This window comes from Serratia sp. L9, from assembly GCF_050632285.1.
Classification (GTDB): domain Bacteria; phylum Pseudomonadota; class Gammaproteobacteria; order Enterobacterales; family Enterobacteriaceae; genus Chania.
Genome location: NZ_CP192591.1, coordinates 2,187,171 through 2,648,543, shown reverse-complemented (window position 1 = coordinate 2,648,543; position 461,373 = coordinate 2,187,171). Strand labels below are relative to the sequence as shown.

The following is a 461,373-nucleotide window of genomic DNA, read 5'->3' as shown; positions in this document are numbered from 1 at the left end:
TTATCGGCACCAGCGCAAAACCCATGGCGACGCCAACCACCAGCGTATTGCGCTGATCGAAATCTTCACCCAGCCAGAAATGCAGCGGTTCACCAAACAGTTGCTGTTCCAGCCAAGGCCCGAAGGCTAGTGCCAACCAAACCGTCAACACCACCAGCGGTAACAGCATCAGTAAATCCTTGCCAGGCGACAGCGGCCTGGGCAAAAAGCGGTTAACCAGCCAACTGCATAGCAGCGTCACCAATGCCAGCAATAGCGGCAAAGCCAATAACGCCAGCAGATAATGCTCAATCTGTGGTGCCAGCCAGATACCGGCCACCAGGCCGATCACCACCGTCGGCAATGCTCCCATCACTTCCACCGCCGGTTTTACCACCCGGCGTAATCCTGCCGACATAAAGCAGGCGGTATAAATCGCCCCGGCCAGCGCCAGTGGCACCGCAAACAGCATTGAATAGCCAGCGGCTTTGAAGGTGCCGAAAATCACCGGCATCAGGCTGAACTTGGCTTGATAACTGTCTTCGCCAGAGGTGGATTGCCACACGTAAGCCGGTTGCGGGTAGTTTTCGTACCACAGCTTTTGCCAAAGTGAGCGCCAGGTTACATCCGGATAAAGATTATCCAGTGCGTAATGCTGCCAGCCCTGGGCGGTTTCCAGCAATAACCCATCGCCACGTGGGGCAAATGCCATCTGCTGTACCTGGCCAGGTAATGTGTCTATCAGTAAGGGTTGGGATTGGATACTGGAAAACAGCGCAAATTCGCCCCCGGGCTGCAAAGCCGCAAACACCCGACGATAGGGCTCTGCCACCAGCAGTTCCTGAGCGGTAGCCTGATGGACAAATTGCTGTATCGGCGCCAACTGATGCTGCTGGCCTTTTTCCACGTCAAACCATTCGCGCAGGCTGCCATCGCTCGCACGAATCAATAACGCACTGCCACCTGGCAATGCCGTCAGGCGGTATGGCGGGTGTTCCCCCAGGAGACGCGTTTCACGCAGTTGCAACTGCACCCCGTCAATCTGATAGCGAGCCAGTTGATTACCGGCCAACACATACAGTTGGCGGCCATCAGGTGTTAATAACAGTTGCTGCGCGGCGCTGGCCAACGGTATTTCCGTTTGCTGCAGAGGTTCTGTCGGGTTGAAGCGGCCCAGCAGCAACCGATGATCGGCGGTGACGGCAGCCAGCAGGAAGCTCCCCTTGCGCGCCTGCGCCAATGCCAGTAACGCCAGCGGTTGCCCCTGAGGATCAAAGGCCAAAGGCGCCTGCCCCAGCGGGAAACGCCACTGCGGTGCCCCGCCGCCAGCCGGTGCAAAATCGGTCTGGGCAATGGTCAGGCGGCCATCTGCCCGCGCCAGCGCGAACAGATCGCGTTCACCGACCGCTTGAGCCAGTAAGGCAGGATTGGCCAGCAAGGTCTGCTGTACCAAGGGTTGACCTGCCTGATTCTCGCCCTGGGACACCAACCGATAAAAGCGGCCTTCGCCCTGTTGATCGATGCGGTAACCGATGCGTTGCTGCACATCCATACCCATCACCAGCGCCGGGGAGGAACCGACCACCGGTAACGCTGTTGGGGAGCCTATGGACGCTGGCTTAAACAGCGGCAACACGGTGAGCAGCAGATAGACAAAAATCAGCATCAGCGTCATCAATACCAGCAGCCCGCTGACGGTAACGGCCCCCCGTACGCCACGATCAACGTGCGCACGCAGGCGATCCCGAGGATGTTGGTTAAGCGTTGTCTGTGCCATGTCTGTAGTTGCCGATTCCAGTTACTGGATTGCGCCAAAAGATAACCGGGCATCTTATGTCAGTTTTGTGACGTTTGCATGACAAAGTTTCCACCCGCTAACTCCGTAGATATGTTGGACATTCCTGTCAATCTCTCGCAATAATGAGATAGGACACTAGAGCGGTATTCAGGCACTGCGTCCTGGATCCTTTTCTAAAATTGAACTGGAGTGGCAATGGGTCAGGAAAAGCTCTACATCGACAAAGAACTAAGCTGGTTATCCTTCAATGAACGCGTATTGCAGGAAGCCGCGGATAAGAGCAATCCCCTGATTGAGCGCATGCGATTTCTGGGCATTTACTCCAACAACCTTGACGAGTTCTACAAAGTCCGTTTTGCCGACCTGAAACGGCGCATCCTGATCAGTGAAGAGCAGGGTTTGGGTGGCGCCTCGCGGCATTTACTGAAAAAAATCCAGGCTAAAGTACTGAAGACCGACCAGGAGTTCGACGGTCTCTACAACGATTTGCTGTTGGAAATGGCGCGGAACCAGATCTTTTTGATCAACGAACGCCAGGTGTCGGAAAACCAGCAAATCTGGCTGCGGCAATACTTTAAGCAGCACCTGCGCCAGCACATCACGCCCATCCTGATCAACCACGACACCAATCTGGTGCAGCTCCTGAAAGACGATTACACCTATCTGGCGGTAGAGATCATTCGTGGTACGCGCATCGATTATGCGTTACTGGAAATCCCTTCCGACAAAGTGCCCCGTTTCGTCAATCTGCCGCCAGAAGCGCCGCGCCGCCGCAAGCCGATGATCCTGCTGGATAACATTCTGCGCTACTGCCTGGACGATATCTTCAAGGGCTTCTTCGACTATGATGCGTTAAATGCCTATTCGATGAAAATGACCCGTGATGCAGAATACGATCTGGTCACTGAAATGGAATCCAGCCTGCTGGAACTGATGTCTTCCAGCCTGAAGCAACGCCTGACCGCCGAACCGGTTCGCTTCGTTTATCAGCGCGATATGCCAAATGAAATGGTGGAGCTGCTACGCAACAAGTTGGGGATCTCCAACTATGATTCGGTGATTGCCGGTGGCCGTTATCACAATTTTAAAGACTTCATCAGCTTCCCGAACGTCGGCAAAGCCAATCTGGTCAACCGCCCGCTACCACGCCTGCGCCATATCTGGTTCGATAAATTCCGTAACGGCTTCGATGCCATCCGCGAAAAAGACGTGTTGCTGTATTACCCGTATCACACCTTCGAACACGTTCTGGAACTGTTACGCCAGGCCTCGTTCGACCCAAGCGTGTTGGCAATCAAAATCAATATCTACCGGGTAGCCAAAGACTCGCGCATCATCGAATCGATGATCCATGCGGCGCATAACGGCAAGAAAGTGACCGTGGTGGTTGAGCTGCAGGCTCGCTTTGATGAAGAAGCCAATATCCACTGGGCCAAACGGCTGACGGAAGCCGGGGTGCATGTGATTTTCTCTGCACCGGGCTTGAAGATCCACGCCAAACTATTCCTGATCTCGCGCCGTGAAGGCGATGATATTGTGCGCTATGCTCATATTGGTACCGGCAACTTTAATGAAAAAACCGCCCGTATCTACACCGACTACTCGCTGCTGACCGCCGATTCACGCATCACTAACGAAGTACGCCGGGTGTTCAATTTTATTGAAAACCCTTACCGGCCGGTCTCCTTCGATAACCTGATGGTTTCGCCGCAGAACTCCCGCCGGATGTTGTACGATCTGATCGATCGCGAAATCGCCAACGCATTAGCCGGGGAAAGCGCCGGTATTATGCTGAAAATTAATAATCTGGTGGATAAAGGGCTGGTAGATCGGTTATATACCGCTTCCGCCGCAGGCGTGAAGGTTCGTCTGTTGGTTCGCGGCATGTGTTCATTGATCCCTAACCTTGCGGGGATCAGTGACAATATTCAGGTCATTAGTATCGTAGACCGCTATCTGGAACACGATCGGGTTTACGTTTTCGAGAACAAAGGTGACAAACGGGTTTATCTCTCTTCCGCAGACTGGATGACCCGCAATCTAGATTACCGTATCGAAGTGGCCGTATCGCTGTTGGATCCCGCGTTGAAACAACGCGTTCTGGATATTCTGGAGATCCTGTTCAGCGATACGGTCAAGGCCCGTTATATCGACAAAGAACTGAGCAACCAGTATGTGCCGCGTGGCAATCGTCGCAAGGTACGTGCCCAGGTGGCTATTTATGAGTATTTAAAAGCTCTGGAACAACCGGGAAAGTAGGCCAGCAACTATGCCGCTAAAAAGCACTGCAACCAATAAACCGCAGGAAATCGCTGCTATCGATCTGGGCTCGAACAGCTTTCATATGGTGATCGCCCGCGTCGTAAACGGCGCCTTACAGGTACTGAGTCGTTTAAAACAGCGGGTCCACCTCGCCGATGGATTGGACAGCAACAATGTGCTCAGTGAAGAGGCAATGGAAAGGGGCCTGGCCTGCCTGGCATTGTTTGCCGAACGGCTGCAAGGCTTCCCGGCGGATAACGTCACTATCGTCGGGACCCATACCTTACGCCAGGCGGTGAACGCCGAAGTGTTCCTGAAACGTGCGGAAAAAGTGATCCCCTACCCGATAGAAATTATCGCCGGGCAGGAAGAAGCACGCCTGATCTTTATGGGGGTCGAGCATACCCAGCCAGAGAAAGGCCGCAAGCTGGTGATCGACATCGGCGGGGGGTCTACCGAATTGGTGATTGGTGAAGATTTCGAGCCGCTGCTGGCAGAAAGCCGCCGCATGGGCTGCGTGAGCTTTGCCCAACAGTTTTTCCCAGGCGGGGAAATCAGCAAAACCAACTTCAAACGCGCACGGTTGGCCGCAGCTCAAAAGCTGGAAACTCTGGCATGGCAATATCGCATTCAGGGTTGGCAATACGCGCTGGGGGCCTCAGGCACCATCAAAGCCGCCTACGAAGTGCTGGTCGCCATGGGTGAAAAAGACGGTCTGATTACCCCGGAGCGGCTGGAGATGCTGGTTGAGCAGGTGTTGCTGTTTAAAAACTTCAGCGCCATGAGCCTGCCTGGGCTCTCGGAAGATCGCCAATCAGTGTTTGTTCCTGGCCTGGCGATCCTGTGCGGGGTGTTTGATGCACTGGCGGTTCGCGATCTGCGTCTTTCTGACGGCGCGCTGCGTGAAGGCGTATTGTATGAAATGGAAGGCCGGTTCCGCCATCAGGATATCCGCAGCCGCACGGCAACCAGCCTGGCCGACCACTATAATATCGATCGTGAACAGGCCAAGCGCGTTCTGGAAACCACCGAGCTGCTGTACGCTCAATGGATGGCGCAAAACACCAAGCTGGTACAGCCGCAGCTTGAAGCTCTGCTGAAATGGGCCGCCATGTTGCATGAAGTGGGGCTAAGCATCAACCACAGCGGTATGCACCGCCATTCCGCCTATATTCTGCAAAACACCAACCTGCCCGGCTTCCATCAGGAGCAGCAGCTACTGCTGGCGGCGCTGGTGCGCTTCCAGCGCAAGGGGATCAAACTCGAAGAGCTGCCCCGCCTGAATCTGTTCAAGAAAAAGTATTACCTGCCGCTGATCCAGCTGTTGCGCCTGAGCACTCTGCTCAACAACCAGCGCCAAGCCACCACCACGCCGGAAACTCTGCGCCTGGAGACGGATGATAATCATTGGACTCTGCGTTTCCCTGCCGGTTACCTGGCTCAGAACAACCTGGTGCAACTGGATTTTGAGCGGGAGCAGGAATACTGGAATGATGTCATCGGCTGGAAGTTGCTGATCGAAGAAGAAAGTGAACCCGACTGATAACAGATTCGCCCTCTTAGATATCAAACAAGAGGGCGATATTATCTAATGGATTTCCTGGCCGTTCCCCGGTTGCGCCATCGGCACCAAAGAGGCTAACGGCTGAGGCTTACCAATAAAATAGCCCTGCATATAATCCACGCCCAGGCTTTTGAGCGCATCACGCTGCTCTGCTGATTCCACATATTCCGCCACAATCGACAGCCTTCTCATCAGCGCCACTTTGCAGATTGACGAAATGATCTGGTAATCCACCTTGCTGGTCAGCATATCCCGGACAAAACTGCCGTCGATCTTCAAGATGTCCACGTTCAGCTCTTTCAGACGATCGTAGGTGGCATAGCCGGTACCAAAATCATCCAGGGCAATGCGGCAGCCTAATTGGCGCAGCTCTTTGAGCGAGAACTTGGCATACTTCACATCCTGCACCAGGTGGGACTCAGTCACCTCCAGCACCAGCTGATAAGGTTCAACCTGATATTCCCGCAATGCATCGCGCACGTCCTGGCACAGGCTGGGGCGACACAGCGAAGAAGGTGACAGGTTGACGGCAAAACGCGCGCTGGGCATGGCCGCGCGGTTGAGATCCATAAACTGCAGAGTATGACGCAACACCCACATATCCAATTGATAAGCCAGGCCAAACTCATGTACTACCGGCAGAAACTCATTAGGCGGCACGATGTTGCCTTCATCATCCAGCATGCGCAGCAGGATCTCATGGTAAGTATCCCCACGAACGCCGACGATCGGTTGAGCCATCAGCATAAAGCTGTTGCTATCCAGCGAACGCTGCACCCAATGCAGCAAGGCGACCTTACGCTTGATCTCATCCTGTACCACATGATGATCGTTCTGTACGTTCTCTGGCCGGCCACTGGTCAGCGACATTTCCGCCAGCGAGCTCAACTCCCCCAGCAGCACATGCAAATGTTCCACTTCCGAATAGACGCCGCAGTAGCTGATGCCCAACGGCGGATGGATAGGCAGACCATTCCATATCAGGCGGAACTTCTCCAGCGTACTCTGGATTTTAGCTACCTTGGCTTCGCCATCAGAGCCATTCAGGCGCATCACCAGATCGTATCCCGGTAAATGGTAGATATCCTCACCTTCCTCGAGCACCGTGCGCATCGTCCCTGCCAGCTTCTGTTTGAAGCGAATACGCAACTGCATGCCGTAGTTACGGCTCAGCAGATCCAATTCGGAAATCCGCAGAAAACAAAGCGTGGAGCGCGGCACTCTTGACAGATCGCGCTTTAAGGCGCGCAGATTAGGTAAACCGATCACCGGGTCTTTAAGCGAGGCGCTCTGTGCCTTGGCATGATCCATCCGCTGGCGGGTATGCACCGCTGAAGTCAGCAGAATACTGAGGGTGAACGCCAGCATCATCGATGAGATCATCGCCAGGTTGTGCAGCAGATTGTTCCACTGTACGTAACCCGGATAGTTAAAGAATAACAGCAGCAAGGTAGCCGCCCAGATGATGCAGTTAAACTGATAACCAAAACGCATGGCGCTATAGAGCATCACCGGCAGCAACAGCGTCAGGCTGTAGTCGGGCACCTGCATGGCGTTGGTATCTGCCGTGTGATAAGCCAGCACCACAACCAATACCACCAACACCAAAAACCACAGCTGCAACTCCCCTCTTTTTACCGAAGGGGCCATCTCGCTGCGAACTCGGCCCCACAACACGCGGGCAAACTTTGGGTTTTTGATGATCCGCAAGGCGAAGTAAAACAGCTGCATCGAAGAGAGACAACCAATCAGTACCGCCTGAAAGTTGATTAGCGCGTGCAGGTGGTTGCCGGTGCCAGAAAGCATGCCCAGCTCGTCTGGTAACAGATCCAGGCCGATAATCAGCTGTAAGCCAAAGATGAAAAATATCGGTGGCATCAGCACCAGCCAGATAAGCCGGTATTTGCCCAGCTTCAACTCGGTAAAGCCCGCACACCACCGGCGCTGCGATTGGCAGCGATAACCCCACCAGCTAATACTCAGGAAGCCGACATAAAACAGGACCATGATCACATCGGTCGGAATTCCACCAACGCGGTCGGAGTAACGGATAAGGATCGCCAGAGCAATGCCTGGCATTGCACGCCAGTCATAAACCATCAACAAAGAGAAACAAACCGCCACTGGCAGATAGATCAGATAGATTTTACCACCGGGCAACATCAGACGTGGTGATAACCAGCCAGCAATAGGCACCAGCAGCAGGCCCAGCACAAGAGGCTGCCCCCACCAATGGTCACGTAATTTATTCCAGAACTTTAAAATACCCATCAAGACACTGTATCCGCTAAGGCGTGATTCACTTCGCCGCTTAAGCGTATTTAAATCGCAGAGAAGGCAGGATCCGATCCAGCCTCAGAACCATTCACCGAGCGGACTGAGACAAAGCGGGTTCAGCATCAAGAATGGCTGTGAATTTTATTCGCTGCGATAGCTTAAGATTTGACCATGATCAATTATATAGATAAAAACTAATAAAAATCTGTAAGCGACTTTTCATGCTGATAATAACCCATTAATACCCAACAAAAAATCAGACAAAATCTAAACCCGGGTTAAATTGCGCTATCAATGATATTGAAATATATGGACATCTTTTGTCATCGGCGCATAGAATTCCATTTACAATTGACAGCATGCAACAAGCCAGTCGTATTCAAAAAGTAATAAATCCAGCCTGTTGCAACTCACCGCATTATGGCTTGAAAGGCAACGGGTATATGAGAAAGAAAACCACCGGGCGCATGACCAAGATAGTGTTGCTGATCAGTTTTATCATTTTAGTCGGCCGCCTGCTGTATGCCGCCATCGTTGCCATCCCTCATCATCAGGAAAAGAGATCGGCATCTGAGCCACAGGCCAGTGAGCATCGTCAGGATAAACAGTAAATGCTCGCTAGCATATCAAGTTCCTTTCACCCTGAAAATGAAGAGCCTGGTAGGCTGCCATGTATATGCCGTTGGCCTCTTCTTCACCCTATTGCCAGATTTATAAAAATGACTCCAGCCACCGCAATGCTCTATCTTGTAAAGATAGTCGATAAGCGATCAGGTGTGCCAAGTCAGCGTTAAGGAATATCATGTCCGTCGCAACACATAATGTCAGAAAAGTCGCTGAGTACCGCCAGCGTATTCTTAGTTTACTGTTAAATAACAAGCCTTTGGTTGATGGTATTCTCGGCCGCCCTGGGGATGAAAAGGAACTCAGCAATAGCGAGTTGCTGAATCATACTGCCGAAATCACTCACCTGCTGGAAGAGATGCACGCCGCCGACCTGGCGGACCTGCTGGAAGCTTTACCGCAGGAAGAGCGTCTGGCACTGTGGCGGTTGGTCGATAATAACAAACGCGGCCAAACCCTGGTGGAGGTAGCCGAACCCGTCTGGGATAGCCTGATCGAAGAGATGAGCGATAAAGATCTGCTCAGAGCGATCAAAACCCTGGACGTTGATGAACAGGCCTACCTGGCTCAATACCTGCCACGTAACCTGATGGGCCGCCTGCTGACCTCACTTGATCCAGAGCAGCGTGCACAAGTTCGTGAAGTGATGCAGTACGGCAAAGACACCGTTGGATGGATGATGGACTTTGAACTGATTGCGGTGCGCCCGGAGATTTCTCTCGGCGCAGTGCACCGTTTCCTGCGCCAGCGCAAAACTATCCCGGATGCCACCGACAAGCTGTTCGTCACCGACCGTAAAAACACTCTGTTAGGCGAATTGCCACTCACCGCGATCCTGCTCAACGATCCGCAGACACCGGTATCTCAGGTGATGGATAGCGATCCCACCACCTTTCAGCCAGAAGACAAAGCGGAAGCCGCGGCCAGCGCTTTTGAACGCTATGACCTGATCAGCGCCCCGGTCACCGATGCCAAAGGCAAGCTGATGGGGCGCCTGACCATCGAAGAAATCGTCGACGTGGTGAACGAAGAAAGCGACACCACCCTGCGCCGCATGGGGGTTGAGCCCGGAAGAAGACGTCTTTGCTCCAGTCAGCAAAGCGGTAAAAACCCGTTGGACCTGGCTGGCCATTAACCTTTGTACCGCCTTTATCGCCTCAAGAGTGATCGGCCTGTTTGAGCACACCATTTCGCAATTGGTGGCGCTGGCAGCCCTGATGCCGATTGTTGCCGGGATCGGAGGCAATACCGGCAATCAGACTATTACCATGATCGTGCGTGCGCTGGCGTTACACCAGATCGAAGTCGGGAATATCTCGCGCCTGTTACTCAGAGAGCTGGGTGTAGCGATCATAAACGGAATTGTCTGGGGCGGCATTATGGGGCTGGTCACCTATCTGCTGTATGACGATTTGGCGATGGGCGGCGTGATGACACTGGCGATGATCCTGAACCTGTTGGTGGCGGCTCTGATGGGCGTGGTGATACCGATGACCATGCTTAAACTGGGTCGCGATCCGGCCGTGGGTTCCAGCGTGTTGATTACCGCCCTGACCGATACCGGTGGTTTCTTTATTTTCCTCGGTCTGGCGACGGTTTTCCTGCTTTGAGGCAGCCAGATTACCCTGCCCACGGACGGGCGCTGCAGCTTGAAACACAACGGATATAAAATTGGATGGGCATTCGTCACACACTATACTAACTTCTGTAAGTAAAATGCCCCATTATTCAACTGCAGTATGTTTGCCAGCGGTCGATAGCACAGTAAGGTTACCCATGGATATCAGCGCAGCGCATCACCCAATCAAACCTACAGGCTCGATACTCAGTCACTCGCTGCTAGCCGCATTGATTGTGTTTTTGCTGGCATATCTTTGCCTGTCGCTTTCGGCAGGATCCAGCCACTTTACCCCTCTGTGGTTCCCGACTGCTGCCATCATAATGCTGCTGTTCCACCAGCCCCCGCGTCTGGGCACTGCCGTTGCTGTTCAGTGGGATCAGCATGTGCATTGCCAGTTTCATGCTGTTCGGCGTTGAGTGGTTCCCGGTCAAGCTCACAATGATTAACCTGCTGGAAGCCACCGTCTGTACCCTGCTGTTGCGGCGGCTGTTGCAGCCAGAAGATCCGCTTAACGGGCTGGCAAGCTGGTTGAAATTTGTAGGTTGTGCGGTGATTTTCACCCCGATGTTCAGTGCGCTGCTGGCGGCCACGCTGGCACCAGAACCCGGTGAAACCTTCTGGCAGCCCTTCAGCACCTGGTTTATTTCCGAAGCGGTTGGGGTGCTGGCTCTGGCCCCGGTCGGGCTGGTTTATCGCCGCTCGATGTTAAAAACGCTCAACCTGCTCGAACTGCTGTTGGTATTAATAGGCACATTGACCTTCAGTTATCTGGCGCTGCTCAACCTGCCCTTCCCGTTTACCTTTATTATCCTGCCGCTGCTGTGGGCCGCGATCAGCCTGCCTCGGCTGGAGGCCTTTATCACCTGCTTTACCACCACGCTGATGATAACGGTGATAATCTCGCTCGGGCAGTTGCATTTTCAGGATCGCGGAAACTTCCTGAGGGACGTGGAGATCTACATACCGCTGCTGTTGATTCTGATCCCGGCACACGCCATGACCATGGTGATGCACGCCTTCCGGGTGGAAAAAGAGCATATTGTGGAAAGCGAGACTCGCTTTCGCAATGCCATGGAATATTCGGCCATCGGTATGTCGCTGGTGTCGCCGGAAGGGAAATGGCTGCAGGTCAATCAGGCCTTGTGCAAACTGCTGAAATACTCCCCTGAAACCCTCCGCCACCTGACGTTCCAGGAAATCACGCATCCAGATGACCTCAACGCCGACCTGACGCAATTGCAAGACCTGGTTGATGGCAATATCAGCAGCTATACCATGGAAAAGCGCTATATCCGCAGTGACGGCGAGAGCGTTTGGACATTACTGGCGGTATCGCTGGTGCGAGATCCCCAGGGGCAACCGCTCTATTTTATCGCCCAGGTAGAAGATATCAGCGAGCTCAAGCGTACCGAAGCAGAGAATCATCGCCTGATGGAACGCATTACGCTCGCCAATCAGGCTGGTGGGATCGGCGTGTGGGAATGGGTGCTGGGGGAGGATAAACTCGTCTGGGACAAGCGGATGTTCGAGTTGTATGAACTGGCTCCGGACCAGGTACCGACGCTGGAGCTTTGGGGGAGCCTGATACTGCCAGAAGATCGTGAACGTATCGGGCGGCAAATGGCCTCCATCACCGAAGAGCACCGGCCTTTCGCCATGGAGTTTCGCGTTAAAACCCGCCTGGGGGGCGTGCGCCATATTCGTGGGCAGGGTAATACCCTGTTCGATGCACAGGGCAAACCATTGCGCATGACTGGCACCAATATCGATATGACGGCAATCAAATCGCTCACCGAAGCGCTGCATGAAGAGAAAGAACGTTTACATATTACGCTCGACTCTATCGGCGAAGGGGTGATTTCCACCGACAGCGACATGCGTATCACCTTTATGAACCCGGTAGCAGTACAAATGTGCGGCTGGCCGCTGGAGTTGGCTCTCGGCATGCCGATTAACGGCGTTGTACGTATGACCAATGGCAAAGATGGCCCAGAGGTGGAGAACCCGGTGCAGATCTGCCTGCAGGAACGTGAAGCCTTACCGGCAGATTACGCTTTGGTGCTCCACAGCCGCGATGGCCGCCGCTTTGACGTACAAGAGTCGGTCTCGCCACTGAAAACCATTGAAGGGAAGGTCATGGGGGCGGTGATGGTGCTGCAAGATGTCAGTGCTTCGCGGGAACTGATGAAAAAGCTCAGCTACAACGCCTCACACGATGCCCTGACCAACCTGCAAAACCGCACCAGTTTCGAAAAATGGCTGAAAGGTGCCATCGCCAACGTGACCGACAGTGAACAGCAGCATTCCCTGGTGTTCCTCGATCTCGACAGGTTCAAAGCGGTTAATGATACCGCCGGGCATGCGGCGGGTGACGCCCTGCTGAAAGAAATCGGCCAGTTGATGCAACGCCAATTGCGCAACAGCGACTGCCTGGCAAGGCTGGGCGGGGACGAATTCGGCCTGATCCTGTTCGACTGTTCGCTAGAGCAGGCCAAAACCCTGATGCAACGGATGGTTGCTCAGATAAGCGAACACCCGTTCTATTGGGAAGGCAAAATTTATCATGTCGGGGCCAGTGTCGGTATCACGCAGATAGTTGCCAACAGCAAGAGTTCCGAGCTACTGGTACAGGCGGATATCGCCTGCTACACCGCCAAACATCGTGGACGCGGGCAGGTTAATATCTATGAAGCCCGGCAAAAACAGCAGATGGAACGCCAACATGAACTACTGACACGTTTGGAAGTCCTGAACATAATCGATGACCAACTGTTGCAGTTATACGTCCGGGCAACCTCGCCGCCCAAAACGCCGCAGGCGGTGTGTTTATATCAGTTAAAAGTACATATCAGCCCGGCAGATGAACATATGCTGACGCCAGAGGCTTTCTTTGCGGCTGCCCAGCTTTACGGCCTGCTGCCCGATGTCGATCGCTGGCTGGTGAGCCAGATCCTGGAAAAGCATGCTCAAGCCATCCACCACAAAGGGATCTCGATTTCACTGCCCCTGGCGACGGATAGCGTTCTGGATCTTGATTTTCAGCAGTACCTGATGGAAAAACTGGCCGCTTCGGCGCTACCGGCCCACGCGCTGAATCTGATGGTGGATGAGACAATCATTCTCGATCACCCTGAAGATGGCGGTGCCTTTATCCGCCGGTTACAGGCGCTGGGCTGCAAGCTCATCGTCAACGGCTTTGGGCGCAACCTCAACGCATTTGATCAACTGAACGGCCAGACGATCGATTACATTCGCCTTGATGAACGCTTTATCATCGATGTGCATTGTAACCAGATGGATGAACTGATGGTCTCAATGATCAACGGTGCCGCGCACCGGATCCATGCGCAGACCCTGGCTGGGCCAGCGCACCAGCAGGTGACGCTGACCACATTGACCGCCATCGGGATCGACCTGGTGGACGGTGACGCTATTGCCCCAGAACAACCCCTGAGCCGTTTACTTGACACTGGCTACTTCGGGATCCACTGAAGGCACCCAGCTATGGCTATGCCACAGATGTAAGGTGGCATAAGACCGCCAAGGCCGCCAGCGTTCAGCGTAGCGCTCAATCTGGCGCGGTGTCATGCCGGGGAAACGCTGCTTGATCAGATAATCGCCTGCCAGAAAAACGTCTGGCCATGACCAGGCGCGCATCGCGATATAGCTGGCCGTCCAACCCCCTATCCCCGGTAATGCGGTCAGATGTTTGATGCCCTGTTCGATATCCAACACGTTATCCAGTTGTAACCGCCCCTCGGTCACTGCCCGGGCAATCTCAATCAGCGCTGCCGCACGTTTCAACTGTACCCCTAATGGGCGCAATTCCTCTGGCTGCAACCGTGCTACCCGTGCAGCCTCCGGGAAAACATGGGTGATGTCGCCATAAGGCTGCTCCAGCGGTGTTCCCCAATGCCCAGCCATCCGCCCGGCAAATATCGCCGCCATCTTGACGCTGACCAGTTGCCCCAATACCGCACGTGCAGCCTGCTCAAAGCTGCTGACGCAGCCTGGTAAACGCAGGCCTGGCGCATCCGCCGCCAAATCTCCCAACGCCTCCACAATGCGGTCAGGGGCAGCATCCAGATCGAACAGTTGGCGAATGCGCCGCAGAACTTCAGTGGTCACCCGGCTGAGCGAAGGGGAAATCTCGACCCGCACCCGGTTGCGTGACGCTTCCGGCTGCACGCTGACCCAACCGCAATAATCGACACCGCCCTGATTGACGGCAATCGAACGCTGATACTGCTGCCCGACCACGCTTTCCACACCGCTCACCGCACGCGCCTGCAAGAAGCCCAGCATACGCGGCCAGTCATAAGGTGGCCGATACCCGAGATGGAATACCAGCCCGCTGGTGGCTGCTCGCTCCTGGCGGCCAGCGGCGCTGCGCAATGCCGAAGGGATCAACCGATAACGCGCTTTAAACAGTTCATTAAACCGACGCAGGCTGCCAAACCCGGCGGCAAACGCAACCTCACTCAGCGGCAAATCGGTATCCGCCAGCAGGCGCTTGGCCTGTAATAGGCGGTGCGACTGGGCGTAATCAATGGGAGAGGCGCCGAACTGATCGGCGAAAATGCGCCGCAAATGACGATCGGAAACCCCGAGGCGGGTCGCCAATTGCTCACAGCTATGTTCGGAAAGATAGCCCTGTTCAATCAACTGTACCGCCACCTGCGCATAGCGATTGCCCAGGTCGATCAGCGCCAGCCCCGGGGCCAGCTCTGGCCGGCATTTTAAACAGGGGCGAAATCCCGCCAGCTCTGCCGCAGCGGCACTGGGGTAAAAAGTGCAATTTTCGATTTTCGGCGTACGGGCGCTGCACACCGGGCGGCAGTAGATCCCGGTGGAGGAAACACCGACAAAAAAGCGCCCGTCGAATTTACGGTCACGCGCACTCAGCGCGGTATACAGCGCCTGTTGTTGATTTTTCATGGCATCGCTCGAAGTCAGTTTTTTCTTCATTATGAAACTCGGCCCTGCAGCTGACGTGCGGAAATCGGACATTAACCTGAGAAGCCTAAGTTAAGCATGCCGCGACCAATGTCGCTAAATTTTTCGCCAGTCAACCGCCCACTCGTTGCTCAGCAGGTCAGTCTCGGGTAAAGTCGCCCCCTTCATTGGCATGGGGAAATAAAAAGAAAATGTTTATTGGCTTCGATTATGGAACAGCCAACTGTTCCGTTGCCGTAATGCGAAATAACGGCCCTGAATTACTGACGTTGGAAAACAACGAGCCCTATTTGCCCTCAATGCTGTGCGCCCCAACGCGGGAAGCGGTAAGCGAATGCCTGCACCGCTATTGGCAAGTCCCCACTGGCAGCGATGAAAATCAGCAACTGCTGCGCCGCGCCATGACTTTCAACCGTGAAGAAGACATCCCAGTCAACGGTGACAGCGTCCGCTTTGGCTTGCAGGCATTGGCGCACTATGTCGAAGATCCGGAGGAAGTTTATTTCGTCCGTTCCCCCAAATCCTTCCTCGGTGCCAATGGCCTGAAGCCACAGCAGATCGCACTATTCGAAGATCTGGTCTGCGCCATGATGTTTCACATCAAGCGCCAGGCGGAAGGCGTGTTGCAAGACAGCATCGATCAGGCGGTGATTGGCCGCCCGATCAACTTCCAGGGGATTGGCGGTGAAGATGCCAACCAGCAGGCACAAGGGATATTGCAACGCGCTGCTGAACGAGCCGGTTTCAAAGAGATCGAATTCCAGTTCGAACCGGTGGCCGCCGGGCTGGATTTTGAAGCTACGTTGAGCGAAGAAAAGACCGTGCTGGTCGTCGATATTGGCGGCGGAACCACCGACTGCTCAGTATTGCTGATGGGGCCACAATGGCGCGATCGGGCCGATCGTCAACAAAGCCTGCTGGGGCATAGCGGTTGCCGGGTAGGCGGTAACGATCTGGATATCATGCTGGCCTTTAAACAGCTGATGCCACTGTTTGGCATGGGGGAGAAACTGAAAAAGGCATTGCGCTACCCGCCCTGCCATACTGGAATGCGGTGGCCACCAACGATGTCCCGGCACAGAACGATTTCTATAGTTCTGCCAACGCCCGCCTGTTGCGCGATCTGATCCGTGACGCCGCCGAGCCAGAGAAAGTACAGCTCCTGCTGAAAGTCTACCAGCAGCGTTTGAGCTACCGGTTGGTACGTGCGGCGGAGGAGAGCAAGATCGCCCTGTCCGATCGGGCCAGCATCGGCGCTCAATTGGCCTTTGTTCAGCCGGGATTGATAGAAATCATCAGCCAGGATCAGTTGGCTGACGCCATCTCACAGCCTTTGCTGCGCATTCAGGAGCAGGTTAGCGCCGCCCTGGCCACCAGCCAGTGTACGCCGCAGGTGATTTACCTGACCGGCGGCAGTGCGCGTTCACCGCTGTTGCGTGCTGCGCTGCAACAGCAGTTGCCAGGTATCCCAATCGTGGGTGGCAACGATTTTGGTTCGGTTACCGCCGGGTTGGCCCGCTGGGCGCAAACCCTGTTTCGTTGATTACATCAGGGGCGGCCACCGCCCCTGACAATGGAGCATTATGACTGTCATCTTCGCCGAAACAGAAAGATTACTGCTGCGCCGTTGGCGTGATAGCGATCTACCCGCCTTTGCTGCCCTGAATGCCGATCCTGAGGTAATGAAATACTTCGCGGCACCGCTAAACCACACAGAAAGCCATGCGCTGGCCAAACGCATCGACCAATTTATGCAACAACATGGCTGGGGGTTGTGGGCCGTTGAGGTGAAGCATGGCGCTCCGTTTATCGGCTTTGTCGGGCTTTCCATTCCTGGCGAGGATCTGCCCTGCTCACCCTGCGTGGAAATAGGTTGGCGATTGGCGGCAGAGCATTGGGGCCAGGGTTATGCCAGCGAAGCGGCACTATGCGCATTGGACGTGGCTTTCGGAACGCTCAAGCTGCCCGAAGTCGTGTCGTTTACCGCTGAAATCAACCTCCCTTCACGCCGGGTGATGACGCGCATCGGGATGTCGTTTGAGGGTGAAACCTTTGAGCACCCGCGCCTACCGCTTGGCCACGCGCTACGTAAGCATGTGCTGTATCGCAAACGGCCTTCCTTGGAGGTGGGCGTTTGATGTGCTATCGGTTGAATCAGCGGCCCCTCACCCTCTCTCCCCGGTAGAGGAAACTGTCAGTGCTCCGCACTCGTACACAGCAAGGAACAGACTCCCTCTCACCGTAAGAGAACGTTGGACGAGGGGGAGCAAAGCCAGCCTTAGCCAACCCGGCTAGCCTCATCCAGCGCCCGGATATCCGCAGCCTGCAATTGCAAGCGAGTGGCACCGACCAGTTCATCCAACTGTTGCAACGAAGTCGCGCTGACGATCGGTGCGGTGATGCTTGGGCGGGCTATCAACCAAGCCAGCGAGATCTGTGCTGGCGTGGTCCGGTACTTATCAGCCATCTGATCAAGCGCAGCCAGAATGCGCAAGCCGCGCGGGTTAAGATAGCGGGTCACGATGGTGTCACCACGCTGGCTCTTGCCGATATCCTTTACGCTGCGGTATTTGCCGGTGAGAAAACCGCTAGCCAGTGAAAAGAAGTTTATCACCCCAAGCCCATGCTGTTGCGCCACTGCCTCCAAGGCCTTTTCGTAACCTTCACGGGCATACAGATTGTACTCCGGCTGCAGCGTGTCATAACGCGCCAACCCGTTCTGCTCACTGACTTGCAACGCCTCGACCAGGCGATCCGCCTGATAGTTGGAAGCGCCTATCGCCCGCACCTTCCCGGCCTTAATCAACTCATCAAAGGCCGCCAGCGTTTCCGTCAGGGGCGTATCCCGATCATCATCATGGGACTGATAGAGATCGATATAGTCAGTTTGCAAGCGGCGCAGCGAATCTTCCACCGCCTGGCGAATATAACGCGGCGATAGGCCTTGCTTACCTGCTCCCATCGGTTTTCCCACCTTGGTGGCGATGATCACTTGCTCACGTTTGCCGCTTTTCTTCAGCCAGTTACCGATCACCGTTTCGGATTCACCGCCCTTATTACCCGCTGCCCAGCTCGAATAAACATCAGCGGTATCGATAAAATTCAGTTGATTGGCCACCAGGGCATCCAACAGGCTGAAAGACGTGGCTTCATCCACGGTCCAGCCAAATACGTTGCCGCCAAAAGTCAGTGCGGGAACCTGAATACCTGAACGGCCCAATTCCTTCTTGATCATGATGTGGCTCCTGTGGGGAAAGATTTTTCGTGCCAAAGCAAATCAGTGAGTTGCTCGAAAACATACGGCGAAGCATCGCCACGATTAAATATACATTCTCCTCCAAGAAACCTGACGGTTACTCCATATTTCCTTCATTTTTGTGCTGCTACTGCTCGCTAAACTAGTATCCTGTAAGGAGTATCACTTTCGGCAAATGACTGCCTGTACGCCTGTCTCTGGAGAGAATGTTCAACGCCATGAATGCAAAACCCAAACGCCGTTCACTGATGCTGCGCCTGTTAACCGTGGCTGTCGTGATTATTGCCGCTGTCGCTATCTGGCGTCACTTCAGCGCCCCCTGCCACGGATGCTGCACCGGGTGCGCAACAGGCAGCTTCCGGCGGCGCAGGTGGTGCTGGGAGAGCCGGTGGCAGGCGTAATGCACCTATGTCACCCGTTCAGGCCGCAGCCGCTACGCAGCAGACCGTGCCGCGCTTTCTTTCGGGTTTAGGCACCGCAACTGCCGCCAATACCGTTACCGTCACCAGCCGTGTTGAAGGCCAACTGATGGCCATCCACTTTACCGAAGGCCAGCAGGTCAAGGCCGGAGACTTACTGGTTGAGATCGACCCACGCCCTTACGAAGTGCAATTGACACAGGCCTTGGGGCAACTGGCGAAAGATCAGGCCACCCTGGCCAATGCCAAACAGGATCTGGCACGCTACCAGCAACTGAGCAAAACCAATATGGTTTCACGCCAGGATCTGGACACCCAACTGTCTCTGGTACGTCAGACCGAGGGGGCGATCAAGGCCGATCAAGGCGCTGTCGACAGCGCTAAACTGCAAATCACCTACAGCAAAATCACCGCGCCTATTGATGGGCGTGTCGGTTTGAAACTGGTCGATGTGGGCAACTTCATTAGCAGCGGCAGCACGACTGGCATCGTGGTGATCACTCAGACACACCCTATTGATGTGGTTTTCACCCTGCCGGAAAACAACATTGGCGATCTGGTCAAAGCCCAGAAAGCCGGGCCGGTAGCGGTTGAAGCCTGGGATCGTACCAATCAGCAGCAACTGGCCAACGGCATGTTATTGAGCCTTGATAACCAGATTGATGCCGCCACCGGCACCATCAAACTCAAAGCCCGCTTCGAGAATCAGGACGACGCGCTGTTCCCGAACCAGTTCGTTAACGCCAGGCTGAAAGTGGATACCCTGCACGATGCGGTGGTGATCCCAACCGCTGCACTGCAAATGGGCAACGAAGGCCACTTCGTGTGGATCCTGAGTGAAGACAACAAAGTCAGTAAGCATCGGGTGACGGCGGGTATCCAGGACAGCAAGCAGGTGGTGATCAGCGCCGGGGTCAACGTGGGTGACCGCGTAGTGACCGACGGTATCGATCGCCTGACTGAAGGCATGCAGGTTGAGGTTGTGGCACCACAGACGGCTCAATCCACTGAAGCTCAACCCAAACGCCACGCCAAAGCTCAGGGGAAATCCTGATGCAGACTATGCCACCCAATCCCGGCGGCGGGCCTTCCCGCCTGTTCATTCTGCGCCCGGTGGCCACCACGTTGTTTATGCTGGCGATCCTGCTGGCGGGTATTATCGGTTACCGTTCGCTGCCGGTTGCGGCCCTGCCGGAGGTGGATTACCCCACTATTCAGATAGTCACACTCTATCCAGGCGCCAGCCCGGACGTGGTGACTTCGGCAATCACCGCACCGCTGGAGCGCCAGTTCGGGCAGATGTCTGGCCTCAAGCAGATGGCCTCACAAAGCTCCGGTGGCGCATCCGTTATCACGCTCCAGTTCCAGCTTGAACTGCCGCTGGACGTCGCCGAGCAGGAAGTGCAGGCGGCGATCAATGCCGCCACCAACCTGCTGCCCAGCGATCTGCCCTATCCACCGATTTACAGCAAAGTTAACCCGGCCGATCCGCCGATCCTGACGTTGGCGGTCACCTCAACCGCCATGCCGATGACCCAGGTAGAAGACATGGTGGAAACCCGGGTCGCCCAAAAATTTCGCAGGTGACCGGCGTAGGGCTAGTGACCCTTTCCGGTGGCCAGCGCCCGGCCGTGCGGGTGAAGCTGAATGCCGCCGCGGTCGCCGCCTATGGGCTGGACAGTGAAACCATTCGCACCGCGATCAGCAATGCTAACGTCAACTCGGCCAAAGGTAGCCTGGATGGCCCGACACGGTCAGTAACACTCTCCGCCAACGATCAGATGAAAAGCGCCGAAGATTACCGCCAACTGATTATTGCCTACCAGAACGGAGCGGCGATTCGCCTGCAGGATATTGCCACCGTCGAACAAGGGGCGGAAAACAATCGTCTGGCCGCCTGGGCCAATAAAGAACAGGCTATCGTGCTGAATATTCAGCGCCAGCCTGGCGTCAACGTAATCACCACCGCCGACAGTATTCGTGAAATGCTGCCGGAGCTTATCAAGAGCCTGCCCAAGTCCGTGGATGTGAAGGTACTGACTGACCGCACCACCACCATTCGCGCTTCGGTCAGCGACGTGCAGTTTGAGCTGTTGCTGGCGATTGCCCTGGTCATCATGGTGATTTATGTCTTCTTGCGTAACGTCCCCGCCACCATTATCCCGAGCGTCGCGGTACCGCTTTCGCTGGTGGGCACCTTTGCCGCCATGTATTTCCTTAATTTTTCGATCAACAACCTGACGTTGATGGCGCTGACCATCGCCACCGGTTTTGTGGTGGATGACGCGATCGTGGTGATCGAAAACATCTCGCGCTATATCGAAAAAGGCGAGAAACCGCTCGATGCCGCTCTGAAAGGCGCTGGTGAGATCGGCTTTACCATTATCTCACTGACTTTCTCACTGGTGGCAGTCCTGATCCCGCTGCTGTTTATGGGGGATATCGTTGGCCGTCTGTTCCGTGAGTTTGCCGTAACGCTGGCGGTTGCGATTCTGATATCCGCGCTGGTGTCGCTGACGCTGACGCCGATGATGTGCGCGCGCATGCTCAGCCACGAATCATTGCGCAGACAAAACCGTTTCTCCCGCGCCTCTGAGCGGTTCTTTGACCGGGTGATCGCGCAATATGGCGTCTGGCTGAAAGTGGTTCTGAACCACCCGTGGCTCACGCTGAGCGTAGCGTTAAGTACCCTGGTATTGACCGTGCTGCTGTATCTGCTGATGCCAAAAGGCTTCTTCCCGGTACAGGATAACGGCATCATTCAGGGGACGTTGGAAGCGCCACAAAGTGTCTCCTTCAGCAATATGGCCGAACGCCAACAACAGGTTGCGGCGCAAATCCTCAAGGACCCGGCGGTTGAAAGCCTGACCTCGTTTGTCGGGGTGGATGGCAGCAACGCCACGCTTAACAGCGGGCGCCTGCAAATCAACCTTAAACCGTTGAGCGAACGTAGCGATCGCATCCCGGCGATCATTACCCGCCTGCAACAAGAGACCGCGCAATTCCCCGGCGTGAAACTGTATCTGCAACCGGTACAGGATTTGACTATCGACACCCAGGTCAGCCGCACCCAATATCAATTTACCTTGCAGGCCATGTCGCTGGATGAACTTAGCCTGTGGGTGCCACAATTGATGGCAGCATTAAAACAGACCCCGCAACTGACCGAAGTCACCAGCAACTGGCAGGATCAGGGCCTGGTTGCCTATGTGAATGTGGACAGAGATTCGGCCTCACGCCTTGGCATCACCATGAGCGCTATCGACAGTGCGCTCTATAACGCCTTTGGCCAGCGCCTGATCTCCACCATTTATACCCAGGCCAACCAGTATCGGGTGGTGCTTGAGCACGATGTCACCAGCACGCCCGGGCTTGCCGCTTTAAACGATATCCGCCTGACCAGCAGCAATGGCACCATCGTGCCGCTGAGCACCGTGGCAAAAATAGAGGAGCGTTTCGGCCCGCTGTCGATCAACCATCTCGACCAATTCCCGTCGGCTACCGTATCGTTTAACGTGGCGGGCAATTACTCGCTGGGTGAAGCGGTAGAGGCCATTACCCAGGCCGAGAAAAACCTCGACATGCCCAAAGACATCACCACGCAGTTCCAGGGGGCAACGCTGGCATTCCAGGCCGCACTCGGCAGCACTCTGTGGCTGATCCTGGCGGCTATCGTAGCGATGTATATCGTGCTGGGCGTGCTTTATGAGAGCTTTATACACCCGGTAACTATCCTCTCGACCCTGCCAACAGCCGGGGTTGGTGCATTGCTGGCGCTGATGGTGACCGGGCATGAGCTGGATGTGATTGCCATTATCGGCATTATTCTGCTGATCGGCATCGTGAAGAAGAACGCCATCATGATGATTGACTTTGCTCTGGCCGCCGAACGTGAACAGGGGATGACGCCGTACGATGCCATCTATCAGGCCTGCCTGCTGCGTTTTCGCCCGATCCTGATGACGACATTGGCGGCACTGTTGGGCGCATTACCGCTGATGCTGAGCACCGGCGTTGGGGCAGAATTGCGCCGCCCGCTGGGTGTTTGCATGGTCGGTGGCCTGGTGATGAGCCAAATCCTGACGCTGTTCACCACGCCGGTAATTTACCTGCTGTTTGATAAACTGGCGCGCAACACACATCGCCAGCCAGAACCGCAGGAGCTGCCGTGAAATTCTTCGCCCTGTTTATCCATCGGCCGGTCGCTACGACGCTGTTAACCTTGGCTATCGCCATTGCCGGGGTCATTGGATTCAAGCTGCTACCGGTTTCGCCGTTGCCGCAGGTGGATTTCCCCGTCATTCTGGTCAGCGCTTCGCTGCCGGGTGCCGATCCGGAGACCATGGCTTCTTCGGTGGCAACCCCACTGGAGCGTGCGCTGGGCCGTGTCGCCGGGGTCAATGAAATGACCTCAACCAGCTCACTTGGCAGCACGCGAGTCATTTTACAATTCGATCTTGATCGCGATATCAACGGGGCCGCCCGTGACGTGCAGGCGGCAATAAATGCCGCGCAAAGCTTGTTGCCAACCGGTATGCCAAGCCGACCAACCTATCGCAAAATCAACCCGTCCGATGCGCCGATCATGATCCTGACGCTGACATCAGAGACCTACAATCAGGGCGAGCTTTATGACTTCGCCTCGACACAGTTGGCGCAGAAGATTGCCCAGACCGAAGGGGTTGGTGATGTGTCGGTCGGCGGGAGCTCCCTGCCTGCGGTGCGTGTGGAGCTCAACCCCGGTGCCCTGTTCAACCAGGGAGTCTCACTGGATGCGGTGCGCCAAACTATCGCCAATGCCAACGTGCGCCGCCCGCAAGGTGCGGTGGATGACCAGCAGCAACGCTGGCAAGTGCAAGCTAACGATGAGTTAAAAACCGCCGCGGCCTATCAGCCGCTAGTGGTTCATTACCATAACGGCGCGGCGGTACGCCTGAGCGATGTGGCCAACGTTATCGACTCGGTGCAGGACGTGCGCAACGCCGGGATGACCGACGCCAAGCCAGCGATCATTCTGACCGTCAGTCGGGCGCCGGGCGCTAACATCATTGAAACCGTGGACCGCATCCGGGCTGAACTCCCCGATCTGCGGGAAAATATCCCGGCCTCAATCGAGCTGAAAATAGCCCAGGATCGCTCGCCGACCATTCGCGCATCACTGGCCGAGGTAGAACAATCCTTGGTAATCGCCATCGGGTTGGTGATCCTGGTGGTGTTTATTTTCCTGCGCTCTGGCCGGGCCACGCTGATCCCGGCAGTGGCGGTGCCGGTATCCCTGATAGGTTCCTTTGCCGCCATGTACCTGTGCGGTTTCAGCTTGAATAACCTGTCGCTGATGGCACTGACTATCGCCACCGGCTTTGTGGTGGATGACGCCATCGTGGTATTGGAGAACATTTCCCGCCACGTGGAGGCGGGAATGAAACCTATCAACGCCGCGCTGCAAGGGGTGCGGGAAGTCGGCTTCACCGTGCTTTCCATGAGCGTGTCGCTGGTGGCAGTGTTTATCCCACTGCTGTTTATGGCAGGCTTGCCGGGCAGGCTGTTTCGCGAGTTCGCCGTCACGCTTTCGGTGTCTATCGGGCTTTCGCTGCTGATCTCACTGACGCTGACGCCAATGATGTGCGCCTATCTGCTCCGCTATCAACCCGCCCGCGAACAGCGGCGTGCCCGGAGTTTTGGCCGTGTGCTGATTGCCGTTCAACGGGGCTATGGCCGCTCGCTCAACTGGGTATTAGGCCATTCGCGCTGGGTGCTGGCGGTGTTTCTGGCCACCATCGCCCTCAACGTCTGGCTATATATCAGCATCCCGAAAACCTTCTTCCCAGAGCAGGATACCGGCCGCCTGATGGGCTTTATCCAGGCTGATCAGAGTATTTCGTTTCAGGCAATGCGCGGTAAGCTGCAAGAATTTATGAAGATCGTGCGGGAAGACAAAGACGTGGATAACGTCACCGGCTTCACTGGCGGTTCACGCACCAACAGCGGCTCGATGTTTATCTCTCTCAAACCACTTTCGCAACGCACCGACGACGCCCAGAAGGTGATCGCCCGCCTGCGAACCAAACTGGCGAAAGAGCCGGGAGCCAGCCTGTTCCTGATGGCGGTGCAGGATATCCGCGTCGGCGGGCGGCAGTCTAACGCCAGCTATCAGTACACGCTGTTGGCGGATGACCTCGGCGCACTGCGTGAATGGGAGCCGAAGATCCGCCCAGCGCTAGCCGCCTTGCCGGAACTGGCCGACGTTAACTCCGATCAGCAGGACAAAGGCTCGGAGATGGACCTGACTTACGATCGTGAAACCATGGCGCGGCTGGGCATTTCCGTGACCGATGCCAACAACCTGCTTAATAACGCCTTCGGCCAGCGCCAGATCTCCACCATCTACCAACCGTTGAACCAGTATAAAGTGGTGATGGAAGTCGCTCCGCCCTACACCCAGGACGTAAGTTCGCTGGATAAAATGTTTGTAATCAACAGCAGCGGCGAGGCGATCCCGCTGTCTTACTTTGCCCGTTGGCGGCCTGCCAATGCGCCGCTGGCGGTGAACCATCAGGGGTTGTCGGCAGCCTCAACCATCTCGTTCAACCTGCCGGACGGGGGCAATCTGTCCGCAGCGACTGCGGCTATCGAGCGCACCATGACGCAACTTGGCGTTCCTTCCACCGTGCGAGGCTCCTTTGCCGGTACCGCGCAGGTGTTCCAGGAAACCCTGAAATCACAGCTGTTTCTGATCGCCGCCGCCATCGCTACGGTATATATCGTATTGGGCATATTGTATGAGAGCTATATCCATCCGTTAACCATCCTGTCCACGCTGCCTTCTGCCGGTGTGGGCGCGCTGTTGGCGCTGGAACTGTTCAACGCCCCGTTCAGCCTGATTGCGCTAATCGGTATTATGCTGTTGATCGGGATAGTCAAAAAGAACGCCATTATGATGGTCGACTTTGCTCTGGACGCACAGCGCAACGGCGGGGTTAGCGCCCGTGATGCAATCTTCCAGGCCAGTCTGCTGCGTTTTCGTCCAATCATGATGACCACCCTGGCAGCCCTGTTTGGCGCACTGCCGCTGGTTCTGGCTAGCGGCGACGGCGCAGAACTGCGGCAACCTCTGGGGATCACCATCGCTGGCGGGCTGATCATGAGCCAGTTGCTGACGCTGTATACCACCCCGGTGATCTATCTGTATTTCGATCGGTTACAGATGAAATTCCGCCGCGGTAAGCAACTGTCACCGCTGCCTCACTGAAGAATGGACATTTGAAAGACGACGAGTATTAAGATGATTGGCAAACCAACCCAAACCGCTTCGGTGCGATGGCAACTGTGGATTGTGGCTTTCGGCTTCTTTATGCAGACGCTGGATACCACTATCGTCAATACCGCGCTGCCATCGATGGCGGCCAGCCTGGGGGAAAATCCGTTGCATATGCAATCGGTGATTGTTTCCTATGTGCTGACGGTGGCGGTGATGCTGCCTGCCAGCGGTTGGTTGGCGGATCGGGTGGGGGTCAAGTGGGTATTCTTCAGCGCCATAGTGTTGTTCACTCTCGGTTCGATCCTTTGTGCTCGCTCACAAACCCTGAATGAACTGGTGGCCTCCCGGGTGATACAAGGCATTGGTGGGGCTATGATGGTGCCGGTGGGCCGGTTGACGGTAATGAAAATCGTCCCGCGTGAGCAGTATATGGCGGCCATGACCTTCGTTACCCTTCCCGGCCAGATTGGCCCGCTGATGGGGCCTGCGCTGGGGGGCTTTCTGGTGCAATACGCCAGTTGGCACTGGATCTTCCTGATCAATATCCCCGTCGGCATCGCCGGGGCGATTGCCACATTGCTGCTGATGCCGAATTACCGTATGAGAACCCGGCGCTTCGATACCGGTGGTTTTATCATGCTGGCGATCGGCATGGCGACGCTGACGCTGGCCTTGGACGGCCACAAAGGCATGGGGCTTTCCACTGCCACCATCGCCGGTTTGGTCGCTATGGGCTGTGCGGCGCTGTTTGGTTACTGGTGGCATGCGAATGGAAATCACCGGGCGCTGTTTTCACTGCGCCTGTTTAAAACACCAACCTACCGGGTTGGCCTGATTGGCAGCCTGTTCGGACGCATCGGCAGCGGAATGCTGCCCTTTATGACCCCGTTATTTTTGCAGGTAGGCATGGGGTTCTCACCGTTCCACGCCGGGCTGATGATGATCCCGATGATCATCGGCAGCATGGGCATGAAACGAATTGTGGTCCAGGTGGTTAACCGGTTTGGTTATCGCAACGTGCTGGTTGCCGCCACGCTGATGTTGGGGCTGATCACCCTGACCTTCCCCGTGGTAGCGATGCTGGGCTGGGTTTATCTGCTACCGGTAGTGTTATTCTTCCAGGGGATGGTTAACGCCCTGCGCTTCTCGGCCATGAATACCCTGACGCTGAAAGACCTGCCCGATCGGCTGGCCAGCAGCGGCAACAGTTTATTGTCGATGGTAATGCAGCTTTCCATGAGCCTTGGCGTCAGTATTGCCGGGATCCTGATCGGCAGTTTCGCCCACCATCAAGTGGTAGCCGACAGCCCAGCCATCCACAGCGCCTTTGTCTATAGCTACGGCTGTATGGCGCTGATTATTGCCTTGCCTGCGCTGGCCTTCGCCCGGGTACCGGCCGATACCACCCCTAACCGTATGCTGACAAAAGAGCCGGGCACCGGCTCAACGAGGACACAATGAGAATTGGTATTACCGGCAAGCTGTTTATGGCGATCTTCGCCACCTGCATGCTGGTGTTGATCACCATGCATTGGGGTGTGCGTATCAGCTTCGAACGCGGTTTTATCGACTATATCAAGCACAGTAATGAGCAACGTATCAGTATGCTGAGCGGTGCGTTGGAAGATCAGTACCGCCGCCACGGCAACTGGGCATTTCTGCGCAATAACGATCAGGTGGTATATCAGATCATGCGCTCGTTTGAACAAAACAGCGACAGCAGCCACAACCTGCCCCCCAAAGGTTGGCGCACCCAATTCTGGGTGGTGGACAGCCAGTTTAACCGGCTGGTGGGCCACGCAGGCCCGGTGCCGAAGGAGAGCACCCGCCAGCCGATCCATTACAACAATCAAATTGTCGGCTGGGTGTTCGCCACGCCGCCAGAGAAACTGACGCGCAACGCCGATATCAACTTCGATCGCCAACAGCGGCGCACCAGTTGGATGATCGTGGCGCTGTCCACGCTACTGGCAGCGGCGGTCACCTGGCTGATGTCTCGCGGCCTGCTGGCCCCGGTTAAACGTCTGGTCGCCGGGACACACCGGTTGGCGGCGGGTGATTTCAGCGCACGCGTGTCGGTGAGCAGCCAGGACGAACTCGGCCGGTTGGCACAGGATTTCAACCAGCTTGCCACCTCGCTGGAAAAAAATGAGCAAATGCGGCGGGCCTTAATGGCGGATGTTTCACATGAACTGCGCACGCCGCTAGCCGTGCTGCGCGGTGAGCTGGAAGCCTTGCAGGATGGGGTTCGCCAACCCACACCGGCCTCCCTCAGTTCGTTGCAGGCTGAGGTTTCCACCCTCACCAAACTGGTGGACGATCTGCACCAGCTCTCGCTGTCCGATCTGGGCGCTCTCGCCTACCGCAAATTGCCGGTCGATGCTGTGCATCTGGTGCAAATCGCCGTGGCCGCCTTCCGTGAGCGTTTTCATGCCAAACAGCTGGACATTGTCACTTATCTGCCAGAGCAAATGCCGCTGTTTGGCGATCCCGATCGCCTCAATCAGTTGTTCAACAACCTGTTGGAGAACAGCCTGCGCTATACCGATCCGGGCGGTAAACTGGAGATAGGTATTGAACGCCTGCCGGGGAAGGTGCGGATTTATTGGCAGGACAGCGCCCCCGGGGTTAACGATGAGCAACTGGCTCGTATCTTCGAGCGATTTTACCGCACCGAAGGTTCGCGTAACCGCGCCAGCGGCGGCTCCGGCCTGGGGCTGTCTATCTGCCACAATATTGTGGAAGCGCACGGCGGCAAGATATACGCACAGCACTCGCCTTTCGGTGGTGTGCGCATTACAGTAGACTTCCCCAACACTGGTGAATAACAAGGTTTCTTGATGGAAAATCCAAATCAGCCACTGCAAATCATGATTGTGGAAGATGAGCCCAAACTGGGTCAATTGCTGGTGGATTATCTGCAGGCTGCTGGCTACGCCACTCGTTGGCTGACCAACGGCAATGACGTGGTCCCCGCAGTACACGAACATCCGCCTGCACTTATCCTGCTGGATTTAATGCTGCCGGGTAGCGATGGATTAACCGTTTGCCGTGAACTGCGCCGTTTTACTGACGTCCCGGTAATGATGGTGACCGCAAAAATTGAAGAGATCGACCGCCTGCTGGGGCTGGAGATCGGGGCTGATGATTATATCTGCAAACCCTACAGCCCACGCGAAGTGGTAGCCAGGGTGAAAACCATTCTGCGCCGTTGCTACCGGCCTCTTGAGCAGGGCGATGATGAAGCGTTGCTGCATATCGATGAACCCCGCTTTCAGGCCAGTTACCAGGGCCATGTGCTGGACTTGACCCCGGCAGAGTTTCGCCTGCTGAAAACCCTGGCCTGCCAACCGGGCAACGTATTCTCACGTGAACAGCTGTTGAATAACCTGTATGACGATTACCGCGTGGTGACCGATCGCACCATCGACAGCCATATCAAAAACCTGCGCCGCAAGCTGGAACTGATCGACGGGGACAAGGCGTTTATCCGCTCGGTCTACGGCGTAGGTTACCGCTGGGAAGCCGAACAGTGCCGGTTGATCAATGGGCTGTGATCATTACTGAGCCCAGTCTTCTAGCTCTGATGCTGAAATCATGTTGCACGCCCGAACGTCGGTCACTATGTCGCGCCGCAGCTCACTGCGTGCGCGGTAAGGCCCTGTTTACCATCCTCGGCGAATATAGACCCGGTCCGTATCGAATTCGAATTCCACGGGCAGTCTCACCGCCTGATTCCTTCCCTTTTAAAAAGCTTCGCAATTCTTTCCATATGGCACCCCGCAAATTGGCATCAGCCAAAGCCTGTGCCAGCTATGCGAATGGTCACGTAATGGTGAAAACCATCAGCACAAAAAGCCACCTATTTCTGTGCGCCACGAGGTATTACTTGATTGAAGGGAACCGCTATTTTTACAGCATTGGCTACACTTACTTCACTTATTGTCACCAACAGGAGAAGGACAATGGCAAACGGCCACTATGAGCTAACTAAATCGAGTAACGGGCAATATCACTTCAATCTGAAGGCCAGCAACGGGGAAATTATTCTTTCCAGCGAGATGTATGCCAGCAAGGCGTCAGCAGAAAACGGTATTGCCTCTGTACAGAGCAATTCGCCCCATGAGGGGCAATATGAAGTTAAAGTCAGCAGCAACAACAAACCCTATTTCGTGCTGAAGGCCAAAAACCACCAGGTGATTGGCACCAGCCAAATGTACAGTTCAGAAAGCGCGGCAAAAAGCGGTATTCAGTCGGTGGTTAAAAATGGCCCCACCACCGATATCCGCGATTTGAGTGTCTGAATTTCGCTTACCCCATGCGCGGTACAGGTTACCGCGCGTTTTCTCTCTTGATAAAAATCAGTCTCTCCCTGAATAATTGTGGTTTATTGCTGATTTCTTGCCGAGCTACCGCTACAATCCCCCGCTTTCATTGTGCCATTGGGTGGCGCAATGCTGACCTGAAATCAGACCGAGAATCATTATGTTTACACCAGAACTCCTTTCCCCGGCGGGAACGCTAAAGAATATGCGTTACGCTTTCGCCTATGGCGCCGATGCGGTATACGCTGGCCAGCCCCGTTACAGCCTGCGGGTGCGTAACAACGAATTTAACCACGAGAACCTGGCTCAAGGGATTAACGAAGCCCATGCGCTGGGTAAAAGATTCTACGTGGTGGTTAACATTGCCCCACACAATGCCAAACTGAAAACCTTCCTGCGTGACCTGAAACCGGTGATCGACATGGGCCCGGATGCGCTGATCATGTCCGACCCGGGGTTGATCATGATGGTGCGCGAAGCGTTCCCGCAGATGGATATCCATCTTTCGGTGCAGGCCAATGCGGTTAACTGGGCGACGGTGAAATTCTGGCAGCAAATGGGGCTGACGCGGGTGATCCTTTCACGCGAGCTGTCCTTGGACGAGATTGCCGAGATCCGCAGCCAGGTGCCTGAAATGGAACTGGAAATTTTCGTCCATGGCGCGCTGTGCATGGCTTACTCTGGTCGTTGCCTGCTGTCTGGCTATATCAACAAGCGCGACCCTAACCAGGGTACCTGCACCAACGCCTGTCGCTGGGAGTACAAAGCGGAAGAAGGCAAAGAAGACGATACCGGCAGCATCGTGCATAAGCATGAGCCGATTGCGGTACAAAACATTGAGCCAACCCTGGGCATTGGCGCACCTACCGATAAGGTGTTTATGCTCTCCGAAGCACAGAAACCTGGCGAGTATATGAGTGCGTTTGAAGATGAACACGGCACCTATATCATGAACTCCAAAGATTTGCGGGCCATCCAGCATGTTGAGCGTCTCACCCAGTTAGGCGTACATTCGCTGAAAATCGAAGGCCGCACCAAATCGTTCTACTATTGTGCCCGTACCGCACAGGTTTATCGCCGCGCCATTGACGATGCCGTTGCCGGTAAGCCGTTTGATCCTACCCTGCTCACCACGCTCGAAGGCCTGGCGCACCGTGGCTATACCGAAGGTTTCCTGCGCCGCCATACCCATGATGCCCACCAGAATTACGATTACGGCTCTTCAATCTCTGAACGCCAGCAATTTGTTGGTGAATTCACTGGTGTACGCCGTAACGGTTGGGCAGAAGTGGATGTGAAAAACAAATTCCTGCTTGGCGACAGCGTGGAAATGATGACGCCAGCGGGCAACGTGTTGTTTACTCTGGAAAGCCTGCAAAACAGGAAAGGCGAAGCGATCGACGTCGCGCCGGGCAACGGCCATATCGTTTATTTGCCGATCCCGGAAGATGTAGACCTCACTTACGCGTTACTGATCCGTAATTTGCCGGAAGCAAATAACCACGCCAGCTAAATTTTTATCGCCACCGAAGCAGGTGGCTATTTTTCGCAAATATTAGAAATAGATCACATCAATTACTCTATAGCTTGGTTATTATCAAGCTGCTTAAAACTAACAACGAAAATATTTGCATAGCAATACTAGGAACCACCTCCTTAGCCAGCCCAATCTCCCTTGGGTTGGCCTTTTCTTTTATATTCCCTACACTTTTTTATCAACCGAGCAGCCAGCGCATTTAATGAGATATTTCTTGGTTTATTCGAGATACTCATTATCCGCTATTCTCCCAAGATATAAATTATCCTGTACTAATTAATCATTTCGTTAATACGAACGCTTATCTATTGCAGGGGAAATATCTCTCTTTTCGCTCAATGCACTTAAATAAATACGCGTATTTACCGCAAAAGAGATAAGTTGAATATTCTGATAGCTCGCCGCTGGCTTGTGGTTTATCGTTGATACCTTTCATGTTTCAAGCGATGGCAGCATTGGTGATATGCGCCCGTTAGCAGACCGGCAATTCTCCACACTGTCGCCTGAAATTCATGAGCACCACACACCCTTTGTCACCCGAGGTATCAGGAATGAGTCAATACGCACCAACGCTGCTTATCATCAACGGCAAAAGTGCCGGTAACGAGGACGTCCGTGCTGCGGTGAAAATGTTGCGGGAAGAAGGCCTGATCCTGCACGTCCGCGTCACCTGGGAGCAAGGTGACGCCGCCCGCTATGTGGCAGAGGCCAGTCAGTTACAGGTAAAAACCGTGGTCGCAGGCGGGGGTGATGGCACCATCAACGAAGTCGCCGCTGCGCTGGCGCAACTTCCTGCAGGTCAACGGCCCACCCTGGGTATTCTGCCGCTGGGTACCGCTAACGATTTTGCCACCGCCTGTTCAATTCCGTTACAACCGGAGCTCGCCTTGCAGTTGGCAATTAAAGGCCGGGCGGTGCCCATCGATTTGGCCAAAGTGAACGACGAACGCTATTTCATCAATATGGCCACCGGGGGTTTTGGTACCCGCATCACCACCGAAACCCCAGAGAAACTGAAGGCTGCCTTAGGGGGCGTATCCTATTTTATCCATGGTCTGTTGCGTCTGGATGCGTTAAAGGCCGACAGCTGTGAGATCCGTGGGCCCGATTTTCATTGGGCTGGGGAAGCGTTGGTGATCGGCATAGGCAACGGCAAACAGGCCGGTGGCGGGCAACAGCTATGCCCGAGTGCATTGATCAACGATGGCGTGCTGCAAGTGCGCCTGCTGACCGCCGAAGAGCTGTTGCCCGCGCTGGTCAGCATCCTGTTTAGCGGCGAAGAGAACAACAATGTGGTTGAAGCCTCGTTGCCGTGGCTGGAGATCACCGCACCGCATGAAATCACCTTCAACCTGGATGGCGAGCCGCTGAAAGGCAAGAGCTTCCGCATCGAAGTGCTGCCAAACGCTATTGAGTGCCGCTTACCGCCGAATTGCGATCTGCTGGGGTAACGTGACGCCATTGCGCCTTCCTTAAGGTCACACTTAAGGAAGGCCCCCTCCACATGTTCCAAGTCACAATAAGTCTGCTCTTCCCCGCATAGCCGCCTACCCGCTGGCGGTGTAGAAAGCCACTCAATCCCACCGCTTTCCCTCTCTTGACCGTAAAACAGCGTGCCTCCATTCCGGTTAAAAATGTGATCTCCATTGGCAATTCCCACAAATCATACTTGTATGGTAGTTAGCTCACGAGTATTTTTTGCCCATACGTTATCAGCAAGAGCAGGATGTAGATGCCATGAAAATTGTTAAAGCCGATGTGTTCGTCACTTGCCCGGGAAGAAACTTCGTTACCTTGAAGATCACCACCGACAGCGGGCTTACCGGCATCGGGGATGCCACTCTCAATGGCCGCGAACTGCCGGTGGCTTCCTATTTGAAAGATCACGTCTGCCCACAATTGATAGGTCGCGATGCCCACCAGATCGAGGATATCTGGCAGTTCTTCTACAAAGGGGCTTACTGGCGCCGTGGCCCTGTGACCATGTCGGCCATCTCCGCCGTGGATATGGCGCTGTGGGATATCAAAGCCAAAACCGCCAATATGCCGTTGTATCAACTGTTGGGTGGGGCTTCACGGACCGGCGTTATGGTTTACTGCCACACCACCGGCCATTCAATAGATGAAGTGCTGGATGATTACGCCAGGCACCAGGAAATGGGGTTCAAGGCGATCCGCGTGCAATGCGGCGTGCCAGGCATGAAAACCACCTACGGCATGGCCAAGGGCAAAGGGTTAGCCTATGAACCCGCCACTAAAGGTATTTGGCCAGAAGAACAGCTATGGTCAACGGAGAAATACCTCGATTTCACGCCAAAGCTGTTTGAAGCCGTGCGAGAAAGATTCGGCTTTGATGAACATCTGCTGCATGACATGCACCACCGCCTGACGCCGATCGAGGCCGCGCGCTTTGGCAAAAGCATCGAACAATACCGCCTGTTCTGGATGGAAGACCCAACCCCGGCAGAAAACCAGGAGTGCTTCCGCCTGATCCGTCAGCATACCGTCACCCCGATTGCGGTGGGCGAGGTGTTCAACAGTATCTGGGATTGCAAGCAACTGATTGAAGAACAACTGATCGATTATATCCGCACCACCCTCACACACGCTGGGGGCATCACCGGGATGCGCCGCATCGCCGATTTCGCCTCACTGTATCAGGTCCGTACCGGTTCACACGGCCCTTCCGATCTTTCACCAATCTGCATGGCAGCCGCATTGCACTTTGACCTGTGGGTACCCAACTTCGGCGTTCAGGAATATATGGGTTACTCCGAACAGATGTTGGAAGTGTTCCCACACAACTGGACTTTCGATAATGGCTTTATGCATCCAGGGGAAAAACCAGGTTTGGGTATTGAGTTCGATGAAAAGCTGGCCGCCAAATATCCGTACGAGCCAGCTCACCTGCCGGTAGCACGCCTGGAAGATGGCACCCTGTGGAACTGGTAAAACGAGGAATATCCATGAAAAGCATTACTGTTCAACAGCCTGGCAATTTGGTGATTGAAGATCGTCCGTTGCCGCCCCCTTGCCCGGTGAAGTCCGTATTCGCGTAGCCCGCGCCGGGATCTGCGGTTCCGATATTCATATTTATCGCGGCCATAACCCCTTCGCCAGATACCCACGGGTGATCGGCCATGAGTTCTTTGGCCATATTGATGCGTTGGGCGAAGGCGTAGACGCTGCACGCCTTGGTGAGCGCGTGGTGGGCGACCCGGTGGTCAGTTGCGGCCATTGCTATCCTTGTTCGGTGGGCAGACCCAACGTCTGTTCTGAACTGCAGGTTATTGGCGTACATCGTGACGGGGGGTTCAGTGAATATGTCACGCTACCGGCCCAAAATGCCCACCGGGTACCGGACAGCATCCCGGACGACCAGGCGACGATGGTCGAACCCTTTACCATTGCCGCCAACATCTGCAGCCAGATGCAGCCTGGCCCACGGGATACCGCGTTGGTGTATGGCGCCGGGCCGATGGGCCTGACGTCGATTCAGGCACTGCGCGGCGTTTACGATGTTAAAGAAATTATCGTGGTAGATCGTATCGAGGAACGCCTGGCGATGGCCACCGCCAACGGCGCCGACAGGACAATCAACAACAGCCACCTCGATTTGGCCAGTGAGCTGAACACGCTTGGCATCCGACCCACCTTAATCATCGATGCAGCCTGCCACCCGGCTATCCTGCCGGAAGCGATCGGCCTGGCTTCCCCGGCGGCGCGTATTGGCATTATGGGTTTCTCTGCCGACCCCTGCGTAATCAGCCAGCAAGGCATTACCAGCAAAGAAATCACTATTTACAGCTCGCGATTGAACAGTAATCGCTTCCCCCAGGTGATTGCCTGGATGACCGAACAGAAGATCCAGCCGGAGAAACTGATCACACATCAATTTGCCTATACCCAGGTGCTGGAAGCCATGGAGATCTTCGAAAAAGACCAAAAACAGTGCTGTAAGGTTCTGTTGAAATTCTGACCGCCTCCCCTCAGGCAAAAGCCTGAAGGGGGCTTCTGAACCCCATCTTTGCTGTACTTACAACAACAATTTGCAGAGAGCAGAATGATGATTAATGCACAAATTGACAACACTCAGCCGGAAAGAAGTACCACCGACCTGGTGAAAGCAGCCGTTTCCGGCTGGCTAGGTACTGCGCTTGAATTTATGGATTTTCAGCTCTACTCGCTAGGCGCTGCCTTGGTATTCCATGAAATATTCTTCCCGGAACAATCTGCCGCCATGGCATTGATACTGGCGATGGGAACCTACGGCGCGGGTTATATCGCCCGTATTGCCGGTGCCTTCTTCTTCGGGCGTATGGGGGATACCATCGGCCGTAAGAAAGTGCTGTTTATTACCATTACCATGATGGGGATCTGCACCACATTGATTGGCGTGCTGCCAACCTATGCGCAGATCGGTATTTTTGCCCCTCTGCTGCTGGTATTGCTGCGTATTATCCAGGGTCTGGGTGCCGGCGCGGAAATATCCGGGGCCGGCACCATGCTCGCGGAATATGCCCCTAAAGGTAAGCGCGGGATTATTTCTTCGCTGGTGGCGATGGGGACCAACTGCGGCACGCTGTCTGCGACCGCCATCTGGGCGATAATGTTCTTCTTCCTGTCGAAAGAGGAACTGCTGGCCTGGGGTTGGCGCGTTCCTTTCCTGGCTAGTGTGGTGGTGATGATCTTTGCCATCTGGTTGCGAATGAATCTGAAGGAAAGCCCGGTATTTGAAAAGGTTAACGATGACAGCGCCAGCGCTGCCCCCGTTACCGCCGCAGCTGATAACACGCATTCCCTATCGGCCATGTTCACCAGCAAATCCTTCTGGCTGGCTACCGGGCTGCGTTTTGGCCAGGCTGGCAACTCTGGCCTGATCCAGACCTTCCTGGCTGGTTACCTGGTGCAGACACTGCTGTTTGAGAAGGCGATTCCAACCGATGCCCTGATGATCAGCTCCGCCATCGGCTTTATTACTATCCCATTACTGGGCTGGATCTCCGATAAAATCGGCCGCCGGATACCTTATATCCTGGTCAACATCTCCGCCATTATTCTGGCTTACCCGATGATTTCGATGATTGTGGATAAGAGTAATGAGGTGAGCGTAATTATGGCCTCAATCATTATTATCCATAACGTCGCGGTGCTGGGCCTGTTTGCGCTGGAAAACATCACGATGGCAGAAATGTTTGGCTCGCGTAATCGCTTTACCCGTATGGCTATCTCCAAAGAGACCGGCGGTTTGGTTGCCGTGGGATTTGGCCCGGTGTTGGCCGGTATCTTCTGCAATATGACCGACTCCTGGTGGCCGATCGCCGTCATGATGATCGTTTACTCGATTATCGGCCTGGTATCGGCGGTGATGATGCCAGAAGTTAAAGATCGCGACCTGAGCCTGGCGGAAGATGCGGCAGAAAGCCCTGCCTTGCCGGTAGCCAAAAGCGTACGCAGTTATTAATTCCCTTTAATGCGGATGGTTAACCCTGTGGGATTTTCCCTTGCCAAAGACCGCGCTCGGCGAAAATCCGACACATCACACAGTGAGTTCTGATATGGACACCAAGCTATTATCTGCCAATGCCATTGTTCCACAATATAACCGCAACACACTGATCCCGCGGATGGTTCACCTGGGCTTTGGGGCTTTTCACCGCGCCCATCAGGCCGTGTATGCCGATATTCTGGCGCAAGAGCACGGCAGCGATTGGGGATATTGTGAAATCAACCTGATCGGCGGCGAGCAGCAAATTGCCGATCTAAAACAGCAGGACAATCTTTACAGCGTTGCCGAGATGTCTGCCGATGCCTGGCAATGCCGGGTCGTCGGCGTGGTAAAACAGGCACTGCATGCGCAGGTCGACGGGCTAGACGAAATATTCCGCGCTCTGACCAGGCCTGAAGTCGCGATAGTGTCCATCACCATCACCGAAAAAGGCTATTGCCATTCCCCCGCCACCGGCCAGTTGCAATTGGAACACCCGCTGATTATTCAGGATCTGGCCGATCCACTGCGGCCACAGAGCGCCGTTGGTGTCATCGTCGCGGCCCTGGCAAAGCGCAGAACTGCCGGATTGCCCGCGTTCAGCGTGATGTCTTGCGACAACATGCCAGAAAATGGGCACGTAACACGCAATGTGATCACCGCCTATGCCAAAGCGCTCGATCCACAACTCGCGGCGTGGATAGAAAGCCAGGTCACCTTCCCTTCCACGATGGTCGATCGCATCGTCCCGGCAGTGACCCCAGGCACTCTGGCACAGATAGCGCAGCAAACCGGTGTGCAAGACTCAGCAGCCGTCGCCTGCGAGCCGTTCCGCCAATGGGTGATTGAAGATAACTTTGTTGCTGGCCGTCCAGCCTGGGAAAAAGCCGGGGCCGAGCTGGTCAGCGACGTTTTACCGTTCGAAGAAATGAAGCTGCGCATGCTGAACGGCAGCCACTCATTCCTGGCCTATCTTGGCTATCTGGCCGGTTACCAGCACATCAGCGACTGCATGCAGGATGAGCATTACGTTAATGCCGCCCGCCATCTGATGCTGGCGGAACAGGCACCCACGCTGAACACCCCGGGAACCAATCTGGAGAAATACGCGGATTCCCTGCTCGAGCGCTATCGCAATACCGCGTTGAAACACCGCACCTGGCAGATCGCCATGGACGGCACGCAAAAACTGCCACAACGCATGTTGGATTCGGTGCGCTGGCATCTGGCTCACAGCAGCGATTTTGCTTGCCTGGCGCTGGGCATTGCTGGCTGGATGCGTTACGTCGGGGGCAAAGACGAACAAAGGCAACCTATCGACATCAGCGATCCCTTGCGTGAGGAAATCGCGCAACGCGTTGCCAACAGTGCCGAAGGTGAACCCCGCGTGCTGGCACTGCTGCAAATGACCTCGGTATTCGGGCGCGATCTGCCGGATAACCCACGTTTTGTCAACGCGGTGACCAGCGCCTACCTGGCGCTGTTGGCCCGGGGGCCAAAGCCACGGTGGCTCGCGTGCTGGCTCGTTGAGCCAGCGTTTAGCGGGTGTGGCGGGCTGGATCAACCTATGCGGGTGGATTTATCCGCCCGCTTTCAAAGGATAATCTGCTAGTATGGTGGCATTCTACTCTCAGCCTTAGTCATTGATTGTCGCCATGTCAGAATCCTACAACCTCACGAACAATGTGCCGGTGAACCAGCAGATCTACCGTTTCCTGCGTAAGGATATCGTTGATTGCACCATCCCTCCGGGCACCTTGCTTTCAGAGAAAGAGATCTCCACCCGTTTCAGCGTGTCACGCCAGCCGGTGCGCGAAGCCTTTATCAAATTGGCAGAAGCCGGATTGGTGCAGATCTTGCCGCAGCGTGGCACCTTCGTAATGAAAATCTCTGCCAAGCGGGTGGCTGACGGGCGCTTTATTCGCCAGGCGGTGGAATGCGCCATTGTGCGCCGTGTCGCCACCAGCATCACTCCCGAGCAGTTGATGACTCTGGAACATAATCTGCATCGTCAGGAACTGGCGGCGCAGAATAATCAGATCAGAGAATTTCTGGCACTGGACGATGAATTCCACTACCTGCTGACGCAAATAGCCAACTGCGATCTGGCCTGGGAAACCATCGAAACCATCAAGGCCACTATGGATCGGGTGCGTTTCCTCAGCCTGAGCGAGGTCTCGCCGCCGGAGAATCTGATCCAGCAGCATTACCGTATTTTTGAGGCATTGAAAGCCCAGGATCCAGACGCCGCCGAGCTTGCCATTCATGAGCATCTGCAGGAGATGATCTATTCGATCACCCCGATTGCCCTGCAAAATACCGACTGGTTTGAGGCTGAATAAACCGCTCCCCTGGCCCCTCTCCAGCAAGGAAAGGGGTTACCCTGCAGCGTATTAAAGCGATTACACTCCCGCTTTTGGCCTTCCAAATGGCATTTCTTCTCAATCGCATCTATTGTCTCTTCGCAATACAAACATTTCATTAGTATCTTTCTAACAGCTTCAATCACCGCTTTTTGACTACGACGGAGCCCGATCGCGACGTAGGAAGAAGCTTTAACGGGAGTTAATCATGACTGATATTGCACAATTGTTAGGTAAGGAAGCGGAAGACCTGTTGCAACATCGCTGTACCACTATCCCTGCTGAAACTCTTTATCTGCCCGGTGCCGACTTCGTTGACCGGATTATGATCGATAACAACCGCCCAAACAGCGTCCTGCGATCAATGCAAACCCTGCTCAATCATGGCCGCCTGGCGGGTACGGGTTATCTGTCGATCCTGCCGGTCGATCAGGGCGTTGAGCACTCGGCTGGAGCGTCATTTGCTGCCAACCCGCTCTATTTTGATCCGAAGAATATCGTGGAACTGGCGATTGAGGCCGGTTGCAACTGCGTGGCTTCAACCTATGGCGTATTGGCCTCGGTCTCTCGCCGCTACGCGCATAAAATCCCGTTCTTGGTCAAACTGAACCACAACGAAACCCTGAGTTACCCAACGCAGTATGACCAAACCCTGTATGCCAGCGTCGAGCAGGCATTCAACCTGGGGGCCGTGGCGGTGGGGGCAACCATTTACTTCGGTTCCGAGCAGTCACGCCGCCAGATTGAAGAGATCTCCATTGCCTTTGAGCGTGCTCATGAATTGGGGATGGTAACGGTACTCTGGGCCTACCTGCGCAATCCGGCGTTCAATAAAGACGGCGTTGATTATCACTCCAGCGCCGACCTTACCGGCCAGGCCAACCACATCGCAGCCACTATCGGTGCCGATATCGTCAAGCAGAAAATGGCCGAGAACAACGGCGGCTACCGCGCGGTTAAATTTGGTTATACCGACGATCGGGTGTACAGCAAACTGACCACCGATCACCCAATCGATCTGGTGCGTTACCAACTGGCCAACTGCTATATGGGCCGCGCTGGCTTGATCAACTCTGGCGGTGCCGCCGGTGAAAACGATCTACAGGAATCGGTGCGTACCGCAGTGATCAACAAGCGGGCCGGTGGTATGGGCCTGATCCTGGGGCGCAAAGCGTTCAAGAAATCGATGAAAGAAGGTATTGCGCTAATCAATGCCGTGCAGGATACCTATCTCGATAAAAGTGTCACTATCGCTTAATCGCCATTTATCAATAAGTTAATACCAAGGCTCAGCACTGCTGGGCCTTTTTTATTTCTTTCTCCTCCCTTCTTTTTCTGCCAAACCTGTGTTAATTCTTGTTTTTCTTTCGATTTAATCTTTCACAATAAAATATTTAACTTTCAAAATGTGATCCATTTAAAACAAAAACGTCCATAAAGTGATTACTGTAAGACCCATGGCGATAGGGCTGTCCTCGCTCCAAGCCATAGCATCCATCACAGGAGAAAATAATGATTGAGCTAATAACCCACGGAGCCGAATGGTTTATCGGCCTGTTCCAGAAAGGCGGTGAGGTGTTCGTTGGCATGGTAACCGGCATTTTACCTTTGTTGATCAGCCTGTTAGTTATCATGAACGCGTTGATCAAGTTTGTTGGCCAGGAACGTATCGAACGTTTGGCACAGCGCTGTGCCGGTAATCCTGTTTCACGGTATCTGCTGCTCCCGTTGATCGGCACCTTTGTGTTTTGTAATCCGATGACGTTAAGCCTCGGGCGCTTTATGCCAGAGAAATACAAACCCAGTTATTACGCCGCAGCCTCCTACAGTTGCCATTCCATGAACGGGCTGTTTCCGCATATCAACCCCGGTGAGCTCTTTGTCTACCTTGGCATCGCCAGCGGGCTGACCACGCTCGGCCTGCCGTTGGCCCCGCTGGCTGTGAGTTATTTCCTGGTGGGGCTGTTTACCAACTTCTTCCGCGGCTGGATAACCGATCTCACGACCAGTGTGTTCGAACGCAAGATGGGCATCCAACTGGATCGCCAGGTTCAACTTTAATTTGTGGAGTGCAGCATGAGTGCTTATATCCGGATTGAGAAAGGTGCCAGCGGCTGGGGTGGCCCACTGCAATTACCCATTGAGCCTGGCAAGAAGATTGTCTATATCACCGCAGGCACCCGCCCGGCGATCGTCGACAAACTCAGCGAACTGACCGGCTGGCCTGCCGTAGACGGTTTTAAAGAAGGTGAACCACCGGCCGAAGAGATTGGTATGGCGGTTATCGACTGTGGCGGCACACTGCGCTGCGGTATTTACCCAAAACGCCGCATCCCTACCATTAACATCCACGCCACCGGCAAGTCTGGCCCGCTGGCACAGTTTATTGTGGAAGATATTTACGTTTCCGGCGTGCGGGAGAACAACATCAGCCTGGTTGCAGGCCCGCTCCCGCCCCCAGCCGCCGGGCAACAGGCGCAGCCAAAGGTTCGCGATTACGACACCAGCAAGAAAATTACCGAGCAGAGCGATGGTCTGCTGGCCAAGGTCGGGATGGGCATGGGTTCGGTGGTGGCAGTGTTCTTCCAAGCCGGGCGCGACACCATCGACACCGTACTGAAAACCATCCTGCCATTTATGGCCTTCGTTTCGGCGCTGATCGGCATCATTATGGCTTCCGGTTTGGGCGACTTTATCGCCCACGGTCTGACACCACTGGCCAGCAGCCCGATTGGCTTGGTCACGCTGGCGTTGATCTGCTCCTTCCCGTTGCTTTCGCCCTTCCTCGGCCCGGGCGCCGTTATCGCTCAGGTGATTGGCGTATTGGTCGGTGTGCAGATTGGCCTGGGCCATATCCCTCCTCAGTTGGCCTTGCCTGCCCTGTTCGCCATTAACGCTCAAGCCGCCTGTGACTTTATCCCGGTAGGCCTTTCTTTGGCTGAAGCCAAACAGGACACGGTGCGGGTTGGCGTCCCTTCAGTGTTGGTGGGGCGTTTTCTCACCGGTGCGCCGACGGTCCTGATCGCCTGGGCAGCCTCTGCTTTTATTTATCAATAAATTGACCAAGGGGAAACCATGAACACCATTTTCAAGACCACCATTACCCATATCGGCGGTTGCGCCCGTGAGGCACTGCTGGACGATATGCTGATCACCTTCCGTGAAGGGGCACCCGCAGATATTGAGGAATTTTGTTTTATCCACCAGCACGGCAATACCGCCGGTGAGTTGCAAGTAGGCGGCGTGATGGAACTTGGTGAAAACCGCTACCCCATTACCGCCGTCGGCGACGTTGCCACCCTGAACCTGCGCGAACTGGGTCATGTCACCGTGCGTTTCGACGGCGATACGCAGGCCGAGTTCCCCGGTTCGATACACGTCGCAGGGGTAACGCCCGCAGATATCCCGTTAGGCAGCACGCTGAAATTTATCGCATAAGGAGTAGAACATGTCTGAAGTCGCTGTAGTGATTGGCGGTGGCCAAACTTTAGGAGCTTTCCTGTGCCACGGCCTGGCGCAAGCCGGTTATCGTGTCGCAGTGGTCGATCTTGATGCCGACAACGCCAATCTGGTGGCACAGCAAATCAATCAGCAATATGGTGCCGATTGCGCCATCGGTTTCCAGGCCGATGCCACCGATGAAGCCAGCGTTATCACGCTGGCCGGCGCAGTCGATCGGGCTTTCGGCCCGGTGAATCTGTTGGTGTATAGCGCCGGTATCGCCAAGGCCGCGCCAATCACCGATTTCCAGTTGGGGGATTTTGATCGCTCGCTGCAGGTTAATCTGGTGGGCTACTTCCTTTGCGCCCGTGAATTCTCACGCCTGATGATCCGCGACGGCATTGCCGGGCGCATTATTCAGATCAACTCCAAATCCGGCAAGGTCGGCAGCAAGCACAATTCCGGCTATAGCGCGGCCAAATTCGGCGGCGTCGGGCTCACTCAGTCGCTGGCCCTCGATCTGGCCGATTACGGTATTACCGTGCACTCCCTGATGCTCGGCAACCTGCTGAAGTCGCCAATGTTCCAGTCATTGCTGCCGCAGTATGCGCAGAAATTGGGCATCAGACCCGAGGAAGTGGAGAAGTACTACACCGATAAAGTGCCGCTTAAACGTGGCTGCGATTATCAAGACGTGCTGAATACGCTGCTGTTCTACGCCAGCGACAAAGCCTCTTACTGCACCGGCCAGTCGATCAATATTACCGGCGGCCAGGTAATGTTCTGATTTTACCGGTTGGGGATAGGGCCAAGATGCTGCTATCCCCTCCTTTTTACCGAGGAGAACATCATGACCAGCGCTCTTATTACTGTTGCCGTTATCGCCTGGCTGATGCAAATAGCCTGCGGCTGGTGGCAGATCCAGCGTTTCAACCGCGCATTTGATCACTTGTGTCAATTGGGTACCGTTGGTGTTGGCCGTTCCGGCGGGCGTTTCAAACCCCGCGTCGTGCTGGCACTGGCGTTTGACGCCCAACAACGGGTATGCGGCAGCATGCTGATGCGCGGCCTGACCATTTTTGCCCAGCCAAAACAACTCGAGCGATTGCATGGTTTGCATCAACAGGAGTTATGCCCGGATGTGATCTTCCCCGAGGATCGGGCATGCCAAACAGCACTATCGTTAGCGATTGCACTAAAATCATGATATTTTCACACTAAAAGACATTACCTTTCATAGTGAATTATTCACCGAGAGGAATGGTCAACTCTTGTGAACAGGAATCGCTATGAAACCAAAGCAGCGGCAGGCCGCTATCCTTGAATATTTACAGCGGCATGGCAAAACGGCAGTGGATGCCCTGGCAGAACATTTCTCCACCACCGGTACCACCATCCGTAAAGACCTCACCTTGCTGGAAGAAGAAGGCGAGGTGATCCGCACTTACGGCGGCGTGGTACTCAGCCGGGATGACGGCGATCAACCCATGGATCGCAAGACCCATATCAACACCGAGAAAAAACGCCAGATCGCCTATGCCGCTATCAAACTGATCAATGATGGTGATTCGTTAATCTTCGACGCTGGCAGCACGGTGTTGCAGATGGTGCCGCATCTGGCGCAGTTCAATAACATCACCGTGATGACCAACAGCCTGCATATCGTCAATGCGCTGGTGGAGCTGGATAACGATCAAACCATCCTGATGCCCGGTGGCACTTATCGTAAGAAATCCGCCTCATTTCACGGCAGCCTGGCCGAGTCAGCCTTCCACCAGTTCAGCTTCGATAAGCTGTTTATCGGTGCCGATGGTGTCGATCTCAACGCCGGTGTCACCACCTTTAATGAAGTGCACAACGTCAGTAAGGCGATGTGTGAAGCCGCCAGCCGCATTGTATTGCTGGTAGATTCCTCGAAGTTTGGCCGCAAAAGCCCAAACGTGGTCTGCGAGTTGGGCGCGGTGGACACGCTGATCACCGATAAAGACATCAACCCGGATTACCTGGCCGCGCTGCGAGCCAAAGGTATCAATATCATTCTGGTAGGAGACCCCGATGAGTAACGCGACTGCCCTGCTCAATTTTGCCCGTGAAACCCTGGAAATTGAACTGACCGAAGCGCAACGCCTATTGGCGCGCCTGGATAACCATTTTGTCTGTGCCTGCGAGTTGCTGCTCAATTGCCGTGGCAAGGCGGTGGTTTCCGGTATTGGCAAATCCGGCCATATCGGCAAGAAGATTGCCGCTTCCCTGGCCAGCACCGGCACCCCGTCATTCTTCGTGCATCCGGCGGAAGCCCTGCATGGCGATCTGGGCATGATCGGTGCCGATGACGTGGTGATCTTTATCTCCTATTCAGGCCGTGCCAAAGAGCTGGATCTGATCCTGCCGCTACTGGCGGAAAGCAACATCCCAGTGATTGCCATTACCGGCGGTAAAGAGTCGCCGCTGGCGCTGGGTGCAGCCTGTATGCTGGATATCAGCGTGGAGCGCGAAGCCTGTCCGATGGGCTTGGCCCCTACCTCCAGCGGGGTGAATACGCTGATGATGGGGGATGCTTTAGCCATGGCGCTGATGCGCCAACGCGGTTTTAATGCCGAAGACTTCGCCCGTTCGCATCCGGGTGGCAGCCTGGGTGCTCGTCTGTTAAATCGTGTACACCATTTGATGCGTACCGGCGATCGCCTGCCTGCGGTACAGGAAAGCGCCAACGTGATGGAAGCGATGCTGGAACTGAGCCGCACCGGCCTGGGGCTGGTGGCCGTGTGTGACGCACAGCAAAAAGTGGTGGGAGTGTTTACCGATGGCGACCTGCGCCGCTGGCTGGTAAAAGGCAACAGCCTCAATCACAGTCTGAGCCCGGCGATCACCCGCCCCGGCTACCGTTTGCCAGAACAGTGGCGGGCCGGGGAAGCTCTGGAAGCGTTGCATGAGCAACATATCAGCGCTGCGCCTGTGGTGGATCTTGACGGCGTGCTGGTGGGTGCGATTAACCTGCACGATCTGCATCAGGCCGGGATCGGCTGATCGCCGTTTAAGTTCCTCTCGCTTTCGGGAAAGGAGCCATCATTATGCCACCCGCTGAACCGCATGCTGCTGGATCAGTTTTTTCAGTTCTGGCAGACAAGAGCCGCAGTGGGTGCCGCATTGCAATTGTTCACCCAACGCCGCCGTGCTGTGACAACCTTGCTGGATGGCACCAATAATCCGCTTTTCGCCGACGCCAAAGCAGCTGCACACCGTAGCCCCCTCCATCACCTGCCCCGGTGCGCAGCGCCCGCCAAGCAATGCCAGACGCTGCGGGCCGCTGTGCGGTGGGCGTTCAAACGCCGCCAGGATAGCCGCCCGATCCAGCTCCAGCGCACGGCCTCGTGCATAAAATGCCAGTTGCACCTCGCCCTGCCGCCAGCCAATCAGATGAAATCCGTGCTGAGAAAGATGCGCGGTTTGCAGCGTCAGCCCGTCAAGGCCGAAACGCTGTTGTAGCCACTCTGGCCAATCCTCCACCGGCTGTTGCCCGGCCATAATAAAATGCGTCACTGATTGCTGCGCTACGCGACTCCAGTAAATACCCTGCGGTGGCGCAACGCTGCGGCGCAGGAAGATTTCCGCCTGCCAACGGTTGTGCCAGCGGCTGACGCGTACCGGCGTATGTTTGCTCTCCGGCTGGCCGGAATGTGCATCAACCACCGGCGGGATCAGGCTGCCTACCCGGCCCTGAGCGGTAAACTGTGCGTTCCAGTGCATCGGCGCAAACACGCTACCTTGCCACTGCCCGGCGTTGACCTGCGCGCGCGCAATCATCCAGCCATGTGGTGAACTGAGCCGCACCAAGTGGCCTGCCGCTATGCCCAAGGCTGCTGCATCCTGTGGGTGGATCTCACAAAACGGCTCGCTGATATGGCGCATCAGCCGTGCGGCCTGGCCGGTGCGCGTCATGGTATGCCACTGGTCGCGAATACGGCCAGTATTGAGTACCAACGGATACTGTAGCGAAGGCGCATTGCGCGGCAGCTGTGGTGTAATTGGCAGCAACCGCGCTTTGCCGTCCGGGTGGAAAAAGCGGCTATCGCTGAACAGCCGTTGGCAGCCCTGCGGATGCTGCGTATTAACTGGCCACTGCATCGGCGACATCTGCAGCCATTGTTGTCGATCGTATTGTGCCAACCCGCTGATATCAAACGCCCGTGAGCCGTGGTTTTCAAAACCAGACAATGCGGCATGTTCACGGAAGATCTCGGCCGGATGCTGATAAGCAAACGCCTCTGCAAAACCCAACCGGGCCGCTACCTGGCTGAGGATCCACCAATCGGCTTTTGCCTCCCCCGGTGCCGGCAGAAAGGCCCGCTGACGTGAAATACAGCGCTCGGAGTTGGTGACGCTGCCTTCTTTTTCCCCCACGCCAGTGCAGGCAAACGGATACACGCCAACTCAGCGGTATCAGTGGCCGCCATCACCTCAGAAACCACCACCAGCGGGCACTCTTTCAACGCCTGCCGCACCCGGTCTGCGTCCGGCAACGATACCACCGGGTTGGTGCCCATAATCCAGACTGCCTTGACTTGCCCGGCGGCCACTGCGCGGAACAGTTCCACCGCATTTAGCCCTGGCTGGCGGGCAATATGCGGCGAGCCCCAGAATCGCTGTACGCGGTCGGTGTCTTGTGCACTGAACCCCATATGTGCCGCCAGTTGGTTCGCCAGCCCACCCACTTCGCGCCCACCCATGGCATTGGGTTGACCGGTAAGAGAAAACGGCCCACAGCCCGGCTTGCCAATACGCCCGGAGGCTAAATGCAAATTGATGATGGTATTGCATTTATCTGCGCCACTGGAAGATTGGTTGATCCCCATAGAATATAGCGTCAGCCAATTTTCGGTGTCGGCTAACAGGCGGAAAAACGCCATCACCGCGCTTAATGGCAAGCCGCAGAATTCCGCCACCCGCTCAGGCGGCCACTGTGCAGCGGCGGCCAGTGCCGCCTGCGCGCCTTCGGTATGCTGTTGTAAAAATTCCGCATCCAGCTGCGCCTGCTGATCCAGCCAATACAACGCACCGTTAAATAGCGCGGCATCGCTGCCGGGGCGCAGTGGCAGATGCAGATCGGCCCCTTCGCTGGTGGCGGTCTGACGCGGATCGATCACCACCACCTTGATGTGCGGACGTTGCTGGCGTGCCTGGACCAGGCGTTGATACGCCACCGGGTGCGCCCAGGCGGTGTTGGAGCCGCACAGGATCACCAGATCCGCCAATTCAATATCCTGATAGCTGGCCGGCACTGCATCGCCGCCAAACGCCCGCTTGTAACCCACCACCGCCGAAGCCATGCATAAACGGGAGTTGGTATCGATATTAGCCACGCCGATGTAACCCTTCATCAACTTGTTGGCGACGTAGTAATCTTCGGTCAGCAGTTGGCCAGAGGCATAAAATGCCACCGCCTGTGGGCCATGTTGTCTGATAATCTCGCTAAAGCGCTGCGCCACCGCATCCAGCGCCTGCGGCCAACTGACGGTTTGGCCATCAACCTGTGGATGCAGCAAACGCCCCTTTAAACCCAGCGTTTCCCCCAGCGCACTGCCTTTCACACACAACCGCCCCTGATTCGCCGGATGCGCTGGATCGCCACTGACGGTAAAGACCGCATTTTCCTGCTCGATCTTCACCCCGCAGCCCACACCGCAGTACGGGCAAGTGGTGCAATGCGGCGCGCTCACGCCACTGCCCCCACCGTTTCCGGCTCGCCGATCGCTGCCTGTGCCGCCTGGCTGTACACCCATATCCGCCCCTCTTCCACCCTCACCGGCCAGGTAACGATGCGCAGCGAGTTATCATCGACGCTGGCACCATCGCGCAAGCGGAAGCGCTGTTTATACAGCGGTGAAATCACCACGGGTTCACCTGCCACATCGCCCAACAGCCCACGCGCCAGCACGTTGGCATCGCTGCCCGGCTCTTGGTTCCCCAAGGCATAGACACCCGCTCCCGGCAGATGAAACAGCGCAATCTGCTGACCAGCTACCCGGGCGGCAATGCCGCTTTGTGGCGGAATATCGGCCAGATCACAAACCTCTTCCCACTGCGCTTCGCAAGGGTGCGCCGGTTGTACCTCAATGGCCTGCCCAGGTTCACGCGCAGCAGCCGGCCGGCGCTGGCCACGCTCCGTATGCCAGACCACCGCCTCATCAGGCTGCTCGCTGTTGACGAAAGCGCGGAACAATTGCAAGCGCTCCGGGCTGGCCAGCGTGGTTTGCCATTCACATTGGTAGCTGGCGACCACCGCCTGCATCTCGGTTTCCAGCTCATCGGCAATACCCAGGCTGTCTTCGAGCACCACTTCTCGCAGATATTCCAAACCGCCTTCCAGGTTATCCATCCAGGTACTGGTGCGTTGCAGGCGATCGGCGGTGCGGATATAAAACATCAGGAAGCGGTCGACAGTGCGAATTAACGTTGCGGTATCCAGATCGCTGGCGAACAAATCGGCGTGGCGTGGTTTCATACCCCCGTTGCCGCACAGGTACAGGTTCCACCCCTTATCGGTGGCAATCACCCCAACATCTTTGCTCTGCGCTTCGGCACATTCGCGCGTGCAGCCCGACACCGCCATTTTGATCTTGTGCGGCGAACGTAGCCCTTTGTAACGATTCTCCAACGCGATGGCCAAACCGGTGGAGTCTTGCACGCCGTAGCGGCACCAGTTGGAACCCACGCAGGATTTTACCGTGCGCAAGGATTTGCCATAGGCGTGGCCGGTCTCGAAACCGGCATCCACCAGTTTCCGCCAGATTTCCGGCAGTTGTTCCAGCCTGGCACCAAACATATCTACCCGCTGGCCGCCGGTTATCTTGGTGTACAACTGATAATGTTGGGCGATCTGGCCAATGGCGATCAAGCCTTGCGGGGTGATTTCACCGGCCGGAACGCGGGGCACCACCGAATAGGTGCCATCTTTTTGAATATTGGCGAAGAAGCGATCGTTGGTATCCTGCAACGGCAAATGCTGCGGTTTAAGCAGATATTCATTCCAGCACGACGCCAGAATCGACCCCACCAGCGGTTTGCACACTTCACAGCCCAGGCCTTGGCCATGCGTTGCCAACAGCTCACCGAAGGTATGAATGCGGCCAACGCGAACCAGGTGATACAACTGCTGGCGTGAATAGGCAAAATGCTCACAGACGTCTTTTTTCACCGCTACGCCGCGCTGCGCTAACTCCTGTTCCATGACCTGCCTGACCAGCGCCACACAGCCGCCGCAGCCGGTTCCCGCTTTGGTGCAGGACTTCACCGCGGCCAAATCGCCGCAGCCCTGCGCCACCGCCTGGCAGATGTCGTCTTTACTGACGTTGTGGCACGAGCAAATCTGCGCGCTGGCCGGTAATGCGGAAATGCCGAACGCCTTGGTCGCCCCGCCGTTGCTGGCTGGCAGGATCAGGCTTTCCGGCGAGGCGGGCAGCACAAGGCGGTTGAGCATCATCTGCAACAGCGTGCTGTATTCCTTCGTGTCACCGACCAACACCGCCCCTAGCAGGCGCTGACCATCGGCGGAAACCACCAACTTTTTGTAAACCTCCGCCGGGCCGTCGACCCAGCTGTAACTTTGGCTACCCTCGCTGCGGCCATGCGCATCGCCAATCGACGCCACCTCCACGCCCAACAGTTTCAGTTTGGTGCTCATATCAGCGCCGCTAAAGGCGTTGTCACACCCGGCCAGCGTATCTGCCAAGGTACGCGCCATCTGGTAACCCGGAGCCACCAGACCAAAAATCTGCCCGTTCCACAACGCGCACTCACCAATGGCAAAAATGGCGTTGTCGCTGGTACGGCACTGGTCGTCAATCACTATGCCGCCGCGTGGCCCCACCGCCAACTCAGCATCACGGGCCAACTGATCCCGTGGCCGGATCCCGGCGGAAAACAGAATTAAATCGGTTTCCAGCACGTCTCCATCGGCGAAGCGCAGGCTGTGGCGATGTAACGAACCGTCTTCAATCGCCTCGGTCTGTTTGCCGGTATGCACGCACACCTCCAGCGCTTCGATTTTCTTGCGTAGCATGGCGGCGCCGCCTTCATCCAACTGCACCCCCATCAGCCGTGGCGCAAACTCCACAACGTGGGTTTTCAACCCGAGCTGTTTCAAGGCGTTAGCGGCTTCCAACCCCAGCAACCCGCCACCGATCACGGCTCCGACCTGCGCGCTCTCGGCATTGGCGGCAATCGCCGCCAGATCGTCCAATGTACGATAAACCAGACAGCCGGGCCGTTGATTGCCAGGGATCGGCGGCACGAACGGGTAGGAACCGGTGGCCAACACCAGTTGGTCGTAAGCGGTTTCACGGCCTTCGGCGTCAATCACACATTGACGTTGGCGATCGATGGCGCAGACTTGCTGCCCGAGCCGCAGTTCAATGCCATTGCGCTCGAAGAATCCGTCTTTGACCATCGACAGCGACTGTGCATCGCGGCCTGAAAAGAACTCAGACAGGTGAACACGATCATAAGCGGCTACCGATTCCTCACCAAACACCACAATGTGATAGCGAAGATGCAGCTCCCGCAGCACCAATTGCTCCAGAAAATGATGGCCAACCATACCGTGACCGGCAACCAGCAAAACGGGCTTGTGCATTTCAGATATCCTCTCGTTTGCCGCCAATGCGGCTTCGGGGTCTTGGCAGCCAAACAGCAACGCCGCCGGGTTGCTCACCGGTTGGCCCAACTGTTGCAGATAAAATTGGCCGTCGCTGGCGTCGCCATACAGCAAAACGCCGTGTAATCTGCCTTCACGCACCAGCAGGCGGCGATAATGCTGTGCCTGTGGATCTTCGGCGTAATGCACCTCTGTGGCGGTGTCTGCCTCAATATCTCCGGCGCACAGCATGTCGATACCGCTGACCTTTAACCGGGTATTCAGCGGCGCAGGCTGGTAAAGCTCTGCCGTTTTCCCGGCCAATCGCTGGGCCAGTAATGCCGCCTGCTGCCAGCAAGGTGCAACCAGGCCAAAGGTGGTGTCGCCCAGTTGCGTGCATTCACCCACGGCGTAAATTGCGTGATCGTTGGTTTGCATACCGCCATCGATGATGATGCCGCGCTGGCACGCCAGCCCGGCTTGCCGGGCCAGCCTCACTTCCGGCCTCACGCCGGCTGCTATTACCACCAGATCGCAAGCCAGTTGATGGCCGTTGCTCAGCGTGGCCGCCTGCACGCTGTGGGCTCCGTGAAAAGCACTGACCTGGCAATCCAGATAGCAGTGGATGCCGCGGGCGGCCAAATTGCGTTGCAACATAGCGGCAGCCCTGGCATCCAGTTGGCGCTCCATCAGGTGCGACCCGCGATGGATCACCGTGGTCTGTATGCCACGAACTGCCAACGCCGCTGCGGCCTCAATGCCCAGCACCCCGCCACCAACCACCAACGCCTGCGCGCCGGGGCGGCAATGGCCGAGCATAGATTCCACATCGTCCAGCGTGCGGAATCCGAAGATCGCCCCCAGGCCGATGCCTGGCGTCTCTGGCATCAAGGGCCGGGAGCCCGTGGCAAATACCAGCCGGTCATAGGACACGCGACGTTGTGCGGTGATCACCTGTTTCGCTGCGCGATCCACCGCTAAAGCCGGTTCCCCTGCCAGTAGTTGCACTTGATGCTCCAGATACCATTGCGGCGGGTGCAGTACGATATCGCTGAAGGCTTTCTCCCCTGCCAGCAACGGCGACAGCAGAATGCGGTTGTAGTTGCCACGCGGTTCCTGGCCAATCACCGTGATGGCGTAGTGTTGCGGTACCCGTTGGCACAGGGTTTCCACCAGCCGCATACCCGCCATGCCGTTACCAATCACCACCAATCGTTGCTGAGCCATATGCCACCTCAGTAGGTCGATAATGCAGTTCCATGCTTTAGGACATGCCCCTCCCCCTTTGCCAAAGGGAGAGGGGAGTATTCAATCCGCGTTTACGCCGCTTTTGCGTGCTTTTCGTAAAGGAATTTCAATACCTGCCGACGGTAATGGTGATAGGCCGGATCGTTGGCCAGCTCGACACGGGAACGCGGGCGAGCCAGCGCGATCGGCAAAATCTCACCCACGGTGGCCGCCGGGCCGTTGGTCATCATCACTACCCGATCGGACAGCAGTACCGCCTCGTCAACGTCATGGGTGATCAGCACAATCGTGGTGTGCAGCCGCTGCTGGATCTCCATCACCGCATCCTGCAAATGCGCGCGGGTCAAGGCGTCCAGCGCGCCGAACGGTTCATCCAGCAGCAACACTTTCGGCTTCATCGCCAATGCCCGGGCGATGCCAACGCGTTGTTTCATACCGCCGGAAATTTCGTGCGGGCGCTTATGCAGCGCGTGGCTCATATGCACCAGCTCAAGGTTATGTTCGATCCACGCCTTTATTTCGCCTTTACTCATTTGCTGGTGAAACACCTGCCGCACCGCCAGCGCCACGTTTTCAAAGGTGGTCAGCCATGGCAGCAGCGAATGGTTCTGAAATACCACGCCACGTTCCGGGCCGGGGCCAACGATGTGTTGGTTGCCGCACAGCAGGACGCCGCTGCTTGGCAGGGTCAGCCCGGCGATCAGATTCAGTAACGTCGATTTGCCGCAGCCTGAATGGCCAATCAGGCTGACGGTTTCGCCCGGCTCAATATCAAAACTCACCTGTTGCAGCGCGATAAACTCCCCCTGCGGGGTGTTGAAATGCTGACTGACGTTCTGGACCTGAATGATTGGTTTCATCGTTCGCTCCTTAATGGCTCTGATAACTAAAACGTTTTGCCAGCCACATCAGCCCCTGCTCAAGCAACAGCCCGACCACGCCAATCACGATGATGGCAATGATGATGTTTTCGACGTTGAGGTTGTTCCACTCGTTCCAGATCCAAAAACCGATGCCAACGCCGCCGGTCAGCATTTCTGCCGCCACGATCACCAGCCAGGCAATGCCGATAGACAGCCGTACACCGGTCAGTACATACGGCAGCACCGCCGGGAACAGGATCTTGCGCATTACTGTCCATTCCGAAAGTTTCAGCACCCGCGCCACATTGAGGTAATCCTGCGGGATACGCGTCACGCCCTCGGCGGTGTTGAGGATCATCGGCCAGATGGAGCAGATAAAAATGGTCCAGGTAGATGCAGGCTCTGCGCGTTGAAACAGCAGCAGGCCAATCGGTAGCCAGGCCAGCGGGCTGACAGGACGCAGCAGGGAAATGATCGGGTTGAACATATGCGCCAGAAAAGCGAAGCGCCCGAGCATAAACCCGGCGGGAATGCCGACCAGCGCCGCCAGGCCAAAGCCGATGGCCACGCGCTGTAATGACGCCAGCACGTTCCAGCCGATCCCCTGATCGTTTGGCCCGGCAGAGTAAAACGGATCGGCAAACAGCGTCAGCGCCGCCTGCCAGGTCGCCAATGGCGTTGGAAAGCCCTGGCTGTTAAGTGCAGCAATCTGCCAGATGGCAATCATCAGCACCACGCCCAATGTCGTCGGCACCAGCCGATAAAAAACCTGCTGCCAGGGTAAATGGCTGCGTGGGCGGGCAACCAAAGGCGGTTCCGCTGCGATCGATTTGGCCTCCTTCAGCAGGACAATCTGCGCGCTAACCGGTTCTGCGAGTTCAGTTCGTTCAGCCAGATTCTTCATTACCTACCTCTCAACGTTTAAGAGCAAAACTGTCGGCATATTGCGCCGGGTTGCTGCCATCCCAACGCTTGCCGTCGATCAGGGTGCTGGTACGCATCTCGCTGGCTGGCAGATTAACGCTGCCGACGGCGGTGGCCGCCTGGCGGTAGATATCAATGCGGTTGATCTGCTTCGCCACCGCCAGGTAATCCGGTTTGGCGCTCAACAGGCCCCAGCGTTGTTGCTGAGTCAGGAACCACATGCCGTCAGACAGATACGGGAAACTGACTTCACCATCGTGGAAAAAGCGCATGGCATGCGGGTCTTGCCAGGATTTGCCCAAGCCGTCTTCATACTTGCCGAGCATGCGGCCAATAAGGGTTTCCGGTTTGGTGTTGATGTAGGCCCGTCCCGCCAGCGTCTGCGCGGTCTCTTCGCGATTGACATCAGAGCGGTCTATCCAGCGTGCGGCTTCCAGCACTGCGGCGGTCAGCGCCCTGGCGCTGTTCGGGTTGGCGCTCACCCATGACGACGTGGTACCCAGCACTTTTTCCGGATGGTCCGGCCAGATTTGCTGCGTGGTGGCCACGGTAAAGCCAATATTTTCGACAATGGCGCGCTGGTTCCAGGGTTCTCCCACGCAAAAGCCGCTCATATTGCCGATCTTCATGTTCATCACCATTTGCGGCGGCGGCACCACCAGGTTGCGCACATCGTTGAACGGATGGATGCCTGCGTTAGCCAGCCAGTAATAAAGCCACATGGCATGAGTACCGGTCGGGAAGGTCTGCGCAAAGCTGAACGCCCCTTTGGCGCTGGCATCGATATGCGTTTTCAACGCCGCTGCATCCGTGACGCCAGCCTGTTTGAGTTGGTTGGAGAGGGTGATCGCCTGGCCGTTATTATTAAGCGTCATCAGCACCGCCATGTCGTGCTGCGGCCCGGCCGCCCCTAATTGCAGGCCATAGACCATGCCGTACAACACATGCGCCGCGTCCAGTTCGCCGGACAGCAGTTTGTCGCGCACTGCCGCCCAACTGGCCTCTTTGCTTGGAATAATTTTGATGCCGTACTTTTCATCGAACTTCTTCACCGCAGCCATTACCACCGAGGCGCAATCGGTAAGCGGGATAAATCCGACGCGGATTTCCTTTTTTCCGGTGCATCAGAGCCTGCCGCCCAGGCGGCATTCATCAGGCCAGGCATCAGCAGGCTGCCGCCCAGCGCTGCACCACTGACCAGAAAACGGCGGCGTGACAAGGTGGTCATCCCAGAGTATTTGTTGTGCGTCATCAACCGGTCCTTCAAGCGTGGGGATAAAAATAAAAAGGCGCCCAATCAGCACATTCCACCATTGGGGTGAATGTGCTAAATGGACGCCTTTATCCAAAATTGTTGATCAGTGAACCGCCATTGGCCCAGTGACGAGGTAATCAATGCAGCTTGCGTGCCACTTTTATAACTGAAGGTTTAATGGGAGTTTGCAGCCTACCCAACCCTTGATGTGGCGACGTGCTGCACAATAGCGAGGCATTATCTGCACTGGCTACGTGCATATACCTCTTTAGTGATAGGCCTATTTGCCGGGTAAAATATCCACCACCGCAAGCATGGCGCGGGCGATATCGATCAGGCGTTTATTCTGCTCCATCGCCATTTTGCGCAGCAGCAGATGAGCGCTTTCTTCGGTCATGCTGCGATGCTGGATCAACAAACTTTTGGCTCGTTCGATTTCTCCCCGCTCCTGTAAAGCCGTTCGCGTTGCCGCCAACTCTATCGACAGCGCTTGCAGCCGTTGGGATTGCTGCTGGATCATCTCCATGATCGATCGCCCCAGACGCGGGTGAATACCTTCGCTGATCACAGGCTCACCCTGCGGGGTGGCAATAAACACCGCGTAGCCTTCGGTTGCGGTTTGCAACCCACCCCCTTCCTGAGCCAAAGTGCTTTTTGCCGCCGCCAAACCGGCTCGGCAACTGGCCATAAGCGCCTCCTCCAACCGATCTTCAATCTGCTTCATCAGATCGATACGCGCACTGGTGATATCAAACCAGCGCAGGGTGATATCACGGCTATCCGCCAGTTGTGTCTGGGTGCAGGCAATACGCCGTAACCGCTCAAACTCACTATCGCCCTGCTGTTGTATCCGTTGCCACTGCGCCAGAGACTGCGGATCGGCAAACTCAATAAAGCTCAGAAAACAACGCTCTTGCCCTTCGATCAGTTGCAGCAGTTGTTGCTGCGCTTGGGGGTTGAACCGTTGTGCGGCAAAACCTGCGGCCCCGATGGCCCGTTCTTGCCCGGCCAGTTCCTTGCCCTGCATAAAACTGAACATGGCGATCAGCCGACGCGCAATCGCCGGATCGACACAAGCGTCCGCCGCTTCAAATACCAGCGCCAGCAGGCTGCGGATAATCTCGCTGTAGGTGTTCATTGCGTTCGGTTGGGGAATTTGCTGCTGTTGCACCTGAAGGCGCAGCGTGGGCAGGGTGTTGAGGTGATGCAGCGCGCAGGCAATACGGCTGAATAAACGGCTGGCGTTAGCCAGCGGCGCGGTGGCGGCGTCTAACTGCACCAACTGTCGCTGTACCGCCAATTCGGCCTGCTCCACATCACGACGGCGAGCGGCCAGTTGCTGGCTAAACAGCACACCGTGTGAACACAGATAAATATTCGCCGTACCCCGTTCACGTTGCAATACGTGGATCAACTGGCTGACGCGCCCCACCAGTTGCCCCATTTGCAGCAACTGTTGCAGCACGGTGATTTCACAGCGTTTCGACGCCAGCAGAAAATCGCTGACGTTGGGGGGAAAAGCAGGATTTCGGCTCATGAGCAATTTCCAGTCGGGAAAAATTAACCCGATCCTGCAAAAGCCGTGCCGCAGAGTTAAAAGCCGTCCCGGCAGGCTGGATGTTTGCCTGTTAAGCCCACAACTGCGCCCTCCGCTTGTTGAAAAAAACCGCCTCCTGATGGAAAGGAGGCGGCTCGCCTTGAGTGACTTGAAGAGCATTATTTCCAGTCTGGGTTACTCTCAAACTGTTTTCTCAACAACGCTTTCATTTCATTATCGGGTTTGCCCAACCATTGGTATTTGGCGTATTTTTTGGGGTGATCAATCGCTTCCGGTTTATTGGCTACCGCTACCCTTACGCCCCATGCCTGAGACTTGTCAGCTTTGAAAGCGACGACCATAAAGTTGTTCGCGCAGTCATGCGGCTTACAGATATTGCCAATCTGGTAGCTTTGCCCCTGCCAGGTGATGGCCTCTGCGGGTGTTGAAGTGCCAACCCCTTTGCGCGCCCAGCCTGGTAGCTGAGCCTGGCCTTTCACCATATTTTTCCAGCTGGTTTGGTAGCCGGGCTGCTGGATCAGATCCGAAGTAGTGACGGCGACTCGGGCCAAACTGCCCGCGCTAAAACCAACCAGGGCCGCAAACAGGGCTCCCTTCAGCAAATGTATTCCCATCAAGGCTCTCTCCTTCGGTAAATCAAAAAGCGTAGCTCTAAGTGACTCTGACCACAATTAAGTGGGAAAGTTGACTTACCACCAGGCATGGAAATGATGTACTGGCCCGATACCCTGCCCCACCTCCAGGCTATCGGCCTGCTGCAATGCCTGTTGCAGATAGTTTTTTGCTGCCGCAACGGTGTCTGCCCAGTTCTCGTGACGCGGGCGCAACGCGGCCAGCGCGGCGGACAAGGTGCAGCCGGTGCCGTGCGTATGCCGGGTCGCTATACGCGGCGCGCTGAATCGCTGTTCAACACCGGGCATAAACAACCAATCCGGGCTTTCGCCTTCACTCAGATGGCCCCCTTTCATCAAGACCGCCTGGCACCCCATCGCTAACAACGCCTGGCCCTGCTCACGCATTTGCCGTTCGTTTTGCGCCGGGCTACAGGCCAGCAAAGCGGCTGCCTCAGGCAGGTTAGGCGTGATCATAGAAACCAAAGGCAACAACTCACGGCAGATGGACTCCACCGCCTGCGGAGCCAGCAGCGGATCGCCACTTTTTGCCAGCATGACCGTATCCAGCACCACGTAGGGCAAAGCGTAATGACGCAGACGTTCAGCCACCGCCAGCACGATATCCGCATTTGCCAGCATGCCGATTTTGGCACTATCGATGCGGACATCGCCAAGGACCGAATCCAGTTGCGCAGCCACAAACGCCGGGTCGATGTTATACACCGATTGCACGCCTTGGGTATTCTGCGCTACCAAGGCGGTGATCACGCTGGTGCCATAGGCACCCAATGCAGAGAACGCTTTTAGATCGGCCTGGATCCCGGCCCCGCCGCTTGGGTCGGTGCCGGCAATGGTCAGGGCATTAATCCGCTTCATTGCAGATCCTCCGCACGCAGTTGGTAAAGGGCATCAAGGAAAGCCGCGGTAAAGCTGCCGGGGCCGGAACAACGCGCCGTTGCGGCTTCACCGCATAACGCCATCACGCGGCACGCGGTGGTCATATTAATCAGCCTATCGCCCGGCAAACTGCAAAATGCCGCCGCTACAGCCGATAGCGCACAACCGGTGCCAACCACGCGGGTCATCAGCACATTGCCGCCCGTTACCGCCCAATCACGCTCACCATCGGTGATATAATCGGTCTCGCCGGTTACTGCCACAACCGCACCACAATTGCGGGCCAATTCGCGGGCTGCGGTTAACGCCGCCAGTGAGTCATCCTGGCTATCGACGCCACGGCCATGAGCCAGTTGGCCGCCAAGCGCCATCACCTCAGAAGCATTGCCACGGATTGCCGCTGGCCGAAGAGTAAGCAGATGGCGGGCGAATGCCATGCGATATTCCAACCCGCCCACCGCAACCGGGTCCAGCAACCAGGGTTTTCCTGCCTGATTGGCAGCTTCAATAGCGGCCAGCATGGATTCGCTACGTGCTTGGTTCAGGGTGCCAATATTGATTAACAAAGCATCGGCCAGGCGGCTGAACTGTGCAGCCTCTTGAGGCTCCACCACCATCGCCGGGGAAGCTCCCAACGCCAACAGCACGTTAGCCGTAAGCTCTTGCACCACTTCATTGGTCAGGCAGTGAATCAAAGGGGTTGGTGTTTAAATTGGGTAAAACAGGCAGCGGCAAGGGTGCCGGGTAACACATCAGGTCGAGTGAACATATTCCTCCCAACTGGCGTTCAAGAAGGCGGGTACCGGTTGAGATACCGAGACTTCCCTACGCTGGCATAATCCAGATCAAGTCATTTGGCGTTGTCTCATGAAACACCAAGACGTCTAAAATACCAATAAAATCAATAATAAAACAGTTAGATGCTACATCAACATGTCTCATGAGAACTCTAAAAATCCCAATAGCCCTTTGGTATAATTTGGATACATAGGAAAAACTGGATTATACCAATGCTAAAAACAAAAACCGAAGTTCAGCGTTTCTCTGTTCCAGAAAGCAAAACCATGAAAAAGGAAAACGTGTTCAACAACGGGCTAACAGGTTTGTATCTGGTCGCTCGCCGAAACCCCTCTGGCGTTATCACCAAAAGTTGGAGATACATTCATGGCAAGTTCGACATTACGTTAGGCACCTTCCCTGCCAATACTCTAGAGGACGCTCGCCAATAGCACTGCCTACAAGTTGCTAAAGTGAAACGAGGTCTAGCTCCGGGCAGAGGAGACGCTTGTGTACCAGTAGACATGAATGCCCTCTTCACTGACTGGCTGAAAACAAAATGCCCAGAAGCCTCGAAAGCAAATAGACAATCCATCTGGAACAAGCACTGTAAGCCCCTTTACTATCTTCCGCCTAACAACCTGACCTATCAGCATGTTTACTCGCTGCTCATCGCTCTGGGGCCAACCAGGGCAGCCAGTATACGTTCCTCAGAAATTATCTGAAGTACATGATCGAAAAACCGTGGCTGCCGTTATCGGTAAAGTTCGTGAAAACTGCCTGAGTACAAAACAGTACCACACTCTCTGGCACAGCCTTGGCGATACTCCATCACATGCAGCAATGCGTTTTCTGATGGTTACGGGGGCCAGGAAGAGTGAAGTAACAAAGATGACATGGTCCGAGCTGGATCTGGACGCTCAAATCTGGACCCTGCCAGCCACGAGGACAAAAACCCGGCAAGAACCTATCTACCCACTCCCAGCGGTACTCATTGAGTTGTTAAAGGAATGGTCTTGGACCCGAAAAGGCAGCGATAGCCTTGTTTGGGGCTACATTGGTGAGACAACGATGGCACATTCAGCAGAACGCTTACGCCCGATTGTTGGCAATGATTTCACGACACATGATATTCGCCGCAGTGCGGCATCATTGATGAGTGGTGAGGCAGGTATTGATCCGATGGTTGTTGATCTACTGCTGGGGCATAGCGTTAAGGCGGTCACATCCAAAATTCTTGCGACTTACCAACCCAAGGCTTTTCAGGAAAATGTTAACACTGCTTGGCCTGTTTGGTTTAAGTGGTTTCAGCAAGAGATCCAATCCTGCTCACCAAGTTTGAAGTAGAACTGTAATTCAAAATCCTGCTGGGTGAAGTCCACTGTTTAGGTTGTTGGCTTTGCGGCTGAACTAACTAGCGATACTGTTAGGAACCTGCAGCGTGCGCTGATGGTGAGGCGACTGGATTATAAGTAATAACCATCCCAATCGCTGATTGCGGTTTTAATCGCCTAGCTCTCGAGATGGTATTTATTTTATATTAGGAGTATTGCTAATGAGTGTTCAAACTTATAAAGAAAAACCATTTTTGAAGATCGGAGAATACGATAATGAACATGGTGAGTCAGGTTTCACTACGGAAGTAGAGGGGCAGTAGATTAAAATGTAAGCCACCAAGTATTGAAAAGGTTAAGTTTCTTTGCTGTGGTCACTTTTTTCTCTACGAGTCAAATGTGCGCTTATATGTATTTTCTTAACACCAAGGCAATAAGTGTGTTCTACTTTGCACCTGATACCCTAATTTGTTTTTTATTATAACAATTTCTGTCTGGATGAAGTGGAGAAGCTGATCAGTACAGTGGTGTAGCCACATCTGGTTCGGCAATAAAACGCTAGATAACCTGCTGTTGCATAAAAGAAGTCATGGCGTCTGCCAATAATGCAGAACTCATGATGACCAAGAGGATTGGAACTTGATACACCGATAATATCAACAGAAACACCAGCGGCAGCATATTTCACGGCATAATCTGGAACAGCCCATTAAAACGGATCAACTCATCAAGGGTAATGGTTTCAAACTGGTATTGCTGGGGATAAGGTGCTTTGAGCATGGTATTCAGTCCATTTTTTGCACTGTCCCTATTAGATCAAAGTCCTGGCCTCACAGCCAGGACTTTGTCATCAATCTGACCACCTTCTGGAGAGATAGTCTTTTGTTACTCAATAATAATTAATGGTAAATATCAGTTTGCCGTTGGCTTTCCCTGGTGTGGGATCGGTGGCGGTTTGAATATAACGGGCAGCCAGCGGGACACGAATCGTCGGGCTACCGTCTTTCGGTAACGTCATCGCCTGTTCACTTGCAAAATTAAACACGGTTGGCGTTTGGCTTCTATCACCCCAGCCGATCTGGATACCTACACCCGTTGCCGCACCGGCAACCGTCGAGTCGATAGCCATAATGCCATTGGCAGCATCAATCACTGAGGTGGTTGGGGTTAGACGCACACCGATGCTGTTATTGGTTGAGTTGGCGACACTGCCTGTTCCAGTGGTGTAATCAAACAACAGCGTGCTGTTATCCTGGTTATAAAAACCATGGAAAGTCGGGCAGTTAGTCAACGATATTGATGAGTCAATCCACGGTGTGGTCGAATTGATACCTTTGAAATACAGCCTCTTCTCATAAGTACCCAATTCCACGGCCACATCCGGAGTGGTACACGTTTGGGAAGAAATCGTGAGTTGCCCTTGAAGCTCAATATTAAATAACCTAATAGGTAACCCAGCTGTTGCCGGGTGTGAGTTTCCGCTCACTGCTGTTATAGCCGCAGTCGGCAGACTTGACGCATTGAGCGTATAGCTGCCAGGGCTAATTGGGCCGATTTTAATCAAAGAGATATAGAGCGTTCGACTTAAAAGCCTGGCTGAATAGCCCCCGTTTTCTAACGTCCTTTGATAATCCTGTGGAAATTGATAATTCGGTGAACCCAACGCCGCTGCATCAGCAGTATTACTGCGTGAAATCGCCACTCCAACCCCAGGAATATTCGTCTGATAGACCGCTCCCCCAAAAGGACTTCCCGACCAGGTACTCAGTGGTAAAGGTGTGCTGTTAAGAGTTAATGCGATATTAAACCAAAAAGCTTCATCGGCTATCGGTGACAGGCATTCAAACTGCCCGGTATCCGCCTCGCCACTGACCCAGCGCCCTTGATAAATCACCGTACCATTCGGTATATCTGCACCTGCAGAGATCGTCGGCGGGCTCAATTGGAAGGTATCGGTACGCGGCCAACCCGGCTTAATAGAACAGGTCACCGCCGCCCAACTGCTCAGGCTAGTCATGGCCAACAGAAGCCCACCAAAAACACCGATCACTATATTCATCCGCAATTTCATTAGTGACCCCTTGTATCAATGGCAACGACCAGGCTTACCTGCTTTTTCAATCGTGGGTTGGTCCAATCAACTCCCGTACTCGGTAAATCCGCGGCGTTGAGGACATAATTGCCCGGCGTCAGTGGGCCAGTTTTAATTAGCGAAATATTCAGTGCCCACCGTTCAATAGACGGATTTATATTCACTCCAGCCACTAATATCTCAAGGTCGGTATCGTCTGCCTTATAAGCTGGGGCAGCTTGCGTGGCTGGGCCCCTGTCGCTATAACGTGAAATAGCAACACCAATGCCAGGAATATTAGTCTGGTATACGCCGTTGGCAAACGGGCCAATGGTCAGGCTGCTTAGGGGTTGTGGCGCGTTCTCAATACTGATAGAGGTGTTATACCAAAACGTCCCGCCCACCTCGGTACTGGTCGTTTTGCAACCTAATACCCCTTCTAACCCGGTGATCCAGTTCCCCTGATAAATCACCGTTCCTATCGGGATATCCTCCCCCGCAGAAATGGTCGGTGGGCTCAATGGCACCGTAATATTTTGGGGCACTTGCGAAACAGCATTGGTGCAATCTACCGCCCAGGCGCTGTGGCTGGCGATAGCCCATAGCAATCCACTGGCAGCAAATATAGCTTTCTTAATTGGTACTCTCATCATCGATTTCCTACTGCCCAGTTGACTGAACGTGATCAGCCAACCGACAAAATGTGGTTATTAACTGCTCACTGCTACCCGCGTTGAGCCGCTGTTTGCCAACCGTTTTTCCGCTGGCGTGTTGTCACCAAGCGCGGAACAGGTTGAATTAAATTGCTGTATCTGGCTCTGCTTTTGCCCTTTGGCTTGCGGCATCATCATGTAGCTCACTGTGCATTGCATTTCGCTTCCTTCGCCCCATTTGACGCGCAACTGGCCTTTCTCTTGTGCGACACGCGCATAGAGTTGCCCGCCCTGACCGACAGAACCCACGCTGTTGCCTTTGCTGTCAAAGACATCGGCGCCAAACGACAGCGGCTCCCCTTGGTAAGTGGCATTAATCAGAATTGGCGTGCCTTGTTTGGTGGTGTATTTCACCTTCACCACTGCCCCGGAATATGGCGCCACTTTCTGGCTGGTATTATCCAGTTCCACATTGGACGAGGTGCCTTTCGGGTCGATGCTGACGTCGTTCATCTGGTATGGATTCAGATACGGCACCAACGCATAGCCGCGTGAGTCAATGCGCACCCCAGGATAAGACGATACGCTGGCGCCTTCTGCCCCTTTGGCTTCCACCAGCGCGAAGGTGTCCGAGGTATACGGCGTAAACGTCACGCCTCCCGCATGGCCAATCACCGTGCCGTTAATACCGGCAGACGCGCTCTGGTAGCCTTTGCCGGTACTGTAGGTGCTACTCAGAGCCGCCACCGGGCTGCGGTAGTTACCGCTCACTGACCCGCTGGAGCCGATCCCCTGATTGGCATTCATTGCGGTTACGCCATAGCTGAATTGGTTTTCCTGGCCTGCAGTGCCTGAAACGGCGACCTGCTGGCCGGTCCTGCCACTGGTGTCATGGGCCAAATCCAGGCGCAACTGCGGAGTATGGCTCTGGCCACTGCTCCCTAATGGCAGGCTGAAACTCAGCAGGTAGTTGGTCTGCGTCATTCCCAGGCTTGAGTAGCTGCGGTTGGCACTGAGACCGTAAGAGAGACTCTTATAGCGGTTGTTGTATCCGACCTGGTATTGCTTCTCACTGCCTTCTTTGTTCCAATAATTCTGCACCGATCCACTGATATACAGCTGCCCCCAATTTTCGGGTAGGCCTTGCCCGGCCGTAACGGTGAAACGATTTTTGGCGCGTGAAATCCAATCCGGCGAATAGCCCTGTGCAACCGCATCACGGGTTTGCATGGCGGTCATGAAATCCATGTAGCCATTGGTCGAGAAACGGTAGGCGGCCAGTGACAGGTTACTGTTGGTTTCACTGATCAGCTTGCTGTAACTGATCTGATAACTTTGCCCACTCAGCGAATTGCCAGATTGATGCTGTCCGTTCGCGTTGGTGCTGTTGCCCAGATGCGTCCGTGCCTGGGTGACATCGAACGCCAGTGCGCCAATCGGAGTACCGACCGCCGCCCCCAGTTGCAGTGCATAGTAATCCTGGCTGGCCTGCAGACCCCCGTAACCGGTGATGGCATTGGTTAAGCCGTACTGGTAAGTGCCTTGGTATAGAGCCGGTTTTTCACGCAGATTATCGCTGCGTACTTCACCGGCAGTGAGGGAATAGCGTGACGAGCCGGGGCGCAGTAACTGAGCCACGGAGGCGTAAGGCACACTGAAGGTTTGCTCTGTACCATCCGATTCACGCACGGTCACGTTAAGGTCACCGCCGTAACCGGTCGGGTACAAGTCATTAATCAGGAATTCACCCGGTGTGACGCTGGTTTCATACAACACCTGACCGCTCTGGCGCACGGTAACACGGGCGTTGGTGCGGGCGATCCCCCTGATTTCCGGTGCGTAACCGCGCAGGGATTCCGGCAACATGCGTTCGTCGCTGGAGAGCTGAATACCGGTGAATGGCAGCGTATCGAACAGCTGCCCGGTGGTATTCGATTGGCCGATCAGCACGCGGGCTTTTAACTGCGGAATATCACGCTGCAAATAGGTATTGATGTTGCTGTACTCGCTTGGCCCATTGTCCATGCGCGTATAAGAGCCATTATGACGCAGATACCAGGCCCCTACGTTTATCCCGGCATTCACGCCAGCAAACAGTGAGTTGAATGTGGTTCCATGAGAATCACTGGTATAGCCGTTGACGTTATAACCCAGCAGCAAAGCAGGCACGCCACTGTCCCATAATTCCGGGCTTACGGTGCCACGGGCGGTGTTCAGCATGTAAATCTGCGGGATCAGAATATCCAGGCGCTGCTCATTACTGTCGTAATTAACCTGCGCCTCTGGTAGCTGGTTTTGCAGGTCTAGGCATTGATCACCGTTATTCTTCTGGCTTAAAAAGTTCGTCGGTAATTTATCGTAATTAAACGCAATATTCTTAATGATATCGCTGGTCAGACAGGGGTAGACGCTTTTATCTGCCCGTGCATTGAATTCAATATCGGTATTACTGACCAATTGCTCATTAATATACAGAGCGGTTCTATACACGCCAGGTAACGCCGAAGAACCATTAGCAAAGCGGCTGAGGTCTACGGACTTCTCGTCATCAACATTCAGGAAAGAAGCATCGAACTCCAGGTTCTTTACGATTTCCTGTGGGGTATTAACCGCTGTCTCAGCGCTTACACTGGCCACAAAGAACGTCGATATAATGGCCATAGCCAGAGGAGATAGCCGGCTCTGGGGGGCACATTGCAAAGATTTTGACATAATGAAATCCCTTCAAGAACTGATTTCCTGAATAATGATTACTATATTAATTAGATAAAGAGGGGTTAGCTGGTGCTTATTTTATGACAGCGTCAAAAGCATTGACGGCACCATAGTCATTGACGAAACTGCCGATCACTTTATTCCCAGCGCTACCTGGTAATGCCACATTAATCGTGCTGCGCGGGGCCACCATTACGCCGTCGAGTTTTTTACCGTTAACAGACAGGTTCGCGAAAGAAGCATGATATGGCGTTGGATTAGTGGCCTGAAGAGTGTTGCCTTTACTGCTCCAGGTGACCAATTTGGCTGCTTCGTTGGCATTGCCTTGCAACCCTGCCGGGCGATAGAACAGTTTGATACGACTACGGAAAGCCATTTGCAGGCGGTTCTCTGCGGTTTTTGCTTGGCTTTTGGCCGGGATTTCCAATACGTTCAGCCAAAATGCGCTTTCTTTATCCATAGGTAAGTTGCCACCGGCATAGCTGATACGCAGCGTTTGGCCTTTGCTGGCTTCGACCCGATTCATGGGTGGGGTCAACACAAATGGCACCTTGATAGCCGAGGGCTTGGCATTCGCATCGCCGTTATCGATCCAGCTTTGTAACAGCACGGGAGAGGGGCCGCCATTGGTGATTTTGACGCTGACTTCTTTGGCATCCGACGGATAAATGACCCGTGTTCCGCTAATAACCACACTGGCCAGAGCGTTCGCACTGAACAGTGCGGCCGCCGCCAAGGCGCAAATTTGGCGCGTTGTGTGTGAAAAAATTTCATACTAACCTCTTGACTGGCATATCGATAGGGAGGGAGAACCCCTCCCATAACCGATTACTGATACTGAATGGAATAAACCACGTTGCTGACTACGGTGCCTGCCGTAGTCGGCGCTTCTGCGTAGTAACGAACGATGTAAGGCAGATTGGCGCTACCGGCTGAAATATCTTTGTAGACAGTGCTCAGATGCTGGCTCTGGTTACCCGCCTGGATCACGGAAGTCCCTGTGGCTGAACCGTCAAGCAGTTGCAGGCTAACGCCTGTTGCATCACCGGTCATGTTCTTCAAACGCCCAGTGGCCTGGTCAACAGAAGAACCGGCTTCAAAGAACGCAGATGCGGTTTCCAGCGTACCAGAACATTGGCTCAGAGCCATCACAAAGCCGGTGGCGCCCGCAGTTTTGGTCACTGATGCCAGTTGGTTGGTGCCAATGGTTGGCAAAGCGACAGTCGCATCCGCAGCCTGACCGTCAACAATCACGTTACAGGTGGTGGCAGTCAATTCGCCGTTAAACGTGATGGTACCGGTCGAGGCAGCTTGGACCATGCCAGAAGACAAAACAGCAGCAGCGACAGTAGACAGAAGGATCTTTTTCATTAATGCATTCCTTAATTACAATTAATACGACGTCCTTATCATTAAGAAACGTCAACACTTTTTAGGTTGGTTGCTGAACAGGACAAAATGGTCTTTACGAACACAGTGTTTTTATCTACACATCACGAATTATTGAGGCAGTGTAAACAACATGTTTTCTAAGACAGTGAACTGATGGATTGATCATTTATTTCAAGTGATGTTCAGCAAGGTGCACTATATATTTTAATTTTAAATGCCGCAAAGAAGTTATTTTTATCACTGATAAATAATATTAATTCCTATTTGTAATTCTGATATAAATCAACGTTAACAGGTGATTTACGCAATATTTAAAGAGTGTACTTGCATCATTATTATTTTTTGTTATCACCGATAAAAAATACTTGCTTCACAATCTGTAAGGTTAATCCTATACTGCAACTCCTTTAACGTAAGACTGAAAGGGCACTATAGGTAAATGCATTGATTTACCAAACGCAGACAATGGAGGTTTGCTCTGTACAATGGATTTAATCATTGTATTACTTTGAATCTGGCTTGGCTATCTGCCAGACTACGAAAAATGGCAGTTAACCTGGTTGTTAAAGGGATTTTATGGCAAAGGTAGCCTCAGCATGGAAAGTCGATATTTATCTCTGATGTTATTCATAACTCTACAAATTGAGTTTACACACTTATTTTGCCTTATCACCAGACGTATCGGTAATACCAAATTTTAAAAACTTAATTTTTCTAGCGATAGCGCTATTGAAAGCTATCAATACGCCCATGAAATATTTATGCGTAGATATCTGGATAAAGTGATGCGTTATATCACGGTAAACTTTATGAGGAAGTCATGATAAAGAAAAAAGTTATGTTGCAATGTTCATGCAATTTTACTCGTATTGGATTGGATGCATTAATTAGCTCCTCACCGCTAGCTGAGTATATTGAGATTGTTGCCTACCCCAGAAATTTTGAACAATGCAAAACGCTGTTGGGTCGTTTACCCGAGGTGGATGTTGTTATCCTAACGTTAAATCACAATGAGGGCAATTTGGCATCGTTCCTGCAGCTACTTGGGGGATATTTACCCTGTACCCATCCCGCTGGCAAGGTCGTTTTGATGGCAGAAGCGACATATGTTGAAATGTTGAAGCGCTATTTCTACGAGTTCAATAGCGCTTGGGAAAGCCTGGATGGCGCAACAACGCTGGAGAAATTACACGAGCAACTGTGGGACATTATTCTCTTGAGCAAGAGAAGCAACTGGATAGCCGAAAGCGCCTCTGAGAGGCTTTCATCGAGCGAGTTGCTTGTGCTGAGAAAGCTTCTGGATGAAGAAAAGCTTGCTCAGATAGCCATCGACTTAAATCTGAATTACAAGACGATAAGTCACTACAAACGTAGCGCGTTGGCAAAGCTTGGCATGAATTCGTTATGCCCGCTGGTGATGCGCAATCTCAACACACTCTCCCAGCATCACAGGTTTAATCACTCAGTGAGGAGTGAAACACAATCCAGTTTGGAAGTTGAGCCATTTTGTTGAACCAAAGTGCTGAGCTGATGCTTATAAGGGAAAACGCATTTCTTTTGGCTAACGGCGAAGTTTGTTTGGCATGAGTTGGTTAAAGAACCTGTTAGGCGTTTTTATTTTTGAACCTATTTAACTGTGGATGCTAAACATAGCGTAATCATTAACGGATTAATATTGATTTTATACTCATGAAAAATTTACCCAAACCGAATCAACTGAAGATGTTTCAATCAATTATAGAGCATGGCAGTTTCCGGACAGCAGCTAAAGCCCTGAATCAAACCCAGCCCGCGTTGACACAATCAATGAATGAGCTAGAAAAGATGCTGGAGACACCGTTGATGGTCCGTGGACCGCGCGGTGTTTTACTGACAGAGGCAGGAAAACTGTTTGAAACCCGGGTGCAGTTGATATTGAAAGAACTGGAGCGCGCTGTTATTGATGCAAAACTACTCAGTGCCGATTCCAGAGGAACCATTGCAATTGGCAGTTCGGCTTTACCTTTTTTACTATGCTACCTTCAGCAATAGAGCGTTTTCAAAAACGTTTTCCACAGATCAGTGTTAATCTCACCGAAGGACAAGTTTCGGACCTTCTACCTGCGTTGCGTGCGGGGAAATTGGACTTTGTGATTGGCACATCCTCACCTGCAAGTCATCTGAACATCGAGTTTATTGAGGAGCCCTTTTTCACCGCCCCCTGCGGTGTACTGGCACGTATTGAGCATCCCCTGGCACAAAGCACTTCTTTGAGCCAGCTCAGCAGCGGCAAGTGGTATTTGCCAGCGACTAAAACAGGATATTATCATCACCTCCAAGAGGTGCTTTTCCCAGACGGCCGCCAGGTTGGGCAGCAGATCATCCATGGTGATACCGCGATAATGGCTATGCAGATGGTATTGGATGCTGATTTTCTGACTGTTGCAGCGAAAGAAATAGTCCAGGTACCTTATCTCAACTCGAAATTGAAAGTGATCCCCATCGAAGACTTTCTGCCTGATGCATCCTATAACTTTATCTATTCTCGTCGTTTACCGCTGACACAAGTCTCCAGAGTGATGCTGAATGAGCTGCTTAGAGAGTGCAGAAATTACCCTTGGCATAATAAAATCCAGTTTGGATCCATTTCTTCGGCGACAGCAGTAGCAGGTTCTTGATAAAGAAAAATAGTGAGCTATAGTTATTAATTAAAAAAATACATTATATATATTTATTTTTAAACCCTATGCATGGAGTGGATTATGAGAGAACTTCCGAAAATTAATCAGCTCAAAAATTTTCAGGCAATTATACGTTATGGCAGCATCAGAGCAGCATCACAGGCATTGTTCCAGACTCAGCCAGCAATAACGCGCAGTATTCAGGAATTAGAACGAATATTGGGTGTAACGCTATTAGCTCGAGGGGCTCAAGGTATGGAATTAACCAAGATGGGGCGTACCTTTGAACCCAGAGTTAATATGATACTGAACGATCTGGAAAGAGCGGTTGATGAACTGTACCAAATGGGCCAACTGTCACAGGGCTCAGTGGTTTTTGGTTGTTCGCACTTGCCTGCATATGGTATATTACCTTCGTTAATTAATAAATTTCAAGCGCAACATCCTTCCCTTACGATCACTATTATTGAGGGGCAACTCTCTGAGTTAATCTCCTCCTTACGTTTGGGTCGATTAGATTTTTTTATTGGCATCGAGTCGCCAGAAATATCAATGAATGAATTTACTGTTGAAAACTCAATTAATGCAGAGTTTTGCATTATTGCTCGCAACGAACACCCTTTAATAAAGAGCCACACATTAAGCCAACTACAAGGGGCTAAATGGTATTTCCCTAATGCCAGAACAGGCTATTATAGAGATTTAGAAAGATTTATATTCCCTAATGGTAGAATCACCGGTGAAACCATTATTTATGGTGATTCTATTAGTATTGGTGAGCAATTGGTTTTGAATGAGAATTACCTTTTTGTTGGGCCAAGGGCAATACTCGACGTGTCGTATTTAAAAGATGTGGTATCGGAGATTCCTATCAAAGAAAAGTTACCAGATGCTTCATATATCATAATCTATAAACAGTTGCAGAACTTAACGCCATCGGCTAAACAGCTAATGGATGAGATCAATATTGCATGTTCAGAGTTTCTTGCTGCATCAAATAAAGTAAATTATCGCTTATAGTATAGCTGCGGCCCGAGTGACTAGATATCTTTCGTGGGAGTCGTGTCTTCCATCAAAGACTTGAGGATTCTCCTATCATAGTCGTGGCATAAGTCGTTTTTATCATTCCTACAAGCGGCAGACAAACGCACACCTGGCAGCAAACAGCATCCCTTAGCACCACCAATGTTGTAAAACCTCTTGGGGGTGGATGTTTTCATAGATTAATGCATCTAATGATAGCAAGTTGTCGTCTGTATACTGATCCTTCCCGTTTGTGTTGCAAGGCATCAACACGAAAGATTGAGTTTTTATCTTTTTCTGTGGGGATTGGAAATAAAAATCTTGCTGTTTTTAAAATCTATAAATATCTTTCTTCCTTTGAGGAAACTGTTTCCGAGCAAACCGTCAATGTTGCCCATATGTTTAAAATCACCAGCAACAATAACCGCTCCAAACTGCTCAGGATTACCGTCCTTTGATTTAATCTCGAACAGTGTTGCCTCGCATCCTTCATTATCCATCTCAGGATCGACCAAGAGACAACTCGCAGGTTCACGTGACTTAAGTCTCTCACTCCATATCATAGATACGGTTGCACCGGTATCTAAGATCAGATGATACTTGTGTCCTGACTGCTCAACATCAAGAACCAGACCATCATTAGACATCTGGAAAGAAAACTCTTTAAAGTTATCTTTAATTAGTAAGTTATCATCAACATCATCTGAAATTGTTAATGAGTTAGAAATATAGTCCAGCAGTATTTGTTTATCTTTAAAAGCTCCAAGGCCAGCAACAGGACTCTCAGGTAATTCACCTTCGCCAGAAATCAACAACCCCCACTGTTTAAATGGGGTCACTGTTATGTTAACTAATTTAATTCCATTCACATCAAGATAATCAGCCAAGTATTCTATATTCTCTTGAACTTTACCTTTTCCGTCAGTACTACGATATGTACGTTCTCTTTTTAGCCCCTTTATTTTTTTTAATTGAGACTCTTGAAGATGAAAACCAAAAGAAGAGCCCGTATCAATCATTGCATATACTGGGTGTCCATTAATTAAAAATGTTGCATGAGGTGTAGAGTATTTGTCAAAGCTCATTTTTAATGTTACAGGTTTTTCCATATCGGCAAAAGCACCCACTGAGAAAATAGTGAGCGCAACATATGAAATACTTGATAGCCAGGTAGTTATTTTTTCCATTATTCTGTCCAATTACCTCTGAATGTTTTTCATTATAGTTCTTCATCAATGCCTGTTGCCATCAGATGAGCGGCGGCACGACTGAGAAACACTCTCATTGATGAGCAGAACACTGTTTTATTGCTGAAACGGTTGGCCCACGCAAAACGATTAACCAAACGGCTAGGATACGTTCTGCCGCTCTCTTTGCGTAGCAAAGGGGAGGATGGCTCGCGCTGAGCTGACTATTGGCCTACTCGCTCCCCTTATTAGCAATAAATTAGATAACCATCAACCAAAAGGCAGAATAAGCTACGGAGCTGAAGCAACGCTGTGGATTTCCCCGGTATATCCGGTATGGGAAACCGCCGTCAGGAGTGCCTGGTTATCAAAATCCTGCGGCACTATCACCTCGGCCTGATGGGTTTTCAACGAGGCCTTTGCCTTAATGACGCCATCAGTAGCACGCAGCGCTTTATTGATAGAAATGACGCAAAGTGAACAAGTCATGTCTTTAATGTCCAGGATGACTTTTTTATTATCCGCCCAGCTTAGCGGTGCAATTAACATCAGAGCAATCAGCAGGCAAAAACATTTCTTCATTCCATCAACTCCAACAGCCAGGGTAAAACATACGGGTAAGTCATTATGGCCAGCAGCAGCGGCCCTGACAGCCAGTAAAGCCAGAGCAATGCCCGGCGACTGACGACATTCACACAGACAGGGCGTGGCGACAGATACAGCCGCCAGAACCCTCTCAGCAACAGGCCGACAGACAGCACTATCATCGGGAACTGCAGCCAGGATAATGCGGGGATCCCCGTCAGCCCGGCCGCCGAAATACCGAAGACCAGATAGAGCAGCGGCCCCAGACAACAGAGTGTCGATGCGGCGGCAGCAAGTAGAGCCGCCAGCAATGTTGCCAGGCTGCCCTTAACGCTGTTCGACACTGACATAGTCATAACTGAATTCAGCGGGATCGTAGAAGTTTAACGGGTCGCCATCCACTTCAGCATAAGGGTAGCCAAAGTTATTGAGATCCCCCTGCTCTGCCACCGGCGAAAGTGCAAAGTCACGGGCGTAGTTAAAGCCAACCCAGTTCATTTCCCAATTGCCAAACAGGTATTCACTGACCGCCTCAACCGCCGGATCGCCGTTTTCTTTTTCTCTGTCAGGCGCATTTTAGTGACATCGGCCGGATCGGCTGGTAGCCACCCAAAACCTGCCAGCCAGAACATGGCCCGGCAATGTTGTCCTCCGCTGATTTTTGCCACGCCTTTTTCATCAGCGCTTCCGAATGCTTTCTTCGAATAGTCACCCAGCTTGCGGGTGGCGCCCAGGCGGATACCGAACATCTCGCGTGCAGGGATCCCGCAGGAACGGCACAGCGCGACAAAAACGGAGTTGATATCGGTACATTTCCCCCCAGATTGCCGGTTTTTAGAATTTGCCCCACATCGCCACTGCCGCAGCCAATCACTGAATCATCACGGTGCATATGGGTTCTTACCCACTCATGAATTAATCGCGCCTGCTTGAGCGGCGCTTTCTCACTACCGACAATCTTCAGCGCCGTTTCCTTCACCAAACCCTCCACCGGGATATGCGGGGTGGGATTAAGATAAGGTTGTACCTCTGCGGGGAAAACCAGATCGGTATCCGGGAGATGCCATTCGGACAGTTGGTTGTTCTTCAACGGTTCCCAGTCCAAGGTTTCGATCAGCATTTCCACCTTCAACTCCATCGGGCCTTTTGAGTCCGGCCAGGTGGCAAACAAGGTTTTGGCCGCATAGCTGTTGTTTGCCGTTAGATATGCCTGTTGATAGTTGCCAGAAAATGAAATGTGCTTCAGTTGCTGAAAAGCGGTGTCCTCCGGCACAGGGATCCATAAGTTTGCTTTACCTTCTGAACCTGCGGGCGCTTTAAGCTGATAGGTCTGCGTCATCACAAAACGCCTTCTTCTATCCACGCAGTTTGAAGCCGGAACCTCTGTTTTACGGGTCTCTGACCAGACAGGGTTAATCAGACCAAGAGAAGATAACGCCGCAGCACCCTTAAGAAAATTACGCCTTTCCATTTCATTTCCTTTTTTATTATCGGATAACGCCAAAGCCTTGCCCACCGCCAGTTTGGGGGGAGAACAGTATGCACCCTGGAAGCCAAAAACAACAAGTTTCTCACCTGCTGGCGCGGGTGGATATGAAAGGAAATATACGTTAAATATTCAGTGAAAAAGCAGGGCCTTATCAAAAATCACTGGCAAAGGGCCCCATGCCACGGCCAGAGATAAGTCACCTCCGGGCGTGAAATAACCATGCCCAGGGAGAAAATACCGTGCGCATTGGTATTGACTGCACTTTTATCGGCAAGCGCTGCATGGGCGGCTTCCAATAACGCGCTAATTATTGCTCATGCCGAGATAGGCTGTTCTCTGTTTACGTCAGAAAGACACCAGGCATCCCTATCACTCTATTTTACAGGGCAATGACGCATACTTTTACGTGGAAAGGCTAATGCAGATCAAGAAAGCTGCATTTCTTATTTGCCCTTTCAGCCACTTCTATCACACTTGATGGGAATGATACACAACCTCAATTGGCTCAGGAAAAATGTTAAAATCAACGCTTGTCAGTTTTAATAATGCACTAGATAAAGACGACCTCGGTAAACTGATTTTACGTATTGCGGTAGGAGGCCTGTTACTTTTCCATGGTTGGCATAAGCTCGTCGACGGTATAGGCGGGGTGCAAGCCATGCTCGTTGCTCATGGCATCCCGGCATTTGTTGGCTATGGCGTGTTAGTGGGTGAGGTTATTGCGCCAATTTTGATTATTTTTGGTGTGCTTACCCGTCCAGCCGCGCTGGTTATGGCTGCCACCATGGTCGTGGCCTGGCTGTTGGTCGGTCTTGGCAAAACGTTTGTCTTGTCGCCCGTTGGTTCGTGGGCCATTGAAGATATTGTTTATTTCTTCCTGGCGGCAATCGCCATATCCCTGTTGGGATGTGGTCGTTATTCGATTTGCTCTAATCCTTACTGGCGTTAATCATCATTATCCCCTGAAGCCGTCATCCACAATATCTTTTCCTTGCAGGCGTTATGTTGTCAGGACCGAACCTTCATGTGGAGGTTCTCCTGGCAACATTTACCCCTTTTATTCCATATGGTATAATTTTTAAACCAAATGGGAGGAACGATCATGAAAGTATACTCACCCACCGGTACCCCGGACAAACATCTCGGCCCCTGGCATGCTATCGGGCTCGACACCCAGGACGGCATAGAACTGATGGGCAAGATCAGTCACGGTTTGGAGGGCGTCATCGCTCAGCGAATTTCTGAATGGGCGAATATCACGTCTGCCGAATTGCGCAAAATGTCAGGCATTCCGAACACCACCTTTAACCGCAGTATTAAAACTCGCTTTACAGCAGATCAAAGTGAGCGTCTGGTGCGTATTATTCGCGTCATAGATCGCGCTGTGGACCTATTCGAAGGCGATAAAGAAGCGGCTCAGAAATGGATGAATGAACCTAATCGGGCGCTCAACTGGAAAACACCGGCTGACGTGGTTTCTTCAGAAACCGGAGCGCTTGAAGTTATGCGTCTGATCACGCGTGTAGAGCATGGGGTCTATTCATGATCCTCTACCGATTGACCAAGACCCGCTATCTTATGACCGCCTGGTCTGGCTTTGGGGCGAAGGAGGCCGGCGGCCGCTGGAACAGTGTTGGAACAGCAATGGTCTATTTGTCGGAGACCGCGTCCCTGACCATGCTGGAGACACTGGTGCATATTAATGCTCCGCAACTACTGGATAAGTTCACGTTGCTGAGCATTGATGTTCCAGACGACCAGATTCAGACCGTCGACCTTACTTCGTTACCGCCAGACTGGGCCAGTCAAGATGCCCCCATTCAGTTGGCGCTGTATGGTGATGACTGGAATGCGAGCGCTGTATCAGCCGCGTTACGGGTACCCAGCGCACTATCACCGGTTGAATACAACTATCTACTCAATCCTGAGCATCCTGCCGTCTTCGAACTGATGAAAACCGTTAAGATAATCCCCTTCCGGTTTGATACTCGCCTCAAATAGTTCATGAACTGAATCTGCAATGACCACCTGCAGAGTGCCAGCATCCAGGCTCCAACCATAACGTCCAAAACTCTATATAGCCAATTGCCCAAAACATACACTAGCTAACCTGATAGCGATAACCCATGCCATGCACGGTGCGGATCAACAGCGGATTGTTGGGATCCTGTTCGATGGTTTTGCGCAATTTGGAAATATGCTGATCCAGGGTGCGGCTGTTAGGCAGGAAATCATAACCCCAGGCCGCATCGAACAGCATTTCGCGCGTGACAACCTTGTTCCTGTGTTGGTAGAGGCATTCCAGGATTTTGATTTCGCGCAGCGAAAGTTCCAACCGCTCGGCCTGACGCAGGGCGCACAGTTCATTGGGGTAAACCGTTAGATCGCCAAAACAAAAGCTGAGGTCGGGCTGCTCGGTTTTGCTGCGCAGGCAGCGCCGGGCGATCGTTTTTATTCTGGCGCGGATCTCATGAATGCCAAACGGCTTGCTGATGTAATCATCTGCGCCCAATTCCAGCCCGACGACGCGGTCTATCTCTTCATCTTTAGCAGATAAGAATACGATCGGGATTTGCTCATCCTGTTTGCGGATTTCACGGCACACCGCATAACCGTCCAGCACCGGCATCATGATATCCAGGATGATAAAGTCGGGTTTCTCATGGCGGTACCTCTCCAGCGCCACTTTGCCATTCTCGGCGGCAATCAGGGTGTAGCCTTCGCGGGAAAGGGCTTCCACCAGCCCTTGGCGAATATTGGTATCGTCTTCAACTACCAGGATTTTCATCACGACTCCCTGTTGTTATATCGATTTTGCCAGGCGGATTGCGCTTCAGCCGAAGGGTGAAACACACACCCGGTGACTGCGGCGTAACCAGGATCTCCCCACCCAGGCTATGCGCCAGTTGTTGCGCAATCGTCAGGCCAATACCGGTTCCCGAAACACCCTCGGTAATGTCTGATTTCACACGGAAAAACGGGTCGAAAATCATCTTGATCTCTTTATCGGCAATGCCAGCCCCATAATCGCGCACCTGAATATCCACATATTCCGCGCTGGAAACGACGTGCAGATCGACCTGCTTGCCTGCCGCAGCGTATTTCTCGGCATTACTCAGGAAGTTGCTGATAATTTGCGTCAGGCGATCGATATCGCTCCTTACTACGGCATTGTTACCCAGGCTGAGTGAAATAGTCATGCCCCTGGCCTGGAATGAAGGCATAAACGTCTGGGCGATCTGCGTTACCTGCTGATTGATATCCACGGACTGAAAATGCAGCTTGGGAGCGCGGGTAAAGGTCAGAATATTTTGGATAAGGCGTGACAAACGCTGGCTTTCCCCAGTGATAACGTCCAGATAGCGCAGCCCTTCATTATGCTGTTCTGCCAGTTCCTCTTTCAGCAATTCCGCATACAGCGTGATATTGGTCAGTGGCGTTTTAAGCTCATGGGACACCTGGCTGACAAAGCTCACCTGCTGGCGGGCCAACCGCGCCGTCTGGGTATATTCACGGTAGAGACGCAGGATGATTAACCCCACGACGGCAAGCATCAGCAGGATAAACGCCCCACCCCACAGATAAATAACCAGGGTACCTACCGGCTTGCCGTAATAACTCACCTGCCAGGCAGAAAGCGGATAAGGCAGGTTCTGCGCGTCCAATAGCTGTTGCTTATCCAACTGCGTGTAGGGGTTGCTTTGATACAACAAGCGGCCATTCTCACTTACCGCTAACGTGTCGCTGCCAAAATCGAATGAGGCCGCATTAATCACGTCCGACAAAAGTTTGATATAGGAAACGCGGAATCCAACGATGCCATTGCCTTTATTACGCCAGTAAATCAGCAACGGCTCCTGGGCTTCGCCGGTAATAAACCAGCCGGATTGCGGGGTATCCGACTCGCTTCTGGCGCTGTGGCTATAAAGCAGGGAGGGATCGTTCACCAACGGGGTAATGGCCTGCACCCAGGCCTGTTCTTTTTGACTCAAGAGATCAATCTCACCGGGGTACAACAGGCGGTTTTTCTGCATGACAAACACGGCATCAATATCACTGTCTTTTTCAGCCAACTCCCGCAGAGATAAAGGGTCTGGCTGTATATAGTCGGTAATGGCATCCAAACGCGCCGCTTTCTGCCCCAGGATATCCATAATGCTGGTGCTGGCCTGGGTGGCGCGGGTCTGCGCCAGGACCTGCGATTGATAGTGGCGCAGCAGGACTTCATGCTCAAGGCTGCGCACCCCCAGATAAGCGATCAGAGAGAAAATCACCAGGGTAATGATGACAAAAATCGTCAGATGTCTGGAAGTACGCTTGATCATCCTGCTCCTTGTGGTGCCCCGTTACGGATTCTTCTGGGTTTTAATATTGTAGTTCTGCTCTTTCACCGCCTTGCGGGATGAAGCCTTGCTGTCGCTATCCATTTTACCCATCAGTTCTTTGTTCATCTGTGCACTGGCTTCGGCTTTCTGCCGGGCCGGCGCGGCGCTGACCGGCAGACTCTCCAATGCCGCCGCGTTCTGGCTCAATACCTCTTTGGCCTCGTCCATTTTCCCTTCATCCATCAACTGTACCGCACGCTCGTTCTCGATCGCCGCTTTCTGGATTGCAGAATCAACCAAGACATCATCAACCTGGGCAGAACTCACATCCTTTGCGGATTGGCTATAACGGACCGCCACCTTTTCGTTGACGTTATCAACCTGTCTGGTGCTCAGGTTGGCATAGCGCACGTTTACATCGGCCAAGGGTTTGGACTGGGCATTACGCCCCTTTGCCGGGATCACTTCCAGCAGAACGTATTTTTCCTGATTGGAATACAGCTGGTTCAGCTTCACCGTTACCGTATTGCCGCTAATGCTGCCATCACGGCCCAACAGGCGTACTGGCGTTACCTGATCGGCAGTTTTGATTACCACTTCAACATCCTGCGCCACCACCGACATCACGTCGTTAAACTCACGCGCAAAGGTCTTCTCCAGATCGCTGGAATCCTCAACAAAGGCGTGGTTGCCATCGCTATAGCCTGAGATGGTGGTCATCAGATCTTCGTTATAACCATCACCAATGCCGATGGTGGTAATTGCGATGCCTTTTTTGGCCGCTACTTTGGCTAATTCGGCCAATTCGCTGTTGGAGGTTGGCCCAACGTTGGCCTGCCCGTCAGACAGCAGAATAATTCGGTTAACCTGTTCTTTATCCAGATGCCTGCCAACCTGGTCAATGCCCTTGCTCACGCCGGCAAACAATGCGGTCATGCCGCGCGGTTCAATGCTTTTTTTAATTTTATTAATCAGCAGATTTTTATCTTTTACCTTGGTCGCCGGGATCACTACCTCCACCCCGGAGTCATAAGCCACTACCGATAAGGTGTCATTGCTATTGAGCATGTTGACCGCAGTAATAGCAGCGTCCCTGGCCTTGATAATACGATCGCCGCTCATGGACGAGGAGCGGTCAATCACCAGAGCCAGATTGATTGGGCTGCGTTTTTCTATCGCCAGTGGATAACCCACCAGCGAGATTTTCAGGTAGTTTTTGTCTTGGGTATTTTCCAAAATCACCGGGGAGGCGACTTCAGATTTCACGGTAACCTTGGGGGTAGCGGGCGCTGCATTTGCTCCCCATGGCAGTACAGATAACGCCAGTAGGGCAAAAATACTTTTCAGATCCATGATAATGCTCCTTATTGAAGAATCGAATCCATTCTTGCCCGTATCGTTCTGCGAGTTGTCTGTTATCTGTATAAAGATGTCAAAAATTCGTAAAAGTTACCCTGATGCTATACCGCTCCTGCTATCCCTGCACCCGCAGCATTGATACCTCCCGGTACAGCACTGCGAGGCGGCAAGAAAGTCATTTCTCTGGGTCTCTGACCCATAAGAAGACTCACCATGATACCCGCTATTATCAGTAAAATTAGTGAGAGTAGCCATACTAACGTATACCTTACCATCTGATTTCAGTTAAACTAGGAGCAGGACAAATCTTAATTTGATTTTCTTTATAGCAATCAAGGGTTTTTTTATAAAAATGAAGTACATAATAAACTTGGTCATAATTTTTGATCCAGGCCAGCGGACTTTGGCGCTAAACAATAATCCACTGACTGCCATTGAATTAACCAAGCCATCCTGCCGGGTATTCAATGAGTTGATTAAGAAACATGGCACCACGTTAACCCGCGACGAGTTGCTGAAAAATGCATGGGAGGACTTTGGTATTCCTTCCTCCAATGCCAGCCTTAATAACTGTATCTGTGAGTTAAGAAAGGCATTTATAAGCCTGGGTATCGAAGATAAGGTTATAATAACCGCACCACGGATAGGGTTTAAACTGGAAGCAAATATCCACCCGGTTATGAACAAGGGTGATATAACCCCCCTGAGCAGCCACAACCATTTAGCAGTGAAGTGGTAAATCCGGCGAAGTCAACAAAATCAATAAAAAAAGCGGGAACCGCATCAGGAACACTATTTTTTAATTGGTTAAGGAAAAATTATATCTTATCTGCTTCAATTCTATTTTTTATTGTCATTGCATCTATATCGGCAGGCGTCAGTTACATGCCGGCCAACCAACTAAACCTGGTTAGTAACTATAAATTATGCGAGATATACTCTTTAAGCCAGGATAAAAAACCGCCCAGTTTTGCTACCCGTGCAGAGCAAATGCTTAAAAAAACCACGATAGATTGCTCCCAAGAGAAACAGGATGTTTTCTATATTGAAAGACGGACGGAAAACGAACGTTTTAAGGTAATGTTTATAGCGGCCTGTATCAAATCAGCAAACAAAACTTATCAGTACTGTAATAATTTTAAGATTACAGGGTGAATAAAATGAAGAAAATAATCGCCCTATTTATCCTCATAGTGATTTTTTTATCCGCTCTGTATTATTATCGCGCTACCAAAGAGCATCTGCCATTTCGTTGCGATGGTCAGATACATAACCAGACAGTCACCCCCACGGGTAACGTGCAACTTAATGCCTATATCAGCGTAATATTCACGGCAGAAAATACGGGGACCATGTATACCGTAGGTTCCGTAAAAGATGAACATACCAGTTACATTCTGCATCGTCATTCGTTGTTTAGTATAAAACCCTCCCCTATAAAGGGCTCCAATAACATCATCTTTACGCAAGAACAAATACATCCTTTGGACAACACACCAGACAAGCTGTGGCATAACTTCATATTACCTCAGGTTGACAATGTGGATTTTAACGTTGAAATCAAGCCTGTGAATCAGAATGCATTGCTAATTCAGGGGCTTTCAATACCTTTCATTATCTGCATTAACCCTGTTAAATCATAGAGATGAGCCATCACACCGTGAGGATATGCCGGTGAATTTCGAGCGATGAGTGGGCAGCAAACTTGAAAAATATGGGCTATGTAGACAAACACGGCGTTATCTTTAACTCGGGCAATATCTGTAGCCACGGGAAAATGCCTTAACTGCTGATATGGCAGAATCAATCAGCATAAAAAACCAAAAAAAGATAATAGATGACTCAACAATAAAACAAAACGCTAATATTATCGAACAGATGAAATATAAAATTGAAATATTGTCCTGATAAATTTTAATTGATCACCGGATAACCTATCGGTTAGCCGACTCATTACCCAGAATGAACATGTCTTTTTCTTCTTACCCGGCAGGCTGAGAAGCAGACAACATCAGTCTACGGCGAAGAAGATGCGCGAAGGCTACATGCCACTGTTGAATTGTTGCAGCGTCGCAAGAAAATCCGGCTTTCCTTCAGCACGGTAATATTTAAGGTTTAACCACGTAAGTAGCAGAAACCAAGAGGATAACGCTCGGTATTGGCGTAACTGACGGCTCAGTTCAAAAGCCACTCCGTGGCTGGAAGCCAGACGCATAATTTCAATACAGGGTTGCCCAACCGGCAAAACTGGCAGCTTGGCTACCTCCGGGGCGGAGCCTGTGCCCGGTAATCATCCTGCGCCTTGCGCTTCCACCGTTGTTAACTAGACTATTTTAAGAAAAACGGCGTTCTCTCTTCAGGAGAAATCACAGGCCAAAGCCCCTAACTCCGGCCCTCTCCCAAAATGAAAGAGGGCGTTCTTATAGAGAAAATAGTGTGAGCACAGATTACGAAGCGTTGTTCAATAGCAGTTACGATCGGATCACCGCTAAAGATCACGGAGACCTGTTCTTTTCTCATTTCTACCGATTGTTTATTGAAAGCACGCAAGAACTGAAAATCCAGTCCACCCATGAACATCATCAGCAGCAACAGAAAATCATCTACAAATCCTTTTTCTATATGCTCTCGGTCGCCACAACTCACATCGTATCTGACTATCTGGTCCACGTTGCCCGGGAACAAAGTTCCGAGGGGCTGAATCTCCCTGCTTCTGTTTTCGCCTATTGGCGTCGTGCCGTGCTGCAGACCGTGCGGGAGCTCGACCCGGTCTGTGACGAGGAAGTGCTCACTGCCTGGGCGATTTTTATGGCCCCTGGGCTGGAGTTCATGCGGCGTCAGGCAGAATTGCACCATGACGCCAGTAAAGGTGATCGCAATGAACGCTAGCGCCAGGCAAACCCTGAACAGCAATTTTATTCTGGCCGCTGAAAACTCCCGTATCGGCATCTGGGATTGGGAATGCAGCCAGGATCGGCTGGAGGTTAATGACGCATTCCTGTTGCTGCTTGGGGTCAACCGGGAGAACCAGGCGCTCACCTCCGCCCTTTGGCAACAGGTTATCCACCCCGATGACTTACCGCGGGTATTAAATTACCTTCATCCGGCCAATAACGGGGGATCTGCGGTATTTAATTGTGAGGTACGCGTTAAACACGGCAATGGTGACGAGCGTTGGGTATTGATTCAGGGGCAAAGCATCGGTCTGGGCAGTAAAGGAGAAGTAGAGAGAACCATTGGCACCTTGCAGGACATTACTGAACGTAAGCAGGCCGAAGCTTCGTCCCAACAGGCCGTAGAGCTGGCCCACGCTGCCAATCAGGCCAAAAGTGAATTCCTGGCCAATATGAGCCATGAAATCCGCACGCCGATGAACGGTATTCTGGGCATGACGCAATTATGCCTGGAAACCAATCTTAATCATGAGCAGCGTGATTACATCAATATGGTGTATTCATCTGGCCGTGCTTTATTGAAGATAATCGACGATATTCTCGACTTTTCAAAGATTGAAGCCGGGAAAATTACCCTGGAACTTGAGCGTTTTGCACTCCGCCCGCTGATCCATGAAATTACCCGCTCCCTGATGCCTAAATTTTCTGAAAAAGGGCTGGAGCTGATCGTCGATATCCATCCGGATGTACCAACCACCCTGCTTAATGATTCCCTGCGTTTACGGCAAATCATCACTAACCTGCTAGGTAATGCGCTCAAGTTTACCCATAGCGGTGAAGTCGTGGTGCGGATCTCCCCTTCACTCTCCTCCCCGGAAATGCTGACGTTCAGTATTATCGACACTGGGATAGGCATCGCCGAAGACAAGCAGGCCATTATCTTTGAATCATTCAGCCAGGCAGATACTTCAACCACCCGCAAATATGGCGGAACCGGATTGGGATTAACCATTTCAGCCCGTCTGGTTGCCATGATTGGCGGTAAACTGCAGGTTTCCAGCCTGCCGGAACAGGGCAGCCGCTTCTATTTTTCTTTGCCAATCAATGCTGATGCCGGCGTCTCCCCGGTTCGAGCAACCGTGACACTGCCCGACCGGTTGGTCGGGTTGGACGTTTTGGTGGTGGATGATAACGAAACCAATCTGCGGCTGTTGTTTGATATGTTGCGCAATAACGGCTTTAAGCCCCATACGGTGAACTCTGGCCGGGCAGCGCTGGAGTTATTGAACACTGGCCAGCGCTTCCCGTTGATTCTGCTGGACTCGCAAATGCCAGAAATGGATGGCATGGCGCTGGCATTGGAGATCATGTCTACGCCGAACTTGCGCCAGTGCAAATTGATTATGCTCAGCTCAATGGGCAACCGGATCGACACCGGAGTGCTGCGCAAAGTCGGCGTTTCGAGCTTTTTAACCAAGCCCATCGATACCGCCGAATTGCTCGAGGCCATTATCGCCACCTTTGATCCAGAGGAGCACATCGCTCCGCTGCCGAAAGTTGAAACCGCTCCCCTGGCTATCGGTAATGGCCTGCATATTCTGGTGGCCGAAGACAACCTGATCAATCAGCAATTGGCGATCAATTTCATCCGCAAGTTGGGGCATACTTCCGACGTCGTAGGAAATGGCAGGCTGGCGCTGCAAAAGCTGCAACAAGGCCATTATGATGTGGTTTTGATGGACCTGCAGATGCCGGAAATGGATGGTATTGAAGCGGTGCAACATCTGCGCGCAAATGAACGGTTACAAGCGGGCCATCATCAGCCGATTATTGCCATGACCGCTCATGCGATGAAAGGCGACCGTGAAAGATGCCTGACCCAGGGTTTTGATGGTTATATCAGTAAACCTATTCTGTTGGACAATCTGGCCAGTGAAATCCAACGCACGCTGAATAGCTGCCAGGAGTCCTTGGCGGAAAATATCTTCGACTATTCTCTGGCGCTGTCGCAGTTGGGTGATGACAAAACATTGTTCAGCGAGTTGGCGGCAATCTTTATTGAAGAATTACCTCCCTTGATGACCGCTTTGAATAGCGCCATACAGATGCAGGATGTTGAAGCTATCAGGCGCAGCGCCCACAAGCTAAAGGGGGAATGCCTGCACTTTGTCTGTTTGCCACTGCAAAACAAGCTGGGCAATATCGAACAGGCCGCGGCGGCAGGCGATCTGGCCGAAATTACCCGGCAATATCAGGGTTTGAATGAATTATGCCATCGGCTGCAAGCCGCACTTAAGGCGGCATAACGCCGCCTACTGCACGACAACCAGTTGGCCTAGCCTTTCTAGCGTCATTGGCGGATAAAAGAAATACCCCTGAACAATATCGCAATGGTATTTTTTGAGGTAATCAATGGTTTCCTGGTCTTCCACCCCTTCCGCCAACACCACATAATCGAGCTTATGCAGCAAGCTAATGATGTTTTCCACGATAATGCGGCTTTCATTGTCTGATTTCAGATCCTCGATTAACGAGCGATCGATCTTGATAAGGTCCGCAGGTATCTTCCGTAAATAATTCAAATTACTGTAGCCCGTGCCAAAATCATCCAGTGCGATGGCGTAACCCTTATGGCTAAGCTGTTTAACACAGGCCAGGGCGTCCCGGCTTTCAAGGATGCGCTGTGTCTCCAGACATTCGATTTCTATATCTTTCGGCATCAGACCAGCAGCTAAAACCAGCCGGTCAAGCTTATCGGCAAAGCCTCTTTCGGCAAAATTGTTGGCACTGATATTAATGGATATCGGGATCTCAACCCCAACCTGGCGCAATTGATAAACCTGTTCCACCACGCGGGAAATAACAAACTCTGTCAGGGGTTTTATTAACGAAGTACTTTCTGCCATTGGGATAAAAGCATCTGGCAGGATCTCGCCAAAGGTCGAATGTTGCCAGCGCAACAGGGCTTCCGCCCCCACAATGGCGCCCGTTGAAAGATCGACTTTTGGCTGGAACAACAGGTATAGCCCATTCTGCCGATTCAGGCTTTCGGCAAGATCGTTGAGTATCGTAAACTTGAACTTGCGCACCGCATCTTTGGTCTCGCTGTAACCAGAAATGAAAATGCGTTCATCGGTGGAGTCCTCCAATGCGCTGGTGGCCATGCGCAGCAGCTCAGGAGGGTTGACGTTGGGCACAGAGAAACTGACATAACCCGCATGGAACTCCAGTTTCAGTGGCACAATGCTGCGCACTTCACGCTGTATTTTTTCGGCATAGACCGCTATCTGCAGCCGGAAATGCTGCCATTTTTCCTCGCTCAAGATAGCGGCAAAACGCCCCAGGGAGATCGAATAGATCATCTGTTCTTTCATAAATGTGGTCGTCAGGAAGTGACCAATGTCGACCAAAACGCGCTCCACCGCCGCCATGCCAAATGAATGGGCCATTTCGTAGGCGTATTTGATGTCAATGGTGTCGATCAGCAGCAGGACAAACTCACCGTTTTCGGGTGACAGTAACTTGATATCCCCCATCAACCTTTGCCGGTTCGGGAAACGTGTCACCGCATCGACCAGCCCAATCTCACTTTGGGCTTCGATCAGTTCGCTCACTATCGTTGCCATATTGCCCAGTAGCTGCACCTTCAAACTGGGGAAGGCGCCAGGGGCACTGCTAATAACGCTCAGGGCACCAATGACATAGCCTTCGCGGGTACGCAACGGCGTGGCAACAAACTGGCGGATCCCCACGCCTGCGTTAACCATCGGGTCGGCAGCAAAACGCTCATCCAGCCTGGCGTCCTCGCAAATCAGGGCATCATTGTGGTGACGGACAAAGTTGAATAACGAGCTTTGGGGGTTTATCGCCTCAAGCGTGGTGTTTTTACTGGCTTTTATCCAGATCCTTTTGGAACCAAAAAGATAGATAAAACAGCCGGGAAGATTAAGTAACATGCAGGTTATATCAAGAATATTGTGGAACGCTTCATCATGAGTTCCACTTAACGCTTCAAGCGCATCCAGCGACGCCAGCCGTTCTACTTCGTCTTGGCTTAGTTGTCTCAACATTGCTACGGCCCCTTACCAGCAGATCATCGCGAACATACGCAACTTTCTTTTTATTTATTGATAATTATCGGTACAGCAAAACAACTGGCCGCCTAGCGAGTGAGCCTCAGGCAGGTTCACTGCGTAAGTTCTTGGTCAACGTCAGCAGATTACGCCCATTCCCGGTTTCATAACGTACCTCATCCATAACGGATTGGATCAATTTCAGCCCCATCCCCCTTCCTGCCAACTGGATGGGCTCTGCGGATCCGCAGAAAAAACCGCAGGGTTCCCCCATTGCCGTAATATGTCATCCGGGATCGCCCGGCCCGAGTCTGAAAGCGTCAGGATCAGGTGATGGCCGTCATTGGCCAAGGTAATGATCACTGTCTGGCTGTCATCAAAATTCACCGCATGCCTGACAATATTGGTAAAGGCCTCCGTTGAGGCCAGGTCAACCTGATAAACCACTGCCGGATCCAGCGACAATGGAGCAACAAAGTCATGCAACTGGTTGCTCAACTGCGCGAGACCGCTCAGTGAAGCCGGTAAGCACAGTGTAGTGTTGGTATTTGCCATACGGCTTCTCCTCAACACAGCATAGCTATGTTCAACGACTCATGATTTTCAGTGCCGCTTCACGATCGCTGCCGATGGTAAAAATACGGTCCATACGTGTCAGCTTGAACATATTCTGGATATTACTGTTCAAGGCGCAAAGGGCGAGATCGCCACGGCCACTGAGGGTTTTGAGTATCGAGACCAGCGCGCCAAGGCAACTGCTGTCGATAAAATCAATATGGCGGAAATCCAGAAGAATGTTGTTTTTTCCCTGTTGAATAAAAGACAAGATTTCTTGCTTGAAAACGGCGGCCACTGATGCATCCAGGCGGCGTACCAGGGGCGCTATAATTTCTACGCCGTTCTCAGAATGGATCTCAAAGTTCATAACAACTCCTTCTTCACGGTGTCATCGCCGACACGCTCAATCGCCATCAGCGAAATATCATCAGTAAAAGGCAGGGACGATTTTGCCCCCGATTCCAAAAGATGTTCTGTTGCATTGCCGCACCAGGCATTCAGCACCTTTTCCACTTCCGCAAACACCTGGTTTTTTATCAGGCCCCGGTTTTCACTCAGCAATCGCTGTAATCGCTGCTCGCCATACAGTTCCTGAAGGGGGTTTTCGCATTCAATGATCCCATCGCTGTAGAGATAAAGCCGGTCCCCCTTATCCAGAACAAAGTGGCTGTCCTCATATTCGGCACTGGCAAACAATCCTACCGGCATGCCCCCTTCACCAACGGGCGATAACGCCCCCCGGCGCGGATAATAAACGGCGTCGGGTGCCCGGCCTGACAGAGCGTTCCGTGGCCGTTGGTAGTATCTATCACGCCATAAATCAGCGTGTAATAACTGGAGATCTGGTCATTATCCAGGCAAAAGCGTTGATTCAACTGCTCAACCACCCGATGCGGCGCTGCCGGAACCGCGTTGCCCCCAGCCGTTTGATCCAGCAACAAATGGCTACTGATCCGGCCCGCCAAAAACTCGCGTGAAACCGCCAGAGAGAGCATGGCCGCACCCACGCCATGCCCGGCAACATCGACGCTGAAGAAAGCGATATGTTGCTCCCCTAGCGGAAAGCAATTCAATAAATCCCCCGAAACATAGGCCGAGGGTAAAAACATCCAGTCAAATTCGTACCCCGCCAACAACAGATTGTGCGCCGGTAAAAAGCTGTGTTGCAACTTGGCCGCCGCCTGCAGGTCGGACTCTATTTGACGATAGGCATAAGAGAGCTTTTCATTACGTGCGGCCAAGGTACTTTCAAGTAACAGCACACGCTCTGCCGCGTGCAGGCGAGCGCGGAGCTGGCTTTGATTGACCGGTTTTGACAAAAAATCATCCGCTCCGGACTCCATGCCGGTCAGTAAATCTTCAATCGACTGCCGGGCTGTCAGCAAAATGAGATAGACATAATGACCAAAGTCTCTACTACGGATAGCCTGGCACAGCGCCACACCGTCCATCACCGGCATTTCCCAGTCGCTGATGACGATATGGATCGGCTGTTGAGCCAGTTTTTGTAACGCCTGCTGACCATCTTCGGCCTCACAGACGCTGAACCCCCATTTGCTCAACGCTGCCGCCATCAGATGCCGATAACTCTTTGAGTCATCAACTATCAGCACGGTCACCTGCAATGTGCCGGCAAGATGACCCGCCGTTAACGGTTCCATACTTGACGATCCTTTGCCTTGAAAAGGCGCTTTTCTGCTTTGGTTTTCAGCAAGGGATCCCCCAGATTTCGCTGGCGTAGCCCCTGATGGTGCGATCGCTGGAAAACTCCCCCATACCGGCAATGTTCAACAGCGCACGTTGATGCCATTGCTGAGGTTGGGAAAAATCGTTCAGCGCCTGCTGCTGGGCAAGGCGATAACTGTCAAAATCCAGCAAATGGCAATAGTGATCGCCTTCTGTCAACATGCGATAAATCGGCTGGAAAAGAGACTTATCCAGATTGAACCGGCCAGAGACCAAGGCATCGACCGCGGCTCTGATAACGGGATCGCTAGCGTAAACCTGGTTATGAGAACCCGCCTGCCGCTGGGTATTGATCTCGGCTGTAGTGGCGCCAAACAGGTAAAAATTATCGGCACCCACCGCATCACGGATCTCAATATTGGCGCCATCCATCGTGCCGATAGTCAAGGCTCCGTTCATGGCGAACTTCATGTTACTGGTCCCCGAAGCTTCGGTGCCTGCGGTCGAGATCTGCTCAGAAAGATCGGTAGCGGGAATGATATGCTCGGCCAGTGAAACCTTATAATCCTCCAGGAACAGGACATTAAGTTGCCCCTTGGCGCGCGAGTCGTTATTTACCGTTCTAGCCACTTCGTTAATTAGTTGAATGATCAATTTAGCCATGGCATAACCGGGCGCAGCTTTGCCAGAGAATAAATGCACCTTCGGTTGTGGCAGAGTATTACCCGACTCGACGATCCCCAGATACAGATGTATTACGTGCAGAATATTCAGCAGTTGCCTTTTATATTCATGAATACGCTTCACCTGGCTGTCAAACAGGGCTATCGGATCGATTTTTATCCCTTGCTGCGCAGCAATAAGCTGACAAAGAGCCTGTTTGTTATGCAGCTTGATGCTCTGGATCTCCTCCAGCGCTCCGCTGTCTTTGGCCAGCTTTTTCAACCGCTGCAATTTATCAAGGTCGGTCACCCAGCCAGGGCCCAATTGCCGGGTCAAAAATGCCGCCAGATTGGGGTTGGCTTGCTGGATCCAGCGCCTTGGCGTCACGCCGTTGGTCTGATTGGTAAATTTTTCCGGTGAGATTAAGTAAAAGTTGGGCACCAGATCCTGTTTTATCAGCTCGGAGTGCAATTTAGCCACGCCGTTCACCTTGTGGCTGCCGACGATGGCCAGATTGGCCATGCGGATTTTCTTCTCCTGCCCCTCTTCAAACAGGGACAACGAAGCCAGCAACTCGGGTTTATCAGGCCACTTCTCTGCCACCTCGCTAAGGAAGCGATGGTTGATTTCGTAAATAATCTGCAGATGGCGCGGCAACAACTTCTCGAACAATGCCACAGGCCAGGTTTCCAGCGCCTCAGGCATCAGGGTATGGTTGGTAAACGCACAGGTTTTCTGCGTAATGCTCCAGGCTAAAGCCCAATCCAGGCGGTGTTCATCCACCAGCGTGCGCATCATCTCGACGATGGTCAACGCCGGGTGGGTATCATTTAGCTGGATGGCAAGCGCATCGGGCAATGCGGTGATATCGTCCGAGCGCTGGGCATATTCCTGGAAAATATCGCGTAAAGTACAGGCAACCAGGAAATACTCTTGTGTCAGGCGTAATTCTTTACCCGATTGAATTTCATCTGCCGGATAAAGTATTTTCGAGATATTCTCCGATGCGATTTTCTGACTGACGGCCCGCAGATAGTCACCACGATTAAATATATGCACGTCAAATGAATCTGACGCGCTGGCGCTGTATAACCGCAGCTTGTTTACCGTCTTTCCGCCATAACCGGTCACGAAGTAATCGTGCGGCACGCCGACAATCACCTTCCAATCCATCCACATAGGGTTGTAATTGCCGTCGAGATCTTCACTCTCTTCAATGTGGCCCCCGATAGGGATCAGCATCAACTGCGAGTGGTGCTCAATCAGCCAGGGGAGTGCGTGGAATGCCAATCATCCGGTTGTTCGACCTGCTTGCCATTCTGTATGGATTGTTTGAACAGACCATACTCATATTTGATGCCGTGCCCGGAAGCCGCAATATCCAACGTGGCCATCGAATCAATAAAACAGGCAGCCAGGCGGCCTAAGCCGCCATTACCCAAGGCGGCATCAGGCTCTTGGGCCGTAATATCTTCAAAATCAAAACCCAACTCACTGACCGCCTGTTTGGCTGTGGGCAATAACCCGACATTCATCAAGTTATTACGCAGCGACTGGCCCAGTAAAAACTCCATGGACAAATAGTAGAGCCGCTTCTGCTTTGCTTGCTGCTGGCTGCGCTTTGTCTCGAAGAAGCCGTCTAGTTGGTAATCCCGCAGGGTTAAGGCCAAAGCATTGAATATATCCGCATGAGTAGCATCTTTGGGTTCCAGGCACAAAACGTACCTCAACTTACTGATTAAACTATTCTTTATTTCTTCAACGCCGGGCATTTCAATACGCATCTGCTTTGTATTCATTTGGATCCCTAAATTATCCGTATACCTGAGTGGCTATCTCCGATACCAAAGGACGAATAGCGGCCAAAGTTCTCAGTCAAGTGTAGACGGCTTTTGGTTATCCGGAGCGAAATTGCAAAGCACCAAATTTAAAGAATTCAACCGTCTATAATGGCTCCCCTCCTTTATCTGCGCCAGTTGTCCGTTTTAATTCCCCCCATTAATCTGATCAACAATAAATAGACTTAATTAATGTATAAAATCAGACCTATATTTAATATTGAGAACATTCTTGGTCAGCGGCTAACCGTGCGCAGGAGAAAATTATCAACCACTTAACCTGCTCCAAATGGCTACTGGCGGCGGTTTTGCTCTCTTCCCTCTCGGCACAGGCCGCTAACCCAGCCCCTTCGCTACCCGATGCGGACCTGACTGACCCGATAATTCAGGCTCAGCAACGCTTTGAACAGATGGTGTCGTACCAGGTCCGGCTCCGTTCCCAGTCGGCTCAAGGAGATAGCACCCTGATGCGGTACAGCTACCGCAAGCCAGGGCTGGTGCGCATGGATTTTACCGAACCTCACCCTGGCGCGGTGCTCATCTATAATCCCGATAAGGGAAAGGTGCGCGTATGGCCATTCGGTATCGGCAGGCTGCCGGTAGTGAGCCTTTTGCCCACCAACTCGTTGGTCCAGGACCCGAATGGCCACCGGGTCGATCAATCTGACATTGGCTTTTTGTTGCGTAATATTCGCCACCTGCAGCAAGCAGGGAAAACTGACGTGATCGGTGAGGAAACCCTGGCAGGACAGAAGGTTTTACATGTCTCCGTTGTCGGCGCAAACGCTGCGACGATCGGTAATGTGCACAGATATGATATCTGGTTAGCGGGTAGCCCCGGCTTCCCGGTCAAAGTGATCAGCTATGCGGTGGACGATAAGCTCCTGGAAAGCGTGGTTATGGATGCGCTGGTGTTCAATGTGCAATTCCCCTCTGATTTTTTCACCCCTTAACTGGAGCCTGACGCGATGGCTGAATATTATTTATCCACAATCTGGCGTATCAAGGCCCCACGGCAAGAGGTATGGGATGTCCTTTACCATCCTGATGGCTGGCCAGACTGGTGGAAAAACGTGCTGCAGGTTGCCGAGTTGGTAAAAGGCGATGAGCTGGGGATTGGTGCTTTACACCGCTATACCTGGAAAGGCGCTCTCCCTTATCGGATAACCTTTGATATCCATATAGTAAACATCATTCCTTTACAGCTACTTGAAGGGCACGCCAGCGGTGAAGTGGAGGGGCGCGGGCAATGGCTGCTGGTTGATGACGGAACCTATACTCTCGCCCGTTATATCTGGCATGTGCGCACCAACACATTGTGGATGAACTGGCTGGCACCGTTGGCGGCACCGCTGTTTCGCTGGAATCATCGTAGGGTGATGTATGAAGGAGCCAAAGGACTGGCCCATAAATTGGGCACCAGCGTTGAAATAGGCTAATGGCTAACGCATAGTGGGAGAAAACAGTCAGGAGTCGCCATGCAAATAAGGCCTTACCGGGAAGCCGATCGCCCGCTCCTGCGCACCTTGTATCTCGCTGCCCGCAAAGTCGCCTTCACCTGGCACGATAGCTCAAACTATCAGTTGGAGGATTTTGACCGCTCTACCCTGGGCGAAAACGTACTGGTAGCGGAGCAAGGCGGCAAGCTGCTTGGATTTGTCTCTATTTACCGTGCCGAAAACTTTATCCATCATCTGTACGTTGATCCCCACCTGCCACCGCTGGGCGTGGGCAGCGCTTTGCTGCTCGCGGCAGAACGGACCTTTACTTCAACCGGCTCCTTAAAGTGCCTGGTGAAAAACGAAAAGGCATTGGCGTTTTATCACAAGCACGGCTGGAGGAGCATTGCTACCGGTTGTGACGGTAGCGAGGAATATTACCTGCTGCACTCCCCCAGAAAAAGTGATCTGATGGCCACAGAGGCGGGTGGCCGCACAAGAGCATTCCGATAATATTCTTTCGATACTTAACCTCTCTTTATTAATAAAAGGAAATGACATGACGGAAATGTGAACCCTGGAATGATCAGATACGCGCATCATTAATAAGCGTAGCTTAACCCAGCCAAAAAATTTATTACCCCGCCAACAAAAAAATGAAATACTATTTTGTTAACACTTTTGAGTTAGTGATTTATAAATATGTAAATGAAAAATTAAATTAAAATATCATCATGATAGTTATAGTTATTTTTAATGAAAAACAATATCCTAAATTTAAAAAAACATATGGAATTGTGATTTATTCGATAGATAAACAATAGCCATAGGTTTATTTTTCAATCGTACATCAATCGATTTAATTTTAATATCTTCGTTTTCCTACATTATTTAAAGCGCATCTTTCAGTACAAAAGGCTGTTATACAATGAAAATAAAAAAAACGAGCGTATTCCTGTTGGTATTGATTGGCATGATCCTGGCGGCCATTGGTTTGAGCGGCGGTGTCTATGTTCTACACAAAACCTCCGACACCCAGTTTTGCCTGTCATGCCACTCGATGCAGACCCCGTACGATGAATATGCCAGTTCGGTTCATTTTACTAATCAAAAAGGGATCAGGGCTGAATGCTCCGACTGCCATATTCCCCCGGCCCCCTCGATTTTCTGCTTGCCAAAGTTAAGGCCTCCAAAGACGTTTACCATCATTTCGTCACCGGGAAGATTGATTCGCCAGAAAAGTATGAACAGCATCGGCTGGAAATGGCCCAGACCGTCTGGCAACAGATGCGGGCAAATGACTCTGCGGCCTGCCGCTCCTGCCATCAGTTTGATGCCATGGATCTGCAGTCTCAAAGTCCAGAAGCGCAAAAGATGCATAATCTGGCTATCAAAGAGCAACAGACCTGTATTGATTGCCACAAGGGCATCGCGCATTTCCCACCAGAAATAAAAATGGATGATAAAGCGGCTGGCGAGCTTTTGGATATTGCCAGGCAGACGCCAGCCAACGCCAAAACCGTCTTCCCGGCTCAACCGGTGGCATTGGGTAATTTAGGTACCGCTTACCCAGGCACCCAACTGACAGTGACCAACGCCACCGATACGCAAAGGGAAATCAAGATCACCGGCTCGCAGATGAAAGGCGCCGAGCAGGTGATTTATCTGGCTGCTGGCCAACGCCTGATCCTGGCCAGCCTGACGGACGAAGGGATAAAAGCCTTGCAGGTTGACGGCGACTTTATCAAAGACCATTACGACAACGAGTGGCGACCCGTTTCGCTCACGGCCACTATCAACCAGCCTGTGCTGGCCGAGACGGCACCGCTGTGGGCCTATGCAGAAAACCTGGATAACGTCTATTGCTCCGGCTGCCACGCCAAAATCTCTTCTAAACACTACACCGTCAATGCCTGGCCTGCTGTCGCTAAAGGCATGGGGGCCAGAACGGATATCTCGCCTGAAGATCTGGACATTTTAACCAAGTATTTCCAATACAACGCTAAAGACATAAACCCCAAGTGATTGGAGTTGCAGCCAACAACGCCGCAGCTTGAAAAGCAACGGGTATAAACAGTCACTAATAATAAGAGGACGTTATATGAATATGACTCGCAGAGGTTTTCTCAAAAACACCGGGGCAACCGCAGGGGCCTTGGCTATCACATCGGCCGTACCACTTCCCGCCTGGGCGGCTGATAGCCAAAATGGCATTATTCTGACCGCCGGTCGTTGGGGGGCGATGAACGTTGAAGTTAAAGATGGGAAAGTGGTTTCATCTAAAGGCGCTTTGGCCAAAACCATCCCCAATAGCCTGCAGGAAACGGCTCCTGACCAGCTTTATACCCATGCCAGGGTGAAATACCCAATGGTGCGTAAAAGCTTTTTGACCGCACCGGGCAAAGCCGATGGTAAACGCGGTGACGATGAGTTTGTACGCGTATCCTGGGATGAGGCCTATAAGCTGATTCATGAACAGCATATGCGCATTCGCAAAGAGTATGGGCCCGCTTCGGTATTTGCCGGTTCTTACGGCTGGCGTTCAAGCGGTGTGTTGCATAAAGCTCAAACCTTGCTGCAGCGTTATATGAGCCTGGCTGGCGGCTACTCCGGGCATTTGGGTGATTATTCCACCGGCGCCGCTCAGGTGATCATGCCCCACGTTGTAGGCTCTGTTGAAGTTTACGAACAGCAAACCACCTATCCGATGATCATGGAGCATTCACAGGTGGTGGTACTATGGGGTGTGAACCCGCTGAACACGCTGAAAATTGCCTGGAGCAGCACCGATGAGCAAGGCCTTGAATTCTTTAACAAGCTGAAAGCCTCCGGCAAAACGGTAATCGCCATTGACCCGATGTGTTCAGAAACCATTGAATTCTTTGGTGACAAAGCCCAGTGGCTGGCACCGAATATGGGCACCGATGTGGCAATGATGCTCGGTATTGCCCACACCCTGGTCAGCAACGCCCTGCATGACAAAGCATTCCTGGAAAAATACACCACCGGCTACGATAAATTTGAAGAATATCTGTTGGGTAAAACTGACAACACCCCCAAAACGGCAGCCTGGGCTGAGGCTATCTGTGGCGTACCGGCGAAGCAAATCGAGTTGTTGGCGGAGATCTTCAGTAAAAATAAAACCATGCTGATGGGTGGCTGGGGCATGCAACGCCAGCAATACGGTGAGCAAAAACACTGGATGATGGTAACGCTGGCCGCCATGTTGGGCCAGATCGGCACCGAAGGCGGTGGTTTTGGTTTCTCCTACCATTACTCCAACGGCGGTAACCCAACCCGCAGCGGTGGCATTCTATCGGCAATCTCGGCCTCCGTCGCCGGTGCCTCATCTTCAGGTAATGACTGGGCCGTCTCAGACGCGGTTAACAGTTTCCCATTAGCAAGAATTGTGGAGGCCCTGGAAAAACCTGACTCCAAATACCAGCATAACGGCCATGAGTTAACCTATCCGAACATCAAGATGATCTGGTGGGCTGGCGGTGCCAACTTCACTCATCATCAGGATACCAACCGCCTGATCAAGGCGTGGCAAAAGCCTGAAATGGTGGTGGTTTCCGAGTGCTATTGGACCGCGGCAGCTAAACATGCCGATATCGTCTTGCCAATCACCACCTCTTTCGAGCGCAATGACCTCACCATGACCGGCGACTACAGCAACCAGCATCTGGTGCCGATGAAACAGGTGGTGCCACCTCAGTTCGAGTCCCGCAACGACTTTGATGTGTTTGCCGACATGTCTGAGCTGCTGAAACCTGGTGGCCGTAAGGTCTATACCGAAGGCAAAGAGGAGATGGACTGGTTGCGTGAGTTCTATGATGCGGCCCAAAAGGGGCGCGCGCCCAGCGCGTTAACATGCCTCAGTTCAACCAATTCTGGCAGGCCAATAAACTGATAGAAATGCGCAACAACGAAAAGAACGACAAGTATGTTCGCTATGCGGAATTCCGCAGCGATCCGGTGATGAACCCGCTGGGGACGCCAAGTGGAAAAATAGAGATCTACTCTAAAACCATTGAAGGCTTTGGCTATAAAGATTGCCCTCCTCACGCTACCTGGCTGGCACCGGACGAGTGGAAAGGCTCAGCGAAAGAAGGACAACTCCAGTTGTTGACCGCTCATCCAGCCCACCGCCTGCACAGCCAGCTTAACTACGCTGGCCTGCGTAAACTCTATGCCATTGCCGACCGTGAACCGATCACTATCCATCCCGACGATGCCAAAGCGAGAAATATCGCTAACGGCGATCTGGTAAGAGCTTATAACGATCGTGGGCAGGTGCTGGTGGGGGCATTGGTCACTGACGGCATCAAACCAGGTATCGTTTGCATTCACGAAGGCGCATGGCCGGATCTGGACCCGGCAGCCGGGGGCATTTGTAAAAATGGTGGGGCTAACGTATTAACCAGCGATATCCCGACATCTCAACTGGCGAATGGATGTTCCGGCAATACGGCGCTGGTTTATATTGAAAAATACACCGGGCCAGAGCTGAAACTCACGGCGTTCGATCCCCCTAAAGGAGAGAGCGTGACGGCATAAGTAACCCAACGCTGGCCAGCCTATTGCTGGCCAGCGTTTTACTGGGGTTGCAGAGTGCAATTTTATGACCCTGTGTGTGCCACCCGGAGAGAAAAACAACCAGGGACGTGGACATTCATCCTCATCCTTAGCCGTTCAGGTATAGAAGTTTCTCCCTGGTGATTTTATGATTGATTTGGCCACACGCATCGGTCCTCGACAGAATAGTCACGAGAGTGACTGCAGCAAAATAAGGAAAGTATCGAGGAAATCAAAACACTCTCTGACGAGAATGAATTGTCCCAGGGATAAGGAAAGTCGCTATGGAAAGGAATTCGAAATCTCTTCCTCCCGTGGGGCCGCTGGTTTTCTTCGAGGCGGTGGCAAGGATTGGCAGTTTTACCCTGGCCGCTGAGGAATTATTTCTGACCCAAAGCGCCGTCAGCAAACAGATTAAAAAACTGGAAGACAACCTGGGCTTTGCGCTTTTTGAGCGTAAACATCGGGGTCTGCTACTGACAGAACCTGGCAGAGAGCTCTATGAAGGCGTTCAACCCGTGCTCGAGTCCTTTCGGGAAACCGTTCAACGCGTCAGAAAATGGTATGAGCAGAATACCATCAGCATTGTTTGCACCCATGCCGTTGCGCACTATTACCTGTTCCCAAAACTTGCTCACTTCCAACTGAGATTCCCTGAGATCACGGTAAACGTGGTAGCCACCAACCAGTTGTCTCCCTCATTGTGCATGAAATATGATTTCGGAATCCTGTATGGCAATGGCGAATGGTCAGGGCTTTCCGGTATCAAGCTTTTTGATGAAGTGATCTACCCAATCTGCAGGGCGGACTATCCCACGGATAACGTTGAGTCCATTGAGGATCTGCTGAAGCTCCCTCTTATTCAACTCGATACCGAAGGCTGGAACTGCATGAACTGGAATGACTGGACAGCCCGCTTCGGTAAGGACTTCAAGCCCTCAGGAAAGGTTATAACCTACAATCAGGTAACGCTCGCGCTTAATGCTGCAGAGCAGGGTTTAGGGGTGGCTTTGGGCTGGGAATTTATGGCCAGAAAAATGATCGAAAAAGGATTGGTACGCCAAATACCGGACTTTGAATTGCAGACAGGCCTGTCGGATTACCTGGTTCATGCCAACAAAGCCAAACTTTCCAGTGCCTGTTTGATCTTTAAAGAATGGTTACATCAATCGGCCGTTGATTAGTGGTCATCCCCATCAACCACTAATCACCCACCAGCATGGGACGGTTCAGATATCCCCCTGCGTTGCTGGATTCCTGTCTGAGCCGCAAGCGGGCACCCAGCCCTTTCAATGGATCTGGCGGTACCCAGCTTGGGTGGCTGTTCTCAAGAATAAAGCTCAGGTTATCACTGGTAAGCCCACAGATATGCTCAGCCAGGTAATAACCCAGGTAGGTGCCCTTGGCTACGCCAACTCCGTTGCATCCGACCAGGGTGTAAACACCCGCGGCGGGCTGCTTGAACACCGATTGGTGATTCAGCGTCATGCACAACATCCCGCCCCAGGTAAATTCGAAAACCTTATTCGCCAAGAAGGGGAAACGGGCCTGAAAGGAACGCCGATGCTGCTGCCAAGCCTGTTCCAACCCTTCAGCATTACTGTGCAAACTCCCCTGATAGTGCAGCGTATTGCGAACAAATATGCGGCCTTCTGGCGTGAAGCGCACGGTTGTACCCGCTGGGTGTGCGGACGTCGTTCCCCAAGGGCTAACCCCTTTGAAATACCGGTTCAACTCGTTTTGTGTCAGGGGTTCCGTGAGACTCGCATAGGTGAAAATGGGAGCAAGCCGGTTTTTAAGGTGGCCGAATTCCTCATTAAAAGAACTGGTGGCTTGCACAACGGTTTGCGCCGAAACCCTTCCCCCAAGAAAATTCAACTTATGCGGCGGGCCATATTCACAGCTCAGGACCGGGCTATTCTCAAACAGTTTTACTGACGGCGGCAGTGACTCTGCCAGCCCCCTGATAAGGGAAGACGGGTTAATCAAAACGTTACCGGGAGTATAAACAGCCGAGCGGTAATAGTCGGTTCCCAACCGCTTTTTCAACGCCTCCCCCTCGACGATTTCATAGTCGAAACGACCCGCTTTGAGCGTTTCAACAAAGTGGCTCAAACCAACCAGATTGCTTTCTTCATGAGCAGACATATATTTACCCGCCTTTTGCCAGGCGCACTCGATGGAATATTTGTCCTTGAAGTCACGTAACCTTTGAATGGCGAAGTTATTCAGATTGAACAACTTCCTATCGTGTTCGACGTTGGATTTAGCAGCATCAAGGTTATGGGGCACATCAATGACAAAACCAGCATTGCGACCTGACGTTCCCTGGCCCACGGCGAGTGCATCAATCAGCGCGATACTGGCATCGGGATTTAGCTCTGCCAGGCGCTGCGCTACCGCGACCCCGCTGTACCCGGCACCAATAATGGCAAAATCGAATTTTTGCTCTCCTTTAATCCGCTGGCCTAGCACCTTGGCGAACGATGGCGAGATCTCGTACCAGCCCAGGTTTCCATCAACGATTGGGAATTTTTTGATTTTTTGCATCACTTGCTCTCCACAATTTGCATAACTGACAATTCCACAAAGTAATGAAAAGCTTCTATTAATCACCAGGCAAGACCTAACGAATAATCGGCATCCAACTATTCCTGTGGTTCATGTTTATAAAGACCAAGTGAAAGGCGCGGCTGCTGCAAATAGGGTTTCAAGCGTTAATTTCCGTCAGTTGAAGTACGTGCTTCAGCAGAGGTATTCCACCTGGGAATTTTTGGATGCCATCTTATCCTTTGTTCTCTCCCCGGCAATCCCCGATAGTTTTTCCTGACCCCGTTCTTCCATGACCTGTGGGCACAAGAGGTACGCAGGAAAATAGAAGAAACCGACAACAACCAGAGCGACTTCTGGTCAAGCATCTCCTGAAACCTGTGATCCAAAAATAAATAAAGGTGCGTAACCCATGTCCTATTCAGTGTCAGAGCAAGGTGCGCTTGCGCACGGCTTCAAACAACGGCATATCACCATGCTGTCCATCGCCGGTATCATTGGCGCGGGCCTTTTCATCGGTTCCGGCCATGCGATCGCCACGGCCGGGCCAGCGGCGATCCTCGCGTATCTTATGGCCGGTGCGCTGGTCATTCTGGTCATGCGAATGCTCGGTGAAATGGCGGTGGCATCACCGGATACCGGTTCATTCTCAACCTACGCAGACCGCGCTATCGGATCCTGGGCAGGTTTCACCATTGGCTGGTTGTATTGGTGGTTCTGGGTGCTGGTGATCCCGCTGGAAGCTATCGCCGCGGCTGCGGTGCTGAATACCTGGTTTCCGTCCGTTGAGATCTGGATATTCGCCTTCAGCATCACCGCTTTACTGACCATTACCAACCTGTTCAGCGTTGGCAAATACGGGGAGTTTGAGTTTTGGTTCGCCATGCTCAAAGTGATTGCGATCCTAGCGTTTATTTCTCTCGGTACCGTTGCTCTGTTTGGCTGGCTGCCCGGCCGTGAAGTCAGTGGACTTAGCGTGCTGATGACACAAAATGGCGGCTTTATGCCAAATGGCTTCGGGGCAGTGATTGGCGCACTGCTTACCACCATGTTCAGCTTTATCGGAACGGAAGCGGTGACGATCGCCGCCGCCGAGTCGAAGGACCCAGCCCGGAATATCGCAAAGGCTACTCGCTCGGTTATCTGGAGAATTTGCCTGTTTTATCTGGCTTCTATATTCGTCATTATTTCGATTGTGTCTTGGAACGATCCGCTGCTGCCAACTCAAGGTTCTTACCAGCGCGTCCTCGAAATACTCAATATTCCCCATGCCAAGTTCTTGATCGACACGGTGGTACTGGTTGCCGTTTCCAGTTGCCTCAACTCTTCTATCTATATTTCTTCACGAATGATCTTCTCTCTAAGCAAACGGGGCGATGCGCCGGCTTTTATAAGCAAAACAACCCGCAAGGGAGTCCCCGCCTTCGCAGTGATTGCCAGCACTTTTATTGGTCTATTGATCATCGCTCTCAACTTCTTTGCCCCTTCTGCGGTTTTCAGTTTCCTGCTGGCTTCTACCGGCGCTATTGCACTGCTGGTGTACCTGGTCATTGCCATCTGTCAGTTGCGGATGCGCTATAAACTTGAACAAAGCAAGGCGCCAATTGTGCTCAAGATGTGGATGTTCCCCTTACTCACCTGGCTGGTTATTGGATTTATCACTGCTGCGCTAACGACAATGGTGATATTGCCCGAGCTGCGTAACGAGGTATCCGCAACCGCGCTACTAACCTTATTCACCATCTCACTGGGTTTACTCAACCAAAAACGCCGCAGGGCTATACCCCAACCCCTCTGGTTACCACGGCCGAATAGCGATTAGGGAAATCATTATATCTGGTTGCTTCTGAGCGGATGTTGAGTCAGCGGAAATCCGCTCAGAGACATTAAATATTTTCATACCGGGAAAGTTGGATTCAACGCTAATAAAGCAAGATAGTTCCGTATAAAATAAAGACAACCCAAGGTAATGTCGCCAACTTTCATCACACATGACTATCAGAAAAAAAGCCAGTTAATCAAATGAGTTAACTGGCCTTTAAAGACATTGCGGTATTTAGAAGAATCTAAATATTTATTCCCACTCGATTGTTGAAGTGGCATTTAATACATTGATTTATAATGGGTTTATACCATTAGAAAATATTAATACCGTCAAATCTACCGTCGCAGGAAAAAACTACTTCGCGATAACGATTCTTTCCCGATTTTACCCCTACTCAATGAAGTTCAGTGAGTTGCCTGGGCAACCAGCTTAACCCCAAGAGCAGCACAGACACGGTTAATGGTGTCAAATCGTGGATGAGCATCCGGGCGCAATGCTTTATAGAGCGCTTCACGGGAAATCCCGGATGCGTTGGCAATGTCGCTCATGCCACGGGCACGGGCAATTGTACCGAGAGCCTGGGCCAATGCAGCAGGGTCATTTTCTTCCATCACAATAGTCAGGTATTCGGCAAGTGCCTCGGGGCTGTCCAGGTATTCCGTAACGTCAAATTCAGGTAAATTGGAAATTTTCATGGTTCAGTCCTTAAGGGTTGCAGCAAGGGCAATGGCTTCAGCGATATCTTTCGACTGCGTGGATTTATCCCCACCGCCCAACATCACAATCAATACGTTTCCGCGCTGAATGTAGTACATGCGCCATCCAGCACCAAAGTGTTCACGCATTTCCCACACTCCTTCACCGACAGGCTTACAGTCGCCAAGGTTCCCAAACTGAGCCTTTTCAATGCGTCGTGCAAGGCGGCGTTTGGTCATACCGTCCTTGATGCTGGACAACCATTCGGTGAATTTGTGAGTGGTTTTGATCGTATACATAGGACTCATTGTAATCGAACGATTACAAAATATCAAAAAAATTGTATTTGGGGAGTTTACAGTAATGCCTCAACGCTGGGTCGTGGGGCGTCAAGGCAATGGATCATTTTTTCTTGGCGTGCTCGGCGGCAAGACGCGCACGCACTGCGTCAAGGATTACGGCACGGGATGGGTCGGCCTGCAATGCGTCGTAAGCCTGTCCCACTTGGTCATGAAGCCAGTTATCGACCGCCCTGTCTCGCGCCAGTAATGTGCGTAAGCCGTCGCGGATTACTTCGCTTTCTGTCGCATACTCGCCGGTTTTCACCTTGGCCTTGATGGCTTCAGCCATTTCATTTGGCAACGTAATACTTAACTGTTGTGTGGTTCGCATCATGCGCCTTCTTTTCTATCGGTAGGATTTAATCCTACTCTCGGTTCACCCCAAAGTCCACGACACCACAGATAAGTTATCGTCCCAGATAAACCGCCGTGATCTTGATGCGCTCATGGCCTAACTCACGACTAATGATCTGACGTGCGGCCCGATCTTGAACGCGCTGTTCAGGGGTTAATACCTTAGCGCTCGGTCCTCCGGCAGCAGGAGCCTGCCAGCCGCTCAAGGCTTCATACCGCTGTTGTGCATAGTGGTGCCGTAACCCGTGCATATGGCTTAATCCTGCCCCCTTGCACTGCCCATCATAGGTATGGTGCTGCTGGAGGTTGGCCTGGGTCGAGCATATCAGTGTCTGGCGAAACAGGTCGCGTATGATCTGTAGCTGGCAAAACAGCGCACATATCCCCCCATATTCATATTTGCTTAATATATGTGACGAGGGTGCATGGCCCCCTTTATACGTCAGCCCGTAGTTTCATTTAACAAATCACCTGAAATCCATCAGGATCTCTTATATCATTTACATCGACAAGATTTATGCTGTAGTAATAGACGGGATTTTACACAACAGATAAGGGAAATAATGAGTAATTATGAAAATGACTTCATCACTGAAAAGGTTGCTGAAATCTGCAAAAGCCGTACCACAGAAGAAGCCTATAGACTGTATCGTCAATATTTACCTTTCCTGAAAGATTACAAATTTGTATTCGGTACGAATGAAGGAGGGACACCAGGCTACGCAGTGAATCGAATATTTAGCGCCGGGGCAGCCATTCGTTCTCTATTTAATACTGAACGTGTCTTGGTTTTCGACCCGAAAACATGGCAGGATATGGAGTCAGGTAAGGCAATTTATTCTATCGATTATTCTATTTCACTGGATACTCAGGCAATCAGCCATTTGGTACCGTACCTCTCGGGGAAAGAACATTCTAGCCTGCCAGAAGATCTCACAGAAGTCTTTGAATTCCTCATTCGAAATGATGTGCAAATTGATCCTCTACCTTACCTATCTGAAAACTATCTTAAACTTGGGAATTCTGAAACCGCAGATGGTGTCTATCGCACGCTGAAAGCTTATGAAGTATTAAGAAATATTGATATTGACTGGTTTAAACAACATGGCAAAGTACGCTCAACACTGACTGACCATGAATTGACCATGAAGGCACAACAGCATCTTTCAACAATGTATCTGGAGTGTGAAGATAAACCTGTCATGGATGGATTGTTTTTCAGGCATCAGAGTATGTATGTACTCCTGCTGAAAATGGCAGCCATACAACTCAAATCCCCCAGAGCCAGCCTCAAAAATAAGCTTTCTGTCTTTTTACAGTTCTGTGATGATGAGATGGCAAGCCTGTTTGTTCGAGAGACGATATTGGCTAAAGCTTATTTTGAGCGTGGCCAAAAATTCGATTTCTTTGGAAAAATACAAAAAAACAAAGACGACATACTCGTGCAACTTGCCAATATGGCTTGGGATCTTTGGCACATACGACAAATGGAGGAAGTGATGACGTTCACTCCTTCGAAAAGAGCACGTTACCTCTTCCCGGCGTTTCTTACATTTGACAAGAAATTTATTGAGGTCATCGATCTGTATCCAATGAAATCTCTTGCCTATAACGTCGTCAATCCTCGCCCCATGCCGTTTTATTCTGATGACCTGATAAATCTGTTTTCTCCTGACCAAAACAATACCACGCTGGATATACACCACTACTTTTCCGAAGAACGCAGTGCATCAAGGGATGCGCGACGTCACCGCGTACGCGCTCAGTTACCTGAGATAGTTAACCGTCTGGAAGCAGAACTATTGCAGTTGTAACAATTTTCGGTCGGAACAGTTATATCTAAGAAGAGAATGATAGGCAGGTGGGCCCAAGCAAATCTGAACTGATAGTCTGAACAGTGCCAGGGGTGGACATTTCGCACTTCTGCTTATGTGGTCAAAATCGGTATGCCACTAAACTTTATAGTGTTTATATCAATAGGTTAGATAAAATGAAGGTTAATTGGAGTTTCATTCGATTACATAGATCCACTGTTCAATTAATGATGGACTCAGAAATTATCACTGCCAGGGGGCATGTAAACAATACAGGAAAGGGAATATCAGATGCCATCTCTATACACATTCAATGACCTGCTCGGGCTGCTTGTTTTTTTCACGAAAATATCACTTTCTCCACAATGATCTGGACTGCCTGATCGTTGCATGGGCTGAAGCTCAAATCACTGAAGGAAATGATTCGGAGACTCTTTTCATTCTCGCTTCACTGGGGCTTGATAATCAACCTGAACGGACCGAGGTTGAATTATATATGTCACGGTACATGGCAGAGCAGCGGATAGATCTGCCACCGCTAAAAACAGCAGCATTGGTCTGGATCAAGCTATTTATGAGTCAACTTTCCCAGTGTGCGTCCATCCATGATGCAGAACAGAAAATGTATTTTCTGGTGTGTCATTGGCTTGAACCTGACGTAAAGATTTTCTCGGCGGTGGTCGATACCCTGAAATCGCTTTACTGGCATCTCTTTGATGAATGTGAGGGTACTGGCACAAGCGAAGCAGCAAGGATGGAGGCACCAGAATTCTTTGAGCTGATTACTCGGGTAAGGCGGTGTCAGTATCTTTCTGAAGGGGGTAATACGCTGGCAGCAAGACAGGAGTCGGGGTTATCCTTAATCTTTTTACAATGGTTACGGGGTGATTTCACTCAACAGCTTTTTGCTGAATTTTGTTCTGACAATGGAAGGGACAGCATGGCATTCAGTGGCGTTCAGAAAACAAAAAAGCCAGTAAATCATTTGATTTTACTGGCTTTTAAAAGCATTAACGGCCTTTAGAAGAAACTAAAAACTTATTCCCACTCAATCGTAGCCGGTGGCTTACCGCTGATATCATAGACGACACGGGAAATGCCGTTGACTTCGTTAATGATACGGTTAGAGACACGCCCCAGGAAATCGTAAGGCAGGTGTGCCCAATGCGCGGTCATAAAGTCGATAGTTTCTACCGCACGCAGTGAAACTACCCAATCGTATTTACGACCATCACCCATCACCCCCACTGAACGCACTGGCAGGAACACGGTGAATGCCTGGCTGACTTTGTTGTACAGATCGGCTTTGTGCAGTTCTTCAATGAAGATCGCATCGGCACGGCGCAGCAGGTCACAGTATTCCTTCTTCACTTCACCCAATACGCGCACGCCCAGACCTGGCCCCGGGAACGGGTGACGATACAGCATGTCGTAAGGTAGGCCCAGCTCCAGACCAATCTTGCGCACTTCATCTTTGAACAGCTCTTTCAGCGGTTCAACCAGACCCAGTTTCATCTCTTTCGGCAAACCGCCCACGTTGTGGTGCGACTTGATCACATGCGCTTTACCGGTCGCTGAAGCGGCAGACTCGATCACGTCTGGGTAGATGGTGCCCTGCGCCAGCCATTTCACTTCGCTCTGCTTGCAGGCTTCTTCGTCGAACAACTCAACAAACACGCGGCCAATAATCTTACGTTTGGCTTCCGGCTCATCAACACCTGCCAGTGCGCTCAGGAAGCGATCCTCTGCGGCGACGTGCACGATGTTCAACCCGAAATGGTCGCCGAACATATCCAGTACCTGGTCGGCTTCGTTCAGACGCAGCAGGCCGTTATCCACAAATACGCAAGTCAGACGTTTACCAATGGCGCGGTGCAATAGCATCGCAGTAACAGAGGAATCCACGCCGCCAGACAGGCCGAGGATCACCTGATCTTCACCTACCTGCTCACGAATACGCGCAACCGCGTCTTCAATGATGGTGGCTGGTGTCCACAGTGCTTCGCAGCCGCAGATGTCCAGCACGAAGCGCTCCAACATACGCTGGCCCTGACGGGTATGAGTCACTTCCGGGTGGAACTGCACGCCGTAGAAACGTTTTTCTTCGTTGGCCATAATGGCAAACGGACAAGTGTCGGTGCTGGCAACAGTCACGAAATCAGACGGGATAGCAGTCACTTTGTCGCCGTGGCTCATCCACACGTCCAGAACCGGTTTGCCTGCCGGGCTGAGCGCGTCTTCGATGTCACGGATCAACGCGCTTTGCTGGGTGATCTCCACTTGCGCATAGCCAAACTCACGCTCGTTCGAACCCTGCACATGGCCACCCAGTTGCACCGCCATGGTCTGCATGCCATAGCAAACGCCCAGCACTGGCACACCGGCGGTGAACACATATTCTGGCGCCCGCGGGCTGTTCAGTTCGGTGGTGCTTTCCGGGCTACCGGAGAGAATGATGCCACTTGGATTGAATGCGCGGATCTGCTCTTCGCTGACGTCCCAGGCCCACAGCTCACAGTAAACGCCGATTTCACGCACGCGACGGGCAATCAGTTGGGTATATTGCGAACCAAAATCCAAAATGAGGATGCGGTGCTTATGAATATTTTTTGTCATGTGAGGCAAATTCCAACAACAGAGAAAAAGAGCAAAAGGGTATTTGGGATGAGAAGCCTTGCTTCTCATCCCGCCCCTCTCGCGAAAGAGAGGCAACAAAACATCAGCCCATACGGTAGTTTGGTGATTCTTTGGTGATGGTCACGTCATGCACATGGCTTTCTTGAATACCGGCACCGCTGATGCGCACAAATTCAGCCTTGGTACGCAGATCGTCGATGGTGGCACAACCGGTGAGGCCCATGCAGGAGCGCAGGCCGCCCATTTGCTGGTGCACAATCGCTTTCAACATGCCTTTGTAAGCCACGCGGCCTTCGATACCTTCCGGCACCAGTTTATCTGCGGCGTTATCGGTCTGGAAGTAGCGGTCAGAAGAACCTTTGGACATCGCGCCCAGAGACCCCATGCCACGGTAGGATTTGAATGAACGGCCCTGATACAGCTCGATTTCGCCCGGGGATTCTTCTGTACCGGCCAGCATTGAACCCACCATCACGCAGGATGCCCCAGCGGCGATAGCTTTGGCGATGTCACCAGAGAAGCGGATACCCCCGTCGGCAATGACTGGAATACCGGTGCCTTCCAGAGCTTCTACCGCATCAGCGATAGCGGTGATCTGAGGAACACCGACGCCGGTAACGATACGTGTGGTGCAGATGGAACCTGGGCCGATCCCCACTTTCACCGCGCTGACACCCGCTTCCATCAGGGCTTTGGCACCGGCTCCGGTCGCAACGTTACCGCCAAGGATTTGCAGGTCCGGGTATTTGGCACGGGTTTCGCGGATACGCTGTAACACGCCTTCGGAATGGCCATGTGAAGAGTCGATAAGCAATACGTCAACACCAGCAGCAACCAGCGCATCAACACGCTCTTCGTTGCCGGCACCCGCCCCCACAGCTGCGCCAACACGCAGGCGGCCATGCTCGTCTTTACAGGCGTTAGGTTTACGCTCTGCTTTCTGGAAGTCTTTTACGGTGATCATGCCGAGCAGGTGGAAACTGTCATCCACCACCAGCGCTTTCTCAACGCGCTTTTCGTGCATTTTCTGCAGCACAACTTCACGCGCTTCGCCTTCCTTGACGGTTACCAGGCGCTCTTTTGGCGTCATTACCGCCGTCACGGGCTGGTTCAGGTCAGTCACGAAACGCACGTCACGGCCAGTGATGATCCCGACCAGTTCATTATTTTCGGCCACTACCGGGTAACCGGCAAAACCGTTACGCGCAGTCAGTTCTTTCACTTCTGCCAGCGTGGTGCAAGGGGTCACGGTTTGTGGATCTGTCACCACGCCGCTTTCATGCTTTTTCACGCGGCGGACTTCTTCAGCCTGGCGCTCGATAGACATGTTTTTGTGAATGAAACCCAAGCCGCCTTCTTGCGCCAGCGCAATAGCCAGACCGGATTCGGTTACGGTATCCATGGCTGCAGACAGCATGGGGATATTCAGACGGATAGATTTGGTCAGTTGAGTACCGAGATCTGCGGTATTAGGCAGAACTGTGGAGTGGGCTGGAACCAGGAGAACGTCATCAAACGTTAGAGCTTCTTTTACGATACGTAGCATGGGCAATATCTCACCAAGGTGGATGCAGAAAAGATAAAATATTGCCGTGGCATTATACAGAGCGTAATCGGTTGCCTCCAGCACTTTCTTACAAAAACTCTTGATTACCTTTTCGCGAGCTGTAATATCGAGCAATTAAGTTGTTGTTTTGAAATTTGATCTGGGTCACATGTCGCTACCTACTTCACCGTCCATTTTTACCGTAAGCCGCCTTAATCAGACGGTTCGACAGCTGTTGGAAATGGAAATGGGTCAGATTTGGCTCTCCGCCGAGATCTCCAACTTCTCTCAGCCCTCCTCAGGCCACTGGTATTTCACGCTGAAAGACGATCGTGCGCAGGTAAAATGCGCGATGTTCCGCAACAGCAACCGCCGTACCACTTTCCGCCCGCAAAATGGCCAGCAGGTTCTGGTACGTGCCAGCATCACGTTGTATGAGCCACGCGGGGATTACCAACTGATTGCCGAAAGCATGCAACCCGCTGGCGATGGCCTGCTGCAGCAACAATTTGAACAGTTGAAGCAACGGCTGGCAGCCGAGAGCCTGTTTGATCAACAGTTCAAACAACCGCTACCAAGCCCCGCCAAATGCGTTGGGGTGATAACCTCCGCCAGCGGTGCTGCACTGCACGATATCCTGCAGGTGTTGCAACGGCGTGATCCTTCGTTACCAATCGTGATTTATCCCACTTCCGTGCAAGGCGCTGAAGCTCCGTTGCAGATTGTGAAAGCCATCGAAACCGCTAACCGCCGTGATGAATGTGATGTGTTGATCGTTGGCCGTGGCGGCGGTTCACTGGAGGATTTGTGGAGCTTTAACGACGAGCGAGTAGCGCGGGCGATTTTTGCCAGCCGTATTCCGATTGTCAGCGCTGTCGGCCATGAAACTGACGTCACCATTGCCGACTTTGTTGCCGATCTGCGGGCTCCAACCCCTTCCGCAGCCGCCGAGTTGGTCAGCCGCAATCAACTCGAGTTACTGCGCCAGTTACAGTCACAGCAACAGCGGCTGGAAATGGCGATGGACTATTATCTGGCCCAGCGCCAACAACAGTTCACCCGCATCAATCACCGCTTGCAGCAGCAGCATCCACACCTGCGTCTGGCACGGCAGCAAACCCTGTTGTTCAAACTGCAACGCCGCCTTGAAGAAGGGATGCAGCAGCAGCTGCGGCTCTCCTCACGCCGTGCCGAGCGTGTTCAGCAACGCTTGGGGCAAGTGCAGCCAATGAGCCGGATCCACCGTTTGCAACAGCGCATTCAACAGCAGGAATACCGTTTGCAGCAGGGTATGGAGCGGCAAGTCAACGCCTATCGCCAGCGCTTTGGTGTCGCCTGCAGCCAGTTAGAGGCAGTCAGCCCGCTGGCAACATTGGCTCGGGGTTACAGCGTGACGCAAACACCGCGCGGTGAGTTACTGAAAACCACCAAACAGGCACAGATTGGGGAAATACTGAAAACCCGCCTGCAGGATGGTTGGGTTGAAAGTGAAGTGAAAACCGTCACCGTGGCGAAAAAACCACGCAAGAAACGCACGGCAGATTAGCTGTTAATGGTGATGAATGCCTCCTCATGCGGTGTGTACGCCTTGCCAGTCCACGGATAAACGTTTCTGGAGCAACCGCGTCCCCCAACGGCAATATATCATTCATCAACGATATCAGTTGCTCGTTAGCCGTGTATCCGGCCAGTAATAGTGTCACCCGCGGTTCCTGCAACTCGGGCTAACCAGCTCATAGGTTTGATACGGCATCAAGCGGAGTTGATGTGATGGCTTTTTATATCGGCCATCCAGAACTTAACAGCAAAAAACCTACCATAGACTCCGGCAGGGCAAGTTACGAGCGTTATAACTCTGGTACTGACTCGCAAAGTCCCCTGATCCGCAGACCGATCAAGGGACAGTTCCGGTAGATAGCGCCCTCAGCTACAGCTCATAACCGTCACGGCAGATACCATTCACCCACAATTCACGCGTTTCGCCAGCAGGCAGCACGATGTTCAGTTCCCGCCACGCCGGTTTGAAATGCCCTTCGCTGTTGATGGTCAGCTTAATACGTTGACTGTCACTTACTGCCTCCCAGCGCAGCCACAGTGCGTTATCTTGCTGCCAACCGTGGCTTTCTCCATCGTCCTCAAACAACAGCCCGGAAGAGTGCCCGCAACCCTTGGTGGGGAACAGTCTCAGCTCGCGGCAATCATCAGCCGTATGATCTACAGGCCCCAGGTGCTGTGACATCGGTAACCCTGCCCCGGCCCGCACCAGCAGCGGTAAACGTTCCAGTGGCGCATCCAGCACGACGCTCTGGCCACCGCTGTACCACTGGCCGCTGTAGAAGCAATACCAACCCTCATTGTTATCCGGTAAATAGACCTCACGCTGGCGCTGCCCCTGCTCCACCACGCTGGCTACCAGCAGATCGCGGCCAATCAGAAAATCATCGTTTTCACTGAAGGTGCGGTGATCGTGTTCATGATCGAGGAAGGTTGGGCGCAACATGGGTTCATCTTCATGGCTGGCCTGCCACAACAGCGTGTAGAAGTAGGGCATCAGTTGATAACGCAGGTTGATCGCATCACGGATCATCGGCGTAGCCGCCGGGTACATCCAGGGTTCGTTAACCGTGGCGTCATCATTCCAGGAATGGATAGTGAAACGTGGGTGCATCACGCCGTTTTGTACCCAGCGTACCAGCAGTTCTGCATTGGGTTTATCGCCGGAAAAACCCCCTACATCATGCCCGACGTTAAATAATCCGGACAGGCTCATACCCAACCCCATACGGGTGTTGTAACGCAGAGTTTGCCAACTGGTGCGATTATCGCCGCTCCAGGTCTGGACGTAACGTTGCATACCGGCGCAGCCAGAGCGGGAGATCAGATAAGGGCGTATATGTGGTGCAAACTTCTGCTGGGCCTCGAGCGAAGCGCGCATCATCAGCAAGGGCATCACCGGGCGAATGTGTTTGATAGCAATAGGTTTACCGAAGCCGTGGCAACGCGCTTCGCCATCCCAGACTTCATATTCGTTATTGTCATTCCAGGTGGAATCGATGCCCATTTCCAGCAGTTGTTCGGTCACTCCGTTCTGCCACCAACGCACTGCGGCCGGGTTGGTAAAATCGAGGTGGGAGCCCTCATCATCCCAGAAGCTGGAGCGTTCGGGGCTGTCGCTTTGCGAATCACGGATAAACAAACCTTGCTCGGCAACTTGCTGATACTGAGGATGATCCTGCAACAGGCAAGGTTTGATATTGGCCGCCAGCTTTAACCCCGCATCGTGAAATGATTGACTCAGTTGCTTAGGCTGCGGCACCTTGTCGTAGTTCCAGTTGAATACATAACGTTTGTTATTGATTGAGGTATAACCAGAAGAGAGCTGGAACGAATCACAGGGGATCGCGTGCTGACGGCACAGTTGAATAAACTGCTGCAATTGCTGCTGAGCATCTGGCGCATCGGTGTAATGCATGGTCGAACCGCTATAACCCAGGCTCCATTTAGGCCCAAAGTGGGTTTTGCCGGTCAGGCGCACAAAGGCTTTGGTCACATCAAGCACTCGTGGCCCCAGGAACATATAGTAATCCAGATCCCCTGCCTCAGCCTGATAACGGCGGTAGGCCAGATGGTAGTTGTCAATCTCGTTGCCCAAATCCAGCCAGCAACTGCTCAGATTGTCATAAAACAGACCAAAGCTGACGTCTTCACGGCGGGTGATGGTAAACGGAATATGCTTGTAGAGCGGGTCGGTGCTGGCAGCGTTGTAGCCCATCGCATCCAGATTGCGCATTTCAAAACGGCGACCTGTGCGTTCCAGATCGCCAGCCTTTTCACCTAACCCATAATAACGCTCACCCTGGTGCCGACGCTGATAATGCGCAACCCCATCGCCATGCGCATTAAGCAGATAAGCGCTGGTTGGGCGATCCGCTGCCAATGGCAGCCACGCCCCCGCCGCATTGCAATATTCCCACTCCAACCATAGCGGTTGGTGCACCGTCACGCGCAGTTGTGGGGTAGCTATGATCAGGCTTTCCCCCTGCCGCTGAAGCTGGTAGCCCGGCAGGTCGAAACCGGCCACGCTGAGGCGATCCCTTCCTTCCCAAGGCACATCCTCTTGTGGAGCAATACTCCAGGTACGGTCCAAAGCCAGCTCGCCATTGCGTTTGATCAGCACGCGAAACAGGTGGTTTTCCAATACGTACAGGCAGAACAGGTGTCGCTCGTCCACCAGCAGCTCAACATGGTCGGCGTATTGCCCCGCCAGCGTCCAATTTTTTAAGGTTTTCATAATGATCCAACTTAAACAGTGGGTGAGGTTTTTTGCCACGCTCGGCAATCAAGCCAATCAGGAACAGGGCGCCGATCAGGTCGAAGAAGCCCATGGCAATAAATAGTGGATTGAAACCGATGGTGTCGGAAACGGCACCAATCAATAGCGTGAACAGGAAGCTGGCGATCCAGGCGCTGGATCCGCGCATGCCGTTCACCGTCGCCATCTGGTTTTTATCGAAAGACTCCACCACCAGCGCGCTCAACATGCAGGAGATCACCTGGTGGCCAAAGCCACCAATGGAGATCAGCGCAATAGCAATAAAGGGATCTTTGGTGATAGCCACAAACGCCAGCGATACCATCATGAAGGCACCGGTCACCGAACTGGCCACAACCGAGTTCACACGAGAGCAACCAAACCATTTGCGGTACAGCGTGGTGAGATAACCACTGGCGACGCTGCCGATATCCGCCGCCAGGAACGGTAGCCAGGCAAACATGGCAATCTGTTTAAGATCCATTCCGCGTTCGGTGGCCAGATACAGTGGTACCCAGAAGCTGAATACCGCCCAGGCGGGCTCCGCCAGAAATGCCGGGATGGCTATACCATAGAATTTTTTGTTTTTGCACAAGATTGCCAATGATTTGAAGAAGGGTAACTTTGGCAACACCGGTTCGTTGTCTTCGTTTATCAGATCAAATTCTTTCTGGCTCAGATTGGGGTGCTGCTGCGGCGAATGGTAAAACACCCACCACAACACGACCCAGACCAAAGCCAGGGCGCCTGAAAACAGGAATGCCCCCTGCCAGCCGAAGGAAACATGGGCAATAACAATGATCGGCGGTGCCAGCATCGCCCCGATGGAAAAACCTACCCCGGCCCAACCGGCAGCAATCGGCCGCTCCTTTTTCGGGAACCAGTCAGAGATTGCTTTGGCGTTGGCAGGCGTAGCCGCGGCTTCTGCCCCGCCCATAAAGAAGCGCAGAATAGCCAACTGCAACCAGCTACCCGCCCCGGCGTGCAACATGCATACCACGGCCCAGATGCTGGCACAGATCAAGAAGCCCATCTTCAGGCCGATAACGTCTATTAACCAACCGCAGATCGGTTGAAACAGGGTGTAAGCAAGTTGAAAGGACGCCACCACCCAGGAGTACTGTTCGGTGGTCATGTTAAGGCTGGTTTTCAGTTCCGGCGCCAGGATACCGAGAGAGTTGCGGGTTATGTAGTTAACCGTAACACCGAGCAGGAATAAGGCCAGCATCCACCAGCGTAGTGATTTGAATTTACGCCGACTGCTTTGGGCGACCGTTTGATTGATTTCTACACTCATCTTTTTCTCCGTGGCGACAATCCGCCTTTTGGTAGAGCACATTTTGATTTCGGAGGTGTTAACAGCGTTTTTTATGACATCAGTCACAAATACCACTTCAGAGCTGCGACAACCCTATGATTTAAAATTGTTTTACTTGTAATCCAGCCCGATAAATTGGACCGATAAATCTATAAAATTGGTGTACCATCGCAGACTAACCAGCGGGGCGACTGAGCGAAACGTTGATTTTTGCAAAAATTTTCACGAGTGAGTTAAAATATCGCCATCATGGCCGTGTAACCCCGTCTACAGGACAGATAATTGGCGTGAGAATATTTTCACAGCCTAATTTGAAGGAGATCACAAAATGAACGGAAAGCTGAAAATACAGGAAATTGCCCAGCAAACCGGGCTCTCTATCAGTACCGTTTCACGCGTGTTGGCAGGGAAATCCAATACCAGTGCCGAGGCTCGGCAACGGGTGTTGGCATGCGCGCAGCGCAATGGCATTCTGCAAGGGCTTTCCAATGGCAGACTGATGTTGAACAACGTGATGGTGTTTGCACCACAACGTGCTTTCGATGTGCGTACCGATATCTTCTACTACAAAGTGATCCAGGGGATCACCGCCGCGCTGGCCGAGCATGATGTGAGGATCCGTTACTGCGGGCTGGAGGAGCAGCATAGCGACAGCATGCTGTTTCTGGAAAAGATGAACGACCCGCAAACTGAAGCGGTACTGATCATCGGCATCGACGATGAACATATCCATACGTTAGCCGCCGACCTGAATAAACCTTGCATCCTGATTAACTGCACCGACCACCAGATGCGCCTTGACAGCGTATCCCCGGATCATCAGCTGATTGGTGAATATTCTGCCAACTATCTGTTCCAGCAGGGCCACAACCGGATCCTCAATCTGCAATGTCTGCGGCGCAACACGATGGAACTGCGCCTGGCGGGTATCAAGCAGGCCTACCAGCGGCACAACATCCCCTTCGATGACAGCCAGCATCTGGTCACCACCTCTGGCTTTGGCAGTGAAGAAGCAGAACAGGCGGTCGCGACCTTTATCAATGGCATTACCGATCATAACCTGTTGCCGACGGCTATCCTGGCTGGGGGTGACTTTATGGCGGTGGGGGCGGTCAACGCGCTTAAGAAAATGCACATCAATGTACCGGGAAATATTTCGGTGATGAGCACGGATGGCTTTAACCTGGCAGAGATCCACGATGTGCCACTGACCGCTGTTCATGTCCCGCGTGATGAGTTGGGCATCGAGGCTATTGCGCTGTTGCAACGCCGCATGCTGCGCCCAGATGCACCGGCCTGCAATCTATTGCTGCATGGGCGGTTGGCCGTGCGGGCCTCGGTAAAACGCCTTAGCCCGAATAAGGTCACGCCGGCGGTGAGTACTCACCATCATCGGCTATACGATGCCTAAGCGGGTCACATCGGTAGGTAGCTGAATATCACCCGCTTTTTGGAGATCAGCCCGTGGCCGTTTTGACATAAGTAATCCACGGCACCGCAGGCTTTCAGTTGCTGCAATGGCTGCCCACAGTCTGGGCATTCAGCAAGCTGCCGATAATTACCTTTGCAGACTTCACAATGGTAGTGACCACTCACCCAATTCATCGGCCGGGTGCAGACCGGACATAAGGCTTCCATCGTACCTCCAGGTTTAAATTACGCCCCACGAACGTAAGAAATAGATCCCCAACGCGGTGGTAAAGAAGGAGCCAACGGTGGTGATTGCAATAATATTGGCGGCCAACGTTGCATTGCCTCCCATCGCACGCGTCATTACGTAACTGCCAGAAGCGGTTGGCGTTGCTGAGAACATAAAGATGATGCCAAGCGTCGTGCCACGAAATCCACACAGCCATCCCCCCAGCGTCATTAATACCGGAACCAGGAACAGTTTTGCCGATGATGACAGAGCCGCGACGTTGGAGGAACGGAACATCGCCCGTAAATCGAGGCTGGCACCGGTACACAGCAAGGCCAAAGGCAACGAAAGACCGGAGATATAGCTTCCCGTCTGTTTGAGCACCTGTGGGATACCAAGCCCGGTCTGTGCATAGGCCAATCCACTCAGCAGCCCAAGGATCAGCGGATTAGTCACGATACTACGCAGCAGCGAAAGGCGTTTGATCTTTTGCCCCTGCCCACCTTGCAGGCTGCGTGTCAGCGTGATCACCGAAAGCACGTTAAACAAGATCACCGTCACGGTCAGATACAAAGAGGCAATCGCTATGCCTTCATCACCGTAGGCGGTCATGGCATAGGCCAGGCCGACAATCGCGGTATTGGCCCGGAATCCCCCTTGCACAAACACGCCGCGCTCGCGGGGATCCTTTACCAGCCACTTTGCGGCAATCTCCAGCAGCAGGAAAGTGCCAAGCGTGCCTGCCGCACCATAAATCACCAGAGAGAGGTTATCCTGCAACTGCGGGTGGTTGGTGGCAATGCTGAAAAACAGCAGACAGGGTAAGGCAAGATTGAACACCAGCCTGGTTGCCCCGTCGATAAAACGGTCGTCCATCAGCCGGCAGTGGCGTAGAAGGATGCCCAGCAGCATCATCAATAAATTCGGCACGGTGACGCTAAAGGCAAAACTCCAGGTTTCCCAGGACATGACATTCCTTCGAAGAGCCGATAAAAGTAGGATAATAGAACGCTTCAGGCGGGATAAAAATAGGGCGCGACACTATTATCACGCCCTATTTTCTTATTTAGACTTCTTCAGGTGGCTCATCAAGCGTTTGCGCTTGCGCATCTGGTTCGGGGTCAAGGTGTTACGCTTGCCTGCAAACGGGTTCTCACCCTCTTTGAATTGAATACGGATCGGCGTCCCCATCACCTTGAGTGAACGACGGAAGTAGTTCATCAGGTAACGCTTGTAAGAATCAGCCAGATCGGACACCTGGTTACCGTGGATCACCACGATTGGCGGGTTGTACCCGCCCGCATGCGCATATTTCAGCTTCACGCGGCGGCCACGCACCAATGGCGGCTGATGGTCTTCGGCAGCCATCTGCATGATTTTGGTCAGCATCGAGGTGTTAACGCGACGGGTAGCACATTCGTAGGCTTCCAGTACCGATTCGAACAGGTTACCGACACCGCTGCCGTGCAACGCAGAGATAAAGTGCACTCGGGCGAAATCCACAAAGCCCAGACGCAGGTCGAGCATCTCTTTCACATGCTCGCGATCTTCTTCGCTCATGCCGTCCCACTTGTTGACCGCAATCACCAGTGAGCGCCCACTATTGAGAATAAAGCCCAGCAGCGACAGATCCTGATCGGAAATGCCTTCACGGGCATCGACTACCAGCAGCACCACGTTGGCGTCTTCGATCGCCTGCAGCGTCTTGATTACCGAGAATTTCTCAACGGTTTCGGTGACTTTGCCACGCTTGCGCACCCCAGCGGTGTCGATCAGCACATATTCGCGCTCATCACGCACCATCGGGATATAGATACTGTCGCGGGTGGTACCAGGCATGTCATACACCACCACACGCTCTTCACCGAGAATACGGTTAGTGAGTGTAGACTTACCAACGTTTGGACGACCCACTATCGCCAGCTTGATCGGCAGATCCTGCGGGTTGAAGTCATCTTCCGGATCTTCATACTCGCCTTCTTCCGTTTCACCGTTCTGCTCGGCCCAGTAGGCGGCATTAGCCTCCTCTTCAGTCAGTTCGACCTCTTCGGGTTTTTCCGGGATAAACGGTACCAGCACATGCTCAATCAGTTGCGTCACACCACGGCCATGAGAAGCCGCAATCGCATAGACATCGCCTAACCCCAGAGAATAGAAATCTGCGGTCGCCATGTCGGGATCCATGCCGTCGGTTTTGTTGGCAACCAGGAAAGTTGCCTTCTGACGGTTACGCAAATGTTGTGCAATGCCCTGATCGGCTGGCATCAACCCGGCACGGGCATCCACCATAAACAGCACGATATCGGCCTCTTCGATCGCCAACAGCGATTGGCCAGCCATACGGGTTTCAACGCCGTCTTCTGTCCCATCAATACCCCCGGTATCGACGATGATAAATTCGTTGCCCTCTACTTCAGCACGACCATATTTACGGTCTCGCGTTAGCCCGGGGAAATCCGCCACCAGCGCATCGCGCGTCTGTGTTAAACGGTTAAACAAGGTGGATTTACCCACATTCGGGCGCCCGACCAGCGCGACGACAGGTATCATGGTTGAAGCCTCATTACTTAAAAATCAAATCGTTACTATACAGCGCAATAGACAGCGGCAGCATAGCTTAAAAATACGAAACGGCCCCTGACGTCAGGAGCCGTTATCCATAGACCTTGAAAACTGCGGCGTAATTGACAGCACCAGCCGCAATTTAGGGCTATACAAACGTTTAGCGGGTAAAGGCGTAAACCTTACCACCACGCGCCTGGATCAGCAGTTTGTCACCAGCCACCACCGGCGCAGACAGGAAGCCGGAGCTATCCACTTTGTCCTGAGCAACAAAACGGCCATCGGTGGTGTTGATCCAGTGCAGATAACCTTCTGAATCCCCAACAACCAGGTAGCCGTTATACAGTGTAGGTGGTGTCAGGTTGCGGTGCAGCAGATCGCTCTGACGCCACAGGTTAACGCCACCTTCGGTGTTCATCGCGACCACACGGTCATTTTGATCGACCACATAAATACGGCCTGCATCAACGATAAAATCGTTTACAGAGCCCATCTCGCGTTTCCACAAGATCTGGCCGGAACGCAGATCCAGCGCGGTCAGGTTACCATTGTAACCCAATGCATACACCACGTTGTCAACAATCACCGGCGTAGTATCTACGTCGTTCAGGCGATCGATCTCAGTGGCACCGCTTGGCTGGGAAATACGTTGCTGCCAGATCAACTGACCCTGCTGCATCAACACGGCGCTGACGCGGCCATTATCACCGCCAACCACTGCAGCACCGAAAGCTACAGCCGGAGCAGACTCACCACGCAGTGATAGCGAAGGAATATCCAGGTTGACCGTCCACTTGATGGCACCATCAGCTTCGTTCAATGCTTGCAACTGACCGTTGGTGGTATGAACCAGCACCATGCCATCGGCAACCACCGGACGGGAAATCGCTTCACCCGCAACTTTGGTTTGCCATGCTTCCTGGCCGTCTTCTGTATTCAGCGCATAAACCACCGCTTTCTCACTGCCAACGTAGACCTTGGAACCAGACACCGTCAGGCCACCAGACAACAGCGCGGGCTGGTTGCTGGAGAAGAAGCCGGTTCTCTCAGAGAGATCGACCTTCCATTTTTCTTTACCGTCGGCCAGATCCATCGCTTTTACGATACCGCGACGATCGGCGGCATAAACGGTGCTGTCCTGATAAGCCGGGCGCAGGTGGGAATAATACTCACCAATACCATCACCCACCGACGTGCTCCACGCTTTGTTTGGCGTGAACTGATTTTCAACTTTTGGCAGCGGTGACATGGTTACCACGTCTTCTTCGCCGCTAAACAGCGAACAGCCACTCAGCATGGCGACGGAAACCAGTCCGACCAAGAGTGTTTTACGCAATTGCATGGGAATTCCCCTTAGCTGGACAAGTTATTCAATTTCATGCGCATTATTGCCGCAAGCGCCTGAGAAACATTGGATTCGATGCCCTTGCTGTAGGCTTCACGCGCACCTTTGATGTCGCCTTTTGCTAACAGCACGTCACCGCGCACGTCTTGCATCATTGCCATCCAACCTTCACCTTTCACGCCATCCAGCGTTTTCAGCGCTTCATCCAGCTTTTTTCCTGCAACTGCACACTGGCCAGACGCAGGTTAACCATCGCCAACAGGTTGTCATCTTTGGCCTGGCTTTGTGCCAGCACCAATTGCTGTTCTGCTTTGGCAAAATCATTTTGTTGAACAAAGTGCTTTGCCAGTTGCAATGCAGCAAAGACGCCGTAATTGTTGCTGTTAGCCTGGATAAACTTCTCTGCCGCGGCGACATCTTCGGCTTTACCGGAGGCCAGGGCCACGCTTGCCTGCTCATAAGACTGAGAAGCTGCCATCATGCTGTCGTTCTGATGGTTCTGCCAATAGCGCCAACCAACCAGGGCACCAATACCGAGCACAACACCTATGGCCAAGGCTTTGCCGTTTTCAGCAAAGAACCGGCGTAGAGCGTCAACTTGTTCGTTTTCAGTGGTATAGACTTCCACGGTGTCCTTCTCCTTAACCTAACATCAAAGCCAGACGCGCAGCGACTTCGCTTTGCGCCAGCGTTTCTTGTTCACCACTGCGCAGGTCTTTCACCACCACCTGCTGTGCCGCTACTTCGTTCTCCCCCAGGATCAGCGCGATGCGAGCACCCCACTTATCCGCACGGGTGATCTGCTTTTTAAAGTTGCCGCCGCCATAGTTGGTCATCAGTTTAATCTGCGGTGCAACATCGCGCACCTTCTCAGCCAGTAACATGGCCGCGCTCTGCGTACCGGCACCGGAAGAGATAACATAAACATCGATAGTCGCAGGCGCTTTGAAATCCGGGTTGACTGCCTGAACCAGCAGCACCAGACGTTCCAGCCCCATGGCGAAACCTACGCCAGGTGTCGGCCGGCCGCCCAATTGCTCAACCAGACCGTCGTAACGGCCACCGGCACAAACGGTACCCTGCGCACCCAGGCTGTTGGTGACCCACTCAAACACCGTGCGGTTGTAATAGTCCAGGCCACGCACCAGACGTTCATTAACGGTATAGGGGATCCCCGCCTGCTGCAAAAGTTCACACAACCCGGCAAAGTGAGCTTGAGACTCTTCATCCAGGTACTCGGAAAGACGCGGCGCATCGTTAAGCAGGGTTTGCACTTCTGGATTTTTGGAGTCCAGAACGCGCAGTGGGTTGCTGTACATGCGGCGCTTACAATCTTCGTCCAGTTTTTCCTGGTGCTGTTCCAGGAAAGCGACCAAGGCATCGCGATAATTGGCTCGTGCTTCCAGGGAACCGATGGAGTTCAGCTCCAGATTAACGTGTTCGGCAATTCCCAGGGCCTTCCACCAGCGCGCGCTCAGCATGATCAGCTCGGCATCAATATCTGGCCCCTGCAGGCCAAAGACCTCCGCACCCAGTTGATGGAACTGACGATAACGGCCTTTTTGCGGACGCTCGTAGCGGAACATCGGGCCAGCGTACCACAGACGCTGTTCCTGATTGTACAGCAGACCATGTTCGATACCGGCGCGAACGCAGCCAGCCGTCCCTTCCGGGCGTAGCGTCAGGCTTTCGCCGTTGCGATCCTCGAAGGTATACATCTCTTTTTCCACGACGTCGGTCACTTCACCGATGGCGCGTTTAAATAACGGGGTCTGCTCTACAATCGGCAACCGGATTTCGCTATACCCATAGCCAGCCAGCACTTGTTTGAGAGTGCCTTCTATGCGCTGCCACAGTGCCGTCTCTTCCGGCAGGTAATCGTTCATGCCGCGAATGGCTTGAATGTTTTTTGCCACGTGAATTCTCTGTCCGTTTTATATAAAAATGAACCCGATTATAGGGACTTTGCCACCCGCTGTTCAATGTGGATGCACAATCAAGCCCCCTGGGATCATGAAACAGCGGGCCAAAAACCCGCCGTACCTGTCTGATTTACTCTTCCAACAGATTGATGGCGATACGATTGGATTCGTCCAGCATCGCTGCCTTGGCACGGATCTTCGCTTCCAACTGGTCAATCATCTGTTCGTTATCAAAACGCTCTCTCTGACGCACACCGTCTTCATAGAAACCGCTCTTCTTGTGCCCACCGGTCACCCCCAGCGTAGACACCAGCGCTTCACCTGGCCCGTTCACGACGCAACCGATAATGGAAACGTCCATCGGCGTAATGATATCCTCCAGGCGCTGTTCCAATGCATTGACAGTACCAATAACGTCAAACTCCTGGCGAGAGCAGGTTGGGCAGGCAATGAAGTTAATACCACGGGCGCGGATGCGCAACGACTTCAGAATATCAAAACCAACCTTCACTTCCTCAACCGGATCGGCCGCCAGCGAAATACGCAGCGTATCGCCAATCCCTTCAGACAGCAGCATCCCCAAGCCAATGGCCGATTTCACCGAGCCACTGCGCGCTCCGCCAGCTTCGGTAATCCCCAAATGCAGAGGTTGGTCGATACGGGCTGCCAGCAGACGGTAAGACTGCACGGCCAGGAACACATCAGACGCCTTTACGCTCACCTTGAACTGATCAAAATTGAGACGGTCCAGAATGTCGACATGGCGCATAGCCGATTCGAGCAGCGCTTCAGGCGTTGGCTCGCCGTATTTTTCTTGGATGTCTTTTTCCAGTGAGCCGCCGTTAACACCGATGCGGATTGGGATATTCTTGTCACGCGCACAGTCAACCACTGAACGGATGCGAGATTCATTACCAATATTACCCGGGTTGATACGCAGGCAATCGACGCCGTATTCGGCAACCTGCAATGCAATGCGGTAATCGAAATGGATATCAGCGACCAGCGGTACGTTGACCTGCTGTTTGATCAACCGAAACGCCTCGGCGGCGTCCATGGTAGGAACTGAAACGCGGACGATGTCGACACCCACGCGCTCCAGCGCTTTGATTTGATTAACCGTCGCCTCAACATCGGTGGTCCGGGTGTTAGTCATCGATTGCACAGCAATCGGCGCACCATCGCCAATAGGGACATTACCGACGTAAATGCGCGTTGATTTCCGGCGGTTAATGGGAGATTGGTTATGCATCACTTACTCTCCACTGCTGCTCTGAGATAACGACAATAGCCGCGCAATCACTGCGCGGCAACGGTCAGACGAGCAACACGGTTTGACTTAACAAACCGGCTTAAATCGACCGGCTTACCTTGGAATTGAATCTGTACTGCGGCCGGTGCACCGATGGTCAGTTTAAACGGAGGCGTTCCAGCCAGGTTCAACCGGGAACCGCTCTTTTGAATGCCGCTGAACAAAGACTTACCGGTCGAATCGATCACCTGCAACCAACAGTCGCCGGAAAAATCCATCACCAGCGCATTAGGATCCGCCGCCGCCGCACTCACATCCGCAGCGCCAGTAGGCAGTTGCCCCTGCACAACAGGAGTTGCAGGTGTCGCATCCGGGATCGTCGCCTGGCTTGGCGCAACCACTGCTGGCTGCTGAGCCGCTTGCTGATCCACCGCAGCTTGCGGAGGAGCAGTCAGCGCTGCAGGTGCCGTGCTGTTATCCACCACAGCCGAAGCGCCGTTATCCACATTACCGTCGGTCAAGGGAATTGACTGGCCTTCATTGTGCTGGGAAAGCTGTGCAGAGGACTGATCGGCCATAGTGGCGATCTCTTCCTGCTGCACCTTGTGATTCTGCCACCACCAGGCTCCCGTCAGGCCCACGACCACAAACACGATAAGCCAGGTAAAGCTCATCAGCCAGCCATCGCGCTTTTTACGTCGCTTACCCAAAGAGAAACTCTGCATCGGGGCCACTTTGGCAGCTTTGATCGGTGCCTGTTTGGCCAGCATCGGCAACAGCTCATCTTCCGGTAAATGCACCAGCTTGGCATAGGAGCGGATATAACCACGCACAAACGTCGAAGCAAGATCGGCAGCAATGCTGTCGTTTTCGATGTCGCGCACGGTAGACATTTTAAGACACAGGCGTTCTGCAACAGCCTGTTGGCTCAGCCCGAGTTGTTCACGGGCCTGGCGCAAGCGTTGGCCTGTCGTCATAGATACGGTTTTATCTTGGGAGTCTTCAGTATTCATTAGCTAAGAATTGCTGGTACTGTTTGGATTGTGGAAAACTTCGCGCTAGCTGCTTGCCATAGCGTTGTACGCTATCCTGGCGGCCTGCTAACGCGGCGAAACGGATCTGTAACCATAAACTCTCGGCACTAGCCGGCAGAACATGTTGATAACTGTCCAATAAAAGTTGCGACTGCGTGCGCTTCCCTTCTCCAAATTGCTTTTCTGCCTCCACTAACAGTGGAACACCCTTGTCCGGATCAACCTTCAGCGCGCGAGTTAATAACTTACGAGCTTCATCATTCTGACCGGCTTTCAGGAAACAGTAACCTGCATTTTCCAGACTGTCGGCAACCTGGCCATATTCCGGCGCCAGTGCCGCAGCGCTAAACTGCTGTTGGGCCGGTACATACTGCCCTAAACTACAGAGAAACGCACCGTAATTATTCAATACGGTGCCATTGCCTGGCGCAAGTTTGAGCGCTTGCTGATAACGCTGTTCCGCTGCTGCGTTATCGCCAATCTGATGATAGTAGAGTGCCATGCCCAATTGGGTACGATAATCCTGTGGAGCCGCGTCTAGCGCCTTTTGCAGGTTCTGCTTCGCCGCCGGCAAATCCCCCTGGTTCAGATACTCCAGCCCCAGTTGCAACCGCGTCTGACCGGCTGCGACTGCGGGTTCATCCTTGTCCGGCCCCGAGCTTGAGCAACCTGCCAGCAAACTGGCGGCCAATAACACACTCCACAGTTTCAGCTTCATGCTTGCACTCATTTCCTTATCTGATGTTACCCGATCGCCTGAAGGATTGCTGCTCACATAACAGGCTGTTAGATAACAAAAAATCATGCTATAGGATTCAGACCGCCCGTACGTTGATAGGTTCCCCAGCCATTTTCTTTTTCAGGGTACGCTTGGTACGATCGATCACTTCTCCCGCCAATTGCCCACAGGCTGCGTCAATATCATCGCCACGGGTTTTACGAACAATAGTCGTAAAGCCGTATTCCATCAACACCTTGGAGAAACGGTCTACCCGGCTGTTGGAGCTGCGGCCATAAGGCGCGCCTGGGAACGGGTTCCACGGGATCAGGTTGATCTTGCATGGCGTATCCTTCAGCACTTCAGCCAGTTGGTGTGCGTCGTCGGTGCTGTCGTTGATATGATCCAGCATCACGTACTCAACGGTAACCCGCCCCTGGTTGGCATTGGATTTTTCCAGATAACGGCGCACCGCTGCCAGGAAGGTTTCAATATTGTATTTGCGGTTGATCGGCACGATCTCATCGCGGATCTTATCGTTTGGCGCATGTAAAGAAATCGCCAGCGCCACGTCGATCATATCGCCCAGTTTGTCCAAGGCCGGTACGACGCCGGAAGTAGACAGGGTGACACGGCGTTTTGACAAACCAAAACCAAAGTCGTCCAGCATGATTTCCATCGCTGGCACCACGTTATTCAGGTTAAGCAACGGCTCACCCATGCCCATCATCACCACGTTGGTGATCGGGCGCTGGCCAGTCACTTTGATAGCGCCGAGGATCTTAGCAGCACGCCAGACCTGGCCGATGATTTCCGACACGCGCAGATTACGGTTAAAACCCTGCTGTGCCGTTGAACAGAATTTACACTCAAGCGCGCAGCCTACCTGAGAGGAGACGCACAAGGTGGCGCGATCGCCATCCGGGATATACACGGTTTCAACCTGCTGATCGCCCACTTTGATAGCCCATTTGATGGTGCCATCAGCCGAACGCTGTTCTTCAGCCACTTCCGGCGCACGGATCTCCGCCACACTCTGCAATTTATTGCGCAAGACCTTATTGATATCGGTCATCTGCTCAAAATCGTCACAGCAATAGTGATATATCCACTTCATCACCTGATCGGCACGGAAAGGTTTTTCCCCCATATTGGCGAAAAACTCACGCAGTTGCTGGCGGTTCAAATCCAACAGGTTAATTTTGGCCGTAGCCGGCTGTTCCGTTTGAAGGGATTGATCGGTCAATGAATTATTTTCAGACAAGATGTGCTCGGACGTGATGGGTTCTAACATAATGATCTCTTGGCCTCGTTGTTACACGTTATGGCTCGAAGGAGTGGAAAGTAAGTGTGTTATTTAGCCCGTGCCTGACATATGACGGGGAAAAACACGCCCCAGACGAGATGACTCACCTGGGGCGCGGCATTGTACAAATTTTAGTAGCAGGTTTCCACGTCTGAGCAGCTTTCACGGCATTTTTATTGTATCTGCCGGTAAATCGCCGGTTTCACTACGCAAAGACCCACTTATGCCCTGACGGGTAGATCAACGAGAGCAGATTTCGCTTTCGTTAAAGAAGTAAGCGATTTCACGCTGGGCAGATTCTACTGCGTCGGAACCGTGAACAGCGTTGGCAGTGAAGCTGTCGGCATAGTCAGCACGCAGGGTGCCAGCCAGTGCGTTGTCCGGGTTGGTAGCACCCATGATGTCACGGTTACGCTGTACTGCGTTTTCTGCTTCCAGAACCTGAACCACGATCGGGCCAGAAGTCATGAATTCAACCAGACCATCGAAGAACGGACGGCCTTTGTGTTCGGCGTAGAAGCCTTCGGCTTGCTCGCGAGTCAGACGCAACATTTTAGCAGCGATGATTTTGAAACCCGCGCGCTCGAAACGAGCATAGATTGCGCCGATGTCATTGTTAGCGACTGCGTTTGGTTTAATGATGGAAAAGGTACGTTCTACGGTCATGATGGCCTCTATTATAGCTTCCAAAACAGGCCGGGCAGAAAGTGGGGTGCCGGCCTTCTCAAGTGGCGCAGATTATATGTGTGCCGTTAACGCTTGCCTACGGAAAAAACAACATTCCATTAAAAAAAATTATCTTAATTCTCTATTTTGAGCCGCAGTAGGCATGCTCACTGGGTTTTATCAGTCGAAGGGATCATATTACGCAACCAGCTTCCCCAGCGGCGCTGGTAGAAAGGCTGGCTATGGTTGATCAGATAGTGGCTTACACCTCGCGCATTCTCTTCTACCAGACAAAAATCGACCGGTTCATCGTTTGGTGCAGTTTCACTGGCAACCATACCGGCTTCACTGATCAGCGCTTCGATCTCAGCCTGATCGCCGTCCACCTCCAGGCCAATCAGCAGGTTCGGTTTCTCGTCTACTGCCTGGTCATGCATCAGTGCCAAAAAGGCGCGGCGTACCGGCTTACGGTGGCTGAACAAGGTGGTCAATGCATCTACCATCGCAGCCGGATACTCTTCAGGTTGCCCAAGCAGCAATTGCGTTTCGGGATCGATATAGCGTTCCGCAGGCTTCACCACGCCGCCAGTGGCCAATAGCATAGCGATCTCTGCCGGGAGAAACTCTTTGCCCTGGTTGCCTTTAGGGTTGAGGAACAGCTCAGCACCCTGAGTGATTTCAAACAGCACACGAGCGGGCATGGCAATAAAGGGCTGCTCATCTTCCACCGCTTTTTGCAGCGCCTCCAGCGAGGAGAAGAAAGGCACAACGCTGCTGCCGTCCTGCTTTTCCCAATGCTGAATATTCACCGGCGTGTCGGCATTAAGGGTAATCTCACCTTCTTGCTGTACTTGCTCACTATCGCCCAGAATGTATACCGTTGAATCCAGCAACTCGCGGAAAAATGCAGGGCGGTACGCGGGTTCCGAAGCCGCCAACGTCAACAGGCGCTCAAGCTCATTTTCGTCAGAAACAGCATCATCATCATGATGGTGGTGGGAACTCATCGCCTACTCCAATGTATTAAGGGCCCAGCATGCTGAACCCCTATGGGAAAATATCATTTTAATCCCAGGCAACTTGCCCGGCAATTATTTGGCTTTGCTCAGCAGCAGATTGGCCAGCGTGCGCACGCCCAAGCCAGTTGCGCCTGCAGACCACTGTTCAACGGCACCTTTGCGGTAAGTTGCAGAGCAGTCGATATGCAGCCAGCCATGTTGGTAGTTATTCACAAAATGCGACAGGAAAGCCGCGGCAGTGCTGGCACCTGCAGTATAAGCCGGGCCGGCAACGTTATTCAGATCGGCAAAGTTCGACGGCAGTTGGCTGCGGTGGAACTCCGCCAGAGGCAGACGCCAGAATGGTTCATGCTCTTGGCTGGCACTGGCCAGCAGCTCTTGTGCCAGCGCATCATCAAAGCTGAACAGCGCGTGATAGTCATTGCCCACGGCCGTTTTGGCCGCCCCGGTCAGGGTGGCACAATCGATAATCAGCGTTGGATTTTGCGCACTGGCGTCAATCAGACCATCGGCCAGCACCAGCCGACCTTCTGCGTCGGTATTCATCACTTCTACGGTTTTACCATTGCGGTAGCGAATGATATCGCCCAGCTTGAAAGCGTTGCCGCTAACCATGTTATCTGCACAGCACAGGTACAATTTTACGCGCTGTTTCAAACCACGAGCCGCCGCCAATGCCAGTGCGCCGGTGATCGTCGCTGCGCCACCCATGTCGGACTTCATGGAGTCCATAAACGCACTCTGCTTGAGGCTATAGCCGCCAGAATCAAAAGTGATGCCTTTGCCCACCAGGCAAGCAAACACCGGCGCTTCCGGGTTGCCCGTTGGGTTAAAGTCCAGGGCCAGCAGCACCGGCGAACGATCGGAACCCCGGCCAACCGTATGCAGGCCTGCGTAATTTTGCTCACGCAGATCTTCGCCTTTGGTAATACGATAGCTGACCGCATCGCAACCGACATTGCACATCAGATCAACAGCGCGGGTGGCCAATTGCTCTGGCCCCAGCTCTTCCGCGGGCATATTGATGGTATCACGCACCCAGTCGATGATTTTCAGGCGCTGTTGTAACTCTTTGCTTTCTGCTTCCGGCAACTCTGCCCATTCGACGCTACGCTGGCCTTTTGGCCCACGGAAACCCTGCCAGAATGCCCAGCTCTGTTCTAAATCCCAGCCTTCCCCGGCCAATTTCACTTTCTTGATGCCCTGACCATCAATCTTGCGCGCTGCACGCTGGATCGCTTCTAGCTTACCGTTAGCGGTCAGATGGATAGTCATGCCTAGATCATTGGTACTCAGCAGCGCCTTTTCACCCCAACGGGCCTCGGCCGGTTGCTGTGATAGCGTGATGTGCATGATTTCAGTTGTCATAGCCTTACTCCGGTTTATTCTTTTATATACCCGATGAATTTCAAGTTGCAGCCAGGCACCCCGTTTTTGCACACTCCAATCACTTAGGGCGGGGCGAAACCCACACAAGAGTTTCGTCATAGCAGGTAACAACGCTGCAGCTTGAAAGGCGACGGATACAGATCTTATCGGATACAAAATAAACGGGCCGCCTCTGGCAGCCCCTTACGCTATTTACTCAGCTTCATCTAACCAGACCAGCAGGATCGCTTCCAGTATTTTTTCATTGGAAGCCTGAGGTTCATCGTCAAACTCTTCCAGGCTGCAAATCCATTGATGCAGATCGGTAAAACGCACGGTTTTCGGATCGGTATCCGGATAAGCGTCGTACAGCGCTTCGCCGATTTCACGGCTGTCAGTCCACTTCAGTCCCATTCTTCTCTCCAGCGCTACAGTATGATTCATTTTACCTGATGAATTTCAAGTTGCAGCTAGGCGACAAGAGCGTGGATCCCCGGAGCTTACAAGAGTAAGTGACTGGGGTTCACGCTCGCCGTTAACAACGCTGCGGCTTGAAAGGCGAAGGGTAAATTAGTGTTCGCGGGCGTGGTTAACCGTATAACGCGGCATTTCTACTACCAAATCGTCTTCAGTAACACGCGCCTGGCAGCTCAAACGGCTTTCTGGTTCCAAGCCCCAGGCTTTATCCAGCATGTCATCCTCCAGCTCACTGCTTTCGTCCAGGGAGTCAAACCCTTCACGCACGATACAATGGCAGGTGGTGCAGGCGCAGGATTTCTCACAGGCGTGCTCAATTTCAATACCGTTACGCAATGCGACATCGAGGATGGTTTCCCCAACTTCAGCTTCCAGTACTGCCCCCTCTGGGCAAAGATCTTGATGGGGCAGGAAAACAATTTTCGGCATGGTTAAACCTCATCCACAGAATGGCCAGCCAGCGCACGGCGAATGGAGGCATCCATGCGGCGCGCGGCAAAATCTTGAGTTGTTGCATCGACTACTTTTATTGCGGCTTCGATCGCACCAGCATCGGTGCCCTGCATCGTTTGCTGCAGTTCTGCCACCGCGTTGTTGATCGCCAGGCTTTCTTCCGCACTCAGCAATGCGGCATCACTAGCCAGCGCACCTTGCAGGCTTTCCAGCACTCGGGAGGCCTCGACCCGCTGTTCTGCCAGCTTGCGTGCGCCAACATCGCTTTGTGCGTTAGCCATGGAATCCTTGAGCATGCTGGCAATTTCAGCATCGGACAAACCATACGAAGGCTTCACCTGAATAGAGGCTTCAACGCCAGTGGATTTCTCCATCGCAGTGACGCTCAGCAGGCCATCGGCATCAACCTGGAAAGTCACGCGGATATGAGCCCCGCCAGCAGGCAACGGCGGTAAACCGCGCAGCGTAAAGCGAGCCAGCGAACGGCAGTCCTGCACCAGTTCACGCTCGCCCTGCAAGACGTGGATCATCATCGCACTCTGGCCATCTTTGAAGGTGGTGAACTCCTGCGCTCGCGCTACCGGGATAGTGGTATTACGCGGGATCACCTTCTCGACCAACCCACCCATGGTTTCGAGACCCAGCGACAATGGGATCACATCCAACAGCAGCATTTCGCTGTCCGGTTTGTTACCCACCAGAATATCTGCCTGGATAGCAGCGCCGATGGCCACCACTTTATCCGGATCGATCGACGTCAGCGGCGTGCGGCCAAAGAACCCACCAACCTGCTCACGGACCAATGGCACACGGGTGGAACCACCGACCATCACGACTTCCAGCACCTCTTCAGCCGTCACGCCGGCATCTTTCAGCGCGCGGCGGCAGGCTAACAAAGTGCGTTTCACCAATGAAGCAATCAGCGCTTCAAACTGTTCACGGGTCACTTCACCTTGCCAACCGGCGATCTCAACCCTGGTGCTTTGAGCGTCACTCAGCGCTATTTTGGCCGCAATGGCCGCATCCAACAATTGGCGCTGCACACCGTGATCGCTGCGATCGGCAATACCTGCCTGTTCACGCAGCCAATCCGCCAGCAGGTGATCAAAGTCATCACCGCCCAGAGCAGAATCGCCACCGGTCGCCAATACTTCAAACACGCCACGGCTGAGGCGCAAAATAGAAATATCAAAGGTACCGCCGCCCAGATCGTAAACGGCAATCACCCCTTCCTGGCCGGAATCCAGACCGTAGGCAATCGCCGCCGCAGTCGGCTCGTTCAACAGGCGCAATACATGCAAACCAGCCAGACGGGCAGCGTCTTTGGTGCCTTGGCGTTGGGCATCATCGAAATAGGCAGGAACGGTGATCACTACGCCATCAAGTTCACCCTCTAATGCCGCAGTGGCACGTGCAGCCAGGGCTTTAAGGATATCGGCAGAAACCCCGACCGGGTTAACCAGACCGGCGGCAGTCACTATCAGCGGCAGGCCGTTGTCACTGGCCTGAAACTGGTACGGCAGATTAGGGTAACGCTGCTGAACGTCTGCCAGGGAACGACCCATCATGCGCTTGACAGAGCTGACCGTATTGACCGGATCTTGCGCAGCCTGCGCTCGCGCTGCCCAACCTACATGGTGCTCAGTGGCTTGATAATGCACGACTGAAGGCAACAGATAGCGCCCTTCAGCATCGGCCAGGGTTTCTGCCTGGCCGCTACGCACCGTGGCTACCAGAGAATTGGTGGTGCCCAGATCAATACCGGCAGCCAGACGGCGCTGATGCGGCGCGGCACTGAGGCCAGGCTCACTAATTTGTAATAAGGCCATATATCGAAGCTTCCAAGATCAAATCGGGAATGTATTACTCAAAGCCCAGCAGTTTTTCTTCGAGTTGTTCAACCTGTTGCTGGAGTTTGTCCAAAAAACGCAGCTTCCGCACACTGTCAGCGGCCTGTGACCATTGCTGGGCATCCAGTTCCTGTACCATCTGTGCGCTACGTTGTTTGAAAGTGTTATTCAGGCGTGCGGCGAAAGCATCAAGTGCATCTTGTGCATCGGGCCGACGCTCAATGGCATCAAGCTCTTCACGCAATTCCAGTTGTTCCATCAGGAACGCGGTATCGCGCATGGTATGTTGCTCGTTACCCAAATCAAAGCCGTGCAAAGATAGCATATACTCTGCCCGTTTTAACGGGTGCTTAAGCGACTGATAGGCATTATTGATGGTTGCCGCCTGTTGCAGCGCCATCAGGCGTTCACGTTCAGGCTGGGTGGCAAAACGATCGGGGTGAAATTGGCGCTGCAGATCCTGATAGCGTGAGGTAAGCAGGCTGCCGTCTAGGCTATAGCGAACCGGTAGCCCGAATAAAGTAAAGTAATCCATAGCGTGCTCTAGGCATTATCGTGATAGTTGGGGTTCCCCCGCCGATGACGGGGGAGCACGATGGACTGTCAGACGTTAAAACTCTCGCCGCAGCCGCACTCGCTTGAGACGTTCGGGTTGTTGAACTTGAAGCCTTCGTTCAAGCCTTCCTTGACGAAATCAAGCTCGGTTCCGTCAAGATAGACCAGGCTCTTGCCGTCAATAATCACCTTGACGCCTTTGTCTTCAAAAACGACATCATCATCGTTCGTTTCATCAACAAATTCCAGCACATACGCCATCCCGGAGCAACCGGAAGTTCGCACACCCAAGCGCAGGCCAAGACCTTTGCCACGGTTGTTCAAAAATGCCTGAACACGCTGCGCAGCGCTGTCGCTCATGGTAATTGACATAACAACCTCACACTTCTAAGCAAAACCCGACTTGCCCGTCGCCTAGCTGCAACTTGAAATTCATAGGGTAGCGCGGGCTAACTGTCTCATTAATAACTACTTGGCGCTGTGTTTGCTCTTGTAGTCGGCAATCGCTGCTTTAATGGCGTCTTCGGCCAGAATAGAGCAGTGAATTTTAACCGGAGGTAACTCCAGTTCTTCGGCGATCTGGGTATTTTTAATCGCTTCGGCCTGATCGAGAGACTTGCCTTTCATCCATTCTGTCACCAGAGAACTGGAGGCAATGGCAGAGCCGCAACCGTAGGTTTTAAAACGCGCATCTTCGATAATGCCTTCGTTGTTGACCTTGATCTGCAGCTTCATCACGTCGCCACAGGCTGGTGCACCCACCATACCGCTACCAACGGAAGGATCTTCGTTATCAAAAGATCCTACGTTACGTGGGTTTTCGTAGTGATCGATTACTTTTTCGCTGTAAGCCATGACGTTGCTCCTGAATCCTGAGAATTAATGATGTGACCATTCGATGCTGTTGATATCCACGCCCTGCTTGAACATTTCCCACAACGGAGAAAGATCGCGCAGACGACCAATGGATTTACGCACCAGCGAAATGGTGTAATCGATCTCTTCTTCAGTGGTAAAACGCCCCAGAGAGAAACGGATCGAACTGTGCGCCAACTCATCACTCATACCCAGTGCACGCAACACATAGGAAGGTTCAAGGCTGGCAGAAGTACAGGCAGAACCAGAAGAAACAGCCAGATCTTTCAGCGCCATAATCAACGATTCGCCTTCAACATAGTTGAAGCTGACGTTGAGAATGTTCGGAGCGCCGTGCTCCAGGCAGCCGTTCAGATAGACTTCTTCCATATCTTTCACGCCGTTCCACAGGCGATCGCGCAGGGTGCGCAGGCGTGCCATTTCGCTGGCCATTTCTTCTTTGGCAATACGATAGGCTTCGCCCATAGCAACGATCTGGTGAACGGCCAGCGTCCCGGAACGCATACCGCGCTCATGGCCACCACCGTGGATCTGGGCTTCGATACGGATACGCGGCTTGCGGCGTACATACAGGGCACCAATGCCTTTCGGGCCATAGATCTTGTGGCCGGAGAAGGACATCAGGTCGACCTTCAGCTTGCTCAGATCGATTGGCAGTTTACCTACGCTCTGGGTAGCATCAACGTGATAAATAATACCACGGGCACGGCACATTTCGCCGATAGCTTCGATATCCTGCACCACGCCAATTTCATTGTTCACATGCATGATGGAAACCAGAATGGTGTCTTCACGCATTGCGGCTTCGAGAACATTAAGATCGATAATCCCGTTGCTCTGCGGTGCCAGGTAGGTAACTTCAAAACCTTCACGCTCGAGTTGGCGACAAGTATCCAACACGGCTTTATGTTCGGTTTTGCTGGTGATGATGTGCTTGCCTTTTTCTGATAGAAATTGGCAGCGCCTTTGATCGCCAGGTTGTCGGATTCGGTTGCCCCAGAGGTGAACACGATTTCACGCGGGTCTGCGCCAACCAGTTCAGCGATCTGGTTACGGGCGATATCTACCGCTTCTTCCGCCTGCCACCCGAAACGGTGGGAACGGGAAGCCGGGTTACCGAAAGTACCGTCCAGGGTCAAAAACTGCATCATCTTCTCGGCAACACGCGGATCGACCGGAGTGGTTGCCGAGTAGTCCAGATAAATCGGTAATTTCATTGCTCTTGTGCTCCGTACATCACTTCCAAAAACCAATAAATTAGTCGCCAGCTGCTTATGCACGCAGATTAACGTTGATCGTTTCTTGCAGACGACCGTTGGCCGTGCGGCGCGTATCGTTATTTTGGCGGTCCGCCACGTTCAGCACTTCCTGGTTGTTCACCAGTTCCGCCAGCGTAATATTGTTCAGGAACCCGCTGATGCGTTCGCTCAGATCGCGCCACAGGGTATGGGTCAGACAACGGTCGCCCCCTGACACCCTTCTTTGCCTTGGCAACGGGTTGCATCTACCGATTCGTCGACGGCAGTGATAACTGCGCCAACGGCGATTTCACTCGCTTCTTTACCCAGCAGATAACCACCGCCTGGCCCACGCACGCTGGCCACCAGGCCATTCTTGCGCAGACGGGAAAACAGTTGTTCCAGATAAGAGAGCGAGATACCTTGGCGTTCGGAAATATCCGCCAGTGGTACCGGCCCTTCCTGGGAGTGTAATGCCACGTCGAGCATGGCAGTTACGGCATAACGGCCTTTGGATGTCAGTCTCATAGCTAAATGGTTACCTGTTGGTGAAACATGGCCGAAATTCTGACATTCCTGAGTAAAACAGTCAACTATTTAACCTACTAATTCACTCAAGTATTAGCACTTTTTATGCTTTTTTATTACTGATGTATATAAAATACATCTTATAACCACCGGATAACCAATGTTATTTGTCATTTTTGCCAGATAACAATAAATTAATTACCTTGATGTTTATCCTGTTTTTCGATCGACGTCAGCATTCCGCGCAAGATATTCAGCTCCTGCGCCTCCGGGCGGGCCCGGGCAAACAAACGGCGTAAACGGCTCATCACCTGCCCTGGATGTGCGGCACGGATAAAACCGGTATGCACCAGCGTCTGCTCCAGGTGCTGATAAAAGCGTTCAAGATCGTCGACTAATGGATATGGCGTTTCTTCCAGCGCCGGCGCCCCCGCCTGTTGGCGATCGAGGTAAGCGACTCGGACTTCATACGCCAGGATCTGCACCGCCATGGCCAGATTCAGGGAGCTATAATCCGGGTTGGCGGGAATGGCGACATGATAATGGCATTTCTGCAATTCATCATTGGTTAATCCAACGCGTTCACGGCCAAAGACCAGGGCAACCGGTCCCTGCTCAGCTTCCTGTACCGCTCGCACGCCGCATTCGCGGGGCTCCAGCATCGGCCAGGGCAAGGTGCGCGAACGTGCGCTGGTACCCACGACCAGACAGCAACCGGCAATGGCTTCGTCAAAGGTATCAACGAGGGTGGCATTACCGATAACATCACTGGCGCCAGCAGCCAGGGCAATCGCCTGCGAATCGGGTTTAACCAGCGGATTAACCAGATAAAGATTGGTTAGACCCATGGTTTTCATAGCTCGGGCCGTCGAGCCCATGTTACCGGTATGAGAGGTTTCAACCAGAACAATGCGGATATTGTGCAGCATACAAACTCTGAGCGTAGCGGAAAATCGTAGCATCCTAACACAGTCGTAGGTATTTTGCCGAACACCTGCTATACTTCGCGCCGTTCTTTGTTCTTTAACATCCTGTGGAAGATACCCATGCATCCGATGCTGACTATCGCCGTGCGCGCTGCGCGCAAGGCTGGTAACCTGATTGCCAAAAATTACGAGACTCCAGACGCTGTAGAAACGACTCAAAAAGGGTCTAACGACTTTGTCACTAACGTCGATCGCGATGCTGAACGCCTGATCATCGAAATCATCCGTAAATCCTACCCGAAACACACCATTATTGGTGAAGAGTGCGGCGAGTTGGTTGGTGAAGATCAGGATGTACAATGGGTGATCGATCCATTGGATGGCACCTCCAACTTCATCAAACGTCTTCCACACTTCTCGGTTTCCATCGCCGTACGCATCAAAGGCCGTACCGAAGTGGCTGTGGTTTACGATCCAATGCGCAACGAACTGTTTACCGCTACCCGCGGCCAGGGCGCACAGCTCAATGGTTACCGTCTGCGCGGCACCAACGCCAAAGATCTGGATGGCACTATCCTGGCGACCGGCTTCCCATTCAAAGTCAAACAGCATGCTCCGGCCTATATCAATCTGGTTGGCAAACTGTTCACTCAGTGTGCAGATTTCCGCCGCACCGGTTCCGCTGCACTGGATCTGGCCTACGTTGCCGCTGGCCGCGTTGATGGATTCTTTGAGATTGGCCTCAAGCCTTGGGACTTCGCCGCTGGCGAATTGCTGGTGCGTGAGTCAGGCGGCCTGGTTACCGACTTTGTTGGCGGCCATAACCACCTCAGTTCCGGCAATGTGGTTGCCGGTAACCCGCGCGTAGTGAAATCCCTGCTTTCCACCATGCGTGAAGAGTTGAGTGAAGCGCTGAAGCGTTAAACACAGAGTTGAAGATTGAGGCGCTGCATTTTGCAGCGCCTTTTTTATATCCTTAACGGGAAAACGGCCGCACCCCACCGCCAAATTCCGGTTGCGCGCTGGCATACATCAGCACACCGGCAAACAGCAAGATCAGGCCGCCGGCCAGCGCCAGCGATCCCCAGGCAAGGCTGCTCCAGGCCTCAGGTGTACTTTGGCGGCTGATACGCATCGCCAATTTACGGCTGTAATGGACAAACAATGCCAGCATAGAGATGGTCAGTGAAGTTCCCAACGCCATCGCTAGTGCCGAAAAAACTCCCCAGATAAAAACGCCAATCACTTTAGAGAACAGCAGCACCAGGATAGCGCCAGAACAAGGCCGCATCCCCATCGCCAGCACAATGGCCGTTTTTGTACGCCAGTCGTTCCCCGCCTGCAGCTCTTCATCACTAGGCATATGCCGATGCCCACATCCACAGCTCGCGCTATGTACATGATCTGCCGGTAAAGGCTGCAGACCGTTGATACGCAGCGCAGGCGCTGGCCGCATGGCTTTCACTGCCCGATACAGACGTTTAATCGCACGCCAGCTCAGCATCACACCAAGCAGGATCACCAGAATAAAACTGCCTTTCTCCAGCCAGAAGCTGCCTTGATGCAGGTGGCGGGAAGAGAGCTGCAACACCACCAGCACCAACGTCACCAAGGTGATGGCCACCAGCCCCTGCACCAATGAAGCAGCGAACGTCAGCTTTAAACTGCTTTTCAGCCGCGCCGGATGGGTGGCCAGATAAGTGGCGATCACCACTTTACCGTGTCCAGGGCCAAGAGCATGCAGCACACCATAACCCAGGCTGAACAACATCAGCGACAGCCCCGCCTGCTGCGGTGCGGCCTTGACCTGTTGCAGCAGCGCTGCCATTTCCTGATGTAGGCCTTTTTGCCACACCACGCTTTGCATCAACAGCTGCGGCCAATAGTGCCATGCCAGATGCGCGCCAATTGCCATCAGGATAAAAAACAACAGCAGTGGCCACAGGCCAAACACCCAATAACGTTTCTTTCTGGCCGGCAGGCTGAAATTTACTGACATGTCAGCGTGACCCTCTGGGCAAATTGCTGCCCAAGCGCCAGGTCTTCACCAGGCGAATCATTCTTGTCCAGCGACAAAGCATAGGCCTGCAGCGACGCATTGGGCTTTGGCGTCACCAGGTCGAATTTACACTGTTCTGCCATCTCAGGCGGCAAATGCAACGCCTTGGGATCTGGATAAGTCATATCCACAAAATAGGTGGGATCGTAGGTGGATATCTCAAACGGCTTGCCTGCCAGGGGCTGTGGTTCAGCCAACGGTAATACAAACTCCAGCACCGCTTTATGGCCCTGGCGTGAAAGATGGTATTCGCTGGGCAGATTGAGGTATTTCACCGGTTTGCCATCGCGGTAAATATCGGTGAAATAATGCTGGCCTAAAACGTTTGCCATAACCTGTGCGGCCAGTTTCTTCCAGATTTCGGAGTCGCTTTTGGCATTTTCTGCGTCATACAAAAGATCCGCTGAGGTGATTTCATCCATAACCCAAACCATTTTCAAGCCGATTAATTGCCGATCTTTGGCCACAAAGGTGGTGTTCATATCAATAAAACTGTGTGGATGCGCAACCGCTCCCACGCTGGCCAACAGTAACAGGCTGGCCATCAGACCCTGGTATTTCATCATCAAATCATACCCAGAATTGTTATAAAGTAACATAAACCACACCTCAACGAACATTTAGAGGCTGAATAACGTGACAGAAGTTGTAAGCCGAAGTAAAAGCTAAGGTCACTCCCACGCCGCAACAAAGCCTTTTGCTATGCTTAAGCATAATTTAAACATTACCTGCCAGAAGGTGATATGAGCCTGGACACTTATTCTGTGCCTGAGCTCTCCGGTCAACAACGGCGCTGCCATCTGCTACTGATGCTGTACGCGCCGGTGCCCGCTGTGCAACTGGAGACTATCAGCCAAATCAACGGCGTCGACCTGGCCATTACCCGGCAAGATATAGCCGAGGTGGCCAGTGAAATCCAGCGCTTCCACCATTTGGAAATCAGCGGTGGCCCTGATGCTGGCTACCAGATACGTGGGAGCACGCTTAACCAGCGCCTCTGCCTGCTACAGTGGCTACGGCGCACCTTACGCTGCAGCCCAGAATTTGTTGAACAGCACTTCGGCCCGCAATATCAGCAGGCCATGCAGCTCCAGCAGGAACAACTGCCGCCATTAGAATTGTGCATCAATGACTGTGAACAACAGCTTAACCGCCGCTTTGAACCGCGAGACAGGCAATTTCTGCAGCATTATCTGTGCTATTGCGTTTGGCAAAGCCAGCGGCAACATCACCCTCATTTTGATCAGAGCCAACATCATTGGCTGCAACACAAGCCAGAACAACAGGCGGCTGTGCAACTGCATCAAACACTTAATCAACTGTTTGCCCAACCAGCCAAAGTTAGCGAATGTGATTTTCTGATCTTGATGTTTACTCTGTTAAAAAGCCATAGCTATCAAAGCACCAACTCAGCGGAAGACCAGCGGCTGATGACGGCTATCGGGCAGATGGTTGAGTGCTTCCAGCAGATCTCAGGCATGCATTTCAGCAGCCAGGAAGATTTGGTCAACCAGCTATTTGCGCATATGGCACCGGCGGTGGAACGCTGCCGGTTTGATATCGGCATCGACAACCAGTTGCTGGAAGAAGTGCTACGCAAGTACCCGCGACTGATGCGTACCACACAGGCCGCGCTGGTACCTTTTGAACAGGAATATGGTATTCGCTTTTCGCGGGAAGAAGCCGGGTTGGTTGCGATCAGCTTTGGCGCCTGGCTGATGCAAGGGAATGCGCTGCAAGAAAAACAGATCCTGCTGCTGACGCTGGATAACCCCCAACTGGAAGAAGAGGTGGAATATCAGATCCGCGAATTAACGCTGCTGCCGCTTAACATCAAATATTTGCCACTAAGCGACTATCTGAGACTTGGTGCCCCACAGGGCATTACCTTAGTGATAAGCCCTTATGCAGCGGTACCTGAGGGATCCCATCCACCGCTGATGTTTACCGAACTGCCGTTGGAACGCCAGCAGCGCCAGGCTATCCGTGCGCTGCTGGAAAGCCCTAACGGCTGACTGTTACCGCCGGTGGGCGAATAAACAGCGTTGGCACCACCACTGCCGCCATCACCCAGAAGACCCCACCCTGCAGGTGCTCGAACAGGAAACCGGCCAACACGGTCATCACCGCGATACCGCCCCCCATCGCCAAGGCGGAATAGACCGCCTGCAAACGGATCACCTCGGTTCCCTGGCGCGCCGCGATAAAGCGCATTGCTGCCAGATGGCAGACCGTAAAGGTGCCGCAATGCAACACCTGTATCAGCAGCAGCATGCCAATTTCAGTGGTCGAGGCCATCAGCCCCCAGCGCACCAGGCCACACACCGCCGACAACAGCAGCAGATTACGTGCGTTCCAACGGCGGAACAGGAAATTGCTGCTGGCGAAAATGATCACCTCGGCCACCACCCCCAGCGACCACAGGTAGCCAATAGTCGCGGCGGAGTAACCGGCCTCTTGCCAATAGATAGAAGCAAAGCTGTAATAACCGGCATGTGCGCCCTGCAATAACGTGACGCATAACAGAAAACGCCATACTGGCCCCTCGCGGAGCAGTTCACGCCAGGAACGGCTGGCTTCATTCTGGGTACGCGCCACGCCTTGTGGCATTACGCTGGGCTTCAGCATCATGCCCAGCAACATCACCAATATGCTGAACAACAGGCTGTACAAAATCGCATTGTGGCCCCAAACGGAAACCAGTTTACCGGTTAACGCTGAGCCAATCACAAAGGCGAGCGAACCCCATAGGCGCACCCGGCCATAATCCAGGGTAATTTGCCGTTGCCAGGTTGCCGCCAGCGCATCGGTCAATGGCACCAATGGAGAAAATAGCAGGTTAAAACCGGCGATCACCAGCATCAGCCAGGCCCAGCCGTTTCCGAAACAGAAACCGATGGCGAAAGCCAGAGAAAGCAACGCCAGCAGGCGTAACGCCGTAATTAAAGAGGAGGGATCCTTAACGCGCGGTGCGATCAGCAGGCTACCCAGGAAGCGCGCCACCAGCCCAGCGCCGAGCAGAATACCGATGGCTTCCGGGGCAATCCCCTCACCTTTCAGCCAGACGCTCCAGAACGGAAGGTAAATACTATAAGAAAAGAAGTAGGTGAAATAACTGAGAGCGAGCCAACGTGTTGATTGCAGAACCATGTTCCCTCCTGGATGAGGGCAATACTTTGACAGAGCTCACAACTTACAGCAATGCTCATTCATACTTTAAAGGGAAGAGTGCAGAGCAGCTCACAGTTTGCATGCAACGGGCATAAAAAAACCCGCCGTAGCGGGTCTGTTTACCGACCAATCAACGTGATTACGCGTAGACCGGCAGACGAGCACAGATATCCAGCACTTTTTGCTTGGTGCGTTCGATAGTGGCTTCGTCGTTGATGTTGTCCAGCACGTCACAAATCCAACCAGCCAGTTCACGCACTTCGGCTTCTTTAAAGCCACGGCGAGTCACTGCCGGGGTACCGATACGCACGCCAGAAGTCACAAACGGGCTCTTCGGATCGTTTGGTACGCTGTTTTTGTTGACGGTGATATTGGCACGGCCCAGTGCGGCATCGGCTTCTTTACCGGTTAGGTTTTTATCCACCAGATCCAGCAAGAACAGGTGGTTGTGAGTACCACCAGAAACCACTTTGTAACCACGCTGCAGGCAGACTTCTACCATCGCTTTGGCGTTATCAGCCACTTGCTGTTGGTAAATCTTGAACTCAGGTTCCATCGCTTCCTTCAGCGCTACCGCTTTACCGGCAATCACGTGCATCAATGGGCCGCCCTGGCCGCCAGGGAACACGGCTGAGTTCAGTTTTTTGTACAGATCTTCATCACCGCCCTTGGCCAGGATCAGGCCACCACGCGGACCCGCCAGCGTTTTGTGGGTCGTAGTGGTAACAATATGCGCATGAGGGACCGGGTTCGGATAAACACCAGCGGCAATCAGGCCAGCCACGTGTGCCATATCCACAAACAGGTAAGCGCCGATGCTGTCGGCAATTTCACGCATTTTTGCCCAGTCAACGATACCGGAGAAGGCCGAGAAACCACCGATAATCATTTTTGGCTTGTGGGTCTGAGCCTGCCTGGCCAGATCTTCGTAATCGATCTGCCCAGACTCATCAATACCGTAAGGCACGACGTTATACAGCTTGCCGGACAGGTTCACTGGGGAACCGTGAGTCAGGTGGCCACCGTGTGCCAGATTCATCCCGAGGATAGTGTCGCCCGGTTGCAGCAGTGCGGTATAAACAGCAAAGTTAGCCTGGGAACCGGAGTGTGGCTGGACGTTGGCATAATCGGCACCAAACAGCTCTTTGGCACGATCGATAGCCAGTTGCTCAACGATATCAACGTATTCGCAACCGCCGTAATAACGCTTGCCAGGATAGCCTTCTGCGTATTTGTTGGTCAATTGTGAACCCTGGGCCTGCATGACACGCGGGCTGGTGTAGTTCTCAGACGCAATCAGTTCAATATGCTCTTCCTGACGCACCACTTCTTGCTCCATTGCACGCCACAGTTCGGCATCATAATCAGCAATGTTCATTTCACGCTTTAACATCCGGCATCTCCTGGCTTAAATCAGCTATCTAAATTTACCCGTTCGGGTGCTGGGCCACAGTGTAAACCGTTTCCCCCTGTCGAAGATAGGTCTTGACAGAGGTTTTTACGCAAACGATTGGCATCAGGCGGGGCTTGGCTTTTATCCGCTAAAAACCCTATTCTGGCAACGGACTTTTACTCATGGTGATAATGCGGTTTTTTCATGTTCTGTGAGGCCGATCGGCGGTTAACAACACCGTAACAAAAACAAGGGTATTTACAAGCGTAAAACAATTTAATAAGATGCATTTAAAATGCATCAATTAATCATCATAAAAAAATGCCCTTAAAGGAGCCTCACCATGCTGGATAGTCAGACCATCGCCACCGTAAAATCCACCCTTCCTCTACTGGCCGAAACCGGCCCGAAACTGACCGCCCACTTCTACGATCGCATGTTTGCACACAACCCCGAATTGAAAGATATTTTCAATATGAGCAACCAGCGTAACGGCGATCAGCGCCAGGCGTTGTTCGACGCCATCTGTGCCTACGCCAGCAATCTGGAAAATCTGGCCGCGTTGCTCCCGGCGGTAGAACGCATTGCGCAAAAGCATGCCAGCTTCAATATTCAGCCGGATCAGTATCAGATTGTCGGCCATCACCTGCTGGCAACGCTGGATGAAATGTTCAACCCGGGCCAGGAGGTGCTGGATGCCTGGGGGAAAGCCTACGGGGTGCTGGCAAACGTATTTATCCAGCGTGAAGGGCAAATCTATCAGGAAAGTGAGCAGGATAACGGTGGCTGGCGTGATTTGCGTGCATTCCGCATTGTGAAAAAACAGCCGCAGAGCGAAGTGATATCCAGTTTTGTACTGGCGCCGGTGGACGGCGGCCGGGTAGCAGAATATAAACCAGGCCAATACCTGGCGGTTTATATTAATGACGACAGCCTGGAACATCAGGAAATCCGCCAATATTCACTCACCACTTCGCCTAACGGGGAATATTACCGTATAGCAGTAAAGCGCGAGGAACAGGGTGCCGTCTCCAACTTCCTGCATCAAAAAGCCAAAGAAGGTGATGTGATTTATCTCGCCCCACCGCATGGCGATTTCTTCCTGCAGGTAGAAACCACCACGCCAGTGGCGTTAATCTCGGCGGGCGTAGGCCAGACCCCGATGCTGGGGATGCTCAATACCCTGCATGACAATCAGCATCAGGCTGAAATCCTTTGGCTGCATGCCGCAGAGAACGGCGCGGTGCATGCCTTTGCCGATGAAGTGGCAGATATTGCCGGGCGCTTACCTGAGCTGAGTACCCACATCTGGTATCGCGAACCCAACACCGATGACGTTAAGGGCCAGGATTATGACAGCCAGGGTCTGATGGATCTCAGCCCCTTGCGCAGCACGCTGTGCAACCCGCTGATGCAATACTACTTCTGTGGTCCGGTGGCGTTTATGCAATACGTAGGTCAGCAACTGCTGGAAATGGGTGTGGAAGCCGAACGCATCCATTACGAATGCTTCGGCCCACATAAGGTACTGTAAGGCCATCAGGGCGCGGTAACAATCAACCGCGCCCTGCCGTTTTACTTCTCTGCCAGCTTACGGGCTGCCTGCACCTGCACTGCCGTCACCGGCGCAGCCTGATTCCCCCAGCTACCACGCAGGTAGCTCATCAGATCCGCTGTCTCCTGGTCGTTAAGTATCCAGTCATAGCCCGGCATGGTGATTGCCGTTGCCTGCTGGGTGATCGGCGTATGAGCCCCTTCCAGCACCACACGCAATGCGGTCAATGGATTTTCCGCCGTAACCGATAAATTCCCTGCCAGCGCCGGAATAACGTTATCGCTCCCTTCCCCTTTGTTGCCGTGGCAAGTTGAACAGTACATCGCGTAGGTATGCCTGCCAGAAGCCATAATCGCTTCGGGCACGGCGGCGCGCGCTGCTGGTTTCGCTGTTTCATCCATCATCCCATGCAAATACATCGCCATCCCGTTCAGATCGTCGTCGTTGAGATACTGCGTGCTATGTGCTACCACATCGCTCATCGGCCCGGCAACCGCCGCATGTTGGCTGCGGCCGCTTTTCAGCAGTGCAACCACTTCATTTTGTTTCAGGCCACGTAAACCCGGCGCGTACCAACCATCCAATTCCGCACCGGCCAGGAACTCTGGCGTTTTGCTGTCCAGGCCTTTCTCCTGCATCGCCCAGCCGCGTGGCGTATGGCAACTGCCGCAATGGCCCAGCCCCTGCACCAGATAGGCCCCACGGTTCCACTGCGCACTCTGCTGATTGTCCGGCTGATAAGGTTTGTCTTCGTGGAACAACTGATTCCAAACCGCCAACGGCCAGCGCATGGAAAGGGGCCAACGGATATCGCTTTCCCGGTTAGCCGTATTCTGTGCCGGTACTTCATGCATCAGATAGTCATACAGTGCACGCATATCCTGCTCGCTCATTTTGGCGTAAGAGGTATAAGGCATTGCGGGGTAAAGGCGATGGCCGTCTTTGGCAACCCCTTGACGCATGGCGCGGTCAAACTCGTCAAAGCTGTAGTCGCCAATGCCGTGCTGCTTATCTGGCGTGATGTTAGTGGCATAAATATCCCCTACCGGGGTGGGGAACTTCATCCCGCCGGCCAGTGCCTTGCCGCCAGGTGCCGTATGGCAAGCTGTGCAGTCACCGGCCTTGGCCACATATTCCCCCGCAGACATGGCATGGGCCGAGCCACCAGCCAGCAATAACATCAGATACAGCGGGCGCAGATTCATACTCCCTCCTTGGCAGTAACTTTACCGTAAGCCAGCTCATTTACCGCTCGCCATGCCTGATCGATCGCCGAGTTGGCATAGGGGCTCCAATCGGAATCGGAGTTGGCAATCACTATCTTGCCGATCGGCTGTCGCGCAGTTTCGATGATCTTGGCGGACTCATCTTCATCGTCGAACATGCCATTGAGGAAATACGAGTAACCGTGTGACCAACGGTTAACGGTGATCGCCTGAATATCCCGTTGATGGTCAAACCCTGCCTCCCCCAACATGCCCTGCAACTGTTCACGGATCATCTGCTCATGCACCTCAAACGGGGTGCCTAACAATAAAGCCCGCCCTTTGCGTGACTGTTCACGCGGGCTGAGGCCACTGCCTGGCAAGGTCGGGACATAGACCATATGCAGCCCGATAGGTTGATTCGGATCGCGCGGATGCTGGTACCCCCCATGCTCACCGGGTAATCCAGTTTCACCCGGCTATAAGGGGCGGTTGGTGCATAGACCTCGTGCACCCCCAGTTTGATAAACGGCTGCCAGTTGCGGATCACCACTTTGCTGTACACCAGGGGTGACTTAACGTTCTGCTTCAACGCTTCCTGCTGTTGGTGAGGCATCTCCGGCACCAGATACGGGATCATCATGTTGTAACCCGCCATCACCACCTGCCCGGCGCGAACCTTGGCCATTTCTTCGCCGTTGATATAGGTTACCTCAACCTTGTCACCCACGTTGGCCACATGCAGCCCGGTGCTGTTTAACCGCAGTTTCACGGGTGACGCAGGGTTGTCTAACTGGGCATAATCAAACTCGGCCAGAATAACGTCGTTCATATCTTTGCCACCCGGCGCCACCGCCGGGATCAAATGGCGCACCATCAGCCGGGCCAATGTCGCGTTGCCATCGGGGAAGTGGAAAACGTAAGGATCGTCGAGATCGGCCTGCGACTCTTCATCCAGCGGCGGCAGGTTCATGCCGTTCAGGCCGGGTAAATCACAAATACGACCATCGCTGCAGGAAGTCGCGTCAATACCGACGGCCTGGAAATCATTGGTGGTTTGCTGGAAATAGCGGATCGCCATTTCACTCAGCCCCACTTTCTCACGCAGGAACTGGCTATAGCTGTGCTTATCCAGCCAGGCGACCTTCTCCTCCTGGCTCATGCCCGGCAGATAATCCTTTTCGAGAGTGTGCAACGCTATCAACGCCTGACGGTCGGTTTCCGGCAGCGGGAAGTCACCGATAAAAGCCTCATAAGAGCGGCCATTGAGGCGGTCACGTGGAATGTCATCCGCCACCACACGGCCCGGATCGCCACTCACCACTTTATCAACACCAAAATTTTTGCGATCGAAGTATACGCCACGGCTCAGGTTCAGATCCGGGTAAAAGTCTTATCGAAGGCCTGCTCCAGACCGTCGATACTGACACCCAGATTTTTCAACAGCCCCAGGGCTACCGGGCTGAAGTTGGAACGCGGCGACTGTAAGGATTCGCTCCCTCCATAACCGAGCAGGGTGCCCTTCTCGCTGCTGAATTCATTACGCTTGGCGTGGCCGCCAAAATCATCATGGTTATCGATCAGCAAAATGCGTTGCTGCTTGCCTTTCATCTGCTGCCAGAAACAGGCCGCCGCCAAGCCGCTGATACCCGCCCCCACCACCACCAGATCAAACTCTTCGTCGGCAGGCACGCTGCCAAAATCAAAGGCTTTGCCATCACGCCCAAGCTGGTGGGCATGTTCAAAGGAGCCGGGATGATTGCCGCGCAGACCGGTCAGCGCAGGCGGATAATACAGAGTTTGATGAGCAGTTTGCGGCGATGCGCGCAGGATCTGCATCGGTGTTAGTCCGGCGGCGATGGTGATCGCCACGCCGTTAAGAAAATCGCGACGGGTAATAGCCATAAAAGCTTCCTAAAGGTTTTATCCCCATAGTCTTTCCAGCCACAGCGTTGTTACCTGCACTATCTCATTCCCAGCCACTGACTTAAGTAAGCCACAGAGGATGAGATAGCCGACGCCTAGCCGTGTCTTGGAACCCATAGGGGAATGTATTATCAGGCCAGCCGAAACCAGCCTGAAAGCCGCGTTATTGTGCGTATAAATCCTGTAAGATCAATCAGATTAATGTTTAAACATCACATGACGGATAGCGGTGTAATCCTCCAGGCCGTACATTGACATGTCTTTGCCATAGCCAGACAGCTTCTGGCCGCCATGCGGCATTTCGCTGACCAGCATAAAGTGGGTGTTCACCCAGGTGCAGCCATACTGCAAGCGTGCGCTCAGGCGATGAGCACGGCCAACGTCACGCGTCCACAAAGACGAGGCCAGACCATAATTGGAGGCATTCGCCCAGGCCAGCACCTGCGCTTCATCATCGAACTCCGTCACCGTCACTACCGGGCCAAAAACTTCACGCTGAACTATTTCATCTTCCTGACGGGCACCGGCCAGCAGCGTTGGCTGGAAATAGAACCCAGGGCCATTCACTTTTTCGCCCCCGGTGATAACCTGTACATGCGGCAACGCTTTGGCGCGTTCAACAAAACCCGCGACCCGCTCCAGATGCTGCGAAGTAATCAACGGCCCCAGCTCAGTGCTGCTGTCCTCCGGTGGGCCAATCTTCAAACTGGCAACCGCTTCACCCAAAGCTTTCACCAACTGCGGATAAATGCCCTTTTGCGCATAGATGCGACAGGCAGCGGTGCAGTCCTGCCCTGCATTGTAAAAACCAAAGGTGCGAATGCCTTCGACCACCTGTTGCAGATCGGCATCATCAAATACCAGCACCGGCGCTTTACCACCCAGCTCCATATGGGTGCGTTTAATACCTGGCGCAGTATGAGCAATAATATGTTCGCCGGTGGCGATAGATCCAGTCAGGGACACCATGCGGACCTTGTCGTGGCCGGTAAGCACGTCCCCCACGCTGGCACCACGGCCAAACAACACGTTGAGGACGCCAGGAGGGAATACCCCGGCAGCCAGTTCAGCCAGCTTGAACGTCGTCAACGGTGTCTGTTCAGAAGGTTTGATCACCACACAGTTGCCCGCAGCCAGGGCTGGCGCCAACTTCCAGGCGGCCATCATCAGCGGGTAATTCCAGGGGGCGATAGAGGCGACCACACCCAGCGGATCGCGGCGGATCATCGAAGTATGTCCCGCCAGGTACTCGCCAGCAGCCAGGCCACTCAGGCAACGGCTGGCACCGGCAAAGAAGCGGAAGACATCGGCAACCGCTGGCAGTTCGTCATTCAGCACGCAGTGGTAAGGTTTGCCACAATTGAGAGACTCCAGTTTGGCAAAGGTCTCTGCGTGCTGGTCAATCACATCGGCCAGCGCCAGCAAATGTTCGGCACGCGCTTTCGGCGTGGTTTGCCCCCACAGGTCAAACGCGGCATCGGCAGCCTGCACGGCCTCTTCAACCTGCTGTGCGCTGGCCTCGGCCACCTGCACAATAACTTCCCCCGTTGCCGGGTTATATACCGGCAGTTTTTCACCCTGGCCGGTAACCAGTTGACCATTAATCAGCAGTTGGCTTTGCATCGCGTTATCCTTAGAAATATTGGCACAATTAGGTTCCCGCTCTTATTGCAGACACCTGGTTATTCATTCTTGGCAACACCGGCTTTCTCCCCCACGGATCCCGAGTTGGCCGCATACGTCCATGCACCTGCAGCATTGGTACATCCCTGTACAGCACAGCCAACAACGCTGCGGCTTGAAAGACGAAGGGGATTGTTATTTGCCGCTACCAGCGACACTTTCGCCGCCTTTCGTCAGATAATAAGCCCCCAGGATCGGGATCATTGTCAGTACCATCACCGACAGTGCCACCACGTTGGTGATCGGCACGTCGCGAGGGCGGCCAAGCTGGTTCAGCAGCCACAGAGGCAGCGTGCGCTCATGCCCGGCGGTAAAAGTGGTCACGATGATTTCATCGAATGACAGGGCAAACGCCAGCATCCCCCCGCCAGCAGTGCCGAGCCCAGATTAGGCAAGATCACATAGCGGAAGGTTTGCCAGCCGTCAGCACCCAGATCCATCGACGCCTCGATCAGGCTGTGCGAGGTACGCCGGAAGCGGGCGATCACGTTGTTGAATACGATCACCACGCAGAACGTGGCATGGCCGATTACGATCGTCATGATCCCAGGCTCGATATTCAGCGCCTTGAAGGCGGCCAACAGAGCAATACCGGTGACAATCCCCGGCAAGGCGATTGGCAGCAGCAACAGCAGTGAAATACTGTCTTTGCCAAAGAAATCCCGGCGATACAGTGCAGCGGCTGCCAAGGTACCGAGCACCAACGCAATCGCCGTGGCCAGGCAGGCGATCTGCACCGAAAGCAGCACCGCGTCAATAATGTCCTGCCGCCCCGCAGCCACGCTGAACCAGCGTAAGGTAAAACCCTGTGGTGGGAAGCTGAATGCCGCCTCTTCGGTGTTAAAGGCATACATGGCGATAACCACTATCGGGAAGTGCAGGAATATCAGGCCGCCCCAGGCGGCTAACTTCAGCCCTAACGGCGCGCGTTCAGAGTGCATTGAAGGCCCCCAGGCGTTTTACAATAGACAGATAGATTGCGATCAACACGATCGGTACCAGGGTGAAAGCGGCTGCCATGGGCATATTGCCGATCGCACCTTGCTGGGCATACACCATGCTGCCGATAAAGTAGCCCGGCGGCCCCACCAGCTGCGGCACGATAAAATCCCCCAGCGTTAGTGAGAAAGTGAAGATGGAGCCAGCTGCAATACCCGGTACCGCCAGCGGCAGGATCACGTAGCGGAAAGTCTGACCTGGGCGAGCCCCCAGATCGGCAGAAGCATGCAGCAGTGAAGGAGGCAGGCGTTCCAACGCCGCCTGGATCGGCAAGATCATGAACGGCAACCAGATATAGACAAATACCAGAAAGCGCCCGAGGCCGGAGGTGGACAGCGTATTACCGCCCACGCCAGGAATACTCAAGATACCGGCCAGCAAAGGTTCCAGCCCCATATGTTGCAGGAACCACTGCGCCACGCCGTCCTTCGCCAGCAGTAGCGTCCAGGCATAGGCTTTAACGATATAGCTGGCCCACATCGGCATCATCACGGCGATATAAAAGAACGCCTTCACTTTGCCGCTGGTGTAGCGAGCCATGTAATAAGCGATCGGGAACGCCAGCACCGCGCTGGCTATTGAAACCAACACCGCCATGGTCAGCGTGCGCACAATGATGTCGTAATTGGCCGGGTTAAACAGCGCACTCAGGTTGGCAAAGGTAAGATCCGGCGTCACCGTCATGGTGAAATCATCGAAGGTGTAAAACCCTTGCCACAATAACGTCAGCAGTGACCCGAGATACACCGCGCCAAACCACAGCAGCGGTGGCACCAGCAACAGCAGCAGGTACAATGTCGGCTTACGGTACAGATAGGTTGAAAGCGCGCGGATTTTTCCGCCAGTTGGAGCCGGGTTCTCGATGCTCATGTCCATCTCACCTCTCCTCCAGCAGCGGGACCATGGCCTCTCTGGCCCAACAGGCCGTAACGGGCTGGCCGATCAGGCGCTGATGTTCCACCGCCTGCCACTGCGGGTTAGCCTGGCTGACCAGCAGTTTCTCACCGCTGCTCAGGGCAATTTCATATCGCGTTGCCGCCCCTTGATAATGGATATCCTGTAAGGTGCCTTGCACCTGAACTTCGCCTTGCGCGGCCACGCTTTGATCGAGCAGGCGGATATGTTCCGGGCGGATCGAATAGGTGGCCGATTGCCCCAGTAACCGCTCTGCCAGGTCGCTGCGAACCACATTGGAGGTGCCGACAAACTCGGCGACAAACGGAGTTCTTGGCCGCATATACAGTTCGCGCGGCGCATCCACCTGTTCAATACGGCCGTTATTGAATACCGCCACCCGATCGGACATCGACAGGGCTTCGCTCTGATCGTGAGTCACAAAAATAAAGGTGATGCCCAGTTGGCGTTGCAACTTCTTCAGTTCGCCCTGCATCTGTTCACGCAGTTTCAGATCCAGCGCACCAAGCGGTTCATCCAGCAACAGCACCCGTGGGCGGTTGACCAGCGCCCGCGCCAGTGCCACACGCTGGCGCTGCCCGCCGGAAAGATGAGCCGGTTTACGTTCGGCGGCAAACCCCAGGGCTACGCTTTCCAACGCCTCTTGAGCCCGAGCCAGCCTTTCACGCTTGGCCACGCCTTTCACCATCAGGCCATAAGCCACGTTCTCCAGCACCGACATGTGCGGGAACAGCGCATAATCCTGGAATACGGTGTTCACATCGCGTTGATAAGGCGGCAGGTTGCTCGCCTCTTGCCCGTGAATGCGGATTGAGCCGGAACTGAGCTGCTCAAAACCGGCAATCAAACGCAGGCAGGTAGTTTTGCCGGAACCTGAAGGCCCCAGCATGGAGAAAAATTCTCCGTCCTGTATTTCGACAGAAACCCGATCAACGGCGCGAACATCGCCGAAAATGCGCGAAACATCGATAAATTGCACTGCAATGGTCATGATGCACGCTCCAAATTTATCCTAAAGCTGATTCAGTAGGCGTAACGAGCGCAAGCTGGTTGGGAGCGGACAGCGCGCAGGCCCCGAGGAGACCGAACACTGCCCAATTCCAAGATGCCAGGCGCAGTAACCTAATGGATTAACTTTTATCTGCCACCCATGATGGCGATATAGTCCTGTGTCCAGCGGCTGTAAGGGACAAACTTGCCGCCCTCAGCCTGTGGCGTTTTCCAGAAGGCAATCTTGTCGAACTGGTTGAACCCATTGGTTTCGCAGCCTTTCTCACCCAACAAGGCGCTGGCTTTGCAGCCTGCTGGCGAAGCCGGTAACGAACCAAACCAGGCGGCCACATCACCCTGCACTTTCGGCTCCAGCGACCAGTTCATCCACTGATAGGCACAGCTCGGATGTTTGGCATCGGTATGCAGCATGGTGGTGTCAGCCCAACCGGTAACCCCCTCTTTCGGGAATACGGTAGCAATTGGCTGGCCTTCTCCTTTCAGGGCATTGGCCTGATACGGCCAGGCGCTGGAGGCGACCACACCTTCATTTTTGAAATCACTCATCTGTACCGAGGTGTCATGCCAGTAGCGGTGGATCAATGCGTGCTGGGTGCGCAACAGTTTCAGCGCAGCCTGATACTGCTCTTCGTTCAACTGGTACGGGTCGGTGATGCCAAGCTGTGGTTGGGTGGCTTTCAGGAACAGAGCCGCATCGGCAATATAGATCGGGCCATCGTAGGCCTGCACCCGGCCCTGATTGGTTTTGCCATCCGGCAGATTCTGCTGCTCGAATACCACAGCCCAGCTGTCCGGCGGTGTCGGGAAGGTTTTGGTGTTATACATCAGCAGGTTTGGCCCCCACTGATAAGGCGTGCCGTAGGTTTTACCCGCCACGGTATACCAAGGGCCGTTCAACAGACGCGGGTCGATATTCTTCCAGTTCGGGATCAGCGCGGTATTGATTGGCTGCACCCGTTTGCCGAAGATCAGGCGCAACGAGGCATCGCCAGAAGCGGTGACCAGGTCATAACCCCCTTTGGCCATCAGGCTGACCATCTCATCGGAGGTAGCGGCAGTTTTCACATTCACCGCGCAACCGGTTTGTTTCTCAAACTGGGTAACCCAATCATAATTCTTGTCGGACTGACCACGTTCGATGTAACCCGGCCAGGCGATGATATCCAACCTCCCTTCGCCTTTGCCTAGTTGCTGTGGTGCATCGGCGGCCTGCGCCATACCGCAAAAAACCGTGATACAGAGCGCGGCGAGTGTGGTGATTGCTGGTGTTTTTCTCATCGTAATTACCCCTGTGTTGCGAATTAAAGTGCGGCAAGGAACGGTTGCCGCCGATTTTTGGCTAGAAGGTGGACTTGAACTTCGCCATCACATGCCTGACAACGCTGTAATCCTGTAATGAATCGCTGGAGAGATCCTTGCCGTAGCCCGAACGCTTTAAGCCGCCGTGGGGCATTTCGCTCGCCAGCGTAAAATGGGTATTGATCCAGGTGCTGCCATATTGCAGATGTGCCGCAATATGCAGGGCGCGATCGATATTCTGTGTCCAGACCGAGGAGGCCAGACCGTATTCAGAGTCATTAGCCCAGTTCACCGCCTGGTCCAACGTCTCGAAACGAGTCACGCTGACCACCGGGCCAAACACCTCACGTTGCACGATTTCGTCGGTTTGCAGGCAACCCGCCAATAAGGTGGGCTGATAATAGAAACCGGGGCCGGAATGTGCCGCCGCGCCGGTGATCAGTTCGATATGCGGTTGGCTGAGGGCGCGTTCGACAAAGCTGGCAACGCGATCACGTTGACGGCTGCTGATCAGCGGGCCAATTTCATTGTCTTCATCGCGTTTGCGGGCAAACCGCAGGCTGGCAACCGCTTCTCCCAGGGCTTCCACCAATTTGGGGTAGATGCCTGCCTGGGCGTAAATACGGCAGGCGGCGGTGCAATCCTGCCCGGCATTGTAGTAACCAAAGGTGCGGACGCTGCTGACAACTTCGTCGAGATCGGCATCGTCACAGACGATCACTGGCGCTTTGCCCCCAGTTCCAAATGGGTGCGCTTGACGCTTTTCGCCGCCGCCTGCAGGATTTTCTGCCCGGTTACAATATCGCCGGTAACGGAAACCAGCCGCACCTGCGGGTGGCCTACCAGATGGCTACCCACTCCTTCGCCGCCACCGTAGACAATATTCAGCACGCCCGGCGGCAGGATCTCCTGCAACGCCGGCACCAAGGCCAAAATAGTCAGGGGTGTATGTTCGGAAGGTTTGAACACCACGGTATTGCCCGCAGCCAGCGCCGGAGCAATCTTCCAGGCGGCCATCATCAGCGGGTAATTCCACGGCGCAATGGATGCCACCACACCAACCGGATCGCGGCGGATCATCGAGGTGTGACCGGCGACATATTCCCCAGCCAGTTGGCCTTGCTGGGTACGTACCGCACCGGCAAAGAAGCGAAATACGTCAACCGCAGCCGGAAGATCGTCTTTCAACGCCTGGTGAAAAGGTTTGCCGCAGTTCACGGCTTCAAGCCGCGCCAGTTGTTCGGCCTGTTGTTCTATGGCATCGGCGATACGCAGCAGGATTGTTGCGCGATAAGCGGGGGTGGTACGCGACCAGTGAGAAAAAGCCTGTTGCGCGGCAAATACCGCGCTACCAACCTGTGCCGAAGAGGCTTCGGCGATAGAAACCAGCGTTTCACCATTGGCAGGATTAACAATGTCTTCCTGATGGCCTTCACCTTCGACCGACTCGCCGTTGATAAACTGCCGACAGGACAAACCAGAAACAAGCTGCACATCTGCCATTGCGTATCGCCCCATGTGACAAAAACGTTAACTAAATGTGATAAGTTAGTTTTTATCAGACTATGCGAGCGCACTGCGGACAACAAATTCTAAATACTGAAGGCAGCGTTCGATTAAATCGAAGGCTTATGGCCTGGTGCGTTAATCTTACTGTTCTCACGCGCAATGGTAAGAAATGGCGTCACCAATTCTGGCCGTGCGCTGCCACGCCGCCAGGCCAGACCGATATCCAGCGGTTCCAGTAAATCCTCCAGCTTGCGGGCTTCGATCATATTCCCCTCCAGCGACCAGGCGCGGTAAGCCATGTCCGGCAGGATTGCAATCCCCATCCCCGCAGCCACCAGGCTACGCACCGCTTCGGTGGAGGCGGTCTTCATCGCCGTCTCCGGTTTCAAGCCGGCACGCCCCCAGATCCGCCGGGCATGAACGTCCATCTCATCCACGTTCAGCTGGATCAGTGGCTGCTTTGCCACGTCTGCCAGGCTGATACTTTCGTGCTCAAGTAAGGGGTGCAACGGCGGCAGCCATAGGCGATACGGTGAATGCATCAGGACTTCTGTCTGCAAGGCATCCCGGTCTTCTATGTTCGACAGGATCAGCACCCCAATGTCGATCTCTCCACTCACCAGTAAGTGCTCGATATAGGGACGCTCGTCCTCGATCACCTGGATGGTTACGTTGGGATAGGCAGACTTGAAACGTTTGAGCAATTCCACCAGGAAGTACCCCGCCACCAGGCTGGTGACGCCAATGGTCAATTTGCCGCTCAGGCTTTCGGTGCCCAATTGCAGGCTGCGCTTGGCATTATCCACGGTCGCCAGGATCAGATAAGACTGGCGCAGAAACTGGTGCCCCTGATGGGTCAGGCTCATCCCTTTGGCATGGCGCTCGAACAGCCTGACGCCAATGTCGGTTTCCAACTGTTGGATTGCCAACGTTAGCGAAGACTGGGAAACAAACACCGCCTGGGCCGCAGCCGAGATAGAGCCGGTTTCCGCCACGGCAATAAAATGGCGGATTTGGCGTAACGTCATCATGGCAATAACCTCAAACAAAACAGTTGTTTTGAGTGTAGATGTCCGTCAAAGAGCCATCAGGAAAAATGCTTAAAACGCGATAGCGTTCGCTTTTTTAGAACGCAAAGATGAGAAAAACCGGCGGGAAACAGCAAAGGCGCAGTTTTTAGCTGCGCCTTTGCTGGATAAATCTGCCCCTGGCACCCTCCCTAACTCAAGCTGGAAGTGCCCGGAAACCGAACATGTTAAATCGCTTCTTCGTCCTGCTCACCGGTACGGATGCGCACTACGCGAGCTACGTCAAAGACAAAGATTTTGCCGTCGCCAATTTTACCGGTTTGTGCCGTTTGCATAATGGTTTCCACACAGGTATCCACGATATCGTCAGCCACCACGATTTCGATTTTTACCTTTGGCAGAAAGTCGACCATATATTCCGCGCCACGATACAGCTCGGTATGCCCCTTCTGGCGGCCAAAGCCTTTAACTTCGGTCACGGTCATCCCGGTGATGCCCACTTCGGCCAGCGCTTCGCGTACGTCATCCAGTTTGAACGGTTTGATAATCGCGTCAATTTTCTTCATCTTTTTCCTTAATTACCAATTTTTACGGCCAAAGCCGGATGTGATCGGATAACGGCGGTCTTTACCGAAGTTACGGGCGGTAATGCGCGGCCCCACGGCAGCCTGACGGCGTTTGTATTCATTGATGTCAACCAGGCGGATCACCTTGCGAACCACCGCCTCTTCGAACCCTTCGGCAACCAGATCGGCAACCGACTTGTCGCGTTCCACATAACCTTCCAGGATCGCGTCCAGGATGTCATACGGCGGCAGGCTGTCCTGATCTAACTGATCCGGGGCCAGCTCAGCAGAAGGTGGGCGATCGATCACACGCTGAGGGATCACGTAAGAAACAGTATTGCGGTATTCAGACAGTTTGAACACCAGGGTTTTAGGAACGTCTTTCAACACGTCAAAACCCCCCGCCATATCACCATAAAGCGTGGCATAACCTACCGCCATCTCGCTTTTGTTACCGGTGGTCAACACGATGCTGCCGCGTTTGTTAGACAACGCCATCAGCACCACGCCACGGCAACGTGCCTGCAGGTTTTCTTCGGTGGTATCACGCGCGGTACCGGCAAACATCGGCGATAGTTGGCCCATAAAGGCATCGAACATCGGCTCAATGGAAACGATGTCAAATTCCACACCGAGGATTTCCGCCTCTTCCTTGGCATCGGCAATGCTGATATCCGCAGTGTAGCGGAACGGCATCATCAAGGCCTGAACCTTATCTTTACCCAAAGCATCGACGGCGATGGCTAACGTCAGCGCGGAGTCAATCCCGCCGGAAAGCCCCAGCACCGCGCCTTTGAAGCCATTTTTTGTCACATAGTCGCGTACCGCCAACACCAGCGCTTCATAAACCTGCTCCAACTGGGGCAACTCTGCCGCAGGAGCCGCCATCGGCACCACTTCCAGGCCGTTAAATTCAAGCTGTGTAACCTGCTCGGCAAAGGCCGCCAAACGATGCGTCATATTGCCAGCGGCATCAAACACTTTGGAACAGCCGTCGAAGATCAACTCATCCTGCCCGCCGATCTGGTTGAGATACACCAACGGCAGGCCGGTACGCTGGCAGTGGCCTGCCATCAGGGTTTTACGGATATACGGTTTTTCACGGTTATAAGGCGAAGCGTTGATCGACAGGATGATTTCTGCCCCCGCCGCTTTCGCTGCGTCCACCGGTTGCGGGAACCACAGGTCCTCACAAATCAACAGCCCCAGGCGATACCCTTTCAGATCCACTACGCAGGTTTTATCACCCGCGTGGAAATAGCGCTTCTCATCGAAAACACCGTAGTTCGGTAGCTGCTGCTTAAAGTAACGTGCCTGCAATTGCCCGGCAGAAAACAGTGACAGCGCGTTAAACAGTTTGCCATCTTCACGCCACGGGTGACCCACCAGGATCGCCACATCAGCAGAGGCCTGCTGTAAGCGGTTTAGCTGAGTATCACAACGCTGATAAAAATCATCGCGGTACAGCAAGTCTTCCGGCGGATAGCCAGACAGGGACAGTTCGGTGAACATAACCAGATCGGCACCCGCCTTCTGTTGTTCCTGCACCGTTTGCAACATGCGCTCGCTGTTGCCTTCAATATCGCCCACCAGCAAATTCAACTGGGCCAACGCAATGGAAAGTGATCTGCTCATATATCGAGTCTGCCATGCCACAACAAATTAGCCGGAGTGTAAATCATTCCGGCTAATTTGTTGAGAACCTGCGCATACAGGTTCAGGAAAGAAAACATCATTCTTTGAAATCGTTGGCATCCAACTCGTGGCGCGACAACAATTTATAGAATTCAGTACGGTTACGGCCCGCCATGCGCGCGGCCTGGGTTACGTTACCCTTGGTGATCTGCAACAGCTTACGTAAATAGTGTAATTCAAACTGATTGCGCGCCTCGACAAAGGTGGGCAGCGCGGTGTTCTCCCCTTCCAATGCCTGTTCAACCAGCGCTTCACTGATCACCGGAGCGCTGGTCAGTGCCACACATTGCTCAATAACGTTTACCAACTGGCGAACGTTACCCGGCCAACTGGCAGCCATCAGGCGCTTCATCGCATCGGAAGAAAAGCTGCGGACAAAAGGTTTGTGGCGTTGAGCAGACTCACGTAACAGGTGGTTGGCCAACAGTGGGATATCTTCTGCCCGCTCATTTAACGCCGGTATTTTCAGGTTGACTACGTTCAGGCGGTAATAGAGATCTTCACGGAATTCGTTTTTCGCCATCGCTTTGGGCAAATCGCGGTGGGTAGCGGAAATAATTCGGACGTTAATATCCAGATCGCGGTTACTGCCAAGGGGCCGCACCTTACGCTCCTGCAAAACTCGCAGCAACTTCACCTGTAATGAGAGCGGCATATCGCCAATCTCATCAAGGAACAGCGTACCGCCCTCCGCGGCCTGGAACAGCCCTTCCCGGCTGCTGACTGCACCGGTAAACGCGCCTTTGGCATGCCCAAACAGCTCCGACTCCAGCAGTTGCTCCGGCAACGCACCGCAGTTAATGGCGATAAAGGCTTTCTTCGCCCGTGGGCTGGCGCTGTGAATGGCTTGCGCCAGCACTTCTTTACCCGTACCGCTCTGGCCGTTGATCAAGACGCTGACATCTGACTGCGCGACCATTTTTGCCTGTTCAAGCAAACGCAGCATAATGGGGCTGCGGGTAACGAAGTCTTCACGCCAGCTATCATCACCTGCCGGGGCCGACAGCGACAGCGCTTCATCAATCGCTTTGTATAACGCATCGCGATCAACCGGCTTGGTCAGAAAACTGAAGACCCCCTGCTGGGTTGCCGCAACCGCGTCGGGGATCGAGCCGTGCGCAGTCAGTATAATCACCGGCATGCCCGGCTGATATTTCTGGATTTCGACAAACAGCGCCATGCCGTCCATTTCATCCATGCGCAGATCGCTGATCACCAGGTCGATCTTTTCCCGAGCCAGCAGGCGCAATGCCTCCTGGCCGTTTTCAGCGGTAGTGACGTGGAAACCTTCGCTGGTCAGGCGCATCCCCAGCAGCTTAAGCAGGCTGGGATCGTCGTCAACCAACAAAAGATTGGCCGGTTTGCGAGCTGTCATTGCGCTGGGGACTCCTTTTTAACAGGTGGCGGCGCGTAGGTATCTTCCGGCTCAACCGGCAAGGCTGTGCCCGTTTCCGGCACTGGGGCTGGCGGCTCAGGTTCAGCCTCTTTGGCCGGTGCTGCTACAGGCTTGCCTGCGGCATCGGTTTTAGATTGCGTGGCGTTGCTTTCCGGAATTTCGCTCTGTAATTGCTTGCGCGATGAGAGTTGCCGTTCAATATCGGTCAGGTTCTCCAGTTTGCGGGAAGTGTCCTGCAACTGGCTCTGTAGATGAGCCTGATTCTGACGTAACAGGTCTATCTGGCTGTCTGAGCTTTCCTGCAGGTGCTGGTAGCGGGCCCGCTCATCGAACAGGCTAATTTGCAAAGCCTGCTGCTGGCGCCACAGTTGCAGCAATGGGCGCAATGAATTAGGGAATTCAAGACGATAAGTGTTCAGGCGATCGATCATCTGGCGGCGTTCTGCCGAGGTCGGTTCGGCACTGCCCAGCAAAATACTCTGTTTGAAGATGCTGTTCCAGGTGTTACCCGGCAGGGTTTTCGCCAAGGCGCGAGCCTGCGTGGAGCCGATACGATCAGCACAATCCATCGCCCGCAACCAGTAGAGAGAGTTTGCCAGCGCTTCCTGGTCATCAAGCTGCCACAGCGTGTCGCATGATGCGATGCGATAATCCACTACTTTGGTATCAGGAATGGCTTCCTGCTGCTTCTGAGCCAAACTACTGCTGACGGCACGGTCGGTACAGCCCATCAGCAGGAACGGGGCAAACAGGATAGTGCCCAAGAAAGAAAGCGAGTTCTTGCCGAGCGATACGCGTTGAGAGACTCGCGGCGAACCTTCGGTCTGCGGTAAATGAGCGCGTTTAGACCCTGTGTACATTATTTATTCATTCTCGGCGGTTAATGGCAATTCAATTCGGAAGCAAACATCGGCATCGGTGATATTCACTAATTTCAGCTCGCCGCGCATACGGCGAATGCAGTCCTGCGCAATGCTCAATCCGAGTCCGCTTCCTTTAACGGCCCCTTTTCGCTGGTGACTTCCCTGGAAAAAGGGCTCAAAAATCATGGTTTTTTCCGCTTCCGGGATCGCTGTGCCGGTATTGGCGACATCAATCTGCACCCGTTGGCCAACCTGACGGCTGCGGATCCAAATGTTACCGGATTCCTCGCCGTAGTGCACCGCATTGGAGTAGAGATTATCCAGTACACGCATTAACAAGGTCGGCTCTGCCCAGCAGATTTCCGCCTCAAGTTTGACTTCCGTGCGGATCATTTTGGCACGCGCTGGCAAACTGTGCGCGGCGACGACCATATCCACCAACTCTTCGAGCTCGACATTTTCATGTTCCGAAGGGCCATCCGCCAGCTTGCGGTTGTAATCCAGCAGTTGTTCAATCAGAAGCAGCAGATGGCGGCTGCTCTGATCAAGGATCGCTACCACCTCTTTTTGATCGCTGGTCAGTGGGCCTGCCACTTCATCAGCCAACAACTCTGTGCCCTCACGCATGCTGGCCAGCGGCGTTTTCAGCTCATGGGAGATATGGCGCAGGAATTCATGGCGCTGCGATTCCAGCCACGCCAGGCGCTCACTCAGCCAGATAATACGCTGCGCCAGAGAGCGAAGCTCACGCGGGCCTTTAAACGAAGCCGTCATGCCAATTGGCCGCCCTTCACCCAGACGGTTAATCATACGCTCAACGGCCTTCACTGGCCCGATAATCATGCGGGTAAATAACACCACCAGCAGCACGCTGACCAAGAACAGCAGCAATGCCTGCCAACCAAAATACTGACCCCGCTCGGCTATCGCCTGTTGCAATTGCTGGCCACGGGAAAATATAACGGTGCGAGTGGCCTGAACCATTTCTGCGTTGGAGCGTGAAAACGACTCCAGCAGCAGAGAAGAGTCTCTATCCGGCCCACTGCTCTGGCACTTGATAGTAGCAAGTTGTGTCAACAGGCCGCGCAGCGTCTGGTAATAACGTTCATCGGGCAAGATTGGGGCATGGGAATCCAGCATCTGTGAATACTGTTTGCGCTGGTTCTGATACAAACGCTCCAGGGTGGGATCAACCAGCACACAATATTGACGATAGCTGCGTTCCATTTCCAGCGCCACGCTGGTCATCGCTTCACTGCGTCTGGCATCCACCAGCGTAGTGCGGTTGATATCTGCCGCCTGTGCGCTGAGATGATCCAGGCTCTGATAAGCCTGATAGGCCAGCACCAGCAAAGGTAACAACACCAACAGAAACGCCATCACTACCAGTTGACGCAGTGAACGCGGGAATAGCCGCCATCTTTTCAAAGAAATCATCTCAATATCTCTAGTCTGCCCTGATGCTAACTGAGTCGCCGGATAGAAAAAAGCCCGGCAGGCGATAATCTTCGTACCCATGCAAAAGATGCAAAAAAATGCATCGATTCATGCCGATCTCAGCAGTAAAGTGATTTGGAGTTCTTTCTTTGGGAGGTTTTGCGCAACAACGAGAGGGATAGAGATCTGATTTGACGCTGGGGCATAATGCCCCATCGCAAGGAATATGTGGATGCCCTTACTCCTCGTCCCCAGGGTGATGTAGCACAAGGCTGGCATCGAATCAGGACGAATAGCATCCAAAAGTATCCGGGATTGATGAACACTTCATCACAGTTGGATACTAGGCGGTGCCTCACTCCACGTGTCGCCCGATGCTTGATAAAGCCGCTTGCGCGTCTGTTATCGGTTTGGTTGGACGATAGGCACCATTTCTTTGGCATCATTCGGGGGGCTTATGAGGCGCTGTTCCGTTATACGGGGCCAATCATAAAAAGTTGAATGAGCAACTGAATAATATAATGCACCATCCATGCCAACTTTATAAAATAATTTATATAACACTGTTTTTATTAACTAAATTAATTTAAACCACGTTAGGTTATCGTGTCTGGACGATCTGATGCGGGTAATAATCCACCTTACCGTCGCCGAAACCCGACAACTTAATCGAAACATTTTAACCACTATAAAAATCAATAATTTAGATGTCTCTTTTTAGAGACATGCAATATGGCCTTTGTCTCAAAAAACCGACACATCTCGTAACTCACTAAAAAACAACAAATAAAAAGGGCACTATGCAGTGCCCTCTGTGTAAAAAAATTTCTGAACTACCCTAACTGTTTACGTGCATTACGGAACATCCTCACCCACGGGCTATCTTCGCCCCACTCTTCTGGATGCCAGGAATTGCTGACGGTACGGAACACACGCTCAGGGTGCGGCATCATCACCGTGGCACGGCCATTGCTGCTGGTCACTGCGGTGATACCATTCGGCGAGCCGTTCGGGTTGGCCGGGTAAGCTTCGGTCACCTGGCCGTTATTATCCACAAAGCGCAGTGCAACCAGGCCGTGGTGTTCCAGCGCAGCCAAATGCGCCGCATCACGCACTTCCACATGGCCTTCGCCATGAGAAACCGCAATCGGCATCCGTGAACCGGCCATGCCCTGCATAAACAGCGATGGGCTGGCCGCCACTTCAACCAGGCTGAAGCGCGCTTCGAAACGATCTGACAGGTTACGCACAAAGCGCGGCCAATGTTCTGCCCCCGGGATCAGCTCACGCAGGTTGGACATCATCTGGCAACCGTTGCAAACACCTAACGCCAAGGTCTGTGGGCGATGGAAGAAATCGGCAAACTCATCACGTACACGATTGTTGAAAAGAATCGACTTCGCCCACCCTTCACCGGCACCCAGCACATCGCCGTAAGAGAAGCCACCACAGGCTACCAGCGTATGGAACTCTTGCAGGTCGCGGCGCCCTGCCAGCAAATCGCTCATATGCACATCCACCGCATCAAAACCGGCGCGATGGAATGCTGCCGCCATCTCAACGTGGGAGTTAACGCCTTGCTCACGTAACACGGCGACCTTTGGCCGAGCACCTTTGGCAATATAAGGTGCTGCAATATCTTCATCTGGTGCAAAGGTCAGTTTAACGTTCAGGCCCGGATCGCGGTCATCCTGCTTGGCCTGATGTTCCTGATCGGCACATTCCGGGTTGTCGCGCAGGCGCTGCATCTGCCAGGTGGTTTCTGCCCACCAGGTGCGCAAGGTGTTGCGGCTTTCGCTATATACCGGCTTGCTACCGCTAGCGATCACAAACCGATCGCCGCTCTGCACCTGGCCGATATGATGCACATTGTCCGTCAAACCATGCTGGGCAAACACCTGCTGCACGGCTGCCAACTGCTCGGCAGACACCTGGATCACTGCGCCCAACTCTTCGTTAAACAACGCGGCAAGGCTATCATCGCCCAACGCCTGGATATCAACCTGGACACCACAATGGCCAGCAAATGCCATTTCTGCCAACGTGACCAGCAGGCCACCGTCTGAACGATCGTGATAGGCCAGTAATGCGCGGCTCGCGACCAGTTGCTGCATCGCGTTAAAGAAACCAGCCAGTTGCTCGACATTGCGGACATCGGCAGGTTTATCACCTAGCTGGCGATAAACCTGTGCCAGCGCCGTTGCCCCCAGAGCATTGTTTCCATTGCCCAGATCGATCAGCAACAAGGCCGTCTCACCCTTATCGGTGCGCAACTGCGGCGTCACGGTGTGGCGTACGTCTTCAACACGGGCAAAGGCGGTGATCACCAACGACAGCGGTGAAGTCATCTCCAATTGCTCATTACCTTCCTGCCAGCGAGTTTTCATCGACATCGAGTCTTTACCGACCGGGATGGTAATCCCCAGCGGTGGGCAAAGCTCTTCGCCCACCGCTTTCACCGCTTCATACAAACCGGCATCTTCCCCTGGGTGCCCAGCCGCGGCCATCCAGTTGGCTGAAAGCTTCACGCGTTTGAGCGAACCAATTTCGGTTGCCGCCAGGTTGGTCAGCGCCTCTCCCACAGCCAGGCGGCCAGAGGCGGCAAAGTCTAACAACGCAACGGGCGCACGTTCACCGATCGACATCGCTTCACCGTAATAGCTGTCCAGGCTGGCGGTGGTCACCGCGCAGTCGGCCACCGGGATTTGCCACGGGCCAACCATCTGGTCACGCGCCACCATGCCGGTCACGGTACGGTCGCCAATGGTGATCAGGAAGGTTTTCTCCGCTACCGCCGGCAGATGCAGCACGCGTTTCACCGCATCGGCAATGGTGATCCCTGCACGCTGCAGCTTTTCGCCACTCGCCTGCTGGCGTTTTACGTCGCGGGTCATTTTTGGCGTTTTGCCCAATAGCACGTCCAGCGGCATATCGATCGGCTGGTTGTCAAAGTGACGGTCATTAAGGGTCAGATGCCGTTCTTCTGTGGCTTCGCCAATCACCGCATAGGGGGCACGCTCGCGGCGGCAGATCTCATCAAACTGAGCCATCTGCTCTGGTGCAACGGCCATCACATAGCGTTCCTGGGATTCGTTACACCACACTTCCAGCGGGCTCATGCCCGGTTCGTCATTCAGGATATCGCGCAGCTCAAAACGGCCACCACGGCCGCCATCGCTGACCAGTTCCGGCATCGCATTCGACAGGCCACCAGCGCCCACGTCGTGGATGAACAGGATTGGGTTGTTGTCGCCCAGTTGCCAGCAGCGATCGATCACTTCCTGGCAGCGGCGTTCCATTTCCGGGTTATCACGCTGCACCGAGGCGAAATCCAGATCGGCGTCAGACTGGCCAGAAGCCATAGAAGAGGCTGCACCGCCTCCCAAACCGATATTCATCGCCGGGCCACCCAGCACCACCAGCTTGGCACCCACGGTGATCTCACCTTTCTGCACATGATCGGCGCGGATGTTGCCTAAACCCCCGCCAGCATGATCGGCTTGTGGTAGCCACGCAGCTCGACACCGTTATGGCTGTTGACACGTTCTTCATAAGTACGGAAGTAACCCACCAGCGCCGGTCGACCAAATTCGTTGTTGAATGCCGCGCCGCCTAATGGACCTTCGGTCATGATATCCAGCGCCGTCACAATGCGATCCGGTTTGCCAAAATCCTGTTCCCAAGGCTGTTCAAAACCCGGGATCCGCAGGTTGGATACCGAGAAACCGACCAGGCCGGCTTTCGGCTTCGCGCCACGGCCAGTCGCGCCTTCGTCACGGATCTCGCCACCGGATCCCGTGGCCGCACCCGGCCATGGCGAAATCGCCGTCGGGTGGTTGTGAGTTTCTACTTTCATCAGGATATGCGTGTCTTCCTGATGGTAGTCATACAGGCCGTTTTCTGGCGCGGCGAAGAAACGCCCCACATGGGAGCCTTCCATAACCGCAGCGTTATCTTTATAAGCAGAAAGCACGTAGTCCGGCGTCTGCTCAAAAGTATTCTTGATCATTTTGAACAGCGACTTTGGTTGCTGTTGGCCATCGATGATCCAGTCGGCGTTGAAAATTTTGTGGCGGCAGTGCTCAGAGTTGGCCTGCGCGAACATATACAACTCAATATCCGTTGGGTTGCGCCCCAAACCGGTAAAAGCATCCAGCAGGTAGTCAATTTCGTCCTGCGCCAACGCCAGGCCTAATTTGCTATTGGCCTGCTCCAGCGCGCTGCGGCCCTGGCCCAGTACATCCACGACCTGATACGGCGTTGGTTGATGATGAGAGAACAGCTTTTCCGCCTGTTGCAGTTCGCTGAACACCGTTTCCATCATGCGGTCATGCAGCAAAGTAGCAAGCTGCTGCCACTGGGCATCAGTCAACGTCGGTGCCGTGACATAAAACGCCAGGCCACGCTCCAGGCGGACCACCTGCGTCAGGCCACAGTTATGCGCAATATCGGTGGCTTTTGAAGACCACGGAGAGATGGTACCCGGGCGCGGAGTCACCAGCAGCAGGCGCCCTTCAGGCGCATGCTCCGCGAGAGAAGGACCATACTTGAGCAGCCGTTGCAGCTTGGCGTGTTCTTCGGCACTTAACGGTGCGCTGACATCGGCAAAGTGGACATATTCGGCGTAGATATCACTGATGGGCAGTTGGGCGTCCTGGCAGCGGGACAGCAGTTTGGTAATACGAAAAGCCGACAAAGCGGGCGAACCACGCAGTATTTCCATAATCAAAGTTCTCTCGTCTTCGAAGCAACTGGACTCAGTACTTCATTGGGCGCAACAGGGGAAAACGCGCGCCATTATAGAGAATCCGCGCCGCCGACGAAACCGTTTGCGTAGCTATTATTGATAAAAGCTATTCTCGGCACCAAATTGTCATAACGTGTCAATAAAGTTGCACACTGGCGTTTTGTTGCGCAAAATGCACCGGCACTGGTGATTTAACCATGAAAATAAACCTATTTCGGCCAACAGAAGCGTGCATATATTTGAGATAACTATTTGAAACGCCTAAAAATAAATTACATTCTAATCAGTGTTGTCGCGCTACTCCTGGCGCTAGCCCTATGGCCCAACATCGCCTGGCGCGGCGGGCTGGGTGGCCAGTTGGAAGCCATCAAATCACGCGGCGAGCTGCGTATCAGCACATTAAATTCACCGTTAACCTATTTCACGACACCACAGGGGCCGAGTGGCCTTGATTATGAGCTGGCAAAAAGCTTTGCCAACTATCTGGGGGTGAAACTGGTGGTGATCCCGCACCAAAATATCAACGATCTGTTTGACGATCTGGACGATGACAATGCCGACATACTGGCGGCTGGCCTGATCTACAACCAGGATCGCCTCAGCCGGGCCAGCACCGGCCCGGCCTACTATTCTGTTTCTCAGCAGGTGGTCTATCGGCTGGGGACTTCGCGGCCCAAAACTTTTGCCGATATGAAAGGCAAGCTGGCGGTAGCTTCAGGTTCGGCTCACGTCAGCACGCTCAAACAGCTCAAGCAGAACAAATACCCCGATCTCAGTTGGGAGGCTTCGAGCGACCTGACCTCCAAAGAGTTGTTGGAGCAGGTGGCTGACGGCAAGCTGGATTACACCATCGGTGATTCCGTTACCATTGCTCTGCTACAGCGTATCCACCCGCAACTGGCGGTCGCCTTTGATGTGACCGATGAAGAACCGGTAACCTGGTACATTAAGCGCAGCAGCGATCACAGCCTGTATGCGGCGCTACTGGATTTTTATAGCCAGAGGGTAGAAGACGGAACGCTGGCACGGCTGGAAGAAAAATATCTCGGTCATGTGGGCAGCTTTGACTACGTCGATACCAAGACTTTCCTTTCGGCCATTGACTCAGTGCTGCCCAACTTCAAGCCGCTGTTTGAAAAGTATGCCAATGAAATTGACTGGAAACTGCTGGCGGCCATCGCCTACCAGGAATCCCACTGGAACCCGCAAGCCACCTCCCCGACCGGTGTTCGTGGGTTGATGATGCTGACCAGGGCCACCGCAGAGGGTCTGGGCATTAACGACAGGCTCGATCCGGAAAAAGCATCCAGGGTGGGGCGCTCTATCTGCAACGCCTGATGGCAAAAGTGCCGGACACAGTACCGGAAGATGAACGTATCTGGTTCGCGCTCGCCGCTTACAATATGGGCTGGGGCCATATGCTTGATGCGCGCAAACTGACCAAAAACCAGCAAGGCAACCCGGACAGTTGGGTAGACGTGAAGCAGCGCCTGCCGATGCTCAGCCAGAAACGCTATTCAAATTCACTCACCTACGGCTATGCACGGGGCCACGAAGCCTATAACTACGTGGAGAATATCCGCCGTTATCAGGTCAGCCTGGTGGGTTATCTGCAGGAAAAAGAGAAGAAGGCAGCACAGGAAGCGGCGCAACAGCTCGAACTGGCCAGGGGTTACCCGGCGGTCGAGCCGAAACTGGCGCTCAACCACTGATTACTGCGGGTCTTTGCTGGCCCGTTTGACGGCTTTTTCTGTTCGCGGCGCAGGCGGAAAAAGTTGCTGAGCGTGGCAGCGCACTCTTCTGCCAATACTCCCGAGACGATCTCCACCTGATGATTCATCCCTGGGTGGCGCAGAATATCCACCAGCGAGCCGGCCGCCCCGGTTTTCTCATCAGCCGCTCCATACACCAGCCGACGGATACGGCTGTGCACCATCGCCCCGGCGCACATTACGCAGGGCTCCAGGGTGACGTAAAGCGTCGCGTTCAGCAGCCGGTAATTCTGCAACACCGCTCCCCCTGGCGTAACGCCATAATCTCGGCATGAGCAGTAGGGTCGTGGCGACCAATCGGCCGGTTCCAACCTTCGCCAATGACCTGATTATCCAGCACCAGCAGCGCACCCACCGGCACTTCACCTTCTTGCTGAGCACGCTGAGCCAGGCTCAATGCCTGGCGCATCCAATACTCATCACTATATTCATTCATTCCGTCAATCCTCGTGCGCTGTGCGGCGGGCATTATACACACTAGGCCAGACTGGCGAAAACCGGTGTGTTCAAGGAAGGCAAAGCATCAACCCACGTAAACAATCCGGGCGCGGAACAACAGTGTCGATTGATTGAATAACATTAATTTAAATAATAGTTAAATTTCACGCATTACTGAAATAAATAGAAAAATCGATTTAAAATCAACCAATAGGATTAAGCAACCTTTCGCTAACAAAATTGCGATAGATCATATACTCTTAACGATTAGCCGGGTAAGGTTTGAAACACGCAAAAGCCTTTTTAAGGAGTAGTTTATGGCTGCCTCAACGTTCTTTATCCCTTCTGTCAACATGATTGGTTCCGGCTGTCTGCAAGAAGCAGCAAAAGCCCTGAAAGAACATGGCCTGCATCGGGCACTGATCGTCACCGATAAGGTGTTGAACAGCATTGGCGTCGTTGCTCAGGTGCAACAGCTTCTGACAGCACAGAAAATTGAAAGTTGTGTATATGACGGAACCCATCCTAATCCGACAACTGCGAACGTAAAACAGGGTCTGACTCTGTTACGTCAGAATGACTGCGACTGCGTGATTTCGCTCGGTGGCGGCTCACCGCACGATTGTGCGAAAGGTATCGCTCTGCTCGCCGCTAACGGTGGGGAAATCAAAGATTACGAGGGCGTCGACCGCTCGGCCAAGCCGCAATTGCCGATGGTGGCAATCAATACCACCGCGGGTACCGCCTCCGAGATGACCCGATTCTGCATCATCACCGATGAAGTGCGCCATATCAAAATGGCAATAGTAGATAAGCATGTCACCCCACTGCTATCGGTTAACGATCCTCATCTGATGGCCGGTATGCCGAAAGGCCTGACCGCCGCTACCGGTATGGATGCCCTGACTCATGCTATCGAAGCCTATGTTTCCAGCGCTGCCAACCCAATTACCGATGCCTGTGCGCTGAAAGCCGCAACCATGATTGCACAATCTCTACGCGATGCAGTCGCCGATGGGCAAAATATGCAGGCTCGCGAAAACATGGCTTATGCTCAATTCCTGGCTGGCATGGCATTCAACAATGCTTCATTGGGTTATGTGCATGCTATGGCGCATCAACTGGGCGGCTTCTACGATTTGCCGCACGGCGTCTGTAACGCAGTATTGTTGCCTTATGTGCAGGAGTTTAATGCCGAAGTGGCTGCTGGCCGCCTGAAAGACGTGGCTGCTGCGATGGGGGTCGATGTTACAGGCCAAAGCGATCAACAAGGCGCAGCCCTGTGTATCGCGGCGATCCGCCAGCTTGCGAAAGATGTGGGTATCCCTGCCGGTTTGCGTGACCTGAAAGTCAAAGAAGAAGATTTTGATACTCTGGCCGCCAACGCGCTGAAGGATGCCTGCGGGTTTACCAATCCGATCCAGGCAACCCATGAACAGATTGTGGCTATCTTTAAAGCCGCGATGTAACCTCTGCCAAGCTCCCTCTCCCAGGTGCGGAGGGAGCTTCACTGCTATTCCAACTGCTGTAATTCCCCTTCTTTACTGACCCGCCAGCGATGCTCGCAGAAGAACAATAGCGGGTTATCCTGTTTACTGTCGCTATAGCCGCTGAACAGCTTGAGCGGCGCCCCAAGGCGTTGTTCCAGTTGCACCACCTTCTGCACGCCCAGGCAACGCATGGGCAGAACCCAACCCCCGTTGCGGCGCACAATCTGGCTACCCACCAGGCGCACTCGAGGCAGAAATGCAGAATCCTGATAAACCTGCTGCACCAGACGTTCAGGTGAACCGGTGATCAGCCACACTTGCGCGTCATGAGCATCCAGATACTGGCGCAGCCGCATCTGAACCACCGGAAAGGCGGTTACTTTCTTGCGGAAATGGGCGACAAACTGCAACTCCAACGCTTTCAGCCTGGCCTCGGGGTGGCCAAAAGTCATCGACCACAGTAACAGGCTCATGGGCCAGCGCGTCGCTCGCCCACCGAGCAGCATGCCCAACCCGACAACCGGTAATAACGGTACTACCAGCACTAAATTCAATGGCAAACGCCGTAACAGAAAGCGCAGAAAACTGCCAAACATGTCCTCTTGATGCAAGGTGCCATCGAGATCAAAAAATACCACGCGTTGGGTATTTTCAGCCTCCTGGCTTGGTTTCTCGGTCAAGCGTTACTCCTCAGGATCGGTCCATCCCATAATCAGACTACTGTATTATCGTAATCACCCAGACTGCCAGATACAACACAACCTTGCCTTAACAGCAAAGTTTTCACTGCACGTTTTGCCCCTTGGCGTGGCAGAATGCAGACTGATTCAAAGGAAAACGCTAATGAGTACCCTTCTTCGCATTCGTCAGATGTATCCAAACTTGGCACAAAATGACCGCAAGCTGGCAGATTTCCTGTTGGAAAATGCGGAACAGGCCCGCCACCTCAGCTCCCAAAAACTGGCTCAGTTGACCGGCGTCAGCCAGTCCGGCGTGGTCAAGTTTGCCCAGAAAATGGGTTATAAGGGCTTCCCGGCATTGAAACTGGCGTTGAGCGAGGCATTGGCTCAGCCACAGGCGGAGCCGGAAATTACCGTCCATAACCGGATCCTCAGCAGCGATGCGTTGAAAATCGTCGGTGAGAAGTTGCTGCTGGAAAAACAGGCCGCTTTACGGGCAACGCTGGATATCAACAGCGAACAGCAGCTTCATACCGCCCTGGAAATGCTATGTACGGCACGCCGGGTGGTTCTGGTCGGGTTTGGTGCTTCTGGGCTGGTTGCCAAAGACTTTTCGTTCAAGCTACTGAAAATTGGCATCATGGCCGTGGCAGAATCAGATATGCATGTCCAGCTAGCCACCGCGCAGGCGTTGACTAAAGAAGATTTGTTATTAGCCATCTCGTTTAGCGGTGAACGGCGCGAAATCAATTTGGCCGCAGAAGAAGCCCGCATTGCAGGCGCACGCGTATTGGCACTGACCAGTTTTTCACCTAATGGCCTGCAACAGCGAGCCGATCACTGCCTTTATACCATTGCGGAAGAGCCTAACCCCCTCAGCGCAGCGATATCTTCCAGTACCGCGCAATTCGCCCTGACCGACCTTTTATTTATGGCGTTGATCCAGCACGATCCCGATCACGCCCGTAATCGTATTCGCCATAGCGAACAGTTGATGAAAAAGCTGGTGTAAAGCGTATAATCTGCGCTCCGCAAAATACCCCTGTAAATAATGAGAGAGTTGCCATGGCCCTGCTAATCACACGCAAATGTATCAACTGCGATATGTGCGAGCCGGAATGCCCGAACCAGGCGATTTCGATGGGGGATGAGATTTATCAGATCGATGCCAACCGCTGCACCGAATGTATTGGCCACTACGAGACGCCAACCTGCCAGCAGGTATGCCCGATCGATAACACCATCATTACCGATCCGCAGCACGTAGAAAACCAGGAACAGCTGTGGGAAAAGTTTGTCGTACTGCATCACGCCGATCGGCTGTGAGCTTCGGATGGGGCACTCCGCCCCATCAACCTTCGATAATCACCGTCGCGCAGGCATAACGCCGCTCATCCGCCAGAGAAACGTGGATCGACACCACGCCCATTTCCTGCGCCAGTTCAGCGGCGCGGCCATGCAGACGGATATTGGGTTTACCCAGCCCGTCATTGAACACGTCGAACTGATTGAACGCCAGGCCGTTGCGGATACCGGTGCCAAAAGCCTTGGCCGCCGCTTCTTTTACCGCAAAACGTTTAGCCAGAAAGCGTACCGGCTGCTGATGCTGCTGGTACACTGCCCATTCCGCCTCGCTCAATACCCTGCGTGCCAAACGATCGCCACTGCGTTCCACCACCGCTTCGATGCGCGCCATCTCAACGATGTCGGTGCCCAGGCCAAGCACCGCCATTAGCGACGCGCTTCCCGCATCAGCAGCTTCATATCTGCCACCGCGGCCGGTAAACCACACATCACCGCCTGGCCAATAATGGCATGGCCGATATTCAACTCATGCATCTCTGGCAAAGCGGCGATCGGTTGCACGTTATGGTAGGTCAGCCCATGACCCGCGTTCACTTTCAGGCCTTTGCCTGCCGCGTAGGTCGCCGCTTTGGCAATGCGATTCAACTCTGCCTGTACGGCCAGTTCGCCCTGTGCCTGCGCATAGGCTCCAGTGTGAATTTCGATATAAGGGGCGCCTACGGCAACGGCGGCGTCGATCTGACGATGATCGGCATCGATAAACAGGGAAACCAGGATACCGGCCTGAGCCAGGCGCTCAACTGCCACGGTCATTTTGTCCAACTGCCCGGCCACGTCCAACCCACCTTCGGTGGTCACTTCCTGACGTTTTTCCGGCACCAGACAGCAGAAATGAGGTTTTAGCTCAATGGCAATATCGAGCATTTCATCGGTGACCGCCATTTCCAGATTCATGCGCGTCTGAATAGTCTGGCGTAAAATACGCACATCGCGGTCGGTGATATGGCGACGATCTTCACGCAGATGAACAGTGATCCCATCAGCACCGGCCTGCTCGGCAATGAACGCCGCCTGAACCGGATCAGGGTAGTGGGTTCCACGCGCGTTACGTAACGTGGCGATATGATCGATATTAACGCCCAGCAGCAAATCAGCCATCACAACCTCAAGAAAGTCATTTTCAGTAGCAGCAGTTTACACGTCGGGGCAAGGAGGAAAAAGCAGAAAGAGGCTAAGCTTCGTCGACTGGGGTGTCCGGCTGTTTGCGCACAAACTGGCGAAACAGTTCGCGGCTTTTCAGCGGCTTGCCGCCAAGGTAGGGTTTCAGCGCCATGCGGGTAAATCTTTTGGCCGCCCGCAGAGTTTCTGCATCAGGGAACTGGCGTTCGGCAAGGGCATGCAATTCGCGGCCGGTAAAGCTGTAATGATCCACCACCAGGCTGGCGATAAAGCCTTTTTCCTCGCGGTAACGGTAGGTCATGCTGTCGTCCACCGGCAGACCGCTGCCTGCGCAATGGAGGAAATCCAACCCATAGCCCAAGTGCCCTAACAGAGCCAACTCAAACTGCCGCAAGGCGTGCTCCGGTGAGCTGTCCTCCGCCGCCAGCGCCTGCAGGCACTGCAGGTAATCGAAGAACAGCACCGAATAATTGGCTTCCTGCTCCAGCACCCGTGACAGGAGTTCGTTCACGTACAGCCCGCTGTAAAGCATCATGCCAGTAAGGGGTAAACCGAGGGAGACCGCTTCGGCGCTACGCAGCGTTTTAACTTCGCCACGCCCGCTCCAGCGTACTAACAGGGGGTAAAGGGCTGCAGGCAACCCTTGAGATTGGAACGGCGACTGCGTGCGCCTTTTGCCAGCAAGCGCACCCGCCCATGACCTTCCGTGAACAGATCCAGCATCAGGCTGGTTTCACTGTACGGTCGCCCATGCAGGACGAAAGCGCGCTCCCAGCCTTCCATTGGGCTTATTTCAGATCGTCGGTATAGCCCAGGCTACGCAGCGCACGTTCATCGTCCGCCCAACCCGATTTCACTTTCACCCACAGTTCCAGATGCACTTTGGTTTCAAACATCTGTTCCATATCCTGACGGGCTTCGATACCGATCGTTTTGATCTTCGCACCTTTGTTGCCGATCACCATCTTCTTCTGGCCTTCACGTTCAACCAGGATCAGACCATGCACGTTATAACCACCGCGCTCATTCGGCACAAACTGTTCGATCTCAACGGTTACTGAGTAAGGCAGTTCTTCACCCAGGAAACGCATCAGCTTTTCGCGGATGATTTCCGACGCCATAAAGCGCTGGGAGCGATCGGTAATGTAATCGTCCGGGAAATGGTGTTCTGCTTCCGGCAATACCTTGCGGGCGATTGCCGCAATAGTGTCCACGTTCATGCCTTTTTCGGCAGAAATCGGCACCACATCAAGGAAATTCATCTGCTGGCTGAGGAAGGCAATGTGCGGCAACAGCTTGGATTTGTCGGTAACGTTGTCAACCTTGTTGATGGCCAGCAATACCGGGCACTTCAGGCTGCGCAGTTTGTTGACCACCATTTCATCATCGGCAGTCCAGTTAGTCCCTTCCACAACGAAGATCACCAGCTCGACATCGCCGATTGAGCTGCTGGCCGCGCGGTTCATCAAACGGTTGATGGCGCGCTTTTCTTCGATATGCAGACCCGGGGTGTCAACATAGATGGCCTGATAGGCACCATCGGTATCGATACCCATAATGCGGTGACGGGTCGTCTGCGGTTTACGCGAGGTGATGGAGACTTTTTGCCCCAACAGTTGGTTGAGCAACGTGGATTTGCCCACGTTGGGACGACCTACGATCGCGATAAAACCGCAGTATTGTTTTTCTTCGCTCATTCAAGCTCCAGCTTAATCAACGCTTGTTCCGCTGCCGCCTGCTCGGCTTTGCGGCGGCTTGAGCCAGTTCCCACCACGGGTTCGCTCAAACCACTCACCTGGCAGTGGATAGTAAACTCCTGATCGTGCGCCTCACCGCGAACCTGCACCACCAGATAAGAAGGCAACGGCAGATGGCGACCTTGTAAAAACTCCTGCAATCGGGTTTTCGGGTCTTTCTGCTTATCACCGGGGCTGATTTCGTCCAACCGGCTGCGATACCAGTCCAAAATCAGTCGTTCGACGGTTTGAATATCGCTATCCAGAAACACGCCGCCAATTAATGCCTCCACCGTATCCGCCAGGATTGATTCGCGGCGGAATCCACCACTTTTCAGTTCGCCCGGCCCAAGACGCAGACATTCGCCCAGATCAAATTCCCGCGCCATCTCTGCCAGAGTATTACCCCGCACCAACGTGGCGCGCATGCGGCTCATGTCTCCCTCGTCTACGCGAGGAAAACGATGGTATAGCGCATTGGCGATAACAAAACTGAGAATCGAATCACCCAGAAACTCAAGACGTTCATTGTGTTTACTGCTGGCGCTACGGTGAGTTAACGCCTGCAGCAAGAGCTCCTGCTGTTGAAAAGTGTAGCCCAGCTTCCGCTGCAGCCTGTTTATTACGATGGGGTTCATGAGTTACCAATAGATCAAGAATGCGTCAAAAACTTGCAGCATACGGAACAGGCCTGCTTTGCCAAAAGCCAATCCAAAGCTGTTTCGTTTGCAGTGGCGCCGAAAAGGGGCCAACTTTTTATCGCTCGAGGAAGTATTCTACAACGAGTGGAAATATATTGCTGCGTTTATATATCCCCTATGGATTTCAAACTGCAGCCGGAACGACTGCAGTTTGAAACAAGGTCTATTAATGAATTCCACCGATACGGTTTAATCTGACACCGGTCGGCCATTCACCTTCCTGCTTTTCGAAACTCATCCAGATGGCCGTGGCTTTACCCACCAGATTCCTCTCAGGCACAAAACCCCAATAACGGCTATCGGCGCTATTATCGCGGTTATCGCCCATCATGAAATAATGCCCGGTGGGCACTACCCATTCAGCCAACTGCTGGCCAGGTTGCTGGTAGTAAGCACCCACCTGATCCTGCGTGCCCGGCACGGTCAGAATGCGGTGGGTTACGGTACCTAAGGTCTCTTTGCGTTCATTCAGGCGGATACCGCCCTGAGGCACGTTTTCAGTCAAAGGGATCTGGAAGAAACCGTTGCTGGCCTCACCCGTGCCGCTACGGCTGAACATCTGCACAAAATCGCTTGGCTGCATATCACTGTAGGTCACCGCCAATGCCGTATCGCATGCCTGGCCACTATTACAGGATGGTTGGATCGTCACGCGCTTATTCACCGGATCATAACTCACGCGATCGCCAGGCAGGCCAATAACGCGTTTGATATAATCCAGTCTCGGATCGAGCGGATATTTAAATACCGCAATATCGCCACGCTTTGGATGGCCAGTTTCAATTAGCGTTGTCTGGGTGATTGGATCCTTAATGCCATAGGCAAACTTTTCCACCAGAATAAAATCGCCAATCAGTAACGTCGGCATCATCGAGCCTGAAGGGATCTGGAAAGGCTCATAAATAAATGAACGCACCACAAATACCAACAGCAATACCGGGAAGACCGAAGCACCGGTTTCAACCCAACCCGGTTGCTTCACGGCTTTCGCCAGTGTGGCTTCGTCGAGCGTCCCTGCCACCTGCTCATTGAGCGCCGCAATTTTCGCCCGGCGTGCTGGCGCCCATTTAAAGCGCTCAAAGCACCAGATGATCCCGGTCACCAGCGTTGCAATTGCCAGGATCAAGGCAAACATATTCGCCATGCAAACTCCCTCGTTACGCGAGCTTTCGCTCTTGCTTACTTGTCTTTACCCACATGCAGAATGGCCAGGAACGCTTCCTGCGGTAACTCGACGTTACCCACCTGCTTCATACGTTTCTTACCGTCTTTCTGCTTTTGCAGCAGCTTTTTCTTACGACTGACGTCGCCGCCATAGCACTTGGCCAGAACGTTTTTACGCAGCTGTTTTACCGTGGAACGCGCGATGATATGAGTACCGATTGCCGCCTGGATCGCAATATCAAATTGCTGGCGCGGGATCAGTTCTTTCATTTTTTCGACCAGTTCACGGCCACGATATTGTGAGTTATCGCGGTGAGTGATCAGCGCCAGCGCATCAACACGTTCGTTGTTGATCAGAACATCGACACGCACCATATCCGAAGCCTGGAAACGCTTGAAGTTATAATCGAGTGAGGCATACCCGCGTGAAGTGGATTTCAGGCGGTCGAAGAAATCCAGTACCACTTCTGCCATTGGGATTTCATAGGTCAGCGCTACCTGGTTACCGTGGTAAACCATGTTGGTCTGTACACCACGCTTCTCAATACACAGCGTGATTACGTTACCCAGAAACTCTTGCGGCATCAGCATATGGCATTCGGCGATGGGCTCACGCAGCTCGGCCACGTTATTCAACGGTGGCAGCTTGGATGGGCTATCGACGTAAATGGTTTCACCACTGGTGGTTTCCACTTCATACACTACCGTTGGTGCGGTCGTGATCAGCTCCAGATCGTATTCACGCTCCAGACGCTCCTGAATGATCTCCATGTGCAGCAGGCCAAGGAAACCACAGCGGAAACCAAAGCCCAACGCGGTGGAGCTCTCCGGCTCATAGAACAAAGAGGCATCGTTCAGACTCAGTTTACCCAGCGCATCGCGGAAGGCTTCATAGTCGTCAGAACTGATAGGGAACAGACCGGCGTAAACCTGTGGTTTCACTTTTTTGAAACCTGGCAACATTTTGTCTGCCGGTTGGCGGGCCAGGGTCAGGGTATCGCCCACTGGAGCGCCCAGGATGTCTTTGATTGCGCAGACCAACCAGCCCACTTCGCCGCAGTTCAGCACGTCACGATCGACGCGTTTCGGGGTGAAGATCCCCAAACGATCGGCGTTATAGGTTTGGCCGGTGCTCATTACCTTGATCTTGTCGCCCTTGCGCAGCGTGCCGTTTTTCACACGGATCAGGGAGACAACGCCAAGGTAGTTATCAAACCATGAGTCGATGATCAGCGCCTGCAGCGGTGCTTCTGGATCGCCTTCCGGCGGCGGAATATCACGCACCAGGCGCTCAAGCACTTCTGGCACACCCACGCCGGTTTTCGCCGAGCAACGGACTGCGTCAGTGGCATCAATACCAACGATGTCTTCGATCTCTTGCGCGGCACGATCCGGATCGGCGGCAGGCAGGTCAATTTTGTTCAGGACTGGCACCACTTCCAGATCCATGTCCAATGCCGTGTAGCAGTTGGCCAATGTCTGGGCCTCAACACCTTGCCCGGCATCTACCACCAGCAATGCACCTTCACAGGCGGCCAGTGAACGGGAAACTTCATAAGAGAAGTCAACGTGCCCAGGGGTGTCGATAAAGTTAAGCTGATAAATTTGACCATCTGGCGCTTTGTAATCGAGCGTTACGCTCTGTGCCTTGATGGTAATACCGCGCTCACGCTCCAGATCCATTGAATCCAGTACCTGTGCGGCCATTTCACGTTCGGTCAGCCCGCCGCAGATTTGGATAATACGATCGGACAGCGTCGACTTACCGTGGTCAATATGGGCAATAATGGAGAAATTTCGTATATGCTTCATTATAAAAGTTTTTCTGCCTTGGTATTTCTGAATTACTCGCCTATGGAAACCCGCATGGACATAAAGCGACAGTGAATGGGTTCGGCCGTCTTTCGCCTGAATCGCAGCATTCTACATGCCACAACACTGAAAACCTAGCGATCGGTGCAGTGAAGGCATTCTATTATGCGCACTTTAGTGTTACAGAGAGCCGCAGGTTATGAAAGCAGATATTAAGCAAATAAAAACCCTGCCAACGATAGGGTAAAGACATAAAATCGTTATCCCTGGCAAGGGGGTTAATCCGCGGTAATACATATTCTGCCACTACGCAATAAACCCCGTCTTAAATGATGAAAAAATAATATTTTTATCAGCATCTTACAGTTACCACCCCATCGATTGGCTTTAGGAAAAAACTCATATACGCCTACTTCGCCCCTCAGTTAAAAGTGGTTGGAGCTCCGCAATAAAAAGACTTCAGGGCACTACGACATCGGCAGCCCACCGGAGTTCACCAGCATGTATCTGAACATTGATTGGAAGGTTTATTATGATCGATAAAGGGCAAATGCTGAGCCGGCACGATTTTTCTAAGGTCAACTGGGGCATTTTGGCAGTGGTTGCACTGCTGTTCACTCTCGGCGCGGCGCTACTGTTACTGCCGTTACTGAGCAACATGGATGAAAGTGGTGTTCTGACCTTGCTGCAAACCGGCACAGCCACAATTCTATTAGGTTGTATTCTGCTGGCGCTACGCCACTACCTGCGGCCAACGCTGACCTATCGCCTGTATGAGCACGGTGTGAGAGTCCTCAATCACCACGACCACAAGGAACGTTTTATCGCATTTGAAAAAATTGCCGATATTTACCATTTTCGTGGTTGCAGGATATTTTGTGGAATGGCAGACAACATGGCGTTTCGCACCGCAGCGGAGCAGCCCTGGCACACTATTTACAGTAATATCTCGCATTCCTGGCAGTTGATTGAAACCATAATCCACCAACAGATCCAGTTACGCGGACCGCCAGCGTTAAATTCACTGTATCAGGGAGAGGTGCTGAGCTTCAGCTATCTGAACAGCGGCCCTTACTGGCTAGGACAATGGCTGCTGGGTAAGTTGCAAAGGTTACATACTCAGACCTTAAGGCTGAGCGCAACCACGTTGAGCACTTCGCAAGTGCAGGTACCGATCGAACAGATCCACAGGCTGGAGAATAATACGCAACGCGGCACCATCCGCCTGCTGGATTTACAGGGGAAGGAGTTGTTTTCGATTGGTTATTTCTCGCTTTTCAGCGCCGACCTGTTTATTGCACTGATGGAGCATATGATCTACAACCGCATCCCCGCCTACAGTAATCTGGCGATGACGCGGCAGCAGTTTTAGAGTTGAACTTCGGTTTCCGTTTGCAACCGCAGCGCACCAGGCGGCAGGCCGATTTGCAAAACGACCGGCTGATAAGCCGCCTGATCGTCAAAGCGCTTTGCCAGTTCTCGCGCAATCATGAATGCGGCCCCGCCCCCACAATAGCGCCCAGTACCGCTGCCGCATCACTGCCAAGCCACCATTGCAGCAAGCCACCACCAAACATCACGCCAAATAACGGAGTCATATACACCAGCATTGCCGAACGCAGCAGACTGCCTTCGGCAATACCCACCTCGACACGCTGACCGGGTTCGAGAGGCTGTGCGATCGGTAAACGCAAATGATGTTCGGCTTCCGGTACCAGCTCGTTAAACGCCTGAGCACCACAACCGGAACGTGCAGTGCAACTGCCACAGCCCGCTTTTGGCTCACAGCGCAGCAGCGCCACACCCTGTTGCCACGAAACCACTGTGGCCCACTCTTTCATCATTGCGGCGTTACCTTGAAAGAAATGCTGTCGGCGATGCGTTTGGCCGTTGCTGGCGGGATTTCGCCAACCACGGTAATTTCATTGCCATTGCGGATTTCGGTCTGGATAGTGCGACGGCCCTGACGGTAAAACTGTTGGCCAGTATTACTGCCTGAGGGGCTGATGTTGACAGAGAAACTGAACAGACCATCGCTAAACAGGCGTGACTCGACCGGTTCTGCCACATTCGGCAATTTGCGCCGATTGCGTGCGACTTCGTTTACGCCTGCTGGCAACCAACTGGTAGTCCAGTTCAGTTTGACATTCTCTGCGGCTGGCAGAGTCAATAATGGTGGCAAGTTGACCTGGAGCAGCCCTTGCATGACGTTTTTGACCTCATCGCCCACCACGACCGAAATAACCCGATACTGTTCCAGCGTTTCACCATCACGGTCTAACAGATCCACCCGCAATGGCAGCTTGGTTTCAGTATCCATCCAGACAACATAGCTGTAGCGGGAACCGTCTCGTGCTACGACGCGGAATACATCACACGGCCGATCGGAGATACGGGTGCGCCCAACGGAAATGAAGTCGTAATATTTTGCCAGATGATCGAAATCGGCAAAAACAATGCTAGGCAAGGCATCAACGATATGATCGCCAGATAGCGTAAAGGGCTCCAGGCCAGGCTCGAAATAGCTGATCCCACCGCCACGCTGCAGCACTTCCCGCCGCGGGCCATCCATATGCAGCAACTGCCCTAAGGGCTGTTTTTCAATCACCACATGACGATAGCGAAACGACTCTATCCCCTGTTTGCTGATGCTGATATAGGCGAGTTCATAATTGAGTGAACGGCTGGCACTGCTCATCTGTTGCAATATCGCCCCGGACGCAGACTGCGCCGAGGCGATATTTGAATGGAGCAGGCTGCCCGTCAAAAGACAAACGGATAACCAGATTTGCTTCATTACTGCTGTTGCATTCCTAAAGACTGAGTTCCAGGAACCTGAACTGCGGCCTGTTGTGGTGTGCCCTGCTCAAGTTGCAGTTGATCTGAGTGCAAACGGCGTTGCAGCTCATAATCCTGCAGCATGGCATTAATACGCTTACGCTGTTCCTGTACCTGCTGCTGTTGACCGCTGCCGGTAGAGAAACTGTCGGCCGGAACGCCCAGGCTGACCGGTGAGGCTTGCCCCATGATCGGCAGCGTATTGAACACTGGCGTTTCAAAAGAGCCAGACTGTACGGTTGGCTGATTGTAATGTTGCACGCCAACGATCACGGCCAGGGATACACAAGCGGCAACGCCCACTTGCGTGATCTGGCTTGCCCAAGGGCGAACCTTGTGCCAGAACGGCATTTTCTGCCAGGTATGAGGTTGTGGTTGGGACTCGGGAACTGCCGAAGGAACCAGACGTGCAGGTTCTTTTTCCAGTGCAGCAGCAACACGATCTGCGATATCGAGATGCATTACTTGTCCGATATCACCCCGTAATGTGTCACGGATAAGGTGATAGCTCTGCCAGCTTTGCTGAAGTGCTTTGTCTTTACCCAATGAACTCAGCAGCTCATTGTCGAGCATTTCACCATCCATTAGAGCGGAAAGCTTTTCTTTCTGCATGCCTAGGTACCCTTCCAGTGTCCGCCATCGCTAACGTTGGATCAGCGGTTGAACTTTATTATCGATAGCCTCCCGGGCGCGGAAAATACGCGAACGTACGGTTCCAACCGGGCAATCCATGATGGCTGCTATCTCTTCGTAGCTTAGACCATCCAGCTCCCTCAGGGTAATCGCCATGCGAAGATCCTCTGGAAGCGACTCAATAGTACGGAAAACTATCTGTCTCAGTTCTTCTGACAACATTAAGTTCTCAGGGTTCGAAATTTCTTTCAGTGCGCCTGCACTTTCGAAGTTTTCGGCATCATTGGCATCCACATCGCTTGATGGTGGGCGCCGCCCCTGAGCAACCAGATAATTCTTTGCTGTATTCACAGCGATCCGATACAACCAGGTGTAAAAGGCGCTATCGCCCCGAAATGACTCCAGCGCACGATAAGCTTTAATAAACGACTCCTGCACCACATCCGGCACATCGCCCTGTGGTACATAGCGCGACACAAGACTCGCCACTTTATGCTGGTAACGAATCACCAGTAAGTTAAACGATTTCTGATCGCCTTTTTGGACCCGCTCAACCAGGACCTGGTCCGTTAACTGCTCGCTCATCCGAGGTAAACTCTCCCCAAATCTGTCTCCACGCGTAAAATTGTACCGCCAGCCATACATTATTTTCCTGAGCAAGCACTCGCTTGGAGTTCATATGAAACACGAAGTTCCATATTGCCATTGTTTTTTCTGTTGATGTTACTTTGACCGTGGCTTTTGCCCGGACAAGTAGGCTAACATGAATTTCACTCTTCTTCTGCACACATCATACGTTATGCATCCATCATCTGAACATGTTAGCGATGTACTGATCGTCGGCAGCGGTGCTGCGGGCTTATCGCTGGCGTTGCGCCTGGCGCAACATTGCAAGGTTACGGTACTCAGTAAAGGCCCACTTAACGAAGGCGCCACCTTTTATGCCCAAGGCGGGATCGCCGCAGTATTTGATGAAACAGACAGTATCACATCACACGTTGATGACACTTTAATCGCCGGTGCAGGGCTGTGCGATAAAGACGCTGTCGAGTTTATCGCCGGAAACGCGCGCCACTGCGTGCAGTGGCTTATCGATCAGGGCGTGTTGTTCGACACCGAGACCAATTCAAAAGGTGAGGAACGCTATCACCTGACGCGAGAAGGTGGCCACAGTCATCGCCGTATTCTGCACGCCGCCGACGCAACAGGTAAAGAAGTAGAGACTACCCTCGTAGCTAAAGCAAGCACTCACCCCAATATTTGTGTGATGGAGCGCCGCAACGCAGTAGACCTGATCACCTCAAATAAAATCGGGCTACCGGGGACCAAACGCGTCGTGGGCGCTTACGTCTGGAATCGTAAGCTGGAACAGGTAGAAACCTACCGTGCCAAAACCGTGGTGCTGGCCACCGGTGGAGCTGCCAAGGTTTATCAATACACCACCAACCCGGATATCTCCTCAGGTGATGGCATCGCCATGGCATGGCGGGCTGGATGCCGGGTCGCCAACCTGGAGTTCAACCAGTTCCATCCAACCTGCCTGTTCCACCCCCAGGCACGTAACTTCCTGCTGACTGAAGCGCTGCGTGGCGAAGGTGCGCACCTGAAACGCCCGGATGGCAGCCGCTTTATGCCAGACTTTGACCAACGCGGTGAGTTGGCGCCACGCGATATCGTCGCCCGGGCCATTGACCACGAAATGAAGCGCCTGGGTGCCGATTGCATGTATCTGGATATCAGCCACAAACCGGCAGAATTCATTACCCAGCACTTCCCGATGATCTATGAAAAACTGCTGACGCTAGGGTTTGATCTGACCAGGCAGCCGATACCGATCGTCCCGGCAGCACATTATACCTGTGGCGGGGTGATGGTCGATCAGCATGGCCGTACCGACCTGGACGGTTTGTACGCTATCGGTGAAGTAAGCTACACCGGCCTGCACGGCGCCAACCGCATGGCATCCAATTCGCTGTTGGAATGCCTGGTTTACGGGTGGTCTGCCGCAGAGGATATTCTGACACGCCTGCCAGCCATTAAACTGGCCAAACAGTTGCCGCAGTGGGATGAAAGCCGGGTGGATGACTCGGACGAACGCGTGGTGATCCAGCACAACTGGCACGAACTACGGCTGTTTATGTGGGATTACGTCGGCATTGTGCGCACCACCAAACGGCTGGAGCGTGCGCTGCGCCGCATCAATATGCTACAGCAGGAGATCGACGAGTATTACGCCAACTTCCGTATTTCCAACAACCTGCTGGAATTACGCAATCTGGTACAGGTGGCGGAACTGATTGTCCGCAGTGCGATGCAGCGTAAAGAAAGCCGTGGGCTGCATTACACGCTGGACTACCCAGATATGTTGTCGGAACCCAAACCCACTATTCTGCAACCTTGAACGCTGCCCATTTCTTGCTGAAAGGGGTCTTACCTCAATAATTGAGGTAGAAATCGGTAATTAACTGGCGGAACTCCGTGGTGTAGCTGCCATCCGCCCGTTTTATCGCTAACTCTGCTTCCTTTTTTGCCACCGGCCTGCGGGCCAACGCCAACATCATGCGATGCTTGTGGGTATCGGCCCGATCGCTGATATTAAGCCGCCGCGCGGTATACCAGCAACGTTGGTGGGCATTCACTTCAAAAGCTTCGCCAATATCATAAGGCAGTACCACGCAGAAATTACCCTCCGCCGTTATCAAACGTTCAGCGCAATCCAGCAAGACATCATGAGTCAGGGTTTCCGTATAGCGGGCATTGGTGCGAGCCAGATCGCGGCAAGCCACCGCAGGTTCAAAATAGGGAGGATTACTGACAATAAGATCGTAGCAATGCGTATGCTGCTGAGCAAAATGGTGGATATCCTGGGTATGTACCCGGACCTTTTCCGGCCAAGGTGATTCCAGCACGTTATCGCGAGCCTGTGCGGCGGCATCGCTATCAAGCTCAACGGCATCGATGGCAACTTCACCAGCCGTTCTCTGTGCCAGCATCAGCGCAATCAACCCGCTGCCGCAACCAACATCCAGCACCCTCTGCACCTGCCCTACCCCCACCCAGGCACCGAGCATGACGGCATCGGTGCCCACTTTCATGGCACATCGATCGTGAGCGACAAAGAATTGTTTAAAGGTAAAACCCCCACGGCGCGGGGTCGATTTAGTTTTAGATTGATTACTCACAATGGCCACCAGCTGACAAAACTGGCGTAGCATAAGGCAATCTGATTTAGGGTAAAAGAGATGCTTTCCTTAAAAAGGGTGAACCCAGCGGCCAACCCGTCTATAATCGGCGCCCCAAGTAGAGGTAGACCATGACAGCAACCAATTTTTCCGAACTCGAACTCGATGAACGCCTGATCACCGCGCTGCGTGATAAAGGCTACGATCGCCCTACCGCTATCCAGGCCGAAGCGATCCCGCCGGCAATGGACGGGCGCGACGTATTAGGTTCGGCGCCGACCGGCACTGGCAAAACGGCCGCCTTCCTGCTGCCCGTTTTACAGCATCTGCTGGATTTCCCACGTAAGAAATCTGGCCCACCGCGTGTGCTGATCCTCACCCCAACCCGTGAGCTGGCAATGCAGGTGGCCGATCAGGCACGTGAATTGGCTGCTCATACCTCGCTGGATATCGCTACCATCACTGGCGGTGTGGCCTATATGAACCATGCCGAAGTATTTAGCGAAAACCAGGACGTGGTGGTTGCCACCACCGGGCGCCTGCTGCAATACATCAAAGAAGAGAACTTTGACTGCCGCGCGGTAGAAACCCTGATCCTGGACGAAGCTGACCGCATGCTCGATATGGGCTTTGCGCAAGATATCGAAACCATTTCGGCCGAAACGCGCTGGCGTACCCAGACGTTGCTGTTCTCCGCAACGCTGGAAGGCGATGCCATCCGCGAATTCGCCGAACGCATCCTGAAAGAGCCGGTAGAAGTTGAAGCCGATCCTTCGCGCCGCGAGCGTAAAAAAATCCTGCAGTGGTATTACCGCGCCGATGACGTGAAGCATAAAACCGCCCTGTTGGTTCACCTGCTGCAACAACCGGACGTGCAAAAATCGGTGATCTTTGTGCGTAAACGCGAGCGCGTGCATGAGTTGGCTGCCTGGCTGCGTGAAGCCGGCATCAACACCTGCTATCTCGAAGGGGAAATGGTCCAGGCCAAGCGTAACGAAGCGGTCAAACGCATGATGGATGGCCGGGTTAACGTGCTGGTTGCTACCGATGTTGCCGCACGCGGGTTGGATATTCTGGATATCACCCACGTGTTCAACTTTGATATGCCGCGTACCGCCGATACCTATCTGCACCGCATTGGCCGTACTGGCCGTGCCGGGCGTAAAGGCACTGCGATTTCGCTGGTAGAAGCACATGATCACCTGCTGCTGGGGAAAGTAGGCCGTTACCTCAATGAACCGCTGAAAGCCCGGGTGATCGACGAATTACGCCCATCCACCAAGGTGCCGAGCGAAAAGAGCAACGGTAAACCTTCGAAGAAGGTGCTGGCCAAACGTGTGGAAGACAAGCTGAAAAATAAAGAGAAGGCCAAGGTGAAGGTACGCCATCGCGACGCGAAAAACGTCGGTAAGCGCCGCCAGCCAAAAGCCAAACCTGACGCAGAGTAATTCCCGCCGCACAAAAAACCGCCTCTTCTTCATTCAGCAGTTAACACTAAACGGTTCCCTCTCCTTCACGGAGAGGGGGCGTCACGGTCAACAGCGTGCTAATTAATCAGGCGGTTTTTCTATTTTCAGGGTTTGGCGTAGTGCCCGGCCAACTGCCGGGCCTTGAGCCAGGCATCTAACAGGCGGTAATGCTCACGCAACTCGCTATTTTGCAAATGTGCAGGCGTCTGGGCAAAATAATACTGGAACGTTTTCCCTTGCTGATTATGCGCTTTGGCATCCGCACCCGATTGCAGCAGGATCAACGCCAATGCTGGGGCATTGATCTTCGCGGCCAGATGCAAAGGTGTATCCCCGATCCTGTCACTCAAGGTGCTATCGGCTCCGGCGTTCAGCAGCATCCGCAGTTGTTCTTCCCGCCCAGCCAACGCCGCCCCTGCCAGGGGGTAGCTCCCGTGATTGGGTTACGCACATTCACCGGCGGCGCCTGTTGCAATAACAGCCGTAAATATTGCGGGTCCTCGATCATCGCTGCCGTATGCAAGGCGCTGTTACCCGCCATACCGGGCTGGCTAATATCCGCCCCTGCCTGCATCAAGGCCTGAACGCTGCCCGGCTGCTGGCGCAGGATCGCCCATTGCAACAGGGTTATCTGCAAGTCTCCCCGCACGCTAAGCCGTTCCGGATTTGCCTGCTGGCTAATCTGCCAGACATCCCCTTCAGCCACTGCCTGCGACAGATTCAGAATATCGGTACCCGCGAATGGCGAAGCTTGCTGTTCCATATAATGTTCCTTGGCTACCATCAATAACCCGGCGATCCCAATCAGAGACAGCATTACAGCCGTTATCCACCGGCCGCTGCGCTGCCTTTCAGGCATTGGCCCTGGTCTCCCATGGTTTCTGTTCCAACATAGAACCGATCACTTTATCGATACCGTGTGCCGTCAGGCTGCGATCCAGATGTTTGCTGGGCCGCCAGTCATCAATACCGCTCAAGGTATCGTTATTGACGAGCGTTATTTTATGCCCAATGGCATCCGGGAGCAGCGAAGTTGACTCCTGCGCTCCCGTCAGCATGTCGTATTGTTCACTGTAGCGGCGGATCCCACCAGACTCCGCATCCTGTTTTGCCGCAGCCGGGTTAATGCCAAAACGGTTCAAAGTATGATCGGAGACCCCTGCGGCATTAAAGGTCACCGCCAGCGTGCCGGTAGCCAATGCCGCCGTTGCCGCCAACCCGCCACCTAATGAATGGCCGGTGATCATCAACGCGTCACCAAATGCAGCCTTGGCGCTTTTGGCCAGCGCCACGGCATGATTGTACTGCATATCTTCGTAACCCGTAGCCTGGCGCACATTGCTCAGCCAATCGCGCATATCATTGGTGCCAGCGAAAGCCAGCACGTAATGCTGCTCATCCGTATAAATACCGGCCTGGAAACCAGACGCGGGATCCAGCATCCCCGCAGGATCAATACCAAAACCCAGCAAAGCCTGGTCGCTTAAACGCGAAAAACCCTCGGATCCCTGCCCCATCAGGCTGTAAACATCCTTGGCCAGTAGCGCCAGGGAGTAATCGCCCTGCTGAGGCTGTTGCCCACGAGTCATCGGCTGTTTTGCAGACAAAGGTGCCGAGGAAGAGAGATCTCTGGTCAGGGAGTTCAACAGGTTTTGTGTATTACGGCTATTTTCCGAGAAAACGTAGGAGGCAACGTGGGTGACCTGCGGCTCGTTGGTTTGTGGCGGTTTTATCGCATCCTGAGGCGGGCGAGCCAAAGTGGGCGCAGTAAGGGTGGGCGCTATCGCCGAAGTGAAACTCAAAGGCAAACTCATGCAGGCTCCTGGTCGGCAGGCTAAATCATCAACGCCCCCAAATGGGGCTGATGTAGCTATCGGCAGGTCGGATGAGTTCTGTAATGGGAATGATTATCTTTGGCGGGTATTGTGATCTAAATCTGATTTCTGCCTGGACAGAAACCACCAAGGGAGCCGAAGCTCCCTTGTAAACTCAGCCTTAAATTACAGGCTTTCGGTAAAGGTACGTGCAATAACGTCACGTTGCTGTTCTGGGGTCAGTGAGTTGAAACGCACTGCATAGCCAGATACACGAATAGTCAGCTGCGGGTATTTTTCCGGATTCTTGACCGCATCTTCCAAGGTTTCGCGACGCAGCACGTTCACATTCAGGTGTTGGCCACCTTCTACACGCACGGTAGGTTGCATTTCCATCGGCACTTCACGGTACTCGATCTGGCCCAATTCGCTGACAGGAACGATCTGATCTTCTGCATAATCTGCTTTGGCACAAACGCAACGAGCTTCTGATTTTTCTTCATCCAGCAGCCAGAAAGAGTTCACCAGTGCCTGATTGTTCGCTTTAGTGATTTGAATACCAGTAATCATTTTGTTGCCTCCGTAATAGGGGAGAAAAATTTCTACTTCGCCGAAAACTCGATCCGGGTTCCGGCCATTTGGTAAAACCAATGTTGTCTTGTTGTTCTGTATACCAGCCTGAACGGGTCAATTCTTTGACTAAAATCAATTTTTACGGGGTAGGTCCGTGAGCCGAAAAGGCAAATTTATGTTTTATATCAATTTTACGCTGTAGCGCTGATAAAATTATTTTTGTAAATTATCAAAAATATTTGTATTTTTCCTGCTGACAGTTCCTTTAATCGATCGCAATTGCGGGTTCCACCAAACCAAGGTTAACGGTAAGCTAGGGGAAATGAATTGCTAACGAAAACAAAGGAGAGCGTTTATGTCCACCTCCCTCACCTGGCATGACGTCATCGGCAAGGAGAAAGAACAGCCCTATTTTCATGATACGCTCGCCTTTGTTGCCAACGAGCGCCAGGCCGGTAAGACCATTTATCCACCGCAGAAAGATGTTTTCAATGCCTTCCGTTATACCGAATTGGCAGACGTCAAAGTGGTGATCCTCGGCCAGGATCCTTATCACGGCCCAAATCAGGCTCACGGCCTGTCATTCTCCGTCCGCCCTGGCATCCCGGCACCGCCTTCGCTGGTCAATATGTATAAAGAGCTGGTCACGGATATCCCCGGTTTCGAGCGCCCTACACATGGCTGCCTGCAAAGCTGGGCCGAGCAAGGCGTGCTGTTGCTCAATACCGTATTAACCGTTGAAGCGGGCCGGGCACACTCTCACGCCAATCTAGGCTGGGAAACCTTTACCGATCGGGTCATTGCCGCCTTGAACGAAAACCGCGAAGGCGTGGTGTTCCTGCTGTGGGGTTCCCATGCGCAGAAGAAAGGCAATTTTATCGATCGCCAGCGCCACCATGTGCTGAAAGCGCCACACCCTTCGCCACTCTCTGCTCATCGCGGTTTCCTTGGTTGCCATCACTTCTCCCAGGCCAACCAACTGCTCGAACAGCAAGGTCTGGCGCCGATTGACTGGGTGCCACACCTGCCGCAGGAATGATACAGGCGTAAAAAAGGCACCCGCAGGTGCCTTTTCTTCACTGAATCTATCAGGATTTAGCTTTGGAAACCGCTACCATCGCCGGGCGCAACAGGCGGCCATTCAGCTGGTAGCCCTTCTGCATCACCATCATCACATGATTCGGCTGAAGATCGGCAGATTCCATCATGCTCATCGCCTGATGAACGTCCGGGTTGAATGGCACATTGAGGTCACCAACCACTTCAATGCCATACTTGCGTACCGCATCCAGCAGTGACTTGAGTGTCAGTTCAATCCCTTCGATCATCGCGACCAGGTCCGGGTTGTTCCTGTCTGCCATTTCCAGTGCGCGTTCCAGGTTGTCAATCACCGGCAGCAAATCACCAGCGAATTTTTCCAGCGCAAACTTGTGCGCCTTCTCAACATCCATTTCACTGCGGCGGCGCACGTTTTCCATCTCAGCTTTGGCACGTAGCAGGCTATCACGCTCGCGTTGCTGAGCTTCAGCCAGTTGGGTTTCCAACTCAGCAATGCGTTCATCGCGCAGATCGACACCTTCCGCCATCTCCGGCATGGCTTCCTCGCGCTGTGCTTGCTGTTCCATCTCTTCCGAGACTTGCTCGTTTGGCGTCTTCTGTTCTTTACTACTCATGAATATCTCCGCGTTTTAGCATTAATCTCGCAACTTCGCTTATTATGGGGATCAAAACCGGGGTTTCAAGTCAACCGGTCACAATGTGGGGCATAAACCGGCCCTGGTGAGGAAAATCACAGCAATGAATAAAAAATTTGCATGTATTGGCATTGTCGGCCATCCGCGTCACCCTTCGGCACTGGCCACCCATGAGATGCTGTTTCAATGGCTGACCGCCCGTGGCTATTCCGTGATGCTCGAACGCCAGATTGCCCACGATCTTGGCCTGAAAGATGCTGTAACCGGCAGCCTGGCAGAAATCGGCCAACAAGCCGACCTGGCTGTTGTGGTCGGCGGTGACGGCAATATGTTAGGTGCAGCGCGCGTATTGGCACGTTATGACATCAAGGTCATCGGAGTTAACCGCGGTAATTTGGGCTTCCTCACCGATCTGGACCCGGATAATGCTCTCCAGCAACTGGCGGACGTGCTGGAAGGCGAGTATATCGACGAAAAGCGCTTCCTGCTGGAAACTATCGTCCACAAAGAGCATCAGCAATGCCGTATCAGCACAGCGATCAACGAAGTCGTGTTACACCCTGGCAAGGTGGCGCATATGATCGAATTCGAAGTCTACATTGACGATCGTTTTGCATTCTCACAGCGCTCGGATGGCCTGATTATCGCTACACCAACCGGCTCCACCGCCTATTCTCTTTCCGCTGGCGGACCAATCCTGACGCCTTCGCTGGAAGCCATTGCGCTGGTTCCCATGTTCCCGCACACGCTTTCCGCCCGGCCGCTGGTCATCAACGGCAACAGCACCATTCGATTAAAGTTTTCCCACATCGGCAGCGACCTGGAAATCAGTTGCGACAGCCAGATTGCGCTGCCCATTCAGGAAGGCGAAGAGGTGCTGATTCGCCGCAGTGATTTCCATTTAAATCTTATCCATCCAAAGGATTACAGCTATTTCAATACGTTGAGCACAAAATTGGGCTGGTCAAAAAAATTGTTCTAAAAATGGCTCCAGCCACTTTACTGTATATAAAACCAGTTTATACTGTATGAAATCACAGTTATGCGTTTATAAACAGGAAGGTCCCTATGTTGGCGCAATTAACCATCAGCAATTTTGCCATCGTTCGTGAGTTGGAGATCGACTTTCAACCGGGTATGACAGCGATTACCGGTGAAACCGGTGCCGGTAAGTCGATTGCTATTGATGCGTTGGGCCTGTGTCTCGGTAATCGCGCCGAAGGCAGCGTGGTACGCCTGGGGGCCCCCGTGCCGATATCTGTGCCCGGTTCTCTCTGGCAGATACCCCATCAGCCCGAGAATGGTTAGAGCAAAACCAGCTGGATGACAGCAATGAATGCCTGTTACGCCGCGTGGTAGGCACCGATGGCCGCTCCCGTGGCTTTATCAACGGCACGGCTGTCCCGCTTTCCCAATTGCGAGAACTTGGCCAACGCCTGATTCAGATCCACGGCCAGCATGCACATCAGTTGCTGTTAAAACCCGAGCACCAAAAGCAACTGCTGGATGCCTATGCCAGCGAACCGGCCCTGCAGGCAGCAATGCGCCAGGCTTACCAGCAATGGCACCAAAGCTGCCGCGAGCTGGCACATCATCAACAGCAATCCATCGAACGTGATGCCCGCAAGCAACTGCTGCAATATCAATTAAAAGAGTTAAATGAATTCGCCCCCCAGGCCGGTGAGTTTGAACAGATAGACACCGAGTACAAACGCCTGGCCAACAGCGGCCAGTTGTTGACCATCAGCCAGCAAGCCCTGCAACTGTTGGCCGATAACGAAGAACACAACATGCTAAGCCAACTCTACAGCACCAAACATCTGCTGGTCGAACTGGTGGGGATGGACGAGAAGTTAAGCGGCCTGCTGGATATGCTTGAAGAAGCCTCAATCCAAATCAGCGAGGCCAGCGATGAACTGCGCCATTATGCCGACCGGATGGATCTTGATCCCAACCGCCTGCATGAACTGGAACAGCGTCTGTCACGGCAAATCAACCTGGCACGCAAGCATCATGTTTCGCCTGAAGAGCTGCCCAACCTTCATCAACAGCTGTTGGATGAACAGCAACTGCTTTCCCAGCAGGAAAGCGATCATCAGCATCTGAGCGAAGCCGTAAACCTGCATCACCAGCAGGCATTGGCGCTGGCCGAACAATTACACCAAAAGCGCCAGCACTATGCGGCAGAGTTGACGGCGCTGATTACCGAAAGCATGAACGCGCTTTCGATGCCACATGGCAAATTCAAAATTGATGTGCGCTTCGAGCCGGAATACCTGAGCAGTGAAGGGGCAAGCCGTGTGGAGTTCTGTGTTTCCACCAACCCAGGCCAGCCGTTGCAGCCACTGGCAAAAGTGGCCTCCGGTGGTGAGCTTTCCCGTATCGCTTTGGCGATCCAGGTCATCACCGCGCGTAAAATGGAAACTCCGGCCCTGATCTTCGATGAGGTTGACGTAGGCATCAGTGGCCCAACGGCTGCCATCGTTGGCCGCCTGCTGCGCCAGCTTGGGGAATCTACCCAGGTCATGTGTGTCACCCACCTACCGCAGGTTGCCGGTTGTGGTCATCAGCACTTCTTTGTCAGCAAGCAAACCGACGGCACAGAAACCGAAACCCAGATGTCGCCATTGGATAAACGGGCACGTTTGCAAGAGCTGGCGCGTCTTCTGGGTGGCAGTGAGGTCACCAGAAATACGCTGGCAAACGCAAAAGAATTGCTTGCTGCATAAAAAAGCTCAACTTTTTTGCTTTCTTAAGGTCATATTGGGACTCTGTAAAGGTTCCCAACTGCCGCAAGGTCTATTATCATCGGCATCCTATGCCCTGAAAGGAATGTGATTACTATGCGCTGTAAAATGCTGACAGCTGCCGCTGTGGTTCTTGTGATGCTGACCGCAGGCTGTTCTACTTTTCAAAAGGTAGTTTACCGGCCTGATATCAACCAGGGTAACTACCTGACACCAACCGACGTGGCAAAAATCCACAAAGGAATGACGCAACAACAGGTTGCTTACACATTGGGCACACCGATGATGCAGGATCCGTTTGGCACCCAGACGTGGTTCTACGTGTTCCGCCAAGAACCGGGCCACGAGAAGATCACGCAGCAAACGCTGACGCTGACGTTTGACAGCTCGGGTGTATTGACGGATATGCAGAATAAACCGGCGTTAACTCAGTAAGCCGTGCCGGAACGCTCATCCGGCCCGTGGGGGGAGCGAGACTCTTCACGACAGTGACAGGCTGCAACTCGGAGTGAGTATTCTGTTAAAAAATAAGGCGCACTCAGCGCCTATTTTTTGCCTTCTCCGCCCGTTGGCGGCGCAACTCTTTAGGGTCAGCAATCAATGGCCGGTAAATCTCCACCCGGTCACCATCATTAAGCACATCGCCCAGCTTGGCAGGCCGACTATAAATGCCCACCTTGTTGCTGGTTAAATCGATAACCCCACGAAGCTCTAACAATCCTGAAGCCTGGATAGCCTGTTCAACGGTGCTGCCTGGTTCCAGCGTCACTTTGCGAACATATTGGCGTTCCGGCAACGCGTAGACAACTTCAACGCGTATTTCAGACACTGTAAACCTCTTTTGCCCGCTGGGTGAAAGCTTGCACCATACTACCAGCCAGCTCTTTGAATACTTTCCCGAAGGCCAATTCAATCAGCTTGTTGGTGAATTCAAAATCCAGATGCAATTCAACCTTACATGCCTCTGGGCTTAACGCGGTGAACTGCCACCCCCCATCAGCTTGCGGAATGGGCCATCCACCAGTTGCATATTGATGCTTTGGTTATCCAGCAACGTATTGCGCGTGGTAAAGGTTTTGCTGATACCGGCTTTCGCCACCTCAACCGCTGCGGTCATTTCATTTTGGGAAGCGGTAATCACCCGGCTGCCGGTACAACCAGGCAGAAAATCGGGGTAAGAATGAACATCATTAACCAACTGATACATCTGCTCGGCGCTAAAAGGCACTAATGCAGATCGACTGATCTGGGGCATATCATTTCCTGTGAGACATAAAACGTACAGATAATACCATTTATCTATCGTCAGACAAAAAATCTGCTAGGCCTAAAGCAGATCGAAAAACCGAGAAATTGCGCAGGTGCTGAGCGGGAAAGGATTTCTTTCACGGCGGCATCCAGTATAATGACCGGACTATGACAAAGAAAAAAGCACACAAACCCGGTTCCACAACCATCGCACAAAACAAGCGGGCACGTTTCGAATACTTCATCGAAGAAGAGATCGAGGCGGGCCTGGTGCTGCAAGGTTGGGAAGTAAAATCACTGCGTGCTGGCAAAGCTAACATCAGCGACAGTTATGTGATGTTCCGTGACGGTGAAGCCTACCTGTTTGGCGCTACCATTTCGCCTCTGAACGTTGCTTCAACTCATGTTGTCTGCGATCCAACACGTTCCCGTAAACTACTGCTGAAAAAACGTGAATTAGACTCACTGATTGGCCGTGTAAACCGTGATGGTTACACCCTGGTCGCTCTCTCCATGTATTGGAAAGATGCCTGGAGCAAAGTGAGGATTGGTGTAGCCAAAGGTAAGAAAGAACACGATAAGCGCGATGACATCAAAGATCGTGAATGGCAGACGGCGAAAGCCCGTATCATGAAGCATGCCAATCGTTAAGCCGCTGGCTTAACAGGATATACTTCTGGTATACTGCACAAAGTTACTTGGGGCTGATTCTGGATTCGACGGGATTCGCGAAGCCCTAGGAGCATGCCGAGGGGCGGTTTGCCTCGTAAAAAGCCGCAAAAAAATAGTCGCAAACGACGAAAACTACGCACTAGCAGCTTAATAACCTGCCTAGAGCCCTCTCTCCCTAGCTTCCGCTCTTAAGACGGGGATCAAGAGAGGTCAAAACCAAAAGAGATCGCATGGAGGTCCTGCCTGGGGCTGAAGTGTTAAATCTAATCAGGCTAGTTTGTTAGTGGCGTGTCCATCCGCAGCTGACCGGCGAATGTAAAGATTGGACTAAGCATGTAGTGCCGACGGTGTAGTAATTTCGGACGGGGGTTCAAATCCCCCCAGCTCCACCAAAATTCTCCATCGGTGATTACCAGAGTCATCCGATGAAGTCCTAAGAGCCCGCACGGCGCAAGCCCTGTGGGCTTTTTTGTGCCCTCAATTTGTCCCGCGAAGTCTGAAGCAAACTAATTAAATCCGAACCTTTTAGGCACCTTGTTAGGCACCTCGTAAAGCATTATTGTTTTTGAGGTGCCTAAAACTATGGAAACCCTGCAATGGCAAGACAAACCAAACCTTTATCCGTTAAAGAAATCGAGTCCGCCAAACCCAAAGAAGCGGACTATGTTCTCTATGATGGAGATGGTCTTGAGCTGCTCATCAAATCCAGCGGGAGTAAAATCTGGCAGTTTCGCTACATTCGCCCTGTCACCAAGAAACGTGCGAAGAAGAGCATAGGTCCTTACCCGTCAGTTACCCTAGCCGATGCCAGAAGCTATCGGGCAGAGTCTCGCTCTCTCTTGGCGAAACAAATCGATCCACAGGAACATCAGCAAGAACAGCTTCGCAGTTCGCTTGAAGCTAAAACCAATACTTTCCAACTCGTAGCTGAACGATGGTGGAATGTGAAGAAAGCCAGTGTGACCGAGGACTATGCAGAGGATATCTGGCGATCGCTAGAAAGGGATGTTTTACCGGCGATTGGCGATATGAGCGTCACAGATATTAAAGCACATACTCTGGTCCAAGCAATTCAACCTGTTCAGGCTCGCGGAGCATTGGAAACTATTCGTCGCCTGTGCCAGCGCATCAATGAGGTCATGATCTATGCCCAGAACACAGGGCTGATTGATACTGTTCCTAGTGTCAATATTGACAAGGCATTCGAGAATGCCGCAGAAGAAAACATGCCAAGTATCCGCCCGGATCAACTTCCACAACTAATGCAGACTATGCGCACGGCAAGTATCAGCCTGTCCACACGATGCCTGTTCATGTGGCAGCTTCTCACCATTACCCGCCCTGTTGAAGCCGCTGAAGCTCGATGGGATGAGATCGATTTTGATGCTAACGAATGGAAAATTCCTGCTGCTCGAATGAAGATGAACCGGGACCATACGGTTCCATTATCTGATGGAGCTCTCGCTATTCTGGAAATGATGAAGTCTCTCAGTGGTGGCCGAGAATTTATCTTTCCCAGTCGCATCAAACCAACCCAGCCGATGAACAGCCAAACAGTGAATGCAGCACTCAAGCGTGCTGGCTTAGGAGGCGTTCTCGTTTCACACGGCTTACGTTCTATGGCCAGTACGGCACTCAATGAGGAAGGATTTCCACCTGATGTCATTGAAGCAGCACTTGCTCATGTGGACAAAAATGAGGTACGTCGTGCCTATAATCGTAGCGATTACCTGGAGCAGCGTCGTCCAATGAAGCAATGGTGGGCTGACTTCGTTATGGCTGCTGATCACGGAAATATGATTGAAGGTGGGATAAAGGGAATGCGGTTGGTTGTGTGACTAAATTAAACTGAGTTCAGTTCAAGCTTTTGGGATGATATTGGTAAAACTTTATATTTCCATCCGGTAAGAATCAGGAGCAAATGTTACTCTATAGTGCAGGAGTAATTAAAAGTATGAACGCTGTATAGTGCAACGATCTATTTGCTAATGTTTTTTTGTACAAAGACTTATGTGATTTTGCGACAACCAATGTCAGACGCAGAAATTCAGCACAGCAAAAGCAGGATGGCGCGTCAGCTTAAACGTCATGAAGTGCACATTTACCCCGACAGATTCGATACGCTTAAATACCCAGTATCGCCATCTGTTCGGTGGACTTTTTCATCTAAGGAGCATAAGGACGTGGAGTTGTCTGTTTCTGTTTTAATTCGCCCGTTTTTATCAATGGGCAAAGGCATCTGGGCTCAGATTAAACGTCCATTAGCAGAACGGAAGGCTCTGACGCACCCTGAACAAGAAAAACATTCACTCTACAGTGTTATGGAAAAAACACTAGTGCATCTTGGCGTAGAACCTTCAGCATCACAGCCGACCTGGAAGCGCTGGGTTTCACTACTGGAGAGTAAGATCGTCATCACAGAAACATTTTCGCTACCTCACATCAATGAGTGGCTCAATGTTGGTGAGGTTCAGGAGCATCTCAAACACCTAGCCATACATAAATTAACCAGTAGTAGGCATCCCCTTGAGAGTGAGCAGGCGTTAATTGAAAGCTACATAGCTAAAACAGGGGAAACCGAAAACAGAGCAAAAGATATTATAAATCAGGCCGTCACGGCCATTACTGAAGGTACGCTCAGCGGGCTTAAGGATCCGGAGTTAGGCATATTGATGAGAATGCATTCTCAGACAATGCATGAACGTTTCGAAGCGTTAAATCGACAACTTTTTCCTGAACAAATACTCTCAATCCAGCAACTCTGCTCTGTTAATGAAAAATGGTTGACTGAAACACTGTCAAATAAAATCCGGTCAAAAACAAGGCTTGGGCAAGTGCTATGTCCGGGTGATTCAGGAGTGGTGCTTAAACGCACTGCACTCATTAAACAATTTTCCGACACTCTATCAGCCTTACCTGATGGCGGCGTAATCGTCGTAACAGGAGCAGAGGGTAATGGTAAATCATGGCTAGTAGCACAACACTGGTTGTCAGTTCCTGTAAAGCCGCTTACAGCGTTTATTCGGGCCGAAGACATAGAGGAACCGTGTAATGATATCACTGCTGTAATCATCAACGCCCTGTGTCATAGCTGTCAGGGGGATGGGTCTGTTCATACTAAATTCTGGCAAGAACAATTCAGGACGTGGTGTGATAGTTCAAAGCGCCCCACATATGGAATGATTATCATACTTGACGGTATAAACCAACGTCCAGCTATCCGCTGGGCACAGCTCATCGACAAGCTGAGTGAATTCCTTCAGTGTCTGGGTGGTAAATTGATTGTGACGTCCAGACAGCATTATTTTACTCAAAATGTTGAATCCAGACTGGCGACACCCATTATAAAAAGGCCAGTCCCGGAATGGTCCCCAGAAGAACGGGACACAATACTCGCTTTACGCCATATCAGCATTGCAGGAAGAAAACTCAGTGTGAGCGTTGCAACCAGCCTGCTTAATCCACGCATGCTTGGAATTGCATTGGAACTGTTCAGTGCAGAACAATTGCATGATTTAGCAGAACTAAGTGTATCGTTGATGCTGTTTGAGCACATTAAAGCCAGCCAACGAGATAGTTATGACGTCTCTGCAGAGCTGTTCAGCAATGAGCTGCGTTCGTTCGGAAAGAAGGTGCTTGAACGGAGCGAAATCAAAGATAATGAAGATATTGATATTTTCGATGCTGAACTTAACGGTGTTTTTGAAGGGGGTTGCAGGCCGTTATTGACGGGCGTTTTTTTACCCCTTGCCAGAAGACACAACGCGCTATCGTATTCATCCTGAAGGACTTAGCCTGGCTCTTGGGCTGGCTATTCTTGATATTGTCAATAAAGCAGCCAGAAACCATAAAGATCTTGATGAGGTAATGGCCTCCCTCGTCGAGCCCGTTATCGCGCTTGATAAGACGTCGGATACCCTCTTTGCAGCCCTCACTATTGCCAGCCTGGAAAGGCAGCATCCTATTGCAACCGGCGTTGCCATTCTAGTCAGTTTTGCCGGACTGCAAAATCCCGACGCGCTGCTTACCTCTGCATTTATGGCTTTAGCGCGACGTCGGCCTGAAATATTCATCAATGCCTGTGAACATCTTGCACTACGTGATATCAATCTCCCGCAACATTACTGGATTGAATATGCTCTCCTGCACGCCTCCCGACACACATCTTCTGCGGAAAAAATTTTGGCAGCAGCTACTAACTGGCTTGGGTGGAGTCCAACTCATCTCCCTCTATCGTCAGTAGAGGTCGTCCAGCATGATGCTGACATACAGGCTGAAATTGAAAAACGGCAAAAAGAACGTGAGCATAAAATTGGCCTATTGTCGCCTGAAGAAAAAGAAATTTTCAGAACATTAGTCTTAAAAGACACAGATAGTTTATCGGCACTGCATTCACTAGCAATGAAGCTTTTTGCAGGAAAGGCTTTAATGCCGCATATTAATGCGTTAGTTAAATGGAATTTTGCTTCTAATCTAAACTTGGATTATGGCGTTCCCTGGCAGACATTCCGCGACTTGATCGCGTTTAACTCAATTGACTGGCAAAACGTCCGTTCCCACCTGCGGGATAAATGGACATTTTTTGTACATGACAAAAGTTCACGTACAGGTAAATGGACGGCTATTAATCTTTTGATGGCGACAGGGAATTCTGACGATGCGCAACTCGCCGAGATACTTGCACACCAGTTACGTGACAATAGTTCGGCCATCAAAGGTTGGCATATCAATGAATCATGGTGTGAAGCTGACCCTTGTAATCCGGCTAATCCAGAATCCAGCAATGTCAGCCAAACGGCAGATAAACACAGCAAATTGGATGTAAGCAAGCTCTTCAATTCCTTCGGCGTCGGTTATCAAGAAACATTCTTTTCGGGGGCAACCACCTCTCTTGCCCGTTACCAACCGCAGGTAGCTATCGATAATCACCTCAAACTTGCTGAAGATATTCTGTGCCGAAGCGGCCTCCCACTACGACAGGGTATTTTTGCACTCTTACCGCATAGGGCATTAATAACTCCTGATATCGCAAGAAAACTCGTAAGACGAGTGACCAGCAGCACCAAAGACGATCGGTCAGCATGGTCATCTCTGGGCGGGGAATCGGAACTGATGCAGCAGTTCCAATTGATTCTGGCTTTTCATCAATTGAGTGTTAAAGAACAAATCTCCGTTTTAAGTACACTCCGCTATGGAGATAAACTTATTATGTCGCTCAGTGACAGCTTAAAAACACTGGACTGGCAGGATACTGAAAACAATGTACTTGCGGCGTTAGCTAATGGCGATACAGATGAGCAGCTAACATCGTTACTGTTTCATCCTAAGACTGGCCCGTTACCTGCGAGACTCATGAATACCCTTCCGCAACTGCTCAGTAGTGCATCGCAAAGCGTCCGACATCTTACGCTGAAGATGCTGATAAACGTGAATGACCCGATTGCGTTACGTTGCAGTGCCGAGATCGTGATGTCTGAATCAATCACATCATCCGATCAGTACGAGCAGTGGCACTGCTCAGCCTTGCTGCTCAAGGCAATTAATCAAAACATCATCGGATGGGAAGAAGGGAGAACGCACTTAACCTATTCCCATATTGCTCAATTGGCAGGCATTTATAACGGAGAAATCGCCGCGGATGCTGCGCAGTATTTTGACGAACTCTTGAACAATGCCTTTCAGCAGGCAGTTGATGTGGGGGCCCTGCAGCTTAAACTGCTTCTGAGGTCGACAGACGACAGGGCTTATACATTTCACCATCTTAGTGAAGTTGCCGTTCCTAAGCGAGAGGAAGGTGAGGACATGAGATCACTAATGGCACTTCAGGAGATGGATAACTTCGAAAAGCAACAGCAACGTATTCAACATAATTACCATGACATCAAAGATGTACTTGCCAAACTAAATCTATCTGATCTGACTAACCATTATTATCCTGACGACATTGCAGCTCTGGTGAGAGCTGAACCTGAGCGTTCACTTGCATGGGCAAATCTGTTCCTTGAAAACAAAAATGTGGATGTTCTTCACCTGGTCAGACATATAGGACTAACACTTGCACAGGTCATCTCGGCTCAGCATCCGGAAGTGTCAGTTCGTCTTTTTGAACGACTTGACCACGTTGTTCCTTTCTGTCGCGTTGTGTTTACCGAGGCCGAGCTTGATCTGTGTGCTGTTGCGGTCTGGTCTTCGTTCGACAGCCCTGAGATTGAGGCATTGCGCTTGCGTCGATTAGCTCTAGCGGAAAATAACAATCGGCTTGCCCATGAGGTTTGGGCAGCCCTGTTCTGTCAGCAGAGTGAAAAATTACTGCAATACACTCGGAAGTGTTGTAACTCATCCTGGCCTGTGCTCCAAGCCAGGGGCATCATGATGGCGGGGTATTTAGGTCAGAATGAGCTTTCAGACGACACGCTCAAAGCAAACACGTATTCGGGCCTTCTCCAAAAGTCCTTCAAAAGTGCCAGTGACTCCTATCAGCGTCATTTATGGACGCGTCACTGGTTCAAATTGATGCAGCAGGCGTCCTCCGCAGAATCTTTCTGGTGTGCTTCAGTTATATTTTTGCAAGTCGTCGATGAAAGATTCTTGGCAATCAGGCATGAACACACTGATAACGGAGATATTTTTCAGCAATACTGGCCTACTGTTTTGTCGAAGCTGAATTCCCGTTTCCAGAAGCCTAGCAACAAACGAATGGAGCATTTGTTTGGAGGAAAAGCACCATGGCCAGGTTTTCTTACATGCCCAAATTTAAGCCGTCAGCATGATGAGGGTGACACCGTACGCGGGCTTTAACATACGTGACAAAAGGTCCGTTTTAATGGCGGCTTTTATGTGTTTTTACAGTGCCGTGCACACTCAGCTCGGGATAAATTCTCGGGGTTATCGTGCGCCGTTGTAGTGAGTATACCGTGATACAGCTACGCTCGCCGTTGCACTATCAAAGGGGCGAAATAATCGAGTTCGATAAAGACCCTTATGCACAAACATTGGGCCAGGCTCATTTATTCGCCTAGTTCCATCCCAGCAAAGCGAAAAAACTCAAACAATACTTACTTGCTCTTAAGAGCGATGAACGGACTAATAAGTACCCATAGTGTTTGAACCATGACAGAAATTTTTTATTAAGGTGAAGGCGTGGCAATCTTTGACATTGAAAAAGACGAATTACTTCGGCTCTCCGATACTCAGCTAGAAGAGCTGATTGCTCGATTAGCGGAAGCTGAAGTGGCAATGCATGGCCATAGCCCAGCATGTGTAAATTGGTCTGGTTCAATCACTGCCCCTGACGGAGGAATTGATATCCATATTCAGGTTCCAGTTGAGCAACTGGATGCTGGCTTTCTTGTAAGGCCTGATACGGTCTTTCAGGCAAAGAAACATAGGATGCCAAAGATTGCAATCGAGAAAGAGATGGGCACCGGCAAAGCACTTTCATCGACCATTTCTGAACAAGCCAGAAAGCAAGGCAGCTATATCATTGTCAGCTTGGGCGATGATTGCTCGCCGTCAGGAAAGACGGTTCGTCTCAAAGCAATGCGGGATGCGGTAAAAGACGATCCTAACGAAAGCAGTCTTCATCTTGATTTCTACGACCGTTCCAAACTCATTCAATGGTTGCGCCAACACCCTTCAGTCATGCTGTGGGTAAAAGGGAAACTTGGACAAGGGTATTCCGGCTGGCAACCCTACGGAGCTTGGAGCAATCCGCCACAAGGTGTTACAGACACTTTAATCTCAGTCCCAGGCGTAACCATTACTTTACCGTCGGGAAAGGGACAAAAACTCAAAATTGATGAAGCAATTAGCCCAATGCGAGCACTTATCCGTTCGACGAATAAGGCGGTTCGTATTACAGGGTTGTCTGGTGTCGGGAAGACTCGGATCGTTCAGGCGCTCTTTGATGAAACTGTTGGAACAGATGCGCTTGACCGGACAGTAGCTATTTATGTTGATACTGGCTCTGAGCCAGTACCGTCTGCTACAGCAATGCTTGATAAGTTGATCGCTGAGGACCGACGAGCAATTATGATCCTTGATAATTGCCCATCAGAACTCCATGCTTCGCTTGCAAGCAAGGTATCAGCCGCAGGAAAAGAAGTAAGTCTCATCACGATCGAGTACGACATCAGGGATGACAAACCACAGACAACTGAGGTTATCCACATTGAGACAGACGGTCCGGAAGTGGCAGAGCAACTTCTTATTCGTCGTTTCCCTTCTATTGGTCAGAATAATGCCCGTCGGATTGCTGAGTTTGCAGATGGTAATGCAAGAGTTGCTTTGGCTATAGCAGAGAGAGTGGAGGAAGGTGAGAGTTTAGCCCTACTTTCAGATGCGCAGTTGTTTAATCGCTTGTTTGAACAACGTAATCATCCCGACGGCCATTTACGGGAGCAGGCTGAAATATTGTCACTGGTGTATTCGTTCTCGGTATCCAGTCCAGATGCCGCTACCGATGAACTGGAAATATTGGGTGCGCTCTCTGGGTATCCCAAAATCCAGTTATTCAAAGCTGCTACGAAGTTAATGGAACGTCACGTCGTTCAGAAAAGATCCCACTGGAGAGCCATCCTTCCCCATGCCATTGCTAACAAGCTGGCAGCATCTGCACTTAATAGTATTCCGGTTTATCAACTTAGGGCGACCTTTGAAGCTCCGGAGCGGCCACGCTTATTGATGTCGTTCGCACACAGGTTGGGACTGCTACACGACCATGCTGTGGCTAAAGAGATCGTTAAAGCTTGGTTGCACCCTGAAGGGCTGCTTGGGCAGATAGTAAACCTGGATGATGTATCGACACGAATACTTAATTATGTCGCTCCAGTTGCCCCTGGAGCTTTGCTTGAGCGGATTGAAGAAATGCTTGTTACGTCTAATTTTGAGCATATTAAATCACGCTACAACCCACAACGAACAGCAATTATCAAATTGTTGCAGTTACTTGCATATGAATCGAAATACTTTGAACGATGCATTAAGCTCTTAATCTGTATCGCAGACCAAGAAAGCGCGAGCAATAATTATGATTCGGCTCGAAATAAGATAAAGAGGTTTTTCCAACCGTATCTATCCGGTACTCATGCCTCTTTAGATCAACGTGTTACGATCATTAATGAATGCATTGGTTCAAGTATGGCCGGACGTAGAGGGCTGGGGCTCGAAATGCTTGAAACTGCTCTCGGCGGACCACCGTGGACAGGATTCGGGATTAATGAGTTTGGTGCTCGGCCAAGAGATTATGGATTTCGGCCCGGTAACGATGAACTTGTTGCGTGGCTAATCACCTTCATCGATATTTTGGTGAGGTTAGGAACCTCAGGAGTTCCCGTGCTTGAAGACGATGCCAGGCGGATCTTGGCTGATAAATTTCGCTGGATTTGGCGTCATGGAGGAATAAGGTCAAAATTAATTGATGCGGCTTGCAAGTTACATGCCCATCGCCCTTGGGGTGAAGGCTGGAAAGCTGTCCGCTCAACAATTTACTTTTTCCATACAAAAAGAAAAGATAACGAAGACGTAGAACCATTGCCGGAAATACTTGTGACATTGGAACGAGAATTAGAGCCTAATGACTTGGTTCCGGCAGTCATGGCTTATGTACTCAGTAAGGGGCGCGATTTTTGGGCGCTAGATGCTGATTATGAGCACCAAGGACCTAACAAATTCAGTGAAATCAGGAAAATACTTGGTGCCAAAGCTTTCAAATTGGGACACGAATTTGCAGTATCTCCCCATGGACTTGATGAGTTGTGCCCTAATCTTTTTTGCGGGGTGGAATGCCCTATCGCGTCGAATTTGGTAAAGGCTTAGCTAACGGGGCTTCTGACCTACGAATTTATTGGCAGCAACTAGTCATTCAATTGGATCAACAACACAAATCTCAAAGTGATGTTTCGGTCATTCGAGGTTTCATTGAAGAGACTAATTCTATCGATTCAGCTTTATCGCAGGAACTGCTCGATCAGTGCGCACAACATTCCGAACTTCGATTCGAATTAGTCAACCTGCATCCTTGGCAGGAGTTTACTGAAATCGATCTGGATCGCTGCATGTCGCTTCTGGATGACTCTGACATACGGCCCCATATGTATGGGGCAATTCTGTGGGGTGAGCAATTCTCTAATTTGCCAGAAAGCAGGGTTCTCGAGCTTGCTCAAAAGCTGCTGAGTAAACCGAATGGTGATGAAGTAGTATTGGAAGCCCTGAGTATGAAACTAGCTGATAAAGGAGATGCTGCGGATACACTAGGTCTTGCGCTACGAACGATCGGACTATCCGCTGCAATCCAGAGGTTCCGAAGAGATCACAACGATCCCGGCGGATATCTAGATTATGCAATGGAACGTGTTATCGATGCCACATTGCGCTTCGATGGCAACGAGGCTGAAAAGTTAGAATGGCTGAACACAATCTTCGCTGTTGTTGATGAGTATTTTGGCTACATTTATTCTTTCGAAGACGCTATCGGTATCACCGCAGCATGGATGCCAAAAGAATTTCTCAGTCGCATTTTTGATGGTACGGAAGATCAACAACAGAGGCGGCTGCATTTCATCAATCATGATGATTCACATCAGTCTCCTATTGCGAAAATCGATGTAGATATTTTGATTGAATGGTGCGGTACCACTAAAGATCCCCAGGTTTGGGCTTCAGTCGCTTCAGGTATTAATCTATGGTCAAAAGACGATGAGCAAAGTCCTATTTGCTTGCAGGATGATGCACTGAGATTTCTAGAAGCCTCTCCAGATCCAGGAGCCATCTTTGAGATTTTTGCCGAACACGTAGCTCCTTCATCATGGTCCGGTAGTCGAGCGAACGAGATGCAACCTAGGGTTGAAGCCATAGGCCAGTTGGTTACCCACGAGAGTACAGACATATCTAAGTCAGCTAGAGCTGTATATGAAAAACTAACTCAATGGGTTGAAAACGAAAAAGAACGTGAGCGATTGGAAGATGAGGCATTGGAACAACGGTTTGAATGAAGGCTAGTAGCCTTTAGAGGAATTCTGTTTAAAGGAGAAATCATGGAATCTGCACGTGATAAATATACCAGTGAGATTATTGAGGCAGAAAAGCTTTGGATACTTGATGTTGTAGATACGAACGGAGCCTGTCCATAATTCTGTGTAACTGCCAGCGTATTAAAGGTGCTCGTTTAGACGGTCACCAAACTCGATAATAAAGCGGCTCATCGCCAACCGCCAGTTCTGGATTGGCATACTCCATTTTTTCGATGCTGCCTGGATCGCCAGATAAATCACTTTTCGCACTGAGTCGTCTGTTGGGAACACCTTACGTTTCTTTATCGCCTGCCGGATTACGCTGTTCAGCGATTCTATAGCGTTGGTCGTGTAAATGGCCTTGCGGATATCCGCAGGGTAACCGAAGAACGTGTTGAGATTTTCCCAGTGGGTACGCCAGCTTTTGCTGATTTGCGGGTATTTCTCATCCCAGATACCTGCAAACTTATCCAATGCCATCAGGGCGGCTTCCTCTGTCGGGGCCTGATACACCGTTTTCAGCACGCTAGTCACCGCTTTGTAGTCTTTCCACGACACGTATTTCAGGCTGTTACGCACCATGTGGATAATGCATAACTGGATGTGGGTTTGCGGATAAACGCTGTTTATCGCCTCTGGGAAGCCCTTCAAGCCATCCACGCAGGCAATCAGGATGTCCTGAAGCCCCCGATTTTTCAACTCGGTCAACACGTTGAGCCAGAACTTTGCTCCCTCATTCTCGGCTAGCCACATGCCCAGCAGTTCTTTTTACCTTCGGTATTAATCCCCAGAGCCAGGAAGACGGCCTTGTTGATGACACTGCCATTTTGACGCACTTTCACCACGATACAGTCAAGGTAAACAATGGGATACAGTGAGTCGAGGGGGCGATTCTGCCACTCGGTGACCTGTTCTTTGACGGCATCAGTGACTTTGGATATTAGCGTGGCTGACACATCGGCATCGTACATCTCCTTGAATGTGGCAACGATTTCCCTTGTGGTCATTCCTTTGGCATACAAGGATAAAATCTGGCTGTCCATCTGCGTGATACGTGTCTGATTTTTCTTGATTAACTGAGGCTCGAAAGTGTTTTCGCGATCACGGGGTGTATTCAGTACGACCTCGCCATCATCAGTGAGCAGCGTCTTTGATGAGTAACCGTTGCGGGTATTCGAACCTGTTTTAGGGGCATTTTTTTCATGACCAAGGTGTTCGGTAAGCTCAGCATTCAACGCCGTTTCGACGGTGAGCTTGGTCAGCATACGAGAAAACGCATTAAGATCGGCTTCGGTTTTGAGGCCTTTAGCCAGTTCGGCAGCCAGTGCCTTAAGTTTCTTTTCGTCCATAATTTGCCTGTCTCCATTGTCAGGAAGAACATATCAAAAACAGGCAATTACACAATTTAAATTACAGTCTCGATAGTAATGGGATATTGATTCCATTTGTAAATTCCCCAATTAACAGACGATTAATAAAAAGTGTCACATATTTAGCACAACATAACCCAGAAAGAGTTGAAGAATCACTAAATTTACTGAAAAGCCTTTATGATCTAGATTTCGAAATCATAAAATCAGAGTGTAGTTTAGTTCTTTGAAAAATAGGGGGAATTCCCCCTATGTTCTTTTTTAATCAAAAGATAATATTAGTATATTAATTTTCAGCGGGAGCCGAAGGATCACTACTAATTCGTAGTTTATGTAGTTCTATAGCCTTGTTCTTTGTTATGTACATCTTGTTTTCAGTACTAACAATTTGCCAGTATGAACCACGTTCATTATCGTAAAATTTAGTAATAGCATCCAAAGACAAATCTCTATACTTGATCCAAGCAAGCTGAGATCTTTTTAGACTATCTTTGAATTCTTTACTTAATTCAGTATCAGATATTAGTAACTTGTATTCAGCATTTAGTAGTTTATCCCATGATTTAGTAGCAGCTTCATAACAATCAACTACTGCCATATCAGATATATTCATAGGGTTACTTCTACATTGTGCTAATCCTTTGTCTATTGCAGATTCTTTCGATAATGTACTACTACTGAATAATATTAGTAGTATAGGTAATAACTTTTTCATAGCTACACTTTATTTATTATCTATGAGTTTAATGAAATAATTGTCATACAGATTGTTTAACTTGATACCTAACGTATCTATTGAGGATTTATAACAATCTCCTATTGCTATATCAGTATTGATTATGCATTCAATAGCCGATTTATTAACAAAAAATATACTGCCAAAAAGTACTATCAGTGCAACAAATGCAATGTTCATAGTTATATCCTTATTTAATGTGGATTAGGAATAGTTTTCCTTGTTCCTAAATATGTAATGCAGTAGCCAAACGAATATCCATAAACCACCAGTAATTATTGTCATAATTAAATGTGCAATATGAGGGAACCGTTTACTGCCAGTTGAACCTTGATTGTTGTTATTATTATTGTTGTTGTTACTCACTACAATGTTAGATTTGTCCCTATTCGCGTTCTCACGCTTTAAAGACTCTATCTCTCGTAGTTGTGGATCTAAGATCTCTCCACAGTGCTTACACTTCTTAGCTTTGGACGAAATCATCTCATCACAGTAACTGCATCTTGTTTCTAACTGATTAATAACCATTTTTTAGTGCTCCTTGCAAGTTTTCATCTAATGATGATAACCCGATTGAGTACTAAAACTCAAGAAATTGATCGACACAAACGATCGATAATTGCATTACAATAGACAAAAACTATCAATTTTCACCAATCGATCTGTGAAAGCAATGATGGAATAGTATTAAATGCATATAATTATGAATTGAAATTATAAGAGAGATCATGGTAATCGACGATGATAAACACGCAATTCTTCTATGGTTTAATCTTATCTTACTGAATTTAAATAAGTTTCATATAAAGCTTGGTAATTGATTATATTTTTTTTGGTTATTATAATGATAGCACTATGTGTAATAACGTTATATTATCAACCAATATAAAGATCATATGAGCAACAAAGAATAGTTAGTAGGAACAGAGTTTTAAATATAAAAGGATAATAATATGAAATTATTTGTAAAAGATGAAAATACTGGAGACAAAGTTTATCTTAAAAATATAGCAAAGGATAGAGAGGATTTAGTAAAATATATTGGTTCAAACAAACTTAGAGTAAAAGATAAAGTATACTCAGTAAACTCTGTTCAAGCTGAGAGTGGTAGTAGTTTAGCTTATACCACTGCTATGGGAGGGGTCGTTGGGATATTGTTTGGCATTCCGGGGATGGCTATTGGTTCAATTCTTGGAGCAATGGTTGGAAAAAACTCGGATGAAGAAGAAAAAATAAAGTCGAAACTTTCAACAAGAGTAAATATAATGAAAGGACTTAATATACAACTCATTTTAGTTCTCGTTTTTTTATGCATTTGCTCGTCTTTCTACATTTTATATAGAGATAGTGTAAATCAAAGTTTTAGAGATTTTCTTGAGTGGAAAAATTTAAGTATATGTCTCTGGCTTTTTATTTTCATATGCTTCTCACTCCATTACCTATCAGTAAAAAATAATGTAGAGGCATATAAAAAAGATTATATAAGTGGATTCCCTATTCAATATGGTGTCTTTTCTAATGCCGTTTTTTCCGCCATTACTTTCGGCCTTGCAACAACTACTTCAGTTTCTATTATGAAGGGGATTTATATTCAGGAAATCTTTAAAGATAAAATTTATTTTTATAACTTTGATAACATTGATATAGTATCAATCCTTGTGGTCAGTCTTTTCCTCTTTATATACTCAATGTCAAATAGCATTAAAGTACTTTATGCAGCAATAAAAAGCAGTGCATATGAAAATGCTTCTTCGCCTAAGTGAGATAATGTTTGTAAACTAATCATATTAATAATAGAATGTTAATATGATTAGTTCTAGTTTAAAATTAAGTTGCTTTTAATCAAGATGAAACTTTGGAATTAGTAAAAACCCAACTTAAATTCAGTAACTACATGATTAATAAGTAATTGTGCAACAAGTGCATAATGCCGAGGTTTTCAGCCATCAGCCGATATTCTTCCGGCGTCAGGTTATTCAAGGATTCATGCGGACGCTCGCTGTTATATTCACTCAGCCAGCGCTCCGTGATTTCCCGCACTTCATTCAGGGTTCTGAACAGATAAAAATCCAGTATTTCTGTTCGGTATGTCCTGTTAAACCGTTCGATAAACGCATTCTGTGTTGGCTTTCCCGGTTTGATAAATTCCAGCATCACGCCATGAGCTTCTGCCCATTGTGCCAGCGCCAGCGAGACCAGTTCCGGGCCGTTGTCCATCCGCAGTTTCAGTGGATAACCCCGGTTTGCCACGATCCTGTCCAGTACTCTGACCACCCGCTGTGCCGGGATATTCAGATCGATTTCTATTGCGAGGGCTTCGTGGTTAAAGTCATCCACCACGTTGAAGGTCCGGAAGCGTCTGCCACAGACCAGCGCATCATGCATAAAGTCTATCGACCAGCTCTGGTTAAGTGCCTCAGGTGTCACCAGTGGTGCCGGGTTACGGACTGGCAAACGCTGCTTTCCCTTGCGGCGAAAATTCAGTTTCAGCAGGCAGTAAATCCGGTGAACGCGTTTATGGTTCCAGGCATTACCCTGCCTGCGCAGCATCTGGAACAGCTTCTTAAAACCGTATCGCGGGTAGCGCTCTGCCAGCTCAGTCAGCACCTGGATCACCGGTTCATCGCGCCGGGTATCGGGCTGATAAAAATAGACCGTCCTGCTCAGCGATAACGTCCTGCATGCCTGGCGTATGCTCATCGTAAACTGTGCCGTCAGATAGCTGACGAGCTCACGCTTTATCGCTGGGCTTAAAGCTTTTTTCGATAACATCTTTGAGTGCCCGGCACTCTAGACTCAGCTCGGCAAACATCTGTTTCAGCCGCCGGTTTTCGTCTTCAAGATCTTTCATCTTTTTGATATCAGACGCTTCTATACCCCCAAATTTCGCTTTCCAATTGTAGTACGAGGCCTCAGATATCCCTGCTTCACGGCAGACATCTTTGACAGTACGTCCGGCTTCAACGGACTTCAAAACGGCGATGATCTGGTGTTCGGTGAATCGAGCTTTGCGCATAGCGATCTCCTCAATGGGACATAATCAGTATGTCGGAAGATCTCTAAAAGTGAATGGTTCGTTTTGCCGGGATACTTACAGTAGCATTCGAGCATGGATGACTCATTGTTTCAGGTATTCAAAGAAGTGAAATGGAAAGGACCATCATCAGCACGTAAGCAAGAGCCAACTGAACGCTATTACGTTTGATAATTTCAAAAGGTGTTACACCGATAAATCCCGAAACAGCCAGAATAACGCCTGAAATAGGAGAAAAACTGCGCCCCAGGCTCGCCGAAAAGTGTAACGGTACCAGCATCTTAAAGACGGAGATCCCCGCACCATGAGCGACTTCGGCACTTAGTGGCGCAAATGCGTTAAATACGGTGGCGGTACCCATAATTACTGAGCCAAAGAAAATCAGCAGACTGAAAAGGACAACCATCAGAACCGCATAATGTTCTTCGCTGGGGATAAAACTAAATAGAGTATCGATAAAACCAATTTTTATTATCCCTGCAACCAGTACTTGTGCACATAGCAGAATCGAAACAACTGTAATAAAAGACTGTCCCATTTGATCGAACAGTCCCAGCACTTTATCCGTGGATTTTTTTAAATCAAAAGTTCTTAAGGAGTCTAGAATAAAAGCGATAAAAAATGACAATATGATGGCTGAGACCACATCAACTTTGAATCTTAAGGAAGCAGGGAAATACTCCTCCATCAGACTGGAAAAAGTAAACAAGATTATCATCGGCACGACAGGCAGCAGCGCGTAATACCCAGGAATATGCGAAGCGGAAGTCATAGCCTGTTGATCTTCTTGTTGTTGCTTGTGATGGTCACCCTCTTTTTTATCCCAGTACGCTTGCATGACCATGTGAGACACTCCAATGACTACAAACAAAATAACCACGATAGGTATCTGTTTATCCAAGAAGAAAGAAAAAAGATCGTAACCTGTGATTTCTGAAATCAGGACACTTCCTGATGCGGATGGCCCATAATCAATACAGATGCCAGAGGCAATGACCGAGGCCACAGCAGCCTTAGAACATCCGATAGAACGCAGGACAGGATACAAAGTCGTTAACATTAATAACGCCAGCCCAGAAGGACTCGAAATAAACAATGCCAGAATTTGCATCAAGATATAGCAGGTGCCCAGAAGTACATATTTTGCATTAATTCTCTTTAGTGGGGTGATACATATCTCGACAAGTTTTTGTGATGCACCGATATCGTTCATGTACCGGGAGAAACCGGCAATAACCATGATTATCAAACCAAGCTTGGCGATACTGTCAGAGAATAAGGTTTTAATCTCAATAAAAATGTCTAAAAACTTTGAACCCGATGTGGCTTTAGTAATTGCCACATCCGGAAAAAACAACGCTGTAATGATCAGCAAGCTAATGCCACCACAAAGAATGATGGCCTGGGCATAGTATTTTTTGCAATCCCAGCGCTGACCATCACGATAACTAAAAATGAAGTCATTAAAACAAAGGCTTTGTCCCCAAAGGCAAATTTCAGCCCTAGTAAGGCAATGGATCCCAGTATGATAACGAACGCTACTCTGAGCTTTTTTGACATAGTGGTTTGCATGATTAGCACCTAACTGATTGCATTACCTTTATGTTATGATCAAATAACTTTTTAAGTATGTGACTTCGATCATAAAACATAAAAAGACCAAAAAATAGTCAAATTGTCATTTTATAACTCATTTTTTTGTATATCATTATTGTTATTAAGTCATAACTAATTAAGGGCAACTTATGAGTACTGGTATGTTTGAATCGTGTATCACAGGCCACTGGTTCAATGCAGAGGCTAAGGCACTCTGGTCGGATACTGCGACTATGCAGGCATGGCTTGATGTTGAAGCCGCGTTGGCTCAGGCTCAGGCCACTCTCGATATGATCCCGCAGGAGAGTGCTAATTGCATCTCTGAATCAGCAAAAGTGGAGTCCCTCAATATTGCTGCCATCAAGGATGGGATACGCCAGACCTGTCATCCTTTTGTTCCGGTTCTTAAAGAGTTTGAACGGGTTTGTGGTAAAGAAACGGCTAAATATATCCATTGGGGTGCTACGACACAGAATATCTTCGATACCGGGGCTGTTTTACAACTGCGCGCCAGCCATAGAATGATTTCCACTTTCCTTGAGAAGACGCTAACTTCGCTTATGGAACTTGCATCCTCTTCGAAAGAGTATATTCAGGCTGGTCGTACTCATGGCCAACATGCATTACCTATTACATTCGGTTTTAAGGTTGCTGGCTGGCATGCAGAATTATATCGCATTGACAGAAGGCTTTCTGAAGCAACTCAGGATGCCTTTACGGTCAGTATGGGCGGTGCTGTTGGGACATTTTCGGCGATGGAAGGAAAAGGTAGAGAAGTGCAGGAAGGTATGGCGCGGCGACTCAACCTTGCTTCCAACCCCGTACCGGTGAGAACATCTTATGACGGCATAACGCATTATGTCTCTGTTCTTGGCCAGCTTGCTGCCTTTGCTGAGAAAGTGGCTGAAGAGATTATATTCCTACAGAGAACTGAAATAGCGGAACTAGAAGAAAGCTTCCATCATGGGAAAGTCGGTAGCTCAACGATGGCGCAAAAAAGGAACCCTCAGAACGCGCAAAATTTGGTAGGGCTGGCTCAACTGATACGCTCACGCGTTCTCCTTTCTTATCAGTCAATGGTCCGGATGAATGAAGGAGATGCGGCTGAAAGTAACGTGATGGACGTGACACTCCCGGAAGCGGCAATTATTTCGGTATCCATCAGCGAAAACTTGCTAAAACTTATCACTGGCCTACAGATATATCCTGAAAAAATGTTGGAAAACATTCGACTGACTAAAGGACTGATACTTTCGGAGTCTATTATGATGGCATTGGCAAAGGATATCGGTCGTTCAGAAGCACATCATATACTTTACGAGGCGGCGATGTCCTCAGTTAAAAATAATTTGCCGTTCTCAGATTGTATTCGCAAGCAGTTGGAAATTATTGACTCAGGTATTGTCATTAATATTGACGACCTGCTCGATGAAACCAACTACATTGGCGAGGCCATCAGTTGTGTAGAGTATGTGTTGAAAAATCAGAAACATTAACCGATTTCTCCACGCTACGGTTTTATGAACTTATCAAGCTTCTCACGTTTTGTGAGAGGCTAGAGTTTGAATGCTTTAGCGTGGTTGATCATATATTCGATATAATCCATATGATAGGGATTGGCGCCGTTTATCAGGGAGAAAAATATCATTTCATCATAAATGTCAAAGTCTATATTCTTGACGATAACATGCTCGAGAATGTGCTCGCTAAGCGGGAAATCTGGAGCCAGGCATAGTCCTACATTTTCATTAACAAAGCTCATGGCGATAAGAGAATCAGAAACCTCGGCAATCACGTTTGGTTCTATGCCGGCCTCAGAAAATGCCTTTTTGATTTTGGTGGAAAGTATGTTTCTTGGTGTATACATGATCAGATTTCTATAATTGAAATCTGTCAGTGTCAGCCTGTCCTTTTTAGCGAGTTCATTGCTTTTGTGCATTAGACAAACTATTTTCGCTTTAATCACTGGGTGGGCTGATAATTCTAAAACTCGATTATTGATATCAGCATTTCCAAGCGCAATATCTGCCCGACCCTCTCTGAGTTCATTGAGCATGTCCACTGAATTAACAACAGAAAAAATTATCTTCACGCCATTATTTTCTTTGATATAGAGGGCGGTAAGAGGTGCCAGGAATAAATACGCAATAGTGGGTGTAGTGATGACCCTGATCGTCTGTGCAGAATTGTGAGTCCAGTCATTTTCGTCCATTCTCTGCAGTGAAGAAAAAATATTGAGTATCTCTTCATAGAAGAAAAGAGCTTCTTTGGTGGGGGTAATTCGACCCTTTTCTCTAATAAAGAGCACTTTTCCTGATCTTTCTTCAATGCTGGCAATCGCTTTACTGACCGCTGGCTGGCTGATACTCAGATATTCAGCTGCCTGCGTCGCTGAGCCTTTTTCAATCAGCGTCTTAATGATTTCAAAGTCCCTGAACGACGCCCAGCGAACCGATAATTTCTTTTTCATGCATTCATCCTGCTACTCAAGGATTTGTTCACTCCTGCCCCCTGCTCGTGGACAGGAGTGAACAAATCACCATATCAATACAACTATCTGATTTAGATATGTAGTGAAGTTTATCAGAGATGCACAAGCAGGTTGAGTATTTAATCCATCACTATGTTCGCACGCTGGATCCGGGAACTTTTTCGCTTCCAGATAGCGAGTTCCAATGGAACGAGAACGCACGCCAAGATGATAACCAATTGTTTATAATGCATTTTTATTCTGTGGTACTAAAGCTTACAAGAATGGGTCCGTAAGGAAAACGAAAGATATTCTACACTAAGATCAAAATTGACCCGCTCCCCGAATATGTTGCCATCACAAAGCTCAACCTCCTGGCAGATCTGCGCATAAATGCCCCAACCGGTCTCTGTTATCGCAGGAAGGATAAACTGGGTGATGATATCGGTTTCAGTCAGGTTCGTTTTGCTAACGCTTTTCAGCAGGTAGCCAGCCGGGTGATCGCAACATTTGCCGTTAAGCTGATTTACCAAGGCATCACACGCAGAGCCCTGTAACAATACCGAGAAAATTTCTGGTGCATGTTTCGTTATTTTATTTTAGTATTTACTAAATTTAGAACTTACTAAAATAACTATGACTGCCAACAACGACCCTCAATCCTTACTTGCCAGCGCTAATAACGCCACAAAATTGCTGAAAGCGATGAGCAACCCGCATCGTTTACTGATCTTGTGCATGTTGGTTGATTCCCCCGGCACCAATGCCGGTGAGTTGGCCCAAGCCACCGGGCTCAGTCCATCCGCCACCTCGCAGCATCTGGCCAAAATGCGTGATGAAGGGCTGATTGAGAACGTGCGGGATGGGCAACGCATTAACTACTCCATCAAGAATACTGCCGTGCAGGAAATCATCAGCACGCTGAAAGCCATTTATTGCCCCTGAGGACATATGAACGTAGAAACCATGACACCACAACAAGCACAAAATTTGATCATGCAAGGCGCGCGGTTGCTGGATATCCGAGGGGCAGACGAATACGCTCACGAGCATATTGCGCAAGCCAGTTTACTATCGCTCTCTGATATTGAGAGAGGCAGTAAATCGCCGGTGTTTTCAGAACAGGATGTGGTGATTTTTCACTGCCAATCTGGCCGTCGTACGGCTCAAAATGCAGCGTTGCTGGCAGGGGCCGCTGCCCCGGCGAAGGTTTATCTGCTTGAGGGCGGTATCAACGGCTGGAAACAACAGGGATTGGCGGTGGTACAAGACAAGAGCCAGCCTTTACCCATTATGCGGCAGGTACAGATTGCTGCCGGTTCACTCATTCTGGCAGGGACAATATTAGGGTACGTAAGCTCCCCCTGTTCTTCCTGCTGCCCGGTTTTGTCGGCGCAGGGCTGCTGTTTGCCGGGCTCAGTGGTTTTTGCGGCATGGCTACACTGCTGGCAAAAATGCCCTGGAACCAGCCTCAGCCGTAGCCGATACCATGCCAAAATCACCGCCATGTACTACCTTTAACTCTCTACGTTTCTCGGCCTTATTGGTAAATCGAAACTTGAACGATTAATTGAGAGGTAATACATGCCAGCAACCCACACTCTGCAACTCAAAGACGGCACGCTTTTGTATTACAAAGACTGGGGTAGCGGCCAGCCGATCGTTTTCAGCCACGGCTGGCCACTCTCTGGCGATGCCTTCGAGGATCAGATGCTGTTCCTGGCATCCAAGGGTTACCGGGTGATCGCGCACGATCGCCGTGGGCATGGGCGCTCTTCGCAACCCTGGGGTGGCCACAATATGGATCAATACGCAGACGATCTGGCAGAGCTGACGGCAGCTCTGGATCTAAAAGATGCGGTTCATGTCGGCCATTCGACCGGCGGTGGCGAGGTGGCACGCTATATTGGCCGCCACGGCACTAGCCGTGTAGCCAAAGCGGTATTGATCGGTGCTGTGCCTCCGATCATGATTAAAACCGATTTTAACCCGGAAGGCTTGCCCCGAGAGGTGTTCGACGGTATCCGTGAGGGCGTACAGAAAGATCGCTCACAATTTTTCAAAGACCTGCCCGAGGTCTTTTATGGCTTTAACCGGCCAGGAGCCAAACCTTCTCAAGGCATGAAAGACAGCTTCTGGTTACAGGGTATGCAGGGGTCGATCAAGGCCTTGTATGACTGTGTTAAAGCCTTCTCTGAAACCGATCAGCGTGAAGATCTGAAAAAGATGACCATTCCGACGCTGGTGATTTATGGCGATGACGATCAGATCGTCCCGCCAAAATCCTCCAGTGAGGCAGCGGCTAAACTGCTGCCTGATGCCAGGGTGAAAGTGTATCCGCAAGCCTCACACGGTCTGTGCAGCACGCACAAAGACCAAATCAACCAGGATCTGCTGGAATTCATCAAGTCGTGACCACCCCGAACGCCCAGCATTTTCGTCAAGGCTGGGCGTAACCTGCAGGGTGCCAATCAAAGCTCCAGCGAATAAACCCGTGAAGACTCCCCCAGGGGTGATAACCCAGCCCATCGAACCTGAAACCTAACTTTTCGTAATATCCCAGATGATCGGTACAAAGGTGCAAATGGTGGAACCCCAATGCTCTGGCAACGTTGGCAACATGTTCTACCAGCATTGCCCCATAACCCTGCCCACGATACTGCTCATCGACAAATAGTGCGCACAGCCACGGGTATAACTCCCCACGGCTGATAAAGTCATTGGTGATCAGCCCGGCGCAACCCACGACAGTTTGTTTATCCAATAACAGATACCATTGAGGTAATGGGTTAATTGCGTTAATACAACGAGTTATCGCGTCCTCATAAAGCATCATGGTCTCAGGCGATGCCCACTGGCGCTGGAAATAATCGATAGCGGTATCCCGGAATAAAGGCTCCTGGCGCACCGAAATAATTTTCACAATATCTCCTGATCGTCAATTTTAGTAGCCCCCAATAAGGTGAGCGCATACCATTATGCCGCCGCAAAACCGGGCGGATTTACACCATAATGAGGACGTTATGTCACAAAATATCTATGATAATCAAACCTTCTTCGACGGCTATGCACAGCTCAGCCGTTCGGTGCAGGGTTTGGATGGTGCGCCGGAATGGCCAACCATCCGCAGCATTTTGCCCAATTTGCAGGGCTCTACGGTGGTCGATCTTGGCTGCGGCTACGGCTGGTTCTGCCGCAGTGCGCGCGAGCAAGGTGCTGCCAAGGTGTTGGGAATGGATCTCTCAGAGAAAATGCTGAGCAAGGCAAAAGAGATGACCGAGGATCCGGCAATAGAGTACCGTCAGCAGGATCTGGAAACCCTGCAACTGCCAGCGGCTACCTACGATCTGGTTTATAGCTCATTGACGCTGCACTATGTTGAAGACCTCAGTAAGTTGTTCGCGACCGTTTACCAGGCTCTGGTTAGCGGTGGGCAATTTATCTTTACCGCCGAGCATCCGATTTATACCGCGCCAAAGCATCAAGGCTGGCTAGCGGATGACCAAGGGCAAAAATCCTGGCCGGTTAATGGCTACCAGCAGGAAGGGCAACGTATTTCAAACTGGTTGGCAGAAGGGGTTATCAAGCAACACCGCATGCTGGGGACTTATATCAATCTGCTGGTGCAGCAAGGGTTCGCTATCCGCTATTTGAACGAATGGGGCCCTTCCGTTCAGCAAATCGCCGCTAACCCGGCCTTAGATGAAGAGAAAGAGCGCCCGATGATATTTATTATGGCGGTACAAAAACCCGCAATGTAATGGCTGCTCGATTCGTTAAATATCGTTAAAACATCCAATATTGGGGAGGCTGCCTCCCCCAATACTTGCGGTTCTGGATAACTGCAGAACAGGGATATGTTGGATAATAAAGAAAATGCGGACCAGTGTTTTTAGAAGAGCACTGAAAAAAACATTAAACATCATGTTGTTACCCCCTGACAGCGACAGCTTCAGGACATGGCAAAACTCTCCAGCACCTTCCCTTCCATTCGATAACGCACCCATTCATCCTGCGGGGCTGCCCCAATACTGAGATAAAAATCGATGGCAGGCTGGTTCCAGTCCAGCACGCTCCACTCCAAACGCCCGCAACGGCGCTCACAGGCAATCTGGGCGATATGGCGCAACAGGGCTTTGCCACTGCCTGCGCCACGGAACTTAGGCGCAATGTATAAATCCTCCAGATAAATACCGTTTTTGCCCAGCCAGGTTGAATAGCTCATAAAGAACACCGCATAGCCGGCCGGTTCGCCATTCACACTACAAATCAGCGCCTCAGCGCAGGCATGTTCGCCAAACAGGCTTTCTTCGATCTCACTTTCGGTGGTAAGCACCTCATCACGGGCCTTTTCGTACACCGCCAGCTCAATAATCATGTCCAGGATCAGTTTGGCATCACGCCTTTGTGCCGGGCGAATTTCAATCGTCATCACTTATTTCCTTAAGAGAGTGAATTAATCTGCTGCCCACATAATACCTAACCCATGGTTTTTTTCTCAACAGATACCCCCCAGCACTGGCCCAAACAGCAATTAACAGAGCAGGCAATAAGGCTGGGCTATACTCAGTGTTCGTCAACAGCAGGCCAGGAGGATCATAATGTCATTTAACGTGGGTGATTTTGTACAGCGCAAGACCGGTGGACCGAAAATGACCGTCGTCGCCGAAGATGGTGAAGCACTAACCTGCAGTTGGCATGAGCTGGGGGTGGAGCAACTTACCGAAGTGCAGGCCAGCGACGTGAATCTGTATCACGAAGACGATAACTTTGGCGTTTGTTGATCCTCTGCCCCCCAAACGCAAATAAAGCAGGCCCCAACCCCCTAGATAAAGCGCAAAGTTGTTCTAATCTTTAAGTTGTACAACAACATAATTGCGCGGTGGCTAAGGGGCTTCCAATGAGTGAAAGTTTAAAAGACGGCACCATTCTGTTGTCCAGAATTCTGCTGATGATGCTGTTTATCATTTTCGGCTGGATGAAATTAACCAACTTTGGAGCCACGATCACCGCCATGGAGGGTTACGGAACGCCACTCCCTTACCTGGCTGCGGTCGTTTCCGTGATGGTTGAATTTATTTTCGGCATCGCCATCGTGCTGGGCGCTTTCACCCGGCCACTGGCCATCATTTATGCGGCCTATGTGTTGGGCACCGCTTTGATTGGCCACCCGTTCTGGAAAATGACAGGGCCAGAAATGATCGGCAACGAAATCAACTTCTTTAAAAACATCAGTATTATCGCTGGCCTGTTGCTACTTGCCATCACCGGAGCCGGGCGCTACTCGCTGGATTATAAATGGTTCAAACACTAATTCTGAAAATGGCGGCGTGCTACACGTCGCCATTTTTTTCCTTTTCCAACCCTTGGGTAGAAGTTAACGGCTGCGTTTGGCGTGGCGCTCGAAGTTATCGGCCTTGGCCTCGGCAGATTTTCGCAGCGTGACATAGCAAGCCCCTTCACCACCATCACGCGGCAATGCCTGGCAAAACGCCTGCACCTGTTCAAACTGCCCGAGCCATTTAGCCAGGTAACTGCGTATGATATTCGGGTGGCTCTCATCTTCCCGCCCACGTCCATGCACAATCAACAGCGAACGCAGGCCATCTTTCTGCGCCTGAACAATAAACCGGAACAGTGCCTGGCGGCAGTTTTCTACCGGCTGGCGCAACAGATTCAGGCTCGCCTGTGGTGGATAGCGCCCATTGCGCAGCTTGTCGAGCACGCCTTGTTGAATACCTTCGCCCTTGTATTCCAGCGGGGTATCGCACGCAATAATGTCCAGAAAACCCGTACTGAGGAAATTCTCCAACTGCATCGCCTGCGCTTCACGGCGCGCACGTTTATCGACAGTATCTTGCGGTTTGAAGTACAGCGTTTGTTACTCCTCGGATAGCGGAGTCACATCGGCCATCGCCTGTTCAAAAAAACCTTTGTCTTCGTTGCTCATTTCGCGTCACTCTCAGAAAATTATGCCAACCATTGACTGACCGAAGGGACCTTCTGTTGCGGGGGATTGAAATGATTGTAAGACGCCGTGGCAAGGTTGCAAGTGAGGAATTAGCGGCAACGGGTGAGCTTATGAGCAGTTTTCGCTATACTGCAGGCCATTATTGAGTGCCGCAAAGGATCGAACCCATGAGTATGCGTGAGCTGGAAATCCAGTTTCAGAATGCAATGAATGAGTTGCAAGCCAGCTTCGAAAAGCAGCACCGCGAATGGCAGCAAAGCTACCAGGCCCTGCAACAACAACTGGAAGAGGCGCAACGGCGTGAAACCTCATTGCGTATGCAGAATGAACAGCTGTTACGCAAGTTGAGCACCGCCAGCTCTGTTCCGGAGCAGCATGCTCTGGTCAAGCAGATCAAGATGCTGGGAGCGCATCTGGATGCGCTGGCAAAAGACGCCGCCACCTTTAATCGCCATGTTCATAATCAACAGCGGGCCACTGGCAATTTCAGCGGTGAGCAGCACTGACCCATATCGGGCGCGGCAGGCTGCGCCCCTGCCAGCTACTGGCGAACCAAGACGGTAAAACAGCATAAATGACGTGGATCATCATCGCCGCCCTGATCGTAGTATTTCTTATTGGTTATCGCATTCTGACTTCCGACACCCGTAAGGCGATAGACTCACTGGCACATTTGCTCAAGGTAAAACCGGTGCTGGTCGATTCCATGATCCAGGAAATGGGCAGCCGCCAAGGCCAGGCCTTTATCCGGATGCTGAACAACGGCTACACCGAAGAGATGCATCAGGCAGCCTATTTGCTGTTTATCTATCTGACGTTTATCAAGCAGGCGGATGATGAGCAGATTGGCCTGTGGCGTGAAACGCTGCTGCGTGCCGGGCTGTCGCCGGAGTTGCATGCCGAACACACCGAAGCGGCGCTGTTCTACTTTGCCGATCTGGATCTGGATGCGTTTGAACTGGCACAGTTCCGGCGCGCTTATAACGATCGTTACAACCGGGAAGCGATTGCCAACTGGTGAGGCTTTCCCCGGCAACGGGGGAGAACTTACAGGAACATACTGTAGAGATAGCGCGAAAGCGCATCGCGGGAGCTGAAACCGTGGGCGATACCGTAACGTGCACTTGGCGCATCGGCACTTAAATCCAGGGGAAACTCAAGATACTGTTCGCTGGTGCGCACCGCCGAACTGGGTGTGGCAAAATGGATGCTCTTCTCTTTTAGCGCCGGGTGGATCACCAATGCGGTTCTGCCCATGCGCGCTTCGCGATTAACATAAACATAATGCTCACCCTTGCGATACCCGTAAGCCTGATCGGTGACATAATCACGTTCAAAGCCGGTACTCTCTAACACTTTAGCCACTTCATCCGGCCGTAAATACATTGATTTCTCCTCTCATCTGGACTGCAGAGCGACCTTACCGTAATCAGAGGATGAAACAATTAATTTATCCGTATGGATTCTGGTTTCGGAATAATCTGTAGCTATGGATTTACTTGATGACGTTAACGCCATTCGCTGGGATTCATCCCCTGAATCCGCAGGAATTCGCGGTTAAAGTTGGATTTAGTGCTAAAGCCGGCGGCCTCCAGCAAAATATCTGGCACTGGGCGATCGCTGCTGTTCAATATAGTGCTCAGCCAGATGGCGCCGCAATCGGCCTATCATTATCGTTTCTTTCTCGCTGCGGCCAGCACGCCGATCCCAATGCTGCATTGCCTGCGTGTTGCCAACCGCGCTATCGTGCGCCGTCTTAACATTGAACAGGAATGCTCATGAACCGTTATTTTACCGAAGTGATTGATGCCCATATCGCTATCGCCAACTGGCTGGGAAAGGGGATCGGGGAACAACAGGCGCTGTTGGCACGTTTTCAGGAGGGTTTCAGCATGATTGCCCTGAACGGCAGCACGTTGGGGCTAACAGAACTGAGCGCGTTCTTTAATGCGCATCGGGCCGCCAAGCCGGGCCTGGAGATTGTTATTGAAGAAATGCGTTTGATCGCCGAGTGGCCGACGGGTGCGGTGGTCAACTATCGCGAGAAGCAGACGCTGCCAGGCCAGCAGGCAACCCTGCGTTATTCTACGGCGGTCTTTATACAAACTGCCGCCGGGCCAGGTTGGCGCCATCTGCATGAAACCGCTATCGAGCCGGGATTAAAGAAAGCGGCTGGCCAGGAATAACTCCCCGGCCACATCACGCGACGTTGCGAAGATCACGTCAAACCGGTAGCCGTTAATCATACTGACATAAACTCAAAAAAGACACCCGGAGGGCCGGGTGTCAGGGGATTAAGAGTATTGGCGGGCTTCTGAGCCCGCATTCTTCACTTATTTAGCAGCTGGAGCAGCGGCTTTCTTGCTTGATTTGTGATGTTTTTTAGCAGCCTGGGCTTTCTGGGCTACTGGCGCTTTTTTAGCGGTAGCTTTGTGGTGCTTTTTAGCAGCCTGAGCTTTCTGAGCTACTGGCGCTTTTTTAGCGGTAGCTTTGTGGTGTTTTTTAGCAGCCTGAGCTTTTTGCTCTGGGGCTTTCTTGGTTGCTTTCTTGTGTTCTTTTTTGTGGTGAGTCGCTTTAGCTGGCGCTTTCTCTGCAGTTGGAGCGGCAGTTGTAGTGGTCGCAGTTGGGGCAGGTGCAGCAGCAGTTTCAGCGGCGAAAGCAACAGAAGACAGACCCATAGTGGCAGCAACGATCAGCGCTAATACTTTTTTCATCTTTAAATCCTCAGAGAGAGTGTTTTTCGGTAAGCCCCGGTTGGGCCGTTGAGCAGATAATAGAGGAATCAGTTACACGCTTCCGTGAGTGATTGGTTTCACCGAGTAACCAAATGTACAAAGCTTGCGTGGCCGCTATCTCCAACGGAAAAATGCCGAAAATTCGTAGAGATAGCCGGTTATTTCCGTGATCGCCAGCACAGAATTAAAAATGGTCTACACTTAATAGACATGTGTCGTCGTAACGGAGAGTCGAATGTTCAAGAAGACTGAGAGAATAGAACGAGACATCGATCAGGACGTAACCCTGCTGGCCGATACGCTGGACGAAGTTTTACGTGATTCCAGCAGCAAGACCAAAGAGGAACTGAGCGATCTGCACAGCAAGGCAAAAGGCGTATTACGCGATGCCCGTGCACGCTTTAATGGGACCAGCAGCCTGACACAACATGCACGTGACGTCGCCGGCAGCGCCGACAACTATGTACGTGACAAACCTTGGCAAGGTGTCGGCATCGGTGCCGCCGTTGGTATCGTGCTCGGCGTATTGCTAGCCCGGCGTTAAACACCCATGTAGTAGCTTTAAAAAATATAACAGATGTGCGTCTGGCCCACGGTTTTCCGTGGGCCGCTTACTTTTCAACGCCCAATAGCCGCTGCCAGTCTGGCCACCGCACGTTCCGCTTCACCATAACTGGTGAAGTTGGCAAACCCCATCAGCAACCCCTTAGCGGCAGGGAATAACGTCTGCCAGTCCGATAACGCCTGTACCGCCAACCCCTGCTGCCAGGCCAGACTCGCCCATTCGCTGTCATTCCTTTCTGCGTTCAACCTGGCCAGCAGTTGAATGCCCCCGGCCTGTGGGGCCACGGTTAAACATTCCCCCAGCCGCTGTGTCAGTGCCTGAGCCAACCATTCACGCCGTTGGCGGTACAACAGCCGCATCCGCTTCAAATGGCGGTAAAAATGCCCGGCATTGATAAAATCGGCCACCCCGGCTTGCAGCAGCGGTGGGCAACCACAGCCCCGTAGCCGGCTGCTGCGCTCAAAAGCGGTCACCTGCTCTGCCGGAACCACCAGGTAAGCCATGCGCAACGCTGGGAACAGGGTTTTGCTGAAGGTACCGGCGTACAAGACCCGCCCGTGGCGGTCGAGGCTTTTCAAAGGCGGTAACGGCTTGCCTTGATAACGGCATTCACTGTCGTAGTCGTCCTCAATAATCCATGCCTCATGGCGCTTTGCCCAATCCAGCAACAGCATGCGGCGGGCCAGGCTGAGGGTGACCCCTAGCGGGCTTTGGTGCGTTGGTGTCAATACCGCCATGCGTGCGTCGGGCCGGGTAGCGATGCCAGCGCCGATATCCATCCCCTCTTCATCTACCGCCACCGGGACAGCCTGCATGCCTGCGGCGGTAAACATGGGCCGGGTGACTGGATAGCCCGGATCTTCCAGCCAGACCGCTTCCCCTGGCTGCAACAGCGTATGGATCGCCAGATCGAGCAAGGCCTGATAACCGGCGCAGATAAAGATCTGTTCTGGCTGGCAGGCAATGCCACGGGACAGGTGCAGGTAATGCGCGATTGCCTCGCGTAATTGTGCGAGTCCCTTTACCGGCGGATGCGCCAATTCAGCCAAGGTAGTGCCACGCAGTTGGCGGGCAACAATGCGTTGCCATACCGCCCGTGGGAAAGCATCCAACGCGGGCAAGCCAAGCTGAAAAGGCTGAACCTGCCCGGCAGGATGAGAATCGAATGCAGAAGGTGTTATGTCTGGCAAGGTTTGCACGGCAGACAACGCGCTGCGATCCTGCACATCCACCAATTGGGCGGAGACGAAGGTGCCCGCCTGACCACGGCTTTGCAAATAGCCTTCGGCAACCAGCGCGCTATAAGCGTTCTCCACCGTGGCACGCGCCACGCCCAAATCGCTTGCCAGGCCACGCACAGAAGGCAGGCGGCTATTGGCCACCAGGGTTCCCTGGGCAATAGCCTCTTTGAGCCGCAGATAGATCTGCCGGTACAGCGGTTCGGCCAGTTGGTTATCCAACCGCAGGGATGCAAAAATATGACGTGTCATGCCTTAATACCTGCCCCTCTCCCATAAGGAGAAGGTATAAAACCTGCCATCTGTTAGCCCCCACGCCTGACCAGAGCGCCGTTTCAGCAGCCCCTGCTGCGGAGGGAAGGGAAACAGGCATTGCCGGATAACCGACAGAACGCTATTTCGCAGCCGGGAACGGGTTGGGCTTAACTGGCAAATATCACGCATCATGGCCTGGTTAAATAATCATTTTATGGCTCTATAGCATAGACCATAACATCGCTAAAGTAGCACCAACATTTGTTGGCGATTACCCTGAGGTTAAGCATGATCAAGCAACGTTTGCAGTATTCCGAACTGTCTCCAGCACCTTACAAAGGTATGCTGAACGCGTTGAGCGGATTGGAGAAAGGGAGTCTGGATAAGGCGATCATCGAACTGATGTTTATGCGTGTTTCGCAGATCAACGGCTGTGCTTTTTGCCTGGATATGCATGGCAAGGCGCTGCGTGAAGGCGGTGCGAGCAATGCCAAACTTGATACCTTGGCGGGCTGGCGTGTCAGCCATGAATTCAGTGAGGCAGAACGTGCCGCACTGGAATGGGCCGAAGCGGTAACGCTGATTGCCGCTACCGGCGCCCCAGACAGCGCCTTTGAGGCACTTAAAGCTCATTTCAGCGATGCCGAAATCAGCGACCTGACCTTTGCCATCAGCATTATGAACGCCTTCAACCGTTTGGCGGTCAGCATGCGGCAATAAGTTTCAAGGGCCGGAGCACTCCGGCCTGTTCTTTTTGCACGGCAAAAATATTCCCCTTCTGATTTTCCAGCCTTGGCGCGGCCTGCGCATCCAAAACAGAAAAACACTACATATAGTGTAGTTGAAAAATAAATAATCCATATATAGTATTAATTTATCAACCCCCGGGGAATTACCTGGGTTGGTGACGCCGCCAGAAACGCTATTCACTGCCCCGTTTCTGGTTTATCCGCCTTTCCTGCAACCTAAAAGGTAAATACGAATCATGAGCATTATTATTTACACTAAACCAGATTGTGTCCAGTGCAATGCTACCTACCGCGCTTTGGACAAGCAGGGAATTGACTATCGCGTGGTCGATCTCACCCAGGACCCACAGGCACTGAGCCACGTAAAATCACTGGGTTATCAGCAGGTTCCCGTAATTATCACCGGTGACGATCACTGGTCCGGTTTCCGCCCGGACAAGATCGGCGCATTAGCCAGCCCTGTGACCTCATGAGGTATGCCATAAATCCGCTGGTCTATTTCTCCAGCAGCTCGCAGAACACGCACCGGTTCGTTGAGAAGTTGGCGATGCCAGCAATACGTATTCCCATCGCTGGCAGCCAAAAGGTGCTGATGGAGCAACCTTATATCCTGATCGTACCCAGCTACGGCGGCGGCAGCGCCGTCGGAGCCGTGCCGATCCAGGTGATCCGTTTTCTCAACCATCCACAGAATCGCGCTTACCTGCGCGGCGTCATCGCCGCCGGTAACACCAATTTCGGCGCAGCGTACGGCATTGCCGGTGACATCATCGCCAAAAAATGCCAGGTGCCTTTTCTTTACCGTTTTGAGCTGCTCGGCACCGAACAAGACGTTGCAAACGTTCAACAGGGAGTCACCAAATTTTGGCAACGACAGAACTGACCAGGCCCACCAGCGGCACACTGGATTATCATTCGCTCAACGCGATGCTTAACCTCTACGACGCCGCAGGACACATCCAGTTTGATAAAGACAGGCTGGCGGCAAGACAATACTTTCTACAGCATGTTAACCAGAACACCGTGTTCTTCCACAACCTGGCAGAGAAGCTGCGTTATCTGGTCGATGAAGGCTATTACGAAGCGTCCCTGCTGGCACAATATGAATTTGCCTTTATCAAGCAGCTATTCCAGCAGGCTTATGCCAGGAAATTCCGTTTCGCGACCTTCCTGGGTGCCTTTAAGTATTACACCAGCTACACGCTGAAAACCTTTGACGGCAAACGCTATCTGGAGCGCTACGAGGATCGGGTATGTATGGTGGCGTTACGTCTGGCCGCAGGCGATACCACCCTGGCGCAGGATCTGGTGGAAGAGATGATCTCCGGGCGCTTCCAGCCCGCCACGCCGACCTTCCTCAACTGTGGTAAACAGCAACGCGGCGAACTGGTTTCCTGCTTCCTGTTGCGCATCGAAGACAATATGGAGTCGATTGGCCGGGCGGTGAATTCGGCGCTGCAACTCTCCAAACGTGGCGGTGGCGTGGCCTTTCTGCTGACCAATATCCGCGAAGCAGGCGCGCCGATAAAACGCATCGAGAATCAGTCTTCCGGCGTGATCCCGATAATGAAGATGCTGGAAGATGCCTTCTCCTACGCCAATCAGTTGGGCGCCCGCCAAGGTGCCGGGGCCGTGTATCTGCACGCTCATCACCCGGATATTCTGCGCTTTCTCGACACCAAGCGGGAAAACGCCGACGAAAAAATCCGCATCAAAACCCTGTCGTTAGGGGTGGTGATCCCGGATATCACCTTCGAGCTGGCAAAAACCAACCAGGAGATGTACCTGTTTTCTCCCTACGATGTGCAGCAGGTATATGGCGTGCCGCTCTCGGAGATCAATGTCAGTGAAAAATACCGCGAGATGGTGGATGACAAACGCATCCGCAAATCACGCATCAATGCACGTGAGTTTTTCCAGGTGCTGGCAGAGATCCAGTTTGAATCCGGCTACCCGTACATGATGTTTGAAGATACGGTTAACCGCGCCAACCCGATTGCCGGCCACATCAATATGAGCAATCTGTGTTCGGAGATCCTGCAGGTCAACAGCGCCAGCCGTTACCACCAGGATCTGAGCTATGCCGAGGTCGGCAAAGATATCTCCTGCAACCTCGGTTCGCTGAATATTGCCAAAGTCATGGATGCACCCGACTTCGGCAAGGCGGTGGAAACCGCCATCCGCGGGCTGACGGCGGTAGCGGATATGAGCGATATCGGTTCGGTGCCTTCCATTGCGGCCGGTAATCAGGCATCGCATGCCATCGGCCTTGGCCAGATGAACCTGCACGGCTATCTGGCGCGCGAGCGTATTTTCTATGGCTCGGACGAAGGGATCGATTTCACCAATATCTATTTCTATACCGTGACCTACCACGCCCTGCGCGCGTCCAACCAACTGGCGATAGCGCGTGGTTGCAGTTTCGGCGGCTTTGAAAATTCCCGCTATGCCAGCGGGGAGTATTTCAGCAAATACCTTGAGCAGCAGTGGCTGCCAAAAACCGACCGGGTGCGTGAACTGTTTACCAACGCCAATATTGCCATTCCGGGGCGCGAGGAATGGCTGGCATTACGGGATTCGGTCATGATGTATGGGTTGTATAACCAGAACCTACAGGCGGTGCCGCCCACTGGCTCCATTTCCTACATCAATAACTCCACCTCCAGTATTCATCCGATCGTCTCGCGCATCGAGATCCGCAAAGAAGGCAAGATTGGTCGCGTTTATTATCCAGCGCCCTACATGACCAACGATAACCTGGCGTATTACCAGGATGCTTACGAAATCGGGCCGGAAAAGATTATCGATACCTATGCCGCCGCCACACAGCATGTGGATCAGGGGCTATCGCTGACGCTGTTCTTCCGCGATACCGCCACCACCCGCGATATCAACCGTGCTCAAATCTATGCCTGGCGTAAGGGCATCAAGACCATTTACTACATCCGCCTGCGTCAGATGGCGCTGGAAGGTACCGAGGTGCAGGGCTGTGTGTCCTGCGCGCTGTGAGGAAGAGTATGACAATGCAACGAGTGCAGGCCATCAACTGGAACAAGATTGATGACGACAAGGATCTGGAAGTATGGAACCGTTTGACCGCCAACTTCTGGCTACCGGAAAAGGTACCGCTGTCGAACGATATCCCCTCCTGGGCCACGCTGACCGCCAAAGAGCAGCAGCTCACTATCCGCGTTTTTACCGGGCTGACGCTGCTGGATACCATTCAAAATACCGTTGGGGCCCCGGCGCTGATCGAAGACGCCATTACGCCGCACGAGGAAGCGGTGTACTCCAATATCAGCTTTATGGAAGCGGTACATGCCCGTTCTTACAGCTCGATATTTTCCACCCTGTGCCAAACCCGGGATGTGGACGAAGCTTACCGCTGGGGTGAGGAAAACAGTATGCTGCAAAACAAAGCCAGTATCATTCTGGCACACTATCGCAGCAACGATCCGCTGATGAAGAAGGTCGCCAGCGTGTTTCTGGAGTCCTTCCTGTTCTACTCCGGTTTTTACCTGCCCATGTACTGGTCAAGCCGTGCCAAACTGACCAACACCGCCGATCTGATCCGTCTGATCATTCGTGATGAAGCGGTGCATGGCTATTATATTGGCTACAAGTTCCAGAAAGGGCTGGAAAAGGCCAGCCCTGCCCGCCGCCAACAGGTGAAGAGTTACGCCTTCGATTTGCTGCAGGATCTGTATGACAACGAGGTGCGTTATACCGCCGAGCTTTATGACGGGGTGGGTTGGACGGAAGAGGTGAAAACCTTCCTGCACTATAACGCCAACAAGGCGCTGATGAATCTGGGCTACGAAGCGCTATTCCCACCGGCCATGGCGCAGGTGGATCCGGCAATCCTGTCAGCACTATCACCCAACGCCGATGAAAACCACGATTTCTTCTCCGGCTCCGGCTCTTCCTACGTGATGGGCAAAGCGGTAAATACCGAAGATGAGGACTGGGCATTCTGAATGCCTGACGCTATCAAACGTAAAAAAGCCCCGCATCCTGGCGGGGCAAGTCGGCAACACACTAATCAGTAAAAATGCGCTAACACCAGCAGCGACAGCGAAACGTTGATGGCCCCGCCAATGCGCGTAGCGATCTGGGCAAATGGCATCAGTGACATCCGGTTACCGGCGGTCAGGATCGCCACGTCCCCGGTGCCGCCCTGCCCGCTCTGGCAGCAGGAGACAATGGCCACATCGATAGGATGCATACCGATCTTTTTGCCGACCAGGAAGCCGGTTCCCACCAGCGTGCTCACCGTCGTCACGATAACGATCAGGTTCTGCACGGTGAAGGCATTCACCAGTTCCTGCCACGGCGTGATGGCTACGCCAACGGCGAACAGGATCGGGTAAGTCACTGCAGTGCGGAAGAATTTATAAACCACCTGCGATCCCTCCTGGATACGTGGCGAAACCCCGTGCGCCAGCTTCACCGCCACGGCGGCGAACAGCATCCCGACCGGTGCAGGCAAGCCAATCAGGCGGTGTAACAGCATGCCCACCATATACAGCAGGATGGCCAGCAGCGCACCGCAGGCGATAGTGGCAACATCCACATTGCCGCTCATTTTCTGTGTCGCCGAAATTTCACGCTCACCCTGTTTACTTGGCATCAGGCTGCCTTCACCTGTCAGGTGCGGATAACGTTTCCCCATTTGGTTAAGCAAACCGGCAATAACAATCGCGGTCAGGCTGCCCAGCATGACAATGGGCAGAATACGCCCCAGCGCCACGCCCTGCTCCATGTGCAAAATAGCGGCGTAACCCATCGATAAAGGAATGGCCCCTTCCCCCACGCCACCGGCCATAATTGGCAGGATCAGGAAGAAGAAGATCTGGAAAGGCTCCAGCCCTAACGCCATCCCCACCGCCATCCCGACCAGCATGCCGACCACTTCACCACACAGCATCGGCACAAAAATACGCAGAAAACCCTGGATCAGCACCTGGCGGTTCATGCTCATAATGCTGCCGACGATAATGCAGCAGATATAGAGATAAAGAATATTGGTCGATTTGTAGAATTTGGTGGTGGATTCAACCACCACATCCGGCAGCAGACCATAATGCACCAGCGCGGAAGGGATAAAGGTGGCACAGATAGCCGCCGCCCCCATTTTGCCCACCAGCGGCAGACGTTTGCCAAACTCACCACAGGCAAAACCAAAAAACGCCAGCGTCGCCACCATCACCACAATATCGCTGGGTAATTTGCCTGCCAGGCAATCCAGTAGAATAAGTGCCCCGGCCAGAATAAAGAACGGCAGCGGGATAATGCCTATCTTGTAATTATCCAGAATGTGCCACCATTTTTCTCGCAGTGGAATATCTGCAGTTTTATCTTTGACAACAAGGTAGGAATCATCGGTTGTGCTCATAATCTGGCCTCTTATTAATTTGTTCGGCCATCATAGAGAAACGAATGGATTAACTGCTGTGATTTTGTTCAAAATAAAAAAGGGTTTTTAATGGTGGTTATGGTTTTTAAGGTGTTAACCAGACTTATGTAAAATATTGCGTGGCGTTAATGGTGTTAATAATACGCTTATTTTAAATTTTATTGTTTTTATCGCACCGTACTGCGTTATCTGAAACGACTATAAAGCCATGTACCCGATCACAAGTTGATCGTGCGCAATATTACTTCTGCTCCTTCTCATGTTAGGGTAGGCACCCAGAAGATCCCAAGACCAGTGGTAAACCATGCGCATAAAACTCTCTTTTCACATCAAGCTGTTCCTGTGCCTGGTGGCTTTCTGCTGCGTGCTGTTGACGCTGATTGGCGTATACACCTACCACCAATTGGACGTACAACTGCATCGGGATCTGGGGGCCCGCGCTCAGGTTCAGGCACGTGCGATAGCGCTGATCCCATCGCTGGTAACCGCCGTAGAAAATAACAACACGCAGGATATTGCCAGGCTGATGCAAAAAATCCGTGCCAGCAGCGATGCCAGCTATATTGTGGTGGGCGATAACCATACCATGCACCTTTACCACTCCGAACACCCTGAAAAGCTGGGCACCCCGATGGTCGGCGGCGATAATAAAGAAGTGCTGGAAGGTAAAAGTATTATTTCCATCCGTAATGGGGGGATCGGCATTTCATTACGCAGTAAAGCGCCGATCCTCGACGCTAATAATAACGTTATTGGTATTGTTTCCGTCGGCTACCTGAAGTCACATATCGACAGTTTGAATGCCCGCACGATGACACAGATTATCGCCTCGGTAATCTTGTTATTAATGGCTCTGTTTCTATTTTCCTGGTTATTGTCGAAAAATTTAAAGCGCCAGATGTTCTCGCTGGAACCGAAAGAAATTGCGCTGCTGGTACGCCAGCAGAAAGCTCTGCTGGAAGCGATTTATGAGGGGGTGATTGCGATCGATCCTCAACTACGCATCATCACCATCAACCACGCCGCCCGTGAATTGCTGGACCTGCGCCAACCGGCGAGCAACCTGATGGGGCAACAAATCGGTGAAGTGATCCAATCACAACCCAATTTCTTTGCCGCTTCGCAGTTGGGCCACGATACCCACGACGAGGTTTGCCGTTTTAACCATGTGCGGGTGATTGCCAGCCGGGTGCGCATTATGCAAGAAGAGCAGTTGCAGGGTTGGGTGATAAGCTTCCGTGATAAAAACGACATCAACACGCTCAGCAGCCAACTCAGCCAGGTCAAACGCTATGCCGATAACCTGCGTATCATGCGCCATGAACAATTGAACTGGACGGCCACCCTCGCCGGCCTGTTGCACATGCAGCGCTATGATGAAGCCATCCGTTATGTGGAAGCGCAGTCCGAAGGAGCGCAGGAAATCCTCGATTTTATTTCCCAACGTTTTAGTTCCGCAGCCCTGTGCGGCCTGCTGTTGGGTAAATACTCAAGCGCCCGCGAAAAAGGCATCGAACTGCGCTTCGATCCCGCCTGCCAACTGCGCCAAATCCCGGCGGCGCTGAATGAAACTGAACTGATGTCGATTATCGGCAACCTGCTGGATAACGCGGTTGATGCAACTCTGCGTTGCCCTGCGCCGCACGAAGCGGTAGAACTCTATATCAATGACAGCAGCAACGAACTGGTGATCGAAGTTGCCGACCACGGCACCGGTATTGCGCCCCAGGTTCGTGATACGCTGTTTGAACAAGGTGTGACAACCAAAGACAAAGGCGACCATGGTATTGGCCTGCATCTGGTGGCCAGCCATGTCGCTCAGGCACATGGCAGCATAGAAGTGTCGGACAACGATCCGCACGGCACCATTTTCTCGCTGTTTATTCCTAAAGCTTAAATACCCGGATCCAACCTATGCAACATGAAGCGCTGGACGTTTTGATCGTGGAAGATGAACCGCAACTGGCTACCCTGCACGCAGAGTTTCTTGAGAAAAACTTTCACCTGCGCGTCGTGGCCTATGCCGCTACGCTGGCGGAAGCCAGGGCAAAAGTGAACGATCATCAGCCCCGCCTGATCCTGCTGGACAATTTTTTGCCAGATGGCCAGGGGATTGCGTTAATGGAAGAAGCCGCGGTGAAAAAACCGGGCTGTTCAGTGATCTTCATCACCGCCGCCAGCGATATGAACACTTGCAGCCAGGCGATCCGCAACGGGGCCTTCGACTACATCATCAAACCGGTGTCTTATAAACGGCTGCGTAATTCGCTGGAGCGCTTTATGCAGTTTGTGCAGACTCAGCACACCTTCAAGGTGATCGACCAAAGCAATGTCGATGCGCTTTACAACCTGCAGTCCAAACAGTTCTCCAGCGAACCCGGCACCAAAGGGATTGAAACCAATACGTTGGAACTGGTGCAGGCACTGTTTATCGATCGGCCGAATGTGGCACATGCGGTAGAAGATGTGGTTGAAAAGGCCGGGATCAGCAAAACCACTGCGCGACGTTATCTGGAATATTGTGTTACCACCCAGTTTGTTAAAGTTGAAATGCTGTACGGTAAAATAGGCCATCCACGCCGTTTGTACCGCAAGGCATGAATACCCGTCGTGTTTCAAGCTGCAGCGTTGTGGATTGGGTCCGTCCGTGGACCTGGCCCTATAAGGGCCGCTGCAGGCAGCGTTCACATCTGTTCTCATCCCAGGCAATGACTTAAGCCAGCGCCATGATGAGCAAGCCGGGCGCCGAGCGGTAACGTGAAATCCCTGGGATAACAACTGCGGGTATGACTTTATCGTTTATATTACTGGAAATTAGAAGGTATAACGTAACCCCAGACGGATTCGATACTGCTCTTTATTATAATCATTCCAACGGTCTAACCATTGCAGTTCTAAATAAGGCATCCAATGGGTATCTATTTTATAGCTGAATTTATTAGTGATTTCCCAGTGGTGGCTCTTACCATTTTTACTGTGGAAATCATTGACCCGGATAAAATAGTGCGGTTCGAAGGTGTAATTAAGTTGCTCGGTAAGTTTAAAGTGCCAGTAGTTGGCAATTTCATGGGTGTCGTTACGCGCGGGCTGCCCATTAAAATCGATGGAGTCATAGTTATTACGGTTATAGCGATAACGCACCGTCAGGTTGAAGAACGGCAGGAATTTATAGTTGTTGTCCAGATAGAGCGCGCCACCGGAACCGGCACTGTTAGAATTCACCAGGCCGCCGGGGGAGATAGTCCACTTATCCGTTGGGCGGAACAGAGGATACCAGCCTTCCAGTTCATTATAGCTGTGCTTGAGCTGGTCAAACTTGCCGATATTATAGGCATTGGTGGCCATCACACCGGCACCGCCATCAAAGTTATAACCGCCGCGCAGAATGATTTCGTTTAATTCAGAAGCGGTATTATAGGCTTCACGGGTTTCCAGGTAGGCACGCCCGGCCTGGGCGCTGGCGGAGGCAAGTAATGCCGTAATTAATAGTGCCGTATGGCTTTTGTTCACAATAGTTCCCCAAAGAATAGACATAATTAAAAGTTCCTTGTTAAAAATGCGGATAAAAGAATGTGCGAACCCCGCCGCCATGCCCTAAGGCATGACAGCTGATGGTGATTATTGGTAATTAGCCTGATTTAGACTTCTTTGATTATTTCTGTTTTCATCGCCGGATGAAGTTCGGTATTGCTGTCCCTGTTATCTTTTTTGATATTAATTTCGGCGATTATCTTCATAAATAGCTGCTCATCTAATTTATAGAAAACCCCCATCATAACGGCAGCCACCATCGCCAAGACGCAAGGGTAAATAAAGATTAACTGGCGCAAACCTTCCAGCACCGAAGCAGATTGCTCAATATTCGGGATATAGCCGATTTGCGTCAGCATAATTCCTGGCAGCAAACCGGCCAGGGCGGCAGATATCTTGCGGGAAAAGGTGTAACCGGTATAGACCGAGCCTTCTGCACGGATACCGGTTTTCCATTCACCATAATCAACGGTATCTGGCACCAGCGCCCAGTTCAGGCTGTTGACGAACGCCGTACCAAAGAAGGCCATACAGGAGAACACCACGAACGAGACCGAACTGTCACCCCAGGCGTAGTTGAGCAGATCCCCCAGGCACCACAGTATCAATCCGCCAAGGTAAACGCGCTTTTTCCCGAAGCGTTTCACCGCCGCCGGAACCATCAGGACGCCAATCAGAATACAGCCCATGCTGAAGAAACCCATATAGGAAAGCAGATGGATGTCATGCAACACGTATTGGGTGTAATAAACCTGGATCGCCAGTTTGATATTAAACGCCGCCAGCGTGCACAGGTTGGCGATACACAACACCAACAGCGGCGGGTTCTGGAAAATGGCGCGGAACGATTTGAATATCCCCGGTTTGTGGTGGGTGGGCACCACTTCGACATAACGCTCCCTGACCCCGGCATGGCACCACCACATGCAAAATACGCCACAGGTAGCAAACACCACCGCAGCCACCAGATACCCCGTCTCCGGGCGTGAAGTGAACAGCATCTGGATTGGTACAAAGCCTACGGTGCACAACAGCAGACCCAGGGTTGCGCCCCCTGCCGCCAGGCGGCCAGTTGCGCACGCTCCTGCGGGTTTTTGGTCATAGCCGGAACCATCGCCCCGTAGGCGCAGTTCATCAGGCTGTAAAACAGGCCGAACAGCATAAACAGCACGGTGGCCAGTATCGTCTTGGCATTCAGGCTGAAACCGCTGTTCACAAAATTTGCCACTGCCAGCAGCGCCACCGGCAGCGCAGCATAAAAGATAAACGGCCTGAACTTGCCTTTGGGGCCGATATTGCGCCGTGAGTCCAGCAGTACGCCAGTCAGCATATCGGTGAAGGCGGTAAAGAATTTGGCGATCAAAAATATCACCCCGCCATAGATAGCAGGCAGCCCAAGGATATCGGTGTAAAATTTCAGCAAGTAAAGCGTACCGATACACAGCATCAGGTTAGAGCCGAAATCCCCCATTCCATAGGCGAACTTTTCACGCAGCGGCAGCCGCAGCTTAACCGGATCTTCGTAGGATAAAGAGTTAGCCATCTGACAAATCCTTATTGTTATTTTACCTACTTCTGGCAGAGCATCACCGTAATGAATACCTTATGAATTTCGAGCCGCAGCCAGGCGCCCAGTTGCGGTTTGGAAGACAACGGGTATTTATACTGCCGGGCTTACAGGGCGCTTCCTGTCTTCTAACTCCCCGACGATCTTGAGGTAATTCTTCTCCGTCAGGTGATAGAACAGTCCCATGGTCAACGCCGTCAGCACCGCCAGGCCGCATGGGTAGAGGAAGATCAACTGCCGCAGCCCCTCCAGCGTACTTGCGCCCTGATCTACGTTAGGCACATAGCCGATGTAGGCCAGCATCACGCCCGGGAAGAAACCGGCCAGCCCTTGGGAGACCTTACGGAAGAAGGTAAAACCGGTGTAGACCGTGCCTTCTGAACGCACGCCGGTTTTCCACTCGCCATATTCCACGGTGTCCGAAACCAGCGCCCAGCTCAGGCTGTTGACGAAGGCGGTGCCGAAGAATGCCAGGCAGGAGAACAGCACAAACAGCGTGGAGGTATCGCCCCACAGATAGTTCATCGCATCGCCAAGGATCCACAGCGACAGGCCGCCAAGGTAGACGTTTTTCTTGCCAAAGCGTTTCACCACCGTCGGCACCAGTAACACCCCGAGCAGGATACAGCCCATGCTGAAGAAGCCCATATAGGACAGCAGAGTGATATCGTTGAGCACGTACTGGGTGTAATAGATCTGGATCGCCAGCTTGATATTAAACCCGGCCAGCGTGCACAGGTTGGCTACACACAACACAAACAGCGGTTTGTTGCCAGCGATCGCCTTGAAGGACTGCAACAGATTCGGTTTGGGGGCACCCGGTTTCGGGATGTCGACATACCGCTCTTTGACGCCGGAATAACACCACCACATGCACAGCATACCGACGAAGGCAAAGATCGCCGCCGCCACCAGATAACCAACCTGCGGGCGGCCTTCAAACAGTGACAGGATTGGCACAAACGCCACGGTACACAGCAACAATCCCACCGTTGCCCCGCCTTGCCGCCAGGCAGCCAGTTGCGCGCGCTCCTGCGGGTTTTTGGTCATTGCAGGCACCATCGCGCCGTAGGAACAGTTCATCATGCTGAAAAACAGCCCGAACGCCATAAAGATCAGGGTGGCGATCACCGTTTTAATCGTGACGTCGAACGAAGCGCCGACGCCGATAAAGTTGGCCACCACCAGCAGCGCCACCGGCATTGAGGCATAAAGGATAAAGGGCCGGAACTTGCCTTTAGGGCCGATATTGCGGCGCGAATCGAGCATCAGCCCGGTGCCAATATCGGTAAAAGCAGTAAAGAAACGCGAGATCAGGAAGATCAACCCGCCCCACGCGGCCGGGATACCCAGCACATCGGTATAGAACTTCAGCAGATACAGCGTACCGACGCACAACAACAGATTGGAGCCGACATCACCCACGCCGTAGGCGAATTTTTCGCGCAGGGGCAACGTCAGTTTAACTGGATCCTGGTGAGCTTCATTCATGGTGATTCTCCTTGGAAAACACCGATACCCGTCCAAGCTGTAACTTGAAACTCAGGGTATCTACCCAGAGATAGCCGCCTTTGCCTGTCGGGCAACCGGCGGCTGAAATTTTGTGATTACAGCGCCCGCAGGGAAGCAAACAGTCCGGCCCACTCACTGCCCGCACGATAGAATACCGGCGGTTGGCCCATCGGTGCCGCGACCGTGACTTCGCCACCACCGCTGTGCGGTTCACCGGTCCACAGGTTGATCCAGCTATCCTGCGGCAGGTAGAGCGTCCAGTCGCTGCGACCTTCCTCGTGCACCGGCGCCACCAGCAGATCGCGGCCAAACAGGTATTGGTATTTCAGGCTGTAGGTTTGGGCATCGTCTTCGTAATGCAGGAACAGCGGGCGCATCACCGGCAAGCCGGATTGCGCATTGAGCGCCACCGCCTGCTTGATGTAAGGTTTGAGGGTGCTGAACACCTGGCTCATGCGGGCAAACTGGCGGATGGTTTCGACGTCATGATCAAACTGCCAGTTATCATCCGGGCGGTTGCCTTCATGGGTGCGCATTACCGGCGTGAAGGCGCAGAACTCGCACCAGCGCATCAGCAGTTCTTTGCTGCGTTTCATATCAAAAAGCGTGGTATAGCCACCTATATCGCTGTGGTGCAGGCCATGGCCGGTCATCGCCAACGACAGCGCCGCCGGGATCACCGAAGCCAGTCCGTCGTCCAGGCTCCAATCCACGTTCTGATCGCCTGCCCACATCATCACCGAATACTTCTGGCTGCCGGTGTAACCAGCGCGCATAAAGAACAGGATCTCGCCCAACTTGCCACTTTCTTCAAGCGCGTCGTAGTTGCACTTGGCCCATAAGGCTGGCCAGGCGTTGTGCATGATTTCTGCATCCACCCCGTTATGCATTACGGTATCGGTCGGCAGATATTCGCCAAAATCCGCCATCCAGCCGTCGAGGCCAAACTCGATCAGATTCTTTTTGATCACGTTCTTGTACCAGTCGTAAGCTTCTGGCTTAGTGAGATCGACCACGCCAGCATAAAACTCACCAAACTCGACCTGATAATCATCACCGCTGTAATCCTTGGTCAAATAGCCTTTTTCGGCCGCCTCGGCATACAGCTCTTTCTCGATGGCCACATAAGGGTTGATGTAACCCAGGAAGCGGACGCCCTCTTTTTTCCATTGTGGAATGCGTTTATCCAGTTCCGGGTATAGCTCGCTATCCCAGCGCCAGTTCCACATCAGGCGTTTGCCGAACGACGTAATACGCCGTCCTTCCCAGTCTTGCGCCCAGATGCCACTGACTTTGACGCCGTGTTCGCGCATCACGTCCAGCTTCTGCTGGCAAACCTCTGTCCCGCCTTGAATACCCAGGATCACGCCGTCATACACCCAGTCTGGCAGTTCCGGCTGGCGGCCCAGCAATGCGGTGAGCTTTTCCAACAGGCTGATGTAACTATCAGCGCAGTCAAAACGCAGCACCGCCTGATCCTGCCAGATAGCCAGTTCATGGAACTGCGGGGCAGAGAAATCGAAGTTCATGTAACAGCTGTTTTCTACGTGGCAGTAATACTTCTGGCTGCTGACAAACGTCGGCTGCGGGAAGAAGGTCCAATAGTAATCACCCCCGGCGTTCTCTTGGCAGTCGGCCTGCCAGGTAACGTAGCTCTGTTTGTTACGGCCAACCCCCTGTTCGCTGGTCCATAACGGGAATGGCTTGCCGCGCAGGTCAAAGTAGGAAAACTGCTCACCACACCCATATACGTGATCTTCCGGCTGAGCCGCCAGGCGCAGCCACATGCGGTTGTTGAGCCGATCGCTGTTGTGCAGTTGCATCTCCAGGCGCCCTTCAGCATCGGTAGCAATTTCCAGCGTGCTCTGCGCCACATCACCGCGGCTAAAACGGATAAGCCAGCCCTGCCCCTGCGGGGTAATGCTGGCCTCGGTCAGCGCCAGTTTTTCACTGAGCTGGTCTTTAATACTGAAGTTGCCACGGAACATATCGATATCCGCCTTGCCGCGCCCAATCCACAGGCAAGGCGCATCGACGCTGTGTTGCAACAGCACCCGCTGCTGAAATTTCAGTGTGAACCCACCCGCATGTTGTAATAATTCCAGACCTTGCTGAGAAGCCATGACCAATTCTCCAAAAAGTTAAATGCGCTAATTTTCCCAAACGCTCTCGCTACGCTCAGGTCAGCTCAATCACGTCCAAACCCAACAGGCTGGCCACTTTACGCAGCAGCGGACGGTGCTCGCCGTAAACCAGCGAAGTGTGATGTTCCATCCCCGCCGCAATCAGGCGCTGGCGGTAAGTGTCGGCATCCACGTCCAGCCGTGCAGTACCGGCGGTGCCGGAAAAGGCCAACGGCGCCTTGATCATCTCGCCACCAGCCAGCATCAGGCGCAGCTTGCCTTCACCCTGAGTGATGCGGCATAGCGTGATACGCCCTGGTTTGAGAGCAAATTCAGACAGCAGAGGAAGCTTGCGGTTTGAGTGGATGGTGGCCTGCACCGGGCCATCGCGATCGGCCATTTCGATCGGCGCCTGCCCGCAGTGCCAGAACACCACGCTGTTATCCTGTGGGTCGATATCTACCAGATCGGTGTTGAACGCCGCATTGCCGGACGCCCACTGCGCCATCAGCGAAGAGAGCACGCCAAACATGTCGGCCTCGCACCCGCACGGCACCTTATCTTCATTCATCAATGCCAGCGCGCCACAGGCGGCACAGCCATAATCGGTGAAGAAATCCGGCCAGCAGCGCACCGCGATGCCGGTATACCCTTCCCGTTGCGCTTTTTCGCGCAGGGCGGAATAAACCTTGAGGGTTTTACGGGTGGCCGTTTGATCCATCTGCGCCAGATTAGGGAAATCGTTGGCGCGGCGGGCATACGGCGCGTCGGCCACGCTGTCTGGCAAGGCTTTGACTTCATCAATAAAGTCCAACACTGGCTGGCGTGTTACCTCAACGCCAAAGCGTTGCTGCAACTGTTGCTGGTTGTAGTTGCAGGCGTCAAAACCCAGTGGATGTTCACCAATCACCATCACTTTGGCCTGTTTGAACCGTTTAACGATCGCCGCTGCCTGTGCCAGCTGTTGCAGTTCGTTAAGCATGCGGCTATCGCTCGGCAGGCCGTGTAATGTCTGTACGGTAATCGCTTCACGGCTCAGGGCGTGACAGGCCAGGTTCACCCCGCAGAAAGAGTTCAGGCGCAAACGGCCACCGGTGCGGGCTTCCGGGAAGGACCACATGGCGGTTGGTACCGGGAAATCACGCACCACTTCGGTAGTAAGAGAAGCATCGGTAAAGGTCACCTGCAGGATCAGCAGCAGATCCAGATCCGCCTGCTTGAGCGCCGGTAACATTTGCAGGGCCGACTCGGCATCAAACTGCAACGCCGGTTCCCCAACCAGCTCGATGTCCAGGTCGCTTAATGCCTGCCAGGCCTGCGCCAGCATCTCCTGCGCGTAGGGTACGTCGAAGGTCGTGCGGCCTAGCGCCAACACGCCGACTTTTGCTTTATTTTTCATCTTATTGCTTCCAGTAATCGAATAAATCTATGCCACAGTGCTGAAACGGTGTTCAGTCTGGCTGTTATATGTTTCCCCTGGGCGCAGCACCACGTTACCGAAATGGGCATGATGGATGCTGTCTGGGAAGGCCTGTGTCTCCAGGCAAATGCCGGAAAATGCCTGATAGCGATGGCCTGACTTGCCGTGCCAGATTTTGTTGGAAAGCTTGAAAGCGTTATAAAACTGCACGCCCGGCAGCGAGGTATGTACCTCCATCACTCGCCCGGTCTGCGGGCAAATCAGGCTGGCGGCAGGATGTAAAGCCCCTCGCCCGGCTTGAGCACATAGTTCATATCAAAGTCCTGTGCCGGGCGGTGCAGCATGGCATCCCCCAGGCGACGGGCATTGCGGAAATCAAATGCCGTGCCGGCAACGCGGCGGATCTCTCCGGTTGGCAGCATGGTGGCTTCGTCCACCGGGGTGATAAAATCGGCCTCGATCTTGAGCTGCTGATCGTGGATCAGATGCTGGTGGCCCCGCAGGTTGTAGTGGCTGTGATTCACCAGATTGACCAGCGTCGGTTTATCCGTCTGCGCCTCAAAACTCAGCGTCATCACGTTGTCTTCAGTCAACCCAATGCGGTGACTAACCTGCAGGTTGCCCGGGTAACCTTCTTCGCCATCCACAGAAGTGCGGCTGAAGATGATGCCATCGCCGTCTTCCTGCGCTTGCCAGACATATTTATCAAACCCCCGCCGCCCGCCGTGCAGGTGCTGCCCGGTGGGCAGTTCGTTGGTTGCCAGAATAAATTCCTGGCCGTCGATGCTGAAGCGGCCACCCGCAATACGGTTGGCGCAGCGCCCGGCAATGGCACCGAAGAACGGGTGCCCGGCCTGGTAGGTAGCCAGGTTGTCAAACCCCATCACGATATCTTCCGCCTGCCCATGACGATCCGGCACCCATAGCTGGGTAATAATGCAGCCGTAATCGGTCACGCACAGCCGCATGCTGTTGGCATTGGTCAGCGTGAAAAGGGAAACCGCCTGCCCCTGATGCTCGCCAAAATGCTGGCGCTGAATAGTTGTCATAGTCTGAACCCTCTGGTTAGCGCGGCAGCTCGCCGCGCAACAGATACTTAAAACTGAGCGGCTTTTCCGTTGCTGCCGAACAGCCTGATTTTTTCGGCTACCTTGGCTTGCATCACATCACGGCCATGGCCGAGCGAAACCGCCAGGACGAATTCGTGCGGATCCTTATCGAGCACCTCCGTCATCCCCTGGGTAAAGGCCTGGCGCAGCTCGGTATCCACATTCACCTTGGCGACGCCCAACGAGACCGCCTTGCGGATCTGATCGTCCGGCACGCCAGAGCCGCCGTGCAGCACAATCGGCTTTTTAACGATCTCGCGGATCTCCTGCAGGCGTTCGAACGCCAGCTTGGGCTCTTGCTTATACAGGCCATGGGCGGTGCCGATAGAGACCGCCAGGTAATCCACGGTGGTCGATTCAGAAAACTTCAGCGCTTCATCGCTGCTGGTGATCAGGGCGTCTTTTTCATCGACCGAAATATCATCCTCGGTGCCGCCGATCTTGCCGATCTCGCCTTCAACGCCAATATTCAGCACATGAGCAACGTCTGCCACAGCGCGGGTGATGCGCACGTTTTCTTCGAACGACAGGTGCGAACCATCAAACATCACTGACTGGAACCCCGCCTGAACCGCCTGCATGGTCTGCTCGAAGCTGCGGCTGTGATCCAGGTGAATACACACCGGCACGCTAATGTCGTGCATAAACGCATCGATCATCGCCTTCATGGGCTCCAGCCCCATCACGCTGATCACCTTCTGCCCCACCTGGATCATGATGGGGGCCTGCTCCTGCTGCGCTGCCAATAAAATGGCGCGAATGGTTTCTGCGTTGTGCGCACTGAAAGCGCCGATGGCGTAGCCGTTTTCCCATGCGTGTTGGATCATGGTGTTACCGGATAAATAAGGCATTTCTTCTCCCCTTTGCGTGCTGAATATCAGACGCCTCTTTTGATTAAATTAATGTTTGCTTGCCCGGCCTGAAGCGGCTCGAACCTGCTCCAGAATGGCACTCCAATCCTGACGCCCACGCCCGCTGGCCCGAGCCTGGCTGTAAACCTCGCGTGAAGCCGCGCCCATCGGCATGGCCACATGCAGTTGATTGGCCACATCTAGCGCAATACCCAGATCCTTGTGAGCCAGATCGATCATGAACGCCGGGCTGAGATCGCCTTTCAGCACCTTGTTCGGCCAGGAGGTGGTGAAGTGCCCTTTACCGGCCGGTGTGCCGCTCATCACTTGCAGCGCGACATCAAACGACAGCCCCAGAGCCTCACACAGCACCGCCGCTTCGGCAGACAGCGCATTGAGTGCGATACTCATGTAGTTGTTAATCAGCTTCACGCGGATCCCCATGCCCGGCCCACCGGCATTGATCAGCTCCGATCCCATTGCCATCAGCACCGGCGTTGCACGTTCCACCTGCTCGGGGCTGCCACCGGCCAGGATCAGCAGCGTCCCGGCCTTGGCGTGATCGGAAGTGCGCCCTACCGGAGCATCCATCAGGTTGAACCCCCGTGCCTGCATCTCGGCGATCAGGCGGTCGGTTTGCAGCGGATGAATAGTGGACATATCAATCACCAATGCCGCAGGTGACAATGTGGAACACACCCCGTTACCACCAAACAGCACCTCACGCACCAGATCGCCATTAGGCAACATGGTGATAACGAACTCTGCATCCTGTGCCGCCTGCGCAGGGCTGGCCGCCGCGTTGGCTCCCTGCGCTACCAGGTTGTTGACCGCTGCCGGGCTGATATCAAAAACGTTCAGCCGGTGCCCCTGCCTGATCAGGTTGCTGGCCATCGGTGTGCCCATTTGCCCTAGCCCGATAAATGCGATCTGTGCCATGGTTCTCTCCTGTGAGTTACTTGTGTCGTCTTCATGTCAATTTACCGACCACAATTCAGACTATTTTTGTCTGTTTTTGATCGTATTTGTAATTTATAGTCAAAAAATTGACATCCGTCACTCTTTTAACATTTGAGAAAATTAAAATGGTGGCATCGTGATCGGCAGCCACTTTTTTGAGTGACCACCGTTTTATTAACACCGGATGAACAACAAGGGATCCAGACCATGACTCGAATCGCATGCGTAGGTATTACGGTGCAAGACCGCCTGTATTACGTGGAAAAACTGCCCGAAGGCGGAGGGAAGTATGTCGCCAACGACTACCGTGAGATCGGCGGTGGCCCGGCAGCTACGGCGGCGGTGGCCGCAGCCAGGCTGGGGGCCGAAGTGGATTTCATTGGCCGCGTCGGGGACGACGCCACCGGGCAAACTCTGTTGGCCGAACTGACCGGTTTTGGCGTGAATGTCGGCCATGTTCGCCGTTGTCCGCAGGCGCGTTCTTCACAATCGGCGGTGCTGGTGGATGCACAAGGTGAACGCATTATCGTCAACCATCCCAGCCCGGACCTGCCCGAAGAAGCCGGTTGGCTGAGCGGTATCGACTTTGGCCAATATGACGTCGTGCTGGCAGACGTGCGTTGGCATCAAGGGGCATTAACCGCCTTCACTCTGGCGCGCCGCGCCGGTGTCACCACCCTGCTGGATGCCGATGTCACCCCACAGGATATCCGCCCGCTGGTGGCTTTGGCCGACCATGCCGCCTTTTCCGAACCGTGTTTGTCACGCATGACGGGAGAGACCGATGTCGGAAACGGGTTGAGGTTGGCAAAAAATGACAAAAACGGACAAGTTTATGTCACAAAGGGGAAACATGGCTGTTTCTGGCTGGAAAACGACCAGCTAAAACATCAGCCAGGCTTTAAGGTTGAGGTGGTAGATACCACCGGTGCCGGGGACGTTTTTCATGGTGCGCTGGCGGTAGCACTGGGTTCACAACCGGATATCGCCCTGGCGGTACGCTATGCTAATGCAGTTGCCGCATTGAAGTGTACCCGCCCCGGTGGCCGGGCAGGCATCCCCAATTGTGATCAAACAGACTCTTTCCTGGCCAGTTTTGTATAAAATGATCAATCAAAGACAATATGAAGAGAACGGAACATGAGTCTGACTGAACTTACCGGCAACCCACGCCACGATCAGCTGATTCAGTTGATCGCCAAGCGCGGCTATATGAACATCGACGAACTGGCGCAATTGCTGGAGGTTTCAACACAGACGGTAAGACGCGATATTCGTAAATTGAGTGAACAAGGGTTAATCACCCGGCATCATGGGGGCGCAGGCCGCGCCTCCAGCGTGGTGAACACCGCCTTTGAGCAACGGGAACTGTCTAATACGCAAGAGAAAATTGCCATTGCGGAAGCCATCGCCGACTACATCCCGGACCGTTCCACGGTGTTTATCACCATCGGCACCACCGTAGAGCATGTGGCCCGGGCGCTGATGAACCACAGCCATCTGCGCATTATCACCAACAGCCTGCGGGTGGCGCATATCCTGTATAAAAACACCGAGTTTGAAGTGATGGTTCCCGGCGGTATTCTGCGGCCTAATAACGGCGGCATTATCGGCCCCAGTGCCGTGAGCTTTGTCGAGGGTTTCCGCGCCGATTATCTGATCACCAGCGTAGGGGCGATAGAAGCCAATGGCGACCTGCTGGAGTTTGATGTCAATGAGTCCAGCGTGGTGAAGGCGATGATGGCGCACTCGCGGCATATTCTGCTGGCGGCAGATTACACCAAGTTCCACGCTTCTGCGGCGGTAGAGATCGGCAATACCAGACAGGTGACTGCGTTATTCACCGATACCCCTCCCCTGCCGCGCTGGGATCCTTGCTTCAGCAGCAGCAAGTTGAGCTGGTGGTCATGCCCACGGACAGCGAAGAGCCCACGCTCTAAAATCCCTGTCACCTTTCAAACCGCTGCGCTGTTACCTGCTATGACGAAACCCCTCCGTGGGTTTCGCCCCTCCGTGGGTGGCGTTTCACCGCGTTCAAAGCGGTGGGAAACCACGTCATTGTGATTTCCTCTACGGGCATTCAAATCGGTTCCTGACCGATTTGTCCTGGCCGATTTGCCAGTCACCCCAGTCATTTGACGCCAGTAAGCACCAGGGGATGAGTGAGCCAGGTGCCTGGCTGTGGGCCAACTTGAAATCCATAGGGGATATAAGCCGTGAAGGCACTGTTTTCGTTGCCAATAATTAATGCATGCGAAATGTTATTATGCGTGCATTAATTACCCGCTCGGCAAGCCATATATGCCAGGAAAATGGCCGTGATATATGCCGATACTTTTGGGTTATATCACTCAATATCCCATTAATGATTATGGATAATTAACCGCGCAAACATCAGGTAATTATTCACCGTCAGAAAAGCGGATAGAACCTGATAATCACATTATGAAATCTACACTATCGACATTGAGGGTTGTCTCAGAATGTCAGTGTGTTAGGGTATAGGGCACTCATATTTTCTATTAGGACAATTTTATCGTTTGATAATACACCACAGGAAACAGAAAATTGCATGGCAATTAAACTAGAAGTAAAGAACCTATATAAGATATTTGGTGAACACCCGGAACGGGCATTTAAGCTGATCGATAAAGGCCTGACAAAAGATCAACTGCTGGAAAAAACGGGATTATCACTGGGCGTCAAGAACGCCACTCTGGCCATTGAAGAAGGCGAGATATTTGTCATCATGGGGCTTTCCGGTTCCGGTAAATCCACCTTGGTACGCCTTCTCAATCGTCTGATAGAACCCACCCGCGGTGAGGTGCTGATCGACGGCGAGGATATCTCGAAAATATCCGATGCCGCCTTGCGCACCGTACGGCGAAATAAGATCAGCATGGTGTTCCAGTCATTCGCATTAATGCCGCATATGAACGTATTAAATAATACGGCTTTCGGCATGGAATTAGCGGGTATTCCTTTGCAGGAACGCCAGGAAAAAGCGCTGGACGCATTGCGTCAGGTGGGGTTGGAGAATTATGCCAATTCTTATCCCGATGAGCTGTCTGGCGGGATGCGTCAACGCGTCGGATTAGCCCGCGCTCTGGCTAACAATCCTGATATATTGTTAATGGATGAAGCCTTCTCGGCGCTCGACCCATTAATTCGTGCCGAGATGCAGGATGAATTAGTCAAATTACAGGCTAAACAGCAGCGCACCATCGTGTTTATTTCCCACGATCTGGATGAAGCCATGCGTATTGGCGATCGCATTGCCATTATGCAGGGAGGAGAAGTCATTCAGGTCGGCACACCGGACGAAATATTAAACAATCCGGCCAACGATTATGTCCGTACCTTCTTCCGCGGCGTGGATATCAGCCACGTTTTCAGTGCCAAAGATATCGCCAAACGCCGCCCGGTCGCCCTGATCCGTAAAACCCCTGGTTTTGGCCCCCGCTCTGCCCTGCAACTGCTGCGTGATGAAGACCGTGACTACGGTTACGTGCTTGAACGCGGCCAGAAATTTATCGGGGTGGTATCGATAGACTCTCTCAAGCAGGCGCTGGCAGCAAATCAGACGCTGGACGACGCCTTGCTGGAAGCTCCGTTGCCCGTTCCGGCTGATATGCCGCTGAGCGAACTGATTTCATTGGTTGCACAGGCACCTTGTGCCGTGCCGGTGGTCGGGGAAGAGAACAACTATATCGGTATCATTTCCAAAGGCATGCTGCTGCAGGCTTTAGATAAAGAGGGCCCTACGAATGAGTGATAATCAGGATCCGTGGGCAACCGCTTCCACACCCCCTAACGACGCGCCGGTCACAGAGGCTGCCACCAGCAGCGATCCCTGGTCAACGGGCGTTCCGGCAGACAGCGCGAGCACACCTGGCGCTCATGATGCCGCTAATCAGGCCGCACAGAGCGCTGACTGGCTTAACAGCGCCCCGGTGGAGCCCGAGCACTTTAATCTGCTCGATCCCTTCCACAAGGCCTGGGTGCCGTTTGACTCCTGGGTCACCCAGGGCATCGATTGGCTGGTTCTGCACTTCCGCCCGCTGTTCCAGGGCATTCGCGTACCGGTAGATTTAATCCTCAGCGGTTTCCAACAGCTGTTACTGGGCATGCCGGCCCCGATCGCTATTGTGCTGTTCTCCCTTATCGCCTGGCAGATATCCAGCCTCGGCATGGGAGCCGCCACGCTGGTTTCGCTGATCGCCATCGGCGCTATCGGTGCCTGGTCACAGGCGATGGTGACGCTGGCGTTGGTCCTCACCGCGCTGTTCTTCTGCATCCTGATAGGATTGCCGTTGGGAATATGGCTGGCACGCAGCAAACATGCCGCCAAGGTGATACGGCCTCTGCTCGATGCCATGCAGACCACGCCTGCCTTCGTCTATCTGGTACCGATTGTCATGCTGTTCGGTATCGGCAACGTGCCGGGCGTGGTGGTCACCATCATCTTTGCACTGCCGCCGATCGTGCGCCTGACCATTCTCGGTATCAAACAGGTGCCGGAAGATTTGATCGAAGCCGCCGAGTCCTTCGGCGCCAGCCCACGCCAGTTGCTGTTTAAAGTGCAGTTGCCGCTGGCCATGCCGACCATTATGGCCGGGGTGAATCAGACGCTGATGCTGGCGCTGTCGATGGTGGTTATCGCCTCGATGATCGCCGTTGGCGGCCTGGGCCAGATGGTGCTGCGGGGTATTGGCCGCCTGGATATGGGGCTGGCCGCAGTGGGCGGCGTCGGTATCGTTATTCTGGCGATTATTCTCGATCGCCTCACCCAGTCACTGGGACGCGATCGCCGCAGTAAAGGACTGGGCCGCTGGTACACCCACGGGCCAATCGGGTTGATCACTCGCCCGTTTATCAAAAAAGCCTGAAGCCCTTCCCGCCAGCCGCTTTCTGCTCTGGCGGGCAATCTCCAAACCACATCAATAACAGAGGAATAACTATGCGCACCACAGGGATCTGGGCCCTTGCCCTTACCACACTGATTGGCTCACAGGTTGCTTCCGCTGCTGATTTGCCAGGAAAAGGTATTTCGGTACAACCAATACAAAGTACGATTTCCGAGGAAACCTTCCAGACGCTGCTGGTCAGCAAGGCGTTGGAAAAGCTCGGCTATGAGGTTAAAGAGCCCCGTGAAGTGGACTACAACGTAGCCTACACTTCGATCGCCGCTGGTGATGCCACTTTTATCGCAGTGAACTGGGATCCGCTGCATGCCGATCAGTATCTGGCCGCCGGGGGCGATAACAAATTCTATCGTGAAGGGGTTTACGTCGGGGGAGCCGCACAGGGTTATCTGATCGACAAAAAAACCGCCGATAAGTATCACATCACCAACCTTGAGCAGTTAAAAGATCCGAAAATTGCCAAGCTGTTTGATACCAACGGTGACGGCAAGGCTGACCTGACCGGTTGTACGCCAGGCTGGGGCTGTGAAGCGGTGATTAACCACCATATCGACGCCTATGGCCTGAGTAACACGGTAGAACACAATCAGGGTAACTACGCGGCGATGATCGCCGATACCATTACCCGCTTCAAAGAGGGCAAACCAGTGCTGTATTACACCTGGACGCCTTACTGGGTCAGTGACGTGATGGTCCCTGGGCGTGATGTGGTCTGGCTGCAGGTGCCGTTCTCTTCGCTGCCGGGCGAGCAGAAAAACGTGGATACCAAGCTGCCAAACGGTGCCAACTATGGCTTCCCGGTCAGCTCAATGCACATTGCAGCCAATAAGCAATGGGCACAGGCCAACCCTGCCGCTGCCAAGCTGTTCTCGATCATGAAATTGCCGGTTGCCGACGTGAACGCACAAAACCTGCGGATGCACTCAGGCCAAGCCTCGCAGGCCGATATCCAAAACCATGTCAATGGGTGGATCAAGGCTCACCAGGCTACTTTTGACGGATGGGTGAAAACCGCCGCAGAAGCCGCCAAGCAATAACCTTCAAACGGGCGCAGCCTGCTGCGCCCTCATTCCGAAAGCACAATCTCTGTAAACTGCAAAAATCGCTCCGCCGTCTTTGACAAAGGTTGGTTCCACACGCAGTAAACCTGGCGGCGTGGGCCATCTTCAATTGGAATAGAGACCAACGAACTCAGCCGTTGGGCGGTAGATATCGGTACGATCCCCGCAGCCAGGCCACGCCGCACCAGATTCTCCAGCCATTCGATATGATCGATTTCAAAACTGACATGCCGCTTGATGCCCGCAGCCTGAAAAGCCCGATCGGTCTGGCGCCGCGCCCCGGTTCCACTATAGAAATCCACCAGCGGCACTGCTGACAAGGTTTGCAGATTAACCCGTTGGCAGCTAGCCAACGCATGCTCTGCCGCTACCAACGCCACCAAGGGTTCATCGGTCAACTGGCGATGCGACACCGGCAGCATAGCTTTGTCACCCGGCCAGATGCCGACAAATGCCACATCGGTTTTCTGCTGGCGGACATCCTCCAGTAAAGTCTCGCTCATGCCAACGTATAGCCGGATGTTCACCACCGGATGATGGCGATGGAATTCGCCCAATTTCTCGGTGAGATCAATCGCGTTTATGGTTGAAATGGTGCCAATGGTCAGTGTGCCAGATACCGTGCCAGCGGCAGCAACCACCTCCTCCACCAGCGATTGTTTTGCTGCCAGCAACCGCTGCGCCGGTTGAATAAAAGCCCGGCCAGCGGCGGTCAACTGCACGCGGCGCGACGTGCGCTCAAACAACGCGCAGCCAAGCTCATCTTCCAGTTTGGCAATCTGATGGCTCAGGGCGGATTGCACCGTGTGGCAACGCTGCGCGGCACGGGTAAAACTCTGTTCTTCGGCAACCGCCAGGGCATAACGGACCTGTTTGAGGTTCATGCTATCAATCTTGAAGTGAGATGGATCAGATGAAAATTATACATTGGTTTAGCCTGATGTCCTGCCCGATACTCTGCTGACTGATTTCCATAATTGAATACCCATGAGCCAACAAACCGAACACCCGGGCCTTAGCCCTGCACTCACTCTGATCATCGCCATGGCCACCGGTCTGGCAGTCGCCAGTAACTACTACGCCCAGCCGTTACTGGAAACCATCGCACAAAATTTTAATCTGTCCGTCAATCAGGCTGGCTTTATCGTTACCGCCGCGCAATTGGGTTATGCGGTGGGCCTGCTGCTCCTGGTACCGCTGGGCGATATGTTTGAACGCCGTGGCCTGATCGTGTTTATGACACTGCTGGCGTCGGGTGGGATGCTGATTACCGCCTCTTCCAGTACGCTCTCGATGATGATCCTCGGCACCGCGCTTACCGGCCTGTTCTCGGTAGTGGCCCAGTTGCTGGTCCCGCTTGCCGCAACCCTGGCCCATCCGGCGAAACGCGGTAAAACCGTTGGCATCATCATGAGCGGCCTGTTGCTCGGCATTCTGTTAGCCCGAACCGTCGCCGGTGCTCTGGCCACCCTCGGCGGCTGGCGTACCATTTACTGGGTTGCCAGCGGTTTGATGATCCTGATGGCACTGATCCTGTGGCGAGCGCTACCGCGTTATAAGCTGCATTCAGGGCTGAATTATCCGCAATTGCTGAAATCCATCTTTTCACTGTTCTTCTTTACGCCGTTACTGCGCACCCGCGCCATCCTGGGGGCCCTGTCGTTCGCCAACTTCAGCGTCTTGTGGACATCAATGGCTTTCCTGCTGGCGGCCCCCCGTTCAGCTATTCCGAGGGGGTGATCGGGCTGTTTGGTTTAGTGGGCGCAGCTGGTGCTCTGGCGGCGTCCCGTGCCGGGCATCTGGCCGATAAAGGCAAAGCGGGGTTGACCACCAGCGTCGGGCTGGTACTGTTGCTGCTCTCCTGGATCCCTATCGCGCTGGCTAAGGAATCCCTTTGGGCATTGATTATCGGTATTCTGGTGCTGGACCTGGCGGTGCAAGGGATCCATGTCACTAACCAAAGCGTGATTTACCGCATCATGCCAGAAGCCCGTAACCGCCTGACCGCAGGCTATATGACCAGCTATTTCATTGGTGGGGCCGTGGGTTCGGTGCTTTCCGCTGCGGCTTATCAGAACGCAGGCTGGAATGGGGTAGCGGGAGTAGGCGGTATCTTGTGCGTGCTTAATCTGCTGACCTGGTGGCGGGGAAAACGTCATGATCCACAAGGACCTGCAAGCATTTAATTAGCAAGCATATAATAATATAAGAAATTTATTAGCGGCTCAGGGTATAAACATTACTCACAGTCTGGTAATGTTATCGGGATGAATTATTGGTGTCCTATACTTCCTGTGCCGCGAATTACCGTAAAACGACATTGTTACCCCAAGTTACATATTCCCTGCTGTTACCCCGGTTGACACAGAATGCCGAAGCACCCGCCTAATTCAGTAAGACAAACTTACCAATCTCTGCCCGCAGGAAAGCGCGATTTGTGTTGCTATTGGTAAACCACACGATTTGTAGAGTTTTATCTTTACAAACAACTTACAAATGACACGAATTGCTAAATTATTCCGCTTGCTGAAGATTTACATTATTAATCACTATCGTTACTATACCAAACGAAATTAATGAGGCCCCAAATTATGGAAAGCTCGTTTACGCCCATTGAGCAAATGCTTAATTGCCGTGCCAAGCGCCAGAAAAACTTCCCTTATCAGGAAATTCTGCTGACTCGTCTGTGCATGCATATGCAAAGTAAATTGCTGGAAAATCGCAATAAAATGCTGAAAGCGCAGGGAATTAACGAAACCTTGTTTATGGCCCTCATTACGTTGGATGCGCAGGAGAACCACAGCATTCAGCCTTCTGAGCTAAGCTCAGCCCTGGGTTCGTCGCGCACCAATGCCACCCGCATTGCCGATGAACTCGAGAAACGTGGATGGATTGAGCGCCGGGAAAGCGACCATGACCGCCGGTGTCTGCATTTGCATCTGACCCAGGCAGGGGAAGCGTTTCTTGAGCAATTGCTGCCACCGCAGCATAAATGTCTGCATTTCCTTTGGTCCACGCTGAACGACGATGAGCAGCAGCAGCTTGAAGCACTGACGCGCAAATTGTTGGTACGCCTTGATCAGATGGAAGTTTCAGAACAGTTATCCCAATAGTTTCTGTTCAGGTAATCTATTTATGCGATCCCCGTTAAACTGGAGATTCACCCCGCTGTTCGCGGTTTTATTGCTGGCGGGGTGCGCATCTAGCGACAATATCGCCCCGCAATCCACACTGATGGACCCACAGCACCTGCAACTTGCCCAGCCGAAAGCCAGCTCGCTGACCGTAAGCCCGCAGTGGTGGCGTGCTTTGAACGATCCTCAGCTTGATACCTTGATGGCCCAGACGCTACAGAGCTCACCTTCACTGAAACAGGCCGCCGCCCGCGTGCGTGAAGCCCAAAGCGTGGTCGGTGAAGCCAGCGCAGCCAACGGCCCGAATCTGGATCTCAATGGCAGCATCAACCGCCAGCGGTTGGCACAAAACACCAATCTGGGTTTTGGTTATCTCCCTAACCCGGTGTATGAATCTTCCAACTCGCTGGGCCTGAATCTGGCCTATGAGTTTGACTGGTGGGGCAAATATCGCAATCAAGTCAATGCGGCAAAGGCACAGGTGGATGCCGCCCGTGCCGAGCAGGCGCAGGCCGCGTTGACACTGACCAGCTCGGTGGCTTCAGCTTATTACCAACTACAGGCAAATTATGCGCAAGAGTTGGTCCTGAAACAGTCTGTGGATAACAACCAGCACTTAGCCGATCTGCGCCAGAAACAGTATAAAGCCGGGGTTTACGGGGTTGAAATTCCGCAACAGACCCAGGCACAGGCTGACAGCGCCAAACAACAAATCACCCAGTTGCAATCCCAGATTGAACAACGCAAACATCAGTTGGCTGCGCTGGCAGGCCTTGGCCCTAATGCGATGCAGTCACTGCATCCTGTGGCATTACCTGCGGAAAATCTGTTAGCGCCCAAAGGGGAACTGACCGCCGATTTACTGGGTAAACGCCCGGATATCACGGCACAGCGCCAATTGGTGGAGTCTTACAGCCAACGAGTCAGTGCGGCACGCAAAGAGTTTTACCCCAGTCTGTCGATCTCGGCATTTGCGGGCCTGACAACCACCAACATCGGTGGCACCAGCCCAAATCTGTTTGAAGCAGCAAGCCAGGCCTGGGGGTGGTACCGGCAATATCCTTGCCAATCTTCCATGCTGGCGCGCTGCGCAGCAAGTTAGGTGAGGAATCCGCGTTGTATGATCAGGCGGTGGAATCCTATAACCAAACTATCCTGAATGCGGTACAGGAAACGGCAGATGCCATTACTATCCAGCAGAGCAGTGCCAAACAGTTGCAGCAAGCCGCCTCGGCCTCCCAATCCATGCAGGAGGTGTACCGAGTCGCCAACGCCCGTTATCAGGCAGGGATTATCGGACGTGATGAACTGTTGACCAGCCAGATGCAGCTATTACAGCAGCAACAGGCAGAACTGAATGCCAGCAGTAATATGATGCAGGCGAAGATAGGATTGGTTCGCGCGTTGGGGGGCGGTTATCAGGCCCCGACAATGGCGGATCCGAAAGCATAATTAATGAGCGTGGAGAATACCATGAGTGCAAGCGCGGAGACTCAAACCCCGCAGCAACCGGCAGGCAAAAAGCGGCAGCGTAAATTTTGGCTGCTGCTGCTGACGGTTATTTTTGTTGTTATTGGGGTGGCATATTTAGTGTATTGGTTCCTGGTGTTGCGTCATCATCAGGAAACAGATAACGCCTATGTGGCTGGGAACCAGGTACAGATCATGACCCAGGTATCCGGTAGCGTAAACAGTGTGACATTTGATAGCACTGATTTCGTCCGCAAAGGGGATGTGCTGCTGACCCTCGATCCCACCGATGCCGAGCAGGCGTTTGAGCGGGCCAAAACGGCATTGGCCAACAGCGTGCGCCAGACGCATCAGTTGGTGATCAATGGCAAGCAATACCAGGCTAACATCGCGCTGCGCAAAACGGATTTGAGCAAAGCTGAAAACGATCTCAAGCGCCGTATAGTGCTGGGCAACGTTGATGCGATTGGCCGCGAAGAACTGCAACACGCGCGCGATGCGGCAGAGAGTGCCAAAGCCGCGCTCGAAGTCGCGGTACAACAATATAATGCCAATCAGGCGATGGTGCTCAATACCCCGCTGGCGGAGCAACCCGCCGTTTTGCAGGCGGCAGCACAGATGCGTGACGCCTGGATGGCCCTGCAACGTACCCGTGTCCTCAGCCCAATCACCGGCTTTGTTTCACGCCGCAGCGTGCAGGTTGGCGCGCAGATATCTCCTGGGACTCCGCTGATGGCGGTAGTGCCGGCGGACCATATCTGGATAGATGCCAACTTCAAAGAAACCCAGATCGCCAATATGCGTATCGGCCAATCGGCTACCGTCGTCAGTGACGTTTACGGCAGTGACGTGGTGTTCAAAGGTAAAGTTGTTGGTATCGATATGGGGACTGGTAGTGCCTTCTCCCTGCTACCTGCGCAAAATGCCACCGGTAACTGGATCAAAGTGGTTCAGCGTTTACCGGTGCGTATCGAGCTGGACCCACAACAGGTTGCCGATCACCCATTACGTATCGGCCTCTCAACGCTGGTAACGGTAGATACCACTAATCTGGACGGGCTGGTGCTCGCTGATGCAGTGCGTGAAAAACCGCGCTACGAAACCAGCGCGCTGGCACTGGATTTGGCACCGGTTAATCAGATGATCGCCGATGTGATCCATGCAAACGCCGGTTAAGCGAGCGGGAGGCTACCTTGGCACAAAAGCCGCTTGAAGGTGCCCAGCTTGCCTGGATGACGGTCGCGCTTGCCATGGCGACCTTTATGCAGGTACTGGACTCCACCATTGCCAACGTGGCAATACCGACTATTTCGGGTAATCTTGGGTCTTCCAACTCGCAAGGCACCTGGGTGATCACCTCGTTTGGGGTGGCTAACGCCATCTCCATTCCGATCACCGGCTGGCTGGCGAAACGGGTTGGCGAAGTGCGCCTGTTCTTATGGTCCACGGCGCTGTTTGCCCTCGCCTCCTGGCTGTGCGGTATTTCCAACAGCCTGGGCATGCTGATCTTCTTTCGCGTGATCCAGGGGATCGTCGCCGGGCCGCTGATCCCGCTGTCGCAGAGTCTGTTGCTGAATAACTACCCTCCCGCCAAGCGTTCAATGGCCCTGGCGCTATGGTCGATGACCGTGATCGTTGCGCCGATTTTCGGGCCGATCCTGGGCGGTTACATCAGTGATAACTATCACTGGGGCTGGATCTTCTTCATCAACATCCCCATCGGGCTGTTTGTGATCCTGGTAGCCATGTCGACGCTAAAAGGCCGGGAAACCAAAACCGAGATCAAACCGATCGACACCGTCGGGTTGGTTCTGCTGGTGGTCGGCATCGGTTCGCTGCAGATCATGCTTGATCAGGGTAAAGAGCTGGATTGGTTTAACTCGACCGAGATTATTGTTCTGACGGTGGTCGCGGTAGTGGCGCTGGTATTCCTGGTGGTGTGGGAGCTGACGGATGATCACCCGGTAGTGGATTTGTCGCTATTCAAATCGCGCAACTTTACCATCGGCTGTCTGTGTATCAGCCTGGCCTATATGCTGTATTTCGGGGCGATTGTGCTGTTGCCGCAATTGCTACAGGAGGTATATGGCTACACCGCCACCTGGGCAGGCCTGGCGTCCGCCCCAGTGGGATTGATCCCGGTGTTGCTGTCGCCGATTATCGGCCGCTTTGGTAACCGGCTGGATATGCGCCGCCTGGTCACCTTCAGCTTCATCATGTATGCCGTGTGCTTCTATTGGCGCGCCTACACGTTTGAACCGGGTATGGATTTTGGTGCTTCAGCGTGGCCACAGTTTATTCAAGGTTTTGCGATCGCCTGCTTCTTTATGCCGCTGACGACCATAACCTTGTCCGGGTTACCGCCGGAACGCATTGCGGCAGCATCAAGCCTGTCGAACTTTACCCGAACCCTGGCAGGTTCTATCGGCACCTCGATCACCACCACGCTATGGACCAGGCGAGAGTCGATGCACCATGCGCAGTTAACGGAGTTTGTGAATCCGTTTAACCCGCAGTCGCAGGAGATGTACAGCCAGTTGGAGCAGCTTGGCATGAGCAAACAACAGGCTTCGGCGTATATCGCTAAAGAAATCACTGCTCAGGGGCTGATTATCTCGGCAAACGAGATTTTCTGGCTATCGGCGGGGGTGTTCCTGATATTGCTGGCGCTGGTGTGGTTCGCCAAACCTCCATTCAGTTCCGGAGGCGGCGGGGGCGGTGCCCACTGATCTGTTCACCAAACAAAACGGGCACCTCAAAAGGCGCCCGTTTTTTTATACGGCGTAAGCCATTACGCCTGGTTCTGGCGCCACCAGTCAGCCAACAAAATGCCGGTTGCTACCGAAACGTTCAGGCTTTCCACTTTGCCAGTCCCGCCGATAGACACGCTCATATCACCCTGCTGCCAGGCGCTGTCACTCAGACCATCACGTTCCTGGCCCAGCACCAATACCATCTTGACCGGCAACTTGGCCTGTGCCAACGGTGTACCTTTATGGCTGGAAGTGGTCACAATGGTATAACCGGCCTTGCGGAAAGTATCCAGCACAGACAGGAAATCATCGGCATTAATCGCCTTGATGTGCTCTGCCCCGCCTTCTGCGGTACGAACAGCCGCGCCAGACTCCAACACCGCGGGATCCTGCAGCAATACGCCGTTCACGCCAAAGTGCGCGCAAGAACGAACAATCGCACCCAGGTTATGTGGGTTGCCCACTTCTTCCAGTGCCAGCACACAATCTTTGGCAGGAGCGCTCTGCAGATAAGTCTGCGCATCCAGACCTTGACGCTTTTTGATCAGGAAGCACACGCCACCGTGATGTTCTGTACCGGACGCTTTCGCCAGTTCTTCTTCATCTACCACGTGGTATGCCTTGCGGTTTGCAGCCATCCAACGCAACGCCTCACGGAAACGTGGCGTGACGGATTGCACAAACCATGCACGAACGATGGCATCGGGGCGGCTGGCGAACAGAGCTTTACAGGCGTTTTCACCGTAGACCCGGGTTTCTTCTGCTCGTTGACGGCGCAGTTGCTCAGGATCGATAAAGCTTTTGCCGCTGATGCCACCATGATCGAACGCAGGTTCTTCTTCTGGGCCACGGGATACGGTTTTCCATGGTGACTCATAGCCGCCCCGATCTTCCGTGCGCGCCGGGCGACGAGGACGATCGCCTTCATTGCTATTGCGGCGGGAGTCTGAACCCCAGCGATCACCACCACGCGATTTATCCTGACCAGCACGGCCCGAGCGCGCATTATCAGCCGGGCGGCCTTTGCCTTCCGGGCGCTTATTCTTGTTACGGCTGTCGCCGCTGTCGTCGTCACCGCGGACGTACATCACTTTGACTTTACTGGTGCTAGGGTTGCCGTTGTTTTTGCTGGCACGATTTAAATTTTCTTCGTCCATCGGTGGTTTCTTGGATGACATTGGTTTTTCCTACATATATTCAGTAGGAAGCATCAAGCATATGGCAATTGCGACAGCTTGAAACTTCACGTAAACAGTGGTGGTGCGGATGACCGCAGGCCGGTTTGCCCATGATATGACCTGATATAAAGGCAGCGATGGGCTTTTCGTGAAGACGTGCTGACCGCGGTAAGAGTAAGTTCACATTTCACGCGGGCGGTATATCTTGCTCAAGGCCTTAGGCCGCTTATCATGCAAAGGGGCCACAAACACTCCCCACATTCTAAACGATCTAAGCGGGTATAGGGGAAAAAAGCGCAGGCCAAACACCAACAGGCCAAAATCCCCGCGAGAAACCCAAAGCACGACGGCCCTACAGACCGGCCTACCTGCAACCTGAGAGTCTGCTGGATCATTCATCGTATATTTTAAAACGCCTTATTATTGGTGGTGTTTTCCCTTATCTTTGAACAACCGTATACATTGCCCATTCAATGTCATAATGAAATTTCAGTAACAATTAACTTACCTATCATGCGACTGAAATCAAAAATAACAGGGCATCCACAGCCAAATTCATTCTGACAGTTTAAAATACATTGATAACAACCCGGTTAACAAAATACCAATATCGCGGATATTAGCCGGGTCACAACCAACACTTGCTTGAACCATTAGATTCTTCCGAAGCAAAATGGCAGTCGGCATAACCGTTGGTGACTATTTTAGGGATTTCAAGCCGCAGCCAGTGCAGTTAACCATGCTGCGTCTCGATCGATAACGGCTATAACTATTGTATTCATCGAATAAACCACTTTGTTCACCCCCACGGTTATGACGATAATAAGTCCCATTACAGAAACCAGCCCAATGTTCTGCGGGATATTAGGTTCTCCCGTACCGAGGTAACTATGAATACAGTTTGTGCAGCTTGTAATGCCACCAACCGAGTCCCTGAAGAGCGTCTGGCCGATGGTGCCAAATGTGGCCGCTGCGGTCATGAATTGTTTGACGGAGAAGTGATCAACGCCACCGCCGCCAATCTGGACCAACTGCTGCAAGACGATTTGCCGGTAGTGATCGACTTCTGGGCTCCCTGGTGTGGCCCTTGCCGCAGCTTTGCGCCCATCTTTGAAGAGGTGGCCGAACAACGTGCTGGCAAAGTGCGTTTTATAAAGGTCAACACCGAAGCCGAGCCTGAGCTGAGTGCACGTTTCCGTATCCGCAGCATCCCAACCATCATGCTGTTCCGCGAAGGCAAAATGGTCGATATGCTCAATGGTGCAATGCCAAAAGCGCCCTTTGATAACTGGCTCAACGAGTTAATTTAGTGCCGCAGCGGCGACATAAGCCGCGGTGGTCGATCAGGTTATCTAAAGCCCGAGCGGCCCCTCCCGCCGGGCTTTTTTCTGCGCTACAATGGCGGTTTTCTCAGGATAGTTATGACTGACAACGCCGTACTCCGTCTGCGCCAATTCCGTTTAGATAATGCTACCCGCCCCTTTCGGGCCCGTGGTTGCCGCGCCGTGCGCTGTCAGAATTGTTTACTGCCGCAGCAAAATTGCCTGTGTGCCACCATCAAACCGCAACTAGCCAATAGCCGCTTCTGCCTGATCATGTTCGGCGCAGAACCGCTAAAGCCCAGCAATACTGGCCGCCTGATCGCCGATATCCTGCCAGATACCCAAGCGTTTCTCTGGTCACGAACCGAGATTGATCCGGGCCTGCTGGAAGCCATTAACGATCCGGCCCGCCAGCCTTATGTTGTGTTCCCGGCATCCTATGCCGATGCTGAACGCCCGGTGTTCAGCAGCCTGCCAAAAGGGGGTAAACCGCCGTTGTTTATCATGCTTGATGGCACCTGGTCGGAAGCCCGCAAGATGTTTCGTAAAAGCCCCTATCTGAATCAGTTCCCGGTATTCTCGCTGAACGTATTGGCCGCTTCCGGTTATCAATTGCGCGAAGCCAGCCGCACCGAACAACATTGCACCGCTGAAGTCGCCGCCGCCCTGTTGCAACAGGCTGGTGATGAATCAGCGGCCAGCGGCCTCAGCCAGCATTTCAACTACTTTCGTGAACAGTATCTGGCCGGGAAACCTTGCCGCCCAGAGGCATCGGTCACAGCAAACCGGTAGTAAAGCGCCTAGAATCAAACGATAACTTTGCCCTTTCAGACACTAAATCCTGAAAGGGCTGGTCTTATCAGGAGCTACATATGAGCCAGAGAGGGTTAGAAGCGCTATTACGCCCCAAATCGATTGCCGTTATCGGCGCTTCACAGCAACCCGGTCGTGCTGGTTATCTGATGATGCGCAACCTGCTGGCTGGGGGTTTCACCGGCCCGGTGCTGCCGGTAAACCCTGGCTACAAGGCAGTATGCGGCGTAATGGCTTACCCCGACGTTGCCAGCCTACCGCTGACTCCTGACCTGGCCGTACTGTGCACCAACTCAAAGCGTAACCTGTCACTGATAGAATCCCTCGGTGAAAGGGGCTGTAAAACCGCCATTGTGCTTTCTTCCCCGGTGGAGCAGCTCGCTGAACTCAAGGCGACGGCGCAGCGTTATTCAATGCGCCTGCTTGGGCCAAACAGCCTGGGCTTGCTCGCCCCCTGGCAAGGCATCAACGCCAGCTTTTCGCCGGTCCCCATTCAGAAAGGGAAGCTGGCGTTTATCTCGCAGTCTGCTGCCGTAGCCAATACCATTCTGGACTGGGCACAACAGCGGGAAGTGGGCTTTTCCTATTTTATTGCGCTGGGTGACAGCCTGGATATTGACGTCGACGACCTGCTCGATTTTCTGGCACGTGACAGCAAAACCAGCGCCATTCTGCTGTACCTGGAAAACATCAGTGACGCGCGGCGCTTTCTTTCTGCCTCCCGCAGCGCGTCACGCAATAAACCCATCCTGGTCATCAAGAGTGGCCGTAGCCAGCAGGCTCAGGTGCTGCTCAACAGCCAGCAGGGATTAGATGCGGCCTATGATGCCGCTATCCAACGCGCCGGTCTGTTACGCGTGCAGGATACTCACGAACTATTTTCTGCCGTGGAAACCCTGAGCCATATGCACCCGCTCCGGGGTGAGCGGTTGATGATAATCAGCAATGGCGCAGCACCGGCAGCCATGGCGTTGGATGCGCTGCTTGCCCGCAACGGCAAGTTGGCCACGCTGGCGGAAGAAACGCAGGAAAAACTTAGCGCTGCCCTGCCGGAGTTTATTCGAGCGGGTAACCCTATTGATTTGCGTGATGACGCCACGCCCAAGCGTTATCTGGCGGCTCTGCAACCCTTGCTCGACAGCCACGATTACGATGCTCTGCTGCTTATCCACGCCCCTAGCGCGGCCTCTCCAGGTACTGAAACCGCTGAACGATTGATTGAGGCCATCCGCCAACACCCGCGTGGCAAACGCATCACACTGCTGACCAACTGGTGCGGCGAATTCTCCTCGCAGGAAGCTCGCCGACTATTTACTGAAGCCGGGATCCCGACCTATCGCACGCCAGAAGGTGCCGTCACCGCGTTTATGCATATGGTGGAATACCGCCGTAACCAGAAACAGCTAAAAGAAACCCCGGCGCTGCCGGTGGGGCTTACCGCCAATACCGCCGCAGCACACCAACTGATCCATCAGGCGCTGGCCGAAGGCGCCAGCCAGTTGGATACGCATGAAGTCCAGCCTATTTTGCAGGCTTACGGTCTAAGTACGCTGCCTACCTGGATCGCCGGTGATAGCGCCGAAGCGGTGCATATTGCCGAGCAGATTGGCTACCCGGTCGCGTTGAAGCTCCGCTCTCCAGATATCTCGCACAAATCAGAGGTGCAAGGGGTCATGCTTTATCTACGCACCGCTACCGAAGTGCAGCGTGCAGCAGAGGCGATCCTCGATCGTGTGAAGCGGACTTATCCGCAAGCCCGCATACATGGTCTCTTGGTGCAGAGCATGGCCAACCGGGCCGGAGCACAGGAATTACGTATTGCCGTGGAGCAGGATGCTATTTTCGGCCCACTAATTATGCTGGGCGAAGGTGGGATCGAATGGCGGCAGGAAAACCAGGTCGCCGTCGCGCTGCCACCTCTGAATATGGCGTTGGCACGTTATCTGGTTTTGCAGGCGGTAAAAGGAGGCAAGATCCGTGGGCGCAGCGCATTACGCCCGCTCGATATTCCTGGGCTAAGCCGCCTTTTGGTGCAGGTTTCCAACTTAATCCTGGATTGTCCTGAGATCTCTCGGCTCGATATTCACCCGGTACTGGCTTCTGGCAGTGAATTTACGTTGCTGGATGTCTCAATGCAGCTTGCCCCGTTTAGTGGTGATCCGCAGGCCAGACTGGCGATCCGCCCTTATCCTCATGAGCTGGAAGAGCGCATTGAATTAAAAGATGGCTCACAATGCCTGTTCCGCCCTATCCTGCCGGAAGATGAACCCGCGCTGAAGCACTTTATCGATCGCGTCACCAAGGAAGATCTCTATTACCGCTACTTTAGTGAGATCAACGAGTTTAGCCATGACGATTTGGCGAACATGACCCAGATCGACTACGATCGGGAGATGGCTTTCGTGGCAGTACGTAGCGGCGAAGAGATCATTGGCGTGACGCGCGCGCTGTCAGATCCGGACAACACTGACGCAGAATTCGCCGTGCTGGTGCGTTCCGATCTGAAAGGCCTGGGCTTGGGGCGGCAGTTGCTGATGAAAATGATCGGTTATGCCCGTGCGCAGGGTCTGGCCCGCCTGACCGGCATTACGATGCCGAATAACCGTGGCATGGTCACGCTGGCTCAAAAACTGGGTTTTGTCGTCGACGTGCAAATTGATGAAGGGATTGTCAATTTAACCCTGCCACTGCAGGAGGGTTTAACGCCGTGACCTCAGTCGCAATGTAATACAAATCCATCACTTAACGCCAAAACATACGCACAATCAGTACAACTAGTGGTATTATCGTCCGATTGTTCGAAGGATTGTTTTAATGCAAGTGGCGTTCCGGCCATCCAAATATGAGAGAAGAAGCGCACTGTGATGTTGTCAAAATTTAAACGTAGCAAACATCAACAACACCTTGCACAACTGCCCAAACTCCCCCAGACGGTTGCTGATGTCCGTACCCTCTACACGCCATCCGATTTCCGCACGACGCTGCTGGAATCGATAGCCAATGCCACAACACGCATTTATCTGGTTGCGCTGTATCTGGAGCATGATGATGCAGGGCGCGATATCCTCAATGCGCTATATCAGGCCAAGCAGCAGCGCCCGGAATTAGAAATTTGCGTGCTGGTTGACTGGCACCGTGCACAACGTGGGCGTATCGGTGCCGCTGCCGCCAATACCAATGCAGATTGGTACTGCTCGATGGCTGCCCAGCACCCGCAGGTTTCCGTTCCGGTTTACGGCGTTCCAGTCAATACCCGTGAAGCCTTGGGCGTGCTGCATCTGAAGGGCTTTGTCATTGACGATACCGTTATCTACAGCGGTGCCAGTATCAATGATGTCTATCTGCACCAACATGAGAAATACCGTTACGATCGCTATCAGTTGATCACCAACAACCTGCTGGCAGTTACCCTGTGTGATTACATCAAACAGAATTTGTTAACTGCTGGTGCCGTACAACGCCTTGATCGAGATGACCGGCCAAAAAGCCCCGAAATCAAAAACGAAACTCGCATGTTCCGTTTTGGCCTGCGTCGTGCCGGTTATCAATTCCACGGTCATGCCGCTAACGATGAATTGGCGGTTACGCCACTGGTTGGCCTGGGCAAACAGAGCATACTGAACAAAACCATTCACCATCTGATGGCCAGTGCCGATCAGAAGCTGACGCTGTGCACGCCTTACTTCAACCTGCCAGCCCTGTTGGTACGCAATATCATTTATCTGTTGCGCCAGGGTAAGCAGGTTGAAATCATCGTGGGCGATAAAACCGCCAACGATTTCTACATTCCTGAAGATCAGCCATTCAAGATTATCGGGGCGTTGCCTTATCTTTATGAAATCAACCTGCGCCGCTTCCTGAGTCGTCTGCAACGCTATGTGGATACCGGTCAGCTTATCGTGCGCCTGTGGAAAGACGGCGACAATAGCTATCACCTGAAGGGGATGTGGGTGGATGACCAATGGCAATTGATCACCGGTAATAATCTCAATCCACGCGCCTGGCGTCTGGATCTGGAGAATGCCATTCTGATCCATGATCCCAAACAGGAATTGCGGGAACAGCGCCACAAAGAGCTTGAGACGATCCGTACTCATACGACTGTGGTCGGCCACTACCTCGAACTGCAAAGCATTCAGGAATATCCGGTCAAGGTCCGCAAGCTGATCCGCCGCCTACGGCGTATCCGTATTGACCGATTGATTAGCCGTATACTCTAAGACCGCTATAATTATTTTCAGCACAGCCCGGCAATGTCGGGCTTTTTTGTATGCCATGAAACCGGATGTTTTCACCATGCGCGCTCTCCGCCTGCTTATTCTCCTGCCGGTTTTGTTCTTTGCCAGCGGCTGTACACATATGGCTAATGACCGTTGGACAGGGAAAGACAAAACCCAGCACTTTGTTGCCTCTGCAGCCTTTGCTGCCGCAGGTGCCGCCTATGGCGATCGTCAGAACTGGAATGAGGCGCGCAGCCGCAGCTTTGGCCTGCTATTTTCGATTGGTTTAGGGGCCGCAAAAGAGCTGTATGACAGCCGGGAAGGTGGCACTGGCTGGAGCTGGAAAGACTTTGCCTGGGATGTGGCCGGTGCCGCGACTGGCTACAGTATCTACCACCTGGCTCGCTGATGTAGCTCGGAAGTCAATATGGGGGCGGTTTTCCATTAAGCAAAACAAAAAGCCCTACGTTTTCACGTAGGGCTTATTGCTTTATTTGATGCCTGGCAGTGTCCTACTCTCGCATGGGGAGACCCCACACTACCATCGGCGCTACGGCGTTTCACTTCTGAGTTCGGCATGGGGTCAGGTGGGACCACCGCGCTATTGCCGCCAGGCAAATTCTGTTTCATCAACCCGCATCACTTTCGTCATGCCAGCCAATCCAATCTCGGAACTTCGCTGAAAATCAATCTCGTCTCTCTAAAACACCTTCGGTGTTGTAAGGTTAAGCCTCACGGTTCATTAGTACTGGTTAGCTCAATGCATCGCTGCACTTACACACCCAGCCTATCAACGTCTTAGTCTTAAACGTTCCTTCAGGGACCTTAAAGGCCCAGGGAAGACTCATCTCGAGGCAAGTTTCGCGCTTAGATGCTTTCAGCGCTTATCTTTTCCGCACGTAGCTACCGGGCAGTGCCATTGGCATGACAACCCGAACACCAGGGGTGCGTTCACTCCGGTCCTCTCGTACTAGGAGCAACCCCTCTCAATCTTCCAACGCCCACGGCAGATAGGGACCGAACTGTCTCACGACGTTCTAAACCCAGCTCGCGTACCACTTTAAATGGCGAACAGCCATACCCTTGGGACCTACTTCAGCCCCAGGATGTGATGAGCCGACATCGAGGTGCCAAACACCGCCGTCGATATGAACTCTTGGGCGGTATCAGCCTGTTATCCCCGGAGTACCTTTTATCCGTTGAGCGATGGCCCTTCCATTCAGAACCACCGGATCACTAAGACCTACTTTCGTACCTGCTCGAGCCGTCACTCTCGCAGTCAAGCTAGCTTATGCCTTTGCACTAACCTCACGATGTCCGACCGTGATTAGCTAACCTTCGTGCTCCTCCGTTACTCTTTGGGAGGAGACCGCCCCAGTCAAACTACCCACCAGACACTGTCCTCACCCCAGATTATGGGGCCGAGTTAGAACATCAAACATTAAAGGGTGGTATTTCAAGGTTGGCTCCATGCAGACTGGCGTCCACACTTCAAAGCCTCCCACCTATCCTACACATCAAGGCTCAATGTTCAGTGTCAAGCTATAGTAAAGGTTCACGGGGTCTTTCCGTCTTGCCGCGGGTACACTGCATCTTCACAGCGAGTTCAATTTCACTGAGTCTCGGGTGGAGACAGCCTGGCCATCATTACGCCATTCGTGCAGGTCGGAACTTACCCGACAAGGAATTTCGCTACCTTAGGACCGTTATAGTTACGGCCGCCGTTTACTGGGGCTTCGATCAAGAGCTTCGCCTTGCGGCTGACCCCATCAATTAACCTTCCAGCACCGGGCAGGCGTCACACCGTATACGTCCACTTTCGTGTTTGCACAGTGCTGTGTTTTTATTAAACAGTTGCAGCCAGCTGGTATCTGCGACTGGCTTCAGCTCCAGGAGTCAATCCTTTCACCTACGCGCCAGCGTGCCTTCTCCCGAAGTTACGGCACCATTTTGCCTAGTTCCTTCACCCGAGTTCTCTCAAGCGCCTGAGTATTCTCTACCTGACCACCTGTGTCGGTTTGGGGTACGATTCAATGTTACCTGATGCTTAGAGGCTTTTCCTGGAAGCTTGGCATCAACTACTTCTGCACCGTAGTGCATCGTCATCACGCCTCAGGGTTAATAGCATTCCGGATTTACCAGGAACACCCCCTACACGCTTAAACCGGGACAACCGTCGCCCGGCTAGCCTAGCCTTCTCCGTCCCCCCTTCGCAGTAACACCGAGTACGGGAATATTAACCCGTTTCCCATCGACTACGCCTTTCGGCCTCGCCTTAGGGGTCGACTCACCCTGCCCCGATTAACGTTGGACAGGAACCCTTGGTCTTCCGGCGAGCGGGTTTTTCACCCGCTTTATCGTTACTTATGTCAGCATTCGCACTTCTGATACCTCCAGCAGACCTCACAGTCCACCTTCAACGGCTTACAGAACGCTCCCCTACCCAACAACGTCTAAGCGTTGCTGCCGCAGCTTCGGTGCATGGTTTAGCCCCGTTACATCTTCCGCGCAGGCCGACTCGACCAGTGAGCTATTACGCTTTCTTTAAATGATGGCTGCTTCTAAGCCAACATCCTGGCTGTCTATGCCTTCCCACATCGTTTCCCACTTAACCATGACTTTGGGACCTTAGCTGGCGGTCTGGGTTGTTTCCCTCTTCACGACGGACGTTAGCACCCGCCGTGTGTCTCCCGTGATAACATTCTTCGGTATTCGGAGTTTGCATCGGTTTGGTAAGCCGGGATGGCCCCCTAGCCGAAACAGTGCTCTACCCCCGAAGATGAGTTCACGAGGCGCTACCTAAATAGCTTTCGGGGAGAACCAGCTATCTCCCGGTTTGATTGGCCTTTCACCCCCAGCCACAAGTCATCCGCTAATTTTTCAACATTAGTCGGTTCGGTCCTCCAGTTAGTGTTACCCAACCTTCAACCTGCCCATGGCTAGATCACCGGGTTTCGGGTCTATACCTTGCAACTATTCGCCCAGTTAAGACTCGGTTTCCCTACGGCTCCCCTATACGGTTAACCTTGCTACAAAATATAAGTCGCTGACCCATTATACAAAAGGTACGCAGTCACCCAACAAAGTGGGCTCCCACTGCTTGTACGTACACGGTTTCAGGTTCTATTTCACTCCCCTCGCCGGGGTTCTTTTCGCCTTTCCCTCACGGTACTGGTTCACTATCGGTCAGTCAGGAGTATTTAGCCTTGGAGGATGGTCCCCCCATATTCAGACAGGATGTCACGTGTCCCGCCCTACTCATCGAACTCACACCTTGTGCATTTTAGTGTACGGGGCTATCACCCTTTGCTGCGCGACTTTCCAGACGCTTCCACTAACACACAAACTGATTCAGGTTCTGGGCTCCTCCCCGTTCGCTCGCCGCTACTGGGGGAATCTCGGTTGATTTCTTTTCCTCGGGGTACTTAGATGTTTCAGTTCCCCCGGTTCGCCTCGTATGGCTATGTATTCACCATACGATAGTGCAACGGATTGCACTGGGTTTCCCCATTCGGGTATTGCCGGTTATAACGCTTCATATCAGCTTACCGACACTTTTCGCAGATTAGCACGCCCTTCATCGCCTCTGACTGCCTAGGCATCCACCGTGTACGCTTAGTCACTTAACCTCACAACCCGAAAGTGTCTTTTCTTTATTGGTGTGGCTGCGAACACACTCTGCTGCGTTGTTCCGTGCGCGCAATCCTCATGGACCTTAAGTCCACTGCGGTTGCTGTGCGCGGTACGCCTTGCCGAGTATCTTCTCGCTCACACTGCAACAAGGAAGATGACCTTCGCATTGCAATTATTTGAGAGACTCTATGACAGGTTACTGCTTACCCCAATAGTTCTACGGAGGGATAAGTTTCAGCTGTCATGTTTCAATTTTCAGCTTGTTCCAGATTGTTAAAGAGCAAAATACTTCGCAGCATACTGTCGCCAGTACACTCTGAAGTATTATTCGAGGACTATATGGTGGAGCTAAGCGGGATCGAACCGCTGACCTCCTGCGTGCAAGGCAGGCGCTCTCCCAGCTGAGCTATAGCCCCATACAGTCACTGGCAGAAACCTTTATTTACCACTCGGAGAGTTACATTCGCCTTAAAATGCAAATGTAATTTCTTTTCAGGCAAGGCATGTGAAAGGGCAGTTTACTTCGGTAAACAACCGCGCACATCACGCAGCATGAGAAGAAATTTGGTAGGCCTGAGTGGACTTGAACCACCGACCTCACCCTTATCAGGGGTGCGCTCTAACCACCTGAGCTACAAGCCTATAAAGGGTTTCCTGCTCGTTACTTTTTCATCAGACAATCTGTGTGGACACTGCACTCAACCAATATCTTTAGGTAAGGAGGTGATCCAACCGCAGGTTCCCCTACGGTTACCTTGTTACGACTTCACCCCAGTCATGAATCACAAAGTGGTAAGCGCCCTCCCGAAGGTTAAGCTACCTACTTCTTTTGCAACCCACTCCCATGGTGTGACGGGCGGTGTGTACAAGGCCCGGGAACGTATTCACCGTAGCATTCTGATCTACGATTACTAGCGATTCCGACTTCACGGAGTCGAGTTGCAGACTCCGATCCGGACTACGACATACTTTATGAGGTCCGCTTGCTCTCGCGAGTTCGCTTCTCTTTGTATATGCCATTGTAGCACGTGTGTAGCCCTACTCGTAAGGGCCATGATGACTTGACGTCATCCCCACCTTCCTCCGGTTTATCACCGGCAGTCTCCTTTGAGTTCCCACCATGACGTGCTGGCAACAAAGGATAAGGGTTGCGCTCGTTGCGGGACTTAACCCAACATTTCACAACACGAGCTGACGACAGCCATGCAGCACCTGTCTCACAGTTCCCGAAGGCACTAAGCTATCTCTAGCGAATTCTGTGGATGTCAAGAGTAGGTAAGGTTCTTCGCGTTGCATCGAATTAAACCACATGCTCCACCGCTTGTGCGGGCCCCCGTCAATTCATTTGAGTTTTAACCTTGCGGCCGTACTCCCCAGGCGGTCGACTTAACGCGTTAGCTCCGGAAGCCACGCCTCAAGGGCACAACCTCCAAGTCGACATCGTTTACAGCGTGGACTACCAGGGTATCTAATCCTGTTTGCTCCCCACGCTTTCGCACCTGAGCGTCAGTCTTTGTCCAGGGGGCCGCCTTCGCCACCGGTATTCCTCCAGATCTCTACGCATTTCACCGCTACACCTGGAATTCTACCCCCTCTACAAGACTCTAGCTTGCCAGTTTCAAATGCAGTTCCCAAGTTAAGCTCGGGGATTTCACATCTGACTTAACAAACCGCCTGCGTGCGCTTTACGCCCAGTAATTCCGATTAACGCTTGCACCCTCCGTATTACCGCGGCTGCTGGCACGGAGTTAGCCGGTGCTTCTTCTGCGAGTAACGTCAATGCCCAGCGCTATTAACACTGAACCCTTCCTCCTCGCTGAAAGTGCTTTACAACCCGAAGGCCTTCTTCACACACGCGGCATGGCTGCATCAGGCTTGCGCCCATTGTGCAATATTCCCCACTGCTGCCTCCCGTAGGAGTCTGGACCGTGTCTCAGTTCCAGTGTGGCTGGTCATCCTCTCAGACCAGCTAGGGATCGTCGCCTAGGTGAGCCATTACCCCACCTACTAGCTAATCCCATCTGGGCACATCCGATGGTGTGAGGCCCGAAGGTCCCCCACTTTGGTCCGAAGACGTTATGCGGTATTAGCTACCGTTTCCAGTAGTTATCCCCCTCCATCGGGCAGTTTCCCAGACATTACTCACCCGTCCGCCGCTCGTCACCCAAAGAGCAAGCTCTCCTGTGCTACCGCTCGACTTGCATGTGTTAGGCCTGCCGCCAGCGTTCAATCTGAGCCATGATCAAACTCTTCAATTAAAAGCTTGATTTGCTGCAACTCGTGCAGCGATGCTCGAAAATTAACTTTCGTAATAATTCATTCGCATGAATTACTGCTTGGTCACTCTTCAAGACTTGATATTTTTTTGCCACCGAGGTGGCTGGATATCGTCTTGTGAGTGCCCACACAGATTGTCTGATAAATTGTTAAAGAGCAGTGAGTTACGCGCTTTCGCTTGCTAACTCGAGGTGGCGTATAATACGCTTTCCTCTTTCAGAGTCAACCTTAATTTCAGGTTTTTCTCTGCGACCCCCGGAGACTCTGTGAAGTTGTTCACATGTTCCGTGTCGATGGAGGCGCATTATAGGGAGCTGATTCAGAATGACAAGGGATAATATTCACTTTTCTTCCGACCGCTCACTATTCATGCATAACGCTGGTTAAATCCGCTTTTTAATCGTCTCAGGCAGTTCTTGCAGGCTGTTTAGCACCCAATCTGCCGCTTTCTGACCTTCTTCGGTGACCGGCTTGCCGGTACGCACCAACACTTTAGTGCCCACACCCGCTGCGGCGGCAGCCTGCATATCTTCAATTTTATCGCCCACCATATAAGAAGCGGCCATATCGATATTCAGTTCTTTTTGCGCCAGCAGTAACATGCCAGGCTGTGGTTTGCGACAATCACAGACTTGCCGATATTCTTCTATTACAGCTTCAGGGTGATGCGGGCAGAAATAGATGCCGTCCAGATCGACATCACGGTCAGCCAGCGACCAGTCCATCCATTCCGTCAGGCGCATAAACTGCTCTTCGCTGAATTTGCCACGAGCAATACCGGACTGGTTGGTAACCAGCACCAGCGCGAAGCCCATTTTTTTCAGTTCACGGCATGCGTCAATCACACCATCTATAAATTGGAAATCATCTATTTCATGGACGTATCCATGATCGATATTAATCGTGCCATCACGATCTAAAAATATTGCTGGAACGCGTTGTGTCACCGGTATGCTCCTGAAGACCTGAAAACCGGCACAGTATCGCATGTTTTAGCGAAGACTGAGAACGGTGAAGAGTCGCGTTGACGTTGACTTGGACGTCTAGACGCCTTAACATCTGATCCGTACCTTGGCTCCGGCCAAGGTTTACTTTTATCTAGCCACGGGCAACCACGCTACACTCGTCGCCTTTCAAACTGCAAATTGAAACGCTTAGAGTATAAAAAATAAGAAGAATATGATTAAACTTTCTAACATCACCAAAGTCTTCCAGCAGGGATCGCGCACCATCAGCGCACTCTCTGACGTGACTCTCCACGTCCCTGCCGGACAAATTTATGGCGTTATCGGTGCCTCAGGCGCTGGTAAGAGTACGCTGATCCGTTGCGCCAACATGCTTGAGCGCCCAACATCAGGTACCGTGCTGGTCGATGGGCAGGAACTGACCTCCCTGTCTGAAAGCGAACTGACGCGAGCACGCCGTCAGATCGGGATGATTTTCCAGCACTTTAACCTGCTCTCTTCACGCACGGTATTCGGTAATGTCTCCCTGCCGCTGGAGTTGGACAACACGCCACGTGCGGAAATCAAAAAACGCGTTACCGAGTTACTGGAGCTGGTCGGTCTGTCAGACAAGCACGATGCTTACCCGGCCAACCTGTCCGGTGGCCAAAAACAACGTGTAGCTATCGCACGCGCACTGGCCAGCAACCCTAAAGTTCTGCTGTGCGACGAAGCGACCAGCGCGCTGGACCCAGCCACCACCCGTTCGATTCTGGAACTGCTGAAAGACATCAACCGCCGCTTGGGGCTGACCATTCTGTTGATCACTCATGAAATGGACGTGGTTAAACGTATCTGCGACCAGGTTGCGGTTATCAGCCAGGGCCAACTGATTGAGAAAGACAGCGTGAGTGAGGTGTTCTCACATCCCAAGACACCATTGGCACAACAATTTATTCAATCCACGCTGCATCTGGATATTCCAGATAACTATGCCAAACGTCTGGTACCCGATCGTACCGGGGGCCGTCAGCCACTGCTGCGTCTGGAATTCACTGGTCAGTCAGTTGATGCGCCATTGCTGTCGGAAGCCGCTCGCCGCTTTAACGTGAATAACAATATTATCAGCGCACAGATGGACTACGCTGGCGGTGTGAAATTCGGGGTAATGCTGGCCGAATTGCATGGTTCCGACGAAGACGCACTGGCAACGATTAAATTCCTACAAGAAAATCAGGTAAAAGTAGAGGTTCTGGGTTATGTCTGAGGCAATGATGTGGTTAATGGCTCGTGGCGTGTGGGAAACCGTCATGATGACCTTTGTCTCCGGCTTCTTCGGTTTCGTGCTCGGTTTGCCGGTCGGTGTGCTGCTATATGTCACTCGCCCAGGGCAAATCATTGCCAACAACACGTTATATAAGGTGCTGTCCGGGTTGGTGAACATTTTCCGTTCCATCCCGTTCATTATCTTGCTGGTGTGGATGATCCCGTTTACCCGCATGATCGTAGGTACGTCTATCGGTTTGCAGGCGGCTATCGTTCCGCTGACGGTCGGTGCCGCTCCGTTCATCGCCCGTATGGTAGAAAACGCCCTGTTGGAGATCCCGTCCGGTTTGGTTGAGGCTGCTCGCGCCATGGGCGCTACACCAATGCAGATCATCAAGAAAGTACTGCTTCCTGAAGCGCTGCCTGGTTTGGTAAACGCCGCAACCATTACGTTGATTACCCTGGTGGGCTATTCGGCGATGGGGGGTGCCGTAGGTGCAGGCGGTTTAGGTCAAATTGGTTATCAGTATGGATACATTGGTTATAACGCGACAGTGATGAATACTGTATTAATATTACTGGTTGTTTTGGTGTATCTGATCCAGTTCAGTGGCGACCGTATCGTTAAGGCCGTTACACATAAATAGTTTTTTACCAACGCGCTCACAACTACTTGAAAGGCTTCATGACGCAGCGATGCTGTGCCTTGAAAAATAAAGAGTAAAGCGTATTTCATATGCGAGTCTAATGAGGAAGGGTTATGTCGTTAAAATTTAAATCCATCGCGGCAATCGGCGCACTGATCGGTACTCTGGCTCTGGCTGGCTGCGGCCAGGATGAAAAAGATCCAAACCATATCAAAGTGGGCGTTATTGTCGGTGCTGAACAGCAAGTGGCTGAAGCGGCGCAGAAAGTAGCAAAAGAGAAGTATGGCCTGGACGTAGAGCTGGTTACCTTTAACGATTACGTTCTGCCAAACGAAGCGCTAGGCAAAGGTGATATCGATCTGAATGCTTTCCAGCACAAACCCTACCTGGATCAGCAGATCAAGGATCGCGGCTACAAGCTGGTTTCTGTTGGTAATACCTTCGTATACCCGATTGCCGGTTACTCTAAAAAGATCAAATCTCTGGACGAACTGCAGGAAGGTTCACAAGTCGCTCTGCCAAACGATCCAACCAACCTGGGCCGTTCGCTGCTGTTGCTGCAAAAACAGGGTCTGATCAAGCTGAAAGACGGTGTCGGCCTGCTGCCAACCGTGCTGGATGTCACCGAGAACCCGAAAAACCTGAAGCTGGTTGAGCTGGAAGCTCCACAGCTGCCACGTTCACTGGACGATCAGCAAATCGCTCTGGCCATCATCAACACGACTTACGCCAGCCAGATTGGTTTGACTCCAGCCAAAGACGGCCTGTTTGTTGAAGATAAAGACTCACCTTACGTCAACATTATGGTTGCGCGTGAAGACAATAAAGACGCTGAAAACGTTAAGAAATTCGTTCAGGCTTACCAGTCTGACGAAGTTAACGAAGCCGCCAACAAGATCTTTAACGGTGGCGCAGTAAAAGGCTGGTAATCGTTCATTAGCCATTTTATTCCGATAATTGTAAGACGGGCTCCGGCCCGTCTTGTTATTTGCGCCAGAGATTGCTTCAATAGCGCCACTTTTATAAAAAGGCAGGGAATCTCAATGCGTATTTTATCTCTCTGTTTGTTAGCTCTTGCGCTAACTGGATGTTCCACCAGGCCCACAGCCCCATCCACAACAAACAGCACAGCGGCCCCGGTAGTTGCGGCGCCAGTAAAAGCCACTCCGGCGGCACGTCCGGCCCCGGTAAAACTGTACAAAAGTGCAGAAGAACTGGTCGGTAAACCTTTCCGTGACTTAGGCGAAGTTTCCGGCGAATCCTGCCAGACTACGGTTCAGGATTCTCCACCGAATCTGGCGACAGCCCGTAAGCGTATGCAGGTCCGTGCTTCCTACATGAAAGCCAATGCGGTGTTACTGCACGACTGTCAGATAATCAGCGGCGTTGCCGGTTGTTATCAACAGGCCGTTTGCCAAGGTTCGGCTCTAAACGTCTCCGCCAAATGACCGAATTTGTTTTTAACCAGATCGGCACTATCCGCTCACCGTATAAAGAGAAATTCGCTGTTCCCCGCCAACCGGGGTTAGTTGAAGACGGGGGCGGAGAGCTGCTGTTGCTACCGCCTTACAACCAGGCCGAAGCGGTACGTGGCCTCAGCGAATTCAGCCATCTGTGGGTGATGTTTGTTTTCCATCAGACCATGGAGGGAGGCTGGCGGCCTACGGTGCGCCCGCCGCGCCTGGGGGGAATGCGCGTATGGGCGTATTTGCCACACGCTCCACCTTTCGCCCTAACCCGCTGGGTATGTCATTGATCGAGCTGAAAGGTATACGCATTCAAGGGAGCGAAGTGGTGCTGGAGCTAGGCAGTCTGGATCTGGTAGATGGCACGCCAGTGGTCGATATCAAACCCTATCTGCCCTTTGCGGAGAGCCATCCGCAAGCACGGGCCGGATTTGCTCAGGCGGCCCCGGCCGGCGATATGCCCGTTTACTTCTCTGCCCAGGCGGAAGAACAGTTGCGGCAACAACAGCGGCGCTATCCTAATTTGCGCCGCTTCGTTACGCAGGTTCTGGCACAAGATCCGCGTCCTGCCTATCGAAAAGATGAAGATAATGGGCGCGAATATGCGGTATGGTTGTTAGAGTTCAATGTGCGCTGGCGGATCGTTGGCAGTCAAACCGAAGTGTTGTCGCTCGACGCCCGTTAAAATTCCGTCATCTCTCTTTTGACAACCGGCTTGCGCTGGTAAACTAAGCCACTTTTGAAAATTTTGGCTGCCGCCCCTGGCAGCCCGATGTAATTTGCAGTTCTAACGGAACCAAACACCATGCGTACTAGCCAATATCTGCTCTCCACATTGAAGGAGACACCTGCCGACGCCGAAGTGATCAGCCACCAGTTGATGCTACGCGCCGGGATGATCCGCAAGCTGGCCTCCGGTCTTTATACCTGGTTGCCGACCGGTCTGCGTGTTCTGAAGAAGGTTGAAAACATCGTTCGCGAAGAAATGAACAATGCTAATGCGATCGAAGTTTCCATGCCGGTAGTCCAGCCCGCAGATCTGTGGCTGGAAAGCGGCCGTTGGGAGCAGTATGGCCCGGAATTACTGCGCTTTGTTGATCGCGGCGATCGTCCGTTTGTGCTTGGCCCGACACACGAAGAAGTGATCACCGATCTGATCCGCAATGAAATCAGCTCCTACAAACAGTTACCGCTGAACTTCTTCCAGATCCAGACCAAATTCCGCGATGAAGTGCGCCCACGTTTTGGCGTTATGCGCTCACGTGAATTCCTGATGAAGGATGCTTATTCGTTCCACACCACTCAGGAATCCCTGCAAGCGACCTACGACGCAATGTACGAAGCTTACAGCAAGATCTTCAACCGCATGGGGCTGGATTTCCGCCCAGTACTTGCCGACACCGGTTCTATTGGCGGCAGTGCATCACACGAATTCCAGGTTCTGGCAGATAGCGGTGAAGATGATATCGTTTTCTCTACCGGCTCCGATTATGCCGCCAACATTGAACTGGCCGAGGCCGTAGCCCCGGCACAACCACGTGGTGCCGCAAGCGAAGAACTGCGCATCATCGATACGCCAAACGCCAAAACCATCGCCGAACTGGTAGAACAGTTCTCATTGCCAGTTGAAAAAACGGTGAAAACCCTGATGGTACACGCCCATGAAGAGAGCGGCCACAAGCTGGTTGCCCTGTTGGTGCGTGGCGATCACGAACTGAATGAAATCAAGGCCGAGAAGCTGCCACAGGTAGCGGTTCCACTGACCTTCGCCACGGAAGAAGAGATCCGCGCTCTCGTTGGCGCTGGCCCAGGCTCTCTTGGCCCGGTTAATCTGCCACTCCCCGTGGTTATCGATCGTAGCGTAGCAGCGATGAGTGATTTCGCTGCCGGTGCCAATATCGACGGTAAACACTACTTCGGTATCAACTGGGAGCGCGATTTGCCGTTACCGCAGATTGCCGATATCCGTAACGTGGTAGAAGGCGACGCCAGCCCGGATGGTAAAGGAACACTGCTGATCAAGCGCGGTATCGAAGTTGGCCACATATTCCAACTGGGTACCAAGTACTCGGAGGCGATGAAAGCCACCGTGCAGGGTGAAGATGGCCGCAATCAAGTACTGACCATGGGCTGTTACGGCATCGGTGTCACGCGCGTGGTTGCTGCAGCTATCGAACAGAACCACGACGATCGCGGCATTATCTGGCCGGACGCTATTGCTCCGTTCCAGGTTGCCATTCTGCCAATGAATATGCACAAATCATTCCGTGTGCAAGCATTGGCCGAAGAGCTGTATGGCACGCTGCGTTCACACGGCATCGACGTGATCCTCGACGATCGCAAAGAGCGCCCAGGCGTGATGTTTGCCGATATGGAACTGATCGGCGTGCCGCACTCCATCGTGATCGGTGACCGTAACCTCGATAGCGAAGAAATTGAATATAAAAACCGCCGCATTGGTGAGAAGCAGATGATCAGAACCGGTGAAATCGTTGATTTCCTGTTAGCGCAAATCAAACGCTGATATCATCAGAGCGGTACAAAAAACACCCTGCCAAGCGGGGTGTTTTGCTAAGGAAGCATACGATTAAGGGATTAAGAAATGCCGTTATCCTACAACTCAGCTATCTCGCTATTCATACTGCTGCCCACTTTGCTCACCGGCTGTACTATGGATATTGCACTGTCTGAAAAAGAGAAACACACTCCGCTCCATCCCGTAAATATCCAGTTCCAGTCCATGAGTTCAGCACCACGGGACACCTTCCGCGAAGTTGATGAAACACAGTTGCAGGAAGGGGATCTGCTGTTTTCTTCCACCATCGGCATAACGTCACTGGGGATCCGCTTATTCAGTGCATCTTCCGTCAGCCATGTCGCTATCTATATTGGCCAAGGCCAGGTTGCCGAAGCGGTGGGCGATGGCGTACAAATTGTCAGCCTGGAGGACACGCGAGCCCATAGTGATAAGCTGTTCGCTTTGCGCATGCCGGGGTTGACCCCCGAACAGACCGATAAAATTCGTCAATTTGCCCAACAGAAAGCAGGTAGCCAATATAACTATCAAGGGATTGTCGAAATGATGCCCTTTATGTTGACCAAACAGCTTTGCTCGTTAAATCCTTTCTCGAAAGACTTCCGCCAGCAATGTGTACAAGGGTTGGCTGCGGCCCAGCTACGTACGCCAACCGGTACCGACGAATCCAGCTATTTCTGTTCGCAGTTTGTGCTCGCCGCCTTTGAGCAGGCAGGGCACCCTCTCACGGTGGCTTCATCTGGCTGGGTCAGCCCAGGGGATTTACTGCATATGCGGGAAGGTGATATTGCCACGATGGCCCCTAACGAGTCGCTGAGCTATGTTGGCCATATCAAGCCAGGTATCTATTTACGCGCCAAGGCATTAGCCAACAATAAAACTCCTGAAACGGCGCTCCCCTCTCCGGCAGAAATGAAGACCACAGTATTCTGATGCATCATAATAAGGCCCCATCATAAATGATGAGGCCTTGGTTATTGGCTCAGTTACCGCATCCCCTGCTGCTATCAAAGGTGATTTTGCCGCCCGGCTCAGGCACCAGCGCTTTTTCCATCTGCCCTTCCTCCATGGAAGGCTGTACGCTGAAATGGCCATTCAGCATCAGGAATACCGGTTCACCCGGAGCTCTGCGAGCCTGCATATATCCTTTCTCCAGCGCAAGATTGTTTACCACCGGGAAAGTTTTGCCGGTCGCACAATCCTGGAATACCGCAGCATCTGCCATGTAGGTATAAAGCCCCTCCAGCGGCATCGGTGTTTTCGGCAATGATTTCGTCACCGGCGCCAGCACATAATTCAGCCGTGAAACAATCGGTGCCCCGTTGCGGTCAAGCATTCTCAAATACTTGCCTTCAGGGTGGAAATAGCGTTTTTCGCCGTTGCTTTCGGTCAGCACCAGTTTATCTGCCGTACGCGCCCATTTACCGTAACTGGCAAAGGTTTGGTCGCCGCCTTTAGCACCACGATAGGTTTCCTGCAGAATAAAGGTTCCATCTTCATCCAGGAATAACGAGGTATCCAGAGCGCTGCAGTCAGCACAAGGCAATAGGCCCTGATAACTCTGCTGCATCGGTTGAAGCGGTTGTTCTTTCGGCTGGTAATGATTATTGCATCCCAGCAACGAAAGGGCGCCTGCCGCTAAAAACAGGGCGATTGTTATTTTCTTCACACTTACTCTCCTGCTGTGTTCCATTTATACCCACAGCGTGGTGCCAGACAGGTTCCTAGGGGCGTACCTTACCGCGTAATGCTTTGGTAGCGCCTTTGCGTACCTTGCCTTCCAGACGGCGTAATTTAGCCCCTTTACTGGGCTTGGTTGCCTTGCGCGTCTTTTCAACCACCATCGCTTGCTGAATCAGCGCCACCAGCCTGGCCAGCGCCGCTTCACGATTTAATTCCTGACTACGGTATTCCTGCGCTTTGATAATGACCACACCATCGGCGGTAACAAGATGATGATTAAGCGCCAGCAATCTTTCTTTATAATACTCTGGCAGGCTGGACGCCCGGATGTCAAAGCGCAAATGAATCGCCGTTGAGGTTTTATTCACATGCTGACCACCCGCACCCTGGGCGCGGATCGCCGTTAACTCTATTTCGTTGTCCGGTATCGCTACGTTTCTTGACAGTTCCAGCACCGGTTATTCCTGCGCCTGCTGCCATTCGGCAAACTGAATTTCCAGATTATTCTCAACATCAGAAAGCCAGATGGTGCCTTCCTGCAAGGTTGCCTGCAGCGTCATATTACGGCTGGCCAAGGCGGCCAAGCGTGCCAATTGTTCATCATCAAGAAAACGAATGCTTAGGTTTTTGTGGTTAGCCACCTTACTCTGCATGGATTGCCACCAGACATGCCCGGCACGCTCACCATAAGCGTACAGCACCACACGGGGTGACTGGTTACAGGCCTTTTTAATGCGCTTCTCGTCCGGCAGGCCCAGTTCAATCCACATTTCCAGCCCGTTGTGATCGTTGCGTCGCCAGATCTCTGGCTCGTCCTCCGCGCTGAGGCCCTTGGTAAAAGTCAGGCGTTCATCGGCATGGCAAATCCATGCCAGCAGGCGCAGCATCATGCGCTGTTCGGTTTCTGAAGGATGCTGGGCCAGCGTGAGCGTCGTATCGTGGTAAAAGTGGCGGTCCATATCAGCGATATTGACCGTGGCTTTGTAAATTGTCGCTTTCAGCGCCATGGGTAACCTCATTATTAGCAGGCAATATTGTACTTGATAAGCTTGGCCTACAGCCAGCGTGAGGGGCTCGAAAGCCAATAAGAGGTGCTAATAACTCCATTATTCCTGTGCTATAGTCATCCAGAATAGAATCAATCTCCGAGAGTCTGTGCCTCATCGTAACCTGCACAGTGATAATGCAGAGATTCTTAAGGGAGGAAACCGTGCAACAATACTGTGAGTTAGTACGCCGTTTTTACGCCGAGATCGGCAGTGGAGATCTTGGCTACGTGCCTGATGCACTCGCATGTGTCTTAAAGGCATTGGACGAAGTTGCAGCGAACAGCGAGCTTCCGTCCTCCGTCAGGGAACAGGCGGCGTTTGCCGCCGCTAACTTATTGGTGAGCGACCATGTTGATAATTAGCTAAAACATCCCTAAATGCCACTTTAAAAATGAACCAAAAATTATAACTAAAACATACAGTTACCGTCAATCGCCGTCAGGAAAGCAACTGGACGGTAACGGTATGTCTAGGCAGCAAAAAATGCTGCTTAAATATATTCAAAACTATAAAGACCCAAAAAACCTTGGATATCAGTTATCAACTGACAATTTTTCATGGATGCTACAACCCGGCCAATCTGCATTCAAGGGTTATAACTTTAAGGAAGGTGTATTAGCCGAGTTCATATAGGAAGCAAAAGCTGGGAAGCATAAAAATTCATGCCTATTGATTGAAAACGTGGATCGATTCAGTTGAGCAATACCTGCAAGATCAGCATTAAACTTTTTATCATTAGTTACTGAAGGTCAGGTACGCATTCATAAAGTAGAAACCAGCACAGTTTTCACTGAAAATCTCAATCTTGAGGAATTATCGAGCAGCCTAACACATGCCAATAGAGAATCAGTACACAAGCAAAACCTGTCTATTGATAATTGGGAAGAACGCTACGAGGCAGCTAAAAAAGGCACTGACGTCTTAACTAAGCGTGTTCCTAAATGGATTGACCTAATGGACAATAAATATCAGGTAAAGCCTGAGTCTAATATCATTAACTGTATTTTTAATCGTTTCTGCGAAGGAGTTGGTAGCACGACTATCGCCAGAGAATTAAACTCGAAGAGAATGCTAATCGGTAATGCCGAGTGGTATCCCCAAAACGTGAACAGGCTCCTAAGTGATAAACGTGTTATTGGCTGGTTGGTTTCAACAAACAAAAGCAGACAGGATATGCGTTTATATCCCCAGATAATCAGCGATGAGCAATTCTCTCGCGTTCAAAATATCAAGAGCTCGTCACAACCATTAGTAAAACACAAGCCAACGGAGAGCATGAATAACCTTTTTAGTGGTATCAGTTCTTGTGGACTATGTGGTGCGGCTGTAGGTGTAATAAAGCAAACATATAAGGGAAAAATCACTTATAAACGACTTTATTGTTCCAAACGCAAAGAGATTAAGACATGCACAGCAAAATCCATTCGGTATTATTTTATTGAAAAGGTAATTTACAACCATGTATAGAAACCTTATTTCCATCGAGTACATTCAGATCTGTTCTGTTGCCTAATACATTCATGAGCTGACTATCGCTAAATATAGCTTATTAAATAATTTCGTTTCAAAATAGACGTTGCTATTTAAATAATTTTTAGTTTTGTTAATCACTCGGACAATATTTGATTTTGGATGTTCAGAACCATTCAAATGAGCAATTTTCAACCATTTTTGATTTATTCAAACAATCTTGATGATTTTGATCTGGCAGTGTGGTTTAGGTCGAACTACTCCCAAAATCACCCCAGCCCGCTTTTCAAAGCATTTCTGACAGAACTGTCTCAGTAACCCTATCCTACCTGTCGCTCCTACAAGATTTAGTGTAGAGTTTAAAATAGGAGTAACGACTACACTGTTTCGTAGGCCGTTAATGGGTAAAATAACATAAGTCATTGATTTTACAATTACTTATTATTGGAGACATTATGTTGATGAGTGATGAGTATCAATCCATCAATTGCGATGACTATGAAAGCCTGGAACTCGCCTGTCAGCATAACTACATTCTGAAGCTGGAGTTACGCGACGGAGAAAAACTCGAAGGCAAAGCCACCGAGCTGAAATTTACCAAGGGCGTTGAATACCTGCTTATCGACCAGGCCGGTAAAGTTCTCAGCTTGCGTCTGGATCACATCCTTAGTTTCAGCCATCCAGAAATGGGTACCGTCGTCGTGAGTCTTTCCGACTGACAACCGCGGTAACACCATCCCTACAGGGCAGCCAATGGCTGCCCTCGTCATTCAGGGCTTCAGACTGGCGTAATACGCTGCCAAATCGGCGATATCGTCATCTGACAAACCTGATACATATGCCTTCATAACTTCAGCCTGCCCGCCAGAACGCTCTCCTTTCTTATAAGCCTGTAAGGAATGCTCAAGGTACATGGCATTCTGCCCGGCCAGATTCGGGTACATCGGCACCGAAATTTTACCTTCCGCCCCGTGACAGGCCAGGCAAGTGGCTGATTTACTTTTGCCCGCCGCGGGATCGCCCGCAGCCAGAGCGGAAAAACTCAACACGCCTGCTAACACCACCATTACGCTCACAATTTTCATTATTGTTCCTCACAGCAGATTGTTATTGTTTTTTCTTCCAGCCAAATCGCCAGGCTTGCTCCCCTGCAGCCACCTGACCGTCTTCGGTAATAAATACGCCAACGGCCACGATCAGCCGATCATCATAGTAGATCAATGGAGTACGGTCGCGCTGCCACGGTGGGATGTTCAATTCCTGCCACAGTTTTTTTATGGGCCTGGAACCGGCACGGCCAACGATACGTACCCGGCCCTTAGCCGCGAAACGTACAGTGATCTGTTCATGCTTTTGCGGGGCACGTACCTGATACTCACCTTCACCGCCCAACAACTCCCCCAACCCATCCGGCAACGGCAGTGGAGTTTTACCTGACCAAGATAACCGCTTTTCACTCAGATCGGCCAGCGGTGGCGGCAGATATAGACGCTGCCGGAAGCGGCGTATCTGATAATCTCCGAGCTGTAATTGCGGTTCGGCATCGGCCTTGCTGAGGGCAACTTCATGCCAAAGTCTCTGCAACCCATCACGCGCAGGCATGGTTACACCGAACATCGCGATCCAACGGCGTAGCAAAGCATAACGTTTAGCTGGGGAACAAGAGTGTAGCCCGGCTATTTCCAGCGAGTTTTCCTGGCACAACAATTGGGCCAGCGGCTCGGCCAACAGCTCATCCAGCAGTTGCTCCTGCTCGGCACACAGGCTGGCACTGCGCGCGGTTGCCGCCGCAAAATGTGGCCAACGTTCATTCAACGGCGGCAAAATGTTCAGGCGCAGGAAATTGCGATCGAAACGAGGATCCTGATTGCTGTCATCTTCGATCCAATTGAGCTGATGCTGCTGTGCGTAAACTTCCAATTGCTGACGTGAGATCCCCAATAAAGGGCGCAACAACGGATTGTTACCCAATCGGGCTTGAGCTGCCATGGCAGAGAGCCCAGCAGGGCCGCTCCCCCGCTTTAAGGCCAGCAGGAAGGTTTCACATTGATCATCAAGATGTTGGGCGGTCAGCAAGGTTTCATCCACCTGCAGCGTTTCACTGAATACAGCGTAACGGGCCGCTCTTGCTGCCGCCTCGATGCCCCCTGGGCGACCATCCAGTTGCACATACTGAACTACCAGAGGGATCTGCCAGAGTTCACATTGTTGTTGGCAATGTGCCACCCAGCCATCCGCAAAACGGCTCAGGCCATGGTGAACATGCACTGCACGCAGTGCGATATCAGGTTGCCGCTGGCGCAATAGCATCAGCAAATGCAACAGAACGCTGGAATCCAGGCCGCCGCTGAAAGCCACTAACATTTGGCGTTCCGCCTGCAGAAGGTCTGAGATTTGTGCAAGGAGCTGATTGGTCTTCATTGATTGGGCTTAGTCACGTCCACATAGCTGCACGTTAACCAGCCCACCGCCATCAATCAAGCATTAACCGCGTTATCATTGCGCCTGGTCACGCCCAACATCGCCGCAAAAGCGTTGATAGATTGGAACCGGGCCGCTGGCCCCCAGGAAAACCATTGTCGATTAACAAAATGAGCGATAAATACACCGCCCTGCTGGGCGAAAGCCCAAAACAGCCCCCCAACAGCATCAGGATGATAATTTGTCATAGCGACCGACGTTGCTCAGCGGCCACCCGCCAGACCCAAAATGAGCAGTGCTGGTAAATGGGTTTTTTTGCTGTGGCGACGGGGACGCGGGGTGGTCGCATAACGATCCGCATCTGGAGTCGTTATCCCTGATTAAGCCTTCATGCTTCATATAATTCGAGGGGCAATCCATCAGGATCGTTGAAAAAGGTGAAGCGAGATTGGGTATAAGGATCAACGCGAACCGGTTCACAGGCAACTCCCGCAGCCTGCAAATGGGCAATCGAAGCGTCGATATCTTCTACGCTGAATGCCAGATGACGCAGGCCGCAGGCTTCCGGGCGGCTGGGCCTGGCTGCTGGCGACGGGAAGGAAAACAGTTCGATGGTGTATTGGCCATTCAACGCCAGATCGCCTTTCCAGGAATCCCGCTCTTCACGGTAATACTCCGCCAGGAGCGTAAACCCCAAAATATCGCAGTAAAAGCGTTTACTGGCGGCGTAATCAGTACCAATCACCGCAATATGGTGAACCTGCCGTAGTGCCAACATAGTTATTCCTCGAACTTTGCAGATATTGCACGGTATCTGCCAGCGCAGGCAACGTCAACGGCAAAAAGCCCCGTGGGGTGGTGACGGGGCGTTTATTCAGTTCGCGATTAGTCAGGCTTTCAGATCGGCCAATGCAGCGCCGTAGTTAATGTGTAGTACCTGCCCTTCGACCACCAGCGCTGGCACACTTTGCACCCCGGCTTGTTCTGCCTCAGCCAGGCGGCCCGGTTGCTCGCCCAGATGCACCACATCCACCTGAACATCCTGACTTAACAGGCCCAATAACTGCTGTTCTGCACTGACACACACCGGGCAACCTGCATGATAGAAAACGGCCTTGGTCATGATAATTCTCCTTGATTCTGGTTATGAGGGGGCGTTTACCACTCACTTGGTTTCGATTCGAAACCAAATAAACACTATGCTGGCCGCCGAGACTTGTCAATATAGTTTTTAATCGATACTATTTTAACAACGAGATGAGGGTCCTATGCTGAAACTGTTTGATTTGCTCGAGCGCCTGAATAGCCTGCAACGAAGTTGGCTACGCAGCCATGAATCACTGGAGAATCTGCCACCCGTGCAACTGAGTGCACTTTACTATCTGGCACGCTGTAACCATTACTCCAATACGCCAATGGCAGTAGCGGAATACCTCGGTTTGACCAAGGGAACGGTGTCGCAATCGCTGAAAAAGCTGGAGCTTAACGGCATGATCGTCCGCACTGCGGACGAGAAGGATCGGCGCAGCGTAAGGCTACAGTTAACCGATAAGTCGCGCAGTTTAATGAGTTCTCTGTTTCCGCCAGCCTATTTGCAGGAAGCTCAGGACGCCATGCAGCAGGATGGCAGCCAATTACTGGAACGGTTGACCCAGTTGCTGCGCCAGTTACAAAAACAAGACAATGCGGCGCTGTTTGGTGAATGCCACCACTGCCGTTACCACCAACAGCGCAACGGGCAGCCATTCTGCCTGCTGACACAGGAACCGCTGCCGCTCAGCAGCGTAAACCTGATTTGCCGAGAGTTTGCTTGAATTCAGACCTGTGGGGCCTTCCAGACTTTCACCAGGTAGCGCCCATCCTCAGTCAGTTTGGCGCCGTGGATGTCTGTTTCAAACCCAGGGTAACGCTCGCCGATAGAACACAGCATCAGCAAGAAATCCAGCACAGCTCTGCTCTCTTCGGTGATCATTTCCCCTGGCATCACCAACGGCACTCCCGGCGGATAAGGCAGGATCATATTAGCGGCCACCTTACCGATCATCTGGTCTATCTCGCAGGTTTCCACATTGCCACGAACCTGCTGCTGGAACATTTCATGCGGCGTCAGTTTCATTTCCGGCAAGACGTCAAAAGCCCGCAACATCAGGCGTGGCAGATCGTGCTGGCAGATTAATTGGTGGATCCCGGCGGCCAGATCCTGAATGCGCATATTGCGGTAAAAATCAGGATCTTCGGCGTACAGATCCGGCAGCATGTTCTTCACCCGCAGGTTGAGATCATAAGCGCGTTTGAAATCCGTCAGGCCACGCAACAGGCTCATGGCCTTGGTTTTATCGATTCCGATACTGAACAGGAACAGCAGATTGTACGGGCCGGTTTTCTCCACCACGATCCCGCGTTCGTCCAGATATTTAGCCACCAGCGCCGCAGGGATCCCGGAACTCTCCAACGCCCCCAATTCGTTCATCCCCGGCGTCAGAATGGTAACCTTGATCGGATCCAGATACATATGCTCGCGGTCGGTGTTACCAAAACCATGCCAGTTGTCATCCGGGTTCAACGGCCAGCACTGGGCCTCGTCAATCTGTTCCGGCTGCCAGATGTCGAAGAACCAGCTGTCGCTCTCTTCACGCAGGCGCTGCACTTCACGGCGAAAATGCAAAGCACGCTCCACCGAGCGATTAATCATGCGCCGCCCCGGATTCCCCCGCAGCATTGCCGCTGCGGTCTCCATCGAAGCAACGATGCCGTAATGTGGCGAAGTGGTGGTATGCATCATGTAGGCTTCGTTAAAGGTACCCTCGTCGTAATCCCCTTTAATGTGGATCATCGAAGCCTGAGAGAACGCGGCCAATAGCTTGTGCGTCGATTGGGTTTCATAAATAACCTTCCCCGGGATGCGCTCGCCGCTCATGCCGCTTTTACCCGCATAAATCGGGTGAAAATTGGTATAGGGCACCCAGGCAGAATCGAAATGAATGGATGCCACGTCCAGTGTCTGCTTGATGTAATCGGTGTTATACAGCAGGCCATCGTAAGTGGAGTTAGTGATCACCGCATGGACCGGCCAACTGGCATTGGCGGTTTCTGCCACCCGTTTGGCAATGCTGTCATGGGTGAATTCATGCTGGGGTATGCCGCCTAAAATCCCGTATGCATTACGTAACGGCCGCAGGTAAATCGGCACGATGTTGCACATCATCAGCAAATGGCACAGCGATTTATGGCAGTTACGGTCAATCAGTACAGTGCTGCCGGCAGGGGCCGAATACATGCCGACGATCTTGTTGGCGGTAGAGGTACCGTTGGTTACCAGGTAGCTCTGCTCGGCATTGAACGTACGGGCGATGTATTCCTCTGCCTCCAGATGCGGGCCGGTATGATCGAGCAGCGAACCCAGCTCCGTCACCGAGATAGAGACATCCGCCTTCAGGGTGTTGGCACCAAAGAAATCATAGAACAGGCAGCCAACCGGGCTTTTCTGGAAAGCAGTGCCCGCCATATGGCCCGGCGTGCAGAAGGTGTATTTCCCCTCTTTCACATAGGTGAACAGCGCTTTGGTCAGCGGTGGGGTAATAGTATCCATATATTCATCGGTATACTGGCGGATGCGCTGGGCAATATCGTCGGCGGCGTTCAGGCCATACTCGAAGAAATACAGCACCATGCGCATTTCGTGCATGCTGACGTCGAAGGTAGAATGGGTATTGATGAAGGCATACAGCGGCAAGTATTCATTGAGCTCGTTGATTTCGCTGCACAACTCCAGGCTGTAGTCGTCCCAGTCGAAAACGACCCCGCAGATCCGCGCATTGTGCTCAATCAGTTTTAGCAGGTCGCCGCTGTTCTTCGGGTACACCAATTGGAAACCCATTGAGGCCAGGGCGGTATGAAGCTCACGGATAGGCTCATCTTTATAATAAACGCCCATCGGGCTCATGATCGCGATGATATTCATCAAATCTTTCCTGTCAGTTAGCTGCCAATGCCCTATAACACCATGAAAAACGGGTGATGTGTATCCCAGTCACCTACAGGTATAAAAAAACCGCCACTCGGGCGGTTTCTTGGTATAGAGATGAATTTAGCAATAGCCGTAGTTCATCAGGCGCTGGTAGCGACGGTTGAGCAACTCTTCGTTGTTCAGACCATCCAGATCTGCCAGATCCGCCAACAGCTGTGCTTTCAGCGAAGCCGCCATGGCCGGAACATCACGGTGTGCAGAACCCAATGGTTCCGGGATCACCGAATCGATCAGCTTCAGCTCTTTCAAACGCGGGGCGGTGATGCCCATCGCTTCTGCGGCAATCGGGGCTTTATCAGCACTTTTCCACAGGATCGAGGCGCAGCCTTCCGGTGAAATCACCGAATAGGTGCTGTATTGCAGCATGTTGACTTTATCACCCACGCCGATCGCCAAGGCGCCACCGGAGCCGCCTTCGCCGATCACGGTGCAGATCACCGGGATATTCAGGCGAGACATCTCACGCAGGTTACGGGCGATCGCTTCTGACTGGCCCCGCTCTTCAGCACCCACGCCTGGATAAGCGCCTGGGGTGTCGATAAAGGTAATCAGCGGCATCTTGAAGCGGGAAGCCATTTCCATCAGACGCAACGCTTTACGGTAGCCTTCTGGTGCAGGCATACCAAAGTTACGGCGGATTTTCTCTTTGGTCTCGCGCCCTTTCTGATGACCAATGATCATCACCGGGCGGCCATCGAGGCGTGCGATACCACCGACAATGGCTTTGTCATCGGCATAGGCGCGATCGCCTGCCAACTCTTCAAAGTCGGTAAAGATGTGTTCGATATAATCCAGGGTATAAGGACGGCGTGGGTGGCGTGCCAATTGGGCAATCTGCCAGGCCCCAAGATCGGAAAAAATCTTGCGCGTCAGCTCAACGCTCTTTTCACGAAGGCGCTGAACCTCTTCGTCCAGATTAATATCTAATTTTTCGTCTTGACGGCTGACTGCGGTCAGCGAGTCAATTTTCGCTTCCAGCTCTGCAATCGGCTGTTCAAAATCAAGAAAATTCAGACTCATAGCATTCCTATTTTAGTCAAATTCCAGTTCCACCTGCTCACTACCTACCAAAGTCCGCAAATCTATTAACAAGCGGTCGGTCGGCGTAACACGCCAAGTTGCACCAAAGCGCAATCTTGCCCGTGCATCTTCCCGTTGATAGTAGAGATGCACTGGAATCGTCCCCGAGCGATGGGGTTCCAAAGACTGACGGAGACGGTTCAAAAGCTGGTCATCAATTTGCCTGTCCGTCAGCGAGATAGCAAGCCCACGAGCATATTTTTCACGGGCTTCACTGATGTCCATTAGTTCGCGGGCCGTCATTTTAAGCCCACCGTTAAAGTCATCAAAGCTGACCTGTCCAGTGGCGATCAGGATACGGTCTTTTTCCAACAAATGCTGGTATTTTTCCAATGCATCGGTGAATAACATCACGTCCAGACGGCCAGAACGGTCATCAAGTGAACAAATACCAATACGGTTACCGCGCTTGGTCATCATCACCTTCGAAGCCACCACCAGCCCGACGGCGGTTGTCATCTTGCCCCGATCCGTTGGATGCATGTCTTTCAAACGCTGGCCACCGGCATAGCGTTCGATCTCCTTCAGGTACTGGGTGATCGGGTGGCCGGTAAGATATAACCCCAGCGTTTCCCGCTCACCATCCAGCACCACCTGCTCCTGCCAGCGTGGCACATTAGCATAGGATTGCTCAACCTGCTCCGGCGCTTCCGCCAGTACGCCGAACATATCCGCCTGCCCGATGGCCTCGGCTTTGGCATGCTGATCGGCCGCTTTAAGCGCATCACCCAAAGAATTCATCAACGCGGCACGGTGTGGCCCCAGGCGATCGAACGCCCCGGACATGATCAGCTTTTCCAGTATACGGCGATTCAGCTTTTTAATATCAGAGCGGGCACACAGGTCAAACAAGTCTTTAAAGTATCCCTGTTCACCCCTGTTCCGGGCCTCAATAATGGCCTCGATCGGCCCTTCCCCCACGCCCTTGATGGCACCGATGCCGTAAACAATCTCACCTTCGTCATTAACGTGGAAGTGATACTGCCCGCTGTTGATATCCGGCGGCAGGATTTTCAGGCCCATGCGCCAGCATTCGTCCACCAGCCCCACCACTTTATCGGTGTTGTCCATATCGGCGGTCATTACCGCCGCCATAAACTCGGCCGGATAGTGGGCTTTCAGCCACAGCGTTTGGTACGAAACCAGCGCATACGCCGCTGAGTGAGACTTGTTAAAACCGTAACCGGCAAATTTCTCCACCAGGTCAAAGATTTTTACCGACAGTTCACCGTCGATACCGCGCGATTTAGCGCCATCTTCGAAGCCGCCGCGCTGTTTGGCCATTTCAACCGGGTTCTTTTTACCCATCGCACGGCGCAACATGTCCGCGCCGCCCAGCGTATAACCGGCCAGCACCTGAGCGATCTGCATCACCTGTTCCTGATAAAGGATGATGCCATACGTCGGCTCCAGCACCGGTTTAAGTGACTCATGCTGCCACTGGATATCCGGGTAGGAAATCTCTTCACGCCCATGCTTACGGTCGATAAAGTTATCTACCATGCCGGACTGCAACGGGCCAGGGCGGAACAGCGCCACCAGAGCGATCATGTCTTCGAAGCAGTCGGGTTTCAGGCGTTTGATCAAATCTTTCATGCCGCGCGATTCAAGCTGGAATACCGCCGTGGTTTCCGAACGCTGCAGCATGTCGAAGCTTTTCTTGTCTTCGAGCGGAATGGCTGCGATATCTATCGGTTCCAGCCCGGTTTTGGCGCGGCGGGCATTGATCATCTCCAACGCCCAGTCGATGATGGTCAGGGTACGCAGCCCCAGGAAGTCAAACTTCACCAGCCCGGCGTATTCCACATCATTTTTATCAAACTGGGTAACCGGGTGATTACCTTCCGCATCACAATACAGTGGCGCAAAATCGGTGATCTTGGTCGGCGCTATTACCACGCCTCCGGCATGCTTACCGGCGTTACGTGTCACCCCCTCCAGCTTGCGCGCCATATCGATCAGCGCTTTAACCTCTTCGTCGGCCTCATAGATTTCAGGCAGCTGTGGCTCGGCGGCGAAGGCTTTTTCCAGCGTCATTCCCGGGTCGGGTGGCACCAGCTTGGAGATACGGTCGACAAATCCATAGGGGTGGCCCAGCACACGGCCCACGTCACGGATTACCGCTTTCGCTGCCATGGTGCCAAAAGTGATGATCTGCGATACCGCCTCACGGCCATACATCTCTGCTACGTGCTCGATCACCAGATCTCGCTTCTCCATGCAGAAGTCGACGTCAAAGTCGGGCATCGAGACACGCTCAGGGTTCAGGAATCGTTCGAACAGCAGGTCAAATTCCAGCGGGTCAAGATCGGTGATTTTTAACGCGTAAGCCACTAGCGAACCGGCACCGGAGCCACGTCCTGGGCCTACCGGCACATCGTTATCTTTCGACCACTGGATAAACTCCATCACGATCAGGAAGTAACCAGGGAATCCCATCTGGTTGATCACTCCAAGCTCAACATCCAGACGCTCGTCATACTCTGGGCGGCGCTGTGCGCGGACTTCCGGATCCGGGAACAGGAATTCAAGGCGCTCTTCCAACCCCTCTTTGGATTTCGCCACCAGGAAATCCTCGGTGGTCATATCACCGGTCGGGAACTGTGGCAGGAAGTATTCGCCAAGGCGGATGGTGACGTTACAGCGCTTGGCAATTTCCACGCTGTTAAGCAGCGCTTCCGGGATGTCGGCAAACAGCTCGCACATCTCCTCTTCACTACGCATGTACTGTTGCGGGCTGTAGTTGCGTGGGCGTTTGGGATCGTCTAGCGTGAAGCCATCGTGGATCGCTACGCGGATCTCATGGGCATCGAAGTCATCTTGCACCAGAAAACGCACATCATTGGTGGCAACTACCGGCAGCCCGCGCTCTGTCGCCATTGCCACGGCGGCATGCAGGTAGTTTTCTTCGTCCGTACGGCCAGTGCGGATCAATTCGAGATAATAGTTGTCCGGGAAGTATTCCTGATAAAACTCAAGGCATTGATCAACCTGAGCCTGGTTACCACGCAGCAGGAACTTACCAACATCCCCCATCCGCGCGCCAGAAAGCAGGATCAAACCCGCTCGGTGCTCAATCAGCCAATCACGATCGATAACCGGGCCTGCAGGCCCGTAACCACGCTGATAAGCCTTGGATATCAGTAAGGTGAGATTCTGATAACCTTCGTTATTGCTGGCAAGAACGGTAAGTTGTGCCAGTTCATCACCCAATACTTCGCTTTGCACATGGAAATCTGCGCCAATGATCGGCTTGATCCCGGCCCCGTGCGCACCACCATAAAACTTCACCAGGCCACACATGTTGGTGAAATCGGTGATTGCCAGGGCTGGCATGCCAAGCGCAGCAGCTTTTTTCACCAACGGGCCGATCTTGGCTAATCCATCGATCATGGAATAGTCACTGTGGACACGAAGATGAATAAAACGAGGTTCGGCCATATCCAGATTACCAAGATGTAGGGTTCAGCTTGCTGAACCAGGTTTACAGTTCCCTCTCCTTAAGGGAGAGGGTTAGGAATGAGGGGATATTACTTTAGCCATTGCTCCTCACCCTGGCCCTTTCCCAGTAGGAAAGAGGGCGTAGTATCAAGCGTTGTGCTAATTATGCGGCTTTCTATTTAACAGGCTGGCAAAACTCAAGTGCTCTTCTGACCGGCGCAAAGCTGCGGCGATGATGCTCAGTGGCACCCAACATGCCCAGCTTTTCCAGATGGAACGCGGTGGGGTAGCCCTTATGCTGGGCAAAACCGTATTCCGGGAAAGCCAGATCCAGCGCGATCATTTCACGATCGCGAGTCACTTTTGCCAGAATCGACGCCGCGCTGATCTCCGCAACCCGGCTATCGCCTTTCACCACCGCCAATGAGCGCATCGGCAATTTGGGGCAACGGTTGCCATCAATTAAAACCATGTCAGGCTCAATATGCAATCCAGCGACAGCACGCTGCATTGCCAACATAGTGGCATGCAGGATATTCAGTTGGTCAATTTCTTCCGGCTCGGCACGCCCCAGGCTCCAGGATAGCGCTTTTTCCACGATCTCTTCATAAAGCGCTGCACGGCGCTTTTCGCTGAGTTTTTTGGAGTCTGCAAGACCAACAATGGGCCGGGCAGGATCGAGGATCACGGCGGCGGTCACGACTGCCCCCACCAAGGGGCCACGCCCGACTTCGTCAACACCGGCAATCAGCCGGGCGGCAGGATAAACAAAGGGTTCTATCACGTTCTTGCCAGCTCCAACACAGCCTGAGCGGCCTGTTCATCGGCACCGCAGCGAATACTTTGATGCAGTTCAAGGAAGGTCTGTTTCAACTGCTCGGTTTCCGGGCTCTGTTCCAGCAGCGGTAATAACGCCGCGGCCAGCTTTTCCGGCACACAGTCATGCTGCAGCAGCTCGGTAACAATTTCGCGCCCTGCCAGCAGGTTCGGTAACGAGACATACGGGGTTTTCACCAACCGCTCCGCCAGCCAGTAGGTAAAGGGCTTCATGCGATATCCTACCACCATCGGGCATTTTGCCAGCATACACTCCAGCGCCGCTGTCCCCGAAGCCAACAGTGCCGCATCGCTGGCAACCATTGCCTCACGGCCTTTGCCATCCAGAAGGTGAACGTTGAGTTCCGGTGCCACCTCGGCCTTGATACGCTCAAACTGCTCACGCCGCTTGGCATTGACCAATGGCACCACCACTTCCAGGTCTGGATAGTGCTTTCGTAACTGTTGTGCGGTTTTGAGGAAATCGCCACTCAGCATGTCCACTTCCGCGCCACGGCTGCCTGGTAGCAATGCCAAGCAGCGCGCATCCTGGGCAATACCTAATGCAGCCCGCGCCGCCAGCTTATCCGCCTGCAATGGCATGGCATCTGCCATGGTGTGGCCGATAAAACGGCAGGGAACGTTGAAACGATCGTAAAACGCTTTTTCGAAAGGGAGAAACGCCAATACCAGATCGGTCGCTTTACCAATTTTGAAAACGCGCTTTTGACGCCAGGCCCAGACAGAGGGGCTGACATAGTGGATAGTACGGATACCGCGCTTTTTCAGGCGGCCTTCCAACGTGATGTTGAAGTCCGGCGCATCAATACCTACAAATACGTCAGGCTTCAGCTCACTGAACCGGCGGGTGAGATCCTTACGGATCTTCAACAGGCGTGGCAAACGTTCAAGCACTTCCACCACGCCCATTACCGCCAGCTCTTCCATTTCATACCAGGCTTCGCACCCTTCGGCCTGCATCAGCGGGCCTGCAACACCAACAAAACGCGCGCTGGGGTGATGCGCCTTAAGCGCACGGATTAATCCGGCACCCAGAATATCACCGGAGGTTTCCCCGGCGACCAATCCGATAGTCAATGGACGATTAGGCATAGATCAGCGAATAATCCCACGGGTGGAACGAGCAAAGAAATCGAGGAATTGCTGCACCACCGGCTGTTCTTTTGCCAGGGCTTCAATTTCCACTTTAGCTTCATCCAGGGTTTTCTCACTGCGATAAAGAATTTTGTAGGCATTACGGATCGCCTGCATTTCATCCTTATCAAAACCACGGCGTTTCAGGCCCACGGCGTTCACACCAAATGGCGTTGCGTGGTTGCCTTGCGCGATGACAAAAGGAGGTACGTCCTGAGCCACACCGGAGCAGCCACCGACCATCACATGGGCGCCGATAACGCAGAACTGGTGGATTGCAGTCATACCACCAATAATCGCGTGATCGTCAATTTCCACATGGCCTGCCAGCGTAGCGTTGTTGGCAAGTACACAGGAATTACCCACTACGCAGTCATGAGCAATGTGTACATTGACCATCAGCAGGTTGTCGTTACCCACTTTGGTCAGACAGGTGCCTTGCGCTGTCCCACGGTGAATGGTCACGCTTTCGCGTATGCGATTGCGATCACCAACTTCAACCCGCGTCGGTTCACCTGCGTACTTCAAATCCTGGTTCACTTCGCCAATGGAAGCAAACTGATAGATTTCGTTATCGCGGCCGATCTTGGTGATACCGTTCACCACCACGTGGGATTTCAGAACCGTACCCGCGCCGATTTCCACCTGGGAGCCGACGTAACAGAAGGGACCGATATGCGCACCAGCGCCGATCACGGCACCTTCTTCAACAATTGCACTAGGGTGGATAAAGGCGGTTTTATCAATCACGGATTATGCCTCCCGGCTGCGGGCACACATCATGGTTGCTTCGCAGACAATTTTTCCATCAACGGTCGCCACACCTTTAAAGCGCGTCAAACCACGACGGGTTTTTTCGAAAGTGACTTCCATAATCATCTGGTCGCCAGGCACCACTGGGCGCTTGAAGCGAGCCTCGTCAATACCGGCGAAATAATACAGTTCGCCCGGTTCCAGCTTACCAACGCTCTTGAATGCAAGGATACCCGTGGCCTGAGCCATCGCTTCCAAAATCAGCACGCCTGGAAAAATCGGTTTACCAGGGAAATGCCCCTGGAAAAACGGCTCGTTAACGGATACGTTCTTCACCGCACGCAGATATTTGTTCTCTTCGAAATCCAATACACGATCAACCAGCAAGAATGGGTAACGGTGAGGAAGCAGTTCCAAAATTTCTGCAATATCTAGAGTATGAGTGTCAGTAGTCAAAATACTCTTCCTGTCTCTAAAAACTGATGGCATCAACAACACGGCCTGCGTTGACCCCAAAAAGAGATCACCAGGCAGGCCGCAAATTAACAACTCTTTGCGCTTTTGGCATCATAGCCAACGCGTTTCGTTTTATACCCAGCATGGCGGTGGGCAGTGGTGATTAGTCTTTTCCGACTTTTCGTTCGACAGCTTTTAAGCGCTTGCTAATCTCATCGATATTCATCACCAACGCAGCAGTTTTACGCCAAACTTTGTTGGGTTGTAACGGAATGCCAGAGGAGTATACCCCAGGTTCGGTGATTGGTCGCATAACCATTCCCATCCCGGTGACGACAACCTGGTCGGCGATCTCCATGTGACCATTGATCACACTGGCGCCACCAATTTGGCAATAGCGGCCTATTTTCAGGCTACCAGCCATGATAACACCACCTGCGACGGCAGTATTCTCGCCAATCACGACGTTATGTGCAATCTGGCATTGGTTATCAATGATAACACCATTCCCAATCTGGGTGTTATCCAACGCACCGCGATCGATGGTGGTACAGGCACCAATCTCTACGCGATCGCCAATGATCACCGTCCCCAATTGAGGGATCTTGATCCAGTTGCCCCGCTCGTTTGCATAGCCGAAACCATCGGCACCAATGACCGTTCCAGATTGGATCAGGCAATGCTGGCCGATTTCAACTTCATGATAAACAGTGACATTCGCCCACAGGCGAGTCCCCTCACCAATACGCGCGTGTTTGCCAATAAAGCATCCTGGGCCAATGACCACGTTATCGCCAAGTTCTGCACCGGATTCGATAACCGCGTTAGCCCCAACGGCAACGTTCTGCCCAAGCCGAGCTTCTGGAGAGATAACCGCACTCGGCGCGATATCTGTTGCAGGTGCCGGAGTGGTATCCATCAGTTGCGCCATGCGCGCATAGGTCAGGTAAGGGTTTTTAACCACCAGAGCCGCACAACGGCAGTGGGGTAAATCTGCTTCGGTGAGCACAACGGCACTCGCCTGGCAGGAAGCCAGCTGTTCTTGATAGCGGCTGTTTGACAAAAACGTGATTTGGCCAGCCTGTGCGGAATGCATAGAAGCAATGCCGGTGATGGCGAGTTCGCCATCACCGTGCAATTGTGCATCCAACTGCTGCGCTAAATCAGCCAGTCGAATTGAAGGCATGTTGTTATTTAACCTGTTTCAGCACGTCAGCAGTAATATCTTTTGAAGTTCCTGCATAAGCAACCGCGTTAGCGTCGATCACTACGTCATAACCTTGTTTGCTGGCGACGGCTTTCACAGCATCCTGAATACGGCTCAGGATCTTGTTACGCTCTTCCATCTGGCGACGACGATTATCCTGCTCGAAAGCCTGGGCTTTCTGAGAGAACTGCTCACGCTGAGCCATCACATCTTTTTCCATCTTGGTACGATCGCTGGCTTTCATGGTAGAACCGTCACGCTGCAATTTCTGCATTTTGGTTTGCAGATCGCGCTCCATGTTCTGGAGTTCGCTTGCACGGCCTTTAAACTCATTTTCCAGCTGTTTAGCCACGGTTTCACGCGCTGGCAACTGTTGGAAAATGCTGGAAACGTTTACGACAGCAATTTTGTCAGCTGCCTGAACGCCTGCTGAAACAGCCATTGCTAAACCGAGGCCTGCGGCACATAACCACTTTTTCACTATAAACTCCTTACCATCACCCGTTTGTGTCATACGACACTTTTGAAGTACACAATCTGCCAGACTTACCACATTACACAATGAGATTGTTCTCTCTATGGGCTGATTTAAGTCTGGCATCTGTGATTCTTTTAAACCGTTATGCCCACCATGGGTAGAGCCGATTACCAGGTTTTACCGATGTTAAACTGGAACTGCTCAGACTTGTCACCGTCATATTTCTTGATCGGATCCGCATAAGAGAAGACCAATGGCCCCAGGGGGACATCCACTGCAGAGCGAGACCGGCAGAGTAACGGATATTGCTCGCTTTACTGTAGTCAGGCACATCAAACATACGTGTATCAATGTTGCCCATACCTGAGTTAACGGTACCTTGCCACTTGGTATCCCAAACCGTACCCGCATCAATGAACAGCGAAGTACGAACCGAGTTGGCATATTTCTCACTCAGGAACGGCGTCGGAGTAATCAGTTCCAGGCTTGCCACCGCCATGGCGTTACCGCCGACCGCATCGTTCGAGTTACAAATCGTCTGCGGCGTGCTTGAACCTGGCGCATTCTGACAAGAATAGGAGTTGGAGTTGTAATACACGGCTTTCGGGCCAATGGTATTGGACTGGAAGCCACGTACGGAACTTGAACCACCCGCATAGAAGTTCTCGTAGAACGGCATTTCTTTGCCGCCGAAGCCGTCAGCATAACCCACACGACCACGACCTAACAGGACCCAGGTCTTGTCGTCATTGAGTGGCACATACTGTGAGCTGTCCAGCGTCATCTTGTAGTACGAGTTATCAGAGCCAGGAATGGTCATTTTGGTATTGAACGTGGTGCGGTTGCCTTCTGTCGGGAAGTAACCACGGTCCAGATTATTATAGGACCAGCCCAGGTTCAGCGTAAAATCGTCCGCCGTATAGCTGGCACGATCGGTATAGTTTGGATTCTGACCCACCGAGTTCAGATAACGCCACATGGCGATCTGCGGCTGCATCTCGGACAAGGAGTTATGCACATAACCCACACCAGCACGCAGCGAGTTGTTCTCGTTGATCGGGAAACCTAAGGTGCCATCTACACCATAGCTGCTGTTGGTATAGTCTGACAGATCGGCGTTATCAGCCTTAAAGTCATTATAGAATACGCGGCCACCCAGGCTCACACCGTCAACGGTGAAGTATGGGTTGGTGACCGACAGCTCAGCATAGGTCTGGTAGTCGTTCTTGGTGCCGCTGATACCCACGGAGTAACCTGTACCCAGCCAGTTATCCTGCTGGACACCAGCCTGGAAGCTCACACCACTCTCAGTACCGTAGCCGATACCAAAGTTCAGGGTACCGGTGTTACGTTCTTTCACCTTATAGGTTACATCAACCTGATCGGCAGTCCCCGGCACTCGCTGGGTTTCCACATCAACAGTTTCGAAGTAGCCCAGACGGTTCAGACGCTCTTTACCCTGCTCAACCTGATCGTTACCCAGCCATGCACCTTCCATCTGGCGCATTTCGCGGCGCAGTACGGAGTCTTTACTGGTATCGTTACCTTCAAACTTGATGCGGCGAACATAGAAACGGTTGCCCGCATCGATGTTGACGTGCAGCTTCACGGTTTTATCCGCGTCGTTGATTTCAGGCTGAGTCTGTACACGAGGATAGGCGTAACCATAACGGCCAAACATCTTCTTGATGTTATCTTCCATTTTGGTCACTTTGGTACCGTTAAACAGCTCACCTGGTTCAATCTTGGTCAACTGGGCGACTTCCGCCGAGTGACCCGCCAAGGTGCCGTTTACCACCACGCCAGAAAGCTTGTACTGATCGCCTTCCGTGATGTTGATGGTGATATAAATGCCTTTCTTGTCCGGCGTCAGACTGACCTGCGTTGAGTCAATGTTGAAGCGGGCAAAACCCCGATCCAGATAGAAACTACGCAGGGTTTCAAGGTCGCCTGCCAGCTTTTGCTTCTGGTATTTGCGATCGCCAACCACATTCCACCAAGGCACATCATCACGCAACTGGAAGCGCGAAATCAGCTCATCGGTCGTGAAGGCATGGTTGCCGACAATGTTGATTTGTTGAATCTTGGCGGAAACCCCTTCCGTGAACACCAGTTTCAGGTCAACACGGTTACGTGGCAACGGCGTCACTACGGCTTTCACCGAGGCGCTGTATTTACCGACGCTGTAATAGAAGTCTTCCAACCCTTTTTCAATGCTGGATAACGTGGTGCGGTCGAGTGCTTCACCAACCCGGACGCCAGAAGCTTCCAGGTTCTGCTTGAGCATGTCATCTTTCACCGACTTGTTGCCGGAGAAAGTGATGCTGGCAATGGTTGGGCGTTCCTTAACCTGAACGATCAGCGTATCACCATCGCGCAAGACGCGAACGTCCTCGAAGTTGCCAGTGGCAAACAAGGCACGGATGGTATTACTGATATCATCATCAGAGACGGTATCGCCTACGCGAACCGGCATGTTGAGTAACGCCGCCCCGACAGCGACTCGTTGCAGGCCTTCGAAATGAATATCTTTCACTACGAACCCGTCTGCACCGTATACGGTGGCGCTGCCAAACAGCAGCGACGCTATGAGCAACTTTTTCATCGCCATCGTTGTTATGCGTTCTTCCTAACCTGTCCCCGCCCCTAAAGACGAGAAAAATCATTGAAAAGTGCAAGACCCATCAGCAACACCAGCAAGATCGAACCAATGCGGTAGCTGTAGTCCTGTACTCGCTCAGAAACTGGCCCCCCTTCAGCTTTTCTATCGCCAGGAAGAGAAGATGCCCACCATCTAATACCGGTAATGGGAATAGGTTGATGATCCCCAGGTTGACGCTAATCAACGCCAGAAACATCATATAATACACGAACCCAACCCCTGCTGATGCCCCTGCTCCCTGTGCAATAGAAATTGGGCCACTCAGGTTGTTCAGCTTCACATCACCGGTAATTAATTTCCCTAACATACTGACCGTAAGATGCATCAGTTGCCAGGTTTTGTCCCCAGCCTGATACAGCGCAGGGAACGGTCCATATTGGCGAATCGTTTTGTACTCGTCCGGCAACGGCAACACTTTGGGAATAATGCCCGCAAAACCCACCGATTTATCTTTTCCCACCGGCTTTGTATCCGGTATCAGCGTTAAAGACAAGGGGGCGCCGTTTCTTTCAATCTCTAAAACCAGCGGTTGCCCCGGTCCATTGTGGATCCGTTTAACCAACGTTCCCCAACGACCTAGCAGCTGACCATCGACTTTAACGATCCTATCCCCTGCTTGTAAACCCGCCTTTTGCGCAGCAGAACCCGACTGAACTTCTGCCAGCACCGATTCTATCTGCGGGCCACGCGGGATCATCCCTAACGAACGGACTGGATCTTCTTTGTCCGGCTCAAAGCTCCAGTGGCGTAAATCCAGAGTCTTGCTTGTTTTCTGGGAGGAACCAAACGGGGCCACTTCGACCTCGGTTTGCGCATCACCAATTTTAGTCACTAAAGCCAGACGAACAGATTCCCAATCAGGCGTTTCGATACCATCAACGGATTTAAGTTCCATCCCAGGGGAAATATCAGCAATAGCGGCAATGGATTGTGGGGCAATTTCACCAATTACCGGCCGGTAACTTGGCACGCCGATAATAAATACAATCCAATAAGCGATAATAGCAAACAGGAAATTGGCAATCGGGCCCGCGCTGACGATCGCCGCACGCTGCCAGACCGTTTTATTATTGAACGCCTGATGACGCAGCTCCGGTGCAACCGTTTCTACGCGTTCATCCAGCATTTTTACATAGCCGCCAAGGGGGATCATGGCGATGACATATTCTGTTCCCTGACGATCGGTGCGGCGCCACAAGGCGCGGCCAAAGCCGATGGAGAAGCGTTCAACGCGGACACCACAGCGGCGAGCCACCCAAAAGTGCCCGAACTCATGCACGGTGATCAATATCCCCAGTGCAATAATAAACGCAACCAAGTTCCAGAGCACGCTGACCATATAATCCTTTTACTCCCCCGCCGATGACGGATTAAAACACTAACAGCATCAAGCAGGCAAATACAGGCACAGCTGCGGTCAGGCTATCAATGCGATCCAGTATGCCGCCATGCCCTGGTATCAGATGACCACTGTCTTTGATACCCGCTTCACGTTTAAACATACTTTCCGTAAGATCACCCAACACCGAAGCCAGCGCCGCAATCACTGAACAGATTAATAGCGTCATCGGTTCAATAATCAGTGGTGCGTAGCGGCCAAACAGCCACGAAATCACGGCTGACGTCACCAGCCCGCCGATCAGCCCTTCCCAGGTTTTACCTGGAGAGACCTTGGGTGCCAGTTTGTGCTTGCCAAACAGCTTACCGAACATGTAGGCACCGGAATCCGCGCCCCAGACCAACAGCATAACGTACAGCAGCCACCAGGCACCGGTAAAATGATTTTGCTCATAACCGAACTGGCGCAATGCCAGCATGCCCCAGAAGAATGGCACAATGGTCAACAGGCCGAAAAGCAGACGCAGCGGACGCGAATTACGCCATAACGCTGCTGAGCCCGGATAAAACAGCACCAGCAACAGAGCAGCCAACCACCAGGCCAGCGAAAGCCACAGCGACCCCCCGATCTGTAATTGGTGAACGGAATGGTGATAAGCAGGCAGGCTGAGCATCATCAGTGCCAGTATAAAGCCGCATAGCAATGCCAACCAGATACGTTGAGAGCGGGAAGCAAAACCAGCCAACTGCCCCCATTCCCAGGCTGCCAGCATGCACACAGCGAGAGTTACCAGGGCAAAGCCCAGCGGCGGCAGCAAAAACAGCGCAGCGATAACAATCGGAATCAATATCAGAGCCGTTATGAGGCGAGACTTCAGCAAAAGTTCCCCCTAGGACGCATTGGCGTCGTTAGGTGTTGTTCCCCCGAAGCGACGCTCGCGTTGTGCAAATGCATTCAGCGCACCTTCAAAGACAAGTTCATCAAAATCTGGCCAGAGCACATCAGTAAAGTAAAGCTCGGCATACGCAATTTGCCACAATAAGAAGTTACTTATGCGATGTTCGCCACCCGTGCGAATCACTAAATCCACCGGGGACAGATCGCTCATACAGACGCGCTCAGTCAGTAACTCCTCACTTATCTGTTCCGGACGCAGCGTACCCTGCTGCACCTGATCGGCCAGATCCTTCACTCCCTGAATAATATCCCAACGGCCACCGTAGTTGGCAGCAACGTTGAGCGTCAGGCCATCGTTATTTTCTGTCAGTTGCTCAGAGCGGTGGATCCGCTCTTGCAAACGTGCGCTGAAACGGCTGATATCGCCGATCACACGCAGTCTGACGTTATGTTTATGCAGGCTTTTTACTTCGCTGTCCAGTGCACGGACAAAAAGCTCCATCAGGGCGGAGACTTCCTGAGCAGGACGGTTCCAGTTTTCGCTGCTGAAGGCATAAAGCGTCAGTGCGTCTAAATGATTGCTCGCAGCAAAACTGACTGCACGGCGAACCGATTTAACCCCTGCTTTATGACCGAAGACACGTAACTTGCCCTGACGTTTGGCCCAACGCCCATTGCCATCCATAATGATCGCGACATGGCGTGGCCCTTGAGCAGACAGACTCGCTTCTTGTTGGTTTGCAGACGACATAACTCGTACTTATTTCCTCGATAGCAACACAATGGCCTTGACGGAACATCGGGCATTACGCGCAAAAAAGCCGTGTGCCTGACACAGCTTTTTAGTCTACCCACCAGACGCCCTGAGGGCTTCCGGACAAGATTGGCATCAGCTTTACCTGTTATCTGTCTCGCTACAGCCCTGCTGGCTGCCATTTGCAATACGGAAAGCCATGCCAATCCGGCCATTATTCAACGGTATATCCGCTGATTGTGGCGCAGACTATACCACCTCCGCGAAGCCTGAACAAACGGCCCCACGGCGGCACGCGCACATTACAAGCAAAATCAGACAATGTACTAGAGCACATTCCTCTATCAGGCTAACGGCTTATACTGATTAAACACGCATTGTACGAATCAAACCGGTAGCCACTTCACGAGCCTGACGATCGATGTCTAAAACCATTTCAATCGACGTGGGTTCCTGTAACGCCAAGCATTCAACCACTTTTTGGTTCACGGCAGAAATATCAGTAAATCGAATCTGTTCCTGCAAAAAAGCCGCGACGGCGATTTCATTAGCTGCGTTGAGAGCCGTGGTGGCCGCCTGCCCGGCGTCAAAGGCTTCGATGGCCAGATACAGGCAAGGATAGCGCTCACGCTCTGGCTCAGAGAAGGTCAGTGCGCCGATACGGCAAAAATCGAGAGCGGCAACCCCGGAGTTGACCCGCTGCGGATATGCCATGGCGTGGGCGATCGGCGTGCGCATATCGGGCGTACCTAATTGGGCCAGCACGCTGCCATCCGCATAGCGCACCATCGAGTGGATCACCGATTGTGGATGCAGGATAACCTCCATCTGCTCGGCCGAAGCATTGAACAGCCAGCGGGCCTCGATATATTCCAGACCTTTGTTCATCATGGTGGCGGAATCTACCGAAATCTTGCGCCCCATCGACCAGTTTGGATGGGCACAGGCCTGGTCTGGCGTCACCGAGGCGAATTGTTCCAACGCTGTGGTGCGGAACGGGCCGCCAGAACCGGTCAGAACGATGCGCGAAACACCATGAGCCTCCAGGGACGCAGACCCCAACTGACGCTGGATACTTTCAGGCAAACTCTGGAAGATAGCATTGTGTTCGCTGTCCAGCGGCAACAGCTGTGCCTGGCTCTTTTGCACCGCGTCCATAAACAGACGCCCACAGGTCACCAGGGATTCTTTGTTTGCCAGCAGCACCTGTTTACCGGCCCGAATAGCCGCCAGGGTGGGCAATAGACCGGCTGCGCCAACAATGGCCGCCGTCACCTGGTCGACATCGCTCAGCGCCGCCAATTCACAAGCTGCCTGCTCGCCCGCCAACACTTCGGTTTTAATTCCGTTTTCTGCCAACAGAACCCGTAATTCATTAGCGGATTTGTCATCCGCCATAGCGACATAGTCAGGGCGGAACTCTGCGCACTGTTGCGCCATGACCGCCACATTACGGCCAGCTACCAGTGCTTTGATCGCGAAAAGTTCAGGATTTGCCCTGACCACGGCCAGGGTACTGGTGCCCACAGAACCGGTGGAGCCCAGAATAGTCAGTTGCTTCATGAGTTCGCTCTGAATCACTGTGTGATGAGATCGGAGGTGTCCAAGTTTGAGACCAGAATCACCGCTTGTCCATAATCTCTGTGTAAGATAAAACGGGATCTACGCCACAAAAAACAAAGCGCCACCTAAGCGACGCTTTATTTATGCGCGATGGAGATTAGAAATCCATCAGCTCTTTTTCTTTATCGGCCAGTGCGGCATCAAGCAGCTTGATGTAAGCATCGGTCATTTTCTGGATATCATCTTGTGAACGACGATCTTCGTCTTCGCTGATTTCTTTGTCTTTCAACAGCGCTTTCACTTTATCGTTGGCATCGCGGCGCACGTTACGCACGGCAACACGGCCCTGCTCTGCTTCGCCACGCACAACCTTGATCAGATCCTTACGGCGCTCTTCTGTCAGTGGAGGAAGCGGAACCCGGATCACGCTGCCAGCCGAGCTAGGATTCAGGCCCAGGTCAGAAGACATGATGGCTTTTTCCACTGCCTGCCCCAAGGAACGGTCAAACAGGTTAATCGCCAGAGTACGGGAGTCCTCTACGGTCACGTTAGCCAGTTGGCGCAGCGGCGTGGCTGAACCGTAATATTCCACCATGATGCCGTCCAGAATGCTTGGAGAAGCACGGCCAGTACGGATCTTGCTGATTTGGTTTTTGAATGCTTCTACGCTTTTTTCCATGCGTGAATCAGCATCTTTTCTGATTTCATTAATCACGTTGCGAACCCTTGGAAGCTGGTTACTTGGCAGGCAATACCTGAAAACGTATCACCCGTGAGTTTTACTCTTGAGGAGCACATAACGCCTGGCGTTACCCGCCCCAGTTAAATTTGGCGAACAGCCGTTATTTGGTGATCAGTGTACCTTCGTTCTCACCCATCACCACGCGACGCAGCGCGCCTGGTTTGTTCATGTTGAACACGCGGATCGGCAAGCCGTGGTCACGGGCCAGCGTAAACGCCGCCAGATCCATCACTTTCAACTCACGCTCCAGCACGTCCTGGTAAGTCAACTGTTCGTACAGCGTTGCGTCCGGATTTTTCACCGGATCAGCCGAGTATACACCATCCACTTTAGTCGCTTTCAATACCACATCGGCTTCGATCTCGATCCCACGCAGGCAGGCTGCAGAATCGGTGGTGAAGAACGGGTTACCCGTACCGGCGGAGAAAATGACCACGCGGTTGTTGCGCAGCAGGCTGATCGCCTCTGCCCAGCTGTAATTATCACACACGCCATTCAATGGAATTGCGGACATCAGGCGGGCGTTCACATAGGCACGGTGCAGTGCATCACGCATAGCCAGGCCGTTCATCACGGTAGCCAGCATTCCCATGTGGTCGCCCACTACGCGGTTCATGCCAGCTTGCGCCAGACCTGCACCACGGAAAAGATTGCCACCGCCAATCACTACACCGACCTGGATGCCCAGTTCGACCAGCTCTTTAACTTCCTGAGCCATGCGATCCAAAACGCTAGCGTCGATCCCGAAACCTTCTGCACCTTGCAGGGCTTCTCCACTCAATTTGAGCAGGATACGCTGATAAACGGGTTTTGCATTGGTTGCCATGGTGTTCTGTCCTAAGAAGCAGTAATAGTATTGGGGGTTTTGGCCGATGCGTTGCGCTTGTGGTGAAGATAGCCACACAAGGCCCGTAATCGGTTTATCTCTGGCTGGATAAAATGGAACCGCCTAACGGCGGCTCCATTAACAGTCATTAAGACTGCTTGCTCATTGCTGCAACTTCAGCAGCAAAGTCATTCTCAACTTTGGCAATGCCTTCGCCCACTTCGAAGCGGATGAAGTTAACCACGTCAGCATTGTGCTCTTTCAGCATCTGGCCAACTGTTTTGCTTGGTTCGATAACGAAAGGCTGACCGGTCAGAGAAACTTCGCCGGTGAATTTCTTCATGCGGCCTTCAACCATTTTCTCAGCGATTTCTTTCGGCTTGCCAGACTGCATGGCGATGTCCAACTGAACCTGGTACTCTTTTTCTACCACTTCAGCAGAGACATCTTCAGGCTTAACGAATTCAGGCTTGCTTGCTGCAACGTGCATAGCCAGTTGTTTAACCAGCTCTTCATCAGCGCCAATAGCAGAAACCAGAACGCCGATACGCGCACCGTGCAGGTAGCTTCCCAACACTTCGCCTTCCAGGGAAGCAACGCGACGGATGTTGATGTTTTCACCGATTTTAGCCACCAGCGCAACACGTTCTTCTTCGAACTGTGCTTTCAACACTTCAACATCAGTGATTTTGCCAGCAAAAGCCGCATCCAGCACTTTGTCGGCGAATGCCTGGAAACCAGCATCTTTAGCTACGAAGTCAGTCTGGCAGTTAACTTCCAGAATCAGACCATAGTTGCCTTCAATCTTGGTTTTGATCACGCCGTCAGCAGCTACGTTGCCTGCTTTTTTCGCCGCTTTGATCGCACCAGATTTACGCATGTTTTCGATTGCCAGTTCGATGTCGCCGTTAGACTCAACCAAAGCTTTTTTACAATCCATCATGCCAGCGCCAGTACGCTCACGCAGTTCTTTTACCAGAGCAGCGGTAATATCAGCCATTTCTTTTTCCTCGGTTATCTCGCGTGGAGACAGTTCTCATTCAGATAAGCAAAGGGGCCTTAACAGGCCCCCTAACCAACATATTCAATACCTGGTTAATAAGGGCTTGACCTTATTATTCAGCTTCTACGAAGCTTTCTTCCGCCTGAACGGCCAGATCTTGAGAACGACCTTCACGGACGGCGGCAGCAACGGCAGTCAGGTACAATTTGATTGCACGGATTGCGTCGTCGTTACCAGGGATGATGAAGTCAACACCGTCTGGATCGGAGTTGGTATCAACGATAGAGAATACCGGGATACCCAGGTTGTTGGCTTCTTTGATCGCGATGTGTTCGTGATCGGCATCGATAACAAACAGAGCGTCTGGCAGACCACCCATGTCCTTGATACCACCCAGGGAGTTTTCCAGCTTGGCCAATTCGCGAGTACGCATCAGCGCTTCTTTCTTGGTCAGCTTGTCGAAGGTGCCGTCTTGGGACTGGATTTCCAGATCTTTCAAACGTTTGATTGACTGACGAACGGTTTTCCAGTTAGTCAGCATGCCGCCCAACCAGCGATGGTTCACGAAGAACTGGTCGCAGTTGTTAGCATATTCTTTTACCGCTTCGCTTGCTGCGCGCTTGGTACCAACGAACAGGATCTTACCTTTACGGGAAGAGATCTTGGTCAGTTCAGCCAGTGCTGCGTTGGCCATTGGTACGGTTTTTTCCAGGTTGATGATGTGAACCTTGTTACGTGCGCCGAAGATGAAAGGCTTCATTTTCGGGTTCCAGTAACGGGTCTGGTGACCAAAGTGTACACCGGCCTGGAGCATGTCGCGCATGGAAACAGTTGCCATGATTAAACCTCTATAGAGTGAGTTGGGGTTATGCCTCCACGTATCCCATAACGCCGACCCGGACAACGACATAAGTCATCTCAAGGCACCCCGGCGGATGTGTCGATACGTGTGTGTTATTTACACAATGTGAGTGCAGTTAAAGTATTTTCGGTCATATCCTTACCTGTCGCAAGGACGCAAGTGCGGATCTGCCGGCGCGCTTTATACCATAAACCCGGCCTCGGCACCAACTTTTGTTGCATCCGACTGCCCCACGCGGAAATCAGATTTGGCAGCCTTAGGCCAGGCTGATACCATAAGTCCAAGCCTTTCTTTCCACTGTCGACGATCTCGACAACTGCGGACTAATTCCATGGCAATTTCAATCAAAACACCTGATGACATTCAAAAAATGCGCGTTGCGGGCCGCTTGGCTGCAGAAGTGCTGGAAATCATCGAACCCCACGTCAAACCCGGCGTCACCACTGGTGAACTGGACAGGATCTGTCACGAACATATCACTAACGCACAGCAGGCGATTTCTGCTTGCCTGGGCTACCATGGTTTCCCGAAATCAGTCTGCATTTCAGTAAACGAAGTGGTCTGCCACGGCATTCCAAGCGATGACAAAGTGCTGAAGGATGGGGATATCGTCAATATCGACGTGACGGTGATTAAAGACGGCTTTCACGGTGATACCTCCAAGATGTTCATCGTCGGCAAGCCAACCATTCTGGGCGAACGCCTGTGCCGTGTAACTCAGGAAAGCCTGTATCTGGCACTGAAAATGGTCAAGCCCGGCATCCGCCTGCGCACTCTGGGCAAAGCAATTCAGCAGTACGTTGAGGCAGAGAAATTCTCTGTGGTTCGCGAATATTGCGGCCACGGTATCGGCGAAGGCTTCCATGAAGAACCCCAGGTGCTGCACTATGATGCCGATGACGGTGGCGTGGTGTTGCAGGCCGGTATGGCCTTCACTATCGAACCAATGGTCAACGCCGGTGATTACCGCATCCGCACCATGAAAGACGGCTGGACGGTGAAAACCAAAGATCGCAGCTTGTCGGCACAGTATGAGCATACTATTGTGGTCACTGATAACGGCTGCGAGATAATGACGTTGCGTAAGGATGACACCATCCCCAACATCATTACCCACGAGATGTAAGAACCGCACCATACCCGTCGTCTTTCAAGCTGTAATTTGAAATTCATAGGGTATGTAAACTGCAGTTCTTGTCACCAGGCCGGCTTTTGCCGGTCTTTTTTATGGGCTGCGTTTATGTCTGAAAACTTGAGTCAACAAGGCACCTCGGCCATCGAGCAACCCGCCGTGCCAAAACAGCCTGAGTTTCCCAACGCCTATGGCGATGAGGAGATTAACTGCCTGGCGCTCAAACAGCGTCTGGAACAGTTTCAGCTTTGGTTAGCGGCAGCATTCAACGCCGGTTCCAGTGCAGAGAGCCTGGTGGCGGCACGCAGTGAATTTATCGATAGGCTGTTGCGCCGGCTGTGGGTGTTCTACGGTTTTGAAGATATCCCGGAAACGGCGCTGGTTGCCGTTGGCGGCTACGGGCGGGGTGAACTGCACCCGCTATCTGATATCGACCTCCTGGTGCTCAGCCAGTCCCGCCTGGACGATAAGCAGGCCGCCCGTGTCGGTGAGTTCATTACCTTACTGTGGGATCTGAAGCTGGAAGTCGGCCACAGCGTGCGAACGCTGGAAGAGTGCCTGCTCGAAGGGTTGGCGGACCTGACGGTTGCGACCAACTTAATCGAATCACGCATGATCTGCGGCGACGTCGCCCTGTTTCTGCAAATGCAGAAACACATTTTCAGCGACGGCTTCTGGCCTTCGCCAAAATTCTTTGATGCCAAAGTGATTGAGCAACAAGAGCGCCACCAGCGCTATCACGGCACCAGCTATAATCTGGAACCAGATATCAAAAGCAGCCCTGGCGGCCTGCGCGACATCCACACGCTGCTATGGGTGGCCCGCCGTCATTTTGGCGCCACCTCGCTTGACGAGATGGTCGGGTTTGGCTTTCTGACCCAGGCTGAGCGCAATGAACTGAACGAATGCCAGAGCTTCCTGTGGCGTATCCGCTTTGCGCTGCATCTGGTGTTGCCCCGTTATGACAACCGCCTACTGTTTGATCGCCAGCTCAACGTAGCCCAGTTGCTGCGTTACGAAGGGGAAGGCAATGAGCCGGTAGAGCGCATGATGAAAGATTTCTATCGCATGACGCGCCGTGTCAGTGAGCTGAACCACATGCTGCTGCAGTTGTTTGACGAAGCAATCCTGGCATTGGACACCACCGAAAAACCGCGCCCACTGAACGATGATTTCCAACTGCGTGGCGATCTGATCGATCTGCGCGATGAAACGCTGTTTATCCGCCAGCCCGAAGCGATCATGCGGATGTTCTACCTGATGGTACGTAACCGGGAAATCAAAGGCATCTATTCCACCACGGTGCGCCAGTTACGCCATGCCCGCCGTCAACTGGAACAACCGTTATGCCACATCCCCGAGGCCAGAGAGCTGTTTATGGCTATTCTGCGCCACCCTGGGGCAGTCTCACGGGCGCTGGTGCCAATGCACCGTCACAGCGTATTGTCGGCCTATATGCCGCAATGGGGCAGCATCGTCGGCCAGATGCAGTTCGATTTATTCCACGCTTATACCGTTGATGAGCACACTGTTCGTGTGCTGCAAAAACTGGAAAGCTTTGCCGATGAAGAAACGCGCCCGCGCCATCCGCTGTGCGTAGAACTTTATCCTCGCCTGCCCCATCCCGAATTACTGCTGCTGGCGGCTTTGTTCCACGATATTGCCAAAGGGCGTGGCGGCGATCATTCCATTCTTGGCGCACAAGACGCGCTCGAGTTTGCCGAATTACATGGCTTGAACTCGCGTGAGGCGCAATTGGTCGCCTGGTTGGTGCGCTGCCATCTGCTGATGTCAGTGACCGCACAGCGGCGGGACATTCAGGACCCCACCGTTATTCAGCAATTCAGCAGCGAAGTACAGAGCGAAACCCGGCTGCGTTATCTGGTTTGCCTGACGGTGGCGGATATCTGCGCTACCAACGAAACATTGTGGAACAGCTGGAAGCAAAGCCTGCTGCGCGAACTTTATTTTGCTACCGAGAAACAGCTGCGGCGCGGCATGCAAAACAGCCCGGATCTGCGCGAACGGGTTCGCCACCACCGGCTGCAAGCGCTAGCTCTGCTGCGCATGGATAATATCGATGAAGAGGCACTGCATCGTATCTGGAGCCGTTGTCGCGCTGATTATTTCCTGCGACATTCACCGAACCAGTTGGCGTGGCACGCCCGCCATCTGTTGGCCCATGATTCGACCAAGCCGCTGGTGCTGGTCAGCCGCCAGGCAACACGTGGCGGCACCGAAATCTTTATTTGGAGCCCGGATCGCCCTTACCTGTTTGCCGCCGTGGCCGGCGAAATGGATCGGCGTAATCTGAGCGTGCATGACGCGCAGATCTTCACCAACCGTGATGGCATGGCCATGGACACCTTTATCGTGCTGGAACCGGATGGCAGCCCACTGGCGCAAGACCGCCATGCCGTCATCCGTCATGCGCTGGAACAAGCCATCACCCAGCGGGAATATCAGCCACCGCGTGCGCGCCGCCCCTCATCCAAATTGCGGCATTTCAGTGTACCGACCGAAGTCAGTTTCTTGCCAACCCACAACGATCGCCGTAGCTATCTGGAACTGATCGCCCTCGATCAGCCCGGTCTGTTGGCTCGAGTGGGTGAAGTATTTGCCGATCTGGGCCTGTCACTGCATGGCGCGCGCATTTCCACCATCGGGGAACGTGTGGAGGATTTGTTTATTCTGGCCGATGCCGATCGACGCGCACTGGCTCCAGAAACGCGCAGAAAATTGGAACAACGGTTGACAGAGGCACTCAATCCAACCGATAAAATGTGATACAAGTAACCTTTCGTAAATAAAACCAGGACAGGGAATAGCATGCAGCAACTACAAAACGTTATTGAAAGCGCCTTCGAACGTCGGGCAGACATTACTCCGGCAAACGTAGACACCGTAACGCGTGAAGCGGTAAACCAGGTGATCGCCCTGCTGGACAGTGGCGCCCTGCGCGTTGCCGAGAAGAAAGACGGTCAGTGGGTAACGCATCAGTGGCTGAAAAAAGCCGTGCTGCTTTCTTTCCGCATTAATGACAACAAAGTGATGGACGGTGCAGAAACCCGCTATTACGACAAAGTACCGATGAAATTCGCTGATTACGATGATGCCCGCTTCCAGAAAGAAGGCTTCCGCGTGGTGCCGCCGGCTACCGTTCGCCAGGGCGCATTCATTGCACGCAACACCGTACTGATGCCTTCTTACGTCAACATTGGTGCCTATGTGGATGAAGGCACCATGGTAGACACCTGGGCCACCGTCGGTTCCTGCGCACAGATCGGCAAAAACGTTCATCTGTCCGGCGGTGTCGGCATCGGTGGCGTGTTGGAGCCTCTGCAGGCCAACCCAACCATCATCGAAGACAACTGCTTTATCGGTGCGCGTTCTGAAGTGGTTGAAGGGGTGATCGTTGAAGAAGGCTCGGTGATTTCCATGGGCGTTTACCTGGGCCAAAGCACCCGTATTTACGATCGCGAAACCGGTGAGGTTCACTATGGCCGTGTTCCAGCGGGTTCGGTAGTGGTTTCCGGTAACCTGCCATCCAAGGACGGATCTTATAGCCTGTACTGTGCGGTGATCGTCAAGAAAGTCGACGCCAAAACGCGCGGTAAAGTCGGGATTAATGAGTTATTACGCACCATCGACTAATATTGAATGGCGGGTAAATCACCCGCCATTTTTTTATCTTCATTACGCGAACCGTCACAGTCTCAGGCAGCCGTTTTCGCCATAATCTCTGGCTGTTACTCCTGCTTAATTTCATGCTTTTGGTCAGTATAACTGCAAATTGAATAACAATTGGAATAACCAAGGTGGCGCTATCATGTATGACAACCTGAAAAGCTTAGGAATCAATCAACCGGAAGATATCGATCGCTATAGCCTGCGTCAGGAGGCCAATAACGACATCCTCAAGATTTACTTCCGCAAAGATAAAGGCGAATTCTTTGCCAAGAGTGTGAAGTTCAAATACCCGCGTCAACGTAAAACCGTGGTGGCCGACAACGCTGGTCAGGGCTACAAAGAGATCCATGAGATCAACCCCAACCTGCGTTATGTGATCGATGAACTGGATCAACTGTGCCAGCGCGATCAGGTGGAAGTGGATCTGAAACGTAAAATTCTGGACGACCTGCGTCATCTGGAAGGCGTGGTCTCCCACAAAATTGCCGAGATCGAATCCGATCTGGAAAAACTTACGCGCGGTAAATAGGTTCGAAAATCCGAATATAGCGACGGTGGCAACCTGATTACCGGTGTGCCACCGAGTTCACATTTTGCCCGTTTTCGATGTGGTACGGTTAATGGGCAATCAGAGAATCAATACTGCTCTGGCAGGTAAAACCTAATTCTTTAACGCTTCCTGGCTACGGCCTTGAGAGTGCTTAAGGGATTAGGTTTTTTCGTTTATCGTCCTTTAGCGCAGAGACTACTTGAGCAGGCTTCCCCACTGCTCTACCCATGGGCAGGACACCACTTCCGGTTCCGGCTGCTCTATTGCATCGATTTCAAATACTTCACCTACACGCGTCGCACCTTGCTCTTGCAACAGGGCATCAAAGGCGCGCCCGGCCCCGCAGAAATTGTCATAACTGCTATCGCCCAAGGCGATCAACCCATAATGCAACTCTGGCTGATAACCAAGCTGGTCACGAATGGCCTGGAATAGAGGCGCAATGCTGTCGGGCAGATCCCCCTGCCCGGTGGTGGAAGTGATCACCAGTGCATAATGCTGGCGATAATACTGCCAGGCCTCCAATGTCCCCTCTTCAAACAGTTTGACCTCATGGCCCTGTTCTTGAAGGATAGTTTCTGCTTCTTCTGCCACTAACAAAGAATTACCGTAGACCGTGCCTACGAAAATACCGACCTGAGCCATCGTTCCTGCCCTCTTGATAATGAAAAAACTGCCATGCCTGCCGTAACCCGGCAACGGGCATATCCTGACCGTTAGGTTATGGAAACTCAACCCCAACAAGCTCAGGCAGCACATCGAGCCAACCAAATTGTGCCATCACCCCCTGCCAGGCCGCATCCCACGAGGCAGAAATATGCAGCGGTTCGCCACTGACCGGGTGAGCCAATTGCAGATGGCTGGCGTGCAGCATCAGGCGTGGACAAGCGAAATGCTGAGCCATCCCCCGGTTCTGGCGTAAATCGCCATGGGCGGTATCACCAATGATTGGGTGGCGGATATGCACCATATGCCGCCGCAACTGGTGTTTACGGCCCGTTTGCGGCTTTAATTCGACCAGGCTGTAACGCGATGTGGCGTAACGACCTATCGCTACCGGCATCTCGACCATCGCCAGTGGTTGGTAATGGCTCACCGCCGGTTTGGGACCTTTGTCCGGGTTTGCGTGTTTGTCCGCCAGCTTGTCCAGCTCTTCGGTCAACGCGTAATCGATGGTGCCACCTTCCAGCACATAACCCCGCACCACTGCGTGGTAGGTTTTCTGCACTTGATGCAGTTCAAACTGCTGCGACAACGTGCGAGCCACCTCACTGGACAGTGCCATAAGCAACACACCAGAAGTGGGGCGATCCAGGCGATGCACGGTAAATACATGCTGGCCAATCTGATCGCGCACGGTTTGCATCACAAACTGGGTCTCATGGCGATCCAGCCAGCTACGGTGCACCAACCAGCCAGCAGGTTTGTTGACAGCAATCAGATGTTCGTCCTGGTATAAAATCTGCATATAAATAAAATAACCTATTGAAATTAAAAACTAAAACATTCCCGATGCGCCATAAAAAAACCTTGTCCTGGCACAAAAAGCAGGCAGCGGAAGTCGAGCCTTGCACACATCTCAAAATAGGGCTGAAAGGTAAAAGGGTAAAATGGTTAATAGTGTGACGGTGGTCATCCAGCAATGGATCTGCATACTTCCTGCAATATTTGCGTTGTGAGCAGTGTTCAAATTCCCACCTATTGGTTATTTTATAACCGCACGCTCCCTGATACGCTGAGGACACCCTACATATAAGCCAGGTTTTTTCTTATTTTTCAATAGAATAAGCTTACTATTTGTCTGGGTTTCCATGTCGCGTTCCACCTGAGAAATGACCTGAGAAACCGACCTTAACGGTAGAATCAGCCTCAGGGCAGCCTGACGAAATGCCGCGTGCAGTATAAAACTATCCGCTGGAAGAAAAGAACAGACAAATAGGAAGAGATAACATGAGCGTTGAACGAGAATATTTACTGCCTGCAATCTGGGTGCGTGAACATATTGTCGAGGTTCCGCTGAACTGGTTCAATAAACAGGATACACGCACGATCAAAATCTTTGTTCGGGAATTGGTGGATCCTACGCACCGGGATGACCCAATGCCCTGCCTGCTGTTTCTACAGGGTGGGCCCGGTGGTAAGAGCCCACGCCCTACAGCCCGCAGCAGCTGGATCGCCGAAGCGTTGAAAAGCTACCGGGTAATCTTGCTGGATCAGCGTGGTACCGGGCGAAGTAACCGAATTGAAGGCAAGAGCCTGGCCGGGCTCAGTGAAAGCCAGGCGGCAGATTACCTGTCCTGTTTCCGTGCCGACTCCATCGTTGCCGATGCCGAATATCTGCGTAAAAACTGCTTTGGCGACCGCCCATGGAGCACCCTGGGCCAAAGCTACGGCGGCTTTATTACCCTTACCTACCTCTCTCAGGCCCCCGAAGGGTTGCACTGCTGCTTTTTGACCGGCGGGCTGACCAGCCTGCAGCCCGATGCTGACGAAGTCTACGCCCATACCTACCCGCAAGTGGTGGCCAAAAATCGTATTTTCTATCAACGCTATCCTCACCTGAAAGCTCTGATTGCCCGCGTGGCCGATAAGCTAGAGCAGGAAGATGTACGATTACCCGACGGTGACCAGCTGACCGTAAAGCGCATGCAAAGCCTGGGGATCGATCTTGGCATGAGCGAAGGCTATGAAAGGCTGCTGTGGTTATTCGACGAAGCGTTTAACCCTGACGACCAGCTCAGCGATACCTTTCTGGCACAGGTCATGACGCTGACCAGCTTTGCGGAAAACCCGCTGTTTGCCGCGTTGCATGAAAGCATTTACGCACAGGATAAAGCCACCAACTGGGCCGCACAGCGCATGCGGGGCAATTTTGATACCTTCGACGAAGACCGGCGCCCGCTTTATCTGACCGGCGAGATGATCTACCCATGGATGTTCACCGATATTGCCGCATTGCGCCCGTTTAACGAGCCAGTCAAGCTTTTGGCCGAGCGGCGGGTCTGGTCGCCGCTTTATGATTGCGAGCGTTTGCGTGAGAACCAGGTGCCGGTATTCGCTGCTATTTACTTCAGCGATATGTACGTCGATTTACAATCATCGCTGGCCACGGCACAGCAGGTAGGCAATCTGACGCCGTGGATCACTAACGAATATGAACACAATGGGCTGCGTGTCGGTAATGTCTTTGGCTTCCTGCAGGCCATGGCAACAGAAGCTGGTATTTACCCCAAATAATCATTAAGTGCAGGTAACAACGCTGCAGCTTGCAAGAAAACGGGTATCAACAAGGGGCGGAGCCCTGCCCCTTGTCCCACGGCACCTCAATTCACCCGTTCAATCATCACCAGGCGGCTATCGGCACGCCCATGATCGTCCACCGCTCGGATGCGATACTGGCCGTTATTGATTGGCCGCCAATCAATAGGTTTCTTACTGGCGCTGCTGCCAAGATAGATATCGTCCACAAACCAGTACACCGTTTTACTATCGGCATCCGTCACCGCATTGAAAGCAATTTTGTCACGCCCCTGCTGCGACTGCCTTAAGGTATAGGTCGTATTTTTAAGCGGCGAAGTAATACGTGGCGGATTGCCACTGACGGCCACCAGATTATCTTTGCAATGGTTCACCGGAGGAGTCCGTTTAGGCAACCCGGCCTGGGCAAAGACATTGGCCAGATCGGAAGACCAAAACTCAAAAACCTCGGTACGGGTCTGCGATTCATCGTATGGTGGGCAGGCCACCTCACCGCTATGAATATCCAGCACCACCGGGCGAAAAACGGTATCAATCTTGATAGGGGATTTGCCGGGGATAAACCAGGTCTTGCCTTTTTGCTGGCACCACCGGGTAGGCAGGTTGCCACTGGCCAGGCAGACATCGACCCGCTTGAGCCGTTTCGGGAAGGCGTGCTTCGGCTCCTGTAACCTTGGATAGCTGGCGTTGATGCTATCGATGATATTAAAGAACAAAGGTGCAGCCGCATCCGCTCCGACAAACACGTTGTTGCCTTTACTGTCGAAATTGCCTTCCCACACCACCAGCACATACGGCCCGAAAATACCCACGCTCCAGGCATCACGAAATCCCCAGGAGGTGCCAGTTTTCCAATAGACGGGTAGCGACGACGATCGTTGTGCCAGCGTATCACCGGGCCGCCGATGCTGGCGCAGCATATCCAGCGTCACGAAGCTGGCTTCTTCGCTCAGTAAACGTATGGGCTGAGGATAAGCATCGTTTTTTTGCATCCGTAATGGCCGTAATGCGCCCCGGTTAGCCAATAATGCATACAGCTTTGCCAGTTCCTGAGCGGTTACCTCGCCACCGCCTAATACCAGCGAAAGCCCATAATGGTTTTCACTGGCCATATTGGCGATCCCGGACAGGCTTAAAAACTGATAAAACGTCGGCTGACGCAGCTGTGACGCCACATAAACTGCCGGGATATTACGGCTGAAATTAAGCGCATCCGTCGCCGTCACCGGCCCCAGGAAACGCCGGTCAAAATTCTCTGGTGCATAGGCCCCGAAAGACGAAGGCACGTCCTTCAGAATGGTCATCGGATGCAACACGCCCTGTTCCATCCCTAAAGCATAAATAAAAGGCTTGAGCGTGGAACCGGGGGAACGCTTGGCATGGGTGCCATTCACCTGCCCCTGAATCTCACGGTTGTAATAATCCGCAGAACCCAATAGCGCACGCACCCCCATATCGCGGCTGTCTACCAGCAGCACAGCGGCATTATGTATGCCCCGGCTCTGGTTGCGGACAATAAACGCATTCACCTGTTTTTCAATCAACCGCTGTAGCCCCGCATCCAGCGTTGTGTCTACACGGGTATCCAACGTCACAAGGCGCTGAGTCTGTTGGCGCAGTTGTTCGATAAAGTGCGGGGCAATATAAGGCATTTGCTCCGGCTGGCGCAGGGCAAGAGGGAGCTGGAACAACGCTTTCTGGCTGTTGTCCGTGGCATAAACGCCCTGCCAGCGCTGAAACAGACGGTTGCGAGCCTGGGTCAATGCCACCCCCAGCACGCCGGTTTTAGGGTCAATACGGTAACTTGGCGACTGCGGTAAAACAGACAGCGTCAACGCCTCCGGCAGCGTCAGATCCAGCGGGGCTTTGGCGAAGTAAATCAGGCTGGCGGCGCCGATACTCTCAATATTGCGACCATAAGGGGCGTAATTCAGATAGGCTTCCAGAATATCGTGCTTGGAGTAACTGAGCTCCAGTTGGATGGCCCGCAGCACCTGCAGCAGCTTGCCGCCAGGCGTGCGGGTATTCAGATGCCAATGCATCCGCGCCAGTTGCATGGTGATGGTCGATCCCCCTGCATTTTGCCGCCTGCCACATAGCTGCGCCAAAATCCCCGTAGCAGGCTGACAGGATTAAAACCGGGGTTGAAATAGAACCAACGATCTTCATGCAGCAAGATCCCCTGAACCGCCAGCGGAGAAATCTTCTCCAACGGTGTCCACAGGCGATAACGATCGTCATTAGCCAAGGTGATACGCATCAGCGCCCCGTGGCGATCGTAGTAAACCGAGGATAAAGGAAGCCCCTGAGAAAGCGCTGGATGTGGCCAGAGCCGCGCACCCAGGTTCACCAGCGCCAGCAGAAATACCGCCATCAAAATATTCTGTAGCCAGCGTTTAGCCGCCACCGAGGAAGCAGGGAGGATTTTCATTGATTCTCAATACCCGCCGCGAGCCCCGCGACAAATCAATCACAGGGCATTGGTAATAATGCTCGTCAGTTCAGCAATACAATGCCTGATTCATTAGCACCCTGTTGATAGCAATGCCCTCTCCCCAGAACCGGGGGAAGGGCAGTTTAGTGCCAATGACAGGCATCAGGGCAATGGCCTATTTCCGTTCCGCCGGTACTACCTCCAGCTTGCCGCTACTGGCAGACATCGCCTGCACTTCACGATCGTACATGGCTTCTCCATAAGCTGGCGGGATCACAAAGCTACCGGTGTTGGTGGCTTTAATCTGGTAGACAAATTCCTGCACGTCAGTGCTGGCGCTACCATAAATGATCACCCGGTCTTCACGGATATCACTGTAATCAGGTGCCCAGGTCGAGCCAGATGCAGCCAAAGGTGATTGCCAAGCGCCATCCGGATTGTCACTGCCTTCGCCGCCCTCACTGGCAGGCTCTGGAGGCGCTTGCTGTACCACCTCAAACCCACCCGGCAACAGATCGACAATCGCCAGGTTGTTCTGCCCCTGTTTTGAGTTGGCGCGGATTTTCAAATGGACATTGATCTTCTGCCCCAATGTCACCTGCGTGACCGGTTTACCCTGCTCGTCCAGGTAATCACGAGTGATCTCCAACCCACGCGCTATGGCTTTCTGCGGCGCGGCAAGATCGTAACCGGCCTGCGTGACCACATACCAGGCAGGCGCATCGCGGGTATTGGTGAAGCGGATTGCCTGTGCATCTGCGCTGAACTGGCCTTTGGCAAATAGCCCCGCCAAAGCAGAAATAACCTGCGGAGCGGTTTTGCTTTGTTTGCTGGTCTGGCTGATGCTCAAGCTATCCGTTGAGGAGGGCGCCTGCGCCGCCACCTGCGCCGAGTAACTCTCCAGGGCCAGAATACTCATCGCCGCAGAGTAAGTGGTGTAGCGCTCTTCTCTCAACGCCTTGACCATGTTCTCCAATACCTGTGGCGGAATGGCAGACAATTTCTCAGGGAAATGACGGCTGACCAGGTACAGACGTGTCGCATCCTGCACCAGCGGATCGAAATAATTCTGCGTCCACCAGCCCTTGTCATAGGCTTTGCTCAGTTGGTTCCAGCCTGGTTGCAGCAGGGCATTGGCCTCATCATCCATTTTTAACAGACGATAAGACGAAGCCAGATACCAGGCGCTCAGATCCGTCTTCCAACTGTCTGGATGCAGTTTTTGCAACGTATCCTGTACCGATGCCAGCGAGTTGGTGGTGATCTCCCCCTGCAAGGTCAACAGGTAGACCGCCCAGGTCCGCAGGCGTAGATGATAGAGATCGTCGTAACCCCTGGCTGCCAGTTCACGCAGCGCGCCATTGGCTTCATCCAACATCCCTTCCGGCAGTGAATACCCCGCCGCCTTGGCGGCCAGCAGATATTGCACCACATATGGCGTCACAAACGGATCGGCATCCGGCGATGAACGCCAGGCACCAATCGCGCCGTTGTCATTCTGGCGCGAACGCAGTACGCCAAGCAGGTTTTTCAACTGCTGGCTGACTTCGGCCTGGCTCAGGCTGCTTTTCATTTCTGGATGCTGGCTTTGCATGATCAGCGGGATAGCGCGGCTGACGATCTGCTCAGAACAGTAGTAAGGATAATCCGCCAGATACTGCGCCAGGCCGCTGGTCAGCACCAATGGCGAATAGGATACCGCCGCGTTACGCTGCGCATAGGCATCGAACATCTGCCGCAGATTATCAATATTCTGGTTGCTGCCGTTCATCCGCCCCATCACCGACTGGGTACGGTAAGGCATCGCCGGGCGCACCGAAGTGCTGATGGTACGGCGGCTGGTGTTGTCGCCATAGCTCGCATCAAACGTCAACGGAGCATCACCCAGCAGCGCCTTGGCACGCAGGCGAAAGTGGATCACACCTTCACGTTTTTCTGCCAGCGACAGGCTCTGCTCTGCGCCACCCACCACTTCCAACTGCGCTGGCGGTGTCAGATGTACGCTGATAGCAACAGGCTTAGCGCCCAGCCCTTCAAGGTTATTACTGACCCCAACACTGACGTCAAACTCATCACCCGGCGCAACCATGGAAGGCACGTTTGGCGTCATGATAAAGTTGTCACGCACCGTGGCAGATGTTTGTGCCTTACCGATTTTGTCTGGCGTCACCGAAATTGCCATTACGCGGATTTTACCATTGAAGTAATCCGGCACCGGATAGTCAAACTGCTTCTCGCCATTCACTTCGGTAATGCCAGACCAGTAGGCTACCGGCTTGTCACGTTTACGCTTGAACGGGTTCAAATTCAGATCCAGCCCTTCACCACCGTCACCGCCCGGTGCCGCTGAAAGCGCCATCAGTTTGCTGAATTCTGGCAGGATCAGGTCGAGGATCTGTGAGCTTTCAACACTCAGCTCCCGCTTGCGGAAGAAGTACTCCAGCGGATCTTTCAGGCGATACCGCGCCACCTGCAAAATCCCCTCATCCACGGCAAACAGCGCAACCTGCTGTGGGCCGTCAGTCTTCACCGTCATCGTCAGATTCTGGCCCGGTTTAATGACCTCAGGCGCCCGTACTTCAAGGCCGTTCTGGCGGGCTTTGGTGCTGATTTTAAACGGCATAACGCCATAGCTCAGCGGGCTCATAAAGATTTCGCTGGAGTTCACATCACGCACAAACTGCACGTTGATATAACCGTTGCCTTCCATCCCGGCCGGAACCTGGATTTTCTGCACTGAACTGGTGGTATCGGTGTGGAACCATTGCCAGGCATACACCCGATCTTTTTCGATAGTGATCAAACCGCTGCCGGTATAAGGCGCAGTGATCGAAACGTCCACTTCTTCACCTGGCTGATACTCCGCCTGGTTCAGTTTCAGCTTCAGTTCGGCATTACGATCCAATGAACGGCTGAGGTTGGCGTTACCCGCCACGCTATAGGCGATACGGTTAAGCACCTTGCCCTGCGCATCTTCAATCACCAGCACAAAGTCGCCCGGCGTCTCGGTCGCCAAAGTCAGATCGTTACCCTGCTCGGCCAACGCCAATGGTTGCTCCGACAGTTGGATCTCTTTCATCTTCGACTGGTATTTATAAACCCCCGAGTTCTGCTTGGTCAGCACAGAGATATATTTCTGTTCGATCAACACCCGTTTCAGATCGGCCTGTGCAATCTGTTTTAGTGAAGGATCAACGGCAATCACGTTCAGATGGCGGACGGCCCCCGGTTGATATAACCAAGATCACCGTCCGCCTTCACGCCAATCAGATAATCATAAGGCGACACCAGCACCCGAGCAGTAGCGGCAACGGAACGCCCACCGCCAGCAACAAAGGCTTCCGACAGCAATTGCAGTTGATAGGTAGCATCTGCGTAAGACTTCAGATCCAGTGGGATATTGGCCACCCCCAGCTCATTGGTGGCTCGGTCTTCCAAGTCGGTTTCAAAACCGTCGTTGTTCTGGCGATTTTCATAGAAAACGTAATCCGGGAACCGATCAAAACTCGGGTACATCGGCCGCAGCGTCAACTTCGAGGTGACCCGACGATCCTGCGCCGGTGTACCGAACAGGTTCTGCACATCAATACTGGCCTGTAATTCAGAGGGTTTGACCCATCCTTGCTGACGATTCGGCGTCAACTCCAGCTTCACCTTCAGCTGATCTGGCTCGAACTCCTTCACGTTGACGGCCGTGTGGCCGAGCAAGGTGGTAACGTCGTTATTCTTGCCGATCAGATACAGATAAACGTTCCATTCACCGGTTGGCGCATTTTCATCCGTGGTGTAACTCAGCTCATTGAAGCCACTGCTGCCGAGCGTTAACGGCAGCGTGCTCATCAGCTTGTCGCGCGGATCGCGGATCTCGGCACGCACAGGTACACCAGCGAGGGCCACACCCCAGTCTGCGGCACGAGTAATCAAACCGATATTGAAGGTGTCCCCTGGGCGGTAAACGCCACGGTCGGAGAACAGATAGCTGCTCAGAGTGCGCGGATCGATAGGTGTTTCTTCCCCTTCAATATCAAAGCGGGAGAAATCCAGCCCACGGTCGTTATTGCTGCTGGTTGGCAGGAACGACACGTCGCCCTCTTTTTCCACCAGGAACATCACCGGTTGACGCTCATTGGTATACACATCCAACGCCGGGAAACGAACATGCCCGTTGGCATCAGTAACCTGGCTGAGCAGCGTTACGCCATTCTTGCCGATCACCGAAACCTTGGCATTCATGACCGGCGTGCCGTTATGGATTGACTGCACAAACACATCGCGCGTTTTATCCTGCGAACGTTTGGCAATAATCCCCAAATCGGTCACCACAACGAAGCGTGAATCACCTACCGCAGGCGCATCACTGCCTTCTTCTTCGCTCTGTTCACTCTCATCTTCCGCTACCTGTGGCTTTTTCTTTTCCGGTTGCCACTCAGACAAGGTCAGCAAGAATACGCCACGGTGGGAGTCTGGATTGGTAGAGAGGTAGCGGGAAAGATCGATCCCCTGATAGTTCACTTCACCCGGCTTATCATTGTTGATTACCGTTTGATATTTAAAGTGTTCAGTAAAGTATTCATCATTAAGCCGATAGAAATCCGCCGAAGAAAACATCTGACTTTTGAAAGAGACAACATGTTGCAACTGGCTTGGGATCACCCGTTTGATATCCAGGCGCAAACCGGGCACGTTTCGTGCCGCCACGCTGATTTGCTTATCACCATTAACCGACAGCAACGAGCCTTGGGACATGAACTGCAAGGTTTTGGGGTAATCCGGCACTTCGACAATGCGATAGACTTTTTCCGGCATTTTGTAACCACCCGATGAGGTCATCAGGTTGGTGATTTCTACCAGCATAAAACGGTGAGCCGGTGCGTCGAACTTGAAGCTGAACTGCGGTTGATAAATCTCTTCCGCTTCATTCAACTGAAGGGGTAACAGTGTTGCCTCAGACATAACGTTATTTTCGACGCTCTCAACATCTCCCCATTGATAAAAATCATCGGGTTCTTGAGTGCCTTGCGTGTCGTTAGGATTATGTTGCGGCAGTAACCAGGCTTTGACGGCCCGGCCAATATCCTGATCTTTTACCGCATCGCTGAAAGCGACTATCAGCGCGCGCTGGCCTTTGGTGCCATCACTGTCCACCACCTGGGCACTGGCTTCCGTCAACTTGAGGCTATAAAGAGTCGGGACAGAAACCCAGTTATCCTTGGTTTGCGTAACAGCGTTGCCCGCCACCACCGGCTTGATACCCTTGCCTAATACCAGGTGTACCTTTCCACCGTGGTCCAGTGCTTTCAGTGGCTCTGAATGTATCCAGGCATTAAGTTTTTTCTCGTCATAAACCAGTGAGAAATTGAGTTTCTTTTCAGATTTGGCATTCGCTTCCACCAACCCCAGAGCGATCTGCTTTTCGAAGCTGGCTACATCCATTGGCGCATTGAATTTTACGTTAAAAATAGCGCTGCGCTTTTGCGGATCCTGTGGGTCCTGATAATACTCGGCTTGCCCTAACTGATAATCAAAAGCAGGGGCATTGAAGGTATAGCGGGTATTAGCGAGCTTGATCTGAGGAGCCAACAGTCGCGAAGGTTCGAGGATAATTTCGTAACTAGCCCCCATAGGTAATGGGTTCTTGGGCGTAAACACCAAGGTCCAGGCGTTATCCCACTTCCACTGCCCTTCGAGGGCCGGGCTTATTTTCACCCCGTTATCCACCACTTTACCGGCGTCGGTCAGCGGTGCTACCGAGTTCTTAAAGGTGAGAGTGACTTGCTGCGGCGCGGATTTCTGCGCTGCGTAATTGATAAGTGCAGGATCGGAAACTCGGACGCGGGTTTCCTGGTAGACCATAGGTGCAGGTTCAATCGGCTGCGGCCGGTTAAGCCACCAGTTCCAACCGTAGAAAGCCCCGCCGGCGGCGCATAACAACACCAGCAACGCCAGAGCGATGGCTTTGGGATATTTGTCCACCCCACCTTCCAGACGTAAGAAGCTACGCTTTACCCCGCCGGACACCGCCTCCCACCAGGCTGGCGCATTCCAGTCGAATTTGCCGACCACCGGCCGGAAAAGGCGCCCCAGCAGGCTCAGGATCATGGTCAGCAGACGAAACAGGCCTTTTAGCAACGTAAAAGGTAAGCGGAGGATGAACTTTAATAAATCCATTATGGCAGCACCTTTGTAATCCTTTCTACCCATCGTCTTCAAGCTGCAGCTTGAAATCCATAAGGTATATACGCACCCAGAGTAACAGCATTGCACGAATTCACAGGAGAAGGACTATCCGAACGTGCAAAGACCCGAAATAAATGACAACACGATGGCAACAAGCAGAATGACCGCGATTACGCCAAGCGTCAGGAAGGCAAACTGAAAATACAGCGTACCTGCACCCAGCATAATAGCCGCTGAGGCAGCTTGCCGGTTCCCCTTACAGATCTCGCCAACAATCCCCAGGATTACCGCCGAAGCGGCCAGGACGGCAACGACGATTTGTACTATCCGATCGAGACTGTAATGGGGCCGCGTGACAGTATCAGGTACTTTGTTACCTAACAGTGAGGCCAGTAGCGATTCTTTGATTGCCAGTGCTTTACCTGCAATCAGGCTTTCCAGCGTAGGTGGGGAGAAAATGGCCCCGCATAGAAATGCACCACCAGCAGCAACAGTGCCGTACCGCCTGCGGCGATCCCTATCCAGCCAAACAGATCTTTTCTTAGCATGATGCAACCCTCCTTGGTTACATGCGAAAACGTTACTCAGGTTCAATATTCAGTAACGCATCCAACTTTTGCAGCAACACCAATAGCGGCATGCAGTTTGGCTGCTTATCCTTCAGTGCTTCTTCAAAATAAGGGGCGATAACAAAACGCGTTGGCAACGGCGCATTGGCATCCAATAACGCCGTCATCCGTGGCAACAAAACCCACTGTAACCACTCTTCGGCCAGCATGCTGTCAATGCAGAAAGGCTCGGTGCTTGAGAATGCCTGCGCCTCTGGCGGCATAGCCTGCCACAAGCCCAAATCATGCATCGACTGTTCAATCACCGACAAAATGTGGCGAACCTGGTTTGGTAGACTCATCTGTATTTCCAAGCTGTGCAACCCTGATTATCAACCGATGGCTGAGAGGCGTGAAAGCATAACATTTAAGCCCCCACAGCCCAAACTGTACCGAGATCAAGTTATCTGCATATTTTATCTGGTGGCGCCGCACCCGGCACGGCACAATACGCGCACTCAAAACCACACATAATGAAAAAAATGCCCGCAATATCATCCAATAAAAATCACGCAACTCCCGGTAAAGCCATGCTGGCTTCGGTTACCGGTTATGCAATGGACGGCTTCGATCTGCTGATACTTGGCTTTATGCTGCCGGTGATCACCTATGAACTGAGCCTGACCTCCTCCGAAGCCGGTTCTTTGGTGACATGGACGCTGATCGGCGCAGTGATTGGCGGCGTGATCTTCGGCCATCTCAGCGACCGTTTTGGCCGTATCCGCATGTTGACTATGACCATCTTGATGTTCTCACTGTTTACCGGTCTGTGTGCCGTTGCCGTGGGTTACTGGGATTTACTCGCCTATCGCACCTTGGCCGGTATCGGGCTGGGCGGTGAGTTCGGTATTGGTATGGCGCTGATCGCCGAAGCCTGGCCAGCAGAGAAACGCAATCGCGCCTCAGCCTATGTGGGTATGGGCTGGCAGTTGGGCGTGCTGGCCGCCGCCTTCCTGACCCCGCTGCTGCTGCCCTACATTGGCTGGCGTGGTATGTTCCTGGTTGGTTTGCTGCCCGCGCTGGTTTCCTTCCTTATCCGCCGCACCATGGGCGAACCGGAGGAGTTTACCCAGCAAAAATCGAGCGAACAGCAGCTGTCTTTTACTCAACGAGTAAAGCTGTTATTTAAAGATCGCGCCACTGGCAAGGCCAGCCTGGGGATCTTTATTCTCTGCTCGGTACAGAACTTTGGTTATTACGGGCTGATGATCTGGATGCCCACCTATCTGGCAAAGAACTTTGGCTTCTCGCTGACCAAATCCGGCGTCTGGACCGGGGTTACGGTTATTGGCATGACCTTCGGTATCTGGCTGTTCGGCATATTGGCCGACCGTTTTCCACGCTGGATAATCTTTGTCATTTACCAGATTGGCGCCGTTGTGATGGTAATTTGCTATGCGCAGCTCAGCGATCCCACCCTGATGTTGTTTGCGGGCGCGTTGATGGGGGTATTTGTTAACGGCATGATTGGCGGCTACGGCGCGCTGATATCCGACACCTATCCGGTGCAGGCGCGTGCTACCGCGCAAAATATTCTGTTCAACCTGGGAAGGGGCGTTGGTGGGCTGGGGCCATTGGTGATCGGTGCTCTGGTATCCCAATTTTCATTTACTGCCGCAATTACTTTGCTGGCCGGGATTTATCTGCTGGATATTTACGCCACGCTGTTCCTGCTGCCAAAGAAACAAAGCACTGGGGATACGCTGGGCGCAATTGGTTGATTAATGTCTGGCTTTCTCGAGACAAAAGTTGGGGGCACTGCGTTAACAGTGCCCCCGGTTCGTTTTATAGCTATCCCGCTACAAAGTGTGCTCCCTGCTCAATCCCTGAAAACTTTTCCTCCGGCCATCCTGACCAAACAATCCTTGGTAAATCCTATAGCATCATCCTGACGCGGTTCCTCGGCCTTCCTGACCCACCAACATTCCTGTGTTGGCTCTCAATCTCCGTCCTGGAGGTGTCCCTGGTTTCAATCCTGAAACATCCTGCGCATCTTCCTGATGCCAATCCTTTTCACTCTTCCTGAGTGCATCCACTTCTTCATCCTGAAGCTGCATCATCCTGATGCTTTCCTGCTCCACCTGACTCCTGTCCGGTAGACATAAGATCGCTTAATTCCTTTCCAACCACAAGGCTATGTAGGATGGATTACATCAACTTCGGTTCAAGAATCATCCCAGACAAACACTAACCAATTGATATAAATATAAATAATTTAAATATTAACTACCGGGTTACAAAAATTAAAAGCGATCTCTCACAGCTCTTGTAAGAGATCTCTCACACGCGCTGACGGCAAAAGCGCGGGCTTACCCCAAGGTTGGGCGTAAGGCATCAAGGAAATGGCTCAGAGAGGGGGCTAATACCGTCTGTTTTTTACTGCCAAACTGTTCCAGAACGACGTTACCACTGACATTACACAACGACACCAGGGTCATTTCCGATTCCGTTGTCGCCAGGAACAAGGTTGGGGAAAGTTTAAGACGCTTTTGCGTCACCAGATGCCCAATCAGGTTTTCCTGCAGGCGGGTAAAATCATCTTCACTCCACACCTGCAACAACGTCAATGCATGTTCGCCGAACTGCGCGCTCATGTCCCCAGCATATTGCTGCGTATAGAAAGTATGGATGTCCGGTTGCAATTGCAGTTCCAGCGCCTTTTCTACCTTTTCCAAGGTGGCTTGCGGTTCAAATGGCTGTGGCAGCCAACGCACCGAATCATCCAGATTTTCGACAATGCAGGGTGAGGCTACGCCATACAACTCCTGGCTGGCAGGGGCATGGCCGCGCTCCTGTTGCCAAAAATCGACATAGCGTTGGGTAAAATCACGCAGTGCGTGCGATACATGATAGTCCATATTTTTTCTCGCATACGGTAAACTGGCGACCATTGTACCTATCTACAACCAAGGTGACAGCCCATGTCCTCCTATCAAGATCATCAGGCTCTGTCAGCACTGACGCTGGGTAAGCCAACCGCCTATCGTGACAGCTATGATGCATCACTGCTACAAGCGGTCCCCCGCAGCATGAACCGTGAGCCGCTAGGGCTTTACCCGGACAGCCTGCCGTTCCATGGAGCCGATATCTGGACACTGTATGAGCTTTCCTGGCTCAACGCCAAAGGCCTGCCGCAGGTGGCGGTAGGGGAAATCAGCCTGAATGCCGACAGCATCAATCTGATCGAGTCAAAAAGCTTCAAGCTCTACCTCAACAGCTTTAACCAAACCAACTTCCCTGACTGGGAAACGGTGCGCACCACGTTACAGCGCGATCTTGCTACCTGCGCGCAAGGGGATGTCAGCGTAACATTGTTCAGCGTCGAACAGTTGGAAGGCAGCCCGATCGCCCGGCTGGCGGGTGAATGCCTCGATCAGCAGGATATCAGCATTGACAGCTATGAGTTCAATGCCCGCTATCTGCAAGGTGCAGCCGGTTCGCAGTTGGTGGAAGAAACCCTGGTCAGCCACCTGCTGAAATCCAACTGCCTGATCACCAATCAACCGGATTGGGGCTCGGTGCAAATCCGCTATCGTGGCCCGCAGATCGACCGCGAAGCCCTGTTGCGCTACCTGATTTCGTTCCGCCATCACAATGAATTCCACGAACAATGTGTGGAGCGCATCTTTAACGATCTGCTACGTTTCTGCCAGCCGGAACAATTGAGCGTATATGCGCGTTACACCCGGCGTGGTGGCCTGGATATCAATCCATGGCGCAGCAATGTCCTGTTCGAACCGGCTCATGGCCGTCTGGCACGCCAATAGTGCCTGTTAATGCTCAACATCTGAGCTAACGAACGGTTTGTATTGGTAAAAGTCTGGGGACGGCGGTAAGGTTAAATCATGCGTAACCGCTTTTTGGCTGGGCATTCTGGCAGGCAATTCAAAAGTTCTTACCGCAGCAGTTTGCATGGCAAGGTGAGGATGATTACCGCCCCATGATGGGCGCATAGGAGTAACCTTGATTACACACATCAGCCCGCTTGGCTCTATGGATTTGTTGTCGCAGTTGGAAGTTGACATGCTCAAGCGTACCGCCAGCAGCGACCTGTACCGCCTGTTCCGTAACTGCTCCCTGGCGGTATTAAATTCCGGCAGCCAGACCGACAGCAGTAAACAGCTGTTGTCGCGTTTTGAAACCTTTGATATCAACGTACTGCGCCGCGAACGCGGGGTAAAACTGGAACTGGTCAATCCCCCGGAAGAGGCCTTTGTTGATGGCCGTATCATCCGCTCACTGCAGGCTAACCTGTTTGCCGTACTGCGGGATATCCTGTTCGTTCATGGCCAAATGGTCAGCACCGAGCGTTTCCAGCATCTGAATCTGGAAAACTCCGTCCATATCACCAACCTGGTATTCTCCATTCTGCGCAATGCCCGCACCTTGCATCTGGACGAAGACCCGAATCTGGTGGTCTGCTGGGGCGGCCATTCGATCAACGAAAACGAATATCTGTATGCTCGCAAGGTCGGCAGCCAACTGGGTCTGCGTGAACTGAACATCTGCACCGGCTGTGGGCCAGGGGCAATGGAAGCGCCAATGAAAGGGGCCGCCGTGGGCCATGCGCAACAGCGCTACCACAACAGCCGCTTTATTGGTATGACCGAGCCTTCCATCATTGCGGCCGAGCCACCGAACCCGCTGGTCAATGAACTGGTGATCATGCCAGATATCGAAAAACGTCTGGAAGCCTTTGTACGCATCGCGCACGGCATCATTATTTTCCCTGGCGGTGTCGGTACGGCGGAAGAACTGCTTTACCTGCTGGGTATTCTGATGAACCCGGAAAACAGCGAGCAAGTGTTGCCGCTGATCCTCACCGGGCCAAAAGAGAGCGCCGATTACTTCCGCGTGCTGGACGAATTCATCATGAATACGCTGGGCGACGAAGCCCGCCGTCATTACACCATCATTATCGACGATCCGGCAGAAGTGGCCCGGCAGATGAAAAAAGCCATGCCGCTGGTGAAAGAGAACCGCCGCAATACCGGCGATGCCTACAGCTTTAACTGGTCGATTCGTATCTCACCGGACTTGCAACTGCCGTTTGAACCCAACCATGAAAACATGGCCAATCTCAATCTGTACCCGGATCAACCGGCGGAACAGCTGGCAGCCGCCTTGCGCCGCGCCTTCTCGGGGATCGTTGCAGGTAACGTGAAAGAAAACGGCATTCACGCCATCGAACAGTTCGGCCCCTACAAGCTGCATGGCGAACCGCAGATGATGAAGCAGATGGACAGCCTGTTGCAGGGTTTTGTCGCCCAGCACCGTATGAAACTGCCGGGAACAGCCTACGTACCTTGCTACGAAATCGTAGCCTGATCCTCAATCCTGGGCGGTGTAACAACCGCCCTTCTTTTTGTGACATTGTTGCCTTTTCCAGGGGTTCCAAGTTGTCCCCCTGGGTTTACTCCAGAGGGGATGTACGCAGGTAACAACGCTACAACGTGAAAGACGACGAGCCATGCCAATACATTTACTGATTGTCGATGCCTTGAACCTGATCCGTCGCATCCACGCCGTGCAAGGTTCCCCCTGCGTGAACGCCTGCCGGCATGCGCTGCAACAGTTGCTGCAACACAGCCAACCAACGCACGCCGTGGCGGTGTTCGACGAAGATGACCGCAGCGAAAGCTGGCGCCACCAAATCCTGCCTGATTACAAGGCCGGGCGTTCGCCGATGCCGGAAAATCTGCAGCAGGAAATGCCACAACTGCGCCAGGCATTTGCTGAACTGGGTGTTGCCAGTTGGCATTCTGCCGGCAATGAGGCGGACGATCTGGCGGCGACACTGACGGCAAAAATCACCGCTGGTGGCCATCAGGTGACGATCGTTTCCACCGACAAAGGCTACTGCCAGCTACTGGCTCCCAACGTCCAGATCCGCGATTATTTCCAGAAGCGCTGGCTGGATTTGCCGTTTGTGCAGCAGGAGTTTGGCGTTTTGCCCCAGCAATTGCCGGATTATTGGGGGCTGGCAGGAATTGGCAGCAGCAAGATCCCAGGCGTAGCCGGTATCGGGCCAAAAACAGCGGTATTATTGTTACAACAGAGGGAAAGTCTGGATGGCTTGTACCAACATCTGGAGCAAGTGCCGGAGAAGTGGCAGGGTAAACTGCTGCAACACCGCGAGCTGGCTTATATCAGCAAGCAGGTCGCAACCTTGCGCACCGATCTGACGCTAGACGGTAATCTGCAACAATTGCGCCTGCCGATACACTAAGGGCGCAGCAAGCAGCCCCAGATTGATGATAAAGCCAGATATGACGGAAAACAGGATTGTGGCCAAGGCGGCATACTTCGGTCGCTAATCCGGCTTGCGCTGCTTAACGCCCGGTGGTGCGGGTGCAGGGCTCCGCCTTGAGCCCTGCAATTGCCTTACTCCCGCTCGTCGCGGCGGCCAGGAACGGCCGACCACATGCGGCGCACATGCACGGTGATCTCTTCACGATCGTGGTACAACTGTTTGGCATTCACTTCCGAGCTGATCCCCACTGCGGCCAAGGCCTCGCGAATATTCTGCAGGTTCTGGGCAACCTCTTCATAACGTTTTTTCATCGGCAGCTTCAGGTTGAAGATCGCCTCACGGCACCAGCCTTTAATCAGCCATTGGATCATCAGGCTGGTGACTTTTGCCGGCTTCTCCACCATGTCGCAGACCAGCCAATAGATTTTGCTGCTGCTTGGCTCGTATTTAAACCCATCGGCACGGTGGTGAGTAACCTGCCCTGTATCCATCAGGCTTTGGGCCATCAGGCCATTATCCACCGCATGTACCATCATGCTGCGTTTGACCAATTGGTAAGTCCAGCCGCCGGGGCAAGCCCCCAGATCGACCGCATGCATACCGCTGCCTAAACGCTCATCCCATTCATCTGCCGGGATGAAAACGTGGAATGCCTCTTCAAGCTTCAGCGTGGAGCGGCTTGGCGCATCAGACGGGAACTTCAGACGCGGGATGCCCATATAGAACGGGGAGTTGTTGTTGCTGTAGGAATACCCCACATAGCAGCAGCCCGGGGCGATAAAGAAGACATGCACTACCGGGCGGTTCGGGTTCTCACGCGCCATCAGCACCTTCTGCTCACGCATGGCGGCACGCAGTGGCACCGTCAGCTTGCGGCAGAACTTCATCAACTCTTTGCTTTCGTTGGTATCCGGCACTTCTACCCGCAATTCGCCACCGCGATCGACCACACCGATCAACATGCCGACAATCGGGGAAACCCGGTCTTCCGGCGGCAGATTACGCAGCAGTTCGCCCACCACGATCATCTGGCGGGCGAAAATCAGTTCGCGGAACGGGATCTCTTTAGCCAGACGATCGGCATCATCAGGCTGATAACATTCAAACAGCACATAGCCGCTGTTATCTTTCACTCGGGCAAAGCCAAAGACTTCCAGTTGAGCAGCCCTGTCGGTAATTTCCGCCGCGCACTCTTTTTCAAAACCGGGGCGGCAGTACAACGCGATCTTATTCATGGCCCTCGGCCTTTTTCCTCAGACGCAAAGCGCCAATCAACATCAATGCCCAACCGATCAGGAAGCATGTCCCGCCGATTGGCGTGACATAAACCCAAACTTTCAGGTGAGACAGCGCCAGGCAGTACAGACTGCCGCTGAACAACACGGTGCCAAGCGCCAACAGCGCTCCGCTCCAATAAAACCACAGGCTGACCCGGCGCTGCATCGTAACGGCCAAGGCCAGGATCGCCAGCGTATGGAAGCCCTGATACTCAAGCCCGGTACGGATCCAGGCCATTTCGTTGGCGCCCAGGGTGCCGTTCAATACGTGCGCACCGAACGCGCCGAGGGCGACAAACACAAAACCGCTGATAGCAGCAAAAATCAGCATAGAACGACAACTCATCGTTATTTACCTTAATCGAGGTTAACCGGCCATGGCATCACAGCAACCGACCCTATTGTTCATAGCGAAAGCGGAATTTATCCTGCTCGTTGGCCGCGCGCGCCAGGATCCATTGGCGAAAGGCAGCTATTTTACCCAGTTCTGCCTGACTGTCATGACATACCAGATAAAAAGCATTTTTACTTACCAGCACATCGTTGAACGGGCACACCAATCGGCCTGCTTCAATCTCGGTTTGCGCCATGACGTTATTGACCAACGCCACCCCTTGGCCATGGACCGCCGCCTGAACCACCATCGCGCTATGGCTGAAGATTGGCCCCTGCTGCACATTAATGTGTTGTAACCCCAGTTGACGGGTGTAAGCCTGCCAGTCACGGCGGGAAGTATCATGCAACAGGGTATGATAAGCCAGATCGGCAGGCACTTTTAGCGCATGTTCACCCGCCAGCAGGCTGGGTGAGCAAACCGGCAGCAGATATTCCGCATATAAACGCTCGGTACGCACTCCCGGCCAGTTGCCACGGCCATAGAAAATCGCCACGTCAACGTCATCGGCCAGTTTGTCCTCTTCACGATCAATCGCCTGTATACGGACATCAATCCCCGGATAAGCTGAGTTAAAGCCTGAGAGGCGCGGCACCAGCCACTGGATGGCAAAACTGGGGGCAAACTGACCGTCAACGCGCCCTTGGCACTGCGCGCCTGAAGCTTGCGTGTAGCCTCATTGATCGAGGAGAAAATCTCTTTGATATCGAGATAATAGCTTTGACCTTCTTCTGTCAGCAGCAGCGAACGGTTACGCCGCCGGAAAAGTTTCAGGCCAAGAAAATCCTCCAGCGATTTGATCTGGTGGCTCACGGCGGCCTGGGTGACAAACAGCTCCTCTGCCGCTTTGGTAAAGCTCAAATGGCGGGCCGCCGCGTCAAAAACACGCAGCGCGTTAAGAGGGGGTAAGCGTTTAGACATCAATTAGACCCTTAGTCTTTCAAGCTCCAGCGTGGTTGGCCGCATACGTGAGCCCAGCCATGATCCAGCGACTGAGCGCCCCGTATTTGCCGCCTTGCCAAAGTTTGAAACGCTTGGGAATAGTTACATTTATGCAACAATTATCCGCAGGTTCCGCATAAGAGATCAGGCAGCGCCAGGCGTAACGCCATAAGTCCACCTGAGCGGACCATTGTCATTAGTTTTTTTAATCCGAGCCATTATAAATTGTCCGTTGAGGATGCGCCAGTAAATACCTATAGTGGCGGCACTTCCCGAGCCGGAACGAAAAGGAATTGGGTGTCGAGGACGCCGATGAACTTTTGGCTTTGTGGTTGTGATGTTGTGTTTGCAATTTGTCCGGCAATCCGGACATGGTAGCTAGGCTACTGTTTTTTCACTTCCTGTACATTTACCCTGTCTGTCCATAGTGATTTATGCAGCACCGCAAACTTGGCGGTGCTTTTTTTGCCGGTGATTACTGGTTACTTTCCACCATCTCTCTCACATCGGCACGGTTAATCTGCTGCTCGACGCCATTGGCATCCTGGTAGCTGATCATCCCCGTATCATCATCCACTTTTGGTTTTCCATCAGCAACAATGGTGCGTCCATCATTGGTATGCATTACGTAATTACTGGAGCAGGCGGCCAGGGTAAACGTGAGCATCAGAGCAGAGATAACTGCGGCTGTTTTCTTCATTATGGACTCCTTGTAGATAAAAATGCTGTTAAAACCTTTTCTACTATTTATGGCGATCATTCACACGCCAATAATTAGCATAACAAACTTTCCTCAGTTTTCCAGAAAACAGCGGCAATTGTTCAGGATAACTTGTCTCTGATGGAAAAATAGGACAGGATCGACAGTTGACGAAGCCAGTGATAATCAGCTTATGAAGCCATTTGACCCCACCTTTTTCCGCAGCCAGTTTCCGGCCCTTAAACAGGCAGGTATTTATCTGGACAGCGCCGCTACCGCGCTAAAACCGCAGGCGGTGATCGATGCCACCCAGCAGTTCTACAGTGCGGATGCCGCCACCGTGCACCGCAGCCAGCACCGGGCAGCACAAGATTTAACCCTGCGCTTTGAACAGGCACGCCAGCAGGTGTCAACGCTGATTAATGCTCCCAGCGCGGACGATATCGTCTGGGCGCGTGGGACCACAGAAGCCATTAATCTGGTGGCACAGAGCTATGCCCGCCCCCGCCTGCAACCGGGGGATCAGATCCTGGTCAGCGAAGCGGAGCATCATGCCAACCTGATCCCGTGGTTGATGGTGGCAGAGCAGACCGGTGCGCAGGTAGTGAAACTGCCGCTGGGTGACGACCGGATGCCGGATATCACGCTGTTACCCGAACTGCTTGGCGAGAAAACCCGCATTCTGGCATTGGGGCAGATGTCTAACGTCACTGGCGGTTGCCCGGATCTGGCCCTGGCTATCAGGTTGGCCCATGCGGCTAACGCGGTGGTGATGATCGACGGCGCGCAGGGCATTGTGCATTGCCCAGCAGATGTGCAGCAGCTTGATATCGATTTCTATGCCTTCTCCGGGCACAAATTATATGGCCCGACCGGCATTGGGGCGTTGTATGGCAAAACCGCGCTCCTTGCACAGATGGGCCCATGGCAAGGTGGGGGAAAATGCTGACTCACGCCTCTTTCAGCGGTTTCACGCCACAAAACCCCCCACTGCTTTGAAGCTGGCACACCCAATATTGCCGGTGTGCTTGGGCTGGCCGCGGCACTGAGTTGGCTAAGTTCGCAGGATCGCGCCGCCGCCGAACATTACAGCTGCGCTTTGGCACACAATGCCGAACAACGATTACAGCAACTGCCAGGATTTCGCAGTTTCCGCTGCTCCGACTCCAGCCTGCTGGCGTTTGATATTGCCGGGATCCACCATAGTGATATCGTCACCCTGCTTGCGGAACAAAACATTGCCGTTCGTGCAGGCCAACATTGCGCCCAGCCTTTGATGGCAGCATTAGGGGTGAGCGGCACATTGCGCGCCTCGTTTGCGCCTTACAATACGCGGGAAGATGTCGATGCCTTGGTTCAGGCATTGGAAAACGCCATCGACCTGCTGGCGGAATAAAGATGAATAACCAGCAACCCATGATTGCCCCCCATCCCTTTGGCCATGAAATTACCGCTCAGGCGCTGATAGAAAAATTTGGCGCACTGAAACAGTGGGAAGACCGTTACCGTCAGTTGATCTTGCTGGCAAAGCAGTTGCCACCGCTAGCACAAGAGCTGCGGGAAACAGAGATGGAACTGAGTGGATGTGAAAACCGCGTCTGGCTTGGGCACCAAAGGCTGGCGGACGGGACATTGCACTTCTTTGGTGACAGCGAAGGCCGCATAGTCCGCGGCCTGCTGGCCGTCTTGTTAACCGCGGTGGAAGGTAAAACCCCCCAGCAGGTATTAGCCATCGATCCTCTGGCTTTGTTTGACCAACTGGCGCTACGTGCTCAACTCAGCGCCACCCGTGCCAGCGGCCTGGCTGCACTGGGCGCACGGGTTAACGCTATCGCGGCAGGTTATGCCTGACGTGCCGCTTTTGCCATCATCTTCTTCAGCACATGGGAAACGGCGACAAAGCCAAAAGTGGCTGTGACCATGGCGGCGGCACCAAAACCCGCGCTGCAATCCATCCGCTTTGGCCCTTCAGCGGTGCGACGAGAAGCACAAGCCGAGCCGTCGGGCTGCGGGTAAACCAGCGGTTCGGTAGAGAACACACAGTCGATCCCCAGCTTACCCTTGCTGTTTTTGACAACGTTAAAGTCATTTTTCAATCTTTCACGCAGCTTGGCCGCCAGCGGATCCTGAATGGTCTTCGCCAAATCGGCCACGTCGATCTGCGTCGGATCGATCTGGCCACCGGCTCCGCCGGTCGTTACCACCGGTATTTTGAAACGGCGGCAATAGGCCAACAACGCCGCTTTTGGCCGCACGCTGTCAATAGCATCAATGACATAGCTAAAGTTATGGTCTAACAGTTCCGCGACATTGTCCGGGGTAATAAAATCATCCACGCAGGTCACCCGGCATTCCGGGTTGATCGCCAGAATACGCTCCGCCATCACTTCGGTTTTTGATTGGCCAACGTGCTGGCGCAGGGCATGGATCTGCCGATTGGTGTTGGTGACACACACGTCATCCATATCGATCAGCGTGATTGCACCGATACCGGTTCTGGCCAGCGCTTCAGCCGCCCAGGAACCTACGCCACCAATACCAATCACACAAACGTGCGCCTGGGCAAACAGCGCCAGCGCAGGCTGACCATACAGACGTGCTGTGCCGCCAAAACGCTGTAAATAGGCCTCGGAATAGGCTGTGCTCATCTCGCTTTAATCACCTTAACATTGCAAATAATCAGGGCCGGAAGATCCGGCCCCTTCGGGTCAAACTCTGCGCTATCTCGCCTCAACGGGTGACCAACTGGGAACCGTTCGAGCCAGACATCGGCTGGTAAGCGTTGAACAGCGGCGCGTTATTGGCACCTTTCAACACCCACACCCGGCCATAGTGATTATAGAAGCCCGCCGAATGGCCAGCCTCAGGGCCGATCCCCTGGTACATATCAAAATGCTGGCCTTTAATCGCGCCCCCCACATCCAGAGCGACCATCAGGCGCATTTCATATTTTCCCGTGAATTTACCCTTGTTGTCCAGCAGTGGCACTTCTGCCAGCAGCGTAGTGCCGGCCGGGATCAGGGAGCGATCGGATGCTACAGAGGCTTTGGCAACCAATGGAACCGCACTGGCGCCCTTAACCGGTGCGAACGCTACCGGATGGAAGAAGACAAAAGAGGGATTCTGCTCCAGCAGTTCACGCACTTCGGCTTCACTGTGAGTTTCCGCCCACTGGCGAATCGCCTGCATCGACATATCAGCCTTGGCGACTTCACCGCGATCGATCAGCACCTTGCCGATACTGCGGTAGGCATGGCCGTTCTTACCGCTGTAACCAAAGAATACCAGCGGTTGGCCGTTACCGAAATCAACATAACCGCTGCCCTGGACTTCCATCATAAAGTTGTCCATCAGCGAGTTGGTATAAGCGATGATATAGCGGCTGTCCAGCGCCCCGGAGTAGATACCCGCGCGATCCGGCAGGCGGCGTTTGCCTTTGGCTGGCATGCTGTACAGTGGGTAGCGGAATTCGCCCTGTGGGATATAACGCGCTTGCAGTACCGGGGTGTAATAACCGGTGAATTGCACGTTGCCGTAGCTGTCTACCCCTTCCATTTGGTAGGCACTAAGGCCGAGCTGGCTCAATTGACGGGTATCAGCCCCCGCAGCCACCCACCCTTGCACCGCCTGATAGGTGGTATTATTACGGTTGAAGAGTGATGGAGAAGCTGATTGGATCTCCCGCAGTTGGTTGGAGTAATCCTGGCCGTTGACCGGCGTTCCCCGGGCGTTGGGCTGATTCACCAACTCCAGAGACTGATCCAGATGGCCATCCTTATACTGTTGCCCCCGGTCAGTCGGCTTAGACGAACAACCAGCCAGAACTGCAATCACTAACCCACCGAGCAGGTATTTACCCCAACTTCCTTTCATCGCGCACTCTCTTCGGCTGATATGTTGAACCTACGTTGAACCGCAGAAACGATAACAAACCCCTTTGGATAAAGGAATCGCTGCTGCCAAAAATTCCCGGCCAGATAATCATGATGAAAAAAAGCAATTTGGGGACTAATTCAGCATAAAACCGAAATTAGGTGAATTATCTGCAAAAAGGGTTGCAACAAAGTGAGCGGAGAGTATAGTGCGCTTCCATCGGACGCGGGGTGGAGCAGCCTGGTAGCTCGTCGGGCTCATAACCCGAAGGTCGTCGGTTCAAATCCGGCCTCCGCAACCAACCGATACTGTTGCGACAGTATCAGATAAAAGGTTGGATTCGATGAAAAAATAGGTATTATACGGACGCGGGGTGGAGCAGCCTGGTAGCTCGTCGGGCTCATAACCCGAAGGTCGTCGGTTCAAATCCGGCCCCCGCAACCAACTTATACTGTTTAATCAGTATGTTATGAACAGTTGGTTCCATAATATCAGCATCAAGACGGACGCGGGGTGGAGCAGCCTGGTAGCTCGTCGGGCTCATAACCCGAAGGTCGTCGGTTCAAATCCGGCCTCCGCAACCAATCTTGATAGCCTCAAACAAGCACCTTGACGGGTGTTTTTTTGTATCTGAAATCCGCCGAATTTCTTCGTTCACGCACGCTGCCCTTCCCTGGGCCTGCGATATGTTATCGGCGTGCCAGCGCCCCTCCATTGGCAAAATAGGCTTTGATCCCCGCCAGAATAGATTGTGCTATCTGCTGTTGAAAATGGCTGGTACGCAGTTTGCGTTCTTCTTCCAAGTTACTGATAAACGCCGTCTCAACCAGGATTGATGGGATGTCTGGTGCCTTTAATACCGCAAAACCGGCCTGATCCACCTTATTCTTGTGCAAACGGTTAATTTTACCCATTCGGTTAAGCACTTCCTTACCGAATTTCAGGCTGTCATTCACGGTGGCGGTCTGCAGCAGATCAAACATGGTGTGGTCCAGATAGCGATCGCCACTTTTACTCACCCCGCCAATTTCATCGGAGGCGTTTTGCGTCTGAGCCAGAAACTTGGCGGCGTTACTGGTGGCCCCTTTGGTGGACAGAGCAAACACCGAGGAGCCCCGCGCCGCACGACTGGTAAAGGCATCGGCATGGATAGAGACAAACAGATCGGCCCGTTGCTTACGCGCTTTGGCAACGCGCACCTTAAGTGGAATAAACACATCTTCATTGCGCGTCATAAACACTTTCATGTTCGGCTCACGCTTGATAAGCGCACTGAGCCGGCGGGCAATCTGCAATACGATATCTTTTTCACGCGTTTTATTTTTGCCGATGGCGCCGGGATCTTCACCGCCATGCCCAGGATCGAGCATGATCACAATAGGCCGGTCACGCCCCGCCTTTCCGGGCTGTGGCGCTTCTGCCGGTAACGATCGCTCCAGATCACCTTTATTGTAATCTTCCAGCAATGCCAGTAGCGGATCATACTCTTCACCGGTGCCCCCTTTGGTTGGATAGAGATCCATCACCAGGCGGTTGCGGTATTCAGAAACGGGTGAAAGAGTAAACATATGCGGACTGACGCTTTGCTTAAGTTCCAGCACCAATCTGACGGTATTTTTATCGAACTGGCCAACCCGCGCCTGTTTCAGATAAGGGTCTTCATTGCGGACTTGCCCGGCAATGCCCTTAAGTACGCTGTTGAGTTGAACGCCTTCCACATCCACCACAATGCGATCGGGATTTGTCAGGGCAAACTGTTTGTATTTCAGTGGAACATTAGATTCCAGCGTCACTCGGGTGTAAGTCGAGGAAGGCCAGACACGTACGGCAATCACATGAGAAGCAGCGGCGAAACCAATTCGGCTCACACTCAGCAACCAGGTTGCAGCTACCCCCTGCAACAAACGACGGCGGCCCGGATTGTGGTTAGAGTTAGGCATGCGGCTCCGGCATTGGAAATGATTAAAAAAACTGCAAGAAAATAACATATCCAACGTCATTGGAGTGGCAGGTAGGCGGCAACTGCGCACATCCCGGTGAGCTCACTCAAGTAAGTCATGCGGATGGGCAAGGGCAGCCTGCAACCCTGCGGCTTCAAGTAACAAGGATAGAATGGCGAAAACTTTAACTAATCCTTCTGGCGCTGTCATCCGAAAATCTTTTAATGGTTTTTCAATTTATTAATCAGTTTGCGTACTTAGCAGAAAAACTTAGGCAATTTCCCACTTGCCATCAGGGCAATAAAAGAATAAAAATACAAAAATACCGTATAAATATGCAAAGAGGTCTTGCCGTGAAGGAACGTAGTACAGAGCTGGTTCAAGGATTCCGTCACTCAGTTCCCTATATCAATGCGCACCGTGGCAAGACGTTTGTCGTCATGCTGGGCGGCGAAGCCATCGAACATGAGAACTTCTCCAGTATCGTCAACGATATCGGGCTGTTGCACAGTCTTGGGATCCGTTTGGTAGTGGTATATGGCGCGCGCCCGCAGATTGACAGCAATCTGGCGCTGCATAACTACGAACCCATTTACCATAAGCATACCCGCGTCACCGATGCCCATACGCTGGAACTGGTCAAGCAGGCGGCGGGTTTGCTGCAGCTGGACATCACCGCACGGCTCTCGATGAGCCTGAATAACACCCCGCTGCAAGGGGCGCATATCAACGTGGTGAGCGGTAACTTTATTATTGCTCAACCGTTGGGGGTGGATGATGGCGTAGATTATTGCCACAGCGGCCGTATCCGCCGTATCGACGAAGAAGCGATTCATCGCCAGCTAGACAGCAACGCCATCGTGCTGATTGGCCCGGTGGCGGTGTCGGTGACCGGCGAAAGTTTTAACCTGACCTCGGAAGAGGTGGCCACGCAGTTGGCGATCAAACTGAAAGCAGAGAAAATGATCGGCTTTTGCTCATCGCAAGGCGTGACCAATGAGGAAGGCAATATTCTGTCCGAACTGTTCCCCAACGATGCACAACAGCGTATTGAGCGGTTGGAAGAGTCAGGTGATTATCATTCTGGAACGGTGCGTTTCCTGCGCGGTGCGGTAAAGGCCTGCCGCAGCGGCGTGCGCCGCAGCCACCTGATCAGCTATCTGGAAGATGGCGCGTTAGTGCAGGAATTGTTCTCACGCGACGGTATCGGCACCCAGATCGTAATGGAGAGTGCCGAACAGGTGCGCCGCGCCACCATCAACGATATCGGCGGGATATTGGAACTGATCCGCCCGCTGGAACAGCAAGGGATCCTGGTTCGCCGCTCGCGGGAACAGCTGGAAATGGAAATTGACAAGTTCACCATTATTGAGCGCGATAACCTGACCATTGCCTGTGCGGCCCTCTATCCTTTCCCGGAAGACAAGATTGGCGAGATGGCCTGCGTGGCCGTACACCCGGATTACCGCAGTTCGTCACGAGGGGAAATGCTGTTACACCGGGTAGAAAGCCAGGCACGCCAGATGGGGCTGCAGAAGCTGTTTGTGCTGACTACTCGCAGCATCCACTGGTTCCAGGAACGGGGCTTCACCCCGGCAGAAGTCGACGTTCTGCCAATGCAAAAGCAGGAGCTGTACAACTACCAACGCCGCTCGAAAATCCTGCTGGCCGATCTTTGATCCTAGCCTCATTGGGATAGGTGGCCATACTGGCATAACACTACATTTACCAATATAACGGCACGTCATCGTGCCGTTATTTAGATGAGAATTGCCTCACACCAGCACATGCAACAACTCTGCGCGGGTCCCTGATAAACCCCTGTGGTCAGTCGGTTCTTTTGCGCCGGAGTTTAGCCTAGAATAGAGCGCTTGCTTACGTGTTGATAGAAAAGGAAAGCTATCATGCCCGATCGTTCCTTGATCTTTTTTTATGCTTTTATGTTCTGCGCGATTATTTATATCATTATAAAAATCACCCGTGACACCCACCGTCTCTATTCCCTGGCGTATTTATTATGCCTATTGGCAAGTATAGCGTTTGTCTCGCACTTCTATCCCAACAGGTCAGGCCTTTGGGCGCTAGGGTTGTCTTTTGTTATTTGCTTTGCAGGCCACGTTATTTTCTTCCTGGTACAATTACGTCTGAGAGTAAAGCGATTCAAAAACCAATTAAGCACGATGAAAACGGCTGGCGCATCTTGCCTGGAAAGCTTATTCCTCGCTGAACCAGAGGGCAGATGGTATAGCCTGTATTGGCATGTTGCTTATTTTCCGGAACAGAACACGCTAGAAATTGCGTCAAATATTTTTCACAACAAATTTGAGCTGAATAAGAAATTCTATTGCAAGACATTGACGGGAAAAACTGTATATATAACTCCGGAATCGCTATTAAGTACGTTTACTCTTGAGCAGAGTTTCATCTGCCCATTAAAAATGTTTACGCAACACAGCGAACAAGCTCGCGCCCTGGTGGCAAATTATGCCGAGGGGATCAAAAATGGCTCGCCTGAGCCATGGAAGCTATATAAACAAGAGGGGTGATGGTGGCGCTGACCAGCGCCCACCAAGGGTTACCTACTCGCCTGCAAACGTTCTGCCAATCCACTGCGGCGCTGGGTCGGGGTACGAATGGCGCTCAGCAAAACCTTATCCACAGCGTAAAGCGAAAGCCGCTTACGGGCACGGGTAATGGCGGTATAAACCAGCTCACGGGTCAGCACCGGCAGGAAATGATTCGGCAACACCAGCGCGGTATGATCAAACTCTGACCCCTGGGATTTATGCACCGTCATCGCATAGGCGGTTTCATGCGCGGGTAAGCGGCTCGGTTGCACCGATTTAATACTGCCGTCCGGTAATTGGAAATGCACACGCAAGCCGCCCTCTTCCCCCGGTAAGGCAATACCAATATCTCCGTTAAACAGCCCCAATGCGCTATCGTTGCGGCCAATCATCACCGGCCGGCCTAGATACCAACGCCCGGCCGGGCCGGGATCACGGCGGATCAAGCCAGCACGCTGCAACCCACTTTCTATGCGTTCATTCAACCCGGCGACACCAAATGGCCCCTCACGCAGGGCACACAGCAGTTGGAAACGGCCAAATGCCGCCAATATTGTGGCGGCCTCAGCCCCTTCGGCTACCTGCCTCAAATAATCTCGATACCCCTCAACACAGGCGTCCAACAGCCGCTGGTAATCCTCGGTTTCAATCAGTGGATAACCCGCCACGTCGGCATAGCTGCCGCTCAGTGCCGACATGGCAGCTTTACCGTCACCGGCATTGACCGCCAATGCCAGTTGGCCAATGCCGGATTTGGCATCAAACCGGTAACTCTTGCGCAAAAGGCACAGACTGTCACGCACCGCCGCTTCGGCTTGGGCTGGCTGCCCTTGCAATGAGCAACCGGTCAAACGCGTCAGTTGCGCCGCGCGAGCATCGCTGTATCCTTGTTCAGCAAACCGGCAGATATCCCCCAACACGGCCCCCGCTTCCACCGAGGCCAGTTGATCGCGATCCCCCAGGAAAATGACCCGCGCCTTGGGCGGCAAAGCGGCAATCAGCCGGGCCATCATCGGTAAGTCCACCATTGAGGCTTCATCCACCACCAGCACATCCAGATGCAGCGGATTCCCACGGTGGTAACGCATACGTTGGCTGTTTGGCTGCGCCCCAAGCAAACGGTGTAATGTCGCCGCCTCTGTGGGGAATAGCGCCCGTTGCTCGGGGGTTAAATCCAACTGCCGGCTGGCGCTGCCGAGCGATTCGGTCAGGCGGGCTGCCGCTTTACCGGTGGGGGCCGCAAGCTGGATGCGCAGACGCCCCCCGTCTTGCAGTTGCACCAATGCCGCCAGCAGTTTGGCGACGGTGGTCGTTTTGCCAGTACCGGGGCCGCCGGAAATTATCGCTATACGGCGGGTAGCCGCTACCGCTGCGGCAATTTTTTGCCAGTCCGGCTCATCGGTGGCTTCACCAAACAACCGATCGAGAATAGCGCGCAACTGGGTTTCTGCTGTAGCTTGCACCGTGCCGTCACTGCTGATAAAGGCAGCAACCTCACCTTCGCTTTGCCACATGCGCTGCAAATACAGCCGGTGCTGTTGTAACACCATCGGTGTGGCGGTACTGCCATCACTTACCGCCGGGGTTGCCGACAATCGCTGTTGCCAAGCGGCAATATCCAATTGCCCACAGGCCTGCCAGGCGGCCAATGCCAGTTCTGGCTGGCGGCCATCAAACAGCTTTTGCGGTGTCAGTTGGTCAAGCAGCAGGCAGACGTGGCCCGCTCCCGCCTCCGCACTCAGACAGGCAGCGGCCAACAGGATATCCGGCTGGTCCGGATTGGCCACCACCTGGGCAAATTGCACGTCCAGTGGGCGCAGTACACCCAGCGCCAGCGCCTGGTTCAGGATCTCAATCATGGTTCCTCCGCCAAGCCAGCCGTTTCACCATTGAACAGGCGATCCATGCCGTTTACCAGTGCAAACTCCGGGCGACAGGCAAAAACACCGTTACCCGCCTGCTCGGCATCCACCCCACGTAAAAACAGATAAATCACTCCGCCAAAATGGCGATCATAGTCATAATCTGCCAGACGGTGCCCCAAATAACGGTGCAGCGCCAGGGTATAGAGTTGATATTGCAGATCGTATCGGTGTTCCGCCATAGCCTGCTCCATGGCGGATTGCGTATAGGCACTGCTGTCTTCACCCAGCCAGTTGGATTTGTAATCCAGCAGGTAGTATTTACCCTGCCAGCAGAATACCAGATCGATAAACCCTTTCAGCATCCCCTGCACCTGCTGGAAGTTCAGCTCCGGGCAGCGCGCAGACAGCGGATCGTAGCGCTTTACCAACGCATCCAACTCCCGCGCCTGCAACAACCCATTGATAGGCAGATAGAACTGCAGCTCCGCCTGCCGGACCTGCGCCGACAAGGCCGAAAGTGCCACGCCGCTATCACCAAGCGGTGTATTCAGCAGCACTTGCATCCAGCGATGCAAGACCGGCAGCCAATGCTCCTCCAACCCTTGCTTTTGTAGCTGTCCCAACAGCCATTGTTCATCCAGCGGTTGGGTAAAATCCAGTTCTTCAAACAGGCTGTGCAGGAAAGTCCCCGGTGCCGCTCCACGTGGGAAAGTATGCGGGGTCAAAGCCGGCAGGTTATCCACTGCCTGCTCGCCAACCGCATCGACATCCAGGCGCGGTAACAGCTCTTGATTTCCCGAACCGTGCTGCTGTAACCCGGTATAACTGGTGACACGCCAGAAATCCTGCATCCTACGCTCGAAATGCCTGGCTGCCAGTTCGGCAGTGACTGCCTGCTGTGGTTGCCAGAGCAGCTCACCCGGCGTATCCACCAGCGACAAGGCGATGCCCTGGCTCGCCAACTGCTGCAAACTCTGCTTAAGGAATACCGCGTCGCCTGCCTGCCCGGCCTGCACCAGGTATCCCAATGCGCTGCGGTGTAAATCCGTATCCCCCTGCTTTTTGCGCGTTCCCAGAAACAGCGGCGCGATACCGATACTGCAGTGATACACCGAGCGGGTCAGGGCCACATACAGCAGACGCAGGTCTTCTGCCAGCCGTTCCTCTTCCGCCCAGGCCATGCTTTCTTCGTTGGCATTGAGATCCAGCAGGGCCTTAAAGGTTTGACGATCGTGATACAGCACCTGTTGCTGCTGGCGGAAGTTACCGACAAACGGCAGCCATACCAGATCAAACTCCAACCCTTTCGATTTATGGATGGTAATGACCCGCACCAGATGACGATCGCTCTCCAGGCGTAGCTGTTGGTTATCCGATTGACGATTTGGCTGGGCGATCTGTTGCGCCAACCAACGCACCAGCGCGTGCTCGCCTTCCAGCTGCGCCGTGGCTTCCTGCAATAGCTCTCCCAAATGCATCACATCGGTCAAGCGGCGCTCGCCCCTGGGCTGGCCAACAGATTCTCTGCCAGATGCCGCCTGGTCATCACTTCCCGCAACATTGGCAACACGCCGCGTTGCAGCCAGCGGGTGCGGTATTTATCGAACTCGTTGACCAACTCATCCCAAGCGCGCTCATCGCGGTTCAACTCATCCAAAGTTAAAGCATCCAGCCCTAGCAACCCGGTAGCCATGGCGCTGCGCAGGGTACGCTCCTGTTCGGGAGCCAGCACCGCTTGCAACAGCCACAGCAAATCTTTGGCTTCGGGCGTATCAAATACGCTGTCACGGTTGGAAAGATAAACGGAAGGAATAGCCAGCGCGCCAAGCGCATCACGCACCAGACCGGCCTCGGTGCGGCTGCGCACCAGAATTGTAATATCTGATGCCTGAACCGGGCGACGTTGATCACCCTTTACCAGCCACGCCTCACCGCTCTGCCCGGCGCTGAGCCAGTCACGTATTTGAGCCGCGCACAGGCGTGCCATTAATTGTTGGTAATCACTTACTCCTACCCCTTCCCCTTGCTGCAACCAGAATTGCATGGCCGGTTGAGGCTTATTTTGCAGTTCAAAGGCCAATCCCTGGTTTTTTGGCGCGGCTGCGACGTCGATAAACGGGATTTGACCGAACAAGAAGGGTTTGTCTACCTGAGCAAACAGCCGATTGACGCTACCGACCATCGCCGGTGATGAGCGCCAATTAGTCTCTAACGTATAGTGGGCGCTTACCTCTGAACGTGCGCGCATATAGGTAAAAATGTCAGCCCCACGGAAAGCGTAAATGGCCTGTTTAGGATCGCCAATCAGCAGCAAGCCGCATTGCGGCTGGCCGACATACAGTTTCTGGAAGATACGGTATTGCTGCGGGTCGGTATCCTGGAATTCATCGATCATCGCCACCGGGTAACGTTGGCGGATCGCCAAGGCCAGTTGCTCCCCCCAGCGCTTTGCAGTGCGGCATCCAGCCTGCTGAGCAAGTCATCAAATCCTAGCTCGGCGCGCTGGCGTTTCTCTTGCTGAATAGAAATGCGTATTTCACTCAACGCGCGCGCCATAATCAGGTCCCGCAGCGTCAGAGGTTCAGCAAACAATGCCTCAATGGCAACAAACAGGCTGTGGCGCGGTGCCTCACCTTTTTTGGTCTTTTCCAGCAACACAGATTGGCGAAATTTTTCCAGTTCTTTGGGTAACTGGTAGTCCTGCGTTTCCTGCCCGGCCCATTCCCCCACCTTGTTCAGCCAGTTGGGCAAATGTTTAGTGCTGTAACTGCGTTTATCGACACCTGACTGGCTGACCAACGCTTCCAGCTCGCCAGCCACCGCCCGCCATTGCACCTTGATGGCATCAATACGCGCGACGATCTGTTCATGGCGCATCAACACCGTTTCGTCATCTTTCGGCGGCTGACGCAAAGCCGGAGCCTCGCCGTGCAGATAGCCGGAAAGATCGCTCAGCAATGCTTCCGGGCCACTCCACTCCTGGCTTACGGCACGGGCGACACCAAGCGGCAATGGGTAACAATGGCGCCGCCAAAAGTCTGCACAGGCCTGGCGGCGTAACGGCAGTTCATCCTGTACCAGGGTTTGTTCAAACAGAATGCCGGACTCGAATGCATTGTGAGTAAGCATTCGCTGACAAAAACCGTGGATGGTATAGATTGCCGCTTCGTCCATCTGGCGCTCTGCGGCCAGTAATTGCGCTGCAGCATCAGGCAAATCGCCAATTTCTGCCATCAGCGCGGCGAACAACGGATCTTTGCTATGCCCACGGACACAGGCAATACGTAAGGCGTGGATGTTACTGCGGATGCGCCCGCGCAGTTCCTCTGTTGCCGCCTCGGTAAAGGTTACGACCAGGATCTCCTCTACCGTCAGCGGCCGCGGAAAAGCGGCTGCCTGGCCTAAACCAAGCAGCAAACGCAGATACAGCGCCCCGATAGTGAAGGTTTTACCTGTCCCTGCCGAGGCTTCAATCAGTCGTTCACCTACCAGCGGCAACCTTAATGGTTCAAGCCGCTGAGGAACAACATCTTTCACGGTGTCGCCACTTTACGTGGCAGCGTTTTCTGCAGGGCAGAGGCATTTGGATAGGTATTCCAACCTTCGCCCGGTGCTGCAAAATCAGCTTTCTGCTGGCTGCTGCCGCTAACCTGCGACAATACCGCCAGCCCCTGCGGCTGGATCACCGCCTGATTGAAGTAATCTGCCAGTTTGGCTGGCGTCAGGGTTTTGACCTGCTCAATCAGTTTTTGACGGGTGTCGAAGGCAAAGTTACCGCGATCAAAATCGCTGCTGAAGCGGCCAGCTTCCTCACCCAAGGTTTGCGGGCGCTGTTTCAGCTCATTGATCATCGCCTGCTTGTACTGCTCAAAATCGGCTTCGGTCATCTCACGCAAACGCTTTTCCGTCTTCGGATAGAAGTCCTGATAGCGCTGATAGAGATAGGCTGGCTGCTTGCTGTTGCTCTGCAACAGGAAACCGATGCCCCATTGGCGGCCTACCGGCATTGCGAAAGCAAATACCGCATAACCGAGCTGCTCTTGTGTACGCAGTTGGCTGTAGAACCAAGGCTGAATGATCTGCCCTAGCAAGGAGCTGTAGGCCATACTGGTGACTTCGTCATAGCCGGTTGGAACATACACCGCCGCTAACGCAGAGTCGGTGCTGCTACCCGGGCGCTGCAGATTAGCCCATTGATTTTTGCTGATCACCACATCTTCACCGTGCCACCACTCAACACCGGTACAGCCCAGGCTATGCTTCAATGAAGATGCCAGCGTATCTACCTGTGGCTTACTCATATTCCCCACCACCAGCAACTCTGGAGTGGCTCCCGCCATCAGGCTGTCGCGATAGGCCAACACGTCTTTCAGCGTCAGGGTTTTCAATACCTCACGGCGTTCGCTACGCTCTGAATAAGGCACACGGGAAAGCATCTGTATCGGCTGGAGCGCCAGCTCAAAAGCTTTGCCCTTCTCGGCAGCGTCCAACTGATCCAGATACCATGATTTAGCCTGCTCCAACTGATCTTGTGTCGGGGTAAAGCTGGAGTAACCTTCAATCAACGTAGTCAGTAGTTGCGGCAACCGTTGGGTAAACCCATTGGCGTTAAACATCAGGCCGTTATTCGCCGACGTGGAGAAACTGATCCCCCCACAGAGGCCTGATAGCTCAACTGATCCAGTGAAATCCCCGCCAGATAATCCATCAACGAGAACAGCACCTGATTACGGGCAGAATCCATGGTTTTGGCGTTACGGAACGCTACGGTCACATCAGCCTTGGGTTCATCGGCAAAATAGCGGCTGGGCATATACAACACCCGCAACCCAGGTTGGTTCACCACCATCTCCGGCTTGGTAAACTCATGCGAAGGCTTGTTCAGGGCAAAGCTATCCGGGATATAAGGGTTCAACCCAGGCAAAGACAGCTGGAGCCCCTTGGCCAACTGCTGCCATTTCTCGAAGCGCTCCGGGGTGATTTTTTCTACCTGATAGGGCGCATCAACAAAGTAAGCCGTTTTATTGTGGGGTTCATTCGGGCTGACAAACCAGACACGGGCATTCTGTGGCGTCATTTGGCCCAGACGTTCCTCAATGGCTTTGGGATCGTAACGATCGGCCAGATAAGGGGCATCCAACGTATGCTCAACCGGCACACGCAGCATGGTATCCACCAGCCACTCGATGTAATCCATATTGCGGGTAATCGACGGATAGCGGAAATCCAGGTTCAGTACGTGGGCTATCTCATCAAAATAGCTTTGTTTAACGCCTTCGCTACGCAGCATTTGCAGATAGTTGAAGACTGCAGCAACCACCTTGTCACGCTCTGCCAGACCCTTATCGGTCAGAGAAACGCTGATAGTGAAAACGCCCCCGTTACGATCCACCATGGGATCGGCACCGGCATTAATCGCATCAGCCAACCCTTGCTTCTGTAACCAGTCTGACAGCGTATTCTTGCTACGATTACCAATCAGATAGCTGATATAGGTATCGGTTTTACTGCGGAACTCGGCGCTGTTGTTATCGATACGGAATTCGATTTTCAACTGCTTACGCGGCTGAGCCGGTACGTAGTGGATGATGATGCCCTGCTGATCGGCGGTGGCCGCCGGCACTGTAATTGGTGGCACCTGTGCATCATGATTCGGTATGCGCCCAAAGGTTTTAGCCGCCAACTCTGCCAGTTCCGCTAATGGTTGGTTGCTGTATATCACGCCCTTCATCAGGTTGGCGGAATAGTAGCGCTGGTAAAATGCGACCAATTCATCATGCAGTTTGCTGCCCGGTTTATCCTTCAGGGTTTCGAGGTTACCGCCGGAAAAGCGTGCGCTGGGGTGAGCCGGGTTCAGCGTTTCTGCCCCAACCTGCGCCATGCGCATACCGTCGCGGGAACGCGCCATCGTCAATTCCGCATTTACCGCGTTACGTTCACGATCGGCATTGCCGGTATCCAGTATCGGCTCGGCAATAGCGTCAGCCATGCGATCAACTGCCGGTTCAAGCGCGTCGTTCTCCACTTCCAGATAGTAAGCGGTGCGATAAGAGGCCGTGCTGGCATTGTGGCTACCGCCATGTTTTTTCAAAAATTCAGAAAGATTCTCGGGCTCTGGATAGCGTTTGGAACCCATCAGCACCATATGCTCAAGGTAATGAGCCAGGCCAAGCTGGCTATTGGGATCTTCCAGTGAGCCTACCGGCAGCGCCAGGGCAGCCAAAGATTTCGGAGCCTGCGGATCAGAAACCAGCAACACTGTCATGTCGTTGGCGAGCTTGATCGCCTGGTATTGGCGCGGATCGTGCTCGCTTTTATTGATCTTTTCCGCCAGAGGTTGCCATTCCTGTGCAGCCCAGCTTAACGGAACCCAAAACATAACCAACAATACTAACCCGGTAATGCGGGCCAACTGTCTGCGCATATCCAAAATGAACCCCTATTCTTTTGCCACCACGCCAAATCCCTGACGTTGATGACCTAATGCAAAACGACACAACTGAAAGCTGATGCCAAATACGGTTTAAATACCAAACACTGCAGTTTCAATACTCAACCTGACCTATGGTTTCAAGCTACTCACCGGACGGCAGCCTGAAAGACGACGGGTATATACCTGTACGTTATGTAAGACCGGATTTCACCCCGTTAGTTGAGTATATACCCTAAATAATTCAAGTTGCAGGAGGGCAGCAACGCACATGCAACTTGACGTATGACGGATATAAACGCGTTTATTTTTATCACCTCCCTCCAGCCAGTACCACCAAGGGATTGTTACCCCAGGTTATTGCGTGCTACTGGTAGCAGGTAACGCTCTGTTTCGTCCAGAATTTGCCCAAGATAAATATTATCCATTTGCCGGAAAACGCGCTGGATGTAAGGGTCTTCACCTTCCCCTGGTATGCGCTGGTCCCCCTGCCAGGTTTGCAACAGCTTGGCACGGGCTTTGGCCTGCACTTCTTCATCCCAGTCAATCTGCTGCGTTTGGGCCTGATAGCACTGGCTCAGCCACGCCCAGCCGCTTTTATTCAGCAGCATTAATGGTTGTGACAACCCGCGCTGGTAACCGGTAACCAGTTCAGCCAACTGCTCATGGGCCTGGGCTGAAGGGAGTGCAGCAAAACGCCAGGCGGAATTCTTGCGGCCAAACATGCGGCTTTCCCCTGTACCACCGGCACAGCAATACACCAGATGCTCCAGCCAGAGCAAAATACCGTCTACCGCGGATAGGGTCGCGGGGCGCCAACGCAGCAGGCCATCCTGCTGAACCTGATGCATCCAACCGGTAATACGCATACCTGCAATATCGATATCCAGTTCCAGACTGCCATTCTCCAGACGCTGTTCACGCACCTGTTCGGCCAATTCCGCCATCTCTTCCTGCTGCGTTTGCCAGTAAATCTCGCCAAAAGCACCGTAAGGTAATCCACCGGCTGCCCGGACCCGTTGATACAACCGGGTGGCATCCTCCCCTTCTATCAAGGTATTCAACAGTTGGCTGTTGAACTGATAACGGCTGAGATTATCCAGCGTGAAGGGCTCTTCTTCCGGCAGGTCGGTTTCTTCCAGAATAAAGTTGACCCCCAGGCGGAGCTGGAAAAAGCCCGGATCGGATGGCGATAGAAACGCAGCAGTTCATCAAGGGATACTTGCGTTTTCTCTTCCATTGCCAGCGGCTGATTGAACGCCGGGTGCGCAGCCCCCGCCCATCTGCAGCCGGTAGCCATTCTGCCGCATAGCTTTGCTCTTCACTGCCCGGCAGGAAATTTTCGGTGGCAAACGGCATGCGGGCATGATGTTTAAGCAGGTGCTCCCCCACTCTGCGCCCACTGCTATCTGCATCAAGTGCCTCATCACCTGGCAGGCAATAACTTTGCTCCAGATACTCAAGCAATTCTGTGACCAGCACCGAAGGATAGCGCTGGCTGTTGTCTTGAATAGAACGGCCGATAAAACTGATATAGAGCCTCTGCTGCGCTGAGAGGAGAGCTTCCAGGAACAGATAGCGGTCATCGTCACGGCGACTGCGATCGCCCCGTTTGATCTGCTGCGCCATCAGATCAAAACCAAGCGGCGGCAAAGTGCGGGGATAAACGCCGTCGTTCATCCCCAGCAGGCAAACCACTTTGAACGGGATGGAGCGCATAGGCATCAGGGTACAGAAGTTGATCTGGCCAGCGAGAAAGCGCTGGCTGATACGTTGCTGATCAAGCCGTGCGGCCAGCTCATCACGCAATAGCGTCAGTGGTACGGTATCAGGATAATGGGCCTCCAGACCAAAGTTGGCGACTTTTTGCCACTGCTCTTCGATCAGCGCCAACGCCTCTTCCGTTTCGCTGTCTGTTTTAAAGAAGGTATTGAGTAATTGACGGCACAGCGGTAGCCACTCGGCCAGCGGCCGTTGTTCACTCAATATCTGCCGCCAGCGGCTGAGCTGGGCCAGCAGATCGGCCAGTTGCCCAGCCAGCTCGGCAACCAGCCCGCTCGATTCATCGTAGGGCAACACCCCTGCCAATCACCGACGTTGCTGTCCATCGCGTACCCCAACAACATGCGCGTGATGCCAAATCGCCAGGTATGCTGGCCGGTGGCTGGCAGGCTCAGCTCGCGCACATTGTCATCATCCAGCCCCCAGCGCACCCCTGCCTCACCGGTCCAGTGACGCAACAGGCTAAGCCCCTGTTCCTGTATAGAGAAACGGGCTGCCAGCGCAGGCACGTCCAACAGCGCCAACACCTGCTCTGAGGTGAAACGGCTTTGTGGCAAATCCAGCAATGAGATAAACGCCTGCAGCGCAGGGTGCGCCTGGCGCGCCTTGCGATCGGAAATGGCAAACGGCAGGTAGCGCCCGGCAGGCGCGTTGCCAAACACCGCTTGTATATAGGGGGTATAACTGTCGATATCTGCCACCATCACAATGATGTCGCGCGCGGTCAGTTGTGGGTCTTCTGCCAGCATCGCCAGCAGTTGATCGTGCAACACTTCGACTTCGCGCTGCGGGCTGTGGCAGGCATGCAGGCTGAGCGAGCGATCCTGCGGATCCAGCAGGCGCTTATTGTCACTGCGCTCCAGGGTTTCCGGCGTGGTGCCGATCACCGCATGGTCTTCCAACTCCAGCATGTCGTGCTGAATGGCATGCAGCAGGCCATCCGCCGGGATATCGACAAAGGCGTCCACTTCCTGCACGCCTTCCATTTGAGAAAGCAGATACAGATGGTCGCGCCCCAGCTTGCCCCATGAGGCCAATAGCGGGTTACTCAGTTGCTGTTCACCTTCGGCATCAAACAGTTGAGCGGCCTGTTCAGGCTGGCGGAATAACCCTTTTTCCTGCGCCTGATGGTAGTGGCGGCGTTTACGGCTCTGCAAACGGGCCAGAAAAGCATAATCCTGAATATCGCCCCAGTAATACCGGCAAGGATTGGTAAACATCAGGTGGATATCGATATGCTTGCCCAAGGCCTGCAGCGCTTCCAGGTAAATGGGGGGCAAGGCGGAAATACCGCAGATAAATACGCGTGGCGGCAAACCGGCCGGGCATTGAGGGGCGGCTTCCAACGTGCTGATAAAACGCCGATATAAGTTGGCACGGTGCCATTCCGGCTGGTTCAGCTCATGGGTGTACTCCACCAGCCGATGCCACAAGGGGGCTTGCCATCGTTGGGCCTCAGCCAATCCTTCTATCCGTTCCCCACGCTGCCAACTTTCCAGCCACAGCGGGCGGTAAACCAGATATTGGTCAAACAGATCGGCAACGCGCCCGGCAAGCTGGTGGATCTTGCGTTTGTCACCATCATCGGTCAGGTAATGCTGCAACGGGGCAAATTCAGGCAGTGTCAGCATCTCTGGCAGCAGCCACATCAACTTCCAGGTCATGGCGTCTTTGCTAAAAGCGCTCTCTTTGGGGATCCCCGGTAAGACCTTGGTAAACATGTCCCAGATAAAGCTGGCGGGCAGCGGGAAAATAATATTCGCGGCAATACCAAACTGTTCGGCCAGTTGCATCTGTAGCCACTGCGCCATGCCGGGGCTTTGTACCAGCACCACTTCCTGTTGGAATGGATCGGCCAAGGGCTCTCTGGCTATCAGCGCGCTGGTCAGCGTTTTCAGCAAGTCCAACTGATTAGAATGATAAACCGTAAACATGGGGCTCCTTTGAACCGTAAAAGTACCTGCTGCTGGCTAATGCCGTTCACTAATGCCAAGAAGTGCCAAGTCTGTTGCTTCTGTGATTATTTTCACCCCTCTCCCTACGGAGGAGGAGCAAAAATAACCGATTGAACTAAATATATTTCATATATCCCACACCATCATCCCCAGGAGATCGGCTACCGGTGACAATACCACCGGCTAAGTTCAATCTGTTGGCGTAATGGCGTTTGTATCCTGACCGTGCGCCGCAAGCACGAAGTTTCTGCATTGTGAGTTTCAACTTCACTCGACCAATTGGGTGGCAACGTTAAAACAAGGGTCGGTGTTTGCGAACCGGCACTGAACATTTCCAGTTGCTGGTGCGCCAACGACCAAGCCTGTCGGTATTGCCATTGCCGTTGAAACGCCTGCAACAAAACCTGATGATATTGTAACAGCCCCAGCAGTGACACAGCGAACAACAATGCCGCAATCAATACCTCAGGCAGGCTAAAGCCCCGTTGATGTGAACCGCCGCCCGGTTTAATCATCACAATCAGTGGCTCGCTTTTCCGGGCAGAAATCCAGCCAACCGCCTTTCTGCACCGTAAGTTTAATACTGCCATCCCCAGGGGCCTCCGTTGCCAACTGATATAACCATACAGGCTCTGCTCCTGCTATTTCTCCAGCCCCACGCACCACCACAACGCCACTACGCGAGGAGAGCCGGGCGCAGGTCTGCAAGGCATCGCTGCTTTGTTGCAGGCAATACCAACTGGTGGCCTGCAAAGAACCTCGTGGCCAAGATTGTGCCAATCCCCAACTTAATCCAGAGGCTGCCTGGTTATAGGCTTTCAGGTAGTGTTGACGATCGGCAACCAGTAACAATGCGCTGTCTAATTGGCGTTGCTGGGCCGTGAGCAGCATCAACCCCATAACCAGCATCAGCATAACCGCTGCCAGCGTGCTGCCCCCATGCTGCCTATGCATAGTCATGGCCCCTCCATACCAACCGCCCACTCCAGGCGTTGCTGTATATGTTTCCTTACCGTCGAGCGCCCACTCAAGCTTATTAACACCACTGAGCGCCCTTCGTTACCGGCTATTGGCTTGACGCTGAAAGCGTCAATCAACACTTCTTCTTGATCGAGTAAACGCTCCCAGCCAGGACCGCTGCACTGCGTCACTCCGCGCTGCCCCTCCAAAGCGCCAGCCCGCAGGCGATAACCGAAATACTCTGCATCCCCGGCCTTTTCCCAGCGCCCGTTACGGTTAAGATCGAAGGCCACAATTACGCAACTGCCCGGTGCTTCACCTGCGGCGTTACCAATGGATAATGGCTGCCCCTGGCAATCTCCGGCGCAAAAACCCCTGCGCCGCAGATCCTTTTCAATACCAAACGCCAGTTGGCGCAGCACCAGTTCCAAGCGGTAATGGCGGCCCGCATCAGCCGTTTGTTGGCTCAGGACAGGTAACGTTTTTGCCGCCGCCAGAGCAATCAGGCTGCCAAAAGTCATCGCCAGCATCACTTCCGGCAGGGTAAAACCCTGTTCTAAGGCTGGCATAACGCCACGCTCCGAATCACAGTCTCCTCGCTACACAGCCGCAACCGCCCTTTAGCGGACAGCACCAGGCGTATTCGCCCTGCCGGGTTGCTCAGCAAGATATGCCCGGCCTGCGCATTATTACGCACGCCATAAAACCCCATATCCTTTTGGGTAAAGTCTTGCAGTTCCACGCCCGCCAGTTCTGGTGTAAACACCCAATCTGCCTGCTCATTACAAGCCGCTACCGGCGTACCGCTACCTACGCACCAAGGCTCCCCTGGCCGAAACCACAGCAACGCATTACGGTTACGCCAGTTGGCATCGGCCTGGAGGCGCGTCAAGAATGCCAGCAGTTGCTGGGCCGTCTGCTCCAGGCGTAGCGTCTGCTGATAGTGTTGCCACTGGCTAATGCCCCAGGAGGTCAGCATGGCGACTAACACCATCACGACCAGCAACTCAATCAGCGTCAGACCCTGCTGGCGATAAAGGGTATCTTGATGTCTGTTCATTGGGCGAGTGTAAAGTGCCTGGGCGATCAGCGGCAGCAACCTTTACCCAGGTTGGAAAACCCTGAGCAAAGTTTTTATCTGGCGGGCAACAAAGCGGGGAAAATTGCATGCGGCTTCGCACATTGACGCAGAAGCGTAAAAATTAAGGCCCAGCGAATGCTGAGCCTTGGCAATTGGTGATCTTTGCAGAATCAGATAGCGACTGGAGCCTTGATCGGCGGGTGCGGATCGTAGCCTTCAATCTCAAAATCATCAAAACGGTAATCAAACAGCGACGCGGGCTTGCGCTTGATCACCAGTTGCGGCAACGGGCGCGGTTCACGCGTTAATTGCAGTTGTGTCTGCTCCATGTGGTTGCTGTACAGATGGGTATCCCCGCCGGTCCAGACAAAATCACCCACGTCCAAATCGCACTGCTGCGCCATCATATGCACCAATAACGCATAGCTGGCAATATTGAACGGCAGGCCCAGGAACACATCACAGGAACGCTGATACAGCTGGCAGGAGAGCTTGCCATCTGCCACGTAGAACTGGAAGAAGGCGTGGCAAGGTGCCAATGCCATCTGATCCAGCTCACCCACGTTCCAGGCAGAAACGATGATACGGCGTGAGTCCGGATCCTGCTTAAGCTGTTGCAGAACAGTGCTTAACTGGTCAATCTGGCGACCGTCTGCCGCGCCCCACGCGCGCCATTGCTTGCCGTAAACCGGGCCCAAATCGCCGTTTTCATCGGCCCATTCATCCCAGATGGTCACTTTGTTTTCACGCAGATAGGCCACATTGGTCTCCCCATTCAGGAACCACAGCAGTTCATGAATAATTGAACGCAGGTGACATTTCTTGGTGGTGACCAGCGGGAAACCTTCCTGCAGGTTGAAACGCATCTGGTGGCCGAAAATCGACAACGTGCCAGTGCCGGTACGGTCGGCTTTAGGGGTGCCCTCGGTGAGCACTTTGTTCATCAAATCCAGATACTGTTTCATGTTTCCTCACGACAATTGTTGCTGTGGACGGCGGCGGTACGCCCAGACCATCATAATAATGCCGGCGATCACCATCGGGACGGACAAAATTTGCCCCATGCTGATAGCGCCTTCAAACAGGCCAAGCTGAGCATCCGGCTGGCGGAAGGCTTCCACGATAATGCGGAAGGCGCCATAGCCAATCAGGAACAGGCCCGAGACTGCCCCCATCGGGCGTGGCTTGCGGATAAACAGGTTCAGAATGATAAACAGCACGATGCCTTCCAGCACCAGCTCATACAGCTGTGACGGGTGACGTGGCAATACGCCGTATTGGTTCAGCAGAGGCAGCAGGCTGGGATCGGCGGCGGCAATGGAGATATCCTCCGTGCGCGAACCAGGGAACAGCATCGCCCAAGGCGTGTCGGTAGTAACACGGCCCCAAAGTTCGCCGTTGATAAAGTTGCCCAAACGGCCTGCGCCCAGACCAAACGGGATCAACGGAGCGATAAAATCAGAAACCTGGAAGAAGGTGCGCTTGGTGCGGCGGGCAAACCAGAACATCACCAGGATCACGCCCATCAGGCCGCCGTGGAACGACATGCCGCCATCCCAGACTTTAAACAGATAGAGCGGATTATCCAGGAACAGCGGCAGGTTGTAGAACAGTACGTAGCCTACGCGCCCCCCAACAAACACCCCCAGGAAACCGGCATACAGCAGGTTTTCCACCTCGTCCTTGGTCCAGCCACTGCCTGGTTTGTTAGCACGTCGTACCGCTAGCCACATAGCAAAAACAAAGCCAACCAGATACATCAGGCCGTACCAGTGCAAAGAAACCGGGCCAATAGAAAAAATCACCGGATCAAACTTGGGAAACGCCAGGTAGCTATTGCTCATCTATCACCACAACATGTCTATTTATTCTTCCCCATCTGGGGGCGGCAGGTGCCAAACGCGTTGAAAAACCCATCTAATGGGACATCGCATTGAGGTTGCGCATCATATCATAGGCTTAACCTGGTCCGGGTTTGCCTGCTGGGAAAAGTTCTGTAAAAAAATCCGTATCAACGGCCACCACGAATTAACCCCCCATGCTGCGACGCTCCATAAATGCCGCCACCTGATGGCGAACCTCAGTGGTCATCTGAGCACTCAATACCCGTTGAGCAAGAGTTTGCGCATCGGCTAACTCGATATGCCGCAGCAGGTATTTGATACGTGCCACACTGCGCCCGTTCATACTCAGATTACGATAGCCCATTCCCACTAATAGCAGAGCCCCCATAGGATCGCCAGCCAGCTCACCGCATAAGCTGACCTGTAGCCCTGCCGCCGTCCCCTGATCGATAATCAGTTTCAGCACCTGCAACATGGCTGGGTGCAGGCTGTCGTAAAGCGAGGCAACACGGGTGTTATTACGATCGACTGCCAGCAGATACTGGGTCAGATCGTTGGTGCCTACCGAGATAAAATCTACGCGCGCGGCCAGGTAGGGGATCAGGAAGATCATCGACGGCACTTCCAGCATGACGCCAATGCGCGGCTTGGGAATTTCATACCCCAGCATCTCTTCAACTTCTCGCCCGGCGCGGTCGATCAGACGCTTGGCTTCATCGACCTCTTCCAGGCTGGTGATCATCGGCAACAGGATCCCCAGATTGCCGGTGCCTGCATTGGCACGCAGCATCGCACGCACCTGGATCAGGAAGATTTCCGGCTGGTCGAGCGTAATACGGATCCCGCGCCAGCCGAGGCAGGGGTTCTCTTCGCTGATCGGCATATAAGGCAGTTGCTTGTCTGAGCCAATATCCAGCGTGCGCAGCGTTACCGGCTTGTGCGGGTACAGTTGCAGCATGCCCTGATATTGCGCCACCTGCTCCTCTTCCGAAGGGAAGCCGCTTTGCAGCATGAACGGGATCTCGGTGCGATACAGACCAACGCCGTCAACCCGCCCGCCGAGCAATTGCTCGTGCTCTGGGCTCAGGCCAGCGTTCAGCATCACCTGGACTCGCTCGCCGCTTTTCAATTCTGCCGGCTGTTCAACGTCATCTTCTGCCAGCTTGCTGAGTTCCAGCTCTTCGCTGATCAGGCGTTGATATTCCTGCACCAGAACCGGTTCCGGATCCACCAGCAGCTCGCCACGATAGCCGTCAACAATCAGCATCCGCTGGGCCAGTAATGTGGGCTGGATATCTGCCCCCATCACCGTCGGCACCCCCATGGCCCGCACCAGGATCGCGGCGTGAGAGTTGGCGGCACCGTCCCGTACCACCACGCCAGCCAGACGATCCCGTGGCAATTCCGCCAGCAGGGTTGCAGTCAGTTCATCGGTCACCAGCACAAAACGGGCTGGCCATTGGGTTGCCCCCTGGGTGGTGTCGTCAAGATGGAATAACAGACGCTGCCCGAGCGCACGCAGATCGCTGGCTCGCTCACGCATATAGGTGTCTTGCAGAGTGGCAAACTGGGCGGCAAAGGCTTCAATCACCTGTTTTACCGCCCATTCCGCCACCGAACCGGCGTCTATTTCCGCAAACAGTTCACGCTTGAGGCGGGCATCGTTGAGCAGGTGAGAATAGAGATCGAAGATCGCCGCGCTCTCTTTTGCGAGCTGGCGGAGAAGCGTTTGCTGAAACGGCGGAACTCGGCCCCGGCTTCTTCCAATGCCTGGGTGAGGCGCTCACGCTCGCTGACGGTATCCAGCGTAGACGCCCTGTAGACCTGATCGAGAGAAGGTTGGCTGCTATCTTGCCAGCCTTCCGCTACCGCAACCCCAGGTGAAGCCGCCAGCGCTCGGATGCGGGTCTGGCGATACTGACCAAAAATGGCGTTGAGCTGTGATAACGAAAGGATCCCGGCCATTTGCGTGGCCAGGGTAACCATGAAGGACTCTTCACTTTCGTCAAACTGACGCAGCTCGCGTTGCTGCACCACCAAAACGCCAAGCAGTTGACGGCGGTGGATAATCGGTACCCCGAGGAAGGATCGAAAACGATCCTCTTTAACCTGCGGAATATATTTGAAGCTGGGATGGCTTTGCGCATCGGCCAGGTTGATCGGCTCAGCCTTACGCCCCACCAGGCCTACGACACCTTCGTCGAAGGCCAGGGCAATAGTTCGCCCACGCGGTTTTTTCAACCCCCGCGTCGCCATCAGGTAGTAACAACGGCGGTCGTTATCTGCCAGATAAATGGAGCAGACTTCGGTATCCATCGCCAGACAGGTTTCATTGACCAAAAGATCCAGCGCATCTGTCAGACTGGCCGCCGCGGCCACTTTCTCAACAATTTCTCGCAAGCGCGTGAGCATAGTCCGTTTGACTTAACCTCTTTTTCGGCGATAAGCGGGGTTTTGCCGCTGCGCTGCCTGTTCCTGCATTGGCATAACGGTGGCGGCAAATTCTTTCATGACCCGGCGGTAGACATCGCGTTTGAACGACACCACCTGACGCACCGGATACCAAAAGCTCACCCAACGCCAACCGTCAAACTCCGGCGTACTGCTACGTTGCATATTGATATCCGCGTCATTGCACATTAACTGCAGCAGAAACCATTTCTGCTTTTGGCCGATACAAACCGGCTTTGTGTCCCAACGCACCAAACGTTTTGGCAATTTATAACGCAACCAGTTGCGGGTTGAGGCCAGGATACGCACATCCTTTTTACTCAAACCCACCTCTTCGAACAGCTCACGGTACATCGCTTGCTCAGGCGTTTCTCCAGGGTTGATCCCCCTTGGGGAAACTGCCAGGAGTGCTGACCGTAACGGCGGGCCCATAAGACCTGCCCCTGACGATTACAGATTACGATACCAACATTCGGGCGGTAGCCATCATCATCGATCACCGGACTACCTCGATAAGCATAAATTCGTATTGATAACCTGATTGTTTCACACAAGCTACAGGCGGTAAACCACTGCTTTGCGGCACCTCGGCCCGGATAACATTGGGATAACTCACAGATAATGGCAAAGTTATAAACATGTCGCGATATTTCAGACGGGTTTTATTCACTTTTTCTGTGGATAGGTGTGTGAAGAACTCAAGGGATAAGCCGGTAAAACTCTGCTGAACCTAAAAACCCCTGTTTTTTCATTATTAAATTTAATATTTAAATTCAATTAATTAACCCTATAAAACCAGTTATGAACAGGGTGAAAATGTGATCTGTGCACGCTTTGGATCTTTGTCTGGCGAAAGATCCACCAACGCAGTTTTTATCCACAGATTATCCGTCCGAGTTAGGCATAAAACCGCCAAATTCGCAAAAAAGCCCCGCGTCAAGGCTGTAAATCAAACCAGTGATCGGTAAAAATTGGGTTATCCCATAAATCTGTGGATAAATAGGTGTAAGATCCTGTTTATTGTCGGTGGCTATTCGTGCACAAACGCAAACTGAAAACGTTTCGCATCTGGCACGGATGAAAAAAGTCATGCAAAATCATGCTACTATTATTCTTTTCCCCAACCTCACGCCGGTACTTTTGGCTGTGAGTAAATACAGTGTGTTTTTTAACCAGAATTCATGGGCTTGATTTATGGTGTGTTTGTCCTCACTTCCTCTTGCGCCAGAAAATGAGCAGCAGCTATTCGAACGTGCGCAGGCGTTAGCCGGTTTTAATCTCGGGGAGCTTGCGGCGCGTGCGCAAATCGCTATCCCCAAGGATTTGAAGCGTGATAAAGGCTGGGTGGGCATGCTGCTGGAGTTGTATCTGGGCGCCATGGCGGGCAGCAAGCCGGAACAGGATTTCCCCGAGCTGGGGATCGAGTTGAAAACCATCCCGATCGACGCTGCCGGGAAACCACTGGAAACCACCTTTGTCTGTGTGGCACCTTTAACCGGCAACAGCGGTGTGACCTGGGAGAGCAGCCATGTGCGCCACAAGCTGGCGCGCGTGCTGTGGATCCCGGTTGAAGGTGAGCGGCAAATTCCTCTGGCACAGCGGCGCATTGGCTCGCCGTTGTTATGGCAGCCCAATCGGGAAGAAGAGGATATGCTACGCCGCGATTGGGAAGAGCTGATGGACCTTATCGTTCTTGGCCAGGTTGAACGTATCACCGCACGCCATGGTGAAGTGCTGCAACTTCGGCCCAAGGCGGCCAATAACAAAGCGCTGACCGAAGCGATTGGCGAACAGGGCCAACCCATCCTGACTCTGCCGCGCGGTTTCTATCTGAAAAAGAACTTCACAGGGGCACTATTGGCGCGGCATTTTTCTATTTAATATTTTGTCTAGTTCTAAACGTATGAAATGCAGCTCTGTTTACCCCGCGTTTAGGTAACAGTACCAGCCTCTCAATAAATGCGTATAATCCGGCTTTATTTTCCTTGAGGTGTTCCAGGCAATGTTTGAATGGATTGTGGATCCCAATGCCTGGTTAGCGTTAGGTACGCTAACCATTCTTGAGATCGTGTTGGGTATCGATAACATTATTTTCCTCTCGCTGGTGGTGGCCAAACTGCCGAAAGCACAGCAGAACAAGGCACGCCGTATCGGTCTGGCGGCTGCCATGCTGATGCGTCTGGCATTGCTGGCCTCGATCGCCTGGGTGATCCGCTTGACCCAACCGTTATTTACCGTGATGGATCACAATGTCTCTGCCCGTGATTTGATCCTGCTGCTGGGGGGCTGTTCTTGATCTGGAAGGCCAGTAAAGAGATCCATGAAACGATCGAAGGCTCAGGAGAAGAACTTCACACCAAAGTCAGCAGTTTCTTCGGTGCCATCGTGCAGATTATGTTGCTGGATATCATCTTCAGCCTGGATTCGGTGATCACCGCCGTAGGCCTGTCGGATCATCTGTTTATCATGATGGCCGCAGTCGTGATCGCGGTGGGCGTGATGATGTTTGCCGCCCGGCCAATCGGTGAGTTCGTCAACCGCCATCCTTCAGTCAAAATGCTGGCATTGGCGTTCCTGATCCTGGTGGGCTTCACGTTGATGCTGGAAAGCTTCCAGATCCATATCCCGAAAGGTTACATCTACTTCGCGATGTTCTTCTCAATGTCGGTTGAAGCACTTAACCTGATACGCGGCAAAAAGAGCCACAGCGCTGATTGACCCACTCCGGGGCATATTCTGTATGCCCTATTTTTAGTGTTATTTTCTCTTAGACAGATGGGATTCATCTTAAGGTCGTTTTTTACATAGTTTGCTACTCTCAAAAGATGATTATTCTATGCATATAAGGTGTGCACGATGAACAAATGGATAATGACGCTTTCCGCACTGATTATGGTGGCCGGATTAACAGGATGTTCCAGCGACTATGTTATGGCAACCAAAGATGGCAATATGATCCTGACCCAGGGGAAACCACAGATCGATAAAGACACCGGCCTGATCAGCTATAAAGATGAGAACGGCAATAGCCGTCAGATCAACGGCGATCAGGTTTCTCAGGTTATCGAACGCTAATTCCAGTTTCCTGCCCCTGATGGATCCCCCTCAGGGGCACTGCCCGCCTATACCATCAAGCAGTTAGAATCCGCTTTCACCATCCTCTTCGCTTGGTTATAGTCAAGAAAGGCGTTTACGCCGTTGGATCTCTGGCTTCTGTTTTAGCGCTAACATTGAAGGAAGGCCGTTAATGCAATACCACCGTATTCCCCACAGTTCTTTAGAAGTGAGCGTGCTGGGACTGGGCACCATGACTTTTGGCGAGCAAAACAGTGAAGCCGATGCCCACGCGCAACTGGATTATGCATTAGCCGCTGGCGTCAACCTGATCGATACCGCAGAAATGTACCCGGTACCGCCCCGCCCGGAAACGCAGGGGCTGACAGAGCAGTACATCGGCAGTTGGATCAAGGCGCGCGGCAACCGCGATAAAATCGTGCTGGCGAGCAAGGTCTCAGGGCCGATACGCGGAAATGACAGCGGTATCCGCCCACAGCAAGCGCTGGATCGCAAAAATATCCGTGCCGCATTAGACGCCAGCCTGAAACGGCTGAATACCGATTATCTCGATCTCTATCAATTGCATTGGCCACAGCGAACCACCAACTGCTTTGGCAAGCTGAACTACCAGTACACCGATGAGAAAGCCACCATTACTCTGCTGGAAACCCTGGAAGCGCTAACCGAGCAGGTACGTGCCGGTAAGATCCGCTATATCGGGGTGTCCAACGAAACGCCATGGGGCGTGATGCGCTACCTGCAATTAGCGGAAAAGCATGAGCTGCCACGCATCGTCTCGATCCAGAACCCATACAGCCTGCTGAACCGCAGTTTTGAGATTGGTCTGGCGGAGATCAGCCAGCACGAAGGCATCGAATTATTGGCCTATTCCAGTCTGGCTTTCGGCACCCTGTCCGGTAAATACCTTAACGGTGCCAAACCGGCCGGGGCACGTAACACCCTGTTCAGTCGCTTTACCCGCTATTCTTCTGAGCAGAGCCAATTGGCGATAGCCGCCTACGTGGCGCTGGCGAAAAAACACGGTCTGGATCCTTCGCAGATGGCATTGGCTTTTGTGCGCCAGCAACCTTTTGTGGCAAGCACGCTGCTGGGTGCGACTACCCTGGAACAGTTGAAGACCAATATTGACAGCTTTGATGTAGTGCTGGATGAAGAAGTCTTGCAGGCACTGGAAGAGATCCACACCCGCTTTACCATTCCAGCCCCCTAAAACCCAGCCATTCTCCCTCAGCCCCAAAGCAGAGGGAGGAGGTACAGAGTTTGGGAGTCATCACGGGGATAAAACCCGGTCATGTTCGGTTCCCTCTCCCGCTGGGAGAGGGCAGTTTGAGGGAATTAGCTGAAATATATCAGGCTTTTGAACGGAACTGGGATACCCAGAGCACGGTGATGGCAATAGCGAACACCACGCCAAAACCAATACCCACACCGACCACCGGCACGCCCATTTTGACCACCAGAGAATAGAGGCCAAGCATCAGCAACATCGCGGTGTTCTCACCCAGATTCTGCACCGCAATAGCGTTACCAGCCCCGACAGAACGTTTACCCCGCTCTTGCAGCAACGCATTCAGCGGCACCACGAAGAACCCGCCAAGCACACCGATCACCAACAAGACACCATAAGCATTCAGCATGCTGGTCTGCACCGCGAAGAAGGCCACCGCAACCCCAATCAGGATCCCGGCAGGCATACAGCGCTTGACCGTTTCCAGCGTCACAAAACGCGCCGCCGCCCCGGCCCCAACGACGATCCCTATCGCCACCATGGCATTGAGCATGGTGGGAGTAGCGTTATCGGTAATACCCAGAGCCACCGGCACCCACAGCACCAGCAGGAAGCGCAAGGTTACCCCGGCCCCCAGAACAGGCTGGTGCCGATCAGGGAGAAACGCGTCTGGCCATCACGCCACAACACCCTACAGGCATTGAAGAAGCTGCGGCCCATGGCCAGTGGGTGCCAGGAATCCACTTTGTGCGCAGCAGGTAAACGCGGAATATAAAAGTTAGCCACCACTGCGCCCCCATAAACCAGGGCACAAACCACCAGAGCGGCCACAATATGCCAATCCGCCAGCAGCCCACCCGCTACCGATCCCACCAGGATGGCGGCAATAGTGGAAGCCTCCATCAGGCCGTTAGCCTTCACCAGCTTTTCACCACTGGTGATTTCACCAAGAATGCCGTATTTAGCCGGTGAGTAGGCGGCAGCCCCGACCCCAACCAGACTGTAACCCAGGAACGGGTTCAACCCGAAGCAAATCACCAGTGCCCCGGCAAGCTTGAGCCCGTTAGCCACCATCATTACGCGCCCTTTGGAGAAGCTGTCGGCGATATGACCCACAAAGGGGGCCAGGATGATATAGGTGGCAACGAAAGCCATTTGCAGTATCGGCTGGCTCCAGTCGGGATACATTTGCTGTTTGATCAACGCCAGGGTGGCAAACAGCAGCGCGTTATCGCCGAATGCCGAAAGGAACTGAGCGCAGATCACGGCGATCATTGAGCGTGACAGCAAGGGGGAATCAGTGGCATTCATCAGACATTCTCCGGCTGTTCAGCCATTTGGCGCAAAGTAACAAAATCCGGTTTACCACTGCCAAGCAATGGCAATGCCTTCACCAGGCGAATATCGCGTGGCACAGCCAGCTCTGGGGTGCCCTGCTCACGGGCAACACGTAGCAAGGATTCACGGGTAATGCTGCTGTCGCTGGTGAACAATACCAGCGCTTCACCTTTGCTGCTGTCACTTTTCACCGTGGCAGCATGCAGCCCTTCCGGTGACAGTCGCAATGCCAGTTGCTCTACGCTCTCCAACGACACCATCTCACCCGCCAGCTTGGCAAAACGCTTCACGCGACCGCGAATGGTGCAGTAACCGTGCTCGTCAAAGGTGACGATATCGCCGGTATCGTACCAGCCAGCTTGCAGTACACCGTTTTCATCCTCGGCCACCGGCGGCTCCAATTCGCCAGGGCGTTCAACACGCAGATAGCCTTTCATGATGTTCGGGCCTTTCAGTTGCAGGCGACCGCCGTGGTCGATACCGGCCATCTTGATCAAACGTGCTTCCATCTTCGGCATAATGCGACCCACGGTACCCACCTTCGCTGCGAGAGGGACGTTGATCGACACCACCGGTGCACACTCGGTTACGCCATAGCCTTCCAGAATACGGATGCCATATTTGTCCTGATAAATCTGTTTGGTGCTTTCCGCCAGCTTCTCGGCCCCGGCAACAACGTAGCGCAGGCGGGCAAAATCGTAGGGATGAGCGAAACGCGCGTAATTATTCAGGAAAGTTGCCGTACCAAACAACACGGTGCAGTTGCGGTCATACACCAGTTCCGGCACCACGCGATAATGCAGCGGGCTCGGGTAGAGGAACACCCGGCTACCGGTCATCAACGGGGTGATTAGCCCGACGGTCAGGCCAAAAGAGTGGAATAGCGGCAGCGAGGACATAAAGCGATCCAACGGGGTAAAGTCCGCAATGGTGCGGATCTGCTCCACGTTTGCCAGCAGGCTGGCATGGGAATGCACCACCCCTTTCGGGTTGCCTTCCGAGCCGGAAGTAAACAGGATCAGCGCTGCATCATCCGGCTGCTGTGCCACCATTGCCCGCTCGGGCTGGAACAGATGGCGCAGGATCCACAGTTTATCTTCCAGGGTAACGGTATCCTTCAAATCCTCCAGATACACCCAGTTGGCTTCCGGCACCTGCTCTGGCAGATGCGTCAGCTTGCCTTTCTCCAGAAATTGGCGCGAAGTCACTATGGTTTTGATCGTCGCTGCGGTCATCGCGCTTTTCAGCCCATTGACCCCAGCGGTGTAATTGAGCATCGCTGGGATACGGCCCCGCAGCGAAGCACCAAAAATAGCGGCGGCGGTGATGGTGGCATTCGGCAGCAACATACCGATATGCTCCCCCTGCGCAGTAAATCGCTCCAGAATACGGCTGACACCTAACGCTTTTTTAATCAACGTCTGGTAACTGTCTTCCTTGAACGCGATATCTTCGATGCAGGGTTTGTTGCGGCCATAGCGATGTTGGGCGGCCAGCAGCGCCGTGAACAGGGTTTGCGGCTTGAGGGTATCCATTCTCGCCTGCATCATGATCTGGTGCAGTCTGTCGCCAGCAAGTACCCGTCGATCGCGGGCTCGCGGTGCCTCTGGCATTGGTAAGGTGGTCGGGGGAGAATGCTGATCGTGGTCTGTGGGAACCAACGGATCTTAAACACGCCGCGCATACGGCCAAACGGGCTGAACTCCGGGCCATCGATACGTACCGGCACAATGGTGGCGCCAGACTTGGCGGCGATAAACGCTGCACCGTCGTAAATTTTCATCAACGAGCCCGTCACCGTAATACGCCCTTCCGGGAACACCACGATCGGCCTGCCCTGCTCAACCATGCGCACCAGATGCTTGATGGCCATCGGTTTGGTCGGATCCAGAGGGACGAAATCGATATAGGGTTTTAACCAACGCATAAACCAGCGATCAGAAATGCTGGAGTAAACGGCAAAGACCGGTTTGATCGGCAGGAATAATGCCAGCAACGCGCCATCCATGAAAGAAACGTGATTGGGGGTAATCAACAGCTTCTGATGTTCGAAATGCCTGGCGTCACCTGCCACACGGACACGAAACAGCCAGCGAAACACCGCACGCAATACAGAATATATCATCCCACTCTCCCTGGGGTTGATGAGCATTACCCTATCAATTTCAATATTTATACCCTTGGGCATAGCGTGAAAAGCGAGGGGTCAAAGTAATTGTGGGGAAAGGATACTATATAGCAGGCAAAAAAACCTACGCATCCGCGTAGGTTGGTGCAATTGAAAATGGCTTCAACATACAGAGTATGTTGATTTCTCACCAATCAATACCTCTGGGACAGTCAATTTACCCCGCCACGCCAAATCCCCGCCAGCAGCTAATCGCAACAGTCAGGCGCAAAGTGTAACCAGCAGTGTAGATTCCCCCTTGAATAGACATGGTTATTACAACTTGGACGATTAAAGTACCGGCAAGCAGGACAAATCCAGACGAAAGTTTTAATTAAATGAGAATAACTGCTACGGCCCCCACAAGTTATGCATACCGACGCTTGCAGCACCGGATTTTTTCCGCAAAACTGAGGGATGTAAGCGATTACCCAGGAAGTGTTGACAGATATGGCCACGATTAAGGATGTTGCCAGGCTAGCGGGTGTTTCCGTAGCCACGGTATCTCGCGTAATAAACAACTCCCCCAAAGCCAGCGAAAGTTCGCGCAGTGCCGTACTGGCCGCCATGGAGGGGCTGCAATATCACCCCAATGCCAACGCACGTGCGCTGGCACAACAATCCACCGAAACCCTTGGCCTGATCGTCTCCGACGTCTCCGACCCCTTCTTCGGGGCTATGGTCAAGGCCGTGGAGCAGGTTGCCTACGCCACCCACAATTTTTTGCTGATTGGCAACGGTTACCACAACGCAGAGAAAGAGCGCCAGGCGATTGAGCAACTGGTTCGCCACCGCTGCGCCGCGCTGGTCGTGCATGCCAAGAAATTGACTGATGATGAGCTGACCGTCTGGATGCGTCAGATCCCAGGAATGGTGTTGATTAACCGCACGCTGCCAGGGTTTGAGAAACGCTGCGTGGCGCTCGACGATCGCTACGGCGCCTGGCTGGCCACGCGCCATCTGATCCAGCAGGGCCATCAACGCATTGCCATCATCTGCTCGACTCACCAGATTTCCGACGCTGCAGACCGCTTGCAGGGCTATCTGGATGCGCTGGAAGAACACGGCATCGCGGTGGATGAAAAGCTGATCGCCTACGGTGAGCCGGATGAAGTGGGTGGCGAGCAAGCGATGACAGAGCTGCTGGGGCGCGGCAAGAACTTCACCGCCATCACCTGTTATAACGACCCGATGGCCGCCGGGGCGCTTTCGGTACTAAGCGACAACAGCGTTGACGTACCCGGCCAGATTTCGCTGATTGGTTTTGATGATGTGCTGATTTCACGCTATCTGCGCCCGCGCCTGACCACCATCCGTTACCCGGTGGTAGCCATGGCCACCCAGGCAGCAGAACTGGCCCTGGCGCTGGCCAATAGCCAACCGTTGCCAGAAATCACCAATATGTTCAGCCCGACGCTGGTGCGCCGCCATTCGGTCGCCAGTATCAATAACGTCTTTGAGCAGAACTGAGCAAATGGCAGCGATACTCTGAATCATTCGAGTTGCCGGCAGGCGGCAGGGCCGAGAGTCGCCTGAGGCATAGCTAAAGGATGTGACTGGTGCGAACGGGGCAACCAACACCCAGGCAACTTGAAGTAATACGAGTCTAATCAGCTAGCTGCCGTTTGAAAGACTGCGGGTGTAAAGGCGCACCGGGCGATCCGGGTAATCCAGCGCATCGCCAATATACTGCCAGCCGTAGCGTTCGTAATAACCGCTAAAATCCGCGTACAGATACAGCTGTTCAAACCCGGCATTGCGGCAGTGCTCCTGCACATATTGCTGCAACTGCACCCCCAGCCCGCTGCCGCGCTGGTTCTCTTCAACATAAAGCGCCGCCAGCCACGGCGTCAGATCCTGGCGGCTGATCAAATCACAGCGCCACAACCCCACGGTGCCGACCGGCTTATCACCCTGTAATGCGATAAAAGTAATGGGTAACCCTTCGTGACGCATGCTGCTTGCCACCACGCTGGCAAAAAATGCCCGGCTGTTATCGCCGCCAAAGGCCTGCCATTGCCAATCAATAACCTGCTGCTGATGCTGCGGATAGTCCGCCAGATGGACAATACGGATCACGTTGGTTTCCCCTGAAAACGCCAGACTTGTTGAGCTGCTGCCCGTTATGGCAACCGCGACGGAGTTTAGCAAACCTTATGCCCGAACGAGCGCTTTTTCACCGTTTATGCCCTGCCCGCCCGGCAACCCATCGGCAGGGTGATTGCAGAGCACAACCGGAGCTAACCCTATGCTAGACTGAGCGATATTTGCCGCAGCGGGCGTTAAAAGGGGTTAGCCATCGATGATCACCATGTTGGATGTTTCCATTCGCGCGGGGGTTTCCAAAGCCACGGTTTCACGCGTTTTAAATGGCACCGGCCAGGTGAAGAAAAGCACGCGTGATGCGGTATTCAAAGCCATGGATGAACTGGGCTACCGGCCAAACTTTCTCGCCCAGTCGCTGGCCAATAAAAGCTCTAACAGCATTGGATTGGTGGTCTCCAACTTCGACGGTCCTTACTTCGGCCGCTTGCTGCGCCAGGCCGCCAAACTGATCGAAGCCAGCGGCAAGCACCTGATCGTCACCGACGGACACGACACGCCGGAAGATGAATTACAAGCGGTGCAACTGCTGGCCGATCGCCGCTGCGATGCCATTATCCTGTATACCCGGTTTATGAGTGAAAATGCGCTGATGGCGCTGCTGGAAGAGTTGCCGGTGCCCGTAATGGTGATTAACCGCGACCTGCCGCAGGCGCGTGAACGCTGCGTGTTCTTCGAACAACAGCAGGCCGCCTTCAACGCGGTGGATTATCTTATCCGCCAGGGGCACCATGAGATTGCCTGTATTACCGGGCCGATCGACACCCCGACCGCCCAATCTCGCCTGGCGGGTTATCGCCAGGCGCTGGAGCACCACCAGATTGAGTTTAAGGATGTGCTGGTCACCAACGGTGATAGCAGCGTGCCGGGTGGCCATCACAGCTGTAACTCTTTGCTGGCCAGTGGCGCATCGTTCAGTGCGCTGTTTGCCAGCAACGATGATATGGCCATCGGCGCAATGAAAGCCCTGCACCAGGCCGGTAAACGGCTACCAGAAGATGTCTCGCTGTTTGGCTTTGACGATGAACCCAGCGCCGCTTACCTGCAACCGGCCTTATCAACCGTTTATCTGCCGATCGATGCGATGATTGAAGCGGCGATCACGCAGGCTTTGCGCCTGATCGAGGGTGAGGCGCTGCAACCATTAACCCCGTTTACCGGTGAGCTGAAACTGCGGGAATCCGTGGTGCCTGGCCCCTACGCCAGCTGATTTCGCTATTAGAGGGGCGCAATACAACTCCGCGCCCCGGCAGCTTAAACCAGCTCTAGCCCGATCAATTCTTCAATTGTCTGGCGGCGGCGGATCAAGCGAGGCTCACCGTTTTCAAACAGCACTTCCGGCAGCAGCGGGCGGCTGTTGTAGTTGGAAGACATCGAAGAGCCATAAGCGCCGGTGTCATGGAATACCAAATAATCCCCCACCAGCACTGGCGGCAATAAGCGGGTTTCAAGACCACCGCCCGCCTGTTGGGTGAAGACATCGCCAGACTCACACAGCGGCCCGGCAATGACAGTTTCACGCTGGGGCTGGTTATCGGTGCTGCGCCCATCGGCAGGTAACAGTGAGATGTGATGATAGCTGCCGTACATCGCCGGGCGCATCAGATCGTTGAAACCGGCATCCACCAAAACGAAGTGGCGGCTGCCCATATCTTTAACCGAACGTACTTCTGCCACCAGCACGCCGGCTTCTGCCATCAGAAAACGCCCTGGCTCAATCTCCAACTTCACCGGATGGCCCAGGTGCGCGGCAACTCGCTCACGCGCACGGTTCCACAGGCCATAATAGTGCTCGGTATTAATCGCCTCTTCCCCGTACTGATAAGGGATGGAAAGGCCGCCCCCGCTGAAATCGCGCTGATGTCCTGCCCCAGCGCTATCACCTGCTGCACCATGGCATCACACACACGCTCCAGATGCTGGTAATCCACACCGGAGCCGATGTGCATATGCAGGCCAATCAATTTCAGGCCGTAATGCTGCACTTTGGCAATCGCCTGTGGCAGATCGGCATACCAAATGCCGTGTTTGCTGTTTTCGCCGCCAGTATTGGTTTTCTGGCTGTGGCCGTGGCCAAAGCCGGGGTTAATGCGCAGCCACACCGGGTGGCCAGCCGAAACCTGGCCCAGTTGCTCAAGCATATCGATAGAACCGGCGTTGACCGGGATCTTCAGTTCACTGACGCGCGCCAGCGTGGCGTGATCCAACACATCAGCGGTAAAGACAATATCCTCGCCACCAGGCTCAAATCCGGCCTTCAACGCACGCTCGATCTCCCCCAAGGAGACGGAATCCACCTTCACACCCTGCTCACGCATCAGGCGCAGAATATGAATATTTGAGCAGGCCTTCTGCGCAAAGCGGATCACGTCGAAGTGCTGCAACTGGCTGATACGTTGGCTGATGATATCTGCGTCATAAGCCCACACCGGGCAGCCGAAGCGTTGTGGCAATGCCAGCAGATTGGCCGCGTTCAGGGCGGTAGAGGTGTCATTCAAGGCGCGTGGCATGAGTCGATTTCCAATATAAGATTTCCCACCATCATGCCGGGGATATTAATGTGTTTAAAATATCTATTTCGCGGTAGTCTATTCATTCCTGATATAGACCCTAAATAATACGCGTTGCAGGAAGGCGGCAAGTTAGTGAGTCCCCAGAAGCATAGGCTTACTCAGTGCCTGGGGTGAGCGAGCGCCATCAACACACCTGTGGCCTGAAGTAGGACGGGTATGCTTTCTTTGCCAGTGGAGGTCAACCATGCACGCCATTACGCTGCGCCAGATTGAGATCTTTCACGCGGTGATGACCACCGGCAATCTGACCGAAGCGGCAGCACTGCTGCAAACGTCACAACCCACCGTCAGCCGTGAGCTGGCCCGCTTTGAAAAGCGGATCCAATTGCAGCTGTTTGACCGTGTGCGGGGCCGCCTTTACCCAACGGTGCAAGGCCTGCGGTTGTTTGAAGAGGTGCAGCGTTCCTATTACGGCCTGGATCGCATCAAGAACGCCGCCGCAGGCATCCGCCAGTTCCAGCAGGCCCAGCTTTCTATCGCCTGCCTGCCGGTATTTTCCCAATCGTTGCTGCCCGCCGTGTGCAAACCCTTTGTCGATCGTTATCCGCAGGTGAGCTTTAGCGTGATCCCTCAGGAGTCACCTTTGCTGGAAGAGTGGCTTTCAGCACAGCGCCACGATCTGGGCCTGACGGAAAATACCCTGACGCCAGCGGGTACCGAGCGCACCACATTAATGACCATGAATGAAGTCTGCGTGCTGCCCGCTGGCCATCGCCTGTTGGCAAAGGAACAACTGACTCCGCAGGATTTCAGCTCGGAAAACTTTATCAGCCTGTCCAGCACCGACAGTTACCGGCAACTGCTGGATGCGTTATTCCATGAGCAGAGTATCGAACGCCGGATGGTGCTGGAAACCCATAGCGCCGCATCGGTGTGTGCGATGGTAAAGGAAGGGGTGGGTATTTCGATCGTCAATCCACTGACCGCATTGGATTACATCAATAACGGTGTCCATGTACGGCCATTCAGCGTTGAGGTGCCATTTACCGTCAGTCTGATCCGCCCACTGCACCGCCCCTCTTCGGCGCTGGTAACCGCCTTTATACAGCACCTGCAACAGCAGGCAGAAAAGCTGACCGAACGCTTAGCTACGGTGATCAAACGCTAGACAACACTAGCGCAGCGTGGCACGCCAGCCAGGATCGGTGGCAAACCACTCCACCAAAAAGTCCAGCATGGTGCGTAGCGTGGCGGGCATCTGGCGGCGTGAGGTGTAAATACCGTAAATCCCCATCGCCTGTGGCACATACTCCGGCAGCAGTTCGATCACATCCCCATTGGCAAGCAAAGGGGCCGCCGAGTAATAAGGTTGCAGAGAAATACCCGCTCCTTGCACCGTTGCCGCTAACAGCACCACCGACTCATTGGCGCTTAGATTGCCGCTTACCGCCACCGCCGACTTCACTCCCTGATGCTCAAAATGCCACAGGCTTTTGCCAAAGTAGGAATAGGTCAGGCAGTTGTGCATGGCCAAATCCTGTGGCTGACGCGGAGTACCTTGGGCTGCAAGATAAGCCGGGGACGCGCAAATAACCGAAGCGCAGGTGGAGAGTGGCCGGGCAATCAGGTTTGGGTCCAGTTCATTGGTGATCCGCAGCGCCAGGTCGATACGCTCCTCCACCAGGTTGACCGCCCGGTTGTTCATTTGCAGGTCCACCGCCACTTGAGGATGGCGTTTCAGATACTGCGCCACCGCCCCCACCAACGCCGTCTGGCCAAGCGATTGCGAACAGGTGATACGCAGTAGACCGCGTAAATCATCGCTCTGGGCACTCTCGACCAGATCGATATCCTCCGCCAGCGCCAACATCTGTCGGCAACGCTCCAATGTGCGCTCACCGGCATCGGTCAAGCTAAGTTTACGCGTGGTGCGGTGCAGCAATCGTGCCCCGGCCCATTGCTCCATCTGTGCCAGATAGCGCGTCACCATCGCTCGCGACATCTCCAGTGCCTCCGCCGCCGCAATCATGCTGCCGCGATCGACGATGGTGACAAAAACCTGTGCGGCGGTAATGCGATCCATGATTAGCTCGATTTATGCAATGAATAATTGCTTATTATCCGGTTTTTCTCCCGATTCATGCAACCTATCATCTTGCCAACGATAACAAACACCTGAAGGACACCTGCAAATGTTTAAGAAATCATTACTGACCCAGGCCTTTACCGGCATCGCAACTCTCAGCACCGTGGCCCAAGCCGCCAATACGTTGACCATGGAAGTGTATAATCCAGGCGAAAAAAGCGTCTTCCCGGTCTCATCCGAGATGATCAGCGGCCCCCATGAAATGGCACTGATCGACGCTCAGTTCCAGCGTAACGACGCCCAAGAGTTGGTTAAAAGAATCAAAGCCAGCGGCAAAAAACTGACCACGGTTTACATCAGCCATTCAGATCCGGATTTCTATTTCGGCCTGGACGTGATCAAAGCAGCCTTCCCACAGGCAAAAATCATTGCTTCTGCGGATACCATCAAAGCAATCAACGCCACCCAGGCAGGCAAGGTGGCTTATTGGGGGCCGATCCTCAAGGAGAACGCACCGCAAACCGTGATCGTACCGCAACCGTTGCAGGACAACAGCTTTACCATTGACGGCCAGCAGGTCGAAGTGAAAGGCCTGAACGGCCCGACGCCGGATCGCACCTATGTCTGGATCCCGTCATTGAAAGCCGTGGTGGGTGGCGTACCGGTAGCCGGGGACAATATTCACCCGTGGATTGCCGATAACCAGACGGTAGAATCCCGCGCCCACTGGCAGCAAACGCTGGCAAGCATCAAGGCGTTGGATCCACAGGTGGTGGTTCCAGGGCATTTTCTGCCCGGCGCAGCGCAAACGCTGGAGTCGGTAACCTTTACCCAGAACTACCTGACAACCCTGGAAAGCGCGTTGCCAAAGACCAAGAATTCCGCAGAATTAATCGCGGTGATGAAGCAGCATTATCCTCGGTTGCAAGACGGCTCCAGCCTGGAAATGAGCGCCAAGGTGCTGAAAGGCGAGATGCAGTGGCCGCAATAAAACCGGAGGCATAATAACCATGGCAACTTTGCATTATATTTTCGATCCGCTGTGTGGCTGGTGCTACGGTGCAGCACCGCTGGTCAAGGCCGCGCAGGCGATCCCAGGTTTAACCGTTGCCCTGCACGCTGGCGGCATGATGACCGGCAACAATCGTCGCGCAATCAACGACGAATGGCGTGAGTATGTGATACCGCATGATAAGCGGATTGCCGAAATGACCGGTCAACCCTTTGGGGAGGGTTACTTCAATGGCCTGTTGCGGGATACCTCCGCGATAATGGATTCCGAACCGCCGATCACCGCGATTCTGGCTGCAGAAAAACTCGCCGGGCGCGGCCTGGATATGCTGCACCGCCTTCAGGAAGCCCATTATCGGGAAGGACGGCGCATTGCCGATACCCCGGTTCTGCAAGCGCTGGCAAGTGAACTGGGCCTGGCCTCTGCCCCATTTATTGCCGAAATGCGCTTCAACAGCGGAGCCCCAACGGCACAACACATTGCACAAAGCCGTGCACTGCTTGCCAAAGTCCGTGGGCAGGGTTTCCCGACCTTTGCATTGCAGGACAATCGAGGGCAGTTGTACCAGATCCCCGCAGGAGAGTATTTGGGGAATGTCGAAGGCTGGAAGGCATTGCTAAATAACGCAGTACATTAAAAATGATGCGTGCGCGAAAGCGCACGTGTTACCCCCACCACCGGTTACTCCCCATCACCTCTCTGTATTCACTGGACGTATTGCAAATAGTTAGCGGCGTCAAAAATGCTTACATGTCGCGATTTGTTTGTTACCCAAGGTTCACCCATGCTAAAGGGAAAGAATACTTTCTGGACCAAGATGAACAAGACTATTTCGCAGAAACATGCTGTCTGGCAGTTGATTAAACCTTTTTGGGTCTCGGAAGAGAAATGGCGCGCCTGGGCGATGTTGATCGCCATCGTTGCCCTGTCCCTTGGTCTGGTTTATATCAGTGTGCTGATCAACCAGTGGAATCAAGTGTTCTATGACGCCCTGCAGAATAAAAACTACCCGGTATTCAAGGCGCAGCTATGGCGTTTTACCTATCTGGCGCTGATTTTTATCGTGTTGGCGGTATACAAAATCTACCTGACCCAAGGGCTGCAGATGCGCTGGCGGCGTTGGATGACAGAAAGATTTATGGGCAAATGGCTGGCACATCAGGCCTATTACCATACCGAACAGCAGCAGATCATCGATAACCCGGACCAACGTATCGCCGAGGATCTCAACGTCCTCACTCAATACACGTTATCCCTGTCACTTGGCCTGCTTTCCAGCCTGGTGACGCTGTGCTCGTTTGTCACCATTCTCTGGCATATCAGTGGCCCCATCACCTTTGCCATCGCTCAGCACTCCTTCAACCTGCCCGGCTATATGGTGTGGTTTGCCTTGCTGTATGCAGGTTTAGGTTCATTGATTATCTGGTGGGTGGGTAAACCGCTGGTCATGTTGGGCTTTAACCAGGAACGTTATGAAGCAAACTTCCGTTTCGGCCTGATCCGCATCCGTGAAAATAACGATGCCATCGCGCTGTATCACGGAGAAGCGCACGAAAAGCAGCAGTTAAACAACCGCTTTGAAGCAATACGCAGTAACTGGTGGTCGATCATGCGCGTGACCCGGCGGCTCAATATTGCCAGCAACTTCTACGGCCAGTTTGCCATTATCTTCCCGCTACTGGTGGCGGCTCCACGCTATTTCTCCGGCGCTATCCAGATGGGTGGGCTGATGCAGATATCCTCTGCTTTCGGCCAGGTGCAAGGTGCGCTCTCGTGGTTTATTGATGCCTTTACCAATCTGGCCACCTGGAAAGCCTGCGTTAACCGTCTGGCCGGCTTTAACGCCGCCGTGGACGAAGTACATAACCAGCCACGCGGTATCGACCTGCAACAGGAGGGTAGCCAACCGGTGATTCTGAGCAATCTTGGCCTGACGCTGCCCGACGGCCAGCCGTTGCTAAGCTCAGCGACCATGACCATCAAGCAGGGTGAACGCGTACTGATCGTTGGCCCTTCCGGCTGCGGTAAATCCACCTTGCTGCGCGCCATCGCCGGAGTCTGGCCCTACGGTTCCGGTGAAATCGGCCTGAACCAGGGCTTTAGCACGCTGTTCCTGCCACAGCGCAGTTATATTCCGATTGGTACGCTACGCGAGGCACTGAGCTACCCGCATCCAGATAAAGACTACAGCGATGAGCAATTATTGAAAGCGCTGGAAAATTGCCGCCTGAAACACTTGCAGCGCTGGCTGGATACCCGTTCCAACTGGAGCCACCGGCTATCCCCCGGGGAGCAGCAACGGTTGGCGTTTGCCCGTGCGTTGCTCACTCGCCCAGACGTGCTGTTCCTGGATGAAGCCACCAGTGCGCTGGATGACGAAACCGAACAGTTGATGTATTGCCTGCTGGTGGATGAGTTGCCAGGAGTCACTCTGGTGAGCGTCGCGCACCGTAACAGCGTGGCAAAATATCACCAGACCTGCTGGCGCTTCAGCCGCAACGAAAACGGCCCGGCTCAGATGGCTCTTAGCCCTTTGCCTGTGGCAGGTTAAGCCACGAGCAGCCCCTACCCTTTATGGCTGGGGCTTGGCTAAAGGCACGTCATTATCGTAGCAAGCCGAAACGTTTCAAAGGGCCTCAAGGCCCTCGGCTGCCGGCTACTGGAAAGCGCGCGTATTATATCAATCGGACATAAAGCGACAGAAATTATGCCTGGCCAAGACCCTATCGGCGTGGATATCACTATTCCAGCCTGACGGGAAAGCTGCGAAATTAAATTCATTAAAAAATACAAGAAGGGAATATTACGAGTGGATTCAGTTGGGGGGTGGAAAAGAAAAAGGGGATTACCGTTTATTTAGGCAACTCATAGAGAAAGTTGTTCTGCAGCTTATAACCCATCGGGGAAGCGTGGATTTGGCTCGTCATTTCCGCGTCTGGCACAGAGCAGAAACGCCATATCCCAAAGGCGTTCATACCGCAGCTCAAATGGCCAGCGCAGGTGCAAGGAAAAAGCAGGAAAGGACAGCCTCCAAACGGCCCCTTATCCATTCCTGCCAACGTAAAGCGCTGCCAGCTTTAAATCCCATCCGCCTCCACATCGACACACCTGACCTTGCGCCGTTCGTGCCACAGGCTGGTGAGGCCGCGTTTGCCACAGGCCAGCGCCATTTCACGGAACGCATCCAGGCTCAACCCCTCACGTTCCAACATCATTTCCGCGGCCAACTGCATATTCACGCCGGTCAACACCTCACAGTTCCCCTGCGCATCGGCCAACTCACTGGCACAACGAAACGGTGAACCGCCGAGCATGTCGGTGAGAAATACCACGCCGTCTGGCTGATCCACTGCTTGTAAAGCAGCAAGCAGAGCCTCGCGTAATTCAGCCGTCCCCATATGTACCGGGAAATCCACGGCAATACAGGCCGATTGCTCACCCACGACTTGCTCAACTGCCTGCAGCAGGCCACTGGCGAAACCGCCGTGGCCGGTAATCACAATTCCTGGCATGTTTATTCCTCACAGCAAGCCGACAAATTTACCCACCACGCCTATCACCACCGTGACGCCAATCAATTTCACCGGTGAGAACCCACGCTTCATCAGGAAAAAATCAGCAGCGTGAAGCACAACGGCAACAGGTTGGGCATCAGTTTGTCGAGCACGTCCGTTTGCAACGCGACGGTGGCTTTACCCGCATGCATGATCAGCGGCGTAGAAAGGTGTACATAAGAGGCCACCAGCGCCCCGATAACCGTCATGCCCACGATCGACGCCGCATGGGATATTCGTTTGGTGTGAGTTTTCAGCAGCGACATCGCGCTGGTCCCCGCTTGATAGCCATAATGGGCTAACCCGAAGCGCAAACCGAAGTGGAACAGGTTAAACAGCAGCAGGAACACAATTGGCCCGAACAGGCTGCCTTCCAATGCCAGAGAAGCCCCGATACCGGCGCAGATAGGTAACAGGGTCAGCCAAAACAGAGCATCACCAATACCGCCCAGCGGCCCCATCAGCGCGACTTTCACCGCACGGATGGTGGAGATGCGCTCCTTATTCCGCTCCATCGCCAGCACCAGCCCGGAAAGGAAGGTGACGTCAAACGGATGCACGTTAATAAACTCCATATGCATTTTCATCGAGTTCGCCAAATCCTGCGGATTGCGGTGGATCTTGCGCAAACCTGGGATCAGGGTATACAGCCAGCCACCGGCCTGCATACGCTCATAGTTGAACGAGGCTTGCAGCAGCAGCGAACGCCATGCCATGCGGTTGATATCACCACGCGTCAGCGCCTCTGCCGGGCGGCTGTCGACATAGTCATCCTGCTCTACCTGGCTGGTCGCCAATGCCTGCGCCATACGCTTGTCTGCTTTTTTAGCCAGCAGATCGTCAGAATCATCAAATACCATCTTCGGCATCCTCCGGTTGAACAGGCTTTCTGGTCACCTCTGTGTCGGCCCGTTGACTGTTGAAAAAATCGATCAGGGCAATCGCCAATGCCCCCAGTGCCACCGCCAGGATCGGCAGCTTAAGGAAGGTCACAGAGATAAAACCGAGGATAAAGTACGCCACATAGGTTTTCTTCATCATCACTTTCATCAGCAGTGAGAAACCAATGGCTGGCATCATCCCACCCGCAACCGCCAACCCATCCAGCAGCCAGGTCGGGGCTTTCTGCACCATGGCGCTGGCCGCTTCGGCACCGAAATAAATCGGCAGGAACGCGACCACAAAGTAGAAGACGAACAGAATGCTGATACCGAGGTAGTTCACCCGTTCAACCCCCGCCAGTTCAGCTCTTTCACCATGCGATCGCAGCGGTGCATCATCGGTGAGAAGGCGGTAAACAGCAGCGTGATACAGCCCTGAACCGCAATGGCGAACGGCACCGCCACGCCAATGGCTACCTTGGGATCGGCCTTGGTGAGAATGGCAAACGCCGTGCCGATTACCCCGCCAATCACTACGTTTGGCGGTTGGGCGCCCGCCAATGGCACCATGCCCATCCACACCAGTTCTAATGTGCCACCCACCAGCAAACCGGTGGTGACATCCCCCAGGATCAGGCCGACCAGCGGCCCCATCACTACCGGGCGGTGGAAATGGGTCAGACCATCGAACAGATCGACCCCCGCCAAACCCGCCAGCAATGCAATCAGTAACGCATCAGTTAACATCATCCCCCCTGTGCTCAATCGAGCAATTTGCCTATCGCCTCGCCCGCCTCGTCCGGCACCCGGCGTACTTCACATGCCACGCCTAATGCCGCCAGTTCGCGAAATGCCGCAACGTCATCGTTATCTACCGAGACCGTCTTGTGGATTTGCCGCTTCCCTTCGGTGAAGTGCATATTGCCAACGTTAACGAAGCTGATTGGCACCCCGCCCTGCACCAGGGTCAGTACGTCCTGCGGCGTTTTGCACACCAGAAAAATCTTCTGGCGATCCGCCGCTTTATGGATCACATCAATGGTTTTCTGCAGCGTGAAATAGCGGGTCTGAACCCCCTCGGCTACCACCATATCCATCAGGTTTTGCTGCACCGGATCGGCCGCCGCGTCATCGTTGGCGACCACCACCAGATTGGCCCCCAACGTATTGGTCCAGGTCACCCCGACCTGACCATGAACCAGGCGGTTATCAATGCGGGTCATCAGAATATTGGGCATATCAGCGCACCTCCGGGTAACAGGCTGAGTGATAGTCTTCAAGCACCTGGGTTATCTTGTGGATCACCCAGGCTTGCGGATCCTGGCTCAGTTCACCGGCATTCAGGGCGCGTGCCTGGTCAGGCAGATACTGGCTGAGCAATGCCAGTGGCACCGGATGGCGGCGCAGATTGTCCATCAACGCATCTACCGCCTGTTGAACCTGTGGCTGCGGCCAGTAGTAACGTACGCGATCGCTCAGGCTGTAATGCCGGTCCAGATACTGTTGATGCGGGCTGCCATGGTAATAGCGGCTCCACTGTTGAGGTTGTTCACGCATCACCTGTTCGAGCGTGGCGCACAGTTGGGCTGAACGGTGTTCCCCCAACCATTGACGTTCAATATGGTCAAGCGCAAACAGCGCTTCGCGCAGTGCGAAGGTCAGTGCCGGGCCAACTTTCAGAATGGCGAAATGGTCACGCACCAGTTGCCGGTAGGCCTGCGGAACCTGGTAATCGGTTGAGTGGGCTTCATACAGCAACCCCGGCTGGCGCTCGATAAAGCGGCTCAAGGCTTGCGCCGCCTCCGGTTGATAATGCTCGACTCCGTGATGATCAAACTCGACACCCGGCTGCACCACCAGGGCAATAACCCGTGCCCAGGCGCTGCTCAATCCGGCCTGTTGCCAGGCGTGGCGATGGGTCTCCAGCGTGAGCGAGACCGCCTGCGGGGTAGTTACCTGGATGCCCTGCAGCGTTTCCTGTGCTCCACCCGGCACCGGTACTTCGGTGCCAATCACATAGACCGGAGCTTCGCCACCATTGCGTTGCCAGGCACGTTCCGCCACAGCACACAAACGGGCAGCGCGCTGAGCGACAATTTCATCCCCTAACGGGGTGGGATCGTCGGCGCAGGACATGGAGCAGTCGAGGTGTATTTTGCGAAATCCAGCACGCACATAGTCATCAATCAAGGTTTCCGACAGCGCCATCGCCTCCTGCGCCGGGCGATCCTGCCAGGCATTCGGGCCAAGATGATCGCCCCCCAGCCAGATAGCGCTGCGGGGCAGCCCGATGTCATCCGCCATTTGCCACAGCGCATCGCGAAACTGCGCAGCGGTCTGGCCGGTATAACCACCAAACTGATTGACCTGATTGGACGTTGCCTCAATCAACACCGGCGTACCTTGTGCCTTGGCCTGCTGCAAGGCTGCCCGCAACACCCAGGGATGGGCGGAACAAACGGAAAAAATACCCACCGGCTGACCGGCTTTGTGCTGTTCTACCAGCTGTAACCACTGCTGCATGAATCCCCCATGATGGCGCCCTACTCGCGATCGGCTATTACTACCTCTACGCCTAAATCGATGAGCGCCCGCTCGTAATCTTGTGGAAGACGGCTATCTGTGATCAGCCGATGAATTTGCCCGACTTCGCGGATCATGCAAAAGCTCTTGCGACCAAACTTGCTGGCATCAGCAACCGCGATAATTTCACGCGCCACCTCGCACATCACTCGATTGAGGTGAGCCTCACCAGGGTGAGGTGTGGTGATCCCCGCAACAAGGTCGAAACCGTCAACCCCCAGAAAAAGCGTGTCGAAACGGTACTGGCGCAATTGCTGCTCGGCGGCCGGGCCGTAGAGCGAATAAGAGTTCTGCCTTACGCTGCCCCCTAGCACCATCACCTCAACGCCGTCATAACCTGAAAGCTCATACGCAATGTTCAGCGCGTTAGTCATCACCACCAGATCCCGGCGCGGTTTCAACCAGGGGACGATTTGCGTCGTGGTGGAACCGGAATCCAGGATCAGCGCATCACCATCACGCACATAGCTCGCTGCCCGGCAGGCAATCAACGATTTAACATCGCGATTCAAGCGCCCTTTGTCGTGCAACGGGCGGTCAAAAGCAAACTGCTGGTTGAGCATCGCGCCACCATAGGCACGCAGCGCACAGCCTTTTCGCTCCAGAAAGCGCAGATCGTTGCGGATCGTCACCGTGGAGACAGCAAACTGTTTGCTGAGAAGTTCAACCCGCACGCTGCCGTGCTCACAGAGCAGATCGATAATTTGTTCACGTCGTTTGGCGGTGTTCATTGGCATGAGCAGCGGGTCCTCAGGTTTTCGGTTTTAGCCGAGAGATGATGGCTTTCGCTCTACTGCAGCGGTATTACAACAAAGCGAAAGCAATGAAATTGTGATCGGGATTACAGGGCAGTTTTAGCAGGAAACAGGGGTAAAAAGCTTTCGGATCGAAATGAAATGAAACTAATTTTACGATGGGAGGGAAAAAGTGAAATCTGCCGCAAGCCGGTAGGGCGGCAGGTTAAGAGTATGTGAAAAACTTGACAGTGAAAGCGGCTTTGGCAGGCAGGTGTTAAAAGGCTTTTCTTTTCCTGAGTGATCAATATCACAAAACCATTAATTGGCTCAGCTAAGCTTACCAACACCAAAATGTGTTACCAGGCCAACCACGACCAAAACCAGGATCACAATGACGGTATAAAGCACAATGCGGCGAGGGCTGTAAAAGGACATGTTGTTTCCTCAAGGTTTCTACCCGTTGTTTTTCTCGCGCAGACAACAACGCTGCAAGTTTGAAACTCATTGGGTAATAGACAAATAAAGCAATCTTATTGCCGTTACTATCCTTTATAAAGAGAGTTGCTGCCAGTATTTTTTGCCCTATGGGTTTCACGTTGGGCGCTCAAGCGCATCTGTGCGCCCGCGCCATTTGTACTTCCCTGTACCGCTTGAAAGACGGCGGATACCGTTGCCCTGGTTTTGATCAACGCCACCCCGCTGGATCGATTACGATTTTGTTAACCCCTTGTCAGGCCGAATAATCTTTCCTACACTGGCAACCAGATATCGGCAGCCCTGCCGGTACGTAAGCGTTAACGTCAATCAACGCATCTCGTCATGCCGTATTGATTGACTGCATGCCCTGGTGCGAGGATCTCATGCTCCAACCCAAATCATCTCCGGTTGCCGTTGCCAGGCGCAGTCGTTTGGCGAAGACCTTATTGCTGGTCGGGATCATGCTGGTGGCCGCCAACCTGCGGGCCCCGTTAACCAGCGTAGGCCCGTTGCTGGAACAGATCCAGCAACAGCTGATGCTTTCTGCCACCGCCGCCGGCCTGCTCAGTTCCTTACCTCTGATCCTGTTTGCCGTGTTATCGCCGCTCACGCCCTCCATCGCCAGGCGCATTGGGATTGAGCGCACGCTCGGGCTGGCGCTGCTGATGTTAGTCGCGGGGATCGTGCTGCGATCACAAACCTGGAATGGCATGTTATGGGTAGGTAGCGTGCTGATCGGCAGTGCCATTGCCTTTGCCAACGTGGTGTTGCCAACGCTGGTAAAGCGTGATTTCCCTCACCGTGCCACGGCAATGATCAGCGCTTATGCGGCCGTGATGTCGCTGGTCGCCGCAATGGCATCCGGCATGTCGGTGCCCTTGGCAGTGTTGAATGATAACGGCTGGCGTTTCTCTTTGCTGTGCTGGAGCCTGCCTGCGTTTATCGCGCTGGTTATCTGGCTACCGCAGTTGAGGCAACGCTCGATCCCGCTAGCGCGCACCGCCAACCCCATTGCGGCAGAAACCTTCCGTTCCCCCTGGAGCAGCGCACTTGGCTGGCAGGTAGCCCTGTTTATGGGGCTGCAGTCCATCACCTTCTATACCATCATCGGTTGGTTCAGCGCGTTCGCCGCCAGCCATGGAACCTCGCCACAACAAGCGGGATTCGAGCTTTTTATCTACCAGATGGTGGCTATCATCGCCAATTTCGCGATGGTGTTTGCGCTGCCCCGCTCCCGTGATCAGCGGGGGATTGCATTAGTCAGTTCTCTGCTGATTTTTATCGGGGTTGGCGGGTTACTGCTGCTGCCATCCCGTTCGCTGATCTGGCTGATTTTTGCCGGGCTGGGGGCGGGGAGTTCACTGGTTCTGGCGCTTTCGTTCTTCGGTTTGCGCAGCCAGCATCATCATCAGGCGACGGTACTTTCCGGGATGGCGCAGTCCATCGGCTATTTACTGGCCGCGCTGGGGCCAACGCTATTCGGACTGTTGCACGATCTGACGAAGGGATGGACGGTGCCTCTGGTGATTTTACTCGGGTTAACCCTGCTGCAAATGCTGTTCGGCATCCTGGCTGGGCGCCGTAAGATTATCCACTAACCCTGAGGAGGTTTTGGCATCCTCTTCTGATAGCCAAAGATCATCAATAAAGCGTCTTTGCAGTTCATTCAGTTGCCAGGCGGGCGGGAAAATCGCCTTCCCTGGTAACTGGGTCTTTCCTGTCAGTGTTTGCGGTTTGCTATCCATCGGCTTGTTCCTGACTACCCTGTTTCCAATAAGTTGCCTTGGCAACCACTCAGATATCTACCTTATAAATTCAAGTTTTCTGCTCAAAGCACATCCCTGCGCCCGCGTTATTGGCACTCCCCTGTCCAGCACCGTTAGTGCTGGTGACAACGCTGGGACTTGAAAGGCGCGGGTATAGACTAAACCAATCGCGGCATTATTTATCATCGCTAGAAGCAATCGTTACATTCGCCTATTCCTATGGATAATTCTTAACAAATCCAGGTTCGGCAAGGCAAAGAGGTAACCTCTGATGCCGCCAGTTGACAGGGGCGAGCAACGCCGCCCCAAAGGGAAGGAACCTGGATGATGATAGCCTGATTATCAGCCAATCTGGCTGACAGAATCCTTGCTGGCCTGCTGGCGAGCCTCCCCAACCAGTTCGCTCAGATGCCCTTCACGCATTTGCAGCAGACGATCCGCATGTTCAAAATAATGATCATCATGACTAATGGCAAAAACGGTCTTCCCCATGTCACGCAGGTGGGGAGCAATTCACGGTAGAAGGTGCGCCGGAATTGGGGATCCTGATCTGCCGCCCATTCGTCCAGCAGTAAAATGTCACGTTTTTCCGCCACTGCCAACAATAAAGCCAGGCGTTTACGCTGGCCCTGTGAAAGCTGCGGATTAGTGATCCGGGCTCCATCAAACGCCAGTTTGCTCTTCATTTTTAACCGATGTAACCAGATTTCTACCAGTTCAGCATCCGGCTCTGCCCCATCCGGCCCTTGCAGGTGATTAAACTGGTGGAAATCGGTGAAAACGGCCGAGAACAACCGGCGATAATCATATCTGTCAGCCGCAGTCAGTACAGCGCCATCCAGCAGGATCTGCCCACTGACCGGCACATACAGCCCAGTTAATAACATCGCCAACGTCGATTTACCGCTGCCATTACCACCGATCAGGAACACCAGTTCACCACGCTGCAACGTCAGATTAATTGGCCCAATGGCAAACCCGGATTGATCATCGCTGGCCGCATATCGGAAGACCACCTCGCGCAATTCAAGCGTCTGCCATGCCCTGGTCTGGGTCGCTGGAAAGTCTTGCTGATAGTCGGCCAGTTTCAGTGCCTTTAGTTTATTGAAAGCCACTTCTGCGCTGATCAACGTAGGGAACGCCCCCACCGCCTGCAATAATGGCGTGCGCAGAAACAGCAGAGTCAGTGAATAAGTCGCGGCCACCGTGGTGTTCGCCCAACCCAAACTGTTGGCCATATAAAACACCAGGCCGATAGCGCCCAGCATCATGATATTTGACCAGTTGACGGCGCTGAGGTGGAAAGTATCCGCCCGGATAATATGGTAGCGATAGTCAATAGCATCAGGCTGATAAGCCTGCTGGAACAGCACCTTAGCCCGCGCACGATTCAGCGCCAGTTCTTTTCGCCCATCAATCACCGACTGATAATGCTGATAGAGCCGCTCTTCGGCTTCACGTACGCTGCTGAGATGACGATAAACTCTGGAGACCAGATACCAGCTGCCGAAAATGGTCACCGCCACCCACAGCGCCGTTACCCCTAACATCGCTGGCGACAGCCAGCCAAGATAGACCGCTGACCCCAAAGTCAGGATCACCCCCTGCACCAACTCTGGCAGACGGACAAAAGCGATGGTGATATTACGGATATCACTCGACAGGCTGGCTAGCAGCGAGGCACTGCCCAATTGCTCCAGGCGTTCAATATCGGTATCCAATATCCGCTTCACCAATTGGCCACGCAGGCGGTAAACAAAATAATGACCCAGCGTAGTCAAAGCCAACTGTGACCCCAGCGTTACCGCCATCAGCAGGGCCAACAGACCCAGGAACTGTGGCAATACGGTTAACGGGTTACCTGCTGCTCCCATCAACTGCACATTGATAAATGCAATGATGCCGATACCCAGCGCAGCACTGGCCATGGTCAGCGCCATTACTGCCAGAAATGGCCAACGATATTGGTGGAAGACCACCCGTAACAACTCCATGAGAAACCCTACCTAGAAATCAATGCAAGGCTGGCATTGTAGTCGGCGAAAGCGTGATATCAATAACAATTCTCATTTTGTTTTTTATTTAAAGGACCAAACACAAACTTACCCAACTCCGGGGTATTTAACCGGCCCTTCCACAGGATAAGCGCTACCTTTTATCAAGGTGGACGTTGCCAAAAGTGCTCTACAAAGCGGAAAAAGGTGAATAAAAGCAATTACCCCCGTGACAATAAACAGTTAATGCTATTAAATAAAATCCAACTCAATAGGTAAATATCTCAATACCGACGGAAAATGGCGCATTACAGTAACCGCAAGATGTTTCACACCCAGGGTTAAAACTCCACTTTTATCAGGCATTTCAAGATTTGATGTGATAGACATCGCAAAACAATCTGATTACTTTATGAGCAGATAGGCTATTTTTTTCACACCAATAATGGCCAACACCTCTTGAACACTCGTTTCATTGAAATTTTCACAGAAAGTTCTTAGTATGTATCATTGCTATTTCGTTTGCTGAGTAGCAGTATTCAATGTTTAAATAAGAATATCACCCAAAATATCTGCTTTCTGTAATGCAGGAAAAATAAAATGAAAAAGCGAAAATATCTCACTCATATTGAAATTGAGAGGATGATCTCTGCTATACCGGATGGACACAATGGTTGTCGGGATCGTTGTATGTTGTTGATGTGTTTTATTCATGGGTTACGGGTCAGTGAACTGCGGGGATTACGCCTGGAGGATATTGACCTCGCCACTAACCGTTTACACGTATCGCGCTTAAAAAATGGTTTTTCGGTGCAACATCCCATTCAAATCCGCGAGCGTTTGGCGCTGAGCAAGTGGTTGTCGCAACGCCCACGCTACCTGGAGTCTGACAGCCCGTGGCTATTTCTTTCGCGCCATGGCGGGCAAATTTCGCGCCAGCAGCTCTACCGTTTAATAAAGTCCTACGGCGAATTAGCTGGCATCAGCGTTCAGGTTCATCCCCACATGCTACGCCATTCTTGCGGCTATGCCCTTGCGGATAAAGGGATTGATACCCGGCTAATTCAAGACTATCTTGGTCATAGAAACATTCAGAATACTGTTATTTATACTGCTAGCAACGTTGAACGCTTCCGGATAATACATATTTAAGCCAAATATTCGAATCATTCTATATTACATCCACAATAATGTTAGGCTATATTGTCTTTTAATTTACAGGAGAAATTGTATCGGCAGGAGCCACCACATCTAATATTTTAACGTTATATACCATTGTAGAACCCGGCGGGATGTCGGGTGGTAGGCCTTTGTCGCCGTAAGCCAAGGTTGGCGGAACTACCATCGTCATACTGCCGTGATTTTGCAACTGTGTAATTGCAGATCTGAACATCGGGGGAAACTGCTTAAAGGCTGGGTGATCGACGTGCCCGCAGCATCCATATCCTTGATAACTTTACCGTTTGCCAGGCTCTCTTTTACTACTACCGTAACAATGCTGTTAACGTCAATGCGACCCTTGCCGATACTATCAACAAGATAGAAATAACCCGAGGCGTCTTTTTTCACCTGCTTTTGATTTTTAAATTGCTCGATATAGCGGGAACCCGCCGTTTCAGTATTCAATTTTTGCTGCTGCTGATTGCTGCTCAGCACTACCTCGGTGGCATCCAGCGCCTTTTCGATCTGGGCCTGCTGTAATTTCGGTTTCCCAGCGAAGGTATCCTTTACTCCCGCCAACGCCAAACGATTATCAACGTCAATGCCCTGAGCCGCCCTCTCCTTCAACAGGGCCAGCATATCCTGAGCCAACGCGCTGCCGATCGCGTAGTCTCGGATCTCTTCTGCAGATTTTGGCTCCAACTCTTCTTTTTGCAACGCGGCCACAGCCAATTGCTGTTGCAACACGCTGTTTTCCAACTGATGCTTACCTGCCTGCCGCTGCACTGCCACCAATTGGTTTTGTAGGCCTTCATTCTGTTTGCGGCTGTCGTTCAGCTCAGCCAGCAGGACCTTACTTTCCTGGTTATTATCACTATGTGATTTTGCCAATACATCCAGTTGCTTTTGCAATGCCGAACTTTGTTGCAGGCTTTTGTCGAGTGCCTGTTGTAACCGGCCATTATCTTTTGAATTATCTGCTTTTACCGCCGTTGCCGCAGCCAGATCCTGCTGCATCTGCTCTGTCGCCTGTAGGTTTTCCTGCAAATTCTGCTTTAAATGTGCCACTTCGGCACGCGCGTCAGCATCTTGCCGGGCAGCCTGGCGCAGTTGTTTCAGTTCCTGTTCCTGCTGGCCAAGGGCGGCATTCAACTGATTGACTTTGGCTTGCAAAGCCTTTAATTCGGCCACTTGAGTCGCTGAACCCGGCTCGCTGGCTCTCTGGCTTGATGAGCGTCTGGCGGGTTTGGCGGCACTTCTTTTTCGACTGGCGGGCTGACGGCTTCCAGCTGTGAGGGGGTCAACAGCAAAAGTGCCGGCGCATCATCCACTTTGCTGGTTATCGCTTCCAGGGATTGTATCGTCGAACTCATGTCGTCTTTGAGTTGATCCGAACCAAAGGCGCAGCCAAAAGGAAGCGCCAAGGTAAAGAGACAGCCGAATTTTAAGCCCCGTTTCACTTCACGCTCTCCCCTCGACGTATCAGACCATTAAGCACATCACGCTCAATTTCAGCACAAACCTGATTGGTTTTATATTTATACAGTGCGTCTAAGGTATCTTTGGTCTGTGCGTTAACTTCGCCCCGAACGGCACTGTAAACCGAAGCCGTTTTCACCAGATTATCGAAGTAGGCCTTCCGGACATCATAAGCTTTAGGACTGATGGTTTTTAACGAAGCCAGTTCACTTTGGCACAACCCCATGCGGCTCTCTTTTACCGCCGGTTGTGGCTCGGGGACCGGCTCAGGCGGTGTTTCAGCGGTTACAGGTGCAGACACCGCTGGCTGAGTGACTAAAGAAGTCACGGCATTTTTGCTTTCGCAACCCACCAACAGCAAGCCACTGCTGACGAGCAACCCGGCCATCAACCGCCGCCCACTGATATTCTGAAGCTGTTCCAAATTCTATTCCTTCCTTACTGAATAAGAGCCACCCGCGAATGGATCAGGTCCACAGGGAGTAACCATGATGGCAATGTTTCTATTTCTCTGTTGGCTCCGCTGTCATGTTTTTGAAAACCCTTGACCACATCGTCTCTATCATCTGGCTGTTCGCCATCCGATTGGATCTGTTCCAGATACAGATATTCCAGCATCTCCCGCATGGCAACCAGATTGGCGCTGTGTTTAATACCCAGCTTATGCATAGCTTTGCCTTTGGTCGCCATAATCGTTTTTTCACTGCGCGACAACAGATTGGCGGTACGTTTGATTGAGCATCCCTGCAACAGATACTGCAATACCTTCAACTCCATCAGACTTAATGCCGCGGGTTTTGCAGTGCTCAACTCCTCAGGCAGAGCCCCCTCAAGCCTGGTACTGCAGTAAATCCCCCCTCAGCCACCTGACTGATTGCGTCTCTTAGCTGCTCCAGCGGTTCATGTTGGCTCAAAATGCCATCAACATTCTGCTCGGCAAGTAATTGCAGAAAATAGGGGATATACACATCCAGTATCACGACTATTTTCATCCCTGGGCGCGTCCGGCGTAGGGCACGAATAAGCTGTAAGTGTCGTTGACACTCGGCCTGATGAGCGCTGATGACAACAATCAGCATTTCGACAGGGGATGTGATCAAACGCAGGCTGGCTTCAGTTACGGACTCCATACACCAACTCAGCCGGATATCCGCCATTTCTTCAAGCAAACGTTCAAACCCTTGCTCCATCAACTGGCAAGGGGTTAGCAGTGCAACACGAGTGATCCGTGGGCTGCATAAAGTCATAAGTATTCCCTTCCTTGAGAACCTGACCAGTTTACCCAACGATATATACCCTAAACATTTCAAGTTGCAGCGTTTCTCACAGGACCAGACCCAAGGATGGGCCTGGTAACCAAGTGAAGATAACAACGCTGCGGCTTGAAAAGATTGGGTTAAAGGATACTCCTTTTACGCCTGATGACCTGGACAGGGCTAGCCCCTATTACCGGCGATTAATCGCACGCAAACTGCTGGGTAATGTTTTTTCTAAGCGAAAACAGCTCACTGTCATTTTTGACCTGCAATTTTCGCATGGCATTACATTTATGTGCGCTGATGGTTTTAATACTGCGATGTTGCAGCTCAGCAATTTCCCGCAGGCTCATTCCGTTGAACAAGAATGTCAGGACATCGTTTTCACAGCGTGTCAGATTATGCATACTTGAAACATCATCGGAATCGTTACGCGCCAGGTAAGAGCCGATCATCGGGCTTAATACGCGCTCGCCATTGAATACCCGGTTGAAGAACTCACTGACCAATTGCAGTTCATCACCGCGGGACACAACGCTGATATTCGGGATCTCAAGCAACCGGCACAGATCTTCGCCTTTCTGACAGCGGGTATAAACAATCACGCGTAACGCAGGCAACTGAGCACACAAACTCAGCAGGGCTTCCCGCCCTTGTGCCGTGGTTTCATTCAGGCCATTCAGCTCAGTGATCAGAATATCGACAGGCTGATACAGCAACCCTTCGGAAACCGCGGCCATGCTGGTTTCCTGCACAATAATCTCATTGGCAACGTTAAGCGTTCCAATAAAGCATGACAGCCCCGTCAGGGTAAGTGGACTGCGGTCCATCAGTGCCAAGCCGATCGGTTTTTGCGTCAATGGATCCATAAACTACTCCTGTATAAATATCCCGCTCATTCCATCCAGGGAACAGGCGCATGTCGGTATCAATATTAGCGAGCAAACACCGGGCCGGTTTTTGCCATCCACTTGCCCTGCAAATAGAGCTCACCATCACTATGGAAACCCAGTTTGTGCATGGCATTACGTTTATGGGTACTGACGGTACGAACGTCACGATGCATCATCAACGCAGCGGTAGTTACGCTCTTGCCGGAAAACAGATAGGCCAGCACGTCCAGTTCACGGGCGGTCAACGCTTTGCCACCGGCGGACTGGTTAGCCAGCAACTGCCTGACCTTATGGCTGTAACTGCGGCGACCTGCGATCACCTGCTGCACACATTGCGCCAGGGCAACGGCAGGTTCCTGCTTGAGGACCAGGCCTTTGATCCCGGATGCAGTCAGCAATTGCAGCACTCGGGGATCGTCAAGTGCAGTACAGACAATCATTGAGGTCGTTGGCCAATGTTCCAGGCAAAGTGCAATCAACCTTAACCCGTCCAACACCGACTCTTCTTCACCGCACAATTCCATAATCAGTAACTTGGCGGGGCGATGGCGCATCAAACCGGGGATCTCTGAAAGATTACTGACCAGTTGCACCTCGTCCGCAAACCCACAAGACTGGGCCAAAATATTACGCATACCGAGAGCCGTGATTGGGCAGGATTCCATTACAATCACGCCCTCCCCTTCTGCCCGTATGCATGCGGGGAATGCGCACTCACTCGCTGATAGGTATGAGACATCGTCATATTTGTTCTCCCTTCTCTGCTTTTTGCAGGTTGCTTTTTCTTTAATAGTTACGCCCTTAAAAATTGGTGCTCATCATCGTCACCGCCCTCTTATTATTTATTTAATGAGGGTTCTATTTTTTTAACTTTTCCCGGCGTGTGAGATCACAAAATGGTGTCAAGGAGTTACAAACTAAAAAAGCCCCAACCTACAATTTTTCAGACACAGGTAAGGCAAAACTCCGTCATGAGGCAATGGGGCAATAATCTGCTCATGACGGAAAAGGGTTTTTATTGCTGCTATTACTGGTAGGTAAATGCTACCTGTACCGTACCGATAATCGTGCCTGGCGTTGCTCCACCTGCAACACTGTAAGCACGGGCCTGCAGTGGGAAAATAGCATCATTGGTTGCACCAACAACCAGCACTTCCATGGTGCTGTTGTCACCCAGTCTGGTGCTTGCCGTTTTGTTTTGTAACTCAATCTGCACATTCTCAGCATCACCGGTGTTCTTATACAGATCCGTTCCGCCAGTTTCAGTCGCAGGGGTGCCAGAGAACTTCGCCGTAACAGAGGTGGTTGAACTTGGGCAATCCTTTAATTTCAGATTTACATCTTTCCATGCACTGCCAACACCAGCAGTCAGACTGGCAGCCTGAATATCATCACCCAGAGCAACATTGTAATTGCCGGAAGCATCATCAGCCTCCACGGTGCAAGGTGAAGCCTTGACGGTGCCGTGGATTTTCAATGTAGCGTCTGCTGCCAGTGCAGAAGAACTAATTCCCATACCCGCAAGCGCCAAACACAATGCGGTACTTTTAAACAACGTCTTAAGGTCCATCATAATATTATTCCCTTTTGTTGATATTGATTTGTCTATTTACAGCAACTCACCAGCAGCTGGATTTACTGAATCTCTGCCTTAACCGTGGCTGTAGCATTAAACTCCCCGACAGCCGGTAACTTATCCCCAGTTTTAATCGGGTACATATATACATCAGCCTTGCCGGTGCTTTCTAATTGCCCAAGACCATTCATTTCTGCTGGCAAAAGACCCGTTTGCACTGGAATAACCACCCCGGCTGAGTTTTCAAACAGCACGGCAATATCTTCATTATCTTCAGTCTTTAATGCGTTATTAAAGCGTGGGTCCGGCGTTCCCTGTATGGAAAGACTGACTTTAACCCCTTCGGAGATATTGTTACATTTCAACGTGAGTTCTTTATGCACCTTATTAAAACCGACAGGCATTTGCCCGGCCATTTTAAAGCTGTTTGACATAATGTCACCAAACTCGATAGGGATCGTCATACCGCCAGAAATATCGCACTTCTGCGGTACCGTCACGGAACCGGACATGGTTACCTGAGCAACAGGGCTCCCTTGGCCAGCACCCGCTTCCGAGTTGATATAAATATGCAGCAATGTCTCGTTAAAGGTCGTGACACCGACAAACGGTCGCCGGAAGTACAGGTGAACCATCCCCTTGGAACCACTTTCATACTGGATCCCATTTGTGTCATTACAATTATGCGCCGCGGCATACCAACCATTGCCTTCGTTATAGAATGGCACTGGGTAGTTTTTATTTTTCCCCCGGCGATAAATACCTCACTGGCGGCGGCCAGATAAGGGTTACTTGTCATAGCAAAATATCGCTTCGTCCCATCAGAATAAACTTCATTTGATGAAGCTGGAATTGCTGAAATAAACGATTCGTTATAGATAGCCCCGGAACATCCGCACTTAACAAAGTAGGTGCCCCCCACGCCATTCGTCCATGGGCTAGCCGCAGAAGCATTAATTATCGTCTTTCCTGCGACGTTCATTTCTGGATCAGTAAAACTTTGTGTAAAACTAAAAGGAAAATCCTTTACCGCATCTCTTGGCACACATTGGCCTATGGGTACCCCTGGTAAAGCAAATGCCTGCTGTATAAAACCCAGGCTACCAACAAGGGTCAACCCTATTGCCGAACAACGTGCGATTGATTTTAATTTATTCATCATCAAACCTTTATAAACATTGGCCGTTGATCATTCGGATCCCGGAAATTTCTTTTTGCTCCGGCAGGCTGTAAGAAACCCGGCACTGTTGCGTGGAGGCATTGCCCCACTTCACGTTCAGCATGCCACTACCGGACATCCCGGAGAGGAACACCTGACCACTGTCACCAACGATACTGCCGTTATTGCCGTCGCCATTGACATCCGTCACCGTGGCACCGAACGGTACCGGCGCGCCGCCCTGCATCAGCAAGGTCATCAAGACACGCTGGCCGATATTAGGTTTGAACTCGGCACGCACGATAGCGCCGCGGGTTGGGATCACCGTCTGGCTGGACATTGTCATATCCACATCGTCCGGCATGGAGGTCGTGTCCAGCACAACGTTGTTTTTACGGTAGGCGGTGGCATAAGGCATCACGGCATAACCACGCCAATCGGTATTCACCCCGGTCTGGTTAGCAATATTGACACCTTTGGCACCTGGCACTTTTACCAACACCGCAGTCTCACTCATTGCTTGAGACAGCGTCAGGCCGTTTTCATGCAGCAGGATCCCGCCTTCAACGCCATAGTTAAGGCGCTGTTGGTTGCGGTCATAACCATAACCCAGGTTCAAACGACCCAGACCGCCACGGTAGTTCGCGTTGGCGTTACCATTTGCCCCGCCGCCCTGGCTGGTATAGCCCTGGCTGATGCTGTAGTTCAGGTTGCCATTTGGCAGCGCAGTGCCGTTAAGGCCGACGCTGTTGCTGGTGGAACCATTGCGACTGGTATTCAGGTTGTAGGTGGCATAGGTACCCGGCAACCATTTACTCAACGGCACGCTGATATTGAAGGCGAAGATGTGGTCATCGTAATTGACGCGATCGCCGTTGCTGTCATAACCATTTTTACTGTAGGTGTAGTTCAGGCCATAGCTGACGCCGTTCCAGCTGTTGTTGTACCCGACGCTTGCCGATTGGTTACGACGGTTATCGTTCCAGTAATCTTCATTGTACAAGCTAAGTGACAGCGACCCGCCCCCTTCCCACAAACTCTGGCTCATCGTCAACTCGGCGCGGCTCTTCTTGTGGTTCATGGACTCCGATGTTCTGCCATCGGTATAGGTATCCAAGGTTTCCTTCAGCGTAAAGAACCCTTGCGTCGAATAACGATAGCTCGCCAAGCTGAAGTTGGTGCCCGTTTCAACAAAGCTCTTACCGTAGCGCACACGCCACGACTGACCATTGTCTTTATCTTCATGCTCTGGCTTAGACCACGCCTGGGTCACGTCGGCGGAAAGCGCCCCGATGACCCCCAGGTTCTGGCCCCAACCAACGGACAGCGCCTGATATTTGCTGGCTGCCTGAACGCCGCCGTAGAGGGTTGCCCCCCATGGCAAACCGTAGATCGCCGTACCTTGGGTAAATGGCGTGTCGTCTACGTTGCTGTTGGAAGAACGATATTGACCACTGGTGAGGCTGTACTTGAAACGGCCTTCACGTTGTAATACCGGTACAGAAGCAAAAGGCACCACGATGTTACGTTCGCTACCATCGGCTTCTCTGATGGTCACATTCATATCACCACTGCCCGCTGTCGGGTAGAGATCGGTAATTTCAAATGCCCCAGGAGGAACATAACTCTGGTAGATAACGTAGCCGTTCTGCCGGATAGTGACCTGGGCATTACTACGAGCGATACCACGTACCGTCGGAGCATAACCTCGCATGCTGTCTGGCATCATATCGTCATCCGAAGCCAACTGGGCCCCACGGAACGGTACGCTATCAAAGACATCACTTGGCGAGGTACTGTCACCCAAAACCAATTGGCTCTTCAGCGCAATAATATCGCGCTGTAAATAGGTATTGATGGAATCCCAATGGTTTTCACCGTCAACATCACGATTCCAGGTAGAGTAGTTGCGCAGGCGCCAAGCACCAAGGTTCAACCCTGAACGCAGATTAAGGTAATACGTATTGCTATCGTTGTTATCACTGTTACGGGCCCAACTGTTGGCACCGCTGAAATTATAGTTAACCAATAGCGCCGGGATCCCCTGATCCCACTTATCAGGTGCAACATAGTCACGCGCGTTCAGATTGAGTGCCGCTTGAGGAATACTCACATCCAAACGTTGCTGGTTAAAACGAAACGTCGCTGACGCCTGAGGAATAGCCTGTGCCAGATTGACACATTGTCCAGAGGCCTGAATCAATGGGAAGGAAGCAATTTTAACTCCCATAGACTCCAGCATGCCGCTGCTCAGACAAGGCTGCAGGCTGTCCTTGCCCTCTGGGCTTCTCTGCAGTGAGAAATCAAGATCTTGGGTCTCAAGCATCTCACCGTTCAAATAGATATCAACCCGGTATTTACCCGGAGCCTGAGTATGGCCATCTTCAAACACCGTCAGGTCAGCCCCTCGCTGAGACGGGTTATCAAGCTCCAGCAGTGCTGGGTTAAAGTAATCGCGAGCCTGTACACCACCGGAAATCCCCATAAGCACCGCGACCTGGCAGGAAATAAGCCAAGCCAGAGGGGTACGGTTAAATCCGCGAGAGCCTAAACGCTTCGGGTTATTCATCCATTTAACTCCATTTATCAGCCAAGCCAGTTAATTCCGGCAAGCCGCGTCCTTTCTCTGTCACTACCTGTGCAGAGATTGATGTTATTTATTGTCCTGACAGTTACGGTTATAAATTCCCGGTGAACGGCTTACTACTGGTACCACCGTAGTCATTAATGATTTCCCAGCTCAAAGCACCACCGGTAACACCGGTTGGCAAGTCAAAGCGTGCGCTGGATTGCGGGGCAACCATGGTGGCATTCTTTAATAAACTGCCATTAACCCGGACTTTGAAAAAGGTAACGTAATACGGCGATGAGTTAGTGACTTGCACGGCGTTACCGCTACGTTGCCACTTTAATCCTTGAGCCGCTTCTTCCAATGAGCCAGGCAAACCTTGAGGGCGGTAGATCAATTTGATACGCGTTTTCACCGCGATTTGCAGTGTATTCTCTTTTTTCTCAGCCGAAGGAATGGACTTAATATTCAGCCAATAGAGTGATTCTTTATCGGTCGGTAAATTACCGCCAGCGCGCACTACACGCAGAACGTTGTTTTGATCACCATCCAAGCGGAATAAAGGAGGAGTAATGATAAACGGGGCTTTAGAGGTATCACCGTCGGACGAGTCCACCCATGACTGGATCAGGTATGGGACTTTGTCAGGGTTACCGACACTCAGAGAAGCCTCTTTCTTGCTACCGTCATAAATGAGGCGCGTTCCACCGATAATGACGCCCGCCTGAACCTGTGCGCCAAAGGTAAATAACAGCGCTGCGACTATCGTACTCCGCCAAACTTTCATTTTTGTTCACCCACTTCAACCATTGAGGAAAATAGCCAGGGCGGCTTTCACCCCCTGACCAGGCCTTATGCCGCCCAAAAAATAATGGGCAGATAAAACTTACTGATAAACAATGGTAAAGTTGCTCACTGCGTTAGCTGGACCAGCGGTCACAGTTGCAGAGGTAGAAACGTAACGTGCAACGAACTTCAGAATATTTTCACCAGTGCTAACCAGTGGATATTCATTTGAATCCTGATGCAGGTTAATGACTTTGTTCTGGTTGTCAGCGATCTGGATACCAACGCCAGTTGCAACGTTAGCTTCGTCAGTCAGTGCCAGAATAGAGTTATTGCCTGGTACCTGGATGCCGTCAAAACGCACGGTAGCAGCGGTAATGGTAGTTGGGCAGTTTTTCAGCTTCAGGCTGAAATCCTTAGACCCGGCAGTCGCACCAGAGCTTGGGAATGAGGTTACAGAAACTTTACCCAGATCAACGATTTGGTTTACAGTATCAGCAGTCACTTCACAGCCCTGAGGAATGATAGTACCAGAGAAGTTAACTTTGCCGTCTTCAGCAAATACAGAGGTGCTAAACGCGGAGGCAGCCAACACAGCAACAGCAATCAGATTCTTGTTCATACTACTTTTCCTTTAAAATAATGCACTTCAACGCGCACTTGTTTATTTCTGACATAACCCTATGTCATTCCTTTTATTTAGTTCAGAGCCTGGAAACCCCCTCCGCCAATAATTATTGGGCAGCGTTAACCTTTCCAGCCAAACGATTCATTTTGAACTAAAGTGACTCCTTTAGAGAAAAACCCTAGCAAAGTCAATTTTTAAGCATGATATGCTGAATTAGATTAATACAACCTGATTTATCAGATAGAAAGTCTGGATAAAAAATTAGTGGCTTTTATGATTTTTACTGCAGGAAGCGTAATTAAGAACGTTCTGAGATTTTCCAGGTGAAGGTCCAACGAAAATAAATTTCTAATATACTGTTATTTAAGGGTTTTTGCTTGGCAGTGGAAATATTGAATTGTTAGTGTTGACATTATTTTGGAGCATCCTTAGAGTATGTTGCAATTTAGTTCAAAGTGACTCATTAGACATATTTAATTACGCATCACTCACCAAACTTCCTTAAAGCGTCTGGCATTACTTGCGGTATATAACACCGTATTCTGAATATTCCTATGGCCAAGAAAATCCTGAATCAGGCGAGTATCAATCCCTCGGTCTGCCAAGGCAAAACCACAGCCGTGTCGCAACATATGGGGATGAGCATTTACCTCCAGATTAGCCTCTTTACTATAATTACGAATTAACCAATAAATACGCTGACGTGATAAACGGGAGCCTCGGTTAGAGAGAAACAGCCATTCACTGTCTGCCCCCCGATAACTCTTTCTCTTTGCCATCCAACGCTGTAAGCATTTCCGTTCACGAACATACAAAGGGTGGATAGTGGAGAAACCATTTTTCAACCGGTGAATATAGATATTGCCACCTTCAAGATCGATATCGGACAACCGCCAACTATTAATTTCGCTGACCCGGCACCCGTGGATAAAACACATCCAGATCAAGCAGTAGTCACGTTCAGGATTCTTGCCCTTCAAGGTTGCCTCGAGCAATTTCTCCACTTCAGAAGGAGTTAAATGCTTACGACTGGTCATAGTACCTCTTTACTTTTCACAAAGAAAAATGTGGATTTCTTTTTCCTTTGTCATCTCCACAGTCACTTTCAGAAGCTTTTAGCCCCTGCCTCCGGATAACATCCTGAATCCTGCGTGGAGTATAGCCCATAAGCAAAAATGTCACAGCCTTGATTAACAGCCCTATAATTACAACAGAAACGATTAAGATTCATTCATATAAAGGTAAGGGAAGCTAACCAAAAAAAACCGCCAAGTTATATCTCGTGATAAAAACAAATTTATCTCCCCTACAAACAGCTATCATTCAGATCAAATGAAACAATAAAAACTAATTCCAGTAAATAAACAATTAAACCCAAAGTACCAGGGGATGACCGTTTTTTAGACCGGCCGCCAACACAAGATAATCCCTAAAAAAACAAAAGAATTATCCTTTAGCAAAAAAGGTAAAAAAACCAGAGAATGCAGCCTGTAGCGCAAAAAATTAATCAGATTGAAAATATTTACCTGTGGCAGAGGTTATATAAGATTAGGAATGCTCTGAAAAATGATGTAAATAATGCAGAATAGCGTTTCGGTAGGGAGGATTAATTTTTTCAGGAAAGCTCGGGGTATGCAGGAATACCCCAAGCATTACGTTGGCTCAAACGGTCAAACCACCGTCAAGAACCAGACTTTGGCCCGTCATATAGCGGCTGTCATCGCCGATAAGAAATGCCGTGGTGCGGGCAACTTCGCCAGCTTTGCCTAAACGGCGCAGCGGGATTTGCTTGCGCAGAGCCTTCAGCGCCTCTGGAGGGATAGCTTGCGTCATCTCGCTTTCAATAATTCCCGGTAGCAGGCAGTTCACCCGGATACCAAAGCGAGCCACTTCCAGCGCCAACGATTTGCCCATACCAATCATCGCAGCTTTACTGGCCCCATAGGCGGTCTGCCCAATGTTACCTTTGATACCCGTCACTGAAGACATCAGCACCATGGCGCCTTCCCCCTGAGCCATCATCGCTGGCAGCAGGTGGCGGTTCCAATAGAATATGGCGTTGAGGTTGGTGTCTATCACCTGCCGCCAGCGATCACCCGTTTGCTGGATATGCAAACCATCCTGCGTGATACCGGCATTATGGATCACCGCAAAAGGTGCACCGTGCCGCGCCAGCAGTTCTGGAGCGCAAAAGTTCACCTCTTGCTCTTCACTGCCATCACAAACACAGCTTTCCACCCAACCCGGCAAACCGGCGCAGGCTTCAATGACCTCACTTGAAGCTGATTGACTGCTGCGGCAAGTAAATACCACGTTCCACTCTTTGGCCAGCTCTTCCACCAGCGCACGGCCAATACCTCGGCTGCCGCCAGTCACTAACACCCATTGTTTAGTCATAGGATGATTACTTTTGCTGGTCAGCCAGGTTCTGGCACAGCTCACCCAGCGTCATATTCGGTTTTTCGATAAACATTTCAGCGCTGAGTGTGGCACCAAACTCACGCTTGGCCAACACCATCAGCTCAACATAGTCCAGGCTGTCCAGCTTTAACTGATGCAACGGCATCTCTGGTGCCAGATCGCTTAATTCGAGATCTTTGGCGTCACAAATCATTTCACACACGGTGTCGTAAACCTGTTGGTACTTTTCCATATTTATGTCCTTATTTTAATTAGCGGCCAACGGCCATGTTTTCAAGGTTACAGCGGTCATTATCAGCGGTTGCTGCCGTATTCGGGCCTGGATCACCGCACGTAAAACAAACCCATTATTTTTATCTCCCATGATCAACATGGGCTGAATGGCATAATGCAGCCGCTCTTCAAGTTGAAGATGGGCATCAGGGGTAAATAATCTGGCACTAAAATGGGTTTCATGGTGCGTCTGCACCACACGTATCTGTGCAAATACGTCGATAAGCGTCGCGGCAGTCAGTTCCGGCAACGCCGTGGTTAACGTCGCCAGCGTTTCCGGGGATTTCACCAACAGTTGGAACAGCAATGCGTCGAAGAAACTCCAGGCCTGAGTAGCCTCAGCGACATCCCCAGGAAACCGTTGAGCGAGTTCCATCACTTCAGCAACTGTCAGCGCATGTTCCGCAGCATCAACCGCTAATAACAGCGGCTGAGCAACGGTCAGCTTGCCGGTGAAGCAGCTTTGCTGCGTGGTGCTATCCAGCAATTTACCGTTCACCGGCGCACCATTGCCTGTAATCTGCAAGTGGTAAGGGGTTTGGCACAATACCGGCTGGCGCATACGAGCGCTGAAAGCATAGTAATCAGCCAGAGGAGCGCTAACCAGCAGGGCCGCACTCAGATGGCGTTTCATATCCAGCATCGCCCGCATACCGTGAACGCTCAGTTGCTCCAATCCCATTTGACGCACATGCTGCAGGTCAAAATGGATTGGGTTGTAATCGCCCGAAAAGGCCGCCCATTCTTCGGCATCGCGCAGGCTGTAGTTAAGGTTCATGCTTATGCCTGCCCGATCACCAGCGCCGCGTTTGCACCACCAAAACCAAAACTCAGGTTCAGCGTGTTCTGCAATCTGGCAGGTCGATGCCCCTCACTGATGTAGTCCAGATCGCACTGCGGATCGGCATTTTTCAAGTGGCAGGTGGCAGGCATCAGTTGATGCTGCAACGCCTGCAGGCAAATAATGGATTCGAAACTGCCCGCCGCCGCAATCAGGTGCCCGGAATAGGATTTGGTGCTGGAAAGTGGCGTGGTGTAAGCCGCATCACCCAACGCCAGTTTGATCGCCTGCGTTTCGTTCAGATCGTTAAGTGGCGTGGAGGTACCATGCGCATTAATATAGTCAATCTGATCGGGGGATATCCCTGCCTGTGTCAGTGCATGCTGAATAGTTTTCACTCGGGCAATCTTGTCTTCCGCCGGCGCAGTGAAGTCAAAAGCATCTGAATAGTTGCCATAACCTTTAATTTCACCGAGGATCGTCGCCCCACGCGCCAGTGCCGCTTCGCGCTCTTCCAGACACAATACGGCAGCACCTTCCGACAGCACAAAACCGTTGCGATCGAGGCTGAATGGGCAGCAGGCTTTGCTGATATCTTCTTGCTCACTAGCCAAAGCACGCAGTACGTCGATGTTCCATACCGCCGCATCGCTGCGTAGTGATTCCCCCGCCCCAGCCAGCATCATCGAGGCTCGGCCACTGCGGATCACTTCAAAAGCGTCGCCAATGGCCATCGTCCCTGTCGCACAGGCGGCGATCGGGCTGTTCTGATAACCACGCAACCCCCAGTACAGGCTGCAGGCCGCCGTTGCCACGTTAGGCATTGACTGGAAACAACCGAACGGCGAACCTAGCCCCGAACGCACAAAGTCTGCGTGGTTATAATGGGTTTCATCCTGACCTGCCCAACCGCTGCCGATGATGGTGCCGCATTCCAACAGGTCGTAATACGCCGCTGGGCTTTCACTCTGAAATGCCATGGTCATGGCTTCACGGGCCGCTCCCAGCACCAGCCGGGCAAAGCGTGGCAGGCGGCGACGGATCGCCGCCGGCACCCCTTTCAAATTTGGCTCTTCGTCTATCAGCCCGAGAAAACGCGACTGGATCCCCACGTTGGATTTATCGACATAGCGATAACCCAGGCGGTAATCCATGATCGCTGCCCAGCTTTGCTCGGCATTCATCCCCATAGGCGTGACCGCCCCGTAACCGGTGACCACCACGCGACGTGGCATAGAATCTTTATTCATGATTTCATCCTTCCTTATCATTTTCTTTTTCCACACCGCCGCCCAACGCCAACCACAGTTTCATGGTGGAATTCAGGTAGTTGTATTGCAGGTTCGATAAATTGGTTTCAACGTTCAGCAATGCATCCTCGGCATCCAGCAAGGTCTGGAAAGAAACCGCCCCTGCCTGGTACTGGCTCTTGGCCAGGGCCAAACGCTGTTGGCTGAGCTGCAGATTCTGCTGCTGATTCTTTCTTTGCTGCTGATAGCTGAGCCGCTGCGTCATGGCGTTATCCACATCGGAAAGCGCGCTGTAGACCTTGCTGCGGAAGGTTATCGCCGCCTGCTTGACGTCCAGATCCGACTTTTCGATGGTCAGTTGCACGGTATTCCATTGCACAAATGGCAAGGAGGCACTGGCCCCCAGGGTTCTGGCCGGATTGCTGAACCACTGTTGGAAAACGCTGCTGACAGCACCGAGTGAAGCACTCAGTGAAAGCGACGGGTAGAAGCTCAGGCGCTCAACATCCGAACCAGCCAAGGCTGCGCGCAAACGCCCTTCCGCCGCCTTGACATCCGGCCGCCGGGCGATGACTTCAACTGGCAGCGTCTTGGCAATAGGGACGTCCTGGTCAATATCCAAAGAGGTGCGCTCCGCCTGGTGGTCAGTCGGCGAGCGGTTAAACAGGATCGCCAGCGCATTACGGGCCTCTTCCCGCTGCTGATGCAACGTACGGTTTTGATTTTCACGATCGATCAGCGACTGTTGCGCCTGTAGCAGATCGAGCTGCCCGGCGGCACCGGCGGCATAGCGTGACTGCACCATTTGCAGCGTTTGCCTGCCAATCTCCAGCCCCGCTTCCTGTTGCTTGATCTGCTGATTAAAGTTGGCGACCTGCCAATAATATTGGGCCGTATTGCCGATCAACATCAGCGCGGTGTTCTGCCGATCCTGCTCCGTCGCCTCCACCTGCCATTGCGCCTGTTCCCTGGCGCGTGCCAGCTTGCCCCACAGATCCAGCTCATAGCTCAGATCAAGGGAGGTGCTATAAGACTCGGCTGGCGTCGTATCGTTACGCAATTTTTTGCTATTGCTGGCACTGCCACCGAGCGTAACGCCTGGCGTCAGGTTGGTATTGGCCAATCCGGCAGCCAACCGTGCCTGTTGCAGTTGCAAACCGGCAATGGCCAAGTCGTTGTTGCTGGTCAGCGCACGGCCGATCAGGGTTGAGAGCTGTGGATCGTCAAAACTGTCCCACCAGTGTTCGCCTCGTTGCAGATAAGAAGAACCGGTATCCTGCACCCGCCATTCGGTGGGCACCGACAGCATTGGCTGCTGGTAATCGCTTTTCACTAAGCCACCGCAACCGCTTAGCAGCAGGGGCAACATCAATGTCAGAGAGATTTTTCTCATCATTACTCGCGCGCCAGCGCCTCCGTTGGATGAAGGCGCGCCGCGTTGCGCGCAGGGAAAAAGCCAAAACCCAAACCAATCAATGCCGAGAATCCACAGGCCAGCACGATCGGCGGCCAGGTAAAGACCATGGTGAACTCCTGGGTCACCCAGGAAAAAATCACCCCGGCCAGCCCAGAACCGATAATGCCGATCATCCCGCCCAGCGAGCAGATCACCATGGCTTCAATCAGGAACTGACGCATGATATCCCCAGGCCGCGCCCCCACCGAAAGACGTATGCCGATTTCGTGGGTACGTTCGGTGACGGAAACCAGCATGATATTCATCACCCCAACCCCGCCCACCAGCAGTGAAATCCCGGCGATGGCCGTGATCAGCAACGTCATGGAATCCGACGCTTTGCGGATCGCCTGTGTCATCTGGTCGTTGGTCTGAGTGAAAAAGTCGCGTTGGCCGTGAGCCTGCTCCAGCAATTGCTCTACGCGGCCTTGCGCCTCATGCAGTGACATGCTGTCCTGCACACGCAGGGTGATGGATTCGATAGGCATATTGCCAGACATGCGCTCCAGCAAAGAGGTATAAGGCATCCACGCCCCCAGCATCATGCCGCTGAACTTGCCGCCTTTACGCTCGGCAATACCGATCACCCGGTAAGGGGTGCCTGCAAGCTGGATGATTTCCCCTTCGGGTGCCTCATCCTGCTCAAACAGCGTGGCTCGCAGTTCCGGATCGATAATCACCACCGGTTCACGCTCATCCAGATCGCGCTGGGTAAAACCGTTGCCGGAAAGGAAATGCAGCCCTTGCACACGAAAATAGGCATTGCTGATACCGGATATCGACACCATCGCCTGTTTACCACCACGTACTGCGTTGACCGTATTACTGACCACCGGTGAAACGCTGTCGACATAAGGTTGGAGCGCCAGCAGTTCTACATCAGAGACCTTCAGAGCGCGGGCAAAATCAGGGCGAGGTTTATCCCAGCCCAGGCCGGGGCGGATCTCCAGCGTACTGGTCCCCAGTTGGCTGATTTCGTTAAGAATGCTTTGCCGTGCCCCTTCGCCAACGGCCATGGATGACACCACTGAAGAGATGCCGATGATAATGCCCAGCATCGACAAAAAGGCCCTGGCACGGTGACCCAATAGCGCCCGCCAGGCCATCTTGACCGCCTCTTTCACGCTCTGCCAGAACTGTGTGCGCCCAGTAGCCGCCGCCACCGGCAAAGCAGGCCTGGTTTCCAGCGGTGCCACAGCCTCATTGAGCCTGTCGGCAATAATCTCACCGTCACTGATTTCAATAATGCGCTGTGCCTGGTTGGCAACGTCACGGTCATGGGTGACGATAATGATGGTGTGCCCAGAACGGTGCAGGGAGTGCAGGATCCCCATCAGTTCCTGACCGCTGGCCCGATCGAGCGCGCCGGTAGGCTCATCGGCCAGAATGATTTCCGCCCCGTTCATCAGCGCGCGGGCGATACTGACTCGCTGCTGCTGCCCACCAGAAAGCTGCGCCGGTTTGTATTCCATACGTTGTTGCAGCCCCAGCCGGGTGAGCAGATATTCGGCTCGAACCTGACGCTCCGCCGCGGGCATCGCGGTATACAAAGCGGGAATGGCAACATTTTCAGCAGCGCTCAGGTAAGGCATCAGATGATAACGCTGAAAAATAAATCCGATGTACTGGCTGCGTAATTGGGCCAACTGCTCACTGCTGGCCAGTTGGGTGGAGATCCCCTTGATCTGCATTTCGCCCTGGGTTGGCTTATCCAGGCAACCGATGATGTTCATCAACGTGGATTTGCCCGAACCGGAGGCACCGATAATCGCCACCATTTCACCACGTTGAATGGAGAGCGAGATGTTTTTCAGTACCGCAACCGTCTGCGGCCCGGACACAAAATGGCGGGAGATCCCGCGCAGTTCAATCAAGGGGGAGGAATGATCAACCATTGTGGCCACTCCCGGACGCCGGTTGGGCCAGCACCACCCGATCCCCCTCTTTCAACCCTTCTTTCACTTCGGCAAACTGGCGATCGTTAAGACCAATACGGATCCAGCGCGTCTCCAACTGCCCGTCGTTCATCACCTGCACCTGATAGCGGTCTTTACCCTGTTGCGGGCCAAAAGCGGCAACCGGGACGCGTATTGCGTTTTTCGCCTGTTCGGTGATGATAAATACCTGGGCGGTCATCGAAGTCCGCAGCAAACGCTGACTATTGGCAATGGCAAACACCCCGTTGTAATACACTGCCGAGGGTTGTTGATTATTTGAGGGCGACGTTGCACTGTCTTCCTTCAAGGCATCGTTAGGTGCCTCCTGGATCGATCCCATCACGCTGTCGTAGCGGCGCTTGGGATCCGCCACTACGTAAAACCACAACGGCTGGCCAACGCGAACTTTAAGAATGTCGGTTTCTGAAATGCGGGTATGCACCGTCATGGTATCCATATCCGCCAGTACCAGGATCGTTGGCACGGTTTGAGAAGAAACAATGGTTTGCCCCTCTTTGGTGACAATACCCAGCACTTCGCCGTCAATCGGTGCCACGATGCGGGTAAACCCCAGATTCGCCTTGGCGGTTTCCAGTTCCATCTGCGCCTGAACGATCTGCGCTTCATTGACTTTTAACTGCGCAACCTGCGTCTGGAACTGCGCCTGCGCCTTCTCCAGATCGCTTTTAGTGCCCGCACCATCACGATCCAGCCTCAGTTGGCGTCGCAGCTCCTGCTGATACTGTTTGAGCGTCGCTTGGGTAACCTGCTTTTGTGCCTCGGCACTTTGCAATGCCGCTTGCGATTTACGCAGTGCATTCTGTTGCAATGTGGGGTCGATCTCCGCCAGCAACTGCCCACGGGTTACATGGTCGCCCTGTTTCACATACAGCTTTTGCAACTGACCATTGACCTGAGCCCCCACGCTGACCTGTAGCGCCGGTTTAAGGATGCCGGTAGCCAGCACGGTTTTCTCGATATCGCCACGAGTGACCACCTCAGTGCTGAGTGCACCACTCTGTTCAGGCGTCATGACATGCCAGGCGACTGCCCCAATCAACACCGCCAAAACCAGGGCGGCAATCAGCAATAGCTTGCGTTTGGCAACACCCGCCACTTTAGCCTTCATCAGCACACCGCCGTTGTCATAGCCGGTTGCGGCACAAACTGGGTGGAAACGCTCTCCATATGGCCATTGTTCATGCGGTAAACCCGATCAAACATCGGCAATACGCTTTCGCTGTGGGTTACAACGATCAGCGTCTTATGGCTTTCACGGCAATGTGCCAGCAGAGTGGTCATCACCTGATGTGCCGTTTCCTCATCCAGGTTGGCGGTTGGCTCGTCCAGCACCAGCACCGGGCATTCACTGTACATTGCCCTGGCCAGCAACAAACGTTGACGCTGCCCCAACGACAACCCGGCATGGCTTTCACGGATCAAGGCATTCAGGCCACCCGGCAACTTTTCTACTACCGTGCGTAGATTCAGCCCTTCAAGGAAACCTTCAATCTGCTGATGCCTGCGCTCATCGTAGTTGTCATCAAACAGCGTAATGTTCTGCAATACCGAGGCACTGAACAGAATGTCTTCCTGGCTTTGCAGGAAGAACAGGGTATGTACCTGCTGATAGGCGATTGGCTGATCATCAACCACCACCTCACCCTGCTGCGGTGGCATCAGGCCGGTCATCACCTTAAGCAAGGTGCTTTTACCCGCACCCGATTCGCCAACGATAGCAATGCTTTGCCCTGGCTTGAGCGACAGAGACAGATCGTGTAACACCGGCTGTTGCGCATCATAGGCGAAAGCGATATTGCGATAGCGTAACTGCGAGGTGAATTTCGGGATCGCAGGGGGTACCGCATCACTCGACACATCCTGCTCCGGCCTGGTAGGGAACAGATCCCGTGCCCGGGTATCAATCACATGCAATTGGTTCTTTTGCAGAATGGAATAGAAGATCTTGGTGATATACGAGGTGAAGATTTCGCGCACAAAGCTGTAGGCAAAGAACTCCCCCAGAGAAATGGTGCCGTTTTTCAGCAACGGCAGTGCCAGCAGCATAAAGAACACCATCTCCAGGCTACCGATCAACTGATACAGACTGCTTTTTACCTGTTCATAGACTTTCTGCTGTTGGCGGCAGGTAAACAGCGACAGGGCATACTTGGCAAACACGCTTTTGCGCTGGCTGTCCAGCCCGGCGGACTTGATAGTAGAGAAGCCCTGAATGCTCTCCAGAATAAAATCACTCTGTTCGGCACTTTTTACCTGCAACTGCTGAGTGTAATAACGGTCACGATAAATGGCCCAGACGCTGACCAACCCCATCAGCGTTACGCCCACGGCCGATACCGTGGCCAGTAGCGGGCTCATATAACACATCACCGCCAACGCGATAGCCCCGATAATCCAGTCGGTACGCAGGCCGTTATCCAGTTCAATTTTAATGCCAGAAGCCATCTGCCAGTTGGAAAAACGGCTGTAAACTTCGCCCGGAGAACGTTTATCGAAGAAGTTCAGTGAATTGCTGAGCAGCCGCGAGAACCCGGCGACGCTGTTGACCACCACAAAGCGTTTGATAAATCGTTCCGTTATCCAGCGCACGGCAAAGGCCAGCGTGGTCGACACGACAAATGCCAGCAGGAACCAGAAATACGGGAAATCGGTTTCCCCTGCGGTTGAAAAACCTGGTTGATGGCACTGCTGACCATCATCGGCATAATAAACAGAGTGAGCGAGATCAGAAACGCCAGCACCATCAGCCGGTAAATACCGCTTATACCAGCCGTTTCCTTCAAGCTCATGGTTTCAAGCGCGCTGAATCGCTTGCTGCGTTTTATGTTGGCTTGCGCCTGCGGATCGGCAGGTGTTTCGCTGTCCAGCACCAGCGCATAGCCACTGATTTCTTGCTTCAATGCGTCGATAGGCAGCAACTGTTGGCCAATCGCCGGGTTCATCACGCAGACATGGTTACCTTTGCGGTAAGCCAGCAATACATAGTGGTTAGCACCATAATGCAAGATTGCTGGCAGCGGTACTTCCGCCAGTTCGTCATGTTCGAACAGCACCGGGTAAGCCGGCATTGCCAGCTCAGACATAATGGTACACAGCGTGGCCAACGAGGTGCCGTGCTGCGAGGCAGGATAACGCTCACGCAGGCTCTCCAGAGGGGCGCTGATCCCCTGCGTTTCCGCCATCATGGAGATGCAGGCCAACCCACATTCGTTCGTTTCGCCTTGAAAAACCAGCGTTGGGATTATCTTTTCCATGATCTGAGTTCTTAAATTTCCAGGTTATGCATTGATAAAAAATAACGAATGTGAGTGCCATAGCAGCCAGTCTTCAGGGTGCCGGGTGATGGAGGTTTCAATAACTTCCGGCAGTTTGGCTTTCAGTTCGCGTGCAGGCATCGGCGGATCAATATGGATTTTTATCTCTTTGTCGTAATACAAATAATAAAAAACCACCTGCGCCGATAGCGCCCGGGCAATGCGGATCACCCCGCTATGTAAATTGGCAGGGCGATCAAACAGCCGGCAATGCAATTTCGCCGTTTCCGCTTCATTGGTGTTCACGGTGTAATCGGGAGTGATATCAGGGAAAATCATGATATTGCGCTGATGATCGGCCGCTTCCATAATCGCGGCAGTCAAATTGCTGGCAATCTCCCGGCTATCGTCATGGATAGAGCAATAAGAGAGGTTAACCCCACCGATCTGACGCGCTCGCTCCTGGTAGGCCTCTGCGCTGACGGAAACAATCACCGTGGCTTGACCAGGGAAAACACCACCACCAACCATCCCGGCCAAAACATCGGAGACCATATGCAGCGGGGCCAGCACCACCGGGTGGCCCGCCTGATGCAGAGGTTCAACTACCGCATTGAGCTGTTGCTGGCAGCGATCCAACTGGGCCTTCACCTGAGGGTTTTGCCCAAAAGTGGCCGCCAGATCGAGCAAACGGCGGCGCTGGCTGAGCTTGGCGTAATTCAGTTTGCTGCCATCTCCAAGCAGACATTGTTTATTGGCCTCGGCCACAAAGGCACGCCTGCGCTCACCCCGGTTGCTTAAGCGTAACGTTCGGCCAATCGCACCCAACCAGAGGAACCAGCGGTAATTTCCATGGCGCAGTAGCCAGCAGACGACTTTACCCTGCGCCCGGCGTAATGGCTTAAAGCTGTGGGCTAATTTTGTGAGGGAGTCTCTCCAGGCCAAATAAACCCACACGGCAAAGAAACGCATTATTGCTCCAGCGATTTGTCATGTTGGAGCAATGACAACAGTTGGTCGGAAAATTCAGGGAAGTCACGATCCTGCAGAGCCAGCCATTTTTTGTTGACAATAAACGTCGGCGTAGCGCTGATTTTGTAATAGTTGGAGACTTCGGTCATATAATCCAGCAACGCTTTCACCTGCGGTGTCTGGCTGGCTTTGGCATAGGCATCAAGGTCGATACCATTTTCCTTGAGCCAGTTATCGCGGTTTTGCGGGTTAGTCAGATCGATTTTATCTTTGATGATGGCTTTATAAGCGCTCTCACGATGTTGTGGCTCAATCCCCATCACCGTCAACGTAGCAAATAACGGAGAGAAACTCGCCAAACCATTCCTCTGCTCGTTGTTGATATGCAGACGGACCAGCTTTGATCCGGCAGGCATGCGCGCTTCCAGCTTGTCAATATTCTCTTCGTTTAACGCACAATAATGGCAGCCATAGGAGAAAATCTCGATAATGGTGTTGTCATCTTTTATTGGGCTGTTTTTAACTTCGTTTTCGCTAACAGCGGTCAGGCTCTGTTGCTCAGAACCTGCATTCTGATTCAGAACGAAATAGTGGAAGTATGCCGTGGTAATCAGCGAGGATATAATAATAATCAGAAGGGTATAGGCAATAAGAAGCAGGGGTTTCTTGAACATAAATAATACATCCTAAGCAGGCATATCAATCAGCTCTTATAACGGGCGGGCTGCCATTGTATTATTTAGCACGTTTGCGCCGCTGAAAAAACCAGCAGCAATCACATCCCTGTCCATCAAAAAAGCACTTCCATTAAACAGGCTGATGCGAAAAAACCATCGCATCAGCCTGAACACTTATCTCCTGAAATCCAGGAAACCTAAGCGGCTATTATGGCAAGCCAACGCAGTTAGCTGCATCCGCTGGAGCGCTAGTTTCGCTAGCTACTTTACCGTGCTTATCCAAGCAGGTAGTCACTGCCATGCAAGCACCACCAGCACCGCGAGCATACGTAACGCTACAGGTTTTCTCTTTGCAGGTACCGCCGACAATTACATCCGCTTCAGTGATATTAAGTTTTTTCACAACATCATCCTTATTTAAAATTGAAATAAAACATCCCTACTATTGTCTACCATTAGTGATAGAACAATTCTACGCTCAATATAAAGGCACGGTAACCATGCCTTTATTAAAGCGCAGAATTGGAGTGTTATATTTACATTCCCTCTGTAATGTAGACAAGGATAGCGTGACGTTTAAAGCAGATCAATACAATTTTGACCATTGGTTACACTCTTGATTTTAGCCAATAAATTATTAATACAGGATATTTCTTATAAATTCTTATGTTAATTACCGGGTATTTACATCCCCCTTTTAATTTCTGATTAAATAAAAAGAAATGCATGCAGGATCTTTCTTATCTGGTGCTATTTCTCATCCTCCTGATCGGCACGACTTGCAAGAAAAGCTAAACAACGCAACGGACGATCACCGTCTATGTCTGGCTATGGCAGGTGGGTTTATCACAGATAAGGAGCAGAAAAAATGCAGTTGGGGTCATTTTTGATGACTCTGGAAGACAAAAAGTTGAAGCCACTGCCCCAATTTAAAGACGGCGGTCCTAGCATAAGCCAACACACCAGGGTCGGCAAATATCCCTCCAACACAACGTGGCTCCGCACTGAAGATAATTCCTCCAATATTGCTATAAGCGCACTAGACTTTAAGAAGCCGCGAGTGATTGATACCAAAGGAAACAAGGGGATCACTTGGTATTGGCCTTGTCTTTTCAGCAAGTTTGACTTGTTGCCTGTTGCCCAGCCTGACAGATGCCACGAGTTATTTTAGTCCACGCCATAGCATGGACCAGGGCCAGAACGGGCCCAGACGAGCGATAGCCCTTAGGCGCAGTACGGCCAACGGATTGATTTGTCGCTCCCTTAAAATCTGATCCGAAGAGATTGCATCGTGAATATAAAACTTGTTGCCGTGGTAGTGTTCACCCTTTTTCTTTCCGCTTGCGACAGAGAGCCCCCAGAGAAGAACGAAAGCGTTCGGCCAGTAAACATTTTTGAGGTAAGCAACAGTGCCCAGCAAGGGGTGCGGATCTTCCCTGCCAGGATCCTCGCGGGCGATCGCACCGAACTGGCCTTTAAGCGCCCCGGGCAGTTGGAGCAGTTGCGGGTCCGGGAAGGGGAACGGGTCAGCCAGGGGCAAATCATTGCTAACCTCAACAACAATGATGCGCGCCTGCGGCTGCGGGATCGGCAAGCCGCCTTCGATCTGGCACAGGCTCAGTTCAACCGTTTTGCCACGCTGAGCGCACGTAATGTCATTCCGCGCGCCGAACTTGACGTCCATCGGGCAGCCCGTGACTCGGCCCAGGCGGCGTTGAAACTGGCCAAGGAAGAAGTCAGTGATATGCAAATCCGGGCACCTTTTGCCGGCATTATCGCCACCGTGAGTGCCCGCAACTATCAGGTGATCCCGGCTGGCCAGCCGATAGCCACATTGAACGCGCTGGATTCACTGGATGTGGTTTTCAATATCCCCGAAAATCTGTTTATCGTCATTGATGAAAACAATGCGAAATACCAACCCATTGTTCAACTTAATAATCTGCCGGGCCGCGAGTTTACCGCCCGCTATAAAGAGCATACCTCCAGCACCACGGCAGGGTCATTAACCTACCAGATGACCCTGAGCATGCCGCGTCCGCAAGACCTGCCCATGCTTTCCGGTATGAGTGGCACTGTCAAAATCAATCTCGGCAATCTGGCCGGGGCGGCTCAGACCGCCAACGTGATTGTGCCCGTCGAGGCAGTCTTTAACCCGGATAACACCGCGCGTAACCAGCCCCACGTCTGGGTCATCAAGGATCGCGATGGCAAGCTGTTTGTTGAATCTCGCCAGGTTGAGACCGGGCAGTTAACGGCCAACGGCATCCAGATCGTTTCCGGTCTGGCCGATGGTGAACGGATCGTTGCCGCCGGCACCCGCGAACTGCGCCCAAATCAGGAAGTGCGCGCTTGGGTCCGTGAGCGAGGTCTGTAATGAAACTGACAGAGAACTTTATCAACAACGGCACCCGTATCTGGTTGGCGATCCTGCTGCTGGGTGTTGGCGGCGTGCTGGCGTTTCTGAATATCGGCAGGCTTGAAGATCCGGCCTTTACCATTAAAACGGCGGTGGTGGTGACCCGTTATGACGGCGCCTCCGCCCAGCAGGTGGAAGAAGAAGTCACCCTGCCGCTGGAAAACGCCATTCAACAACTCCCGTATATTGACAACGTGACCTCTATTTCCAGCGTCGGGCTGTCGCAAATCACCGTCAATATCCGTGCCGAGTATGGGGCGGCCGAGCTGCCACAGATCTGGGACATCCTGCGGCGGCGCATTGGCGATGCCGCCTTGCGTTTACCGCCGGGTGCCAGCCCGCCGATAGTAAACGACGATTTTGGCGATGTTTACGGCTTCTTCTTCTCTTTATATGGCGACGGTTATAGCAATCAGGAACTGCGCAACTTTGGTGAGTTGTTACGCCGCGAACTGGTGGTGGTGCCCGGCGTGGGCAAGGTAGCCATTGTCGGGGTTATACCGGAAGAGGTGCAGATTGAGATTTCCCGCGCCCAGATGACCGCCGCCAATATCATCCCCCAGCGGCTTTACGACCTGTTAAGCAGGCAAAACGTGGTGTCCAACGCCGGGGATCTGTTGGTGGGCAGCGAGTCGATCAGGCTGCATCCTACCGGTGAGTTTGCCAGCGTTCAGGAGTTGGGTAACCTGCTGATTAGCGAACCGGGCAGCCCCCGCAGCGTCTATCTGCGGGATATCGCCACCATCAGCCAGGGCGTGACGCACTCCCCCAACAATATCTACCGCGCCAACGGGCGGCCTGCGTTGTCTATCGGGGTCTCTTTTGCCCCCAACGTTAACGTGATTGTGGTTGGCGAAGCGGTCAAGGCGCGTTTGGCCCAGTTGGAGGCAGAACGCCCGGCCGGGATGGATATCAGCGTCTTCTACGATCAGTCTCATGAAGTGGAAGGGGCGGTTAACGGCTTTATCATGAACTTCTTGCTGGCACTGCTGATCGTGGTCGGTACCCTGCTGATTTTCATGGGTGTACGCAGCGGGCTGGTGATCGCCGCTTCGCTGGCGTTAAACGTGCTGGGCACACTGCTGATCATGAAGCTGTTCAATATCGAGCTGCAGCGTGTTTCACTCGGTGCACTGGTGATCGCCCTGAGCATGTTGGTGGATAACGCCATCGTGATCGTCGAAGGGGTACTGGTTGGTAGGCAACAGGGGGAAAATACCCTGAAGGCCATCAACAACGTGGTAAAACGCACCATGTTTCCGCTGCTGGGGGCCACCGTCATCGCCATCCTGGCGTTTGCACCGATCGGTCTGTCGAACGATGCCACCGGGGAATATTGTAAATCGCTGTTCCAGGTCCTGCTTATCTCGCTGATGCTGAGCTGGTTTACCGCATTGACCCTGACGCCAGTCTTCACCAAATGGGCGTTTGAAAAACAGAAAGTCGCCGAGCCAAAAGCCGATGAACCCGCCAAAACGCCTTATGATGGCTGGCTGTTCCGCGCCTATCGCAATCTGCTGGGTAAGCTGCTGCGCCAGCGCACCATAACGCTATCGGTATTGGCGGGATTACTGGTGATTTCGGTAATAGGTTTTGGCAACGTTCGCCAAAGCTTCTTCCCGCCATCCAATACGCCGATTTTCTTTGTCGATCTCTGGCTGCCCTACGGCACCGATATTGCCTACACCGAAAAAATTGCCGCCCAGATCGAGCAGCATATCAAGGAACAAAGCGGCGTCAGCGATACCATGGTCACGATCGGCCAGGGGGCCATGCGCTTTATGCTCACCTATAACGCGCAGCGCCAGTATTCCAACTATGCGCAGGTCATGGTGCGGGCCAAACAGCTAAACCAGATCCCTGACATGATCGGCCAGATAGAAAGCTATGTACGCAATAATTTCCCTCAGGTGAATGCTCAGGCCAAACGCATCATGTTCGGGCCATCGAATAACAGTTCTATCGAGGCCCGCTTTATCGGCCCGGATCCGAATGTGCTGCGTTCGCTGGCTGCCAAAGCAGAGAAGATCGCCAGTGCCGATCCTGATGCCGATGGCGTAATGCATGACTGGCAAGAGCGTAGTAAAGTCATTCGCCCGCAATTCTCGGATTACCTTGGCCGCGAACTGGGGGTGGATAAACGTGAAATAGACAGTGCGCTGCGCATGAGCTTTGGTGGGATCGCCGTGGGCCTCTACCGCGACGGCACCCGGCTGATGCCGATTGTGTTAAGAACACCGGATGCCGAGCGGCTGAATGCGGAGCGGCTGAATGACGTCATGATCTGGAGCCAGGCGCGGCAGGCATTTATCCCTATCGACAACGTGGTTAACGGTTTCACCACCGATTGGGAGGATCCGTTGATCATGCGCCGGGATCGTAAACGCACCTTAACGGTACAGGCAGATCCAAGCTCGCAGAGCGGCGAGACCTCCGCCGAACTGTTGCAACGGATCAAGCCTGGCATTGATGCCATCCCATTGCCTCGAGGTTATGAGCTGAATTGGGGTGGCGACTATGAGAGCACCAAAGAAGCCCAGGCTGGGTTGTTCACCAGCCTGCCGGTGGCCTTTGTGATCATGTTCATCATCACCGTGCTGATGTTCAGTTCGTTGAAAAATGCCGTAGCCATTTGGCTGACCATCCCGCTCGCACTGATCGGGGTCACGCTCGGCTTCCTGCTGACGGGCATCCCGTTTGGTTTTATGGCGCTGATCGGCTTGCTGAGTTTAAGCGGCATGTTGATCCGTAACGGTATTGTACTGGTTGAAGAGATAGGCTTGCAGCGGCAGGAAAAACCGATCCTGGAAGCGATTATTGACGCGTCAACGTCACGTTTGCGCCCAATATTACTGACCGCTTTTACCACCGTGCTCGGTTTGGCCCCGCTGCTGAGCGATGCCTTCTTCCAGAGTATGGCGGTGGTTATCATGTTCGGCTTGGGTTTTGCCACCGTGCTGACGCTGCTGGTATTGCCCGTGATCTACAGCTGCATGAACTCTGACAAGAACAAGGCAACGGCTGAAGCCGAGGTCTGATCTGCCTTACCCTGCCCTCTTTAACCATAAAGAGGGCATTTTACATTTGCCGGACTGTTTCAAAACCAGGCATTGGTTTACTGTGTGCATGGCTCAAAATAAACATGGAGAAGTGCAACGTGATAAAACAAACAATCCTGGGATGTTCATTATTATTAGCCTCTGCGGCAGCACTGGCTGGCGGTTGTGACAACCCGCGAACTGCCTATGACAAAACCTATTGCGCCGCATTGGAAATGGTTCAACTGGATCAGGAGATCAATGTTGAATACAAGAAGGTGATGGGGTTGCTGAACCCGCAGCAGAAACAGACGCTGAAGCAATCGCAGATCCAGTGGCTGCAAAACAGGGACAAAGAGTGCAGTGACGATTCGAAGATTAATGTCGCCTGTTCAAACGACACTATGCAAAAGAGGATCAACTTCCTGAAAAGCGTGGAGCGGGAGTGCAAAAGCACCGGCTGTGACAGCAACAAGCTGGCTCAGCAGCAATAATTCAGCAGGGGCGCAGCTTACCGCGCCCCTGCCCTAAAACCATTACTTGGTTAACGCGATAATACCTAATGTAAGGCCAGCTACCGCTGCTGCGCCACCCGCGATAGCCCCGGCAGTTTCCCAGTTATCCTGAGTCGTTCCCTTCATGCAGGTATTGGTATGTACCAGGCGGCCCTGATCGTCATAGACCGGTACGCAAGGCGACTCGGTGGCACACCCTGACAGTAAAGCGGCCAACAGACCTGCTGCAATTAACTTACTCATACTCACACCTCGGTATTCAGTCGTTCAAAAAACATCACATTCAAGAGAAATCGCGCCACTGTACCACCAATGCCCGTAGTGATGGATGCGGAATAGTCGCAAAATGTGTAGGGGTGAAACACAAAAGAAATATCGGCAATCGATATCCACAGCCCCCTCTTTAGCGCCCTGGCTGAATCATTCTGCAGTCGATATCCCACTGATTTCAGGCTATTCCCGCTGTGAACGGCCCGATTGAGCAGGGTGATTACCTTGCTGCCACTGCCGTTAGCAAAGAAAACCTGGACTTTTAAGTCAGACTGAAAATTTCAGGTTTTCCAGATGTTCCTGATATTGATGAAACAGTTGAGTCTTATTCTATTTTTTATTATCGGATATCTGGCAGTATAAATTCCGATGAAAAGGTATATTGAGTTACTCTCTCCAAAAAGCGAGAATTAGCGTTGATGAAAACATACCAATTAATCTGAGCAAACCAACAGGATGTGGAGAGCTCACATTCGATATTCGAGTCTACGATCGTGAGGCTGGCGCCATGCAGTCTTTAATCCGTCGTGGGCTGAAAAGATTAAGATGGTAATTATGTTGGTCAGCTACAGGCCAGACAGTTTTTAAATGAGTCTAACGGTATTGTAATGGTCTAATGATCCCGGACACTTTGTTAGAGATATAATAAGCAGTACTAACGAGGTGAGAATGCGCAGAAAAACGTTTACCCATGAGTTCAAACAGGAATGTGTCAATCTGGTCCTTCAGCGCAACTACCCGGTGGCACAAGCTGCTGAAACAATGAATATTGGTCTTTCAACATTGCAGCGCTGGCTACGCCAGTATCGCGGAAAGTACGGGGCGAGACTCCGGCAGCCAGTGCTATTACACCTGAACAATGCGGTTACGGAGAGGTTTTTCCGCAGCCTGAAAGGAGAAAGAGTTAACTATCGTCGTTATGAAACCCGAAGTCAGGGTATTGCAGACGTTATCGATTATATCGACAGTTTTTATAATCTGAAGCGGCGGCATTACCGGCTGGGAAATATCTCGCCGGATGAATACGAACGACGACTACAACAATGTGCCTAAATCGGTGTCCGGTTTTGCTTGACCATTACATAGGGCTTGTCTTGCGGCTTAGAGCGCCGTAGCTCAAGGTCTGTGAGGGGCATTGTGTATAGCCCCAAGGTAAATCAAACGTCCTATACACATAGATGTATAGATTTTGGTAGATGCGAGTAGACCTTGGGACAACGAGTTTTTACCGAGAGGCTTGTGATTACTGGGTTTAGTGGGCTTTGGTAGACGTTGGGAGAAGTGTGTTTGGAGCGGGTGAAGGGAATCGAACCCTCGTATGCAGCTTGGGAAGCTGCCGTTCTACCATTGAACTACACCCGCTTCGGTGTGCGATTGGCATTATAACCGGTTATACGCGACGGGCAAGCGGAGAAAACGCATAACTGCCGATGTTTTAAGCGGTTAGCACCCCTTTCCCGCTTTAGGCGAAAAAAACCGGTACAGTTACCTGCACCGATTTAGCTACTCACCTAACGTTACTTGCTCGGGCGCATTGCCGGGAACAGGATCACATCACGGATGGTGTGGCTGTTGGTCAACAGCATCACCATACGGTCGATACCGATGCCTAGGCCCGCAGTGGGTGGCAGGCCGTGTTCCAGCGCGGTTACGTAGTCTTCGTCGTAGAACATCGCTTCGTCGTCACCGGCATCTTTGGCGGTAACCTGGTCAGCAAAACGCTGCGCCTGATCTTCAGCGTCGTTCAGTTCCGAGAAGCCGTTACCGATTTCACGGCCACCAATGAAGAACTCAAAGCGATCGGTGATTTCCGGGTTCTCATCATTACGGCGAGCCAGCGGAGAAACCTCTGCCGGGTACTCGGTAATAAAGGTTGGCTGGATCAGATGGCTTTCTGCAGTCTCTTCGAAGATCTCGGTGACGACACGGCCCAGACCCCAGCTCTTCTCAACCTTGATACCAATAGACTCAGCAATCGCTACGGCTTTTGCCATATCGTTTAAATCATCCAGATTGGTTTCTGGGCGATATTTTTTGATCGCTTCTCGCATGGTCAGCTTTTCAAACGGCTTACCGAAGTCAAACACCTCATCGCCATAAGGCACTTTAGTGTTACCCAGCACATCTTGCGCCAGCGTGCGGAACAGGGACTCGGTCAGTTCGATCAGATCTTTGTAATCCGCATAGGCCATATAGAGTTCCATCATGGTGAACTCTGGATTATGACGCGGAGAAACGCCTTCGTTACGGAAGTTACGGTTGATCTCGAACACGCGCTCGAAGCCACCGACCACCAGACGCTTCAGATACAGTTCTGGGGCGATACGCAGGTACATGTCGATGTCCAGCGCATTGTGGTGAGTGACAAACGGGCGGGCAGACGCACCACCAGGGATCACCTGCATCATCGGGGTTTCGACTTCCATAAAGCCTCTGCCCACCATGAAGGTACGGATCGCCGCCATCACCTGAGAACGGATCTTGAAGGTGTTGCGCGATTCTTCGTTGGCAATCAGATCCAGGTAGCGCTGGCGATAACGGGTTTCCTGATCGGCCAGGCCGTGGAACTTGTCTGGCAACGGGCGCAGGGCTTTGGTCAGCAGACGCAGCTCGGTGCAGTGGATAGACAGCTCGCCGGTTTTGGTCTTGAACAGCTTACCGCGTGCGCCAAGAATATCGCCCAGGTCCCATTTCTTGAACTGCTCGTTGTAAACGCCTTCCGCCAGATCATCACGGGCAACGTAAAGCTGAATACGGCCACCCACATCCTGCAACGTAACGAAAGAGGCTTTACCCATGATACGGCGGGTCATCATACGGCCAGCAACGGTCACTTCGATACCCAGAGATTCCAGCTCTTCGTTTTCTTTGCTGTCGTATTCTGCGTGCAGTTGGTCGGACGTGGTGTCGCGACGGAAATCATTCGGGAACGCAATGCCGTTCTCGCGCAGTGCAGCCAGTTTTTCACGGCGTGACTGCAGCTCGTTGTTGAGATCCAACGCCTGTTCGGCGCCTTGTGCTTGTTGCTCAGACATTTCTGTTCCTCATAACCCGGCTTTCAAACTTGCCTCAATGAATTTATCCAGGTCGCCATCCAGTACGGCCTGTGTATTACGTGTTTCTACGCTGGTGCGCAAATCCTTGATGCGGGAATCATCCAGCACGTAAGACCGGATCTGGCTCCCCCAGCCGATATCGGATTTGCTGTCTTCCAGTGTTTGCTTGTCAGCATTTTTCTTTTGCATCTCGTATTCATACAGCTTGGCTCGCAGCTGTTTGAATGCCTGATCCTTGTTTTTATGCTGAGAGCGATCGTTCTGGCACTGCACCACAATGTTGGTTGGCAAGTGGGTAATACGCACCGCCGACTCGGTTTTGTTAACGTGCTGACCGCCCGCGCCAGAGGCACGGTAAACGTCAATGCGCAGATCGGCCGGGTTGATTTCGATATCGATATCGTCGTCCACTTCCGGGTAGATAAACACAGAACTGAAGGAGGTATGGCGGCGGCCACCGGAGTCGAATGGGCTCTTGCGTACCAGACGATGCACGCCGGTTTCAGTACGCAACCAGCCAAACGCGTAGTCGCCGATAATCTTGATGGTGGCCGATTTCAGGCCCGCGACGTCGCCGTCGGATTCTTCAATCACTTCCGTTTTGAAACCTTTTGACTCGGCCCAACGCAGGTACATACGCAGCAGCATGCTTGCCCAATCCTGCGCTTCAGTACCGCCAGAACCAGCCTGGATATCCAGGTAGCAGTCTGCGCTGTCGTATTCTCCAGAGAACATACGGCGGAATTCCAACTGCTCAAGCTTGGCGCCCAGTTGATCGAGCTCAACCACCGCTTCGTTAAAGGTTTCTTCGTCTTCTGCTTCGACCGCCAGTTCCAGCAGGCCGGTGACATCTTCACAGCCCTGCTCCATCTGATCGATGGTCTCAACAATGGCTTCCAGCGCCGAGCGCTCTTTGCCCAATGCCTGTGCACGTTCAGGTTCGTTCCAAACGTCCGGCTGCTCCAGCTCGGCGTTAACTTCTTCTAAGCGTTCTTTCTTGGCATCATAGTCAAAGATACCCCCTGAGAACGGCAGTCCGCTCGGACAGATCCTGAATTCGGTTTTTTACCGGATTAATTTCAAACATGATTTTTAGCGTTCTTACGTTGATGTCGTCGATGGCGAAATGCCATTGGAACCGGTAATTCTAGCGGATCCAGCGGCCAGTTTATAGCGAGTTGGTCAGTTTTTGTCGGGGATTAAGATTCGGGCACCCGAGGGTGCCCCGAGAAACGGATTAACGCGGCCAGAGATGCTGGATCAGCAACTGGACATTGCGATTACCACGAAACTCGTTCACATCGAGCTTATAGGCCATTTCTACTTCTTTGATACTGCTGTCGGGCCATAGGGTGGTGTCGATATTGAAGGCTATGCCGTCCAGCAACGGGCCGCCGCCCAGCGGTTCCACCATCAGCTTCAAGTGTTTTTCACCCACCAGCCGTTGCTGCAGGATTCGGAATTTGCCATCGAAAGTCGGCTCCGGGAAGGCTTGCCCCCATGGCCCACCTTCGCGCAGTAACTCTGCGGTTGCCAGGGTCAGTTCCTGCATCATCAGTTCGCCGTCAGACCAGATCACCCCTTCCAGCATCGCCGGATCGAGCCATTCGCCGACCAGATCGCCAAAGCGCTGGCGGAACTCATCAAACCGGGCTTCCTCCAACGACAGGCCAGCCGCCATGGCGTGGCCACCGAACTTCATCATTAACCCTGGGTTCAGGGTATCGAGCCGCTCCAGCGCATCACGCATATGCAACCCAGCCACCGAGCGGCCAGAACCTTTCAAGATGCCATCCCCCGCCGGGGCAAAGGCGATAACCGGGCGGTGAAAACGCTCTTTGATGCGCGAAGCCAGAATACCGACAACGCCCTGATGCCATTCCGGATGGTACATCGCCAACCCATAAGGCAGTGAGGTGGTGCTGCGCTCCAACTTATCGCACAGTTCCAGCGCCTCGACCTGCATGCCCTGCTCTATTTCACGCCGGGTCAGGTTGAGGGCATCGAGATCGTTGGCCAGCATGCGTGCCTGAGCAATATCGTCACTCAACAACAAAGCCACGCCGATCGACATATCGTCCAAGCGCCCAGCCGCGTTCAGCCGCGGACCAAGGGCAAAACCGAGATCGTTGGCAGCCAGTTGGCGCGCATCGCGATTGGCGACCTCCAATAAAGCACGAATACCAGGCCGACACTTGCCCGCACGAATGCGATTTAACCCCTGATAAACCAGAATACGGTTGTTGGCATCCAGCGGCACCACATCTGCCACCGTGCCCAGCGCCACCAAATCCAGCAACTCGGCCAGATTGGGCATGGCCAGCGCACGCTGTTCGAACCAGCCGCTGTCACGCAGTTTGGCCCGCAACGCCAGCATCAGATAAAAAGCGACACCAACACCCGCCAGGGATTTGGAAGGGAATTCGCAACCCCGCAGGTTCGGGTTAACGATCGCCTCTGCCGCTGGCAAGGTTTCCCCGGCAGATGGTGATCGGTTACCAGCACCTGCATCCCTTTGGCGTGCGCCAAGTCAACACCCGCATGGGAAGAGATACCGTTATCCACAGTGACGATCAGCTCGGCACCGCGCAAGGCCGCCTGCTCCACCACCTCCGGGCTCAGGCCGTAACCATCTTCAAAACGGTTGGGCACCAGGTAATCCACTGCGCTCCCCCATACTGCGCAGGGCCAACACCGCCAGCGCGGTGCTGGTGGCACCATCGGCATCAAAATCACCCACCACTATGATGCGGCGGCGATCGGCCAGCGCCTGCTGCAATATCGCTACCGCAGCCTCGATGCCGTCCAACTGTTGCCAAGGCAGCATTCCCTTGACGCTACGCTCAATTCCTGCTCAGCCTTCACCCCGCGCAACGCGTATAAACGGCGCAATAACGGGGGCAGGCTGGCAGGTAAATGGTCGGCATCTGCCGCCTCTCGGCGGCGTAATTGGGTTTTGATACTCACTGCGACTTATTTCGTTGCTACTGAGGCTGCATGTGCGTCCAGCATCGCGGCCATCTCTTTTGGCCCCTGATAACCTGGGATCACCATACCGTTTTTCAAAATGATGGCTGGAGTGCCTTGAATACCAAACTGTACGCCCAGCGCATAATGCTTGCTGATATCGGTTTTGCAGGTGGCTGGGGAAACGGGGTCGCCTTTAACGGCAGCATCGAAAGCTTTAGCCTTGTCTGCGGTACACCAGATGGACTGCATATCTTTTTCAGCCTGGGAGTTCAGCCCCTGACGCGGGAACGCCAGATAGCGGACGGTGATCCCCAGATCGTTATACTCTTTCATCTGCTGGTGCAGTTTGTGGCAATAACCACAGGTGATGTCGGTAAACACGGTGATCACATGTTTTTCTTTCGCGGCTTTAAAGACGATCATCTGATCTTGCAGCGCTTCCAGCTTGGTCATCAATAGCTGGTTGGTCAGGTTGACCGGCTCCTTGCCACTGACGTCATACATTGGCCCTTGTAAAACATGTTTGCCGTCTTCCGTCACATACAGCGTGCCGCCTTCGGTCAACACGGTTTTTAAACCCGCCACCGGCGAAGGTTGTATATCTGCCTGCTGAATACCCAGACTGCCGAGTGCTTTCTGAATCGCTGCGTCATCAGCATGCGCCACACCGGTAACCGAGGCCACCAACAGGGAGAGCAACATTAAACCTTTTTTCATTCTTCCAATCCTTACGATCCCTGCGCTTCAGGCGCGCGGGTGATGCTGTTGATGTAGCTGCTTCAAGCGTTCAGTGGCTACATGTGTATAAATTTGCGTGGTCGAGAGGTCGCTATGCCCCAATAACATCTGTACGACACGAAGATCGGCCCCATGGTTCAGTAAATGGGTGGCGAAGGCGTGACGCAGCACATGTGGTGAAAGCCGTTCACTGTCGATACCGGCTAGGATCGCATAGTGTTTGATACGATGCCAGAACGTCTGTCGGGTCATTTGCTGGCAGCGGTTGCTCGGGAACAGCACATCCAGCGTCTGGCCGTTCAACATCCACGGCCTGCCGTGTTCCAGGTAATTTTCGATCCAGTACACCGCTTCTTCGCCCAACGGCACCAGCCGCTCTTTGTTGCCTTTACCAATCACCCGCACCACCCCCTGGCGCAGGCTGACATCGCTGATGCTCAGCCCCACCAGTTCCGAGACGCGTAAACCAGTGGCATACAACACTTCAAGCATAGCCTTATCGCGTAACTCCAGCGGCTGATCGACGCAGGGTGCCTGCAACAAGGACTCAACCTGGGCTTCGCTCAGATCTTTGGGCAGGCGTTGCGGCAATTTGGGTGACGCCAGTAACGCGGTCGGGTCATCCGCACGCAGCTTTTCACGGTTGAAATATTGGAACAGGCGGCGCATCGCGCTCAGCAATCGAGCAGAACTGGTCGCCTTATATCCGCCTTCTACACGTTCGGCAAGAAAGGCTTGCAGATCCAGCGCTTCGGCGTGCAACAGGCTGCTGTTGTTTTTCGCCAGCCAGCCAGCCAACGCCTGCAAATCAAGCCGATAAGAGGCCAACGTATTTTCGGCCAGATTGCGTTCAAGCCACAGCGCATCCAGGAATTGCTCAATCAGCGCGCTCTCTTGCTGTTGCACAGAGTCCTCTCTTTGTTACGTTTATGCCACGGGCATTATGCCTTAAACCGGCGTAAGTCGGGTATACTCGTTGCAATTCCATACAAAGCAACATAAACGGTTTAAACATGAAGATTGGTCTGTTTTACGGTTCCAGCACCTGCTACACCGAGATGGCAGCAGAAAAAATCCGTGAGATCCTGGGGGAGGACCTGGTCGACCTGCACAACCTCAAAGACGTTTCTCCCAAGCTGATGGAAGACTATTCCGTGCTGATCCTTGGTATCCCGACCTGGGATTTTGGTGAACTGCAGGAAGACTGGGAGGCCATATGGCCACAGCTGACTGAACTGGATCTGAAAGGTAAAATTGTTGCCCTTTACGGCATGGGCGATCAACTGGGCTACGGTGAATGGTTCCTCGATGCGCTTGGCATGCTGTACCACCATCTGGCTCCGCTTGGCGTGCAGTTTATCGGCTTCTGGCCGACCGAAGGCTTTGAATTCACCAGCCCGAAGCCTCTCAGCGCCGATGGGAAACATTTTGTGGGTTTGGCGCTGGATGACGTGAACCAATACGACATGAGCGAAGACCGGCTGCAACAGTGGTGCGAACAGATCCTGCTGGAGATGGCCCCTCTGCTATAAGAACGTTGGGCGCATCATCGCGCCCAACAGAGCATTTATTTCCACAATCTGAAACGGTTCTCACCGTTGCTGGCCGGTGTAACATCATCACTTGCCGGTTCAGCATCAGTTTCTGCTATAGCCGTATTTCCTTTCAGGCGAGCCGGATCGGCCACCTGATACCAGTCCAGTTTACGCGTCAGCAGCATGATGCCCGCCAATACGCCAAACAGCAGCACTGAGCCCAGCAACAATGCGTTATCTTCCGACTGCAGCAGCATATATAACACGCCGTACAGCAGTAACAGACTGGCGGCAAACAACATCCCCCGCAGCTTGCCACGCAACACCGCACTGAGGTAGAAGGCGATCAGCCCGCTACAAGCCACGCTCGCCAGTAAATAGGCCAGGTCGAAACCCAGATGCTCAGAGAAGGCCAACAAGATCAGGTAGAACAACACCAATGCGGCACCCACCAGCAGATATTGGATCGGGTGTACCCGCAACCCGGTCAGGGTTTCGAACAGGAAGAACGCCATAAACGTCAGCCCGAGGAACAACACTGCATACTTCACCGCACGTTCGGTCAGTTGGTAATGATCGACCGGTTCGATCAGGCTGGTGGTAAAGGTTGGTAGCCTATCCTCGCCGATGATGTTGTCATCATACATGAACGAGCTGTTGATATTGTTGGCAAACCAGGTGCTGCGCCACCGGGCGCTGAACCCTTTTTCGGTAACTTTGCGTTCGTCCGGCAGGAAGTTGCCCAGGAAGTTGGGATGCGGCCAGTTGCTCTGCAATACCAGCTCGGAACTGCGTCCCAATGGCACCAATGACAGGCTGCTGGTTCCCGCCAGCGTCAGGGTGAATTCTGCCGTCAGGCCATCTTTCTGTAAGGAGGCCAATGCCAGGGGGGCATGGATCCCTTGAGAAAGCCCCCACCATCGTACCCGGCTCAAACTTTGACTGCTGCTGCGTACCGTTGAGCGGTGAAATGCTTTTGATCCCGCGTGAATCGCTCAATGATACCAGTAAGAATGGCTGGCCGACCGTGACGTTATGGTGCTGGAGATCTTCCAGATCCGGGTTGGCAAATGTCACCTGAAACTCCAGCGGCCCCTGGTAAACCTGTGTCTGGTAGATGCCCAGCTTGCGGATTTCCACGTTCGGTTTGCCATTAACCACTAACGCCTCTGGCAGCACAAAGCGCTGATGACGGCTCACCTGCACCTCAATCTCCCCCTTCTCATTCTTTTTCTCTTCACGCAGGGTATAAGGAATAACGATCAGCGGCCCAAGAATGCGCTGTGCCCGGCTGGTGCTTTCGCTCACTTGCCCGACCACGCTCTGGCGATAGCCACTGCGCTCCTGTACTACATCCATCAACTGCCCCACGGGGATCATCATCAGGATCATCAACCCCAGCAGGGTAGTTATTTTCCAAAACAGAACCGATTTAAACATCGTTGCATACTCCATGTAGGTAATGGCGCAACGATAGAACCGGCAAGTGAAATAAGAATGTGGTTATGTGAAGTGAACGTGAAGTCAGAGCGATAAAGTGAAAATGGCCACAACACCACAGGGTTGAAGATTCTGCAGACGGATGGTTCCACGATGCAGCCGCGCCACTTCCTGCACGAAATTGAGGCCCAGGCCGCTGCTTTTGGGTTTATCTGAACGCGCCAGCGAATAGAAACGTTCGAAGACTTTATCCAGCGCATAGTCCGGGATACCACTGCCGGTATCGGCAATAGTCATTTGGTAGTGATGTTCCAGCCGCGCGCTTTCAATACTGATGGTGCCGCCAGCCGGGGTGAAATCGAGCGCGTTATCCAACAGGTTGCTCAACGCCTGCCCCAACAAAAAAGCATCGCCAATCACAGCCGCCTCCGGCAACAAACCTACCCTGACGGAAATACCACGCTGTGTTGCCTGCGCCTCTTTACCTGAGACGACCTGCCGCAATAATGGCGCCAGCGCCACCGGGGCCAGTTCCAAACCAGGCCTGCTTTCCAGGCGGGCCTGAACCAGCAGCTTATCAACCAACTGCTGGATACGAGCGCTCTGCTGCTCAATATTGGTCAGGAAGCGTTTTGCGGTAGCCGGGGGCGGTGATTCCTGCAACAACTCTGCCGCACCACGGATCGCCGCCAGCGGGCTTTTCAATTCGTGAGTCAATGTATGCACGTACTGTTCGATATAGGCTTTACCTTCCAGCTTCACGCGCATGCTTTCCAGCGCCTGCGCCAGTTGCGTCAGCTCAACGCTGCCCATACGCGGCAACGGGGCCACTTCGCCTTGCGCCACCCCGTCGGCGTAACGCACCAGGCGGTTGATCGAACGGTTAATCCACCAGACGAATCCCACACCAATCGCCAACGCAATCCCCAGCAGCACCGCACCCGCCAGCAAAATGCGTCTTTCGCTGCGGCGGATCACCGGTGTCATGGCGCTGTTGGGTTTGCCTACACTCAATACGCCAATAATCTGCCCCTGTTCCACCACCGGAGCCGCCACATACATCACCGAACTGTTTTCATCATCGGCAATGGTGCGGGTACTGCGCGCGCCGTATTGACCACGTAATGTCAGATAGACATCGTTCCAGCGGGAGTAATCTTGCCCCAGCGCCTGACCAGACGAGTCAAAGATCACCTTACCGCGCCCATCGGTAAGATAGATGCGATATTCGTTACGATCCTTACGGATACCGGCAATATTGGCACCAATGGGCCGATGATTAAGTTGGGCGATGGCTTGCGCCAACTGGCCTTGCGCGGCATCTCCGCGTTTCATATCCAGCCGTGCCACCTGCGCCAGCAGGTTGGCGGTATCCACCAGCGTACCTTCGGTGGCTCGCCGCACACCCGGCTTGACCTCTTGTACAAAGATGCTCAGCACGAAATAACCTGCAACTGCCACAATCAGGAAGTATCCCAGTAACAGGCGCAGGCCAATTCTCATGGCTGACGGCTCACGCTGTAGCCTAATCCACGGTGGGTATGAATTGGAGGGTCTCCGGCATCAATCACGCGCAGTTTGGCACGCAGTGTTTTGATATGTGTATCGACAGTGCGATCCAGGCTCTCTTCCGCCTGGGCCCAAACGATATCCATCAATTGCTGGCGTGAAAACACCCGGCCTGGCGCTAACAGCAGAGTTTTAAGTAACAGGAATTCATAACGGGTCAGCGGTAACGGCTGCTGGTGGTAACTGATTGAGGCTCCTTCTTCATCAAGGGTAAAAGCCCCAAAGTGATAAAGCACCGGCTGCTGCAGGCGCTGCTGCTTTTGCAGACGCCGCAAAATAGCTCGCACGCGGGCGCTGACTTCTCGCGGGGAAAACGGTTTGGCCACATAGTCATCGGCACCAATTTCCAGGCCGATCAGGCGATCAAGCTCGTCACTGCGCGCCGTGAGGAAAAGAATAGGTAAATCCACCGCCTGCGCCAGCAGACGGCGGCAAAGTTCAAAACCATTGATATCAGGCAGGCCAACGTCGAGGATCGCCAGCGCTGGCGCACCCTGTTGCAAAGCCTGCAATGCAGGCTCACCACGTTCAAACCAACGTACCTGAAAACCTTCGCTCTCCAGCGTGTAAACCAGCGTATCTGCAATACTGGGTTCGTCTTCCACCAGCCAGAGCAGCGGTTTCATTATTCGTCCTCGTCAGCAACAGTTTGCGGAAATAGCAGCCGTTGGCGCAGATGCCGCCATTCTGCGTTGCCCAAAGAATCAGAGGCCAGCCACAGCCTGCGGCGCTTTTTACCGTTTACCTGTTGTAGCGACAGCAAAATGCCAAACCCCGGCATCCAGGGTTTTTTCAGTATCAACCATTCTTGGCCATGCCACTCAATCCGGCGCTCCGCCAGCAACCGCAGTTCTCCCTGCCTGGATGCGATCCGCTTTTGACTGCGGATACATTCAAAAACCACTAACGTCAGCAACACTAACCAGATCGGGCCGTAACCTTCCGGCCAGGGTGCGATCAGGATCAACAAGATCAGTGCGCCATGGGTCAGCAGCGAGACTAACTGGGTACGCCAGGAAACGCGGACATCACATTGCCACTGGGCCACGGTCTTTATTTCGCGTTTGGATCAGGGATACCATTCTCTGCAGTTGTGGATCCTGCGGAGAGCCATGATTCATCAGCCAATTGAACAAATCTGGGTCGTCACATTCAAGCAAGCGGATGAAGGCCGCTTTGTCTTCATCGCTCAACGTATCGTATTCGTACTCGAAAAACGGCATGATCGAGATATCCAACTCGCGCATTCCCCGGCGGCAAGCCCAGTGAATGCGTGCTTTATTATTAATATCCATGTTGTTATGACTAACCTCTTTTCGGCATGGTTTGCCATGCGCTTGGTGTAACCGACACTTTGTATGGCAGCACGCGCGCAATAAAATTCCATCAGCCAACGATTTGTTTAACGTGGGCATCGTCAGCCGTAAGCGCATAGAGTAACAATTTGACATACTCGCCGGGAAGGGCGTTCTCCGAACAAAGCGAAAAATGTCAAAAAAAGCCTTGCAGGATAATAACCGCTTGCAAAGCCAGCCACCTCTTTTACCATGGCGTTAATCCCTTCAGGTAAGCAAAACATGCAGCAGGAACCGATTATGGCGCTCAATATTCCTTTTCCACCCCGTCAACCTTCCGCCTCTTCCCATCTGCCACTGACGCTGATCTCACTGGAAGATTGGGCACTGGTGCGGCTGAACGGGCCTGACACGGTGAAATACCTTCAGGGCCAGGTGACGGCCGATATCGATAAACTGGCCGTTGATCACCATGTGCTATGTGGCCATTGCGATGCCAAAGGCAAGATGTGGAGTAACCTGCGCTTATTCCACAGCGGTGAGGGTTTTGCCTATCTTGAACGCCGCAGCGTGCTGGAAAGCCAGGTGGCTGAAATCAAAAAATACGCGGTGTTCTCCAAACTCACTATCGCGGCAGACAATGACGCAGTCCTGCTGGGCGTTGCCGGTTTCCAGGCCCGCGCAGCATTAGCAGGCGTATTCAGTAATTTGCCTGATACTCAGCACCCAGTGGTGCAAGACAGCGACACCACCCTGCTGCACTTTGATCTGCCAGCAGAACGCTTTGTGCTGATCACCAATGCCCAGAGAGCGGAAGAGCTGGCGACCAAGTTGGATGGTCAGGCAGAACTGAACGACAGCCGCCAGTGGTTAGCACTGGATATTGAAGCTGGCTACCCGGTGATTGATGCTGCCAATAGCGCACAGTTGATCCCACAAGCTACCAATCTGCAAGCGCTGGCAGGGATCAGTTTCAGCAAAGGTTGTTATACCGGGCAGGAAATGGTGGCTCGCGCCAAATTCCGGGGTGCCAACAAACGCGCCCTGTACTGGCTGGAAGGCAAAGCCAGCCACGCCCCGCAGGCGGGTGACGATCTGGAGCTGAAACTGGGTGAAAACTGGCGGCGTACCGGCACCGTGCTGGCAGCCATTACCCTGGCCGACGGGACGTTATGGGTGCAGGTGGTGATGAATAACGATCTGGAAGCGGACAGCGTACTGCGCGTACGTGATGATGCCAGCAGCCAGCTTGCCATCAAACCCTTGCCCTATTCGCTGGCCGAAGAGAAATAATCCGGTTAAAACCTCAGACCAGGAAACTCTGGTCTGAGGTTTTTAGTCATAATCGGGTGGATCAGACGTACAGATAAATCGCCATAAAATGGCACAAGCTGCCACCAAGCACAAAACCGTGCCAGATAGCGTGACCGAAGCGAAACCGCTTCGAAGCGTAGAAAATCACCCCGAGCGTATACACCACGCCGCCGACCGCCAGCAGAGTGACTCCCCCACCGCCAAGCGTGTAGCCAATTGATAGATAACAATCAAAGAGAGCCACCCCATCGTCAGATAGGTCACCAGCGACAGCACTTCAAAGCGGTGTGCAAATGCCAGTTTGAAAATCACCCCGAACAGCGCCAACCCCCAGATGACAACCATCAGCCCCCTCGCCAAGGGTGAATCCAACCCTACCAGCAGGAAAGGCGTATAGGTACCGGCGATCAACAGGTAAATGGCGCAGTGGTCGAATTTTTTCAGCCAATGTTTGGCCCTTTGATGTGGAATGGCGTGATACAGCGTGGAGGCCAGAAACAGCAGTATCATGCTGCCACCGTACAGGCTGTAGCTGGTGATGGCCGTGGCTCCGGCCCCGGTATTCACCGCTTGAACCAGTAACAAGACCAGGCCGACAATACCAAAAACCAACCCGATACCGTGGCTGATGCTGTTGGCAATCTCCTCTGCCCATGGATAAACCGGGGTTGGCTGCTGGCCGGTCTCGGTTTTTACTGCATCCATTTTTCCCATAACACGCAACCCCCTCAAAAACAGCTATTATTGTGCGAAATTTCTGCAAATGAGATTAACTGAGAACGATTCCAGTGTACACGTGTACGCTAAAATAAATCTGTGAACACTTGTAACACCGCACTGACATCGAAAAGCCCTGTCTATTGGGTTATAATCGACTGGCTTTAGCGCTCATCCATACCCGTCGCCTTTCAAGCTGCAGCGTTGTTACCTGCTATTGAAACCCATCCGAGGGTTTCGCCCCTCATGGGCCGCTGTTCACAGCGTTCGAATCGGTGAGAAATCAGGACGTTGTGATTTCCCCTACGGACTGCCGCTTGCGGCATTCAAATCGGTTCCTGATCGATTTGTCATCCCTGGTCACTCACTGAAATCAGCTCCAGGGAAGAGTGAGCGGGTCGCCTAGCTACAGCTTGAAATTCACAGGGTAAACAACATCGAGGTTTTTTCATGTCATCCGCCGTACTCGCCTTAAATTTTGGCTCCATGACTCAAGTTATCCAGTTTCTGATGGAAATCGACAAACTGAAAAGCGTTCAGCGCCGTACCAAAGTGCTGGGCACACAACGGCAGGAAAACTCGGCCGAGCACAGCTGGCACTTTGCCATTGCCGCAATGAGCCTGGCTCCTTACGCCAATGAAGATGTCGATATTCAGCGCGTGATCCAGATGGCTCTGCTGCACGACATCGTCGAAATTGATGCTGGTGACGTGTTTGTTTACGATCTGGCGGCGCGCGAGGCGATCCACGATCAGGAAGTCGCCGCAGCAAAACGCTTGTTTGGCATGTTGCCGCAGCCTCAGAATGAGTTTTTCACCGCTTTGTGGCAGGAATATGAAGCTGGTGAAAGTGCCGATGCGCGCTTTGCCATCGTGCTGGATCGCAGCATGCCGATGTTGATGAACCTGCATAATGAAGGCCAAAGCTGGGTAGAAAACAACGTCAGCCTGGATCAGGTGCTAAAGCGTAACTCGATGATTGCGGATATTCACCCTGAACTGTGGGAACATTTACTGCAACATTTGCATGATGCGCAGCATAAAGGCTGGTTGAAGTAACAGATTAGGGGCGCCTTGGCGCCCTTGTGGGTTCAGCGCCCGCCTGCGGCCTCGATAAAGCTGCCGGTGACATAAGAAGCCGCATCGGAAAGCAGCCAGGCGATGGCCTGCGCCACTTCCTCCGGCTGGCCACCCCGCTGCATCGGCAACGATGCTTTCACGCGATCCACGCGCCCCGGTTCACCACCGCAGGTATGCATCTCGGTATAGATAAAACCAGGCCTTACGCCGTTGACACGGATCCCCTGCGCCGCCACCTCCAGCGCCAGACCGGTAGTCAGCGTATCCACAGCTCCTTTTGATGCAGCATAGTCGACATATTCTCCTGCGGCACCCAGACGCGCCGCAGCAGAAGAGACGTTGACGATCGCCCCGCCCTGCCCGCCATGGCGTAAAGCCATGCGTTTTACCGCTTCGCGGCAACAGAGAAAATAACCTGTGACGTTGGTCGCCAACACGTTGTTAATGCGTTCAGCGGTAAGCTGTTCAATGCCCGCCTGTTGGAACAAAATACCTGCATTATTCACCAGCACATCGATTGGGCCGAGCGTAGCATCCAGTTCGGCAAACATGGCTACCACCTCGCCCTCTTCGGCAACGTTCGCCCGCAATGCCTGCGCCTTGCCACCCTGATTTCGGATCTGCTCCACTACCTGCTTTGCCGCCATCTCGGCTTGCAGGTAATTAACCCCAACGACGTAGCCCTGACGGGCCAACAATAACGCCGTCGCACGGCCTATGCCTCGGCTGGCGCCGGTCACCAAAGCTACTTTTGTCATGCTGTTCCTTTCTTTTTGGGGGTAAGAAATAGTATCCGGTGTTAACAGGTGAAGCCGGCGAGTTCAGTCAACAACGTATACAGTGTCATTGCAAGAATAGCTTATAAATACAAAGAGATAATAAAAAATCATACTATCCTGTTTTTAAGTAATAAAGCCCGGCAAAAAAGCTGCCCCTTAATAAAGGTCCGTCTTAATTAACACTTAAATATCACTCAAGAAAAATATATTTTAATATCTGTCTGCTTGAATGAAAATTTACATTACCGGGATGCTTATTTCGAAAAAACCAATTAGAGCATTCAAAGAAACCCTACCTTTATAAGCATAAGGAACTGTTAGGTGAAAAGGATTTATTCATGACTCTGGTAGCTTCGGCTTGATTTCTGGCAGCCATCAACCGCCTACAGTTGATAAGCAGGAGATAATAGCCTGCCGTTTATTTCCCGTTTCATCGCCACAACTAGCTCGGTCACCGGAGGGAGTGTACAGGCCAACACGATGTCTGGCGTTATCGATAACTCATTTGAATCTCCAGCCACCCCGCTAGTTCAGGGTGGCTGTATGCCCGTAGATTATAGACTTGGCGGATGGTGTTATTCGTATTCGCTCATCGGAACACAAGAGCAGAACAAATTACGATCGCCGTACACATCATCCAGGCGCTTCACGCTTGGCCAGTACTTATTTTCACGCACGCCAGCTGCCGGGAATACGGCCAGTTCGCGGCTATATGGGTGTTGCCAGTCGCTGACCAGTTCGGCCTGAATGTGCGGCGCGTTGACCAGCGGGTTGTCTTCCAGCGGCCATTCACCACGATGTACCCGATCAATCTCGTTGCGGATAGCCAGCATCGCATTGATAAAGCGATCCAGCTCCACCTTGCTTTCCGATTCGGTTGGTTCAACCATCAAGGTGCCAGCTACCGGGAATGACATGGTTGGCGCATGGAAACCGAAGTCAATCAGGCGCTTGGCTATATCCATTTCGCTGATACCGGTCTCTTCCTTCAGAGGGCGGATATCCAGGATACATTCGTGTGCCACACGGTGATCGCGCCCGGTATACAGCACCGGATAGGCGTCTTTCAGGCGGGTTGCGATGTAGTTGGCATTGAGGATCGCCACCTGGCTGGCCTGCTTCAACCCTTCTGCGCCCATCATGCGGATATACATCCAACTGATCGGCAAAATTGAGGCGCTGCCGAACGGAGCCGCCGAAACCGCCCCCTGCTGGGTGGTGACGCCATCAATCTGGACCACGCTATGCCCCGGAACAAAAGGTGCCAGGTGCGCTTTCACACCGATTGGCCCCATACCTGGGCCACCGCCGCCGTGAGGAATACAGAAGGTTTTATGCAGGTTGAGGTGCGAAACATCCGCGCCAATATAACCCGGCGTAGTTATGCCCACCTGCGCGTTCATGTTGGCACCGTCGAGGTATACCTGCCCACCGAACTGGTGCACGATCTGGCATACTTCGCGGATGGTTTCTTCATACACGCCATGGGTGGACGGGTAGGTGACCATAATGCAGGAAAGGGCTTCACCTGCCTGCTCGGCTTTGACACGCAAGTCGTGCAGATCGATGTTGCCGTTCTTGTCGCAGGCGACCACCACGACGCTCATCCCGGCCATCTGGGCAGATGCAGGGTTGGTGCCGTGCGCCGAGCTTGGGATCAGGCAGATATTACGGGCCGCCTCATTGCGGCTTTCATGATAACGGCGGATCGCCAGTAAACCGGCATATTCGCCCTGCGCGCCTGAGTTTGGCTGCATGCACACCGCATCGTAACCGGTCAGTTGCACCAACCATTGGGAAAGCTGGCCAATCATCAGTTGATAGCCTGCCGCCTGCTCTGGCGGGCAGAATGGGTGCAGCTCAGAGAATTCAGGCCAGGTGATAGGGATCATTTCCGCAGCCGCGTTCAGCTTCATGGTGCAGGAACCCAGTGGGATCATCGCCTGATTCAGCGCCAGATCTTTGCGCTCCAGGCGGTGCATATAGCGCATCATCTCGGTTTCGCTGTGATAACGGTTGAATACCGGATGAGACAGGATCGGATCCTTGCGTAACATCGCCGCCGGGATAGATTGACCGTCTTTGCTGACTAGCGCATCCAGTACATCGATATCCAGGCCATTTTCGTCGCCAGCCAACAGGGCAAACAGCGTCTGTACATCTTCACGGGAAGTGGCTTCATCCAGCGTGATACCCACAGCACCGTGAATATCCGTGCGCAGGTTGATGCCAAAGCTCAGCGCGCGTTCCAGCACAGCAGCCTTGTCTTTCACTTCAACAGTGAGTGTATCAAACCAGGTTTTGTGACGCAGTTGCAGGCCAGCCTGCCGCAAACCTGCCGCCAGAATATCGGTCAGACGATGGATCCGCCCGGCAATACGTTGCAGGCCTTGCGGACCATGATACACCGCATACAGGCTGGCGATATTGGCCAGCAGCACTTGCGAGGTACAGATATTGGAGTTGGCCTTTTCACGGCGGATATGTTGTTCGCGGGTTTGCATCGCCATGCGCAACGCGGTATTACCCGCAGCATCGCGAGATACCCCGATGATACGGCCCGGCATGGAACGTTTGAATTCGTCACGGCAAGCGAAGAAGGCCGCGTGCGGGCCACCGTAGCCCATTGGCACGCCGAAGCGTTGCGCAGAGCCGAACACCACATCGGCACCCTGCTTGCCAGGTGCGACCAACAGCACCAGCGCCATAATATCGGCTGCGATGCTGGTGATAATCTTGCGCTGTTTCAGCTTTGCTAACAGCGCGCTGTAATCGTGCAGTTCACCCGTAGTGCCAACCTGTTGCAGCAGCACGCCGAATACACCTTGCAGTTCCAGCACTTTCGCCGGTTTATCGACGATCACGTCAAAACCAAAGGTTTCGGCACGGGTACGCACCACGTCCAGCGTCTGCGGATGAACATCATCAGCCACAAAGAAACGGTTGGCATCTTTCAGCTTACTGGCGCGTTTGGCCAACGCCATCGCTTCCGCCGCGGCAGTCGCCTCATCCAGCAGTGAGGCAGAAGCCAGATCCAGCCCGGTCAAATCAAGCGTCAGGGTCTGGAAGTTGAGCAGTGCTTCAAGGCGGCCTTGCGATACTTCTGGCTGGTAAGGTGTGTATGCCGTGTACCAGCCTGGGTTTTCCAGCATATTGCGCAGGATCACTGGCGGCGTCAGCACCGCGCTGTAGCCCATACCGATGTAGGATTTGTAGCGCTGATTCTGTGAGGCAATCGCCTTCAGTTCGGCCAACGCCTGATGTTCAGTTGCTGCATCGCCCACCGGTGGCGGCCCCGGCAGTTGAATATCTGCTGGCACAATCTGTTGGATCAGCGCGCTGAGTGAACGCGCGCCCACCGCTTCCAGCATCTGCTGTTGTTGCTCTGCAGAAGGGCCGATGTGGCGTTCGATAAACGCTTCGCTGTGTTCAAGTTGGCTGAGTGTCTGAGTCATTGCTACAAATTCCTGAATGCTTGCGGGGTACGAGATATAGCCTGAGCTGCAACACGCCCCACTTTTCAGCGGGGCGTGATAATGTTTACTCGTCGATAGAAGCGAGATACGCGGTGGCATCCAGCAGCTTACCTAGCTCTGCCGCATCAGAAGCCTTGATGCGGAACAGCCAGCCTTCACCATAGGGCTCGCTGTTAACCAACTCCGGGGAGCTTTCCAGCTCGCCGTTGACTGCAATGATTTCACCGCTGATTGGCGCATAGATATCAGAAGCGGCTTTTACCGACTCCGCAACGGCGCAGTCATCGCCAGCAGACACCGTAGCGCCCACTTCCGGCAGATCGACAAATACCATATCGCCCAACAATTCCTGCGCGTGCTCGGTGATGCCCACTACGTATTCGCCGTTGCCTTCGTCACGAACCCACTCATGGGATGCGGCGTATTTCAATTCTGTTGGCACATTGCTCATTGGCCTGCTACTCCTTCGAAGAATAAAAACTAATTAATCAGTGATTTACCGGCACGTACAAAGCCTGGTTTAGTCACCTTCACTGGCATTTCGCGGTTACGGATCTGCACGACAGCCTGTTCGCCAATACCGGCGGGAACCCGTGCCAGCGCGATGCTAAAGCCCAGAGTCGGGGAAAACGAACCGCTGGTGATCACCCCTACCTGCGCCTGGCCGTTCACGTCGGTGAAATGCACCGGCAACTCATTACGTAATACGCCTTTTTCGGTCATGATCAAGCCAACCAGTTGTTCGGTGCCCTTTTCACGCTGCTGTTCCAAGGCCTCACGGCCAATAAACTGGCGATCCTGTGGTTCCCAGGCGATAGTCCAGCCCATGTTGGCAGCCAATGGCGTAACCCCCTCGTCCATTTCCTGGCCGTAGAGGTTCATACCGGCTTCCAGACGCAGCGTGTCGCGTGCGCCCAGCCCAGCGGGTTTCACGCCAGCGGCCAGCAGTTTCTGCCAGAAATCAACTACCTGCTCTTTTGGCAGGGCAATTTCATAGCCAGCTTCGCCGGTATAACCGGTGGTAGCAATAAACAGATCCCCAGCCTGCACGCCGAAGAAGGGTTTCATACCCTCCACTGCCTGTTTCTGTTCCGGGGTAAACAAAGTGGCGGCGCGTTCTTTGGCCTGAGGGCCTTGCACCGCGACCAGCGCCAGATCGTCGCGTACCGTCAGTTCAACGCTGTACGGTGCCGCGTGCTGTTCAATCCAGGCTAAATCTTTCTCGCGGGTTGCGGAGTTAACCACCAGGCGGAAATAATCTTCGGTAAAGTAATAGACGATCAGATCGTCAATCACGCCGCCGGACGCATTCAACATGCCGGTATACAGCGCCTTACCAGATTGAGTGAGCTTGGCAACATCGTTAGCCAGCAGGTAACGCAGGAATTCGCGGGTGCGAGCACCGCGCAAATCCACGATGGTCATATGGGAGACATCGAACATACCGGCATCTTGACGCACGGCGTGGTGTTCATCAATCTGGGAGCCATAATGCAGCGGCATCATCCAGCCATGAAAATCGACCATGCGCGCACCGCACGCCACATGCTGGTCGTACAGTGGGGTTTGCTTTGCCATCTTTTCCCTCTTTCAACTCAAGTAGCCGAAGACAGGGTGTTGCGGCGCAATAAGGCGGGTGTAACTCGCGGACCTGATTGCGTGAACACGCTGGCTGCTCAATACAAATTTTCACGCCGATAACGCTCGACGCAAACGATACCTTTCCCTGAAGTTATCATTGAGCTGTTCCATTAACCATAAGTTAAATTATGATCAGCACGCTTCAGAGGCGGTAAACTGCGGAGCTAGTTTGCAGAGTTTTTCACTGGAAAAATGCGTCTAATGGCACAAAATTAACAATTAAAGCGCCCTAAATCCGAAGTTATATAACAAACAGGTAGTAAGAAAGAGAGTTTCGGCTTTTGATAACCAGACATGGAATTAGAAAAAGTAATGGTAAAAACCGGCTGGAATTAGAATTTCTCAAATGAAGGGAGGATAAGGAAAATCTATGGATGAAATGACAGAGGCCTGCGAGCCAGACCTCATAAAAAATTACGCCAGCCAATCAGGCAGGTCGTTAAGCCCCATCGCCTGACGAATGAGTTTCGGCTTCACCCCCGGCAGGCTGTCGGCCAGCCTTAAGCCCACATCACGCAGCAGTTTCTTAGCCGGGTTGTGGCCAGCAAACAGCTCACGGAACCCTTGCATGCTGGCCAGCATAACAGCGGCACCATGCTTGCGGCGGCGCTCATAGCGGCGCAGATAAAGGTGCTGGCCGATATCTTTACCCTGGCGCTGCAGGCGCTTGAGTTCAGATATCAATTCTGCGGCGTCCATAAAGCCCAGGTTAACGCCCTGCCCGGCCAGGGGATGGACGGTATGTGCAGCATCCCCCACCAGCGCCAAACGATGTGCCGCAAAGCTGCGGGCATAACGCCCGGTGAGTGGGAAGGCCAGACGATCGCTTTCCAACTGGCAGTTGCCCAGGCGCATATCAAAGGTCATTGCCAGCTCGCGATTAAAGGCTTCTGGCTCCAGCTGCTGCAAACGTTCGGCTTCTTCTGGCGCGACCGACCAGACAATCGAGCTCAAATGCGGATCGTTAAATGGCAGGAAAGCCAGGATCCCCTCACCATGGAAAACCTGGCGAGCGGTGACCTGATGAGGCTCTTGCGTACGGATGGTGGCTACTAACGCGCTGTGGCGGTAGTCCCAGAAGGTCAGTGGAATATCGGCATACTGGCGCAGCCAGGAGTTGGCCCCATCGGCCCCCACCACCAGCCTGGCGGTCAGCATGCGGCCATCTTCCAACGTGACAAAGGCATCGTTCTCTCCCCATGCCACCTGTTTCAACGCCGCCGGAGCCAGCAAAGTCACATCGGCCAGCGTCAGGGCCTTTTTCCATAAGGCCTGCTGGATCACCTCATTTTCAATGATATGCCCCAGATGACTGAAGCCACACTCATCACCACGGAAGGCAATCTTGCCGAAGCTATCACGATCCCACACTTCCATCGCGTTATACGCACTGGCGCGCTGACCGAGGATGTCATCCCACACGCCAATCTGTTGCAGCAGCCGTTCACTGGCAGCGTTAATCGCAGAGACACGCAACGCAGGGAGTTCTGGCAGCGGCGATATTTCCGGCTGTCGGTGTTCCAGTACCGCCACGCGCAGGCCACTGCCCTGCAAACCACAGGCCAGCGCCAATCCCACCATACCGCCGCCAGCGATAATCACATCAAATGATTGCATGCTGCTCCAATTCCTTAAATTAACGTTCAACCCAGCCCAAAGTGCGTTTGGCAAAAGCATCACGCATTGCCGGGGACAGCTCCATCGCCATCAGCCCCAGATTACGCCCGACAACCAGCGGTGCATAACCGTTGGCAAACAGCCGAATCAAGCCGTCAGTCACGCCGATGGTTGCCTGCTGATCTTTCTGCCGCCGCTGCTGATAATGGCCCAACAACGAGTAAGCCCCTAAATCTTCGCCTGCCTTAGCAGCTTCGGCCAGGGTTTCGGCCAGCGACATCACATCCCGCAGGCCAAGGTTGAACCCCTGCCCGGCAATCGGGTGCAGCGTCTGCGCCGCATTACCCACCAGTGCCAGACGGTGGCTGACATGCTGGTTGGCCATTAACAGGCTGAGTGGATAACTATGGCGCTTGCCCGCCTTCAGCATCTTACCCAACCGCCAACCGAACGCCTGTTGCAGTTCGCTGAGAAAACGCGCGTCGCTCCAGCTATCCACCTGCTGGCGATTTTCCCGCGCATGACACCAGACCAGGGAACTTCGCCCACCAGACATCGGCAACAGTGCCAGCGGCCCGTAGCGGGTAAAGCGTTCAAACGCCCGCCCCTGCGGAGACTCGGCGGTGGTGACGTTGGCGATAGTGGCAAACTGGGGGTAATCATTCTGTTGCCACTGGATATTGCAGGCCTGTGCCAGCGCAGAGCGTGAACCGTCTGCGGCTACCAGCAGTTGCCCGTTCAGCCGCTGCCCGTTATCCAGCACGACTTCAGCATGATCGGCGCTACGCAGCACATCGACCACTTTAGCCGGGCAGTGCAGCCTCACGCCAGGGGCCTTTGCCAGCAACGCAAACAGCCGCTGCCCGGCATCGTGCAGCTCAATCACCTGCCCCAACGCCTCGACCTGATAATCCTGCGCTTGCAGATTCACAAAACCGGCATGCCCGCGATCGCTTACGTGAACATGGGTGATCGCCGTAGCGCAGTCACGCAGCGCGGGCCAGACACCAATACGCGCCAGTTGTTGGCAGGTTCCCTGTGCCAGGGCGATGGCTCGGGCATCAAAGCCTGGGTGCGCACGATCGTCTGGCCGAGTTGCCTCCACCAGATCGACCACGACCTTACCCTGCGTCAGTGATGAAATCGCCAGTGCCAGCGTTGCGCCAGCCATCCCGCCACCAACAATGATTACGCTCATATTATCTGGCCGCCGCCATCAGGGCTTCGATTGCGTCTGCGTCTTTCACTACGCTGGCGGTCAGGTTTTCGTTGCCATCTTGAGTGATGAGAATGTCATCTTCGATACGAATGCCGATGCCGCGATATTCCGCTGGCACGGCGGCGTCTGGCGCTATATACAAGCCAGGTTCGATCGTCAGTACCATGCCAGGCTCCAGGAGGCGATCGCGGTTTGGTGAACCATAGTGGCCGACATCATGCACATCCAGCCCCAGCCAATGGCTCAGACCATGCATAAAGAACGGGCGATGCGCCTGCTCGGCAAACAGTTGCTCTACATCACCTGTCATTACCCCCAGTTCAACCAACCCGGAGATCATGATACGCACCACCTGATCGTTCACTTCGCGGATGCTGATACCTGGTTTGAACATCGCCAGAGCCCGGTTTATCGATGCCAAAACGATGTCATATATGGCACGCTGTGGCTTACTGAATCTACCGTTTACCGGGAATGTCCGGGTTATATCACCCGCATAGCCACGGTATTCACAACCAGCGTCGATCAGCACTAAATCACCGTCACGCATTTCACACTCATTTTCGGTGTAATGCAGAATACAGGCGTTTTCACCACTGCCAACGATGGTGTTATAAGAAGGGTAACGCGCACCGTGGCGGTTGAACTCGTGCAGGATCTCCCCTTCCAACTGATATTCGAACATGCCAGGGCGGCATTTTTCCATCGCGCGAGTATGGGCCAACGCGCTGATCTCACCGGCGCGGCGCATTACCGCCACTTCTTCGGCCGATTTGAACAGGCGCATCTCATGCAGCCACGGGCGGTAGTCGGTTATCGTCGCAGGCGCAGTCAGATTCTGGCGGAAGCCTTTGCGCAATTTTTCCAGAGCACCAAACAGGATTTCATCGGCAAAGGCATATTGCCCCTGCGCATGGTACACCACGTCCAGACCGTTCAGCAGCAGGTGCAGTTGTTCGTTGATTTCGTCAAAGGCCAGTGCGCGATCAACCCCCAGTTTGCCCGGTGCGGCGTCTTGCCCCAAACGGCGGCCAAACCAGATTTCCGCCGTCAGATCGCGTACCCGGTTAAACAGCACGCTGTGGTTATGGGTCTCATCGCTTTTCACCAGGATAAGCACCGCTTGCGGTTCATTGAAACCCGTCAGATACCAGAAATCGCTGTTCTGACGGTACGGATATTCAGAATCCGCACTGCGCGTCACTTCCGGTGCTGCAAAAATAACTGCTGCGCTGGCCGGGGCCATCTGCGCCAATAATGCCTGACGGCGATTGTGAAATTCCTGCTGGGTCATCACCTTCTCCTGAAATCGTTTTATCCCCTTCCTGACTGGACATCAGGTTGGATATCAACCACGCATACCACCAACGGGCTACAGAACAGGCAGTTAGTGTAATGTCGGCTTTTGGTTTTCCGGTGCCGTCGGTTTATGACGGGTAAATTCAGTATGGCAAAGCAGGGCAGCAACGCGGACATACTCCACCACTTCCTCCAGCGACTGCTCCAACTCTTCCTGATCTTCGTCTTCGTCGTAACCCAGTTGAGCGATATTGCGCAGATCGTCGATCGCCTCGCCCACTTCATCTTTCACTTTCGCCAGTTTTGGCTGCATCATGCCCAGCCCCAGCAGGAAATGGTTTACCCAGCCGGCCAGGGCATCTGCGCGATCAAACACGCTGACGGTTTCGCCTTCCGGCATCATCAACTGGAACATAAACTCGTCATCTTCCAGCGTTTCTCTAGTGATTTCATGTAACTGCTGCAAGGGCAGGCTCAGGGCCTGTGGGAAAGCAATCCCTTCGTTGGTCAGATCAAACACCAGCGTCTGCCAACTGGCATCGCGATTGCCACCGCACAGCAGGCCGCTGATCAAACCGTGCATTTCTGCCGCAGTTAAGGCTACCGATTGCTGGTTGAGAGCCACGGTCAAAGATTGGTAACTTGGAAATGTATTCTGTATAGACATGCGCATTCGTCATCGTTGGCAAGATAAGTTCGTGTTATGCTACCACCAAGGTCCGTTGGTATACCAGTTGAGTGCAACATCTCAGTAGCTAGTTTGCATCAGCGTATGCCAACCAAAATGAGGGTAAATATGTATTTTGAAACCCTTTTTTGTTTGGTAATGTTAGGTGCTGTAGTTTACAACCAGCTATTGAAAAAGGGTTGTATGTTGGTACCGAGGTATATATAGTGGCGCCCGCTTTGGTGGCCCGGCAACGGTAGACCGGCGCTGGCGCGAAATTTAGGCAGGAAGGTGGCATGTCTGCACAACCGGTAGATATTCAAATTTTTGGCCGCTCGTTAAGAGTCAATTGCCCGCCAGAACAACAAGATGCGTTGAACATGGCAGCAGAAGATCTTAACCAACGGTTGCAAGATCTTAAAGTTCGCACTAGAGTCACAAATACTGAGCAACTCGTTTTTATCGCAGCATTGAATGTCTGTCACGAACTTGCTCAAGAACGCTTGAAAACGCGTGACTATGCGGCCAATATGGAACAACGAATTCGTATGCTGCAACAGACCATTGAACAAGCATTGCTTGAACAGGGTCGCATCTCTGAACGTCAGGATGCACAATTCGAATAACTTAAGTTGCTGAAGTTGAAGGCTTCGGCAATGAGTAAAAATTTCTCTGAGATGTTTGCCAGCGGGCCAGTCCCCTGAGCCGATATTTAGTACCAACAGAATGTGATGATCCATGATCGGTGTGCATGCTCGGCCCGTCCGAGAAGCCTTAAGATTGTGACAGCACGTTCACCTTGAACCATGGGTTCAAGGGTTACAGCCTGCGGCGGCATCTCGGAGATTCCCTTCACCTTTATTTTCAATGTGTTAACTCACTACAACTACAAGACGCGGATCTGGCACCATGTCATTTCAACCGCAGTTTTCTCAGCAGCGCCAAACCATTCGTAATGAAATCCGCCAACGACGCAGAGCCTTAACCCCTACTCAGCAGCAAAATTTTGCCCAGCGAATAGCGACCCGCGTCACACAGCATCCACACATTCAAGCGGCTCAATCGATTGCGGTATTTCTTTCTTTCGATGGTGAACTGGATACCGGCCCGTTGATTGAACAGCTATGGCAACAGGGCAAGCGGGTTTATCTGCCGGTATTGCACCCGTTCAGCCCTGGCAACCTGTTGTTCCTGCGATATGCTGCAGATACACCGCTGGTTCGCAATCGCTTCAAGATCCTTGAGCCTGCGCTCGATGTGCGCAGCGTTTTGCCGGTATCGCAGTTGGATGTCGTGCTGACCCCGCTGGTGGCTTTCGATTCCCTGGGGCAGCGCTTGGGGATGGGAGGTGGGTTTTACGATCGTACTTTGCAGAACTGGCGGCAAGGTGGGCCTTACCCGATAGGCCTGGCACACGATTGCCAGCAGGTCAGTGCATTACCTATAGAGCAATGGGACATTCCCCTGCCCGAGATCATCACCCCCTCACAAACCTGGGCGTGGCAGAGTGCATCATAAAAAAGGCCGGATTGCTCCGGCCTTTTGTCCATCGTATACCGCATCGTAAATACCCTGTGAATTTCACGCTGCCGCTAGGTATCTAGCTTACTTATCCCCGTAAGGGACGAAACCCACGGATGGGTTTCGTAATAGCAGATAACAACGCTGCAGCTTGAAAGACGGCGGGTAATTAGAGCAGCAGGCGGGCTCGAATTGTCCCTTCAATTGCTTTCATACGTTGCAAGGCAGCTGCCGCACGCTCGGTTTCCGCTTCGATGTCGATCACCACGTAACCGATTTCCGAGCTGGTTTGCAGATATTGAGCCGCGATATTCACCCCTTCTTCAGCAAAAATCTGGTTAATCTGCGTCAGGATGCCTGGGCGGTTTTCATGGATATGCAGCAAACGGCTGGAGTTCGGGCCATGGGCTGGCAGCGAAACTTCTGGGAAGTTGACCGCCGACAATGTTGAACCATTGTCGGAGTATTTCGCCAGTTTTCCAGCGACTTCGTCACCGATATTTTCCTGCGCTTCCTGAGTGGAACCCCCGATATGCGGCGTCAACAGCACGTTGTCGAATTCACATAGCGGCGAATCGAACGGATCGCTGTTGGTGGCGGGCTCTTCCGGGAATACGTCGATCGCCGCACCGGCCAGATGATTGCTGGCCAAAACCTTACACAGCGCCGGGATATCTACCACCGTCCCGCGTGAGGCGTTAATCAGGATCGCACCCGGCTTCATCAGCGCCAGTTCTTCATCACCGATCATGTTCTTGGTCGACAGCGTTTCCGGTACGTGCAACGTCACCACATCGCTCATATTGAGCAGATCTGACAGGTGGCGCACCTGCTGGGCATTACCCAAGGGCAGCTTGTTCTCGATATCGTAGAAGAACACTTTCATACCCAGGCCTTCTGCCAAGATGCCGAGCTGAGTACCGATGTGGCCGTAACCGATGATGCCCAGCTTCTTGCCACGGGCTTCAAACGAACCCACGGCCAGCTTTTGCCACTGGCCGCGGTGTGCCTTGGCGTTAGCCATTGGGATACCACGCAACATCAGCAGCAGTTCCCCCAACACCATTTCGGCCACGGATCGAGTATTGGAGAACGGAGCGTTAAACACCGGAACACCGCGTTTGGTCGCCGCTTTCAAATCAACCTGGTTGGTACCGATACAGAAACAGCCCACTGCCACCAGTTTCTCTGCGGCAGCGAAAACTTCTTCAGACAGATGCGTACGCGATCGGATGCCGATGAAGTGTGCATCACGGATGGATGCCTTAAGTGATTCGGTGTCTAATGCACCTTTGTGATACTCAATGTTGGTATATCCGGCAGCACGTAGATTATCTACCGTGCTCTGATGAACCCCTTCCACCAACAGGAATTTAATCCTGTCTTTCTCCAATGATACTTTTGCCATTTACCCGACCCTATGTTCAGACTTCAGAAGTGGCTGTTTCCCCTCCAGCTTCCACATTGCTGCCTGCTCGGCAACAACCTGAAATCAACAGCACGTCCTCCAACATAACAAAAATAACGCGCCCGGCAATACAAACGATTGCTTGCCCGTTAGCACAAGGCTCAGTGATGCCAGCGGTTTCTGGTGGAAAATGCCATTGGGAAAGAATTCGGCAGGAGCTTAGTGGAGGTTATTACCGTAATGTGACATATGTCACCAAAATTAACGGTTTTAAGAAAAGATGTTTTAAGACAAGAATTATGCGAAACGGGAGAGTCGCGCCAGGGCATCCTCTCCCAAAACTGTGTAGTACTTTATTTGACTACTTTCACACCATTTGGTGTGCCGACCAACGCAACATCGGCGCCACGGTTGGCAAACAGGCCGACGGTGACGACACCGGCAATCCCATTAATCTTGTTTTCCAGTGCGATAGCATCAAGGATATTGAGATTGTGAACATCGAGGATCACGTTGCCATTGTCGGTCAATACATTCTGGCGGTATTCCGGCAGGCCACCGAGCTTCACCAGTTCACGCGCCACGTAAGAACGCGCCATCGGGATCACTTCTACCGGCAGCGGGAACTTACCCAGTACGTCAACCTGCTTGGTTGAATCAACAATGCAGATAAACTGACGGGCAATCGCGGCAATGACTTTCTCGCGGGTCAGGGCTGCGCCCCCTTGATCATCTGCATCTGGCCATTGATCTCATCGGCGCCATCAACGTAGATATCCAACACATCCACTTCATTGCTATCGAAGACGTGGATCCCCAGGCTTTTCAGTTTGGCGGTGGAAGCGTCAGAGCTGGAAACAGCCCCTTCGATCTGATGTTTGACCGAGCCTAAAGCGTCAATAAAGTGAGCGGCGGTAGAACCCGTACCCACCCCCACGATAGTGCCCGGTTTCACGTATTCCAGTGCCGCCCAGCCTACCGCTTTTTTCAGTTCATCCTGAGTCATGATGTGTTCATTGCCTATATACGAAAACGTGTGCGTATTATAGGGTAAATCCCCGTTGGCACCTTAGGCTAAAACACACTTATTTAAGCTGCCGCACATTTCTCGCCTTCCGGATGAAACTGATCCACGCGCGTGCACCGGGATTTTTTCACCTGAAAAAACGTAAAAATGTGGCATAGTGCCTGAATCAACTTACTTTAAGGGATATCCACTGCGATGAAACGCCCAGACTATAGAACCTTGCAAGCGCTGGACGCAGTGATACGTGAACGTGGCTTTGAACGCGCGGCACAAAAACTTTGTATCACTCAATCGGCGGTATCTCAGCGTATCAAGCAGTTGGAGAACCTGTTCGGCCAGCCATTGCTGGTTCGCACCGTGCCACCACGTCCAACCGAACAGGGTCAAAAACTGCTGGCTCTGCTGCATCAGGTGGAATTGCTGGAAGAAGAGTGGCTGGGGAATGACAACGGCATTGATACACCGTTGCTGCTGTCATTGGCGGTCAACGCCGACAGCCTGGCAACCTGGCTGTTACCAGCGCTGAAACCGGTGCTGGCCGATTCCCCTATTCGCCTGAATTTGCAGGTAGAAGATGAAACCCGCACCCAGGAACGCCTGCGCCGGGGGAGGTAGTTGGGGCTGTGAGTATCCAGCCGCAACCGCTACCAAGCTGCGTGGTGGATCAATTAGGGGCTTTGGACTACCTGTTTGTCGCCTCAAAAGCCTTTGCCGAGCGCTATTTTCCTAACGGTGTAACCCGCTCTGCCCTGCTAAAAGCACCGGCGGTGGCGTTTGATCACCTTGACGATATGCACCAGGCATTTCTCCAGCAAAACTTTGACCTTTCACCGGGCAGCGTGCCCTGCCATATCGTTAACTCGTCAGAGGCGTTTGTTCAGCTGGCACGGCAAGGCACCACCTGCTGTATGATCCCACACCTGCAGATAGAGAGGGAATTAGCCTCTGGGGAATTGATCGATCTGACGCCGGGCCTGTTCCAGCGCCGCATGCTGTTCTGGCACCGTTTTGCTCCAGAAAGCCGCATGATGCGTAAAGTGACCGATGCTCTGTTATCGCACGGCCACCAGGTATTAAGGCAAGATTAGAACTCAGAGCGCAGCCCGTGCGCCCCGAGATAACACCGCTTACTGCGCAGCGTTGCGTTGCAACTCAAACACCACATCCACCTGATCGTCAAAGTGAATGGTCTGCTGCTCGTAAGTCTGCGCCGCATCGGCTTCTGGTGCGGCAGAGGCGGTTTTAAACATACGGGCTACAGGCATCGGCTGATAGTTGGCAACATGATAGCGAATGCTGTATACCGGCCCCAACGTGGCCTTAAAGCCCTGAGCCAATGAAGCGGCCTGCTGGGTTGCATTTTCAATAGCCTTCTGGCGCGCCTGCTCGCGATAGACATCCGGCTTCGCTACCCCCAATTCAACCGCACGGATTTCGTTCAGACCAGATTTCAACGCTCCATCCAGCAGCTCATTCAGTTTATCCAACTGGCGCAACGTCACCTGCACCTGGCGTACTGCACGGTAGCCTTTCAGCACCGACTCACCGGTTTTCAGATAGTCATATTCTGGCTGAGTACGCAGGTTGGCGGCACTGATATCTTTCTTTTCAATACCGTTTTTTTGCAGGAAGTCGAAGTATTGCGCCACGCGCTCATCGACCTGTTTTTCGCTTGCGCGGCGTCTTTAGAAGAAACGCTGACTTCGATCGCCAGCGTGGCAATATCCGGGGTGGCGTCTACGCTGGCCGTACCGGAAGTGACTACGTGCGGCCCTTCCGGCAGTTCTGCCGCTTGCAGCGCCAGCGGTAACGTTCCGAATCCAATCATTGCGGCCATGGCCAATACTTTCAGCTTCACAGTGTCTCCTTGAATAGCAAATTGCCTGGCATAAAACCTAACACATCCTTGAGGAGTTTAAATTCGGATTAGTGACAAACTCTTATAAATTGGCACCGTGCCAGGCCAGTTGCAACGCAATGGCCCACATAACCAATCCGACCAAAACGTTGATAATGCGCTGCGCCAGCTGGGTTCTCAGCCACGGGGCCAACCACGAAGCCAGCAAAGCCAGACCAAAGAACCAGATAATTGAAGCGCTGACCGCGCCAAGGGCAAACCACGAGCGAATATCCGGCGCCAGTTGCCCCCCAAGCTGCCAAGCACCACAAAGGTATCAAGATAAACATGTGGGTTCAGCCAGGTGACAGCCAGCATGGTGACCACAATACGCCAGCGGCTTTGTTTCATCTCTTCTGCCGCGGCCAAGGCTATATGTTGACTAAACGCGGTGCGGAAAGCTCCCCAGCCATACCACAGCAGGAAGGCAACACCGCCCCAGGTCACCAGCGTCAACAGCAACGGGAAGCTACTGAGCAAGGCGCTACCGCCGAAAATACCGGCACAAATCAAGGTGATGTCGCTTAATGCGCACAGCGCGGCAATCATCAGATGATACTGGCGGCGGATCCCCTGGTTCATCACAAAGACATTTTGTGGGCCAAGTGGCAGGATCATCGCGGCGCTCAAGGCAAAGCCTTGCAGATAGACGGTTAACATGGTGTGCCTTCTGGAAAAAAGCGCCGGGAATGCGGCGCATGCGGGTCGATACGCGCATCATACGAAGAGAAAATTATTAGGGGAAATGGATAATTCTAATCAGGTATCAGTATTGCTAATACCCAGCAGTACACCCTATATTCCCAGCTTTAATCGTTACGACGATGGTTGATCCACTCCTCAACCTGAATAGGGAAGACATCCGGTGCCTTTCTCAGCATCCGACGTACCAAATCCAGCACCGTATGTTGCGATAACGCCTCTTCCATGCGTTGTTGAGCCACATTCATCACATGACGCACACCACAAATACCTTCACAAGCCCAGTCAGGGGCTGGCTCCTCAAAGACCGCCAACCGTTGGCGGATCTCTTTACAGTCGAAAATTGATTTTTCGCCATCAATGGCTGCCACGATATCCAGCACCGTGATCTGATCGGCTGGTTTCGCCAACCTAAAACCGCCACCTTTACCTTCAGTGCTTTCAACCAACTGAGCCTTGGAAAGCTTGGTGAAAATCTTGGCCAGATAGTCGTAAGGCACCCCCTGCAATTCGGCGATTTCGCGGACGCTCATTTCACGCCCTTCGCCTTTGTTATCGACCATACACATCAGGCTATGGATGCCGTATTCCACTCCAGAACTGTAAAACGCCATGAATTCTCCGCACGATTGACTCTTAGTTAAATAGTAATTTCTTCCCATCCTCTATGCAACACCAGCAATCAACAACCTAAGAATAAATTTTAAATTTAATAAAATTCATATAATTAAATAAATATCGTCAACCTGATAAGGAAAAACGCTTGAAGACCATAACTACGATCATTATAGTCGTAGTTATTCACCTGACCAATTTCAGATGAAACACCAACGGAGTCAACGCATGAAAGAGCAAATTCTTATTCTCGGTGCCGGTTTTGCAGGGATGTGGGCAGCATTGAGCGCAGCACGATTAACCAGCCTCCATGATCGTACCGATATTGAGATTACCGTGCTGGCACCTCAGCCAGAACTCCGTATCCGCCCGCGCTTCTACGAGGCCGGGGTAGAAAACTTCGCCGCGCCGCTGTTGCCATTATTTGCGGTTACTGGCGTGAAGTTTATCTCCGGCAGTGCCAGTGAGATTGATACCGCCAGCCAACAGATTTGGTATCACAACGCGCAGGATCAATTGGTTGTCGCCCGTTACGATCGTCTGATCATGGCAACTGGCAGCCACATCACTCCTGTACTGCCCGGCGCGCAAGAGTTCGCTTTCGATGTGGATCAGTTGGAAAGCGCAGCCCGCCTGGAGCGTCATCTTGCTGCGCTGGCCGAACAGCCAGATAGCGCAGCACGTAACACCGTCATCGTTTGTGGCGGTGGCTTCACCGGCATTGAGTTGGCAACAGAGTTACCGTCACGTTTACGTGCAATCCTCGGAGACACGACTCCGATACGTGTGATTATCCTTGATCGTAGCCCTGTCGCGGGTGGTCGTTACAGTGAACAACTGCGCGGTGTGATTGAGCAAGCCAGCGAAGAGTTAGGGGTTGAATGGTTACTTAATAGCGAGATTAAGGGGATCGACGAAACCGGGGTTACGCTACAAGATAATCAACATATCGCCTCCAACACCGTGATTTTAACTTTGGGTGTACAGGCCAGCACGTTAACCCAGCAAATCCCAGCGCAGCGTGATCCTCAAGGCCGGTTGCATGTCGATCAGCATTTGAAAGTCATTGGGCAAAACCAGGTTTATGCTACCGGAGATGTCGCCTTTGCCAGCACTGACGATCAAGGCAATCATGCCCTGATGACCTGCCAGCACGCCATTATGCTGGGGCGTTTTGTCGGCCATAACGTGGCTGCCGACCTGATTGGCATAGCGCCTTTGCCCTACCGCCAGGTGAATTATGTTACCTGCCTGGATCTGGGGGCTTGGGGCGCGGTATACACCGAAGGCTGGGATCAGGTTGTGAAATCTACCCGAGAAGAAGCGAAGAAAATCAAAGTCGCCATTACCAACGAATTGATCTATCCGCCGCAAGCAGAGCGCGAATTGGCTTTTGCCGCCGCCGATCCCTTAGCCCCGTTTGTTTGATGCAATACAGCAAGGCCACCGTTTGGTGGCCTTGCTGGCGTTACTAACGCTCTATTATTCTGCTTGCTCGGGGGATTTACCCACGTGGCGGACATGCAAATCCATCTGCGGGAATGGGATCCCAATCTTGTTGGCATCCAGTTGACGCTTAAAGTTTTCCATCAGATCGAAATACACATTCCAGTACTCGGCATTGGTAGTCCAGGCACGGGTAATAAAGTTCAGCGAAGAAGGCGCCATCTCGTTCAGGCGTACCGTTACGCCTTTATCCTGCATGATGCGCTTATCGGCTGCAATTACGTCACCCAAGACTTTCTTCACCAGATCGATATCCGCGTCATAAGCCACGCCAACAACAATATCCACACGGCGATTCGGTTCACGTGAATAGTTGATGATATTGCCCGCAATGATTTTTCCATTAGGGACCACGATGGTTTTATTATCTGCGGTGCGCAGCGTGGTAGAAAAGATTTGTACCTGATCGACCGTACCGGCAACACCACCCAGATCGACATATTCCCCAGCACGCAGCGGGCGGAAGGCGACCAGCAGCACACCCGCGGCAAAGTTGGACAGCGAGCCCTGCAGCGCCAAACCAATCGCCAGACCGGCGGCACCCAACACGGCGATCACCGAGGTGGTCTGCACGCCAACGCGCCCCAGCACCGCAATAAAGGTAAAGGCCAGGATGCTGTAACGCGCCATTGCAGCGAGGAAATCAGCGACTGTTGCGTCAATGCCACGCAGTTTCATCACGCGGTTAAGGGCGTTGCTCACGACACGGGCAATGACCGAACCGATAATAAAGATAACGATCGCGGCAACAATATTCACCGCATATTGGATCAACATATCCTGATGGGTTACTAACCAGCTACTGGCATTATTAATGCCATCTACTACGTTAAGATCTTCCATTCTGAGGTCCTACTTGAAATCCCCTAAGGGAAAAATGAGCAAAATAGACTGACGAAACAATGTCAGTAAGGAAACCACGGCCTAAGGGTAACTAACATTTCGTCCCTCTGCCAACCGCCACAGGGAAAATTCCCTACCGTTATTGGCTGATATAGCCTAAAGCTCCCCCGTATTATGGCTAGGTCTTCTATTCTGAAAAATAACCGTACTGGCAAAAATAAAAACAAGGAACGCGCTGTGATCAACTTTACTTCCTCTTTCAAGCATTACTGGCAGGTTCGCCCCAGACTGCTGGTTTCGATTGCAGCAGGAGTTTTGTGTGCCCTGTTGTTGCCCGGCCATTTTTCCTGGTTACAGCGGTTGATCATCGGCTGGAACGCCCTGGCCTGGCTGTATCTGCTGTTTCTCGGGCGCCTGATGCTAAATAGTACGCCAGAGCATACCCGGCAAACGGCCAGTAAACAGGATGAAAGCGCGAGCCAGGTGCTGGCGTTGGTCAGTCTGGGATGTGCGGTAAGCATGCTGGCAATTTTATTTGAATTAGGTACAACCCAGCAGGTGAGCGACTCGTTGAAAACGCTGCATCTTGTGCTGACAGGAACGACGCTGGTGGTTTCCTGGTTACTGCTTCCCCTGGCCTTTACCATGCATTACGCCCACTTATTTTATCGCCAGAGAAGCGATAAGCAGGTATTGCCGCTGTTGTTTCCAGGCAAACTGGCCGAGCCGGGCTATTGGGACTTCGCCTATTTTTCTTTCACCATCGCCGTGGCCTCACAAACTGCCGATGTCGCCGTGGGGACCGCCGATGTGCGCAAAGTCACCCTGCTGCAATCGGTCATCTCTTTTGTATTTAATATGCTGATCCTGGGCTTATCGGTTAACGTCGGGGCCGGGTTGCTAAACTGACAATAGAAAAGGCTCCCGAAGGAGCCTTTTAGCGTAAAGCCTGCATGACGCAAAGATTACAGAACGTCTACCGCGTTCAGTTCTTTGAATGCCAGTTCCAGACGAGTGATCATGGAAGTCTGGGCAGAACGCAACCACACGCGTGGATCGTAGTATTTCTTGTTCGGCTTGTCGGCACCTTCTGGGTTACCCAGTTGGCCCTGCAGATAGCCTTCGTTCTTTTTGTAGTAAGTCAGGATACCTTCCCATGTTGCCCACTGGGTGTCGGTATCGATGTTCATTTTAACGACACCGTAGCTTACTGCTTCTTTGATTTCTGCAGCAGTA

Annotated in this window: 335 protein-coding genes, 6 tRNA genes, 3 rRNA genes, 2 other RNA genes and 68 pseudogenes (2 of these 414 running past the window's edge); 162 read left to right on the top strand and 252 right to left on the bottom strand. The window is 52.8% G+C overall.

Annotation, left to right across the window (positions count from 1 at the left end; translation table 11 throughout):
* Positions 1-1,756, bottom strand: a pseudogene (locus tag ACQ86O_RS12475) (ABC transporter permease subunit); it reaches 418 nt to the left of the window's first position.
* A 216-nt stretch (positions 1,757-1,972) separates the two neighbouring features.
* Here ACQ86O_RS12475 and ppk1 point away from each other — a divergent pair.
* Together ppk1 and ppx are read left to right on the top strand one after the other, a co-directional pair.
* Positions 1,973-4,036 (top strand): polyphosphate kinase 1, encoded by a 2,064-nt coding sequence (gene ppk1, locus ACQ86O_RS12470; protein WP_431225463.1) that lies wholly within the window; start codon positions 1,973-1,975, stop codon positions 4,034-4,036.
* Between the two features lie 10 nt (positions 4,037-4,046).
* Complete coding sequence (gene ppx / locus ACQ86O_RS12465) at positions 4,047-5,582, top strand: exopolyphosphatase (protein ID WP_431225462.1); 1,536 nt, start codon at positions 4,047-4,049, stop codon at positions 5,580-5,582.
* Positions 5,583-5,627: 45 nt separating this feature from the next.
* On the opposite strand, the gene ACQ86O_RS12460 is transcribed toward ppx, so the two are convergent.
* Positions 5,628-7,874 (bottom strand): EAL domain-containing protein, encoded by a 2,247-nt coding sequence (locus tag ACQ86O_RS12460; RefSeq protein WP_431225714.1) that lies wholly within the window; start codon positions 7,872-7,874, stop codon positions 5,628-5,630.
* Positions 7,875-8,323: 449 nt separating this feature from the next.
* Here ACQ86O_RS12460 and ACQ86O_RS12455 point away from each other — a divergent pair, with 449 nt between their 5' ends.
* From ACQ86O_RS12455 to ACQ86O_RS12445, 3 genes and pseudogenes are all read left to right on the top strand, one after another.
* Complete coding sequence (locus ACQ86O_RS12455; protein ID WP_431225461.1) at positions 8,324-8,491, top strand: YfgG family protein; 168 nt, start codon at positions 8,324-8,326, stop codon at positions 8,489-8,491.
* 191 nt (positions 8,492-8,682) lie between these two features.
* Positions 8,683-10,114: pseudogene (gene mgtE, locus ACQ86O_RS12450) on the top strand (magnesium transporter).
* Between the two features lie 166 nt (positions 10,115-10,280).
* A pseudogene (locus ACQ86O_RS12445) lies at positions 10,281-13,617 on the top strand (diguanylate cyclase).
* Here the strand turns inward: ACQ86O_RS12445 and alkA are convergent.
* Positions 13,585-15,093 carry a DNA-3-methyladenine glycosylase 2 gene (alkA, locus tag ACQ86O_RS12440; protein WP_431225460.1) on the bottom strand — a complete coding sequence of 503 codons (1,509 nt, stop codon included), beginning with the start codon at positions 15,091-15,093 and terminating at the stop codon, positions 13,585-13,587. The pseudogene ACQ86O_RS12445 and the gene alkA sit on opposite strands and share 33 nt — an antisense overlap.
* A 179-nt stretch (positions 15,094-15,272) precedes the next feature.
* Between alkA and yegD the strand changes: the two are divergent.
* A pseudogene (gene yegD / locus ACQ86O_RS12435) lies at positions 15,273-16,624 on the top strand (molecular chaperone).
* A gap of 40 nt (positions 16,625-16,664) precedes the next feature.
* A complete protein-coding gene (locus tag ACQ86O_RS12430; RefSeq protein WP_431225459.1) occupies positions 16,665-17,219 on the top strand; it encodes a GNAT family N-acetyltransferase in 555 nt (184 codons plus the stop codon).
* Positions 17,220-17,359: 140 nt separating this feature from the next.
* Here ACQ86O_RS12430 and ACQ86O_RS12425 read toward each other — a convergent pair whose 3' ends face one another.
* The gene (locus ACQ86O_RS12425) at positions 17,360-18,316 is read right to left on the bottom strand and encodes an aldo/keto reductase (protein WP_431225458.1); all 957 of its coding nucleotides are present in this window, start codon (positions 18,314-18,316) and stop codon (positions 17,360-17,362) included.
* A gap of 239 nt (positions 18,317-18,555) precedes the next feature.
* On the opposite strand from ACQ86O_RS12425, the pseudogene ACQ86O_RS12420 reads away from it, so the two are divergent.
* The 6 genes and pseudogenes from ACQ86O_RS12420 (at position 18,556) to baeR (ending at position 29,571) form a co-directional block, all read left to right on the top strand.
* Positions 18,556-19,810 (top strand): annotated as a pseudogene (locus tag ACQ86O_RS12420) (MdtA/MuxA family multidrug efflux RND transporter periplasmic adaptor subunit).
* Positions 19,810-22,928, top strand: a pseudogene (locus ACQ86O_RS12415) (MdtB/MuxB family multidrug efflux RND transporter permease subunit). The pseudogenes ACQ86O_RS12420 and ACQ86O_RS12415 overlap by 1 nt, the downstream one beginning before the upstream one ends.
* Positions 22,925-26,005, top strand: a complete 3,081-nt coding sequence (mdtC, locus tag ACQ86O_RS12410) for a multidrug efflux RND transporter permease subunit MdtC (RefSeq protein ID WP_431225457.1) — start codon at positions 22,925-22,927, stop codon at positions 26,003-26,005. Before ACQ86O_RS12415 ends, mdtC begins: the two are co-directional and overlap by 4 nt.
* 33 nt (positions 26,006-26,038) lie before the next feature.
* Entirely contained in the window at positions 26,039-27,475 is a 1,437-nt protein-coding gene (locus ACQ86O_RS12405) for an MFS transporter (RefSeq protein WP_431225456.1), read from the top strand.
* On the top strand, positions 27,472-28,842 hold the full coding sequence (gene baeS / locus ACQ86O_RS12400) for a two-component system sensor histidine kinase BaeS (protein WP_431225455.1): 1,371 nt from the start codon (positions 27,472-27,474) through the stop codon (positions 28,840-28,842). Before ACQ86O_RS12405 ends, baeS begins: the two co-directional genes overlap by 4 nt.
* Before the next feature lie 12 nt (positions 28,843-28,854).
* Positions 28,855-29,571 (top strand): two-component system response regulator BaeR, encoded by a 717-nt coding sequence (gene baeR, locus ACQ86O_RS12395; RefSeq protein ID WP_431225454.1) that lies wholly within the window; start codon positions 28,855-28,857, stop codon positions 29,569-29,571.
* A gap of 117 nt (positions 29,572-29,688) precedes the next feature.
* Here the strand turns inward: baeR and ACQ86O_RS12390 are convergent.
* Positions 29,689-29,786: pseudogene (locus ACQ86O_RS12390) on the bottom strand (antitoxin); the annotation flags it as partial.
* A 193-nt stretch (positions 29,787-29,979) separates the two neighbouring features.
* Here ACQ86O_RS12390 and ACQ86O_RS12385 point away from each other — a divergent pair.
* The 16 genes and pseudogenes from ACQ86O_RS12385 to gutQ all read left to right on the top strand — a co-directional run bounded on the left by ACQ86O_RS12385 (position 29,980) and on the right by gutQ (position 46,195).
* On the top strand, positions 29,980-30,318 hold the full coding sequence (locus ACQ86O_RS12385) for a YegP family protein (protein WP_431225453.1): 339 nt from the start codon (positions 29,980-29,982) through the stop codon (positions 30,316-30,318).
* Positions 30,319-30,499: 181 nt separating this feature from the next.
* Entirely contained in the window at positions 30,500-31,852 is a 1,353-nt protein-coding gene (yegQ, locus tag ACQ86O_RS12380; protein ID WP_431225452.1) for a tRNA 5-hydroxyuridine modification protein YegQ, read from the top strand.
* A 575-nt stretch (positions 31,853-32,427) separates the two neighbouring features.
* Entirely contained in the window at positions 32,428-33,327 is a 900-nt protein-coding gene (gene yegS, locus ACQ86O_RS12375; RefSeq protein WP_431225451.1) for a lipid kinase YegS, read from the top strand.
* A gap of 286 nt (positions 33,328-33,613) precedes the next feature.
* Positions 33,614-34,828: a D-mannonate dehydratase ManD gene (manD, locus tag ACQ86O_RS12370; RefSeq protein ID WP_431225450.1), complete on the top strand. Its 1,215-nt coding sequence runs from the start codon at positions 33,614-33,616 to the stop codon at positions 34,826-34,828.
* 14 nt (positions 34,829-34,842) lie between these two features.
* Positions 34,843-35,855: pseudogene (locus ACQ86O_RS12365) on the top strand (Zn-dependent oxidoreductase).
* A gap of 87 nt (positions 35,856-35,942) precedes the next feature.
* Positions 35,943-37,340 (top strand): MFS transporter, encoded by a 1,398-nt coding sequence (locus tag ACQ86O_RS12360; protein ID WP_431225713.1) that lies wholly within the window; start codon positions 35,943-35,945, stop codon positions 37,338-37,340.
* Positions 37,341-37,434: 94 nt separating this feature from the next.
* A complete protein-coding gene (locus ACQ86O_RS12355; protein ID WP_431225449.1) occupies positions 37,435-38,976 on the top strand; it encodes a mannitol dehydrogenase family protein in 1,542 nt (513 codons plus the stop codon).
* A 43-nt stretch (positions 38,977-39,019) separates the two neighbouring features.
* Positions 39,020-39,706: a GntR family transcriptional regulator gene (locus ACQ86O_RS12350; protein ID WP_431225448.1), complete on the top strand. Its 687-nt coding sequence runs from the start codon at positions 39,020-39,022 to the stop codon at positions 39,704-39,706.
* A gap of 229 nt (positions 39,707-39,935) precedes the next feature.
* The gene (gene fbaB, locus ACQ86O_RS12345) at positions 39,936-40,985 is read left to right on the top strand and encodes a class I fructose-bisphosphate aldolase (RefSeq protein WP_431225447.1); all 1,050 of its coding nucleotides are present in this window, start codon (positions 39,936-39,938) and stop codon (positions 40,983-40,985) included.
* Between the two features lie 254 nt (positions 40,986-41,239).
* Positions 41,240-41,788 (top strand): PTS glucitol/sorbitol transporter subunit IIC, encoded by a 549-nt coding sequence (gene srlA / locus ACQ86O_RS12340; protein ID WP_431225446.1) that lies wholly within the window; start codon positions 41,240-41,242, stop codon positions 41,786-41,788.
* A 15-nt stretch (positions 41,789-41,803) separates the two neighbouring features.
* Positions 41,804-42,784 carry a PTS glucitol/sorbitol transporter subunit IIB gene (srlE, locus tag ACQ86O_RS12335; RefSeq protein WP_431225445.1) on the top strand — a complete coding sequence of 327 codons (981 nt, stop codon included), beginning with the start codon at positions 41,804-41,806 and terminating at the stop codon, positions 42,782-42,784.
* A gap of 18 nt (positions 42,785-42,802) precedes the next feature.
* Positions 42,803-43,165, top strand: coding sequence for a PTS glucitol/sorbitol transporter subunit IIA (gene srlB / locus ACQ86O_RS12330; protein WP_431225444.1), 363 nt, complete (start codon positions 42,803-42,805; stop codon positions 43,163-43,165).
* A gap of 10 nt (positions 43,166-43,175) precedes the next feature.
* Positions 43,176-43,955: a sorbitol-6-phosphate dehydrogenase gene (gene srlD / locus ACQ86O_RS12325; RefSeq protein ID WP_431225443.1), complete on the top strand. Its 780-nt coding sequence runs from the start codon at positions 43,176-43,178 to the stop codon at positions 43,953-43,955.
* A gap of 63 nt (positions 43,956-44,018) precedes the next feature.
* Positions 44,019-44,375, top strand: coding sequence for a transcriptional regulator GutM (gutM, locus tag ACQ86O_RS12320; protein ID WP_431225442.1), 357 nt, complete (start codon positions 44,019-44,021; stop codon positions 44,373-44,375).
* Between the two features lie 82 nt (positions 44,376-44,457).
* Positions 44,458-45,231: a glucitol operon DNA-binding transcriptional repressor SrlR gene (gene srlR / locus ACQ86O_RS12315; RefSeq protein WP_431225441.1), complete on the top strand. Its 774-nt coding sequence runs from the start codon at positions 44,458-44,460 to the stop codon at positions 45,229-45,231.
* Complete coding sequence (gene gutQ / locus ACQ86O_RS12310; RefSeq protein ID WP_431225440.1) at positions 45,224-46,195, top strand: arabinose-5-phosphate isomerase GutQ; 972 nt, start codon at positions 45,224-45,226, stop codon at positions 46,193-46,195. The genes srlR and gutQ overlap by 8 nt, the downstream gene beginning before the upstream one ends.
* Before the next feature lie 42 nt (positions 46,196-46,237).
* Here gutQ and ACQ86O_RS12305 read toward each other — a convergent pair.
* The 9 genes and pseudogenes from ACQ86O_RS12305 to thiM form a co-directional block, all read right to left on the bottom strand.
* A pseudogene (locus ACQ86O_RS12305) lies at positions 46,238-48,885 on the bottom strand (molybdopterin-dependent oxidoreductase).
* Complete coding sequence (gene nirB, locus ACQ86O_RS12300; protein ID WP_431225439.1) at positions 48,882-53,027, bottom strand: nitrite reductase large subunit NirB; 4,146 nt, start codon at positions 53,025-53,027, stop codon at positions 48,882-48,884. Before nirB ends, ACQ86O_RS12305 begins: the two are co-directional and overlap by 4 nt.
* A gap of 92 nt (positions 53,028-53,119) precedes the next feature.
* The gene (locus ACQ86O_RS12295; RefSeq protein ID WP_431225438.1) at positions 53,120-53,908 is read right to left on the bottom strand and encodes an ABC transporter ATP-binding protein; all 789 of its coding nucleotides are present in this window, start codon (positions 53,906-53,908) and stop codon (positions 53,120-53,122) included.
* Between the two features lie 10 nt (positions 53,909-53,918).
* Positions 53,919-54,815, bottom strand: a complete 897-nt coding sequence (ntrB, locus tag ACQ86O_RS12290; RefSeq protein WP_431225437.1) for a nitrate ABC transporter permease — start codon at positions 54,813-54,815, stop codon at positions 53,919-53,921.
* A 10-nt stretch (positions 54,816-54,825) separates the two neighbouring features.
* Positions 54,826-56,087: pseudogene (locus ACQ86O_RS12285) on the bottom strand (CmpA/NrtA family ABC transporter substrate-binding protein).
* Positions 56,088-56,370: 283 nt separating this feature from the next.
* Complete coding sequence (locus ACQ86O_RS12280) at positions 56,371-57,627, bottom strand: nitrate- and nitrite sensing domain-containing protein (protein WP_431225436.1); 1,257 nt, start codon at positions 57,625-57,627, stop codon at positions 56,371-56,373.
* Between the two features lie 179 nt (positions 57,628-57,806).
* Positions 57,807-58,262, bottom strand: a complete 456-nt coding sequence (locus ACQ86O_RS12275; RefSeq protein WP_431225712.1) for an inhibitor of vertebrate lysozyme family protein — start codon at positions 58,260-58,262, stop codon at positions 57,807-57,809.
* Between the two features lie 75 nt (positions 58,263-58,337).
* Positions 58,338-59,138 (bottom strand): bifunctional hydroxymethylpyrimidine kinase/phosphomethylpyrimidine kinase, encoded by an 801-nt coding sequence (thiD, locus tag ACQ86O_RS12270; protein ID WP_431225435.1) that lies wholly within the window; start codon positions 59,136-59,138, stop codon positions 58,338-58,340.
* Positions 59,135-59,928, bottom strand: a pseudogene (gene thiM / locus ACQ86O_RS12265) (hydroxyethylthiazole kinase). The gene thiD and the pseudogene thiM overlap by 4 nt, the downstream one beginning before the upstream one ends.
* A gap of 241 nt (positions 59,929-60,169) precedes the next feature.
* Here thiM and ACQ86O_RS12260 point away from each other — a divergent pair.
* Both ACQ86O_RS12260 and ACQ86O_RS12255 read left to right on the top strand, forming a co-directional pair.
* Positions 60,170-60,388, top strand: a complete 219-nt coding sequence (locus ACQ86O_RS12260) for an Arm DNA-binding domain-containing protein (RefSeq protein ID WP_431225434.1) — start codon at positions 60,170-60,172, stop codon at positions 60,386-60,388.
* 292 nt (positions 60,389-60,680) lie between these two features.
* Positions 60,681-61,283: a tyrosine-type recombinase/integrase gene (locus tag ACQ86O_RS12255; RefSeq protein WP_431225433.1), complete on the top strand. Its 603-nt coding sequence runs from the start codon at positions 60,681-60,683 to the stop codon at positions 61,281-61,283.
* Positions 61,284-62,159: 876 nt separating this feature from the next.
* On the opposite strand, the gene ACQ86O_RS12250 is transcribed toward ACQ86O_RS12255, so the two are convergent.
* From ACQ86O_RS12250 to ACQ86O_RS12230, 5 genes are all read right to left on the bottom strand, one after another.
* On the bottom strand, positions 62,160-63,329 hold the full coding sequence (locus tag ACQ86O_RS12250) for a fimbrial protein (protein ID WP_431225432.1): 1,170 nt from the start codon (positions 63,327-63,329) through the stop codon (positions 62,160-62,162).
* Positions 63,330-63,340: 11 nt separating this feature from the next.
* Entirely contained in the window at positions 63,341-63,994 is a 654-nt protein-coding gene (locus tag ACQ86O_RS12245) for a hypothetical protein (RefSeq protein WP_431225431.1), read from the bottom strand.
* A 57-nt stretch (positions 63,995-64,051) separates the two neighbouring features.
* Positions 64,052-66,706, bottom strand: coding sequence for a fimbria/pilus outer membrane usher protein (locus tag ACQ86O_RS12240; RefSeq protein ID WP_431225430.1), 2,655 nt, complete (start codon positions 66,704-66,706; stop codon positions 64,052-64,054).
* A 76-nt stretch (positions 66,707-66,782) separates the two neighbouring features.
* Positions 66,783-67,445 carry a fimbrial biogenesis chaperone gene (locus ACQ86O_RS12235; protein ID WP_431225429.1) on the bottom strand — a complete coding sequence of 221 codons (663 nt, stop codon included), beginning with the start codon at positions 67,443-67,445 and terminating at the stop codon, positions 66,783-66,785.
* Between the two features lie 92 nt (positions 67,446-67,537).
* Entirely contained in the window at positions 67,538-68,080 is a 543-nt protein-coding gene (locus ACQ86O_RS12230) for a fimbrial protein (protein WP_431225428.1), read from the bottom strand.
* Between the two features lie 841 nt (positions 68,081-68,921).
* On the opposite strand from ACQ86O_RS12230, the gene ACQ86O_RS12225 reads away from it, so the two are divergent.
* From ACQ86O_RS12225 to ACQ86O_RS12210, 4 genes are all read left to right on the top strand, one after another.
* Complete coding sequence (locus ACQ86O_RS12225) at positions 68,922-69,614, top strand: LuxR C-terminal-related transcriptional regulator (protein ID WP_431225427.1); 693 nt, start codon at positions 68,922-68,924, stop codon at positions 69,612-69,614.
* Between the two features lie 176 nt (positions 69,615-69,790).
* Positions 69,791-70,132: a LysR family transcriptional regulator gene (locus ACQ86O_RS12220; RefSeq protein ID WP_431225426.1), complete on the top strand. Its 342-nt coding sequence runs from the start codon at positions 69,791-69,793 to the stop codon at positions 70,130-70,132.
* Positions 70,114-70,758, top strand: coding sequence for a LysR substrate-binding domain-containing protein (locus ACQ86O_RS12215; RefSeq protein WP_431225425.1), 645 nt, complete (start codon positions 70,114-70,116; stop codon positions 70,756-70,758). The genes ACQ86O_RS12220 and ACQ86O_RS12215 overlap by 19 nt, the downstream gene beginning before the upstream one ends.
* Before the next feature lie 84 nt (positions 70,759-70,842).
* Positions 70,843-71,781 (top strand): LysR substrate-binding domain-containing protein, encoded by a 939-nt coding sequence (locus ACQ86O_RS12210; protein WP_431225424.1) that lies wholly within the window; start codon positions 70,843-70,845, stop codon positions 71,779-71,781.
* A 290-nt stretch (positions 71,782-72,071) separates the two neighbouring features.
* Here ACQ86O_RS12210 and ACQ86O_RS12205 read toward each other — a convergent pair whose 3' ends face one another.
* The 5 genes from ACQ86O_RS12205 to ACQ86O_RS12185 form a co-directional block, all read right to left on the bottom strand.
* Positions 72,072-72,971, bottom strand: coding sequence for a hypothetical protein (locus ACQ86O_RS12205; protein WP_431225423.1), 900 nt, complete (start codon positions 72,969-72,971; stop codon positions 72,072-72,074).
* 291 nt (positions 72,972-73,262) lie between these two features.
* The gene (locus ACQ86O_RS12200; protein WP_431225422.1) at positions 73,263-73,553 is read right to left on the bottom strand and encodes a heavy-metal-associated domain-containing protein; all 291 of its coding nucleotides are present in this window, start codon (positions 73,551-73,553) and stop codon (positions 73,263-73,265) included.
* Positions 73,550-73,912, bottom strand: coding sequence for a mercuric transporter MerT family protein (locus tag ACQ86O_RS12195; protein WP_431225421.1), 363 nt, complete (start codon positions 73,910-73,912; stop codon positions 73,550-73,552). Before ACQ86O_RS12195 ends, ACQ86O_RS12200 begins: the two co-directional genes overlap by 4 nt.
* On the bottom strand, positions 73,884-74,054 hold the full coding sequence (locus ACQ86O_RS12190) for a hypothetical protein (protein WP_431225420.1): 171 nt from the start codon (positions 74,052-74,054) through the stop codon (positions 73,884-73,886). Before ACQ86O_RS12190 ends, ACQ86O_RS12195 begins: the two co-directional genes overlap by 29 nt.
* Positions 74,051-74,320 carry a hypothetical protein gene (locus ACQ86O_RS12185; protein WP_431225711.1) on the bottom strand — a complete coding sequence of 90 codons (270 nt, stop codon included), beginning with the start codon at positions 74,318-74,320 and terminating at the stop codon, positions 74,051-74,053. Before ACQ86O_RS12185 ends, ACQ86O_RS12190 begins: the two co-directional genes overlap by 4 nt.
* A 1,239-nt stretch (positions 74,321-75,559) precedes the next feature.
* Between ACQ86O_RS12185 and ACQ86O_RS12180 the strand changes: the two genes are divergently transcribed.
* The 3 genes from ACQ86O_RS12180 (at position 75,560) to ACQ86O_RS12170 (ending at position 77,046) form a co-directional block, all read left to right on the top strand.
* Positions 75,560-75,994: a DoxX family protein gene (locus tag ACQ86O_RS12180; RefSeq protein ID WP_431225419.1), complete on the top strand. Its 435-nt coding sequence runs from the start codon at positions 75,560-75,562 to the stop codon at positions 75,992-75,994.
* A 153-nt stretch (positions 75,995-76,147) separates the two neighbouring features.
* Positions 76,148-76,591, top strand: coding sequence for a type II RES/Xre toxin-antitoxin system antitoxin (gene parS, locus ACQ86O_RS12175; RefSeq protein WP_431225418.1), 444 nt, complete (start codon positions 76,148-76,150; stop codon positions 76,589-76,591).
* Positions 76,588-77,046: an RES family NAD+ phosphorylase gene (locus ACQ86O_RS12170; protein WP_431225417.1), complete on the top strand. Its 459-nt coding sequence runs from the start codon at positions 76,588-76,590 to the stop codon at positions 77,044-77,046. Before parS ends, ACQ86O_RS12170 begins: the two co-directional genes overlap by 4 nt.
* A 100-nt stretch (positions 77,047-77,146) precedes the next feature.
* Here the strand turns inward: ACQ86O_RS12170 and ACQ86O_RS12165 are convergent, their stop codons facing one another.
* The 3 genes from ACQ86O_RS12165 to ACQ86O_RS12155 are packed head-to-tail and all read right to left on the bottom strand — an operon-like array spanning position 77,147 to position 80,723.
* Complete coding sequence (locus ACQ86O_RS12165; RefSeq protein ID WP_431225416.1) at positions 77,147-77,833, bottom strand: response regulator transcription factor; 687 nt, start codon at positions 77,831-77,833, stop codon at positions 77,147-77,149.
* The gene (locus ACQ86O_RS12160) at positions 77,814-79,370 is read right to left on the bottom strand and encodes a sensor histidine kinase (RefSeq protein WP_431225415.1); all 1,557 of its coding nucleotides are present in this window, start codon (positions 79,368-79,370) and stop codon (positions 77,814-77,816) included. The genes ACQ86O_RS12165 and ACQ86O_RS12160 overlap by 20 nt, the downstream gene beginning before the upstream one ends.
* 21 nt (positions 79,371-79,391) lie before the next feature.
* Positions 79,392-80,723, bottom strand: a complete 1,332-nt coding sequence (locus ACQ86O_RS12155; RefSeq protein ID WP_431225414.1) for a VWA domain-containing protein — start codon at positions 80,721-80,723, stop codon at positions 79,392-79,394.
* 358 nt (positions 80,724-81,081) lie between these two features.
* On the opposite strand from ACQ86O_RS12155, the gene ACQ86O_RS12150 reads away from it, so the two are divergent.
* The 5 genes from ACQ86O_RS12150 (at position 81,082) to ACQ86O_RS12130 (ending at position 85,929) form a co-directional block, all read left to right on the top strand.
* Positions 81,082-81,468, top strand: coding sequence for a winged helix-turn-helix domain-containing protein (locus tag ACQ86O_RS12150; RefSeq protein ID WP_431225413.1), 387 nt, complete (start codon positions 81,082-81,084; stop codon positions 81,466-81,468).
* Entirely contained in the window at positions 81,462-81,884 is a 423-nt protein-coding gene (locus ACQ86O_RS12145) for a hypothetical protein (RefSeq protein ID WP_431225412.1), read from the top strand. Before ACQ86O_RS12150 ends, ACQ86O_RS12145 begins: the two co-directional genes overlap by 7 nt.
* Before the next feature lie 5 nt (positions 81,885-81,889).
* Complete coding sequence (locus ACQ86O_RS12140) at positions 81,890-82,372, top strand: FidL-like protein (protein ID WP_431225411.1); 483 nt, start codon at positions 81,890-81,892, stop codon at positions 82,370-82,372.
* A gap of 793 nt (positions 82,373-83,165) precedes the next feature.
* Positions 83,166-83,618, top strand: coding sequence for a Globin (locus tag ACQ86O_RS12135; protein ID WP_431225410.1), 453 nt, complete (start codon positions 83,166-83,168; stop codon positions 83,616-83,618).
* A complete protein-coding gene (locus ACQ86O_RS12130; RefSeq protein ID WP_431225409.1) occupies positions 83,584-85,929 on the top strand; it encodes a response regulator in 2,346 nt (781 codons plus the stop codon). Before ACQ86O_RS12135 ends, ACQ86O_RS12130 begins: the two co-directional genes overlap by 35 nt.
* A gap of 6 nt (positions 85,930-85,935) precedes the next feature.
* Here the strand turns inward: ACQ86O_RS12130 and ACQ86O_RS12125 are convergent, their stop codons facing one another.
* The 5 genes and pseudogenes from ACQ86O_RS12125 to ACQ86O_RS12105 form a co-directional block, all read right to left on the bottom strand.
* Positions 85,936-87,693: an EAL domain-containing protein gene (locus ACQ86O_RS12125; RefSeq protein ID WP_431225408.1), complete on the bottom strand. Its 1,758-nt coding sequence runs from the start codon at positions 87,691-87,693 to the stop codon at positions 85,936-85,938.
* A 204-nt stretch (positions 87,694-87,897) separates the two neighbouring features.
* Positions 87,898-88,251: an ATP-binding protein gene (locus ACQ86O_RS12120; RefSeq protein ID WP_431225407.1), complete on the bottom strand. Its 354-nt coding sequence runs from the start codon at positions 88,249-88,251 to the stop codon at positions 87,898-87,900.
* 31 nt (positions 88,252-88,282) lie between these two features.
* Positions 88,283-88,621, bottom strand: a complete 339-nt coding sequence (locus ACQ86O_RS12115; protein ID WP_431225406.1) for an STAS domain-containing protein — start codon at positions 88,619-88,621, stop codon at positions 88,283-88,285.
* A pseudogene (locus tag ACQ86O_RS12110) lies at positions 88,618-89,828 on the bottom strand (PP2C family protein-serine/threonine phosphatase). Before ACQ86O_RS12110 ends, ACQ86O_RS12115 begins: the two are co-directional and overlap by 4 nt.
* Positions 89,829-89,961: 133 nt before the next feature.
* Positions 89,962-92,387 (bottom strand): annotated as a pseudogene (locus ACQ86O_RS12105) (glycogen/starch/alpha-glucan phosphorylase).
* 362 nt (positions 92,388-92,749) lie between these two features.
* Between ACQ86O_RS12105 and ACQ86O_RS12100 the strand changes: the two are divergent.
* From ACQ86O_RS12100 to ACQ86O_RS12075, 6 genes and pseudogenes are all read left to right on the top strand, one after another.
* Positions 92,750-93,394 (top strand): LolA family protein, encoded by a 645-nt coding sequence (locus ACQ86O_RS12100; protein WP_431225405.1) that lies wholly within the window; start codon positions 92,750-92,752, stop codon positions 93,392-93,394.
* Positions 93,395-93,409: 15 nt separating this feature from the next.
* The gene (locus ACQ86O_RS12095; protein WP_431225404.1) at positions 93,410-93,880 is read left to right on the top strand and encodes an SRPBCC family protein; all 471 of its coding nucleotides are present in this window, start codon (positions 93,410-93,412) and stop codon (positions 93,878-93,880) included.
* Positions 93,881-93,919: 39 nt separating this feature from the next.
* Positions 93,920-94,393, top strand: a complete 474-nt coding sequence (locus ACQ86O_RS12090) for a GNAT family N-acetyltransferase (RefSeq protein WP_431225403.1) — start codon at positions 93,920-93,922, stop codon at positions 94,391-94,393.
* 415 nt (positions 94,394-94,808) lie between these two features.
* Positions 94,809-95,905 (top strand): annotated as a pseudogene (locus tag ACQ86O_RS12085) (NapC/NirT family cytochrome c).
* Between the two features lie 76 nt (positions 95,906-95,981).
* Positions 95,982-98,440 (top strand): annotated as a pseudogene (locus tag ACQ86O_RS12080) (trimethylamine-N-oxide reductase 2).
* 302 nt (positions 98,441-98,742) lie between these two features.
* On the top strand, positions 98,743-99,642 hold the full coding sequence (locus ACQ86O_RS12075; protein ID WP_431225402.1) for a LysR substrate-binding domain-containing protein: 900 nt from the start codon (positions 98,743-98,745) through the stop codon (positions 99,640-99,642).
* Between the two features lie 19 nt (positions 99,643-99,661).
* Here ACQ86O_RS12075 and ACQ86O_RS12070 read toward each other — a convergent pair whose 3' ends face one another.
* Complete coding sequence (locus ACQ86O_RS12070) at positions 99,662-101,008, bottom strand: NAD(P)/FAD-dependent oxidoreductase (RefSeq protein ID WP_431225401.1); 1,347 nt, start codon at positions 101,006-101,008, stop codon at positions 99,662-99,664.
* A gap of 412 nt (positions 101,009-101,420) precedes the next feature.
* Here ACQ86O_RS12070 and gabP point away from each other — a divergent pair, with 412 nt between their 5' ends.
* The gene (gene gabP / locus ACQ86O_RS12065; RefSeq protein ID WP_431225400.1) at positions 101,421-102,830 is read left to right on the top strand and encodes a GABA permease; all 1,410 of its coding nucleotides are present in this window, start codon (positions 101,421-101,423) and stop codon (positions 102,828-102,830) included.
* A 407-nt stretch (positions 102,831-103,237) separates the two neighbouring features.
* Here gabP and ACQ86O_RS12060 read toward each other — a convergent pair whose 3' ends face one another.
* From ACQ86O_RS12060 to ACQ86O_RS12045, 4 genes are all read right to left on the bottom strand, one after another.
* The gene (locus ACQ86O_RS12060; protein ID WP_431225399.1) at positions 103,238-103,528 is read right to left on the bottom strand and encodes an addiction module antidote protein; all 291 of its coding nucleotides are present in this window, start codon (positions 103,526-103,528) and stop codon (positions 103,238-103,240) included.
* Positions 103,529-103,531: 3 nt separating this feature from the next.
* A complete protein-coding gene (locus ACQ86O_RS12055; RefSeq protein ID WP_431225398.1) occupies positions 103,532-103,828 on the bottom strand; it encodes a type II toxin-antitoxin system RelE/ParE family toxin in 297 nt (98 codons plus the stop codon).
* Positions 103,829-103,931: 103 nt separating this feature from the next.
* The gene (locus tag ACQ86O_RS12050) at positions 103,932-104,201 is read right to left on the bottom strand and encodes a ribbon-helix-helix domain-containing protein (RefSeq protein ID WP_431225710.1); all 270 of its coding nucleotides are present in this window, start codon (positions 104,199-104,201) and stop codon (positions 103,932-103,934) included.
* Between the two features lie 76 nt (positions 104,202-104,277).
* A complete protein-coding gene (locus tag ACQ86O_RS12045) occupies positions 104,278-104,475 on the bottom strand; it encodes a hypothetical protein (protein ID WP_431225397.1) in 198 nt (65 codons plus the stop codon).
* A gap of 312 nt (positions 104,476-104,787) precedes the next feature.
* Here ACQ86O_RS12045 and ACQ86O_RS12040 point away from each other — a divergent pair, with 312 nt between their 5' ends.
* Positions 104,788-106,038 (top strand): hypothetical protein, encoded by a 1,251-nt coding sequence (locus ACQ86O_RS12040; protein WP_431225396.1) that lies wholly within the window; start codon positions 104,788-104,790, stop codon positions 106,036-106,038.
* A 291-nt stretch (positions 106,039-106,329) separates the two neighbouring features.
* Positions 106,330-106,828 (top strand): annotated as a pseudogene (locus tag ACQ86O_RS12035) (hypothetical protein); the annotation flags it as partial.
* 248 nt (positions 106,829-107,076) lie between these two features.
* Here ACQ86O_RS12035 and guaA read toward each other — a convergent pair.
* Both guaA and guaB read right to left on the bottom strand, forming a co-directional pair.
* Positions 107,077-108,654 carry a glutamine-hydrolyzing GMP synthase gene (gene guaA, locus ACQ86O_RS12030; RefSeq protein WP_431225395.1) on the bottom strand — a complete coding sequence of 526 codons (1,578 nt, stop codon included), beginning with the start codon at positions 108,652-108,654 and terminating at the stop codon, positions 107,077-107,079.
* Between the two features lie 103 nt (positions 108,655-108,757).
* Complete coding sequence (gene guaB / locus ACQ86O_RS12025; RefSeq protein WP_431225394.1) at positions 108,758-110,221, bottom strand: IMP dehydrogenase; 1,464 nt, start codon at positions 110,219-110,221, stop codon at positions 108,758-108,760.
* Positions 110,222-110,390: 169 nt separating this feature from the next.
* On the opposite strand from guaB, the gene xseA reads away from it, so the two are divergent.
* Positions 110,391-111,767, top strand: a complete 1,377-nt coding sequence (xseA, locus tag ACQ86O_RS12020; RefSeq protein ID WP_431225393.1) for an exodeoxyribonuclease VII large subunit — start codon at positions 110,391-110,393, stop codon at positions 111,765-111,767.
* Positions 111,768-112,148: 381 nt separating this feature from the next.
* Here the strand turns inward: xseA and ACQ86O_RS12015 are convergent, their stop codons facing one another.
* Positions 112,149-114,512, bottom strand: coding sequence for a TIM-barrel domain-containing protein (locus ACQ86O_RS12015; RefSeq protein ID WP_431225392.1), 2,364 nt, complete (start codon positions 114,510-114,512; stop codon positions 112,149-112,151).
* 19 nt (positions 114,513-114,531) lie between these two features.
* Positions 114,532-115,830 (bottom strand): annotated as a pseudogene (locus ACQ86O_RS12010) (MFS transporter); the annotation flags it as partial.
* Positions 115,831-116,179: 349 nt separating this feature from the next.
* On the opposite strand from ACQ86O_RS12010, the gene ACQ86O_RS12005 reads away from it, so the two are divergent.
* Positions 116,180-117,262: a LacI family DNA-binding transcriptional regulator gene (locus ACQ86O_RS12005; RefSeq protein ID WP_431225391.1), complete on the top strand. Its 1,083-nt coding sequence runs from the start codon at positions 116,180-116,182 to the stop codon at positions 117,260-117,262.
* Positions 117,263-117,267: 5 nt separating this feature from the next.
* On the opposite strand, the gene ACQ86O_RS12000 is transcribed toward ACQ86O_RS12005, so the two are convergent.
* The 22 genes and pseudogenes from ACQ86O_RS12000 to trmJ form a co-directional block, all read right to left on the bottom strand.
* Complete coding sequence (locus ACQ86O_RS12000) at positions 117,268-117,489, bottom strand: zinc ribbon domain-containing protein (RefSeq protein WP_431225390.1); 222 nt, start codon at positions 117,487-117,489, stop codon at positions 117,268-117,270.
* 13 nt (positions 117,490-117,502) lie between these two features.
* Positions 117,503-118,459 carry an AEC family transporter gene (locus ACQ86O_RS11995; RefSeq protein ID WP_431225389.1) on the bottom strand — a complete coding sequence of 319 codons (957 nt, stop codon included), beginning with the start codon at positions 118,457-118,459 and terminating at the stop codon, positions 117,503-117,505.
* A gap of 93 nt (positions 118,460-118,552) precedes the next feature.
* On the bottom strand, positions 118,553-120,040 hold the full coding sequence (gene der / locus ACQ86O_RS11990) for a ribosome biogenesis GTPase Der (RefSeq protein WP_431225388.1): 1,488 nt from the start codon (positions 120,038-120,040) through the stop codon (positions 118,553-118,555).
* A gap of 172 nt (positions 120,041-120,212) precedes the next feature.
* The gene (gene bamB, locus ACQ86O_RS11985) at positions 120,213-121,394 is read right to left on the bottom strand and encodes an outer membrane protein assembly factor BamB (protein WP_431225387.1); all 1,182 of its coding nucleotides are present in this window, start codon (positions 121,392-121,394) and stop codon (positions 120,213-120,215) included.
* An 11-nt stretch (positions 121,395-121,405) separates the two neighbouring features.
* A pseudogene (locus tag ACQ86O_RS11980) lies at positions 121,406-122,025 on the bottom strand (YfgM family protein).
* A 13-nt stretch (positions 122,026-122,038) separates the two neighbouring features.
* Positions 122,039-123,313, bottom strand: a complete 1,275-nt coding sequence (gene hisS, locus ACQ86O_RS11975; protein WP_431225386.1) for a histidine--tRNA ligase — start codon at positions 123,311-123,313, stop codon at positions 122,039-122,041.
* 136 nt (positions 123,314-123,449) lie between these two features.
* Positions 123,450-124,571: a flavodoxin-dependent (E)-4-hydroxy-3-methylbut-2-enyl-diphosphate synthase gene (gene ispG / locus ACQ86O_RS11970; RefSeq protein WP_431225385.1), complete on the bottom strand. Its 1,122-nt coding sequence runs from the start codon at positions 124,569-124,571 to the stop codon at positions 123,450-123,452.
* 47 nt (positions 124,572-124,618) lie between these two features.
* Positions 124,619-125,584 carry a cytoskeleton protein RodZ gene (rodZ, locus tag ACQ86O_RS11965; protein WP_431225384.1) on the bottom strand — a complete coding sequence of 322 codons (966 nt, stop codon included), beginning with the start codon at positions 125,582-125,584 and terminating at the stop codon, positions 124,619-124,621.
* The gene (gene pilW / locus ACQ86O_RS11960; RefSeq protein WP_431225383.1) at positions 125,574-126,323 is read right to left on the bottom strand and encodes a type IV pilus biogenesis/stability protein PilW; all 750 of its coding nucleotides are present in this window, start codon (positions 126,321-126,323) and stop codon (positions 125,574-125,576) included. The genes rodZ and pilW overlap by 11 nt, the downstream gene beginning before the upstream one ends.
* 97 nt (positions 126,324-126,420) lie before the next feature.
* Positions 126,421-127,617: a bifunctional tRNA (adenosine(37)-C2)-methyltransferase TrmG/ribosomal RNA large subunit methyltransferase RlmN gene (locus ACQ86O_RS11955; protein ID WP_431225382.1), complete on the bottom strand. Its 1,197-nt coding sequence runs from the start codon at positions 127,615-127,617 to the stop codon at positions 126,421-126,423.
* Positions 127,618-127,869: 252 nt separating this feature from the next.
* Positions 127,870-128,295, bottom strand: coding sequence for a nucleoside-diphosphate kinase (ndk, locus tag ACQ86O_RS11950; protein ID WP_431225381.1), 426 nt, complete (start codon positions 128,293-128,295; stop codon positions 127,870-127,872).
* A 167-nt stretch (positions 128,296-128,462) separates the two neighbouring features.
* Positions 128,463-129,302, bottom strand: coding sequence for an enhanced serine sensitivity protein SseB (gene sseB / locus ACQ86O_RS11945; RefSeq protein WP_431225380.1), 840 nt, complete (start codon positions 129,300-129,302; stop codon positions 128,463-128,465).
* 84 nt (positions 129,303-129,386) lie between these two features.
* Complete coding sequence (pepB, locus tag ACQ86O_RS11940; RefSeq protein ID WP_431225379.1) at positions 129,387-130,682, bottom strand: aminopeptidase PepB; 1,296 nt, start codon at positions 130,680-130,682, stop codon at positions 129,387-129,389.
* A 213-nt stretch (positions 130,683-130,895) separates the two neighbouring features.
* Positions 130,896-131,096 (bottom strand): Fe-S cluster assembly protein IscX, encoded by a 201-nt coding sequence (iscX, locus tag ACQ86O_RS11935; protein WP_431225378.1) that lies wholly within the window; start codon positions 131,094-131,096, stop codon positions 130,896-130,898.
* Positions 131,097-131,252: 156 nt separating this feature from the next.
* Positions 131,253-131,588, bottom strand: a complete 336-nt coding sequence (gene fdx, locus ACQ86O_RS11930) for an ISC system 2Fe-2S type ferredoxin (RefSeq protein WP_431225377.1) — start codon at positions 131,586-131,588, stop codon at positions 131,253-131,255.
* Positions 131,589-131,590: 2 nt separating this feature from the next.
* Positions 131,591-133,441: a Fe-S protein assembly chaperone HscA gene (gene hscA / locus ACQ86O_RS11925; RefSeq protein ID WP_431225376.1), complete on the bottom strand. Its 1,851-nt coding sequence runs from the start codon at positions 133,439-133,441 to the stop codon at positions 131,591-131,593.
* 34 nt (positions 133,442-133,475) lie between these two features.
* Complete coding sequence (gene hscB, locus ACQ86O_RS11920; RefSeq protein WP_431225375.1) at positions 133,476-133,997, bottom strand: co-chaperone HscB; 522 nt, start codon at positions 133,995-133,997, stop codon at positions 133,476-133,478.
* A gap of 68 nt (positions 133,998-134,065) precedes the next feature.
* Positions 134,066-134,389 carry an iron-sulfur cluster assembly protein IscA gene (gene iscA, locus ACQ86O_RS11915; RefSeq protein WP_431225374.1) on the bottom strand — a complete coding sequence of 108 codons (324 nt, stop codon included), beginning with the start codon at positions 134,387-134,389 and terminating at the stop codon, positions 134,066-134,068.
* Positions 134,390-134,485: 96 nt separating this feature from the next.
* Entirely contained in the window at positions 134,486-134,872 is a 387-nt protein-coding gene (iscU, locus tag ACQ86O_RS11910; RefSeq protein WP_012146333.1) for a Fe-S cluster assembly scaffold IscU, read from the bottom strand.
* Positions 134,873-134,896: 24 nt separating this feature from the next.
* Positions 134,897-136,110, bottom strand: a pseudogene (locus ACQ86O_RS11905) (IscS subfamily cysteine desulfurase).
* 55 nt (positions 136,111-136,165) lie between these two features.
* Positions 136,166-136,659, bottom strand: a pseudogene (gene iscR / locus ACQ86O_RS11900) (Fe-S cluster assembly transcriptional regulator IscR).
* Between the two features lie 194 nt (positions 136,660-136,853).
* Positions 136,854-137,588 carry a tRNA (cytosine(32)/uridine(32)-2'-O)-methyltransferase TrmJ gene (trmJ, locus tag ACQ86O_RS11895; protein WP_431225373.1) on the bottom strand — a complete coding sequence of 245 codons (735 nt, stop codon included), beginning with the start codon at positions 137,586-137,588 and terminating at the stop codon, positions 136,854-136,856.
* A 117-nt stretch (positions 137,589-137,705) separates the two neighbouring features.
* On the opposite strand from trmJ, the gene suhB reads away from it, so the two are divergent.
* A complete protein-coding gene (gene suhB / locus ACQ86O_RS11890; protein WP_431225372.1) occupies positions 137,706-138,509 on the top strand; it encodes an inositol-1-monophosphatase in 804 nt (267 codons plus the stop codon).
* 52 nt (positions 138,510-138,561) lie between these two features.
* Here suhB and ACQ86O_RS11885 read toward each other — a convergent pair whose 3' ends face one another.
* Together ACQ86O_RS11885 and ACQ86O_RS11880 are read right to left on the bottom strand one after the other, a co-directional pair.
* Positions 138,562-139,584: a nickel/cobalt transporter gene (locus ACQ86O_RS11885; RefSeq protein ID WP_431225371.1), complete on the bottom strand. Its 1,023-nt coding sequence runs from the start codon at positions 139,582-139,584 to the stop codon at positions 138,562-138,564.
* Complete coding sequence (locus ACQ86O_RS11880; protein ID WP_431225370.1) at positions 139,575-140,243, bottom strand: DUF1007 family protein; 669 nt, start codon at positions 140,241-140,243, stop codon at positions 139,575-139,577. The genes ACQ86O_RS11885 and ACQ86O_RS11880 overlap by 10 nt, the downstream gene beginning before the upstream one ends.
* 144 nt (positions 140,244-140,387) lie before the next feature.
* On the opposite strand from ACQ86O_RS11880, the gene csiE reads away from it, so the two are divergent.
* Positions 140,388-141,659, top strand: coding sequence for a stationary phase inducible protein CsiE (gene csiE, locus ACQ86O_RS11875; protein ID WP_431225369.1), 1,272 nt, complete (start codon positions 140,388-140,390; stop codon positions 141,657-141,659).
* Here the strand turns inward: csiE and ACQ86O_RS11870 are convergent.
* Complete coding sequence (locus ACQ86O_RS11870; protein ID WP_431225368.1) at positions 141,649-142,794, bottom strand: 3-phenylpropionate MFS transporter; 1,146 nt, start codon at positions 142,792-142,794, stop codon at positions 141,649-141,651. The two genes, csiE and ACQ86O_RS11870, sit on opposite strands and share 11 nt — an antisense overlap.
* A 160-nt stretch (positions 142,795-142,954) precedes the next feature.
* Positions 142,955-144,208 (bottom strand): serine hydroxymethyltransferase, encoded by a 1,254-nt coding sequence (gene glyA / locus ACQ86O_RS11865; protein WP_431225367.1) that lies wholly within the window; start codon positions 144,206-144,208, stop codon positions 142,955-142,957.
* A 343-nt stretch (positions 144,209-144,551) separates the two neighbouring features.
* Here glyA and hmpA point away from each other — a divergent pair, with 343 nt between their 5' ends.
* Positions 144,552-145,742 carry an NO-inducible flavohemoprotein gene (gene hmpA, locus ACQ86O_RS11860; protein ID WP_431225366.1) on the top strand — a complete coding sequence of 397 codons (1,191 nt, stop codon included), beginning with the start codon at positions 144,552-144,554 and terminating at the stop codon, positions 145,740-145,742.
* A gap of 41 nt (positions 145,743-145,783) precedes the next feature.
* Here hmpA and ACQ86O_RS11855 read toward each other — a convergent pair whose 3' ends face one another.
* From ACQ86O_RS11855 to purL, 15 genes and pseudogenes are all read right to left on the bottom strand, one after another.
* Positions 145,784-146,968, bottom strand: coding sequence for a cytochrome c (locus ACQ86O_RS11855; RefSeq protein WP_431225365.1), 1,185 nt, complete (start codon positions 146,966-146,968; stop codon positions 145,784-145,786).
* A pseudogene (locus ACQ86O_RS11850) lies at positions 146,965-148,873 on the bottom strand (NAD(P)-binding protein). Before ACQ86O_RS11850 ends, ACQ86O_RS11855 begins: the two are co-directional and overlap by 4 nt.
* A gap of 219 nt (positions 148,874-149,092) precedes the next feature.
* Positions 149,093-150,517, bottom strand: a complete 1,425-nt coding sequence (gene patD, locus ACQ86O_RS11845; RefSeq protein ID WP_431225364.1) for an aminobutyraldehyde dehydrogenase — start codon at positions 150,515-150,517, stop codon at positions 149,093-149,095.
* A 195-nt stretch (positions 150,518-150,712) separates the two neighbouring features.
* Positions 150,713-151,518: pseudogene (locus ACQ86O_RS11840) on the bottom strand (ABC transporter permease).
* Positions 151,508-152,452: an ABC transporter permease gene (locus tag ACQ86O_RS11835; RefSeq protein ID WP_431225363.1), complete on the bottom strand. Its 945-nt coding sequence runs from the start codon at positions 152,450-152,452 to the stop codon at positions 151,508-151,510. The pseudogene ACQ86O_RS11840 and the gene ACQ86O_RS11835 overlap by 11 nt, the downstream one beginning before the upstream one ends.
* Position 152,453: 1 nt before the next feature.
* Positions 152,454-153,482, bottom strand: coding sequence for an ABC transporter ATP-binding protein (locus tag ACQ86O_RS11830; protein WP_431225362.1), 1,029 nt, complete (start codon positions 153,480-153,482; stop codon positions 152,454-152,456).
* A 146-nt stretch (positions 153,483-153,628) separates the two neighbouring features.
* A complete protein-coding gene (ydcS, locus tag ACQ86O_RS11825) occupies positions 153,629-154,780 on the bottom strand; it encodes a putative ABC transporter substrate-binding protein YdcS (protein ID WP_431225361.1) in 1,152 nt (383 codons plus the stop codon).
* Between the two features lie 61 nt (positions 154,781-154,841).
* Positions 154,842-156,304 (bottom strand): annotated as a pseudogene (locus tag ACQ86O_RS11820) (gamma-aminobutyraldehyde dehydrogenase).
* A gap of 113 nt (positions 156,305-156,417) precedes the next feature.
* Positions 156,418-157,341: a LysR substrate-binding domain-containing protein gene (locus tag ACQ86O_RS11815; RefSeq protein WP_431225360.1), complete on the bottom strand. Its 924-nt coding sequence runs from the start codon at positions 157,339-157,341 to the stop codon at positions 156,418-156,420.
* A 224-nt stretch (positions 157,342-157,565) separates the two neighbouring features.
* Positions 157,566-157,904 carry a nitrogen regulatory protein P-II gene (glnB, locus tag ACQ86O_RS11810; RefSeq protein WP_004847623.1) on the bottom strand — a complete coding sequence of 113 codons (339 nt, stop codon included), beginning with the start codon at positions 157,902-157,904 and terminating at the stop codon, positions 157,566-157,568.
* A 12-nt stretch (positions 157,905-157,916) separates the two neighbouring features.
* Positions 157,917-159,539: an NAD+ synthase gene (locus ACQ86O_RS11805; protein ID WP_431225359.1), complete on the bottom strand. Its 1,623-nt coding sequence runs from the start codon at positions 159,537-159,539 to the stop codon at positions 157,917-157,919.
* A gap of 97 nt (positions 159,540-159,636) precedes the next feature.
* Positions 159,637-160,974, bottom strand: a complete 1,338-nt coding sequence (gene glrR, locus ACQ86O_RS11800; RefSeq protein WP_431225358.1) for a two-component system response regulator GlrR — start codon at positions 160,972-160,974, stop codon at positions 159,637-159,639.
* Complete coding sequence (gene qseG / locus ACQ86O_RS11795) at positions 160,971-161,855, bottom strand: two-component system QseEF-associated lipoprotein QseG (RefSeq protein ID WP_431225357.1); 885 nt, start codon at positions 161,853-161,855, stop codon at positions 160,971-160,973. The genes glrR and qseG overlap by 4 nt, the downstream gene beginning before the upstream one ends.
* Before the next feature lie 3 nt (positions 161,856-161,858).
* The gene (locus tag ACQ86O_RS11790; RefSeq protein ID WP_431225356.1) at positions 161,859-163,295 is read right to left on the bottom strand and encodes a sensor histidine kinase; all 1,437 of its coding nucleotides are present in this window, start codon (positions 163,293-163,295) and stop codon (positions 161,859-161,861) included.
* Positions 163,296-164,128: 833 nt separating this feature from the next.
* Positions 164,129-168,021, bottom strand: a pseudogene (purL, locus tag ACQ86O_RS11785) (phosphoribosylformylglycinamidine synthase).
* Positions 168,022-168,294: 273 nt separating this feature from the next.
* Between purL and mltF the strand changes: the two are divergent.
* Positions 168,295-169,754: pseudogene (gene mltF / locus ACQ86O_RS11780) on the top strand (membrane-bound lytic murein transglycosylase MltF).
* Here the strand turns inward: mltF and tadA are convergent.
* Positions 169,715-170,250: pseudogene (gene tadA, locus ACQ86O_RS11775) on the bottom strand (tRNA adenosine(34) deaminase TadA). The pseudogenes mltF and tadA sit on opposite strands and share 40 nt — an antisense overlap.
* Positions 170,251-170,569: 319 nt before the next feature.
* Here tadA and yiaY point away from each other — a divergent pair.
* Positions 170,570-171,721 (top strand): L-threonine dehydrogenase, encoded by a 1,152-nt coding sequence (gene yiaY / locus ACQ86O_RS11770; protein ID WP_431225355.1) that lies wholly within the window; start codon positions 170,570-170,572, stop codon positions 171,719-171,721.
* Positions 171,722-171,765: 44 nt separating this feature from the next.
* Here the strand turns inward: yiaY and yfhb are convergent, their stop codons facing one another.
* A complete protein-coding gene (gene yfhb, locus ACQ86O_RS11765) occupies positions 171,766-172,422 on the bottom strand; it encodes a phosphatidylglycerophosphatase C (protein WP_431225354.1) in 657 nt (218 codons plus the stop codon).
* Between the two features lie 163 nt (positions 172,423-172,585).
* Between yfhb and ACQ86O_RS11760 the strand changes: the two genes are divergently transcribed.
* The gene (locus tag ACQ86O_RS11760; RefSeq protein ID WP_431225353.1) at positions 172,586-173,434 is read left to right on the top strand and encodes a MurR/RpiR family transcriptional regulator; all 849 of its coding nucleotides are present in this window, start codon (positions 172,586-172,588) and stop codon (positions 173,432-173,434) included.
* Positions 173,435-173,487: 53 nt separating this feature from the next.
* Entirely contained in the window at positions 173,488-173,748 is a 261-nt protein-coding gene (locus ACQ86O_RS11755; RefSeq protein WP_431225352.1) for a YfhL family 4Fe-4S dicluster ferredoxin, read from the top strand.
* Between the two features lie 25 nt (positions 173,749-173,773).
* Here ACQ86O_RS11755 and acpS read toward each other — a convergent pair whose 3' ends face one another.
* From acpS to lepA, 7 genes and pseudogenes are all read right to left on the bottom strand, one after another.
* Positions 173,774-174,154 carry a holo-ACP synthase gene (gene acpS / locus ACQ86O_RS11750; RefSeq protein WP_431225351.1) on the bottom strand — a complete coding sequence of 127 codons (381 nt, stop codon included), beginning with the start codon at positions 174,152-174,154 and terminating at the stop codon, positions 173,774-173,776.
* Entirely contained in the window at positions 174,154-174,885 is a 732-nt protein-coding gene (gene pdxJ / locus ACQ86O_RS11745) for a pyridoxine 5'-phosphate synthase (RefSeq protein WP_431225350.1), read from the bottom strand. Before pdxJ ends, acpS begins: the two co-directional genes overlap by 1 nt.
* A 73-nt stretch (positions 174,886-174,958) precedes the next feature.
* Positions 174,959-175,689: pseudogene (gene recO / locus ACQ86O_RS11740) on the bottom strand (DNA repair protein RecO).
* A gap of 5 nt (positions 175,690-175,694) precedes the next feature.
* Positions 175,695-176,603 carry a GTPase Era gene (gene era / locus ACQ86O_RS11735; protein WP_012146374.1) on the bottom strand — a complete coding sequence of 303 codons (909 nt, stop codon included), beginning with the start codon at positions 176,601-176,603 and terminating at the stop codon, positions 175,695-175,697.
* Positions 176,600-177,280 (bottom strand): ribonuclease III, encoded by a 681-nt coding sequence (rnc, locus tag ACQ86O_RS11730; protein ID WP_431225349.1) that lies wholly within the window; start codon positions 177,278-177,280, stop codon positions 176,600-176,602. The genes era and rnc overlap by 4 nt, the downstream gene beginning before the upstream one ends.
* Positions 177,281-177,509: 229 nt before the next feature.
* Positions 177,510-178,487 carry a signal peptidase I gene (gene lepB / locus ACQ86O_RS11725; RefSeq protein WP_431225348.1) on the bottom strand — a complete coding sequence of 326 codons (978 nt, stop codon included), beginning with the start codon at positions 178,485-178,487 and terminating at the stop codon, positions 177,510-177,512.
* A 35-nt stretch (positions 178,488-178,522) separates the two neighbouring features.
* On the bottom strand, positions 178,523-180,319 hold the full coding sequence (gene lepA / locus ACQ86O_RS11720; RefSeq protein WP_431225347.1) for a translation elongation factor 4: 1,797 nt from the start codon (positions 180,317-180,319) through the stop codon (positions 178,523-178,525).
* A 532-nt stretch (positions 180,320-180,851) separates the two neighbouring features.
* Between lepA and ACQ86O_RS11715 the strand changes: the two genes are divergently transcribed.
* Positions 180,852-181,691: a hypothetical protein gene (locus tag ACQ86O_RS11715; RefSeq protein WP_431225346.1), complete on the top strand. Its 840-nt coding sequence runs from the start codon at positions 180,852-180,854 to the stop codon at positions 181,689-181,691.
* On the opposite strand, the pseudogene rseC reads toward ACQ86O_RS11715, so the two are convergent.
* The 4 genes and pseudogenes from rseC to rpoE all read right to left on the bottom strand — a co-directional run bounded on the left by rseC (position 181,688) and on the right by rpoE (position 184,375).
* Positions 181,688-182,163, bottom strand: a pseudogene (gene rseC / locus ACQ86O_RS11710) (SoxR-reducing system protein RseC). The gene ACQ86O_RS11715 and the pseudogene rseC overlap by 4 nt on opposite strands.
* Entirely contained in the window at positions 182,160-183,116 is a 957-nt protein-coding gene (rseB, locus tag ACQ86O_RS11705; protein WP_431225345.1) for a sigma-E factor regulatory protein RseB, read from the bottom strand. The pseudogene rseC and the gene rseB overlap by 4 nt, the downstream one beginning before the upstream one ends.
* The gene (gene rseA, locus ACQ86O_RS11700; protein WP_431225344.1) at positions 183,116-183,769 is read right to left on the bottom strand and encodes an anti-sigma-E factor RseA; all 654 of its coding nucleotides are present in this window, start codon (positions 183,767-183,769) and stop codon (positions 183,116-183,118) included. Before rseA ends, rseB begins: the two co-directional genes overlap by 1 nt.
* Positions 183,770-183,799: 30 nt before the next feature.
* Positions 183,800-184,375, bottom strand: a complete 576-nt coding sequence (rpoE, locus tag ACQ86O_RS11695; RefSeq protein WP_431225343.1) for an RNA polymerase sigma factor RpoE — start codon at positions 184,373-184,375, stop codon at positions 183,800-183,802.
* Positions 184,376-184,589: 214 nt separating this feature from the next.
* Here rpoE and nadB point away from each other — a divergent pair, with 214 nt between their 5' ends.
* Positions 184,590-186,191 (top strand): L-aspartate oxidase, encoded by a 1,602-nt coding sequence (gene nadB, locus ACQ86O_RS11690; protein WP_431225342.1) that lies wholly within the window; start codon positions 184,590-184,592, stop codon positions 186,189-186,191.
* Positions 186,192-186,225: 34 nt separating this feature from the next.
* Here the strand turns inward: nadB and trmN are convergent, their stop codons facing one another.
* On the bottom strand, positions 186,226-187,005 hold the full coding sequence (gene trmN / locus ACQ86O_RS11685; RefSeq protein WP_431225341.1) for a tRNA(1)(Val) (adenine(37)-N(6))-methyltransferase TrmN: 780 nt from the start codon (positions 187,003-187,005) through the stop codon (positions 186,226-186,228).
* Positions 187,006-187,103: 98 nt separating this feature from the next.
* Here trmN and srmB point away from each other — a divergent pair, with 98 nt between their 5' ends.
* Entirely contained in the window at positions 187,104-188,420 is a 1,317-nt protein-coding gene (srmB, locus tag ACQ86O_RS11680; protein WP_431225340.1) for an ATP-dependent RNA helicase SrmB, read from the top strand.
* Positions 188,421-188,545: 125 nt separating this feature from the next.
* Here the strand turns inward: srmB and ACQ86O_RS11675 are convergent.
* From ACQ86O_RS11675 to grcA, 3 genes and pseudogenes are all read right to left on the bottom strand, one after another.
* Positions 188,546-189,300, bottom strand: a pseudogene (locus ACQ86O_RS11675) (ankyrin repeat domain-containing protein).
* Positions 189,293-190,255 carry a phospholipase gene (locus tag ACQ86O_RS11670; protein ID WP_431225339.1) on the bottom strand — a complete coding sequence of 321 codons (963 nt, stop codon included), beginning with the start codon at positions 190,253-190,255 and terminating at the stop codon, positions 189,293-189,295. The pseudogene ACQ86O_RS11675 and the gene ACQ86O_RS11670 overlap by 8 nt, the downstream one beginning before the upstream one ends.
* A 186-nt stretch (positions 190,256-190,441) precedes the next feature.
* Positions 190,442-190,825, bottom strand: a complete 384-nt coding sequence (grcA, locus tag ACQ86O_RS11665; protein ID WP_021178913.1) for an autonomous glycyl radical cofactor GrcA — start codon at positions 190,823-190,825, stop codon at positions 190,442-190,444.
* 358 nt (positions 190,826-191,183) lie between these two features.
* On the opposite strand from grcA, the gene ung reads away from it, so the two are divergent.
* Positions 191,184-191,867 carry a uracil-DNA glycosylase gene (gene ung, locus ACQ86O_RS11660; protein ID WP_431225338.1) on the top strand — a complete coding sequence of 228 codons (684 nt, stop codon included), beginning with the start codon at positions 191,184-191,186 and terminating at the stop codon, positions 191,865-191,867.
* 49 nt (positions 191,868-191,916) lie between these two features.
* Here the strand turns inward: ung and grpE are convergent, their stop codons facing one another.
* Positions 191,917-192,501 carry a nucleotide exchange factor GrpE gene (grpE, locus tag ACQ86O_RS11655; RefSeq protein WP_431225337.1) on the bottom strand — a complete coding sequence of 195 codons (585 nt, stop codon included), beginning with the start codon at positions 192,499-192,501 and terminating at the stop codon, positions 191,917-191,919.
* Positions 192,502-192,625: 124 nt separating this feature from the next.
* Between grpE and nadK the strand changes: the two genes are divergently transcribed.
* The 3 genes and pseudogenes from nadK (at position 192,626) to bamE (ending at position 195,704) form a co-directional block, all read left to right on the top strand.
* The gene (nadK, locus tag ACQ86O_RS11650) at positions 192,626-193,504 is read left to right on the top strand and encodes an NAD(+) kinase (RefSeq protein WP_431225336.1); all 879 of its coding nucleotides are present in this window, start codon (positions 192,626-192,628) and stop codon (positions 193,502-193,504) included.
* Between the two features lie 86 nt (positions 193,505-193,590).
* A pseudogene (gene recN / locus ACQ86O_RS11645) lies at positions 193,591-195,251 on the top strand (DNA repair protein RecN).
* A 114-nt stretch (positions 195,252-195,365) separates the two neighbouring features.
* Positions 195,366-195,704, top strand: a complete 339-nt coding sequence (gene bamE, locus ACQ86O_RS11640; RefSeq protein WP_431225335.1) for an outer membrane protein assembly factor BamE — start codon at positions 195,366-195,368, stop codon at positions 195,702-195,704.
* 103 nt (positions 195,705-195,807) lie between these two features.
* Here bamE and ACQ86O_RS11635 read toward each other — a convergent pair whose 3' ends face one another.
* Complete coding sequence (locus ACQ86O_RS11635; RefSeq protein WP_431225334.1) at positions 195,808-196,098, bottom strand: RnfH family protein; 291 nt, start codon at positions 196,096-196,098, stop codon at positions 195,808-195,810.
* An 82-nt stretch (positions 196,099-196,180) separates the two neighbouring features.
* Positions 196,181-196,476: pseudogene (locus ACQ86O_RS11630) on the bottom strand (SRPBCC family protein); the annotation flags it as partial.
* A 209-nt stretch (positions 196,477-196,685) separates the two neighbouring features.
* Between ACQ86O_RS11630 and smpB the strand changes: the two are divergent.
* The 7 genes from smpB to ACQ86O_RS11595 all read left to right on the top strand — a co-directional run bounded on the left by smpB (position 196,686) and on the right by ACQ86O_RS11595 (position 208,180).
* On the top strand, positions 196,686-197,168 hold the full coding sequence (gene smpB / locus ACQ86O_RS11625; protein ID WP_431225333.1) for an SsrA-binding protein SmpB: 483 nt from the start codon (positions 196,686-196,688) through the stop codon (positions 197,166-197,168).
* 49 nt (positions 197,169-197,217) lie between these two features.
* Positions 197,218-197,581, top strand: a transfer-messenger RNA (tmRNA) gene (gene ssrA / locus ACQ86O_RS11620).
* Between the two features lie 204 nt (positions 197,582-197,785).
* Positions 197,786-199,027 carry an integrase gene (locus tag ACQ86O_RS11615; RefSeq protein ID WP_431225332.1) on the top strand — a complete coding sequence of 414 codons (1,242 nt, stop codon included), beginning with the start codon at positions 197,786-197,788 and terminating at the stop codon, positions 199,025-199,027.
* 345 nt (positions 199,028-199,372) lie between these two features.
* Positions 199,373-200,974, top strand: coding sequence for a hypothetical protein (locus ACQ86O_RS11610; protein WP_431225331.1), 1,602 nt, complete (start codon positions 199,373-199,375; stop codon positions 200,972-200,974).
* Positions 200,937-203,987, top strand: coding sequence for a hypothetical protein (locus tag ACQ86O_RS11605; protein WP_431225330.1), 3,051 nt, complete (start codon positions 200,937-200,939; stop codon positions 203,985-203,987). Before ACQ86O_RS11610 ends, ACQ86O_RS11605 begins: the two co-directional genes overlap by 38 nt.
* Positions 203,988-204,329: 342 nt before the next feature.
* On the top strand, positions 204,330-207,005 hold the full coding sequence (locus ACQ86O_RS11600; RefSeq protein ID WP_431225329.1) for a hypothetical protein: 2,676 nt from the start codon (positions 204,330-204,332) through the stop codon (positions 207,003-207,005).
* The gene (locus ACQ86O_RS11595) at positions 206,972-208,180 is read left to right on the top strand and encodes a hypothetical protein (RefSeq protein WP_431225328.1); all 1,209 of its coding nucleotides are present in this window, start codon (positions 206,972-206,974) and stop codon (positions 208,178-208,180) included. The genes ACQ86O_RS11600 and ACQ86O_RS11595 overlap by 34 nt, the downstream gene beginning before the upstream one ends.
* Before the next feature lie 159 nt (positions 208,181-208,339).
* On the opposite strand, the pseudogene ACQ86O_RS11590 reads toward ACQ86O_RS11595, so the two are convergent.
* The 3 genes and pseudogenes from ACQ86O_RS11590 to ACQ86O_RS11580 all read right to left on the bottom strand — a co-directional run bounded on the left by ACQ86O_RS11590 (position 208,340) and on the right by ACQ86O_RS11580 (position 210,832).
* A pseudogene (locus tag ACQ86O_RS11590) lies at positions 208,340-209,547 on the bottom strand (IS256 family transposase).
* 307 nt (positions 209,548-209,854) lie between these two features.
* Positions 209,855-210,283: a lysozyme inhibitor LprI family protein gene (locus ACQ86O_RS11585; protein ID WP_431225327.1), complete on the bottom strand. Its 429-nt coding sequence runs from the start codon at positions 210,281-210,283 to the stop codon at positions 209,855-209,857.
* A 225-nt stretch (positions 210,284-210,508) separates the two neighbouring features.
* Positions 210,509-210,832, bottom strand: coding sequence for a zinc ribbon domain-containing protein (locus tag ACQ86O_RS11580; protein ID WP_431225326.1), 324 nt, complete (start codon positions 210,830-210,832; stop codon positions 210,509-210,511).
* A gap of 425 nt (positions 210,833-211,257) precedes the next feature.
* On the opposite strand from ACQ86O_RS11580, the gene ACQ86O_RS11575 reads away from it, so the two are divergent.
* The gene (locus ACQ86O_RS11575) at positions 211,258-212,067 is read left to right on the top strand and encodes a hypothetical protein (RefSeq protein WP_431225325.1); all 810 of its coding nucleotides are present in this window, start codon (positions 211,258-211,260) and stop codon (positions 212,065-212,067) included.
* A gap of 127 nt (positions 212,068-212,194) precedes the next feature.
* On the opposite strand, the gene ACQ86O_RS11570 is transcribed toward ACQ86O_RS11575, so the two are convergent.
* The 3 genes from ACQ86O_RS11570 to ACQ86O_RS11560 form a co-directional block, all read right to left on the bottom strand.
* Positions 212,195-213,320, bottom strand: a protein-coding gene (locus ACQ86O_RS11570) for an IS3 family transposase (RefSeq protein ID WP_431225324.1) whose coding sequence is annotated in 2 segments (ribosomal slippage) — positions 212,195-213,068 and positions 213,067-213,320 — 1,128 coding nt in all. Because the reading frame shifts where the segments join, the coding sequence is not laid out codon by codon here.
* A gap of 118 nt (positions 213,321-213,438) precedes the next feature.
* Positions 213,439-214,713 (bottom strand): C4-dicarboxylate transporter DcuC, encoded by a 1,275-nt coding sequence (gene dcuC, locus ACQ86O_RS11565; RefSeq protein ID WP_431225323.1) that lies wholly within the window; start codon positions 214,711-214,713, stop codon positions 213,439-213,441.
* The gene (locus ACQ86O_RS11560; RefSeq protein ID WP_431225322.1) at positions 214,707-214,910 is read right to left on the bottom strand and encodes a hypothetical protein; all 204 of its coding nucleotides are present in this window, start codon (positions 214,908-214,910) and stop codon (positions 214,707-214,709) included. Before ACQ86O_RS11560 ends, dcuC begins: the two co-directional genes overlap by 7 nt.
* 173 nt (positions 214,911-215,083) lie before the next feature.
* Here ACQ86O_RS11560 and ACQ86O_RS11555 point away from each other — a divergent pair, with 173 nt between their 5' ends.
* Complete coding sequence (locus ACQ86O_RS11555) at positions 215,084-216,430, top strand: class-II fumarase/aspartase family protein (protein WP_431225321.1); 1,347 nt, start codon at positions 215,084-215,086, stop codon at positions 216,428-216,430.
* 59 nt (positions 216,431-216,489) lie between these two features.
* On the opposite strand, the gene ACQ86O_RS11550 is transcribed toward ACQ86O_RS11555, so the two are convergent.
* Positions 216,490-217,404 (bottom strand): LysR family transcriptional regulator, encoded by a 915-nt coding sequence (locus ACQ86O_RS11550; protein ID WP_431225320.1) that lies wholly within the window; start codon positions 217,402-217,404, stop codon positions 216,490-216,492.
* 636 nt (positions 217,405-218,040) lie between these two features.
* Here ACQ86O_RS11550 and ACQ86O_RS11545 point away from each other — a divergent pair.
* The 3 genes and pseudogenes from ACQ86O_RS11545 to ACQ86O_RS11535 all read left to right on the top strand — a co-directional run bounded on the left by ACQ86O_RS11545 (position 218,041) and on the right by ACQ86O_RS11535 (position 219,819).
* Complete coding sequence (locus ACQ86O_RS11545; RefSeq protein WP_431225319.1) at positions 218,041-218,349, top strand: ArsR/SmtB family transcription factor; 309 nt, start codon at positions 218,041-218,043, stop codon at positions 218,347-218,349.
* 6 nt (positions 218,350-218,355) lie between these two features.
* Positions 218,356-218,885 (top strand): annotated as a pseudogene (locus ACQ86O_RS11540) (rhodanese family protein).
* A 103-nt stretch (positions 218,886-218,988) separates the two neighbouring features.
* Positions 218,989-219,819, top strand: coding sequence for an alpha/beta fold hydrolase (locus ACQ86O_RS11535; RefSeq protein ID WP_431225318.1), 831 nt, complete (start codon positions 218,989-218,991; stop codon positions 219,817-219,819).
* A 56-nt stretch (positions 219,820-219,875) separates the two neighbouring features.
* Here ACQ86O_RS11535 and ACQ86O_RS11530 read toward each other — a convergent pair.
* Positions 219,876-220,327: pseudogene (locus ACQ86O_RS11530) on the bottom strand (GNAT family N-acetyltransferase).
* A gap of 100 nt (positions 220,328-220,427) precedes the next feature.
* Here ACQ86O_RS11530 and ACQ86O_RS11525 point away from each other — a divergent pair.
* The gene (locus tag ACQ86O_RS11525) at positions 220,428-221,165 is read left to right on the top strand and encodes a class I SAM-dependent methyltransferase (RefSeq protein WP_431225317.1); all 738 of its coding nucleotides are present in this window, start codon (positions 220,428-220,430) and stop codon (positions 221,163-221,165) included.
* Between the two features lie 191 nt (positions 221,166-221,356).
* Here ACQ86O_RS11525 and ACQ86O_RS11520 read toward each other — a convergent pair whose 3' ends face one another.
* Positions 221,357-221,836 (bottom strand): GNAT family N-acetyltransferase, encoded by a 480-nt coding sequence (locus ACQ86O_RS11520; protein WP_431225316.1) that lies wholly within the window; start codon positions 221,834-221,836, stop codon positions 221,357-221,359.
* Positions 221,837-222,005: 169 nt separating this feature from the next.
* Here ACQ86O_RS11520 and ACQ86O_RS11515 point away from each other — a divergent pair, with 169 nt between their 5' ends.
* Together ACQ86O_RS11515 and ACQ86O_RS11510 are read left to right on the top strand one after the other, a co-directional pair.
* A complete protein-coding gene (locus tag ACQ86O_RS11515; RefSeq protein ID WP_431225315.1) occupies positions 222,006-222,188 on the top strand; it encodes a DUF2158 domain-containing protein in 183 nt (60 codons plus the stop codon).
* A gap of 116 nt (positions 222,189-222,304) precedes the next feature.
* Positions 222,305-222,718, top strand: a complete 414-nt coding sequence (locus ACQ86O_RS11510) for a DoxX family protein (protein WP_431225314.1) — start codon at positions 222,305-222,307, stop codon at positions 222,716-222,718.
* A gap of 63 nt (positions 222,719-222,781) precedes the next feature.
* Here the strand turns inward: ACQ86O_RS11510 and smrA are convergent.
* Positions 222,782-223,354: pseudogene (smrA, locus tag ACQ86O_RS11505) on the bottom strand (DNA endonuclease SmrA).
* A 188-nt stretch (positions 223,355-223,542) separates the two neighbouring features.
* Here smrA and ACQ86O_RS11500 point away from each other — a divergent pair.
* Together ACQ86O_RS11500 and ACQ86O_RS11495 are read left to right on the top strand one after the other, a co-directional pair.
* A complete protein-coding gene (locus ACQ86O_RS11500; RefSeq protein ID WP_431225313.1) occupies positions 223,543-223,881 on the top strand; it encodes an MbeD/MobD family mobilization/exclusion protein in 339 nt (112 codons plus the stop codon).
* A 68-nt stretch (positions 223,882-223,949) separates the two neighbouring features.
* Positions 223,950-224,396, top strand: a complete 447-nt coding sequence (locus ACQ86O_RS11495; protein WP_431225312.1) for a DUF1198 family protein — start codon at positions 223,950-223,952, stop codon at positions 224,394-224,396.
* A 26-nt stretch (positions 224,397-224,422) separates the two neighbouring features.
* On the opposite strand, the gene ACQ86O_RS11490 is transcribed toward ACQ86O_RS11495, so the two are convergent.
* Complete coding sequence (locus ACQ86O_RS11490) at positions 224,423-224,761, bottom strand: DUF2002 family protein (protein ID WP_431225311.1); 339 nt, start codon at positions 224,759-224,761, stop codon at positions 224,423-224,425.
* Positions 224,762-224,883: 122 nt separating this feature from the next.
* Positions 224,884-225,006: pseudogene (locus ACQ86O_RS11485) on the bottom strand (AraC family transcriptional regulator); the annotation flags it as partial.
* Here ACQ86O_RS11485 and ACQ86O_RS11480 point away from each other — a divergent pair.
* Both ACQ86O_RS11480 and ACQ86O_RS11475 read left to right on the top strand, forming a co-directional pair.
* A complete protein-coding gene (locus tag ACQ86O_RS11480) occupies positions 224,948-225,157 on the top strand; it encodes a hypothetical protein (protein ID WP_431225849.1) in 210 nt (69 codons plus the stop codon). The pseudogene ACQ86O_RS11485 and the gene ACQ86O_RS11480 sit on opposite strands and share 59 nt — an antisense overlap.
* Complete coding sequence (locus ACQ86O_RS11475; protein ID WP_431225310.1) at positions 225,154-225,561, top strand: DUF4440 domain-containing protein; 408 nt, start codon at positions 225,154-225,156, stop codon at positions 225,559-225,561. Before ACQ86O_RS11480 ends, ACQ86O_RS11475 begins: the two co-directional genes overlap by 4 nt.
* Before the next feature lie 147 nt (positions 225,562-225,708).
* On the opposite strand, the gene asr is transcribed toward ACQ86O_RS11475, so the two are convergent.
* Positions 225,709-226,089, bottom strand: coding sequence for an acid resistance repetitive basic protein Asr (gene asr / locus ACQ86O_RS11470; RefSeq protein WP_431225309.1), 381 nt, complete (start codon positions 226,087-226,089; stop codon positions 225,709-225,711).
* Between the two features lie 256 nt (positions 226,090-226,345).
* Here asr and ACQ86O_RS11465 point away from each other — a divergent pair, with 256 nt between their 5' ends.
* Positions 226,346-226,654 (top strand): DUF883 family protein, encoded by a 309-nt coding sequence (locus ACQ86O_RS11465; protein WP_431225308.1) that lies wholly within the window; start codon positions 226,346-226,348, stop codon positions 226,652-226,654.
* Positions 226,655-226,728: 74 nt separating this feature from the next.
* Here ACQ86O_RS11465 and ACQ86O_RS11460 read toward each other — a convergent pair whose 3' ends face one another.
* Positions 226,729-228,165 (bottom strand): PLP-dependent aminotransferase family protein, encoded by a 1,437-nt coding sequence (locus ACQ86O_RS11460; protein WP_431225307.1) that lies wholly within the window; start codon positions 228,163-228,165, stop codon positions 226,729-226,731.
* Between the two features lie 291 nt (positions 228,166-228,456).
* On the opposite strand from ACQ86O_RS11460, the gene ACQ86O_RS11455 reads away from it, so the two are divergent.
* The 5 genes from ACQ86O_RS11455 to nrdF all read left to right on the top strand — a co-directional run bounded on the left by ACQ86O_RS11455 (position 228,457) and on the right by nrdF (position 232,894).
* The gene (locus tag ACQ86O_RS11455; protein ID WP_431225306.1) at positions 228,457-228,888 is read left to right on the top strand and encodes a carboxymuconolactone decarboxylase family protein; all 432 of its coding nucleotides are present in this window, start codon (positions 228,457-228,459) and stop codon (positions 228,886-228,888) included.
* 265 nt (positions 228,889-229,153) lie between these two features.
* A complete protein-coding gene (locus ACQ86O_RS11450; protein ID WP_431225305.1) occupies positions 229,154-229,390 on the top strand; it encodes a redoxin NrdH in 237 nt (78 codons plus the stop codon).
* Between the two features lie 8 nt (positions 229,391-229,398).
* Positions 229,399-229,800: a class Ib ribonucleoside-diphosphate reductase assembly flavoprotein NrdI gene (gene nrdI / locus ACQ86O_RS11445; RefSeq protein ID WP_431225709.1), complete on the top strand. Its 402-nt coding sequence runs from the start codon at positions 229,399-229,401 to the stop codon at positions 229,798-229,800.
* Positions 229,782-231,926, top strand: a complete 2,145-nt coding sequence (gene nrdE, locus ACQ86O_RS11440) for a class 1b ribonucleoside-diphosphate reductase subunit alpha (protein WP_431225304.1) — start codon at positions 229,782-229,784, stop codon at positions 231,924-231,926. The genes nrdI and nrdE overlap by 19 nt, the downstream gene beginning before the upstream one ends.
* An 8-nt stretch (positions 231,927-231,934) precedes the next feature.
* Complete coding sequence (nrdF, locus tag ACQ86O_RS11435) at positions 231,935-232,894, top strand: class 1b ribonucleoside-diphosphate reductase subunit beta (RefSeq protein WP_431225303.1); 960 nt, start codon at positions 231,935-231,937, stop codon at positions 232,892-232,894.
* A gap of 65 nt (positions 232,895-232,959) precedes the next feature.
* On the opposite strand, the gene ACQ86O_RS11430 is transcribed toward nrdF, so the two are convergent.
* Entirely contained in the window at positions 232,960-234,312 is a 1,353-nt protein-coding gene (locus tag ACQ86O_RS11430) for a 2-hydroxycarboxylate transporter family protein (protein ID WP_431225302.1), read from the bottom strand.
* Positions 234,313-234,637: 325 nt separating this feature from the next.
* Here ACQ86O_RS11430 and ACQ86O_RS11425 point away from each other — a divergent pair, with 325 nt between their 5' ends.
* Positions 234,638-236,230, top strand: a complete 1,593-nt coding sequence (locus ACQ86O_RS11425) for an ATP-binding protein (protein ID WP_431225301.1) — start codon at positions 234,638-234,640, stop codon at positions 236,228-236,230.
* A 17-nt stretch (positions 236,231-236,247) separates the two neighbouring features.
* Complete coding sequence (locus tag ACQ86O_RS11420; protein ID WP_431225300.1) at positions 236,248-236,934, top strand: response regulator; 687 nt, start codon at positions 236,248-236,250, stop codon at positions 236,932-236,934.
* A gap of 213 nt (positions 236,935-237,147) precedes the next feature.
* Here the strand turns inward: ACQ86O_RS11420 and ompL are convergent, their stop codons facing one another.
* The 9 genes and pseudogenes from ompL to yihU all read right to left on the bottom strand — a co-directional run bounded on the left by ompL (position 237,148) and on the right by yihU (position 247,385).
* Complete coding sequence (gene ompL, locus ACQ86O_RS11415) at positions 237,148-237,867, bottom strand: porin OmpL (protein ID WP_431225299.1); 720 nt, start codon at positions 237,865-237,867, stop codon at positions 237,148-237,150.
* Between the two features lie 104 nt (positions 237,868-237,971).
* A pseudogene (locus ACQ86O_RS11410) lies at positions 237,972-239,407 on the bottom strand (MFS transporter).
* A 117-nt stretch (positions 239,408-239,524) separates the two neighbouring features.
* Positions 239,525-240,922 carry an MFS transporter gene (locus tag ACQ86O_RS11405; protein WP_431225298.1) on the bottom strand — a complete coding sequence of 466 codons (1,398 nt, stop codon included), beginning with the start codon at positions 240,920-240,922 and terminating at the stop codon, positions 239,525-239,527.
* Between the two features lie 116 nt (positions 240,923-241,038).
* Positions 241,039-243,066 carry an alpha-glucosidase gene (locus tag ACQ86O_RS11400; RefSeq protein ID WP_431225297.1) on the bottom strand — a complete coding sequence of 676 codons (2,028 nt, stop codon included), beginning with the start codon at positions 243,064-243,066 and terminating at the stop codon, positions 241,039-241,041.
* 55 nt (positions 243,067-243,121) lie between these two features.
* Positions 243,122-244,465 (bottom strand): L-fucose/L-arabinose isomerase family protein, encoded by a 1,344-nt coding sequence (locus tag ACQ86O_RS11395; RefSeq protein WP_431225296.1) that lies wholly within the window; start codon positions 244,463-244,465, stop codon positions 243,122-243,124.
* 27 nt (positions 244,466-244,492) lie between these two features.
* Complete coding sequence (locus tag ACQ86O_RS11390; protein WP_431225295.1) at positions 244,493-244,723, bottom strand: hypothetical protein; 231 nt, start codon at positions 244,721-244,723, stop codon at positions 244,493-244,495.
* A 23-nt stretch (positions 244,724-244,746) separates the two neighbouring features.
* The gene (locus ACQ86O_RS11385) at positions 244,747-245,535 is read right to left on the bottom strand and encodes an aldose epimerase family protein (protein WP_431225294.1); all 789 of its coding nucleotides are present in this window, start codon (positions 245,533-245,535) and stop codon (positions 244,747-244,749) included.
* A 47-nt stretch (positions 245,536-245,582) separates the two neighbouring features.
* On the bottom strand, positions 245,583-246,446 hold the full coding sequence (locus tag ACQ86O_RS11380) for a class II fructose-bisphosphate aldolase (protein WP_431225293.1): 864 nt from the start codon (positions 246,444-246,446) through the stop codon (positions 245,583-245,585).
* A 48-nt stretch (positions 246,447-246,494) separates the two neighbouring features.
* A complete protein-coding gene (yihU, locus tag ACQ86O_RS11375; RefSeq protein ID WP_431225292.1) occupies positions 246,495-247,385 on the bottom strand; it encodes a sulfolactaldehyde 3-reductase in 891 nt (296 codons plus the stop codon).
* Positions 247,386-247,613: 228 nt separating this feature from the next.
* On the opposite strand from yihU, the gene ACQ86O_RS11370 reads away from it, so the two are divergent.
* The 5 genes and pseudogenes from ACQ86O_RS11370 to proX all read left to right on the top strand — a co-directional run bounded on the left by ACQ86O_RS11370 (position 247,614) and on the right by proX (position 253,368).
* Positions 247,614-248,510 carry a sugar kinase gene (locus ACQ86O_RS11370; RefSeq protein WP_431225291.1) on the top strand — a complete coding sequence of 299 codons (897 nt, stop codon included), beginning with the start codon at positions 247,614-247,616 and terminating at the stop codon, positions 248,508-248,510.
* 36 nt (positions 248,511-248,546) lie between these two features.
* Positions 248,547-249,346, top strand: a pseudogene (locus ACQ86O_RS11365) (DeoR/GlpR family DNA-binding transcription regulator).
* Between the two features lie 632 nt (positions 249,347-249,978).
* Positions 249,979-251,181, top strand: coding sequence for a glycine betaine/L-proline ABC transporter ATP-binding protein ProV (gene proV / locus ACQ86O_RS11360; protein ID WP_431225290.1), 1,203 nt, complete (start codon positions 249,979-249,981; stop codon positions 251,179-251,181).
* Complete coding sequence (gene proW, locus ACQ86O_RS11355; RefSeq protein ID WP_431225289.1) at positions 251,174-252,295, top strand: glycine betaine/L-proline ABC transporter permease ProW; 1,122 nt, start codon at positions 251,174-251,176, stop codon at positions 252,293-252,295. The genes proV and proW overlap by 8 nt, the downstream gene beginning before the upstream one ends.
* Positions 252,296-252,366: 71 nt before the next feature.
* A complete protein-coding gene (gene proX / locus ACQ86O_RS11350; protein ID WP_431225288.1) occupies positions 252,367-253,368 on the top strand; it encodes a glycine betaine/L-proline ABC transporter substrate-binding protein ProX in 1,002 nt (333 codons plus the stop codon).
* Between the two features lie 29 nt (positions 253,369-253,397).
* On the opposite strand, the gene ACQ86O_RS11345 is transcribed toward proX, so the two are convergent.
* Positions 253,398-254,276 carry a LysR family transcriptional regulator gene (locus ACQ86O_RS11345; RefSeq protein ID WP_431225287.1) on the bottom strand — a complete coding sequence of 293 codons (879 nt, stop codon included), beginning with the start codon at positions 254,274-254,276 and terminating at the stop codon, positions 253,398-253,400.
* Between the two features lie 103 nt (positions 254,277-254,379).
* On the opposite strand from ACQ86O_RS11345, the pseudogene ACQ86O_RS11340 reads away from it, so the two are divergent.
* The 5 genes and pseudogenes from ACQ86O_RS11340 (at position 254,380) to emrB (ending at position 260,725) form a co-directional block, all read left to right on the top strand.
* Positions 254,380-255,578: pseudogene (locus ACQ86O_RS11340) on the top strand (MFS transporter).
* Positions 255,579-255,983: 405 nt separating this feature from the next.
* Entirely contained in the window at positions 255,984-256,505 is a 522-nt protein-coding gene (mprA, locus tag ACQ86O_RS11335; RefSeq protein ID WP_431225286.1) for a transcriptional repressor MprA, read from the top strand.
* A 22-nt stretch (positions 256,506-256,527) separates the two neighbouring features.
* Positions 256,528-257,978 (top strand): annotated as a pseudogene (locus ACQ86O_RS11330) (efflux transporter outer membrane subunit).
* 21 nt (positions 257,979-257,999) lie between these two features.
* Positions 258,000-259,172: a multidrug efflux MFS transporter periplasmic adaptor subunit EmrA gene (gene emrA, locus ACQ86O_RS11325; RefSeq protein WP_431225285.1), complete on the top strand. Its 1,173-nt coding sequence runs from the start codon at positions 258,000-258,002 to the stop codon at positions 259,170-259,172.
* Positions 259,173-259,189: 17 nt separating this feature from the next.
* Complete coding sequence (emrB, locus tag ACQ86O_RS11320) at positions 259,190-260,725, top strand: multidrug efflux MFS transporter permease subunit EmrB (protein WP_431225284.1); 1,536 nt, start codon at positions 259,190-259,192, stop codon at positions 260,723-260,725.
* Positions 260,726-260,787: 62 nt separating this feature from the next.
* Here the strand turns inward: emrB and ACQ86O_RS11315 are convergent, their stop codons facing one another.
* Positions 260,788-261,906: a tRNA/rRNA methyltransferase gene (locus tag ACQ86O_RS11315; RefSeq protein ID WP_431225708.1), complete on the bottom strand. Its 1,119-nt coding sequence runs from the start codon at positions 261,904-261,906 to the stop codon at positions 260,788-260,790.
* Between the two features lie 911 nt (positions 261,907-262,817).
* Between ACQ86O_RS11315 and trxC the strand changes: the two genes are divergently transcribed.
* The 5 genes from trxC to ACQ86O_RS11290 all read left to right on the top strand — a co-directional run bounded on the left by trxC (position 262,818) and on the right by ACQ86O_RS11290 (position 268,691).
* The gene (gene trxC, locus ACQ86O_RS11310; RefSeq protein ID WP_431225283.1) at positions 262,818-263,237 is read left to right on the top strand and encodes a thioredoxin TrxC; all 420 of its coding nucleotides are present in this window, start codon (positions 262,818-262,820) and stop codon (positions 263,235-263,237) included.
* A gap of 111 nt (positions 263,238-263,348) precedes the next feature.
* A complete protein-coding gene (locus tag ACQ86O_RS11305; protein WP_431225282.1) occupies positions 263,349-264,041 on the top strand; it encodes a tRNA-uridine aminocarboxypropyltransferase in 693 nt (230 codons plus the stop codon).
* A gap of 80 nt (positions 264,042-264,121) precedes the next feature.
* Positions 264,122-266,773 carry a bifunctional acetate--CoA ligase family protein/GNAT family N-acetyltransferase gene (locus tag ACQ86O_RS11300; protein ID WP_431225281.1) on the top strand — a complete coding sequence of 884 codons (2,652 nt, stop codon included), beginning with the start codon at positions 264,122-264,124 and terminating at the stop codon, positions 266,771-266,773.
* A gap of 153 nt (positions 266,774-266,926) precedes the next feature.
* Complete coding sequence (gene pssA, locus ACQ86O_RS11295; RefSeq protein ID WP_431225280.1) at positions 266,927-268,282, top strand: CDP-diacylglycerol--serine O-phosphatidyltransferase; 1,356 nt, start codon at positions 266,927-266,929, stop codon at positions 268,280-268,282.
* Positions 268,283-268,358: 76 nt separating this feature from the next.
* On the top strand, positions 268,359-268,691 hold the full coding sequence (locus tag ACQ86O_RS11290; RefSeq protein ID WP_431225279.1) for a YfiM family lipoprotein: 333 nt from the start codon (positions 268,359-268,361) through the stop codon (positions 268,689-268,691).
* 90 nt (positions 268,692-268,781) lie between these two features.
* Here ACQ86O_RS11290 and rrf read toward each other — a convergent pair.
* The 6 genes from rrf to gmhB form a co-directional block, all read right to left on the bottom strand.
* Positions 268,782-268,897, bottom strand: a 5S ribosomal RNA gene (gene rrf, locus ACQ86O_RS11285).
* 106 nt (positions 268,898-269,003) lie between these two features.
* A 23S ribosomal RNA gene (locus ACQ86O_RS11280) occupies positions 269,004-271,911 on the bottom strand.
* 344 nt (positions 271,912-272,255) lie between these two features.
* A tRNA-Ala gene (locus tag ACQ86O_RS11275) sits at positions 272,256-272,331 on the bottom strand.
* Positions 272,332-272,480: 149 nt separating this feature from the next.
* Positions 272,481-272,557: transfer RNA gene (locus ACQ86O_RS11270), tRNA-Ile, on the bottom strand.
* A 74-nt stretch (positions 272,558-272,631) separates the two neighbouring features.
* A 16S ribosomal RNA gene (locus ACQ86O_RS11265) occupies positions 272,632-274,173 on the bottom strand.
* The 16S, 23S and 5S rRNA genes sit together here with 2 tRNA genes alongside, the layout of an rRNA operon.
* A gap of 402 nt (positions 274,174-274,575) precedes the next feature.
* Positions 274,576-275,139, bottom strand: a complete 564-nt coding sequence (gmhB, locus tag ACQ86O_RS11260) for a D-glycero-beta-D-manno-heptose 1,7-bisphosphate 7-phosphatase (RefSeq protein WP_431225278.1) — start codon at positions 275,137-275,139, stop codon at positions 274,576-274,578.
* Between the two features lie 232 nt (positions 275,140-275,371).
* Between gmhB and metN the strand changes: the two genes are divergently transcribed.
* The 7 genes and pseudogenes from metN to ACQ86O_RS11225 all read left to right on the top strand — a co-directional run bounded on the left by metN (position 275,372) and on the right by ACQ86O_RS11225 (position 281,984).
* Positions 275,372-276,403, top strand: coding sequence for a methionine ABC transporter ATP-binding protein MetN (gene metN / locus ACQ86O_RS11255; protein ID WP_431225277.1), 1,032 nt, complete (start codon positions 275,372-275,374; stop codon positions 276,401-276,403).
* Entirely contained in the window at positions 276,396-277,049 is a 654-nt protein-coding gene (locus ACQ86O_RS11250; protein WP_431225276.1) for a methionine ABC transporter permease MetI, read from the top strand. Before metN ends, ACQ86O_RS11250 begins: the two co-directional genes overlap by 8 nt.
* A 113-nt stretch (positions 277,050-277,162) precedes the next feature.
* The gene (locus ACQ86O_RS11245; RefSeq protein ID WP_431225275.1) at positions 277,163-277,978 is read left to right on the top strand and encodes a MetQ/NlpA family lipoprotein; all 816 of its coding nucleotides are present in this window, start codon (positions 277,163-277,165) and stop codon (positions 277,976-277,978) included.
* A gap of 114 nt (positions 277,979-278,092) precedes the next feature.
* Positions 278,093-278,497 carry an Rcs stress response system protein RcsF gene (gene rcsF / locus ACQ86O_RS11240; protein WP_431225274.1) on the top strand — a complete coding sequence of 135 codons (405 nt, stop codon included), beginning with the start codon at positions 278,093-278,095 and terminating at the stop codon, positions 278,495-278,497.
* Positions 278,494-279,200, top strand: a pseudogene (gene tsaA, locus ACQ86O_RS11235) (tRNA (N6-threonylcarbamoyladenosine(37)-N6)-methyltransferase TrmO). The gene rcsF and the pseudogene tsaA overlap by 4 nt, the downstream one beginning before the upstream one ends.
* Positions 279,201-279,320: 120 nt before the next feature.
* Positions 279,321-281,039, top strand: coding sequence for a proline--tRNA ligase (gene proS / locus ACQ86O_RS11230; RefSeq protein ID WP_431225273.1), 1,719 nt, complete (start codon positions 279,321-279,323; stop codon positions 281,037-281,039).
* A 78-nt stretch (positions 281,040-281,117) separates the two neighbouring features.
* Positions 281,118-281,984 carry a YaeF family permuted papain-like enzyme gene (locus ACQ86O_RS11225; protein WP_431225272.1) on the top strand — a complete coding sequence of 289 codons (867 nt, stop codon included), beginning with the start codon at positions 281,118-281,120 and terminating at the stop codon, positions 281,982-281,984.
* Between the two features lie 49 nt (positions 281,985-282,033).
* On the opposite strand, the gene nlpE is transcribed toward ACQ86O_RS11225, so the two are convergent.
* From nlpE to ACQ86O_RS11210, 3 genes are read right to left on the bottom strand one after another with little or no spacing between them, the layout of a single operon-like run.
* Positions 282,034-282,720 carry an envelope stress response activation lipoprotein NlpE gene (gene nlpE / locus ACQ86O_RS11220; protein WP_431225271.1) on the bottom strand — a complete coding sequence of 229 codons (687 nt, stop codon included), beginning with the start codon at positions 282,718-282,720 and terminating at the stop codon, positions 282,034-282,036.
* Between the two features lie 55 nt (positions 282,721-282,775).
* A complete protein-coding gene (arfB, locus tag ACQ86O_RS11215) occupies positions 282,776-283,189 on the bottom strand; it encodes an alternative ribosome rescue aminoacyl-tRNA hydrolase ArfB (protein ID WP_431225270.1) in 414 nt (137 codons plus the stop codon).
* A 3-nt stretch (positions 283,190-283,192) separates the two neighbouring features.
* The gene (locus tag ACQ86O_RS11210; RefSeq protein ID WP_431225269.1) at positions 283,193-283,741 is read right to left on the bottom strand and encodes a YaeQ family protein; all 549 of its coding nucleotides are present in this window, start codon (positions 283,739-283,741) and stop codon (positions 283,193-283,195) included.
* A gap of 203 nt (positions 283,742-283,944) precedes the next feature.
* Between ACQ86O_RS11210 and ACQ86O_RS11205 the strand changes: the two genes are divergently transcribed.
* The 3 genes from ACQ86O_RS11205 (at position 283,945) to rof (ending at position 285,972) form a co-directional block, all read left to right on the top strand.
* Complete coding sequence (locus tag ACQ86O_RS11205) at positions 283,945-284,145, top strand: YaeP family protein (protein WP_431225268.1); 201 nt, start codon at positions 283,945-283,947, stop codon at positions 284,143-284,145.
* 592 nt (positions 284,146-284,737) lie between these two features.
* Entirely contained in the window at positions 284,738-285,250 is a 513-nt protein-coding gene (locus ACQ86O_RS11200; RefSeq protein WP_431225267.1) for a recombinase family protein, read from the top strand.
* Between the two features lie 458 nt (positions 285,251-285,708).
* Positions 285,709-285,972, top strand: a complete 264-nt coding sequence (gene rof, locus ACQ86O_RS11195) for a Rho-binding antiterminator (protein WP_431225266.1) — start codon at positions 285,709-285,711, stop codon at positions 285,970-285,972.
* A 51-nt stretch (positions 285,973-286,023) separates the two neighbouring features.
* Here the strand turns inward: rof and ACQ86O_RS11190 are convergent, their stop codons facing one another.
* The 5 genes and pseudogenes from ACQ86O_RS11190 to ACQ86O_RS11170 all read right to left on the bottom strand — a co-directional run bounded on the left by ACQ86O_RS11190 (position 286,024) and on the right by ACQ86O_RS11170 (position 288,797).
* The gene (locus tag ACQ86O_RS11190) at positions 286,024-286,338 is read right to left on the bottom strand and encodes a c-type cytochrome (RefSeq protein WP_431225265.1); all 315 of its coding nucleotides are present in this window, start codon (positions 286,336-286,338) and stop codon (positions 286,024-286,026) included.
* Positions 286,339-286,360: 22 nt separating this feature from the next.
* Positions 286,361-287,674 (bottom strand): tRNA lysidine(34) synthetase TilS, encoded by a 1,314-nt coding sequence (tilS, locus tag ACQ86O_RS11185; protein ID WP_431225264.1) that lies wholly within the window; start codon positions 287,672-287,674, stop codon positions 286,361-286,363.
* Positions 287,675-287,766: 92 nt separating this feature from the next.
* Positions 287,767-287,918, bottom strand: a pseudogene (locus ACQ86O_RS11180) (MFS transporter); the annotation flags it as partial.
* Between the two features lie 144 nt (positions 287,919-288,062).
* Entirely contained in the window at positions 288,063-288,452 is a 390-nt protein-coding gene (locus tag ACQ86O_RS11175) for a VOC family protein (protein ID WP_431225263.1), read from the bottom strand.
* Between the two features lie 111 nt (positions 288,453-288,563).
* Positions 288,564-288,797 (bottom strand): glutaredoxin domain-containing protein, encoded by a 234-nt coding sequence (locus tag ACQ86O_RS11170; RefSeq protein ID WP_431225262.1) that lies wholly within the window; start codon positions 288,795-288,797, stop codon positions 288,564-288,566.
* Between the two features lie 145 nt (positions 288,798-288,942).
* On the opposite strand from ACQ86O_RS11170, the gene ACQ86O_RS11165 reads away from it, so the two are divergent.
* The gene (locus tag ACQ86O_RS11165) at positions 288,943-289,488 is read left to right on the top strand and encodes a MarR family winged helix-turn-helix transcriptional regulator (RefSeq protein ID WP_431225261.1); all 546 of its coding nucleotides are present in this window, start codon (positions 288,943-288,945) and stop codon (positions 289,486-289,488) included.
* Positions 289,489-289,490: 2 nt separating this feature from the next.
* On the opposite strand, the gene ACQ86O_RS11160 is transcribed toward ACQ86O_RS11165, so the two are convergent.
* The 18 genes and pseudogenes from ACQ86O_RS11160 to rpsB form a co-directional block, all read right to left on the bottom strand.
* Positions 289,491-291,635: a lysine decarboxylase LdcC gene (locus ACQ86O_RS11160; RefSeq protein WP_431225260.1), complete on the bottom strand. Its 2,145-nt coding sequence runs from the start codon at positions 291,633-291,635 to the stop codon at positions 289,491-289,493.
* A 126-nt stretch (positions 291,636-291,761) separates the two neighbouring features.
* Positions 291,762-292,721 (bottom strand): acetyl-CoA carboxylase carboxyl transferase subunit alpha, encoded by a 960-nt coding sequence (accA, locus tag ACQ86O_RS11155; RefSeq protein ID WP_021179924.1) that lies wholly within the window; start codon positions 292,719-292,721, stop codon positions 291,762-291,764.
* 12 nt (positions 292,722-292,733) lie between these two features.
* The gene (gene dnaE, locus ACQ86O_RS11150) at positions 292,734-296,222 is read right to left on the bottom strand and encodes a DNA polymerase III subunit alpha (protein ID WP_431225259.1); all 3,489 of its coding nucleotides are present in this window, start codon (positions 296,220-296,222) and stop codon (positions 292,734-292,736) included.
* Between the two features lie 175 nt (positions 296,223-296,397).
* On the bottom strand, positions 296,398-297,006 hold the full coding sequence (rnhB, locus tag ACQ86O_RS11145; RefSeq protein ID WP_431225258.1) for a ribonuclease HII: 609 nt from the start codon (positions 297,004-297,006) through the stop codon (positions 296,398-296,400).
* Entirely contained in the window at positions 297,003-298,151 is a 1,149-nt protein-coding gene (gene lpxB, locus ACQ86O_RS11140; RefSeq protein WP_431225257.1) for a lipid-A-disaccharide synthase, read from the bottom strand. The genes rnhB and lpxB overlap by 4 nt, the downstream gene beginning before the upstream one ends.
* Before the next feature lie 3 nt (positions 298,152-298,154).
* Positions 298,155-298,943: an acyl-ACP--UDP-N-acetylglucosamine O-acyltransferase gene (gene lpxA / locus ACQ86O_RS11135; protein WP_431225256.1), complete on the bottom strand. Its 789-nt coding sequence runs from the start codon at positions 298,941-298,943 to the stop codon at positions 298,155-298,157.
* A gap of 3 nt (positions 298,944-298,946) precedes the next feature.
* The gene (gene fabZ / locus ACQ86O_RS11130; protein ID WP_431225707.1) at positions 298,947-299,402 is read right to left on the bottom strand and encodes a 3-hydroxyacyl-ACP dehydratase FabZ; all 456 of its coding nucleotides are present in this window, start codon (positions 299,400-299,402) and stop codon (positions 298,947-298,949) included.
* Positions 299,403-299,565: 163 nt separating this feature from the next.
* Positions 299,566-300,588 carry a UDP-3-O-(3-hydroxymyristoyl)glucosamine N-acyltransferase gene (gene lpxD, locus ACQ86O_RS11125; protein ID WP_431225255.1) on the bottom strand — a complete coding sequence of 341 codons (1,023 nt, stop codon included), beginning with the start codon at positions 300,586-300,588 and terminating at the stop codon, positions 299,566-299,568.
* 4 nt (positions 300,589-300,592) lie between these two features.
* A complete protein-coding gene (gene skp / locus ACQ86O_RS11120) occupies positions 300,593-301,090 on the bottom strand; it encodes a molecular chaperone Skp (protein ID WP_431225254.1) in 498 nt (165 codons plus the stop codon).
* A gap of 164 nt (positions 301,091-301,254) precedes the next feature.
* Positions 301,255-303,698 (bottom strand): annotated as a pseudogene (gene bamA, locus ACQ86O_RS11115) (outer membrane protein assembly factor BamA).
* 35 nt (positions 303,699-303,733) lie between these two features.
* A pseudogene (gene rseP / locus ACQ86O_RS11110) lies at positions 303,734-305,088 on the bottom strand (sigma E protease regulator RseP).
* 31 nt (positions 305,089-305,119) lie between these two features.
* Entirely contained in the window at positions 305,120-305,968 is an 849-nt protein-coding gene (gene cdsA / locus ACQ86O_RS11105; RefSeq protein WP_431225253.1) for a phosphatidate cytidylyltransferase, read from the bottom strand.
* 9 nt (positions 305,969-305,977) lie between these two features.
* Positions 305,978-306,736, bottom strand: coding sequence for a (2E,6E)-farnesyl-diphosphate-specific ditrans,polycis-undecaprenyl-diphosphate synthase (gene ispU, locus ACQ86O_RS11100; RefSeq protein WP_431225252.1), 759 nt, complete (start codon positions 306,734-306,736; stop codon positions 305,978-305,980).
* A 369-nt stretch (positions 306,737-307,105) separates the two neighbouring features.
* The gene (ispC, locus tag ACQ86O_RS11095; RefSeq protein ID WP_431225251.1) at positions 307,106-308,302 is read right to left on the bottom strand and encodes a 1-deoxy-D-xylulose-5-phosphate reductoisomerase; all 1,197 of its coding nucleotides are present in this window, start codon (positions 308,300-308,302) and stop codon (positions 307,106-307,108) included.
* Positions 308,303-308,459: 157 nt separating this feature from the next.
* A complete protein-coding gene (frr, locus tag ACQ86O_RS11090; RefSeq protein WP_431225250.1) occupies positions 308,460-309,017 on the bottom strand; it encodes a ribosome recycling factor in 558 nt (185 codons plus the stop codon).
* Between the two features lie 127 nt (positions 309,018-309,144).
* Positions 309,145-309,870 carry a UMP kinase gene (gene pyrH / locus ACQ86O_RS11085; RefSeq protein WP_337261329.1) on the bottom strand — a complete coding sequence of 242 codons (726 nt, stop codon included), beginning with the start codon at positions 309,868-309,870 and terminating at the stop codon, positions 309,145-309,147.
* 148 nt (positions 309,871-310,018) lie between these two features.
* Positions 310,019-310,870 carry a translation elongation factor Ts gene (gene tsf / locus ACQ86O_RS11080; RefSeq protein WP_431225249.1) on the bottom strand — a complete coding sequence of 284 codons (852 nt, stop codon included), beginning with the start codon at positions 310,868-310,870 and terminating at the stop codon, positions 310,019-310,021.
* Between the two features lie 115 nt (positions 310,871-310,985).
* On the bottom strand, positions 310,986-311,711 hold the full coding sequence (rpsB, locus tag ACQ86O_RS11075) for a 30S ribosomal protein S2 (protein ID WP_004952226.1): 726 nt from the start codon (positions 311,709-311,711) through the stop codon (positions 310,986-310,988).
* 355 nt (positions 311,712-312,066) lie between these two features.
* Here rpsB and map point away from each other — a divergent pair, with 355 nt between their 5' ends.
* The 4 genes from map (at position 312,067) to ACQ86O_RS11055 (ending at position 317,086) form a co-directional block, all read left to right on the top strand.
* On the top strand, positions 312,067-312,861 hold the full coding sequence (map, locus tag ACQ86O_RS11070; RefSeq protein WP_431225248.1) for a type I methionyl aminopeptidase: 795 nt from the start codon (positions 312,067-312,069) through the stop codon (positions 312,859-312,861).
* Positions 312,862-312,975: 114 nt separating this feature from the next.
* On the top strand, positions 312,976-315,654 hold the full coding sequence (gene glnD / locus ACQ86O_RS11065; RefSeq protein WP_431225247.1) for a bifunctional uridylyltransferase/uridylyl-removing protein GlnD: 2,679 nt from the start codon (positions 312,976-312,978) through the stop codon (positions 315,652-315,654).
* A 42-nt stretch (positions 315,655-315,696) separates the two neighbouring features.
* Positions 315,697-316,521 (top strand): 2,3,4,5-tetrahydropyridine-2,6-dicarboxylate N-succinyltransferase, encoded by an 825-nt coding sequence (gene dapD, locus ACQ86O_RS11060; protein ID WP_431225246.1) that lies wholly within the window; start codon positions 315,697-315,699, stop codon positions 316,519-316,521.
* A 175-nt stretch (positions 316,522-316,696) separates the two neighbouring features.
* Positions 316,697-317,086: a DUF3461 family protein gene (locus ACQ86O_RS11055; RefSeq protein WP_230491008.1), complete on the top strand. Its 390-nt coding sequence runs from the start codon at positions 316,697-316,699 to the stop codon at positions 317,084-317,086.
* Between the two features lie 216 nt (positions 317,087-317,302).
* Here the strand turns inward: ACQ86O_RS11055 and ACQ86O_RS11050 are convergent, their stop codons facing one another.
* Both ACQ86O_RS11050 and truC read right to left on the bottom strand, forming a co-directional pair.
* A complete protein-coding gene (locus tag ACQ86O_RS11050; RefSeq protein WP_431225245.1) occupies positions 317,303-317,752 on the bottom strand; it encodes a flavodoxin in 450 nt (149 codons plus the stop codon).
* Positions 317,753-317,828: 76 nt separating this feature from the next.
* Positions 317,829-318,575, bottom strand: coding sequence for a tRNA pseudouridine(65) synthase TruC (gene truC, locus ACQ86O_RS11045; RefSeq protein ID WP_431225244.1), 747 nt, complete (start codon positions 318,573-318,575; stop codon positions 317,829-317,831).
* A gap of 482 nt (positions 318,576-319,057) precedes the next feature.
* On the opposite strand from truC, the gene ACQ86O_RS11040 reads away from it, so the two are divergent.
* Positions 319,058-320,344, top strand: a complete 1,287-nt coding sequence (locus ACQ86O_RS11040) for an alpha/beta fold hydrolase (protein WP_431225243.1) — start codon at positions 319,058-319,060, stop codon at positions 320,342-320,344.
* Between the two features lie 86 nt (positions 320,345-320,430).
* Here the strand turns inward: ACQ86O_RS11040 and pbpC are convergent.
* From pbpC to ACQ86O_RS11025, 3 genes and pseudogenes are all read right to left on the bottom strand, one after another.
* A pseudogene (gene pbpC / locus ACQ86O_RS11035) lies at positions 320,431-322,625 on the bottom strand (penicillin-binding protein 1C).
* 349 nt (positions 322,626-322,974) lie between these two features.
* Positions 322,975-328,967 (bottom strand): annotated as a pseudogene (locus ACQ86O_RS11030) (alpha-2-macroglobulin family protein).
* 589 nt (positions 328,968-329,556) lie between these two features.
* Entirely contained in the window at positions 329,557-329,886 is a 330-nt protein-coding gene (locus ACQ86O_RS11025) for a YqcC family protein (protein WP_431225242.1), read from the bottom strand.
* 180 nt (positions 329,887-330,066) lie between these two features.
* Here ACQ86O_RS11025 and ACQ86O_RS11020 point away from each other — a divergent pair, with 180 nt between their 5' ends.
* Positions 330,067-331,305 carry an MFS transporter gene (locus ACQ86O_RS11020; protein ID WP_431225241.1) on the top strand — a complete coding sequence of 413 codons (1,239 nt, stop codon included), beginning with the start codon at positions 330,067-330,069 and terminating at the stop codon, positions 331,303-331,305.
* 162 nt (positions 331,306-331,467) lie between these two features.
* Here ACQ86O_RS11020 and ACQ86O_RS11015 read toward each other — a convergent pair whose 3' ends face one another.
* Positions 331,468-331,665 (bottom strand): hypothetical protein, encoded by a 198-nt coding sequence (locus ACQ86O_RS11015; RefSeq protein ID WP_431225240.1) that lies wholly within the window; start codon positions 331,663-331,665, stop codon positions 331,468-331,470.
* Positions 331,666-331,893: 228 nt separating this feature from the next.
* On the bottom strand, positions 331,894-332,442 hold the full coding sequence (syd, locus tag ACQ86O_RS11010) for a SecY-interacting protein (RefSeq protein ID WP_431225239.1): 549 nt from the start codon (positions 332,440-332,442) through the stop codon (positions 331,894-331,896).
* A 63-nt stretch (positions 332,443-332,505) separates the two neighbouring features.
* Here syd and queF point away from each other — a divergent pair, with 63 nt between their 5' ends.
* The 3 genes from queF to xni all read left to right on the top strand — a co-directional run bounded on the left by queF (position 332,506) and on the right by xni (position 335,813).
* Positions 332,506-333,351, top strand: coding sequence for an NADPH-dependent 7-cyano-7-deazaguanine reductase QueF (gene queF, locus ACQ86O_RS11005; protein WP_431225238.1), 846 nt, complete (start codon positions 332,506-332,508; stop codon positions 333,349-333,351).
* Between the two features lie 196 nt (positions 333,352-333,547).
* A complete protein-coding gene (gene ppnN / locus ACQ86O_RS11000) occupies positions 333,548-334,912 on the top strand; it encodes a nucleotide 5'-monophosphate nucleosidase PpnN (protein WP_431225237.1) in 1,365 nt (454 codons plus the stop codon).
* A gap of 142 nt (positions 334,913-335,054) precedes the next feature.
* Positions 335,055-335,813 carry a flap endonuclease Xni gene (gene xni / locus ACQ86O_RS10995; RefSeq protein WP_431225236.1) on the top strand — a complete coding sequence of 253 codons (759 nt, stop codon included), beginning with the start codon at positions 335,055-335,057 and terminating at the stop codon, positions 335,811-335,813.
* A gap of 155 nt (positions 335,814-335,968) precedes the next feature.
* On the opposite strand, the gene rlmM is transcribed toward xni, so the two are convergent.
* From rlmM to ACQ86O_RS10975, 4 genes and pseudogenes are all read right to left on the bottom strand, one after another.
* Positions 335,969-337,072: a 23S rRNA (cytidine(2498)-2'-O)-methyltransferase RlmM gene (rlmM, locus tag ACQ86O_RS10990; protein WP_431225235.1), complete on the bottom strand. Its 1,104-nt coding sequence runs from the start codon at positions 337,070-337,072 to the stop codon at positions 335,969-335,971.
* Positions 337,065-337,460, bottom strand: coding sequence for a DUF423 domain-containing protein (locus ACQ86O_RS10985; protein ID WP_431225234.1), 396 nt, complete (start codon positions 337,458-337,460; stop codon positions 337,065-337,067). The genes rlmM and ACQ86O_RS10985 overlap by 8 nt, the downstream gene beginning before the upstream one ends.
* Before the next feature lie 52 nt (positions 337,461-337,512).
* Positions 337,513-338,429, bottom strand: a pseudogene (locus ACQ86O_RS10980) (transcriptional regulator GcvA).
* Positions 338,430-338,925: 496 nt separating this feature from the next.
* Positions 338,926-339,150: a YgdI/YgdR family lipoprotein gene (locus tag ACQ86O_RS10975; RefSeq protein WP_431225233.1), complete on the bottom strand. Its 225-nt coding sequence runs from the start codon at positions 339,148-339,150 to the stop codon at positions 338,926-338,928.
* 193 nt (positions 339,151-339,343) lie between these two features.
* On the opposite strand from ACQ86O_RS10975, the pseudogene csdA reads away from it, so the two are divergent.
* Both csdA and csdE read left to right on the top strand, forming a co-directional pair.
* A pseudogene (gene csdA, locus ACQ86O_RS10970) lies at positions 339,344-340,546 on the top strand (cysteine desulfurase CsdA).
* A gap of 20 nt (positions 340,547-340,566) precedes the next feature.
* On the top strand, positions 340,567-341,001 hold the full coding sequence (csdE, locus tag ACQ86O_RS10965) for a cysteine desulfurase sulfur acceptor subunit CsdE (protein WP_431225706.1): 435 nt from the start codon (positions 340,567-340,569) through the stop codon (positions 340,999-341,001).
* Here csdE and tcdA read toward each other — a convergent pair.
* Together tcdA and mltA are read right to left on the bottom strand one after the other, a co-directional pair.
* On the bottom strand, positions 340,992-341,798 hold the full coding sequence (gene tcdA, locus ACQ86O_RS10960) for a tRNA cyclic N6-threonylcarbamoyladenosine(37) synthase TcdA (protein WP_431225232.1): 807 nt from the start codon (positions 341,796-341,798) through the stop codon (positions 340,992-340,994). The genes csdE and tcdA overlap by 10 nt on opposite strands.
* A gap of 82 nt (positions 341,799-341,880) precedes the next feature.
* Positions 341,881-343,023: a murein transglycosylase A gene (gene mltA / locus ACQ86O_RS10955; RefSeq protein WP_431225231.1), complete on the bottom strand. Its 1,143-nt coding sequence runs from the start codon at positions 343,021-343,023 to the stop codon at positions 341,881-341,883.
* 224 nt (positions 343,024-343,247) lie between these two features.
* On the opposite strand from mltA, the gene ACQ86O_RS10950 reads away from it, so the two are divergent.
* The 3 genes from ACQ86O_RS10950 (at position 343,248) to ACQ86O_RS10940 (ending at position 343,607) form a co-directional block, all read left to right on the top strand.
* Positions 343,248-343,324: transfer RNA gene (locus ACQ86O_RS10950), tRNA-Met, on the top strand.
* A 66-nt stretch (positions 343,325-343,390) separates the two neighbouring features.
* Positions 343,391-343,467, top strand: a tRNA-Met gene (locus ACQ86O_RS10945).
* A gap of 63 nt (positions 343,468-343,530) precedes the next feature.
* A tRNA-Met gene (locus tag ACQ86O_RS10940) sits at positions 343,531-343,607 on the top strand.
* 105 nt (positions 343,608-343,712) lie between these two features.
* Here ACQ86O_RS10940 and amiC read toward each other — a convergent pair.
* A complete protein-coding gene (gene amiC / locus ACQ86O_RS10935; RefSeq protein WP_431225230.1) occupies positions 343,713-344,963 on the bottom strand; it encodes an N-acetylmuramoyl-L-alanine amidase AmiC in 1,251 nt (416 codons plus the stop codon).
* Between the two features lie 335 nt (positions 344,964-345,298).
* On the opposite strand from amiC, the gene argA reads away from it, so the two are divergent.
* Positions 345,299-346,642 (top strand): amino-acid N-acetyltransferase, encoded by a 1,344-nt coding sequence (gene argA, locus ACQ86O_RS10930; RefSeq protein WP_431225229.1) that lies wholly within the window; start codon positions 345,299-345,301, stop codon positions 346,640-346,642.
* Positions 346,643-346,867: 225 nt separating this feature from the next.
* Positions 346,868-347,509, top strand: a complete 642-nt coding sequence (locus ACQ86O_RS10925; protein WP_431225228.1) for a hypothetical protein — start codon at positions 346,868-346,870, stop codon at positions 347,507-347,509.
* A gap of 29 nt (positions 347,510-347,538) precedes the next feature.
* Here ACQ86O_RS10925 and recD read toward each other — a convergent pair whose 3' ends face one another.
* The 12 genes and pseudogenes from recD to rppH form a co-directional block, all read right to left on the bottom strand.
* A complete protein-coding gene (gene recD / locus ACQ86O_RS10920; protein WP_431225227.1) occupies positions 347,539-349,389 on the bottom strand; it encodes an exodeoxyribonuclease V subunit alpha in 1,851 nt (616 codons plus the stop codon).
* Positions 349,386-352,932, bottom strand: a pseudogene (gene recB / locus ACQ86O_RS10915) (exodeoxyribonuclease V subunit beta). The gene recD and the pseudogene recB overlap by 4 nt, the downstream one beginning before the upstream one ends.
* A pseudogene (ptrA, locus tag ACQ86O_RS10910) lies at positions 352,929-355,819 on the bottom strand (pitrilysin). The pseudogenes recB and ptrA overlap by 4 nt, the downstream one beginning before the upstream one ends.
* A gap of 353 nt (positions 355,820-356,172) precedes the next feature.
* Positions 356,173-359,541: pseudogene (recC, locus tag ACQ86O_RS10905) on the bottom strand (exodeoxyribonuclease V subunit gamma).
* A gap of 182 nt (positions 359,542-359,723) precedes the next feature.
* Positions 359,724-360,077 carry a prepilin-type N-terminal cleavage/methylation domain-containing protein gene (locus ACQ86O_RS10900; RefSeq protein WP_431225705.1) on the bottom strand — a complete coding sequence of 118 codons (354 nt, stop codon included), beginning with the start codon at positions 360,075-360,077 and terminating at the stop codon, positions 359,724-359,726.
* Positions 360,070-360,522, bottom strand: a complete 453-nt coding sequence (locus ACQ86O_RS10895) for a YgdB family protein (RefSeq protein WP_431225226.1) — start codon at positions 360,520-360,522, stop codon at positions 360,070-360,072. The genes ACQ86O_RS10900 and ACQ86O_RS10895 overlap by 8 nt, the downstream gene beginning before the upstream one ends.
* Positions 360,519-361,091, bottom strand: coding sequence for a prepilin peptidase-dependent protein (locus tag ACQ86O_RS10890; RefSeq protein WP_431225225.1), 573 nt, complete (start codon positions 361,089-361,091; stop codon positions 360,519-360,521). Before ACQ86O_RS10890 ends, ACQ86O_RS10895 begins: the two co-directional genes overlap by 4 nt.
* Positions 361,079-361,582: a prepilin peptidase-dependent protein gene (locus ACQ86O_RS10885; protein WP_431225704.1), complete on the bottom strand. Its 504-nt coding sequence runs from the start codon at positions 361,580-361,582 to the stop codon at positions 361,079-361,081. Before ACQ86O_RS10885 ends, ACQ86O_RS10890 begins: the two co-directional genes overlap by 13 nt.
* A 191-nt stretch (positions 361,583-361,773) precedes the next feature.
* Positions 361,774-362,568 (bottom strand): thymidylate synthase, encoded by a 795-nt coding sequence (thyA, locus tag ACQ86O_RS10880; protein WP_431225224.1) that lies wholly within the window; start codon positions 362,566-362,568, stop codon positions 361,774-361,776.
* A 6-nt stretch (positions 362,569-362,574) separates the two neighbouring features.
* Complete coding sequence (lgt, locus tag ACQ86O_RS10875; protein ID WP_431225223.1) at positions 362,575-363,447, bottom strand: prolipoprotein diacylglyceryl transferase; 873 nt, start codon at positions 363,445-363,447, stop codon at positions 362,575-362,577.
* Positions 363,448-363,614: 167 nt separating this feature from the next.
* Positions 363,615-365,859, bottom strand: a pseudogene (gene ptsP, locus ACQ86O_RS10870) (phosphoenolpyruvate--protein phosphotransferase).
* Between the two features lie 12 nt (positions 365,860-365,871).
* Positions 365,872-366,398 (bottom strand): annotated as a pseudogene (rppH, locus tag ACQ86O_RS10865) (RNA pyrophosphohydrolase).
* A gap of 694 nt (positions 366,399-367,092) precedes the next feature.
* Here rppH and mutH point away from each other — a divergent pair.
* The 4 genes and pseudogenes from mutH (at position 367,093) to ACQ86O_RS10845 (ending at position 370,186) form a co-directional block, all read left to right on the top strand.
* Entirely contained in the window at positions 367,093-367,779 is a 687-nt protein-coding gene (gene mutH, locus ACQ86O_RS10860) for a DNA mismatch repair endonuclease MutH (protein ID WP_431225222.1), read from the top strand.
* A 121-nt stretch (positions 367,780-367,900) separates the two neighbouring features.
* Positions 367,901-368,616 (top strand): annotated as a pseudogene (locus ACQ86O_RS10855) (TerC family protein).
* Positions 368,617-368,754: 138 nt separating this feature from the next.
* On the top strand, positions 368,755-368,973 hold the full coding sequence (locus ACQ86O_RS10850) for a YgdI/YgdR family lipoprotein (RefSeq protein ID WP_431225221.1): 219 nt from the start codon (positions 368,755-368,757) through the stop codon (positions 368,971-368,973).
* A gap of 172 nt (positions 368,974-369,145) precedes the next feature.
* Positions 369,146-370,186 (top strand): NADP(H)-dependent aldo-keto reductase, encoded by a 1,041-nt coding sequence (locus ACQ86O_RS10845; RefSeq protein WP_431225220.1) that lies wholly within the window; start codon positions 369,146-369,148, stop codon positions 370,184-370,186.
* A 139-nt stretch (positions 370,187-370,325) separates the two neighbouring features.
* On the opposite strand, the pseudogene lplT reads toward ACQ86O_RS10845, so the two are convergent.
* Both lplT and aas read right to left on the bottom strand, forming a co-directional pair.
* Positions 370,326-371,515 (bottom strand): annotated as a pseudogene (gene lplT, locus ACQ86O_RS10840) (lysophospholipid transporter LplT).
* Positions 371,515-373,667 (bottom strand): annotated as a pseudogene (aas, locus tag ACQ86O_RS10835) (bifunctional acyl-ACP--phospholipid O-acyltransferase/long-chain-fatty-acid--ACP ligase). Before aas ends, lplT begins: the two co-directional pseudogenes overlap by 1 nt.
* A 492-nt stretch (positions 373,668-374,159) precedes the next feature.
* Between aas and galR the strand changes: the two are divergent.
* A complete protein-coding gene (galR, locus tag ACQ86O_RS10830) occupies positions 374,160-375,179 on the top strand; it encodes an HTH-type transcriptional regulator GalR (RefSeq protein WP_431225219.1) in 1,020 nt (339 codons plus the stop codon).
* Between the two features lie 144 nt (positions 375,180-375,323).
* Here galR and ACQ86O_RS10825 read toward each other — a convergent pair whose 3' ends face one another.
* Positions 375,324-375,788 (bottom strand): GNAT family N-acetyltransferase, encoded by a 465-nt coding sequence (locus ACQ86O_RS10825; protein ID WP_431225218.1) that lies wholly within the window; start codon positions 375,786-375,788, stop codon positions 375,324-375,326.
* 223 nt (positions 375,789-376,011) lie between these two features.
* Between ACQ86O_RS10825 and ACQ86O_RS10820 the strand changes: the two genes are divergently transcribed.
* The gene (locus ACQ86O_RS10820) at positions 376,012-377,022 is read left to right on the top strand and encodes a LacI family DNA-binding transcriptional regulator (RefSeq protein ID WP_431225217.1); all 1,011 of its coding nucleotides are present in this window, start codon (positions 376,012-376,014) and stop codon (positions 377,020-377,022) included.
* A gap of 44 nt (positions 377,023-377,066) precedes the next feature.
* Here ACQ86O_RS10820 and lysA read toward each other — a convergent pair.
* Positions 377,067-378,322 (bottom strand): annotated as a pseudogene (gene lysA / locus ACQ86O_RS10815) (diaminopimelate decarboxylase).
* A 247-nt stretch (positions 378,323-378,569) separates the two neighbouring features.
* On the opposite strand from lysA, the gene ACQ86O_RS10810 reads away from it, so the two are divergent.
* The gene (locus ACQ86O_RS10810) at positions 378,570-379,493 is read left to right on the top strand and encodes a LysR family transcriptional regulator (RefSeq protein ID WP_431225216.1); all 924 of its coding nucleotides are present in this window, start codon (positions 378,570-378,572) and stop codon (positions 379,491-379,493) included.
* Between the two features lie 6 nt (positions 379,494-379,499).
* Here the strand turns inward: ACQ86O_RS10810 and ACQ86O_RS10805 are convergent, their stop codons facing one another.
* The gene (locus ACQ86O_RS10805; RefSeq protein ID WP_431225215.1) at positions 379,500-380,408 is read right to left on the bottom strand and encodes a LysR family transcriptional regulator; all 909 of its coding nucleotides are present in this window, start codon (positions 380,406-380,408) and stop codon (positions 379,500-379,502) included.
* A gap of 109 nt (positions 380,409-380,517) precedes the next feature.
* Here ACQ86O_RS10805 and ACQ86O_RS10800 point away from each other — a divergent pair, with 109 nt between their 5' ends.
* The 3 genes from ACQ86O_RS10800 (at position 380,518) to ACQ86O_RS10790 (ending at position 383,974) form a co-directional block, all read left to right on the top strand.
* Positions 380,518-381,402, top strand: a complete 885-nt coding sequence (locus tag ACQ86O_RS10800; protein WP_431225214.1) for an MBL fold metallo-hydrolase — start codon at positions 380,518-380,520, stop codon at positions 381,400-381,402.
* Positions 381,403-381,415: 13 nt separating this feature from the next.
* Positions 381,416-382,060, top strand: a complete 645-nt coding sequence (locus ACQ86O_RS10795) for a DsbA family protein (protein WP_431225703.1) — start codon at positions 381,416-381,418, stop codon at positions 382,058-382,060.
* 180 nt (positions 382,061-382,240) lie between these two features.
* Positions 382,241-383,974, top strand: a complete 1,734-nt coding sequence (locus tag ACQ86O_RS10790) for an ABC transporter ATP-binding protein/permease (RefSeq protein ID WP_431225702.1) — start codon at positions 382,241-382,243, stop codon at positions 383,972-383,974.
* 526 nt (positions 383,975-384,500) lie between these two features.
* On the opposite strand, the gene agaF is transcribed toward ACQ86O_RS10790, so the two are convergent.
* The 6 genes and pseudogenes from agaF to agaR form a co-directional block, all read right to left on the bottom strand.
* Complete coding sequence (gene agaF, locus ACQ86O_RS10785) at positions 384,501-384,935, bottom strand: PTS galactosamine/N-acetylgalactosamine transporter subunit IIA (RefSeq protein WP_431225213.1); 435 nt, start codon at positions 384,933-384,935, stop codon at positions 384,501-384,503.
* Between the two features lie 9 nt (positions 384,936-384,944).
* A pseudogene (locus ACQ86O_RS10780) lies at positions 384,945-385,837 on the bottom strand (PTS system mannose/fructose/sorbose family transporter subunit IID).
* Positions 385,827-386,605 (bottom strand): annotated as a pseudogene (agaW, locus tag ACQ86O_RS10775) (PTS N-acetylgalactosamine transporter subunit IIC). Before agaW ends, ACQ86O_RS10780 begins: the two co-directional pseudogenes overlap by 11 nt.
* Positions 386,606-386,619: 14 nt before the next feature.
* Entirely contained in the window at positions 386,620-387,096 is a 477-nt protein-coding gene (gene agaV / locus ACQ86O_RS10770; protein ID WP_431225212.1) for a PTS N-acetylgalactosamine transporter subunit IIB, read from the bottom strand.
* 1 nt (position 387,097) lies between these two features.
* Positions 387,098-388,381: a D-tagatose-bisphosphate aldolase, class II, non-catalytic subunit gene (locus ACQ86O_RS10765; RefSeq protein ID WP_431225211.1), complete on the bottom strand. Its 1,284-nt coding sequence runs from the start codon at positions 388,379-388,381 to the stop codon at positions 387,098-387,100.
* Positions 388,382-388,401: 20 nt separating this feature from the next.
* Positions 388,402-389,178, bottom strand: coding sequence for a transcriptional repressor AgaR (gene agaR, locus ACQ86O_RS10760; RefSeq protein ID WP_431225210.1), 777 nt, complete (start codon positions 389,176-389,178; stop codon positions 388,402-388,404).
* A gap of 860 nt (positions 389,179-390,038) precedes the next feature.
* On the opposite strand from agaR, the gene ACQ86O_RS10755 reads away from it, so the two are divergent.
* A complete protein-coding gene (locus ACQ86O_RS10755; RefSeq protein WP_431225209.1) occupies positions 390,039-391,253 on the top strand; it encodes a CynX/NimT family MFS transporter in 1,215 nt (404 codons plus the stop codon).
* 510 nt (positions 391,254-391,763) lie between these two features.
* Here the strand turns inward: ACQ86O_RS10755 and ACQ86O_RS10750 are convergent.
* Positions 391,764-393,415, bottom strand: a pseudogene (locus ACQ86O_RS10750) (multidrug ABC transporter permease/ATP-binding protein).
* Between the two features lie 600 nt (positions 393,416-394,015).
* On the opposite strand from ACQ86O_RS10750, the gene ACQ86O_RS10745 reads away from it, so the two are divergent.
* Positions 394,016-394,567 carry a tyrosine-type DNA invertase gene (locus ACQ86O_RS10745; protein WP_431225208.1) on the top strand — a complete coding sequence of 184 codons (552 nt, stop codon included), beginning with the start codon at positions 394,016-394,018 and terminating at the stop codon, positions 394,565-394,567.
* Between the two features lie 58 nt (positions 394,568-394,625).
* Here the strand turns inward: ACQ86O_RS10745 and ACQ86O_RS10740 are convergent, their stop codons facing one another.
* From ACQ86O_RS10740 to ACQ86O_RS10615, 26 genes and pseudogenes are all read right to left on the bottom strand, one after another.
* The gene (locus tag ACQ86O_RS10740; protein WP_431225207.1) at positions 394,626-394,760 is read right to left on the bottom strand and encodes an FKBP-type peptidyl-prolyl cis-trans isomerase; all 135 of its coding nucleotides are present in this window, start codon (positions 394,758-394,760) and stop codon (positions 394,626-394,628) included.
* Positions 394,761-394,762: 2 nt separating this feature from the next.
* Positions 394,763-395,767: an FKBP-type peptidyl-prolyl cis-trans isomerase N-terminal domain-containing protein gene (locus tag ACQ86O_RS10735; RefSeq protein ID WP_431225206.1), complete on the bottom strand. Its 1,005-nt coding sequence runs from the start codon at positions 395,765-395,767 to the stop codon at positions 394,763-394,765.
* Positions 395,755-396,036, bottom strand: a complete 282-nt coding sequence (locus ACQ86O_RS10730) for a hypothetical protein (protein WP_431225205.1) — start codon at positions 396,034-396,036, stop codon at positions 395,755-395,757. The genes ACQ86O_RS10735 and ACQ86O_RS10730 overlap by 13 nt, the downstream gene beginning before the upstream one ends.
* Positions 396,033-396,479, bottom strand: coding sequence for a hypothetical protein (locus ACQ86O_RS10725; protein ID WP_431225204.1), 447 nt, complete (start codon positions 396,477-396,479; stop codon positions 396,033-396,035). Before ACQ86O_RS10725 ends, ACQ86O_RS10730 begins: the two co-directional genes overlap by 4 nt.
* A 14-nt stretch (positions 396,480-396,493) precedes the next feature.
* The gene (locus tag ACQ86O_RS10720) at positions 396,494-396,865 is read right to left on the bottom strand and encodes a LuxR C-terminal-related transcriptional regulator (protein WP_431225203.1); all 372 of its coding nucleotides are present in this window, start codon (positions 396,863-396,865) and stop codon (positions 396,494-396,496) included.
* On the bottom strand, positions 396,862-397,302 hold the full coding sequence (locus tag ACQ86O_RS10715; protein ID WP_431225202.1) for a hypothetical protein: 441 nt from the start codon (positions 397,300-397,302) through the stop codon (positions 396,862-396,864). The genes ACQ86O_RS10720 and ACQ86O_RS10715 overlap by 4 nt, the downstream gene beginning before the upstream one ends.
* A gap of 209 nt (positions 397,303-397,511) precedes the next feature.
* The gene (locus ACQ86O_RS10710; protein WP_431225201.1) at positions 397,512-398,180 is read right to left on the bottom strand and encodes a LuxR C-terminal-related transcriptional regulator; all 669 of its coding nucleotides are present in this window, start codon (positions 398,178-398,180) and stop codon (positions 397,512-397,514) included.
* A gap of 65 nt (positions 398,181-398,245) precedes the next feature.
* Positions 398,246-398,869 (bottom strand): LuxR C-terminal-related transcriptional regulator, encoded by a 624-nt coding sequence (locus ACQ86O_RS10705; protein ID WP_431225701.1) that lies wholly within the window; start codon positions 398,867-398,869, stop codon positions 398,246-398,248.
* A gap of 362 nt (positions 398,870-399,231) precedes the next feature.
* Positions 399,232-399,777: a fimbrial protein gene (locus tag ACQ86O_RS10700; protein WP_431225200.1), complete on the bottom strand. Its 546-nt coding sequence runs from the start codon at positions 399,775-399,777 to the stop codon at positions 399,232-399,234.
* A gap of 62 nt (positions 399,778-399,839) precedes the next feature.
* Positions 399,840-400,292, bottom strand: coding sequence for a fimbrial protein (locus tag ACQ86O_RS10695; RefSeq protein WP_431225199.1), 453 nt, complete (start codon positions 400,290-400,292; stop codon positions 399,840-399,842).
* A gap of 2 nt (positions 400,293-400,294) precedes the next feature.
* Complete coding sequence (locus tag ACQ86O_RS10690) at positions 400,295-400,942, bottom strand: hypothetical protein (protein ID WP_431225198.1); 648 nt, start codon at positions 400,940-400,942, stop codon at positions 400,295-400,297.
* Positions 400,943-400,949: 7 nt separating this feature from the next.
* Positions 400,950-403,508, bottom strand: a complete 2,559-nt coding sequence (locus ACQ86O_RS10685; protein ID WP_431225197.1) for a fimbria/pilus outer membrane usher protein — start codon at positions 403,506-403,508, stop codon at positions 400,950-400,952.
* 109 nt (positions 403,509-403,617) lie between these two features.
* A complete protein-coding gene (locus ACQ86O_RS10680) occupies positions 403,618-404,295 on the bottom strand; it encodes a fimbrial biogenesis chaperone (RefSeq protein WP_431225196.1) in 678 nt (225 codons plus the stop codon).
* Positions 404,296-404,394: 99 nt separating this feature from the next.
* Positions 404,395-404,916, bottom strand: a complete 522-nt coding sequence (locus tag ACQ86O_RS10675; RefSeq protein ID WP_431225195.1) for a fimbrial protein — start codon at positions 404,914-404,916, stop codon at positions 404,395-404,397.
* 494 nt (positions 404,917-405,410) lie between these two features.
* Positions 405,411-405,959 (bottom strand): tyrosine-type DNA invertase, encoded by a 549-nt coding sequence (locus ACQ86O_RS10670; protein ID WP_431225194.1) that lies wholly within the window; start codon positions 405,957-405,959, stop codon positions 405,411-405,413.
* Positions 405,960-406,584: 625 nt separating this feature from the next.
* Complete coding sequence (locus ACQ86O_RS10665; protein WP_431225193.1) at positions 406,585-407,319, bottom strand: SDR family oxidoreductase; 735 nt, start codon at positions 407,317-407,319, stop codon at positions 406,585-406,587.
* Between the two features lie 7 nt (positions 407,320-407,326).
* Positions 407,327-407,575: an acyl carrier protein gene (locus tag ACQ86O_RS10660; RefSeq protein WP_431225192.1), complete on the bottom strand. Its 249-nt coding sequence runs from the start codon at positions 407,573-407,575 to the stop codon at positions 407,327-407,329.
* A 15-nt stretch (positions 407,576-407,590) separates the two neighbouring features.
* On the bottom strand, positions 407,591-408,394 hold the full coding sequence (locus ACQ86O_RS10655; RefSeq protein WP_431225191.1) for a MaoC/PaaZ C-terminal domain-containing protein: 804 nt from the start codon (positions 408,392-408,394) through the stop codon (positions 407,591-407,593).
* A gap of 2 nt (positions 408,395-408,396) precedes the next feature.
* Positions 408,397-409,647, bottom strand: a complete 1,251-nt coding sequence (locus tag ACQ86O_RS10650; protein ID WP_431225190.1) for a beta-ketoacyl-[acyl-carrier-protein] synthase family protein — start codon at positions 409,645-409,647, stop codon at positions 408,397-408,399.
* Between the two features lie 4 nt (positions 409,648-409,651).
* Entirely contained in the window at positions 409,652-411,043 is a 1,392-nt protein-coding gene (locus tag ACQ86O_RS10645; RefSeq protein ID WP_431225189.1) for an efflux transporter outer membrane subunit, read from the bottom strand.
* On the bottom strand, positions 411,043-412,998 hold the full coding sequence (locus ACQ86O_RS10640; protein WP_431225188.1) for an ABC transporter permease: 1,956 nt from the start codon (positions 412,996-412,998) through the stop codon (positions 411,043-411,045). Before ACQ86O_RS10640 ends, ACQ86O_RS10645 begins: the two co-directional genes overlap by 1 nt.
* Positions 412,991-414,073: an efflux RND transporter periplasmic adaptor subunit gene (locus tag ACQ86O_RS10635; protein ID WP_431225700.1), complete on the bottom strand. Its 1,083-nt coding sequence runs from the start codon at positions 414,071-414,073 to the stop codon at positions 412,991-412,993. Before ACQ86O_RS10635 ends, ACQ86O_RS10640 begins: the two co-directional genes overlap by 8 nt.
* Positions 414,074-414,168: 95 nt before the next feature.
* Positions 414,169-416,315 (bottom strand): annotated as a pseudogene (locus ACQ86O_RS10630) (peptidase domain-containing ABC transporter).
* A gap of 24 nt (positions 416,316-416,339) precedes the next feature.
* Positions 416,340-417,287: an ABC transporter gene (locus ACQ86O_RS10625; protein ID WP_431225187.1), complete on the bottom strand. Its 948-nt coding sequence runs from the start codon at positions 417,285-417,287 to the stop codon at positions 416,340-416,342.
* A complete protein-coding gene (locus ACQ86O_RS10620; RefSeq protein WP_431225186.1) occupies positions 417,287-417,961 on the bottom strand; it encodes a DsbA family protein in 675 nt (224 codons plus the stop codon). The genes ACQ86O_RS10625 and ACQ86O_RS10620 overlap by 1 nt, the downstream gene beginning before the upstream one ends.
* Positions 417,962-418,172: 211 nt before the next feature.
* Positions 418,173-418,367: a DUF4762 family protein gene (locus tag ACQ86O_RS10615; RefSeq protein WP_431225185.1), complete on the bottom strand. Its 195-nt coding sequence runs from the start codon at positions 418,365-418,367 to the stop codon at positions 418,173-418,175.
* An 888-nt stretch (positions 418,368-419,255) separates the two neighbouring features.
* On the opposite strand from ACQ86O_RS10615, the gene ACQ86O_RS10610 reads away from it, so the two are divergent.
* From ACQ86O_RS10610 to ACQ86O_RS10600, 3 genes are all read left to right on the top strand, one after another.
* Positions 419,256-420,341, top strand: a complete 1,086-nt coding sequence (locus ACQ86O_RS10610) for an efflux RND transporter periplasmic adaptor subunit (protein WP_431225184.1) — start codon at positions 419,256-419,258, stop codon at positions 420,339-420,341.
* Entirely contained in the window at positions 420,341-423,421 is a 3,081-nt protein-coding gene (locus ACQ86O_RS10605) for an efflux RND transporter permease subunit (protein ID WP_431225183.1), read from the top strand. The genes ACQ86O_RS10610 and ACQ86O_RS10605 overlap by 1 nt, the downstream gene beginning before the upstream one ends.
* Positions 423,422-423,540: 119 nt before the next feature.
* Complete coding sequence (locus ACQ86O_RS10600) at positions 423,541-423,915, top strand: lysozyme inhibitor LprI family protein (RefSeq protein WP_431225182.1); 375 nt, start codon at positions 423,541-423,543, stop codon at positions 423,913-423,915.
* Between the two features lie 42 nt (positions 423,916-423,957).
* On the opposite strand, the gene ACQ86O_RS10595 is transcribed toward ACQ86O_RS10600, so the two are convergent.
* The gene (locus tag ACQ86O_RS10595; protein WP_431225181.1) at positions 423,958-424,179 is read right to left on the bottom strand and encodes a hypothetical protein; all 222 of its coding nucleotides are present in this window, start codon (positions 424,177-424,179) and stop codon (positions 423,958-423,960) included.
* A 696-nt stretch (positions 424,180-424,875) separates the two neighbouring features.
* On the opposite strand from ACQ86O_RS10595, the gene ACQ86O_RS10590 reads away from it, so the two are divergent.
* Positions 424,876-425,259, top strand: coding sequence for an IS3 family transposase (locus ACQ86O_RS10590; protein ID WP_431225180.1), 384 nt, complete (start codon positions 424,876-424,878; stop codon positions 425,257-425,259).
* A gap of 235 nt (positions 425,260-425,494) precedes the next feature.
* On the opposite strand, the gene ACQ86O_RS10585 is transcribed toward ACQ86O_RS10590, so the two are convergent.
* From ACQ86O_RS10585 to xerD, 6 genes and pseudogenes are all read right to left on the bottom strand, one after another.
* Positions 425,495-425,568 (bottom strand) — tRNA-Gly (locus ACQ86O_RS10585).
* Between the two features lie 155 nt (positions 425,569-425,723).
* Positions 425,724-427,241 (bottom strand): lysine--tRNA ligase, encoded by a 1,518-nt coding sequence (lysS, locus tag ACQ86O_RS10580; protein WP_431225179.1) that lies wholly within the window; start codon positions 427,239-427,241, stop codon positions 425,724-425,726.
* Positions 427,242-427,250: 9 nt separating this feature from the next.
* Positions 427,251-428,349 (bottom strand): peptide chain release factor 2 gene (gene prfB / locus ACQ86O_RS10575; RefSeq protein ID WP_431225178.1). Its coding sequence is split into 2 segments (ribosomal slippage): positions 427,251-428,273 and positions 428,275-428,349, totalling 1,098 coding nucleotides; the frame shifts between segments, so codons are not numbered across the junction.
* A gap of 150 nt (positions 428,350-428,499) precedes the next feature.
* Positions 428,500-430,229: pseudogene (gene recJ / locus ACQ86O_RS10570) on the bottom strand (single-stranded-DNA-specific exonuclease RecJ).
* A gap of 6 nt (positions 430,230-430,235) precedes the next feature.
* Positions 430,236-430,949, bottom strand: a complete 714-nt coding sequence (dsbC, locus tag ACQ86O_RS10565) for a bifunctional protein-disulfide isomerase/oxidoreductase DsbC (RefSeq protein ID WP_431225177.1) — start codon at positions 430,947-430,949, stop codon at positions 430,236-430,238.
* A 27-nt stretch (positions 430,950-430,976) separates the two neighbouring features.
* Positions 430,977-431,876: a site-specific tyrosine recombinase XerD gene (gene xerD, locus ACQ86O_RS10560; protein ID WP_431225176.1), complete on the bottom strand. Its 900-nt coding sequence runs from the start codon at positions 431,874-431,876 to the stop codon at positions 430,977-430,979.
* A 107-nt stretch (positions 431,877-431,983) separates the two neighbouring features.
* Between xerD and fldB the strand changes: the two genes are divergently transcribed.
* Positions 431,984-432,502: a flavodoxin FldB gene (gene fldB / locus ACQ86O_RS10555; RefSeq protein WP_431225175.1), complete on the top strand. Its 519-nt coding sequence runs from the start codon at positions 431,984-431,986 to the stop codon at positions 432,500-432,502.
* 35 nt (positions 432,503-432,537) lie between these two features.
* Here fldB and creD read toward each other — a convergent pair.
* The 5 genes and pseudogenes from creD to sdhE form a co-directional block, all read right to left on the bottom strand.
* Positions 432,538-433,945, bottom strand: a pseudogene (gene creD / locus ACQ86O_RS10550) (cell envelope integrity protein CreD).
* Between the two features lie 84 nt (positions 433,946-434,029).
* Complete coding sequence (gene creC / locus ACQ86O_RS10545) at positions 434,030-435,448, bottom strand: two-component system sensor histidine kinase CreC (protein WP_431225174.1); 1,419 nt, start codon at positions 435,446-435,448, stop codon at positions 434,030-434,032.
* On the bottom strand, positions 435,445-436,140 hold the full coding sequence (gene creB / locus ACQ86O_RS10540) for a two-component system response regulator CreB (RefSeq protein WP_431225173.1): 696 nt from the start codon (positions 436,138-436,140) through the stop codon (positions 435,445-435,447). Before creB ends, creC begins: the two co-directional genes overlap by 4 nt.
* Complete coding sequence (locus ACQ86O_RS10535) at positions 436,140-436,562, bottom strand: protein YgfX (protein WP_431225172.1); 423 nt, start codon at positions 436,560-436,562, stop codon at positions 436,140-436,142. The genes creB and ACQ86O_RS10535 overlap by 1 nt, the downstream gene beginning before the upstream one ends.
* Positions 436,543-436,809, bottom strand: a complete 267-nt coding sequence (gene sdhE / locus ACQ86O_RS10530) for an FAD assembly factor SdhE (protein WP_431225171.1) — start codon at positions 436,807-436,809, stop codon at positions 436,543-436,545. The genes ACQ86O_RS10535 and sdhE overlap by 20 nt, the downstream gene beginning before the upstream one ends.
* Before the next feature lie 300 nt (positions 436,810-437,109).
* Here sdhE and ygfZ point away from each other — a divergent pair, with 300 nt between their 5' ends.
* On the top strand, positions 437,110-438,102 hold the full coding sequence (ygfZ, locus tag ACQ86O_RS10525; RefSeq protein WP_431225699.1) for a tRNA-modifying protein YgfZ: 993 nt from the start codon (positions 437,110-437,112) through the stop codon (positions 438,100-438,102).
* A 61-nt stretch (positions 438,103-438,163) separates the two neighbouring features.
* Here the strand turns inward: ygfZ and trhA are convergent.
* Positions 438,164-438,837, bottom strand: a pseudogene (trhA, locus tag ACQ86O_RS10520) (PAQR family membrane homeostasis protein TrhA).
* A gap of 453 nt (positions 438,838-439,290) precedes the next feature.
* On the opposite strand from trhA, the gene ACQ86O_RS10515 reads away from it, so the two are divergent.
* Positions 439,291-439,899, top strand: coding sequence for an HD domain-containing protein (locus ACQ86O_RS10515; RefSeq protein WP_431225170.1), 609 nt, complete (start codon positions 439,291-439,293; stop codon positions 439,897-439,899).
* Between the two features lie 32 nt (positions 439,900-439,931).
* Here the strand turns inward: ACQ86O_RS10515 and ACQ86O_RS10510 are convergent, their stop codons facing one another.
* The 8 genes from ACQ86O_RS10510 to ACQ86O_RS10475 all read right to left on the bottom strand — a co-directional run bounded on the left by ACQ86O_RS10510 (position 439,932) and on the right by ACQ86O_RS10475 (position 450,618).
* Positions 439,932-440,678 (bottom strand): SDR family oxidoreductase, encoded by a 747-nt coding sequence (locus ACQ86O_RS10510; protein WP_431225169.1) that lies wholly within the window; start codon positions 440,676-440,678, stop codon positions 439,932-439,934.
* A 596-nt stretch (positions 440,679-441,274) separates the two neighbouring features.
* A complete protein-coding gene (gene gcvP, locus ACQ86O_RS10505) occupies positions 441,275-444,154 on the bottom strand; it encodes an aminomethyl-transferring glycine dehydrogenase (RefSeq protein WP_431225168.1) in 2,880 nt (959 codons plus the stop codon).
* A gap of 85 nt (positions 444,155-444,239) precedes the next feature.
* Positions 444,240-444,626, bottom strand: coding sequence for a glycine cleavage system protein GcvH (gene gcvH, locus ACQ86O_RS10500; protein ID WP_431225167.1), 387 nt, complete (start codon positions 444,624-444,626; stop codon positions 444,240-444,242).
* 29 nt (positions 444,627-444,655) lie between these two features.
* Positions 444,656-445,753 (bottom strand): glycine cleavage system aminomethyltransferase GcvT, encoded by a 1,098-nt coding sequence (gcvT, locus tag ACQ86O_RS10495; RefSeq protein ID WP_431225166.1) that lies wholly within the window; start codon positions 445,751-445,753, stop codon positions 444,656-444,658.
* Positions 445,754-446,230: 477 nt separating this feature from the next.
* Entirely contained in the window at positions 446,231-447,433 is a 1,203-nt protein-coding gene (gene ubiI / locus ACQ86O_RS10490; protein ID WP_431225165.1) for an FAD-dependent 2-octaprenylphenol hydroxylase, read from the bottom strand.
* Positions 447,434-447,452: 19 nt separating this feature from the next.
* On the bottom strand, positions 447,453-448,631 hold the full coding sequence (ubiH, locus tag ACQ86O_RS10485; RefSeq protein ID WP_431225164.1) for a 2-octaprenyl-6-methoxyphenyl hydroxylase: 1,179 nt from the start codon (positions 448,629-448,631) through the stop codon (positions 447,453-447,455).
* A gap of 1 nt (position 448,632) precedes the next feature.
* The gene (gene pepP, locus ACQ86O_RS10480) at positions 448,633-449,946 is read right to left on the bottom strand and encodes a Xaa-Pro aminopeptidase (RefSeq protein WP_431225163.1); all 1,314 of its coding nucleotides are present in this window, start codon (positions 449,944-449,946) and stop codon (positions 448,633-448,635) included.
* Positions 449,947-450,039: 93 nt separating this feature from the next.
* Positions 450,040-450,618, bottom strand: coding sequence for a YecA family protein (locus ACQ86O_RS10475; protein WP_431225162.1), 579 nt, complete (start codon positions 450,616-450,618; stop codon positions 450,040-450,042).
* A gap of 296 nt (positions 450,619-450,914) precedes the next feature.
* Between ACQ86O_RS10475 and zapA the strand changes: the two genes are divergently transcribed.
* The 3 genes from zapA to ACQ86O_RS10460 all read left to right on the top strand — a co-directional run bounded on the left by zapA (position 450,915) and on the right by ACQ86O_RS10460 (position 452,136).
* Positions 450,915-451,244, top strand: coding sequence for a cell division protein ZapA (gene zapA / locus ACQ86O_RS10470; RefSeq protein ID WP_021179791.1), 330 nt, complete (start codon positions 450,915-450,917; stop codon positions 451,242-451,244).
* A 40-nt stretch (positions 451,245-451,284) separates the two neighbouring features.
* Positions 451,285-451,468, top strand: a non-coding RNA gene (gene ssrS, locus ACQ86O_RS10465) — 6S RNA.
* A 59-nt stretch (positions 451,469-451,527) separates the two neighbouring features.
* A complete protein-coding gene (locus ACQ86O_RS10460; RefSeq protein ID WP_431225161.1) occupies positions 451,528-452,136 on the top strand; it encodes a 5-formyltetrahydrofolate cyclo-ligase in 609 nt (202 codons plus the stop codon).
* A gap of 172 nt (positions 452,137-452,308) precedes the next feature.
* Here the strand turns inward: ACQ86O_RS10460 and serA are convergent, their stop codons facing one another.
* On the bottom strand, positions 452,309-453,547 hold the full coding sequence (gene serA, locus ACQ86O_RS10455) for a phosphoglycerate dehydrogenase (RefSeq protein WP_431225160.1): 1,239 nt from the start codon (positions 453,545-453,547) through the stop codon (positions 452,309-452,311).
* A gap of 353 nt (positions 453,548-453,900) precedes the next feature.
* Positions 453,901-454,553 (bottom strand): annotated as a pseudogene (rpiA, locus tag ACQ86O_RS10450) (ribose-5-phosphate isomerase RpiA).
* Between the two features lie 216 nt (positions 454,554-454,769).
* On the opposite strand from rpiA, the pseudogene ACQ86O_RS10445 reads away from it, so the two are divergent.
* Positions 454,770-455,662 (top strand): annotated as a pseudogene (locus ACQ86O_RS10445) (LysR family transcriptional regulator ArgP).
* 39 nt (positions 455,663-455,701) lie between these two features.
* On the opposite strand, the pseudogene ACQ86O_RS10440 reads toward ACQ86O_RS10445, so the two are convergent.
* The 3 genes and pseudogenes from ACQ86O_RS10440 to ACQ86O_RS10430 form a co-directional block, all read right to left on the bottom strand.
* Positions 455,702-456,432: pseudogene (locus ACQ86O_RS10440) on the bottom strand (oxidative stress defense protein).
* Positions 456,433-456,514: 82 nt separating this feature from the next.
* Positions 456,515-457,053: pseudogene (gene argO / locus ACQ86O_RS10435) on the bottom strand (arginine exporter ArgO).
* A 227-nt stretch (positions 457,054-457,280) separates the two neighbouring features.
* Complete coding sequence (locus ACQ86O_RS10430) at positions 457,281-457,787, bottom strand: RrF2 family transcriptional regulator (protein WP_431225159.1); 507 nt, start codon at positions 457,785-457,787, stop codon at positions 457,281-457,283.
* A gap of 229 nt (positions 457,788-458,016) precedes the next feature.
* Here ACQ86O_RS10430 and ACQ86O_RS10425 point away from each other — a divergent pair, with 229 nt between their 5' ends.
* On the top strand, positions 458,017-459,216 hold the full coding sequence (locus ACQ86O_RS10425) for an NAD(P)/FAD-dependent oxidoreductase (RefSeq protein ID WP_431225158.1): 1,200 nt from the start codon (positions 458,017-458,019) through the stop codon (positions 459,214-459,216).
* Positions 459,217-459,270: 54 nt separating this feature from the next.
* Here the strand turns inward: ACQ86O_RS10425 and mscS are convergent, their stop codons facing one another.
* On the bottom strand, positions 459,271-460,137 hold the full coding sequence (gene mscS, locus ACQ86O_RS10420; protein ID WP_431225157.1) for a small-conductance mechanosensitive channel MscS: 867 nt from the start codon (positions 460,135-460,137) through the stop codon (positions 459,271-459,273).
* A gap of 240 nt (positions 460,138-460,377) precedes the next feature.
* Between mscS and ACQ86O_RS10415 the strand changes: the two genes are divergently transcribed.
* Entirely contained in the window at positions 460,378-461,046 is a 669-nt protein-coding gene (locus tag ACQ86O_RS10415) for a DUF1345 domain-containing protein (RefSeq protein WP_431225698.1), read from the top strand.
* A gap of 56 nt (positions 461,047-461,102) precedes the next feature.
* Here the strand turns inward: ACQ86O_RS10415 and fbaA are convergent, their stop codons facing one another.
* Positions 461,103-461,373, bottom strand: the final stretch of a protein-coding gene (gene fbaA, locus ACQ86O_RS10410) for a class II fructose-bisphosphate aldolase (protein ID WP_431225156.1). Its footprint extends 809 nt past the window's final position; only the last 271 of its 1,080 coding nucleotides appear in the window; its start codon lies beyond the right edge, outside the window; it ends in the stop codon at positions 461,103-461,105.

Bases quoted from the DNA above. Each gene is read 5' to 3' on its own strand.
- ACQ86O_RS12125 (WP_431225408.1), bottom strand. From the start codon at position 87,693: ATGTTGAGACAACTAAGCCAAGACGAAGTAGAACGGCTGGCGTCGCTG.
- rof (WP_431225266.1), top strand. From the start codon at position 285,709: ATGTTGATGAGTGATGAGTATCAATCCATCAATTGCGATGACTATGAA.
- grcA (WP_021178913.1), bottom strand. From the start codon at position 190,825: ATGATTACTGGTATTCAAATCACTAAAGCGAACAATCAGGCACTGGTG.
- ACQ86O_RS11455 (WP_431225306.1), top strand. From the start codon at position 228,457: ATGATCAAGCAACGTTTGCAGTATTCCGAACTGTCTCCAGCACCTTAC.
- ACQ86O_RS11190 (WP_431225265.1), bottom strand. From the start codon at position 286,338: ATGAAAATTGTGAGCGTAATGGTGGTGTTAGCAGGCGTGTTGAGTTTT.
- ACQ86O_RS10625 (WP_431225187.1), bottom strand. From the start codon at position 417,287: ATGCGTTTCTTTGCCGTGTGGGTTTATTTGGCCTGGAGAGACTCCCTC.
- ACQ86O_RS11515 (WP_431225315.1), top strand. From the start codon at position 222,006: ATGTCATTTAACGTGGGTGATTTTGTACAGCGCAAGACCGGTGGACCG.
- pepB (WP_431225379.1), bottom strand. From the start codon at position 130,682: ATGACAACTGAAATCATGCACATCACGCTATCACAGCAACCGGCCGAG.
- nrdF (WP_431225303.1), top strand. From the start codon at position 231,935: ATGACAATGCAACGAGTGCAGGCCATCAACTGGAACAAGATTGATGAC.
- tcdA (WP_431225232.1), bottom strand. From the start codon at position 341,798: ATGAGCACAGCCTATTCCGAGGCCTATTTACAGCGTTTTGGCGGCACA.
- ACQ86O_RS12260 (WP_431225434.1), top strand. From the start codon at position 60,170: ATGCTAAAAACAAAAACCGAAGTTCAGCGTTTCTCTGTTCCAGAAAGC.
- srlD (WP_431225443.1), top strand. From the start codon at position 43,176: ATGTCTGAAGTCGCTGTAGTGATTGGCGGTGGCCAAACTTTAGGAGCT.
- ACQ86O_RS12165 (WP_431225416.1), bottom strand. From the start codon at position 77,833: ATGAAAATCCTGGTAGTTGAAGACGATACCAATATTCGCCAAGGGCTG.
- lpxB (WP_431225257.1), bottom strand. From the start codon at position 298,151: ATGCCTAATCGTCCATTGACTATCGGATTGGTCGCCGGGGAAACCTCC.
- ACQ86O_RS12015 (WP_431225392.1), bottom strand. From the start codon at position 114,512: ATGAAAACCTTAAAAAATTGGACGCTGGCGGGGCAATACGCCGACCAT.
- ACQ86O_RS10850 (WP_431225221.1), top strand. From the start codon at position 368,755: ATGAACAAATGGATAATGACGCTTTCCGCACTGATTATGGTGGCCGGA.
- fdx (WP_431225377.1), bottom strand. From the start codon at position 131,588: ATGCCGAAAATTGTTTTCCTGCCCCATCAAGATCTTTGCCCAGAGGGG.
- proV (WP_431225290.1), top strand. From the start codon at position 249,979: ATGGCAATTAAACTAGAAGTAAAGAACCTATATAAGATATTTGGTGAA.
- srlE (WP_431225445.1), top strand. From the start codon at position 41,804: ATGAGTGCTTATATCCGGATTGAGAAAGGTGCCAGCGGCTGGGGTGGC.
- hscB (WP_431225375.1), bottom strand. From the start codon at position 133,997: ATGGATTACTTTACTTTATTCGGGCTACCGGTTCGCTATAGCCTAGAC.
- ACQ86O_RS12055 (WP_431225398.1), bottom strand. From the start codon at position 103,828: ATGTATACGATCAAAACCACTCACAAATTCACCGAATGGTTGTCCAGC.
- xni (WP_431225236.1), top strand. From the start codon at position 335,055: ATGCCAATACATTTACTGATTGTCGATGCCTTGAACCTGATCCGTCGC.
- ACQ86O_RS12275 (WP_431225712.1), bottom strand. From the start codon at position 58,262: ATGGGAATACATTTGCTGAAGGGAGCCCTGTTTGCGGCCCTGGTTGGT.
- ACQ86O_RS11835 (WP_431225363.1), bottom strand. From the start codon at position 152,452: ATGGACATGAGCATCGAGAACCCGGCTCCAACTGGCGGAAAAATCCGC.
- ACQ86O_RS12120 (WP_431225407.1), bottom strand. From the start codon at position 88,251: ATGGCAAATACCAACACTACACTGTGCTTACCGGCTTCACTGAGCGGT.
- ACQ86O_RS10675 (WP_431225195.1), bottom strand. From the start codon at position 404,916: ATGAACAAGAATCTGATTGCTGTTGCTGTGTTGGCTGCCTCCGCGTTT.
- ACQ86O_RS10740 (WP_431225207.1), bottom strand. From the start codon at position 394,760: ATGGTAGTTCCGCCAACCTTGGCTTACGGCGACAAAGGCCTACCACCC.
- dsbC (WP_431225177.1), bottom strand. From the start codon at position 430,949: ATGAAAAAAGGTTTAATGTTGCTCTCCCTGTTGGTGGCCTCGGTTACC.
- ACQ86O_RS11535 (WP_431225318.1), top strand. From the start codon at position 218,989: ATGCCAGCAACCCACACTCTGCAACTCAAAGACGGCACGCTTTTGTAT.
- ACQ86O_RS11510 (WP_431225314.1), top strand. From the start codon at position 222,305: ATGAGTGAAAGTTTAAAAGACGGCACCATTCTGTTGTCCAGAATTCTG.
- nirB (WP_431225439.1), bottom strand. From the start codon at position 53,027: ATGGCTCAGCAACGATTGGTGGTGATTGGTAACGGCATGGCGGGTATG.
- ACQ86O_RS11460 (WP_431225307.1), bottom strand. From the start codon at position 228,165: ATGACACGTCATATTTTTGCATCCCTGCGGTTGGATAACCAACTGGCC.
- rlmM (WP_431225235.1), bottom strand. From the start codon at position 337,072: ATGAATAAGATCGCGTTGTACTGCCGCCCCGGTTTTGAAAAAGAGTGC.
- ACQ86O_RS11200 (WP_431225267.1), top strand. From the start codon at position 284,738: ATGGACAATAAATATCAGGTAAAGCCTGAGTCTAATATCATTAACTGT.
- ACQ86O_RS12350 (WP_431225448.1), top strand. From the start codon at position 39,020: ATGTCAGAATCCTACAACCTCACGAACAATGTGCCGGTGAACCAGCAG.
- ACQ86O_RS12220 (WP_431225426.1), top strand. From the start codon at position 69,791: ATGAAAAATTTACCCAAACCGAATCAACTGAAGATGTTTCAATCAATT.
- ACQ86O_RS12385 (WP_431225453.1), top strand. From the start codon at position 29,980: ATGGCAAACGGCCACTATGAGCTAACTAAATCGAGTAACGGGCAATAT.
- pssA (WP_431225280.1), top strand. From the start codon at position 266,927: ATGTTGTCAAAATTTAAACGTAGCAAACATCAACAACACCTTGCACAA.
- sdhE (WP_431225171.1), bottom strand. From the start codon at position 436,809: ATGGATATTAATAATAAAGCACGCATTCACTGGGCTTGCCGCCGGGGA.
- ntrB (WP_431225437.1), bottom strand. From the start codon at position 54,815: ATGAAGAATCTGGCTGAACGAACTGAACTCGCAGAACCGGTTAGCGCG.
- ACQ86O_RS11160 (WP_431225260.1), bottom strand. From the start codon at position 291,635: ATGAATATCATCGCGATCATGAGCCCGATGGGCGTTTATTATAAAGAT.
- ACQ86O_RS10710 (WP_431225201.1), bottom strand. From the start codon at position 398,180: ATGGATCCATTGACGCAAAAACCGATCGGCTTGGCACTGATGGACCGC.
- ACQ86O_RS11305 (WP_431225282.1), top strand. From the start codon at position 263,349: ATGACTGACAACGCCGTACTCCGTCTGCGCCAATTCCGTTTAGATAAT.
- ACQ86O_RS12000 (WP_431225390.1), bottom strand. From the start codon at position 117,489: ATGGAAGCCTTATGTCCGGTCTGCACCCGGCCGATGAATTGGGTGAGT.
- gutQ (WP_431225440.1), top strand. From the start codon at position 45,224: ATGAGTAACGCGACTGCCCTGCTCAATTTTGCCCGTGAAACCCTGGAA.
- ACQ86O_RS10475 (WP_431225162.1), bottom strand. From the start codon at position 450,618: ATGTCTATACAGAATACATTTCCAAGTTACCAATCTTTGACCGTGGCT.
- lepA (WP_431225347.1), bottom strand. From the start codon at position 180,319: ATGAAGCATATACGAAATTTCTCCATTATTGCCCATATTGACCACGGT.
- pilW (WP_431225383.1), bottom strand. From the start codon at position 126,323: ATGAAGCTGAAACTGTGGAGTGTGTTATTGGCCGCCAGTTTGCTGGCA.
- ACQ86O_RS11885 (WP_431225371.1), bottom strand. From the start codon at position 139,584: ATGTCAGTAAATTTCAGCCTGCCGGCCAGAAAGAAACGTTATTGGGTG.
- ACQ86O_RS10650 (WP_431225190.1), bottom strand. From the start codon at position 409,647: ATGAATAAAGATTCTATGCCACGTCGCGTGGTGGTCACCGGTTACGGG.
- dapD (WP_431225246.1), top strand. From the start codon at position 315,697: ATGCAGCAACTACAAAACGTTATTGAAAGCGCCTTCGAACGTCGGGCA.
- ACQ86O_RS11225 (WP_431225272.1), top strand. From the start codon at position 281,118: ATGCCGTTATCCTACAACTCAGCTATCTCGCTATTCATACTGCTGCCC.
- ACQ86O_RS12205 (WP_431225423.1), bottom strand. From the start codon at position 72,971: ATGGAAAAAATAACTACCTGGCTATCAAGTATTTCATATGTTGCGCTC.
- ACQ86O_RS10925 (WP_431225228.1), top strand. From the start codon at position 346,868: ATGCCCGATCGTTCCTTGATCTTTTTTTATGCTTTTATGTTCTGCGCG.
- ACQ86O_RS10715 (WP_431225202.1), bottom strand. From the start codon at position 397,302: ATGACTTTATGCAGCCCACGGATCACTCGTGTTGCACTGCTAACCCCT.
- glnB (WP_004847623.1), bottom strand. From the start codon at position 157,904: ATGAAGAAAATTGACGCGATTATCAAACCGTTCAAACTGGATGACGTA.
- ACQ86O_RS11550 (WP_431225320.1), bottom strand. From the start codon at position 217,404: ATGAAAAAGAAATTATCGGTTCGCTGGGCGTCGTTCAGGGACTTTGAA.
- rseA (WP_431225344.1), bottom strand. From the start codon at position 183,769: ATGCAGAAAGAAAAGCTTTCCGCTCTAATGGATGGTGAAATGCTCGAC.
- ACQ86O_RS10665 (WP_431225193.1), bottom strand. From the start codon at position 407,319: ATGACTAAACAATGGGTGTTAGTGACTGGCGGCAGCCGAGGTATTGGC.
- ACQ86O_RS11500 (WP_431225313.1), top strand. From the start codon at position 223,543: ATGAGTATGCGTGAGCTGGAAATCCAGTTTCAGAATGCAATGAATGAG.
- srlA (WP_431225446.1), top strand. From the start codon at position 41,240: ATGATTGAGCTAATAACCCACGGAGCCGAATGGTTTATCGGCCTGTTC.
- ACQ86O_RS11595 (WP_431225328.1), top strand. From the start codon at position 206,972: ATGCCCTATCGCGTCGAATTTGGTAAAGGCTTAGCTAACGGGGCTTCT.
- ACQ86O_RS10430 (WP_431225159.1), bottom strand. From the start codon at position 457,787: ATGGCGTTTTACAGTTCTGGAGTGGAATACGGCATCCATAGCCTGATG.
- mutH (WP_431225222.1), top strand. From the start codon at position 367,093: ATGGTGTGTTTGTCCTCACTTCCTCTTGCGCCAGAAAATGAGCAGCAG.
- trmJ (WP_431225373.1), bottom strand. From the start codon at position 137,588: ATGCTGCACAATATCCGCATTGTTCTGGTTGAAACCTCTCATACCGGT.
- guaB (WP_431225394.1), bottom strand. From the start codon at position 110,221: ATGCTACGTATCGTAAAAGAAGCTCTAACGTTTGATGACGTTCTCCTG.
- hscA (WP_431225376.1), bottom strand. From the start codon at position 133,441: ATGGCCTTATTACAAATTAGTGAGCCTGGCCTCAGTGCCGCGCCGCAT.
- rpsB (WP_004952226.1), bottom strand. From the start codon at position 311,711: ATGGCAACTGTTTCCATGCGCGACATGCTCCAGGCCGGTGTACACTTT.
- ACQ86O_RS11995 (WP_431225389.1), bottom strand. From the start codon at position 118,459: ATGTCCTGGGAAACCTGGAGTTTTGCCTTTAGCGTCACCGTGCCGAAT.
- ACQ86O_RS10890 (WP_431225225.1), bottom strand. From the start codon at position 361,091: ATGCCAGCCTTAGAACAGGGTTTTACCCTGCCGGAAGTGATGCTGGCG.
- ACQ86O_RS10900 (WP_431225705.1), bottom strand. From the start codon at position 360,077: ATGATTAAACCGGGCGGCGGTTCACATCAACGGGGCTTTAGCCTGCCT.
- ACQ86O_RS12140 (WP_431225411.1), top strand. From the start codon at position 81,890: ATGAAGAAAATAATCGCCCTATTTATCCTCATAGTGATTTTTTTATCC.
- lgt (WP_431225223.1), bottom strand. From the start codon at position 363,447: ATGAGCAATAGCTACCTGGCGTTTCCCAAGTTTGATCCGGTGATTTTT.
- glrR (WP_431225358.1), bottom strand. From the start codon at position 160,974: ATGACAGCTCGCAAACCGGCCAATCTTTTGTTGGTTGACGACGATCCC.
- ACQ86O_RS12070 (WP_431225401.1), bottom strand. From the start codon at position 101,008: ATGCAAAAAATCAAAAAATTCCCAATCGTTGATGGAAACCTGGGCTGG.
- ACQ86O_RS11245 (WP_431225275.1), top strand. From the start codon at position 277,163: ATGTCGTTAAAATTTAAATCCATCGCGGCAATCGGCGCACTGATCGGT.
- ACQ86O_RS10790 (WP_431225702.1), top strand. From the start codon at position 382,241: ATGAACAAGACTATTTCGCAGAAACATGCTGTCTGGCAGTTGATTAAA.
- tsf (WP_431225249.1), bottom strand. From the start codon at position 310,870: ATGGCTGATATTACCGCTGCTCTGGTAAAAGAACTGCGTGAGCGTACT.
- ACQ86O_RS10820 (WP_431225217.1), top strand. From the start codon at position 376,012: ATGATCACCATGTTGGATGTTTCCATTCGCGCGGGGGTTTCCAAAGCC.
- ACQ86O_RS11430 (WP_431225302.1), bottom strand. From the start codon at position 234,312: ATGAGCACAACCGATGATTCCTACCTTGTTGTCAAAGATAAAACTGCA.
- ACQ86O_RS11315 (WP_431225708.1), bottom strand. From the start codon at position 261,906: ATGGACGAAGAAAATTTAAATCGTGCCAGCAAAAACAACGGCAACCCT.
- lpxD (WP_431225255.1), bottom strand. From the start codon at position 300,588: ATGCCTTCAATTCGACTGGCTGATTTAGCGCAGCAGTTGGATGCACAA.
- ACQ86O_RS11495 (WP_431225312.1), top strand. From the start codon at position 223,950: ATGACGTGGATCATCATCGCCGCCCTGATCGTAGTATTTCTTATTGGT.
- ACQ86O_RS12160 (WP_431225415.1), bottom strand. From the start codon at position 79,370: ATGATCAAGCGTACTTCCAGACATCTGACGATTTTTGTCATCATTACC.
- ACQ86O_RS12130 (WP_431225409.1), top strand. From the start codon at position 83,584: ATGACGCCAGTAAAGGTGATCGCAATGAACGCTAGCGCCAGGCAAACC.
- agaF (WP_431225213.1), bottom strand. From the start codon at position 384,935: ATGCCAGGAATTGTGATTACCGGCCACGGCGGTTTCGCCAGTGGCCTG.
- ACQ86O_RS11405 (WP_431225298.1), bottom strand. From the start codon at position 240,922: ATGAATGAAGCTCACCAGGATCCAGTTAAACTGACGTTGCCCCTGCGC.
- ACQ86O_RS10640 (WP_431225188.1), bottom strand. From the start codon at position 412,998: ATGGTTGATCATTCCTCCCCCTTGATTGAACTGCGCGGGATCTCCCGC.
- rodZ (WP_431225384.1), bottom strand. From the start codon at position 125,584: ATGAATACTGAAGACTCCCAAGATAAAACCGTATCTATGACGACAGGC.
- sseB (WP_431225380.1), bottom strand. From the start codon at position 129,302: ATGAGTTCCCACCACCATCATGATGATGATGCTGTTTCTGACGAAAAT.
- grpE (WP_431225337.1), bottom strand. From the start codon at position 192,501: ATGAGTAGTAAAGAACAGAAGACGCCAAACGAGCAAGTCTCGGAAGAG.
- queF (WP_431225238.1), top strand. From the start codon at position 332,506: ATGTCCTCCTATCAAGATCATCAGGCTCTGTCAGCACTGACGCTGGGT.
- guaA (WP_431225395.1), bottom strand. From the start codon at position 108,654: ATGACAAAAAATATTCATAAGCACCGCATCCTCATTTTGGATTTTGGT.
- manD (WP_431225450.1), top strand. From the start codon at position 33,614: ATGAAAATTGTTAAAGCCGATGTGTTCGTCACTTGCCCGGGAAGAAAC.
- ACQ86O_RS11380 (WP_431225293.1), bottom strand. From the start codon at position 246,446: ATGCCTTATTTATCCGGTAACACCATGATCCAACACGCATGGGAAAAC.
- ung (WP_431225338.1), top strand. From the start codon at position 191,184: ATGTCCACCTCCCTCACCTGGCATGACGTCATCGGCAAGGAGAAAGAA.
- parS (WP_431225418.1), top strand. From the start codon at position 76,148: ATGAAAGTATACTCACCCACCGGTACCCCGGACAAACATCTCGGCCCC.
- ACQ86O_RS12170 (WP_431225417.1), top strand. From the start codon at position 76,588: ATGATCCTCTACCGATTGACCAAGACCCGCTATCTTATGACCGCCTGG.
- metN (WP_431225277.1), top strand. From the start codon at position 275,372: ATGATTAAACTTTCTAACATCACCAAAGTCTTCCAGCAGGGATCGCGC.
- ACQ86O_RS11370 (WP_431225291.1), top strand. From the start codon at position 247,614: ATGACTCGAATCGCATGCGTAGGTATTACGGTGCAAGACCGCCTGTAT.
- ACQ86O_RS12115 (WP_431225406.1), bottom strand. From the start codon at position 88,621: ATGAACTTTGAGATCCATTCTGAGAACGGCGTAGAAATTATAGCGCCC.
- ACQ86O_RS11520 (WP_431225316.1), bottom strand. From the start codon at position 221,836: ATGACGATTGAAATTCGCCCGGCACAAAGGCGTGATGCCAAACTGATC.
- ACQ86O_RS12050 (WP_431225710.1), bottom strand. From the start codon at position 104,201: ATGCGAACCACACAACAGTTAAGTATTACGTTGCCAAATGAAATGGCT.
- srlB (WP_431225444.1), top strand. From the start codon at position 42,803: ATGAACACCATTTTCAAGACCACCATTACCCATATCGGCGGTTGCGCC.
- ydcS (WP_431225361.1), bottom strand. From the start codon at position 154,780: ATGAGAAAAACACCAGCAATCACCACACTCGCCGCGCTCTGTATCACG.
- galR (WP_431225219.1), top strand. From the start codon at position 374,160: ATGGCCACGATTAAGGATGTTGCCAGGCTAGCGGGTGTTTCCGTAGCC.
- xseA (WP_431225393.1), top strand. From the start codon at position 110,391: ATGTCGCTACCTACTTCACCGTCCATTTTTACCGTAAGCCGCCTTAAT.
- ACQ86O_RS12430 (WP_431225459.1), top strand. From the start codon at position 16,665: ATGACTGTCATCTTCGCCGAAACAGAAAGATTACTGCTGCGCCGTTGG.
- iscU (WP_012146333.1), bottom strand. From the start codon at position 134,872: ATGGCTTACAGCGAAAAAGTAATCGATCACTACGAAAACCCACGTAAC.
- ACQ86O_RS12230 (WP_431225428.1), bottom strand. From the start codon at position 68,080: ATGAAAAAGATCCTTCTGTCTACTGTCGCTGCTGCTGTTTTGTCTTCT.
- ACQ86O_RS12095 (WP_431225404.1), top strand. From the start codon at position 93,410: ATGGCTGAATATTATTTATCCACAATCTGGCGTATCAAGGCCCCACGG.
- ACQ86O_RS10895 (WP_431225226.1), bottom strand. From the start codon at position 360,522: ATGACTATGCATAGGCAGCATGGGGGCAGCACGCTGGCAGCGGTTATG.
- ACQ86O_RS12425 (WP_431225458.1), bottom strand. From the start codon at position 18,316: ATGATCAAGAAGGAATTGGGCCGTTCAGGTATTCAGGTTCCCGCACTG.
- glyA (WP_431225367.1), bottom strand. From the start codon at position 144,208: ATGTTAAAGCGTGAAATGAACATTGCTGATTATGATGCCGAACTGTGG.
- nadB (WP_431225342.1), top strand. From the start codon at position 184,590: ATGCATCCATCATCTGAACATGTTAGCGATGTACTGATCGTCGGCAGC.
- ACQ86O_RS11755 (WP_431225352.1), top strand. From the start codon at position 173,488: ATGGCCCTGCTAATCACACGCAAATGTATCAACTGCGATATGTGCGAG.
- ACQ86O_RS11250 (WP_431225276.1), top strand. From the start codon at position 276,396: ATGTCTGAGGCAATGATGTGGTTAATGGCTCGTGGCGTGTGGGAAACC.
- ppk1 (WP_431225463.1), top strand. From the start codon at position 1,973: ATGGGTCAGGAAAAGCTCTACATCGACAAAGAACTAAGCTGGTTATCC.
- baeS (WP_431225455.1), top strand. From the start codon at position 27,472: ATGAGAATTGGTATTACCGGCAAGCTGTTTATGGCGATCTTCGCCACC.
- asr (WP_431225309.1), bottom strand. From the start codon at position 226,089: ATGAAAAAAGTATTAGCGCTGATCGTTGCTGCCACTATGGGTCTGTCT.
- ACQ86O_RS12225 (WP_431225427.1), top strand. From the start codon at position 68,922: ATGATAAAGAAAAAAGTTATGTTGCAATGTTCATGCAATTTTACTCGT.
- ACQ86O_RS12060 (WP_431225399.1), bottom strand. From the start codon at position 103,528: ATGAAAATTTCCAATTTACCTGAATTTGACGTTACGGAATACCTGGAC.
- ACQ86O_RS10635 (WP_431225700.1), bottom strand. From the start codon at position 414,073: ATGACGCCTGAACAGAGTGGTGCACTCAGCACTGAGGTGGTCACTCGT.
- ACQ86O_RS11055 (WP_230491008.1), top strand. From the start codon at position 316,697: ATGTATGACAACCTGAAAAGCTTAGGAATCAATCAACCGGAAGATATC.
- ACQ86O_RS11465 (WP_431225308.1), top strand. From the start codon at position 226,346: ATGTTCAAGAAGACTGAGAGAATAGAACGAGACATCGATCAGGACGTA.
- map (WP_431225248.1), top strand. From the start codon at position 312,067: ATGGCAATTTCAATCAAAACACCTGATGACATTCAAAAAATGCGCGTT.
- ACQ86O_RS11400 (WP_431225297.1), bottom strand. From the start codon at position 243,066: ATGGCTTCTCAGCAAGGTCTGGAATTATTACAACATGCGGGTGGGTTC.
- pepP (WP_431225163.1), bottom strand. From the start codon at position 449,946: ATGACCCAGCAGGAATTTCACAATCGCCGTCAGGCATTATTGGCGCAG.
- ACQ86O_RS10755 (WP_431225209.1), top strand. From the start codon at position 390,039: ATGCTCCAACCCAAATCATCTCCGGTTGCCGTTGCCAGGCGCAGTCGT.
- ACQ86O_RS12295 (WP_431225438.1), bottom strand. From the start codon at position 53,908: ATGAAACCAATCATTCAGGTCCAGAACGTCAGTCAGCATTTCAACACC.
- bamE (WP_431225335.1), top strand. From the start codon at position 195,366: ATGCGCTGTAAAATGCTGACAGCTGCCGCTGTGGTTCTTGTGATGCTG.
- thiD (WP_431225435.1), bottom strand. From the start codon at position 59,138: ATGAAGCGGATTAATGCCCTGACCATTGCCGGCACCGACCCAAGCGGC.
- iscA (WP_431225374.1), bottom strand. From the start codon at position 134,389: ATGTCAATTACCATGAGCGACAGCGCTGCGCAGCGTGTTCAGGCATTT.
- ACQ86O_RS10670 (WP_431225194.1), bottom strand. From the start codon at position 405,959: ATGACCAGTCGTAAGCATTTAACTCCTTCTGAAGTGGAGAAATTGCTC.
- bamB (WP_431225387.1), bottom strand. From the start codon at position 121,394: ATGCAATTGCGTAAAACACTCTTGGTCGGACTGGTTTCCGTCGCCATG.
- qseG (WP_431225357.1), bottom strand. From the start codon at position 161,855: ATGTACACAGGGTCTAAACGCGCTCATTTACCGCAGACCGAAGGTTCG.
- ispG (WP_431225385.1), bottom strand. From the start codon at position 124,571: ATGCATAACCAATCTCCCATTAACCGCCGGAAATCAACGCGCATTTAC.
- ACQ86O_RS10765 (WP_431225211.1), bottom strand. From the start codon at position 388,381: ATGCAGCAGTGGTTACAGCTGGTAGAACAGCACAAAGCCGGTCAGCCG.
- ACQ86O_RS12195 (WP_431225421.1), bottom strand. From the start codon at position 73,912: ATGACTATGTCAGTGTCGAACAGCGTTAAGGGCAGCCTGGCAACATTG.
- recD (WP_431225227.1), bottom strand. From the start codon at position 349,389: ATGATTGAGATCCTGAACCAGGCGCTGGCGCTGGGTGTACTGCGCCCA.
- mscS (WP_431225157.1), bottom strand. From the start codon at position 460,137: ATGGAAGATCTTAACGTAGTAGATGGCATTAATAATGCCAGTAGCTGG.
- ACQ86O_RS12360 (WP_431225713.1), top strand. From the start codon at position 35,943: ATGATTAATGCACAAATTGACAACACTCAGCCGGAAAGAAGTACCACC.
- rpoE (WP_431225343.1), bottom strand. From the start codon at position 184,375: ATGAGCGAGCAGTTAACGGACCAGGTCCTGGTTGAGCGGGTCCAAAAA.
- fbaB (WP_431225447.1), top strand. From the start codon at position 39,936: ATGACTGATATTGCACAATTGTTAGGTAAGGAAGCGGAAGACCTGTTG.
- ACQ86O_RS10510 (WP_431225169.1), bottom strand. From the start codon at position 440,678: ATGACAAAAGTAGCTTTGGTGACCGGCGCCAGCCGAGGCATAGGCCGT.
- patD (WP_431225364.1), bottom strand. From the start codon at position 150,517: ATGCAAAGCCAACTGCTGATTAATGGTCAACTGGTTACCGGCCAGGGT.
- ACQ86O_RS10695 (WP_431225199.1), bottom strand. From the start codon at position 400,292: ATGTCCGGTTCCGTGACGGTACCGCAGAAGTGCGATATTTCTGGCGGT.
- ACQ86O_RS10680 (WP_431225196.1), bottom strand. From the start codon at position 404,295: ATGAAAGTTTGGCGGAGTACGATAGTCGCAGCGCTGTTATTTACCTTT.
- ACQ86O_RS12355 (WP_431225449.1), top strand. From the start codon at position 37,435: ATGGACACCAAGCTATTATCTGCCAATGCCATTGTTCCACAATATAAC.
- yiaY (WP_431225355.1), top strand. From the start codon at position 170,570: ATGGCTGCCTCAACGTTCTTTATCCCTTCTGTCAACATGATTGGTTCC.
- ispC (WP_431225251.1), bottom strand. From the start codon at position 308,302: ATGAAGCAACTGACTATTCTGGGCTCCACCGGTTCTGTGGGCACCAGT.
- truC (WP_431225244.1), bottom strand. From the start codon at position 318,575: ATGCAGATTTTATACCAGGACGAACATCTGATTGCTGTCAACAAACCT.
- ACQ86O_RS12090 (WP_431225403.1), top strand. From the start codon at position 93,920: ATGCAAATAAGGCCTTACCGGGAAGCCGATCGCCCGCTCCTGCGCACC.
- mltA (WP_431225231.1), bottom strand. From the start codon at position 343,023: ATGAAAGGAAGTTGGGGTAAATACCTGCTCGGTGGGTTAGTGATTGCA.
- yegS (WP_431225451.1), top strand. From the start codon at position 32,428: ATGAGTCAATACGCACCAACGCTGCTTATCATCAACGGCAAAAGTGCC.
- ispU (WP_431225252.1), bottom strand. From the start codon at position 306,736: ATGTCGTCTGCAAACCAACAAGAAGCGAGTCTGTCTGCTCAAGGGCCA.
- ACQ86O_RS10685 (WP_431225197.1), bottom strand. From the start codon at position 403,508: ATGAATAACCCGAAGCGTTTAGGCTCTCGCGGATTTAACCGTACCCCT.
- proX (WP_431225288.1), top strand. From the start codon at position 252,367: ATGCGCACCACAGGGATCTGGGCCCTTGCCCTTACCACACTGATTGGC.
- ACQ86O_RS10690 (WP_431225198.1), bottom strand. From the start codon at position 400,942: ATGATGAATAAATTAAAATCAATCGCACGTTGTTCGGCAATAGGGTTG.
- hmpA (WP_431225366.1), top strand. From the start codon at position 144,552: ATGCTGGATAGTCAGACCATCGCCACCGTAAAATCCACCCTTCCTCTA.
- ACQ86O_RS11170 (WP_431225262.1), bottom strand. From the start codon at position 288,797: ATGACCAAGGCCGTTTTCTATCATGCAGGTTGCCCGGTGTGTGTCAGT.
- yegQ (WP_431225452.1), top strand. From the start codon at position 30,500: ATGTTTACACCAGAACTCCTTTCCCCGGCGGGAACGCTAAAGAATATG.
- csdE (WP_431225706.1), top strand. From the start codon at position 340,567: ATGATTGCCCCCCATCCCTTTGGCCATGAAATTACCGCTCAGGCGCTG.
- pyrH (WP_337261329.1), bottom strand. From the start codon at position 309,870: ATGGCAACCAATGCAAAACCCGTTTATCAGCGTATCCTGCTCAAATTG.
- ACQ86O_RS11855 (WP_431225365.1), bottom strand. From the start codon at position 146,968: ATGAATCTGCGCCCGCTGTATCTGATGTTATTGCTGGCTGGTGGCTCG.
- mprA (WP_431225286.1), top strand. From the start codon at position 255,984: ATGGAAAGCTCGTTTACGCCCATTGAGCAAATGCTTAATTGCCGTGCC.
- pdxJ (WP_431225350.1), bottom strand. From the start codon at position 174,885: ATGGCTGATTTGCTGCTGGGCGTTAATATCGATCATATCGCCACGTTA.
- agaV (WP_431225212.1), bottom strand. From the start codon at position 387,096: ATGCCCAATATTCTGATGACCCGCATTGATAACCGCCTGGTTCATGGT.
- lepB (WP_431225348.1), bottom strand. From the start codon at position 178,487: ATGGCGAATATGTTTGCCTTGATCCTGGCAATTGCAACGCTGGTGACC.
- ygfZ (WP_431225699.1), top strand. From the start codon at position 437,110: ATGGCGCTCAATATTCCTTTTCCACCCCGTCAACCTTCCGCCTCTTCC.
- gabP (WP_431225400.1), top strand. From the start codon at position 101,421: ATGTCCTATTCAGTGTCAGAGCAAGGTGCGCTTGCGCACGGCTTCAAA.
- gcvT (WP_431225166.1), bottom strand. From the start codon at position 445,753: ATGGCAAAGCAAACCCCACTGTACGACCAGCATGTGGCGTGCGGTGCG.
- ACQ86O_RS10595 (WP_431225181.1), bottom strand. From the start codon at position 424,179: ATGAGTAAGTTAATTGCAGCAGGTCTGTTGGCCGCTTTACTGTCAGGG.
- ACQ86O_RS11880 (WP_431225370.1), bottom strand. From the start codon at position 140,243: ATGTTACTTTATAACAATTCTGGGTATGATTTGATGATGAAATACCAG.
- ACQ86O_RS11345 (WP_431225287.1), bottom strand. From the start codon at position 254,276: ATGAACCTCAAACAGGTCCGTTATGCCCTGGCGGTTGCCGAAGAACAG.
- creC (WP_431225174.1), bottom strand. From the start codon at position 435,448: ATGAGAATTGGCCTGCGCCTGTTACTGGGATACTTCCTGATTGTGGCA.
- ACQ86O_RS10885 (WP_431225704.1), bottom strand. From the start codon at position 361,582: ATGAACAGACATCAAGATACCCTTTATCGCCAGCAGGGTCTGACGCTG.
- iscX (WP_431225378.1), bottom strand. From the start codon at position 131,096: ATGGGACTGAAGTGGACTGACAGCCGTGAAATCGGCGAAGCGCTGTAC.
- rcsF (WP_431225274.1), top strand. From the start codon at position 278,093: ATGCGTATTTTATCTCTCTGTTTGTTAGCTCTTGCGCTAACTGGATGT.
- ACQ86O_RS10800 (WP_431225214.1), top strand. From the start codon at position 380,518: ATGTTTAAGAAATCATTACTGACCCAGGCCTTTACCGGCATCGCAACT.
- ACQ86O_RS10705 (WP_431225701.1), bottom strand. From the start codon at position 398,869: ATGGAATCCTGCCCAATCACGGCTCTCGGTATGCGTAATATTTTGGCC.
- amiC (WP_431225230.1), bottom strand. From the start codon at position 344,963: ATGCCTAACTCTAACCACAATCCGGGCCGCCGTCGTTTGTTGCAGGGG.
- ACQ86O_RS10745 (WP_431225208.1), top strand. From the start codon at position 394,016: ATGAAAAAGCGAAAATATCTCACTCATATTGAAATTGAGAGGATGATC.
- ACQ86O_RS11760 (WP_431225353.1), top strand. From the start codon at position 172,586: ATGAGTACCCTTCTTCGCATTCGTCAGATGTATCCAAACTTGGCACAA.
- ACQ86O_RS12215 (WP_431225425.1), top strand. From the start codon at position 70,114: ATGCTACCTTCAGCAATAGAGCGTTTTCAAAAACGTTTTCCACAGATC.
- ACQ86O_RS10590 (WP_431225180.1), top strand. From the start codon at position 424,876: ATGCGCAGAAAAACGTTTACCCATGAGTTCAAACAGGAATGTGTCAAT.
- ACQ86O_RS10985 (WP_431225234.1), bottom strand. From the start codon at position 337,460: ATGAGTTGTCGTTCTATGCTGATTTTTGCTGCTATCAGCGGTTTTGTG.
- lysS (WP_431225179.1), bottom strand. From the start codon at position 427,241: ATGTCTGAGCAACAAGCACAAGGCGCCGAACAGGCGTTGGATCTCAAC.
- creB (WP_431225173.1), bottom strand. From the start codon at position 436,140: ATGAAACCGCTGCTCTGGCTGGTGGAAGACGAACCCAGTATTGCAGAT.
- serA (WP_431225160.1), bottom strand. From the start codon at position 453,547: ATGGCAAAAGTATCATTGGAGAAAGACAGGATTAAATTCCTGTTGGTG.
- ACQ86O_RS11575 (WP_431225325.1), top strand. From the start codon at position 211,258: ATGAAATTATTTGTAAAAGATGAAAATACTGGAGACAAAGTTTATCTT.
- ACQ86O_RS12155 (WP_431225414.1), bottom strand. From the start codon at position 80,723: ATGGATCTGAAAAGTATTTTTGCCCTACTGGCGTTATCTGTACTGCCA.
- smpB (WP_431225333.1), top strand. From the start codon at position 196,686: ATGACAAAGAAAAAAGCACACAAACCCGGTTCCACAACCATCGCACAA.
- ACQ86O_RS12250 (WP_431225432.1), bottom strand. From the start codon at position 63,329: ATGAATATAGTGATCGGTGTTTTTGGTGGGCTTCTGTTGGCCATGACT.
- ACQ86O_RS12455 (WP_431225461.1), top strand. From the start codon at position 8,324: ATGAGAAAGAAAACCACCGGGCGCATGACCAAGATAGTGTTGCTGATC.
- ACQ86O_RS10805 (WP_431225215.1), bottom strand. From the start codon at position 380,408: ATGGATCGCATTACCGCCGCACAGGTTTTTGTCACCATCGTCGATCGC.
- ACQ86O_RS11425 (WP_431225301.1), top strand. From the start codon at position 234,638: ATGCGCATAAAACTCTCTTTTCACATCAAGCTGTTCCTGTGCCTGGTG.
- ACQ86O_RS11490 (WP_431225311.1), bottom strand. From the start codon at position 224,761: ATGTATTTACGGCCGGATGAAGTGGCTAAAGTGTTAGAGAGTACCGGC.
- ACQ86O_RS11175 (WP_431225263.1), bottom strand. From the start codon at position 288,452: ATGTTGGCACTACGGCAGGTTCACCATATTGCGGTGATTGGTACTGAT.
- ACQ86O_RS11420 (WP_431225300.1), top strand. From the start codon at position 236,248: ATGCAACATGAAGCGCTGGACGTTTTGATCGTGGAAGATGAACCGCAA.
- ACQ86O_RS12240 (WP_431225430.1), bottom strand. From the start codon at position 66,706: ATGTCAAAATCTTTGCAATGTGCCCCCCAGAGCCGGCTATCTCCTCTG.
- ACQ86O_RS12460 (WP_431225714.1), bottom strand. From the start codon at position 7,874: ATGGGTATTTTAAAGTTCTGGAATAAATTACGTGACCATTGGTGGGGG.
- ACQ86O_RS11290 (WP_431225279.1), top strand. From the start codon at position 268,359: ATGCGCGCTCTCCGCCTGCTTATTCTCCTGCCGGTTTTGTTCTTTGCC.
- ACQ86O_RS10700 (WP_431225200.1), bottom strand. From the start codon at position 399,777: ATGATGGACCTTAAGACGTTGTTTAAAAGTACCGCATTGTGTTTGGCG.
- ACQ86O_RS12180 (WP_431225419.1), top strand. From the start codon at position 75,560: ATGTTAAAATCAACGCTTGTCAGTTTTAATAATGCACTAGATAAAGAC.
- zapA (WP_021179791.1), top strand. From the start codon at position 450,915: ATGTCTGCACAACCGGTAGATATTCAAATTTTTGGCCGCTCGTTAAGA.
- ACQ86O_RS12245 (WP_431225431.1), bottom strand. From the start codon at position 63,994: ATGATGAGAGTACCAATTAAGAAAGCTATATTTGCTGCCAGTGGATTG.
- ndk (WP_431225381.1), bottom strand. From the start codon at position 128,295: ATGACCGTAGAACGTACCTTTTCCATCATTAAACCAAACGCAGTCGCT.
- ACQ86O_RS11555 (WP_431225321.1), top strand. From the start codon at position 215,084: ATGAGTACTGGTATGTTTGAATCGTGTATCACAGGCCACTGGTTCAAT.
- ACQ86O_RS12075 (WP_431225402.1), top strand. From the start codon at position 98,743: ATGGAAAGGAATTCGAAATCTCTTCCTCCCGTGGGGCCGCTGGTTTTC.
- dnaE (WP_431225259.1), bottom strand. From the start codon at position 296,222: ATGGCCGAACCTCGTTTTATTCATCTTCGTGTCCACAGTGACTATTCC.
- der (WP_431225388.1), bottom strand. From the start codon at position 120,040: ATGATACCTGTCGTCGCGCTGGTCGGGCGCCCGAATGTGGGTAAATCC.
- acpS (WP_431225351.1), bottom strand. From the start codon at position 174,154: ATGGCGGTGCTTGGCCTGGGCACCGACATCGTTGAGATGGCGCGCATC.
- ACQ86O_RS11385 (WP_431225294.1), bottom strand. From the start codon at position 245,535: ATGACAACTATTCAGCGCCAGCATTTTGGCGAGCATCAGGGGCAGGCG.
- baeR (WP_431225454.1), top strand. From the start codon at position 28,855: ATGGAAAATCCAAATCAGCCACTGCAAATCATGATTGTGGAAGATGAG.
- ACQ86O_RS11955 (WP_431225382.1), bottom strand. From the start codon at position 127,617: ATGTTAGAACCCATCACGTCCGAGCACATCTTGTCTGAAAATAATTCA.
- ACQ86O_RS10425 (WP_431225158.1), top strand. From the start codon at position 458,017: ATGAAAGAGCAAATTCTTATTCTCGGTGCCGGTTTTGCAGGGATGTGG.
- ACQ86O_RS11050 (WP_431225245.1), bottom strand. From the start codon at position 317,752: ATGGCTCAGGTCGGTATTTTCGTAGGCACGGTCTACGGTAATTCTTTG.
- ACQ86O_RS11615 (WP_431225332.1), top strand. From the start codon at position 197,786: ATGGCAAGACAAACCAAACCTTTATCCGTTAAAGAAATCGAGTCCGCC.
- ACQ86O_RS11830 (WP_431225362.1), bottom strand. From the start codon at position 153,482: ATGACCATTGCAGTGCAATTTATCGATGTTTCGCGCATTTTCGGCGAT.
- syd (WP_431225239.1), bottom strand. From the start codon at position 332,442: ATGGACTATCATGTATCGCACGCACTGCGTGATTTTACCCAACGCTAT.
- ACQ86O_RS11040 (WP_431225243.1), top strand. From the start codon at position 319,058: ATGAGCGTTGAACGAGAATATTTACTGCCTGCAATCTGGGTGCGTGAA.
- ACQ86O_RS11390 (WP_431225295.1), bottom strand. From the start codon at position 244,723: ATGGAGGTACATACCTCGCTGCCGGGCGTGCAGTTTTATAACGCTTTC.
- ACQ86O_RS12005 (WP_431225391.1), top strand. From the start codon at position 116,180: ATGAACGGAAAGCTGAAAATACAGGAAATTGCCCAGCAAACCGGGCTC.
- ACQ86O_RS11670 (WP_431225339.1), bottom strand. From the start codon at position 190,255: ATGAGTTTGCCTTTGAGTTTCACTTCGGCGATAGCGCCCACCCTTACT.
- ubiI (WP_431225165.1), bottom strand. From the start codon at position 447,433: ATGCAATCATTTGATGTGATTATCGCTGGCGGCGGTATGGTGGGATTG.
- ACQ86O_RS10660 (WP_431225192.1), bottom strand. From the start codon at position 407,575: ATGGAAAAGTACCAACAGGTTTACGACACCGTGTGTGAAATGATTTGT.
- proW (WP_431225289.1), top strand. From the start codon at position 251,174: ATGAGTGATAATCAGGATCCGTGGGCAACCGCTTCCACACCCCCTAAC.
- ppx (WP_431225462.1), top strand. From the start codon at position 4,047: ATGCCGCTAAAAAGCACTGCAACCAATAAACCGCAGGAAATCGCTGCT.
- argA (WP_431225229.1), top strand. From the start codon at position 345,299: ATGCAAAGAGGTCTTGCCGTGAAGGAACGTAGTACAGAGCTGGTTCAA.
- ACQ86O_RS11715 (WP_431225346.1), top strand. From the start codon at position 180,852: ATGATCGATAAAGGGCAAATGCTGAGCCGGCACGATTTTTCTAAGGTC.
- ACQ86O_RS10605 (WP_431225183.1), top strand. From the start codon at position 420,341: ATGAAACTGACAGAGAACTTTATCAACAACGGCACCCGTATCTGGTTG.
- ACQ86O_RS11545 (WP_431225319.1), top strand. From the start codon at position 218,041: ATGACTGCCAACAACGACCCTCAATCCTTACTTGCCAGCGCTAATAAC.
- ACQ86O_RS11560 (WP_431225322.1), bottom strand. From the start codon at position 214,910: ATGCAAACCACTATGTCAAAAAAGCTCAGAGTAGCGTTCGTTATCATA.
- srlR (WP_431225441.1), top strand. From the start codon at position 44,458: ATGAAACCAAAGCAGCGGCAGGCCGCTATCCTTGAATATTTACAGCGG.
- ACQ86O_RS11585 (WP_431225327.1), bottom strand. From the start codon at position 210,283: ATGAAAAAGTTATTACCTATACTACTAATATTATTCAGTAGTAGTACA.
- ACQ86O_RS10620 (WP_431225186.1), bottom strand. From the start codon at position 417,961: ATGTTCAAGAAACCCCTGCTTCTTATTGCCTATACCCTTCTGATTATT.
- ACQ86O_RS11525 (WP_431225317.1), top strand. From the start codon at position 220,428: ATGTCACAAAATATCTATGATAATCAAACCTTCTTCGACGGCTATGCA.
- ACQ86O_RS10975 (WP_431225233.1), bottom strand. From the start codon at position 339,150: ATGAAGAAAACAGCCGCAGTTATCTCTGCTCTGATGCTCACGTTTACC.
- trmN (WP_431225341.1), bottom strand. From the start codon at position 187,005: ATGCTACGCCAGTTTTGTCAGCTGGTGGCCATTGTGAGTAATCAATCT.
- nadK (WP_431225336.1), top strand. From the start codon at position 192,626: ATGAATAAAAAATTTGCATGTATTGGCATTGTCGGCCATCCGCGTCAC.
- ubiH (WP_431225164.1), bottom strand. From the start codon at position 448,631: ATGAGCGTAATCATTGTTGGTGGCGGGATGGCTGGCGCAACGCTGGCA.
- tilS (WP_431225264.1), bottom strand. From the start codon at position 287,674: ATGAAGACCAATCAGCTCCTTGCACAAATCTCAGACCTTCTGCAGGCG.
- ACQ86O_RS12150 (WP_431225413.1), top strand. From the start codon at position 81,082: ATGAAGTACATAATAAACTTGGTCATAATTTTTGATCCAGGCCAGCGG.
- rnc (WP_431225349.1), bottom strand. From the start codon at position 177,280: ATGAACCCCATCGTAATAAACAGGCTGCAGCGGAAGCTGGGCTACACT.
- era (WP_012146374.1), bottom strand. From the start codon at position 176,603: ATGAGCGAAGAAAAACAATACTGCGGTTTTATCGCGATCGTAGGTCGT.
- gcvH (WP_431225167.1), bottom strand. From the start codon at position 444,626: ATGAGCAATGTGCCAACAGAATTGAAATACGCCGCATCCCATGAGTGG.
- rseB (WP_431225345.1), bottom strand. From the start codon at position 183,116: ATGAAGCAAATCTGGTTATCCGTTTGTCTTTTGACGGGCAGCCTGCTC.
- ACQ86O_RS11805 (WP_431225359.1), bottom strand. From the start codon at position 159,539: ATGAGCAGATCACTTTCCATTGCGTTGGCCCAGTTGAATTTGCTGGTG.
- ACQ86O_RS11815 (WP_431225360.1), bottom strand. From the start codon at position 157,341: ATGATGACGTTACGCCAAATCCGCCATTTTATTGCCGTGGCGGAAACC.
- ACQ86O_RS10810 (WP_431225216.1), top strand. From the start codon at position 378,570: ATGCACGCCATTACGCTGCGCCAGATTGAGATCTTTCACGCGGTGATG.
- ACQ86O_RS11395 (WP_431225296.1), bottom strand. From the start codon at position 244,465: ATGAAAAATAAAGCAAAAGTCGGCGTGTTGGCGCTAGGCCGCACGACC.
- ompL (WP_431225299.1), bottom strand. From the start codon at position 237,867: ATGTCTATTCTTTGGGGAACTATTGTGAACAAAAGCCATACGGCACTA.
- ACQ86O_RS10845 (WP_431225220.1), top strand. From the start codon at position 369,146: ATGCAATACCACCGTATTCCCCACAGTTCTTTAGAAGTGAGCGTGCTG.
- agaR (WP_431225210.1), bottom strand. From the start codon at position 389,178: ATGCCAATGAACACCGCCAAACGACGTGAACAAATTATCGATCTGCTC.
- ACQ86O_RS10460 (WP_431225161.1), top strand. From the start codon at position 451,528: ATGTCATTTCAACCGCAGTTTTCTCAGCAGCGCCAAACCATTCGTAAT.
- ACQ86O_RS11165 (WP_431225261.1), top strand. From the start codon at position 288,943: ATGCTGAAACTGTTTGATTTGCTCGAGCGCCTGAATAGCCTGCAACGA.
- ACQ86O_RS12405 (WP_431225456.1), top strand. From the start codon at position 26,039: ATGATTGGCAAACCAACCCAAACCGCTTCGGTGCGATGGCAACTGTGG.
- gcvP (WP_431225168.1), bottom strand. From the start codon at position 444,154: ATGACTCAGACACTCAGCCAACTTGAACACAGCGAAGCGTTTATCGAA.
- ACQ86O_RS12040 (WP_431225396.1), top strand. From the start codon at position 104,788: ATGAGTAATTATGAAAATGACTTCATCACTGAAAAGGTTGCTGAAATC.
- ACQ86O_RS11580 (WP_431225326.1), bottom strand. From the start codon at position 210,832: ATGGTTATTAATCAGTTAGAAACAAGATGCAGTTACTGTGATGAGATG.
- ACQ86O_RS12210 (WP_431225424.1), top strand. From the start codon at position 70,843: ATGAGAGAACTTCCGAAAATTAATCAGCTCAAAAATTTTCAGGCAATT.
- ACQ86O_RS12045 (WP_431225397.1), bottom strand. From the start codon at position 104,475: ATGCACGGGTTACGGCACCACTATGCACAACAGCGGTATGAAGCCTTG.
- emrA (WP_431225285.1), top strand. From the start codon at position 258,000: ATGAGTGCAAGCGCGGAGACTCAAACCCCGCAGCAACCGGCAGGCAAA.
- thyA (WP_431225224.1), bottom strand. From the start codon at position 362,568: ATGAAACAGTATCTGGATTTGATGAACAAAGTGCTCACCGAGGGCACC.
- ACQ86O_RS12200 (WP_431225422.1), bottom strand. From the start codon at position 73,553: ATGAAGAAATGTTTTTGCCTGCTGATTGCTCTGATGTTAATTGCACCG.
- ACQ86O_RS10655 (WP_431225191.1), bottom strand. From the start codon at position 408,394: ATGAACCTTAACTACAGCCTGCGCGATGCCGAAGAATGGGCGGCCTTT.
- glnD (WP_431225247.1), top strand. From the start codon at position 312,976: ATGTCTGAAAACTTGAGTCAACAAGGCACCTCGGCCATCGAGCAACCC.
- ACQ86O_RS11870 (WP_431225368.1), bottom strand. From the start codon at position 142,794: ATGGTTCTGCAATCAACACGTTGGCTCGCTCTCAGTTATTTCACCTAC.
- proS (WP_431225273.1), top strand. From the start codon at position 279,321: ATGCGTACTAGCCAATATCTGCTCTCCACATTGAAGGAGACACCTGCC.
- yihU (WP_431225292.1), bottom strand. From the start codon at position 247,385: ATGGCACAGATCGCATTTATCGGGCTAGGGCAAATGGGCACACCGATG.
- accA (WP_021179924.1), bottom strand. From the start codon at position 292,721: ATGAGTCTGAATTTTCTTGATTTTGAACAGCCGATTGCAGAGCTGGAA.
- ACQ86O_RS11210 (WP_431225269.1), bottom strand. From the start codon at position 283,741: ATGGCGCTGAAAGCGACAATTTACAAAGCCACGGTCAATATCGCTGAT.
- ACQ86O_RS11475 (WP_431225310.1), top strand. From the start codon at position 225,154: ATGAACCGTTATTTTACCGAAGTGATTGATGCCCATATCGCTATCGCC.
- fldB (WP_431225175.1), top strand. From the start codon at position 431,984: ATGAAGATTGGTCTGTTTTACGGTTCCAGCACCTGCTACACCGAGATG.
- ACQ86O_RS12280 (WP_431225436.1), bottom strand. From the start codon at position 57,627: ATGAGCCGAAATCCTGCTTTTCCCCCCAACGTCAGCGATTTTCTGCTG.
- ACQ86O_RS10645 (WP_431225189.1), bottom strand. From the start codon at position 411,043: ATGATGAGAAAAATCTCTCTGACATTGATGTTGCCCCTGCTGCTAAGC.
- ACQ86O_RS11020 (WP_431225241.1), top strand. From the start codon at position 330,067: ATGCCCGCAATATCATCCAATAAAAATCACGCAACTCCCGGTAAAGCC.
- ACQ86O_RS10515 (WP_431225170.1), top strand. From the start codon at position 439,291: ATGTCATCCGCCGTACTCGCCTTAAATTTTGGCTCCATGACTCAAGTT.
- ACQ86O_RS11025 (WP_431225242.1), bottom strand. From the start codon at position 329,886: ATGAGTCTACCAAACCAGGTTCGCCACATTTTGTCGGTGATTGAACAG.
- ACQ86O_RS11450 (WP_431225305.1), top strand. From the start codon at position 229,154: ATGAGCATTATTATTTACACTAAACCAGATTGTGTCCAGTGCAATGCT.
- trxC (WP_431225283.1), top strand. From the start codon at position 262,818: ATGAATACAGTTTGTGCAGCTTGTAATGCCACCAACCGAGTCCCTGAA.
- suhB (WP_431225372.1), top strand. From the start codon at position 137,706: ATGCATCCGATGCTGACTATCGCCGTGCGCGCTGCGCGCAAGGCTGGT.
- ACQ86O_RS12190 (WP_431225420.1), bottom strand. From the start codon at position 74,054: ATGAACTGGGTTGGCTTTAACTACGCCCGTGACTTTGCACTTTCGCCG.
- csiE (WP_431225369.1), top strand. From the start codon at position 140,388: ATGAGCCTGGACACTTATTCTGTGCCTGAGCTCTCCGGTCAACAACGG.
- ACQ86O_RS11790 (WP_431225356.1), bottom strand. From the start codon at position 163,295: ATGATTTCTTTGAAAAGATGGCGGCTATTCCCGCGTTCACTGCGTCAA.
- alkA (WP_431225460.1), bottom strand. From the start codon at position 15,093: ATGAAGAAAAAACTGACTTCGAGCGATGCCATGAAAAATCAACAACAG.
- ACQ86O_RS11300 (WP_431225281.1), top strand. From the start codon at position 264,122: ATGAGCCAGAGAGGGTTAGAAGCGCTATTACGCCCCAAATCGATTGCC.
- srmB (WP_431225340.1), top strand. From the start codon at position 187,104: ATGACAGCAACCAATTTTTCCGAACTCGAACTCGATGAACGCCTGATC.
- gutM (WP_431225442.1), top strand. From the start codon at position 44,019: ATGACCAGCGCTCTTATTACTGTTGCCGTTATCGCCTGGCTGATGCAA.